Origin of the sequence: Anatilimnocola aggregata, assembly GCF_007747655.1 — a bacterium.
GTDB classification, from domain to species: Bacteria; Planctomycetota; Planctomycetia; order Pirellulales; family Pirellulaceae; genus Anatilimnocola; species Anatilimnocola aggregata.
On sequence record NZ_CP036274.1, the window covers coordinates 1,383,340 to 1,844,712 of the forward strand.

369 protein-coding genes, 3 tRNA genes, 1 other RNA gene and 4 pseudogenes (2 of these 377 cut by a window edge) are annotated in these 461,373 nt (G+C 57.8%); 193 read left to right on the forward strand and 184 right to left on the reverse strand.

Going from position 1 to position 461,373, the window contains the following annotated elements:
* On the reverse strand, positions 1–190 hold the 5' portion of the coding sequence (gene rnc / locus ETAA8_RS05390) for a ribonuclease III (protein ID WP_202921574.1). It extends 575 nt beyond the left edge of the window; the window shows 190 of its 765 coding nt (coding positions 1–190); the start codon lies at positions 188–190; its stop codon lies off the left edge, out of view.
* A gap of 85 nt (positions 191–275) precedes the next feature.
* On the opposite strand from rnc, the gene ETAA8_RS05395 reads away from it, so the two are divergent.
* The 4 genes from ETAA8_RS05395 to ETAA8_RS05410 all read left to right on the forward strand — a co-directional run bounded on the left by ETAA8_RS05395 (position 276) and on the right by ETAA8_RS05410 (position 6,279).
* Positions 276–1,250 carry a D-2-hydroxyacid dehydrogenase gene (locus ETAA8_RS05395; protein ID WP_145085986.1) on the forward strand — a complete coding sequence of 325 codons (975 nt, stop codon included), beginning with the start codon at positions 276–278 and terminating at the stop codon, positions 1,248–1,250.
* Between the two features lie 190 nt (positions 1,251–1,440).
* Positions 1,441–2,877, forward strand: a complete 1,437-nt coding sequence (locus ETAA8_RS05400) for a hypothetical protein (RefSeq protein WP_145085989.1) — start codon at positions 1,441–1,443, stop codon at positions 2,875–2,877.
* Between the two features lie 344 nt (positions 2,878–3,221).
* Positions 3,222–4,793, forward strand: coding sequence for a Do family serine endopeptidase (locus tag ETAA8_RS05405; protein WP_145085992.1), 1,572 nt, complete (start codon positions 3,222–3,224; stop codon positions 4,791–4,793).
* A 232-nt stretch (positions 4,794–5,025) separates the two neighbouring features.
* Positions 5,026–6,279, forward strand: coding sequence for a Gfo/Idh/MocA family protein (locus ETAA8_RS05410; RefSeq protein WP_145085995.1), 1,254 nt, complete (start codon positions 5,026–5,028; stop codon positions 6,277–6,279).
* A gap of 300 nt (positions 6,280–6,579) precedes the next feature.
* Here ETAA8_RS05410 and ETAA8_RS05415 read toward each other — a convergent pair whose 3' ends face one another.
* Positions 6,580–8,298: a hypothetical protein gene (locus ETAA8_RS05415; protein ID WP_145085998.1), complete on the reverse strand. Its 1,719-nt coding sequence runs from the start codon at positions 8,296–8,298 to the stop codon at positions 6,580–6,582.
* 686 nt (positions 8,299–8,984) lie between these two features.
* On the opposite strand from ETAA8_RS05415, the gene ETAA8_RS05420 reads away from it, so the two are divergent.
* The 7 genes from ETAA8_RS05420 (at position 8,985) to ETAA8_RS05450 (ending at position 19,489) form a co-directional block, all read left to right on the forward strand.
* Positions 8,985–11,465 (forward strand): type II and III secretion system protein family protein, encoded by a 2,481-nt coding sequence (locus ETAA8_RS05420; RefSeq protein ID WP_145086001.1) that lies wholly within the window; start codon positions 8,985–8,987, stop codon positions 11,463–11,465.
* A gap of 125 nt (positions 11,466–11,590) precedes the next feature.
* Positions 11,591–12,169, forward strand: a complete 579-nt coding sequence (locus ETAA8_RS05425) for a hypothetical protein (protein ID WP_238397603.1) — start codon at positions 11,591–11,593, stop codon at positions 12,167–12,169.
* A 57-nt stretch (positions 12,170–12,226) separates the two neighbouring features.
* Positions 12,227–13,180, forward strand: coding sequence for a tetratricopeptide repeat protein (locus ETAA8_RS05430; RefSeq protein ID WP_202921575.1), 954 nt, complete (start codon positions 12,227–12,229; stop codon positions 13,178–13,180).
* A 206-nt stretch (positions 13,181–13,386) separates the two neighbouring features.
* Positions 13,387–17,319, forward strand: coding sequence for a LamG domain-containing protein (locus tag ETAA8_RS05435; protein ID WP_145086008.1), 3,933 nt, complete (start codon positions 13,387–13,389; stop codon positions 17,317–17,319).
* 26 nt (positions 17,320–17,345) lie between these two features.
* Positions 17,346–17,828, forward strand: a complete 483-nt coding sequence (locus ETAA8_RS05440; protein ID WP_145086012.1) for a thiamine pyrophosphate-binding protein — start codon at positions 17,346–17,348, stop codon at positions 17,826–17,828.
* On the forward strand, positions 17,828–18,427 hold the full coding sequence (locus ETAA8_RS05445; RefSeq protein WP_145086015.1) for a thiamine pyrophosphate-dependent enzyme: 600 nt from the start codon (positions 17,828–17,830) through the stop codon (positions 18,425–18,427). Before ETAA8_RS05440 ends, ETAA8_RS05445 begins: the two co-directional genes overlap by 1 nt.
* Before the next feature lie 12 nt (positions 18,428–18,439).
* Entirely contained in the window at positions 18,440–19,489 is a 1,050-nt protein-coding gene (locus ETAA8_RS05450; RefSeq protein ID WP_145086018.1) for a Gfo/Idh/MocA family protein, read from the forward strand.
* A gap of 51 nt (positions 19,490–19,540) precedes the next feature.
* Here ETAA8_RS05450 and ETAA8_RS05455 read toward each other — a convergent pair whose 3' ends face one another.
* The 3 genes from ETAA8_RS05455 to ETAA8_RS05465 form a co-directional block, all read right to left on the reverse strand.
* Complete coding sequence (locus ETAA8_RS05455) at positions 19,541–19,885, reverse strand: hypothetical protein (protein ID WP_145086021.1); 345 nt, start codon at positions 19,883–19,885, stop codon at positions 19,541–19,543.
* Positions 19,886–20,471: 586 nt separating this feature from the next.
* Positions 20,472–20,738, reverse strand: coding sequence for a hypothetical protein (locus ETAA8_RS05460; protein ID WP_145086024.1), 267 nt, complete (start codon positions 20,736–20,738; stop codon positions 20,472–20,474).
* A 130-nt stretch (positions 20,739–20,868) separates the two neighbouring features.
* Entirely contained in the window at positions 20,869–21,147 is a 279-nt protein-coding gene (locus tag ETAA8_RS05465; protein WP_145086027.1) for a hypothetical protein, read from the reverse strand.
* 173 nt (positions 21,148–21,320) lie between these two features.
* Between ETAA8_RS05465 and glmM the strand changes: the two genes are divergently transcribed.
* Positions 21,321–22,670 (forward strand): phosphoglucosamine mutase, encoded by a 1,350-nt coding sequence (glmM, locus tag ETAA8_RS05470; protein WP_145086030.1) that lies wholly within the window; start codon positions 21,321–21,323, stop codon positions 22,668–22,670.
* A gap of 153 nt (positions 22,671–22,823) precedes the next feature.
* On the opposite strand, the gene ETAA8_RS05475 is transcribed toward glmM, so the two are convergent.
* The gene (locus ETAA8_RS05475) at positions 22,824–23,795 is read right to left on the reverse strand and encodes a hydroxypyruvate isomerase family protein (protein WP_238397682.1); all 972 of its coding nucleotides are present in this window, start codon (positions 23,793–23,795) and stop codon (positions 22,824–22,826) included.
* A gap of 327 nt (positions 23,796–24,122) precedes the next feature.
* Between ETAA8_RS05475 and ETAA8_RS05480 the strand changes: the two genes are divergently transcribed.
* The 5 genes from ETAA8_RS05480 to ETAA8_RS05500 all read left to right on the forward strand — a co-directional run bounded on the left by ETAA8_RS05480 (position 24,123) and on the right by ETAA8_RS05500 (position 32,160).
* Positions 24,123–25,883 carry a BamA/OMP85 family outer membrane protein gene (locus ETAA8_RS05480; RefSeq protein ID WP_202921576.1) on the forward strand — a complete coding sequence of 587 codons (1,761 nt, stop codon included), beginning with the start codon at positions 24,123–24,125 and terminating at the stop codon, positions 25,881–25,883.
* 68 nt (positions 25,884–25,951) lie between these two features.
* On the forward strand, positions 25,952–27,541 hold the full coding sequence (locus ETAA8_RS05485) for a BamA/OMP85 family outer membrane protein (RefSeq protein ID WP_145086039.1): 1,590 nt from the start codon (positions 25,952–25,954) through the stop codon (positions 27,539–27,541).
* A gap of 204 nt (positions 27,542–27,745) precedes the next feature.
* On the forward strand, positions 27,746–29,371 hold the full coding sequence (locus ETAA8_RS05490) for a diguanylate cyclase (RefSeq protein WP_145086042.1): 1,626 nt from the start codon (positions 27,746–27,748) through the stop codon (positions 29,369–29,371).
* Between the two features lie 49 nt (positions 29,372–29,420).
* Positions 29,421–30,971 (forward strand): hypothetical protein, encoded by a 1,551-nt coding sequence (locus ETAA8_RS05495; protein ID WP_145086046.1) that lies wholly within the window; start codon positions 29,421–29,423, stop codon positions 30,969–30,971.
* 217 nt (positions 30,972–31,188) lie between these two features.
* A complete protein-coding gene (locus ETAA8_RS05500) occupies positions 31,189–32,160 on the forward strand; it encodes a glycosyltransferase family 2 protein (protein WP_145086049.1) in 972 nt (323 codons plus the stop codon).
* 6 nt (positions 32,161–32,166) lie between these two features.
* Here the strand turns inward: ETAA8_RS05500 and pyrF are convergent, their stop codons facing one another.
* The 6 genes from pyrF to ETAA8_RS05530 form a co-directional block, all read right to left on the reverse strand.
* On the reverse strand, positions 32,167–33,084 hold the full coding sequence (gene pyrF / locus ETAA8_RS05505) for an orotidine-5'-phosphate decarboxylase (protein WP_145086052.1): 918 nt from the start codon (positions 33,082–33,084) through the stop codon (positions 32,167–32,169).
* Between the two features lie 58 nt (positions 33,085–33,142).
* A complete protein-coding gene (locus tag ETAA8_RS05510) occupies positions 33,143–33,838 on the reverse strand; it encodes an RsmD family RNA methyltransferase (RefSeq protein WP_202921577.1) in 696 nt (231 codons plus the stop codon).
* Positions 33,835–34,758, reverse strand: coding sequence for a 3'-5' exonuclease (locus tag ETAA8_RS05515; protein ID WP_145086058.1), 924 nt, complete (start codon positions 34,756–34,758; stop codon positions 33,835–33,837). Before ETAA8_RS05515 ends, ETAA8_RS05510 begins: the two co-directional genes overlap by 4 nt.
* 186 nt (positions 34,759–34,944) lie before the next feature.
* On the reverse strand, positions 34,945–35,943 hold the full coding sequence (locus tag ETAA8_RS34375; protein WP_202921578.1) for a CPBP family glutamic-type intramembrane protease: 999 nt from the start codon (positions 35,941–35,943) through the stop codon (positions 34,945–34,947).
* Positions 35,944–35,992: 49 nt separating this feature from the next.
* Positions 35,993–39,340, reverse strand: a complete 3,348-nt coding sequence (locus ETAA8_RS05525; RefSeq protein ID WP_145086060.1) for a redoxin domain-containing protein — start codon at positions 39,338–39,340, stop codon at positions 35,993–35,995.
* Positions 39,341–39,476: 136 nt separating this feature from the next.
* A complete protein-coding gene (locus tag ETAA8_RS05530) occupies positions 39,477–39,872 on the reverse strand; it encodes a hypothetical protein (RefSeq protein ID WP_145086063.1) in 396 nt (131 codons plus the stop codon).
* 60 nt (positions 39,873–39,932) lie between these two features.
* On the opposite strand from ETAA8_RS05530, the gene ETAA8_RS05535 reads away from it, so the two are divergent.
* Positions 39,933–42,950 carry a DUF1553 domain-containing protein gene (locus tag ETAA8_RS05535; RefSeq protein WP_145086066.1) on the forward strand — a complete coding sequence of 1,006 codons (3,018 nt, stop codon included), beginning with the start codon at positions 39,933–39,935 and terminating at the stop codon, positions 42,948–42,950.
* A gap of 578 nt (positions 42,951–43,528) precedes the next feature.
* Here the strand turns inward: ETAA8_RS05535 and ETAA8_RS05540 are convergent.
* The 3 genes from ETAA8_RS05540 to ETAA8_RS05550 form a co-directional block, all read right to left on the reverse strand.
* Positions 43,529–45,280: a VWA domain-containing protein gene (locus tag ETAA8_RS05540; RefSeq protein ID WP_145086069.1), complete on the reverse strand. Its 1,752-nt coding sequence runs from the start codon at positions 45,278–45,280 to the stop codon at positions 43,529–43,531.
* Positions 45,271–46,578, reverse strand: a complete 1,308-nt coding sequence (locus tag ETAA8_RS05545) for a vWA domain-containing protein (protein WP_145086073.1) — start codon at positions 46,576–46,578, stop codon at positions 45,271–45,273. The genes ETAA8_RS05540 and ETAA8_RS05545 overlap by 10 nt, the downstream gene beginning before the upstream one ends.
* A gap of 176 nt (positions 46,579–46,754) precedes the next feature.
* Positions 46,755–47,003: a hypothetical protein gene (locus tag ETAA8_RS05550; protein ID WP_202921579.1), complete on the reverse strand. Its 249-nt coding sequence runs from the start codon at positions 47,001–47,003 to the stop codon at positions 46,755–46,757.
* Between the two features lie 1,000 nt (positions 47,004–48,003).
* Between ETAA8_RS05550 and ETAA8_RS05555 the strand changes: the two genes are divergently transcribed.
* Positions 48,004–51,774 (forward strand): Ig-like domain-containing protein, encoded by a 3,771-nt coding sequence (locus ETAA8_RS05555; RefSeq protein ID WP_145086075.1) that lies wholly within the window; start codon positions 48,004–48,006, stop codon positions 51,772–51,774.
* 87 nt (positions 51,775–51,861) lie between these two features.
* Here the strand turns inward: ETAA8_RS05555 and ETAA8_RS05560 are convergent, their stop codons facing one another.
* The 3 genes from ETAA8_RS05560 to ETAA8_RS05570 form a co-directional block, all read right to left on the reverse strand.
* Entirely contained in the window at positions 51,862–52,854 is a 993-nt protein-coding gene (locus ETAA8_RS05560) for an amidohydrolase family protein (RefSeq protein WP_145086077.1), read from the reverse strand.
* Between the two features lie 49 nt (positions 52,855–52,903).
* Positions 52,904–54,031, reverse strand: a complete 1,128-nt coding sequence (locus ETAA8_RS05565) for a GNAT family N-acetyltransferase (protein ID WP_145086080.1) — start codon at positions 54,029–54,031, stop codon at positions 52,904–52,906.
* A 214-nt stretch (positions 54,032–54,245) separates the two neighbouring features.
* Positions 54,246–54,518: a hypothetical protein gene (locus tag ETAA8_RS05570; protein ID WP_145086083.1), complete on the reverse strand. Its 273-nt coding sequence runs from the start codon at positions 54,516–54,518 to the stop codon at positions 54,246–54,248.
* Between the two features lie 400 nt (positions 54,519–54,918).
* Here ETAA8_RS05570 and ETAA8_RS05575 point away from each other — a divergent pair, with 400 nt between their 5' ends.
* The 6 genes and pseudogenes from ETAA8_RS05575 (at position 54,919) to ispG (ending at position 62,211) form a co-directional block, all read left to right on the forward strand.
* Positions 54,919–56,424: a hybrid sensor histidine kinase/response regulator gene (locus ETAA8_RS05575; RefSeq protein WP_202921580.1), complete on the forward strand. Its 1,506-nt coding sequence runs from the start codon at positions 54,919–54,921 to the stop codon at positions 56,422–56,424.
* Positions 56,425–56,601: 177 nt separating this feature from the next.
* Positions 56,602–56,955, forward strand: coding sequence for a hypothetical protein (locus ETAA8_RS05580; protein WP_145086088.1), 354 nt, complete (start codon positions 56,602–56,604; stop codon positions 56,953–56,955).
* Between the two features lie 273 nt (positions 56,956–57,228).
* A complete protein-coding gene (gene cysK, locus ETAA8_RS05585; protein WP_145086090.1) occupies positions 57,229–58,206 on the forward strand; it encodes a cysteine synthase A in 978 nt (325 codons plus the stop codon).
* Positions 58,207–58,607: 401 nt separating this feature from the next.
* Positions 58,608–58,736: pseudogene (locus tag ETAA8_RS05590) on the forward strand (phosphopantetheine-binding protein); the annotation flags it as partial.
* 247 nt (positions 58,737–58,983) lie between these two features.
* Entirely contained in the window at positions 58,984–60,900 is a 1,917-nt protein-coding gene (locus tag ETAA8_RS05595) for an IGHMBP2 family helicase (RefSeq protein WP_145086093.1), read from the forward strand.
* Positions 60,901–61,062: 162 nt separating this feature from the next.
* Positions 61,063–62,211, forward strand: coding sequence for a (E)-4-hydroxy-3-methylbut-2-enyl-diphosphate synthase (gene ispG / locus ETAA8_RS05600; protein WP_145086096.1), 1,149 nt, complete (start codon positions 61,063–61,065; stop codon positions 62,209–62,211).
* Between the two features lie 16 nt (positions 62,212–62,227).
* Here ispG and ETAA8_RS05605 read toward each other — a convergent pair whose 3' ends face one another.
* From ETAA8_RS05605 to ETAA8_RS05615, 3 genes are all read right to left on the reverse strand, one after another.
* Positions 62,228–62,809 (reverse strand): Uma2 family endonuclease, encoded by a 582-nt coding sequence (locus tag ETAA8_RS05605; protein ID WP_145086099.1) that lies wholly within the window; start codon positions 62,807–62,809, stop codon positions 62,228–62,230.
* A 99-nt stretch (positions 62,810–62,908) separates the two neighbouring features.
* Positions 62,909–64,495: an FAD-dependent oxidoreductase gene (locus ETAA8_RS05610; protein WP_145086102.1), complete on the reverse strand. Its 1,587-nt coding sequence runs from the start codon at positions 64,493–64,495 to the stop codon at positions 62,909–62,911.
* An 18-nt stretch (positions 64,496–64,513) separates the two neighbouring features.
* Complete coding sequence (locus ETAA8_RS05615) at positions 64,514–65,299, reverse strand: SDR family oxidoreductase (RefSeq protein WP_145086105.1); 786 nt, start codon at positions 65,297–65,299, stop codon at positions 64,514–64,516.
* Between the two features lie 130 nt (positions 65,300–65,429).
* On the opposite strand from ETAA8_RS05615, the gene ETAA8_RS05620 reads away from it, so the two are divergent.
* Both ETAA8_RS05620 and ettA read left to right on the forward strand, forming a co-directional pair.
* Positions 65,430–66,188, forward strand: coding sequence for an SDR family NAD(P)-dependent oxidoreductase (locus tag ETAA8_RS05620; RefSeq protein WP_145086108.1), 759 nt, complete (start codon positions 65,430–65,432; stop codon positions 66,186–66,188).
* Positions 66,189–66,356: 168 nt separating this feature from the next.
* Positions 66,357–68,027, forward strand: a complete 1,671-nt coding sequence (gene ettA, locus ETAA8_RS05625) for an energy-dependent translational throttle protein EttA (RefSeq protein WP_145086111.1) — start codon at positions 66,357–66,359, stop codon at positions 68,025–68,027.
* A gap of 514 nt (positions 68,028–68,541) precedes the next feature.
* Here ettA and ETAA8_RS05630 read toward each other — a convergent pair.
* A complete protein-coding gene (locus ETAA8_RS05630; RefSeq protein WP_145086114.1) occupies positions 68,542–68,838 on the reverse strand; it encodes a hypothetical protein in 297 nt (98 codons plus the stop codon).
* Positions 68,839–68,990: 152 nt separating this feature from the next.
* Positions 68,991–69,503 carry a MogA/MoaB family molybdenum cofactor biosynthesis protein gene (locus ETAA8_RS05635; RefSeq protein WP_145086117.1) on the reverse strand — a complete coding sequence of 171 codons (513 nt, stop codon included), beginning with the start codon at positions 69,501–69,503 and terminating at the stop codon, positions 68,991–68,993.
* Positions 69,504–69,621: 118 nt separating this feature from the next.
* On the opposite strand from ETAA8_RS05635, the gene ETAA8_RS05640 reads away from it, so the two are divergent.
* Complete coding sequence (locus ETAA8_RS05640) at positions 69,622–70,887, forward strand: HEAT repeat domain-containing protein (RefSeq protein ID WP_145086120.1); 1,266 nt, start codon at positions 69,622–69,624, stop codon at positions 70,885–70,887.
* 34 nt (positions 70,888–70,921) lie between these two features.
* Positions 70,922–71,584, forward strand: a complete 663-nt coding sequence (locus ETAA8_RS05645) for a hypothetical protein (protein WP_145086123.1) — start codon at positions 70,922–70,924, stop codon at positions 71,582–71,584.
* 15 nt (positions 71,585–71,599) lie between these two features.
* Here the strand turns inward: ETAA8_RS05645 and ETAA8_RS05650 are convergent, their stop codons facing one another.
* Positions 71,600–73,234 carry a sigma 54-interacting transcriptional regulator gene (locus ETAA8_RS05650; RefSeq protein ID WP_145086126.1) on the reverse strand — a complete coding sequence of 545 codons (1,635 nt, stop codon included), beginning with the start codon at positions 73,232–73,234 and terminating at the stop codon, positions 71,600–71,602.
* 559 nt (positions 73,235–73,793) lie between these two features.
* Here ETAA8_RS05650 and ETAA8_RS05655 point away from each other — a divergent pair.
* The 4 genes from ETAA8_RS05655 (at position 73,794) to ETAA8_RS05670 (ending at position 80,222) form a co-directional block, all read left to right on the forward strand.
* On the forward strand, positions 73,794–74,225 hold the full coding sequence (locus ETAA8_RS05655) for a hypothetical protein (RefSeq protein ID WP_145086129.1): 432 nt from the start codon (positions 73,794–73,796) through the stop codon (positions 74,223–74,225).
* Between the two features lie 319 nt (positions 74,226–74,544).
* Entirely contained in the window at positions 74,545–75,957 is a 1,413-nt protein-coding gene (locus tag ETAA8_RS05660; RefSeq protein WP_238397683.1) for a DUF1501 domain-containing protein, read from the forward strand.
* Positions 75,958–76,191: 234 nt separating this feature from the next.
* Positions 76,192–79,362, forward strand: a complete 3,171-nt coding sequence (locus ETAA8_RS05665; RefSeq protein ID WP_145086132.1) for a valine--tRNA ligase — start codon at positions 76,192–76,194, stop codon at positions 79,360–79,362.
* A gap of 23 nt (positions 79,363–79,385) precedes the next feature.
* Entirely contained in the window at positions 79,386–80,222 is an 837-nt protein-coding gene (locus ETAA8_RS05670; protein WP_145086135.1) for a DUF2262 domain-containing protein, read from the forward strand.
* 263 nt (positions 80,223–80,485) lie between these two features.
* Here ETAA8_RS05670 and ETAA8_RS05675 read toward each other — a convergent pair whose 3' ends face one another.
* The 5 genes from ETAA8_RS05675 to ETAA8_RS05695 form a co-directional block, all read right to left on the reverse strand.
* Positions 80,486–80,842 carry a DUF3467 domain-containing protein gene (locus ETAA8_RS05675; RefSeq protein WP_145086138.1) on the reverse strand — a complete coding sequence of 119 codons (357 nt, stop codon included), beginning with the start codon at positions 80,840–80,842 and terminating at the stop codon, positions 80,486–80,488.
* Positions 80,843–81,088: 246 nt separating this feature from the next.
* The gene (locus tag ETAA8_RS05680; RefSeq protein ID WP_202921581.1) at positions 81,089–83,335 is read right to left on the reverse strand and encodes a biotin/lipoyl-binding protein; all 2,247 of its coding nucleotides are present in this window, start codon (positions 83,333–83,335) and stop codon (positions 81,089–81,091) included.
* A 66-nt stretch (positions 83,336–83,401) separates the two neighbouring features.
* Entirely contained in the window at positions 83,402–84,943 is a 1,542-nt protein-coding gene (locus ETAA8_RS05685) for an efflux RND transporter periplasmic adaptor subunit (RefSeq protein WP_202921582.1), read from the reverse strand.
* A 100-nt stretch (positions 84,944–85,043) separates the two neighbouring features.
* The gene (locus ETAA8_RS05690) at positions 85,044–87,086 is read right to left on the reverse strand and encodes a GAF domain-containing protein (RefSeq protein WP_202921583.1); all 2,043 of its coding nucleotides are present in this window, start codon (positions 87,084–87,086) and stop codon (positions 85,044–85,046) included.
* Between the two features lie 541 nt (positions 87,087–87,627).
* The gene (locus ETAA8_RS05695) at positions 87,628–89,601 is read right to left on the reverse strand and encodes a preprotein translocase subunit SecA (protein ID WP_145086148.1); all 1,974 of its coding nucleotides are present in this window, start codon (positions 89,599–89,601) and stop codon (positions 87,628–87,630) included.
* A 590-nt stretch (positions 89,602–90,191) separates the two neighbouring features.
* On the opposite strand from ETAA8_RS05695, the gene ETAA8_RS05700 reads away from it, so the two are divergent.
* Complete coding sequence (locus ETAA8_RS05700; RefSeq protein WP_145086151.1) at positions 90,192–91,487, forward strand: BBP7 family outer membrane beta-barrel protein; 1,296 nt, start codon at positions 90,192–90,194, stop codon at positions 91,485–91,487.
* An 86-nt stretch (positions 91,488–91,573) separates the two neighbouring features.
* Here ETAA8_RS05700 and tsf read toward each other — a convergent pair whose 3' ends face one another.
* From tsf to ETAA8_RS05715, 3 genes are all read right to left on the reverse strand, one after another.
* Complete coding sequence (gene tsf, locus ETAA8_RS05705) at positions 91,574–92,407, reverse strand: translation elongation factor Ts (protein WP_145086154.1); 834 nt, start codon at positions 92,405–92,407, stop codon at positions 91,574–91,576.
* 354 nt (positions 92,408–92,761) lie between these two features.
* Positions 92,762–93,535: a 30S ribosomal protein S2 gene (rpsB, locus tag ETAA8_RS05710; RefSeq protein WP_145086156.1), complete on the reverse strand. Its 774-nt coding sequence runs from the start codon at positions 93,533–93,535 to the stop codon at positions 92,762–92,764.
* A 458-nt stretch (positions 93,536–93,993) separates the two neighbouring features.
* Positions 93,994–96,114 carry a right-handed parallel beta-helix repeat-containing protein gene (locus tag ETAA8_RS05715; RefSeq protein ID WP_202921584.1) on the reverse strand — a complete coding sequence of 707 codons (2,121 nt, stop codon included), beginning with the start codon at positions 96,112–96,114 and terminating at the stop codon, positions 93,994–93,996.
* Positions 96,115–96,525: 411 nt separating this feature from the next.
* On the opposite strand from ETAA8_RS05715, the gene ETAA8_RS05720 reads away from it, so the two are divergent.
* The 4 genes from ETAA8_RS05720 to ETAA8_RS05735 all read left to right on the forward strand — a co-directional run bounded on the left by ETAA8_RS05720 (position 96,526) and on the right by ETAA8_RS05735 (position 99,976).
* On the forward strand, positions 96,526–96,804 hold the full coding sequence (locus ETAA8_RS05720; RefSeq protein WP_145086162.1) for a hypothetical protein: 279 nt from the start codon (positions 96,526–96,528) through the stop codon (positions 96,802–96,804).
* A gap of 207 nt (positions 96,805–97,011) precedes the next feature.
* Complete coding sequence (locus ETAA8_RS05725; RefSeq protein WP_238397684.1) at positions 97,012–97,995, forward strand: ABC transporter ATP-binding protein; 984 nt, start codon at positions 97,012–97,014, stop codon at positions 97,993–97,995.
* The gene (locus ETAA8_RS05730; RefSeq protein WP_145086165.1) at positions 97,992–98,963 is read left to right on the forward strand and encodes an ABC transporter permease subunit; all 972 of its coding nucleotides are present in this window, start codon (positions 97,992–97,994) and stop codon (positions 98,961–98,963) included. Before ETAA8_RS05725 ends, ETAA8_RS05730 begins: the two co-directional genes overlap by 4 nt.
* Before the next feature lie 110 nt (positions 98,964–99,073).
* Positions 99,074–99,976: a PfkB family carbohydrate kinase gene (locus ETAA8_RS05735; protein WP_145086168.1), complete on the forward strand. Its 903-nt coding sequence runs from the start codon at positions 99,074–99,076 to the stop codon at positions 99,974–99,976.
* A 15-nt stretch (positions 99,977–99,991) separates the two neighbouring features.
* Here the strand turns inward: ETAA8_RS05735 and ETAA8_RS05740 are convergent, their stop codons facing one another.
* The 5 genes from ETAA8_RS05740 to ETAA8_RS05760 all read right to left on the reverse strand — a co-directional run bounded on the left by ETAA8_RS05740 (position 99,992) and on the right by ETAA8_RS05760 (position 104,516).
* Entirely contained in the window at positions 99,992–100,375 is a 384-nt protein-coding gene (locus tag ETAA8_RS05740; protein WP_145086171.1) for a HEAT repeat domain-containing protein, read from the reverse strand.
* Positions 100,376–100,440: 65 nt separating this feature from the next.
* Positions 100,441–101,679 (reverse strand): DUF1559 family PulG-like putative transporter, encoded by a 1,239-nt coding sequence (locus tag ETAA8_RS05745; RefSeq protein ID WP_145086174.1) that lies wholly within the window; start codon positions 101,677–101,679, stop codon positions 100,441–100,443.
* Between the two features lie 103 nt (positions 101,680–101,782).
* Complete coding sequence (locus ETAA8_RS05750) at positions 101,783–102,166, reverse strand: HEAT repeat domain-containing protein (RefSeq protein ID WP_202921585.1); 384 nt, start codon at positions 102,164–102,166, stop codon at positions 101,783–101,785.
* 87 nt (positions 102,167–102,253) lie between these two features.
* Positions 102,254–103,483 (reverse strand): DUF1559 family PulG-like putative transporter, encoded by a 1,230-nt coding sequence (locus ETAA8_RS05755; RefSeq protein ID WP_145086180.1) that lies wholly within the window; start codon positions 103,481–103,483, stop codon positions 102,254–102,256.
* A gap of 448 nt (positions 103,484–103,931) precedes the next feature.
* Complete coding sequence (locus ETAA8_RS05760; RefSeq protein ID WP_145086181.1) at positions 103,932–104,516, reverse strand: hypothetical protein; 585 nt, start codon at positions 104,514–104,516, stop codon at positions 103,932–103,934.
* Between the two features lie 251 nt (positions 104,517–104,767).
* On the opposite strand from ETAA8_RS05760, the gene ETAA8_RS05765 reads away from it, so the two are divergent.
* Together ETAA8_RS05765 and ETAA8_RS05770 are read left to right on the forward strand one after the other, a co-directional pair.
* Entirely contained in the window at positions 104,768–105,412 is a 645-nt protein-coding gene (locus tag ETAA8_RS05765; RefSeq protein WP_145086184.1) for a PH domain-containing protein, read from the forward strand.
* 801 nt (positions 105,413–106,213) lie between these two features.
* Complete coding sequence (locus tag ETAA8_RS05770; protein WP_145086187.1) at positions 106,214–107,146, forward strand: DUF1559 domain-containing protein; 933 nt, start codon at positions 106,214–106,216, stop codon at positions 107,144–107,146.
* 9 nt (positions 107,147–107,155) lie between these two features.
* On the opposite strand, the gene ETAA8_RS05775 is transcribed toward ETAA8_RS05770, so the two are convergent.
* From ETAA8_RS05775 to amt, 3 genes are all read right to left on the reverse strand, one after another.
* Positions 107,156–108,034, reverse strand: a complete 879-nt coding sequence (locus ETAA8_RS05775; RefSeq protein ID WP_145086190.1) for a serine/threonine protein kinase — start codon at positions 108,032–108,034, stop codon at positions 107,156–107,158.
* A gap of 168 nt (positions 108,035–108,202) precedes the next feature.
* Entirely contained in the window at positions 108,203–109,249 is a 1,047-nt protein-coding gene (locus ETAA8_RS05780; RefSeq protein WP_145086193.1) for an HD-GYP domain-containing protein, read from the reverse strand.
* A gap of 38 nt (positions 109,250–109,287) precedes the next feature.
* On the reverse strand, positions 109,288–113,097 hold the full coding sequence (gene amt / locus ETAA8_RS05785; protein WP_145086196.1) for an ammonium transporter: 3,810 nt from the start codon (positions 113,095–113,097) through the stop codon (positions 109,288–109,290).
* 331 nt (positions 113,098–113,428) lie between these two features.
* Between amt and ETAA8_RS05790 the strand changes: the two genes are divergently transcribed.
* The 3 genes from ETAA8_RS05790 (at position 113,429) to ETAA8_RS05800 (ending at position 117,587) form a co-directional block, all read left to right on the forward strand.
* A complete protein-coding gene (locus ETAA8_RS05790) occupies positions 113,429–114,196 on the forward strand; it encodes a platelet-activating factor acetylhydrolase IB subunit (protein WP_145086199.1) in 768 nt (255 codons plus the stop codon).
* A gap of 982 nt (positions 114,197–115,178) precedes the next feature.
* Positions 115,179–116,321, forward strand: coding sequence for a hypothetical protein (locus ETAA8_RS05795; RefSeq protein ID WP_145086203.1), 1,143 nt, complete (start codon positions 115,179–115,181; stop codon positions 116,319–116,321).
* Positions 116,322–116,450: 129 nt separating this feature from the next.
* On the forward strand, positions 116,451–117,587 hold the full coding sequence (locus ETAA8_RS05800) for a 5-(carboxyamino)imidazole ribonucleotide synthase (RefSeq protein ID WP_145086206.1): 1,137 nt from the start codon (positions 116,451–116,453) through the stop codon (positions 117,585–117,587).
* A 109-nt stretch (positions 117,588–117,696) separates the two neighbouring features.
* Here ETAA8_RS05800 and ETAA8_RS05805 read toward each other — a convergent pair whose 3' ends face one another.
* Positions 117,697–118,758 carry a ThiF family adenylyltransferase gene (locus tag ETAA8_RS05805; RefSeq protein ID WP_145086209.1) on the reverse strand — a complete coding sequence of 354 codons (1,062 nt, stop codon included), beginning with the start codon at positions 118,756–118,758 and terminating at the stop codon, positions 117,697–117,699.
* A gap of 133 nt (positions 118,759–118,891) precedes the next feature.
* Between ETAA8_RS05805 and ETAA8_RS05810 the strand changes: the two genes are divergently transcribed.
* The gene (locus tag ETAA8_RS05810) at positions 118,892–119,560 is read left to right on the forward strand and encodes a hypothetical protein (RefSeq protein WP_145086212.1); all 669 of its coding nucleotides are present in this window, start codon (positions 118,892–118,894) and stop codon (positions 119,558–119,560) included.
* Positions 119,561–119,592: 32 nt separating this feature from the next.
* On the opposite strand, the gene ETAA8_RS05815 is transcribed toward ETAA8_RS05810, so the two are convergent.
* Positions 119,593–120,255, reverse strand: coding sequence for a tetratricopeptide repeat protein (locus ETAA8_RS05815; protein WP_145086215.1), 663 nt, complete (start codon positions 120,253–120,255; stop codon positions 119,593–119,595).
* Between the two features lie 180 nt (positions 120,256–120,435).
* Here ETAA8_RS05815 and ETAA8_RS05820 point away from each other — a divergent pair, with 180 nt between their 5' ends.
* Positions 120,436–121,605 (forward strand): STN domain-containing protein, encoded by a 1,170-nt coding sequence (locus tag ETAA8_RS05820; RefSeq protein WP_145086218.1) that lies wholly within the window; start codon positions 120,436–120,438, stop codon positions 121,603–121,605.
* Between the two features lie 46 nt (positions 121,606–121,651).
* Here the strand turns inward: ETAA8_RS05820 and ETAA8_RS05825 are convergent, their stop codons facing one another.
* The 6 genes from ETAA8_RS05825 to ETAA8_RS05850 form a co-directional block, all read right to left on the reverse strand.
* Entirely contained in the window at positions 121,652–122,560 is a 909-nt protein-coding gene (locus ETAA8_RS05825; RefSeq protein ID WP_145086221.1) for a hypothetical protein, read from the reverse strand.
* 157 nt (positions 122,561–122,717) lie between these two features.
* Complete coding sequence (locus tag ETAA8_RS34380) at positions 122,718–123,452, reverse strand: hypothetical protein (RefSeq protein WP_202921586.1); 735 nt, start codon at positions 123,450–123,452, stop codon at positions 122,718–122,720.
* A gap of 57 nt (positions 123,453–123,509) precedes the next feature.
* Entirely contained in the window at positions 123,510–124,133 is a 624-nt protein-coding gene (locus ETAA8_RS05835) for a hypothetical protein (protein ID WP_145086224.1), read from the reverse strand.
* A gap of 31 nt (positions 124,134–124,164) precedes the next feature.
* The gene (locus ETAA8_RS05840; RefSeq protein ID WP_145086227.1) at positions 124,165–124,695 is read right to left on the reverse strand and encodes an RNA polymerase sigma factor; all 531 of its coding nucleotides are present in this window, start codon (positions 124,693–124,695) and stop codon (positions 124,165–124,167) included.
* Between the two features lie 76 nt (positions 124,696–124,771).
* Entirely contained in the window at positions 124,772–125,941 is a 1,170-nt protein-coding gene (locus tag ETAA8_RS05845) for a thiolase family protein (protein WP_145086230.1), read from the reverse strand.
* Between the two features lie 9 nt (positions 125,942–125,950).
* Positions 125,951–128,086, reverse strand: coding sequence for a 3-hydroxyacyl-CoA dehydrogenase NAD-binding domain-containing protein (locus ETAA8_RS05850; RefSeq protein ID WP_145086233.1), 2,136 nt, complete (start codon positions 128,084–128,086; stop codon positions 125,951–125,953).
* Between the two features lie 121 nt (positions 128,087–128,207).
* Between ETAA8_RS05850 and ETAA8_RS05855 the strand changes: the two genes are divergently transcribed.
* Together ETAA8_RS05855 and ETAA8_RS05860 are read left to right on the forward strand one after the other, a co-directional pair.
* Positions 128,208–128,624: a DUF4430 domain-containing protein gene (locus tag ETAA8_RS05855; RefSeq protein ID WP_202921587.1), complete on the forward strand. Its 417-nt coding sequence runs from the start codon at positions 128,208–128,210 to the stop codon at positions 128,622–128,624.
* 92 nt (positions 128,625–128,716) lie between these two features.
* Entirely contained in the window at positions 128,717–129,310 is a 594-nt protein-coding gene (locus tag ETAA8_RS05860) for a DUF6580 family putative transport protein (RefSeq protein ID WP_202921588.1), read from the forward strand.
* A gap of 59 nt (positions 129,311–129,369) precedes the next feature.
* Here the strand turns inward: ETAA8_RS05860 and ETAA8_RS05865 are convergent, their stop codons facing one another.
* Positions 129,370–131,445: a sigma 54-interacting transcriptional regulator gene (locus tag ETAA8_RS05865; protein ID WP_145086239.1), complete on the reverse strand. Its 2,076-nt coding sequence runs from the start codon at positions 131,443–131,445 to the stop codon at positions 129,370–129,372.
* 293 nt (positions 131,446–131,738) lie between these two features.
* Here ETAA8_RS05865 and ETAA8_RS05870 point away from each other — a divergent pair, with 293 nt between their 5' ends.
* The 11 genes from ETAA8_RS05870 to ETAA8_RS05920 all read left to right on the forward strand — a co-directional run bounded on the left by ETAA8_RS05870 (position 131,739) and on the right by ETAA8_RS05920 (position 148,295).
* On the forward strand, positions 131,739–132,464 hold the full coding sequence (locus ETAA8_RS05870; RefSeq protein ID WP_145086242.1) for a hypothetical protein: 726 nt from the start codon (positions 131,739–131,741) through the stop codon (positions 132,462–132,464).
* A gap of 381 nt (positions 132,465–132,845) precedes the next feature.
* Entirely contained in the window at positions 132,846–134,570 is a 1,725-nt protein-coding gene (locus ETAA8_RS05875; protein ID WP_145086245.1) for a GspE/PulE family protein, read from the forward strand.
* Between the two features lie 260 nt (positions 134,571–134,830).
* Positions 134,831–136,036: a type II secretion system F family protein gene (locus ETAA8_RS05880; RefSeq protein ID WP_145086248.1), complete on the forward strand. Its 1,206-nt coding sequence runs from the start codon at positions 134,831–134,833 to the stop codon at positions 136,034–136,036.
* Positions 136,037–136,148: 112 nt separating this feature from the next.
* Entirely contained in the window at positions 136,149–136,577 is a 429-nt protein-coding gene (gene gspG, locus ETAA8_RS05885; RefSeq protein ID WP_145086251.1) for a type II secretion system major pseudopilin GspG, read from the forward strand.
* A 28-nt stretch (positions 136,578–136,605) separates the two neighbouring features.
* Positions 136,606–137,271 carry a pilus assembly FimT family protein gene (locus ETAA8_RS05890; protein WP_202921589.1) on the forward strand — a complete coding sequence of 222 codons (666 nt, stop codon included), beginning with the start codon at positions 136,606–136,608 and terminating at the stop codon, positions 137,269–137,271.
* Entirely contained in the window at positions 137,268–138,062 is a 795-nt protein-coding gene (locus ETAA8_RS34385; RefSeq protein ID WP_202921590.1) for a type IV pilus modification PilV family protein, read from the forward strand. The genes ETAA8_RS05890 and ETAA8_RS34385 overlap by 4 nt, the downstream gene beginning before the upstream one ends.
* The gene (locus tag ETAA8_RS34390) at positions 137,953–139,641 is read left to right on the forward strand and encodes a hypothetical protein (RefSeq protein ID WP_202921591.1); all 1,689 of its coding nucleotides are present in this window, start codon (positions 137,953–137,955) and stop codon (positions 139,639–139,641) included. Before ETAA8_RS34385 ends, ETAA8_RS34390 begins: the two co-directional genes overlap by 110 nt.
* Positions 139,631–141,223 carry a type II secretion system minor pseudopilin gene (locus ETAA8_RS05905; protein ID WP_145086256.1) on the forward strand — a complete coding sequence of 531 codons (1,593 nt, stop codon included), beginning with the start codon at positions 139,631–139,633 and terminating at the stop codon, positions 141,221–141,223. Before ETAA8_RS34390 ends, ETAA8_RS05905 begins: the two co-directional genes overlap by 11 nt.
* Before the next feature lie 62 nt (positions 141,224–141,285).
* Positions 141,286–142,806, forward strand: a complete 1,521-nt coding sequence (gene pilM / locus ETAA8_RS05910) for a type IV pilus biogenesis protein PilM (RefSeq protein ID WP_145086259.1) — start codon at positions 141,286–141,288, stop codon at positions 142,804–142,806.
* The gene (locus tag ETAA8_RS05915) at positions 142,803–144,245 is read left to right on the forward strand and encodes a hypothetical protein (protein ID WP_145086262.1); all 1,443 of its coding nucleotides are present in this window, start codon (positions 142,803–142,805) and stop codon (positions 144,243–144,245) included. The genes pilM and ETAA8_RS05915 overlap by 4 nt, the downstream gene beginning before the upstream one ends.
* Before the next feature lie 249 nt (positions 144,246–144,494).
* The gene (locus tag ETAA8_RS05920) at positions 144,495–148,295 is read left to right on the forward strand and encodes a secretin N-terminal domain-containing protein (protein WP_145086265.1); all 3,801 of its coding nucleotides are present in this window, start codon (positions 144,495–144,497) and stop codon (positions 148,293–148,295) included.
* A 506-nt stretch (positions 148,296–148,801) separates the two neighbouring features.
* Here the strand turns inward: ETAA8_RS05920 and ETAA8_RS35810 are convergent.
* Together ETAA8_RS35810 and ETAA8_RS35815 are read right to left on the reverse strand one after the other, a co-directional pair.
* Positions 148,802–148,951 carry a hypothetical protein gene (locus ETAA8_RS35810; RefSeq protein WP_202921592.1) on the reverse strand — a complete coding sequence of 50 codons (150 nt, stop codon included), beginning with the start codon at positions 148,949–148,951 and terminating at the stop codon, positions 148,802–148,804.
* Positions 148,952–149,297: 346 nt separating this feature from the next.
* Positions 149,298–149,741, reverse strand: coding sequence for a BON domain-containing protein (locus tag ETAA8_RS35815; RefSeq protein ID WP_391484814.1), 444 nt, complete (start codon positions 149,739–149,741; stop codon positions 149,298–149,300).
* Positions 149,742–149,841: 100 nt separating this feature from the next.
* Between ETAA8_RS35815 and ETAA8_RS35190 the strand changes: the two genes are divergently transcribed.
* Together ETAA8_RS35190 and ETAA8_RS05930 are read left to right on the forward strand one after the other, a co-directional pair.
* Complete coding sequence (locus ETAA8_RS35190; RefSeq protein WP_238397686.1) at positions 149,842–150,180, forward strand: hypothetical protein; 339 nt, start codon at positions 149,842–149,844, stop codon at positions 150,178–150,180.
* A 558-nt stretch (positions 150,181–150,738) separates the two neighbouring features.
* A complete protein-coding gene (locus ETAA8_RS05930; protein WP_145086271.1) occupies positions 150,739–150,900 on the forward strand; it encodes a DUF3309 family protein in 162 nt (53 codons plus the stop codon).
* A gap of 37 nt (positions 150,901–150,937) precedes the next feature.
* On the opposite strand, the gene ETAA8_RS05935 is transcribed toward ETAA8_RS05930, so the two are convergent.
* On the reverse strand, positions 150,938–152,404 hold the full coding sequence (locus tag ETAA8_RS05935; protein WP_145086275.1) for a sigma-54-dependent transcriptional regulator: 1,467 nt from the start codon (positions 152,402–152,404) through the stop codon (positions 150,938–150,940).
* A gap of 519 nt (positions 152,405–152,923) precedes the next feature.
* Here ETAA8_RS05935 and ETAA8_RS05940 point away from each other — a divergent pair.
* From ETAA8_RS05940 to dps, 4 genes are all read left to right on the forward strand, one after another.
* Positions 152,924–153,094, forward strand: coding sequence for a DUF1328 family protein (locus ETAA8_RS05940; RefSeq protein ID WP_145086278.1), 171 nt, complete (start codon positions 152,924–152,926; stop codon positions 153,092–153,094).
* A gap of 68 nt (positions 153,095–153,162) precedes the next feature.
* Complete coding sequence (locus tag ETAA8_RS05945; protein ID WP_145086281.1) at positions 153,163–153,366, forward strand: CsbD family protein; 204 nt, start codon at positions 153,163–153,165, stop codon at positions 153,364–153,366.
* Between the two features lie 100 nt (positions 153,367–153,466).
* The gene (locus ETAA8_RS05950; protein ID WP_202921593.1) at positions 153,467–153,973 is read left to right on the forward strand and encodes a PRC-barrel domain-containing protein; all 507 of its coding nucleotides are present in this window, start codon (positions 153,467–153,469) and stop codon (positions 153,971–153,973) included.
* 359 nt (positions 153,974–154,332) lie between these two features.
* Positions 154,333–154,806 (forward strand): DNA starvation/stationary phase protection protein Dps, encoded by a 474-nt coding sequence (gene dps / locus ETAA8_RS05955; protein WP_145086284.1) that lies wholly within the window; start codon positions 154,333–154,335, stop codon positions 154,804–154,806.
* A gap of 117 nt (positions 154,807–154,923) precedes the next feature.
* Here the strand turns inward: dps and ETAA8_RS05960 are convergent, their stop codons facing one another.
* Positions 154,924–155,955, reverse strand: a complete 1,032-nt coding sequence (locus tag ETAA8_RS05960) for an acyl-CoA desaturase (protein ID WP_145086287.1) — start codon at positions 155,953–155,955, stop codon at positions 154,924–154,926.
* A gap of 668 nt (positions 155,956–156,623) precedes the next feature.
* Here ETAA8_RS05960 and ETAA8_RS05965 point away from each other — a divergent pair.
* The 6 genes from ETAA8_RS05965 (at position 156,624) to ETAA8_RS05990 (ending at position 162,140) form a co-directional block, all read left to right on the forward strand.
* On the forward strand, positions 156,624–157,898 hold the full coding sequence (locus ETAA8_RS05965) for an outer membrane protein assembly factor BamB family protein (RefSeq protein WP_145086290.1): 1,275 nt from the start codon (positions 156,624–156,626) through the stop codon (positions 157,896–157,898).
* Positions 157,899–157,943: 45 nt separating this feature from the next.
* Positions 157,944–158,954, forward strand: a complete 1,011-nt coding sequence (locus ETAA8_RS05970; protein WP_145086293.1) for an aldo/keto reductase — start codon at positions 157,944–157,946, stop codon at positions 158,952–158,954.
* Positions 158,955–159,130: 176 nt separating this feature from the next.
* Positions 159,131–159,811 carry an ABC transporter ATP-binding protein gene (locus tag ETAA8_RS05975; RefSeq protein WP_145086296.1) on the forward strand — a complete coding sequence of 227 codons (681 nt, stop codon included), beginning with the start codon at positions 159,131–159,133 and terminating at the stop codon, positions 159,809–159,811.
* On the forward strand, positions 159,808–161,433 hold the full coding sequence (locus ETAA8_RS05980) for an ABC transporter permease (protein WP_145086299.1): 1,626 nt from the start codon (positions 159,808–159,810) through the stop codon (positions 161,431–161,433). The genes ETAA8_RS05975 and ETAA8_RS05980 overlap by 4 nt, the downstream gene beginning before the upstream one ends.
* Positions 161,434–161,632: 199 nt before the next feature.
* A tRNA-Phe gene (locus ETAA8_RS05985) sits at positions 161,633–161,705 on the forward strand.
* A 114-nt stretch (positions 161,706–161,819) separates the two neighbouring features.
* A complete protein-coding gene (locus tag ETAA8_RS05990) occupies positions 161,820–162,140 on the forward strand; it encodes a hypothetical protein (RefSeq protein ID WP_145086302.1) in 321 nt (106 codons plus the stop codon).
* Positions 162,141–162,764: 624 nt separating this feature from the next.
* Here ETAA8_RS05990 and ETAA8_RS05995 read toward each other — a convergent pair.
* The 3 genes from ETAA8_RS05995 to ETAA8_RS06005 all read right to left on the reverse strand — a co-directional run bounded on the left by ETAA8_RS05995 (position 162,765) and on the right by ETAA8_RS06005 (position 165,542).
* Complete coding sequence (locus ETAA8_RS05995) at positions 162,765–163,889, reverse strand: cupin domain-containing protein (RefSeq protein WP_202921594.1); 1,125 nt, start codon at positions 163,887–163,889, stop codon at positions 162,765–162,767.
* 68 nt (positions 163,890–163,957) lie between these two features.
* The gene (locus ETAA8_RS06000) at positions 163,958–164,509 is read right to left on the reverse strand and encodes a Dps family protein (RefSeq protein WP_145086305.1); all 552 of its coding nucleotides are present in this window, start codon (positions 164,507–164,509) and stop codon (positions 163,958–163,960) included.
* Positions 164,510–164,570: 61 nt separating this feature from the next.
* Positions 164,571–165,542 (reverse strand): alpha/beta hydrolase, encoded by a 972-nt coding sequence (locus ETAA8_RS06005; protein WP_238397687.1) that lies wholly within the window; start codon positions 165,540–165,542, stop codon positions 164,571–164,573.
* Positions 165,543–165,750: 208 nt separating this feature from the next.
* Between ETAA8_RS06005 and ETAA8_RS06010 the strand changes: the two genes are divergently transcribed.
* The 6 genes from ETAA8_RS06010 (at position 165,751) to ETAA8_RS35820 (ending at position 173,083) form a co-directional block, all read left to right on the forward strand.
* Positions 165,751–166,377 carry an RNA polymerase sigma factor gene (locus ETAA8_RS06010; RefSeq protein WP_145086312.1) on the forward strand — a complete coding sequence of 209 codons (627 nt, stop codon included), beginning with the start codon at positions 165,751–165,753 and terminating at the stop codon, positions 166,375–166,377.
* A 19-nt stretch (positions 166,378–166,396) separates the two neighbouring features.
* On the forward strand, positions 166,397–168,688 hold the full coding sequence (locus ETAA8_RS06015; protein ID WP_145086315.1) for a serine/threonine-protein kinase: 2,292 nt from the start codon (positions 166,397–166,399) through the stop codon (positions 168,686–168,688).
* Positions 168,689–168,884: 196 nt separating this feature from the next.
* Positions 168,885–170,441 (forward strand): HlyD family secretion protein, encoded by a 1,557-nt coding sequence (locus tag ETAA8_RS06020; RefSeq protein ID WP_202921595.1) that lies wholly within the window; start codon positions 168,885–168,887, stop codon positions 170,439–170,441.
* Positions 170,434–172,038, forward strand: coding sequence for a DHA2 family efflux MFS transporter permease subunit (locus ETAA8_RS06025; RefSeq protein WP_145086319.1), 1,605 nt, complete (start codon positions 170,434–170,436; stop codon positions 172,036–172,038). Before ETAA8_RS06020 ends, ETAA8_RS06025 begins: the two co-directional genes overlap by 8 nt.
* Positions 172,039–172,174: 136 nt before the next feature.
* Positions 172,175–172,912, forward strand: coding sequence for a YoaK family protein (locus tag ETAA8_RS06030; RefSeq protein ID WP_145086322.1), 738 nt, complete (start codon positions 172,175–172,177; stop codon positions 172,910–172,912).
* 12 nt (positions 172,913–172,924) lie between these two features.
* Positions 172,925–173,083, forward strand: coding sequence for a histidine phosphatase family protein (locus ETAA8_RS35820; protein ID WP_145086326.1), 159 nt, complete (start codon positions 172,925–172,927; stop codon positions 173,081–173,083).
* Between the two features lie 10 nt (positions 173,084–173,093).
* On the opposite strand, the gene ETAA8_RS06040 is transcribed toward ETAA8_RS35820, so the two are convergent.
* Complete coding sequence (locus tag ETAA8_RS06040) at positions 173,094–173,576, reverse strand: nuclear transport factor 2 family protein (RefSeq protein WP_145086329.1); 483 nt, start codon at positions 173,574–173,576, stop codon at positions 173,094–173,096.
* Positions 173,577–174,037: 461 nt separating this feature from the next.
* On the opposite strand from ETAA8_RS06040, the gene ETAA8_RS06045 reads away from it, so the two are divergent.
* From ETAA8_RS06045 to ETAA8_RS06085, 9 genes are all read left to right on the forward strand, one after another.
* Positions 174,038–175,000, forward strand: a complete 963-nt coding sequence (locus ETAA8_RS06045; RefSeq protein WP_145086332.1) for an alpha/beta fold hydrolase — start codon at positions 174,038–174,040, stop codon at positions 174,998–175,000.
* 10 nt (positions 175,001–175,010) lie between these two features.
* Positions 175,011–175,673, forward strand: coding sequence for a pyridoxamine 5'-phosphate oxidase family protein (locus tag ETAA8_RS06050; protein ID WP_145086335.1), 663 nt, complete (start codon positions 175,011–175,013; stop codon positions 175,671–175,673).
* A gap of 4 nt (positions 175,674–175,677) precedes the next feature.
* Positions 175,678–176,325, forward strand: coding sequence for a cysteine hydrolase (locus ETAA8_RS06055; RefSeq protein ID WP_145086337.1), 648 nt, complete (start codon positions 175,678–175,680; stop codon positions 176,323–176,325).
* Between the two features lie 32 nt (positions 176,326–176,357).
* On the forward strand, positions 176,358–177,749 hold the full coding sequence (locus tag ETAA8_RS06060) for an FAD-dependent oxidoreductase (protein ID WP_145086340.1): 1,392 nt from the start codon (positions 176,358–176,360) through the stop codon (positions 177,747–177,749).
* A 79-nt stretch (positions 177,750–177,828) separates the two neighbouring features.
* Positions 177,829–178,581, forward strand: a complete 753-nt coding sequence (locus ETAA8_RS06065) for a glucose 1-dehydrogenase (protein WP_145086343.1) — start codon at positions 177,829–177,831, stop codon at positions 178,579–178,581.
* A gap of 186 nt (positions 178,582–178,767) precedes the next feature.
* On the forward strand, positions 178,768–179,190 hold the full coding sequence (locus ETAA8_RS06070) for a transposase (RefSeq protein ID WP_202921596.1): 423 nt from the start codon (positions 178,768–178,770) through the stop codon (positions 179,188–179,190).
* Positions 179,191–179,638: 448 nt separating this feature from the next.
* A complete protein-coding gene (locus tag ETAA8_RS06075; protein ID WP_145086349.1) occupies positions 179,639–181,024 on the forward strand; it encodes a c-type cytochrome in 1,386 nt (461 codons plus the stop codon).
* Positions 181,025–181,473: 449 nt separating this feature from the next.
* The gene (locus ETAA8_RS06080; protein WP_145086352.1) at positions 181,474–182,934 is read left to right on the forward strand and encodes a sulfatase; all 1,461 of its coding nucleotides are present in this window, start codon (positions 181,474–181,476) and stop codon (positions 182,932–182,934) included.
* Between the two features lie 133 nt (positions 182,935–183,067).
* On the forward strand, positions 183,068–184,981 hold the full coding sequence (locus tag ETAA8_RS06085; RefSeq protein WP_145086355.1) for a sulfatase-like hydrolase/transferase: 1,914 nt from the start codon (positions 183,068–183,070) through the stop codon (positions 184,979–184,981).
* Positions 184,982–185,024: 43 nt separating this feature from the next.
* On the opposite strand, the gene ETAA8_RS06090 is transcribed toward ETAA8_RS06085, so the two are convergent.
* Positions 185,025–186,503 carry a hypothetical protein gene (locus ETAA8_RS06090; RefSeq protein WP_238397689.1) on the reverse strand — a complete coding sequence of 493 codons (1,479 nt, stop codon included), beginning with the start codon at positions 186,501–186,503 and terminating at the stop codon, positions 185,025–185,027.
* 974 nt (positions 186,504–187,477) lie between these two features.
* On the opposite strand from ETAA8_RS06090, the gene ETAA8_RS34400 reads away from it, so the two are divergent.
* Positions 187,478–189,781 carry a glucuronate isomerase gene (locus ETAA8_RS34400; RefSeq protein ID WP_202921597.1) on the forward strand — a complete coding sequence of 768 codons (2,304 nt, stop codon included), beginning with the start codon at positions 187,478–187,480 and terminating at the stop codon, positions 189,779–189,781.
* A gap of 9 nt (positions 189,782–189,790) precedes the next feature.
* On the opposite strand, the gene ETAA8_RS06105 is transcribed toward ETAA8_RS34400, so the two are convergent.
* From ETAA8_RS06105 to ETAA8_RS06115, 3 genes are all read right to left on the reverse strand, one after another.
* Positions 189,791–190,315: a hypothetical protein gene (locus tag ETAA8_RS06105; protein ID WP_145086360.1), complete on the reverse strand. Its 525-nt coding sequence runs from the start codon at positions 190,313–190,315 to the stop codon at positions 189,791–189,793.
* Positions 190,316–190,342: 27 nt separating this feature from the next.
* Positions 190,343–191,659 (reverse strand): DUF1501 domain-containing protein, encoded by a 1,317-nt coding sequence (locus ETAA8_RS06110; protein ID WP_145086363.1) that lies wholly within the window; start codon positions 191,657–191,659, stop codon positions 190,343–190,345.
* A 150-nt stretch (positions 191,660–191,809) separates the two neighbouring features.
* Positions 191,810–194,014 (reverse strand): DUF1549 domain-containing protein, encoded by a 2,205-nt coding sequence (locus tag ETAA8_RS06115; protein WP_202921598.1) that lies wholly within the window; start codon positions 194,012–194,014, stop codon positions 191,810–191,812.
* 413 nt (positions 194,015–194,427) lie between these two features.
* On the opposite strand from ETAA8_RS06115, the gene ETAA8_RS06120 reads away from it, so the two are divergent.
* A complete protein-coding gene (locus ETAA8_RS06120; protein ID WP_145086368.1) occupies positions 194,428–195,816 on the forward strand; it encodes an MFS transporter in 1,389 nt (462 codons plus the stop codon).
* Positions 195,817–195,865: 49 nt separating this feature from the next.
* Here ETAA8_RS06120 and ETAA8_RS06125 read toward each other — a convergent pair whose 3' ends face one another.
* The 14 genes from ETAA8_RS06125 to ETAA8_RS06185 form a co-directional block, all read right to left on the reverse strand.
* Positions 195,866–197,806 (reverse strand): M14 family metallopeptidase, encoded by a 1,941-nt coding sequence (locus tag ETAA8_RS06125; RefSeq protein WP_145086371.1) that lies wholly within the window; start codon positions 197,804–197,806, stop codon positions 195,866–195,868.
* 4 nt (positions 197,807–197,810) lie between these two features.
* Positions 197,811–199,553 carry a M14 family metallopeptidase gene (locus ETAA8_RS06130; RefSeq protein WP_202921599.1) on the reverse strand — a complete coding sequence of 581 codons (1,743 nt, stop codon included), beginning with the start codon at positions 199,551–199,553 and terminating at the stop codon, positions 197,811–197,813.
* Positions 199,554–199,639: 86 nt separating this feature from the next.
* Positions 199,640–199,939: an SdpI family protein gene (locus tag ETAA8_RS34405; RefSeq protein ID WP_202921600.1), complete on the reverse strand. Its 300-nt coding sequence runs from the start codon at positions 199,937–199,939 to the stop codon at positions 199,640–199,642.
* A 130-nt stretch (positions 199,940–200,069) separates the two neighbouring features.
* The gene (locus ETAA8_RS06140; RefSeq protein WP_145086380.1) at positions 200,070–200,705 is read right to left on the reverse strand and encodes a hypothetical protein; all 636 of its coding nucleotides are present in this window, start codon (positions 200,703–200,705) and stop codon (positions 200,070–200,072) included.
* Between the two features lie 130 nt (positions 200,706–200,835).
* Entirely contained in the window at positions 200,836–201,228 is a 393-nt protein-coding gene (locus ETAA8_RS06145) for a DUF4405 domain-containing protein (RefSeq protein ID WP_145086383.1), read from the reverse strand.
* Between the two features lie 24 nt (positions 201,229–201,252).
* Complete coding sequence (locus ETAA8_RS06150) at positions 201,253–202,011, reverse strand: sulfite exporter TauE/SafE family protein (RefSeq protein ID WP_145086386.1); 759 nt, start codon at positions 202,009–202,011, stop codon at positions 201,253–201,255.
* Positions 202,008–204,161 (reverse strand): heavy metal translocating P-type ATPase, encoded by a 2,154-nt coding sequence (locus ETAA8_RS06155; RefSeq protein ID WP_145086389.1) that lies wholly within the window; start codon positions 204,159–204,161, stop codon positions 202,008–202,010. The genes ETAA8_RS06150 and ETAA8_RS06155 overlap by 4 nt, the downstream gene beginning before the upstream one ends.
* 11 nt (positions 204,162–204,172) lie before the next feature.
* Positions 204,173–204,349, reverse strand: a complete 177-nt coding sequence (locus ETAA8_RS34410) for a hypothetical protein (protein WP_202921601.1) — start codon at positions 204,347–204,349, stop codon at positions 204,173–204,175.
* A 20-nt stretch (positions 204,350–204,369) separates the two neighbouring features.
* Entirely contained in the window at positions 204,370–204,678 is a 309-nt protein-coding gene (locus ETAA8_RS06160) for a hypothetical protein (protein ID WP_145086392.1), read from the reverse strand.
* The gene (locus ETAA8_RS06165; protein WP_145086395.1) at positions 204,675–205,400 is read right to left on the reverse strand and encodes a cbb3-type cytochrome c oxidase subunit II; all 726 of its coding nucleotides are present in this window, start codon (positions 205,398–205,400) and stop codon (positions 204,675–204,677) included. The genes ETAA8_RS06160 and ETAA8_RS06165 overlap by 4 nt, the downstream gene beginning before the upstream one ends.
* A 56-nt stretch (positions 205,401–205,456) precedes the next feature.
* Positions 205,457–206,941 carry a cbb3-type cytochrome c oxidase subunit I gene (locus ETAA8_RS06170; protein WP_145086398.1) on the reverse strand — a complete coding sequence of 495 codons (1,485 nt, stop codon included), beginning with the start codon at positions 206,939–206,941 and terminating at the stop codon, positions 205,457–205,459.
* A 2-nt stretch (positions 206,942–206,943) separates the two neighbouring features.
* A complete protein-coding gene (locus tag ETAA8_RS06175; RefSeq protein ID WP_145086401.1) occupies positions 206,944–207,582 on the reverse strand; it encodes a hypothetical protein in 639 nt (212 codons plus the stop codon).
* 61 nt (positions 207,583–207,643) lie between these two features.
* Entirely contained in the window at positions 207,644–208,717 is a 1,074-nt protein-coding gene (locus ETAA8_RS06180) for a cytochrome c (protein ID WP_202921602.1), read from the reverse strand.
* Positions 208,718–208,841: 124 nt separating this feature from the next.
* The gene (locus tag ETAA8_RS06185; RefSeq protein WP_238397690.1) at positions 208,842–209,291 is read right to left on the reverse strand and encodes a hypothetical protein; all 450 of its coding nucleotides are present in this window, start codon (positions 209,289–209,291) and stop codon (positions 208,842–208,844) included.
* A gap of 520 nt (positions 209,292–209,811) precedes the next feature.
* On the opposite strand from ETAA8_RS06185, the gene ETAA8_RS06190 reads away from it, so the two are divergent.
* The 5 genes from ETAA8_RS06190 to ETAA8_RS06210 are packed head-to-tail and all read left to right on the forward strand — an operon-like array spanning position 209,812 to position 214,965.
* Complete coding sequence (locus ETAA8_RS06190; RefSeq protein ID WP_145086407.1) at positions 209,812–210,963, forward strand: sensor histidine kinase; 1,152 nt, start codon at positions 209,812–209,814, stop codon at positions 210,961–210,963.
* 17 nt (positions 210,964–210,980) lie between these two features.
* Positions 210,981–211,730, forward strand: coding sequence for a response regulator (locus ETAA8_RS06195; protein ID WP_145086410.1), 750 nt, complete (start codon positions 210,981–210,983; stop codon positions 211,728–211,730).
* Positions 211,727–213,139 carry a hybrid sensor histidine kinase/response regulator gene (locus ETAA8_RS06200; protein ID WP_145086414.1) on the forward strand — a complete coding sequence of 471 codons (1,413 nt, stop codon included), beginning with the start codon at positions 211,727–211,729 and terminating at the stop codon, positions 213,137–213,139. The genes ETAA8_RS06195 and ETAA8_RS06200 overlap by 4 nt, the downstream gene beginning before the upstream one ends.
* Positions 213,136–213,579, forward strand: a complete 444-nt coding sequence (locus ETAA8_RS06205) for an ANTAR domain-containing response regulator (protein ID WP_145086417.1) — start codon at positions 213,136–213,138, stop codon at positions 213,577–213,579. The genes ETAA8_RS06200 and ETAA8_RS06205 overlap by 4 nt, the downstream gene beginning before the upstream one ends.
* A 6-nt stretch (positions 213,580–213,585) precedes the next feature.
* Positions 213,586–214,965, forward strand: a complete 1,380-nt coding sequence (locus ETAA8_RS06210) for a sigma-54-dependent transcriptional regulator (RefSeq protein ID WP_145086420.1) — start codon at positions 213,586–213,588, stop codon at positions 214,963–214,965.
* Between the two features lie 134 nt (positions 214,966–215,099).
* On the opposite strand, the gene ETAA8_RS06215 is transcribed toward ETAA8_RS06210, so the two are convergent.
* The 4 genes and pseudogenes from ETAA8_RS06215 to ETAA8_RS35540 all read right to left on the reverse strand — a co-directional run.
* Entirely contained in the window at positions 215,100–215,585 is a 486-nt protein-coding gene (locus ETAA8_RS06215; RefSeq protein WP_145086423.1) for a hypothetical protein, read from the reverse strand.
* Positions 215,578–216,045 carry a universal stress protein gene (locus tag ETAA8_RS35195; RefSeq protein WP_238397691.1) on the reverse strand — a complete coding sequence of 156 codons (468 nt, stop codon included), beginning with the start codon at positions 216,043–216,045 and terminating at the stop codon, positions 215,578–215,580. Before ETAA8_RS35195 ends, ETAA8_RS06215 begins: the two co-directional genes overlap by 8 nt.
* 381 nt (positions 216,046–216,426) lie before the next feature.
* A pseudogene (locus ETAA8_RS35825) lies at positions 216,427–216,558 on the reverse strand (hypothetical protein); the annotation flags it as partial.
* A gap of 11 nt (positions 216,559–216,569) precedes the next feature.
* Positions 216,570–216,680, reverse strand: a pseudogene (locus ETAA8_RS35540) (hypothetical protein); the annotation flags it as partial.
* Here ETAA8_RS35540 and ETAA8_RS34415 point away from each other — a divergent pair.
* Positions 216,673–216,822, forward strand: coding sequence for a hypothetical protein (locus ETAA8_RS34415; protein WP_202921603.1), 150 nt, complete (start codon positions 216,673–216,675; stop codon positions 216,820–216,822). The pseudogene ETAA8_RS35540 and the gene ETAA8_RS34415 sit on opposite strands and share 8 nt — an antisense overlap.
* A 470-nt stretch (positions 216,823–217,292) precedes the next feature.
* Here the strand turns inward: ETAA8_RS34415 and ETAA8_RS06230 are convergent, their stop codons facing one another.
* From ETAA8_RS06230 to ETAA8_RS06245, 4 genes are all read right to left on the reverse strand, one after another.
* Positions 217,293–219,065 (reverse strand): leucine-rich repeat domain-containing protein, encoded by a 1,773-nt coding sequence (locus tag ETAA8_RS06230; RefSeq protein ID WP_202921604.1) that lies wholly within the window; start codon positions 219,063–219,065, stop codon positions 217,293–217,295.
* A gap of 231 nt (positions 219,066–219,296) precedes the next feature.
* Positions 219,297–219,521: a hypothetical protein gene (locus ETAA8_RS06235; protein WP_145086434.1), complete on the reverse strand. Its 225-nt coding sequence runs from the start codon at positions 219,519–219,521 to the stop codon at positions 219,297–219,299.
* Between the two features lie 38 nt (positions 219,522–219,559).
* The gene (locus ETAA8_RS06240; protein ID WP_145086438.1) at positions 219,560–219,985 is read right to left on the reverse strand and encodes a hypothetical protein; all 426 of its coding nucleotides are present in this window, start codon (positions 219,983–219,985) and stop codon (positions 219,560–219,562) included.
* Positions 219,954–220,544, reverse strand: a complete 591-nt coding sequence (locus tag ETAA8_RS06245; protein ID WP_145086441.1) for a hypothetical protein — start codon at positions 220,542–220,544, stop codon at positions 219,954–219,956. The genes ETAA8_RS06240 and ETAA8_RS06245 overlap by 32 nt, the downstream gene beginning before the upstream one ends.
* Positions 220,545–221,639: 1,095 nt before the next feature.
* On the opposite strand from ETAA8_RS06245, the gene ETAA8_RS35830 reads away from it, so the two are divergent.
* The gene (locus ETAA8_RS35830) at positions 221,640–222,155 is read left to right on the forward strand and encodes a helix-turn-helix transcriptional regulator (protein ID WP_202921605.1); all 516 of its coding nucleotides are present in this window, start codon (positions 221,640–221,642) and stop codon (positions 222,153–222,155) included.
* 318 nt (positions 222,156–222,473) lie between these two features.
* Complete coding sequence (locus ETAA8_RS06255) at positions 222,474–222,932, forward strand: hypothetical protein (RefSeq protein ID WP_145086447.1); 459 nt, start codon at positions 222,474–222,476, stop codon at positions 222,930–222,932.
* 545 nt (positions 222,933–223,477) lie between these two features.
* Here the strand turns inward: ETAA8_RS06255 and ETAA8_RS35205 are convergent.
* The 4 genes and pseudogenes from ETAA8_RS35205 to ETAA8_RS06270 form a co-directional block, all read right to left on the reverse strand.
* Positions 223,478–224,329, reverse strand: coding sequence for a tetratricopeptide repeat protein (locus ETAA8_RS35205; RefSeq protein ID WP_238397692.1), 852 nt, complete (start codon positions 224,327–224,329; stop codon positions 223,478–223,480).
* A gap of 9 nt (positions 224,330–224,338) precedes the next feature.
* Positions 224,339–225,040, reverse strand: a pseudogene (locus ETAA8_RS35835) (protein kinase domain-containing protein); the annotation flags it as partial.
* Positions 224,998–225,525, reverse strand: coding sequence for a hypothetical protein (locus ETAA8_RS06265; protein WP_145086455.1), 528 nt, complete (start codon positions 225,523–225,525; stop codon positions 224,998–225,000). The pseudogene ETAA8_RS35835 and the gene ETAA8_RS06265, both read right to left, overlap by 43 nt.
* Positions 225,526–225,558: 33 nt before the next feature.
* Positions 225,559–226,149, reverse strand: coding sequence for an RNA polymerase sigma factor (locus tag ETAA8_RS06270; protein WP_145086458.1), 591 nt, complete (start codon positions 226,147–226,149; stop codon positions 225,559–225,561).
* A gap of 202 nt (positions 226,150–226,351) precedes the next feature.
* Between ETAA8_RS06270 and ETAA8_RS06275 the strand changes: the two genes are divergently transcribed.
* Complete coding sequence (locus tag ETAA8_RS06275) at positions 226,352–227,122, forward strand: hypothetical protein (RefSeq protein ID WP_202921606.1); 771 nt, start codon at positions 226,352–226,354, stop codon at positions 227,120–227,122.
* Between the two features lie 29 nt (positions 227,123–227,151).
* Positions 227,152–227,967 carry a polysaccharide pyruvyl transferase family protein gene (locus tag ETAA8_RS06280; protein WP_145086460.1) on the forward strand — a complete coding sequence of 272 codons (816 nt, stop codon included), beginning with the start codon at positions 227,152–227,154 and terminating at the stop codon, positions 227,965–227,967.
* Between the two features lie 669 nt (positions 227,968–228,636).
* Here ETAA8_RS06280 and istB read toward each other — a convergent pair.
* Together istB and istA are read right to left on the reverse strand one after the other, a co-directional pair.
* Positions 228,637–229,458 carry an IS21-like element helper ATPase IstB gene (gene istB / locus ETAA8_RS06285; protein ID WP_145086466.1) on the reverse strand — a complete coding sequence of 274 codons (822 nt, stop codon included), beginning with the start codon at positions 229,456–229,458 and terminating at the stop codon, positions 228,637–228,639.
* On the reverse strand, positions 229,455–230,969 hold the full coding sequence (gene istA, locus ETAA8_RS06290) for an IS21 family transposase (protein WP_145086469.1): 1,515 nt from the start codon (positions 230,967–230,969) through the stop codon (positions 229,455–229,457). Before istA ends, istB begins: the two co-directional genes overlap by 4 nt.
* 144 nt (positions 230,970–231,113) lie before the next feature.
* On the opposite strand from istA, the gene ETAA8_RS06295 reads away from it, so the two are divergent.
* The 5 genes from ETAA8_RS06295 to ETAA8_RS35840 all read left to right on the forward strand — a co-directional run bounded on the left by ETAA8_RS06295 (position 231,114) and on the right by ETAA8_RS35840 (position 235,467).
* Positions 231,114–231,830, forward strand: coding sequence for a hypothetical protein (locus tag ETAA8_RS06295; RefSeq protein WP_145086472.1), 717 nt, complete (start codon positions 231,114–231,116; stop codon positions 231,828–231,830).
* Complete coding sequence (locus ETAA8_RS06300; protein ID WP_145086474.1) at positions 231,827–232,759, forward strand: WD40 repeat domain-containing protein; 933 nt, start codon at positions 231,827–231,829, stop codon at positions 232,757–232,759. Before ETAA8_RS06295 ends, ETAA8_RS06300 begins: the two co-directional genes overlap by 4 nt.
* A 324-nt stretch (positions 232,760–233,083) precedes the next feature.
* Positions 233,084–234,493, forward strand: coding sequence for a transposase (locus tag ETAA8_RS06305; RefSeq protein WP_145083689.1), 1,410 nt, complete (start codon positions 233,084–233,086; stop codon positions 234,491–234,493).
* Between the two features lie 401 nt (positions 234,494–234,894).
* A complete protein-coding gene (locus ETAA8_RS35550) occupies positions 234,895–235,179 on the forward strand; it encodes an RHS repeat domain-containing protein (protein ID WP_145100231.1) in 285 nt (94 codons plus the stop codon).
* Positions 235,180–235,212: 33 nt separating this feature from the next.
* The gene (locus ETAA8_RS35840; protein ID WP_391484805.1) at positions 235,213–235,467 is read left to right on the forward strand and encodes a DUF6171 family protein; all 255 of its coding nucleotides are present in this window, start codon (positions 235,213–235,215) and stop codon (positions 235,465–235,467) included.
* A gap of 82 nt (positions 235,468–235,549) precedes the next feature.
* Here ETAA8_RS35840 and ETAA8_RS06315 read toward each other — a convergent pair whose 3' ends face one another.
* From ETAA8_RS06315 to ETAA8_RS06325, 3 genes are all read right to left on the reverse strand, one after another.
* A complete protein-coding gene (locus ETAA8_RS06315; protein ID WP_202921607.1) occupies positions 235,550–236,764 on the reverse strand; it encodes a S1C family serine protease in 1,215 nt (404 codons plus the stop codon).
* 23 nt (positions 236,765–236,787) lie between these two features.
* Positions 236,788–236,852: hammerhead ribozyme type II (locus ETAA8_RS06320), an RNA gene on the reverse strand.
* Positions 236,852–237,094, reverse strand: a complete 243-nt coding sequence (locus ETAA8_RS06325; protein WP_145086480.1) for a hypothetical protein — start codon at positions 237,092–237,094, stop codon at positions 236,852–236,854. Before ETAA8_RS06325 ends, ETAA8_RS06320 begins: the two co-directional genes overlap by 1 nt.
* Positions 237,095–237,275: 181 nt before the next feature.
* Between ETAA8_RS06325 and ETAA8_RS06330 the strand changes: the two genes are divergently transcribed.
* Positions 237,276–239,417: a terminase gpA endonuclease subunit gene (locus tag ETAA8_RS06330; RefSeq protein ID WP_145086483.1), complete on the forward strand. Its 2,142-nt coding sequence runs from the start codon at positions 237,276–237,278 to the stop codon at positions 239,415–239,417.
* A gap of 157 nt (positions 239,418–239,574) precedes the next feature.
* Positions 239,575–240,996: an IS4 family transposase gene (locus tag ETAA8_RS06335; RefSeq protein WP_145086486.1), complete on the forward strand. Its 1,422-nt coding sequence runs from the start codon at positions 239,575–239,577 to the stop codon at positions 240,994–240,996.
* Between the two features lie 560 nt (positions 240,997–241,556).
* Here ETAA8_RS06335 and ETAA8_RS06345 read toward each other — a convergent pair.
* From ETAA8_RS06345 to ETAA8_RS06365, 5 genes are all read right to left on the reverse strand, one after another.
* On the reverse strand, positions 241,557–242,828 hold the full coding sequence (locus ETAA8_RS06345; RefSeq protein ID WP_145086489.1) for a DUF1552 domain-containing protein: 1,272 nt from the start codon (positions 242,826–242,828) through the stop codon (positions 241,557–241,559).
* Between the two features lie 13 nt (positions 242,829–242,841).
* Positions 242,842–246,030 carry a DUF1592 domain-containing protein gene (locus ETAA8_RS06350; protein WP_145086492.1) on the reverse strand — a complete coding sequence of 1,063 codons (3,189 nt, stop codon included), beginning with the start codon at positions 246,028–246,030 and terminating at the stop codon, positions 242,842–242,844.
* A gap of 141 nt (positions 246,031–246,171) precedes the next feature.
* Positions 246,172–246,819 carry a hypothetical protein gene (locus ETAA8_RS06355; protein WP_145086495.1) on the reverse strand — a complete coding sequence of 216 codons (648 nt, stop codon included), beginning with the start codon at positions 246,817–246,819 and terminating at the stop codon, positions 246,172–246,174.
* Positions 246,820–246,953: 134 nt separating this feature from the next.
* Positions 246,954–248,336 carry a DUF1552 domain-containing protein gene (locus ETAA8_RS06360; RefSeq protein ID WP_145086497.1) on the reverse strand — a complete coding sequence of 461 codons (1,383 nt, stop codon included), beginning with the start codon at positions 248,334–248,336 and terminating at the stop codon, positions 246,954–246,956.
* A 4-nt stretch (positions 248,337–248,340) separates the two neighbouring features.
* The gene (locus ETAA8_RS06365; protein ID WP_202921608.1) at positions 248,341–251,193 is read right to left on the reverse strand and encodes a DUF1588 domain-containing protein; all 2,853 of its coding nucleotides are present in this window, start codon (positions 251,191–251,193) and stop codon (positions 248,341–248,343) included.
* Positions 251,194–251,731: 538 nt separating this feature from the next.
* Here ETAA8_RS06365 and ETAA8_RS06370 point away from each other — a divergent pair.
* The 3 genes from ETAA8_RS06370 (at position 251,732) to ETAA8_RS06380 (ending at position 257,208) form a co-directional block, all read left to right on the forward strand.
* Positions 251,732–253,603 (forward strand): sialate O-acetylesterase family protein, encoded by a 1,872-nt coding sequence (locus tag ETAA8_RS06370; RefSeq protein WP_145086502.1) that lies wholly within the window; start codon positions 251,732–251,734, stop codon positions 253,601–253,603.
* 390 nt (positions 253,604–253,993) lie between these two features.
* Positions 253,994–255,850, forward strand: coding sequence for a malto-oligosyltrehalose trehalohydrolase (gene treZ / locus ETAA8_RS06375; protein WP_202921609.1), 1,857 nt, complete (start codon positions 253,994–253,996; stop codon positions 255,848–255,850).
* A complete protein-coding gene (locus tag ETAA8_RS06380; protein ID WP_145086505.1) occupies positions 255,847–257,208 on the forward strand; it encodes a DUF2254 domain-containing protein in 1,362 nt (453 codons plus the stop codon). Before treZ ends, ETAA8_RS06380 begins: the two co-directional genes overlap by 4 nt.
* Positions 257,209–257,235: 27 nt before the next feature.
* Here ETAA8_RS06380 and ETAA8_RS06385 read toward each other — a convergent pair whose 3' ends face one another.
* Together ETAA8_RS06385 and ETAA8_RS06390 are read right to left on the reverse strand one after the other, a co-directional pair.
* Entirely contained in the window at positions 257,236–258,522 is a 1,287-nt protein-coding gene (locus ETAA8_RS06385; RefSeq protein WP_202921610.1) for a mechanosensitive ion channel family protein, read from the reverse strand.
* 330 nt (positions 258,523–258,852) lie between these two features.
* On the reverse strand, positions 258,853–259,416 hold the full coding sequence (locus ETAA8_RS06390) for a pyridoxamine 5'-phosphate oxidase family protein (protein WP_145086508.1): 564 nt from the start codon (positions 259,414–259,416) through the stop codon (positions 258,853–258,855).
* Between the two features lie 175 nt (positions 259,417–259,591).
* On the opposite strand from ETAA8_RS06390, the gene ETAA8_RS06395 reads away from it, so the two are divergent.
* Positions 259,592–261,319: a histone deacetylase family protein gene (locus ETAA8_RS06395; protein ID WP_145086511.1), complete on the forward strand. Its 1,728-nt coding sequence runs from the start codon at positions 259,592–259,594 to the stop codon at positions 261,317–261,319.
* A 28-nt stretch (positions 261,320–261,347) separates the two neighbouring features.
* Here the strand turns inward: ETAA8_RS06395 and nhaA are convergent, their stop codons facing one another.
* The 3 genes from nhaA to ETAA8_RS06410 all read right to left on the reverse strand — a co-directional run bounded on the left by nhaA (position 261,348) and on the right by ETAA8_RS06410 (position 266,961).
* Positions 261,348–262,736 (reverse strand): Na+/H+ antiporter NhaA, encoded by a 1,389-nt coding sequence (gene nhaA / locus ETAA8_RS06400; protein WP_238397693.1) that lies wholly within the window; start codon positions 262,734–262,736, stop codon positions 261,348–261,350.
* A 543-nt stretch (positions 262,737–263,279) separates the two neighbouring features.
* Positions 263,280–264,227 carry an HAD family hydrolase gene (locus ETAA8_RS06405; RefSeq protein ID WP_145086514.1) on the reverse strand — a complete coding sequence of 316 codons (948 nt, stop codon included), beginning with the start codon at positions 264,225–264,227 and terminating at the stop codon, positions 263,280–263,282.
* A gap of 217 nt (positions 264,228–264,444) precedes the next feature.
* A complete protein-coding gene (locus tag ETAA8_RS06410; RefSeq protein WP_145086517.1) occupies positions 264,445–266,961 on the reverse strand; it encodes an arylsulfatase in 2,517 nt (838 codons plus the stop codon).
* Positions 266,962–267,278: 317 nt separating this feature from the next.
* Here ETAA8_RS06410 and ETAA8_RS06415 point away from each other — a divergent pair, with 317 nt between their 5' ends.
* On the forward strand, positions 267,279–267,635 hold the full coding sequence (locus tag ETAA8_RS06415) for a helix-turn-helix domain-containing protein (RefSeq protein WP_202921612.1): 357 nt from the start codon (positions 267,279–267,281) through the stop codon (positions 267,633–267,635).
* 410 nt (positions 267,636–268,045) lie between these two features.
* Here the strand turns inward: ETAA8_RS06415 and ETAA8_RS06420 are convergent, their stop codons facing one another.
* The 4 genes from ETAA8_RS06420 to ETAA8_RS06435 all read right to left on the reverse strand — a co-directional run bounded on the left by ETAA8_RS06420 (position 268,046) and on the right by ETAA8_RS06435 (position 272,643).
* On the reverse strand, positions 268,046–268,963 hold the full coding sequence (locus tag ETAA8_RS06420; protein WP_145086521.1) for a hypothetical protein: 918 nt from the start codon (positions 268,961–268,963) through the stop codon (positions 268,046–268,048).
* A gap of 92 nt (positions 268,964–269,055) precedes the next feature.
* A complete protein-coding gene (locus tag ETAA8_RS06425) occupies positions 269,056–269,481 on the reverse strand; it encodes a hypothetical protein (RefSeq protein WP_145086523.1) in 426 nt (141 codons plus the stop codon).
* A 180-nt stretch (positions 269,482–269,661) separates the two neighbouring features.
* Positions 269,662–270,363, reverse strand: a complete 702-nt coding sequence (locus ETAA8_RS06430) for a ThiF family adenylyltransferase (RefSeq protein ID WP_145086526.1) — start codon at positions 270,361–270,363, stop codon at positions 269,662–269,664.
* Positions 270,364–270,645: 282 nt separating this feature from the next.
* Positions 270,646–272,643 carry a recombinase family protein gene (locus ETAA8_RS06435; RefSeq protein ID WP_202921613.1) on the reverse strand — a complete coding sequence of 666 codons (1,998 nt, stop codon included), beginning with the start codon at positions 272,641–272,643 and terminating at the stop codon, positions 270,646–270,648.
* Between the two features lie 536 nt (positions 272,644–273,179).
* Here ETAA8_RS06435 and ETAA8_RS06440 point away from each other — a divergent pair.
* Complete coding sequence (locus ETAA8_RS06440) at positions 273,180–274,688, forward strand: hypothetical protein (protein ID WP_145086532.1); 1,509 nt, start codon at positions 273,180–273,182, stop codon at positions 274,686–274,688.
* Between the two features lie 573 nt (positions 274,689–275,261).
* Here the strand turns inward: ETAA8_RS06440 and ETAA8_RS35555 are convergent.
* Positions 275,262–275,564: an integrase core domain-containing protein gene (locus ETAA8_RS35555; RefSeq protein WP_145086535.1), complete on the reverse strand. Its 303-nt coding sequence runs from the start codon at positions 275,562–275,564 to the stop codon at positions 275,262–275,264.
* Between the two features lie 884 nt (positions 275,565–276,448).
* Here ETAA8_RS35555 and ETAA8_RS06450 point away from each other — a divergent pair.
* From ETAA8_RS06450 to ETAA8_RS06475, 6 genes are all read left to right on the forward strand, one after another.
* Entirely contained in the window at positions 276,449–277,096 is a 648-nt protein-coding gene (locus ETAA8_RS06450) for a hypothetical protein (RefSeq protein ID WP_145086538.1), read from the forward strand.
* A 529-nt stretch (positions 277,097–277,625) separates the two neighbouring features.
* Complete coding sequence (locus ETAA8_RS06455; protein WP_145086541.1) at positions 277,626–278,240, forward strand: reverse transcriptase family protein; 615 nt, start codon at positions 277,626–277,628, stop codon at positions 278,238–278,240.
* Positions 278,241–279,100: 860 nt separating this feature from the next.
* Positions 279,101–280,888 (forward strand): hypothetical protein, encoded by a 1,788-nt coding sequence (locus tag ETAA8_RS06460; protein ID WP_145086543.1) that lies wholly within the window; start codon positions 279,101–279,103, stop codon positions 280,886–280,888.
* Positions 280,889–280,928: 40 nt separating this feature from the next.
* Positions 280,929–282,329 carry a hypothetical protein gene (locus ETAA8_RS06465; RefSeq protein WP_145086546.1) on the forward strand — a complete coding sequence of 467 codons (1,401 nt, stop codon included), beginning with the start codon at positions 280,929–280,931 and terminating at the stop codon, positions 282,327–282,329.
* A 276-nt stretch (positions 282,330–282,605) separates the two neighbouring features.
* Positions 282,606–282,806 carry a DNA methyltransferase gene (locus tag ETAA8_RS35845; RefSeq protein ID WP_202921615.1) on the forward strand — a complete coding sequence of 67 codons (201 nt, stop codon included), beginning with the start codon at positions 282,606–282,608 and terminating at the stop codon, positions 282,804–282,806.
* Between the two features lie 230 nt (positions 282,807–283,036).
* Positions 283,037–283,528 carry a hypothetical protein gene (locus ETAA8_RS06475; protein WP_145086549.1) on the forward strand — a complete coding sequence of 164 codons (492 nt, stop codon included), beginning with the start codon at positions 283,037–283,039 and terminating at the stop codon, positions 283,526–283,528.
* A gap of 458 nt (positions 283,529–283,986) precedes the next feature.
* Here ETAA8_RS06475 and ETAA8_RS34425 read toward each other — a convergent pair whose 3' ends face one another.
* A complete protein-coding gene (locus ETAA8_RS34425; protein WP_202921616.1) occupies positions 283,987–285,306 on the reverse strand; it encodes an esterase/lipase family protein in 1,320 nt (439 codons plus the stop codon).
* A 180-nt stretch (positions 285,307–285,486) separates the two neighbouring features.
* On the opposite strand from ETAA8_RS34425, the gene ETAA8_RS06485 reads away from it, so the two are divergent.
* The gene (locus ETAA8_RS06485; protein ID WP_145086552.1) at positions 285,487–285,693 is read left to right on the forward strand and encodes a hypothetical protein; all 207 of its coding nucleotides are present in this window, start codon (positions 285,487–285,489) and stop codon (positions 285,691–285,693) included.
* Positions 285,694–285,835: 142 nt separating this feature from the next.
* Here ETAA8_RS06485 and ETAA8_RS06490 read toward each other — a convergent pair whose 3' ends face one another.
* Positions 285,836–286,351 (reverse strand): hypothetical protein, encoded by a 516-nt coding sequence (locus tag ETAA8_RS06490; protein ID WP_145086554.1) that lies wholly within the window; start codon positions 286,349–286,351, stop codon positions 285,836–285,838.
* Positions 286,352–286,359: 8 nt separating this feature from the next.
* On the reverse strand, positions 286,360–287,250 hold the full coding sequence (locus ETAA8_RS06495; protein WP_238397694.1) for a hypothetical protein: 891 nt from the start codon (positions 287,248–287,250) through the stop codon (positions 286,360–286,362).
* On the opposite strand from ETAA8_RS06495, the gene ETAA8_RS35850 reads away from it, so the two are divergent.
* Entirely contained in the window at positions 287,200–287,328 is a 129-nt protein-coding gene (locus ETAA8_RS35850) for a hypothetical protein (protein ID WP_391484816.1), read from the forward strand. The two genes, ETAA8_RS06495 and ETAA8_RS35850, sit on opposite strands and share 51 nt — an antisense overlap.
* Before the next feature lie 30 nt (positions 287,329–287,358).
* On the opposite strand, the gene ETAA8_RS06505 is transcribed toward ETAA8_RS35850, so the two are convergent.
* The 3 genes from ETAA8_RS06505 to ETAA8_RS06515 are packed head-to-tail and all read right to left on the reverse strand — an operon-like array spanning position 287,359 to position 291,161.
* A complete protein-coding gene (locus ETAA8_RS06505) occupies positions 287,359–289,011 on the reverse strand; it encodes an ADP-ribosylglycohydrolase family protein (RefSeq protein ID WP_145086563.1) in 1,653 nt (550 codons plus the stop codon).
* 3 nt (positions 289,012–289,014) lie between these two features.
* Positions 289,015–289,653, reverse strand: coding sequence for a DarT ssDNA thymidine ADP-ribosyltransferase family protein (locus ETAA8_RS35855; RefSeq protein ID WP_145086565.1), 639 nt, complete (start codon positions 289,651–289,653; stop codon positions 289,015–289,017).
* Positions 289,650–291,161, reverse strand: a complete 1,512-nt coding sequence (locus ETAA8_RS06515) for a 3'-5' exonuclease (protein ID WP_202921617.1) — start codon at positions 291,159–291,161, stop codon at positions 289,650–289,652. Before ETAA8_RS06515 ends, ETAA8_RS35855 begins: the two co-directional genes overlap by 4 nt.
* Here ETAA8_RS06515 and ETAA8_RS06520 point away from each other — a divergent pair.
* Positions 291,160–291,507, forward strand: coding sequence for a hypothetical protein (locus tag ETAA8_RS06520; RefSeq protein ID WP_145086568.1), 348 nt, complete (start codon positions 291,160–291,162; stop codon positions 291,505–291,507). The genes ETAA8_RS06515 and ETAA8_RS06520 overlap by 2 nt on opposite strands.
* A 347-nt stretch (positions 291,508–291,854) precedes the next feature.
* Positions 291,855–292,295 carry a hypothetical protein gene (locus ETAA8_RS06525; RefSeq protein WP_145086571.1) on the forward strand — a complete coding sequence of 147 codons (441 nt, stop codon included), beginning with the start codon at positions 291,855–291,857 and terminating at the stop codon, positions 292,293–292,295.
* On the opposite strand, the gene ETAA8_RS06530 is transcribed toward ETAA8_RS06525, so the two are convergent.
* The 6 genes from ETAA8_RS06530 to ETAA8_RS06550 all read right to left on the reverse strand — a co-directional run bounded on the left by ETAA8_RS06530 (position 292,287) and on the right by ETAA8_RS06550 (position 298,395).
* A complete protein-coding gene (locus ETAA8_RS06530) occupies positions 292,287–294,251 on the reverse strand; it encodes an AAA family ATPase (RefSeq protein WP_145086574.1) in 1,965 nt (654 codons plus the stop codon). The genes ETAA8_RS06525 and ETAA8_RS06530 overlap by 9 nt on opposite strands.
* Positions 294,239–294,781, reverse strand: coding sequence for a hypothetical protein (locus ETAA8_RS06535; protein ID WP_145086577.1), 543 nt, complete (start codon positions 294,779–294,781; stop codon positions 294,239–294,241). The genes ETAA8_RS06530 and ETAA8_RS06535 overlap by 13 nt, the downstream gene beginning before the upstream one ends.
* Before the next feature lie 2 nt (positions 294,782–294,783).
* Positions 294,784–296,187 carry a hypothetical protein gene (locus ETAA8_RS06540; RefSeq protein ID WP_145086580.1) on the reverse strand — a complete coding sequence of 468 codons (1,404 nt, stop codon included), beginning with the start codon at positions 296,185–296,187 and terminating at the stop codon, positions 294,784–294,786.
* A gap of 256 nt (positions 296,188–296,443) precedes the next feature.
* A tRNA-Phe gene (locus tag ETAA8_RS34430) sits at positions 296,444–296,509 on the reverse strand.
* 16 nt (positions 296,510–296,525) lie between these two features.
* Positions 296,526–298,100 (reverse strand): hypothetical protein, encoded by a 1,575-nt coding sequence (locus ETAA8_RS06545; RefSeq protein ID WP_145086582.1) that lies wholly within the window; start codon positions 298,098–298,100, stop codon positions 296,526–296,528.
* A 213-nt stretch (positions 298,101–298,313) separates the two neighbouring features.
* Positions 298,314–298,395: transfer RNA gene (locus ETAA8_RS06550), tRNA-Ser, on the reverse strand.
* 214 nt (positions 298,396–298,609) lie between these two features.
* On the opposite strand from ETAA8_RS06550, the gene ETAA8_RS06555 reads away from it, so the two are divergent.
* From ETAA8_RS06555 to ETAA8_RS06565, 3 genes are all read left to right on the forward strand, one after another.
* Positions 298,610–299,326 (forward strand): (Fe-S)-binding protein, encoded by a 717-nt coding sequence (locus ETAA8_RS06555; RefSeq protein ID WP_145086585.1) that lies wholly within the window; start codon positions 298,610–298,612, stop codon positions 299,324–299,326.
* A gap of 226 nt (positions 299,327–299,552) precedes the next feature.
* The gene (locus ETAA8_RS06560; RefSeq protein ID WP_202921618.1) at positions 299,553–300,944 is read left to right on the forward strand and encodes a TolC family protein; all 1,392 of its coding nucleotides are present in this window, start codon (positions 299,553–299,555) and stop codon (positions 300,942–300,944) included.
* 181 nt (positions 300,945–301,125) lie between these two features.
* Positions 301,126–302,988: an SLC5/6 family protein gene (locus ETAA8_RS06565; RefSeq protein WP_145086591.1), complete on the forward strand. Its 1,863-nt coding sequence runs from the start codon at positions 301,126–301,128 to the stop codon at positions 302,986–302,988.
* Between the two features lie 156 nt (positions 302,989–303,144).
* On the opposite strand, the gene ETAA8_RS06570 is transcribed toward ETAA8_RS06565, so the two are convergent.
* Entirely contained in the window at positions 303,145–304,281 is a 1,137-nt protein-coding gene (locus ETAA8_RS06570) for a GspE/PulE family protein (protein ID WP_145086594.1), read from the reverse strand.
* 261 nt (positions 304,282–304,542) lie between these two features.
* On the opposite strand from ETAA8_RS06570, the gene ETAA8_RS06575 reads away from it, so the two are divergent.
* The 3 genes from ETAA8_RS06575 to ETAA8_RS06585 all read left to right on the forward strand — a co-directional run bounded on the left by ETAA8_RS06575 (position 304,543) and on the right by ETAA8_RS06585 (position 307,680).
* Positions 304,543–305,412, forward strand: coding sequence for an MlaE family ABC transporter permease (locus tag ETAA8_RS06575; protein WP_145086598.1), 870 nt, complete (start codon positions 304,543–304,545; stop codon positions 305,410–305,412).
* Between the two features lie 86 nt (positions 305,413–305,498).
* Positions 305,499–306,335, forward strand: a complete 837-nt coding sequence (locus ETAA8_RS06580; protein WP_145086600.1) for an ABC transporter ATP-binding protein — start codon at positions 305,499–305,501, stop codon at positions 306,333–306,335.
* A 121-nt stretch (positions 306,336–306,456) separates the two neighbouring features.
* Positions 306,457–307,680: an MlaD family protein gene (locus ETAA8_RS06585; RefSeq protein WP_145086602.1), complete on the forward strand. Its 1,224-nt coding sequence runs from the start codon at positions 306,457–306,459 to the stop codon at positions 307,678–307,680.
* Positions 307,681–307,724: 44 nt separating this feature from the next.
* Here the strand turns inward: ETAA8_RS06585 and ETAA8_RS06590 are convergent, their stop codons facing one another.
* Positions 307,725–308,927 carry a 6-phosphofructokinase gene (locus ETAA8_RS06590; protein WP_145086605.1) on the reverse strand — a complete coding sequence of 401 codons (1,203 nt, stop codon included), beginning with the start codon at positions 308,925–308,927 and terminating at the stop codon, positions 307,725–307,727.
* Positions 308,928–309,215: 288 nt separating this feature from the next.
* Between ETAA8_RS06590 and ETAA8_RS06595 the strand changes: the two genes are divergently transcribed.
* From ETAA8_RS06595 to ETAA8_RS06610, 4 genes are all read left to right on the forward strand, one after another.
* Positions 309,216–310,298 carry a sialidase family protein gene (locus ETAA8_RS06595; RefSeq protein ID WP_145086608.1) on the forward strand — a complete coding sequence of 361 codons (1,083 nt, stop codon included), beginning with the start codon at positions 309,216–309,218 and terminating at the stop codon, positions 310,296–310,298.
* A 2-nt stretch (positions 310,299–310,300) separates the two neighbouring features.
* On the forward strand, positions 310,301–311,431 hold the full coding sequence (gene ribD, locus ETAA8_RS06600; RefSeq protein WP_145086611.1) for a bifunctional diaminohydroxyphosphoribosylaminopyrimidine deaminase/5-amino-6-(5-phosphoribosylamino)uracil reductase RibD: 1,131 nt from the start codon (positions 310,301–310,303) through the stop codon (positions 311,429–311,431).
* Positions 311,432–311,527: 96 nt separating this feature from the next.
* Positions 311,528–312,769, forward strand: a complete 1,242-nt coding sequence (gene ilvA / locus ETAA8_RS06605) for a threonine ammonia-lyase (protein ID WP_145086614.1) — start codon at positions 311,528–311,530, stop codon at positions 312,767–312,769.
* A gap of 279 nt (positions 312,770–313,048) precedes the next feature.
* Complete coding sequence (locus ETAA8_RS06610) at positions 313,049–313,654, forward strand: DUF4919 domain-containing protein (RefSeq protein ID WP_202921619.1); 606 nt, start codon at positions 313,049–313,051, stop codon at positions 313,652–313,654.
* Here ETAA8_RS06610 and ETAA8_RS06615 read toward each other — a convergent pair.
* The 6 genes from ETAA8_RS06615 to ETAA8_RS06640 form a co-directional block, all read right to left on the reverse strand.
* Complete coding sequence (locus ETAA8_RS06615) at positions 313,602–314,513, reverse strand: hypothetical protein (RefSeq protein ID WP_145086620.1); 912 nt, start codon at positions 314,511–314,513, stop codon at positions 313,602–313,604. The genes ETAA8_RS06610 and ETAA8_RS06615 overlap by 53 nt on opposite strands.
* 110 nt (positions 314,514–314,623) lie before the next feature.
* Positions 314,624–315,685, reverse strand: coding sequence for a dienelactone hydrolase family protein (locus ETAA8_RS06620; RefSeq protein ID WP_202921620.1), 1,062 nt, complete (start codon positions 315,683–315,685; stop codon positions 314,624–314,626).
* A 107-nt stretch (positions 315,686–315,792) separates the two neighbouring features.
* A complete protein-coding gene (locus tag ETAA8_RS06625; RefSeq protein ID WP_202921621.1) occupies positions 315,793–316,506 on the reverse strand; it encodes a HEAT repeat domain-containing protein in 714 nt (237 codons plus the stop codon).
* Between the two features lie 86 nt (positions 316,507–316,592).
* The gene (locus tag ETAA8_RS06630) at positions 316,593–317,681 is read right to left on the reverse strand and encodes a 6-bladed beta-propeller (RefSeq protein WP_145086629.1); all 1,089 of its coding nucleotides are present in this window, start codon (positions 317,679–317,681) and stop codon (positions 316,593–316,595) included.
* A gap of 185 nt (positions 317,682–317,866) precedes the next feature.
* Positions 317,867–318,343: a hypothetical protein gene (locus tag ETAA8_RS06635; protein ID WP_145086632.1), complete on the reverse strand. Its 477-nt coding sequence runs from the start codon at positions 318,341–318,343 to the stop codon at positions 317,867–317,869.
* 147 nt (positions 318,344–318,490) lie between these two features.
* Complete coding sequence (locus ETAA8_RS06640) at positions 318,491–318,973, reverse strand: hypothetical protein (protein WP_145086635.1); 483 nt, start codon at positions 318,971–318,973, stop codon at positions 318,491–318,493.
* A gap of 270 nt (positions 318,974–319,243) precedes the next feature.
* On the opposite strand from ETAA8_RS06640, the gene ETAA8_RS06645 reads away from it, so the two are divergent.
* Together ETAA8_RS06645 and ETAA8_RS06650 are read left to right on the forward strand one after the other, a co-directional pair.
* The gene (locus tag ETAA8_RS06645; RefSeq protein ID WP_145086639.1) at positions 319,244–321,439 is read left to right on the forward strand and encodes an acetylxylan esterase; all 2,196 of its coding nucleotides are present in this window, start codon (positions 319,244–319,246) and stop codon (positions 321,437–321,439) included.
* 38 nt (positions 321,440–321,477) lie between these two features.
* Positions 321,478–322,206 carry a class I SAM-dependent methyltransferase gene (locus ETAA8_RS06650; protein ID WP_145086642.1) on the forward strand — a complete coding sequence of 243 codons (729 nt, stop codon included), beginning with the start codon at positions 321,478–321,480 and terminating at the stop codon, positions 322,204–322,206.
* A 32-nt stretch (positions 322,207–322,238) separates the two neighbouring features.
* Here ETAA8_RS06650 and ETAA8_RS06655 read toward each other — a convergent pair whose 3' ends face one another.
* Positions 322,239–323,258 (reverse strand): M48 family metallopeptidase, encoded by a 1,020-nt coding sequence (locus tag ETAA8_RS06655; protein WP_202921622.1) that lies wholly within the window; start codon positions 323,256–323,258, stop codon positions 322,239–322,241.
* Between the two features lie 298 nt (positions 323,259–323,556).
* Here ETAA8_RS06655 and ETAA8_RS06660 point away from each other — a divergent pair, with 298 nt between their 5' ends.
* Positions 323,557–324,693 carry a Gfo/Idh/MocA family protein gene (locus ETAA8_RS06660; protein ID WP_145086648.1) on the forward strand — a complete coding sequence of 379 codons (1,137 nt, stop codon included), beginning with the start codon at positions 323,557–323,559 and terminating at the stop codon, positions 324,691–324,693.
* A 126-nt stretch (positions 324,694–324,819) separates the two neighbouring features.
* Positions 324,820–325,779 (forward strand): ribonuclease H family protein, encoded by a 960-nt coding sequence (locus ETAA8_RS06665; protein ID WP_145086651.1) that lies wholly within the window; start codon positions 324,820–324,822, stop codon positions 325,777–325,779.
* Between the two features lie 17 nt (positions 325,780–325,796).
* Here ETAA8_RS06665 and fbp read toward each other — a convergent pair whose 3' ends face one another.
* The 3 genes from fbp to ETAA8_RS06680 form a co-directional block, all read right to left on the reverse strand.
* Positions 325,797–326,792, reverse strand: a complete 996-nt coding sequence (gene fbp / locus ETAA8_RS06670; protein ID WP_145086655.1) for a class 1 fructose-bisphosphatase — start codon at positions 326,790–326,792, stop codon at positions 325,797–325,799.
* A gap of 151 nt (positions 326,793–326,943) precedes the next feature.
* Positions 326,944–329,112: a LamG-like jellyroll fold domain-containing protein gene (locus tag ETAA8_RS06675; protein ID WP_145086658.1), complete on the reverse strand. Its 2,169-nt coding sequence runs from the start codon at positions 329,110–329,112 to the stop codon at positions 326,944–326,946.
* Positions 329,112–329,720: a sigma-70 family RNA polymerase sigma factor gene (locus tag ETAA8_RS06680; protein WP_145086661.1), complete on the reverse strand. Its 609-nt coding sequence runs from the start codon at positions 329,718–329,720 to the stop codon at positions 329,112–329,114. The genes ETAA8_RS06675 and ETAA8_RS06680 overlap by 1 nt, the downstream gene beginning before the upstream one ends.
* A 422-nt stretch (positions 329,721–330,142) precedes the next feature.
* Here ETAA8_RS06680 and ETAA8_RS06685 point away from each other — a divergent pair, with 422 nt between their 5' ends.
* The 4 genes from ETAA8_RS06685 to ETAA8_RS06700 all read left to right on the forward strand — a co-directional run bounded on the left by ETAA8_RS06685 (position 330,143) and on the right by ETAA8_RS06700 (position 337,557).
* Entirely contained in the window at positions 330,143–333,373 is a 3,231-nt protein-coding gene (locus ETAA8_RS06685) for an MMPL family transporter (RefSeq protein WP_145086664.1), read from the forward strand.
* A 24-nt stretch (positions 333,374–333,397) separates the two neighbouring features.
* Positions 333,398–333,607, forward strand: a complete 210-nt coding sequence (locus ETAA8_RS06690) for a hypothetical protein (RefSeq protein ID WP_145086667.1) — start codon at positions 333,398–333,400, stop codon at positions 333,605–333,607.
* Between the two features lie 79 nt (positions 333,608–333,686).
* Positions 333,687–335,129 carry a tRNA (N6-isopentenyl adenosine(37)-C2)-methylthiotransferase MiaB gene (miaB, locus tag ETAA8_RS06695; RefSeq protein ID WP_145086670.1) on the forward strand — a complete coding sequence of 481 codons (1,443 nt, stop codon included), beginning with the start codon at positions 333,687–333,689 and terminating at the stop codon, positions 335,127–335,129.
* Between the two features lie 4 nt (positions 335,130–335,133).
* Entirely contained in the window at positions 335,134–337,557 is a 2,424-nt protein-coding gene (locus ETAA8_RS06700) for a type ISP restriction/modification enzyme (protein WP_202921623.1), read from the forward strand.
* 24 nt (positions 337,558–337,581) lie between these two features.
* Here the strand turns inward: ETAA8_RS06700 and ETAA8_RS06705 are convergent, their stop codons facing one another.
* Together ETAA8_RS06705 and ETAA8_RS06710 are read right to left on the reverse strand one after the other, a co-directional pair.
* Complete coding sequence (locus tag ETAA8_RS06705; protein WP_145086676.1) at positions 337,582–338,295, reverse strand: RluA family pseudouridine synthase; 714 nt, start codon at positions 338,293–338,295, stop codon at positions 337,582–337,584.
* A complete protein-coding gene (locus ETAA8_RS06710) occupies positions 338,296–339,471 on the reverse strand; it encodes a LecA/PA-IL family lectin (protein ID WP_202921624.1) in 1,176 nt (391 codons plus the stop codon).
* A 942-nt stretch (positions 339,472–340,413) separates the two neighbouring features.
* On the opposite strand from ETAA8_RS06710, the gene rpe reads away from it, so the two are divergent.
* From rpe to accD, 3 genes are all read left to right on the forward strand, one after another.
* The gene (gene rpe / locus ETAA8_RS06715; protein WP_238397695.1) at positions 340,414–341,385 is read left to right on the forward strand and encodes a ribulose-phosphate 3-epimerase; all 972 of its coding nucleotides are present in this window, start codon (positions 340,414–340,416) and stop codon (positions 341,383–341,385) included.
* Positions 341,386–341,406: 21 nt separating this feature from the next.
* Entirely contained in the window at positions 341,407–342,036 is a 630-nt protein-coding gene (locus ETAA8_RS06720; RefSeq protein WP_145086681.1) for a histidine phosphatase family protein, read from the forward strand.
* Between the two features lie 233 nt (positions 342,037–342,269).
* Positions 342,270–343,097: an acetyl-CoA carboxylase, carboxyltransferase subunit beta gene (gene accD, locus ETAA8_RS06725; protein ID WP_238397696.1), complete on the forward strand. Its 828-nt coding sequence runs from the start codon at positions 342,270–342,272 to the stop codon at positions 343,095–343,097.
* A gap of 52 nt (positions 343,098–343,149) precedes the next feature.
* On the opposite strand, the gene msrA is transcribed toward accD, so the two are convergent.
* On the reverse strand, positions 343,150–343,686 hold the full coding sequence (msrA, locus tag ETAA8_RS06730; RefSeq protein WP_145086687.1) for a peptide-methionine (S)-S-oxide reductase MsrA: 537 nt from the start codon (positions 343,684–343,686) through the stop codon (positions 343,150–343,152).
* A 121-nt stretch (positions 343,687–343,807) separates the two neighbouring features.
* Entirely contained in the window at positions 343,808–344,893 is a 1,086-nt protein-coding gene (locus tag ETAA8_RS06735) for a WD40 repeat domain-containing protein (RefSeq protein ID WP_202921625.1), read from the reverse strand.
* A gap of 347 nt (positions 344,894–345,240) precedes the next feature.
* On the opposite strand from ETAA8_RS06735, the gene ETAA8_RS06740 reads away from it, so the two are divergent.
* Positions 345,241–345,897 (forward strand): hypothetical protein, encoded by a 657-nt coding sequence (locus tag ETAA8_RS06740; protein WP_145086693.1) that lies wholly within the window; start codon positions 345,241–345,243, stop codon positions 345,895–345,897.
* The gene (locus tag ETAA8_RS06745; protein ID WP_145086695.1) at positions 345,894–346,817 is read left to right on the forward strand and encodes a hypothetical protein; all 924 of its coding nucleotides are present in this window, start codon (positions 345,894–345,896) and stop codon (positions 346,815–346,817) included. The genes ETAA8_RS06740 and ETAA8_RS06745 overlap by 4 nt, the downstream gene beginning before the upstream one ends.
* 17 nt (positions 346,818–346,834) lie before the next feature.
* Here ETAA8_RS06745 and ETAA8_RS06750 read toward each other — a convergent pair whose 3' ends face one another.
* Together ETAA8_RS06750 and ETAA8_RS06755 are read right to left on the reverse strand one after the other, a co-directional pair.
* Positions 346,835–348,118, reverse strand: a complete 1,284-nt coding sequence (locus tag ETAA8_RS06750; protein ID WP_145086697.1) for a PQQ-binding-like beta-propeller repeat protein — start codon at positions 348,116–348,118, stop codon at positions 346,835–346,837.
* 144 nt (positions 348,119–348,262) lie between these two features.
* Positions 348,263–349,186, reverse strand: coding sequence for a FliM/FliN family flagellar motor switch protein (locus ETAA8_RS06755; protein ID WP_145086700.1), 924 nt, complete (start codon positions 349,184–349,186; stop codon positions 348,263–348,265).
* Between the two features lie 280 nt (positions 349,187–349,466).
* Between ETAA8_RS06755 and ETAA8_RS06760 the strand changes: the two genes are divergently transcribed.
* From ETAA8_RS06760 to ETAA8_RS06795, 8 genes are all read left to right on the forward strand, one after another.
* The gene (locus ETAA8_RS06760) at positions 349,467–350,939 is read left to right on the forward strand and encodes a thioredoxin family protein (protein WP_145086703.1); all 1,473 of its coding nucleotides are present in this window, start codon (positions 349,467–349,469) and stop codon (positions 350,937–350,939) included.
* Between the two features lie 250 nt (positions 350,940–351,189).
* Positions 351,190–354,759, forward strand: coding sequence for a tubulin-like doman-containing protein (locus ETAA8_RS06765; RefSeq protein ID WP_145086706.1), 3,570 nt, complete (start codon positions 351,190–351,192; stop codon positions 354,757–354,759).
* Between the two features lie 144 nt (positions 354,760–354,903).
* Positions 354,904–355,689, forward strand: a complete 786-nt coding sequence (locus ETAA8_RS06770; RefSeq protein ID WP_145086709.1) for a ThuA domain-containing protein — start codon at positions 354,904–354,906, stop codon at positions 355,687–355,689.
* Positions 355,690–355,771: 82 nt separating this feature from the next.
* Positions 355,772–357,172 carry a twin-arginine translocation signal domain-containing protein gene (locus ETAA8_RS06775; protein WP_145086712.1) on the forward strand — a complete coding sequence of 467 codons (1,401 nt, stop codon included), beginning with the start codon at positions 355,772–355,774 and terminating at the stop codon, positions 357,170–357,172.
* A 12-nt stretch (positions 357,173–357,184) separates the two neighbouring features.
* Entirely contained in the window at positions 357,185–358,117 is a 933-nt protein-coding gene (locus ETAA8_RS06780) for a dienelactone hydrolase family protein (protein ID WP_145086715.1), read from the forward strand.
* Between the two features lie 39 nt (positions 358,118–358,156).
* Complete coding sequence (locus ETAA8_RS06785) at positions 358,157–359,368, forward strand: serine hydrolase domain-containing protein (protein WP_145086717.1); 1,212 nt, start codon at positions 358,157–358,159, stop codon at positions 359,366–359,368.
* Between the two features lie 175 nt (positions 359,369–359,543).
* Positions 359,544–360,140: an RNA polymerase sigma factor gene (locus tag ETAA8_RS06790; protein ID WP_145086720.1), complete on the forward strand. Its 597-nt coding sequence runs from the start codon at positions 359,544–359,546 to the stop codon at positions 360,138–360,140.
* 64 nt (positions 360,141–360,204) lie between these two features.
* Entirely contained in the window at positions 360,205–364,674 is a 4,470-nt protein-coding gene (locus ETAA8_RS06795) for a protein kinase domain-containing protein (RefSeq protein ID WP_145086723.1), read from the forward strand.
* Between the two features lie 10 nt (positions 364,675–364,684).
* Here ETAA8_RS06795 and ETAA8_RS06800 read toward each other — a convergent pair whose 3' ends face one another.
* On the reverse strand, positions 364,685–365,242 hold the full coding sequence (locus tag ETAA8_RS06800; protein ID WP_238397697.1) for a cob(I)yrinic acid a,c-diamide adenosyltransferase: 558 nt from the start codon (positions 365,240–365,242) through the stop codon (positions 364,685–364,687).
* Between the two features lie 34 nt (positions 365,243–365,276).
* On the opposite strand from ETAA8_RS06800, the gene ETAA8_RS06805 reads away from it, so the two are divergent.
* Together ETAA8_RS06805 and ETAA8_RS06810 are read left to right on the forward strand one after the other, a co-directional pair.
* Complete coding sequence (locus tag ETAA8_RS06805) at positions 365,277–366,371, forward strand: TolB family protein (RefSeq protein ID WP_145086725.1); 1,095 nt, start codon at positions 365,277–365,279, stop codon at positions 366,369–366,371.
* Between the two features lie 348 nt (positions 366,372–366,719).
* Positions 366,720–367,409, forward strand: a complete 690-nt coding sequence (locus tag ETAA8_RS06810; protein WP_145086728.1) for a zinc metallopeptidase — start codon at positions 366,720–366,722, stop codon at positions 367,407–367,409.
* Between the two features lie 248 nt (positions 367,410–367,657).
* Here ETAA8_RS06810 and ETAA8_RS06815 read toward each other — a convergent pair whose 3' ends face one another.
* The 3 genes from ETAA8_RS06815 to ETAA8_RS06825 form a co-directional block, all read right to left on the reverse strand.
* On the reverse strand, positions 367,658–369,310 hold the full coding sequence (locus tag ETAA8_RS06815; protein WP_145086731.1) for a HEAT repeat domain-containing protein: 1,653 nt from the start codon (positions 369,308–369,310) through the stop codon (positions 367,658–367,660).
* A 275-nt stretch (positions 369,311–369,585) separates the two neighbouring features.
* The gene (locus tag ETAA8_RS06820; RefSeq protein WP_145086734.1) at positions 369,586–369,939 is read right to left on the reverse strand and encodes a cupin domain-containing protein; all 354 of its coding nucleotides are present in this window, start codon (positions 369,937–369,939) and stop codon (positions 369,586–369,588) included.
* A gap of 24 nt (positions 369,940–369,963) precedes the next feature.
* Positions 369,964–371,049, reverse strand: a complete 1,086-nt coding sequence (locus ETAA8_RS06825) for a pyridoxal-phosphate dependent enzyme (protein WP_145086737.1) — start codon at positions 371,047–371,049, stop codon at positions 369,964–369,966.
* Positions 371,050–371,170: 121 nt separating this feature from the next.
* Here ETAA8_RS06825 and ETAA8_RS06830 point away from each other — a divergent pair, with 121 nt between their 5' ends.
* From ETAA8_RS06830 to ETAA8_RS06845, 4 genes are read left to right on the forward strand one after another with little or no spacing between them, the layout of a single operon-like run.
* Positions 371,171–371,956, forward strand: a complete 786-nt coding sequence (locus ETAA8_RS06830; protein WP_145086740.1) for an SDR family NAD(P)-dependent oxidoreductase — start codon at positions 371,171–371,173, stop codon at positions 371,954–371,956.
* 22 nt (positions 371,957–371,978) lie between these two features.
* Positions 371,979–373,604: a sodium:solute symporter family transporter gene (locus ETAA8_RS06835; protein WP_202921626.1), complete on the forward strand. Its 1,626-nt coding sequence runs from the start codon at positions 371,979–371,981 to the stop codon at positions 373,602–373,604.
* A gap of 15 nt (positions 373,605–373,619) precedes the next feature.
* Positions 373,620–374,372 carry a phytanoyl-CoA dioxygenase family protein gene (locus tag ETAA8_RS06840; protein ID WP_202921627.1) on the forward strand — a complete coding sequence of 251 codons (753 nt, stop codon included), beginning with the start codon at positions 373,620–373,622 and terminating at the stop codon, positions 374,370–374,372.
* Positions 374,373–374,432: 60 nt separating this feature from the next.
* Positions 374,433–374,936, forward strand: a complete 504-nt coding sequence (locus ETAA8_RS06845; RefSeq protein ID WP_238397698.1) for a MarR family winged helix-turn-helix transcriptional regulator — start codon at positions 374,433–374,435, stop codon at positions 374,934–374,936.
* A 189-nt stretch (positions 374,937–375,125) separates the two neighbouring features.
* Here ETAA8_RS06845 and mscL read toward each other — a convergent pair whose 3' ends face one another.
* Positions 375,126–375,629, reverse strand: a complete 504-nt coding sequence (gene mscL / locus ETAA8_RS06850) for a large-conductance mechanosensitive channel protein MscL (protein ID WP_315851584.1) — start codon at positions 375,627–375,629, stop codon at positions 375,126–375,128.
* Positions 375,630–375,849: 220 nt separating this feature from the next.
* Here mscL and rplU point away from each other — a divergent pair, with 220 nt between their 5' ends.
* A complete protein-coding gene (gene rplU / locus ETAA8_RS06855; RefSeq protein WP_145086749.1) occupies positions 375,850–376,167 on the forward strand; it encodes a 50S ribosomal protein L21 in 318 nt (105 codons plus the stop codon).
* Positions 376,168–376,281: 114 nt separating this feature from the next.
* Here rplU and ETAA8_RS06860 read toward each other — a convergent pair whose 3' ends face one another.
* Both ETAA8_RS06860 and ETAA8_RS06865 read right to left on the reverse strand, forming a co-directional pair.
* A complete protein-coding gene (locus ETAA8_RS06860; protein ID WP_145086752.1) occupies positions 376,282–378,933 on the reverse strand; it encodes an amidohydrolase family protein in 2,652 nt (883 codons plus the stop codon).
* 158 nt (positions 378,934–379,091) lie between these two features.
* Positions 379,092–379,322 carry a hypothetical protein gene (locus ETAA8_RS06865; protein ID WP_145086755.1) on the reverse strand — a complete coding sequence of 77 codons (231 nt, stop codon included), beginning with the start codon at positions 379,320–379,322 and terminating at the stop codon, positions 379,092–379,094.
* A 657-nt stretch (positions 379,323–379,979) separates the two neighbouring features.
* Between ETAA8_RS06865 and ETAA8_RS06870 the strand changes: the two genes are divergently transcribed.
* Genes ETAA8_RS06870 through ETAA8_RS06880 form a run of 3 tightly spaced genes read left to right on the forward strand, consistent with a single transcriptional unit; the run spans position 379,980 to position 384,391 of the window.
* Complete coding sequence (locus ETAA8_RS06870; protein ID WP_145086758.1) at positions 379,980–382,733, forward strand: hypothetical protein; 2,754 nt, start codon at positions 379,980–379,982, stop codon at positions 382,731–382,733.
* 42 nt (positions 382,734–382,775) lie between these two features.
* On the forward strand, positions 382,776–383,702 hold the full coding sequence (locus tag ETAA8_RS06875) for an ABC transporter ATP-binding protein (protein ID WP_145086761.1): 927 nt from the start codon (positions 382,776–382,778) through the stop codon (positions 383,700–383,702).
* 38 nt (positions 383,703–383,740) lie between these two features.
* A complete protein-coding gene (locus tag ETAA8_RS06880; protein WP_145086764.1) occupies positions 383,741–384,391 on the forward strand; it encodes a sulfite oxidase-like oxidoreductase in 651 nt (216 codons plus the stop codon).
* 232 nt (positions 384,392–384,623) lie between these two features.
* Here the strand turns inward: ETAA8_RS06880 and ETAA8_RS06885 are convergent, their stop codons facing one another.
* Entirely contained in the window at positions 384,624–384,998 is a 375-nt protein-coding gene (locus tag ETAA8_RS06885) for a DUF6933 domain-containing protein (RefSeq protein WP_145086767.1), read from the reverse strand.
* A gap of 35 nt (positions 384,999–385,033) precedes the next feature.
* Positions 385,034–385,696 (reverse strand): plasmid pRiA4b ORF-3 family protein, encoded by a 663-nt coding sequence (locus tag ETAA8_RS06890; protein WP_145086770.1) that lies wholly within the window; start codon positions 385,694–385,696, stop codon positions 385,034–385,036.
* 191 nt (positions 385,697–385,887) lie between these two features.
* Here ETAA8_RS06890 and ETAA8_RS06895 point away from each other — a divergent pair, with 191 nt between their 5' ends.
* From ETAA8_RS06895 to ETAA8_RS06905, 3 genes are read left to right on the forward strand one after another with little or no spacing between them, the layout of a single operon-like run.
* Positions 385,888–387,957, forward strand: coding sequence for an ArnT family glycosyltransferase (locus tag ETAA8_RS06895; protein WP_145086773.1), 2,070 nt, complete (start codon positions 385,888–385,890; stop codon positions 387,955–387,957).
* On the forward strand, positions 387,954–388,979 hold the full coding sequence (locus ETAA8_RS06900; protein WP_145086776.1) for a glycosyltransferase: 1,026 nt from the start codon (positions 387,954–387,956) through the stop codon (positions 388,977–388,979). The genes ETAA8_RS06895 and ETAA8_RS06900 overlap by 4 nt, the downstream gene beginning before the upstream one ends.
* Positions 388,980–388,981: 2 nt before the next feature.
* Positions 388,982–389,719 carry a class I SAM-dependent methyltransferase gene (locus tag ETAA8_RS06905; protein WP_145086779.1) on the forward strand — a complete coding sequence of 246 codons (738 nt, stop codon included), beginning with the start codon at positions 388,982–388,984 and terminating at the stop codon, positions 389,717–389,719.
* Positions 389,720–389,777: 58 nt separating this feature from the next.
* Here the strand turns inward: ETAA8_RS06905 and ETAA8_RS06910 are convergent, their stop codons facing one another.
* Positions 389,778–390,653 (reverse strand): endonuclease/exonuclease/phosphatase family protein, encoded by an 876-nt coding sequence (locus tag ETAA8_RS06910; RefSeq protein ID WP_145086782.1) that lies wholly within the window; start codon positions 390,651–390,653, stop codon positions 389,778–389,780.
* 40 nt (positions 390,654–390,693) lie between these two features.
* On the reverse strand, positions 390,694–391,518 hold the full coding sequence (locus ETAA8_RS06915; protein WP_145086785.1) for an alpha/beta hydrolase: 825 nt from the start codon (positions 391,516–391,518) through the stop codon (positions 390,694–390,696).
* A gap of 186 nt (positions 391,519–391,704) precedes the next feature.
* Here ETAA8_RS06915 and ETAA8_RS06920 point away from each other — a divergent pair, with 186 nt between their 5' ends.
* Positions 391,705–392,139 carry an arsenate reductase/protein-tyrosine-phosphatase family protein gene (locus tag ETAA8_RS06920; RefSeq protein ID WP_145086788.1) on the forward strand — a complete coding sequence of 145 codons (435 nt, stop codon included), beginning with the start codon at positions 391,705–391,707 and terminating at the stop codon, positions 392,137–392,139.
* Here the strand turns inward: ETAA8_RS06920 and ETAA8_RS06925 are convergent.
* From ETAA8_RS06925 to ETAA8_RS06935, 3 genes are all read right to left on the reverse strand, one after another.
* Positions 392,136–392,486 carry a hypothetical protein gene (locus tag ETAA8_RS06925; protein WP_145086791.1) on the reverse strand — a complete coding sequence of 117 codons (351 nt, stop codon included), beginning with the start codon at positions 392,484–392,486 and terminating at the stop codon, positions 392,136–392,138. The genes ETAA8_RS06920 and ETAA8_RS06925 overlap by 4 nt on opposite strands.
* A 145-nt stretch (positions 392,487–392,631) precedes the next feature.
* The gene (locus ETAA8_RS06930) at positions 392,632–393,825 is read right to left on the reverse strand and encodes a Gfo/Idh/MocA family oxidoreductase (RefSeq protein WP_145086794.1); all 1,194 of its coding nucleotides are present in this window, start codon (positions 393,823–393,825) and stop codon (positions 392,632–392,634) included.
* Positions 393,826–393,870: 45 nt separating this feature from the next.
* A complete protein-coding gene (locus ETAA8_RS06935; protein ID WP_145086797.1) occupies positions 393,871–394,665 on the reverse strand; it encodes a 3-ketoacyl-ACP reductase in 795 nt (264 codons plus the stop codon).
* 189 nt (positions 394,666–394,854) lie between these two features.
* Between ETAA8_RS06935 and ETAA8_RS06940 the strand changes: the two genes are divergently transcribed.
* From ETAA8_RS06940 to ETAA8_RS06950, 3 genes are all read left to right on the forward strand, one after another.
* Positions 394,855–396,177, forward strand: a complete 1,323-nt coding sequence (locus tag ETAA8_RS06940) for an MFS transporter (RefSeq protein WP_145086800.1) — start codon at positions 394,855–394,857, stop codon at positions 396,175–396,177.
* A gap of 84 nt (positions 396,178–396,261) precedes the next feature.
* Positions 396,262–397,074 (forward strand): hypothetical protein, encoded by an 813-nt coding sequence (locus tag ETAA8_RS06945; RefSeq protein ID WP_145086803.1) that lies wholly within the window; start codon positions 396,262–396,264, stop codon positions 397,072–397,074.
* A 126-nt stretch (positions 397,075–397,200) separates the two neighbouring features.
* Complete coding sequence (locus ETAA8_RS06950) at positions 397,201–398,067, forward strand: GNAT family N-acetyltransferase (RefSeq protein WP_145086806.1); 867 nt, start codon at positions 397,201–397,203, stop codon at positions 398,065–398,067.
* Positions 398,068–398,156: 89 nt separating this feature from the next.
* Here the strand turns inward: ETAA8_RS06950 and ETAA8_RS06955 are convergent, their stop codons facing one another.
* The 3 genes from ETAA8_RS06955 to ETAA8_RS06965 all read right to left on the reverse strand — a co-directional run bounded on the left by ETAA8_RS06955 (position 398,157) and on the right by ETAA8_RS06965 (position 400,127).
* Positions 398,157–398,405, reverse strand: coding sequence for a hypothetical protein (locus ETAA8_RS06955; RefSeq protein WP_145086809.1), 249 nt, complete (start codon positions 398,403–398,405; stop codon positions 398,157–398,159).
* A gap of 32 nt (positions 398,406–398,437) precedes the next feature.
* A complete protein-coding gene (locus ETAA8_RS06960; protein ID WP_145086812.1) occupies positions 398,438–398,689 on the reverse strand; it encodes a hypothetical protein in 252 nt (83 codons plus the stop codon).
* Between the two features lie 61 nt (positions 398,690–398,750).
* Complete coding sequence (locus ETAA8_RS06965; protein WP_202921628.1) at positions 398,751–400,127, reverse strand: PQQ-binding-like beta-propeller repeat protein; 1,377 nt, start codon at positions 400,125–400,127, stop codon at positions 398,751–398,753.
* Positions 400,128–400,594: 467 nt separating this feature from the next.
* Between ETAA8_RS06965 and ETAA8_RS06970 the strand changes: the two genes are divergently transcribed.
* Positions 400,595–401,923 (forward strand): formylmethanofuran dehydrogenase subunit B, encoded by a 1,329-nt coding sequence (locus tag ETAA8_RS06970; RefSeq protein WP_202921629.1) that lies wholly within the window; start codon positions 400,595–400,597, stop codon positions 401,921–401,923.
* A 34-nt stretch (positions 401,924–401,957) separates the two neighbouring features.
* Here the strand turns inward: ETAA8_RS06970 and nrdR are convergent, their stop codons facing one another.
* The gene (nrdR, locus tag ETAA8_RS06975; RefSeq protein ID WP_145086818.1) at positions 401,958–402,425 is read right to left on the reverse strand and encodes a transcriptional regulator NrdR; all 468 of its coding nucleotides are present in this window, start codon (positions 402,423–402,425) and stop codon (positions 401,958–401,960) included.
* A 355-nt stretch (positions 402,426–402,780) separates the two neighbouring features.
* Between nrdR and ETAA8_RS06980 the strand changes: the two genes are divergently transcribed.
* Both ETAA8_RS06980 and ETAA8_RS06985 read left to right on the forward strand, forming a co-directional pair.
* Positions 402,781–405,759 carry a chemotaxis protein CheB gene (locus tag ETAA8_RS06980; protein ID WP_202921630.1) on the forward strand — a complete coding sequence of 993 codons (2,979 nt, stop codon included), beginning with the start codon at positions 402,781–402,783 and terminating at the stop codon, positions 405,757–405,759.
* Between the two features lie 26 nt (positions 405,760–405,785).
* A complete protein-coding gene (locus tag ETAA8_RS06985) occupies positions 405,786–407,528 on the forward strand; it encodes a PAS domain-containing sensor histidine kinase (RefSeq protein WP_145086821.1) in 1,743 nt (580 codons plus the stop codon).
* Positions 407,529–407,538: 10 nt separating this feature from the next.
* On the opposite strand, the gene ETAA8_RS06990 is transcribed toward ETAA8_RS06985, so the two are convergent.
* Both ETAA8_RS06990 and ispD read right to left on the reverse strand, forming a co-directional pair.
* Positions 407,539–408,039, reverse strand: coding sequence for a DUF1877 family protein (locus tag ETAA8_RS06990; RefSeq protein ID WP_202921631.1), 501 nt, complete (start codon positions 408,037–408,039; stop codon positions 407,539–407,541).
* Between the two features lie 80 nt (positions 408,040–408,119).
* Complete coding sequence (ispD, locus tag ETAA8_RS06995; RefSeq protein ID WP_145086827.1) at positions 408,120–408,860, reverse strand: 2-C-methyl-D-erythritol 4-phosphate cytidylyltransferase; 741 nt, start codon at positions 408,858–408,860, stop codon at positions 408,120–408,122.
* A 281-nt stretch (positions 408,861–409,141) separates the two neighbouring features.
* Between ispD and ETAA8_RS07000 the strand changes: the two genes are divergently transcribed.
* The 4 genes from ETAA8_RS07000 (at position 409,142) to smpB (ending at position 412,590) form a co-directional block, all read left to right on the forward strand.
* Positions 409,142–409,888 (forward strand): (Fe-S)-binding protein, encoded by a 747-nt coding sequence (locus ETAA8_RS07000; protein ID WP_145086830.1) that lies wholly within the window; start codon positions 409,142–409,144, stop codon positions 409,886–409,888.
* On the forward strand, positions 409,885–411,300 hold the full coding sequence (locus ETAA8_RS07005) for a lactate utilization protein B (RefSeq protein WP_145086833.1): 1,416 nt from the start codon (positions 409,885–409,887) through the stop codon (positions 411,298–411,300). Before ETAA8_RS07000 ends, ETAA8_RS07005 begins: the two co-directional genes overlap by 4 nt.
* A complete protein-coding gene (locus tag ETAA8_RS07010; protein WP_145086836.1) occupies positions 411,287–411,883 on the forward strand; it encodes a LutC/YkgG family protein in 597 nt (198 codons plus the stop codon). Before ETAA8_RS07005 ends, ETAA8_RS07010 begins: the two co-directional genes overlap by 14 nt.
* A gap of 158 nt (positions 411,884–412,041) precedes the next feature.
* The gene (gene smpB / locus ETAA8_RS07015) at positions 412,042–412,590 is read left to right on the forward strand and encodes an SsrA-binding protein SmpB (RefSeq protein ID WP_145086838.1); all 549 of its coding nucleotides are present in this window, start codon (positions 412,042–412,044) and stop codon (positions 412,588–412,590) included.
* A 75-nt stretch (positions 412,591–412,665) separates the two neighbouring features.
* Here the strand turns inward: smpB and ETAA8_RS07020 are convergent, their stop codons facing one another.
* The 6 genes from ETAA8_RS07020 to ETAA8_RS07045 all read right to left on the reverse strand — a co-directional run bounded on the left by ETAA8_RS07020 (position 412,666) and on the right by ETAA8_RS07045 (position 417,576).
* Entirely contained in the window at positions 412,666–413,298 is a 633-nt protein-coding gene (locus ETAA8_RS07020; protein WP_145086841.1) for a nucleotidyltransferase family protein, read from the reverse strand.
* A gap of 3 nt (positions 413,299–413,301) precedes the next feature.
* The gene (locus ETAA8_RS07025; protein WP_145086844.1) at positions 413,302–414,378 is read right to left on the reverse strand and encodes an XdhC family protein; all 1,077 of its coding nucleotides are present in this window, start codon (positions 414,376–414,378) and stop codon (positions 413,302–413,304) included.
* Positions 414,379–414,392: 14 nt separating this feature from the next.
* Complete coding sequence (locus ETAA8_RS07030) at positions 414,393–414,692, reverse strand: putative quinol monooxygenase (RefSeq protein ID WP_238397789.1); 300 nt, start codon at positions 414,690–414,692, stop codon at positions 414,393–414,395.
* 105 nt (positions 414,693–414,797) lie between these two features.
* Entirely contained in the window at positions 414,798–415,271 is a 474-nt protein-coding gene (gene tsaE, locus ETAA8_RS07035; RefSeq protein ID WP_145086850.1) for a tRNA (adenosine(37)-N6)-threonylcarbamoyltransferase complex ATPase subunit type 1 TsaE, read from the reverse strand.
* Positions 415,268–416,200, reverse strand: coding sequence for a thiamine-phosphate kinase (gene thiL, locus ETAA8_RS07040; protein ID WP_145086853.1), 933 nt, complete (start codon positions 416,198–416,200; stop codon positions 415,268–415,270). The genes tsaE and thiL overlap by 4 nt, the downstream gene beginning before the upstream one ends.
* Positions 416,201–416,286: 86 nt before the next feature.
* Positions 416,287–417,576: a PP2C family protein-serine/threonine phosphatase gene (locus ETAA8_RS07045; protein ID WP_202921633.1), complete on the reverse strand. Its 1,290-nt coding sequence runs from the start codon at positions 417,574–417,576 to the stop codon at positions 416,287–416,289.
* 333 nt (positions 417,577–417,909) lie between these two features.
* Here ETAA8_RS07045 and ETAA8_RS07050 point away from each other — a divergent pair, with 333 nt between their 5' ends.
* Positions 417,910–418,650: a sugar phosphate nucleotidyltransferase gene (locus ETAA8_RS07050; RefSeq protein WP_391484806.1), complete on the forward strand. Its 741-nt coding sequence runs from the start codon at positions 417,910–417,912 to the stop codon at positions 418,648–418,650.
* A gap of 234 nt (positions 418,651–418,884) precedes the next feature.
* Here ETAA8_RS07050 and ETAA8_RS07055 read toward each other — a convergent pair whose 3' ends face one another.
* Positions 418,885–420,204, reverse strand: a complete 1,320-nt coding sequence (locus tag ETAA8_RS07055) for a PQQ-binding-like beta-propeller repeat protein (protein ID WP_145086855.1) — start codon at positions 420,202–420,204, stop codon at positions 418,885–418,887.
* A gap of 222 nt (positions 420,205–420,426) precedes the next feature.
* Here ETAA8_RS07055 and ETAA8_RS07060 point away from each other — a divergent pair, with 222 nt between their 5' ends.
* The 3 genes from ETAA8_RS07060 to ETAA8_RS07070 all read left to right on the forward strand — a co-directional run bounded on the left by ETAA8_RS07060 (position 420,427) and on the right by ETAA8_RS07070 (position 423,302).
* A complete protein-coding gene (locus tag ETAA8_RS07060) occupies positions 420,427–421,764 on the forward strand; it encodes a PQQ-binding-like beta-propeller repeat protein (protein WP_145086858.1) in 1,338 nt (445 codons plus the stop codon).
* A 64-nt stretch (positions 421,765–421,828) separates the two neighbouring features.
* Positions 421,829–422,446: a hypothetical protein gene (locus tag ETAA8_RS07065; protein ID WP_145086861.1), complete on the forward strand. Its 618-nt coding sequence runs from the start codon at positions 421,829–421,831 to the stop codon at positions 422,444–422,446.
* Between the two features lie 85 nt (positions 422,447–422,531).
* The gene (locus tag ETAA8_RS07070) at positions 422,532–423,302 is read left to right on the forward strand and encodes an HpcH/HpaI aldolase family protein (RefSeq protein WP_145086864.1); all 771 of its coding nucleotides are present in this window, start codon (positions 422,532–422,534) and stop codon (positions 423,300–423,302) included.
* Positions 423,303–423,394: 92 nt separating this feature from the next.
* Here the strand turns inward: ETAA8_RS07070 and ETAA8_RS07075 are convergent, their stop codons facing one another.
* A complete protein-coding gene (locus tag ETAA8_RS07075; protein ID WP_145086867.1) occupies positions 423,395–424,180 on the reverse strand; it encodes a hypothetical protein in 786 nt (261 codons plus the stop codon).
* Positions 424,181–424,468: 288 nt separating this feature from the next.
* On the opposite strand from ETAA8_RS07075, the gene ETAA8_RS07080 reads away from it, so the two are divergent.
* On the forward strand, positions 424,469–424,720 hold the full coding sequence (locus ETAA8_RS07080) for a hypothetical protein (protein WP_145086870.1): 252 nt from the start codon (positions 424,469–424,471) through the stop codon (positions 424,718–424,720).
* Positions 424,721–424,771: 51 nt separating this feature from the next.
* Positions 424,772–425,176 (forward strand): nucleotidyl transferase AbiEii/AbiGii toxin family protein, encoded by a 405-nt coding sequence (locus ETAA8_RS07085; protein ID WP_261343639.1) that lies wholly within the window; start codon positions 424,772–424,774, stop codon positions 425,174–425,176.
* Between the two features lie 123 nt (positions 425,177–425,299).
* Here ETAA8_RS07085 and ETAA8_RS07090 read toward each other — a convergent pair whose 3' ends face one another.
* Positions 425,300–426,019 (reverse strand): RsmE family RNA methyltransferase, encoded by a 720-nt coding sequence (locus ETAA8_RS07090; RefSeq protein WP_145086875.1) that lies wholly within the window; start codon positions 426,017–426,019, stop codon positions 425,300–425,302.
* A 103-nt stretch (positions 426,020–426,122) separates the two neighbouring features.
* Between ETAA8_RS07090 and ETAA8_RS07095 the strand changes: the two genes are divergently transcribed.
* A complete protein-coding gene (locus tag ETAA8_RS07095) occupies positions 426,123–426,932 on the forward strand; it encodes an ExeA family protein (RefSeq protein WP_145086878.1) in 810 nt (269 codons plus the stop codon).
* 19 nt (positions 426,933–426,951) lie between these two features.
* Here ETAA8_RS07095 and ETAA8_RS07100 read toward each other — a convergent pair whose 3' ends face one another.
* Positions 426,952–428,175, reverse strand: a complete 1,224-nt coding sequence (locus tag ETAA8_RS07100; protein ID WP_145086880.1) for a HEAT repeat domain-containing protein — start codon at positions 428,173–428,175, stop codon at positions 426,952–426,954.
* Positions 428,176–428,428: 253 nt separating this feature from the next.
* On the opposite strand from ETAA8_RS07100, the gene ETAA8_RS07105 reads away from it, so the two are divergent.
* From ETAA8_RS07105 to ETAA8_RS07115, 3 genes are all read left to right on the forward strand, one after another.
* The gene (locus tag ETAA8_RS07105; protein ID WP_145086883.1) at positions 428,429–429,307 is read left to right on the forward strand and encodes a hypothetical protein; all 879 of its coding nucleotides are present in this window, start codon (positions 428,429–428,431) and stop codon (positions 429,305–429,307) included.
* Between the two features lie 136 nt (positions 429,308–429,443).
* Positions 429,444–429,812, forward strand: a complete 369-nt coding sequence (locus ETAA8_RS07110; RefSeq protein ID WP_145086886.1) for a cupin domain-containing protein — start codon at positions 429,444–429,446, stop codon at positions 429,810–429,812.
* Positions 429,813–429,974: 162 nt separating this feature from the next.
* A complete protein-coding gene (locus ETAA8_RS07115; protein ID WP_145086889.1) occupies positions 429,975–430,853 on the forward strand; it encodes a creatininase family protein in 879 nt (292 codons plus the stop codon).
* Positions 430,854–430,953: 100 nt separating this feature from the next.
* Here the strand turns inward: ETAA8_RS07115 and ETAA8_RS07120 are convergent, their stop codons facing one another.
* From ETAA8_RS07120 to ETAA8_RS07165, 10 genes are all read right to left on the reverse strand, one after another.
* Positions 430,954–431,283, reverse strand: a complete 330-nt coding sequence (locus ETAA8_RS07120; protein WP_238397700.1) for a hypothetical protein — start codon at positions 431,281–431,283, stop codon at positions 430,954–430,956.
* Between the two features lie 301 nt (positions 431,284–431,584).
* Positions 431,585–432,034: a DUF6194 family protein gene (locus ETAA8_RS07125; RefSeq protein WP_145086892.1), complete on the reverse strand. Its 450-nt coding sequence runs from the start codon at positions 432,032–432,034 to the stop codon at positions 431,585–431,587.
* Between the two features lie 25 nt (positions 432,035–432,059).
* The gene (locus ETAA8_RS07130; protein WP_145086895.1) at positions 432,060–434,198 is read right to left on the reverse strand and encodes a DUF4139 domain-containing protein; all 2,139 of its coding nucleotides are present in this window, start codon (positions 434,196–434,198) and stop codon (positions 432,060–432,062) included.
* Positions 434,199–434,359: 161 nt separating this feature from the next.
* Positions 434,360–435,634, reverse strand: a complete 1,275-nt coding sequence (locus tag ETAA8_RS07135; protein WP_145086898.1) for a hypothetical protein — start codon at positions 435,632–435,634, stop codon at positions 434,360–434,362.
* 731 nt (positions 435,635–436,365) lie between these two features.
* Positions 436,366–438,381: a family 16 glycoside hydrolase gene (locus ETAA8_RS07140; protein ID WP_145086901.1), complete on the reverse strand. Its 2,016-nt coding sequence runs from the start codon at positions 438,379–438,381 to the stop codon at positions 436,366–436,368.
* A gap of 131 nt (positions 438,382–438,512) precedes the next feature.
* Positions 438,513–438,962, reverse strand: coding sequence for a hypothetical protein (locus ETAA8_RS07145; RefSeq protein WP_145086904.1), 450 nt, complete (start codon positions 438,960–438,962; stop codon positions 438,513–438,515).
* Between the two features lie 165 nt (positions 438,963–439,127).
* Positions 439,128–440,450 carry a DUF1501 domain-containing protein gene (locus tag ETAA8_RS07150; RefSeq protein WP_145086907.1) on the reverse strand — a complete coding sequence of 441 codons (1,323 nt, stop codon included), beginning with the start codon at positions 440,448–440,450 and terminating at the stop codon, positions 439,128–439,130.
* Between the two features lie 94 nt (positions 440,451–440,544).
* On the reverse strand, positions 440,545–441,942 hold the full coding sequence (locus ETAA8_RS07155) for a DUF1501 domain-containing protein (protein WP_145086909.1): 1,398 nt from the start codon (positions 441,940–441,942) through the stop codon (positions 440,545–440,547).
* A 113-nt stretch (positions 441,943–442,055) separates the two neighbouring features.
* Positions 442,056–442,295 (reverse strand): hypothetical protein, encoded by a 240-nt coding sequence (locus tag ETAA8_RS07160; RefSeq protein ID WP_145086912.1) that lies wholly within the window; start codon positions 442,293–442,295, stop codon positions 442,056–442,058.
* 152 nt (positions 442,296–442,447) lie between these two features.
* Positions 442,448–443,839 carry a hypothetical protein gene (locus tag ETAA8_RS07165; RefSeq protein ID WP_145086915.1) on the reverse strand — a complete coding sequence of 464 codons (1,392 nt, stop codon included), beginning with the start codon at positions 443,837–443,839 and terminating at the stop codon, positions 442,448–442,450.
* A 477-nt stretch (positions 443,840–444,316) separates the two neighbouring features.
* Here ETAA8_RS07165 and ETAA8_RS07170 point away from each other — a divergent pair, with 477 nt between their 5' ends.
* The 5 genes from ETAA8_RS07170 (at position 444,317) to ETAA8_RS07185 (ending at position 450,096) form a co-directional block, all read left to right on the forward strand.
* Positions 444,317–445,099 carry a hypothetical protein gene (locus tag ETAA8_RS07170; protein ID WP_145086918.1) on the forward strand — a complete coding sequence of 261 codons (783 nt, stop codon included), beginning with the start codon at positions 444,317–444,319 and terminating at the stop codon, positions 445,097–445,099.
* 566 nt (positions 445,100–445,665) lie between these two features.
* Positions 445,666–445,827: a hypothetical protein gene (locus tag ETAA8_RS34435; protein ID WP_202921634.1), complete on the forward strand. Its 162-nt coding sequence runs from the start codon at positions 445,666–445,668 to the stop codon at positions 445,825–445,827.
* Positions 445,828–446,190: 363 nt separating this feature from the next.
* The gene (locus ETAA8_RS07175) at positions 446,191–446,937 is read left to right on the forward strand and encodes a hypothetical protein (RefSeq protein ID WP_145086920.1); all 747 of its coding nucleotides are present in this window, start codon (positions 446,191–446,193) and stop codon (positions 446,935–446,937) included.
* A complete protein-coding gene (locus tag ETAA8_RS07180; protein WP_145086923.1) occupies positions 446,937–447,890 on the forward strand; it encodes a hypothetical protein in 954 nt (317 codons plus the stop codon). The genes ETAA8_RS07175 and ETAA8_RS07180 overlap by 1 nt, the downstream gene beginning before the upstream one ends.
* A 196-nt stretch (positions 447,891–448,086) precedes the next feature.
* Complete coding sequence (locus ETAA8_RS07185; protein ID WP_145086925.1) at positions 448,087–450,096, forward strand: right-handed parallel beta-helix repeat-containing protein; 2,010 nt, start codon at positions 448,087–448,089, stop codon at positions 450,094–450,096.
* A 26-nt stretch (positions 450,097–450,122) separates the two neighbouring features.
* Here the strand turns inward: ETAA8_RS07185 and ETAA8_RS07190 are convergent, their stop codons facing one another.
* Both ETAA8_RS07190 and ETAA8_RS07195 read right to left on the reverse strand, forming a co-directional pair.
* A complete protein-coding gene (locus ETAA8_RS07190) occupies positions 450,123–454,133 on the reverse strand; it encodes a hypothetical protein (RefSeq protein WP_145086928.1) in 4,011 nt (1,336 codons plus the stop codon).
* A gap of 218 nt (positions 454,134–454,351) precedes the next feature.
* Complete coding sequence (locus ETAA8_RS07195) at positions 454,352–454,984, reverse strand: hypothetical protein (protein WP_145086931.1); 633 nt, start codon at positions 454,982–454,984, stop codon at positions 454,352–454,354.
* Positions 454,985–455,153: 169 nt separating this feature from the next.
* Between ETAA8_RS07195 and ETAA8_RS07200 the strand changes: the two genes are divergently transcribed.
* The 3 genes from ETAA8_RS07200 to ETAA8_RS07210 are packed head-to-tail and all read left to right on the forward strand — an operon-like array spanning position 455,154 to position 457,307.
* Positions 455,154–455,900, forward strand: a complete 747-nt coding sequence (locus ETAA8_RS07200; protein WP_145086934.1) for a hypothetical protein — start codon at positions 455,154–455,156, stop codon at positions 455,898–455,900.
* Positions 455,901–455,904: 4 nt separating this feature from the next.
* Positions 455,905–456,552, forward strand: a complete 648-nt coding sequence (locus ETAA8_RS07205) for a TlpA family protein disulfide reductase (protein ID WP_202921635.1) — start codon at positions 455,905–455,907, stop codon at positions 456,550–456,552.
* 26 nt (positions 456,553–456,578) lie between these two features.
* Positions 456,579–457,307: a hypothetical protein gene (locus ETAA8_RS07210; RefSeq protein WP_145086939.1), complete on the forward strand. Its 729-nt coding sequence runs from the start codon at positions 456,579–456,581 to the stop codon at positions 457,305–457,307.
* 20 nt (positions 457,308–457,327) lie between these two features.
* On the opposite strand, the gene ETAA8_RS07215 is transcribed toward ETAA8_RS07210, so the two are convergent.
* The 5 genes in view from ETAA8_RS07215 to ETAA8_RS07235 are tightly spaced (at most 28 nt apart) and all read right to left on the reverse strand, a layout consistent with a single transcriptional unit that may run on beyond the window.
* The gene (locus tag ETAA8_RS07215) at positions 457,328–458,002 is read right to left on the reverse strand and encodes a metallophosphoesterase family protein (protein ID WP_145086942.1); all 675 of its coding nucleotides are present in this window, start codon (positions 458,000–458,002) and stop codon (positions 457,328–457,330) included.
* 11 nt (positions 458,003–458,013) lie between these two features.
* The gene (locus ETAA8_RS07220; RefSeq protein ID WP_145086945.1) at positions 458,014–459,462 is read right to left on the reverse strand and encodes a PQQ-binding-like beta-propeller repeat protein; all 1,449 of its coding nucleotides are present in this window, start codon (positions 459,460–459,462) and stop codon (positions 458,014–458,016) included.
* Positions 459,463–459,484: 22 nt separating this feature from the next.
* Positions 459,485–460,645 (reverse strand): trans-sulfuration enzyme family protein, encoded by a 1,161-nt coding sequence (locus tag ETAA8_RS07225; RefSeq protein WP_145086948.1) that lies wholly within the window; start codon positions 460,643–460,645, stop codon positions 459,485–459,487.
* Positions 460,646–460,673: 28 nt separating this feature from the next.
* On the reverse strand, positions 460,674–461,318 hold the full coding sequence (locus tag ETAA8_RS07230; protein ID WP_202921636.1) for an AAA family ATPase: 645 nt from the start codon (positions 461,316–461,318) through the stop codon (positions 460,674–460,676).
* A gap of 5 nt (positions 461,319–461,323) precedes the next feature.
* Positions 461,324–461,373 carry the final stretch of a hypothetical protein gene (locus ETAA8_RS07235; protein ID WP_145086956.1) on the reverse strand. Its footprint extends 163 nt past the window's final position, so the window shows 50 of its 213 coding nt (coding positions 164–213); its start codon lies beyond the right edge, outside the window; the stop codon is at positions 461,324–461,326.

The following is a 461,373-nucleotide window of genomic DNA, read 5'->3' on the forward strand; positions in this document are numbered from 1 at the left end:
CGAGCCGCTCATTCGAGGCCAGCCGATGCTCAGCGCCCGAAGCGTGTGTGAGTGCGGCGCGCAGCAGCGCCTGATTGCGAAACTGATAGCCGATGCGGCGTTCGCACCGTTGGAGCAGCGTTTCGGGAACCGTGACCGCCGGAGAGGCGTCGGTAGTATCGTTATCAATGACGGGCATATCATCAGACATGAAGAGGCTTCCCCTACTGTCGCAAACCTATATCTGGAAATATCTTTTGTCAATGTAAAGTTCCCGTTTATGCCCAGGTTCCGTTATGCGCATCGTGCTGTGTTACCCAGTTGAAGAGCGTCACTTACTCCAAATCCAAGCAGCCGCGCCGGGCTGCGAGGTTTGCAACGCCGGTCAGGAACATATCGCCGAGGAACTCCTCGCCGCCGATATTTTTTGCGGCCACGCCAAGGTTCCCGTCCCTTGGCCGCAGGTGGTGAAGCAAGGACGACTGCAGTGGATTCAATCCTCGGCAGCGGGCCTCGATCATTGCCTCACGCCCGAAGTCATCGACTCGCCGATCATCGTCACGAGTGCCTCGGGGCTGTTCGCCGACCAGGTTGCCGAGCAAACGTTCGCCCTGCTGCTAGGACTGCTGCGCAGTTTGCCGACGTTCTTTCGCGCGCAACAGAAGTTCGATTTCACTCGGCGGCCGACTGGCGACCTGCACCACAAAACGGTCGGCATTGTGGGGCTCGGTGGCAACGGCACGCGCATCGCCGAAGTGCTGCGACCGTGGAAGGTGCGGATCTTGGCGACCGATATGTTCACCGACGAGAAACCCGACTGCGTCGACGAACTGTGGCCCGCCGATCAACTGCCGCAACTGCTGCAGGCTTGCGACATTGTCATTGTGTGTGTGCCGCTGAATGCCGATACGCATCACCTGCTCGGCGCGCGTGAGTTCGCCCAGATGAAAAAGGGCTCGGTATTGATTAACGTCGCCCGCGGACCTGTCGTCGACGAAGCCGCATTGGTCGCGGCGCTACAAGCGGGTCAGTTGGCGGGGGCGGGGCTCGACGTTACCGAAATCGAGCCGCTGCCAAAAGAAAGCCCGCTGTGGACGTTGCCCAACGTCATCATCACTCCGCATGTCGGTGCCCAGGCCAAGCGGCGGGTGGACGATAGTACCGATTTGATCTGCGAGAACCTGCGGCGCTATCTGACGGGCAAGTCGCTGCTGAATAAAGTCGATAAGCGGCTGGGTTATCCCACGCCAGCTGCACGGCGGGGCGATTAAAGCAATTAGTCCTCAAAGGCCTATTGCAAACCTCCGCATTTGCACTTCGCGGTGACTACTATTTCACCCCAACCGTGCAAAGTTCTGCCGCTCCGATTACGATACGGTTCTTGTCAGCTGGCGAGGAGAACCGGGAGCCGGAAGAGCGTGCCGACGGAACAAGGTTGAGCCCGGGCGGAAGAGAGAGGCAATGACGGCGGTTACTTTGGCGTGCCCGCATTGTGCGGGGAACATTCAAGTCGATACGGACTATGCCGGGCAGCAGGTAGCTTGCCCGCTCTGTCACAACGCGCTGATGTTGCCGCCGGCCGAAGTGCTGGCTCAGTTTTTGGCCGCCGCGCCCCCTGCATTTCAGCCACCGCCTCAGGAACAACTCTTCACGCTCGGATGCCCGGTCTGCAACAACCCGTTGCAAGTGACTGCAGCCTTGAGTGGTCAACAGGTTGGTTGCCCGCATTGCAATACGCCGATCATGGTGCCGCCACTCACGGGGCACAACCCGCAAGAAGTTGCAGCGGAGGCAGTCGTCGAGCCCGCGCCAACTACAGCGACCGGGCCCGATATTCAATCGATGCTCCCACCGGGCACATTGCCACCGAGCAGCATGCCGCCCGCTAACATGCCGCCGACAGCGCCGGTAAGGCCAGTGCCGCAGCGGCCGGAAGTTGGCAATCGCCAACCGCCGACTCGTCCAGCTTCGCCATCAGTGCCGCCAAGTCGAGAACCACCGGGCGCTGATCGGCTGCCCCCGACGCGAGGAGAATCATCCAGCGCGCCGAAGAGTCCCGCCGTCGATCCTACGCGCAGTGATCGCCTGCCACCGGGTGGTGATCGAATGCCACCCGGCGCAGATCGGTTGCCACCAACTTCGCGCGAGAGCAAGCCGCGCGAGGAACGAACACCACCTCGCCGCGAGCCAACGACGAAGCCCGACGATCGGTTGCCCCCGCAGCGTAAGCCCGTTGGTGAACCTCGCGCTGCAGCGCCTTCACCAGAACGGTCACGGCCGCAACCAGTCTCGGCTCCTCCCCCCGCTGTCGACGAAATGTTGCCACCGGGAGCAATGCCTCCCAGCAAGCCGACACCGCTGGTCCCTACGGAAACGCCTGACGATATCGCAGCCTTGCTGCCGCCTGGCGCAGCAGCGGCGCGGCCTGCGCCGTCTTCGACTGAAACAAAGTTGTCTGAGCCAGGCAGTTCGCTACCTTCTCCAACGCCATCGGCCATTGAGCACTTGCTGCCCCCCGGAGCAACCGAAGTGACCTCTGCAGCTGTCGGTCAGCCGACGGCCCTGCAACCCACGCGCATTGTCGATTCGATGTTGCCACCCGGCGCGACCGCCGGTCCTGTCTCACCGTCAGCGCCCGGTGCCGAAGTTCCCCTGCCGAAGCCGGCGGGTGGTCCGCTGAGGCCTGTTCTCGCGCCCGGCGCTAGCGTTTCCAAGCCCGGCCTGGGTGGTCTGCAGGTACAAGGTCGCGACGGAAAGAAGATTCGCGACGACGAGGATGTGGGGATTCGCAAGCTGACCGACGCCGAGCGGGCGTCGCGTCGCCTGCGGCGGAATGCCGTGATGTTTACGGTGCTGCTAATGATTCTATTTGCTGTCTTCTATTTCATGGCCCGCTAAGTTCCAGCAAAAAAACGAGTTGCGACAGTCGCCTCGTTTTGCTCTGCCCGAGTCCTTTTCTGTGGGACGGATTGGCACGCCAGGTGCTTTTTTAGAGTCTGCAATCGAGCTCGACTGTCAAATTGACCGAGCTCGAAAGGCTGCGGCCTGCCGCGGTGAATGCGGGTTCTCGCTAGTTAAAATCTAACGAATTTTCGGCAAGAACCGGTTCGTTCGTGGCAACGTATTGATTGCGTGGAGCGGATTATTTTTTCATAACGCTCAAGTGCTGGCAAGCAACGGAGCAGATCGAGCGGCAACCAGACCTCGAGCGATTTGATCCAGGGACAAACAGGAGAATTATCATGCAGAAGGCGGTTTCAAGTACATTTTCGCGTTGGGCATTTGGCTCGGCGCTAACCGTCGGCACTCTAAGCGCCGCGGGATATTTTTTGAACTCGGTCGATTCACTGACCGCGCAAACGTCGCCACCGGCTGTTACGGCATCGCCGCATGCGAAGGAAAATCTGACGCATGCCAACGCCCTGTCGCAAGCCTTTCGCGCTTCTTCGAATCGCGTGTTGCCGGCCGTCGTATCCATTCAAAACGTCGTGCAGCCGAAACTGGTGCAGCGCGAAATTCCGCGCCGTTCACCGCGCCAGGTTCCACCCGGCATGCAACGCCCGGGAATGGAAGAACTCGATCCACTGCTGAAGCGGTTCTTCGGGGACATGCCCGATCTGGAAGACATGCAACCACAACAACCGGGCGGCCGTGAGAGCAGCGGTTCGGGCGTCATCATCGATAGCAGCGGTATCATTCTTACCAATAACCACGTGGTGGCCGGTGGCGGCAAGCTACGGGTCAAAATGCACGATGGTCGCGAGTTCGACGTTGTCGATGTGAAGACCGACCCCAGCACTGACCTGGCGGTCATCAAGATCAAGTCGAGCGTCCCGCTGCCGTACGCAGTGCTGGGCGATAGCGATCAGATGATGATTGGCGATTGGGTGTTGGCCCTCGGTCAACCCTTCGGCCTGCAAGACACCGTTACGGCCGGGATTATCTCGGCCAAGGGTCGCGACATCGGGATTACTCGACACAACGAGTTCCTGCAAACCGATGCCGCGATTAACCCAGGGAACAGCGGTGGCCCACTCGTGAACCTGCAGGGCGAAGTCGTTGGCATCAACACGGCTATCAGCTCGAGCAGTGGCGGCTTCCAAGGTATTGGCTTCGCCGTACCGGTGAACGTCGCTAAGTGGGTCAGCACACAGTTGCTCAAGGATGGAGCAGTCCATCGTGGGTACCTCGGCGTGGGCATTCAGCCCGTCGACCAGGCGCTCGCCGAACAACTGGGACTCAGCACTTCGCAAGGAGCGCTGATCACTGATGTGCAGCCCGATTCGCCCGCTGCTGCGGCTGGAATGATGCCGCAAGACGTGGTGGTGGAGTTCGCCGGCCAGCCGGTCCACAGCCCACGTCAACTGCAAGCCGTGGTGGGTCGTGCTCCGCTGGGGACTAAGCAGCCGCTCGTGGTGCTCCGCGACGGCAAGAAGGTGACTTTGCAAGTCAGCGTTCGCGAACAACCCAAGGGTTATGGCGAAGTGGCAAAGCAAGACGAACCTGAAGCCAAGCCCAGCGAGTCGTCCTCGTTCGACGAACTCGGCCTGAACGTCAGCCCGCTGACACCGGCTGTCGCCAAACAGTTGGGTGTGAAGGTCGAGCAAGGAGTCGTCGTCACCGACGTCGAGCAGGGGAGCGTCGCCGCTCAAGCTGGCTTGGACGAAGGTGATGTGATCACGCAAGTTGGCCGCACGCCGGTCAACAACGTTGAAGAGTTTCGTGCCGCGGTGAAGACGGCTGACCTTTCGAAGGGAGTCATGCTCCTCGTCAAAGGTGCCGAAGGCTCGCGGTTTGTCGTGCTGAAGAAGTAATTGAATCAACCCGCCCATCGCGAGTTCTTCGCGAACCAATGCGTCCGATTCGTTCGTTCATTCCGGGCGAATCCTCCACGGGCCCGGCAGATCTCGTCGATCTGCCGGGCTTTTTTTTGCGCGCTCACCGCCCACTGCGTGTTGTCAGCGTAACGTGAGCCAGCCACAATCAGAGACGACTCGAGCGGACTCATCGTCAGCTGATACCTTCCTACCTCTCCGGATTCAACTCATGACCACGCGTCGTCAATTTCTACATAACTCTGCCGCCGCTTCGGCCGCTCTGTTGGCTGCTGCGGCCAACACCGAATCAGCACGTGGTTATGCCGCCAACGATACCTTGCAAGTTGGTTGCATTGGCACGGGGGGCCGGTGCCGTAAATTGATGGAATCGCTGCGCACGATTCCCGGCGTGAAAATCACCGCCGTCTGCGACGTCTGGGATGTACACCTGGAAGCTGGCAAGAAACTGGCCGACCCTAGCGCCTTCGCCACCAAGGACCATCACGCGCTACTCGCTCGCAAGGATGTCGATGCAGTGCTGATCGGCTCGCCCGATCACTGGCACGTGCCGCTGACGATCGACTCGTGCGCCGCCGGCAAAGATGTGTATGTCGAAAAGCCGCTGACTCACGATTTGGCAGAAGGGCAAAGCGTGATTGACGCGCAGAACAAACATCAGCGCATCGTGCAGGTAGGCATGCAGCAGCGAAGTATGCCGCACATTGCCAAGGCCCGCGAAATTATTCAGTCGGGGCAGATTGGCAAGGTGGTGAAGGTTCACTTGAGTTGGAATCGCAATACCTCGCGCGCGACGACCAATAAGCTGGGGATCGATCCGAACTCGGTCGATTGGAAGAAGTTTGTCGGCAACGCGCCGGCGCAGGAGTTCAACGAATATCGTTTTCGCAATTGGCGCTGGTTCTGGGATTTTGGCGGCGGCATCTTCACCGACCTGATGGTGCACTGGATTGACGTTGCACATTGGATTCTCGATCTCGATCATCCCCTGTCGGCGGCAAGCATTGGCGACTTTCATCATGCCGGCGGGATTTGGGAAACGCCCGATACCGTGCAAACGCTGCTGCGTTATGCTGACCCCAAGCCGGCCGCCGGTTCTAACCCGCCAGCGATTCAGGCCTACTTCGAAGGAACCTTCAGCAATGCCCGTAACGCGTCCATGATTGTGTTCATGGGAACCGAAGCAAGTATCTATATCGATCGCGGTCGTTACGAACTCATTCCCGAGCGGAAGAGCAAACTCAAGCCCAGCGACTGGATCCTCAACGAAGGGATGCCGCGCGGCGCCGACTTCTATCCTCAGCCCGATGGCGAACTGCTGCACCTGACCAATTGGGTCGAATGCACGCGCTCGCGCAAAAAACCGACGGCACCGGCCGAAGCAGGCGTGACTTCAGCGGCTGCAGCGCAGCTGGCGAATCAATCGCTGCGGAGCGGACAGGTGGCTCATTGGGGCGCAAAGTAACAGCGCTCGATTTACTGTCAAGAAACGACAGACCGTCGCACAGCGGTTATGCGACGGTCTGAGTTCGGGGAGGGCATTGGCGCCCCTGGTCTAGTCGCACGACTGCCTTCGCAACATGAAGCAGCTGGGGCAGTCGTGCAGCAAGTGGCAGGTTTCAACCGTAGCAGCCAGCGACTGCTGCTGCGATCAAACCCATCTGAAAGATACGTTCAAAATCGGGCCGTGCACGCCGATCGCGGAAAAAATTCTTCATTTCCGCGTGAGGTGTTTTTTCATCACCAGGCCGCTCGAGAGCAGCAACTAGCGCCAGCCACCGTTGCCGTCGTCATCACCATCTCCGGGACCGCCACCAGCAGGCGTGGAATACAAGAGCTCGAGTAACGCCAGATCTTGTGCCGTCAGCGTTGCCGGGTTGCTGGCAGCGATTGCGTCAGCCGCATTGCGAGTGGTGTACACCGTGTTGGAGTTGTAAACGAGAACGTTCGAACCACCCGAGACGTTGTCGCTATTGGGATTGGCAGCCACCAGTGTTGTGGCGGATGAAGGTGCGACGTAGATAAAATCGTCGCCGTCGACGCCATTAATGGCCACGCCCCCCTCGACACTGAAAATGCCGAGAATGCGATTGCCCAAGCGGACGCGAACTAAGCCATCGATGACCGAAGTCACCAGAATCAGATCGTTCGCCGACGTTCCATTAATCAGCAGTCGTCCGTTGGCAATCAAGGCCGAGGCCTCAATCACCGCGTTCGAACCCGACCCGCCTGCATAAGTCAGCAGAGTTTCTTCCAGTCCACCAACGCCAGCACTGCCGCTTGTATTGACGGGAACAACTCCGCCCGAATTGCGATAGTTCCAACGTCCGCCGCCACCTCCGCCACCACCACCGCTGCCACCACCACCGCCACCACCGCCGGGATTCGGGTTGGGTGTGCCATTCTCGAAGTTGCTGAACGTTACTTCGACAACGGTGGGTGAAGGCGTGGGATCGGTGGTCGCTCCCGTCAACACAGTGAAGTTGTTGACCGGTGCGCGGTTCGATTCGGTGTGGATGTCGTAACCGGCTCCGCCGTCGACCGTGGAATCGTAGCGAACCGTGGTTGATTGGAAGAACACGGTGTCGTCACCGTCATTCAAATTCCAAATCATTTGATTCACGGTCATGCCGGTCGAAGCGACGGCATCGTTGCCGGCACCTGTATCGAGCCGAAAAATGCTGGCCGCAGCGGACGTGGCTGTATGTCCAACGAGGACGGGTCCGGTTGGCGTATTAATGAACGTCACCTGGTCGTTGCCTTCGCGAGTCTCCATCGACCGGCCAGCTTGCAAGGGATTTTGCCAATAAGCATTGGTGGGCAAGTTATTGTTGTCGTAGGTCACTGCTGGCGGCAAACCGACGTTGCGCGTAATTGTGGTGGCCAGCATCGTGAAGTTGTCGTTGCCGTTCCCCCCCATATAGCCGAAGTCGCGGCCGACGAAATTCGGCCCGCCGCGACCTAGTGTAATGACGGGTGCCTGAGCTGGAACCACATTCAGCAAATCCTGCCCACCATAAATCTTCCAGTCGCGGGCAACTCGCAAGTAAGTGGCATCCAGTGCATCGATGGCACCTAGCCCCAGATCGAACGTTGCATCGCGGAAGTTGATGGCAACGTTCGAAGCAGGCGCGTTCTGGTTGTAGACCAACCGGTCGTTACCGTCGCGCATCTGGACGATCAAATCGTAAGAACTAGGAATCGCCAGACTCGAAATCGTGGTCTGCGGAGTGCCGCCCGTGCCAATCCGGAACCGGGTGCCGGTATCGCCGGCGGTCCCCGTGTTGACGGAACTAATGCGGTAGGTGTTGTTGGAACCGCTGCCACCTTGGAACGTAATCGTCATGCCATTCGGCAAATCGTCGCCGACGAAGAACGCCTCACCGGCGGCATTGTCGATGGTAATCGTGACGATGCCAGCCATCATCTGACGATTTTCGAGCTGCTCGACGTTGAGATTTCGGTTCCGCTTCAGACCAGCCATTGCTACTACTCCAGTCGCTAAACAGGCACTAACCCCAACATCATGAACTGCCGGTCAGGTTATTCCAAGTGTTTGTTGCCCAAAATTACAAATAACCCTCAAGGTCAATTCCTTGGTAGGTAAACCTGTGGTTGCAAGGCCTCATTTTTCCCCGCGTTGCCCCGACTGCCTGAGCTTTTGCGAGTATTGGCACGGGGCAGTTTGTGATTGCAGAGGGCAAGTACTATGGACTTGTCAGCAAACAACTTACGGCCGCGCAGCAACACCCCATCTCCGGCTTTCGCTAGCTGCACTCTAGCAAAATTCGCCGTTGCAGCCAGTGAATTGCGAATACCTAACCGGTACCACCAAATTTTTCGGCACAAGCAGAATTACCGGCACAATTTCTCAATTGGATTGGTTGGGGGGTTCGATAGGAATGAGGCAGGGATTGGTCTGCGAGCGGAGGGCGCGGGGAATGCGCCGGAAGTTGGCAGTTCGAATGAGGACAACGAGAGTCGACAGCTGGGCAGGAGCTGGCCGGTGATTGGAAACGGCTGGCGGGTGGGGAGTGAGACTCGCAAGAGCATCGTTCCTGGCAGTGCCCGAGAGCAACCTGCAACGTAGTCAAGGACGACAGCTGAGCGCTGGCCGGGGACCCAAATTTTGGGAGGCACGCCGCTCAGAACATTTAGAGGGGGAAGGCGATGCTTGGATCGTCACGTAAACGTCGTGCGCGGAGCGCTCGTCGGTGGCAACGCTGGCTGGCGGCTTCGCTCTGCACGGCCAGCTTCCTGACCGGACACGTGCTGTTCGGACAGCAGCCGGGCACCTTAGCGCAGCGCAGCACCAAACCGCTGCAGCGTGTGGCCATCGAAGCCGCGCCCAGCGAACTCCCACCAGGCGAGAGCCAACCGGGATTGCCGCCGATTCTCGCCGGCTCGAACGTGCCGCGACCGGTGCGCCCCGCTCAAACGCCCGCGCTGTTGCCGCCGGTACCCCGGCAGACGCCGGCCACGAACACCTTAGCGCCCATCGTGGCAGCACCTGCAACGACGGCAGCGCCCCTCGCGTTTCCCGCCGGTGCGCCCAGTTCGGCCAGTCCTTGGATGCAAGACATCCGCCAACTGGTCGAGACCACGCCCGGCGTGAAGAGGCCAACACCAACGCCGAGCAATGCGGCTGCGACCAGTCCCACAACCAACAACCCAGCGCCGATTCTCTCGGCCAGTGAGTTGCCCCGACCCGGCAGCCAGATCAAGCCGGCCAGTGGCATCGACGGCGCCGAACAAGCGCGGACCGCTCAGTTCGATCGCGCTCCGGTCGAGCCAATCCAGTCCGCTGCTTCGCCCTTCGCACCAGCGCCGCTGCCCCAATCGCAGTTAGCGATTCCGCAGCTGTCGATTCCGCAGCCACCGCCGCTCGAGCCCGTCTCGCGCCAACCGCTGGCACTGCAGCCCGAAGCGCCGATCAACGCAGCGCCTATTCAAAATACCACGGCCAACCTGGCACCGAGCCAGCGCTTCCCGCTGGCTCCGACCAACGACGCGGCCCGGCCCTTCAACCAGCCAACGTTCAACCAACCGGCCGATTCGCAGACCATCGAGTTGCCTGTGCCGCGGGCTCCGCAGCCTGTGAACTTCGCTCAGCCCGCGCCGGTGCCACCCGCACCCCGGCCACTCAACCTGGCCCCGATGGCTGACCCCGTCGCGCCCCAGGAAGATGCGATGCGGCGCGCCAACAGCCCGTTCGAAGTCATTGATGAAACCGGTGCCGTTCAGGTCATGGTCCGCCGCAGCAAACTCCTTCGCACCAAGGTCGACATCTACCGCACGGCAGTCGTCGACGACTCGATCTGCGACATCGTCCAGTTCACACCTCGCGAAGTCTCGCTGATCGGCAAGAGCCAGGGCTCGACCCACATCACCTTCTGGTTCGACGACCCGGCCATGCAGCCCGTGACGTACCTGATTAAGGTCGTGCCCGACGTGGCGCAAGTGAAACAGACCGAAGACACCTACAAGATGCTGCAGGACGTCATCAACGAGATGTTCCCCGACAGCAAGATTCAACTCCTGCTCGTCGCCGACAAGCTGATCATTCGCGGCCAGGCCAAAGACAGCGAAGAGGCGGCTCAAATCGTCGCCCTCGTTCGCAGCCAGTCGAGCGGCGGCGGCAATGGTGCGGGCTTTGGCGGCGGCTTCGGTGGCGGTCTGAGCGAAGGGGCAGCTGCCCAAGTCCTCAGCGATAGTGCTACCGGCAGTTCGCAGCGCTCGCGGTTGCAAGTCATCAACATGCTCCGCGTCCCTGGCGTGCAGCAGGTGGCCCTGCGGGTGAAGATCGCCGAAATGAACCGTTCCGCGGCCCGCGGCATCGGCGTCGGCGTGCGAGGGAACATCAACTTCACCGACAATCCCGATGGGAGCCAACTCTTTCTGCAGTCGATGCTCAACGTCGTCGGCGGAGCGGGACCAGCGCTGCTCACACAACTCGACGGCGACGACATTCAAATCGGCGTTCGCTACCTGCAATCGCGGGGCGTGCTCCGCCTGCTCAGCGAACCAACGCTCGTCACGATGAGTGGTACACCCGCCACCTTCATCGCCGGTGGTGAGTTCGCTGTGCCGACCCTCGTCGGTTCGGCCGGCCTCAACGCGGTGACGACCGACTTCCGCGCCTTCGGTGCGATCATCAGCTTCATGCCGACGGTGGTCGATAAGGACCGCATTCGCTTGCAAGTCTCGCCCGAGTTCAGCCAGATCAACAGCCAGTTGACCGTGAACAACACGCCGGGGCTTAAGGTGCGAGCCGCGACCACGACCGTCGAAATGCGGGAAGGTCAGACGCTGGCCATCGCCGGCTTGCTCGAAGACAACATGACCGGCAACACGGTCGGCGATCTTCCCTTCCTGGCGAAGATCTTCGGCAATCGCGACATCGCCCGCAACGAAACGGAACTGCTGATCCTCGTCACACCCGAACTGGTGCAGGCGATGGAACCCGAAGAAGTGCCGCCACTGCCTGGCTTCGATATCACCGAGCCCACCAGTGCCCAGTTCTTCCTGCATGGCGACCTGGAAGGTAATCCGACCCAGGATTATCGCAGCACCGTCTGGCCACGCCTGAAGAAACGCTACGGTGCCGGCGGACCCGCCATGACCAGCGGACCGTTCGGACATGGGCAATAAGAGACAAGGAGGGGGTGAGTGGGTGACAAGGACACACTTGTCACCTTGTCACCTTGTCACCTTGTCTACAGACCAGCAGCACCACTCAACTCACACGCAACACTCAACCCGCAGAGTGACCCGCCATGAAACACACCATACTCTTCCTGACGATCCTCGGTGCGGCAGCCTTCAGCGGCTGCTGCTGGGACGAATTCGACCGCCAGGCCAGCTCGCATCGCGGCGGGCATTTCGGCAAGGCCTATGGCGCCCCGCCGCATGGACCGGCCTTCGATCGTCCCTTCCCGATTGGGCAGTCCACCGACTCGTTCTGGGAAACCCAGCAGACGAATGCCGAGGCGGCTGACTTCACGTTCTACGATCAGGAGTTCCGCGGTGATACCGCCGAACTCGGCCCCGGCGCGAAGAAGCACCTCGAGAGCGTGGCCCTGCGATTGGAACACGTGCCGTTCCCAATCGTCGTCGAAGAAAGCCGGCACAATGCCCGGCCACAACTCGACGAAGCACGCCGCAGGACCATCGTCATGCACTTGAATCGCATGGGCATCACCAACGCCGACGAACGAGTCGTCGTCGCCAATGCCTTCGCCGAAGGCTTCACCGCCATCGAAGCCGAAGACTCCTACTACAGCGGCATCCTCTCCGGCGGCTTCGGCGGCGGAGCAGGACGACGCTTCGGCGGCACCGGCGGTATGTACAGGTAAGTACGAGCGAGACAGACGCAGTTTTTCGGTTTGCTCAGACCAATGAACGGACTCTCAATGATGCGAAAGCCTTTCAACAATCTGCAGTGGGTTACCATCCTGGCTGGTGTGATCGTCAGCACGGGCTGTGCAAACATGCCGGGCCGGGAATGGTTGAGCAAAAAGACTGGCCTGGGCCTTCCTTCGCCCGATGCCACCGTCGCCAAGAGCGACTCCGGCGCTGCGAGCCAAGAGATTGTGGGCAAAGGTGAAAGTGGTCCGGATGGCGACCTCAGCCAATCGGTGGCCATGGAAATTGCCCGCGGTCGTAACTTCGAGCGCGCTGGCCAATGGGACAAAGCGCGCAAGGTCTATGAGGATCTGCGCAAGAAGGAACCTGAAAGCCCGGCCGTCGCTCACCGCTTGGGGATTGTGGCCGATAGCCAGCGGCGCCATGGCGAAGCCGAACAGCTGTTCCTGTTTGCCGCCCAACGTCAGCCCGACGATGCTCAGATTTTGAATGACCTCGGCTATTGCTACTATTTGCAAGGCCATTTGCAAAAGGCCGAGCCACATTTGCGGCATGCTGTGTCGCTGCAACCAGCGAATGCCCGGTTCCGCAATAACCTCGGCCTCGTGCTCGGCCACCTGGGACGCACCGACGAAGCACTCGCCGAATTCCGGGCTGGTGGCAACGAAGCCGATGCCCAGTTCAATCTGGCCTTCGTCTATGCTTCACAGGAACGCGTCGAAGACTCGAAGGCTTGCTTCCGACAGGCACTGGCGCTCGATCCAACTCATCGCCGAGCCCGCGAAGCTCTGGCGTCGTTTGAAGAATACGAAAGCAAGCCGGCAGCTCTGCGCGAAACCGAAGTGGAACTTGCCGAAAAAGGTGGCCGCTGGGTCCCTTATCAAGAAAACTTAGATGGTGGGGTGCAACAGGCATCGGCCCAGATGCCGCTCCCCACTGCCCGCGATGCCAGCAAGGCTACCCGCGCCTTGCAGCAGCAATCGCGGGGGTTGCAGAACTAAAGAAATATCCAGTAATCGCACATTCGCACTCGTAACAAAACACCAGGCTGCGTGCGTCCTTCGCGGGCGCACTCAGCTTGTTTCATTTCTTGCCGAGGTGAAACACCGGCCTCAAGAAGTTTCGATCTCGCCTTGTTTCTCGCAATCCGCTCCCTCACCATAGAGCGATCTCGCCGATCCTCTCCCGCCTGCTAGTGAGGTGCGTAATGCGTGCCCCCTTCCGCTGTCTCTGGTTGTGCTGCGCACTACTTGGTCACCAATTGGCCGCAGGCGCTGAAACCCGCGTGCCGCTCGTCATCGACGAGCCCTACGCTGGTCGCACCGTATCCTGGCCGATCACCACGGGTGTGCCGTTTCCGCGTGGCCTGTTGAAGGAGGCAGCCCATTGTCGCCTGGTCGATGATCTGAATCGCGAGCAACCACTGCAAGCGAAAGTCGCTGCCACCTGGGACGCCGAGAAGACCAGCATTCGCTGGCTGACGATCGATTTCATCGCCGAGCCGGGCAGGAAGTACAGCCTGGTGGTTGACGAACAGACTAAGAAGACAACGATTAGCGACGACCGCTGGACGCCCGACGAGGCGATCGTGGCGCGGGTGATGGCCGCCGAACATTATTACCTTGACGAACAAGGAACGCGGTTTTCGAGCGCGGCGGATGGCAAGGATCGCGTGATCACGCGCGAAGTGGTCGGCCCGCTGCATCACTCCCTGCGCATCGATGGCTACTACACTGGTCCGCGCGGCGAACGAATCGCGAAGTACCGCACGCGTTACCATTTCTTCAAAGGCATGCCGCTGGTCAAAGTTGACGACGAATTGCACTTCAGCGGTTCGACGAAGGGTAAGCGATTTCGTGACATCGGTTATTCGCTTCCCCTTGAGCAACCTGGGCAGAATCGTCGAGTCACCGTCGACGCCAGTGGAGCTGCCGGCAATCAGTTGAAAACCATCGACTGGCAGCCTGACACGCGGTCCGTTTCTTCCTACCAAAAGATCTATCGTCACTACGGCAATCCGGAATGCCTCGGCGAAGTTGCGGTGTTCAAAGACAAAGCAGCCAGCGAAAAGGAAGTTACGACGGTCGTCTCATCCGAGCATGTGGGCGAATGGATGCAGGTGGCTGACGAGCAGTCGTCCATCACCGGTTCACTACGTTGGTTTTGGCAGCAGTTTCCCAAGGAATGGGAAGCAGCCCGGAACCACCTCACCTTGCACCTCTGGAGCCCGCAGGCGGGTGAACTCGATTTTGATAAGGCAGGCATTGAACAGTTCTTTGGTGAAGCAGGTAAGAACTATCTCCGCGTCGGGCTGGAGACTCGCAAGAATCCACTCGACCGCTATTTCTTTCATGCCGATCAGGCCGCTATCGAACGTGGGGCCGCCGATGGCCTGGGCATTAACAAGCATCACGAGTTCTGGCTGATCTTTGCTCCGTCGAGCGCAGCGGCGAAAGCGCAAGAGTATGCCCACTTAGCTGCGGTTCCGCCGCTGTGCCTTGCGAGTGGCGAGTGGAACATCTCGACGGACGTCTTCGGTCCACTCGCGGCACGGCCCAACGATTCCAAGTACGAGGCGTCGGTCGATAAGCTGTTCGATCTGTCTCGCCAAGTGCAGGATGAATTTGGTGATTATGGCTGGTGGCTCTTCGGCGCCGGACCGCACTACAGCTATCACCTCGACGAGAAAACAGGAAAGCACTACGCCGATGCCCGGCGATTTGAATTTCACACCTATGGCAAAGAAACGCAATTGTGGTGGAACTATCTCCGCAGCGGTGAGCGGAAGTTTCATGACTGGGCGATTCCCGCCGAGAACCACTGGGTTGATATCGCCGTCGCGCACGAGCCCACGACGATTCAATGCGATTGGCTGGGTGGTGAACATCAGCCCAATCGCACGCTCCATTGGCGCCCCGGCGAGTGGAGCATCGACAATCCAACGCATTACGTCCGGACTCATGACCGGGCCGAAGCCTGGCTGCGCGGTGGTGCGCAATACTGGGCCAGCTATCACCGGACGCTCGAGACGACGACCCTTGCGAACTACATTACCGGCGATGAGCGGTACAACGATGTGGTGAATTATTGGCGCGAGTATTGGGGCGGGCTCGCGGGGGTAACGAATCGGTCGAAAGATGTTCCCGCCTGGTATCGCGAGCAAGCCTGGTGGCGCGAACCGAAGGAGGGAGAGCCCGCGAAAACGTGGGCGGAAATGATTCGCGACTATGCGCCGTTCAGTTCAGGCTCGCGGCACCAAATGACTCTCTTCTTCAATCTGGCGACGCTGTACGAACACACGTGGGATCCGCGGGCCAAGCAAGCGCTCGCAGAATATGCCGCAGCGTTTCTCGATTCGGCACATCCGATCGGCGTTTGGCGTTCGCAAGACAATTCCCTGCCCGCGCATGCCGACGCACCGTTGATGGGGCACTTCTGGGTGCCCGCGTTGTGGAAGTATGCCCGCGTGACAAACGACCCGCGCATGAAGGATATCTTCGCGCGCTATTTTGCTGCCGGTTATGCAGCGGACCCGTTTCGGGAGGACGAGAAGGTTGGCGTCTATTCCAATTCGTATGTGGGCTATGCGTACTACTTCACGCGCGATGCCCGCTTTCTCGCGCTGGCCGAGAACGAACTGAATCAACTCTTGCCGAATGCAGCGCCGCTCGCGAACCCACAAGAGATCAATTCGCGACTCTACAACCCCTATGCGCCGGCACGCACCTTCGCTGGTGTGCCGCGGTTGATTTGGGCTCTGCAAACGGCCGCGAAGAACGGCGTGCCTGTTCCGCACCAGCCTTATCGTCCCCAGCGAACGGCCATCGTGCTGCAGAAGGCGGCGAACGAAGCACTCACCGCCACGCTGTGGGGCTTTGAGCCGGAGCTGAAGATTATTGATCCAACCGGGGCCGAGCAAAAGAACTTCCGTGTAACGACAAAGAAGTACGCTTCTGAGATTCAGCCTTTCGATCGCAAGCTGCCGGATTACGACGTGTTCCTGCATGAATTGGTGATCGACGCACAGGCTGCTGCCGGTTCGTACTTGCTCGCGCCGCAAGTGGAACTCGCGGTACTCCAAACGAACAGTAGTGAGATCCCGCTGTGGAATGCGGCTCGGCCAGTTGAGGTGAAACTGGGCGAAACGGTCTGGGTTCAACCACCGCGCGAGTCAGCAGCGCTCTCAATTCAATCGGCTGTCCCGGCAATGTGGCGAGTAAGAACTCGCACTGGTGAGCTTGTCAGCGGGAAAGTTACCGGCGATCGCGTCGAGTTTGCTGCGGCCGCGCAGCAGGACCAACCGTTGCAGATCGATATTGTTCCCGGTGGACGCAACAGAACCGGTTGGTTCCAAATCGTGAATCGTGAGCCCGTCGATTGCTGGGTGCAACCTGGCGGTGAAGCAGATTCGCTGTTGAATCGCTCGGTGAACGTCACGCCAAAGACATTGGCCGCCACACTCACCCCCGCGATCGCTATTGATCCGCAGCAGACGTTTGTCGCAGGGAGGTTTGGCCGCGGAGTACAAATCGCCCCCGGCAATCCGCTCCACATTCCCGATCATCTGGTGAAGGGAGATCAGAAGGAACCGCTCTGCAGCGAACAGCAGGGGACGATTGAGTTTTGGGTCAAGCGGCAATGGGACGATCGCCTGTCGCCCATCAAGCAGCCCGCGATTCTCGCCAATGGTTTGCGCACGGTTCCCGGCCATGCCGATTTGCCGCTCAACGAATGGGCGCACATCGCGCTGGTTTGGGCTCCATACGAGGATCAAGGCACAATCTCGTACGTCTACGTGAATGGTCGCGATCCAGCCGTCTATCGCAGCTTGAATTGGGCCGGCTATAGTTCGGCGCGGCCTTCCACAGGTGTAAAGGGAGCCAAGTGGCTTGAAGAGTTGGTCGCCAAGGCAGTTCCCGGGGCTGCCTATGCAATCGACGAACTGCGAATTTCCAGAACGCCCCGCTATGCCGATTTAAAGATTGCCTACGGCCCGCAGCAGACGTTCAATCCCGTTCGCTTCGAGCCCCCCAGCAAGCCCTTTGCCGCCGATGACGACACCACATTGCTGCTGCACTTCGATGACGACCTGCGCGCCGCAGTGCCGAAAGAATTGCCGGCCGCGAAGTTTGATAAGTAACAAATCCTTTGCAGGGTCAACCACTGATGTTCACCGGACCTGAATTCGCGGCGACGCTGTCTGAGCTGCGCTTCACCCATGTCGTGTGGGTGCCCGATACCACGATCGGCCCTTGGGAAGAAGCCATTGAAGCCACCGATGGCTTGCAATTGATTCGCGTCTGTCGCGAGGGTGAAGCCTGGCCACTGGCAGCCGGTTTGCACCTGGGTGGCAAGCAGCCGCTGGTAGTGATGCAGACAACGGGGCTGTATGAATCGGGCGATGCGCTGCGGAATGTGATTTACGACTTGCACCTGCCGCTGTTCGCGCTGATTGGCGTGCGGAATTGGCTCGTGGCCGATTCGAAGGATTCCGCCCGCCGCTTCGCCGAGCCGCTGGTACATGCCTGGCAGCTGAACGCAGTCTGGCTCAACACGCCGGAGGATAAACCAAAGTTTTACGCGCACGTGCGAGCCTGTCGCGAACAACAAATTGCCGGCGTCGCCATGCTGGCGGAGGGAGCACCGTAATGAAGAGCCAAGCGAAACAGCGGACCGAAATGCCCGTCCTCGATGCGCTGCAAGTGCTCATCGACCATTGCACAGATTGGATCGTGGTCACCAATCAGAGTTCATCGCGCAGCTGGCCCAAGTTGGTCCGCCGGCCACTCGATTTGCACTACAACCCATCGACCATGGGTGGAGCTGTTTCGCTCGCGCTGGGCTTAGCGATCGCGCAGCCCCAGCGACGCGTGCTCTGCGTTTCGGGCGATGGGGCCCTGCTGATGAACTTGGGTTCACTGGTCACCGTCGTCACTTGCGCGCCGGAGAATCTGGTCGTGTGTGTGCTCGACAACGAGATGTATGAAGTGACCGGCGGACAGCAGTTGCCTGCACCGCGAAAGAAGCCGCTCGATTACTCAGCACTCGCGAAGGGGGTCGGATTCGAATTCCCGATGGAATTCAATGATCTGGCCGACTGGCAAAAAATGTCCAAGCACTTCCTCTCGCACGCCGGGCCCACATTCCTGACGCTAACCGTCGGGCCCACACCAATCGAGTATCTCAAATCTCCGACGCCGCCAATGAGTGAAATGTTGCCGCAATTCCGCGCAGCCCTCGAAACATAGAAGCTTAAGACCATGACTGATCAGGATCGCGTGCGCATCAGCTTTATTGGCGCCGGCGGCATCTGCGAGCAGCGGCACTTGCCGAACCTGCAGCAGATTCCGGGCATCGAGCTTGTGGCGGTCTGCAACCGCTCGCGCGAGAGTGGCCAGCGAGCGCAGCAAAAGTGGGGCTTTGCCCGCGTCGAAACCGAGTGGCAAAAAGGGATCGACGATCCAGCTGTCGATGCCATCTTCGTCGGCACCTGGCCTTACCTGCATCGCGAGTTGTCGATTGCGGCGCTCAATGCCGGCAAGCATGTGTTCTGTCAGGCCCGCCTCTCGATGGACTGGGCCGAAGCCCGGCAAATGGTCGCTGCTGCCCAGGCTCAACCGCAATTGGTGAATATGGTCTGCCCTTCGCCATTCCGCGTGCGCTGGGAACGAACAATCAAACAACTCTTGGCCAGCGGTCGTCTAGGGGAGTTGCAGACGGTGAGCGTGGAATCGACAAGTTTTGCCAACGGCAATCCCAACCAGGTCAGTTGGCGGGAAGAGCGGGAACTGAGCGGGTTGAATATCATGCAGGTCGGCATCTTTGCCGAAACGATTCAGGCCTGGTGCGGCGAGTATCAATCGCTGGCAGCCACAACCGCGATTCCGCTCCGCGAAAAAACAACTGCAGCGGGCGAGAAACAGTTGATTCAGATTCCGCAAATCGTGTCGCTTAGCGGCATGCTCTCGAGCGGCGCAATATGCCGCGAATATCACAGCGGGTTAGCCATTGGCAGCGAACGCTCCGAGATCACGCTGTTCGGCTCGCGCGGCACTTGTGTGGCGAACCTGCGCGAAGGACGGATCACGCTCGCGAGTGGCACTTCGCCCCACGATCAAACGCTGCTCGACGAAACAGGGGATCCGTGGCGAGTTGAGCAGGAGTTCATCGACGCCGTGCGGGCTGCCCGGCGCGGCGAAGCATGGCAGGTGAGTCCCGACTTCGCCGCTGGAAGTCGCTACATGCTCAAGATGCAAGCGCTGCACGATTCGGCCACTCAACTTCGCACCGTGAAGTTGAGTGAGTATTGAATGGCGACTAACCCTTGCTCATGCGTCGGGCTAAGTTGAGATCGGCCAACCCTATTTCATTGGCAGCGAGCTTTTGGGCTCATAGGCCTGGCAACCGAAGTCGCGGCCGATGTTGAGAAACTTCTGGCGATCGTCTTCGCCGATGTGGGGCCCTTCGATGCGGAAGAATTGCCAGGTCCAGGAAACTTCGAAATCGCCCGCCTGACCGCGGCCGACGAGCACGCCCGGCTTCTCATCGACACCGGTGAATTCCGCTTTGATCCGGTCGATCACCTCTTTCACGGGCAGGTCGACCAGGCCGTCGACATCTTCGCCAAAGCTGAGTTCCTGACTGATCGACTCCGCGGGCTGGGTAACTTGGGATTGCTGCCGCCAAAACATGAGAACCTGACGCATAACTGCTCCTGACCGACTTCCGTTGCTGAGATCTGCCCATTTGCGCGCCGAGCCCGCCATTCCTGCCCGGCAGGTGGATTCTATACTACCGGCCCGTTTTGCAATATGGATTGCGATAAGGGAAATGGCAGCACGTTGCGTACCAGATAAAAGTTCCAAAGAGCCTTCGTTCCGTGACCAGACGTGTCACGCCTACGGCGTCTAATAGCAACGGCCCGATCTTTCACAATTTGGTAGTACGTGCATGACAATTATGAATTTTTATTGAATTACATTCGCAGTCATTTATCCATTTAGCTGACGTTATTGATGGCACACATTTTTACCTGGCAGGTCGTTGAATAGTGGAATTTTATGGCACCGGATAATGGAAATTGAATCTGGAAATTTCCGCTATTTCAAACCTGGTGGCTGGGCGTAAGTCCCTGCCGACAGGAGGCTTGTAGTTAGCTGGCACCGCGCTCGCAACTTGTGGAATCTGGAAATTTCTCTGTTAACCGAGCCGCTGGCGGCCGTTGAACTGCTAATCCAATCGTTTCGCAGTTCACCCGCGCAAGCGCGTGGGTTAACCAGATACGGAGTCTGTTCAGGGCTGGGGAGGCTCTGCGGGCAGAAATACGAGAAAGGTACCTAGGATCATAAAAATGCCGGCCACCATTAGCAAAATCAAAACAGTGCCCGGGCTTTGGCCCGCGACGAAGGTTCCACAAGTTGCCCGCAGGGCAATCACCAGCGACAGCGGCGTGAACAGCAGCAGCCAGGCAAAGACGCAGCCCATGCGCAGGGCCTTAAGCTTGCCAGGGGATGGCTGGGGATTATTGAGCGTCGGCGGCTGTCGTGGTTGGTCGGTCATAGAAATGACTTACCGGCGGCATTGTTCAACAAGTAGGAAGTTTTTGTGGCTCGCCCAGGCAACGCAAGATGTTGAACAGGAATAAGTTCTGACCGCGGCACGCAAAAGGGGGGTGTTCAACTATCAATCTTCAAGGCTTCGTGGGTTCCTCTGGCAGAAACACGAGAATGGTACCTAAAAACATGAATAAGGCAGCAATCACGACCAGAATCACGATGCCGCTTTCGCCAATGCTGGCCGGACGGCTGCCAATGTTCGGGCCACAGATGGCCACGAGGGCCAGCCAAACGGCGGGGGGCGAGAGGAGCAATAGCCAAGCAAAGACGCAGCCAATGCGGAGCGCCTTAAGTTGGGCGGGAGTCAGCTTGGGCTCTTCTTTGCCCGGTGGTCGAGGCGAGTTCTCGGACATCGGTGATGGTCCTTCCGGCGTGGCAGATTCCGGCTGCGGAGAAAGCACCTGGGCGACATCTTACTCAACGCTGGTTGAGAAAGCAGTAGTTTCAAGCGTACTGGTTGACGATTGCCGGCTATTGTCCAATTGGGGCAATTGTGGAGCAGTGAACTTTGCGAAGGAGCGATTTTGTGGCTGAGCCGATCATTAGTGTTTCGGGCCTGCGCGGGGTGATTGGCGAAACGTTGACGCCCGACCTGGCGGTTCGGTATGTCGCGGCGTTTGCGGCCACCTTGCCGCCGGGACCGGTCGTGGTGAGTCGCGATGGCCGCACGACGGGCAGCATGTTGTCGTCGGCAGTTCACTCGGCGCTAGCTGCCAGTGGCAAAGACGTGTGGGATGCCGGAGTGGCTGCCACCCCGACGCTTGGCGTGCTGGTGAGGCACTATCAGGCGGTGGGCGGCGTGCAGATTTCGGCCAGTCATAATCCGCTGCCATACAACGGGCTGAAACTGTTCAATCAGCAAGGGCGAGTGATTCCGGCCGTTGCTGGTCGGCTGGTCCTCGACCGCTATCGGCAAGGGCACTTCGCCTGGGCCACACACGACAAAGTCGGTTCAATTCGCCCACTGCCCGATACGACTAGCCCGCACTTGAAACTGCTGCTGGCCACCGTCGATGAAGGGGCCATTCGCGCCCGCGGTTGCAAGGTGCTGCTCGATAGTAACGCTGGTGCTGGGAGCGTGCTGGGGCGTTCGCTGTTGCAACGACTCGGTTGCCAGGTAACGATTCTTGGCGGCGAACCAACGGGCCGATTCATTCACGCCCCCGAGCCGACGCTTGACAACTTGCAGAACGTGCAGCAGCAGGTTGTTTCGGCTGGCGCGGACATTGGCTTTTGTCAGGATCCCGATGCCGATCGTCTGGCCATCATCGACGAAACGGGTCGCTACATTGGCGAAGAACTCACGCTAGCGCTCTGTCTCGATCATGTGCTGCGGCATCAACAAGGCCCCGTGGTGACGAACTGCGCGACCAGTCGCATGTCTCAAGATTTGGCCGAGAAGTATGGCGCTTCGTTTTCGCGCTCGGCCGTGGGCGAGGCAAACGTCGTCGACGAAATGCTGCGCACCGAGGCGGGCTTTGGCGGTGAAGGAAACGGCGGGCCGATCGATCCGCGCGTCGGTTACGTGCGCGATAGTTTCGTCGGCATGGCGCTCATCCTCGCCGCGCTTGCCGAGCGCAACTGCACGACGAGCGAACTGGTGGCCGAGTTGCCGCACTACGAAATTCACAAGACCACGACCCCACTGAGCAGCGATAAGTTGCCGGCAGCCTTCGTGGCACTGGAAAAGCATTTTGCCGAAGCCCAGGCCGACAAGCTCGATGGGTTGCGGCTCGATTGGCCGGATCGCTGGTTGATCGTCCGCGGCAGTAACACCGAGCCGCTGGTACGCATCATCGCCGAAGCTCCACAGGCGGCCGCAGCTGCCAAACTGTGCGCCGAGGCAAGTCGCGTGTTGCAAGATCTGCCTGCGTGAATAATCGTGCTTCAGTCAACTTACTTAGACCGACGCGTCAGCGAGAAAGAAGTGAAATCCGACATAGAACTAGCAAGAACGCGGAGCGAGAGAATTCCCTCGCTCACGCGTCGGGCTATGTAGAAACATGCAGAAGCAAAATGCAGATACGAATCACACGTCGCACAGTTTGACGGCGGCGGTTAGCCCGGCGAGGGGATCGCGGGTGGGAATGAACTCCTGACCGACGTAGCCTTGATAGCCGACCTCCACGAGCTTGCGCATGATCGGCGGATAGTTGATCTCTTGGTTGTCGTCGAGCTCGCCGCGACCTGGATTGCCCGCGGTGTGGACATGGCCGATGACGTCCTTCAATTGCTCGATGCGGCGGATCACGTCGCCATTCATGATCTGCACATGGTAGATATCGAACAGTAGCTTCATCCGCTCGGAACCGACGCGGCGAATGATCTCGGCGCAATAGTCGACGTCGTCCCCTTGATAGCCGGGATGCCCCTTCATCGGGTGCGAGCCATCGCGACTGTTCAGGTGTTCGAGGCAAATGGTGACCTTCTTTTTCTCTGCGTGGCCGATGATCTTCTTCAGCCCTTTCACGCAGTTGTCGGCACCTTCTTCGGCACTGATCTCGCCGCTGTTCGGATCTTCCGCAGTGCGGAACTTGAAGCCGGTGAAGGCAATGACGGAGGGAAAGCCGAACTCAGCGCACTTGTCGATGACCGCCGTGGTCGCGGCAATTACTTCGTCGTGATACTTGGGATTGTTGAAGCCGCGGATGAACGGAGCGCCGGGCATGCCGTTCGGCGCGATGGCACAAGTCAGTTCGTGCTTCTTGAGCGTTGGCCAATGTTCGGGTTCGCACAGCTCGACCGACTTGCAACCCAGCGCTTTGGCGTGTCGAGCGGTGGTATCGATATCCCACTTATCGCCGGCCACGTTGAAGCACCAGAAGACAACCGACTGCTTGATGTTTCCCTTGACGGACGACTTGCCGGTTTTGGCCTGGTCGGCTGCGAGCGCGGCATTGGAGTTCATCGTCAGACTGCTGGCCGCTCCGGCAAGTGCTGCGGACCCGAGCCATTGCCGACGAGAAAGATGATTTGCCGAGTTGGGTTGTTGCCTGGTCAAGAGTTGCTCCACGAGAAGAGAAAGAACACTGGTTGGGAAACAGCCTATGCCAGCAGTCGCGCGAAACAAGAGGGGAGGCGGGCGAGGTTGCTCTCCGATCGGGACTTTCGCGACTTTTCTCACACCAAAGCTGACTTGCGACGTTTGGGCGAATTCAGTACAGAGAGCCCGCGTTTGTCCGGATCGGGACCGGGGTGTGCCTGCGCACAGAGCAGGTCGACTGGACAGGTTGGTCCTCTTGGCAAATGCCAGCAGCGAATTGCAGCCCCAAGGCTGCCTCGCCGGCTGAGGCTTTTCACGCTTGTCTCCTGCACCGGAATGAAACTTATGCTCGAACAGCCAGTGCCAGCGAAGTCCGTGCAAACCAAGCGCAGTTGGGTTGGCTGTTGGTTGAGTTGCGGCTTGCTACTCGCTAGCACACCGCTGGCCGCGCAAGGTCCGGCGATGAATGCCCCCGGAAACTATCAACAGCCCGGCTATGCTCCTCCGCAGCCACCAGCCGGATATGCGCCGCCAGCTTTGCCAAACGGAGCCTTGCCGCCACCGGCAAACCCACAGCAAATCAATCTGGCTCTCAACCCGCAAGGTGCTCCGGAACAACTTCCGGGTGTCGTCGCGCAGCCGCAGCAGCTGGTGGTCGACGTGCAGATACTCGGTATCGCTCAGACCAAAGAGCACACTGTGCAGAAGTATCTGCATACGCGCAGAGATCGCGAGTTCGATCCGGAACTGGTGCAAAGCGACGTGCGCCGCCTGGTGACTTCGGGGCTGTTTCGCGACGTGCGCACCTACACCCGGCAAGTTCCTGCCGGTGTTATCGTGATTTACGAAATCTTCGAACGACCACGAATTAAGTACATCAAACACATCGGCAACCGCGGCGTCGGCGAGAAGAAACTGCTGAAGGAACACGGCCTGAAAGTGGGCGACGCGCTCAATTCGTACAGTGCCGAAGAAGGCCGCCGGAAGATCGAAGAATACTATCACAAGCAGGGGCATCCCAAGGCTCAGGTGACCGTGATGGAAGGTGACAAGGCCACGGATCAAGGGCTGGTCTACTTCATCAACGAAGGAAACTTGGAACGCATTTCACAGGTAGTGTTTCGAGGTAATACGATCGCCAGCGATGCGCGACTGAAGACGCAGATCGAATCGAAACCCGGGTTTATGTGGTACTTCTTCGGCGGCAAGATCGATCGGCAAAAGCTTGACTCCGACAGCGAGAAGATCACGTCGTACTATCGCCGGCTAGGCTACTTTCGCGCTCGTGTCGGCCGCGAGCTCGAACTCGACGAGTCGGGGAGTTGGGTGACACTGCGATTTGTGATCGATGAAGGCCCGCGCTACACGGTGCGGAGCGTGAAGATCGAAGGAACGCAGAAATTCCCCGAGCAACCGCTGCTAGGCTTTATGGAAATCAAGCAGGGCGAGTATTTTCATCAAGACAAGATGAACCGCGACGTGAACACGATCGTGGATCTCTACGGCAGCAAAGGCTATGTCTTTGCGGATGTGCAGGCCGACCCACGTTTTCTGGAAGAGCCCGGTCAGTTGGACCTGGTTTATCGCGTGCAAGAAGGTGAAGTGTTTTACATCGGCGACATCAACGTTCACGTGGGGGGTGAGTATCCTCACACTCGGGATACGGTGGTTCTGAACCGCGCGGGCATTCGCCCGGGCGATCTCGCCGACATGCGCGAGATTCGCAACTGGGAACGACGTTTGAAGTCGTCGCAATTGTTCGAAACAAATCCCCAGGAAGGTGAAGCACCCAAAGTCGTCCTTGGCACGCCTTCGATTGGCAATGTCAATACGATCGCCCGTGGCAGTGGTTCGCAGCCGACGATTCGTGGCCAATCGCCAGAAGCAGGTGCAGCGAACTACGGAGTTCGCCCGGCGTCCTATCAGGCAGAATCCGTGCGAAATGTGGTGCCCAATCCCAATGCGCCTCAGCTGCCGACGATGCGTGGTCAGCAAGGCCCTTATTCGCCGCAACTACCCGCACACTTGGATCACCAGCAGCAGTACTCGGCACCGCCAGCCAGCGTACCGCAAAACTTGTCGAATCCAGCACCGAATTGGCGCTGACGTGAATTGAAGAATCCCGTAGAGTTCGCGCCGATTCGCCAGAACGACATCTGAGGAAAGCCCCGCTGATGACCCTTTCGCCACAACGCCGAATGCTTTGGACCCGCCCGGTTCGAGCGCTTGCGCTGGTTTGCGGTTGGGTCGCCTGTCTCGCCGGACTTTCGAACTCGGCCAGCGGTCAATATCAGGACTATCCGCCCGCTCAGCCTTACGGCAACGCGAATCCTTACCTGGCTGCACCAAGTGCTCCTCAGCCTGGCTACTCTCCCCAGGCAGCTCCGCCGGGCTATGCCCCGCCCGCTTACGGTCAACCAAGCTACCCTCAGCCGAATTACGGCCAGCCGACTTATGGTCAGCCGACTGTGGCATCCGCGCCAACGGGCGGGTTCGCTTCGCCGAACCCTTACTTGCAACCGAACGGCCCGACCACCGCTTATCAACCAGGGGCGTCTGGCTTTGGTCCTCCGCCAATGGCTCCGGGGGTTGGCCCTTCGGGACAGCCGATCTTTAACCCCAGCAATACTCCCTCCAATTTGCCATCGGTCATGCCGACTGCGCCGGAGTATTTGCAGCCGCCGCCAAACACGACTCCCCTCGATGTCTTTGTCGAAGAGACTCGCACAGGTCGCTTTATGTTTGGTGTCGCCGTGAATAGCGATGCTGGTGTGACGGGCCAAATCACGATCGACGAACGCAATTTCGACTATTCCCGCACGCCCGATAGCTGGGATGACTTCGCCAACGGCACAGCCTGGCGCGGTGCAGGCCAAGGGTTCCGGCTCGAAGCGCAGCCTGGTAGCCAGGTGCAACGCTACCTGGTGAGCTTCACTGAACCGTACTTCATGAACAGCAACGTCAGCTTTAGCGCTAGTGCGTTCTACTTCGACCGTGGGTACTACGACTATTCAGAATCTCGCTACGGCGGCCGCCTGGCATGGGGCTATCGTTTGACACCCGACATGTCGATCACTGGTGCTCTGCGGGCCGAGAATATCAACATTTTCAATCCCCGCGTAAACACGGTCCCCGAGCTGAACGCAGCGCTCGGCACCAGCGACCTCTTTAGCGGCAAAGTCTCGCTGACACACGATACTCGCGACTTGCCTTTCATGCCGACCGAAGGTCACATGATTGAAATGTCGTTCGAGCAGGCTTTCGGCTCTTACGATTTCCCGAAGGGCGAAGTGAACTGGTATCAATACTTCATGCTGCACGAACGGCCTGACGGCTCCGGCCGTCATACGATTGCCGTCAGCAGCCGAGTTGGCTTTTCTGGTTCGCAGACGCCCATTTTCGAGAACTACTTTGCGGGCGGTTTCTCTACGATGCGTGGTTTTGCCTTCCGCGGTGCTTCGCCCATCGAGAACGGTGTGCGGGTGGGTGGTGAATTCCAATTCCTCAACAGCGTCGAATACTTCTTCCCGCTGACTGCCGACGACATGGTGAAGGGAACCGTGTTCGTGGACTTCGGTACTGTCGAGCGAGATATTGCCGTACGTCCAGACAACTTCCGCGTCGCGCCGGGTTTCGGCCTGCGAATCAACGTCCCGGCGCTTGGTCCTGCACCACTGGCCCTCGACTTCGCCTTCCCTGTAGCGTCGGCAACGGGCGACGAAGAGCAACTCTTCAGCTTCTTCTTTGGCTTGTCGCGCCAATAGTCAAGCCGGTGAGCAATGCGGTTCGGTTAGCACGAACCGCCACAATCGGTACAGGTCTTATTGGCGGCTTCTTCGCGCTAACTACCCCGTGCGTGACTCCGCCAAAGTCAAGTTTTTTTCTGCGAAACTGACTTAGCCGAGACGTATAGTTTCGCGGCACGACATTTCGCCCTCCTAAGCTGCCTGACGTGTAGCGAGCCCGCGATGACACCCGGTGTGACTTCGATTCTGCTGGTCGACGATGATCCCGCTATCTTGCGGCTGCTCGCTCGTTGGCTGGAGCAGGCTGGATATCGTGTAACCACTGCGCGCGATGGCTATGAAGCCAAACAGGCGATTGAGCGCGAGTGTCCGCATGTCGTCGTGACCGACTGGGAGATGCCGCATGTCGACGGCCTGGAACTTTGCCGCTGGGTCCGCGGCCAGAACCTGCCTCACTATGTCTACTTGCTGTTTCTCACGGTCCGCGCTGGGCTGAGCGATCTCGTTCGGGGACTGGAATCTGGTGCCGACGACTTCTTGAAGAAGCCGATCGATAAAGACGAACTACTGGCCCGCCTCCGTTCGGCCAAACGAGTGCTCGACCTCGAAGAGCGACTGGGCGTGCTCGCTCGCTGCGATGCGCTCACGGGATTAGCTTCGCGGCGGACCTTCTTCGAGTTCTTGAATCGCGAATGGAGTCGTTCACAGCGTTATCGGTTTCCGCTTTCGTGCGTGATGGTCGATATCGACTATTTCAAACGAATCAATGACACCCACGGCCACGCGGCCGGCGATGAAGTTATTCGTCGCGTGGCTGACTGTTTGTCCGCCGGTTGTCGCACTAGCGATATTGTCAGCCGTCATGGCGGCGAAGAGTTTTGCTTGCTGTTACCCGAAACGATTGAGCACAATGCCGCCACTTGGGCCGATCGCATGCGACAGAAGTTAGCGGCGCTCAGGATCGAATTCGGCGGCAAGACGTTACAGATTACTGCCAGCCTCGGTGTTGCCCAACGCATGAGCGATACGGCGACCAGCGAGCAACTTGTCGATATGGCAGACCAGGCCCTCATCGTTGCCAAGCGAACTGGCCGCGATCGAGTCGCGACGTTTGCCTCCCTTTCGCAAGCGACGCCACTGCCGGCGAGCAGTTCCAGTCCAGCGGTGTTGCTGCAGAATGTGGCTGCCCGGCAAGTGATGACCACGCTTGTCGCTGGACTCGATCAAAACGACACCGTCGATGTGGCGTCGCGCTACTTCCTCCGCTTTCGCATCGCCATTGCCGCTGTCATTGATGAAGAAGGCAAGCTCGTCGGGGTGCTGTCCGAAAAGGATGTGATGGCCGCGATGCTGCAGCCCGAGTGGTGGAAAATGCGCATTCAGGATGTCATGCGAGCAAACGTTGTTTGTTACGAAGAAGAAACGCCCGCTCTGACCATCTACGAGTTTCTCTGCCGCGTTACATTGCGGGCCGCCGTCATCGTGAATCAAGGCCGACCGACAGGATTGATTACCCGTGGCAGCCTGCTCCGGTACTTCACCAATGCTCTCAGCGTCGGCGGACATCTGGCGGGTGAGAGTCCGCTGCTGGAGCAACTCGAGGCCTCTTCGTCCGGCGAGCGAACTTCGGCCGAAGATGTTCGCCGGCGAATCTTGCAAACGGTGCGAGCTGTGAACGACGAAGCACTCGACCTGCGCGAGCGGTTGGATGTGGCCTCGCAAGATCTCGTACCCTGCCTGGTAGGTGGTGCCTCTCGCATTCAAGAGTTGGCGAACGATCTGCTTGCCTGCTCACGTTTTGCTGGCGAGCGCGCGGAACCGCAGGAACACGGCATGCTGCTGGGCTGAGTACAATACGGGCGACTGAAAAACTCTGTCCATTCGCCCGAGGTTTGTCATGCGCGCTATCTGGACGCAACAGAGCCTGTTTGCTTTTGTTGCCACTCTCTTGCTTGCTCTGCAGTCAGCCACTGCGGCTGAAAGCGATTATTTTGGCATTCACGTTGTGGATGCCGAAACCGGGCGCGGCGTTCCACTCGTCGAATTGAAAACGGTGAGCGGACTGCTGTACATCACCGACAGCGCCGGCTGGGTAGCGTTCAACGAGCCTGACTTGATGAACCAGAAGGTTTACTTTCATGTCAGCAGCCACGGCTACGAGTATCCGGCCGATGGTTTTGGCTTGCGGGGAAAAGCATTCGACGTCAAGGCGGGGAGCAAAGTTGAACTCCCGCTCGCACGGAAGAATCTCGCCGAGCGACTCTACCGCGTCACCGGTAGTGGTATCTATCGCGACAGCATCTTGTTGGGTGAACCCGTGCCACTCGCGCAACCGCTCGCTAACGCGCAGGTACAAGGAAGCGACAGCGTGCAGCTTGCCGAGTATGGTGGCCAGTTGCACTGGTTTTGGGGCGATACCAGTTTAGCGCGCTATCCGCTGGGTATTTTTCACATGCCCGGGGCGGTCTCTCGGCCGCCGAGCAAGGCCAAGCTTGATATCGAACAGGGAATCGACCTGACTTACTTTCAGGACGACAAAGGTGCCGCGCGAAACACGGCACAAATGTCCGGCGATGGTCCCACATGGATTTCGGGCGTGACCGTCGTGCCCGATCAGAATGGCCAGGAGCAAATGATCGCTGGTTACACCAAAATTCGTGGCGCTCTTGAGGTTTATCGTCGCGGGCTCTGTCGCTGGAACAATGAGCGGGGTGCCTTTGACGATCTGGGAACTGTCGCTGAGGATGCAGCCCTGTTTCCGATTGGTCATCCATTCGCCCATTTGGTCGATGGTAAGAAGTGGATCTACTACTGTGAACCGCTCCCCACGTTGCGAGTGCCAGCAACTGCTGAGAGTGTGCTCGACGTCACGCAGTACGAAGCGTTCACCTGCTTGCAGGCGGGTAGCCGCCTTACGAAAGGAAAGCCACGCGCAGAAGACATCGAGCGCGATGCTCAGGGCATTGTCCGCTGGGCCTGGAAGAAAGATGCACCGCAACTCGATCCCAGCGACGAAGCTCGCTGGTTGGATACCGGAGTGCTCAAAGCCGACGAAGCCCGCCTGCAACTGAAGGATGTCGAATCGGGTAAACGCGTGACACCCCATCGTGGCAACGTCGCTTGGAACGAGTACCGAAATTGCTGGACGCTTGTCTTCGGCCAGATCAATGGCACCTCGCTGCTGGGCGAAATTTGGTACGCCGAAGCGGACGACCTGCCTGGTCCCTGGCCGCCCGCGCGTAAGATCGTCACGCATGAGAAGTACGATTTTTACAACCCTTGCCAGCATCCCGTCTTTCAAAAAGAAAACGGCAAGGTCATTTATTTTGAAGGAACCTACACGCACACCTTTGCTGGCAACCCACGTCCTACGCCGCGGTACGACTACAACCAGATCATGTATCGGCTCGACCTGAGCCAACCGCGTTTGAAGCTGGAGAGCCGCTAATTCTCTGCCAACGTCGCTAGCAGCGATTCACTTTATCTATCCTGACAGGACCGCGCAGGCGGACCATAGTGGGTTTGGGTGAATTCGTGCGGACAGCCTGCCGAAGTTAGAGAGGAAGGCAGCGAGGTCCATAAGCTACGGATGGTTTTTGGCGGACTTGCTGATGATGCGTGCATGGCATCTGCCTGCCGAGTTCCTCCCAAGGAAGGTTCTCCCCGTGCCTCGGCTCTCCATAGTGATTCCGTGTCTGGGTGGCGCGACCGAGTTTGAAGATACTCTGGTCTCGGTCCTCCAGAATCGCCCCGCGCAATGCGAGGTGATAGTCGTACACGCGTTGCCTTACGATGATCCGTACGGGCTGCAAGACGAGGTCCGTTTCATTCGCGTGAGCGGCAAACCAGGGCTCGTACAACTCGCCAACACCGGCATCGAAGCTGCCAAGAGCGAGATCGTACACATTCTGGGCTGTCGCTTGACTGTGCAAGAAGGCTGGGCGGAAACCGCGCTGCAGCATTTCAAGAATTCACAGATCGCGGCCGTTTCACCACTTATTGTTGCACCCCACGATCAGCAAGTGACAGCCGCTGGTGTGAGCTATGGCGCTGGTGGACGGCGGAAAATTGTTGGCGCGGGTCTCGCTCAAGCCAACCACAAGCTGAACAAACTGAAAGTTGCCGGCCCCACTTTGGAAGCTGGCTTCTATCGTCGTGAAGCACTGCTGGCGCTCGGTGGCTGGCAAGAGTTGGTCGGCGATGTTGCCGCCGACGTTGATTTGGCTCAATCGTTGATAGCGCTCGATCTCACCACGGTCGTTGCGACTGACAGCGTGCTGCACGAACTGCGACCAGCAGCTCGCTCGGCTGGATTTGCCTACGGCCGCGCACTCGAACGACTCTTTTGGCGGCAATATGCCAGCGCGAATCCAGCCTGGGCTATCATTTGCCATATGCTGGTCGTGATGTTCGAAACGGCCACCCGGCTGCCAAATGGTGACGCGCTCACGACGCTGTTGGGCCGTGCCGTGGGCTTGATGCATGCCGGCACAACCAGCAAGTATCGCCATTCGCTCGAACAATCGCGTCAGGCACTTGAAGCTGCTGCCGAACCAAGCACCCTGTCGATGTCTGCCGCTCGGGAAGAACGAATGTACTCAGCTCCCGAAACTCAGCAACGCCGCCGCGCTGCTTAGCACTTCCTAGGATCGCAACTTCCCTGCCGAAGTTGCAGCAGCCAATTGGTCGATCATTTCGCGTGTCGCAGCTTCGACGGCTCCTTGCCAGCGGGCGGAGCCAAACTTCTCGCGGTAAGCATCGCGTTGATGTGCGAAGATGATGCCACGGCTGTTGTTCACCACGGCGCCGAGTCCGCGCTCATCGAAGGCAGCTGCGCAATCAGCTGCGGTTCCACCTTGTGCGCCATAGCCGGGAATGAGCAACCACGTGTGCGGCATCGCTGCGCGTAGTTCGGCCAATTGCTGCGGATAGGTCGCACCTGCGACGGCACCAACAATTCCGTACCCATTTTCGCCGAGCGTGGCGGCAGATAGTTGCTCCACGTACTGAGCGACGTGTCGGTAGAGGGGCAGGTCATCGGCTACTAAGTCTTGAAAACGACCACCACCTGGATTTGACGTTTTCACCAGCACAAAGATGCCCGCACCATGATCCTTCGACGTTTGCAAAAACGGCGTGATGCTGTCCTCACCCAGGTACGGACTAACGGTTAGCGCATCCGCACCCCAAGGACTTAAATCACCCGGTCCCAGATAAGCTTCGGCATAGGCCTGCGCGGTGGTGCCGATATCATTCCGTTTGCCGTCCATAATTACGAGCAACCCTTTGCTCGCGGCATAGCGGACGACTTCACCCAGAGCCACGCAACCAGCGGGCCCCAGTTGTTCGAAGAATGCCGCTTGGGGTTTCACCGCGGGAACGAGCGGCGCGACGACATCGATCACACCGCGGCAGAAGACCTCATAAGCCTTGGCAGTGGAAACAATATCCTTGGCGGTTAACATCCCCGCTGGTAAACTCTCGGCGCGAGGATCAAGTCCCACCAAAACCGGTGTTTGTTTGGCTCTTACGGCTGCAATCAGGCGATCAGCGAAATTCATCTCAGTTCCCAAGTATTTAGTACGCCACCGCACCTGCTCTCGGGCAGGTGGGCGAAAGTCATTCGGTTTTCTCGGCAATCGATACGAAGGCTGGATAGTACTTGCGCACCCGCCACTCGATCGTGTCGGGCAATAGCGCCGTATCGAAGTGTTCGTCCGTCTCGACAATCAGCGTACTGCCGACTGGCATCTTGGCAACAATCCCCGCGATCATCGCCAGCATGTCGTCCCGCCGGCTGACAAACAGTTCATAAGGGGGCGAGCAGAAGACGACCCAAGACGTGCCTTGTTCATCGGGCTGTAACTTGCGCGCGAACATGAACGCATCGCTGAAGACCGCGATCGCGCGATCTTCCAAGCCGAGCGTGCGGATGTTGTCTTCGATCAAGTTGCGCGTTGGCAAGTGCCGTTCGACGAGCGTGGCCTTTGCCGCGCCGCGACTCATTGCTTCCAGTCCGAGGGCACCCGTGCCGGCGAACAGGTCGAACACGTGCCGGCCAATCACGTCGATACCGACCAGGTTAAAAATCGCTTCGCGCGTGCGATCCTTCATCGGCCGTGTACGGAGGTCGCCGCTGTACTGCAAATTACGGCCGCGAAATGTGCCGCCAATGATCCGCACGCCCGCGATCGGTTGATCGTCCTCTTCACGCGGCGATTTTCGTCCCGCCGCTTTCTTGGTGGTCGCTTCGCTTGCTTCGTCCGGCTTACCACGCTTCTTCTTCGCCTCGTCGCGTCTCGCTGCTTTTTTCACTGCGCAACCTCTGCGGTCGGCGTCGCAGCCGATGTCGTTTTTTCGGTGGATGAACCTTCGGTGGACGGAGCAGCCTTCGATTTGGCCGGCGCTTCGGTCTGTGTTTCGATCCAGGGGTTCTGCCACTCGCCCCACGCATCGAGATATTGCCGGAAGATCGGGATCGTAGCGGCGTGCCCTTCGAGCCACTCGCGCGTCTCACTGACAATTTGATGTTCGGTCTCTAGCTTGAGTTGCCCGAGCATTACCGCGGATCGCAAAAAGATGAAGTACGTATCGAGCACGTCGCAGCGACAATAGTCGGTGATTTCCGCCAGTTTGCCCGCATCGAACAAGTCCTGCACCATGTGCCCTTGCACGTCCATTTTCCCGGGCTTGCCGAGGATCGTGGCCGCCAGATTGAGTCCCCCTTGGAACCGAGCGGCACCAAAGTTCGTCAGCACGTCATGCAGGTCGAGATGTGCCTCTGTGTTGTAGCGATTGCGGGGCTGCTCGTAACTCTTCCCCTGCATGTTGAACCAGCCCGGCACGCCAATCCCATAGCGATAGGCGGCAAGCTCCAGCAACGGGACGTCGAAGCCCCGGCCATTGAAGCTGACGAGCGTGGGGCGGCGATAAGCTTCCCAGCCACGCCAGAAGTGCTGCGTGATGATATGAGACCGATATTGCGGTTCGTCGAGCGCTACCAGATCGATCAAGCGGTAATCGGCAGCAACTTTGGCCACTACCACGGAGACGGGAATTTGAAACGTATAAGGGATGAAGTCGCTTTCGTACTTCTCCATCAGGTGCGCGCGATATTTTTGAATCGCTTCGGTGGGGCTCAGTTCTTCACCCGGATAACGCACCTTCGATACGAGCGCACCATCAGCCGCGCTTTCGATATCGAACACCAGGAATTTGACGGCTGGCTTGCTCACTAGCACGACCTCTGTCGGGGAAACGACAGTCGCCTGACGGCAAAAACTGCTAGCGAGAATGTATCAGAAAATCCCTCCCGGCGTCAGCCTACCGGGAGGCAACTCGTGGGCTGATTGGATTATTCAGCCTGGTCCAATAATCGGCCCTGACTCGCGAACCAAGAAGATTCTGCTACTTCTGCAGTTCTACTTCTGGAGGTCGCCGCGGCGCTGAAAGACTGCAGATATTTCCTGTTCTTGACCATCGCGCTCGATGGTGAGAGTGACCTTTTCCCAAGCCCGATGCTGCTGGGTTACCTTCAGCAGGTGGGCATGGTTGCGAACAGGCTTGTCGTTAATGGCGACGATGACGTCTCCCACTTGCAGCCCAGCCTTGTCGGCTGGACCTCCGGGAATCATCGAGCGGATCGTCGCCCGCGCATCGGCCGGATCGCAGGTGATTCCGAGCACGGGTGACTCTGCTGCCACGAGCATCATTAACATCACGCCCAGGGCCGCAATGAAGTTATTCCCCATGTGAATGAGGATCGGCGTCAGCAGCGTCTTGCGCCATTCGTAGATAGCGGTCAGTGCCAGGCCCAACCCAGCAGCGGCCAGGGAGTGAGGCAAGCTGTAGGAATGAACGAAGCCGAAGATCAAGGATTGCAGCAATGCAGCCACGACGAGCGGCATCCGCGCGCGAAACGAGTTCTGCAGAAAGCCGCGAAAAAACACTTCCTCACAGATCGGGGCCGCGGTGAACGCGAAAACCATCAGCGCTACGACAGCCCAGACCCTTCCCGACTTCGCCATATCGCTGAAGACTGGGGGTGTGAATGTAAAATCCGGCAGCAGCCACTTCAGTACGACATTCACGACGATGAGCGTCGTAAAGATCAGAAAAATCGTCCCCGCCGCGATCAAAAACTCTGCCGGCCAGCGAGCCAGCGCTGGAAAACTGAGTGCTCGGTTCGGCTCGCGCGTGAGGAGTGGATACACCAAAAAGCAGAGTTGCGGCAATACGACCAGCGCGATGCTCAGGTACGGAGCCGCCCTGACAACCGCTGACCAGTCGAAAAGAAATGCTAGCCGCCAGCTGAGTAGCCCGATCAAACCCACCACGAACCAAATCAGTTTCCAGTGCGACTCGTAAAACGAAACTCGCTCCGGCGCGGCAAGTGGTTGTTCGATCGTTACCGAGGTCATTACATTTCCGTGGCAGTGAACAGAAAGGTCGCAGACTCCTGGGCGTCTTTTACTTCCGTTCGAAGATTTGCACTCGCTTGCCGTTCACCTCGCTGACGTATAGCCGGCCGCGGCTGTCGCGATCCATCAAGTGGGGCAACAGGAGCGTCTTGGGATCGCCCCAACTCGCGATGGTCTTGCCAGCCGGATCGAGGTGATAGATTTTATGCACATCGCCGTCGGTCGCGATCAGTTCGTCGCCGATGACGATCAGTCCAAACGGATTCCCGCCGAAGGTCCAACTATCGACGTATTTGCCCGCATTATCGAAAATCTGAACTCGCTTGTTGCCACGGTCGGCAACGTAGATGCGGTCCTTGCCATCGATGGCCAACCCGTGAGCCGTGGCGAACTCGCCTTCTCCCTTTCCCTTCTTGCCCCAAGCGGTGAGGTACTTCCCTTCCGGCGACAGCTTCACGATGCGGCCGTTGCCGGCATCCGCCACGTAGAAGTTCCCAGCTGAATCGATGACGAGATCGTCCGGTGATTTGAAGCCCAGTTCGCCGCCAACCCCTTTGCCTTCCTGACCGAAGGTGAGGAGCAAACGCCCTTCGCGATTGAACTGTCGCAGCACATGATTACCGTTGTCGGTCGTCCAAATATGCCCCTCTTTATCGATGCGCAGCCCGTGCGGAACTTTAAACAACCCTTGGCCCCAACCGCGCAAGTATTTGCCATCTTTGTCGAAGGCGAGCAGCGGCACTTCGCCACGCTGGAGGATGTAAATCTCATCGTTCTTGCCGATTGCCACGGCCGAAACGGCTCCCAGTTCCACTTCCTTCGGAAACTCCACGAAGCCGACCGATTGATAGGGTGCAGCGACACCTTCACACGCGCCCGATTCCGCCGCAGCGGCCCGTTCGACGGCCGCCATTGGGTTGGTTACCGGTTTCGGTTCTGCGCTACCCATGGTTTGATTCAGCAGTCGCTTGCTTTCGCCGAGCAGGAACTTCGTATCCTTGAACGGCTCAAAGCTGATGTCTTGCCAACGTACGAGACCCTGTCCGTCGACCAAGAATGTGCCGTGTAGCGGCAGCTTCTCGAAGTCGTCGAAGCAACGATAGGACTGGAACGTCGCAAGGTTGGAATCGGCCAGCAGCGGGAACGGAATCGGCCCGTCGGTGTAGTTTTCGATCGACGACTTCAGTCCTGCCTGATCGTCGCTGCTAATGGCGACAATCTCGATGCCCGCTGCCGCGAACTGCGAGTGCGCCTTGCCGAACTCCTTGATCTGCTCGGCACAATGCAGGCAGCCATGTCCGAGGAAGAATAGGACAATCACCGGCTTACCGCGATAGTCTACCAGGGAATGCTTTTTGCCAGCCGAATCGACCAATTGCCAATCGAGGGCTGGCGAGGGTGCCCAACGAAATGGCCCGAGCGAATTGAGCGTGGGGCGATTTCCTGTGTCGGGCTTTGGTTGCTTGACCATTCGCCAGTCACCTGCCTGGCCCAACTCTTTGGCAATCGGTGCAAAACGCTGAAAGACGGGGGCGGACAAATCGATCTGGCCGGAGATCTCCCGTAGTTCGTCGAACGTCTTGCGAGCATCACCTTGTTTGCCGGCCAGGAACTGAATCTCGGTAAGCATGAGCAGCGGCAGGACTTCGTTCTTGCGCGCAGTCACGTTGGCTTGCGCGGCCTTGATCGCTTCGTCCACACTGCCTGCTTTGAATTGCAACCAAGCGAGATAACCGGCATCTTGGTTGCCAACCTTCTTGAGCAGTTCATGTCCTTTCTTGAAGTCACCGCCGGCCACTGCCTGGTGACCTTGTAGTTCGTCGACCACCTTCTTCAGCGGAGTCAGCTTGGCGTCGAAGGTTTTCTTCGCCGCGTCGACAGCTTTCTTCACATCGGCTGCCGATTTCTTATCGTCCTTGGCTTTGGTTTCGGCCTTCGTAGCCGCGGCGGTTTGATCTTCGAGCAAATCGTCGAGCTGTTGCTGCAATTGGGCCAGCAGTGCATCCGCCTGGGCAATTTCTCCCTGGCGATACAAAGCATGACCGATGTGCCGCAGGCGTTTTTGCTGCTCGGCTTCTTTTTCGGTAGCATCGAGATAGGGCGTTTCAGTGAGCGCGAGCAGTTCGTCCCACAGTTCGAATTTGGCGAGCGAATCCCACAGTCGTGCGCGGCCAAGTTGGGCACTGCCACTTTTCTCCAGCGTGTTGAACTTGGGATGCCGCGGGAGTGAAGTCATGTTCTTGGCGAGTTCCACCGCGTCGCGTGCGCGGCCGGTGTGAATCAGGTTGCGAATCAGCCATTCGTTGTTATGGGCGAAATTATGAATCTGATCGGGAAGAACCCGGTCCCGCATCATGTGAGCGTGATCGGTTCGCGCAGAGGCCTCTTGTTGAAAGCAGGCGTCGTCGTAGCGGCGGGCCTTCGAATAGATGTGACCCGGCATGTGCCACATGTGAGCGATGCCCGGTGATGTCTGCCCGCAGAGCGCAGCTGACTTGAGCGCATTCTCGTGTCGCTCGTAGTCCCACAGGTGAATGCGGTAGTGATGCGCGGGGTGCATCGGGTTCGCGTGAAACACCTGGTCCAACAGCGCGTCAATCGCCAGAAAGCTGCTGATCGGCATGCCGGAATCGCGATTCTTCCACAATTGCAAGGCCAGCAAACTGCGGGCTTCGAGATCGTCGGGATACTTGTAGAGAATCTTCTCGAGCGCCTTCGTATAGGCTTCGTTCCGTTCCTTTTTCTTGTTGTTCTCGGCCTTCAGGTAGGCATCGAGGGCATCGATGTACATCACCTCATGTTCGCCGGCGTTGGCCTTGCGCTTGATACATTCAGCCATGAACTTCTTGCCGCGGTCGCGATTGTCCATGTTGGCCAGGGCCATGCCCCAGTAAGCGATGGCGCAATCCTTATCGAGGGCAGCTGCCTGGCGAAATGAACGTTCGGCCTCGTAGTACCAAAAGCCGTGAATCTGGCCGATCCCCTGATGCACAAACGCGATGGCTTCGGGGTTCTTGCTCGTCACCGCAAATGTGATCTTCGGCATGCCAGGCATCAAATACGCCTTCTGCCTCGGCCCTTCGTTAAAGACTTCAGCATGTAGCGAATGGCCGGGGAGCGGGCCGTTAGACGGAGGTGCCTTCTCGTCCGCTTTTGGTTCTTCCGCCTTTTTCTCTTCTGGCTTCGCCACTGCCGGCTTGGGTTCTTCCTTCTTCGGCTCTTCGGTCTTTTTCGCCTCAGGCTTGGCTTCGTCAGCCGGCTTGTCTTCTGACTTCTTGTCGTCAGCTTTTTCCGCAGTGGTCGCGGGAACTGCGTCCTGGGCGCGAAGCATGGCCACCGGCAGCAACAGCCCGGCGAGCGCGGTCAATACGAGACACGTGAGTGCGCGACAATTCATGAGGGGGCGATCCGGACTTCGAGAGAACAGAGCTAGTGCAGACGGTTAGCTCGGCAACAGGCGGGAATAGTCAGCTTTAATTCTAGGCAGATAGGCCACCCAGCCGCAAATGCCGAACCTGGGGAAACTCGCCGCCCTAAGCTCGCCCGAACGAATCTTCGGCATAAAACAACCCAGCGGCACGCTGTTGGATCATCAACGGGGCTGAACCGCGGAGGCAGTCGAGCAGTCGCGCGAGGGCCTGACGATCGCAGGTGCCGTACAGATCGACATAGGCGAGCTCGCGGCCGCGGTCGTACAGGCAGCCGAACAGTTGCCAGCGCTCGACCTCAGGGGGCGATGTCCAGACAAACGAACCATCGAGTTCGGTATATAGCCGAGGCATGTCGCCGAGCGCCGCGAGCGCGTCGTCAAAGGTTCGTCCCCACGGTGCCTGGGCCCAATCGCCGGGGAGCAACAACGTGCCGTTCGCGCTGGGGGTGGCATCAACGGGCTGAGCATGAACCGAAACTTCGCACGCGATTGGAGTCATTGAATGCTCGCGTCCCGCCGGGCGGGACGATATTCTGGGACGGAAACGGCGAGGCAGTTCATGCGTACATGCGAATCGACGAAATACATCAGGCGGTTGTCGCTGAGCAACTTGTGGCTGCTCACCATCGTCACTTGGCAGACTTGCCCAGCTGCCGAGATTCAGTTCAACCGCGACATCCGCCCGATTCTGTCCGATAGTTGCTTCCCCTGCCACGGCCCCGATGAAAAGAATCGCCAGGCTGAACTACGACTCGACCTCTCCGAATCGGCCCTGCTCTCTCGCGACGGTCGCCGTGCCATCTTCCCCGGCAATGCCAACGCCAGTGAAGTCATCCAGCGAATTACCAATAGCGACCCCGACCTGCGCATGCCTCCGCGCGATAGCGGCCACGCGGTTACGCCCGAGCAAGTCGAACTGCTGCGTCGCTGGATCACCGCCGGCGCGAAATGGGAAAGGCATTGGTCTCTCCTATCGCCCGTGCAACCGCCATTGCCAGGTACGAAGCAAACCAATTGGCCGACTCAACCGCTCGATACCTTTGTGCTGTCCCGTCTTGAGAAAGAAGAACTACAGCCTGCCGCGCAGGCCGATCAAGCCACACTGTTGCGGCGGATATCGTTCGACCTGACCGGCCTGCCACCGACGCCGACCGAAGTGGCAACGTTCCTCGCCGATCAAGCGCCCGATGCTTACGAACGACAAGTCGACCGGCTGCTGGCTTCCCCCCGCTATGGCGAGCGGATGGCCGGCCCCTGGCTCGATGCAGCCCGCTATGCCGATACGAGTGGCTATCAAAGTGACGGCGAGCGATTCATGTGGCGTTGGCGCGATTGGGTGATTGCCGCCTACAACCGCAACCTGCCCTTCGATCGGTTCACCATTGAACAGCTGGCCGGCGACCTGCTGCCGAATGCCACGCTGGAGCAAAAGATCGCGACCGGCTTTCATCGGAACCATCGAGGAAATGCCGAAGGGGGCATCATCGCCGAGGAATACGCAGCCGAGTACGTAGCCGACCGAGTCGAAACCACCGGTACCGTTTGGCTTGGACTGACCATCGGCTGTGCCCGCTGCCACGATCACAAATTCGATCCACTCCCCACGCGAGATTTCTACAGCCTGGCCGCGTTCTTCAATAACGTCCCCGAAAAAGGCCGCGCCGTAAAGTTCGGCAATTCCCCTCCGTTCATCGCCGCGCCGACAGAGCGACAACAGGAAGCGCAGTCTCAATTGCATGGTCGCCTGCTCGTAGCCAACTCCCAATGGCACAAATACCAGCCAGAAGTCGAGCGGGCTCAGTTGCTATGGGAAAAGTCAGACCCCGCGAAGTTACCACCACACTACTTTCACAACCAAGCGCTCGTTAAGGATTGGACCGCCGACGATTCGCGATTTAACGGCGAGCGTGTCTTTGATGCTGGCGATATCGCCGACTTCGGCTATCTCGACAAGTTCACCCTCTCGGCCTGGATTTGGCTGGATGATGAGAAAAGTGGCGGGACGATCATTTCGCGCATGACGGACGTGCCGCATGGAGACGGCTATCAGTTCGCTGTTGTCGGCGGCAAGTTGCAACTGAACCTCGTGAAGCGCTGGCTCGATGATTCCACCCGCGTGCAAACAGCTAACAAGTTGCAAACGGGCCGCTGGCAGCATGTCGCCACCACCTACGATGGCTCGCGCACGGCGGAAGGGATTCGCTTCTATGTGAATGGACAGTTGCAAAAGAACGACGTGCTGCTAGATGAAATTAATCAACCCATCAACGTGAAAGCTCCACTGCGGATTGGCGGCGGCGGTGGGCCGGCGATGAACTTTCGCGGGCAGTTGCGGAGCGCGCGAGTCGACGCAATTGACCTGGTTTCAAATGACGTTGCCTGGCTCGCGACGGCTGAGACACTTCCCGAGATCTTGAAGATCGAGCCGGCCAAGCGAACGGCGGCCCAGGCCCGCAAGTTGCGCGAGTACTATCTGACCCATCATGCAGATGAACGGGCACGCACATTGTTGCAACGCGTGCAAACCTTGGCGCAGCAGGCAAGAGCCTTACAAGATTCGCTCCCCACCGTGATGGTGATGGAAGAACTGCCGCAGCCGCGCGAGACCTTCGTGCTGCTGCGCGGGCAGTACGATCAACCGGGCGAGCGCGTTTCGTTTGGCGTCCCCGGCGCGTTGCCTGCCTGGCCCAATCAGGCGCCGAACAACCGTCTGGGCCTCGCACGCTGGCTGGTTTCGCCCACGCATCCACTCACCGCGCGGGTGCAGGTGAATCGCCTTTGGCAATTGCACTTTGGCACCGGCCTGGTGAAGACGGCGGAAGACTTCGGTTCGCAAGGCGAGTGGCCCAGCCATCCCGAATTACTCGATTGGCTGGCCGTGCAGTGGCCCGCACATGGTTGGGATGTGAAGTGGCTCCAGCGGCAAATGGTGACGAGCAGTACTTATCGACAAACGTCGCGCACCACTCCGCAGCGACTCGAACTCGATCCCGAGAATCGCCTGCTCGCGCGTGGGCCGCGGCAACGACTTTCGGCCGAGCAATTGCGCGATCAGGCCCTGGCCGCGAGTGGCATGCTCGTCGAAGAAATCGGCGGGCCCTCGGTTCGCCCCCTGCAACCAGTTGGGCTGTGGAAGGAACTGACCGGCGTCGCCGACTACGAACCGGGGCAAGGAGCCGATTTGGTTCGCCGTAGCCTCTATACCTTCTGGAAGCGAACGATCGCCCCGCCAAATATGACGGCCCTCGATGCTCCCTCGCGCGAGTTTTGCACCGTCCGCTCGTCGCGCACCAACACCCCGCTTCAGGCCCTCACTCTGCTGAACGAAACCACCTTCTCCTCGGCAGCCACTGGCTTGGCCGAACGGGCACTGGCTCGCCAAGGCGAAACCGATCGCGAGCGGATCGCCTGGGCATTTCAGGTTTGCACCTCGCGGCATCCCACCACCCAGGAACTGGAAATCCTGACTCGCGGCCTGCACCAGCAACGCCAGCTTTCGCCAGGCAACGAAGCCGCCGCCCACACCGCCCTCATGCGCGTCCTGCTAAACCTGGACGAAACATTGCATCGGAATTGACCGATCCAACGACGCCCGAACCGCTTCAGGAAATTTCCGCTATTCCAAATCGCGCGCTAAGTTTCCGAATCCTCATAAGGCATTATTCGGCGGTCACTTGCGGCGTTCAGGCTCGCCCTAAGTCCTTAAAAATTAGTGGAAACGTCCAAATTCAATTTCCAGAATTCCTGCCAGCTGCGAACGTGTACCGCTCAGTTCCGGCCGTTTGGGAAACAGGAAATTTCCACTATCTGCAAACATCGCGCAAGTTTCCGCTATCTCGCAACGGACTGTCTGGCAATCGCTTATGTCCCGCGGACGTGTCCTAAGTCCTTGTGATGTAGTGAAAATGTCCAAATTCAATTTCCATTATCAAAGCAACTCATTACCGTAAACAAGTGAGTGACTTTCCGCATCAAGATGCACAAGTCTCACGCAGGTACTACCAGATTGCCAAGGAGCGCGCCAACAAGTTCGATGCGCAGTGGTTGACTAGTCTGGTCCGGTGAGAAAATTTCTTGGCGACGAACGACTGGCACACCAATCGCATTTCGCGGCTGCGATCTGCCCGGGATTGGAACAGTTCGACCGGCTGACTTCTACCCCCGTTTATCCCGCTCCTTGGCGCGCACCTCGCGCAGCTTTTTCAGCAGGCGGTCGGAATAGTCTTCGGCTTCGGCGGTGGGCACAGGCGGGGCGACTGAAGGAGCAATGGGTGCTGGTTCATTTGGCGCGGCCGCATTCGTCGCGACGTCCCCGCGCACCCGATCGACGGCTGCGGGCGATTCATCCGGTTGCGGTGGCAGCCAGGTAGGTGCAGTTCGCTCCCGCGCTTGGCGTTTGGTGGCTTGCAGCCGGGCGATTGCCGGAGTGGCGATCTCGGCGGTGGTCTTGGTCAGGCGCAGCTTGGCCAGTTGGGCGCTAATGACGTCCCAGGGAATTTGTAAGCGGCGATTGAGAATGTCGAAAAAGAAGAGGCAGGCGGCGATTAGCACCGTCGTTGGCCAGACGCCGGTGAGCGAACGACCGGGGGGGAGATCGCGGCGAAAATGATTCGCCTGAGTAAACTGGGACCACTGCTGCGAGTTCTCGGGCAAGCGCACCAGTTCACCAGGTTGGCCCCCGGCTGGTTTGATTGCAGCGAGCGAGGCGAGTAGGGACTCGTTCGTGGTGGTGTCGCGATACTCGGCCGAGTAAGGAATGTTGACGCCCGTGCGCAAAATCCCCATCCCCGGGCCGGGCTGAATGCCAAGCAGATAAGTGCCCGTTTTCTCCAGTGGCAAGCTCGCGCGATAGCGCCCCGGGCCGGTCTGCTCGAACGTTAGTTCTCCCTGCTCGTCGTTGTCGTCGCCGATTAGCGCGCCACCCATCGAGAGGTTATTGATGAAATCGCCCTGCGGCGTGACGGCCTGCACGTTCACATCCAACTGGCCATCGCGCATCTGCGTCGCGACGGTGAAGTTCCCTTGATCGAGCAGCGGACGCATCGACCAGCGAATCATCTGCACGAAGAACTTGTCGCGATCGCCCCAATCGGCCCAACTGCTGGCCCACCGCTGCCCGCTGTCGGTGGTGAAGGCGACCGTGCGACCCAGTCCGTAGGTCCAGGCCGCCAGGACGGTGTTGTTCGGCGCGCCGGGCAGCGGCGCGAGCAGCGGCGCTTCGACCAGCGGATTCTCTTTCAGCGTCGTGAGGACGTAACCGGTAATGGGCGGCATGCTCGGATCAATGCCTGTCATAATTTCGTGATGCTCGTTCTGCACCAGTTGCAGCCCGCTGTCACTTTCGAAGACCAGCGGCCGCATCACGCGGCGGGTCTCTTTCATGAAAATCTTGGGGATCGCTTTGGGATTATTCGCCTGGTAATACTTGCCGTCGCCACGCGTGGCGATCTCCTGCAGCAGCGACTTCGACGCATCGGCGCCCACGGCAACCGCGGTGGTGGTGATATCGCGCTTGCGCATGTCGGAGGACAACTTTTGATAGCCGCTGCCAGCGGTTTGGCCGTCGGTGAGGACGATCAGGTGCTTAACCGAAGCTTTCGACTTGAGGAGTTGCTCGTAGCCACGCTTGAGCCCTGTCTCCATGTTCGTGCCACCGCCGGGACCGATGCGCTTGATGCGATCCTTGATGCGATGAGCCCGGTCGCCGACCCGCTGCAGCGAAATCACTTCGTCGTGCCCGTCGTCGAACGCAATCACGCCGACTGAGTCGAGCGGGCCGAGCATGCCGACAGCTGCGATCGCAGCTGCTTTGCTTAGTTCCAGCTTTTCGCCGTTCATCGAACCCGACTTGTCGATCACCAGCATCAGCGCGCCAACGGCCGCGACCTTCGAGTTCTTTACCTGCAAATCGACAGGGAGCGCCTTTTCGAGTTCGGTATTGGCCCAGCCCCCGCGCCGAAACTTTCGGGCCCGCCAATCATTACCAGCCCAGCGCCCAATTGTTCGACATTCTTCACCAGCATGTTCACCTGCTCGTCGGTGAACTGCTGCAGTTCGTCGGCGAGCACGCCGGTGGTGCGCGGGACGTTGCCAAGCACCACGCAATCGAAGTTTTGCAACTCGCCCAGCGAACTAAAGAGGGCATTGGTGGGCTGAATGGTAACTTCCAACTCGTGCTTGCGAAGCAGATCGGCCAGACCGTCGAACTCCAGCGGGTTTTCGGAATTGACGATCAGCAGCACCCGGCCGCGCCCTTGCAAGTGCGTGAACGCAGCGGCGGCGTTGTTCTGTACGTAGTGGTCGAACTTCGCGTCGGCAGGGACGAACCGCGCTTCGTAAGTGTAGAAAGCGGTCTCGTCGAGTTGCTGCCGGAATTGAAACACCTGTTTGCCGGCGCGAAGCGTGACTTCCTCTTCACCCACTAGCTGCGTGTGCCCCGATGCGCGGCGCACAATGCTGAGCTTGCCACGAACCGTACTCGGCGGCGGTTTGCTGAACTGGCTGACCGGCGGCAGGCGATAGTCGACAACCACCTGCACGTCGAAGGCCTGGCCAATCCGCGCGCCAGTTGGCGCGGTAACCCGCTCGACGACAACATCTCCCTGCGGACCATGCGCGAGGGGTGCAACGTCGATGCCAATGCCAGCTGCAGCCAGATCGCGAGCTTCGCTCAGGGCATCGCCGACGTTTTGATTGCCGTCGCTAAGGATCACCACTCGCTTGGCTGCGCCGGCAGGAAACGAGGCTTTCGCCAATCGCATCGCGGCAGCCAGGTTCGTACGACTGTCGTCGACGGTGCTTTCGAGTTGCTTCGGCAGCGGGCCCGCGGGGGACGGCGCATGTTCGATCTGCGCTTGACTGCCAAAGACAATGACCCCGGCCTGGTCTTCAACAACAGTGTCGCGATGCTTCGCGACTGTGGAGCCGGCATATTCAAAGGCAGCCCGACGTTCGTCGGCGGCGACGCTGGTCGATTGATCGATCAGGAACAGGGCCACGATCCGCTGCGAAATGCGAACCAGTTGAATCTCGGCCAAGGCGCAGACGAGCAAGATCAGCAGTAACGAACGGAACGTCAGCGCCGTATAGAACCGCACGCGTCCCAAACCCGACAAGCTGCGCCAGCCCATGACCCAAATGGCCGGCAAGAGCATCAATAGCAGTAAGAACCAAGGTCGATCGAACGAAAGCTGCAACCACTGCATACACGAACTCCTGCCGCGGTCATTCGCGGGCCGGAATTCAGCGTATCACATCTGCGATGTGGCGGGTGAAGTTGCCACCGGGCCAATATCAGCCGCGCAAAAACAAACCCGTCGCAGGGACGGGCTTGGATGTTCGATTGGTTGATCGAGCGGTGTTCGCGGTACCGTATTGAGCACTAGGCCGAAGGACGGCGGAAGTGCTGGTAGGCGAGCAGGACTTCGTACAGATCATTCGAGATGGTGATTTCTTCGTCACCGAAATCATCGACCCAAGTGCGATTGCTGCGCACGGCATCGACAAGCAGCGGCAACACCTCGTCCAACGGGACCGAGACCGAATGACGGGGGGCGGGAAGCGTTTCCGTGGCAATTGCCAGCTGGGTCTCTTCCGGTCCGTAGTAGATGCGCAGGCGGTTCCGTGCCATGCTGAAAAATCCTTCCTTGAGCGTGAATCCGTTCGGGGGATGGTATCCGCAAGCGATCTGGCTTTGCCAGCAACTAAGTGCTGGCACGGCTACTCATCGAGCGCAATCCGTGCGACACATGGGACACCGCTTCTATTATCGACGCTTTGCCAGCAGCTTCTTAACAAAACCTGAAAGTTTGTTCGTGCCCGTGGAAACCTGGCACTGCCAGCACGGCCGGGGTCGGCGTGTTGGTTTACGGGCGAGTTCGGGTGGCCTGTTGACCGTGAACCGTCGGCCCGAAAAAAACCTGACCTGTGATTGCAGGATTCGCTCGTTTGGGGTCCGGAGGATTTTCGGGCCGTCGCCGACTGGGTGAAGATTGGGTCAACTCGCCCGAAAAACCTCCCGACCCCGGGCTGAATGATCACACCACGAATCCATTCGTATCAACCGTTCCTGCGAACGACTTCACAGGGGGAGTGAAAGTGCCGCTTTGCTTGCGCACGCTGCGGGTCTCCTTCCAAGGATTTGCTGCTTGTGACGCGCGAATACTGAAGTCGCATCAAGGGTTGTTACGACTGTCGATGGATGCCGCCGCGATAGGTGGTGCAGACTGGCCAGCCGAACCAGCAGCAGCGCGGGCGCAGGCTGCCATCTGAGCGCAATGGCACTGAATCATTCTTGAAAAGTTTCGCGCGAGATGGTTGCTATTCGCGAACTCGCTTCGTAGAAATCGGCAAGCTCGTCGCCGCTCGTTCGTAGCGGGTGCGAGGCACTGCGAGTTAACGCAGGCAATACCAGCGGGTATTGCAGACACGACTGCAGCGCAGGGAATTCAAAGCCGCCGCAGCCAGTGACCGCATGGACGCGAACCAGCAGACGGGTGGTTGCACTTGTTCACCAGCAACCGCGTCGTCGCACTCTCCTGAGACTCGTCGGCGCTTTGTCGCGCGGTGCCCAGGAGCCGGTTCGTCAATCGGGCAAATCTGCTTTGCCCATTTCTGGAAGGAACGTTTGCATGATGAAGAATTTGTTCTCGGGTCTGGGCGGGAAGTCCCCGTCGGATCGCGCGGCTCGCCAGGCGAGCAGGCGCCGCAACGGCCAGGATGTCAACCGCCGGAATTTTCTCCAGCTCGAATCGCTCGAGACGCGCTGGGCCTTGGCTACCGTGGCCACGGCAATGAACGACGTCTATCACACCCCCATCGATGCGCCGCTGACGATTAGTTCGCCCGGCGTACTGGCCAACGACATCAGTTCGGCAGGCCAGCCGATGTCGGCAGCGCTCTTCAGCGGACCAGCGCACGGCGAGTTGACGTTCAACCCCGATGGTTCGTTTGTCTACACTCCGGCAGCGGGCTTTGAAGGGATGGACAGTTTTGTCTATTCGGCTAGCGACGGGGAATCGAGCAGCCTGCTCGCGGCGGTGACGATCACCGTCAGCGAAGGGACCGAGCCAGTTTCGGCCGACGATGCCTATCTGCTGTCGGAAGATTCGTCGCTGACCATTCCCGGTGTAACGGGAGTGTTGGCGAATGACGCATCCGCCGTGGGAGCAACGGTGGAGTTGATCAGCGGGCCCGATAGCGGGGCACTGACGCTCGGCTCGGATGGCGGGTTCATCTATACGCCCGAACCGAACTTCTCGGGCGTGGTGAACTTCACCTATCAGGCGACGAATAGCAACGGCACCGGCAACATCTCGACCGTCACGCTGACGGTTGCCGCCGTGAACGATGAGCCCGTCGCAGCCAACGACTCCTTCACCATCGATGAAGATCAAACGCTCTCGGTTACCGAAAGCGTGCTGACGAACGATTCGGATATCGAAGGCTCGGCGCTGGCTCCGCAACTGGCCAGCCAACCGTTGCACGGCACGGTCTCCTTCAATGCCGACGGCACCTTCACTTATCAGCCCCACGCGGACTTCAACGGCATCGACGGGTTCAGCTACCTGGTGAATGACGGCCAAAGCAACAGCGAAGTGGCCACCGTCACCATCACGGTAAATCCGATCAACGATGCGCCGATTGCAGTAAACGACGAGTACTCGATTGACGAAGATCAGCCCTTGGAAGTGACCGGAACCGGCGTGCTGGGCAACGATTCGGATATCGATAACACCAGCCTGACGGCAACCATCGTGCAAGGACCGTTGCATGGCACGGTCACGCTCAATGCCGATGGTTCGTTCGTTTATACGCCCGCGCAGGATTTCTTCGGCGTTGATGGCTTCAGCTACACTGCTGGTGATGGCTCGCTAGCGAGCGATGTCGCCACGGTGACGATCAACGTCGCGCCGGTTAACGACTCGCCAGTGGCCGTCAACGATGAATACACCACGGCCGAAGACACCGAACTGGTGATCGAAGCGCCGGGCGTAATGTTGAACGATCTCGATCCCGATGGCGGCGAACTAACTGTCCAGATCGTTAGCCCGCCGCTACATGGCACCGTCACGCTCGGCGCCGATGGCCGCGTGGCTTATATGCCAACTGCGGATTATCACGGCCTCGATGGCTTCAGCTATACCGTCAGCGATGGCACGACGACCAGCGACGTGGCCACCGTGACCGTCAACATCACGCCGGTCAACGATGCACCGATCGCCGCGAACGACGAGTACAACGCCACCGAAGATACTCCGCTGGTCATCTCGACCGATGGCATTCTCGCCAACGATGGCGATGTCGATGGAGACGCGCTGACGGCGACCATCATCAGTCAACCGCAATACGGCACCGTCGCGCTCAATGCAGACGGCACGTTCAGCTATACACCGATCGCCGACTTCAGCGGCGTCGATGGCTTCAGCTACACGGTCAGCGATGGGAGTGCCACCAGCGATGTGGCAACCGTTACGCTGAATGCGGCACCGGTTAACGACACACCAGTCGGAGTGGCCGACGCTTACACGGTGGCCGAAGATGGTTCGCTCGATGTGGGCGAAGGAGGTGTGCTCGCGAACGATTCCGATGTCGATAGCGCGGATCTAACCGCCACGCTCGCGACGGGCCCCGCCAACGGTACGGTCAGTTTCAATGCCGATGGCACATTTGTTTACACTCCCAATGCTAACTTCAACGGTTCCGACTCCTTCACCTACAAGGTGAGCGACGGCGAACTGGAAAGCGGCGAAACGACCGTTTCGATTGAGGTAACGCCGGGAAACGATGTCCCGGTCGCATCTGCGGACGAATATGCGACCGACGAGAACCAGTCTTTAGAAATTTCTGCACCTGGCGTCCTTGGCAACGATTCGGACGTCGATGCTGATGCCCTGACTGCTGCCATTGTGAGCGGGCCCACCAACGGCACGCTCGAAATGGCCGCTGATGGCTCGTTTGTCTACACGCCCAATCCGGGCTTTGCGGGGAGCGACTCCTTCGTCTATGCGGCCAGCGATGGCACCGCAAATTCGGAAGCCATCGTCACCATCACGGTGAACGACGTCATTCAACCGCCGGCAACGAACTCCGATGCCTACAGCATGGGCGAAGACATGTCGCTGGAGATCGATGCGAGCTGGGGTGTGCTGGCGAATGACTTCGATCCTCAGAGCACGTCGATGACGGCCGAGATCGTTACCGAGCCCGAGCATGGGCAGTTGGTGCTTGAGGCGAGTGGAGCGTTTCAATATGTTCCCGATGCCGACTTCCACGGTACCGACTCGTTCACCTATCGCGCAGTGAATGCGGCGGGCGAAATGACCGAAGGGGTGGCGACGATCGTCGTCGAAGCGCTCAACGACGCGCCGCAAGCCATCGACGATGCGTTCACCGTGGCTGCTGGTTCGACGTTGCAGACGACGGTCGAAACGGGAGTGCAGGCCAACGACTGGGATGTCGACACCGATTCGGAGAGTACGCAGACCGGCAACATTCCCAGCGCCAACTTGCTGCAAGGTCCGCAGCACGGTTCGCTGGTCTTCAATGCCGATGGCTCGTTCACCTACACGCCGACGGCTGGATTCACCGGCACCGATAGCTTTGCCTATCAACTCAACGATGGCATTGCGAACAGCCAGGTCGCTCACGCGACGATCACCGTCACGGGCGAAAGTGGTGGCGGCGAAGTGGAAGTGAACGTCGCGCCGGTTAGTACGGCCGACGCTTACGCGACAACTGTCGATCAAACGTTGACGGTCAATTCGCCGGGAGTGCTGAGCAACGACAGCGATGCGAACGAGCATGCTCTCACCGCGCAGCTTGTCACCAATGCGACCAACGGCCAGGTGACGCTGGCCGGCGATGGTTCGTTTGTGTACGTGCCCAACGCCGGTTTTATCGGCAGCGATTCATTCACCTACTTTGCCCACGATGGCTCCCTGGCGAGTGAACCGGTCACCGTAACCTTGCAAGTGCAAGCAGCGGGGACGAACACGCGGCCCACCGTGAACAACGATCTGTACCTGGTCGCGGGCAACTCGCCGTTTTCCGTGACGGGCGCGGGAGTGCTCGCTAACGACAGCGATGCCCAAAACGACGCGCTGGTCGCCAACTTGTTTGCCGGACCGCAGCACGGGACGGTTGTGCTCAACAGCGATGGCGGTTTCACCTACACGCCCGAGGATGGGTATGTGGGAATGGACTCCTTCCTGTACTGGGCCTCGGATGGCCTGCTGGGGAGTTCGCTCGCTGCGGTCACGTTGCGAGTGACCGCGCCGGCAAGTGTGGAAGCGGAAGACGCATTCGCGACTCTTCCCCTTACACTCGACGATGGAAGTGCCGCCGATGAATTCAGTGCAGCCGTCGACTGCGTGCTGCTGACCAGCGATTGGCTGGCATAAGTCTCTTGGGGTTGGCAAGGTGCTGACCCAACCTGGGCGGACGGACGTGCATTTTGCCGCATGTTCCGTCCGCTTTTTTGCGCGCATTCAGAACCGTGCGTTCCACAGATCGGCAGAGTTCTCATAGAAGATGTCGAGTACTTGCGAGTCGGAAAGACCCGTTGCATAGCAGGCCACCTTCAACGTCCGCAGTGACTCCAAGGCGACAAGCGTGAATTGAACGTCGGCATACGGTGCCGCCAGATTTGTATTCGCGGGCGAAAGCCATAAAAAACTATCGCCAATCGCCACACAGCGGCCGCGCAGGTGCGAAACGGGAAAATCAGAGCCGTACAGTAGTTGCCGATGACCACAGGTTCGAATGATGGCTTCCAGCGCGCCGGCATCGGTGACCGCAGAAGTATCGAACCAGATGTTGCGCAGGTCGCGCAGCGCGTGAATGCCCGCCAGCGTATGCTGCGGGTTAAAGCCGCGAGCAGCGTGAGCGAGAATCATCCGGGCATTGGGAAACTGCCTTGCGTAGCGCTCGAGCGTCTCTTGATTCGCGCGATCGGCCAGCGCCCGCGAGCGGACGATGTGCAGCGTGATGGTGAGCCCCAGTTCGTGTGCCACCTGCATGTGCGCTGGGGTGAGAAAGTTCTCAATCAGCGCAGCAAAGGTCGGTTTGGTTGTGGCGAACAAGTGATAGGGCTTCAGTCCGACAAACCGCTGCTTCAGCACCTGCTCGCGCACGTAGTCGGCATCCATGGCGGGCGAGATGAGCAGCTGAGCTCGCGCGGCGCGGTGGTCGCATTCTTGCGCCAGAAAGTCATTCGTCGCGGCAAAGTCGACCGTAATCGCCGGAAAACCAAAGCAAGTGCCGCCGATCTGTCGGCCGGGCATCAGGTCGTTCATCTGCGATTGAAATTCACTCCAGTTCACCACTGCTGGCCCTTCGGCACACAAGGCGGGCGGCGCGCCTTGAAACTGCGACTGCTCGTAAAGATGCACGTGCGAGTCGAAAATCTTGGGCGGAACGAACGACTCCAATTCGTCATTCCACAGTTGGCGATCGCGCTCGGTCACTTGCCAATTGGTCATGATGATTTACCGTGGCCTGGGCTTCCAGCAGCGGGATCTCTTTATCGCGTCAGGCGAAGTCGCGGTCGTACATGCGGAAGATCTTGGTGAGGGTGCCGCCCCCTTTTTCGACCCCCATGCGCGCCACTTCATTATCCTCGCTAATCCAGGAGAACTCAGCTTCGGGAATTCCGCGGGCAATCGAGCGGGGCAATAAGTCCGACATCAGGACCATGCCCAGTCCCCAGCGCTGGAACTCGGGCATGACGTTGATGCTCAGAATGCGAATCCGCTGAAACGGCTTGCCAGTCCACAGCAGTTTGATGAAGCCGAAGGGAAACAAGTTCCCCTTGATCTCCTTGATCCGCGGGTTGTAATCGGGCAGCCCGATCATCGCCCCCACCACCTTCCCTTCCACTTCGACAATCGATACCAGATCGGGCAGGATCAACTGCTGCATCGAAGTGGCCATCTTGATCATTTCGCGCCGACTGGGGGGCGAGAAACCCCACATGGTCGTGAACGACAGGTTGTACAACTCGAAGAACGACAACACATCGTCCATGAAGCGTTTTTTGTTCAGCGGCCGAACCGTGGCCTGACAGCGCCGCTGAGCTTGTTCGGCCAAGGGTGCGATCATCTTTTGCAGTTGAGGAAACTGATCGCGATCGCCTTCATAGGCAAACAGGTCCTGAGACTTTCCATAGCCGTAACTTTCCCACAGCCGCGCATAATAGCTCGGGTTGTAAGTCATCATTAGTGTCGGCGGGCTATCGAAACCCTTCACTAGCAGGCCGCATTCATAATTCATCGAGGGATTCGCCGGACCACGCGCGCCGGTCATGCCGCGCTCGGCCAGCCAGTCGTCAGCAGTCCGAAATAGCGCGTGCGCCACTTCTTCATCGTCGATGCTTTCGAAAAAACCGACGAACCCGCGGCGATCTCCCTGCACGCGGTTGTGCGAGTGATTGACGATCGCCGCAATGTGGCCGACTACCTTCCCGGCTCGAGTTGCCAGAAAGGTCTGGATTTCGGCATCGTCATAAAACGGATGCTTCCGGTAGCCGAGCAGTTCCAGGTGATTCGCTTTCAGCGGTGGAACCCAATGTGGGTCGTCTTTATAGAGTTCCCATGAGAACGCCAGGAAGCGAGACTGATCGCGCCACGTGCGCACGGGGGTAACGACGACGGGATCCATGGGCAGGGACAACCAGTTTCAAGCGCGAAAGCTGAACTCGACACAAGCGCAGGGCGCCGCGTCACGCGATTAAACGAGCATAATTCGCACCACTTAAATTCACTAGCCCGCCAACCGAAATGGGCGTTTTGAGCGACTCATGTAGCTGTCGCCCCCTCGGCTCATTGGCATCAATCGTTGCAACTGGCGCTTCAGCGGGCGGGGCAGATAACCACTACATCCACGTCAAATAGACGGTGTTGTCTTTCGCCCCAAAGCCCACAATCATGGCCTGTCGCTCCGCGCAGCCGGGAAACTGCATCGTCACTGGTCGATTGAGCGTCCGCAGATTGTTCAGCTGGGCGAGCTTCTCGCTCGTCAGCACTTCGCCGTTGAATTTAATCACGACCGAATCGCTGCCGCCCCCATCCCAGGTTGCCAGGCCTGCGAAATCGTTCATGCGGACCAGGCCCGCATGCGCATTGATACCCGAGGAATCTGCCGACATGATGCGCACCCCAATCCCGATCGTGAATTTCGGGGCGAAAGGCTTCCGTAGAAAGGACCGCCGAAAAGTGTCCCCAAAGAGAATCGCTGCATCATTCGCCAGTGAATCGCTGGCGACAAGGCCTATTCTTTTGCCTTTGCCGTGAATTAATCGGGTAGGAACAGCGATTTCCTCACCGTTACCCCGCGAATGCGGTATACTCAGCAGCTACAAGCTGGCCGGATGGCCTTCTTTTCTTATTTGTTCGTCACCTGCAGTTTTGACGATCACCTAACCCAACCTGCCCATCCGCGCCACAGACGCTCTTGTCTGTGGCGATATCTCGATGCAGAAGGGTGGCGTAATGGATTCTGAGAATACACAGCTCTCAAATCAACAGCTGAGGTCGAAATTTGAACTCTTGGCCACAGATGCCACGGAGTACGCCGTTTTTCTCGTGGACCTCGACGGTCGGTTAATCTGTTGGAATGTGGGGGCCGAGCATTTGTTTGGCTATCAATCACCAGAAATTGTCGGGCAACACTTTTCCCGCTTCTTCACACCAGACGACATTCTCACCGGTCAGCCCGAATACGAACTGAAGACCGCTTTGGCAACGGGCCGGGTGGAAAGCAATCGCTGGCAGTTGCGAAAAGATGGCAGCCAGTTCTGGTGCCATGCCAATGTCACGCCCTTGCTGGACGAACACAAACAGACCCGGTCGTTCGCCCGCGTGATGCACGACCTGACAGAGAACGTCGCCGTGAAGACCCAGCGCGAGCGGGCCGACGGCCTGGCCGAAGCGAACCGCAACAAAGAAGAGTTCATGGCGCTCCTCTCGCATGAGCTGCGCAGTCCCCTTTCGCCCATTCGCAATGCCTTGAACATTCTGCGGCAGATGAAGACCAACGACCCACTCATCGAGCAGGCAGGGAACATCATCGACCGCCAGGTCGGCGTGATGGTGAAACTGGTGGACGACCTGCTCGACATCAGCCGCATCACCAAAGGCAAACTCCGGCTGACCAAGGAGCCCGTCGAGTTGCGAGTGGTCGTGAATAATGCTGCCGAGAGCGCGCGTACTTTCATCGATGCCCGCAAGCACGAGTTCTCGGTGTCGCTTCCTACTGCATCAATTTGGGTGGAAGCCGACCCCTTCCGCCTGGAACAGATCGTGGTCAATCTGCTCAACAATGCTGCCAAGTACACCTACACGGGCGGGCTCATTCGACTGTCGGTTGGCCAGGAAGGTGACGAGGCGGTCATTCGTGTGAAAGATAATGGAGTGGGGATTGCTCCGGCCTTGTTGCCGCACATCTTCGAATTGTTCACGCAAGTCGATGGCTCCCTGGGGCGATCGTACGGCGGCCTGGGAATTGGCCTGGCACTGGCGCGAAACCTGGTCGAGATGCACGACGGTAGATTGCAAGCCACCAGCGCTGGCCTGGGAACAGGGTGCGAGTTCACCGTCAAACTGCCGCTGCTGCACAACCATGCACTCCCCGCAGTCAAGACGATGTTGAAGCCGGGGCAACCCGCGGGCCAGTCGCTCCACATCTTGGTGGTGGAAGACAACGTCGATGCAGCCGATAGCTTGAGTCTGTTGTTGCGACTGCACGGTCACGAGGTTCAAGTCGCGCGCACTGGACCCTCGGCCATTGAAATGGCTGCGGCCGACCGGCCCGATCTGATTTTGCTCGATATCGGCTTGCCTGGCATGGATGGCTATCAAGTGGCCAAACACCTGCGCGAACTGCCCGATTTCGCGGGAGTGACAATCTGCGCGCTCACGGGCTTTACGCCCAGCGAAGCTGACCGCCAACGCCAGCACGAGACCGGCTTTAACCACTATTACATCAAGCCGCTCAGCCTCGAGATTCTGCTTGAGTTGTGCAAAACGATCGTACCTGCCAGTCCTCACGAGTGAGGCGAAATTGCTGCACAAAGAGACCCCAGCACCTGCTGTGCTGGGGCCAGGATTGTCTGAACGGGCAGAGTCCAGCCGCTCCCATCTAAAACATAGCTTACAAATGGGATTTAGCTCGCTGGGGCATGCTGCGATCGCCACTTCTCGCGCTATGGCTTGTTCTCACCGAGCGAAGAGATGAAGTGGTCGTACTTTGGTTGTTTCAATCAGCACGAGGCTGAGGAATACACCTCACTCGGTCACGGCTTTTTCGAGCGCGGGCCTGCTGTAACCGGTAGAATGTACTTTATGGCTGATTCCTCCGACCCCGATTCAATTAACCTGAAAACCGTCGAGGGTGCGTTATGCGTCACCTTCACGCCGTCGCTAACTAGCGAGCAACTAACCGAACTGATGCACGACACTGCGGAAAGTGGCAGTGTCCGGATGCACTCGATTGCGAAGTACATTCTGCTCCTGGCGAAATCGTGGGGGCGAGAGGTTGTGCTCGATCCTTGCCCGCCCTATCCAGTGCCCAAAGCTCAAGGGTAATCGTTGGCCCCGTCACTCTGGTGAGACCGTTTCGTGCGTGGGTCATAGATTGAAGCATAGTCGTTCAATCGGGCACTACCTCCCCTCCCTCAACTTGACAAGCCGCGCCGCTCACCGGTAACTTGCAAGCCTTATCGAGCAGCTGACCGGACCACCGGAAGCCAGCGCACCGCAGGTCGGCCGCTGGCATTTTTTATTGACGGATCATTTCATCACTGGCCGACTTCGCCCGGGCGATACTCTCCGGCGCTGTCAGCAGAAGGAGCACTCTTCATGGCACGCTGGTTACCGGACAATTCTCAGGCGATCGGTCGGACTCCCCTCGTTAAGCTCAACCGCGTGACGGACGGCGCTCCATGCACCGTGCTGGCCAAAATCGAAGGGCGCAACCCGGCCTACTCGGTGAAGTGCCGCATCGGGGCCGCGATGATTTGGGATGCCGAAAAGCGCGGGCTGCTTGGTCCCGGCAAAGAGCTGGTCGAACCGACGAGCGGCAACACCGGCATCGCGCTGGCCTTCGTCGCCGCGGCCCGGCAAATTCCTCTTACCCTGACCATGCCTGAGACGATGAGCCTCGAACGGCGCAAGCTGCTCGTCGCCTTCGGTGCCAACCTGGTGTTGACCGAAGGTCAGCGGGGCATGAGCGGGGCAATTAACAAGGCCGAAGAGATTGTGGCCTCGGACCCGAACAAGTACGTCTTGCTGCAACAGTTCAAGAATCCGGCGAACCCCGCCATTCACGAACAAACAACCGGCCCCGAAATTTGGGAAGACACCGACGGCGCAGTCGACATCTTTGTCGCCGGTGTGGGGACTGGCGGCACGATCACGGGCGTTACACGCTATCTCAAGCAAACCAAGGGGAAGGCGATTAAGTCGGTCGCTGTCGAACCCACTGCTTCGCCCGTCCTCACGCAGCAGCGGGCCGGCCAGCCGTTGAAGCCAGGGCCGCACAAGATTCAAGGAATCGGCGCGGGCTTCGTTCCGGCGATTCTCGATATGACGCTGGTCGACGAGATCGAGCAGGTCACGAACGAAGAAGCGGTCGAGTATGCTCGCCGCCTCACCAAGGAAGAAGGCATCCTCGCCGGTATCTCCTGTGGCGCTGCCGTCGCTGCTGCCGTGCGCGTGGCGAAGAAGCCCGAAAACGTTGGCAAAACGATCGTCGTCGTGCTGCCCGACTCCGGCGAACGCTACCTCAGCTCGATCCTGTTCGAAGGCGTCTTCGATGCCGAAGGAAAGGCGAAGTAGTCATCTACTTAGCCCGACGTGCGAGCGAGGGAAAATCCTACTTAGCCCGACGCGTGAGCGAGGGAACTTTAGCATCGATCGTCCGCAGCGAGTGAACCAAATTTCACCAAGGTTCGCTCGCTGATGTGCTCCCGCAATGTGGGTTCTTCCCCATGATTCTTGCTTGCAGAGCTTGATGCGCGCTGCCTCGATCAGAGCGGAGTCTCGCTATGATCTCATCGCGCACGCCCGAAGGCGACAGCAACTTATGCCCACTCTGCGGCAAAGATGTCGTCATTGAATCTTCGCTGCTAACCCACGACGCTCCCTGCCCACATTGCGGGCACCTGCTGTGGTTCATTGCCGTGCGCGACCAAACGCAACTGATTTTCTCAGCGCAGGAACGTGGGACTACGTCTCGCATGCTGCGCATCGTCGCTGAACAGTTGGGAGTCTCGGTTGAACAACTGCTTCGCGAGAACAGGACGCTCGATGAACTGGGGGCCGACTCGTTAGATGTAGTGGAGTTGGTGATGGAACTCGAAGAAGAAAGCGGCCCGTCCTGATCGGGCATCTTCGATGCTGAAAGATTGCAAGCCACCCAAGTGGTAATTTCAATCCGCGATTTCCTTACTTTCCAATACTCTGCGGATTGGAGCCTTCGATGATCGCCCGCTACAAGTTGTTCAGGTCGAGCTTTGATTCCTGGGAAACGATGTGTCAGCAGGCGGCCGACTTCCTCACCGAGAACGGCCCCAGTCCTCTTGACGCCTCGGCGTGGTCCGCCACGATTGTGGGATGCCTAAGTTTGTCGAAGAGCATTTTGCTCGTCTGCTGCGATGTTTGAATCAGGAAGCTGCTGCCGAGGCAGCGATGGCCCGCGCGCGGCTGCAGCGAATGACGCCGCAGGAGGCCGAGCGAACCGGGGCAAGCCTGGTCGGACTGACGCTGCGGGACGAGACCACGGGGCTCGGTGGCCGAGCGATTCTCACGCTGGGAAAGCGAGACCTGACGCAGAGCTTGCCTTGGACGCGGCTGAGCACCGGTTCGCCGATTCTGCTCAGTGAAGAGAAGGTCGATGATGGGGCGACGGTGCGCGGCATCGTCAGTTGGCGCGACAAGCAGACGATTGAATTGGCGCTGGCTTATTCGCCCGAAGCAGTGGCCGATCGACCGACCTGGCGTGTCGATCTGTCGAACGACGAAATTGCTCGCGACCGCCAGCGGTTCGCCTTACAACGGGCACTCTCAGCCGAAAAAGGCCGACTGTTCGAACTGCGCGGAGCACTGCTGGGAGAAGAGTCACCCGAATTCAAACCGGCAATCGCGCCGGCGGAGTTGCCAGCCGGGACGCTGCTGAATGCTTCGCAGCGGGAGGCGATTGCCTTCGCCCTGTCGGCGCAAGACGTGGCCATCATTCACGGCCCGCCAGGAACCGGCAAGACGACGACAGTGGCCGAACTGATTCGCCAGGCCGCAGCGCGCGGCGAGAAAGTGCTCGCCACCGCGCCCAGCAACATGGGTGTCGACAATCTGCTGGAGCGACTGTTGCGAGCAGGCGTGAAAGCGGTGCGACTTGGTCATCCGGCCCGCGTGCTGCCGGAACTGCGCGAGCATACGCTCGACTTGCTCGTGGAGAATCATCCCGATCTCAAAGTCGCGCGACGCTTGCTCAAAGAAGCTCGGGTGCTGCGCGATCAGGCCAGTCGCTTTAAGCGCGCCAAGCCCGCGCGGGGTGCCAAGCAAGAGATGCGGGCCGAAGCGAAGGAGCTGATTGCCGATGCCACGCAGATCGAGCGGCAGGTGATTGCTGAGTTGCTGGACGGGGCCGAAGTCCTCTGCGTCACGCTCACCGGGCTCGATCACGAAGTGCTCGGGCCGCGGCAATTCGATTTGGCGGTTATCGACGAAGCGTGTCAATCGACAGAACCGGCTTGCTGGATTCCGCTCCTCCGTTCGCAGCGACTCATCCTGGCTGGCGATCATTGCCAGCTGCCCCCCACCGTCGTCGCCACCGAAGCGCAGCGCGAAGGCTTTGGTGTGAGCCTGCAGGAACGGCTCATCAAACGTTATGGCGAGAAGTTGATTTCGCGCCGGCTGACCGTGCAGTACCGCATGCACACCGCCATCATGCAATTTTCGTCGCGCGAGTTCTACAACAACGAACTGGTCGCCGATCCTTCCGTCGCCTCACACTTGCTGTGCGACCTGCCGGAGATCGAACGGATGCCGCTCACCGAAACGCCGCTCGAATTTGTCGACACCGCCGGGGCCAGCTACAACGAAGAGCAAGAACCCGATGGCGAGAGTCGTCGCAATCCCGAAGAAGCCAGGCTGGTCGAAAAGAAGGTCGACGCGCTGCTTGCCGCGGGTGTGGCCCCGAGCGAGATTGCCGTGATTTCGCCCTATGGTGCCCAGGTGCGGCTGCTGCGGGAGTTGCTCGGCGAAGACGGGCCAGAAGTGGACACGGTCGACGGCTTTCAAGGCCGCGAGAAGGAAGTAGTCGTGCTGTCGCTCGTCCGCTCGAACAGCACTGGCGAAATTGGCTTCCTCAGTGACACTCGCCGCATGAACGTCGCCCTGACCCGCGCCCGCCGCAAGCTGATCGTCATTGCCGACAGCTCGACCATCGGCGGCCACCCGTTTTATGCCCGCCTGCTCGAATATTTCGATCAGCAGGGAGCGTACCGCACGGTGTGGGAAGAGGTGGAGTAAATGCAGAATGTAGAACGCAGAAGGCAGAATGAAGGCGGGGAGACTGTTTTTCATTCTGCCTTCTGCGTTCTACATTCTGCCTTCCAGTGATGTTGTCAATTTTCCTGCGGTTGTTGAGAATAGGTGTTGGTTAGCAACTGCGGCACGCCTGGGGAGACTTTGGTGCAAATTCAGCGGAACCCGACACGGTCGGTCAAGATTGGCTCGATCTTTCTCGGCAGCGAGCACCCGATTGCCGTGCAAAGCATGACGGCCACGCATACGCAGGATATCGATGCGACCGTCGCGCTCGTGAACGACCTGCAAGCTGCGGGGGCCGATGTCGTGCGGATTGCCGTCGACAGCAAAAAGGACGCTGAGGCACTCGCCGAGATTCGCAAGCAAACCACGGCGAACCTCTCGGTCGACCTGCAAGAGAACTATCGGCTGGCCGAACTCGTCGCGCCGCATGTCGATAAGGTCCGCTACAACCCGGGGCATCTCTATCATCACGAACCCACCAAGCCCTGGCAGGAAAAAGTGACTTACCTGGCCGGTGTTGCCAAGGATAACGACGTCGCCCTGCGCGTGGGCGTGAACTGTGGCAGTGTCGATCCCGCAAAGAAAGAAAAGTACGACCCAGCGGATTCGATTACACCGATGCTCGAAAGCGCTTGGGAGCATTGCGACTTGCTCGATGGGCTCGACTTCACGCGCTACTGCGTCTCGCTGAAGGACAGCGACCCGCGGAAAGTGGTGGAAGTGAACAAGCGATTTGCGGAACGTCGCCCGGACGTGCCGCTGCACTTGGGTGTGACCGAAGCGGGCTTACCACCGGATGGCGTCATCAAGACTCGCATCGCTTTCGAACAACTGATTGGCCGCGGCATTGGCGATACGATTCGCGTTTCGCTGACGGTGCCGAACAATCGCAAGAAGGAAGAAATTGAAGCGGGACGCAAGATCATTGCCGATATCGCCGCTGGGCGAGTTCGCAGCGTGGTCGATTACGGCCTGCAAACACTCAACATCATTGCTTGCCCCAGTTGTTCGCGCGTCGAGAACGAAGCGTTCATCGAACTGGCCCAGCAAGTGAAGGAAATGACCCGCTACGCCGAAAAACACGCCATCACCATCGCCGTGATGGGCTGCCGCGTGAACGGCCCCGGCGAAACCGACGACGCCGATCTGGGCCTCTGGTGCGGCCCGAACTTCGTGAACCTCAAGCGGGGCGGCATCGAACTGGGCGCTTATCCCTATGACGCAATCCTGGGCAAGCTGAAGAGCGAACTAGATGCGCTGGTCGCGGCACGAATCGTCTCAAGCGCATAGCAGCGACGTATGTGCCTTATTCGCCGATTGGGCCGTTGAGTAAGTCCTTGACGTCCAGCAACTCTCTCAACTTGCAGCGGAAGCCGGGAACAACTTCTTCGCCGTCTAGTGGATCGTCCGCGTTGATGATGACGCCGCGTCCATCAGGATGATAGACGCTGGCCTTCCGCGCAGCTGGATCGATGACCCAAACCAAACGCACTCCTGCAGTGAGGTAAAAATTCACCTTTTCAAATACTTCGGCTGCCAAGTCGTTGGGCGAAATTACTTCTACAGCCAAATCCGGAATGAACCGAGCATGGGCCAGTGGTAGCTCCGCCGACAGCAGTTTTGCGGCCGACACAAACGACACATCCGGTCGGCGCACTTGCGGTGTTTCTTCCATCGGGAACAGGTAGCTGGCGTCACCGGGGGCCACGAGTCCCAGTGAGTTTTTCACTACATAGTTGCTCAGGCGACGAAACAGCTCCCCGCTGATGACCGTTGATCGCCAGCCCACGGATTTTTCCACCAAGTTGCCGTTAACCAATTCGAAGGACTTCTGACCAGGAAGGCTCAGAAGCTCAGGCGTAGTTAAGGAGGAAGCAACAGTTGCCATGAGAACACTCGTTAAACCTGCAGGGCGGATCGTCTCTCCACTCGATTGTACTGCAAAACTCGGGGAATCAGAAATCCGGTTTGTGGTTCAAATTTGTGTTCAGGTTGGTGCCGTCGCGATCTTCAGGTCACTCGCTAACTTCGCCGGATCAATCGCCGCTACGTCCATCGATTGCTCATGCGCGCGGAAGGCAGCATAGCCGGCGATTTGGCCCGTGGTCATCCAGACGGGTTCCATCCGCAGCACGCTCATGGCGACATGCGTACACGACATCGCCACGGGGACGAGCAGGTTGTCGATGTTTTTGGGAAGCAACGCGCCATAGGGAATCTGGCCGGGCCGCGCGGGGCCGGTCGCTTTGCTGGGGTACCACAGCACTCCCTCCATGAAACCGTCGACAGCTTTGCTCCGGTCCTGGCAGGGATGGACGTCGAACGAATGTTCGCCAAGAGCAATCGGATGTTCAACCCGCGGCGTGCGGCCATCTTTGTCCGGCATGAAGTTCAGCTGCGTGATCTTGGCTCGCCCCTCGATCCGCCGCCCCTGACGAACATAGATTTGCCACGGCCAATGTCCGCTGGTCACAAACTCCTGCTTGTGCAAACCGAGCGAGGCTACTTGCGAACGAATGTTCTCGGGCACGCGTTTGTCGTTCTGCAAAAACCAGAGCATGCCAGCAGCATGGTCGATGTGAAATTTCGCCAGCTGAGCGCGGGGCTCTCGTGCCGCTTCGGGCCAGGTCCAGTTTTTGCCTGGGCAATTCAAACTGGTGAGCCACTCGATATGGCCGTTCGCTTCGATCTTGCGCCCGGGGAGTTTCGCTCCGCTCGACCACCGTGTCACGCGGCCGCTCTTGAAGTCGCCCAGCAGCGGCTCGAAATCGGGCAGATGCTCTTCGTAGGTTGCCGGCTTTTCAATCGGCACTCGCTGGGCGGGATCATCGGTGAAGATCGAGCGGGCACAGAAGGCTTGAATGGCCGGCGAAGCCTGGCCCGAGTCAGCCGTGACGATCTGCTTGCCGGTGCGAAAGTTCATGTAATGAATGCCAGCCAGCGGCTCGTTGAATTCATCCTGCGCCTCGCGACCCACGCGATAAGGCACCTTGGCTGCTGCGGCCAGATCGCCTTCATACGTGCCGTCGATGAAGGTCTGTGCTCGAATCAACTGCGTCGCTCGCTCCCCCTCCAGCCGCACGCTAACAATCTTCGCGCCCTCGCATTGGGCCGCCTCCAAGTGATGGGCCGGCAAATAACGCAACCTGGGTGCCTGCAGGGCAATCATCTGGTTAAAGACCCGCTGAGCGACCGAGGGCTCGTAATACCAGCCGTCGTGAATCAGTTTGAAATCGGGATGCTGCTCGCCCAGCATGCTCACATACTCTTCGCGCACGCGGCGGACGAACTCGAGCACCAGCCCGCCGAATAAGTGGCGACGAACGGCATCGGTCGTACATAGCCCGCTCGCGGCCATGCCGCCAGGATGAAGATAGGGACAAGCGAGCGTGACTCTCAGGCCGCGCCGGGCTGCTTCGATCGCCGCTGCAATTCCGCCTGGCGTGCTCCCATAGACAAAGACATCGCAGGCGGAAGACTGGGCTCCTTTGTCGTTGCCCGCCGCTGATTGAACAGCCGCGAGCGCTAGCGAGCCAGTGGCCAGAGTTGTTTGGAGAAAATCGCGACGTTGCATACTGCACCTAAAAAGTCTTTACGTGGTCACGGCCCGGTCGAGATGCGTGTAGCCACCATCGACATGAATCAACTGCCCGGTGGTGTGGCTCGAACGCGGCGAAAGTAAGAAGACGACCATGTTGGCAATTTCCTCGGCCGTCGTCATCCGCCGCTGATAAGGAATGCGCGCTTCGATCTTGGCCCGCTCGCCATCCGGATCTCCCAGCGTGCGAATCCACTTCGCATAGAGCGGCGTCCAACACTCGGCAACAATGACTGCGTTCACGCGAATATCGTACTTGCCCAGCTCGATGGCCCATTCTCGCGTGAGTGCGTTCCGTCCACCGTTGGCCGCCGCGTACGCCGAAGTATGTCCTTGGCCGGTCTCACTCACTTTGCTGCCGATGTTGACGATGGCTCCCTTTGTGGCCTTCAGTTGCGGCAAGGCAAACCGGGCCATTTCGTAATAGTGAACCAGGTTGCGCTGCAGCGACGCGAGAAATTCTTCAGTGCTGCCGTCTTCCAGGTTGATGTTGTCATTAATCCCCGCATTATTGACGAGGCCATCAATCCGCCCACACTGCGCGACTGCTGACTTCACCGCCCGTTCGCACGCGGCACTATCCGTCAGTTCGGCGACAATCCCGATCGCTCGGCCACCGCGGGCGACGATCTCGTTGACAGCCTGATCGTTATCGCTCTGACTGCGGCCAATGATGACGGGAATCGCCCCTTCCGCCGCCAGCACATCGGCAATGGCGCGGCCAATTCCTTTGGCACCACCGGTCACCAGAATCACCTGATCTTGCAGTTGCAGGTCCATCGCGGGCTCGTCGAGAGAGGATACGGGCTAGGGAGAAACGACCATCATAGCTGGCCCGTTTTCAATCCGCCCGTCGTTCGCTAGATTCAGGCTCGCACTATCTCTCCCCCTCTTCGCAGGAGCCGCAGCTGTGACCAAATTCTCGCTCGCTGGACGTGTCGCACTGGTTACCGGCAACAGTACCGGACTGGGCAAGGCGATTGGTCTGGTGCTGGGACAAGCGGGGGCCAAGGTCGTTGTGAACTATGCCAACAACGCGCAGCGGGCACAGCTGGCGTTCGACGAATATCGCCAGGCGGGCATTGAGACCGCGCTGGTGCAGGCCGACGTGACCAGCGAAGAGGGAGTCGAAAAACTCTTTCGCGAGACCGAAGCCAAGCTGGGCCAGGTCGATATCATCGTGCCGAATGCAACCTGCGAGCAACCTCACAAGACGATCGAAGACTACGACTGGGCCTTCTATCAACGGATGCTCGACTTTTTCATCAAGAGCCCGTTCTTGCTCGCCAAACGCGGCCTGCCTCACATGAAGCAGCAGCAGTGGGGCCGCTTCATCAACATTACCAGCGAGGTCTTTCATCGCTCGGTGGCTCCGTTTAGTGCCTATGTTGCTGCGAAAGGTGGCCAGGTCGGTTGGTCGCGCAGCATGAGCCGCGAATTGGCTCCGTATGGCATCACCGTGAACATGGTGGCCCCCGGTTGGATTCCCGTTGAGCGCCACGAGAACGATCCTCAAGAGGAAAAAGACGCTTATCACGCCCTCATTCCCGCTGGTCGCTGGGGCGTGCCTAAAGATGTCGCTGAAGCGGTCCTCTACCTTGCCAGCGACGAAGCCTCCTTCGTCACCGGGCAGACCATCTGCGTCAACGGCGGCATGACACCCTGGTAACCTCGTGGCATAGGCTTCCAGCCTGTGAAGCATTCAATGCCGGACAGGCTGGAAGCCTATACCACTTGCGCCTGCCACTAGCCCTGCTCCAAATGCGACCGAGGCTCTATAATCGAGGGTCTTTGGATTTCGGCAAATTGGCACGCATAGGTACGAGCGCGGACGAACATGAGCAGGCAATACATCTATCAGGTCGAAGCACTCACCAAGAAGCATGGCCCGCGCGAGGTGCTGAAGGAGATCTGGCTCTCGTTCTATCCAGGTGCGAAGATCGGCGTGCTCGGGCGGAACGGCTCCGGCAAGAGCACGCTGCTGCGGATCATGGCCGGGCAAGATAAGGATTTTGATGGCGAAGCCCGCCTGACCGACGGCTTTACGGTTGGCTATCTGTCGCAAGAGCCGCAGCTGAATCTGCCGACGGTTTGGGACAACCTGCAAGAGGCGATCAAGCCGCGGCGCAAGATCGTCGATCGCTACAACGAGATTAGCGGTCTGCTCGCGGAGCCGATGGACGACGACAAGATGCAGAAGCTGTGCGACGAAATGGCCCGGCTGCAGGACCAGATCGAAGCCACCGGCCTGTGGGAGCTCGACCGCGAAGTCGAAATCGCCATGGATGCGATGAACGTCGCCGAACGGGACGCGGAAGTGGCAAAGCTCTCTGGTGGTGAACGCCGCCGCGTGGCCATGTGCCGACTGATGCTGCAACAGCCCGACCTGTTGCTGCTCGACGAACCAACGAACCATCTCGACGCCGAAGGGGTGAACTGGCTCGAACGGCACCTGAAAGATTACAAGGGGACCGTCGTCGCTGTGACGCACGATCGGTATTTTCTCGATAACGTCGCTCAGTGGATTCTCGAACTCGACCGCGGCCACGGCTATCCGTTCGAAGGGAACTACTCGGCCTGGTTGATCGGCAAGGCGGCCCGACTGCAAATCGAAGAGAAGCAAGGTCAGAACCGCGACAAGGTTCTCGCCAAGGAACTCGAATGGGTCCGCATGTCTCCTAAGGCGCGGCAGGCGAAAAGCAAGGCACGTATTAAGGCCTATGAGGAGATGTCGCAGCAGAAGATGGATGACAAGATTGAGGATTACGAAATCCAGATTCCACCGGGCAAGAAACTGGGCGATCTTGTCGTCGAAGCGAAGAAGATGTCGAAGAGCTTTGGCGAGAACGCGCTCATCGAAAATCTCGATTTTCGTCTGCCAGCCGGTGGCATCGTGGGGATCATCGGCCCCAACGGCGCCGGCAAGACGACGCTGTTCCGCATGATCATGGGAACCGAGCAGCCGGATAGTGGCGAGCTACGCGTCGGTACCACCGTCGATCTGGGCTATGTCGATCAAAGCCGAGATTCGCTCGACGACAATAAGACCGTCTACGAGGAAATCTCCGGCGGCGTCGATACGTTCGAAATGGGCGGACGCAAAGTCAACATGCGCGGTTATGTCTCGCGGTTCAACTTTAAGGGCCCCGACCAAGAGAAGAAGGTCGGCATCCTCTCGGGGGGTGAACGAAACCGCGTCCACCTGGCGAAACTGCTTCGCCGCGGCTCGAATGTCCTGCTGCTCGACGAACCGACGAACGATCTGGATATCGACACGCTCCGCGCTCTCGAAGAAGCGATTCTCAATTATGTGGGCTGCGTGGTGGTCATCAGCCACGATCGCTGGTTCCTCGACCGCATCGCGACCCACATCCTTGCGTTTGAAGGCGAAGGCTACGTGCATTGGTGCGAAGGAAACTTCGCCACCTATGAAGAGCAGCGGAAACAACGCCTGGGCATCGCCGCCGATGAACCGCATCGGTTCAAGTACAAAAAGCTGGTGCGGTAGGATTTGTCTTCGCCGAGTGCGAAACGGCAGGGGAAAATCTCGGACGCACTTGCTTGACAAGTATTCACTAAGTAGTGATAATGCCGCTGGCTGCTTTGGCAACTTGGTGGAATAAGTCTGCGCGCGTGGCGGCAACCGTTCGCGCGGCTGCTCGGGATCGTTTTTTGGCTCGGCTGTTCAACGGCCGCAAGCGGCTCGGTTAACCGCAGATTGAATGGGCCACGAACCAGGTAAGCGGCCGAGTTTATCAACAAATAGGCTGATTGCAGCAGTGGTAAATTAGCCGCAAGTTGTTGACAAAAAATGACTTAACCTTGATGCGAAGAATGGGTCGGTGTTGATAAATCGGGGGGCAATGCCGACCAGAGGGCAACAAAAAAGCCCCGCTGAGGTGACGGGGCTTTTAGTCGTTTGTCGTTGTCTGGCGGTCACGCCGGGGAAATAGCATCCGCAGCAGCCAAAGAGGAGAGCGTGGCTGTCGCAAGATTGCCTGATTTTGCAGTGCAACTAAAAACTACAGCACTGTGCTGTAATGGGCACTGGGTTGCAGGGACGGATCGAGATTGCCTTGCACGCGTCCCGCCCCGCCAGCCACATTCCCCACCACACTTAAGATAATGCCCGCCACCAGCATGCCGAGCGGAATCTTGGCCTGCTCCATGTGTTGCACACCATAGATGATTGCGGCGATACCGCAGAAAATGCTGACGATACCCCACACGATGTCGCCATTCTGGAAGGCAATGACAACGATCCAAATCAAGCCAACCAGCGACAGCACCGAACCAAGCAACCCAAGCATCATCATCATGGCAGCCTCAATGAAAAGAGTTTGCTACGGTGTGCGGAGTCGTTCCGCGGTTTTCCGTGCGGTGATAGTCTAAAACACCTCCCCCAAAAATGCTACCAGAGTTTTTTTCGAGAACTGAGGCAGTTTGGAACGAGTTGAACAGCTCGCCGTGGCTAGCGACTGGCTTCTCGAACCAGGTGCCGCAACTGCGGGATGATGACCTTTTCCATCGCCAGACGAACGCCGTTGGGGGATCCGGGCATGGTGAGAACGACCTTCCCCCGCATCACGCCGCCAGCGGCCCGGCTGAGGATCGCCGCCGGGCCGATCTCGGCGTAACTTAACTGGCGAAAGAGTTCGCCATAGCCTGGCAGAGGCTTGTCGAGCAGGGCCGAAACCGTTTCATAGGTCTGGTCGCGACTGCTGATGCCGGTCCCCCCGGTAAGCAGGATGGCGGCGATCTCGGGCCGGCCCGCTAGTTCCGACAGCAGTTCACGCATCGGCACCGGTTCATCTTTGATGAGATACCGGGCTGCCAGCTGATGACCGGCTGCCAGCAGATGGTCGATGACCGTCTGCCCGCCGGTGTCGGTCTCGGTGGTGCGGGTATCGCTGACGGTAATGACCGCGACCGATAGCGCCGCCGGTGCTTGCTGTTCGTGCTGCTGGTGGATGGGGAGGGGCATGGGTTGGTTGAGGAATGATAGCTGAGATTCAAAACGCTTGCCGCTGGCGGTCGACTCCACCTATATTTAACAGCACGGCTGGTGGTTGCCCACTCATCGTCAAACCGAGCCCTTGCGGATGCCTTCGCTGTTGCCACTTCGCGTCCGCCTGATTCACTCCCTGGGAGTGTTCGGCTGCGTGTTGGTCACCGGCTTGGTTGCAAGCAACGCCTTGGCACTGGATGTTCTCACGCTCGAATCGGGCGGCGTCGTGCAAGGTGATTGGCTGAACCGGGACGAGCAACCACTCACTCACTACCGCGTTCGTACAGCCGGCGGAGTGGTCATTTCACTGCAGCTGACCCAGGTTCGGCAAGCCGTTCGCGAGCCGTCGGCGGCCAGCGAATACCAGCAACTGCTTCCCTCGTATGGCGACACAGCTGCCGAGCAATGGAAGTTGGCCGAGTGGTGTCGTCTGCAGCAGTTATCCAACGAGCGCGGGGTGCATCTCTCGCGGGTGATAGAACTCGACCCCGAACATGCGCAAGCGCGCCGCGCGCTGGGCTTCGCCCTGATCGATCGCCACTGGATTCGCCCGGCCGATGCCAAGCGCAAAGACGGCTTCGAACTATACAAAGGGCGCTGGCGGACGATTCAGGAAATTGAACTGCTCGAAACGGCCGCCAAACGCGAGCTGGCTGAAAAAGAATGGCTGCAGAAGGTTCGCCGCTGGCGGCGCGATCTGGAGACCGACAAGGCCCGCGAAGCGGCGCAGCAGCTGACGCAGATTCAAGATCCGATGGCGATTGCGCCGTTGGTGGCTGTGGCCAGCGACGACCCGAATCGCCGCGTGAAAATGATGTTTCTGGATATCATCGCCGCAATCAAAGATTCGGCCGCGGTGCAGGCGCTGGTGCATGTCTCGCTGCAAGATGCCGACGAGGAGATCTTTCATTACTGCCTCGAAAAGATCGTCAAGCTTAACCCGCCGCATATTGCCGATCCTTACGTCAAGGCGCTGCGCGATACAAACAACATCCGCATCAATCGCGCGGGGATTGCCCTCGGACGCATCGGCGACCGCTCGGCGATTGCACCACTCATTGCCGCGCTAGTGACGACCCACACGCGCACGGTTGGTCCCACGCATCGCGGCGCGGGCGATACGGTCAGTCAATCGTTTAATACAAGTTCGCAGCCCGGCGTGAGCGGGACGTCGTTCAAGGCGAATGAAGGGCCGAAGACATACGTCTTTCGCGTACAGAATCAGCACGTGCTCGATGGGCTGGCGCAGCTTGCGCGGGGCGTGAATTTTGGCTACGACTCTCGCGCCTGGCAATATTGGCACGCTCAAGAGAAGCAATCGCAGGCCAAAACCAGCGACCTCGACAGCCGGCGCGAGTAGAATGCAGGAGCCGGAACCTTAAGGAGGCTCTTCGATGAAACATTCGCTTGTATCGCTCGGCACCACCTTGGTGCTGGGTTCTGTTTCGCTGGCTCTTGCGCAGGAAGTGCCCGCTCGTCCCTACGATGGCATTCAGGCGGGGCTCGATGCCTATCAATTGGGCGAAGAGCGGCGGCAAGCCAACGTGCAGGCACAAATTCAAGCCAACGACGCAGCCCGAGCATCAGCTGGCTTGCCGACGACGCGCGGCGAGACAATTTACTACTACGGCGCACCGACCTCGTTTGGCTATCGTAGCTACGGCGTGGTGCCGTGGGACACAGCCTATGCGTACGGCGGCTTCGGTGCTGCGGTTTCGTATGGTCGCTTTGGCCGCAGGGCCGTGGTCTTTGGCACCGGGCCGTTTGTTGGTGGTCCCGCGTTTTCGCCGTGGCCGTATATTCCCGGCGATATCTATGGCTATCAAACGCAGCCGATGGTTCGCCAACCCATTGGTCAGCGGCAAGTGCAGACGGGAGAGAACACCTGGGAATCTCATCCGGTGTACGATCCGCCATTACCGAATCGTCCGGTGCTGCCACCCGTCGATTCTCCTCTGCTGAACAACACACCCTTCGCGACGCAGCCACCAGCTGAACCACTTCCCGCAGAACCGATTCCCTCGCCGGGCCGCAGCAATACAGCGCGTGATTTTTGACGTGGCTGGGTAGGCCTACAGCAGCCCGAACTTTTTCATCTTGTTGTAAAGCGTGACGCGGCTGATGCCGAGTTCGGCCGCGGTCTCTTTGCGGCGGAAGTTGTTACGCTGCAGCGCGTCTTCGATGATGCGCCGCTCGAGCACATCGACCCGCGCTTCGAGCGAAGCACTGGTGACGCGCGACAAGGCGGGATTCATCGCCGGATTCATCGTGGGCGAGAGCGAGGGAGCAGACTCCATCGTCGGCTGGCCGGTGGCAAACGAGCCAGCATAGCTGGGCATGGGCTGCTGCATGTGCAGCGGCACCTGGGGCCGGTGAGTTTGCGGAGTTGGCGAGGGCATCCGCGGGCGAACTCCCATGCCGGTCGGAATGTTGTTGCTGTTGAGCGCCAGTCGATCTTCCGAGACATGCAACGAGTTCATTTCCATGGCTGCTTGATGCGTGGCCAGCGACGACGTATGCCCTTGCACCGCAATCCGAATCGGGCTGGGGAGATCGTTGATGGTGAGCATGCCGCGCTGGCAATACAGCACCGCGCGGCGAATCACGTTTTCCATTTCGCGAATGTTGCCCGGCCAGTTATAGGCCCGCATCGCATCCAAAAAGCTCGGTTCGATTGAGCGGAGCGGAATGCCATGCGTGCGGCTGTGCTCAATCGCAAATTTGCGAACGAGATATTCGACATCCCACGGGCGATGCCGCAGCGGCAGCAAGTTGAAATTCAGAATGTTGAGGCGATAGTACAAGTCGGTTCGAAAGCTACCATTGCGAACCAGCTCTTCGAGGTTGTAATTCGAAGCGACAACCAACCGAGCTTGCGAGTATTGAGTTTCGTTGCTGCCGACCGGTTCGTATTCGCCGGTTTCGATCACCCGCAGCAACTTGGCCTGCTGTTCCATCGGCAACACGTCGATTTCGTCGAGCAACAGCGTGCCGCGGCCAGCAGCTGCGAACTTACCTTCGCGATCGCGGTCAGCACCGGTGAAGGCACCCTTCACATAGCCGAACAGTTCGCTTTCGATCAGGTCGGGTGGCAATGCTCCGCAGGCGACAGTGCAAAAGCGATCGTCGCGGCGTTCCGACAGTTCGTGAATCAAGCGGGCGAGAAACGTCTTGCCACTGCCCGTTTCGCCAATGAGCAGGACGGTCACATTGTGCCGCGCCGCCACCTTGATCTCCTCCATGGTGTCGAACATTTCGGGCGTGAACGTAATCAGCGAGCGCGAGCGGCCATGCAACTCTTTGTGTGGCATCTGGCTCCAGAATCCGGCCAGCTCGCCTTCGAGATCTTGGCGGTTGTTGAGCAGCCGGCGAAATTGATCGTAGTCGAGCGGCAACATCAGGCAGTGGTCGATGGCTTTCTCGGCCAGCTTTTGCAGGCGCTGCGGGCAGTCAGCTGCGACCAGGCCATAAACGGGCGAGTTCACGACCGCTTCGTCGAGTTCGGCCACAAAGCGACCCGGCGATAGTTCACCGAGCGTGTCAGTGGTCAGATGCACGATGACCGCTGCCCCGGGATGCGCCGTAAAGCACATGGGCAGCAGCGCGAGCGACTCGCAAGGAACGATGACAAATCCAGCTTCGAGTTGCGTCTGCAGTTCGAAGAGTAGATTTTGGTCACGGGTCAGGGCAATCAGGGCTGTCGTCATCGGAGCACCGTGGGAAGAACTCAGTCGGAGAGCGCAAAGAGGCCAGCAGAGTCGGTGAAGTGACAGCGTCGAATGCTGCCGATGTATCACCGGCCTACTCTTTTCACGCTAATCAGGCTGCAAACCTTACCGAACGCAAAATTGCCTTAGCGCGATGAGTTCTTTGTGAAACGTGGCCGGTTGTAGGGGCTGGGAGCAGGGTGCGGAGGTCAGCACTTAGCGGCAACGCATTTTTGCACTTCGCCCTGCCGGCTGGTCGGCGAGTTCTGACTCCTGACTTCAGCCCGCCGTGCTCCCGCCGCCCGCCCAATTTGGCAGAGTTTAACGATTGCACCAACGATGCACGTGGTAGCACTTGTTCTGGTGGTACCAAAGAAACTCGCAACTCCGTCTTCGCAGGTCGATGGACTATTACGCAGGTGCTGTTCTTGCTGGGCTCTACCGTGTTGCGGATCGAGCGCTGCAACCAACTCACACACTCAACCGACTGAATTTATCTCACCAGCAACGTGCGGGTTCACCGCGTAACCGGCTTTGCTGCCGGAGAGGAGCTTGATCCATGCATGCCATTTTGTTGACCGTGTTGGCTCTGTCGGGTGGCGATGGCGGTTCTGCTGTTACGGACTACAGCGTAGCTCCTGCGGGTCATCATGCGCAGTGCGACGAATGTGGCAATGGTGCAGGTGCCGGTGGCAAGCACCACCAGCCGCGCTGGATGATGCCCCAGACTTGCTATGGTCCCAAGTTCGGCTGCTATGGCACCGAACGTCACACGCATCGCTATCCGGCCTTTCATGGAACCTACTTTCGCCGGCCCTATAACTATCGCAACGTGTTCGACTATCCTTGGCACGCCGAGATGCACGAACCAACTTCGCTCTTCTCGTACCATGTGCAGGCCAATCAACAGCCGCAGCCCGCTGCACCGCAACCTGAGCCCGGCATGATTCAGCACTCGGCTGGTGCGTATGCCCCCGTCATCCGCCGGTAAGTCTCGCGCTCAAAAAGTACTTCCCGATTTGATTGGTTCTGGGGTTGCCGCCTGCAGGAGCCGGTAGTTGCCGTGTTCCGCAGCTGAAACATGGCACTTTTTGAGGGGGGCGGCTAACCCCGGTCGTGCTTGGCAACTGGCTGCGGAACACCGCCCAGCTTGGCACGAGGCATGTGAAATTTTCTCGCTGGCGATCCTTTGCGAGGAGATATTTCTCGAGTCATCCCCTTCTTCAATTCGGCAAAGCTCTGCTCCCCGGCCCGCTGACCTTGCTTTTCGTTCATTCTGGTCGCACAATAGGACCGATAAACGAGAGTAGATGCCTGCCCGCCTAGGAACACCTGCCATGTTCACGATCTATGGAAAGTCTCCAGCCCGCGGTTTTTGCGATGGCCTGGGTCGACGAGACTTTTTAACCGTCGGTGGCATGATGCTCGGTGGCCTGACGCTGCCGCAGATGTTGCGGGCCGAAGCCCTTTCCAGCGATGGCGCGGTGAAGCCCACCCGGTCGCACAAGGCGATCATCAACGTCTTTCTGCCCGGCGGTCCGCCCCACTTGGACATGTGGGACTTGAAGCCAGACGCCCCCAGCGAAATTCGGGGCGAGTTCAGTCCGATTCAAACCAACGTCCCGGGAATGGAGATTTGCGAACTCTTCCCGCGGCTGGCCAAGATGGCCGATAAGTTCGCCATCATTCGCTCGCTCGCCGATTGCGATGGCGGCCATGATGCGTATCAGTGCATGACCGGTCGCAAGAAAGGGGCTCAGGCTCCTGCTGGTGGCCAGCCTGCGATGGGAGCTTGGGTTTCGAAGGTCAAAGGTCCCGCGAACCAAGCGGTCCCCGCTCACGTTTCGCTGATGTACAAGACCGGCCATGCTCCCTGGGGTGACACCGGCGATGGTGGTTATCTCGGCATGGCTCACGCGCCGTTCCGCCTCGTCGGTGGTCAAGGCAACGGTATGAAGAGCGACAGCATGGTGCTCAACGGCATCACACTCGATCGCCTTCAAGACCGCCACAACCTGCGGCAATCGCTCGACGTCTATCGTCGTGAAACCGACAACCGCGGGGCCATGGGAGGCCTCGATACGTTCTCGCAGCAGGCGATTGGTATTCTCACTTCGTCGCGGATGGCCGATGCCCTCGACCTGTCGAAAGAAGATCCCGCCGTCCTCGCCCGCTATGGCGTCGATGATCCCGGATTTGAGCGCGACGGTGCTCCTCGCATGGTCCGCAACTTCTGCATTGCTCGCCGCCTAGTCGAAGCCGGCGCGCGCGTCGTCTCGATGAACTTTGTGCGTTGGGACTGGCATGGTCCGGACGGCAAGAATTTCGTCCAGGCTCGCAAAGACTTCCCGCTGCTCGATCAAGGGCTGTCGTCTCTTATCGGCGATCTGCATGAGCGGGGCATGGACCGCGATGTCTCGGTGGTTGTCTGGGGCGAATTCGGCCGCACCCCAAAAATTAACAACCAGGCTGGTCGAGATCACTGGCCACGTGTGGCAGCTGCAGTCGTCGCTGGTGGCGGCATGAAGACTGGCCAGGTCATCGGCGCGACGAACAAATATGCCGAGCATCCGACCGAACGCCCGGTCAATTTCCAGGAAGTGTTCGCCACGCTCTACAGCAAGGCTGGTCTCAACCTGAGCGCCGTGCGCGAGTTCGACCTGCGTGGTCGCCCGCACTATCTCGTCGACCCCGGCGTCGAACCAATGCGCGAGTTGGTCTAGACAAAGCGTCGCCTGTTGAACGAAGCCGTGCTTCGTTCTTGAAGCGATTGGCATGCACGAAGCACGGCTTCGTGCTACGGGCCCGCGAACTTTCTGCCGCTAATGGCTCTCCTTAGCAGGACGGGAACCGGCATGCTCGAAACTGCCCGATTCGGGTAGAATGGCGAGCCGCTCGCTGGCGACGAATCGGCGGGTTTTACCGAGCAAACGCATTTCTTTTGACTAGCAGATTTCATGTCTTCTACCTTCTCCCCCGAGTCGATTCCGAACCGCTTTGATTTTGCGGAGACGCAGTCCCGCATCTATGCCCAATGGGAGGCCAGCCGGGCGTTTCATGCCGAGCCGCCGACCGGCAAAGATCCTTCGAAGGGCCCATACAGCATCGTCATTCCGCCGCCCAATGTGACCGGGGCGTTGCACCTGGGGCACGCGCTCAATAACACCCTGCAAGACGCTCAAATCCGCATGCACCGGATGATGGGCTACAACACGCTCTGGATGCCGGGCACCGATCATGCGGGCATTGCCACGCAGGCCGTCGTGGAGAAGCGGATTCGCGAAGAGGAAAAACTCAGCCGGCACGACCTCGGGCGCGATGAACTCGTCCGCCGCATTTGGGAATGGAAAGACAAGTCCGAGAAGCGAATCCTCAGTCAGCTGAAGGGTATGGGCTGCAGCTGCGATTGGGAACGCGTCCGCTTCACGCTCGATGACCAGTGCGCGGCCGCCGTGCGCCAGACGTTCTTCAACCTTTTTAAAGACGGCAAGATCTACCGCGGCAAACGGCTGGTGAACTGGGATACGTTTCTACAAACCGCCGTCAGCGACGATGAAGTCTTTCAAGAAACGGTGAAGGGGAAGTTTTATCACTTCCGCTACGAGGTGATCGGCCCGCAGCAGGGCGAACCGAAGTTCGTGACCATCGCCACCACTCGCCCCGAGACGATGCTCGGCGATACTGCCGTTGCTGTGCATCCCGACCCAGCTCGCGCGGTCGATAAGGCCGAAGCAGAACTGCGCGAGCGGCTAGCGAAAGCGCCGGCCAAGGAACAGGAAGGAATTCAGGCGCAGATCGACAACATTGTGACTCGCCGCCAAGAACTCCTGCCGCAACTGATCACGCTGCGCGACATGGCCAAGGCAGGTCGCAAGCTGATGCTGCCACTCGTGAACCGCGAGATTCCCCTCGTGGCCGATGAATGGGCCAAGCCCGAACTGGGCACAGGCTGCGTGAAGATCACGCCGGCCCACGATCCCAACGACTATCTCGTCGGCCAGCGGCAAAAGCTGCCTATGATCAACATCCTCAAGCCCGACGGCACCCTCAACTCCGAAGCGGGACCGTATCAGGGACTGACAATTCAGAAGGCACGCATGAAGGTTGTCGCCGATCTCGATGAACTGGGCTTACTCGGCGATGTCGATGATCGCGAGATTGAACTGCCACACTCCGACCGCAGTAAGACGCCGATCGAGCCATACCTGGCCGATCAATGGTTCGTGAAGATGGACCAGCTTGCGCAGTCGGCCATGGACGCCGTGACCGATGGCCGCGTGAAGATCTTCCCTGAGCGTTATGCCAAGAGCTATCTCGATTGGCTAGGCGAAAAGCGTGACTGGCCGGTGAGCCGGCAATTGTGGTGGGGACACCGTATTCCGGTATGGACAAAGCAGTACGATCAGCTTGACGCACAAACAACAGAGTTTGCGACTGACAAGGATTCGAAGGCGAGCCCCCTCAAGTCCAATTTGCTTTTCCTTTCTGCCGAGGAAAACGCGAAGGTTCGAATCCAGCAATCTACCGATGTTTCGACGGGGGAGCGCTATCGTCACGTTTCAGTGATGCCAGGCGAACATCTGATTGAATCCAAGCTTGTCGAGAAGGGTTTTGTCCAAGACCCCGACGTTCTCGATACTTGGTTCTCGTCCGCGCTCTGGCCCCACAGCACGCTGGGTTGGCCGCAGCAGACGAAGGAACTGGAGTACTACTATCCCACGAGCACGCTGATCACGAGTCGCGACATCATCACGCTGTGGGTTGCGCGCATGGTGCTTACCGGCTTGTCGAACGTGGGTGAGATTCCGTTCCACGAGGTCTTCATTCACCCGAAGATTCTCGATGGCTACGGCGAGACGATGAGTAAGAGCAAGGGGAACGGCGTCGATCCGCTCGATGTGATCGAGAAGTTCGGAGCCGACTCGCTCCGCTTCGGCCTCGCGCAGCTCACGACCGAAACGCAAGACGTGCGCATGCCGGTGCAGTTCGAGTGCCCGCACTGCCAGTCACTCGTCGACCAGACGCTGAAGAATCGTATTCTCCCGCGAGTGGCTTGCACCAAGTGCAGCAAAGAGTTCTCGACACAGTGGGCCAATAGGCCTGAAGACATCGCGCTGCCTCGTGCACCGGTGGTCAGCGAGCGGTTCGAAGTGGCCCGCAACTTCATGAACAAGCTATGGAACGCAGCAAGATTCTCGTTGATGAATTTGAATGGATATGAGGAAGGCAGCCGGCTAAAGCCGGAACTCCAACTGGGTGAGCTGGCCATGGAAGATCGCTGGCTCATTTCGCGCCTGGCAACCGTGACCGGCGAAGTGACCAGCGCGCTACAGACGTATAAGTACGCCGACGCGACGAAGGCGCTGTACGACTTTGCCTGGGATGACTTCTGCAGTTTCTATGTCGAAATCACGAAGGCCCGGTTGCAAGACCCGGTCGCCAAACCAATCTGCCAGCGGGTACTCGCGCATACGCTCGATGTGCTGCTGCGGCTGTTGCATCCGCTGATGCCGTTCGTCACGGAAGAGATCTGGCAAAACCTCGGCAAGATCGCGCCCGTCCGCGGGCTCGACAAGCCCGAGCAGGCTGCTGCCATGTGCATCACGGCTCCCTGGCCCGAGATGAACAAGGCCCATCAAGATCCGACGACCGAAGCCCGGTTTGCGACCTTCCAGGCCGCGCTCGGCGCGCTGCGCGAGATTCGCAGCCGGCAGAACATCGCCATGAAGAGCCCGATCGAGTTCAGCGTGACCTGCTCGGCCGAAACGGCGGCACTCCTTACGCCCATGCTCCCCTACCTGCAATCGATGGCCAACGCCAAACCGATTGAAATGGGGCCCCAGGCAACGGCCCCCGCCAATCACAGCAAGGCTGCCTTGCCGGGCATGGATATCTACGTCGATCTCAAAGACTTCATCGACGTGCAGGCCGAGATTGCCAAGAACCAGCAGCTTGAACAAAAGCTGCTCGGCATCATCAAAGGCAAAGAGGCCAAGCTGAGCAACGAAAGCTTCGTCGCCCGCGCGCCGGCCAACGTGGTGCAAGTCGAACGCGAAGCGCTCGAGGCAGCGCAAACACAATTGGCCGCGGTGAAGCAGACGCTGGAAGCACTCGCGAAGATGAAATAAGCGGACACAGGCTGAAAGATTAAATGCGCGACGAAAGCCTAATTCCACTTGCCGCCATGCGAGCCATGGAAACTATTATTCGCCTTGGCGAGGCACCGGTCATCAACGTGGTCGGTGTAATCACGGGCGAGGATGTTAGCGGAATTCGGGTGAATCAGCAGGAAAAGTTAACACTGCTCTTCGCCCTCAATCCGTGGCGCGAGTGCGAAGGTCCGGTGCAATCAAGAACACTGCAGATTCGTCAGGCCGTTACCGACGAAGAGTTTAATCGACTGAGTAGTTTGTTGCGCCGTCATTCTGTAGTTCAGTTGCGTGCCCGAGTTATCGACGATCCTGAATTGGATGAGGCACAAGGTCTGCTCGAATCATTCGTCTCGACCGATGTCGCGGATGATACGCTCGGTCAATGTGCTGACGATATGCGAGTCTCCGATGCGTTCGAAGATGAACAGTTCGGCAACTTCTTCCTCGATCGAGGCGGTGATACCTTCACGGCGGATGTCGACTGGAACGGCGAGGAAATCGAGTTATCGATATCTGGCCGTCAGAGGTCCGCTTCTGCGAATGCACTCCAGCAAGCGCGGCGACTCTGGAGCAATGTGGCAGCCTGGGATGACCGAGTGCGCGACTTTGCAGCCGAAAGTCTGCTGCCAATCAAGAACTCTACCTGGCGAGGGATACATGAACCCAAACTTTCGGCAAGGGAGTTTCGCAGCCATCTCACGCTGAATAACGTGTTTGTTGCCGACGATGGAGAGTTCCTCTTTCAATTCGATGACGGGGGCATGTTTCAGGGGAACGTCATCGTGGTGCGAGGCTACATAGACCAAGGACTGCTCGAAGCAGATCTTGCTGGCTGACGTTCGATGTTCGCGATGCTCGACGCCGCTAAAGCACAATTAGCCGCGGTGAAACAGGCACTGGAAGCACTCGCGAAGATGAAGTGAGGGAAATGCAGGATTCAGAACGTAGAAGGCAGAATGAAGGCAGGAAAAACATTCTTTGGCTTCATTCTGCCTTCTGCATCCTCACTTCTGCATTGACCAACAAAGTCGGCCAGGAGTTTGACGTCCTGGCCGAGCTTATTCGGGAATCACGAGAGGACGAATCGTCCTCTCAATGACTAGCCACGGAGGCCTGGCTTGAGGCGCTTCTGGATGTCGGTCTCGAGCACGCCGAAGACGGCTTCGTGACGTTGAACCGACAGCGACAGAGCGTGCAGCAGACGCTTGGCGGTGAAGTAGTTCACGATCACGCGCTGGGTCACCGGAATCGGCTTGCTGGGAATGCCGACTGGCTGTGGGTTCAGACCGAAATCGATGATCAGTTCTTCAGGCGAACCGGTCACGCGGCAGAAGTTCGAGTACGAAGCGGTGACGTGATGATCGTCCACTTCGACCTGGACTGCTTGCTGCTGTTGAACGGGGGCGGCGGCGGCTGCTTCTGGGGCTTGGCCTTCTGCGGGATTCTCTACTGACATGCTGAAAATTCTCCTGGCCGCTGAGTGCGGCAACCGTGTGCGTGGCTTCTTCAAAGGCCACAAACCCTAACGAACGACGAGAACGGCTCGGACGGCAACATTCTGAAGGCAATGTTGCTGGAAATGTCCTGCCGATAAAGACTCAAAGTCTGCAAACACTCGGGTGCAACTTCTCAGCTGGTTTTGACGCCACTTGAGCCTCGTCGCACCCCAAATCTAGCCTATGCTTCTCCCGCAAGCGGCTGCTTACAGGTCAAAATGGAACGTCTTCGCCACGTACCGATAGACGCGGCTACTGATTGGTTGCCATCCTGTGTATATTCGCGCCTGTCCTTGCATTCCCACCTGGATGTCTCCATCCAGATCTTTCAGCGGCGCTCGCACCGGATAGGACGAACTTAACGGTCGTGTCGCGCCACTGGGGTCGGTCACTGTTTCCAGTCGCCCGCCCACGCGGCTCGACAGGGCGGGATTCACCGCCTTCATTTCGTTGGCACCGATCTCGGCAACGTACGACTCATAGGCCCGCCGCGTGTACGAATCGAGCAGCAGTCGCACCTTGTCGGGCTCAGGTCCCGAGCGAACCAGATCGATATAAGCCTGATCGACGATGAGCACTGCTTCGAGATCCTGCGGATCGCCGATCTGGCAGATCAAATCGGTCGGCATGATCGGCGCGCCTTGGTTCTTCGCTTGGAACGGATGGCCCGTCCAAGAGGCCAGCCTGTCGCGCGATTCTTCCGCCTTGGCTTCGCGGGTCGGCGGCGGAATCACAATCCCGGCTCGAGGGGCGCGAATCGTCAGGCGGTCGTACTCGCGTTGCTTGTCTTCAAACTGCTTGCGGGCCGCGGCGAGGACTTCCTCAGCCGTTTCGAGTTGGTCGACGGCAGCCGAATCAGTGAAGCGAAGCGTGTTGAGGTTTTCGCGGGCCTCTTTGGCAGCCAGGTAGCGGCCTTCAAGTCGCTTGAGTTCCAGTTCCAGATCGGGATTGTGCAGTCGTAGCAGGGGTTGATCTTTTTGCACCTTGGCACCCGGTTTGACGAATACTTCGGCAACCTGGCCCGCTTCGGCCGAAAAGACCTGGGCCGCATCGTGCGCCTGCACTTCGAACGTGCTGGTGACCGAGTACGGCAGCGGCACAAAGAAGATGGCCGCCACGACCGCAACCACCACACAGGCAGTCGCGATGACGCGTTCTTTTTTCACTTTGTGCATCCTTCCGGGTGTGTAGAAAAACTTGGCGATGCCCCAAATGGGCTGCACAACCAGGCCAAAAAAGCCTGAGAGGGCAATGAGCTGGCCGATGATCTTCAGGCCATAGGGCTCGAACACGCTGTTGAGGAAAAACAGAATCGAGAAGACCACGACCCAGCGATATAAGGCCGAGGCCACGGTGTATAAGCCAAAGATGAAGCGATTTCCCTGCGGCAAAAACGGGTTCTCGGCCTGTTCGATGCCGAGGCACAAATCGATCATGAACCGCTTCAGCACTTCCTTGGCTTTTTGCTGCAAGTTCGGAATCTCGAGCAAGTCCATCAGGATGTAGTAACCGTCGAAACGTAACAGCGGATTGCCATTGAAGACGACGGTACTGACCGAGCAGATGAACATCACACTCAGCGCCACGTGATTGAGCAAGCCCGGCGCACTGAACCACCAAATGAACGTCGCAATCGACGCGAGCACCAACTCGACGTACATTCCCGCCGCACCGATGGCTGCGCGGGCCCACTTGTTGGGCAACATCCACGAGTCGGACACGTTGCAATACAAAGCGGGCGTAAAGACCAGGAGCATCGCCCCCAGTTCGTGACATTCGCCGCCAAAGTGTTTGCACGACAGCCCGTGGCCGAACTCGTGCAGCACCTTCACCGTGCCCATCACAATCGCCAGGATGAACCAGTTCCGCGGTCCGAAGAACTCGTGGAAGGCTGGCAGTCGGGCAGTGAATTGATCGAACTGCACCACCACCAGCGATAGGGCGGCGAGGCCGATGCCCAGGTTGATGAACAGGGCGGTCCAAGTGAAGAACCACCAGGTGTATTTGTAGAGCCAGTTGAGAAACCGCTCGGGATCGACGCCGCGAAAGCGGAGCGCGAAGACATTGGCCAGCTTGCCCATGAATTCGCGATGCTTTTTTTCGTCGCGCCGCTTCTTCAGGGCTCGTCCTTGGCCGGGCGATTCGCTGATGACCAGCCCGCTACGGTGCAACATGCCGACGAACTGGAGCAAATCGGTGTACGTAATCTTTTGCGGAGCGAATTGGCTCTCGAATTGTTCTTTGATCGTCTCCAGGCTGGTGAGCCCGTCGAGCATGCACAAAATTGCATACTCTTCTTCGTGGAATCGAAAGTAGTTCAGCCCAACGGGTTCTTTGATGACCCAGAACGTCTGTCCGCGATAGCGGTGCCGCCGCGCTTGCAGGTCGGGGCGCATGCGCAGCAGCAACGGCCGAGACGTGCTGCTAACGAGGCTTTCTGCAAGGGTGGCCATGATGGAAGGGGCTAGGGACTAGGGGCTAGGGGCTAGAGACCGGAGAAGGACAACGGCACTTCAGGACTAACGAGGTGGAATGGTGTTTGGGTTGCGGCGTGGGACGGGCGGGCTGCTGGGATTAGCAACCCCTGAGATGGCCGGACGAGGCTGCGCGGGACGGGCCGGCGCGGCAGTCGATGCAGGCTGCGTTGGTGCCGGTCGTGGGGCCACGGTACTTGGTGTGGTTGTCATGGGACGTACTGCAGGAGCGGTGTTGCTGGGCGGAGCCAGGCTCGGCCGAGTCGCGGCAGGTACGGGAGCAGGTACGGGAGCAGGTGCCACCGGTGCGGGGCTTACAGCTGGGGGCGATTCTGGCCTGAGCGATTCGATCGTCGCCGGTGCAGGGGCAGGAACCAGAGCGTTTTCAGTTGTCGGTGCTTCTGCTGGGGCAGCTTCGGTGCGCGGACCAAAGGCTGGCAAAGCCGAAGCGGGAGCAGCGGCCGGGGAGGAAGCAGGTGCCACTGCTGCAGGTGCCGCTTCGAGAGTTGGCGGAGCTTCCCGTTCTGGGGCGGGAAGTTTGGCAGCGGCGATGTTGATTCGCAACTCGGCCGAAGCACCGGGTTGAATCACCCAGTGGCCATCGACAAATTGATTATCGACGTCGGCCCAAATCCGGTACTGACGATTCTGTCCCGAGCCTTCGATGATTGGGCTGGCGTAGTCGACTCGCCCTTCGAGTTCGACCTTTCGATTGCCCGGCAGATCGACAAGCACCTTCACCGGCTTACCTTCGACGTCGTTGCGGCCGCCATCGTTGGCATAGACAAAGCCTTCGACTCGCACGCGATCGAGCCGAACCAGACGCAGAACGGGATCGCCGGGCTGCACCCATTCACCCTCGTGCTTGTAGACTTCAACCACCTGGCCTTGAATGGGCGAAACGATCTTCTTCTTGCTGAGTTCGACGGTCGTGGCATCGAGTTGAGCCTGCTTCATCACGGCAGTCAAACCGGCAACGACATTGTCGGTCTTGGCGACTGCAATCTGCGCCAGTGAACGCTCCCATTGAAACTTGGCCCGGCGTACTTCCTGTGTAGAGATCGCGCCCGGATTGCGAACCTTGAGATCTTGGGCCGATTCATATTCAGCCAGTGCGACATCGCGGCCTTTTTCGGCAGCTTCGATTTCGGCCTTGCTGTTGGCTTGCTCGGTGGCTGCATCCAGCTCCCCCTGAGCGATGCGTTGCTTAGCGAGCGTATCGCGATCGTCGATTTGACCGAGAATCACATTCGCTTGCACAAGTTCGCCACCGCGAACAAAAACCTTGGTCAAACTGCCAGCATCGCGGGCCGGGACTTTCACATCGTCGATAACAGTCACCAGACCATAGGGGACCGCAATTTCGCCCTGCTGCAATTGGCGCGGGCTAGTGCTGGTTGTTGCCGTCGCAGTGTAAGGTGCCGCGGGGGCAAAATTCGGAGCTGCCGCCGGAGCAGCGGGGGCAAATGCGCCCGGTGCTGGGGCAAAGGTGCGCGGCGGAGCAGGCTGCTGAGCACCCGCTTGCACGAGCCAACCAATCGCCACCACGCCAACTGTGCCAGCCAGGTATTTGGGAATGTGTTTCACGAGTGAATCCTTTGAACTGCAGCCGCGGTTTGTACTTCGAGTTGCAGCTGGAAGTTTGTCGCCGGCTGCGAGAGTTAAGTTCCGAATAGCCGGTCGCGAATTACCAGAAGAGGAGGTTTGCTTCGACGTATTCCCAAGCTTCGTGGAAGAGCGCCCAACCGAGCACGGTATCGCCACAATCGACGTGAGCCGTGACACTCGCACCCGGACGGGCCGTTTCGATGCGCAGGTCTTTCGGATCGGTCTTCACTCGCACGCGGACCATGTGCCCCTGCTGTTCGTGTGGTTCGGCCATCCAGTGCACGTCCTGCACGGTGCCGTAGTGGCTGGTGCCGGGCTCAGTCATCAAGATGTAGTCGACCTTAACGGGCTGGCCTGGATTCTTTGCGCGGTGCTTCACCAGGTGACTCACGCGGCGTTCTGGCATGTAGAGCTCGAGTTCCCAGTCGGTGTTCTCGGCAGCCACCGTCAGCAGGACCTGGCCGGTTTCCACCGGGCGATTCATCAGCTGGCGTTTGGCATCCCAGGTGATGACGCGACCTTTGATTGGACTGCGAACGGTGAGTTTCTCCTCGCGACCGAGGAGCAAATCGTACTGCGCCTTCAAGCTGCGGATTTCGACTTCCACCGAAGATTGGTCCGCCTGATCGCGGGCCCGTTCTTGCGGCGTGGTGGGGTTGCTGGTGTTGGTCAATCGTTGACGAATGGCGTTCAGTTGTTCGTTCTTGGCCCGCAGTTCGCCGTCGACTCGTTTCATCTCCTGCTGCAATTCGTCGCTGCGGAGAACAACCAGCGTTTGACCAGCCTCGACCAGCGAGTTGTTATCGACGAGTACTTCCTGCACAACCGTCCGCTCGGGCACAAAGACGTGATTACTGACCACCGGCTGCAATGAGCCAGTCGCAGTCATGTTGAAATCCCACGGAATGATGAACAGGGCCAGCAGCACCGCCAGGACTGCGCCACCAATCGTGAGCGTCTTGGGCAGGTTGCGAGCATGGACCATTGCCTGCGAATGGCCAATGGCTTTCCAAACCGGCATCAAAAAGAGCGTGTTGTGCTCGATCGAATTCGAAAGAGCGCGGGCGCTATGTTCGAAGACCAGATCCAACCGAGGATCGAGCACCTGGCGCGGAATTTCGCTTTCGATCTGTTCGACAATCAGCACGCCGATGATTGCGCCCAAGGCTTGTGACGATTCACCGGTGGCATTCGCGACCCCCGTTTCGACCGAGCGAGGCTTCCGCAGCGGCAGCACGGTGAGTGACTTGGTGTACGAATGATCGACGTATTCTTCGAGAGCTTCTTCGATCTGCGGCGGCATGTCCTCGGTCGAACCCATGTACCACAGCGGTTCGCCCGAAGCGGCCACGCGTGTGGCGAGCGTGCCGAGCATCGTCATCACGTTCGAGCGCGAGTCGACGGTGTCTTGTCCGCTGACCGCTTCGACAAAGCACTTGCCACCCTTCTTGATGGCAACGCTCACACGATCGACACCCAGCAAGCGGCGACCTTCGTTCACTATCGTGTAACACGTGTCGCGCAGATCGAGGCTCTCGTGGACGCTGCGGGAGAATTGATCAGCTTCGCTCCAAAGCGAGTGCTTGTCGGTGAGTTGTCCCAGCTTGCGGTTTTTGAACCACTCCGCCGAGATGTCGCACATCTGCTTGAGGAAGTTCAAATAACCGCGCTGTGTGTTCGGCTGCGTATCGGGCCGCTGAAAAATCTCGATGAGCCCTTCGACGGACCCATCATGACCCAGCGGCGAAACGACCATCAACTGCCGCGTGGGATTGCCGCCGAGTCGCTCGTCGCCGGCGCTCGAGAGGGGCGGAATGAGTTGGGGTTGATTCGTGTTGACGATGTACTCGAGCAACTTTGAGTGCTTGGTTGCGTCTTCGCTCTCGGCGTCCATCAACGTCGGACTGATGTTCACCTGATAGGCGAGCGTGGGCTTCTTTCCCTCGCCCAGCACCCACACCGCGCCACCAACGGCCGCGAGGGCACCAATCACGCGCTGCAAGAACGCTGCGTAAAACTCATCCGGCGAAAGATCGCTCTTCGACAGCTGTTGAATTTCACCAACCAGCCCACGGATCTGCTGCTTGGTTTTCTCGATCGTGTCGGAGTTCAGTTGCGACATAAGATCATCGTTTCTGACGGAGGACGGCGAAGCTGACCCGAACAGACTTTGATCTGCTCGCGGGCTGAGCTTGGGGGTGAAACGAGCCATCGTGGGGGCGACGACCGCTTCAATTACCTTGCTCGTTGTTCAATTCAATGTAAGTGGGGGCAACCGCAGGCTCAATGTTCTTGACGTCGTTGTCCGCAAACCGAAACCAAATGTTCGCTGACCTTAACGTCCATGCCACTTGTAACGATTAGTTAACATTCACCACCCCATTTGCCTAAACGGCCGAAAACTCCCGCGGAGAGACTTTTCTGACAGCTCAAACAGGGGGCGGATGCGTATTTGCAAAACCTGTGCCCCGAACGAGGCGGCAGGCCTGTAGTCTATCAACCGGATCGTAAATTCCTTACGACAGTTACCAATCCGCGGCAGGTGATGAGCAGTTGCGCGAACGGTAACTGACGTAATTGCTGCAGCGATGTTGCCACCGTCGCAGCCTGATGTCTGTGGGCACCGCGGCGTTGCGTCGCGGCAACGGAGCGGATCGAGGGAACTAGTCGGGCGTATCCAAGTAAGGGTCCTGCCCCATTTCCTGCTGCATCTTTTTCCGTTCCTTCTCGTGGAACAGCAGGACGAACCGATCGCGCAAGTGACGCCGTTCGACTTTTCGCTGAGCGCGTTGCAACAGGCTCAGATACTTCTGCGGATTGGCGGAATCTTGCTCGCCCACTTTGGTCATTTTCTCGGCGGTCTGCGGGCCGAAGCCGGTACGCAGTACGTCGTCGTCGAGAGACATATATTGCTGCACCGTGCCGGGATCGCCTTGCCGACCACAGCGCCCCATCAGCTGGCGGTCGATCCGGGCCGAGTCGTGCAATTCGGTGCAAATGACATGCAGGCCGCCGAGGTCTTTCACCGGCTGCTGCAGTTTGATGTCGGTACCGCGGCCGGCCATGTTCGTGGCAACCGTTACTTTTCCCTCTTCACCGGCCCGTGCGACGATCTCGGCTTCGGTTGCCACTTCGTGCGCGTTGAGCACCTGGTGAGGAATTCCTTTTTCCGTCAGCAGCTTCGAGAGAATGACCGACTTATCGATCGACCGCGTACCAATCAGCACCGGCCGGCGTTTGATGTGTGCTTCACGTACATCTTCGACAATGGCCCGCCATTTTTGATCGGCCGTTCCATATACGCGGTCGGGCAAGCGTTTTCGCTGTACTGGACGATTGGTCGGCACGGGAATGACCCGCATCTTGTAGACCTTCTTGAACTCGCGCGCTGCAGATGAAGCAGTGCCGGTCATGCCGGCCAGGTGCTTGTAGCGCAGAAACAGATCTTGAATCGTGATGCGGGCGGCCTGACCCGTCGGCACGCTGACGTCGATCCGTTCCTGGGCTTCAATCGCCTGATGAATACCGTCCCGCCATTTGCGTCCTTCAGCCAAACGACCCGTGTTTTCATCGACGATGACGATTTCGCCTTCTTTCACCACGTAGTGGCGATCGAGCAGAAAGTCTCGCTTGCACTTGATGGCGCGTTCGACGTATTGATACAGGTCGATCAGCCCCACGCCGCGGAGAATCTCGGGCTTGGGCATCGACCGAACCAATTGGCGACCTTCGGTCGAAAGTTCGATCTTTTTCTCGTCGTGTTCATATTCGTAGTGCTCTTCCTCAAGGAACTGCGGCACCACTTCCGCAGCCCAGCGATAGAGCGTGACGATCCGTTCGATGGCTTTTTCGCCGAGCGAACCAATGATGAGCGGCGTTCTGGCTTCGTCGATCAAGATACTGTCGGCCTCGTCGACCAGGCAGAAGTGATGCTCCCGCTGAACGGGCATTTCGCCACCCATTTCCATGCGGGCTGACGTGAGCTGATTGAGCAAGTTCGACTGGGCCATGCCCATTCGCCGCAGCAGCAGGCGGTCGCGGAGAAAGTCGAAGCCGAATTCTTTTGCAGTGCCGTACGTGATGTCGCAGGCATAGGCTTTTCGCCGCGTGTCTTGCGTATCGGGCGTGAGGACGATGCCGGTCGACATTCCCAGCACCTCATAGACCGGACGCATCATGGCGGCATCGCGCTCGGCCAGATAGTCGTTGACCGTGGCAACATGCGAGCCCTTACCAATCAGGGCGTGTAAGTAAGTGGGCAGGGTCGCTGTCAGCGTTTTCCCTTCGCCCGTTTCCATTTCGGCAATGCAGCCATAAAAGAGGGCCATGCCGCCGATCATTTGCACGTCGTAGTGCCGCTGTTGAATGGCTCGCTTGGCCGCTTCCCGCACCAGGGCATAGCCCTCGGGAACCAGGCTCGCTAACGGTTCACCTGCTTTGGCGCGATAACGGAGCGCGAGACTTCGCTTGCGCAGGTCGCGCGGCTCTTCGGCCGCTAGCATCGGCTCGAAGGCATTAATCTGCTGCAGCTGCGACCCCCACTGTGCCAGCCGTCGCTGAATGGGCCCACCCAGCCACGACAGCATCTTGGCCTGCCAGCCCTGGGGGATGCCGTTGACGGATGTAGTGGAACTCATTGGCTGTCGCAGAGTGATTAGGCGGTGGTGAGGCTACGAGCCCGGAGCTATCCGAATCAAGGAGTTGGCAACTCTAGGCCCAAACTCACGCCCAGGCCGCAAATCGCGCCAGCGCATTCGGAATTTTTCGCTGCGGATTCATGAAAGGCAATCGTTACCTTCATTACTCCACGACTGACAGCATCCAAAGTGGCGGACATTTAGGCGGGCCTAGCACTAAGCACGCCCCGCGCCAACTGCCTTCCAGTCAACAAAAATGTTCCCCCACAAGTGGTTTACTCGCTTGTTTTACGCAGCTAAGTCGGCCCGGGTTCGAGATTTAGTGCCAGAAATGAATTCCGCCGCTAGCAAACGCACATCTCGCATTTCCGGCACTTTTTGCTCAATCGATACAACTTGCCAGACCGAAAATCTCTCGGGAGCGTATTGTGCGCTGCCGTATTGGCATGAGTTGACATCCCGAGACTCGCTGAATCGACAGGGCAATCTGCGTCGAGTTTGACGCGCAGTCAAACTTGTCTGGATTGTCCGGCTGTAGGGGTCGATTCGATGGTAGCGATTAGCTGCAATTCCCAGGAACGAGACTGTCTATGAAGACGAACCTTCGCCTCGTCGGGGCCCTTGGGGTTCTGATCTTGCTCGCCGCGACTCACGTCTCGGCTCAAGAAGTTCGCCAGGCGCTGGCCGACACCTTGGATGTCGTGCGCCAAGCTACCTGGCTGAACGATGCCGACGGCAGTTACAACCCGTGTCCCGCTGAAGACACTTGGTGTGGCGACAATTCATGTGGCATGTGCAACCAGTGTTGCCGCCCACTCAATATGTGGGCTCAAGTTGAATATCTGATGTGGTGGGGCAAGGGTTCGCACTTGCCGCCCCTCGTTACCACCAGCACCGATCCAAACGTGGCTCGCGAAGAAGCCGGCGTCCTGGGCTTTCCTACGACCCGCATCCTGTTCGGCGATGAACTGGCCGGCGACGAGATTCAATATGGCGGCCGCGCCAGCCTCGGCATCTGGCTCGACCCGGCTCACGACGTGGGCTTGGGTGTGCGTGTCTATGGTCTTGAAGGCGACAACGCCACGTTCGATGCTGCCTCGACCGGCGACCCGGTTCTGGCTCGGCCGTTCTACAACGCCCTGCTGCTGCAAGAAGACGCCGTGCTGATTGCTTACGTCGATCCCATTGATGGCCCGATCGTCGAAGGGAACATTCAAGCCAACTACAAGACTTCGTTTGTCGCCACCGACGTCTACACCCGCATCATGATGGAGCGCGACCAGATTAACCGCGTCGACTTGATCGGCGGTTACTCTTACTTCCGCTTGGCCGACGCCTTGCGAATCCGCAGCTTTCACACCGCCCGCGAACCACTCGTCGATGGCACCACCTTCGACATCGTCGATAACTTCAGCACGTCGAACATCTTCCACGGCGGTATGCTCGGTCTGCAAGGGACCCGTGCTCGCGGTCGCTGGTCGGCCGACTGGATGACGAAGGTCTCACTTGGTTCTGCTCGACAACGCGTTCGCATCGACGGTAGCACCGTAGTGACGCCATTCATGGGTGCACCGGTAAACCTGCCCGGGGGCCTGCTGGCTCAACAAACCAACATCGGCACTTACAACAACAGTCAAACGCTGGCCGTACCCGAACTAAACGTCAACCTCAACTATCACTTCAACTCGAACGTGAGCGTCGGGGTTGGTTACAGTGCCATTTGGATCTCGTCGGTTATCACGACCGGACCCGAAATCGATCGCCAGGTAAACCTGTCGCAGTTGACTGGCCCACTCATCGGCCCCGCTCGTCCTCTGTTCCCCGGCTTCATCCAGGACGACTACTGGTTGATGGGCCTGAACTTCTCACTGCGAGCCGAATACTAAATCTCCCGAATGAACCAAAAACGAAAACAGGGCACGCTCATCACGTGCCCTGTACTACCTCTTGCTTAAGCAATCGACTGGCGAAATTACTCGCGGCCCAGTTCCCAGTGCAGGAACTTCTTGATCTTCATGCCAGCTGCTTCGGCGAACTTGCTGACGGTCAGGCTCGGTTCCTTGACGAAGGGCTGCTCGAGCAGGGCCTTCTCGGCGTAGAAGTTACGCAACCGGCCTTCGACCATCTTGTCGACGATATTGGCGGGCTTGCCTTCCTTCAGTGCGGCTTCCTTCAGGATTTCGCGTTCCTTGTCGACCAGCGCGGGGTCGATTTCTTCCTTGTTCAGCGCCAGCGGACGCATGGCGGCCACGTGCATCGCCACGTCCTTGGCAGCTTCGTTCGTGCCACCTTCCACCAGCAACAACACACCGGAGACGGTGCCGCTGTTGTGGCTGTAGGCGCCAGTGCCACCATCGAACCGCATGAGGCGGCCGACGTTGAACACTTCACGAATCCGGTTGAACATGTCGTCCTTCACGTCCCGCAGCGTCTTGCCGGGCTTGCTGGGCGAAGGCTGATCGAGCAGTTCGTCAGCGGTCTTCGCGCCGGGTCCGGTGGCGAGCGCTTGAGCCAAGTCATTGGCCAACTGGATGAACTCGGCGCTGTTGGCGACTGGAGCGCTTTCGCACTTCAGTTCGACGACGGCACCCGACGACTTGTCGACACCATGATAGATGCCAAAGCGGCCGAAGGCCGTTTCGCGATCGCCGCGCTTGCCTTGCAGGGCCACACCGTTCTTACGCAGCGTTTCCTTCGCCTTTTCCTTGTCGCCGCCGGCTTCGGTCAATGCCTTCTTGCAGTCCATCATGGGGAGGCCGGTCTCATCGCGCAATTCGCGGACCAGGGTGGCGGTGATTTCTGCCATGGTCGTTTCTCCTGAGTATTACTTTTGAAATGTCGGTGTTGAGTTGGGAATGAGCTACTGTCTTTATCCCCTCTCCTCTGTACTCAGGGGAGAGGGTTAGGGTGAGGGGCTGAAGTAGGTACTAAGTCAGCCACCTAGCAAAGACATGAATGGTTCGTCGGGGGTTCATGAGAGCCGAGTCCCAACAGCTACTGCCCCTCACCCCGAAATACCGCGGCAACCAGGTTCAAGCTGCCGCGAACGTCGTAGTGTGGGCGTTAGCCCACATGTAGTTTGGTAGTTTAGACCGCAGTCCACATCTCCTCACATAACGTGGGCTAAAACCCACGCTACGAAGACGTTGCTAAGCAGCTACTAAGCGTTGCCATCCTTCGCGGCAGCGGCAGCAGCGGCTGCGTTCACTGGCTCAGGCTTGGCATCTTTATCCTTGCCCTTGGCAGCGGCAGCAGCTTGCGAACCGATGAGGATCGCTTCGGCCAGGTGACGCATGATCAGTTCGACGCTGCGGATACCGTCGTCGTTGCCTGGAATTGGCAGATCGACCACGTCCGGATCGCAATCGGTATCGATCAGCGCGACGGTGGTGATGCCCAGCGAGCGAGCTTCCTTGATGCAGTTCTTTTCCTTGTTCGGGTCGACGACCACGAGGCATTCCGGCATACGGTTGAGCGTGCGGATACCGTTCAAGTTGCGGTACATCTTGCGATATTCGCGTGACAGCGACGATTGCATCTTCTTGCTGTACGTCTGCAGTTCTTCGCCAGCGCGAATCTTCTCGACTTGTTCCAGGCGGGTCAACCGGCTGCGAACGGTGCGGAAGTTGGTCAAGCAGCCACCGAGCCAGCGTTCGCTGACGAACGGCATATGGCAGCGAAGCGACTCACGCTCAACAGCCGGACCAGCTTGACGCTTGGTGCCGACGAACAGAATCAAGCTCCCTTGCGAGGCAACCTGAGCCAAATACTTCTTGGCTCGCAACAGACCGCGAACGGTTTCGCGGATGTCGATAATGTGAATGCCGTTTTTACGGGCATAGATGTAAGGTGCCATCTTGGGATTCCACCGGCTAGCCCGGTGACCAAAATGCACGCCTGCTTCAATCAATTCCTGGACGAGGGTATCGCTCACGAACCAAGCTCCTAGTTGGCTGTTATCGGGACATGGCACAAGTGCCACAGGAACCGCCGAAACGGTACCTTCGCCCTGTTTCACTGAACCCGACAGGCCAGGAAACAAACAGCGGGGAAAAACTACTGATCGGCCGCACGGGTCACACGACCCACATTCAGCCAGAAAGCGCCAGTTATAACGCCCTCTCACCCCGCAAATCCGGGGATGGACCGAAACGAATCGCTCATCTTACCAGCGCTGCCGAAACGGTCAAGGCGAAGTGCTGGCTAGTCGGCGATCCTGTGATGACGGTGCCTGGGTCCGGAATCCGCACCCCAATTCGCACCTAAACGTCCAACATACACCCCCATTGTTGGACACTCACCCCCAGCCAAACCCGAGAGTTACGTCACCTGCTGTCCAATAATTGACCCGATTGTTGGACACCCCCTTTTTGCGGTTTGCGAAATTGGTGCTCAATCATTCAGCGGCAGACTCGCGCTGATGCTGCGGCCCACGCGGCTGCGGACGTAGGTGCGGTCAAGCGTGTTGACGACGCCGTCGCCGTTGATGTCGGCATTATTATTCACGCCGGTGCGGCCGAAGTTGGCATTCACGTTATTGACGTCGGTGTTGTTCACCGTGCGGTTGCCGTCGGTATCGCCGAACAGGCGATAGAACTGCTGGGCGGTTTCCTGCACCCGGTCGCCATCGGTATCGACGCGCACGCGGTAATAGCCGTCACCGACCGCCGAGTTCCGATTGCCGCCGATCCCTTGCGCGCCGAAGTCGAGCACCACTCGATTGCCGACTACTCTCGCCTTGTTCGCGAGGCTGACGTTCACACCCGCGGTGCCGGTAGTGCTAAAGCGAGTCAGCGACAACCGACCTTGGCTCACGATATCCGCCAGACCATCGGCGCTTTCGAAGACGACATCGACATAACGGACATACGACCGCTGCTGGGCCCCTTGTTGCACGTCGATGCCGACGACTTCATTCACATTCTGGACCGTGATGGTGAACGTCTCGTCGTACGACAGGCCGCCGCTATCGGTCGCGCGAATCACAACCTGCCGACTACTCGCGGCTTCAAAATCAATTGCGCCGGACACGACCAGCTTGTTCCCACTGATGGCGAACTGCCCGCCCGCATTCTGCACCAGCGTGAAGGTATGCGTCTGCCCCGCGTTCGGATCGGTCGCTGTCAGCAGGCCCACGACCGTGCCACTCGCCACGTTCTCTTTCACACTCGCGGCACTCAGCGCGATGTCCGTCGGTGCGCTGTTGATTGGCGGTGGAGGGGGCGGTGGCGGATTTGTTGTTCCCGTGTACTCATACGCGCCGATATCCCACGCCCCACCTTGCGGCCGCGCGTTACCGGCCAAATCGACCGCTGGAGCAAACTGCGAGGTTCCCGCATTGATGGCTGGACCGCCGGCGAGGAGATGAAAGTCGAACGCAGCCGGATTTACAAACACCTGAGTCGGCGTGGCGACGATCGAGTGCTGATCTTGGCCCGACGAAGCCCGCCACTGCGCGAGCGTTTGAATGGAATCGCCACCGTTCGTCGTGAAGCGATTCATGATCACGTTGTAATCGCTCGTGAATCCCGCCATGCTGTTCGCGCTGATATCGATTGAGCCGCGATAGGAGTGGTAGTTGTAGAACACGTTGTTCCGGACCGTATTGCCCGTACTGCCGTCTTGAATATTCAGCGCCCAGCGCCCGGTGGCACTCACGATGACCGTGTTGTTGACGATCGTGTTGTTCGACGACCCCGCGCCGCCATCAATCCGATAGAGCGAAATACCGCTGGCCTTGGAATCGTAAATCAGATTGTTGCGGAATGTGGAACTCTGCACGCCGTCGCCATTGATGCCCGAGCCACCACCACCGCCGTTGCCATAAATGGTGTTCCCTTCCACAATTGCACCGCTGATGATCCCGTCGCCACCTTGCGACAAATCACCATTCATGTGAATGCCGTTCGCGCGATTGCCCCAGATAGTGTTGTTTCGAATGATCGGGCGGTCGCCGCTGTTCGAGACATAAATGCCGTGCTCGGCGACCGAACGGCTGGCGACGTTGTTCTCAATCAAAATGTCATCGCTGAAGCCGGTGAGAATCCCCCAGCGGCCGTTGCTGTCCAGCTTGTTGTTCCGCAGGATCACATGATGATTGGTCACCGAGCGGATGCCGGTGCGCGGCATATTGTTGACCGTGAAGCCATCGATCGTCACATAGTCCGCGCCTTCGAGATTGATGCCGTCGGGCGTCATGGCGTTTCGCGAAGTGATGTTCACGCCCGCCTCGGCTTGAAACACAATCCGCGCCGAAGCAGTGCCATCGCGGCGCAATTCGAAGCCCGTGTAATTCCCCGCGCGCACGATTACGGTATCGCCGGCGTTCACTACATTCGCCGCTTTTTGCAGCGAGCTCCACGGCGTCGCAGCGGAACCGTTGTTCGTATCGCTGCCGGCATTGGAAACGTAAAACGTCGCCAGCGCGAGGCGAGCCTCGAGTTGCTCCAGACGTAAACGACGCCCGGTAAGAAGCCCGGCACGAGAACCGGTGCGAAAAGCAGTTGGCAACATGGCCACACTCCTTCGTGGTGAGCAGAGATAGTTCCGAATGGGCCACGCCGAATGATTCGGAATCGCGGCAGATGAGTTATGGGAACTATACCTTAGAAAGTCGATTTCGCCCGGCGTTTTGTGGGAAATACGTGAAGTTCGATCGCTAGCCAACTGCTGAAATGACTGCTGTTTCTCCCGTACTGAAAACATCAGCCATCGTTGACCAATTCGCCCGGCCCCTTTTCGCCTAATTTGAGTGGAGCGGTCGCGGTGTGACCCTCTGCTCCACAATTTGCGGTTCTTACATTTTCGCCACTTCCATTTCATCGGCGAAAAAATGCGAACCAATCCCCGTCGAATTCAGTCCTGCCAAGAAGAATCCATCGATCTGCCGGACAATCACCTTTGCCACACTGGGACGAACAACCGATGGCGCAGTGGGCCCATCAGTATTCGGGACTCTCTCATCATTCGAAAGTGCGTGATCGCGAAGCAGTCTTGCGACACGCCATCGCTGTCTACCGCACACTGCTAACGGACGAACAGCGGGAAACACGAGCCAAAAACGTGCTGCGCTTGGCCGATCGCCCGCGAATTGTGCGGATTCGACTGCTAAAGGCCACTGGTCGGCAAACCGAGCAACAACTCGCGGAAATTGGCGGAGTAACGGCTATTCTCACCGAGTTTGGGGCCGGCGACATCTCTTGAGCTTGCGCGCGTCGATTCAGGCAGTGATAGCACTTCCCCTCCCAATCGTTAATTGGGTGCCCGTTTTGCGGTTCTGGCCGAAGACGGGCAATTGCCAGCGAGCGGGGTGCCGCCAACAATGAGGGGCTGCCCGCGATACTCGGCTGAAGTTGCGACTCAGGCGAAACCCAGAGACGAAACTGAGCCCCGCGGTGCCAGGTACAGTTGGTGACGCACGCCCCTTTGCCCGAGATCCCCGCAGTGAAACCTTTTGTCGAGACCCACGAGCTGACCAAGATCTATGGTCCGCTGCGAGCCCTCGATGGTTGCACACTGTCCGTGGGCAAAGGCGAGGTCTTTGGCCTGCTGGGGCCCAATGGAGCCGGCAAAACGACTCTCTTGCGGCTGCTGCTTGGGTTTCTGCAGCCCAGTGCCGGGCACGCGACGATTGCGGGACTCGACTGTCGGCGGCAATCGGTGGCGGTGCGGCGGCAGGTAGCCTATCTGCCCGCCGAAGCGGCTCTCTTCCCGCAGATGCGCGGTCGCGAAGTGCTGCGGTTCTTTGCCGAGATCCGTGGCAACACCATCGACGCCTCGCTGACGATTGCCGAGCGTCTGGAACTCGATCTCAAGCGGAGTGTTGGTTTCATGTCGACCGGCATGAAACAAAAGCTGGCCCTCGCCGCGACGCTGGGGGCCGATGTGCCCATGTATATTCTCGACGAACCGACCGCGAACCTCGATCCTTCCGTCCGTTCTTCGGTCTTGGCGCTCGTGGCCGAAGCCCGCGACCGCGGCGCGACGGTCATGTTCTCGTCGCACGTGCTGGCCGAAGTAGAAGAAGTTTGCCAGCGGGTTGTGATCTTGCGCAGCGGACAACTCGTGCATACGCAAGTGCTGCAAGAGTTGCGGTCGCAGCACCGTATTTTGGCCTGGCTGAATGGTCCGCTGCCGCCGGTTCCGCACGAGCTGTCGCGCGACGATTGCCGCGTCTCTCAACAGGGAGACCTGGCAACGATTGAATCGGACGGTGACTTGCAGCCGTTGCTCGGTTGGCTCGCTAGCCTGCCGCTCCGCGATATTCGCATCGAGCCCGTGGGGCTGCGAACCATCTACGAACGTTTTCATCGCTCGGAGCCGGCGACCGCCATTACTCCTTCGCCCGAGGCAAGCGACGCGCACAAGCCGCTGGAATATGAGGCCCTGCGATGAATCGCATCTTGCTCCGCAAGTGCCTTGCCGAAGTGCAGCTGCTGTTCATTGCCTGCGCGCTTCTGTTGTTTACGTTCTGCTGGGTCCGCGTCTTCATTGTGGCCAGCCTGGAAACGAGCGCGTTCGCCTCGATCATCGACAAGCTGTGGGAAAACTGGGGCCGGTTCTCACCGGTGCCGCTCAGTCAATTACTCTCCTACAGCGGACGGGTCGCCATTGCCTATGACGAACCCGTCGTTGTCTTCTGTATTGCAATCTTCGCCATCGCGCGCGGTTCCGCCGCCGTGAGTGGTGAACTGGGCCGCGGCACGATGGAAATGCTGCTCGCGCAGCCAATCAGCCGAATGCAAGTTTTGTATTCGCAGGCCGCGGTGACGGTGTCTTGCCTGGCGCTGCTCTGCATCCTCTCGTGGCTGGGAACATGGAGCGGCATTCACACGGCCGAAGTAACCGAGCAGGCTCCGGCGAAGTCGATTTCGATTCCGCTACTCGACGTGCGCATTCCCATTCCGTTTGGCCCGCGCGAGAAGATCAAGATTCCGATGCGCGAGCGCGTGACGGCGAGCAACTTTGCTCCCGGAGCGCTCAATTTGTTTTGCCTGGGCTTTTGTGTGGCGGGCGTGACTACTCTCGCCTCCGCCTGCGACCGCTATCGCTGGCGGACGATTGGCATTGTCTCGTGCCTGTTCGTGCTGCAGATGATCTTCAAAGTTCTGGGGCGCGCGTTCGATAGTACCAGCTTCTTTGAATGGATCACCATCTTTGGAGCCTACGAACCGCAGCGACTCGTTTATATCGCCGTCGACTTGCCGCAGTACAACTGGGCCCTCTCGCTCCCTTCGATCGATGGCCGCCCTGCAATGACTGGCCCGCTGACCTATTACATCACGCTGGTCACGATCGGCACACTCGGCTACCTGGCTGCGGGCGTGGTGTTTCATCGTCGCGATTTGCCGGCACCGCTATAGGTCCCAACGGATCGTGCGGACGGTTTCGCGGGCTTTCCGAGCTACCACGAAAGTGGATAATAGCCCGCTTGTGAATTCGCCGCGCTTTCCCTCTTGAATCAGGTTTTCCGATGCCGCTGCTTGTTGTTGGTTCGGTCGCGCTCGATAGCATTCAAACACCCACCGCTTATCGCGATCGCGTGCTCGGCGGCTCGGCCGTTTTCTTCTCGTACGCAGCCAGCTATTTCGCCCCCGTTCGCCTGGTGGGAGTGGTCGGTGAAGATTGGCCCGCGGAACACACGCAGCTGCTGCAAGGCCGCAACATCGATACGGCCGGACTGCACGTGGTGGCGGGTGGCAAGACGTTCTTCTGGAAGGGCAAGTACCTGCCCAACATGAACGACCGCGAAACGCTCGAAGTCGAACTGAATGTGTTCGGCGATTTCAAACCGGTGCTACCCGACCATTTCAAACGGTCGGACTATGTCTTCCTGGCGAACGGCTCGCCGGTAACGCAGATGAACACGCTCGAGCAGGTACGCGGGCCGAAGCTGGTGGTGGCCGATACGATGGACCTGTGGATTCGCGTGCAGCATGAGGCGCTGATCGAACTCCTCAATCGCGTCGACGGCCTGGTGCTGAACGATAGCGAAGCCAGGCTGCTGACCGGCGAAGAGAACGTCGTCACTGCTGGCCGCAAAGTGCTGGGGATGGGGCCGAAGTTCGTCGTGGTGAAAAAGGGTGAGCACGGCGCTGTCTTTTTCTCGGCGCATGAAACGTACACATTGCCAGCCTATCCCACCGAGCGCGTGATCGACCCGACCGGCGCTGGCGACAGTTTTGCCGGCGGCATGATGGGGTACCTGGCTCACAAGAACAGCTTTGACCCGCGCGTGCTAAAGGAGGCCATGGCCTACGGCATTCTGGTCGCCAGCTTCAACGTTGAAGACTTCAGCTTGGAGCGAATGAAGCAGATCGACCGCTCGGACCTCGATCTGCGCATGGAGCAGTATCGCAAGATGCTGTCGTTCTAAACGCTGACGCGCGGTCTATTTCGAGTCGCTGATTTTCTGTATCGACTGCTGCAATTTTTCGCGTACCTGATGGTCGAAGTGGTTGTTGGCGATCTTCACTAGTTCGTTCACGTAATTGTGTCCGATTGGACCGACCTCGCCCAACGACTCGGCGGCCAGGCACCGCAAGCTCGCATCTTGATCGTTGAGCGCCTCCATCAGCGGCCGAATGAAGGGTTCCGGCACCGGCCTCATTTCGCGAATCGAAGTCCCGGCAATCAATCGCCGGCCAGGCTCCGGATGCTGCAATTGAGCGAGCAATTCCTGCTGAGGATCAACGTTCTTCTGGCAACCCAGGGTACCCGCGAGTCCAGTTGCGACCACAGCCGCAATTAGAATGCGGTGGCGGACAAAAATCATGAGCCCACCAGAATCAATGCAGGTCACGCAGTGCAGAACTTAGCCGGTATGGAAACGAAACCAGCTTAAAACGTGCCCAAAGGCTGGGCATCGTCGGGCATCATCAGACGGTCCCAAGTGCCATCGAACTCGGTGCTGGGATCGTTGGTGCTAAAGGCGGCGTCGACACCCATTTGCGGGAAGTCAGGATCGCTAGTCTCGCGACGACTAATCGTGCTCTGGATCGATCGCACACTGCCATCGAACAGGGCCACCGACAACGTGCCGAAGTGAAGTCCCTGGACCCGCCAGTTATTGCAGCGAGCGCGATGCGGTATCGACTGAAACATGAAAGTGTTGCCCTTTCCATTCCACTCGACACCAAAATTATGGGCGTTAAACCGGGCATACTTGCCCCAATAGGCCAAACGGTAGGCACCATCGCAGTAGCGCATTCCTTCGCCGAACATAATGGTGTTCGAGAGGCCGTCTGTAATGTCCTTGTAGCCCACAAGCGCATCCATTTTGGGTGACAAAGCGAGTGCGCTGCCAACTTCTAACTCTACGCCAATCCGCTGCTGACTGGCATCGGCGACCCAACCCAAGAAGTTCGCCTGATAGTTGGTCATGGTCCACGTCATGCCTGCCGGTCCTGGAACTTTCTTCGACGCCTGGACGGAACTTGGATCCGACAAGCAATGCAGCGCGGGGAAAGAGACATCGGCGACGGTATACAGGCCCTTTCTCGTGGTTGTGGTCACGGTCGAATAGGTGGCGGGGGAACCAACCGCGGGAATGGTTGTATTGGGCGGCCCCTGCCATTCGCGCTGAGTGGTCGCAGATCCGGGAAAACTGTGCCCCATGTGACTGGATGGAGAACCGGGAGTCGTGCCGATCGTTACCCACCGACCGCCATTGTTCACGGTGCGTGCAGGCTGGTAGGGAGGATTGGTGGACGCGGGTGTTACCAACGTCGATGTTGAAGTGGATGAATAAACCAGTCGTCCGCCGTTATCGCCGACGATCGAGTCATATAATGGCTGCTGCTCCAAAAAGGGCAGCGATTGAACGAGCCAGCCACCATCTGGGAATTTGGCTGTATTCCCTTCCGACCAATAGGGGGGGAGGCGATTGTATTGCTGATGAAAGTTGTGGGTGGCGATTGCGAATTGCTTCAGGTTGTTAAAACAGTGCGTGCGCCGCGCCGACTCGCGGGCGGTTTGCACCGCAGGCAGAAGCAATGCGATGAGCACACCGATGATGGCAATAACGACGAGAAGTTCAACGAGCGTGAAAGCAGATCGATTCTTTCGCGAGGCAGGCATATTGTCACTCCTTCGCAACCGCTGGCACAGATGCAGGACACGACGATTTTTTAAGCAATAGCAGCAACGTGGCTCGTGCGGAACAACTTCGAGCCCACGACCCCTACCGCGACTCGTTTAGTTTATCAATACTTTGCTGCAAGACAGACTTTACTTGTGGATCAGGATGATGCGTGTAGGCGTCAACAAACTCGTTCACATGCTTTTGCCCGGCGATACCGGTTTCTCCCAGTGCCCTCGCTGCAGCGAGTCGAACTCGGAGATCCTCGTCATTGAGCGCTGTGATCAGGGGCTTGATGTGACTTTCTGGAACCGGCCGCATTTCACAGATCGATAGTGCTGCGGTCCATCGCTGGTCGGCTGATCCCTTCTGCAATTGTTGAAGTGTTTCCGCTTCCGGGTCAACGTCGCCCCGACAGCCAAGGGAGGCCACCAACCCCGCCACGAACAAGCTGACAAGCAGCCACTGACAATATGCCGAAAGCATGAAACATCCAGAGTCCAGTCGCACAACCGACGGGTTCCCCATCGGCTTCTCACAATCCTTCGCCAGTTTGGCTCTAACCAGCCTGGCTTAGAACGACCCCAGAGGCTGAGCATCGCTGGGCATCATCAGCCGGTCCCAGGTGCCGTCAAACTCGGTACTCGGGTCGTTGGTGGTGAAGGCGGCATCGACGCCAACCGTCGGGAAGTCAGGATCGCTCGTTTCGCGACGGCTGATTTCCTTTTGGATTGATTTCACGCTGCCGTCGAACAGCACCGTGGATAGCGTGCCAAAGTGGAGGCCCTGCAACCGCCAATTGTTGCAGCGAGTGCGATGTGGCATCGACTGAAACATGAAGGTGTTTGCCTTGCCGTTCCACTCCACCCCAAAATTATGAGAGTGCTGAAACGCGTACTTGCTCCAATAGGCAAATCGGTACGTACCGTCGCAAAATCGCATCCCTTCGCCAAACATAATCGTGTTCGAAAGGCCATCGGTGATGTCCTTGTAGGCCATCACCGCATCGAGCTTGGGAGCAACGGGTGGCTTGCCGGTGCCAACATCCCACTGAACTCCAACTCGACTTTCGCCGGCGTCCATCACCCAGCCCAAATAGTTGGCCTGGTAATTCGTGGTAACCCAAGGCACTGCGGCGTAGCCAGAGTTGAGCGGATTCCAGTTAATTCGCTTACTAGACTGGATCGAACTCGGATCCGAGACGCAGTGCAGCGCTGAAAAGGAATGCGATGAGATCAACATAATCCCGGTGTTGCCGTAATCGTATGTCGGGGCCGTGCCAGAACCTCCAACATATGTTCCGGGCGGCACGTAAGAACCGGAGTTGACTGGATCGCGCGGGAACGTGTGCCCCATGTGATTCGTAGCACCACCCGGCTGTGGAGGATTGGGAACGTATGGGCCGCGGCCAGTCCAATAGCCAGGAACATAACCTGCAGACTCATCGGGGTTGTTTACGGTTCGCGTCGTGGTCATTCGCCCGTTGTTGGAGCCCAATACAGTGTCGTAAGCCGTTTGCTGCTCCATGAATGGCAACAGACCGACAATCCAGCCCCCGTCCGGATTCTTCGCGACGTTGTTTTCCGACCAGTAGGGTGGCAGTCGATTGTACTGCTGATGAAAGTTATGCGTCGCGATGCCTAACTGCTTCAAATTATTGAAGCAATGCGTGCGACGAGCGGACTCGCGTGCGGTCTGCACGGCAGGCAGCAACAGAGCAATCAACACGCCAATAATGGCGATCACCACCAGGAGTTCCACAAGAGTGAACCCCGAATGATTCTTCCGCGAGACGTAAGACATCTCTCGCCCCCTTCGCAACCGCTGGCACGCGCGTGGGATACGATGACTAAATTTGTAGCGCTGTCAGCAACGTGGAATAGAACAAACACCGCGAACGCGTATCTGGCAAGCCCAACCCACGAGTGGGGGTTGGAATCACCCTTTTTGATGAAGATGGCGTTAGAGTATCACTTCGACACCATTCCTGTCAATAAATTCATGAAAATTCCGTTACCCGCAAAATTGCCGATCTAGGGAAAGAAAAGCCATCTTGGCACTTGACGAATCGGCGTTCGGAGCGCAACAAGATGGCGGCAATGACCCTGCGGCAAGCCGCAGAAATTCACTCCCCACAAATCCTTTACAACTTCCTCTCTCCACCTTGAGAAAAAATCTTTTCCGGTTATTCGGTGGATAAGCTGTCGAAGGCTGCTATCGCGGGCCAATTTGCCCAGTTACTTATCCAGATTCACAAAGTGCCAGGTGTAGTAATAGACGCGGGCAAGGGAGCCGGTTCGGCGTGCTTGCGCTGGGCATATTGAAAAGCCCCAAGCAGGATTGCGGAGGCCAACGTGAGGACCAACAATTCGCGAAGCGAAAAGCGCCACCACACGGCGGGCTGCAAACCGGCAGTCCGCAGTTCGTCGGCCCAGCGCAGATTGAGCCAACTCAAAAGCGCCAGGTTCACGATCAGCCCGACCGAGACCAGACAATACAGCCCGCCAATCACCTGGGCAGAAACCATGGGCAGCACTGCCAGGTGCATCGCCACCAGGGCCGCCACTCCCACTTCCCAATTTGCTGCATCAATGGCCTTCGCTCGACTCGGACGAAAGGTTCCCAGCGTTTGCAACAATCCAAGCCATAGCGCGGCCAGGCAACCCAAAGCGGCAATTCCTCCGGCTGCGGGATTGGAAGTATCGGTCGTGATCCACAACAGCAGTCCCGCCAGCCCCGCGCAGCCGGCAATCATCAGCAGCGACATGGCCACCAGCAAGAATGTCGGCTGCGGAGATACGACTGGCTCGCGCAGATTTTCCGGGGGAGAGGACATCTGAAGACGCACATTAAGTAATTAGCGAATCTGCGTGACTCAAAATTGCCTGCTCGCGCTTCGCTAGCAACTGAGCGCGAGCCAGCGCTGCCTGGAGACTTGGCCAGCCAGGATAGCAGAGGGCGAAATCATGCGAGGGAAGTGCCGTGGCTGTTGTTTGGCCAGTGCCCGCTATAATCGCGAGCAAGCAACGAATAACCCGGAAACTAATTTTCCCTTGATTGACAGCGTTCGACGAAGGAACTGCCGCCATGAATTGCCCCTCTTGCCAAGCTGAGATGCCAGCCGACGCTCTGTTTTGTGCCAAGTGCGGGCAACGACTGAACGATTCGGTGCCAACCGGGGCCACTGGTCCAGCGCCAACTCCTATGGATCGCCTTAAAGGGCGCGGTGCTGCGCCAGATGAGCCCGAAACACACCTGTGGGCTGGCGGGTTCTCCCCCAAGGCGATGATCGGACATTGGCTGCTGGCGGCACTGGTGACGGTGGCCGGGATTATTGCAGGGGTACTCTTCGCCATTCCCACAGCCGGCGCCATCTGGCTGTTTGTCGGGCTGGGGTCAGTTGCCTTGTGGGGCGGTCTGTTTCTCTACTATCTCTATCTGCGGTTTGGCATGAGTTACGAACTGACCAGCCAGCGGTTGGTGCACAAAGTGGGGATTCTCAGCCAGTCGACAAACCGTATTGAAGTGATTGATGTCGACGACGTGTCTTACCATCAGACGTTTATCGAGCGGATGCTGGGGGTGGGGACTATTAAGATTCTGTCGACTGATACATCGGACCCAAAGCTGGTGATCCGGGGCATCGACGAGGTGAAGCGGATTGCGAACATGATTGACAACGTGCGGCGCGACGAACGGCGGCGGCGGGGAATGTATATCGAGACGGTTTAAGGTTGGGGGTGAAGCGTTGGGAAGTGCTAGCGGCGCGGATCGCGAGATTTGAGCCAGAGTGAGAAGCGAATCGAATGGTGCAAACGAGGGGCAAGTGCCGATAATCCGGACAACTTCACGCAAAGTTCATGGAAATGCAATTGCTAGGCGTTTGACGAGCGTCCGCGAATAGTAGATACTCAGGAGCGGTGACCAGGCAGTTCTGGAGTTTAGGTTTCGATGCAATCGCGGCACTTACGAGCAACGGCGTTTCTCTGTCTCGCCATTCTGGCGGCGGACACGATCGTTGCACAACTGCCGCATTCGCATGGTTCGCACGAGACCTGCACTCATCAAGCTTGCCAGCCTAAGTCGTGCACAGCGCATCAACACGAGCACAGTTGCGGGCACCATCAATGCAGCGATCGTGCTCCGGTCGAGAAGACCGCCGATGGAATGCCGGCTGATACGAAAACAGGTCCGGTCGAGCCCAACGTACCCTGCGACCACTGCACACTCTGTCGCCATCAATCGCAAGCGGCACTGCCATGCACGTTGGTGCCGGCAGTCACAATTCAATTGTTCTGTGCTCCCGTGTCAACTCGGCGCGAGTCGCAGATCGCTTCGCTTACACCGCGCGTCTATCAAGGGCGCGGTCCTCCCAGCAGGCTGTAACCTCAGTCGAACCTTCGGCTCATCGATGGTCGTGCTTAAGGCGCGTCGATAGCCGGCACTGATTGTTCAGCCTTTTTCCAGCGACGCACCGACTTGGACTTTGTTCCAGTCGAGGAGTGAATCGCTTTTTGCCGGGAGTATGAGACGATGTTGCGTCACCGTTTGCGCGGTTTCACACTGGTGGAACTGTTGGTCGTTATTGCCATTATTGGCGTCCTCATGGCGCTGCTGTTGCCTGCGGTTCAAGCCGCTCGCGAAGCAGCCCGTAGTGCCCAGTGCAAAAACAACGTTCGCCAGATCGGTCTGGCCTTGCACAACTACCACGATACTTACGACCGACTTCCCCCCGGTTGGATTGCCGATGCACCCGAAGGAACGCCCGGCTGGGGCTGGACCGTGAGCATTCTGCCACAACTCGAACAGACGCCGCTGCAGAACCTGGTGAATCGCAATCTGCCGATCTCGCATGCCGCGAATCAGCAGGCGCGCGAGCAAGTGCTGAACCTGCTCCTCTGCCCATCTGACCCCAGTCCCAAGCGGTTCCTGCTTGGGTCGGGTGGCGACCATGACGATCACGACCATGACCATGATCACGAAGATGAAGAGCACGAAGACGAACACGAGGAGGATGGGGCCGTTCATCGGCACTCGATCGACGACGGCACGCCGTTGTTCTCGGTCTCGCGCTCGAACTACATCGGCATGTTCGGCTCGAATGAAGTGGAAGACGATCCGGCAGCTGGCAACGGCGCGTTCGCTTTCCTCAGCCAAACCCGCTTTGCCAGCATCACCGACGGCTTAAGCAACACGCTGCTTGTGGGTGAACGTCACGGCCGCTTTGGCGGCAGTATGTGGCAAGGCGTGGTGCCGACGGCCAACGAAGGAATGCTCCGCATCGTCGGTGTAGCCGATCACACCCCGAATCACCACGACCATCACTTCGACGATTTCACTAGTTTCCATCCTGGCGGTACGCACTTTGTCATGGGCGATGGCTCGGTTCGCCGCATCGACGATCACATCGATCTGGGCGTCTATCAAGGCATGGCGACGATTGGCGGCGGCGAAATTTCGCAGTGAGCCTGCACGTCACACAGTATCCGAGTTCACCGGCTTCAGCGTCTTGACGATTACGTCGAACGAAACTGGCCGGGCATTGGGGTCCGCTTGAATGCACTGCATGATCGTGCGGGCCAGCGTGCGGTTTAGGTTGGGGACAAGCTCGAGAATCTCTTGCGGCGGCTTCGCATCGTGCTGCAGAGCACCCTTGCCCGTCGTGTCGCCCGAAGGCCAGGGGAACTCGCCGGCGCACAGTTGATAGGCGGTCACGCCGAATGAGAAGATGTCGACGCGATGGTCGGTTGTTTTGCGGCGAACAATCTCGGGGGCCATATAGAGCGGAGTCCCCGTGCGATTGCCAGGGAGCCAATACTCTTTCTGATTGGGCACCGTGAGTCCAAAGTCGATGAGCTTGAGCGATTTGCAGTCGGGCGCGACGATAAAGTTGCGCGGGCAAATGTCGCGGTGAATGAAGCCCGCCTTGTGCACCGCATCGAGGGCTTCGGCCATCTCGCGCACCAATTCATGATGATGCCCCACGAGCTTCAATTCGCCCTGCTTAAGCAGTACGTTCATGCCGAGGCCGGGAACGAACTCCATCAGGATGTATTGCCGGCCATCTTTGGCGGTGCCGTGTTCGAACGTATCGACAATCCGCGGATGCTTCAGCTGCGCCGCGATCTTCCCTTCGCTGGGCTTGTTGAGACCCTTGAAGCGAGCTTCGAAGACAGCGGTCTTTTCGGTGTCGAGAATCTTGAGCCCCACCGTTTTGCCGGTGGTGTGATCGAGGGCCATGTGAAAATTCGACATGGTGCCGTTGATCGCTTCGCGCAAGATCTGAAAGCGCTCGCCGATGTCGGTTCGCTTGTCCGCGAACATACCGCGGAGTGAATCGAAGATACTGGCCATAGAAGAGAGTGGTGCGCTTGCGCGCGATAAGCGTTGCCTCTGTTGCCGGGCGAGCGTTCCGTTGGCAGTCGCTCGGCAAGCGTCCGTGCTATTCCTATCTTTCACTCTAGGCTGGCGCAGGCTGCTGAACAAGCGTGGTTCGCGCGCGGTATCTTCAACCAGTCTTCATCACACCATCACCGCCCGGTGCGTCGTTTCATAGGTGCTGAGCACTGCTTCCGGTCGCTGGGTGAGGTTGATTTCGCGGAAGGCTTCGCTGCAGACGAGGAAGGCATCGACAATTTGCGGGTCGAAGTGGCGGCCCGCTTGTTCGCCGATCATCTGCACCGCCTGCTCGTGCGGGAAGGCATCTTTATAGACTCGCTTGGTCGTCAGCGCGTCGTAGACATCGGCCACAGCCACAATGCGGCCGCAGAGGGGAATGTCTTTGCCGGCTAGCCCCTGAGGATAGCCGGTGCCATCGAACTTTTCGTGATGCGTGAGGGCAATATCGCGGGCCATGCGAAGGAATTTGGCACCGGGATACTTGTCGAGCGCTGCCTGCAGCGTGTCGGCCCCGATCTTTGTATGCCGCTTCATCACGTCGAACTCTTCCGGCGTGAAACGACCCGGCTTGAGGAGGATTGCGTCGGGAATGCCGACCTTACCAATATCGTGCAGCGGGCTGGTCTGCTGAATGAGGTGGATGAACTCGCGGTCGATCTCCACTTGGAACATCCCCTGCTGATATAAATACCGCGCCAAGCAACCGCAGTACTTTTGCACGCGCTCGAGATGTTCGCCGGTATCGGTATCGCGACTTTCGGCAAGGCGGGCTAGCGCAAAGATCGTGACGTCGCGGGTTTCTAATCCCAAGATTCGTTCGCCCGCGCGAACGCGCAGGATCAACTCCGGCGGATGAAACGGCTTGACGATAAAGTCGTCGGCCCCAGCCGCCAGTCCCTGAACGATCTCGTCGTTGCGACGGTGACTGGTGAGGAGCACGAAATAGATGTATTGCTCGAACTCGCCGCTGCGTACCGCGCGGCATAGTTCGAGGCCGGTCATGCCGGGCATATCCCAATCGCTGATGACGAGACGAACGGGATGCTGACGCAGGGTTTCGAGTGCTTCGCGACCATTGCTGGCCGTGATCACTTCGAACCCCGAACGCTTGAGCGTGTGCTCGAGCATCGCGAGTGCGATTTCGTCGTCGTCGACAATTAATGCAAGCATATCTGTCCTGCCCCAGATACTCTTCCGTAAAACAACACTTAGGCAACGCCCGATTCAGTGACCAGGCTTCTCTGTAACTGTTCGAGCGCCGATTCCGTTTGCGTCGCCGCCTGTCGAAGTTCGACAAGCAGCGCCGGTAGCTCCGTGGTCTCGCGTCGCTTGGCGAGATCTTCCAACCCGCGGGCCACAATCAGCAATTGATGGGCTTCCAGGTTGGCTGACATCCCGGCGAGGGCGTGGGCCGCTCGCGAGAGTGCTTCGAAATCTGTCTGGTCCGCCGCGGCCACAATGCTCATGACATCGGCGGGAATCCGGACCAAAGCCTTACCAAGCACACGCTGCAAGAAGCTGTCGTCATGCATGCAACGGGCGCGAAGTGGAGGCACATCCACGACGGCAATCACCGGTGCCTGGCTGTCAGCTTCGGGAACTGCGGCCAAAGTCGCGGCGACTTCGACTTTTCCTTCAACCGCTCCTTCTGCTGGTCGATCGATTTGAGCTAGCAGGTTCTCAATCGCGTCAATCAGCGTGGTGGGATTGATCGGTTTCGTAACGTAGCCATCCATGCCCGCCGCGAGACAACGTTCACGATCGCCGGCAACTGCGTTGGCAGTTAGCGCGATGATCGGTAGCCGTTTTTGGTTGTCGTCTTTGGCTTCGTTTGTGCGGATGGCACGAGTCGTTTCAAACCCATCCATCTCCGGCATCTGGCAATCCATCAGCACCAGATCGAAAACTTGCTTCTGAACTTCATCGAAGGCCCAGCGGCCATTCGAGACGAGTTGGCAATCGAAGCCGGCCGCGGCCAGAATCTCCGAGACCACTTGTTGATTCACTTCGTTGTCTTCGGCGACCAGGATCTTCGTATCCCGCTTTTTTGCCGGTTTACTTCGCACAGGGGCGTTGAGCGGCTTCGTACTACTTGCGCGTTGGGGGCCGAACATCTCGACCACGATATCGAACAGCTTCGATTGGCGAACTGGCTTCGGCAAGCAGGCCGAAAGGCCTGACCGAGCGAGCCGAGGATCGTCGAACAGCGTGCCCGAAGAGCTGAGCATCACCAGGCGCGCCGCTTCGTAGTCGGTATTCAGACGAATGGCTCGGGCTAACTCGAGTCCGTCCATGCCGGGCATGTTAAAGTCGAGCAGCACGAGTTGGAACGGACGATTTTGGCTCTTGCCCATCGCCAGTTTTTCGAGTGCTTCGCGGCCGCCGCAGACACTTTCGAGCGCGAGGCCCCAGCTGCCGAATTGTTCGTGTAGGAGCTCGCGATTGGTCTGGTTGTCGTCGACGGCCAGCACGCGAATGTTGGCCAGTTCTTGCGGCATGATCAGCCGGCGCTGTTGCTCTAGCGGTTGCTTCTTCAGCGGCAATGTGAACCAGAATTGCGAACCCTTGTTGAGCACGCTGTTGACGCCGATTTCGCCGCCAAAGAGTCCGACGAGTTCGCGGCAAATCGCCAGGCCGAGCCCGGTGCCGCCGTACTTGCGCGTCGTCGAAATATCGACTTGCGAGAACGAGCGGAACAATCGGTCAGTCCGATCGGCGGGAATGCCGATGCCGGTATCTTCGACACAGAAGCGAATCTGCACGTGCTCTTCGCCGCCATCTGGTTGCTTCTCATCGAGCGTGGCTCGCAGCACCACTTGCCCACGCGTCGTGAACTTGAGCGCGTTGTTGAGCAGGTTGACGACGATCTGCCTCAGCCGGTCGGGATCGCCATGCACACTGGCCGGCAACTCGGGACAGATGTGACAGACGAGCTCTAGCCCCTTGTCGGCGGCCCGTTCGGCGAACAGTTCGGCGGTGTCTTCGAGCAGAGCGTGCAGATCGAAATCGGTATGATCGAGTTCCAGCTTACCGGCTTCGATCTTTGAGAAATCGAGAATGTCGTTGACCAATGTCAGCAGCGTATCGGCCGAGTTCTTCGCCACGCGGGCATAGCGCTGCTGCTGCTGAGACATGTGCGTCCCTTGCAGCAGTTCGAGCATGCCGATCACACCATTGAGCGGCGTGCGAATCTCGTGGCTCATGCGGGCGAGGAATTCACTCTTCGCCGAGCTGGCGGCAAGCGCCGCTTCTTTCTGTTGAATCAGTTCCTGCCCTTGCTTCCGCTCGCTGATGTCTTCGACGGTGCCTTCGTAGTACTTCAGATTGCCCTGCGCATCGCGAATGACGCGGGCATTCTCCGAAATCCAAATCACCTTGCCATCGGCGCGAAAGACTTGCGACTCGAAATTCCGCACCACACCTTCTGCTTTAATTTGATCGGCGAAGTCTTGCCGGCGCTTCGGGTCGACATACAACTGATGCTGAATATCGCGAATCGCCTTCTGCATATCGCCAACCGACTCGTAGCCATAGATCCGCGCGAGCGTGGGATTCGCACTCAAGTACTGACCATCGGGAGTCGTTTGAAAAATTCCTTCGACCGCGTTCTCGAAAATGCTGCGATACTTCTCTTCGGCCGTCCGCAGGGCTTGCATCACTTCTTCGCGACTCCGAATTTCATCTTGAGCCCGCTCGACGACGCGATTGTATTGCAGGGCAATCTGCCCCACTTCAGTGTGCGGTTCTACTTCCACAGCCCGCGTGAAGTCTCCCGTCAAACGCTGATCTTCCATCTCGTGCAGCAGATCGACCAGCGGAGTCGACGCTTGATGTTCCGAGTGATTGAGTCCAGCCAACTCTTCGGCCGCTGTGACTCGCAACCGCATCAGGCGATTCACGCCGAAGAGCACGACATAGCCAAATCCCAAACCCCAAGCGAGGCAGGTGAGCACACCGGCACTTTGAATCAGCAGTTGCCAACCGCGCGAGCCACTCTCAAAGGTCGACACATCGCCGAACAGCGCCACGGCCAATGTGCCCCAAGCGCCGCAGAAGCCATGCACCGGCACAGCACCCACCGCATCGTCAATTTTGAATCGTTCCAATTGCCACGCGACAAACACGCTCAGCGCTCCGCCGATGGCACCAATGGCCAAGGCCGCGGCAGGGTCCACGATATTGCAACTGGCAGTCACCGAAACTAATCCGGCGAGCACACCGTTCATCAGCAGAGGCACATCGGGCCGGCGCAGCATGGGCCAGGCAACCGCGAGTGCGGCAATACCCCCCGTGGCAGCAGCCAGGTTTGTATTGAGCAGAATCGTCGGAATCGAGGCATTCACGGCGAACGTGCTGCCCCCGTTAAAGCCGAACCAACCGAACCACAGCAAGAACACGCCGAGCGTTGTCAGCGGCAAATTGAAACCATGAATCGGCGGCTTGCCTGGCTCGAACTGTCCCTGCCGTTTACCCAGGACCAGGATTGCAGCCAGCGACAACCAGCCACCCAGCGAGTGAACCACTGTTGAACCGGCAAAGTCGATGAAGCCGAGCTTCCGCAACCAACCGAAGCTGTCGGTTCCCGGCAATCCGCCCCAAGCCCAGTGGCCAAAGATCGGATAGAAGAGTCCGCTCACGAGGACGCTGATCACGACATAGGACGAGAACCGCATCCGTTCGGCAACCGCGCCGCTGATGATCGTGGTGCTCGTTCCGCAGAAGACCAACTGAAAGAAGAGGAACGACAGCAACCAATAGCCACTGCCGCTTTCCGGCAGAAAGTGATCGGTTCCAAACAGCCCGTAATAACTGGTGCCGAACATCAGGCCGAAGCCCACGGCCCAATACAGCAAACTGGCGATACAGAAGTCGAACAGATTTTTGATCGCGACGTTAATGCTGTTCTTGGCCCGGACCAAACCGGTTTCCAAGCAACAGAAGCCCGCTTGCATGAGCATCACCAGGCAAGCGCACAACAGCATCCAGACGCAGTCGGCGAGTGATTCAGTGGCAGTCATGGATATAGACCAAATCGTGAGGTGACGACCGGATCCCTACCGCCAAGTGGAATGCCGAGCCAATAGTCGTTTAGGTAAAAGTCAACCAATTCTTCAAGGCGAAATCTTCAAGCTCGCAACCCTAGCTTGTGGATAGCCGCAAGGGTGGATTTTCTCCCAAAGCAGCCCCGACAAACGTGCGGTCGTAACGCCTGCAACGATTACTTCCCTCCCACCGGCTGATTGACCCAGCAATTGCAGCAGATATCGTGGGACATATTCCGTGGCCATGTCCGCGGTTTACTGCCCTGTTATGGTCCCCACCTCGGTTCCTCTCCTGGAGATGACTCGCATGACTGTTTCGCGCCGCGCCCTATTATTGGCCCTGCTCTTCGCAGGCGCTCTACTCCCCGCTTCGCTCGTCGGCCAAGAAGCCAAGACTGAAGTTAAGGCCGAAGCGAAAGCTGAAGCCAAGCCCAACGACGCCGTCGTTCCCGTTCCCAAAGAAGGGGGCTGGATGATGCGCCACGAGAACTTCAATAAGCGAGTCAAGGAAGGGAAAGTCGACCTGCTGCTGATCGGCGACTCCATCACCCAAGGCTGGGAAGGTGCCGGCAAGAAGGTGTGGGAAGAGTTCTATGCCAAGCGGAATGCCGTGAACCTCGGCATCGGTGGCGACCGCACCCAGCACGTCCTTTGGCGGCTCGACCACGGCAACATCGACGGCATCAAGCCGAAGGCAGCCGTCCTGATGATCGGCACCAATAACTCGGGCAGCAACAGCTCCGAACAAATTGCCGAAGGGGTGAAGGCCATTGTCGACAAGCTCAAGACCAAGCTTCCCGAGACCAAGATCCTCGTCCTGGCTGTCTTCCCGCGCGGTGCCAACAAAGACGACCCCCGCCGCAAGGTCAACACGGCTGCCAACGAGATCATCGCCAAGCTGGCCGACGACAAGCAGGTCTTCTTTCTCGACATCGGGCCCAAGTTCGTCGCCGAAGATGGCACCCTCAGCAAAGAAATCATGCCCGACCTGCTCCACCTCAACGAGAAGAGCTATCGCATCTGGGCCGATTCGATCGAAGGCAAGCTTGCCCAACTGATGGGCGAGAAGTCCTAGTCATTCGCTGGCAATCCTTCGCCACCGCCCCTGCGGCGGTGGTTTATTGGCTTTTGCCCTACCCGGTGGCTTAGTGGCGACGAACCGTCCCTTGAGCCCGCACTCAATGCTCTGTGGGAACCGATCGCCCATCGCGCCACTCTCTCTTCGTTGCCGTCACTTTCTGGCCGAATAGTGCCTGAAATTTCGGAAATTCTCCCTTGTGGAAACTTTTGCGAATCACCAACCAGTTGCCCAGCATCGACTTGCGCGAATGCTGGCAGGAAATTTCCATAATTCTCGTTTTCGCGCATTCGACAATCCGTTACCAGCCTTTGACTTACGCACATTTGCAGCCGAAAAGTTTCAGATTCAATTTCCAGAATGGCTCGTTTTGCACTCAGCCCCGCTGGTAACCTGGCTCAACTTCTGACCCATTCGCCAATCCCACAAGGCGAAACTCGACGCCATAGTCAACAGCCACTCATTACTGACTTACGTCGAACTTTCGCCACCACAATACGCAATTTGTGTGCCATTCATCACAAAATTCTACCGAATTTTCAAAGATCTCCCGCTCTACTTAGATGCGCGACCAGGGACTAGTCTGGTCACTGTTACCAAGGTTTTGTAACCATTCACGCTGGCAAACCAGCTGCGGCGGGGTCGGGAGGTTTTTCGGGCCAGTTGACCCTGTCTTCAGCCGCCCGGCGACGGCCCGAAAATCCTCCTGACGCCAAACGTGCGAATCCCGCAACTTTAGGAAACCCGAAGCGTCAGCGAGGAAAGCGAGCGGGAGGCCCGGAAGCCTATTTCTCTCGTGATTCGTTGAGATGACTCGCGCGGCACCATAGCGAGGGCAACAGCGAATGGTCTAACGATCGCGACGGCTCTTCACCGCGATCAGCACGCGCCTCGCTCACGCTTCGGGTTTCCTAGCTCGCGATCACTGGCCAGGCTGGGTTAAGATGCCAGCAACACAACTGGCTCGCAGGCGACCCACGTGAAACTGACGCTCCGCGATCTCTTCTGGCTGATCTTCCTCGCCGCCGTGGCCGTAAGCTGGGGCGTGCAGCACCACCGCGCTCAAGAGGAACTCGCGACGCAGCGGAATAATCACTGGTTCACCTTCGATCGAAACAAGGGACCAACTCCCGAATCGCTGCGGCGGCGTCAAATCCTCAAGGAGCTACGCGAGTTCAACGACCAGGATTTACTCGCGAGATTCAACAGGAGTCTTCAGCAAGACAGGACTGTTATCTACACAGACCAACCTGAGTATTCCTGCTGCCTGACGGAGATGGCCACGCGTGGCCTGTCAACCGAGTTGGAACTCCATCTGAAAGAAAAAACCTTAGTAGCGGGAAGCTGGGTTCCAGAGAACACCACCGAGTTAACTGCCTTACGACGGGCACAAGGAAAACCGGACCCGCTCAAGATTACCGTTGGTCCCGGGGCCCAAGGCCCCGGTGGCTACGAACTGGCCAGTCACCGAATTGAAGTGTTGCTCCAGAATGTTGACGTCGACAATCAACTTGTGCATCACGTCCACTCCCAGGAGCGGAATTACGATCAGTTGTCGCAGTGGCGTGTGGAACTGAAAGATGTCCATGATCAACCAGTGCCGAATTCCAACTATGTGGATCTAGTACGCGGTGGAACATCTTACCGCAGCCACCTGCAGCGCGGCGAAACTGAGAAGTATCATTTCGACGTCCGCAAGTACGTAGCGCCACCCGCCACGGGACGTTACCGTTTGCAAGTAATCCTTGGGAGTGAACGTGACTACATCGAATACGAACCGGACCTCACCGGGCTAATCGTCATTAGGTCGGAGCCAGTCTGGGTCGACGTGGTGAATCATGGTCATTGGGACGAGCGGTACTTGCTCGCTCCGCCGCTCGTTTTGCTCTCGGCGGCGAGCCTGTTCGTGGTGGCTACGACGGTCGCCGGGTTGTGGCGACGACGGTTGATTAAGACCGAAGATCTGCCGCCGGCCAAGTTCGCCTGGCGCGACTGGCTGGGCTGGTCCCTCGCGATTATCCTCCTCGCCGGTTGGCTGATCGATGTGGGTTACCTCCGGACCCAACTCGCTGAGCGAGACGAACGAGAAGCCCACTGGACGATGAAACTGGCGAATCCTTAATCGCGGCCAAGCTAACGCAGTTCGCCACTGTCGCAAACGCACCAAATAGGCCAGAATCTACGCTTCGTTTGCGCCCTGTTTTGGCCGCTGTTTCGTAGCTGTTCGTCGCTCTGTGATCGCACGTTCACCATGTCCAAAGTCATTCAGCCCGGCAGTACGCTGGGGGTGTTAGGAAGCGGCCAATTGGGCCGGATGTTCACGATTGCCGCGCGGCGCATGGGCTATCGCGTCCACGTGCTGTCGCCCGACGACGACACCCCAACCGGCCAGGTGGCCGACGTCGAAATTCGGGCCAACTACGACGACCTCGATGCGATCGAGAAGTTTGCTCAAGGCGTCTCGGTGGTGACGTTCGAGTTCGAGAACGTTCCGTCTCCCACCACGACCGCCGCCGAGAAGTTCGCGCCGGTTCGTCCCGGTGGGCATGTGCTGCACGTGACGCAGAATCGCCTGCGCGAGAAAGACTTTTTGCGTCAGCAGGGAATCGGCACCACTCCCTATCACGCGATTCACAACGAGCAGCAACTGCGCGACGCGCTGCCACACACGGGTTATCCCGCGGTGCTGAAAACGGCCGACTGGGGTTACGACGGCAAGGGACAAGCCAAAATTCAGCGGGCAGAAGAGATCAGCGGGCTCTGGCCGAAATTCGCCGGGCAAGAAAGCATTCTCGAAGCGTTCGTCGATTTCTCGTGCGAGATCTCCGTCGTCGGTGCCCGGGGCTGCGATGGCGACTTCGTGGCCTATGGCCCGATTCACAATTCGCACCGCAATCACATTCTCGATGTTTCGATCTGCCCCGCGCCGGTTTCCGAACGCGTGGCGAACGAGGCGATTGAAATCACGCGCACGATCTTCGAGAAGCTTGACGTGGTCGGCGTGCTCTGCGTCGAGTTCTTCGTCACCCGCGACGATCGCCTGCTGGTGAACGAACTTGCTCCCCGGCCGCACAACAGCGGGCACTTTGGGATCGATGCCTGCGTCAGTTGCCAGTTCGAACAGCAGGTACGCGCGGTCTGCGGCCTGCCTCTCGGTTCGGTTCGTCAGCATCGCCCCGCTGCGATGGTCAATTTGCTCGGCGATGTCTGGCAGCCCAACTCTCCGCGCTGGGATCAGGCTCTGCGCCATCCCGATATCAAGCTGCACCTGTACGGCAAGGCCGAGCCCCGCCCCGGCCGCAAAATGGGGCATCTCACCGCCCTCGCCGATACTCCGCAGGCCGCGGCCGAACTGGCCCTTGAAGCCCGGGCCGCACTGCAGTCTTAAGGTCGCCAGGTTAGCAACTTCCCGTCACTCTCCGCTTGCCAATCAGGCGGCTTTCCTGGCAGCCATCCACTTTCTTTATTTCGGGAAGTTATTTCGCGCGATCTCTCGATTAGTTACCGATGTAGCGCGCGTAGAGAGATTTCGCTTCGGAGATCTCTTCGGTTCCGCCAATCACGGCGCGACCATCAGGAAAAATGGTGAGCTGAAAACTCCCGATGGTCGCTCGCACGAGATAGCGGTTGCGAGTGACCGTGCCGAACGGCTGCAGCTTCGCTTCCATCTGCTCTAGCGACACGTTCTGTCGATCGGGAAAACTGAGTTGCACGGCATTGCGGCCGCACAGAACCGCCGTGTGGCTTCCCCGCTCGCCGTTGAGCCAGGGATATTCTTGGCCGCTGCAGGTGGGGCATTGCGCGCGGTCCATTTTGCCGAGATTGATCTGCCGAATCGTCGCATCCCATAAGTCGAAAATGGTCCATGTCCGGCTGATGGCTTCTGGATGCCCGCTAAGAATCTTCATTGCTTCGCAACATTGCCACGAAGCGACAATGTTGATGATCGGCGACAAGATGCCCGCGGTATCGCACGTCGGCGAACTTCCCGGCGGCGGAGTATCGGGCATCAAGCACCGCAGGCAAGGGGTTTCGCCAGGAAGGATAGTAAGCGTTTGACCTTCGGCCCCCAGGCAGCCCCCATAGACCCACGGAATGTTGAACTTCACTGCGGCATCGTTGAGCAGATAGCGCGTTTCGAAGTTGTCGGTTCCATCGAGCAACAGATCGACACCCGCGATCAGCGTTTCGATATTCGTATGATCGAGGTCGGCGACGTGGGCTTCGATTTCGATTTGGGAATTGATTTTCGCCAACCTGTTCTTGGCGGCGATCGCTTTGGGCAATCCCGCCGCGACATCGTCTTCGTCGTAGAGGACTTGCCGCTGCAAGTTGTTCAGTTCCAAAAAGTCGCGATCGATGATGCGCAACTGCCCGACCCCGGCGCGGGCCAGCGTATTCGCCTGCACGCTGCCCAGCGCGCCGCAGCCCACAATCAACACCCGGGCGGCAAGCAGCTTCCGCTGCCCCTCTTTGCCCAGGGGCGCAAACCGCCACTGGCGCGCATAGCGGGCCAGGTCGTCGGGAATTGTCGAATCGTCAGCAGGGTGTGCGGTCATACGAAAAGCGAAGCATTGCAGTGTGGAAGTGAATAGAATTCAGTTTAGCCCGGCAGGCGGGGAATAAAACGAGGGATGGCAGGCTCTTGAAATTAGTCTTCTCGCAACCTCCTCTTCATCTAGGGTTCGAGTTATGCTCTCACGGCCACGGTTGATCTACGTTTTCAGTCTAGCGTTTGCCAGTTTGCTCGTTGCCGGTTGCGAGGCAATTCCCGTCGCGCAGCATCCGCTCTCGGATGAAGCGACGTCACAGATCGACGAAGAATTGCTCGGCATGTGGGATGTCATCGCTGAGCCTGAAGAGCCCAAAGAAAAAGCAGAGAAGCCCGCTGAACCTGCAGCCGACGAAGAACACCCGCCGCGGTTTGCCATTGGCCGGCTCGCGGGCAAAGAGCTGGTGCATGAGATGGTGGCCTTGCAGTTGAACGATGGCGGTAGCATCGACGTGCAACGAATTTCATTTTATGGCACGCGCATCGGCGAGCAGCGGCTGGTGAGTATGAAAGTCGATCCCAATTCCGACGCGGCCGACTACCTCATTCTCCGCTACACCTTCGTCAACGCGAACCGTGTGCTGGTTCATGCGCTCGACCGCGACTTCATCACTGCTGCGATCGGGCGCGGTGAATTGAAAGGTGTCGTCAAAAAAGCCGCCACCGCAGATCCCAACGTTGAACCGCGCAAGCAGTCGATTCGAATCACGGCCAGCGCGAAAGAGCTGCACGAGTTTCTCGTCAAGCACGAGAAGAAAGCTTTTCAGGTCAAAGCCTTCTATCGGCTGCAGCGCGCCGCAGGAAACTAACTCGCGGCAGGAAATTAGCGCCGCAAGAGAAGTTACTTTCCTTCGAGTGTCCGCTGCAGGTAATCGACCTGCGCCCGCACATCTTCCAGGTCGGGATTGAGCTTCACCGCGCGGCGAAAGCACTCGAGCGCGGCAAAGGGGTCATCCATTTCGAGATAGCAGTGCCCCATGCCGACGGCAGCGCCGAAGTGATAGGGATTGATCTCAAGTGTTTGGTGACAATCGTTGGCGGCATCTTCCCACCGCTGCGTGGCGAAGTAACCGATGGCCCGTTGATTCCAGGCTTCGGCGAACCAGGCTGCCTCGTCGATCAACTGCCCGGCCGCTTCAATGGCTTCGGCATGATGCTGTGAATCGTTGAGGCGGCAGATCACTTGCAACGATTGCTGCTGCTGTTCGCTGCCGTCTCGCAGCCAAAGCGTGCGAATGCCGTTATCGGCGAGCAAACGAACGGCGCGATCGTGATCGTGCAGCGCGCGGCCGAGGGTCGCATTGTGCGAATAGTCACCCAGAAAACTGATCGCGAGCACGGCCGCACGTCGCGAAACATGCTGACCGTAATTGGCTAGGCGTTCGAGAGTCGACAGCAGGTAATGTTCCGACACTCCCTGAACAAAACCAGCTGATTCCTCGGTATCGAGATACCGATGGTACAACTGATCGAGTCGAGGTGCGCGGGTGGGAATTTTGGTCACGTCAGGCCATTCCGTCTCTCAGCAGCGGTCAAACTCAGCTCAATCGCAGTCGCGGTGAGGCCGTGCTTTGAGTCTAATTAGAGCGTCTGTGATCAACAACCGAAGGCCAGGGGCAATTGCGGCGAATTTCGTTCTCCGCGATGGCACGGTTGCCGCAAGATAGGAAAAGGAGGCAGAACTTTGTCACTTCAGCGCTCGCTTCGGGGTCGAATTTGGCGACTGCCGCACCTCGTTCTGCTGGTCGGTTTCACTACGTCGATCTGTGGCGGTTGGTTTGGCAGCGATTGCACCGATCGTGTGGCCCGCGCGGCCGACGTCGACTGGCGGATCGGTCTCGACTTTCGAAAGGCCCTGGAATTACCGCTCGGAATCAACTGGGGCGATAATCCCGCCCGCGAAGCGCTCACGAATCTTTCGAACAATCAGCGCGTCGCTATCTGGCTCGATCGCCGCGTCGATCCCGGCAAGAAATTGCAATTCGAATCGCAAGATCTTCCGCTCGATGTCACGCTGGATAAACTGTGTGAGAAATACCGGCTCGGTCGCTCGGTCGTCGGACCAGTCGTCTATATCGGCCCGCCAGCAACGACAGAGAAGCTAGCCACGCTGGCAGCCGTCAAGCGCCAGCAGGTCGGAACTCAATCGGCACAAGAGCGGGCGAAGCGGGCTCGTTCCGCACCGCTCATCATTCCGGCCTTGGCCGAACCCCGCGAACTCATGCGCGAACTCGCGCAGCAAGCTGGCGCCACGCTCGTCAATCCCGAAGCGATTCCGCACGACCTATGGCCCGCGAAGATGCTCCCGCCCCTCACGCTGGCCGATCGAATGACACTGATCCTGGCTGGTTTCGATCTCACGTTTGAAACAAGCGCCGATGGCAGCAGCCTGCGCATCGTGCCGGCGCCGGATAAGGTTGACTACGAAGAGAAGTACTCCTGGCGCAGCGCCAATGGCTCGCTGGCCTCGCAACTGATGAAGAAGTTCCCCGAGCTCAAGATTCGGCAAACAACCGATGGCGTGGTCGTCATTGGCAAGTACGAAGATCACGAACTGATCGACCGCATGCTCAGTGGCGAGACGGTGCGAACTGCCAAAGTTGTTCCCGGTGACAAACGCTATTCGCTGCGGGTGGAGAATCAGCCAGCAGGTGCCATCGTCAAACGCATGGCCAAGGAACTTGGCAAAGAGATGGAATACGATCCCGCGCTCACTCCCAAGTTGCAGACCAAAGTGAGCTTCAATGTCAAAGATGTGACGATGGAAGATCTGCTCGCGGCCGCGCTCAAGCCCCTGGGCCTCGCGATTGAAATGAAAGAGGCTTCGCTGGTGGTTGTCCCCGCGAAGCCCTGATTTTCATCAAATTCCTCACGCCGTGCGCGAGGAGTAACTCTGCAGGTTAGAACGAGAGGGTTTCATCGTCGCGTGGCGGTGGTGGACGACGGCCACCTTCTTCGCGATCGCGCCCTTCGGGACGACGATCACCTTCACCACGTCCGGCATCGCCACGGCCCGGTGGAGGACCACCGCGACCACGGGGCGGACCGGCATCGGGACCACGACGTTCATCATCGCGCCCTTCGGGACGACGATCACCTTCACCACGTCCGGCATCGCCACGTCCTGGCGGAGGACCACCGCGACCACGAGGCGGACCGGCATCGGGACCACGACGTTCAGCATCGGGACCACGACGTTCATCATCGCGCCCTTCGGGGCGTCGATCACCTTCACCACGTCCGGCATCGCCGCGGCCCGGTGGAGGACCACCAGGGCCACGTTGTGTCATGCGCGGTGGTGAGCGGAAACCGCCGGGACCAAAGCCACCTGGGCCGCGACCGAAGTGGCTGGGTCCACGACCAAAACCACCGGGACCAAAACCACCCGGCCAACGGCCAAAGCTGCCGGGGCTTGGTCCGCGGAAACCTTGCGGGCCGCGAGCAGCACCCATCGGCGGCCGGAAACCCGGCGGGCCGGGACTGCGGCTTCGCTTCAGCTCGCGCAGTTCCTTTTCGAGTTCGTCAACTTTCTTTTCCAGGTCGGCAATCTTTCGATCCGCCGATGAGCCGGCGTGCGCAGAACCATGATCTCCACCACGACCGCGATGTTCTGGACCGCGATGTTCTGGACCGCGCCGGGGAGGGCCGCCCTGAAAGTTCGCGAAGCTCTTTTCATCGGTCGCTTCGCTGGTTTGAGCAGCCGCCGCCGAGTCCACTTCTTCCGCCTCATCAGCTGCTACCCAGCTTGCCGGAGCACTTGCTCCGAACAAGCATGCGAGCACCGCAGCTGTCCGCCAAAATCGTTGCATCGAACCTACTCCTTGCCTTTGTCAGTGCGCAGAACATTCCCGGCCGACGAGGTGATTGCACTTGGCAATCGCTGCCGGTTTACTACCAGAAGAAAACACAGAACGGATCACCTGCCCAAACAGTAAGGCAGGTGAAACTCAATCGTAACGAGCGAGCTTAGAAGTCTTGATCGCTGTCATCGCCAGTCAATTCGCCCAATCGCTTCCGCACAATCCCTTCGCGGGTTTCATTTCGCTTGGTGACGGCTTCGCGGAGCCTCTTCAGCTCTTCCTCCATCCGTTTGACCTGTAACTCACGGCGTTTCTGACGAACATCGAAGTGCTCGTTAAGAACTGTCGTCAATTCTTCTACCAATTTAACCCGCTGGTCGCGCGGAAGTTGCCGTATCTTGCGAGAGATTTCCAGACTTTTCTCCTCGTGTTCAACATCAGACTTCATCAGCGCGTACATCTCGGGGTCGTGCTGCTCCAGTCGTTGCCAATCCATACCAGGCCCCAGCATGCCTGGACCACCTGGGCCGCCCATTCCAGGTCCTCCGGGGCCACGAAACGGACCGCCAGGGGGTGGAGGTGGACGATCGCCGGGGCCACCTTCGCGCGGCGGGGGGCGATCGCCGGGCTTCCCGTCTCGCGGCGGTGGATTGAACCCGCGCTCTCCCCCTGGGCCAAAGCGTGGACCTCCCGGACCCGGACCGGGGCCACCAGGTCCACCGTCTTCAAATCGACGCGGCGGCGGCCCGCCTTCGCCCCGCGGTTGTGGAGCATCACCTTCACGAACCGAGCGCGGCGGAGCGGGCTGCTTCACATCCGACTTGGCGTCTTGCGCATCAGTCACAACGCTGCTGGCAACGAGCAGAGCGGCGCTCATCGCCAGGTAGTAAGAATGACGCATCGCAGGTTCTCCGAAATCGGACTTGTTCGAGGGTGAGGTGGGCAACACCAGCGGCGATTAAAGTGACTCGCCGGCAATGTCGGCCGAGAGTCGTTTCAGTTGAGCGTCGAAGTCGGTCAGAGATTGATCGACGCCTGGGGACTGACTGCTCAATTCCTGCAGCGCAGTGTATGTCGTTTGAATCTCTGCGTCCAAATCGTCCCAAGACGAAGTGCCTGTCTCTGCAACCACTGGCGAATCGATCGCGGCAGGCTGCTGCCGCACAACCTGTGGCGAGTCGGGCCGGCTTCGCTCGCGATGGAGTTGAATGGGCTGGCCAGACTTGGGTTGTTGCACCGTTTGCTCGACCGGATTTTTGGCCGATCGCTGGCTGATAGCACCGATGACGGTAGCGGCAATCAGCACGACCGCGGCGACTGTTACCGCACCCCACGACCAATCCATTTGCTCAGCAGGCAAATCAACAGGCGGTGTGGGAGCCTTAATGAGTTCCCCCTGCAACTTGGCCAGCAGAGCCTGCTCGTCCAAGCCGGTGCGGCCAACTTCTTCAAACGCTGCGCCGACAGCTAACCATGCCTGGCGTTCGGAAGTCAACTTGGCGTCGAGCGAAGCGATGCTTGGCAATTGCCGCGTCGTCGCAAGTTCCAGCCGGCGTTGATCGGTACTGAGATGATCGTTCATAGGAGACAACTAAAAGGTAAAAGTGCCGACTTCAAGGTTGATGGTGCACCAGCAATCGCCGCAGCGCTTGCAAGCCGCGGCGACAATGACTGAGCGCGGTATTGAGCGGACAGGACATCTGCTCGGCAATTTCGGCAAACTCCAGCCCACCGAAATATCGCATCAAGAGCACCCGCCGTTGACCGGCGGATAACTGCTCGAGCGCAACGGCCAGGTCTTGTTCTGCTTCACGCCACTCGGCAATGGAGACGGGGTCCGCTTCGTCAGCTGGCTCATGCCCTTGCCAGCCCGACTCGTCGAGATTGAGTTCCCAGCCCAGCTTGCGAGCCCGATCGCACACCAGATGATCCGCAATGCGAATCAAAAAGGCCCGATCCTGCCCCTGCTGCCGAAAACTATCCCGCACTTGCCAAGCGCGGCGAAAAACTTCCTGAAGCACGTCGTCGGCCACGTCGGGCCGTCGCACCAAGGCCAGCGCGTAGCCGCGCACAGCCGCAGAGTGCTCGCGCACCCAGCTCGCCAGCAGTTCGTCGGCTGTGAGAGGTTGGCTTAGGTTGTCCATCGCTGCCAACACTAACGCATGTCGGGCTCAGATATTGCGGCCCGGCGCAAAAATGCCACTGCGGACTACCGCAGCGCTAACTTCGCTCGATCACGGTGGCGATTCCTTGTCCCATGCCAATGCACATGGCTGCCAGGCCCAACTCGCCGCCACTTAAATGCAGAGAGTGAATCAGGGAAATTATCAACCGCGCTCCGCTGGCACCCAACGGATGACCGATGGCGATGGCCCCGCCTCGGCCGTTGATGAGACTCGGATTCAACTTGGCCTGGCGAATACAGGCCAGCGTCTGAGCTGCGAAGGCTTCGTTCAGTTCAATCGTGCTGAGATCGCAGAGCGAAAGCTGGGCTTGGTGCAGTGCTTTGGCAATCGCGGGTACTGGCCCCAGACCCATTTCACTTGGACTGATGCCGACCACTGTCGTCGCGCGAACCCGGGCCAGTGCCTGGTATCCCAACGCGCGGGCCCGTTCGGCCGACATAACAAGCAGCGCCGCAGCGCCGTCATTGCGCGGGCTACTATTGCCGGCGGTGATCGTACCTTCCCGGGCCAAAAATGCTGGCGGCAATTTGGCGAGCGCGGCAAGACTCGTGTCGGCCCGCACTCCTTGATCGGTGGTCGCCATGAATGACGTTCCCGCTTCACTCAAAGCAGGTGTCGGCAGAATCTCAGGCAATAGACCAGCGACCGGGTGAACTGCCGCAGCCAATTGATGACTCCTCAGCGCCCAGGCATCTTGTTCCGCGCGCGAGATTCGAAATCGCTGCGCCAGGAATTCCGCCGTCAGGCCCATCGAAAGCGCAGCGCGGGAAGTGACGGCGGAGAGTTGCGGATGAAAAACGGCCGGTGACGGGGGCAACTGCCCCGTCATTCGTTCCACTCCTGCAACGATTTGCACATCAGCAGCACCCGCTTCAATGGCATGCACAGCCTGGTGCAACGCCTGCAGACTGCTGCCGCACAAACGATTGACCGTCACCGCCGGGCAAGTCACTGGCAGCCCGGCCAGTAGCGCGATTTGACGCGCGGCGTTTAGCGACAACTCGTCCAATTGCAAAGCGGCGCCGATGATGACATCGTCGACAAGTTGCGGATCGAGATTGTTGCGCGCGATTAGCGCGCGCAAGCAATGTGCAGCCAGTTCGTCCGCCCGCGTCGCGCGAAAGACTCCCTTTTGCTCATGCGCGCGGCCGAAGGGAGTTCGAAGTCCGTCGACAATCACTGCTTGCCGGTTTGCCCCACTCATGCATCAGCCTCAAGCGGTCAGCGTGCGTTTGCCAGCTGCCCAGTCGAGTAGCAACTGCGGCGGTTCATAACGCGCCCCGCGCTCGCGCCACGGTTCGATCTTGCGCATGATCTGATCGCCGCCGAGACTCTGAGCCCAGTGCAAAATTCCACCGCGAAAGGCCGGGAAGCCGAGGCCGAAGATTACGCCCAGGTCGATATCGCGGGCATCGCGCACCCGTCCTTCTTCTAAAATGCGGCAAGCTTCGAAGAGCATCACTAGCAGCAGGCGATCTTGAATCTGCGCAAGGGGGAGGCGGTTCTCGCTGCGGACATACCCGGCAAGAATCTCCGCAGCAGCGGGATCGTCTTGCGGTTCGGCCACTCCTTCGCGATAGGCAAAAAAGCCGGCGTTATTCTTGCGGCCTAGCCGTTTGCGTTTGATGAGAGCGGGCAAGATTGGCGAAGCCCGCACCCGGTCGGGAAACGCTTCATACATGGTGCGTCCGGCATAAAAGGCGGTATCGAGCCCCACGAGGTCGTACAGCGCGAGCGGGCCCAGCGGCATGCCATAGGCAACTGCAGCAGCATCGATCTCGCGCGGCGAGTGCCCATCGTGCAACAGTTCGATCGACTCGTTCAGATAGGGCGACAGCATGCGATTGACGAGAAAGCCCGGGCCATCGGTCACCACGACCGGCATCTTGCCGAGTTTGCGAGCGAGGGCAATCGCGGTGTTAATGGTCTCGTCGCTCGTTTGTGTGCCGCGAATGACTTCGACCAGTTTCATCCGCTTGACCGGATTGAAAAAGTGCATTCCACAAAAACGATCGGGCCGCGCGAGCGCGCTGCCGAGTCGCGAAATGGGAATCGAGGAGGTGTTCGAGGCCAGAATCGCATGCGGCGGAACGAGCGATTCCAATTTCTGCAGCACACTGACTTTGATCTCGTAGTTTTCGATGATCGCTTCGATCAGTACATCGCTGGCAGCCAGTTCGGCATCGGTGGTCACGGTGCTGATGCGTGCGGCAAGTGCTATCGCCCGCTCCGGATCAACTTTCTTGATGGCCGGATCGAAGGCCGCTTCTTGCACGCTCTCGGCACTCGCGCCGGGAAGTCGCGATTCATCGGCATCGCCGAGGCGAACTTGCAAGCCAGCTCGCAGGGCAGCAGCAGCAATGCCGATGCCCATGATTCCCGCGCCGAGCACACTCACGCTTTGTGCTGGTCGGGCGACTGCTGTGGCGCTGGCCTGAGTGTGCTTGTTGTAGTCCTGCAAAAAGAAAACATGCACCAGCGCGCGACTGGCTGGCGAACCGAACAAGTGCCCAAAGGCGAGGGTTTCCGCAGTGAGGGCCGTGGTGAGATCGTCGTGAGCCGTAGCGACAATCAGGTTTAGGGCTGTCATTGCAGCCGGCTGGTGTTCGGCTTCAGCGGCCAACTTGGCACTCGTGGTGAACTGCAGGAAGTCGAGTTCCGTTTGATTCATCAACACGCCCTGACGCAGGCGCGCGCGATCGGCCAGATAGGCTTTGGATGTTGCTTCGCGCTCAACCAGGTCAATTGCGGCGGCCAAGAGGCATTCGCTGGCAACGGCTTCACTCGCCAGCCCGGACTGCACAGCTGTTGCGGCAGAAACAGGCTGGCCGGTAGTAATCATTTCGACTGCGGCCGCCGGGCCGATAAGTCGAGGCAACCGCACACAACCGCCCCAGCCGGGAATGAGGCCAAGCTTGACTTCGGGCAATCCGAGTTGCGTCTTGGGGCCGGTTGTCACCAGCCGGCGATCGCAGGCCAGCGCGAGTTCTAATCCACCCCCCAGACAGACGCCGTCGATCGCGGCCACGGTGACTGCAGAGAGGTCGCTCAGTTGCCCCAGGAGTAAATGGCCGCGGCGGCAAAGTTCAGCCACCTGCTCGCCCGGTTGGTCCATCAGCCCCACAAATTCTCGAATATCGGCCCCCGCGATGAAGGTTCCCGGCTTGCCGGAAGTTAAGATGACTCCGTGCAAGTCGCACATCGTACGCAACGCGTGCAGGTGCGACTCAAGCTCGACGACCACCTCCGTCGACAGCACGTTGGCCGATTTGCCTGGCAGATCGAAGCTGAGGAGCGCCACACCGGCTCGCGGGAACGACAGCGTTATCGAGCGGGAACCAGCAGTCACCAGCGTAGATCCTTATGTACCGAGAGAGTTTCGTCACTGGCAATCTAGCGACCCCCGTGGTGACGGGCGAGGGGCCGGGCGAATGCGAAGTGATGATTGCGGAATGCGGAGTGAAATCAATATGACCAATTCCATGTTATGGCGACGACTGTTCTTGGCTGCGGCTTGTGTATTCGCCGCCAACCTGGCGAGCGCTCAAGAACCGCCCAAAGACGGCGCGAGCGTCGAAAAGACCGTTCGATTGACGATTGACTATGGCGATGGGGTAAAGAAAGAATTCACCGCCATTCCGTGGAAGGAAAAGCTGACCGTGTTTGACGCGTTACAAGCGGCGGCCAAGCATCCACGCGGCGTGCAGTTCAAGCATCGAGGAAAGGATGCCACGGTGCTGGTGACTGCCATCGACGATCTGACGAATCAGTCGGGGGGCAAGAATTGGCTGTACGAGGTCAACGGCACGCTGGGGGACCGAAGTTGCGCCGTGTTCGAGGTGCAGCCCGGCGATACGCTCTTGTGGAAGTTTGCAAATAACCGCTAAAATCGCGAGGCTTGCTCATCAGTTCGCTCTGAATTGGGGGCTCGCATTTGAGGACGCCGCAAGGCGCGAGGCCAGTAATGAAGAAAGCTGTGATGAATCGTTCTCTCGCCGTCGAACTCCTGATTTTGGCCGTGCTCGTCACGCTGGGTGCCGGTGTGCGAATCGTGCTCGGCCCGCATTATCCCAATTTTGCTCCGGTCGCTGCCATCTCGCTATTCGCTGGTTACTTTTTCAGCCGCACTTGGGTTGCCTTGCTCGCCCCCTGGCTCTCGATGACCATCAGCGACGCCGTCATCGGCGGGTACGAATGGCAAATGATGATCGTCGTCTATGCCATGCTCATGCTGCCGATCGCCGCGAGCTATTGGCTTCGTCAATCGCTGCGAATCGAACGTTCGGCTGGTACCAAGAGCATCATTTACAGTGTGCTCGCGCTCATTAGTGGCAGTTTGGTATCGTCAGTCCTGTTCTTTCTGGTGACGAACTTCGTGTGGCCCTGGTCGGACCTCTACCCGCACACTTTGGCCGGCCTAATGCACTCCTATCAACAGGCCCTGCCATTCTTCCGCAACACGCTCTATGGCGACTTGTTCTTCGCCTGTCTGCTGTTCGGCAGCTATGCGTTTGCCGTCTCGGCCGGCTGGGTGCGTGAAACATCGGCCGAACGGGAATTGGTCCGAGCGTAGCCCACGTTCTCGCGAACGACTGATCCAGCCAATTTGCCTGGCAAGATCTCACCGGTCCCTCACTCCGCCACCAGCCAGTCTCCGCGGGGAGATGTGGGGGGGCGAAGTTCATAGCGCTTGATCTTGCGATCGAGTGTCGAGCGTTCGACGCCAAGAATGGAGGCGGTGCGGCTCTTGTTCCAGTTGGTGGCCGTTAGCGTGGCGAGAATATGCCGCTTCTCGATATCTTCGAGCGAGAGTGGTTCGAACATCGCCTTCACGGCAGGCATTTCGTTCGAGTCTCCCGAAATCGTACCGAGGCTCGAGAGGTTCAAGTCCTCGACCTCAATCAGGTCGCTGCGCGAGAGGACAACCGCGCGTTCGATTACGTTCTTCAGTTCGCGCACGTTGCCGGGCCAACGGTAGTTCTGCATCTGCTCGATGGCTTCGGGCGTGAAGCCCTGCAACTTGCGGCCGGTCTCGGAGTTGAACTTATCGAGGAAGTAGGCAGCCAATTCGAGAATGTCCTCGGGACGTTTGCGCAGCGGGGGAACATAGATCTCGACGACGCGCAGGCGAAAGTAAAGGTCGCGGCGAAATGTGCTGTCGGCGACGGCTCGTTCCAAGTCGCGATTGGTCGCGGCAATCACGCGGACATCGGTCTTAATTGGTTGAGCGCCCCCCACTCGCTCGAACGGATGCCCTTCGAGCACGCGCAAAAACTTCGCTTGAATTTGCGGGCTCATTTCGCCAATTTCGTCCAGCATCAGCGTGCCAGCGTGCGCCGCTTCGAACTTGCCGATCTTCCGCTCCGTCGCTCCGGTAAATGCTCCGCGCTCGTGGCCGAAGAGCTCACTTTCGAGCAACGATTCGGACAGCGCGGCGCAGTTCAAACAGACGAATGGGCCTTTCTTGCGCGGGCTGGCGTAGTGCATGGCCCGGGCGACCAGTTCTTTGCCGACGCCACTTTCGCCCCGAATCAATACCGTCGCGCGACTCGGTGCAGCTCGGGCAATTTGTTGCTGCACGCTGTTGAGCACCAGGCTGCTGCCGACGAGCTCACTCTCGGCTCCTAGCTGTTTGCGCAGCTGGACAATTTCGTTGCGCGTCTGATTCAGATTCTCGGCCAGCTCTTGTTGCCGCTGCAGATTTCGCAGCGCGAGCGCCATGTTCTCGGCAACCGCCAGCGTGAACTCGAGATCGTCCGGATCGGGCACCCGATGATCCTCGGTCGAATACAAGTGAATCAGTCCGATGACTCGCTTCTCCTGGCGAACGGGCGCGCACATCACACTCGTGGCGTGAAATTCCCCTTTGCTGTCGCGCAGCCCGAGTTGACTGTCACCTTCGATGTTGCGCGCCAGTACAGCTTCGCCATCGCGCAAAACAGTGGCCGCCAAAAAACTCGACGGGCGATGATAGACCGGTTCGTGATCGGTGCGCGAAGCGACCACTTGCAGGTCGGTAGGATTGGGCATCCCTTCGTAACCACGCGGCACCAGCAGCACGGCACCAGCGTCGACATGGGTTCCCTCGAATAGGCCGTTGAGCGCCAGATGCGCGACTGACGGAATATCGGGCTGACTGGCCAGTTCAAAGGCCAGGCGACAAAGTTTGGCCGCTGCCTGGCCCACCCGCGGGATCGGTAAATCGGCGGCTGGTCCGGGACGCAGATAGCGCGTTTGATTACGGCGGTGAGTAATGTGGGTCGGTTCGTTAACTTCGTGGATGCTCGCTTCACCCACTTCGAGCACTTCTCCCGTATCGGCAATCAGGGGCGCGCCGAGAACCGTTTCGTCTCCCAGTTGCGGCGGCACCGCCAGCACACTGGCATGATCGGGATCGGGAAATGCGTGCGTCAGGTCATGGACGTATCCCAATTGGCAGTTGGCAATCCGGACAATGTCGCCGGGAGAGAGGACATTATCGCCCCGCACCTGCTTGTTGTTGATAAACGTCCCGTTGCGGCTATCGAGATCGCGGAGGGTCCACTCGCCCCGATTCAAGAAGACTTCTACGTGGTTCCGGCTGCAACGCTCGTCCTTAATGACGATTTGGTTGGTGCCGGCGCGGCCAATGGTCACAGTTCGACCGGGAACCAGACGAAAAACGTCGGTCCATTTCGACCCTTCGCGGATCACGAGATAAGCGAGCATCGGCAGATTGAGTGACGAGAACGGACGTGCGGAGAGAAAAGAACTGCAACGGCCATCACATGTTACGTTAACCCCGAACGGGGCCAGGAAGCAAGCAGATTCCAGGAGCAGCCGTACTGGCAACGAATTGCTGGCAAGGATATTGTTGCGGGTTTCCGCAATCGCGATACCGCGCGAGTACTTCGGGGTTTGATGATTAGGAACCAGGGAACGCAATTATCCGGGCGAGCCTCACTGTCGTGGCAAGTCGCCGATTTTGATCTTTTTTGAAACCCTTTCGGGAGTGGTGAGCGATGAAGTTCCGCATTCAGGCAATGGCGGTGTGCGTGGTGACGCTAATCGGAGCGTCGCAACTGGCGTTCGGGCAGCCAGGTGGCGGTCGTGGTCCTGGCGGACCGGGCGGCGGTGGTTTTGGCGGCGGCGGCTTTGGCGGCGGGATGACCCAGTTGCTGAGCGACGAAAAGGTGAAAGCTGAATTGGGAATTGTGCCCGATCAAGAGAAGCAGTTGGAAGAAGTCGCCGGCAAGATCCGGGACAGCATGCGCGAAGCGTTCCGCGATTTCCGCGATCTGTCGGAAGACGAGCGCCGCACCAAATTCGAGGAATTCCGCAAAAACTCGGAAGCGCAGGTCGACGCAGTGCTGTTGCCCCAGCAGCGCGAACGGCTCAAGCAACTGATGATCCAAAGCTCGGCGCGGTTCAGTCGTAGCCCCGGTGGCATCAGCGACACGCTGGCAACCGAACTGGGCATCACCGATGCTCAGAAGGAAGAGCTCCGCAAGAAGGCCGAGGCCGTGCAAGCCGATCTCGACAAGAAGCTGGCCAAACTGCGCGACGAAGCCCGCGCTGAAATCCTCAGCGTGTTGACCGCCGATCAGCGCGCCAAGTTGGAAAAGTTGACCGGGTCGAAGTTCGAATTCAGCGCCCCGCAGTTCGGCCAAGGTGGTCCTGGCGGTCGCGGTGGCCCAGGTGGCCGTGGCGGCGCTGCACCGCTGCAACGCCCTGCTGACGGTGATTAATTGACCCAAACGTGGGCCTTGGCTCACGCAGTTTGCGGAAAACCACGTGGGCTAAGCCCAGGCAATTGAGACACTAACTTTGGTCTCCACGCACCGGTTTTGGGTTGGTCTTAGGATCAGCCCAGAACCGGCTTTTTTATCAAAACTCACGCAGAGCAAGGCAGGTAAGAGCCTTCGCAGGTTAAGGTTCGGCGGCCGATTCTAACCGTCGTTGGCACATTCGTGCCAATAAAGGTGGCTCTCGATTCATCTTGGGTTTGCCAGATTGTCGGTTTATGATGGAAGTCTCGCCTCCTGCCGCCAACTCTTCCTCCATCCTGCGGGAAAAGTTGTGCTCCAAGTTCTCGTCCCACCCTTATACGCAGGCAGATCTAGGTAACGATGGAAGCCGGTGAAATTCTCCTCCGTCGCGGATTGATCGATCAGCGGCAACTCACGCAGACGCGTCAGCAGGCCAACGGTCACGGCGACGGCATCAAGTTGATCGAATCTGCGGTACAGATGGGGTTTGTCACCGAAGAGGCAGCCCTCCGCGCTGTCGGCGACGAAGTGGGGATCGACTTCATCGACCTGACCTCCACCGATGTCGACCTGTCTCTGCTCAAATCGTTTCCTCAACGACTGATTCACCGGCAAACGCTCTTCCCGATTCGCCACGATCACGGGCAGTTGATCGTCGCTACCAGCAATCCGTTCGACCTCTATCCGCTGGACGAAGTTTCAGCGGCCACCGGCTTCTCGGTGATGCCCATCCTGGCTTCGCGTGTCGAAATCGCCAAGCTGATCAAGCGGCATCTAGGCGTCGGTAGCGAAACGGTCGATGGCCTGGTGGCTCAGGCTGTTAAGGACGAAGAGGACGGCATCGAACTCCTCAGTGAGATCGAGACCGACGGCAGCGAACTCTCCGAGATGGCGCAAGAAGCCTCGGTGGTTCGGCTGGTGAACGAAATTCTGCTCGAAGCCATCGAATCGCGCGCGAGCGACGTCCACGTTGAGTCGCAGCCCTCCGGCGTCGTCATTCGTTACCGCATCGACGGCCTGCTGCAAACCCAGCCCGTGCCGCCAGAAATCAACCGTTTTCAATCGGCCATCATCAGCCGTTTGAAGATCATGGCGCGGCTGAACATCGCCGAAAAGCGACTACCGCAAGACGGCCGCATGAAGCTCAAGGTAAGTGGCCGCGAAATCGACATCCGCTTGTCGATCATCCCCATGATTCACGGCGAAGGCCTGGTCATGCGCGTGCTCGATAAGGGCTCGATGAAGTTCGATCTGCGGCAGATTGGTATGGAAGAGGACACCTACCAGGCCTATCGCAAAATGATCGATATGCCGCACGGCATCATCCTGGTCACGGGGCCCACTGGTTCGGGCAAAACCACGACGCTCTACAGTTCACTGATCGAGATCAATACGCCCGACGTGAAGATCATCACGACCGAAGACCCGGTCGAATATCAGCTCGAAGGAATTAATCAGATTCAGGTCCATCAGAAAATCGGCCTGACGTTTGGTCATTCGCTCCGTTCGATTTTGCGTCACGATCCGGACATCGTCCTCGTCGGCGAAATTCGTGATCTCGAAACGGCCGAGAATGCGATTCAGGCTTCCCTCACCGGTCACTTGGTGTTCAGCACACTCCACACCAACGACGCCGCGAGTGCTTACACGCGACTCGTCGATATGGGTGTCGAACCGTTTCTCGTGGCCAGTACCGTCGAAGCGGTGATGGCCCAACGACTGTTGCGTCGACTGTGCGTTCACTGCAAGCAGCCCATTCAATTGGGACCTGAAGATGCGCCGGCCGATTTTCCGTGGGAAAAGCTGCCGGGCAAGCAGATTTTTGGTCCTACCGGCTGCCGTGAATGCCGCCAAACCGGCTATCGCGGCCGGCTTGGCATCTACGAATTGCTGATCACCACCAACGACATTCGCCAACTAGCGCACGATCGAGTGAGCAGTTGGAAAATTGTGGAAGCTGCGATGGCCGACGGGATGCTCAGCCTGCGGCAAGATGGCTGGCGTAAAGTACTGAGCGGCGTGTCGACTGTCGAAGAAGTCGTTCGTAACGCTAAGTCCGATTTTAGCATGCTGATTAAGAGGTGATTTGGGAGTTGGGAACTAGGAACTGGGGATGGGGAATTCTTCTCTTCCTCCCTCTCCTCGGTACTCCGGGGAGACGGCCGAGGTGAGGGGCCCGAACTACCGCAAAACCGACCACTCACTCCTGGCCGCTTGATTACGATGGAAAGAAGCAACCAATAGCAACCTCCAACCTAAAGACCCCTCACCCCAACCCTCACTCCGGAGTACCGAGTAGAGGGAGTTCCCACTGACACCAGACCCCTGATTGCTGCTCCCGACCTATGCCTGAATTCGCTTATACCGCTCGCACGATGACTGGTCAGAAAGTGACTGGCACCATTGCTGCGCAGTCGGAGCGCGAAGCGATCTCGCTGTTGTCGGGCAAGACGTTGTTTCCGTTGCAAGTTGCAGTGAGCAAGGGCTATCTCGCGCCGGGTGCCAAGTTGTCTGTGAAGGGCAACACGATGGCGACCACCTACAACCAACTCGCTGCCTTGCTCCGCAGCGGTGTGCCACTGCTCCGTTCGCTCGCAGTGCTCCGCGACCAAACGTCAAACAAGAATCTCAAAGCCATCCTCGCCGAAGTTCACCATAAGGTCGAAGACGGCAACTCGATGGCGGACGTGATGCAACGCTTTCCTAAAGCGTTCAGCGAGATGGCCATTAACATGGTCCGCGCGGGGCAGGAAGGCGGCTTTCTCGAAGATGCACTTGAACGCGTCGCTTCGTTCACCGAGTTGCAGGAAGAAATGAAGGGGCGGACGATGAGCGCCATCGCCTACCCGGCCATTCTCGGCACGGTAGGTTCGATTGTGGTCATTGGCCTGATCGTGTTTTTCGTCCCCAAGTTCGCCATCATGTTCGAGCGTCTGCGCGAACGCGGCGAACTTCCGTGGATCACCGACGCGCTCCTTTCGCTCAGTGCTTTCTCGCGCCAGTGGGGCCTGGTGGCGGTTGGGGCGATGATCATTGCGATTGTCTTCATTCGCTTTCGCTTGCAAACCGAAGAAGGCCGCCAACTTAGCGACCGGCTAAAACTGAAAATGCCCATTGCCGGACCTATTTTTCAGGCGTTTGCCGTGGCCCGCTTCTGTCGCGTCCTCGGCACCCTGCTGCATAACGGCGTACCGATCCTGAAAGCACTCGAAATCAGCCGCGACGCGGCTGGCAACCGAGTGCTATCGAAGGCGATTGCCGCGGCTTCCGAAAACATCTCCTCGGGCCAAACGCTGGCCCAACCGTTGGCCGCCAGTGGTCACTTTCCTAAGATGGTTGTGGAAATGATCGCCGTGGCCGAGGAATCGAACTCGCTCGACAAGGTGCTGGTGGACCTGGCCGATAGCCTGGAACGCCGTACCTCCCGCCAATTGGACCTCCTGGTTAGGCTGCTTGAACCCCTCATGCTAGTGGCACTGGCGGCAATTATTTTGCTCGTCGTGATCGCTTTGCTCGTCCCGATCATCAAGATGAGTAGCGCTTTGGGGTAAAGCGGCATTTGTCAAATAATTTTGTGACAAAATTTTGCGGCTGACCGGCGAGACTGCCGGGGACTGCAAGGGTTAAATAGTTAGGTTTCAAGCTTTTAGTAAGGATGGGGTTATGCGTTCCTCTCTTCGGATTTCCAATCGTCGTCAGTCAACTCGGCGTCGTGGTTTCACGCTGATGGAAGTGTTGCTCGTGCTCGCGATCCTGGTCATTCTGGGCTCGATCGTCACCGTTTCGGTCCTCAAGATGCAGGCCACCGCGTTCAAAGACGCTGCCCGGACTCAGTTGCGGTCGTTTGAAGACGCCATCAAGCTCTATCAATTGCACGTCAATCAAGTTCCCTCGAACCTCGATTCGCTTGTCGAATTGCCCGCCGATCTGCCTAACCAGACCAAGTGGCAGGGGCCGTACATCGACAAGCAGATTCCGCTCGATCCTTGGGATCAACCGTATCAATACGAAGTGATTGACGACGAGCGCTATAACATCTTTAGTGCCGGCCCCGATCGAACTCCCAGTACCGACGACGATATCACCCTCTAATGTCCGGTGAGCAATGCCAAGGGGCAGCGTGAAGCACCCGAAGAGTAGCGGGCAGCCTAAAACGAGCTGCCGGGCTCGCGGTGCGTTCTCGCTGATGGAATTGATGGTCGTGCTGGTCATCATGGTGCTGGCTGCAGCTGTCGCGATGCCTGCTCTGACTGGTTCGCTGCGGGCTCAAAGGCTGAAGAGCGCGTCGGAAACGATGCGCATCGAGTGGTCGCGGGCGCACGTTAAAGCAATGAAGAGCGGACGGATTCAAGTTTTCCGCTTCGAAGTCTCGGGCCGGAAGTTCACACTCCAGCCTTGGCTGGCTGCGGACGAAGCCACCGAAGGAAATCCGATCGACAGCGTGGCCAGTTTCGGTACAGCTCCGGAAACGGCGTTGGATGATTGCGAGACAAAAGAACTTCCCGAGGGAATTACGTTCGCCGGTGGCGATGCGAAGTTCGATACGCGGGCTTATGAAGTTGAAGACTTCATGATGCAAAACAATACTTCCGCCGAGCAATGGTCTCGACCGATCTTGTTTTATCCCGATGGCTCGGCAACCGATTCCTATGTGATTGTCGCCGACGAAAAGCAAGCAGCGATTCGCGTTCAACTGCGCGGGCTGACTGGCACGAGTGCCGTCGGCGAGCAGGCGCTGCTCGAAGATTTGCTGGCCGCGATTCGCCCGGGTGAGGTGCTGCCATGATTCGCAACAAGAACAGAGCACTCCGGGGTCTCTCGTTGCTGGAAGTGATGCTCGCCCTGGCAATCTTGGGGGGCTCGATGGCCGTCCTTGGCCAACTGGTGCGCATTGGTTCGATCTCGGCTGCCACAGCCCGCGATTCGACCACCGCCCAGTTGCTGGCCGAGAGCAAGATGGCTGAAATCGCCAGCGGCATCGCCCTTCCCGATACGATTTTTCAACAGCCGGCCGACGACGAAGGAGAATGGCTCTACTCGGTAGAGTCACAACAAATCGATCAGCAGGGCCTGCTCACGATTCTGGTCACAGTCGAGCAAGATCCACAAACGCACACGCGCCCTGTCCTCTTCAGCCTGACTCGCTGGATCGTCGATCCCACCGTGGAAGAAGCAGCCCGTCTCGCCGCTGAAGAGAAAAAGTCAGCCGCTGCGACTGCCAGTCAAGGACAAGCGGGGACAACGCAATCGGCCGCTTCCAGCCTAGGGGGAGCCGGTGCTGGTGGTGGTTTCCCTGGCGGTGGTGCTGGTGGTGGAAATAACGGCGGCGGCAACAACGGTGATGGCCAAGGTGGCGGTCCTGGTGGTGGCGGCGGTGGATTCGTAGGTGGTGGCGGCGGTGGATTCCCAGGTGGTGGCGGCGGTGGATTCCCAGGTGGTGGTGGCGGTATCGGACCAGGCGGCGGCGGTGGACAAGGCCCCGGTGGCGGGCCGCGTGGTGGTGGCCAAGGTGGCCCACGTGGTGGCGGAACTCGGGGCGGCGGTGGTGCACCGCGCGGAGGCTTCGGTGGCCGCTAAATCCAACAATACAATCGCCGTTCTTTCGCCGCACGCCGCGCGGTTCGCGGTTTCTGCGCGCGGCGTGACATTGCTCGAACTGATTCTCGCCCTCAGCCTGACGACCATCGTCATGGGTCTGATTGCGATGGCCATCGATCTCAATTTCCGGATGTACGACACGCGTCGCACGCATGTCGAAGAGACACAACTCGCCCGTTCGATTCTTCGTCATATTGCCGATGACATTCGCGCTGCTGTGCAACATATGCCGCCCGACTTAAGTGGCTTGGAAACAGTCGCCGGCAATAGCCAGAACGCCAGCGCGATGCTCGGCGGCGCAGGCATGGGCGCTTTGGGTGGTGCGACGGGCGGTCAAGGAGGAACTGGTGGCGCGGGCGCGAATCAGGGCGCAAGTGGACAGAACTCGAATTCGACCGGTGGGCAGGGTGGCCAAGGCCAAGGTGGTACGGGCAACACCGGTGGCGGGACTGGAAACGGCGGCAATTCTCAAAATACGCTCGGCAGCACGGACTTGAACGTCAACCCGCAAACGGAGCAAGCCACTTCAACCTACGGCGAGCAATCGGCTGGCGGTGTAGTCGGGCTCTATGGCAGCGGCACTGAATTGCAACTCGATGTCAGCCGGTTGCCGCGAGTTGACCAATATCAGGCAGAACTCTCGGCCGATGCCCTACAAAGCGTCGTCGATATTCCCAGCGACATGAAGACGGTCTCTTACTTCCTCCGTTCCGAAGAAGCAGCCCTTTCGTCTGGGATGGGAATTGCTCCCAGTTCGCAAGTCACCGCCAGTTTGGATGGTCGCGGTCGGGGCTTGATGCGCCGCGTCCTCGATCGCGCTGTTTCGATCTGGTCGGAAGAGAACGGCAACACGAACGGCACGCTGGGCAACACTGAACTGCTGGCCGAAGAAGTGGTCGGGCTGCAGTTCATGTATTTCGATGGTGCCAGTTGGACCAGCGAATGGGACTCGGTCGCCAGTCAAGGGCTGCCCGTAGCGATTGAAATCACGCTCGTTTTGTCGCCACCTGGTGATGGGGCCAAAACTTCGCTCAATCCGCTCGCCGAGGTTTCGACTGCGACCGAAGAACCGGAAGAGCGCGTCTATACGCTCACCGTGAGTTTGCCCACAGCCAGCTCGATCGACGAAAAACCGCAGGCTTCGACTGAAGACACTGCCCTGTCGCAAACCGGCAATCTCGATCTCTCCGGCGATGCCGCGGCGGCAGCTGGTGGTGGTGGTGGCATGGGTGGCGGGTTCCCTGGACAAAACGGTGGCCAAGGTGGCGGTCAGGGAAATGGACAGAATAGCGGCCAAGGTGGGTTCGGTGGCTTCCCCGGTCAAGGTGGCGGCGGACAGGGCGGCTTCCCGGGACAGGGAGGTGGTCAAGGGGGACCACGCGGCGGTGGTGGCGGCCAATCAGGAGGCGGTCAAGGTGGGCCGCGCGGCGGTGGTGGACAGGGACAAGGTGGGCCACGCGGAGGCGGCGGCTTTGGTGGCGGCATGAGCGGCGGTGGTATGGGCGGATTTGGCGGTGGCTTTGGTGGCATGGGCGGCGGAGGTGGCCGTGGTCGCTAAGCGCTCGCCTGTTTCGCCTGCTCAGCGGGGTATGATCCTCATCATCGTGCTGATTGTGGTCATGTTCCTCGCGCTCGGTGCTTACTCGTTCACCGACTTGATGCTGACCCATCAAGAGTCGGCTCAACTCACCGGTCGCCAGGTGCAAACTCGGCTGCTCGTCGATTCGGGGGTCGAAGCCACGCGGCTCTTTCTTTCGCAAAGCAAACTGGCCCGACTCGAAGCGGGGGGCGTCTTCAACAACCCCGGCCGCTTCAAAGGGTTGACCATCGTTCCCGACGAAGACCCACGCGAACGAGCCAGCGTGGCGATCTTGTCGCCGAACTTGAGTGACGAAGGGACTCTCGCCGGCCTGCGTAACGGGCTGGAAGATGAATCCACTCGCTTGAACTTGAATACGCTGCTGGTATTGGAAGCGCAGCAAGAGGGCTCAGCCACTCAGTTGCTCATGGGCTTGCCCGGCATGACCGAAGAAGCCGCGGATGCAATTCTCGATTGGATTGATCCAGACGATGAATCTCGCCCGCTCGGCGCTGAGGTCGATCATTATTCAGGACTGAATCCTGCGTATCGCCCCAAGAATGGCCCGCTCGATACGGTCGAGGAGTTGCTCCTGGTGCGCGGCATCACCCCACAATTGCTCTTTGGGGCCGATGTGAATCGCAATGGAACGCTCGATCCGCATGAGGGAGGGAGCGAAGATTCGTCCGGCGCTTCCGATCGTGGCTGGTCGGCCTACTTCACGTTGCACAGTCTCGAAAACAACTTGCAAGAAAACGGCGAACCGCGCGTCTATCTCAACGGCAACGATGTCAACTTGTTGTATGAGAGTCTGAATGCTGCGGGACTGCCGCAGGACTGGGTGAACTTCATCATTGCTTATCGGCAGAATGGACCCAACGCAGCAGCGGGCCAAGCCAGTGTGCCGGCCAGCAACTTAACGCTCGACCTGTCGAAGCCCGTTCGCGTTCCGCTAGTGCAATTGCTCGACCTGTGCGATGCCCGCCTGCGGGTGACGAACGCCGGCCAGTCGCAAGTGATTGCCTCCCCATTCACCAGCGGACTCGGTGGCGGTATGGGTTTGTGGCTGCCGAAATTGATGGACACTTGCACGATCAACCCCGCAACAACTATTCCGGGGCGCATCAACATCAATCAAGCGCCGGCTCACATCTTGCGCGGCATTCCGGGAATGAACGACGATATCATTACCGAGATTCTTTCGCGGCGGTCGTACGAAGCGGCTGCCGACGATGCCAACAAGCGGCACGAAACCTGGATTATGGCGGAGGGAATTGTCACCCTCGCCGAGATGCGCACGCTGATGCCGTTCGTTTGTGCGGGGGGTGACGTTTATCGGGCGCAGATCGTCGGCTATTACCAGAGTGGCGAAGCGTCGGCTCGGGCCGAGGTGATATTCGATGCTTCCTCCTCCCCGGCACGCGTATTATTCTGGAGAGACCTGAGTCATCTGGGTCGTGGCTATGCCGTCGAGACGCTCGGGGTCGATTTTCTCGAAGGTGGCTTGGGTGGCGCACCAATTCCCGGTGCAATGTCGACACCAGGCTCTGGCGGTTATTAGGCAGACAGTTATTGCTTCTGGTTCGCAGCCCATCAATTGCTGCGACGGATTGAGTTCACATCATGCAGCGTTTGGTCGCCTTCGAATGGGATAGCAAAGAGTTCCGCGTCGCGATTGCGCAGCAGCGGGGCAAGAACGCGATTATTGAAGAAGCGTTCGCCATTCCGTTTCTCACTCGCGAACAACCGATCACGCCCGCGGAAATCGGTACGCTGCTCGGCAAAGAGTTGCAGCAACGTGGCATTTCCAAAGGGGACGCGCTGATCGCCGTCGGTCGCGCGAACTTGGAACTCCGCTTCCTGAATACTCCGCCCGCTCCGGCCGATGAACTTCCCGACCTCGTACGCTTTCAAGCAATGCGGCAGTTCGCCACCCTGGGGGATGATTGGCCGCTCGACTTTTCCCCGCTCGGCAGCACCGCCGATGGTGGCTCTAGCGTACTCGCGACTGCAGTCTCGCCCGAAATCGTGGCGCAGATTCGCGGCGTCTGTGCCGCGGCAGGACTTACGGCCTCGCACCTGGTGCTGCGTCCCTTCGCGGCAGCTTCGCTGTTGCGGGCGACGACACAAGACGATCGCTGCCGGATGACGGTCGACATGCTGGGGGACGATGCCGACCTGGCCGTGCTGATTGGTCCGAATGTCGTCTATCCCCGTACGGTTCGCTTGCCCAGCAGCGAAGCTCCGCCGGAAGTTCGCTCCAAGGCGCTGCTCGGCGAAGTGCGGCGCACAATTGTCGCCGCGCAGAATCAACTCGGTGGTCGCCGCGTCGATGAGATCGTCATCTTTGGCGATGAACGCAAGCTGCCCGAATTACAGGCCGCGTGGAGGACCGATCTGCAGATGGATCTGCGCGTGGTCGATCCCTTCTCCGTCGTTGAAGTCTCCGATTCGCTGCAGCGTACGCGACCGGCATTTCCGGGCGCATTTGCGCCGCTGCTGGGCTTGCTCGTTGATGAAGCAGCCAATCGTCCGCATACCATCGACTTCCTGCATCCACGCCGGCGTCCGCCACCGGTCAATCACAACCGCATCTATACCGTCGTTGGCGGCGCTCTCGCCGCGAGTCTGCTGGTGCTTGCCGCGCTCGGCTGGTGGAATTTGCGGACGATGGACGCCCGCATCGCCGACCTGAACCGAGACCTGAAATCGCAAACCAAGGTCGTCGATCAAGGTAAGGCCACCCGAACCAAAGTCCTGGAACTCGACAAGTTCGCAGCTGCGGATGTGAATTGGCTCGATGAACTCGAACGGCTCTCGCAGCGATTTCCCCCTGCAGAACAAGCTCGTGTTGAGGATCTGCTGGCGCTCTCGAAGTCCAACACTGGCGGCGGCAATCTCGTCGTGCAAGGTGTGGCCGATCAGCCCGACACCATCAGCGAAATGGAAACGGCCCTTCGCGACAAAGACCGCACCGTGATCGGCAGCGGTAGCAAGCGCGATCCTCGCGCTGGTGCGCTGGCCTGGCGCTATCGTGAGGAAGTCATGGTGCATGGGCCGAATGGTCCGCTACAAACCAAGACCGGGCGAGCTTCGCGTCCTGCTCCTACTGCCACGCGTGGTGCAGCGGGAGGTGCGAAATGACCGACCGTGAACGAACGCTCGCCATTGTCGTCGGAGTCTGCGTGGCCATCGTCACGCTGTGGTTTATCAGCGGCTACTACACCAGCGCCGTGTCGTATCGAACGGGGCAGATTTCCTCGCTCGACTCGCAGCTGAAAAAGCAACGCCTGGCAGTTACCGAAACAATGAAGGCGGCAAAGAAGCTTAGCGAGTATGAAGCCCGCTCGTTGCCACCGGATACAGCCCTCGCTCGCTCGGCCTATCAACATTGGCTGCTGACCAAATTGGAAGACGCCGGCCTGCGCGATCAAGTCGTCAGCCCCAGCGGCCAGCGCCCGACGGGCGACATCTTTGTGCAACAGACTTTCACCGTTAACGGCAAGGGTCGTTATGAGCAAATCGTCAAGTTGTTGTACGATATCTACCGCGTCGATTTGCTCCACCGCGTTTCGCGGGTCAGCATCAAGCCGATCAAAGACTCGAAAGAACTCGACCTGCAACTGACGCTCGATGCGCTGTCGCTGCGGAGCGCCGCACCAGCCAACGACTTAACCGAACGCCCCTCGCAGCGTTTAAAGCTGGCCAAGCTGGAGGACTATCAGAACTCCATCGTAGGCCGGAACATCTTCGCCCCGCCGAACACCGTGCCGCGCTTGAGCGGGCTCGGTCGCCAGCGAGGGACGACAAACCGCTCGTTGGAGATCTCGGCCAAAGCTACCGATCCCGATCCGCTCGATGTGGTTAACTTCGAATTGATCAAGTCTGCCTCGAAAGATGCCCGGCTCGATGCGAATGGCCGCTTTAGTTGGACGCCGCGCAAGGCTGGTGAATACGAATTTGAAATTGCGGTGCGCGACGACAATTTCCCGCCGCGCATTTCCACCGAAAAACTGATCGTGACCGTGACCGATCCTCCGCCGCCCCCGCGCGAGGTGCCGCGGCCGCCGCCACCGCCAGTCGACGATGAACCCAAGCTGGCCTTCGATAACGCGAAGCATACGGTGCTAAGTGCCATCATTTCTGTCGGCGCCGAAGGTGAAATCTGGCTGTATGTGCGTCCCACCGCGCAGCTGTTGAAGTTGCACGAAGGAGAAGCATTTGAGATTGGTTCGGTGAAGGGGACGGTCCGCGAGATTCTCGACAACGAGTTTGTCTACGAATCGAACAACAAGAAGACCAAGGGGAAACATCTGCGCGTGTCCAAGGGCGAAAACCTGGAACAGGCGACGGTCATGCCTGTTGCCGCCGCGATTGAAGTGCCAGCGGCAATTCCGCCAGCCAACTCAGTGCCGGACAACTCTCTGCCAGCAGTTCCGACATCCGAAGGTACCAGTGGGCCGGATCAAAAGTCCGAAGTCAAAGCAGACTTGCCCGCCGAGGAGTCAGCCAGCGATGCTGTCCCAGCAGTGAAGGCTGAGGCTAATCCGCCGGAAGTTCCGGAAACTGAAGAGACTAAGTAAGCTGTAGACGACTTCTGGCGAGATGTTTCTGCAGCTAGCGGTTGCCAGCAAGACTATCAATCGACCACGGCTTAGTTCGCTAACGTATTGTCTGGCAAGGCTTTGTTGCGGGTCGCCAAGATTCGGTTTTCCAGCAACATAGGTTCACGGCCCTGGTAAGATTTGCCGATTATTCCGTGTACGCAGACTGTTCCGGCAGTGTGCGCGCATTTGGTTTGGATTGCGAAACCACACGGAAGTGCTCCCCCCATGTTTGCTTCACGCTCACCGGCATCCACGCATAGCGACTGGCTGCTGCCGACGTTCTGGCGCCGTCAGGCCCACGCGTGGCTGCTGTCTGCCGCCGCAGTGACTGTCACGTGCACCTCTGCTTGGGCTCAAGCTGAAGTCGCCACGACAATCAAAGCCTATCCGGTCCCTGCAGCTAATTTGCAGACGGTGGCGGCTGACTTGAAGACATCGCTGGCCGCGCGGCGCGAAGTGCGGATTGTCGTCGATACCCGCGCCAATCAATTGCTGGTCGTCGGCCCGGTCGATGTCCATCAAGCCGTCAGCGACCGCCTGAGCGGCAAACCGACTGTCTCGGCTGCTAATCCCAACTTGCACACGTTGCGCAATGTTTCGTGGAAGGATTTCGAAGGCCAATTGCGACGCGTCGGCTTCGTGCCCGATGTGGCGGGCACGAACAGCGGCGCGGCCCGCTATAAGCTGAAATTGGGAACGGGCGAAGAAGCCAAGTTAACCATCGTGCGCAACGAAGGGACCGTCCAGATCCAAGCTTCGCAGGAAGCTGCGCCAGCGCTGCGCAAATTGGCAATCTCGCTCGATCGCCCTGCTGCTCGCGCGGGTGAAGCATCGGAGCTGGTTGCCTTCAATCGCGCGGAACCAGCTTCCGTGCAAAAACTGCTCACTTGGATGCAAGCTGCCACGCGTCCCACCAGCCCCGCTTCCGGCCAACATCAACACATTGGCGAGTATGTCTCCATGTTGTTTCAGCCGGGCGAACCGCCAGCGGCGGGACCGCCAGTGGCACCTGGACCGGGTGGCGAAGCTCCCGCTGGAGATGACATTCCCGAAGGGGGCCTGGGCGATTTTGGCCGCATCGGCAATGTGCGAATCGATTACATCGAAGGGCTAGATGTGATGGTTCTCACCGGCCGCAAATCGGACGTTGAGAAAGTGATGCGCCTGATCGAACAGATTGAAACACAAAGTTTAGAGACCAAGCCCGAAGTAGAGGTCTTTCATTTGCGGCACGTCGATGGCCGCGCTCTGAACGATGTCATCTCGCAGATTTACGACCAGGTCTTCTCCGCCCGTGGTGGTCGAGTCACCATTGTCCCACTGGTGAAGCCGAATGCCTTGCTTCTGATTGGCCGTAAAGAGAACTTGCCGCCGCTACGGGAGTTGATCGAACAGCTCGATAAGCCCGTTGCGCCCGATACGCAATTGCAAGTCTTTCCGCTGCGGCGGATCTCAGCCGCCAATGCCGAAACGACCGTCGAAACGTTCTTCACCGAACCTGGTGCCACAGGCGGTGCCACCGGTCAGCGCGCCGGACTGGGTACGCGGGTGAACATTGTGTCCGACGCCCGAACCAACAGCCTGATCGTGCAAGCTTCGCCGCGCGACCTGGAAGAAGTCGCCAAGCTGCTCGAGAAGCTCGATAGCGAACAAACGGGCGTCGTCGATGAAGTTCGCATCTTCAAACTGCGCAATTCTCTCGCCGATGAACTGGTCCCCGTCCTCGAAGCGGCCATTAGTGGCCAAGGGGGAACAACCACCGGCAACCAAACGACTCTGCCTGGCGCACAGCAAGGTGGCGGTGGCACCAACAATCAATCCGGCACCAGCGCTCGTCCATCAGGTGCGCTGCAATTGCTGCAGGTCGACGGCAAGGGCATGATCGAAAGCGGAATCCTCGCCGACATGCAACTGACCAGCGACCCGCGCGGCAACTCGATCATCGTCACTGGTCCCGCCAAGAACATGGCGCTCATCGAAGCCCTCATTCGCCAACTCGATGAATTGCCCGCGACCGAAGCGCAGATCAAGGTCTTTACCATCGTCAACGGCGATGCCACCCAGCTGGCCGAGTTGTTGCGACAGTTGTTCGGTCAGGCCGCACAAGGTGGCGGAGCTGGCGGCAATCAAGGTTTGCAAGCGCTGCTGCAATCGGCCACCGGCGGTGGCGATAGCGCCCTGGTGCCACTGCGGTTCTCGGTCGACGTGCGTACCAACAGCATCGTCGCCTCGGGTTCGACCGGCGACCTCAACGTAGTTTACAAAGTCCTCGTGCGGCTGGACGAAGGGAATATTCGCGAACGGATCACGACGGTCTATCGTTTGCGGAATGCCCCCGCGCTCGAAGTGGCCAACTCGCTGACGCAACTGCGGACGCAGCAACAGCAGCTGAATCAGATCGCGCCGAACTTGAACAGTGCTCCGCAAACGCTCGAGCGCGAAGTGATTGTGGTTCCCGAGCAGGTGAGCAATAGCCTGATCGTCTCGGCAACGCCACGTTACTTCGACGAAATTCGCCGTGTGGTCGAAGAACTCGATCGGCGCCCGAACATGGTCATCATTCAAGTGCTGCTGGCCGAAGTGAGCCTCAACGACCTGAATGAATTCGGCGTCGAACTTGGTCTGCAAGACTCGCTGCTGTTCGATCGCGGTGTGGCGGGTGTCGCCGGCCTGGGACGCATTGGTTATCCGTTCAACCAGGCAGGCATTGGCAACGACAACACGCCCGCTTCGCTGGCCACGCGCGAAAATGTCGCTGCCCAGGCACTCTCGAACTTGTCGGTGGGACGAACGAACGCCTCCGCTGGCTTCGGCGGGCTGGTACTCTCGGCCGGCAATGAATCGGTGAACGTGCTCATTCGCGCGCTGCAGCAATCGCAGCGAATGCAGGTCCTTAGCCGGCCGCAAGTGCAAACACTCGACAATCAGCCTGCCTACGTGCAGGTCGGTCAGCAGGTACCTTACATCACCAGCTCGAATCAGACGCAGTTCGGCATTCAAAATCAAACGACCTTTCAAGACGTCGGTGTGATTCTCGGTGTTACGCCGCGAACCAGCCCCGATGGCATGATCGTGATGGAAATTGACGCGGTGAAATCGGACCTGGGACCAGAAGCGGAAGGGATCGCGATCTCGGTCAGTGCCGACGGGACTGCAATTCGCCAGCCGATCATCAACGTCACGCGCGCTCAGACCACGGTCAGTGCCCGCAGCGGACAGACGGTGATTCTCGGCGGTTTGATCACCAAGAACCAAAGCGAAACCACTCGCCGCGTCCCTTACCTGGGCGACATTCCGGTGCTGGGCCGCTTGTTCCGCTTCGACTCGGTCGATGTTCAGCGTACGGAATTGCTAATCATTATGACGCCCTACGTCATGCGAACAGACGAGCACGTGGCCTGGCTCAACATGCGTGAATCGGAGCGGATGCACTGGTGTCTGGCCGATGTGGGGAACATCCACGGCCAGGCTCAGCACTTCACTTCGTCGGCCGATAGCGGCATCAGCACGCCGACGATTTTTCCCGATGAAACCCCAGCTCCGGAAGGCTTGATCGCCCCCGAGAATCTGGGACCGGGGTCTGCTCAGCCGAACAACTTCGATCGGGCACCAGGAAGTCCTAACTATGTGCCGGGCGTAATTCCCGGCAGCATGGTTCCTGGCCCTAACTCGCTGCCATTCCCTCCAGCGGTGCCGGGGCAATCGAGCCGGCGACCATTGCAACCCACGCCGGCCATGCCGCAGTCGCAACCTGATCAGTTGAGCCAGAACGGCGGCTATCAAGCTCTGCAACCAGTGACGCCGCTGCAGGCCCTGCCGCCAATACCGCAAGGACCGACGCAATTTCAGCAGCAGCCGCCGTTCCAACCGGTCGCTCAGCCGCAAGTGCAATATGGACCGCAGCCGGCGCAGTTTCAATTTCAATCGCCCAACATGCAACCTGCTGGCATGCAGCCGGGCACGGTCGCTCCCGCTGCCTACGTGCCGCAGGGACCAAACCCGAACTTCACACCACTGGCTCGGTAACTCGCACCACTGGGCCGATCCATCGATTCGCAGCGAATTCAGTCGACTCACGGATGAGTACTATGAACCTAGCCCTTCGCAGCTTGCCGCTTCTCTTGATCGTGATGGCCACGACGGGTTGCCAGACGTTCTCTCCCGATTGGTCGCTGGGCAAGTCTTGGAACAAGCTGTGGAATCCTGATCCCAAAGAGATCAAGACGCAGTTCCAAACTCCGGCCCGACTCGTTGCGCTGTGGGCACCGGCGATGTACAACACCCCCGGCAAACCAGCCACGCGCGGCTTCGGCGGACGCCTGTACTTTTACAATCACAAGGACGAGCCCATTCCGATCGAAGGGCAAATGGTCGTCTACGCCTACAACGATTCCGCGCAGCAAGTCGACGGCCGCAAACCGGATCGCAAGTTCGTCTTTACGAGTGCACAACTCAGCACGCACTTCAGCCCGGCGGAACTCGGCGCGTCGTACAGCATCTGGATTCCGTGGGATGCCGTCGGCGGCCAGCAGTTAGAAATCAGCTTGCTGCCGGTCTTCACCGCCAGCAGTGGGCAAGTGATCGTGGGTGAGCAGTCGCGCAACCTGCTGCCGGGCACTACGGCACCAACGCCCAATGCCCAAATACAGCAGAGCCAGGTCCAGCCGATCATAATCGATCATCGGGTAGCGCCGGCCAGCTTTCAGTCGCCGACCGATTTAGGTGTTCAGCCGCAGCAAATGCCGGGAGTGAGTGGGCAACAGAGCTTCTTTACCCACGCCACGCAGCCCGCGCCCAGCGAGAACATTCGGACAACGTCGATTCAGCTGACGCGTGGCATTGCCGAACGCTTAGGTCAAGAGCGGCGGCAAGAAGCGGCGGCCCAGCCAGCAGGATCTCCGCCCGGTTTGTTGCCCGGAGCAAACTTGCCACCGACAACCACCTATCCATTACCTGCGGGCAGCATGCCCGCAAACATGACGGGCCAGCCAGTGCCCGGCAATTTGCAGCCCAACGCCCAGTCGTCGTTTAACGTTCCAACGGGCGACTCACGGTCTTGGGGGCCGACGGTGCAACGGACTCACGCGCCGGTACCTCAGTCGACGATTGGGCAATCACCAACTCGTTACGCACCTGGTTCACTTCCGGTTCCAGCGAAAGCAGGTCTTCAGCCAGCTTCCGGTCAGCAGCTGTCGCTACCTGGCCCCGCAGCACCACAACATCTCCCTCCATCGTCGCCTCAATCGAACCTCTACCCTTCAACGCAGGCAAGTTGGCAAACCGGGTCTGCAAACGGGTATTAACCACCGAGGTCGCCACGGGAGTAGTCGTAAAACCAACGCTGAACGGCGTGCGGAGCGAGACCTTCCCCTTCTGCTGCGTCTGGTTTTGCGTGCGACTTTGATTTTGCTGTTGGCGGAACGCCTGCATCATCATTTGATTCCCCATCGCGCCGCCACCAAGGCTACCCATGCCTCCAAGACCACCGGCGGCACCACCCGCTTGTTGGCTGTAAGCATTCGAGGCATCGCCCGAGTCGGCACCCACAAATGCGCCGTTGCGATTGCCACGGATGAACCTCTCGGAACCACCAATGGTCGCTGCGCCGGTGGCGGTGCCGGCACCACTGCCGATGCCCGAAACACTCGAATTGCCAACCGAGCTGTTCGAGGCCCCCGTCGAGCGGCCGGTGCGGTTGCTGCTGGTGCTGCCCCCGAGCGAACGAGTACCGAAAGCACTGGTACTAGTGCCGCCGAACTGGGCCGAAGCGGAGAGTTGGGTCAGCAGGAAAGCGGCGCAAGAACAACCGACCAAGACGATTTGCGACCAGCGAATTCGGATCAACATCACATTCTCCGTCTGCTTCGTCAGTCGAGCTTGGCAGCACTCGCGCGGTGAAACACATCGTTAGAAATCGACAACGGACAGCTCCAGAAAAACCCGGAGCCTCGCAGTCGCCGCACTTCCTTCGATTATCCAGCCCGTTCTAACGTTTGACAAGACTTTAACGCCCCGCTGCCCACAAACGGCTGATCTTTCTGCTGCCTCTCGTTCGTTCGGGCGCGAAGTGGTTCTCGTGCTTGGGAAGACTTACGTCGCGAGGTCTTGCAGTGTGCGGACAAAAACCAGACCAACTTGTTCAACTATCCGGCGATAGTTGGACACACATGCGCGCCGTTCCCGAGAGATACGACATGCACTGTCCAACAATGCACCCCATTGTTGGACACCACCCAATTAGACTAATCGCGATTTTGCTCGTCGTAAGTCTCTTTAGGACTTACCGAGAGGACTTGTCGAGATCCGCTCTGCGGACCGGCAGCTGGGTGGCCGTTCGACCACGCCATTCCACAAGCTCATAGTTCGCCAAACGGACGTTATTCAAGGTTCGGCACAGAACGTGCATTCGATGATGGCAACGCAAGCATTTCGCTTGGCTGTACGCCACCACGACTACGAGGCATCTGCCATGTCCCTTCCCGGCCTTATCCTTTTAATCCTGCTCATCATGCTGCTGATGGGTTCATTCCCAACGTGGTCACACAGTCGCTCTTGGGGATATGGCCCTAGCGGTGGCTTGGGCCTGATCCTCGTGATTGTGCTGGTGCTCGTGCTACTGCGGGCGATATAACCGCTAGCGTTGGAACATCGCGTCAATTTGGGGCGGACTATTCGTCGTCCCCTGCATCGCCAGCGTCGTCTTGCGAGACCACCTGGTCGATCTTCAAGCCAATGGTTTGCGTCTTACTACGCAGGCTGCCGCGGGTAATCCCCAGCATCTTGGCCGCCTTCGATTGGTTCCCACCAGCCGTCTTCAGCACTTTGGTGACGACATAGCGATTCATAAAATCGATCGCTTCCGCGTAAATATCTTCCGAGTTGGCCGCTAAGCGACCATCGAGGAAGCGTCCCAGATCACGACTCTCGTCGCTAATGCCGCCATTCGAATCGTGAGATTCACGCCGCGGTTCGCGGACTTCTTCGGGCAGAAAATCGGGAACGAGCACGGGCCCGGTGAGATTCAGCAGGGCCTTGCGAATCACACTTTGCAACTCGCGAATATTCCCCGGCCAGTTGTATTCGAGCAGGATCTTGAGCGCATCGGGCGAGACACGCTGCAACGGCTTGTTCAATTCACGCGAGAAGCGAAACAGGAACGCTTCGACGAGCAGCAGCAGGTCGTCGCCCCGATCGCGCAGCGGCGGCAACTTGATGGCAAAGCCGTTCAAACGGTAATACAAGTCCGGGCGAAAAGTGCCCGCTTCGGTCATCGATTCCAAGTTGCGATTCGTGGCGGTGATGATCCGCACGTCGGTTTGAATCGTCTCGTTGCCACCGACACGCTCGAACCGTTGTTCTTGCAGCAAGCGGAGCAACTTGGCCTGCACCAGCGGGGCCATGTCACCGACTTCGTCCAGAAAAATCGTGCCGCCGTTGCACTGTTCGAACTTACCGATGCGTCGATGATCGGCACCCGTGAACGAGCCCTTTTCGTGGCCGAACAGTTCACTCTCGAGCAGTGCGTCGGGCAAAGCGGCGCAATTGACCGCCAGGAAGGGCTTTCCCTTCCGCAGGCTGTGTTGATAGATGGCGCGGGCGATTAGTTCCTTGCCGGTGCCACTTTCACCACGAATCAGCACCGTTACCGTTTGGGGGGCCACGCGACCAATCGACTTATAGACTTCGAGCATCTGCGGGCTGCGACCGATGAGCGCTTGATCGCTCTTGGCCGAAGCGGTGATTTCCGGCACTTCGACCGGGATGGCGGTCAGTCGGCGAATCTCGAGCGCTTGTTCGACCAGGTGCTTAACCTTGGCCACATCCAAAGGTTTGAGCAGGAAGTCGAAGGCACCCAACTTCATTGCCTCAATGGCCGTATCGCTCTCCCCCGAGGCGGTGATGAAGATCACCGGCAAATTGGCGTCGATCTCCCGAACCTCTTCGAATAGCTTCAGACCGGTCGTATTGGGCAGCAGGATATCGAGGAGCAGAGCGTCGGGCTTGCCGGAACGGAGCAATTTCAGCCCCTCTTCGGCCGTGGCAGCCGCGAGCACTTCGATATCCTGCCCCTTGAAGGCGCTCCGGATGAAGTGCACTACGGTACGGTCGTCGTCAATCACTAGGACGCTGGGCATTCAGAACTCCCGGGGAACCATTCTGGTTATGGAGTGTGCGTTGAAAGGATGGGCAGGGCGAGGGGTCAACCGACGAGAGACATTCCGCCTACCGACGTCTTAAACAGCGCCATGCAAGTTGAATATCCACTCATTGTGTCACTTGGTCAACCGAACGCAAGCCTACGGGGTGTACCACTTTCGGTACTGGAAACAGTGTCAGGCAGGGCAGAGTGGCAGCTCGACTGCACAAAGTTGGACGCTTTTCGTTCAAGGCGGGTAGTCCGCAGACAACCCCCTTTTGCCTGGCAGGAGCAAAAGCGCGAATGCTTTGTTCTAAAGCGGGACAGAGTATTTCGCAAATCATTGGCAGTTCTTTGGTTGCGGTGCCGCGCAAAGTTTATTACCGCCCCTGTAGCCCGCTTGGCACCTTGTTTGCTTTCCCTTGTAGCAGCGAGTGCTACTGAAAGCTCAGCCGCACTTGCCAATGGATCGTGAAATAACGGAATAAATACAGAGAACTTTTTGAGGAGAATCGTCATGTTGCAATGGGCATTAACTTTTTTGGTGTTGGCACTGATTGCCGCCCTACTCGGCTTTGGCGGGCTGGCCGGCACGATGGCCTGGATTGGGCAAGTCCTGTTCGTGGTCTTCCTGGTCCTGTTCGTTGTCAGCTTGATCACTGGTGGCGTTCGTCGCCCCATTCCATAACTTCGGCCATGTAACCGCCGGCCGTTTTGGTCGGCGGTGAGACCTGCACCGGATTAGGAGTACACGCAATGAATTGGGACCAAATCGCCGGTAAATGGACCGAGATGAAAGGCTTCGCCAAACAGAAGTGGGGCGAGCTGACCGACGATGAACTCGACCAACTGAGCGGCAAGCGCGACCAACTGGCGGGCCTGATTCAACAGAAGTACGGTCTGGCGAAAGAAGAGACCGAGCGACAAATCAAGGAGTTCGAGACGTCGTGCAAGTGTTAGGCGGCTAATACCGGAATTAATCCGGCGAGAGGCTGCTTCGCCTGCGTCACTCGCCTTTACGTTTCACCCTAGTCCTTCCCTGTTTTCCAGGAGTTTTGTCATGAGATCGCTCTGGTTATCTCTCGCAGCCGTATCCCTGTTGGCCGTGTCGGCCAACGCACAAGTCCGTGTCGATGTCGGCAATGGCGGAGTGCAAGTCGACGCCCCCGGTGTTCGCGCGAATGCCGCCGCTCCCACCGCAGCCGCCCATCGTGGCAGCAAGTTGATGGGCTTGGCTGTGAAGAATCGCGATAACGAAGACCTCGGTAAGATCGAAGATCTTGTCATCGATGAACGGGGCCACGTTCGGTACGCAGCTGTGTCGTACGGTGGTTTCCTCGGTTTCAACAACAAGTTGTTCGCTGTGCCGTGGAAAGCCCTGACGCTTAAGCACGACACCTCGAACAATTACTGGGTCGAACTGAACGTCAGCAAGAAGTACATCGAATCCGCCGAAGGCTTCGACAAGGAAAAGTGGCCGACGTTTGCCGATCCCGAAGTGAACGCGAAGATCGACGCCTTCTATCTCCGCGACACTACGAACCCGAACAACACCATCAAGCCTTAAGCTTCGGACCCATCCGCCGAAGTGAAGCAGATAACGAACATAGGCGGGGGCAGATAAGCCCCTGCTGAAGACTTTCGAGCCAGTTCCCGCATGTTGCGGCCAAGTCACTCCACAGGAAAGCGCGGCGTTCTTCTGACGAAGAACATTGTTCACGGCTACTGACCGACCCCCGCAAGCAGCTTGAACTTACCGCCACGGTGCTACTGCCCAACTAAAACTGCGAACTTTGCTCGATCCTCGAGAAGACGACTTTTGCGGAGAAGTAATTCTTTGCAGAGGTCGTCTTTTTTTCGTGCGCGCTCTAGAATGTGGTCCGCAAAAAATCCCTCGCTATATCACAACCTCGGAGCCTCCCTGCAATGGCTGACACCCGCAACGATCTCGCCAAGGCGAAACGGACCAAACTCTGCACTCTCCTCAACGAACGCCTGCGCGATAGCATCAAACTGGGGCTGTGCGCCAAGCAAGCTCACTGGAACGTGAAGGGAGAAAACTTCATCGCTCTGCACAAACTGTTCGACGAGGTCTATGGCGAAGTTGAAGACTATGTCGACAACATCGCCGAACGAATCACCGCGCTCGGTGGCATCGCCGATGGCAGCGTGGGCGCACTCGCGAAGTCCGAAATTCCCGACCATCCGGTGAACAAGAGCAACTGGAAAGCGCACGTCACTGCCCTCTCCGATGAACTGGCCGCTTACGGGAAACTAGTCCGCAAAGACATCGACACCACCGACGAACTCGGCGACAAGGGAACAGCTGACCTGTTCACCGGCATCAGCCGCGGCGTCGACAAGTATCTCTGGTTCGTCGAATCGCACTTGCAAGACTAGCGAGTGGGGCGGGCACTGTTGTTTGGGGTTTGCCTGCTCTGAATTCCGCGTAACGATTCACGTTCGCCTTCAGCAGGTGGCCCGCTGCGTGACGCGCCGGGCTACTGGAGAGAGGGATTACGGCACTAAGCGTTTGTCGGCCATTTGCTGGGCCGAGGGCAAACGCAAATTCCAGGCAAGCCCGCAGAATTCCATCGCCCGAATGACGAGCCAGCTGCAATCGAACTGCCACCAGCGCAGGCCGTGACGGGCAGAAGTGGGGAAGGCGTGGTGATTGTTATGCCACCCTTCGCCGAACGAGAGGATTCCACAGACCCAGTTGTTGCGCGAATGATCGCCTGAAGCGTACTCTCGTTGCCCCATCAGGTGACAGATTGAATTGATCGACCAGGTGACGTGGTGCGTGACGAACACCCGCACAAAGCCACCCCAGAGGAGCCCGAGCGCGGCACCTTCGATGGTGCCGGTAACCAGCCCGCCAATGGCTGTGGGAATGATGAAGCTCAGCAGGATCCAGACGAAATAGAGGCGGTCGAGTTTCACTAGCACCGGATCGGCGAGTAGATCGGGAATGTAACGCTGCATTTCGGGATGGCTCCAAATGCCCGTGAAGAGCCAACCACTGTGCGAATGCCACAGCCCGCGCCACCAGGCCAACCAGCCATCGCCAGCCAGATGGGGCGAATGCGGATCGCCCTGTTGATCGCTGTACTGGTGATGCCGCCGATGCACCGCGCACCAGACGAGGGGTGAACCTTCGACCGATAGCGCGCCAATCAGCATCCAAGTGGCCCGCACCCAGCGATAAGTATCGAACGAGCGGTGCGTGAGCAAGCGATGGAAACCAACGGTGATTCCCAGGCCCGTCAGCGCCCAACCGACGAGCAGCATCGCCAGGTACAACCAGCCCATGAAGCCGCGTTGCCAGAGCAGGACAATTCCTAAAATGACCGCGGCGAAGGGCAAAGTTACTGCGAGCAACATCGCCACTTTCTGTGGCCAAGGTGCTTCGACCGGAAAATCGCGCTCGCGGGAAACGCCCGGCACCGGAGCATTCGCCAGGTGCAGGTGCGTCGGCTCCGTTGTGCCTGCGGGATGCAAAGAGTCGTGATCGGGTTGCAACGACGGCGCCGCAGCAGAACTTTCCATTACCGGCCGACCTCAATGATTCCAGGAGTCAAGGTGCGAAAATCGGTGAGTCAAGCGATCCGGTTACTATAGCAATTCGCCCAGTCACCCCCGTACCTTACTGCGTGAAAAAGTCGTCGCGGCCGCGTAAAAGTCGTGTTAGAAACGCAGGTGCCAGAATCGCCAAGCAAATCTCGTTTGTATGTACTTGACAAGTAGGCAATAAATGCTGATAATTTTATCGACTGTTTTGGCAACCTGGCGAAAGGAACGTGGACGCGCGGCAGGATCTGTTCGCGCTGTTACGAGGGGCTGTTTCTTGGCTTCTCTGGAAAATCACCACCGGCGGCAAGATACGCCTCTCACGTTCAGAGGCGGGGTTTATCAACAAATAGGATGATTTCAGAACTAGAAAGTTAGCCGCAATGCGTTGCCGCGAAACAGCTTGCAAGTGATTCTCGCAAAAGGGGGGTGTTGATTAACCTCGCGGTACCAGCACCCGTTGGGTTGTCCGGCTGACGACCTATTCGGAATGCGGATTGAGGAACTTTCCGTATTCGTTTTCGATGCAGGTCCAGCGGCACTCCCTGCAGCATATCGCTCGGGTTTCTATTAAACTAAGTTCGCCCTCAGAATCCCTCCCGCTTGCATCCCTCCACGACTTTCCTGCCTTTCGGAGCTTGCCGCCGATGATCCGCTGGTACCTGCTTGCCTTGGTCGGTTGTCTGCTTACTCCTCTCGCCCTCCTGCAGGCTGAGGATTGGCCGCAGTTTCGTGGCATCAACGGGGATGGGATTTCGCTCGAGAAGAACTTGCCCTCGGAGTGGGGAGCCGAGGTTGACGGCAAGCAGCAGAACGTTGCCTGGAAACTGGAAATTGCCGGCAAGGGTTGGTCGTCGCCGAGCTACTCGCGCGGCAAGGTTTATCTGACCACCGCCGCACCCAAGGAGGGTGCCGAACCCGATAGCAACGACCTTTCGCTGCGGGCTTTGTGCATCGATGCCAAGTCGGGCAAAGTGGTGTGGGATCACGAAATCTTCGTGCAGGACGGTAAGACCTCGCCCAAGATCCACAATAAGAATAGTCACGCCAGCCCAACGCCGCTCGTCGACAGCAATCGCCTATTCGTCCACTTCGGCCATCAGGGAACTGCCTGTCTCGATCTTGAGGGCAAAGTTCTGTGGTCGACTCGCGAGTTGAGCTACGCGCCGGTTCACGGCAACGGCTGCTCGCCGATTCTGGTCGATGGGGGGCTGATCTTCAGTTGCGACGGCGGCAAGACGCCATTCGTAGCCGCCCTGGAAGCAGACACCGGCAAGGTGAAGTGGAAGTTCAATCGCACCGGCGAATCGGGCAAGAAGTTCGCCTTCTGCACGCCGACAGTGATTAGCGTCAATGGCAAGCAGCAGATCGTCAGCGTCGGAGCTGGTGTGGTGAATTCGCTTGACCCGGCCACTGGCGAAAGCATCTGGCATGTAAAGCACGAGGGCTACTCGGTTATTCCCAAGCCAATTTTCGGCCACGGGCTGGTTTACATCAGCACCAGTTACGACAGTGCGCAGGTCATGGCCATTCGTCCGGACGGCACCGGCGACGTCACCGATACGCACGTCGAGTGGACTTTGAAGAAGGGCGCGCCGCACACTCCTTCGCTGCTGCTGTTGGGAAATGACTTGTACATGGTCGCCGACAAAGGGGTGGCAACTTGCGTGAACGCACTGACCGGCGAAACGTACTGGCAAGAGCGAATCGGTGGCAATTACTCTTCTTCGCTCCTGTATGCAGACGACAAGATCTACATTCAAAGTGAAGAAGGAAAGGCGCTCGTCCTGAAACCAGGAACGACGTTCGAAAAGCCAATCGAAACCGGCTTCAACGGCGAACGAACCCTCGCCTCGTATGGTGCCGGTGATGGCGCGCTCTTCATTCGAACTGAGAAGAACTTGTATCGCGTGCAAAAGTAATAAACGGTTTCACTGGTTGGTTGAAGTTCAACAAAGGCTTGATTGATGTCGAAAGTCTCTTATCGCTCCCTGGGCCGCAGTGGCTGCAAGGTCTCGAATCTGTGCCTCGGCACGATGATGTTTGGCGGGCCGACCAGCGAAGCCGACTCGCACCGCATCATGCACAAGGCGCTGGACCTTGGCATCAACTTCATCGATACGGCGAACATGTATTCGACGGGGGGCTCAGAGATTGTCGTTGGCAAGGGACTGGCCGGCAAACGCGACCGCGTAATCCTGGCGACCAAGGGTCGCAACAAGATGGGGGACGGCCCCAACGACCAGGGTGCCAGTCGCGTTCACTTGATGCACGAGTTGAATGCCAGCCTGAAGCGGTTGGGAACCGACTACGTCGACCTCTATTACGTCCATGCGCCCGACAGCAGTACCCCCATCGAAGAGACCCTGCGCGCCTGCGACGACATGGTCCGCAGTGGCAAGGTCCACTATCTGGCTTGCTCCAATTTTCGCGCGTGGCAAGTCAGCGAAGCGCTGGGGACCAGCGATAAGTTGAACCTCAATAAATTCGCCTGCGTTCAGCCCCTCTATAACATCGTCAACCGTGATGTCGAGGTCGAACTGCTGCCGCTCTGCAAGGAGCGTGGACTTGGCGTTGTGACTTACAGTCCGCTGGCCCGCGGCATTCTCAGTGGCAAGTATGAGCCCGGCAAGCCATTCCCCGAAGGGAGCCGCGCTGCCCGCAACGATGTGCGCATGCGCCAGGCCGAATTGCGAGACGAAAGTCTCGAGGTGGCTCAAGCCTTAACCGGCTATTGCCAAAAAAAGGGTGTCGCCACTTCGCACTTCGCGCTGGCCTGGTGCCTGGCAAACCCAATTCTCACTTCCATCATTCTCGGCCCGCGAACGATGGAGCAGTTCGACGACAACTTGGGCTGCCTGAATGTGGAAGTCACAGCCGAGGACGAACTGTTCATCGATAGCCTGGTGCCCAAGGGCGAACACTCGGGCAAGGGCTATCAAGACCCGCTCTATCCCGTGACAGGCCGAGGTAAGTAGCTTCGACTATTGTTTATCCCAATGGGGAAACCGTGGGCCAAGCAAAAACATTCGAACCAACTTCCCTCGGCATCCGTACAATTCGAAGCGCCCTTTCGCAATTCAGTTGCGATTGCTAACGTGCAGTGAGTAGTGCCGGGACGCTCCCTCATTGATGCACCAACGCGGCAACGGACATGCTCGAACTCAAAAATGTCGGCAAATCCTACGATGAGCCAGGGGGCACCAAATTGCCGATCCTGGACATTCCGCACTTCCGTGTCGAAACGGGTGAGCAGCTTGTGTTGGTCGGCCGCAGCGGTTGCGGCAAGACCACGTTGCTCCATACGATTGCCGGCATCAGCCGGGCAGATCGGGGCGAAATCTGGCTCGATAAGATCAATCTCGCTTCGTTGTCGGAAGCAGGTGTCGACAAAGTTCGGGCTGCTAAAATCGGCTACGTTTTCCAAACGTTCAACTTACTCCCCGGCTTCACCGCCTACGAAAACGTGCTGCTCGGCATGACCTTCGCTCAGGGTCGCAAGGATCCGCCTCGCGCGCGGCACTTGCTCAAACGTGTGGGCCTCGAACATCGCAGCACGCACAAACCGAGCGCCCTGTCGGTTGGTGAGCAGCAGCGGGTTGCGGTCGCCCGAGCTTTGGCCAACAAGCCCAGCTTGCTGTTGGCCGACGAGCCGACGGCGAATATCGACCCGCGCAATCAGCAGATGATTATCGATTTGATTCGCGAGACTTGCCGCGAAGAAAACATCTCGCTCTTAATCGTAACGCACTCGCCGGAAGTTGCCCGCCAGTTCGACCGTGTCGTCAAACTGGAAGAAGTTAATTTGGCCAATCGCGAGGCGCTAAGTACATGAGCCTCTTCACCATCGCGTGGCGCAGCATTCAGCAACGGGGCGTCGCTTCGGCCCTGACCATGATCTCGATGGCCTTGGGCGTGATGCTCGTCGTTGCCGTGCTGACCGTGCATGGCGTGCTGTCGCGTTCGTTCGAGAGCAACGCCAGCCTTGGCTACAACATGATTGTCGGGGCGAAAGGCGGCCAAGAGCAATTGGTGCTCAACACGGTCTACTATCTCAGCCGACCGGTCGAGAACATTTCGTACGACTACTACCTGGAGTTTCACAAGCGCGACGCACGCGCGCTGATGCTGAAGGATTCGCTCCGCCTGCGCGGCCACAAGCAACTGTTCGAGACCGCCGAACTTGCCAACTTTGCGACCAGCAGCGGACTCGATGCACTTGCCTTGCAAGCGGCCTTCGCCAGTGAACAGCAGGTCGCCGCGCGGTGGACCGACCTCGAACGCAACGGCAAGTATGGGCCGCAGATCGACCTGGCGATTCCCGTCTGCCTGGGCGATTACTTTGGCAAGTTTCGCGTCGTCGGCACCACGCCGCAGTTCTTGGATGAATTGGTTTTTGATATCGAGCGCAATCGCAAATACGAGTTCGCCCAAGGGCGCAACTTTCAGCAGCGCAGTGCAGAGAACGGATATTTCGAAGCGGTTGTGGGCGCGAAGGTCGCTCGTGAAATGGACGTTCATCTAGGCGACAAAATTTCACCAGCGCATGGCGATCCGGAAGGGCATTTGCATGAGCGGAAGTTCACCGTCGTCGGCATTTTGAAATCGAGCGGCACACCCAACGACAGCGCGGTCTTCGTCAACATCGAAGGCTTCTACTTGATGGAAGACCACGCCAAGAGTGTCGAAGACACGCGTTCGGAGGAAACAAAGGCCGCCGAGAAAGTGCCGCTGACCGAAGAACAGATGAAGGAAGAGTTCCGCCGCCGGCAACAGCAAAAGCAACTGATTGAGCGCGAGGCTGATCCCGACCCACTGCCCGTCGAGCAACGAGAAGTGACTGCCATCTTGCTGAAGATGGACCCCAAGCAAGGAATTTTTGTGGAAGGGGCTGTCAACAAAGACAAGCTCAACGGCGCTCAAGCCGTTGCCCCGATCGCGGTGATCGTCGGCATGTTTGAAGGAATCGTCAAACCGATTCAGTGGACCCTGTTGATTTTGACTTCGATCATTTGCATTGTCTCTGGCATCAGCATTCTGGTGAGCATTTACAACTCGATGAGCGAGCGGCGGCATGAGATTGCCGTCATGCGCGCACTGGGCGCGGGGCGCGGCAAAGTGATGGCGATCATCCTGCTCGAAGCCACGTTGCTCTCGCTAGGCGGCTGCGCGATTGGCTGGGCGCTCGGGCACTTTGCTTGTTACTGGGCGAGCCCGACGATCGAAGAGCGAACCGGGGTCTTCATCGGCATGAACCTTTGGGGAGACCCGTTTTTCCACCCACTCGAATGGCTCTCCAGCGACTTCGCCAGCCGGAACGAACAACTCAACCAAAGCTTCAAACTCCCGGTCGAGCTGCTCATCGTCCCGGCGCTGGTTCTTCTCGCCATGTTGGTCGGCCTTTGGCCCGCCCTGAGTGCCTACCGCACCGACGTTGCTCGCTCTCTCGGCAAGTAGCGTTTTTGTTCTGTCCGCGTTCTCGGCTTCGGCCGATTTTTCGCCCATTTAGCTCGAAACGCGTGGCAGGCCATCGTCATCCGCAGCTGGCGACCCATTCTGCCTCGGGCAGCCACTCAAAACTCGCTCCCAGGAATGTGGCTTCAGGGCTTCCGAGATCGGAAACTGGTGATTAGAATTACGCGTCTCGCAGCTTCCTGGTCAGGTAGCTCAGTTGGTAGAGCAATGGACTGAAAATCCATGTGTCGCCGGTTCAACTCCGGCCCTGACCACTTACACAGTAACGACTTACGACGATTCCGAAATCGCTCAAAAGGCTTGTACCACCGATAACACAACCGCACCGACAGTAACCTATCTTCGGACTGTCATTCGGAGTTGTGGAAATGTCGAAAGTGCGACCGGACAAGCCTTACCCGGAATTCCTTCTTTCCGCGCATCCTCGCGGCACATGGTGTACGAAGCTTCGTGGGCGGCTGCCCTACTTCGACCCGTGGGTTGATTGGCAAGCGGAGCTCATTCTCTATCTTGAACAGCGCGACGACGTGCACGCCGGCAGGAACCCCAAACACATTAAGGGCGGGGTGACGCGGCGCTATGACCTCGACCACTTCCTATCGAGCAAGAAGAACGCCCACGCCACGGGCGAGTTGTCGGAATGGTCATTCCTTGAAGCGTGTTCCCCTCGAACTCGACAAGCCGGATAAAATCTGCCTTGCTTAGCAGCAGTTCGTCGCCGCCATCAGCGGCAGGAATCCACCGTTGCCCGTTTTCGGCAACATGCTTGAGGGCGTCGAACAGCTTCCCGTCTTTCTTATCCTTGATGCGTGGCGCCCGCTGGCGACAATAGCTTGCCGTTTAGCGTCCGTATCGAGCGCCGGCAGTCCAAGGCGGTCACACTGGGGCGGCAACGTCATGTTCAACAGCGAGTCAAGGAAAGGAGGGCCTCATTTTCTAACCCCTTCTCAAAACTACCCTCCGCCACAAGTTCGCCGGGGCTGAATGGTTCCATTTGGGCGTAGGCCATTCGAGTAGTTGCTGCGGCCCGACCCTTTCACGTCGGGCCATTTCTCACATGTGAACCGCGATTGTTGTCTCGCGTCGGCGCATCGGCTGAGCGCGAGTGACCGCTGAGAAGCGGCCAGGCGGGTACTTTTGCCGAAACACAAACGCCAAGAAGGTCGTGTGTCAGGTGACCTGCTACGGCGACCTGACACACAACCATTCAAAATTACGCTGACTTGGCGACGCTCTGCGGCGGGGAACTGAATACGCGAAATTACTTGTCAGGCCCATTCACACCGGCGACGAAGACGTCGCGATTGGGAAACTTATCGAACAGCGAGGCCGGCTTCGAAAAGTTTGTCGCCAAGATGTCGGTAGGGTTGCCGGCGATCCACTGAGTCAGATCGATGGTCTGATAGATGCCGGTGTTGAACCCAATCAGAATGCGGCAGGGGGTGCTGCCGACGTTTTCGATGGAGTGGCCATAGCCTTTGGGGAATGTAGCCCACATCTCCCTGTTCGAGAGTTTCGGTGCGGTAGCGGCCGTGCGAGCCGAACATGGTCACGCTGATGTTGCCGGTGATGACGTAGTGCCATTCATCGGCCGTCGGATGCCAGTGCAATTCGCGCAGGGCGCCTGGTTCAAGCTCAAGAATCACGCCGGAGATCGTGGTGGAGATGGGGAACGACGTCGAATCGACCGTCCATTCGCGGCCACCAGCGAACACGCGATGCGGAGGTTGCTTCATCATGGCGTACTTGTGGGTGAGCTTTGGCTTCTTCCAGCCCTGCAGCGGAACGGTCTGCTCGGTTGGTGGAACTTCGCCCTGGGCGAAATAAACCTCTTCCTGGGGCAGCCCTTCAAAGGCAGATTCAGGCAGGCCAAAATTCTTCGCGAGCAGTGCCTTTGGCGTATGTCCCAACCAATCCGTGATGCTGAAGGTGCCGAATTCGGAGAAGTAGCCGTTATCGAAAATCAGAATGAAGTGGCACGGCTTGTTTCCCAGGCATTCGAGCACGTGGCCATGTCCGCGAGGAAAGTACCACACATCGCCCGGCTCGAAATCGTTCGTCTCCGACGTGCCATCGGGGGCGATCACGGTTGTGCGGACCTGCCCTTCAAGCACAAAGGCCCACTCGGCAGCGGTCGCGTGCCAATGCAGTTCACGCATGGCTCCCGGTTCCAGTTGCATCGACACGCCGGCCAGCCCCTTCGAAATGGGCAGTTGCGTGACCGTCGCTTCTTTGCCGTAGCAGTTGCCAATGACTTTTCCCGTCGATTTATCCAGAGCGAACTTGAAGGTGGGGAGTTCCGGACCCGCGGTCACCGGATCGGGCACATTGTTCATGAAGCTGGTATCACCACCATCGCCATGCGGGGCGATGATTGGAGAAGCAAAGTCCAGCATGGTGACGCCCTCAGAAAACTCATGGTTTTGAAGTTGCGACATGGAAACACTCCGGCATGAAGGGGAAATTGGTTTAGGCTCTTTTGACGTTTGCTTACCGCTGTTCGACGCTACTCTTCGTTGCTCGAATTCACGTACGACATGGGTCCGGCCGATTCGAACAGGAACCACGTCCGACGTTCGGTCTCATCGATCCAGTTCTCGATCAAGCTGGCGGTCGCTACATCGTTGTGTTCATCGCAAACGGCGTGAGCGCTGCGGAGCAAACGCGTGAGGAGTTGGTTATCAGCTGTCAATTCGGCCAGCATGTCGCGCGGGGCGACAAAGTCCTCGTTGTTGTCGGGCAGCCGTCGGCTTCGCGCGATGTCGCCAATCGACCGCAGGGTGGTGCCGCCGATTTTGCGAGCCCGCTCGGCGATGTCGTCGGTCATCGCGAAGATCTGGTCCGACTGTTCATCGAGCAGCAAGTGATAGTCGCGGAAGTGCGAACCGCTCATGTGCCAATGAAAGTTCTTGGTCTTCACATAGAGCGTGAAGACGTCTGCGAGCAGCACGCGCAATTCGGCGGCGACCGCGGCGACTCCTTCCGGTGTGAGATCGGACGGTGTCGCCAGGGGCGATTTCGGTCGGTGGTTGGTGACTTCGGATTGTTTGGTAATCATTGCGATTCCCCTTCATACTTTGGGTTTGAACATCGGGACCAATTTCAACTTGCGAGGTTGCTCAACGCAGCCTTCGCTTGAGTTCATCCGCCACTTGCAGCAGCGAAGCACGTGTGGCCGGCGTTTGGCTGAGGGGGTTCAACAGTCCCCAGTCGTGAATCATGCCGCTGTAGCGGACGGCAATCACGTCGACTCCCGCGACGTCGAGTTTGCGGGCATATTCTTCGCCTTCGTCGCGGAGCACGTCGTTGCCGGCCGTTTGAATGAGCGCCGGAGGCAGTCCGCGCAGTTCGTCAGTCGTGGCTCGCAGCGGCGAGGCATAGATCTCAGAGCGCTCGACGGGGTCGGTCGTATAGCTGTCCCAGAACCACTTCATCATGTTGCTGGTCAAGAAGCGGTCGTTGCCGTACTTGTGATAAGACGAGGTCTCGAAGTAGGCATCGGTGACCGGCCACATCAGGGCCTGGAAGCAAATTTCAGGGCCGCCGCGGTCCTTAGCCATGAGTGCGACAACCGCGGCCATGTTGCCTCCGACGCTGTTGCCAACCACGGCGAGGCGGCTGCCGTCGACATGGATCGTGTGCCCGAACTCGGCCACCCACTTGGTTGCCGCGTATGCTTGCTCGATGGCCACGGGATATCGAGCTTCGGGCGAGCGCGTGTAGTTCACAAACACCGCTGCAGCGCCCGAAGATGCGACCAGGTCGCGAACGAATCGCTCGTGCGTAGGAAAGTCCCCGAGCACCCAGCCGCCGCCATGAAAGAACATAAAAGCCGGCACCGTCTTCTCGGAGCCGGCCGGTCGCACGATGGTCAAATCGAGCGGCTGACCGTCGTGGTGAATCGTCACCGACGAAACCCGTGCGGGTGGCAGGTCGAGAGGCAACGAAGTTTGCAGAGTGGTGAGCACCTGCCGAGCTTCGTGCGGCGAAAGCTCTTCCATCGGCGGGCCGCCGGCAGCGTTCACCTGTTTCAAAAAGGCTCGAACCCGATGGTCAATCGCTTCGTCAAAGGCTGGATCGATGGCTTGCATGACGATACCTTTCATTTCGGACTAAGGAGTGTTTATCGCTCTGCCTAGACTGAGCGTGAGTGGTGGACAGGCTTGAAACGTTTGCTGCCGTAGCTGGCCGGGAATGAAAATGGGGAGTGGGTAGTTCATTTCTCGCCACAACCGGTCTTGCCGTGTCCGACTCGCACGGGCGAAGATAGGGAGGAAGATAAAACTAGGAACTCGCGTGATGAATGAAGGCTGCACCACCATCGCCGTCCAGCGCTATTTGGGCGAGCTTGCTCGCCTAGACGGCTGCGAGCCAGCGGATCCGGTCATCCGAGCCCTGCTGGATAGCTCGGTTTCGAGATTGCACTTGCTCTGCAAATCGCTCTTGCTCCGCAGCTACCCTCGGCTGGCCCGGCCGCCTCTCAACCTCAATTCCGAGGAGATGCTGAGTACCGTGGTGGATCGACTCATGCGGGCGATGCGTGAAGTTCGGCCGACTTCCGTCCGCCAGTTCTTCGCATTGGCCAATCAACACATGCGGTGGGAGCTCAACGACCTAGCGCGTCGGTTGGACAGCCGCACGCCCGCGATCGAATATCAGGACGCGTTTGTGCCGGCAGGGGACATGAGCGAGTCTCAACTGACTCCCAACACGTTACGCATGCTGGAGGCAATCGAAGCGTTGCCTGAAGAAGAACGCGAGGTGTTCAGCCTGGTTCGCGTTCAGGGTATGACGCACGAGGATGTAGCCGATCTCTTAGAAGTATCGACGAAAACGGTTCAACGCCGGTTGAATCGCGGCCTGATGATTCTGGCGGACAGTCTGAACGACTTGAATCCCAGCCCGTCACCAAACGATACACCTTAAACTTTCGCCAAAGTTCTTCATGGTTCACGACGAGCGTATCGACGAGCTGGTTGAGGAAATCCTCGATTCGGACCGGACCCCTGAAGAGGTCTGTGCGGAGCTGCCGGAACTACTGCAGCAAGTTCACGACCGCTTGCGAAAAGTAAAAGCCGTTGCTGCCCAGGTCGACTCCATCTTTCCGTCGACGACCGCGCGCCTGAAGGCGATTTTCAAGTCGGAGTCGACCAAAGAGGTTTCCCTGCCGACCATTCCTGGATACGAAGTGCAGGCAGTGCTGGGACGCGGTGGCATGGGCATCGTCTATAAGGCGCGACACCTTAAGCTGAACCGCGTCGTGGCCCTGAAGATGTTGCTGACGGGATCGTACGCCAGTCCCACCCAACTTCTGCGTTTTGAACGGGAAGCTGAGTCGGTTGCGGCACTTCGACATGCGAATATTGTCCAGGTCTTTGACATCGGCGAATTTGAAGGGCTTCCGTACTTCACAATGGAGTACGTCGGTGGCGGAACTCTCTCGGAGCGGCTGAATGGCGTCATCCAGCCCGCGCGCGAGTCGGCGAAAGTGGTGCGCGATTTGGCCCGGGCCGTTCAAGTGGCGCACGACTGCGGAATCGTCCATCGCGATCTGAAGCCGGCGAATATTCTGCTGGCCGAGGGGGATGCACCCACAATCACCGATTTTGGGTTAGCCCGCTGGCTGGAACGAGACAGCGGCCTGACCAATACCGGCGCGCGGATGGGGACCCCCAGCTACATGGCTCCGGAGCAAATGACCGGCGCATCCAACTCGGCAGCTCCCGCCGTCGACATCTTTTCGCTCGGTGCTATCCTCTACGAAATGCTCACCGGCCGCCCGCCATTTCGAGGCGAGAACTTGTCGGATACGGAGCGCCGACTGACGACGGAGGAAGCGGTTTCGCCGGGACGCTTCAATCCGATGTTGCCGCGCGATCTTGTGACGATTTGCCTCAAATGTCTCGAGAAGGATCCGCGCTCTCGGTACTCTTCCGCGCAAGCGTTGGCGGACGATCTGGATCGGCTCTTGCGGCACGAGCCGATTCTGGCCCGCCCTGTCGCCCCCTTGGAACGCGGGGTTCGTTGGATTCGACGCAACCCCTTTCCCGCCGCGTTGGCATTCGCCTCGTTTTTAATGGTGGGTTTGATCAGCGGTCAGGCGATGCGGGAAATGGCGCAGGGCGCCGCCGACCGCGCTGAAAAGGCACGATTAACTTCTCGTTTCGAGTCGGGTATCGACCTGGCCGACTCGGGACGATTTGCCGAGGCCCGAGCGATTCTCGGCAAGCTGGGGGACGGCGGATTCACCGATCTGAGACAGCGAATCGATCGCGCTCGGAGTGATATGGAATTGGCCGAAAAGCTGGAAGCCATCGGCATCAAACGCTCCATGTCCCTTGTTGCTCCTGACTCGACCTGGCAACCCCATCGGCAAGCGGCCGCGGCCTATGAAGAGCTGTTTGCCCAATCGGGCCTCGGGAAGGTTGGCGACTCGCCAACGACGATTGCCGCGCATATCGGCATGTCAGATATCGAGCCCCCGCTCATTGCTGCGCTCGATGATTGGGCCGTGTGTGAGGCCGATGTTGCTCGCCGAAATTGGATCCTGCAAGTTCTGCAGCATGCCGATCCCGCCGGGCGAAGCGACTGGGAACGCCGCTGCCGTGATCCCGCCACGTGGAGCGATGGCGAAACGCTCGGTCGCTTGGCCGAGTCCGCCATTTCTGCTCGGCCGTCCGTGCAGCAACTGCGAGCCCTCGGAGATCGCTTGTCGGCCGCCAGTCTCGATGCGACCGCCTTTCGTTTACGTGTGCAGCAGCAGCATGTGGATGACTTTCTCGCCAATTTGTCATTGGCCGACGCGATTCGCCCCACCGACCCCAGGGAATCGATTCGCTACTATCAAGCTGCTCTCGCCATCCGTCCTGCATCGGCCACGGTACATAACAACCTGGCAGTCGCGTTGACGAACTTGGGCCGCTCCGAAGAGGCACGCCTGCAATACGAAGAATCGCTGCGGCTCGATCCAAATTCTGTGGCGTCTAGGGTCAATTTGGGTCTCGCACTGGCGAAGGAACGGCCGCAGGAGGCCATTCAGCTTCTGCAGCAGGCTATCAAACTGGACGGAAAACTCGCGCCTGCTCATCGGGTACTAGGAGAGATCTTTCTGCAGGAACAGCGCTTCTCGGAAGCGAAGGCCTCGCTGCAGACGTGCCTTTCGCTGCTAGAAGACAGCACCCAACGCGAGGAAATCGCCGAACTCCTCCAAAAACACTCAGCAAATCTCTTGCCGTAATCGCCTCCTGGGTTCCGGGCCGCGCGGTCCTGTGACCGCGGTCATTCTTGGTCAGATTGGTGGGAAAAATACGCACCCACCGAGATTGAAACCTGCACAAACGCTCAGTAATTCTCTTTGTGTCCAGGCCATCCGCTCAGTTGAAGCACAGGAGCGGGTTCGAAGACCGCTCCAATTCAACTGGGAGGGTCTTTCAATGAATCGTGACGATACCAGTCAGCTTGAGCAGCCGATTCCGCCGCGCGAGCCTCCTGCCATCAATCACCAGCCGCAGGTTGCGCCGCCAGATGCCCCTCAGCCGGAGACCGCCGCTTCGACAAGTCGGCACAGCGTCAGCCTGCAAAGCGTGTGGATGTATGTCGGAATCGCCGCGGCTGCTCTCCTCGCGGTCTGGGGTTCTTGGTCTCCGCTCAAGACGGCGTTCATTTCCGTATCGACGGACGATGCCTATGTGAACGGGCACGTGACTTTTTTGGCGCCGCGCGTGCCGGGACAGGTGACCAAAGTTTTGGTTGACAACAACTACCGTGTGAAGAAAGGCGACATCCTGGTCCAACTCGACCCAGAGCCTTATCGAATCGCGGTGGAGCAAAAACAAGCTGCTGTGGTGCTCGCAGAAGCTGATTTAGTCGCGGCGAATGCGCAGGTTCGCGCGCTCGTCGGTCAGACGCAGGCCGATCGATACGAGTTGGAGTATGTGATCGAGATGGTCGACAACAAAATCGCCGGCCTGCAAGCGAGCGTCGCAACCCACTCCAGCCGAAAGGCGGATATGGAACTCGCACGCATCAATCTTGTGCGAGCCGAAAAGTTGGTTACTTCAGGCGCCATCAGCCAACAGGAACTGGACGTTGATCGACAAACGTTCAAAGCGGACGAAGCCAATGTGGACGAAGCCCTGCAACTGGTTCGCGCTAACCGATCGGGACTGGGTTTGTCGCTCGAACCGCCAGAAGGCAAAGAGCTGAGCTACGTCCCAATGGACTTAGATCAAAGCTTCGCCACCGTTCGGGAAGCACTGGCGAAGTTTATCGAGAGTTCGGCTCAACTCGGATATGTTGCCCCCTCGATTGATACCTCGCCGAAGCACGTCCTTGCGGACTTCGACAAACAAGATGCGAGTGGGGATCTCGACCGGATTTACGCCGCCCTGATCCCGAACGCGCCGCCGATTCGACAGGCGGAAGCCAAGCTGCTGCAAGCGAAGCGTGATCTGGATCAAGCGAAATTGAACCTTCGCTATTGCACGGTGGTAAGCGATATCGACGGTGTGATCACGAGCCGCAACGTCAATCCCGGCAACAACGTTCAAGCCGGCCAGACCTTGATGGCGGTCCGCTCGTTGTCCGAAATCTGGATCGATGCCAATTTCAAAGAAACGCAATTGTCGTACCTGCGCATCGGCCAGCGAGCGGTGTGTGAGGTCGATATGTACGGCCGCAAGCAGGCGTTTGAGGGACGCATCACCGGCTTCACCATGGGTACCGGCCAAACCTTGGCGTTGCTCCCTCCGCAAAATGCGACGGGAAACTTCGTCAAGATCGTGCAGCGCCTGCCGGTTCGCATCGAACTCACCAACTACGACGCCGACCAATCGCCACTCTTTGTCGGACTGTCCGTCACTCCGTATGTCTATTTCAAGGAGCCTCCCAGCGGTCCCAATGCGGGGCAGTTCCTGCAACCGAACGCTCCTTTGCCACAAGGCTCCGTCGATCCGACACCGAGCACTTTGATGCGAGGGAATCATGAATAGCATTAAACTCGCACCCGCCGCTCGGCCAGCATTTAATCCCTGGCTCATCGCCTTCGCCGTTGTGATTCCCACGTTTATGGAAGTCCTCGATACGACCATTGCCAACGTGGCATTGAGATATATCGCGGGAGGTCTGTCGGTCGCCGAAACGGACAGCGAATGGGTCATTACGAGCTACTTGGCGGCCAACGCGCTTGTCTTATCCATTAGCGGCTGGCTGTCGGCGCGACTCGGCAGGCGTAACTACTTCCTGATCTCGATCGCGGTGTTCACCATTGCGTCCGGACTGTGCGGCATGGCGACCAGTCTCGGCCAAATCATTGCGTTCCGTATCCTCCAAGGATTCGCGGGAGGAGGGCTGCAGCCGTCCAGTCAGGCGATACTGATTGACAGTTTTCCGCCCGAAAAACAAGGCACAGCGATGTCCGTGTTCGGCATCGCCGCCCTAATAGGTCCCATTATCGGTCCGACGCTGGGAGGTTGGTTGGTCGTCAATTACGATTGGCGCTGGATCTTTTACATTAACGTGCCAGTCGGAATTGCGGCCTTTGCAGCGAGCCATTTTCTGGTTCGTGATCCTGAATATCTCCAAGCGGAACGACAATCGCTGCGGAAGAAACCGCTGAATTTCGACTTGATCGGCCTAGGACTACTGGCACTCGTTGTAGCCAGTTGGGAAATTCTCCTGAGCAAGGGTCAGGAATGGAACTGGCTGGAAGATCCATTCTGGCGGATCCAGACACTCGCGTCTGTCTTGACGTTTGGCCTGCTCCTGTTTGTGCTGCGCGAGTTGCGGAGCGCCAATCCGCTCCTGGATCTGCGGGTCTTAAAGGAGCGTAACCTGGCGGTGTCAGGCATCGTGCTGTTTTCCGCGTTTGCGGTTTTGTACGCGGCCAGCATCGCGCTGCCCGCCATGCTGCAAACACTATTCGGCTACGATGCTCTTTACGCGGGACTCGTTTTGTCTCCAGGCGGCATTTCGTCCATCACGATGCTCGTGATCGTGGGTGTGTTGCTGGGACGCGGCACCGATGCCCGCTATCTAATCGCAGCGGGATTGGTTGTCCTGGCCGTGTCGAACCTTTGGATGGCCTCTCTGAACATCGAGATCAGCCCGTGGCAAATCATCGGGCCGCGCATGGTACTGACCGCCGGACTCGGCTTGATCTTCGCGCCCATCAATGTCGCAGCTTATCTCTACATACCCAAAGACAAACGCGGGTCGGCCATCGCCCTCCTAAGCCTGCTTCGCAACGAGGGGGGAAGTGTCGGAACTTCCATGTCGCAAACGATTCAGCAACGGCGTGAGCAATTTCATCTGGCGAGGCTGAATGATTTTCTAGATCCGACGAATCCTCATGTGACGTCCTTTCAGGAACGCGCCAGCGCATTGTTCTATCAGACCAATGGCGACCACGTCGCCTCGCAGCTGATGTCTGTGAATGCCCTCGATGACCTGCGCCAGCAACAGGCTCTTTCCCTGGCCTACTTCGACGTTTTCTTTTTGGCCGGGGTGCTCGCGATCGTGTTGGTTCCCCTGGTGCTGCTGATGCGGCGGAGCGTGGCCGGCAAGGGGACGCATATCGCAGCGGACTAGCGCTGCGCGACCCGTGAATCGGCAGCCGGGTGTCCAGCGGATTCGCTTAGTTAATTGTTCGCGTGTTGCAGGGCAGTAGTCAGGCGACGCTGTAGCAAGGTCGCGAAGAGATCGCAGTTCACGCAGGTACGCCCTCATGACGACCGCACTTACCTTGTACCCGACCGACGAGGCAGATCACCGGCTGCAGCGCTTGCGGGCTTATGTGTTCGCCGGCGTTGCGGGCTATGTCGATGCGCATGCCCTGATTCGCTTCCATGTCTACGCCTCGTTTATGAGCGGCAATACAACGCGGCTGGGCGTCGACACCGCTTCCGCGTTGCCGTTCCCTGCCGCGTTAAGCGCACTCGCGATCGTTTGCTTTGTGGCAGGGGCCTTCCTCGGAGTCGTGATGGTCCATGCTCGCCGCTCCGATGCGACCCGCATCGCCATTGCAACCGCACTGGCCCTATTGCTCGCCGATGCTGCTTTAGATTGGCTGCACCCAACTCCCGTTGGTTCGGTCGCCCTGCTCAGCTTGTCGATGGGTGCGCTCAATGCCACGGTCTCACGGATCGGCGGGCAAGCCATCAACATCGGCTACGTTTCCGGCGGTTTGCACAAGTTGGCTGAGCACCTGGCATTCGCGTATCTTCGTTTTCCTGTCGACTCGCCACAGAGTCCCCACGACACCCATTTTCATCGAGCGGCAATTATCTTGCGCGTGTGGAGCGTATTTCTCTTCGGTGCATTTCTCGGCGCCATCATCGAAAGCCACTTCCGCCGCTTTGTCCACTGCTTGCCGGCAAGCGCGATCACAATCGTCTTGCTGTCTGCAGACCTCGATCGACGCTTACATTCGACGATTGGTTCTGGTGGCAATGGGAGCCCTTAAAGGGGCCTTCCCATGCTTCCGACGGTTCATTTAGTAAGGCAACGCGAGACTACTTGGAGCCTATCTGGGCAGCATACAGGATTGACCGACTTGCCGCTCACGGAGCGCGGCGAGCAGAACTCGCGCAATCATGCGCTCTATCTACGCCTGACCGACCGACCCGCACAATAGATCGCTTGAGCTAGTGCACATCGGGAATGCCAGGATGCTCGGCCGGCCGTGGTCCCGGAGCAGGCCAAAAGAAGCGGCGATCCGTTGCGGCAATCGCAAGATCGTTGATGCTCGCTTCGCGGCGTCGCATGAGGCCGTGCTCGTTGAACTCCCACAGTTCGTTGCCGTAGCTCCGGTGCCACTGTCCCGCCGCATCATGCCATTCATATTGAAAGCGGACGGCGATCCGGTCGCCGCCAAACGACCATAAGCTCTTGCAAAGTCGATAGTCGATTTCACGAGCCCATTTTCCCGCCAGAAAGCTTTCGATGGCGGCCCGGCCGACAATGAACTCGTTTCGATTGCGCCAGACCGAATCTTCTGAATATGCCTGTGCCACACGTGCGGGATCGCGAGAATTCCACGCGTCCTCTGCCAGCCGTACTTTGCGTACGGCATCTTCTAGCGTAAATGGCGGCACGATTGCTACTCGGGCTGAGGCGCTAGTAGTCATTCTCTGCTCCAGGAAATGTTTGACTTAGGCGACTATGAAGCCTGCCGGCATCAACACGCGGTGTCAACAGACGGCCGAACATCGAAGCGTGAGAGGTGGACGCGCCGGCCAAATTCAACGTTTGGTCGAACCGAACGGCCTCACCATGGATGAAGACGAATTCACACGCTTAGCTGATTTATAGTGGGGGATTCTATCTGACCGAAGCCAACTTGCCAGCGTACGCTGTGCCCTGGGAATGAGGTTGATCTGTTTGCAGCATTTGCGGCAAAGCGTCACTCGGCGCGATTCATGTGGGCACCGCCATCCAATCGCTGCTTGCACTGTCCACCTGTCACGCTTAGCTGTTGTGAAGCAAGCAAAGGAGCGGCGACGCTCAGCTTCTGTAAGGTATTCGAGTTTGGACGGTAGTTGTTCCCGGACTCGAAGTGACTCGCGTTTCTACTTTTGGAGAATTTGAAATGATCGGCACGAAAATTCGGACTATGACATTCGCTCTGCTGTCGAGCGCAACGCTGCTACTTGCACAATCGCCCGCTCTGTTAGCCGAGCAACCGCAGGTGCTGCACAAGACGGTCAAGGTCGGTGATCTTGAGATTTTCTATCGTGAAGCAGGTCCGAAAGACGCGCCAGCAATTCTGCTGTTGCATGGCTTTCCCACCAGTTCACAAATGTTCCGCAATTTGATTCCCGCTCTGGCCGACAAGTTTCGTGTCGTCGCGCCGGACTATCCGGGGTTTGGCCATAGCTCGATGCCTTTGCATGACAAGTTTGCCTATACCTTCGACAATCTTGCGAAAGTCGTCGACGAGTTCACCGAGAAAGTAGGGCTCACGAAGTACGCGATCTATGTGCAAGACTACGGCGCGCCGGTCGGCTATCGACTTGCTTCGCAACATCCGGAGCGTATTACCGCCATCGTCGTGCAGAATGGGAATGCTTACGACGAAGGAATCGACAACGATTTCTGGAAGCCCATCAAGGCTTATTGGAATGAACCGAAGAGCAAAGTGAAACGCGATGCCATCCGCAATCTGGTGACCTACGAAGCAACCAAATGGCAGTACCTGACCGGCGCGAAGAATCCCGAGTTAATCAGCCCCGATGGAGCTGCGCACGATCAGTTTCTGCTCGATCGCAAGGGGAATGACGAAATTCAACTTGACCTGTTTCTGAGCTACGGCAGCAATCCGCCACTGTACCCCAGGTGGCAAGAGTATTTCCGCAAGCATCAGCCGCCGATGCTGATCGTGTGGGGCAAGAACGATCAGATTTTCCCGCCTGCAGGAGCAGAACCTTACAAGCGCGACTTGAAGAACTTGGAATTTCATCTCATCGACGCAGGGCATTTCGCGCTCGAATCGAACGGCAACGAAATCGCCGGGCTGATGCGCACGTTTCTCAGTAAGAATGTGAAACAGTAGGAACGATCTCATGTCGACCACAACCACCACTTCGACGCGCCGAGAGTTTTCCAGCGATATTGCCTTCACTCCCGCGGTGAAGGCAATTCAGAATCAGAAAGGTTCTCGCAAAACGTATGCCCGCATGGAGCGAGGCGGTGCGTGGGAAACTGCCGTCACACCGGAACTGGCCGAATATATTGCTGACTTGGACATGTTCTATCTGGGAACCGCCAACGCTGCTGGCCAACCTTACGTTCAGTATCGCGGCGGGTCGCCCGGATTCCTGAAAGTGGTCGACGAACACACGCTCGGCTTCGCCGATTTCGGTGGCAATCGACAGTACGTGACCTTGGGGAACCTGTCGGAGAATCCACGAGCCTTTCTGTTCCTGATGGATTATGCCAACAGCCGGCGGGTGAAGGTCTGGGGAACAGCGCGAGTGGTCGAAGGGGACGCTGCGCTCGAATCAAAGCTCAGCGATCCCGCCTATCCCGGCAAGGTCGAGCGAGCAATTCTGTTTACCATCGAGGCCTGGGATGTGAACTGCCAGCAACATATTCACCCGCGATGGTCACAGCGACAGATCGCGCCGGTCATCGAGCAATTGAAGAATCGGATTGCAGAACTAGAAGCGGAAAATAAGCACTTGCGTACAAAATCTCTCCTCAATCAAACCCCTAGCAAGGAATAGTCCGATGCAATTCAACAACAGCGACACGGCACTGGTGGTGATTGATCCGCAGAACGATGTCTTGAGCGAACAGGGTATCTCCTGGGGATTGGTCGGCGAGAGCATCCAGCAAAACAACACGGTGGAGAATCTCGCGTTGCTCTTTCAAGCTGCGAAGGATCGAGACTTTCCCGTTTTTGTTTCGCCGCATTACCTTTATCCGCACGATCAAGCCTGGCAGTTCGGCGGAGTTGTGGAGAAGATGATGCTCGACAGCAAAGAGTTTTATCGGCCCGCTCCACTCAGCGTCACAGGGTTCACGAGTTCCGGTGCGGATTGGCTGGATCGCTATAAGCCGTTTATTGAAGATGGCAAGACAGTCGTGGTCAGTCCGCACAAGATGTGGGGGCCGCAGACCAATGATTTGGTCTTTCAACTGCGTAAGCGGCGTGTGAGCAAGGTCATTTTGTGCGGGATGCTGGCAAACCTTTGCGTGGAGAGTCACCTGCGCGAACTACTGGAGCAGGGCTTCGAGGTTGCCGTCGTGAAGGACGCCACCGCGGGGCCCAGGCATCCCGAAATCGGCGATGGCTACGCGGCTGCCATCATTAACTATGGCTTTCTCGCAAACGCAGTACTGACTACCAACAGTGCCGTGAGCGTGATGGGTTAAGGCGAGTCGGTTCACATCGAAAGGCAAGCATCATGACGGCAGAACATTATCAGAACCTGATAATCGGCAGCGGTGAGGCGGGGAAATATCTGGCTTGGAACCTAGCCAAGTTGGGGCAAAAGACGGCCATCGTCGAACGCTCGTTGATTGGCGGTTCATGTCCCAACATCGCGTGTCTGCCGAGCAAGAACGTCATATACAGCGCAAAAGCTGCTTCTCTGGTCGACCCTGTAAAAGGCCTGGGCGTGGTCGCTGGTGAGTTTCAAATTGACATGGCCGGTGTCGCTCGTCGTAAACGCCAGATGGTCGACGAGTTGGTTGCATTGCATCTCGCCAATTTCAAAGCCAGCGGTGCGGAACTAATCCTGGGAGAGGCCCGTTTCACGGCAGCGAAGATGGCAAAGATCGCACTGAATTCAGGAGATGAACGCCTGCTTCATGGTGAGCGCGTGTTTCTTTGCGTCGGTTCGCGGGCCAGTATTCCGGATGTGGCGGGACTAGCTGCTGCCCAACCGATGACCTATATCGAAGCGCTCAATTTGGAGCGATTGCCTGCCCATCTGGTGATCCTGGGCGGTGGCTATGTTGGCTTGGAGTTTGCTCAGGCCATGCGCCGCTTCGGCAGCCGCGTAACCATTATTCAACACGGTGAGCGGCTGCTCGATCGCGAGGACCCCGATGTCTCGCAGGCGCTGCTCGAATTGATGCAGGACGAAGTGATCGACGTGCTCCTCTCCGCAAAGTTGCTGAACGTAACGGGCCAGTCGGGCACGAGCGTCAACCTGACTGTCACTTTCGGCGGGGAAGAGAAACTCATCGAAGCCACTGACATTCTCGTCGCAGCAGGCCGAACCCCCAACACGGACCGCCTTGATGTGGGGCGAGCGGGCGTCGCTTTGAACGCTCGCGGATATATTCAAGTTGACGAGCGCTTGAGAACTACGGCTGCCGATGTCTGGGCGATGGGCGACTGCGCAGGCAGTCCACAGTTTACACACGTTGGCTATGACGATTTCCGCGTTGTCTTAAGCGATCTCACGGGCGGCGACCGCACGACTGGCGGCCGGCTCATCCCCTACTGCTTGTTCACCGACCCCGAGTTGGCACACGTCGGCCTGAGCGAAACAGAAGCCCGAGCGCAGAACGTGTCCTATCGACTTGCCAAAGTTCCCATGTCGCTGGTCATGCGCATGCGAACGCTGTCGCAAACGCGCGGCTTCATGAAAGCGCTGATCGGTGCCGACGATCGAATCCTGGGCTTTACTGCCTTTGGCGCGGAAGCCAGCGAATTGCTGGCCGCAGTCCAGACGGCGATGCTTGGCGGTCTCCCCTACACCGCTCTGCGCGATGCTATCTTCACACACCCAACCGCCGCGGAAGGCCTAATCCCACTGTTCACGAGCGGTTTGCCGAAGACCCAATAAAGTCATCTGTAAGGTGGTGAGCACTTCGTCGGTACACCTACCAGAATCAGATCCATACGACTCAAACAGGAAGCTAGTCATGACAACTAAACTGGCAGGCAAAATTGCAGTTATCACCGGTGGCAATAGCGGGATGGGTCTTGCCACTGCGCGGCGCTTTGTCGCCGAGGGGGCTTATGTTTACATCACCGGGCGCAGGCAAAAGGAATTAGACGAGGCCGTGCAGTTGATCGGTAGCAATGTGACGGCGGTTCAAGGCGATGTGGCCAATCTTGCCGACCTTGATCGATTGTACGATTTGGTGAAGCAACAGCACGGTCGCGTCGACATTGTGTTCGCCAACGCGGGCGCGGGTGAACTTGTCCCCATTGCCGACGTCACGGAAGAGCACTTCGATAAACTATTCAGCATCAATGTGAAGGGCTTGGTCTTCACCGTGCAAAAGGCACTGCACCTAATGCCAGATGGCGGTTCGATCATCCTGAACGCTTCCATTGCGTCGATTAAAGGCTTCGAAGCGTTTAGCGTGTACAGTGCCACGAAAGCAGCGGTGCGGTCGTTCGCCAGGACCTGGACCGCCGACTTGAAGGCCCGCAAGATTCGAGTCAATGCTCTTAGCCCCGGTACGATCGATACTCCCATCCTCGACGGTTTGGGCACAACGAAGGAAGAAGTCGATCAGGCGAAGGCCGGTTTTGCGAGCCTCATCCCACTCGGTCGGATGGGGACTGCCGACGAGATTGCCAAGGTGGCCCTGTTCCTGGCCTCGGACGACAGCAGCTTCGTGACCGGCGTGGAACTGTTCGTCGATGGCGGTGCCGCGCAGGTCTGAAGCGGACTGACGGATTTCACGCGTGCGTTTGCAGGCCGTAAGTAGCTGTCTAATTTTTTGTAAAGTTACCGCTGAAAGCCGCGCGTGAACAAATGCCGTTGCAGATTTCTAACGTTTCATCCTGAGCAATATCAAAGGCATGTTCAGCTCGATTCGCGCAGTGCGAACTCGCAACTGGCACGAGGGTTGCCGGATGCGAATACGACGAGCGAGAAAGGGGCCCGCGGCCGTCGCATTCGCGAGCGCTATCAAGCTGCCTCGGCGACCTGCGCTGCCTGTCCACTCCGCGCGCGCTGCGTGCTGAGTAAGAAGGGTCGGCCGCGCGGCCGGCAAGTTTCGCGCGAGTATTTCGAACCACACCGCGAACGCCACGCTCAGAAGATGGCGACGCCGGAGGCGCAAGAACTGTATCCACTGCATCGTCATCCGAGCGAGCGTCCGTTCGCGATGATCAAGCGCCACTTCGGCCTGAGTCAGTTCCTGCTGCGCGGCCTAGGTGCCGTGCGCGACGAATGGCGTTGGGCCACGGTCCCCTTCAACCTGCACCCCCTGCTTTCGCTCATCCCCAGCCGCGCGTGGGGCCCGGGGGAATTCCAACAACCAACCTAACCACGGCAATTAAATCAATAGTCCGTAACAGCAGGGCTATCTTCTTAGCATGTGATTCAGAAGCAACTTCTAGGGGTTGCCGCAACCGTTACCGACGCCGGCAACGTGCAAAATCAAGTAGATAAGACCACCGTCGCTACGAAGAGCGAGTAGCTTATTCGCCGCGCCGACTCTCTGGACTTTGTACAATCTCATGTCCCGCTGTTGCGGCCCGCAAACGTCATGATAGAAGTCGCTTAACGGGAGTTTGTCGCCAGCTACTCCTCCTGAATTGGGCCCACGAGCAGGCCTCGATAGGTTGCGATGAAATCGACGTTTTACTCGCGTGAAGTCCCCGTAGCGAATCTCGTCAATCCTTGACGACGTTCATATACGGAGTTAACGATAACAATGAGGCTATACAGCCCTTCCTGTCCTCTCACGCTCAGGGATCATTAGAAAGTTCGTCATGAAAGCTGTCTGCACCGTCCTTTGTCTATTGCTCTCCGCGGGATTGGCTCGTGCTCAGGGGACGGTTCAGCTCCAGCCGGAGATGCTCTCCAGATTTATCGGAAAATATTGCTCAAAATGTCATGGAGCGAACGAGCCGGAGGCCGACCTAAGACTCGACAACGTCAGTCCCCAAATCAGCCGTGACAAGACCGAGAGGACCTGGCGACGCGTGCTTGAGGCCCTGCGGGAAGGGGACATGCCGCCCGAAGGCGAACCTCGGCCTGACGCCAAGGAGTTGAAAGCCGTTGTCGATCACTTGGCCATCGCCATCTCCAGATCGACGACGCTGCTTGAGCCCCTTCCCCAGTACAAAACGGCAGGCATCGAGATTCCCCATGCCACCGCTGACGAGCCGAAACTCAAGCGCTTCAGCCAGGAGGCGGCCGTGAAGTATCTGGATGATGGTGCGGTCGCGTGGGTTCGCACTTATAAGTGCATCACCTGCCACTCAAGCGGAACCTATATGGCCGAACGGCCAGGCCTCACGAAAATGTTCGGACCGCCCCCGGTGGAAGTCCACAAGAATTTCACCGACGCTGTTTACATCGAATCCGCCGACAAGGGCGACTTCTGGTTTGTTTGGCGTACCTTAGGCTTGGCCGAGTGGGACAAACACGTGGCTGGCGAGCTCTCCGACCACACCGATAAGGCATTAAAGGAGATGTTTTCCCGGCAGCAAAACAACGGCGCGTGGAACATCGCTGAGCGCAGGATCCAGATCCCCCACGTCATCTCAGAATTCGAACTGGCCGTGCAGGCCGCTCGCGCCATCACTGCGGCACCCGGCTGGCTGGAGAAGCTCGAAGACGAAAACCTGCGTCAGCGTGTTGAGCGTCTGAGGAAGTATTTTCGCGAGTACCGACCACGTAATGATTACGAACTCGCCTTGTTGCTGCGGGTTGATACGCTGCTGCCGGGAGTCGTGTCGCCCGAGCAACGGCGGCAAAGCATCGGCATGCTCCGCCGCCGACAGCAGGAAGACGGTGGTTGGTCGACGCGGCGCATGTCCAACGTTCAAGACTGGAGCGTCGTCGCCGATCCCCGGATCGCCGACGCCTGGCAGAGTAGACCTGACGCCAACAATCCGGGCAGCGATGCTTACATGACGGCGTTTGCCATCGTCCTGCTGCGCGAAGCAGGCGTCCCCGCAACCGACGAGCAAATCCAAGAGGGGATCGCTTGGTTAAAGGGCAATCAGCGAAAAAGCGGCCGCTGGTGGGTGCAGAGCCTGACTTACCCGGGCGACAATCGCAGGCATTTCACGACTTACATCGCCACCGCGCAGGCCCTGCGAGCCTTGCATCTCTGCGGTGAATTGGAACCGGCGATTGCGACCGAATAACAATCGCCAGCAGAATCGCGCAAACTTTCTGTCTTCCCGCCAACGTTTGAGGGAGGCTTCGTTATTGGCCCTGCCGAGTGTCACGACATTCTGGACTTTTGAGCGCGAGTTCTCGTCACTCCTTCCCGTGCGTGCCCCGGCTTTGGTGACCTGACCACCCGCTCGTTTGTCAGATGTACTCTATCGACAATCATCGCCTGCACTCGGCGGAGCACGGCGCGATAAGCTTGGCTGGCGTACAGACGGTCCTTCTTTATTCCTCTCGGAATAAGACGTTGGACTCTCCACAAATACCCGAGCACCTCATTCCGATGGCAGACTGCCAAGATTACGAGTGCTACACTAGGCGATCGCTCACGGATAATTTCGAACCTCTTTCTGATGGCAGTCGGCCGTTCGTGAAGGAACTTGAGTCGCCGACTTGAAGCTATCGATTCGAGCAACTTGCAATGACGTCCAAAGTATTCGTGCTTAATCTTGGCTTACTGTTGGTCGCTTGCGCATCGTTGTCATCGGCCGCAGAACGCCAGCGGATGAACGTCTTGCTCATTATGTCGGACGACCTGACGGCGACGGCACTATCGTGCTATGGCAATTCGCTCTGTCAGACCCCGCACATCGATCGCCTCGCCGCGAGCGGCACCCGGTTCACTAACGCGTTTTGCAACGCGACTTATTGCGGTCCCTCGCGCGCGTCGATGTTATCGGGCTATTACCCACACGCGACGGGTGTGTTGGGTTACACAAGTCCACGTGCTGCCATTGGGGACCGCTCAACCTGGCCGCAGCACTTCAAGAACACAGGCTACTATACCGGCAGAGTGAGCAAGATTTTTCACATGGGCGTGCCAGGCGGCATCGAAGATGGCGGTGATGGCGCGGACGACCCCGCCTCCTGGACCGAGAGGTTCAACAGTCTCGGTCCCGAATGGAAAGCCGCCGGCACAGGCGAGACACTTGAAGGGAACCCCGATGGCAAGAAGCCTGTCGTCGGCGGCAATACGTTCGTCGTGGTCGAGGCCGATGGTGACGACATGGTCCACTCCGATGGCAAGACCGCAGCGAAAGCAGTCGAACTTATAGAGCAGCACGCCAAGCAATCGTTTTTTCTCGCGGTGGGATTTGTCCGGCCACACGTGCCGTTTGTTGCGCCCAAAAAATACTTCGAGCCATTCCTGCCCTACGACAAGCTGCCGTTGCCGACGAAAGTCCCCGGCGACTGGGACGATATTCCCAAGGCGGGCATCAACTATAAGACCAGCCTGAACATGAAGATGGATTTTCGCCGTCAACAAAAGGCGGTGGGCGGCTATTACGCAGCTGTTTCTTACCTGGATGTTCAGGTTGGCAAGGTACTCGACGCACTCGATAAGTCCGGGCAGGCGGACAACACCATCGTCATCTTTACGAGTGACCATGGCTATCATCTGGGCGAGCACGATTTCTGGGCCAAGGTCAGCCTGCGCGATGAATCGGCCAAAGTGCCGCTCATCATTCGCGTTCCAGGCAAAAAGCCGGCGGTCTGCCAGTCATTCGTTGAACTCATCGACCTCTATCCAACCATCGCCAGCTTGTGCGGACTAGCAGTGCAGCCTCGACTGCAAGGGCGCGATGCTTCTGCCCTGTTCGACGACCCCACCAAGCCGATTCGTGAAGCAGCCTTTTGTGTAGCACCTTCCAGCAAGGGGTTTCTGTTGCGCGACGACAAGTGGGCTTACTTACAATATGGCGAAGACGCGGCTCGAGGAATTGAACTTTTCGATATGCAGAATGACTCCAAGCAGATAACAAACCTCGCGAACAGGCCCGAGTTTTCGGCGACTGTCGCAGCGTTCAAGGCAAAGCTTGACGCGAAACTCCACAACCTGCGTGAAAACGATCTGGGGATCAAGGATCAAGTACGCAAGTGATATTGAGAACGGTGCCGAGGGAGGCATCGACTCAAGCCGACCAGCCGGCGAAGATCCTCAAGAACGCATCGGCCAGGCCAAAATCGAAGTAAACCGCATCATTCAAATCATTGCACCTCTCCTGAGAGCCATCATGAAATCTCTCCCGCATGCTCCCCTCGGTTTTCTACTTCTGCTGCTAGTCTGCACGCTCGGCGTGGCGGCGGACAAACCCAATATCCTCTGGCTGACCAGCGAGGATCATGGTCCGCAGATGGGCTGTTATGGTGATAAACTCGCCCGCACTCCCAATGTCGATGCACTGGCAGCGAAGGGAATGGTCTTTAATCGCGCGTGGTCGGTCGCGCCGGTCTGTGCACCCGCCCGTACGGCGATTATCACGGGCCTGTATACCTCCAGCAGCGGCGGTCAGCACATGCGCTCAATGGTCTCGCTGCCGGATGATATCAAGCTGTATCCGCAGTACCTGCGCGAGGCAGGATACTATTGCACGAACAACAGCAAGGAGGATTACAACGTCCGCAAGCAGCGCGATTTGTGGAGCGAGTCATCCGGCAACGCTCACTGGAGCAAGCGGGCTGAAGGGCAGCCGTTCTTTGCGGTTTTCAATTCAACCAAGAGCCACGAGAGCCAACTGCGCACTCGCCCGCACAAGCAAATCACCGATCCGGCGAAAGTGCGCGTACCGGTCTATCATCCCGAGACGCCCGAGGTGCGCCAGGATTGGGCCCAGTACTACGACAAGGTGAGCGAAGCCGATGCCGATGCGGGCAAGCGCTTGCAGGAACTCGATGCGGCCGGTCTGTCGGCGGACACGATTGTCTTCTATTACGGCGACCATGGCAGCGGCATGCCTCGCAGCAAACGCTGGCCGTGCAACTCGGGCCTACATGTGCCGCTGGTCGTCTTTTTTCCCGAGAAATGGAAACACCTCGCCCCGAAGGAATATCAGGCTGGCAGTAAGAGTGACCGCCTGGTCAGCTTTGTCGATCTCGCCCCCACGCTGCTAAGCATCGTCGGCACCGAGCCACCCCAATGGATGCAAGGTCACGCCTTTGCCGGTAAGTATCAGACCGAGCCGCAGCCTTACTTGTTCGGCGAGCGGGGGCGCATGGACGAGCGGATGGATCTCGTCCGCAGCGTTACTGACGGGCGTTACGTCTACCTACGCAACTACTTCCCGCATGTCTCGCAGGCCCAGCATGTCGATTATCAATTCGCCACGCCCACCACGCGCGTCTGGCGGAAACTGTTCGACGACGGCAAAGCGACCGAGGCGCAGGCCATCTTCTGGCGCGAACCGAAGGCGCCGGAAGAGCTTTACGATCTGCAGAGTGATCCCGATGAGGTCCGCAATCTGGCCGGTTCCGCCGAGCACCGCGCTGTGTTGGAAAAGCTGCGGAGGGCCCAACGCGAGCACCTCGTCGCGATTCGCGATGTTTGCTTTCTGCCCGAAGGGGAATTGCATTCGCGGGCGGAAAGTAGCACGCCCTATCAGTTGGCTCGCGATGACGAAAAGTATCCGCAGGCCCGCATCGTCGCCGCTGCGGAACTTGCTTCCAATCTCTCGCCCGCCGCGCTGCCGGAGTTGAACAAGCTGTTGAAAGACACCGACAGCGCCGTGCGCTGGTGGGCGACACTTGGCTATTTGATGCGAGGTCAGGAAGCTGTGGCCGGGAGCGAAGGCGCATTTCGTGAGGCGTTAAGCGATCATTCGCCTCAAGTCCGCATTGTCGCCGTTCAGGCGCTAGGGATGTATGGCAGCGAAGAAGCGCGCACTGCGGCGTTGAAAGTGCTGGGAGAAGCAGCTTCGCCGAAAGTGAACGGCGTGCTCGTCTCGATGTCTGCTCTGGCCGCCATTGAGGCGCTCGGTGACAAAGCGTCGTCGTTGCACCCGCTCGTTCGCGAACTCAATCCCGCCGGCCCTTCGCCCGATGCACGCTACAACAGCTACGTGCCTCGCCTCATTCAGAATATTACTCCTAACGCGACACCTGCGGCCAATCCGCCGAAGGATAAGGCCAAAGCGAAGGGTAAGGCCAAATGACCAGTTGTTGCGAGACGGCAGCGGAGTTGTGCGCGTGAGCGTCTCATCGTTTCTCCGCCTTAAGCTCGCCGAGCATCTCGACCAATCCGTCCACCATCTTCACCGAGGCGTCGAGTTGCACCTTGTTGACGCCGATCCACGTTTCGTACCCGCCGAGCCGGTGTTGCTCGGGAGTCGGCAGGTAGCCGTGCGAGCCGTTGGCGATGGAGATGTTCATCAGCGGCTGGATCGGGCTGCGCTGCTTGAGGTCTAAGCCAATCTCTGCGAACACCTCGAACGGCATCGCGGCCACAGCTAGATCGCCGATGCGATGCGTCTGTACGATTACGTCGATGGTCGGCGGCATCTCCGGCGAGTTATAGGCAAGCACCGTACTATAAGTGCTGTATCGGCTCGTGCTCATGGGCTTAATCTTCTTAGCCTTCACCGCTTCGGCCCACTCCACTTCCTCCTTCGTCGGGTAGCGCCGCTTGAACGTGAGCGTCCGCTGCACCGACGTAAGTTTCACATGGTCGTGCCACTTCAGCGTCTTGTGCGCCTCCGTCACCTTTTCCGCACACAGGTTCGCCACCTCTCGGGCCTTCTCATAAGGCTGATATCGTTTGGTTGGCTGCGGGCCTCGCTTGGCCAACTCTTCATCGGAGTAGCGCGCCAGATTGTTCACGTCGCCGCTGGTGCCGTTGGCCATGAGGCCGACAAACGGTGGATCCTGATGTTGGTCGGCACCGAGTAACTCGCCTACGCGATTGGCGAACATTGCGAAATAGTCGGCCGAGATCGTATTTGCCGGTATCCCGCCCACATAGTGCAGACCATAGGAAGCAAACAGCGCGATCGGCTTACCCGAGGTCGACTGTACCGAAACGAAGGTAATTTGCGGATCCACGGGACCGGCAGGCCGAAGCAGGCCGCTGTAACCCGGGTTTGTATCGACTTGCTCGATGTTATCGTGCGCGCCGTAGATCGGGCCGCGTTTTGGAGTCAGAAACCAGCGACGATTGAAGACTTGCGTCCGCTCCTCGGCAACGCCCCAGCCGATCCGCGCCGGTTCGAGTTGATTTACAGCACGCAGCACACCCTCGGCAATCCGCCACGGAAGAAGCGCGCCGTAGTCGTAATACGCCACACCCTCTCCCTCTTCCAGTTTGGCACCGGTCGAGGTGTGTGTATGAGTTGCTGAGACGAGCACGCACTGCGGCGGGATCCCGGTCGTTTTTTGAATGATCTGCTTGGCGTTAGCAACGACTTCTGCCGAAATGTGCCGCAGGTCGCAGACGACTAGCGCGAGCTTTGATTGCCCGTCGTCGAGGACCAGGCACCGAGCATGCAGTTCGTCATGCACGTGCGTCGCTGGCGGCTTACTGGTGCGAACATTCGGGTCTGCGCCGATCGACGGAGTGATGTTGCTCGTCGCAGCACCGGCGCGAAACACCGGGTCGTCCGGCGTGGCGGCGTCGGCAAGGCCAAGAGAAACAAATGCAAGGCAAACTCCTGTGAAGATGAATTGACGTGGGATACGCATGGAGGAGATTCTTTTGTTCATGGTTGAGAATGTAGGAAGGCTTCAACGGATCTAGACTTGTTACGCCCCAACGGTCAGACCGAACGTCCTCGAATTAGGGTTATTATTTGCTATCGGCCTGCGTGCACTTCGTCGAGTATAGAGTTGTTTTTTTGAGAACAAAGTGGATTCGCAACAGCGCTGCGGCATTTGGCCTCGTCGTTGCGGTTCTTCTTCAGCGAACCGCAGCGTCTACTCTTCAAGTGGCTCCCATTTTTTGGACCACACGGATAGATGGAAAGTCGGGTTAGAATCGAGGAGAACAGTAAGCATCGTGGCGGAGCCAACAATGGAGCGAGGCGATGCCTCGGAAGCGATGGCTATTCGATGACCCTGGACTTTCATCTCACGCAACGGAATGGAGTGAACTGTCTCAGCCGCATCCGGCAATATGATTCACTCGTGTCCATGATTGCGGTCTCTGGCACGGCGACGTACGAAATTGCTGCCGTCCCTATTACGGTCAGAGCGGACGATTATCTCGCAATGCAAGCGTTGGACAGTCGAATCCTTGGCCAAAGCGTGCGCAACGTGCTCACTCGAGCACAAGCATTTCAGTCTCGCTTCGTGGCAATCAGGAATTGAGCAGACGAGACTTTGACTTGCGCAATTGCGATCGACTGCTTCGGTTGCCCCGCTCTGAGTACCGGTGCAGACAAGGCCGAGATCGAGCGACTCTCGGATCTCGCCAAAGTCTGGAAGTTGAGGCTGCCGATCGAGTACGAGTAGACGGGAGCTCAGCAGGATCCGGTTGCGGCTTCAGCGCGGAATGAAGCAGCGGTTGGCGGGTCATTCTGCCCGTTCCATTCCACCTTCCAGGCGAACATTTCGCCCCGTCACAGGCCGGAAACACTAACAATCACCCGGGCGGTGTGGTATAGGTAGAACTTCACTCGTCGTACCCTCTTCAGAGCCGCTGCAGCCGAGCCTAACGCATGTCGCTTGAACTTCGTCGCCGGATTTTCGACCAACTCGATTCGCTGGTGATCGTCGATCCCCACACGCACATTAACCCGCTCGATCCGGCGTCCCACTCGCTGGCGGACATCCTGGGTTATCACTATTACACCGAACTGGCCCACTCGGCCGGACTGCCACAAGCGGCCATCGAAGATCCCAGCTTGTCTCCGAAGGATAAAGTCGGCCTGCTGATCGAAAACCTAGGCCCGATCAGCAATACGATTCAGTGGAGCTGGTTCGTCGAAATGGCCCAGAAGCTGTTCGGCTTTCAGGGGGACAACATCGACGCGAGCAATTGGAGCCAGTTGTACGACGATGCCGAAGCACAGATGGCCTACGACGGCTGGGCGCAGAAAGTGCTCGACACGAGCAAGCTGTCCGCCGTCTTCCTCACGAACGAATTCGACGACCCGCTCGAAGGCTTCGACACCAACACGTACATCCCCTGCCTGCGCACCGACGACCTCGTGTTTCATCTGGCGAAGGGGAGTGTCCGCGACCGGCTGGAGCGATTCTCTGGCATTCGCCCCAGTTCGCCCGAAGCTCTGCGGCAGGCCATCGGCACACTGTTCGATCACTTCATCAGCCGGGGTGCGCGAGCCTGTGCTATTTCGCTGCCGCCGGACTTTGCCCCGCAAAAGGTGTCGGCCGGCCGCGCTGCTTCGGCCCTGGAAGCCATCGAGCAGTCAGGTGTCGATGCGGCCGATACGCACAAGAAGGCCATTGCGAATTTCGTCTTCTGGACCTTGTGCGAATACTGCTCTGACTATGGCCTGCCGTTCGACCTGATGATCGGCGTCAACCGCGCGGTCTATCCAGCCGGCGTTCATCAAGGGCGCGATTTATACGACAGCCGCGTTTCGTTGCATCAGTACAAAGAGGCCTTCAACGCCTTCCCCGGCGTGAAGTTTCCGCTCTCAGTTCTCGCCAGCGTGACGAATCAGGAACTGACCAGCTACGCCTGGATCTTCCCCAACGTCATCACCAGCGGACATTGGTGGTACTCGAATACGCCGACGTTCATCGAGCACGACCTGGGTGCCCGTTTGGAAGCGGTGCCGCGGACCAAGCAGATTGGCTACTACAGCGACATGTACAAGCTGGAATTTGCCCTGCCGAAGTTCGCCATGTACAAGCGGTGCCTGGCAAAAGTCCTGGCCGAGAAGTTCGTGCAGGATCGCGGTTGGAGCGAAGAGCAGGCCGTCGCCCTCGGCACGCAAGTGCTGCAAGGGAACACCGAGTCGATCTTCCCCGCCGTGCCGATGGACAAAGTCATCATGCGCCGCGAAGAGCGCGAAGCCGAACTCTCCGCAGCTGCACTGGCCGCTCCTGTCGCCGCGGCGTATACCGGCGGATTTCCCGATGAGGGCGATACCTTCGATTCGGTCGCTGGGCCCAAGCTGGGTGATATTCCCACTTCGTCGCACGGCTCGGGCTTGCCGATTGGTGGAGTCAACGAAGGCTCGCTGGCATCGCTGGCCACCGCCTCGCTGCTACCCGGCAGTTTCGACGAGCGAATCGAACCGACCATTCACATGGATCAGGCCGAAACCGAACACTCGGCCATACATACGGGTGCGCTCTCGCCCGAAGTGCACCTGCCCATTCCACATTTCGCCCCCACCGAACCGCAGACCGAAGAAGACCTCGAAGCGCTCGACGACGAACTGGCACTCGATCCCGAATGGAAGCAGGACTTGCATCCTAGTGAAACCGATGTTCCGCACGTACACACGGGCGACCCGGCCCACGATAACATGCTCGACGAGCAACTTTCCCTGACGGACGAAAATTTGCTCGAGGACAAGCCCGCCACAGGAGATTGGGCTGACGAGCCACTGGTAGCGGGCGAAATGGTCGAAGCCGGTGACGATCTGGTGCTGGAGAACTTCGACGAAACGCCGCTTGCTGAGGAAGAACCGCTGGAGATCTCCCTCGAAGACCCGACCGCAGAGCAAGAGGTGGCCGCGGAGCAAGACACTCCCGAGCAGGAAGATGAGTTCCTGCCGCAGGAATTCACCGCCCGCGAAACGGTGGTTTTCGATCCCACCAAGATGTTCGGGCAGAAGGAAGAGACGACGGACGAAATCGTGTTCGAAGAAGAAGAGATCGTCGCCGCCGAAGCTCCTACGCTCAAGGCGAGCAAGCCCGATGACTTTGACGATATGCTCGACGCGCTCGATCTCGAACCCGAGAAGCCGGACGAAACAGAGCCCCCGAAAACAAACGACCCGCCGAAGGCCGATCCGGATAATCCGTGGGCTTTCTTGAAGAAGTAGGCCGCGTCACTACAAATCCATATCGAGAATGATGGTAGGGCTGCCGCAGCGACAACACTTGCCGGCGAACAAGATGTTCGTAAAGAAATCCTGCGCTGGTGCCTTTGGTTCGTCGTCGAGCAGATCGACGACGGCATCGCCATAGTCGAACTGCACGGTCACTTCGAATTCCTGCCGCTTGCAATTGGGACAGGCAAAGGTCGTCGGCGGGCCTGCGCCGTGCAACTTGGCCGCTGAGCCCAGTTCGCCGTGATAGCCGTGTACGGCGCTATCGAAGGCGAGCGTTTCTTGGCCATCGGGCCAGCGCAGCCTGAGGGGCGAGATGAAATCGAGTTCACCCTGGCACTCCGGGTTGTAGTCGCCGAGCAAATAGCCCAGCACCTGCGCGGTGGCGATCTTCGTTTCCTGCTGGGCCAGGGCATAGGCCGCGAAGTAATCGCTCCGCTCGTCGATCGGGAACCGGGCCTTCGTCACCGCCAAGCCGGCAAGACAGCGCGGGACGTGCTTCTGCAAGTGCTTTTTCAGACTGGGCAAGCGAAGATCTCCATATCTCGCTGATGCTTAAAACAATTCCGTAATTAACTTGCCACCTTCGACCAGTTTGAGGGGCTGCTGTTGATCGGTGATGTATTCGTCGTGCGGATCGAGGCCGAGGATGTGGCAGAACGAAACGAACAGGTCTTGCACGCCGACGGGTCGATCGCTGACCTTCACCCCTTCGGCATCGGTGGCCCCAATGACCTGCCCGGTCTTCACACCGCCACCGCTGAAGCCGCAGAGCCAGCCGTCGCTGTAGTGATCGCGGCCGCCGTCGGCACCGAACTTGGGCGTGCGGCAGAACTCGCCCATCCAGACCACGAGCGTGTTGTCGAGCATGCCGCGATCTTGCAGGTCGTTGAGCAACGTGGCGTAGCCAGAGTCGGTTTCAGCTGCCAATACCGGATTCTCTTTAAAGCCCCGCTTGTGCGTGTCCCAGCCTTGGTCGCCCGTGCTGCCGCCGTTAATTACTTCGATAAAGCTGACGCCAGTCTCGATCAGACGGCGAGCGAGCAAGCAACCTTGACCGAAGTAATTGCGGCCGTAAGCATCGCGCAGCTTTTCGGGTTCACTATCCAGATTGAACGCCTTGAGGAGCGGGCTGAGGACGAACCGGCTGGTCCGCTTGTAGATTTCCTGCTGTTCCCGAGCGGCCTTGGCCGAACCGGCATCAGCAAACTGCTGATCCAGTTCGGCGGCCAGAGCCAGGCGGCGCTGCAGCACTTCGGGCGAAACGCGTGGCAGCACGTCTTCGGGCAGTTTGCCTGCTTCGTCTATTTTGAACGATTCGAAGCGAGTCCCCAGGACGCCAGCGGTGACGTCGCGGGTCTTGATCCGCGGCTTGCCAATGCGGACGAACGCGGGCAAGTCGAATTCAGGGTCGTAGCGATCGCGGGCGACCACCGAACCCCACGTGGGGTAGTTGATGGTCGGCATGATTGGGTAGCCCGTCCGCACGAGCTTGATGGCGCGAAAGTGATCGCGCTCGGCACTTTGCATGCTGCGGATCAAGGCGATTTTGTCCATCACCTGGGCTGTTTTTGGCCAATACTCCGCGAACTCCACCCCGGGCACATTGGTGGGAATCGCCGTGGCTGGACCTTGAAACTTCGAGCCAATCTTGGGATTGAAGGTTTCGAACTGGCTGGGCCCGCCGTCCATCCACAGCAGGATCATGCTCTTGCCGGCCTTTTGCACTTCTTTGGCCTTAGCCATCAGCATGTCGCGCCACGATAGCGTCAAAGCCCCGGCACCCAGGCCGGCTGCCATTTGCCCGAGAAAGCCGCGGCGACCAATGACGCCACTGCCAGAAGTCGTGATGTTTGCAAAAGATCGAAGCATGGTTGATATCCCAGAGAGGATTTTAATTTTCTTGTCCCCCTCTCCTCGGTAATCCGGGGAGAGGGTTGGAGGTGGTTGGCTCAGTTAATTACGATTCAGCCTCGCAACCAAGCCCTCTCCCCAAAGTACTAGGGCTAGGGAGTTTGGACCTTATCGGCGGCTCAAAAACTCGGCGGAGTTAATCATGCTCCACAGCAGATCTTCGTAGCCAGTCTTGCGCTCGCCAACCTTCGCCAGATGCGTGCGACCGATCTGAACTTCCTTTTCCGTCGGCTTGCGAGCGAGCACCGATTGATACAAGCGGACAATCGCCTTGGCATCGTCGGCCTCTTCTGTAACGATCTTCGCCAGCACCGTACCGCTGCCCGGCGAGGCGTCGATCTGTTTTTGAATCTGGTCGTTGTTCATCAGGAACATCGCTTGTTGCATCGTGCGATTGACGTTCGACGCTTCGGCCGAGGGATCGAAACCGAAGGCGTCGTTGATGAGGTCTTGCGTGCTCTTGGGGGGCGGCGGGAACCGCACACCTTCCGGCACCGGTGGTGGTGGCGGAGTGATGTTTGGCAGGTCAATGCCGGCCTTGAGCGAAGCGAATACTTCGTCGCCACGCAAACGACCGGCAGGAACCACCGCGAAGGGCTTATCTTCGCCGGGGAGCGCGTCGCGCAGCGGGCGTTGATAGGCCTGGCTATTCACTACCGTGCGGAAAACGTCTTTAATGTCGAACTCGCTGGCCACAAAGTGTTCAGCCAGGGCCGCGTGAACTTCGGGTAGCACGCTGTCGGCCAATTCGCCGATTTCGTCAACAGGTTCGCAGAAACCGCGCCCCATTAAGCGGGCCCAAACGCGATTCGTGAACGCCTTGGCGAACCAAGGATTGTCAGCCCCGACGATCCACTTGGCCAATTCCGTGCGACGCAGGATGTCGCTCTGCCCCAGGTCGGACTTGTGCGAGAACGCGATGGGCTGCATTTCTTTGTTGGTAACCGGCATTTTGTGTTCGCCGGCAGCTTTGCTCGAAACAACGATCTGGTTGCTGTCGTTCCAAGGGAGTTTGGTCTGCACGCGGACGAAGAACGCAGCGACGTGGTGGAACGTCTCCTGCGGCATATCGATGAACTTATGGTCGTGGCATTCGGCACATTGAATTTGCGTCGAGAGGAAAACTCGCGTCGTTTCCGAAGCGAGACGCGACTTGTCACCTTGATGGAAACCGACGTAAGTCGCAGCTGGGTTTTCGCCCACAGTGCCGCTGGCGGTGATGATGTTGTAGGTCATCTCATCCCAGCCGGTGTTCTTGTTGAACTCCTCAGCCAGCCAATTTTTGAACGGACGATAGTTGAGGAACGTGAGTTCGGGCTGCGGCGTGCGATAGCTAATGACGTCGCTGAAGTAGTCGGCCCAGTTGGTGCCGAACTCGGTCGAAGCGAGCAGTTTTTCGACCACGCGGGCTCGTTTGTCCATCGAGTGATCGGCTAGGAAGGCGTGCATCTCAGCCATCGTGGGCTGGCGGCCAATCAAGTCGAGCGATAGCCGGCGCAGAAAAGCTTCGTCGCCGGTAAGTGGAGCATTCACAATGCCGCCGACGAACTTCTCCATCAGCGTGTCGAGTTGCTCCGCCTTCAAGCGGCCGTTTACCTTGGTCGACTTGCTCCGTTCGAAAGCCAGGGCCTTTTCAGCGGTAACCTTGGGCGTTTCCTTCTTCATGGGCGCAGGCTTGGCGGTTTTCGGTTCGCCGGGCTTGGGTGCGGCCTTTGGTTCTACGGGCTTGATGGCGGCCAGCAACTTGGGGGGGGCGTTTTTTTCGCCTTCCGCCTTCAGCTTGGCCCATTGCTCGGCAGTCATGATCGCGAAGGCATCGGCGATGACGACACCCTTTTTGTTGTCTTCGGCTGAAACCACAATCGTGGCCGGCCCAGCATCGAAGCTGAATTCGGCCAGCCAATGCAGACTCCACGCACCTACAGGGACGCGCTGCTGATTGACGACGTAATCCTTTTCCGTATCGCCGCTGCGAACGGTTACCTTGGCCGTCGTACTGCGATTGCCGCCGGGCGTGTACGAGAAGAGCACCTGATATTCCCCAGCCTCTTCCACATCGAAGCTGAAGGTGGCCAGGTTACCGGCACCGCCGGCACTGTACGAATAGCCTTCGCCGACGAACGGCTTCGTGTTCACCGAATCGGACCACGTGCCGGCAAATTTGGCAGCTGAATCGTCGATGACGATGCCGGGCAGCTTCGCCGGATCGATAGCCACGCCTTCAGCGGCAAAAGCGGGTGACAGGCTGCTCAAAAGCGTCCCTTGCAACAGCGCGATGCTGGCAAAAGCGAACAGGGAGAATGGTCGCTGCATGTCAATCGACTCCATTATCTGCGGCGGGCAAATCAGCACGGCAACGGAACGTTGCCAGCTGGGGTGGGCGAAGGAATATTCTGAGTTATCAGTTTAAGTGCAAATTGGGGCCGCGGTCAATCAAAATGAGCCGCGGTTTGCCTCCAAAAGCGGGGACCGCGACAGCTTGTCGAAGTCCCCGCTATATCTGGAGATAGGACAGAATTCAGCAGGCCGCTACGCGCTCTTCTTTTCCATCGGGCGGCTGGTGTTGATCGCTGCAGATCGATCCGTTCCTGGCGCTGATTTCAGCTGATTGCTGGCAACCGGATTCCGCCCTAATCGGCCCGATTTGGCCTGCTTCGCCAACTTCCGGCCAGTAGCAGCTGTCATCGCGCCGCGCGAGCCGCTGGAAATCGGACTATACTGCTGGCATGAAACAGAGCAGGAAGCACCGGACGACCGATGCCATGCAGACGCCGCGCGCAGGAAGCGCTGACGACCAGCCCACCGGCATTCTGGCCGGTGACGGGGCTCATCTCGGCCAGGGTCCGCCGGGCGAATCGCGCAACTTTATTATCCTGGTCATCTATCAGGCCCTGATGCGCACCGGCTGGATCTTCAAGACCGAAAGCGTGATTATGCCGGCCGTGCTCGAGTCGCTGGCCGGCGCACCTTGGATGCTCGGCTGCCTGCCGATGCTCAACCGCTTCGGCCAGAGCATTCCGCCGCTGCTGATTGCCCGCCGCATCAAAGTGCTGCCGCTCAAGAGCCGGGCGTTCATTGGCACGACTACGGCCATGACGCTGATGTTCGCCGGCATCACCGCCATCTGGCTGACCGGGCTCGATAATCATCCGCAGGCGGCTTCGTGGATTTATCTGCTGCTATACGCCATGTTTTTCACCGCCATCGGCATCAATCAACTGGCGTACAATACGCTGCAAGGAAAGTTGATTCGCCCCACGCGCCGCGGCCGCCTGTTGATGATTGCCGATGTCATTGGCGTGACCTCCGCCGTGGGTTGCGCCATAGTGCTGCTGCCGCGCTGGTTGCACGAGGGAAGCGCCGACTTCGAATGGATCTTTGGTTTTTCGACAGTCCTGTTCGCAGCTGCTTCGCTGATGGCGTGGCAGATTCAAGAACTTCCCGATCATCACGAAGAACCCCGCAAGCCCTTGCGGCGCTTATTCGAGGGTGCGTGGCGCACGCTGCGAGAGGATGCAAACTTTCGCCGCTTGGCAATGGTCTCCGCCCTCTTCACCACCGCGCTGCTGTTGTTTCCCTTTTATCAGTCGGTCGCGCGGACCAAGCTCGGGCTGGGCTTTCCGATGCTCGTGTGGTGGGTCGTGGCGCAGAACGCTGGCACCGGCCTCTTCAGCATTCTTACCGGGCCCATCGCCGACCGCTTTGGCAATCGCCGGGCACTGATCATTGTGACATTACTCATCTGCGCAGCTCCGCTCCTGGCAGCGGTGCTCATCTCGCAAGAAGATCTGGGCAAGAACACGTTTTCGCTCGTGTTTTTGCTGATTGGACTCACCCCGGTCGCGCAGAAAACGTTCAACAACTACACGCTGGAAATCGCGCCAGCCAGTGAACATCCACGTTACTTGAGTACGCAGAATCTGTGCATGGCTGCGCCGCTGTTTCTCTCGCCAGTGGCCGGTTATCTCGTTGGGCTGATTGGGTTTTTGCCGGTTTCGATTGGCATTACGGCGTTACTCTTCACCGGATTCTTGCTCAGCTTTGGACTGACCGAGCCGCGCGACCGCGTTCCCGGTACGCCCGTCTTCACTACCGGAGACGATAGCGCCATTTGACGTGGGATAGGCATCCTGCCTATCATATTTTTGCCCCAGCCTATGCCACTTATTCCGCTGTCTTACTGGCCTGGCCACCTTTGACGCTCTTCACCTGCACTTGCAGCGGGCTTTCACCTTCGACGAGCCAGCGCACATAGGTTACGCCATAGCTGCCAATCGAATTGAGCTTGATTTTTTGCGGCTCGCGCTTTTGCTCCTGCGGATCTTTGAAGAACGGTTCGCTGCTCTTCAGCCCCAGCACCACCTTCTGCAATTTCGCGCCGCTTAGTTCCACCGTATCGGGCGGCGTGATCCGCCGCTGCACATCGGCGGCCGAGTGCGTGGGAACCAGTTTGCGGTTCTCGATAATGGCAGTCACTTCGGTCAGTCCGCCGCCAAGATCTTTTTTCGTCACCGACTGGATCGAGACCAGCGGCAACTCGTCGGCATGGTAGAGAGTGAAGGCCATGTTCCGGTGGCATTCTTCTTCGAGCAAAAACGATGGCGGTTGCCGGATCCAGTTTTTGCGCATGCCGCCGACTTCGATCTTGCCGTACTGCGGATGATTGATTTCTTTCCAGCCCGAGAACCCCTCGCCGAGCAGCAAGTACTTATCGAATAGGTGCTGCGTTTCGTTGCTGCCGAAAAAACCATCGTGGCCGGTCGTGCGAAAGAAATTGAACGGCGTGAACAGCTCATTTGTAAAGGTCCAGACGCCGCGGCTTTGATGCAGCCAATCGACTTCGCCACCCCACACTTCGTACAGATCGTTGGCGATGTTCATGTAGCGATAACCAGGCAACATTTGCTCGGCCCGTTTGCCGAGCACGTCGTACACCTTCAGATCCGAGCCTTCAAAGCTGTCTTCTTTTGCGCCAGGGCCACGCAGGATCATGCCCCCCGCGTTGTGATAGGACTGAGCACCAGCGATGTTCGGCCGCGTCGCAATAAAGTCGGCCACAAAGCGATTCTCGAGGATCGAATACGGATAGCGATGCGCACCGTTCTGCACGTAATCAGGCTGCCAGTTCCAACCCCAATCGCGATTCGGGTCGTAATAGCCGTCGCTATCTTCGTTCACGCGGCCGTCGCCGTCGTTGTCCTTTCCTTCCTGACCGAGAATCGTGAACTCGCCCTTCTCGCCGTCCTTCACCGGCACCAGCAGGTTCGGATGATCGGCGTGCGGCTTGTAGCGGCCGTTCTTATCGCGCACGCGCATCATGGTGATGCTGCCGTCTCCGTCCAGATCGTCCGGGCCATCTTCATCGACGAGCCCATCTTTATCGTCATCCACCGGTCGCTGACCGCTGCGGGGCGAGTGCGTGGTGTTGGCTTCATAGAAGTGAGCATCGCGACTATCGGGGCTCATCATCGGCATCAGAAAGAAGACTCGCTCGTCGAGCAGCCGCTCGATGGTTTTGCTCTCGCCGCGCATTTCGAGCAGCGTCCAAGCGGTGTACAGGACCACTTCGCTGGCTTGAATTTCGTTGGCGTGAATGGCACCGTCGATCCACATGGCCGGGCGACTCTGGTCGTCCCCCTTGGCAAAGTTCGTAACCGTGAGTACCCACATCTCGCGCTTGCCATAAGTCGTGCCGAGCGACTTCAGCTGGGCGAATTCCGGATAAGCCTTTGCCAGATCGTGCAGCAGCTTGGTGCTCTCGGCATAGTCGTGATATCGGTTCCACTGCGCGGGAACCTTCGGCGAGGACGGCGAACCGATGGCCTGGTAAGGAGTCTTTTCTTTGGGTTTGGAAGCTTCCTTGTCTTGTGCCGCCACGACAGAAGTCAGCAAGGTGACGATGCCAAGAACTGCCAATGTCCCCAATCTTTTCACAAGACTCCCCGGGTGGCACGGGCCCTGCCCGTGTTGATCTGCCGAACAGGCTTCGACCAGCAACGACCCTTCGCAAAAAGGTTCGTTGTTCGCTTGGAGTTGCGAGGCGACGCTCCCGAGCCGATCCAGCACTGGCTGAATGCCAGTGGCCCCCTCATGAGATGACTTCATGTTGTTAATCTTTCAGTTGAATCGTCTTGGTCACTTCGCCCACGGCCGGTGCCCAGAGCCGCAACTTCACTTCACTGGGGGCTTTGTCGGGAAAACGAAGGAGCCAGGTTTCTTCAGCAGTGCCGGTGAGCCCAGCAAGGCGTTTGATTTCGGTGCGGGCATGACCTTTGAGGAAAACCGTTTCCTTGGGGATTTCGATTTCGAGTTGCAGCGGATAGGGAATGCCATTCACGCTCCCCATTTCCGGCATCGTGGAGAGATAGCCCGCATTGGCAGCTGTGGCTTTCACGCGGTACACGCCGCCGCCGAGCGACTCCGCGGTGGCTGCGCGCAGTTCCAGGTTCGGCAATGATTCGGGTAGCTTCTGCAGGAAAGCGAGGTGCTTCTCGGCGAGCGCCTCGAGTTCCTTGGCTGGCGGATTCACATCGACGAGCGGCTTGAAGCCCCCCACTTCGACTTTCTGACGCGGAAAGTCAGGATGTTTGATCTCTTTCCATTCGACGAAGCCATCCATGTCGTTGGCCTTGAGCCAGTTCAGCAGATTGATCTGCTCGCTGCCGCGCTTCTCGCCGGAGTGCTTTTTCTCTTCTTTCTTCTCGCCGTCCTTGTCTTCCTCTTTCACTTCCTCCTTTTTGGGCGAAGTCTTTGGCACCCACCAGGCACGAGCATTGAGCGACCAACGGCCATAGTGAAAATAGGCCCAGCTGCTGAAGGCGCCTTGTACATCTGGCGGAGTGGGAGCATCGCTGCCACCGTGAGTCTTGCGATAGGCTTCGGCCAGGTAATCGATGGCTGTCGCATCGCTCCCCAGGATGTTCTTGCGAATGCGATCCTTTTCGGTTTGAGCGTTTGCCTTCCAAGGATGGAACAGGTTGTCGTCGGTCGAGAAAGTGAAGACCGCGGCGACGTTCACCTGGTCGAACAGAAAATCGGCGATTGCGCGGCACTCGGGTTCTGACACGGCATTCGGCCCCGTGTTGGGCTGGAACGGTTTGTAGCCAAACGTGAAGTTGCGATCGAGCGCCACGCCATCGCCGGCATCTTCGTTCCACTGCTCATCGTGGTCGTCGTCGATTCCTTCGCTCAGCAGCTTGTAGCGGCCGCGCTCGTTTTTCTTGGGGTCAGCAGTGATGAGCACTCGCGGGTCATCGGGATGCAGCATCAGCGTGCCATCGGGGTCTTCGATCCGCATCTGCGTGATGTAGCCGTCGCCATTCAGATCGTTCGGCGGATCTTCGCCGAAAGCGAAATCGCGATCGTCGTCGGTTTTCCGGTCGTTGCCCGCAGGCACGCGATAGGGACTCGCAAAGCACCTTTCGCTGCCATCCGGTTCGGGGCGCGGAATAATGTGCAGCGTGACGCGCTCGAGCAGTTGCTTCACCCCTTCGTCGTCGGCCTTGGCCACAATCTGCTGCGCCAGTCGCAGGGCCAGTTCGCCACCGATTAAGTGCGAACCTTGCACGTTCCCCACGATGGCCAGCGCGGGCTTGTTGGTCAGCGGTTTGACTTCACCACGGGCAATGGTGATGAGCCAGATATCGCGGCCGCCGGCGCTCTTGCCGAGCGACTTTACCGTGACCAATTCGCTTTCGGCCAGCTTGTTGACAGCTGCCGAAAACGGCTCGAACTGCAAATAGCCATCCAGTGCCGGATTGACCGGTTTCGCATCCGGCTCGGCACTCTCTTGAGCGACGGCCATCGTCACCAGCGCCAGCCAGACCGCCAAACCGCGTGAAAGAAGGGGCATAATCCGCATCATCGTTAGAGAGGGAAGCGCGCAACCAATCAACCATAGCATAGTCAAAAGCGGCGGACTTCTCCCGCCAGCTTGTCTCAGCGCCGCGCGGTCAGTTTTCGCAGGTAGGCAAAGCTGCTGAACACCGCCCAGACGAGCGCGATGATCGTCGCCGCCAGGCAGCTGAAGGCAAAGCGCTCCAGCTGCTGATTGGGGAGCAAATAGAAGAGGACCGCCGCCGCGGCAATCACCAGCCCGGCATAGAACAGTCGCCAGCCGGCAAAACAATTCGCCGCGTACCAGATGATCGGATCGTCCAGCGTCGCCTTCACCCGAAAACCATACAGCGGATTCGGGTTGACCCAGCCGCGCATCAGCGGCACCGCCAGCAGCGACATGAAGAGCCCAGTGGTCACATAAATGGAGAGGAGAAGTAGCATGCGTGCGGAGAGGTCGAAGGTTCGAATTAGTTTTGCCCTGTTTGACTCCATTAGGCCCGAAGCGCCGGCGCTATGCCAGCCCGAAGCGCTATTCCTTGGCCCACTCTCGGAGCTTGCGGGCCTTTTCATGGAGCCGAGTTTGCGCGTCGGGCGAGTCGGCGATCGTGGCTATGCGCAAGTATTCAGCAGCGCCGAAGAGGATCGCCGCGCGGTGAGCAGGGGAACTTGAACCCACTTCCAGCGTCACTTGCGGCTCAGCATCGCCGTGCATCGCTAGGGGCAACAAAGAATCCAAAGCCCTCTCTTGGGCTTCCAAATCATAGGCCGGGGTCCAAGCAATATGATCGACTTGTTCCAGCGAGTCGATTTCTACAAGTTCGAAGCCCGGACGGTATGCGCGCAGGGCCAGTGAAGCGCTCGACCGGTAGTCGTAGTTCAATGCCCCCATGAAAAGATAAACCCCGACGGGCAGAGATGGCTTAATTTGTGTTGCCACCTGGCCAGTCTCGGACACCGGAATCTCGGCAAGAGTTTCCCTCTCAGACCTCGAAAAATCAAGCTTGGACTGCACGCTATCAACCCGAAAGACGCGAACCTCTCCCACTGGGGCGTCGAGTTGCAAAGCCTGCGTGTAGTCAAGTTTGGGGTAGACGTAGGGAATGACACAGCCGCCGACACAAGGCAGGCAGACGACGCACACGACAAAGAGAAAGGCTCGGTGCATGAGCTTTTAAGGGTGCCAGCGTCCACCGATTGCGGATTGAACATTCGTGGCGAGTTAAGTAGGGACTGGCGCGATTTCTGTCAACGTAAGATCGTCCAGAATGAAGTCGACGGTTGACTAACGGCTTTGATCAATTGCTAGATCGAATGGTGAGAGCGGCGATCGCGATGGCTCCGCCGACGACATTCAGCAGCACGATCAGCAAGCCGACTCCGACGATGGTTTGCGTCCCTTCATCCATCTTCGCGCGCTTGTTGCGCGTGAATTGGGTGACCAGGATGCCGCAGACCCAGCTCCAGTGGAGCATCAGGTGCACGAGTATGCCGAGCGCGAGCGTGGCGATAACGCCGAACTGAAACGTGCTCCACTGCTGGTAGTTGTAGCCCCACAAATACCAGCCTGCGGCGTCGGGACCGGGGGGAAAGACAAACCGGACGATGACGGCGGTCGCCATCAACAGGGTGAAGTTGACGAGCAGTAAAGCGTCGAGCAGGAAGTTGATTTGGGAACGCGACAAGTGCATGGTGATCACAGGCTGGGGACAAAGCTATTTCGTGGAGTTCGATTCGGCGGTGCAGAGCGGGCAACCGGCCGTCGGACGATCGCCCCACGAAACATACGAGAGACCACGAGCCAGCGACACGACGCCCGTGAGGACGAGGCACCAGGCGGCAAAGCCGAACAACCAACGGCGCGAGCCCAGACTCAGCAGTTGGCCGGTGGTTCCTGCCAACACCAGCAGCGGCATGGTGCCAAGACCAAACACGAGCATGGTCGCGCCCCCCAGCAGTACCTGGTGCGTGCTAGCCGCCAAGGTGAGCATGCCGTAGAGCAAGCCACAGGGAAGAAAGCCGGTGCAGACACCCGCGATCAAGGCACCGGTATGACCTTGCCCGCGAAAGAACGGCGCGAAGAGCAAACCGCAACTGCCGCTGTGATGGAGATTTACGGGAGTCAATTGTTTCATGCCGAACAGGCGTTGAAGCAGTTGTCGGAGCTTCGTTGCGAGGCCCGTCTCTTGCAGCCCTTTAACGATGAAGACGACTCCCGCGATGATCGCGAACATGGCCGGGACGTTGATCAGCGAGGCCGTGTGACGTGCGGTCCATTCGCCGCTGAAACCGGCCATCAGTCCGAGGAAAGAGTAACTCAGAAGTCGCCCCACGGAGTAGAGCAACTGTCGGACGAAGGCCACGGACCAGCTCTTGGCGCCGGTGCTAATCCCAATCGCCAGGGGACCACACATTCCCAGGCAATGAGCAGTTCCGAGCACTCCGGCCACGAAGACCAGCGGCAATTCGATCACGGGGACACCTCCGTGGCGATCGATAGAGGAGGATGTTCTTCATCCTCGACAGGTCGTGGTGCTTCGAACCGCGCGAGTGCCAATGAGTTTGTGACCACAAACAGGCCGCTCAGGCCCATCGCAATTGCGGCGATGACCGGATGGAGCCAACCGGCGGCGGCAAGTCCGAGGCCGATGACGTTGTAGCCCAGTGCCCAGACGAGATTCCAACGGAGTGCGTGGCGCGTAGTAATAGCCAAACGACGTAGAAACAGGAGGGAACTCAAATCGTTACGCAACAGACAAATCGGAGCGGAGTGGCGGGCGATATCGGTTCCGCCGGCCAGCGAAATGCCGACATCGGCAGTCGCCAAGGCGGGGGCGTCATTGATGCCGTCGCCAACCATCGCCACGGGGCCGTTGCTATGAGAGAGCGACTTGATGGCCAGCAGCTTTGCTTCCGGCAGCAGTTCCGCTCGGTAGCTCAGGCCCAGGCTGGTCGCCAGATGCCTGGCGCGCGAGTCACGATCGCCAGTGAGCATCAACAGATTCAGCTGTTCGGCGGCCAGTTGTTGCAGCGTGTTCTTGACGCCGGAGCGCAACTGCTCGGAGAACAAGAACTGTGCTCGCACCCGGCCACCCCAGGCCACGAGCGTTTCCGCAGTTGCATCGTCAGCGGGCAAACTCAGTTCGCGGCAATCTTGGTGGCACGCTTCAAGCCAGCGGCGATTGCCGAGAAGGACATCGGTACCCAACTCGGGCGAGTAACCAACAACACCTCGTCCTGGCAAGTGCCGGGAGTTGGTGACACCACTGAAACTTGCTTGATGAGAGTGCTCCTCTCGACACCAGTCAGCCAGAGATTGCGCCAAAGGATGGGTCGAGTCGATGACCAGATCGTTCACATGAGCGGAGACCTGAGAGAGCGAGACGCCGGGAGCGAGGTTGTAAGCGGTGAGTTGAGGCTGGCCCGTCGTGAGCGTGCCGGTCTTGTCGAAGCAGATCGTCTTCACTGCTGCGAACTGCGTGAGCGCATCTCCGCTGCGGATCAGAATTCCTGCCTGCGCGGCACGAGCAATCGCAGCCCACAAGGCCATGGGAGTGGCCAGACCCAAGCTGCAGGGGCAGGCAATGACCAGCACAGCCACAGCCGCGAGCAGGCCCTGTTCGAATTGGCCGCGGCTGACATGAATCGCCAACGTACCCAGGGCCAACATCAGCACAACCGGAAGAAACCAGCGGCTGATGCGTTCGGCAAGGCGCTCATAGTGCGAGCGGGAGGCCGTACCTTGTTTGACGGCTGCGATCATCTTGGCGATCGTTCCTTCGCCCGCAGCTGACGTGGCTGCGATGACCAGCGGACCATCCAGCACCAGCGTGCCGCTGTAGACGAGTGCTTCGCCGAACTTGTGCGCGGGAGCGCTCTCACCAGTGACTGCCTGCTCGTCGACAAGGGCTTCCCCTTGTTGAACGATTCCATCGGCGACGATTCGCTCGCCGGGCAAGACACGAAACCATTCGCCGGGCTGCAGATCGCTGGCCGGCACAATAGTCTCGACGTTGTTCATCCACTTGCGCACCGTATCGGGCAACAGTTGCGACATCGCACGCAGGGCAGCGGTCGTTTGCAGCTTGCCGTTGGCTTCGAGCCATTTGCCGAGTGTGACGCCGAGCAGAATCGCGCAGGCAACTTCGCAGTAGATATGCCCGCCGAACATCACCGAGTAAACAGAGTAGCCCATCGCGGCGGCGACTCCCACGATCAGCAGCACGCTCATCGAACTACGTCCCGCCAGGAGTTCGCGCCGCGCGTCTTTCACAATCGGGGGACCGAGCAGCAACAGCACGGGCAACGAGAACAGCAGCGAGGCCGAGCGAAACAGGCCATACCAGGCCGAGGCGAGTTCATTTGTGGCCGATGTCTCGGACCACAACAGCAGCGTGCAAACCATCACGTTCATCGAGAAGAAGACGGACAACCCCAGCTTGGTCATCGTCCAGCGAGATTGCGCTTCGTCACCGCTGCTGGCAGCGATCGAAGCAGCAAACCGACAACCGTAACAGCAGTATTGATGTCCTGCTTCATCGGTGGCCGCGCCGTGCGTGATGGGCAGTTCGCAAAAATCGCACTGTGCGCGATCGTTGGCAACTTGGCCCGCGATAGATGCCATGAAGGGAGCGCTCAAAACCTTTGGAACAGTTCTACTCGCAAGGAAGGAAATACATATCGAATGGTGTAAACAATCGCGAAGATCCAAAAGCCGATCCAGATTACGCGCACGTACCAGGGAATGGCGTTTCCCACGTAATCGTGAAATCGTTGATCGCTCTCGGGAGTTGTGGGGTCAGGCTGCGTCATGGTTCACTTGGTTCGGGGAGTTACTTTTGTTGGTCGAGCAAGGCTTCGCGGTCGAGCATTTGCTGTTTGGGCTTTTCGATATCGCGGAACATACCGCGACCGGCTGCCCACAGCAGCAGGCAAAAAAAGCCCAGGCTGGCGAGCAAATAATTCATGATGGGTGCGACGGCAAACGCGCCGCCGGACTCACCGCGGGCGACGTTGATCAACTCGATGAACTTGCCAATGAAGCCGTAGCCGCTGGGAATGAGGATCAGGACCGCGAGCAGAATCGTCACGCGAAACTGCCACTCGCTGGCCTCTGGTTGTGAGGTTGATTTCGCGTTCATTCGGAACTCCGCAGATGATCGATTTCTTCATAGTAGGGATAGCTATCGAGCCAAGAGCCAAGCCATTGCACATAGGCGATGAGCGCCAGGCCGCGCCGATTCGGCTGATCCGGTGCGCCTTCGAACAGCCACGGATAGTCCGGCATCGGCGAATCGGTCGAGACTAAGGAGGGCTTGAAAAAGTGGACTGCGTGCCAGTCGTTACTGCGCCGGCCACCTTCGCGGCTCAGGTCGGGGCCGACGCGGCGAGTGCCAAACATCACGGGCCGCTGCAGTTCGTTTTGATACTCTTCGGTCTTGGCAACGGGTCCGAAGCGGAGCGACTCATTGGATACAGGACGCACAAACTGACTATGGCAATGCCAGCAACCTTCGCCCACATAAACCTGACGACCTAAACGGAGCGCTTCGGCGGAAGTGAGGACCACTTGTTCTTCGAGCTTGGCGTTGTCGGCTATCAGTGCTGCGCGCACATCAGCGGTGGCATCGGCGGGGATCTCTTTGGGTTCCGGCAGTTCGCCGAACGCCTTAAGGAACGCTTCCGGATAGCGATCCTGCAGATTGCGAAACTGACGAACGAGTCGCGGGTTGACTACTTGTTCGGCGGTCTTTTCGGGCAGGTCTTTGTACATCATCATCGGCAAGGCACCGTTGCTGACGAACGCGAAGACAAAGAAGCCAATTCCCGCAATGAACAGAATGCCTGTTTTGCTTTCGAACATCGACTAGAGTCCACCCAAGGAGTGCATTGATCCGGGAACTGGATTGCTTCGGAAGCTCAGCTACCGAGCACGACGACGGAAGTGCTGTCGCTGCTGGTCGGTTGCGTGACTTCGCCGCGAACAGTCATGGTCAGGTTGTAGAGAAAACAGAGCAGCCCGCCGAACATCATGAAGCCCGCAAAGGCACGCACGATCCAGAAGGGCTGCGAGCCGTTGGTCGACACTTCCCAAGGTTGCATCGAGGCCCAGTAATAACCTTGGAACACGCCAGCCAACGTAAGGTCCAAAAACATGATGAAGAGCCCCACGGCCGAGAGCCAGTAGTGCCATTCGATCAATGTGCGGCTGTACCACTCGCGCTTGAGCAGGAGCGGAATCAGGTAAGTCATGATGCCGAAGAGCCAGAGCGTAAACACGCCAAACATCACCAGGTGAGCATGCCCCACGACCCAGTCGGTGAAGTGAATCAACTTCTGAAAGGTCAGCGTGACTTGCAACGCGCATTGAAAGCAGGTGATGAAGTAAAACACCATGCCGGTATAGAAGTAGCGAATCGGCAGGTTGTCGATGAAGGCACGACCTCGGCCCCACAAGGTGCCGAAGAAGTTGATCACGACCGTCGCCACAACCAGTTCGACCGCAATCGTCGAGATCACTGCTCCATACTGCAAGAACATCGGAATCGGCGTGTAGAGGAAATGGTGAATGCCTTGCAACGGATAGAAGAAGGCGAGCCCCCAGAAACCCACCAGCGACAGACCGTGGCTCCAGATCGGCTTCTTCAGCATGATCGGGACGAAGTAGTACATCAGGCCCCAACCCAACGGCGTCACGAACAGCCCGACGAGATCGTGAATGAATAGCCCGCCAATCGCGCCGGCGCTTGTTCCTGCGACTGTGTACTCGGGCAGGAGATTGCCCATCGCCACGGTGAGTGGTGTCCAGACAAACATCGCCATGAAGTACCACAAGCTGACATACATGGGCCCCTTGGTGCGGGCAATCGGCATCATGAAGTTGTACGCAACGAGCAGCAGACCGACGAGCGAAAGAGGATCGATCCAGAAGGGAGTTTCGCCCCATTCCAAACCTTGGGCGCCGAGACCCATCGGCAGGTGATACGTCTTGGCAAGGTACATGACCCAAGGTTGATCTTGAAACGTTGGGCCCAGGATGATGCCCGCCGCCGTGCTCAAGACGACGAATTGCCAGGCAAAGAAGATGAAGTACGACAGTTTGCGGCTGGCGACCGGGTGAAAGGTAAGTCGCGGAATGGCCCAGTGAATCGTCCCCAGGAACGCGTTCGCCAAAAAGCCATAGGCGATGGCATTCGTGTGGAGCATGCGCCAGCGACCGGGCGAAAAGAGCTCGATGCCGCTAAGCGGATTCGCCTTGATCAACTGGAACGCCATCAGGATGCCAGCGAGCATCGAGATCGTCAGGAATGACAGCGCCATGTAGTAGTACCACATGATCAGTCTGTCATCGACAAGTTCTTCGTGCCGGGGCGCTGATTCAGTCGGTGCAGCCAGTGCAGTCATGTTCACTTCGTCCGAGCTTGATATGGTTCAAATTTGCCGAGCGGATACACCAGCGCCATCGTCCAGCCAAAGACCAGGTGGGTGAGCACTGCGACCCAAATCGGCAGATGTTCCGGGTTCACGATCCAGTTGCCGCCGAACAGGGCTGGCTGCAACCAGGAGAGAATCAGATAGAAGTTGATGAGCCAGATCGCCAGCGACAAAACCGTGGCAATTGCGAGTCGCTTGGCCAGCCCACCCCCATTCGCAAAGCGGGTAAGGATGATTTGAAAGGGGATGCCGAGAAACATCCCAGTGGCGATGTACAGACAGCAACCGAAAATGAGAATCAAGCCGTCAGGCAGCGGCTCGAGTGCTCGTTCGCCTAGCCCAAACGTGAGATAAATTTTAATGAGTTGCAGCGGATGCTGATCCGGCGCGCCGAAGAGAACCGAGCCAACCACGTTGAAGGCCAGGCTGACGAGCGCCGCGATCATTCCCAGAAAGAAGCCGGCGGTTGCGTAGTAGGTTAAGTAGAAGCCGCGGGACCACTCGCGCGATGCCGGTGTTTCGTTTTCCACGGCTTCGGCTTCTAACTGAGCAACGCGGCCGCGTAACTCGGTTAGCTCTTGCAAGATGGTCTGAAGATTCTGTTCGGTCATGGCGAGTCGTTGTTACGGAAGGGATGGCTCTGAAAGGACACTTCGAGCGAAGGTGAAACTGCTATTCGCTGGGGGCCGCGGCGGGCTCCACTGGTTGAGCCTTCAACTGCTCGCGAATCTCCGCGTCGATCACATCCATGGGCAAGGGCTGACCATTCGCCACACTGTTCACGAAGTGCGAAAGGTGCCAGATGGTATCGCTGCGTTGGGTCTCGGTTTCGCCTTTGTTCGCATCGGGCTGAGCGAAGGCGGGCATCGGAGTGCCATTGATACCAGAGTAGATTCGGCGATAGATATCGATCGGACGACCGCCACCGTGGAGCGTGCCCGTGGTGAGGTCCGCTGCACGCGCAACGCGGCCCCAATCATCTTTGCCGATGTTTCCCGTCTTGATGCCGCGCCCATCATGTCCGTGGCACTTGTAGCAGTTGAGTTGCACAAAGGCCTTCGCGCCAGCGGCAATTGTCTCCTCGCTGGGAGTTATTTCTCGTGTCAGCGGGCGTACGATCTGTTGCTCTGCTTCGTCCCAAGATAGGGCAATTCCCTGAGCCTGTTCGGCGACGATGGCTGGAACGACATCGTCTTCTTCGGTGAGATCAGCCTGCGCGACCTGTCCCAGCCGATATTCAAGTTCGCCGCGTGAACTGAGCAGCATGACGTAGTCAATCACGGCTTCAAGATCGTCCTCCGTCATCCATGGGAACGAAGGCATGCTCGTCCCTTTCGCTCCACGACGAAGGACACGCTGCAGATCAGTTCGCCGAGGCTTTACACCACGCGGAGTGCTTGTGAATTTGAACTTACCTAAGCGATAGTCGCGCGGGGGAGGATCGAGGTACTTCGCCGCGGGACCTTGGCCGTCGCCGGTCACGCCGTGACAACCGGCACACTGATTGAGATAAACGGCCTGACCGTGTTGCAGGTGTCCCCGATCTTCGCGCTCGATTAGCTTCGGCTGCGGAGCATCCGCAGGCTGTTCCTCAGCAGGCGCGACCGCGAGAAACTTCGGAAAGCGAGCCGTGCCAAAGTAGTCTTCCAGACTGGCTTGAATCTGCTGTTGATGCTTCGCAGGAAGCTGCTGCAGATCAACGCGCGACGTGTATTTTAACTCGACTGGTGCACCACAGCCGGACATGAGCATCGTCGCCACCGCAACGCAGGTCGCAATCCTACTACTTCCCAATAACATCTACGTTCACTCGCTCGCTTCAAAAAATGCGTGTCAATATCGAGAGGAATTCGCTGGTTGTACTTTCGTGTTACTTCGACTCGCGCATTTGCTTATGGCATTGCACGCAACTCACCGTGAGTTGATTGAAACCCAGAGTGACCCCTTCGATGTTATCTTTGTTGGCTTGGCGAATGATTTCGTCGAGCGACATGTCGAAGGCCTGCAACTGGCCGCGATAACCTGGATTTCGGCCACGCATAAACGCCTCGATTTTGCCTAGGCTTCGCATGGTCTGCGCGCTCTGAGCAATCTTGTCGCAGTCTCCCGAGGCAATTCCCTCGAGGATGTGCCTGGAGAAATCGAGCTTCTTCTTCATCCAGAAGCTGACCGGTTCACCTTGGTGCATTTCAGTAGTTGCACTGGGCTTTGTTGCTTCCTTGTCGGAAGCTGGCGTCTGAGCAAGCGTCAATCCATAGGCCGCACAGATTGAAACAAAACCAACTACGAAGTAAATCATTCGTCCGATCGTGCTCTTCATAAGTTGACCTCGGTGATGGAGAGGAAAATCGCTGTCGGCGAGCGCGTAAATGCATTTCCCGAGCCAAACGCAGAAAACACCAAGAGCGTGCTTCAGCTCTAAGAGAACCGTTGCCTGACCGAAATCCGTGCAACGGTGACAGCTGAGGGTAAAATTTGCCATTTTCAGCTGAAATCGAAGTCTCGATCCGTGTACTCACGACGCCTGCGGGCTCGATGCGAACGAAACTTGCACACATTTCGGTTGATCTGTTTGCACAAACCGAAGGGACACTGTCTTTCTCGATCTCGAATCACAGGCGCGCGAATTCGCACGCTTTTGGAGTCGCAAGCGCGCGGTTCGGGTTGATTTGCTTACTCGATGCGCCATCTCGTCGAACCAATGCGGCTCAGATAGCATTATTTGGCACTCGGCACACCGGTTGCCAAGCTACGTCGCTGCGTCGTCGCTGCTCGCTGGTGCGGTCTGCGATGTTGCGGTGTGTCTGTCCGAGTTACTTTCCTTTTGCCGCACAATCAGAATGACCGCCTTTCTTCGCTATCAAGAGTTGCAAAGGTATGTTGGCTGGACAGACGTCGATTCCGAGCGTGTCCAATCGGTAGGGCCGCTCCTTGCCAGCGCCTTCGGACTACTGATCGATGACTTTTATGCGGAGATTGAGCATCATCCCGACGCCAGTAAAGTCATCACTGGTGGTGCAGAACAGATTTCTCGCCTCAAGCGAAGCTTGCACCGCTGGCTGGAGGAGCTTTTCTCCGGCAAATACGACCGAGAGTACGTCGAACGGCGCTGGCGAGTGGGGCACCGTCACGTCGATATCGGGCTCAGCCAGGTTTATACCAATGTCGCTCTTTCGCGGCTCCGACACGGCCTGCTACGGACCCTGGAAGATCGCTGGGAGCGAACTCCAGCCGAGCTATTGGCCTGCCGTGGATCGCTGAATTCCCTCCTGGACCTGGACTTGGCGATTATCGAAGATGCCTATCAGACGGAGTATCAGCGCAGGCAAGCCACCGCGGAACGACTCGCCACCATTGGGAAAGTAGCGGGCGGAATCGCTCACGAACTGCGCAATCCGCTTAACGTGGTGAAGACTTCTGTTTACTTTTTACTGAACGCCCGGGATCCTTCCGAGGAGAAGAAGCGTGTTCACCTCGAGCGAATCGAGCGACAAGTCGGACTCGCGGACAGTGTAATTACTGCCCTGAACGACTTCGCTCGCCTGCCAACTCCAGAATTGCAGCCTGTCGAAATCGAGGCCTGTTTGCGAGATGTGCTCGACCTGGTTTGCTTGCCAACCAATATCCAACAGGAGTGGCATATTGCTAGCTCGGGACTCAAGATGCTGGGAGATCGCTCGCAACTGGGCATCGTGTTTGGGAACTTAATTCGCAACGCCCGCGATGCCATGCCTCAAGGAGGAACCCTTCGATTCTATATTGCCGTCGAAAGTGAAATGGCGACGATCCGATTTCAGGATACCGGTAAAGGAATTCCGCCGGAACACGTCCAGCATATCTTTGAGCCGCTCTATTCCACTAAGGCGAAAGGGATCGGGCTAGGGTTATCGATCTCACGCGATATTGTCGATCGGCATCAAGGCACGCTCACCGTCGCCACCGAACCGAATGCCGGTTGCAGCTTCTACGTCCGTTTGCCAGCCGCTCGGTGACCAATGGGTGAACTGTCATGAACACTAAGAACTCACGGCTGCTGATTGTTGATGACGAAGCAGACACCTGCGCCAATTTGGCGGACATTTTTGGCGAGTTGGGCTTCCATGTCGACACCGCCAACCATGGCGTTGCCGCGCTTGAACTCGTGACAACTCAGCCGCCTTACGACATTGTGCTGCTCGATTTACGCATGCCCGGCATGGATGGCCTGGAGCTTTATCGACGAATCAAGCAGATCTCGGCAGGGACCGTCGCGTTGATCGTAACTGCTTATGCCAGCAGCGACACCGCGAAAACCGCGATCGCTGCAGGTGCGCGGCATGTGATCTCGAAGCCTGTTAGTATTGCGAAGCTAATCGGACTAGTGGAGTCCGCCATGAATAGTCCACTGCTGCTTGTTGTCGATGACGATCATGATCTGTGTGACAATCTCTGGGACATCTTTCACAGAGTTGGCTACCGCATTCACCTGGCGCACGATATCGATGCGGCGAGCCTAACGCTGCAGAATTGCAGTTTTCAGGTGGTTCTGCTCGATATGAAATTGCCGAGCGGCGAAGGCTCCAGTGTCTTGAAGGTGGTTAGAGCCACCAATCCGCAAGCTCGCACCATTGTCATTACGGGTTGCGCGAACGACCAGGAGATTCGCGTGCAACAAGCACTCAGGGAAGGGGCTGCTGCGGTGGCCTACAAACCGTTCGACGTCCCTGTCCTGCTGGAAATGGTTACAGCCAACCTGCATCCATTCGGTGACAAATCATGAAGCGGTTTCAGCCAGGAGCCAAGCTTACCACCGCGCGAGTTTTCGTGGTTGACGATGACGAGGATACTCGCAACAACCTGCGCGATATTCTCGAACTGGATGGCTACGAGATCGAAGACGCCTCTTGCATCAGCCAGCTTTTTGCCTTGCCGGGGTGGGATACCGTTTCTCTGATCCTGCTGGATCGTAAACTTCCAGACGGCACCCCCGAAGACGTGCTGCCGCAGATCAAGCAGAAAGCTCCCCAGGCGAGCGTGATCATCATCACCGGTTACGCGGATGTTGCAGCTGCTGTGTCGGCACTACGAATGGGTGCGGCAGACTACATCATCAAGCCCGTGAACGCCGGTGCTCTGCGCGCGAGTCTGCGGCGGGAATTGGAGCATCAGCAGTCCGAGCGGCAATTGGGCGCCCTATTCGAAAACGCGTTGGACGGTCTCGTCATTTTCGATCGTCAAGGCCACATCGTTGACGCGAATCCGGCCGCATGCTCAATCCTGGGCACCTCACGCGAACAACTGCTGGACCAGGACTTGCAATCGCCGCTTACCTGCAGCGCATTCGATCCAGCAATGCAGGGATCACTCTGCAAACCCGCTAATCTCCGCGGCGAAAGTCGACTGAAGTGTCACAACGGCAACGAAGTTCAGGTGGAGCATCAGGTGACTTATGATTTCTCGCCAGGATTGAATCTCATCTCCATTCGCGATGTGACGGATCGCAAGCGCTCCGAGCAACGCGCATTGCAGGCGGAGCGATTAGCGGCGATTGGAGAAACAATGACGGCGCTGGCTCACGAAAGTCGTAACGCGCTGCAGCGCGGCTCTGCGTGCCTCGAGATGCTGGCGCTTGAAGTCGAAGACCGCCCCGTTGCGCTGGATTTGGTGGCACGAGCCCAGAAAGCCCAGCAGCAACTGCGGCAACTGTATGAAGAGGTTCGGCAGTGGGCCGCTCCGATCAATCTGCAACTACAAGCCGTGGAATTGTGCGACGTGTGGCGTGAGGCGTGGCACCAGGTTACTCAAGTGCATCTCGGAAAACGGCTTAAGCTCGTCGAGTTCGTCGAAAGCAAATCCAATTGTCGAATCGATCCGAACAAGTTCTCGCAGGTTTTTCGCAATATCTTTGAGAACGCCGTGGAAGTATCGCCCGACGCTGGCGTGATTGAATTGAAGTGCAAGGTCAACGAAGCGAAGGAACTGACGGTGTCGATCCTCGATCATGGTCCTGGACTCTCTGCGGAACAGGCCGTGCGATTGTTCGAACCATTCTTTACCACAAAGACAAAAGGGACCGGCCTGGGACTTGCTATCGCTAAACGTTTGATTCAGGCCCATGCAGGTGAGATCTCCGCGTCGTCGCCAGGCGGCGCTTGCATCGAAATTACCATTCCCCGAGGCATGGTATGACGATTCGCTTGCGAATTGCGATCGCCGACGACGAAGCCGATATGCGCGACTTCCTGGCCCGCATGCTGCCTCGTTGTGGCCACGAGGTAGTTTCCAGCGCCAAGACCGGTTTGCAACTCGTCGAGGATTGTCGTCGCGTTGTGCCTGATCTGGTCATCACCGATATCAAGATGCCGGAACTCGACGGCATCGAAGCTTCGACGCTGATTAATCGCGAGCGGCCGGTGCCAGTGATACTTATCTCGGCGTATCATGACCCTGTTCTCCTCGCGCGTGCCGCCAACGATCACGCCCTGGGATACCTGGTCAAGCCGATCACGTTTGCCGATCTGCAGCCCGCAATCGACCTAGCGATGGAACGTTTTAACGAGCTGCAGTCTCGATCCACTGGTGATCGCATATCACCGGATTCAGCTCCCACCTGCCAGCCCAAGCAATGATCAGTCATGAAACCATCTGTTGTTGATGTTCTAGTAGTTGATGACGACGAAGACTTTCGCCCACTGCTGCTGCAGAAGTTGAAGCGGAGCGGCATGAACGTAGACGGTGCAGCCAATGCTGCGGAGGCACTCGATTTGGCACAACGTCGGCAGTTTGATGTGGCCATCTTCGATATGCAAATGCCGGGAATGTCGGGGCTCGAATTGCTGGAAAAGTACAAATCGCAGTTTCCCGAAACCGAAGTCATTGTGCTGACCGGGCAAGGAACGATCGAGTCGGCCGTTCAGGCCATGCAGTTGGGCGCGTTCAACTATCTGCAAAAGCCCTTTGGCCTGAACGAATTGGAAGCGCAAATCCAAAAAGCAGCAGAACGCCGCGCGCTGCGAAAAGAAAACGAACAACTCCGCACGCTGCTCGCCCGCAGCCGGTACGGCAAACACATTATCGGCGAATCGCCATCGATGAAGGAAATATTTCGTCTCATCGAGCGGGCTGGTCCCAGTGACCGTGCCATTCTGATTCAAGGCGAAAGTGGTACCGGTAAGGAACTGGTTGCCGAAGCGCTCCATCGCTCGAGTTCGCGCGCCGATCGGCCGTTGGTGGCCGTTAATTGTGCTGCCCTGCCTGAGACACTACTCGAGAGTGAACTCTTCGGACACGAAAAAGGATCCTTCACTGGCGCAATTGCTGCCAAGCAAGGCTTGTTTGAAGCGGCCGACGGAGGAACTTTGTTCATCGACGAAATTGGCGAAATGCCGGGTGCACTGCAGGCCAAATTATTGCGCGTTCTCGAGAACGGTGCCCTCCGCCGCGTTGGTTCCATCCAAGAGCGCAAAGTGAATGTGCGTTTGCTGGCCGCCACCAATCGCGACCTGAGAAATGAGATCAAGGCTGGTCGCTTTCGCGAGGATTTGTACTATCGCATCAATGTCATGTCTCTCGAACTGCCGCCGCTGCGCGAACGCCCCGGCGATATCGATTTGCTCGTCGATCATTTTCTCGGCGACGATTGGCACGTGGAAGACGAGGCCCTGCAACTTCTGAACGGGTACAATTGGCCCGGCAACGTCCGCCAATTGCTCAACGTGCTCGAACGAGCCAAAATTTTGGCGGATGACGATGTAATTCGTAAGAAGGACTTGCCCAAAGAGGTGCTGCAGGGACAATCGTCCGATCCGGCTACTGTCGTGCATCGATTAGCAACGCCCGCCCAAGCGCCGGATGATCTGAACTCGTTTCAACGCGCGAAGGTGCTTTCGGTGCTGCAGCGCGAAGCGTTTAACAAAGCCAAGGCGGCACGGGCTTTGGGGATCAGTCGCCGCAAGTTGTATCGACTGCTCGAGAAGTATGACCTGGCCGATGCGTCGTCTGGCACATTCCCCTAGTCTGCAAACCGCAAAAGGGGGTGTCCAACAATCGTGGTCATTGTTGGACACCACTTAGCGCAACTCTCGGGATTGCGAGCAATGTGTGTCCAAGAATGGGCACTCAAGTTGGACACTTAGGGCGCAATCCGAGGTCACTTCGGATAGTGCGGAACGGTATCCATATGGGTGGAACATCCTTCATCGACGCCGAAGGCCTCGGCCAACAACTCACGCTCGCTTTCCTCGTATAGACGCAGGTCCGAGGCTAGTTGCTGGATCTCTTGTTCGACCATGAACGAGCAAGTCCCTAGGCGATTCCGTCCTTCAAACTTCGCAACAATTCGCTCGATGGCCGCAACGAGTCGAGGCTGCTGCGCCTTCAGGTCCCGTGCTTGCAGAGATAACCTGGGGCAGCGACAAACGGCTTCATCAATGCAGCCTCCACCCTCTTCCTCAGCAATATGCCTAGCCAAGTGATCGCCGAGGTCGCTAAGAAGAAGCTTGGCATCGTCAAATGCGAACGAGCAACCCTTGGCACCCACGACGAGCGATCGAAGCCTCTCCAGCAGTTGCTGCATGTGTTGATGCTGCAGTTGCACATGATTCAAGTACGTACGGCATTCTTCGTGGTCAGACATGAGCAGGCTCCTTGATAAATGCTGCTTTCGGCAATTTCACCGAATGACATTTCACCGTGATAACTGGGCAGGGTGCCTTGCGAACGACTTCCTCCGCGACACTACCCATCAGAAGTCGATACAAGCCGGTACGACCATGCGTCGGCATCACGATGTAGTCGATGTCGTGCTTGAGTGCAAAGTTTACAATGGCCGCCGCAGGCAGGCCGACAAGCAAGTGCCGCTGTACCACAATGTTGGAGTTGTTCACCTTGATTTCATCGAGCAATGCTTGCAAGTGCTCACGGTGAGGTTGCTCCAAACCGTAATAGAATTCCCCACCGCCGTAAGCCATGGGTGGCTCTTCAACGTGAAGAAGTACCAGTTCCGCGCCATGGTCTCTCGCTAGAGACTCCGCCAGCTTCAGAGCGTGTTCGGAACCAGCAGAGAAATCCACCGGGAACAAAATTTTGGTCTTCATACAAACCTCCTGCGAATCATTCGCGAGCGACGAACCCACATTGCCAAAGCTAACTTGCCTCGAACATTCGCAAAAACAATGCCACTTCGTGAGGTCAGCACTAGGATGCGTGCAAATGATGTTTCCCTGCAGAATAATGTGCAAATCGTGGCATGTAAGTCGAAAGCGGTAAAACGAATTAAACGACCGTTTCACATCCTTTCGCACATACCTACGTGCGATGTCGCACGCAATGTGCAGCCCCGCGCGCTGCTGTACTTCAGCATTCGCAACAAAAATGTGTCCCACCTGAGGCTCACTGGCCGTACTGGCTGTGACCCACGAAGACCATAGCGCAACCATTTCGTCGGAAGTCTTCTTCGTCTTGTCGGATTTGAAGAACAGATACTTGCCGTCGTCCCACATTTCGCTCGTCGCTGGGTCAAGGCAGATGGAGATGTCGTCGCCTGGCTTGTGACCCGCCTTGGTGATCGCCTCCAAGATGACTTCGACCGCTTCGACGTTTGACTTCAAGTCGGGAGCAAAGGCACAATGGCCGAACCAAATGTGCCATCGTCCAACGTGACTTGCCCTTCAACGGTCGGGTTGCCTCGTGAATCGAGAACTTCCGGAGCGACGATTTGCTTGATGAGCATGACCGTTTCCTACCGGGGAGCGAGCGAGTTGAGTCGTTCAGTATCCCACAAGCTCGCCAACGCCCACAATCTGCGCCGCACGTTCGGCGAGAAGTGTTCGAAAGTCGTGATGCCGGCGGTGCTGCAGCAGTTGATGAGGTAACAGGGAATCAGCACGACGATGGCTTTTTACGTCGGCCAAAATGCAGAGTCGACCGCTGACACTGTGTGGGAAGCGGCCGGAAAATCAACTCTTTCGTCAACAGTCACGAAAAAAGCCTCGCAACCGGTGAGTTGCGAGGCTTTGAAGTAATTTTGTAAGCCCTTAATCTTTCGAGGCTTACGTCAGCGGAGGGCAAGGGCCTGGAAATCTCGCTGCAAAGCGACTGCTGCAAGGAATTTTGCAGTACAGAGTTACGTCGTATTGCCTGAGTCTTGCAGCAAGTGGTTGGTGCTCTTATCGAACGGGTAATCGGCAGCTAATCGAACGGCTCAAAAAATTTCTGATGGCGCGCGACATTTGGTCAATTTCGAGCTTCGGTCTTGGCACCAAATTCGGTTGGCGTTTGCGCTGAGAACAACTTCCGATGAATCGTCAGAGTTACAAGTTTTCTTGTGCACGAGCCGGGCTTACTAGAAACGATCCGGGTTCATCGCGTTACGCCAAACTTCGAGATGGGGATGAGTTTGTCGAGCGCGGACTGTTCCCTTGTCGTTCATCCTGGTTGTGTCGGCATACAAGGTTCGCAGTTCAGTAAAGGCGTCGAGGTGGGGAATACCTGCGTTCGTGAAGCCTGTGTTGGTGAGGCCAAGATGAATCAGCTTCGTCAGCGGCTTGAGTTTGGGCAAGCTCGCATCGGTTAGCGAGGCCCCAGCCACGTTTAAGTCCTGCAGCGACGTTATCTTCGCGAGATCATCGAAGCAGCCATCGGTGAGGCGGTTGCGGGCGATGGTAATTGCTTCCAATTTCTGCAGACCTGTTAGCTTAGCAACCCCCGCGTCGCTGATCTGAGTAACGTCGAGGTTCAGTTTCTTAAGGCCAGTAAACTTCGCGACGTAATCCAGGCTGGCATCCGTGATCTTGTTGTTCTGCAGGTCCAGATTGTCAAGAAGGGGCGAACCGGTCACATGCTGAAGCCCTGACCCGGTCAGGTTATTGGTTGCCAAGCCAAGAAATTTTAACTGTGGTAAATCTTTCAGATGTTCAAGCCCCGCGTCGGTCACACCGCATTGTACGATGTTCAGCGACTTTAGATTCTTAAGTCTGCCGATATGCGCGAGGGCCTCGTCCGATAATTCACTTCCGAAGATGACCAGGTTTTCAAGATTCGTGAGAGTTACAAGCTGTTCTGCGTTCTCGGCGGTTAAAACGCATCTGTGCAATTGTAAGTCCTTCATGCTCTCAGCGGATAGATTGCGGAAGCCTTCGCCGACCAGTTCCCCGTGTTGCAGGTAGACGACGCGTAGGTTTTTCCAATTTTTCATCGCTGACAAATCTACTTCGACCGGTCCGTAATTAATCATCCGAAACTCGGTGACGTCCGTTTGCTTCGCAAGTGCTCGCAATACTTTTTCCCCCAGCGTCGCGCTAATCGAAAGCGTCTTGAGTTGTAGATGCGTTGTCGAGTCAAACGCTTCATCGGTCAGGTGTCCACCGTTCACCGCAACGTCGGTCAAGTCTGGCAGGTGCTTGAGAACTTGAAACGCTTCGTCCGTGAGAATCCGTGAATGGACGCGCAGCGTCTTTATCGCTTTAACAGATTCCAGGCGACGCAACCCTTCGTCGCTCACAGCTGTGTCGTGCAACACAAGATGTTGGAGCCACGGCATGCGGCTGATCGTGTTGATTGCCGAGTCGTCGATAAATCGTGAGCTGAGGGTCAGGTGCTCAAGTTTGTTCCAACCTTTAATCTGCGAAATGCCGCCACCAGTCACGCGAGTTCCATACACATTGAGATTCACCAAGTTCGTCAGATCACGCAGTGCGAGCAGGTGCGAATCGTCGAACCAGTACGAGTGGGCGACATCCAGCGATGTGAGTGCGGGAAGCTTGGTTAGGACTGCGACATGCTCGGGTTTGATCGCACCAAAGGTTTGCACGAAGAAGATTTCTTCGAGGGAGGTGAGCCGGCTGATGACTTCCAGCTTCTTGGGCGTGAGCGTTCTTCCCTGCATACGCAGCATCTTGATTGGCCGGCCCGGAGCGTCTTCATCGATGACCCTATCGACCTTCCAGCTTTCTACTTCTTTTAGTGCTTCGGCGTAATCAGCCGTCGGAACGAATGACTTCGTAGTTCCACCAGTGAGCTTCGCGGCGCTTTTTTCGCCGAAATAAATGCCGAGGCTCATCACCTTATTCTGCACCGAGCCTTCGATCCCAGTAATTGGCTTCCCGTTGCCAGACATGGTGAACTCTTGCTGCGATCGCCCACCGGCCCAACGGCTCAACCTTGGGGCCGCTGATTCCTTGCTGTCCTTAACCGGAGGCATATAGACAAGCCGCAATCCGATTACCTGCTCATTCTCGACATGCACGATCACGCTTGAGACAATCTCGCCCGCCGGCGCTTCGAGCCGAACCGTCTGCGCGCCCTTCAGGCCGAAGAGCGGACCAACTTCCCGGTTTTCTTTCGTTCCTCAGATCGGTCTCACCGAATAAATGCCCGCTTCAGGCTTAAGTGATTGGGGGCCGAAGATGCCGACTTCCAATCCGACTAAAGGCGCGCCGTCGATCGATTCCTCGAGAAATTTCGTTCCCAACGGTTTACCGGCGGTTTGAAGTGCCGCCGAATCGGCATTCGCCGGTTGTGCGGCTTCTTGCGCGCTTGCAACCCTTAGCCCAACCATCACGGCACCGAGCATGCAACTGATGACAATCCTATTCACGTTCCGCCTCACGGTTAGGGAGTCTTTAGAAAGTGATCGCGATAGTCGGCTGGTCCGCCACCTAGTCGCCGCAAGCCGATGCCGGCCAGCGTACGGCTGTTGTGGCGAATTGTCGGCTGGCAAAGACAGTTGATATAGGCGTCCTTCGCCTTGGCGACATTGCCTGTCGCCTCATAGTAGCGCCCCAGTAGATAGTCGAAGTCCGTGCGGTTGAAGCTACTCATCTTCCCGGCATTCTCACGGGCGGCATCAAGATCGATTTCGCCTTTACCACCAGCTTTCAAATCCTTTTGAATGTCTTGGGCCAGTTTGATAAATGGAGCAGCATCGCCGTCGAGACTTCGAAACTTCTTCGAATCACTGTTCACTCGTTGGATGAAGCGGTCACGAGTTTCAGGCTGCTTGAGATCAACAGCGACAAGGGCAGCGTGTAAACCCAAGGCCGGATCGTGCAACCGAAGGCGCTGCTGCACTGGTAGGCTTGTCTGCCGAGATCTTGCTCGGCGGCCAATCCTCCTTTAAAACCTTCGGAAATATGGAACGGCTGTACTTTTCAAGCCCGGCAAGTAAGAGTTCATAACGTAAATTGTCCGGTGGCAACTGCACCGGATGCTGCCACACCGAATCTTGCGACGGGGCTTTGCCGCGGAGCAACTCCAATAAGTTTGGATTGCCAGGACTACAGGCTAGTTCCCAATTCACTTCCGCCGAGGTTGCTTCGCCGATCGTCACATCACGAACATGCAACTGCAACTCTTCTCGCGCCGCCATCAACAGCGATTGTCGCAACATCTCGCGGACCAGCAGCCCGTGGTAAGTCTTTGGCCCCGATTGGATGCATATTCCTGAGCCGCTGCCCAAGACAATTCGAGGCGCTCGTTCACGCACCGCTGGCTCTTGAGCCGACAAGGTGGTATTGAGGATCGCAGCTGAAATCCATACCGCCAGCAATCCCAGCCGATGTCGATTAGGAAGCATCCGCTTGGTGGTCATCAGCATTGATCTCACCTGAACGCCGGAAATGTCCGGATTGTAAGTAGCCTCGCCTTAACTCCCCAATTCATGCCTCTCGCCATGGGAAATGGTACGGCACCGGATTGCCGCCCACCAGCAGATTTCGGTTTCGTACATGAACTACCGGCGTCAAGACGATCGGTCGCAGCTTCGTCTCTTCTGCGACAGCAAAAGCCCCTCTATCGCAGGGCCGATCGAAACATAGACTGTTTGGCCAGATCCTTCGAGAATTTGAAAAAAGTGAGAAGTAGATTAAATCTATATTGGAGGCTGTTGGCTCTGATCCTTTCACGACGCCGCGCGAGGCTTTCACCGGTCACTAGACAATTGACGACCGCTTACTTCGACTCGTTCGGGATAGCATGGTCCCCAACGGCGGTCACGAAAAAGTAAATCTTTAAGCCTGCTGGATTCCACGCAGTGTCACAGAGGCAATTGGGCCCGCAAGACACGCTTACCACGAAAATCGCGTCGAAAACGCCGGAGCTAATTGAGTGTCTGGGCCAAAGCATTCACTGCCGCTCGGGCGGCATCAATTCCGCCAAGCTGATCGATCAGCTTCTTGGCATGAATGAGTTGCTGGATATCGTTTGAGGCTGGCGTTGCAGCAGGACGTCCAGGCTTGCGGCCAAGCTTGCCAATTATTCCGCCTTTTCTCTTCGCGTTAGAGAGAACCGTGCTGACAAATTAGGCTGAAATTGAGACACCTGACTTGCTCAAAACCTCAGCAATCTCTTTAGGTGATGCTGCCGGGTTTGCCCCCTTGTAGTTGCGGATTTCCTGAGACTTGTTGGTTCCGCTCTTACTCTTCCTTGCCATTTCTTACGCTCCGGTGGACGGAATTGCAGTGTTATATTTTTCTTCGAATAGGCAAAGCTATTCCCGCTCACCATTCTCGTCAACCTAATGGTGCATCGGATGTTACGGAATTTGTCAGTGACAACAGATGTCACCATCCAGCCAGAGTAAATGCACCAGCCAACAAAATAATGGTAAGGACGGGCCGGTTTCACGCACGCTTTGCGATTCACCAGTCGGGTCATTACGTTGATTTTGATGTCGATGGTCGCGAAACAATCCATGCGAACGTCCTTGCAAACTGCCGAAGGTTCAGTTCAGCCCGGCAGTCGAGTGAAACGGCTTCTGCAATTGCTGTGGATTTTGCAAGGCAATCAAGGGTGGCACTGTTCGCGACTCGCGGAACACTTTCAAGTTTCACGGCGAACCATCTTTCGAGATATTCAGATTCTCAGGGACTCGGGCATCCCAATTCACTCCTCTGGCTCCTCCATCGGATACCAGCTCTCGAACAACTCGTTATTTCGCTGCCCAGAACTAGAGGCGATTGAGCTGTTTGCGCTCAAGGTGATGCACACTTCCCCGGAACTGGCGAAAGTTCAGGTACTCCACCGTGCGGCCGAGGTTGCTGTCGCGAAACTGATGAATGCCGTTTCTGGCCGAGTTCGCAGTCGTGTGGAGCTGATGAACGAACGGCTTAAAGACATCGTGGAGAGCGGAGCGGGGATTTCGAGCGATTTGCGGAAACTCGACTCGTTCTTAGAAAGTTGCCTCGGAGTAGCAACCAATCAACGTTAATACTGGGCCGCCTTGCCTGATGTTGCAAGTGCGGCCTTGTTTAATTATTTAACAGGCTAGAACGACAGCAGTTCCTCATTGGACCAGAGTCCGCCTGCGTCTTGCACGATTGAACTCACGGTGCCAAGGCTCGCCATCTCAACGGTGAACGTAAAAGACCCGTCCTCCGCAACGAGAGTTCGGTGCCCCTCCAACGCTCCACCGAAGAGTACTTCAAGACCGTTTGGACTCACATTGTCAGCAACATATCCCGTGAAGGTATACAGATTGTCTTCCTGGCTATATCCAAAATCATAGATCACGGGGGCTGTATTAGTAGTGCTACCTGAGCCGCTCCCCGAACCGCTGCCACTTCCCGACGATCCACCCGAACCACTTGAACTTCCTGATCCACCTCCCGACGATCCACCCGAACCACTTGAACTTCCTGATCCACTGCCCGGCGATCCACCGGAGCCGCTTGAACTTCCTGATCCACTTCCTGACGAGCCACCGGAGCCGCTTGAACTTCCTGATCCACTTCCTGACGAGCCACCGGAGCCGCTTGAACTTCCTGATCCACTTCCTGACGATCCACCCGAGCCACTTCCCGACGATCCACCTGAACCACTTGAACTTCCTGATCCACTGCCTGACGAACCGCCTGATCCGCTGGATTGGCCGCCGCTGCCCGACGCTCCTTCACTTCCGTCGCCACTCCCTGAACCATACGCCGCGCAAAAGCTCCAGCCTGAGCCACTTTCACAAGCTGACGAAGTTCCTTCCCAGCTCATTTGATCGGCGGAACCCAGCACGCTATCCGGGACAAAGCCGGTGCCTGAGCCAGCCGCGTGAACCCACCCAAAGCCGCTGCCATCACCGTTACCATTCTGGTCGGCTGGTCCCGAAGGATCTGTGTAGTGGAGTGGTGGTGTGCTTGTTAACTCAACGCTCACATTCCCAGCATCGAATTCAATCGGACCGACCACTTCCACAAACGAGACGCTCGCCAACACACGCCTGGCCTCGACAGGCACGAAGTGAGATCTGCGAAATGGGTCACGCGGTCGACTTGACCAACCTCGAAGATAGCGCGCAAGGGCAGACAGAAATTGATTCATGGGTCACTCCTGGCGGCGCTCGCGCGAAAGTATGAAAACCCAGTACGCGAAAGAAGCGTTAGGCTGTTTGGTGCGGAGCATGAGCCGCCGCGCCAGGAATCGCAAACTGACCGAGAAAGCGGGTCAGCAATTGAGAGAGATCGTAATTCGCTGGAACGGGACTACGTAATTCGCTGGAACGGGACTAATTGACATTCGGGAGCGCTGAATTCGGCGAGTAGTTCAACGAAGCTCGGCTACCAACGGGCCCAAGTCATAAGATGCGGGTAATGGACGTACCATCGGGACGGCAACAACGCGTTCGTCTGGAACCGGTCCGGCCGGAGCAAGTGCATCCAGGTCGAATGACCTAAAAACCAATGCAGCGATCAAGTCCTTTTTCGAGTTACCGAGCCGCATCGCAGACTGCAAAAGTTCAGCCGTGCGTTCGCGTAGCGAGGGATCTTGAGATAAGCCAGCGGCGTAGTTCCGGGCGGCATCGAACGCCACATAGCCGTCGTCAGGCAACAGTGACAACGACGATTCCACGTCATCGTAGGTATCGTTGGGTGGAGGCGTTTTTTGCTTCCTGGCTACACCCACCTTGGCGAGAGCCCGATAGCGATATGCGTCGCCAAAACTTGGATTGGCATCAATGGCTTTACTGAATTCAGTCACCGCTCGCGCCGGGGCGTCCAGTCTAAGGCTGCAACGTCCAAGGTGATAATAGAGTTCACCGGTTGGATCTTCGTCAGGATTCGCTTGCTCGTAGTAATATCGAGCACCTTCAAAGTGCTTCGAGTGTTCGTTACAGAATCCGAGCCAAGCGGCGATTCTCGTATCACGGTTGCTGCTGCGTAACGCTGCTAACCGCTTGGCGGCAGTGATGAAGTCTTCTTCTCGGGTGTCTTGAATCGCGGCGACTAACATCGCCTGAGAAGGATTGAGCGGCGGATTGAACCACCTCCAGCCGCCAAATCCGCTGGCAACAACAACTACAACCAGCAAGAACAAAGCTCCGAAACGAAACAAAAATCGAGATCGATTGGCCTGGGCGACGGTTTGTCGACAGAATCGAGCAAGTTCGTCGGCCAATTCACTAGTCGTGCTGAACCGAAAGTTCGGATCATTCTGTAGGCATCGCTCGACAATGGCCTGCAGACGAGGCGGCACTTGTTGTCCCGCCACGTCAACTTGCGTTTCCGTGCGAAGGGTTAACTTTCGCCGATACGAAGCCTTCTCGTCGTCGTCACGAAGTTCAAATGGCGGAGTGCCATATATCAACTCGAACAGAACTGTTCCCAGTGAAAATATGTCGCTGCGGAAGTCCTCGGCCGAATCTGCATGTTGCCTGTCTGCCAGACCCTCGATGCCAAGGAGGGCAAGTCTCTCTGGGGCCATGTACGGGGGCGTTCCGCCTAAGGGGAGACCTGTCGATTGCCCATCCACCGAAAGATTGAAGTCAAGTAACAGAGGATGGCCATCAAACCCGAGCAGAATGTTGGAGGGCTTAATGTCGCCGTGCAATACTCCCAGTTCGTGAGCCGCCGATAGTCCGCGGGCGCCTTCTTCGATCGTTCGCACTACTACCAACAAATAAGGGAGAGATGGCTTCGTTGGTGTCCGGTGTTGGCCCTTCTCCGTGTTGCTTTCCGCGGAGGCCTCCAGCAGCGCTGCTGATACCTGATCTGGCTTCGTGCCAGCCAAGCGATCTAGAACATTCCCGAGCGTGACGCGTCCGAGATACGGCATGCAAATGCCAGTCAGTGCGCGCTCGGCGTCCGAACGAATCGAGTGGATCGGCATGACGTTGCGATGCGCCGATTACCCAGTACGAATGCTTCGCTGGCCCCAAATCGTGAGCATTTGACGACTACCGGCCGATGGCCAAGCGACGGCTCTTCGGCCAGATAAACTCGCGAAAATGCACCTCGCCCGACTTCATCGATCAGCTTCCAATCAAGCCATTGCTCGCCCAGGTTTGGCCAATCGGTCTCGTGCGAGATGTCGCAACCCAGCGACATGCTTCGCATCATCCGGTGAATCGTTAGCACGCGTGTGAGCGAATGGCTCATCCCTTGAAAACGAGCGCCGAACTTCTCCGGCTCGACGGTCTCACCATGCTCCTCGCGCAAGCAGAACTCTTCATACGCGAGGTCAATGGCCAGGGATCGGTGCTGCAACAATTCGGGATGCTCGGCAAAGACATGGAGCGCATCCGGTTTTTCGCCAGCCCGCCATTTGTCAACAATCGTATCGACTTGGGATCGATAGAAACTGGCGGTGCTCATGCTGTGGCCATACCTCAATGTCCTACGTGAGTCTTACGTTGCCTGCTGCAAAAGTCGCTGAACAACCTTTCGGGCGGTCCGTTCGTGGATGTTCAACTCAGCAGCAATCGACGTAAACGTAACTCCCTGAAGACGCAATTCAACGATCTGTTTCACGTGTTCTGGTTCGCCGGCCAATAGTTGCTCCCAGCGTTCCTTCGCCATGGCAACCGAACTTGGCGTGGGAGAAGTAGCGGCTAGCTGCCCCAGCGTCTGCTGCATGTCGCTGCGATCAGCCTCCCGATTGAGGTTGTATTTAGCGGACTGTAGTCGGCGGCGAACCTCGGAAATCACCTTGAACTTGGCAACGGTCGCCAGGTAGGCCACCAGTTGTTCGGGCGTTTCTACATCCTTGATTCGATGCGGGGTGCGGAAAAACGAAGCCCACACGATTTGCACAAAATCCAGCGAGTCGAATTTGGAACGCAGCCGACGGTTGAGTGTGCGGCGCACAATGCGATGCACATCGTGGCTGTATCGCTGCACGACATCCCAAGCTGCTTGCTGAGAACCAGCCTGTACTTGCTCCATCAGTCTCTGAAACTCAGCCGCTGATCCCGAACTTGATTCAGGTTCACTTATCATTTCCAACACACCTGCACTCGCACATATGTTCGCTGCCAATTCCTGTCATCGGAACAGAGTTTTCTTTATTTCTGCGACTAACTAAACCGCTTGCGAAGCCGGATTGCGATTTATCACTAGTGCCCAACGTATTCGACGTGACAGCAAATGTCACTCGATTCTAACTGGCCGGCCACAATTTAGGGAGCTAATGGGTAAGCCGATGAATAATGCCAATCACTCTTGCGTGATCCTGGTCCCGGTTGGATCGCATATCGAGCCCGCTTGTGAGGCGTCGCTGCACGAACTCGAACGGCGTGGCTATCCGGTCTGGCGTGTTCGCGGCTATTCAGCCATCGATCAGGGGCGAAATCAACTGGCAACCGATGCACTGGCCAAAGGCTTCGCCGAAACGATGTGGATCGACGCTGACATATCGTTTGAACCCGATGCTGTTGACCGCCTTCGACAGCATTGCCTTACAATCACCTGTGGCGTTTATCCCAAGAAGGCCAAACGAGAGCTGACGATTCACGTCCTGCCAGGAACGAACAAACTCACCTTCGGTCGAGGCGGAGGTCTGACGGAAATCCGTTATGCAGCTACCGGCTTTTTGCATGTGAGGCGGGCCGCCTATGAGGCGATCCAGAGCAAATTGGGGTTGCCAAGTTGCAACACGCGTTGGAAGCGGCCAATGATCCCGTTCTTTCAACCGCTGATTCAGGAGGAGCCCTGGGGTAGCTGGTACCTCGCGGAGGACTTCGCCTTCTGCGAGCGGGCTCGTCGCTGTGGATTCAAGATCATGGCAGACACCTCATTCCGCTTGGGCCACATCGGCTCGCATTGCTTTAGCTGGGAAGAAGCGGGCTGCGAAACCAAGCGGTTCGGGACGTTTGCATATCACCTGGGAACGGACAACACCGAGCCCGTCGAGCATCACGATCCCGCACGGGAGCAGTTCCAGGGATCTGACAGGCAATTGGTCCGGGCTTAAGAAACGACTATTCAGGCGGAGAAGACTCGATGATCAAGATGTACTGGTGGCAAGGCGGCGGTGGGACCGGAAACTTTGGAGACAAGTTAGCACCAGCGCTCGTGCAGGCTCTCACTGGGAAACAAGTTACTTATTCACCAATTGACAAAGCTGACATCGTCGCGATTGGCAGCGTGCTGGAGCCGTGGTTTTGGCCACAAGATTCATGGCTGACTTACGCCGGGTATATATGGGGTGCCGGCCGCATGTTTGGCAACATTGCGATGCCGTTCCCCAGAGCAAACATCGTGGGAGTGCGAGGTGAACTGACACTAAATACGCTCGGAGATGTTGGAACCCAGGACACAGTGGTCGGTGACCCAGGCCTGCTATGTGGCCATTTGCACCGATCCGAAGCAAAGGTGAAGTACAAGCTAGGGATTTGGCCGCATTGGAGCGAAGCTAAGCACCCCAAACTAAGTGCGTTATTGAACTCCTCTCCAGAAATCCTCCTGATCAACCCCTGTGGCGACATTCGCGCCACCATCGACCAGGCAGCGTCCTGTGAAGCAATCGCCGCGACATCTCTGCATGGTCTCGTCATCGCAGATGCACTAGCCGTCCCGAACTGCTGGTTACGACTCGGCACTGGCAAAGAGGACAATGTGGGCATGCCCTTGTTCAAGTACTTCGATTACTTTTCCGCCTTTCAAGCCCCACCGCCAGCTCCTCACATACTGTCGACTGACGCGACTCTTGATGAGTTGCTGCCGAAAGTCAACAGCAGAAGGCACGCCGACGTTGCACGACTTCAAGACGATTTACTCTCGGCATTTCCCTTGCAACGCTCACAGCAGTTCGTATGAGAGTGCCAAGCCCAGTGACAGATTATGTCAGTGCAAGAATTTTCTAGCAGATTTGTGTCACTTAAATTTGGTTTTGCATTTCATATTTACCCTCCTGCGGAAGTTGACAAACACATAATGTCAAGTATAAGCGCCAGGTCGATTTCGCGGCCGTCAGTACAGTAACGTAACAACGCTGTGGCCGCGAATCCGAGCAAGGCGCAAACAATAGCCGAGTGCTTCTGTCTGCGCCATCAACATATTGCGTGCTAATGATGCGCGTTCTGGCCGGTTTTGGTGGCAAGGAAGTCCTTCATGAGACTGCTCGTTGCTCTGCGGGGTTGTTCGCCTCACCCTCTCGGTCCTTGGCTGCGTTAGTTGTTCTGACCCACTAACCTTCGCCTGTACAGCCTGCTCTTGGATCCTGCAACTGAATCATTCCCTGCATTTATAGGACTTACTCCGATGCGATTTGTTCGTCATGGCAGCGACAAGATTAAATCTCTGCCGAAGAAGCTGCGCCGTTCAGCGATTGCTTGTAAACGACGGTCGAATAGTGCAGCGCGCGGCGGTTGAAAAGTGTGGCGCTGAGGTGGGGAAGGGTCTCAGTCTAAATCAGGGTGTTGGGGCATTCCAGTAAGAATCCTTCCTCCTCCGGAGGAGGAAGGATTGCGACGGTTGTAACGACGGCTAGGATTCTGCCGTTTCATCGGCGGGTGACAAGGATGAGGTCGCCGGTTTCGGGCGCGATCCTTTGCGGCGGCGCCGCGCGTCTTGCAAGCGATAACTTTCGCCGGTCGATTCGAGGATGTGGCAGCGGTGTGTCAGCCGATCGAGCACGGCGCCGGTCAGGCGCTCGCTGCCCAGGACTTCGGTCCATTGCTCGAACGGCAGATTGGTGGTCACGATCAACGATTGGCGTTCGTAAGCGCTACTGATGACCTCGAAGAGCAACTCCGCGCCCAGCTTACTGGCGGGGACGTAACCCAGCTCATCGAGGATCAGCAGATCGAACTTGGCTAGTGACGACTTCATCCGCAGCAGCGTCCGTTCTTCTCGGGCTTCCATAAGTTGCGTGATCAGTTCCGTCACGCGGCAGAAGCGGACCCGTTTGCCCCGCTGACAGGCGGCAATGCCAAGCGCGATGGCCAGGTGCGTCTTCCCCGTGCCCGGATGCCCGAGAAAGATCACCGACTCGCGGCGTTCCACGAACTCGCACCGCAGTAGTTCTGCCACCAGCACGCGATTGAGCGAGGGCTGGGCGGCGAAGTCGAAATCACCAGGCGATTTCAGGTTGGGAAAGCGCGCTGACTTGAGCCGCCGCTCGCTGGCACGCTTCTCACGGTTGAGTAACTCCAGCTCACACAGTTGCAGCAGAAAGCCCAGATGATCGACGTTCTCCGTCGCACACCGCTGGGCCGTTTTCTCGCAGCCCTCCAGGAACGACGGCAACCGTAGGGCCTTCAAGTGATGCTTGAGCAGCACCGTGCTTTTGGTTTCGAGAGATTTCATAACACACCTCCCGTCGTCAGCGCGCAGGTCAGTTCACGGTAAGACAGGAGATTGGGAGGAGGGATCGAGTGCGACTGCAGATGCGGATGATTGTCCAGCCGAAACCACCGCGTCGGCTCTTCCAGTCCCTGCTGCACGAGCAGCCGAATCGCATCGACGGCCAGAACGTCGATCTCCAGTGCCCGCTCAATCGCCGCAGTTAATGCAGCCAGCGAGATAGTCTCCAGCAGCCGCAAGGTTTTGATGAACTCCCGGCGGCCGTGTGCGCCGCCATCTGCTTCCAGACGCCGCCGGAGGAGATCGAAACAGTCCGGCAAGCCCCAGTTTTCCAGGGGTTTCGCGAAGTCCAAGCCCCCTGGCTTCCGCTCCAAGAGTGCCAGGTAATGCAGCGGGTTGTAATGGACCTGCTCCTTCGACCAGTCGCGTGGATGCTGGGCAACCAACTTGTCGTTAACGACCAGCCGAACTTCCTCCAGGCCGCCAATTGCGGTCACTTTCTGATGAGCATACTGCGTCGGCACCGAGTAATCGTTGCCGTCGAAGCGAACCAAGGAAAGAGAGTTGGCCTGGGCCGGTTCGACTCGCCGCGCTTCAAAGCCCGACTTCGGCAGCGGCAACAACGCAGCCTGCTCCTCTGCCAACAACGTGGCTTTGTTCGCCGGTTGTCCGCGTAACTGGCGTTCCAGATCTTCACAGCACTGCCGCTCGAGTTCGGCATTCAGCACTTCCAGGCTGCCGGTCCGTGGTACCGGCACCAGGAAGTTCCGCCGCGCGAAACCGATGAGGTTCTCCGTATGCCCCTTCTCCATCGGCCGTCGCACCAGGCAGAAGTGATGCTCAAACAGATAATGACTCTGCAGCCGTAGGAACTCACGCGTCGGCGTGTCACCCCGTTTCCCCACGAACCGGGCCACAGCAATCCGGCTGTTGTCGTAGCTGATCCGGCGGGGCACGCCGCCGAAGAACTCAAAGGCCCGCTGATGGCCCGCTTGAAACGTCTCGGTGCATTCGCGAGGAAAGACCTGCACGAAGAACGCGTCGCTGTACGGCAACGACATGACGCAGTACGCGACTTTCGTCGGCATGCCTTGCAGCACCACCTCCGCTTCGCCGAAGTCGAACTGGGCTTCGCCCGGTTGATGCGACAAGGGTAAGAACACCTCCGCCGTGGTCGTTCGCCACTCCCGCACGACCTCGCCGACCACCGTGATCCCGCCGGTGTAGCCATGCTCGGCACGCAGGCGGTCGAAGATCCGTTTAGTGGTGTGGCGCTGCTTGCGGGGCGCCGTTTTGTCCTGCTCCAGGATCTCGTGGATGATCGGCAGGAACGGATCGAGTTTGGGCCGCTCCCGGGGCAGACGTTGTCGATAACCGGGCGGCTCAGGGTGCTGCAGGATCTTTTCGAGGGTCTGCCAGTGAAGGGAAAATTCCCTGCAAACCGCTCGTTTGGATTTCTTCTCGGTCAGGACAAGACGACGGATTTCGGTCCAGTTATGCATATCTCGCAGCATGGGCTACGCTCGCGGATCGTAAGGCTTGAGACGCTGGGAAGCCTCAAATCTGCCTTACGGATTCTCACGAGCAGGGCTAGCGCTGCACTTTTCGACCGACCATCGGCTCCGCCGCGCGCTGCACTATTCGACCGTCGTTTACAAATGGCCGACGAAGAGGGGCTCGATCTCGCTGACATCGGAAAATATGGATCGAATAAAATCGATGATATCGAAAAGGACGCGAAGTCGATTGAGAAGTTTCTGAAGTTGTTACAAAACCACGAAGTTGACACTTCAAAGCACAAGGGTCTCATTGACAGAATGGGTAAACGCTTCGCAGCTTCTAAATATGGACAGGCTGCAATTAAAAAAGCGGGAGGTGCTCTAAAGTCACTCCTTGGCACTGCCGGAAAGGTTGCCAAGCCAGAGAATCTGAAAGCACTCGGCTGGCTTGCAATATTTGTCACTGCCGGAACTGTAACTCACGCAACGGCGACCGAGGGTCCTGTGGCTGGGCTTGCCGCAGCATCGGGAGTCGATCAAGCCCTCCTAAGAGGATTGGCCAATGGAGAATTGCGCATAAACCCCGCTTACTGCAAATCATCACTTATGGGGCCAGTAACACTTCAAAATGGCGACGTAATTCAACAAGGTTATTTGTCGAAGATTCGTAACAAAGACGGATTTATTATTGGCTACTCAACAATTCTAGGCGTGTACGCGACGAGTGAAGAAGGAGTTTACGATGTGACAATTGCGACAGGCGATACTCTGGGGCAAAGAACATTCTCCGGCGTTGGCAAGGGCCGCCAGTTTGTGAAGGAACTCACTCCGGAGTATCTTTCTGGCCAAAAACTTCCTGGATTTGGAAAACCATGAGCGAAAAGATTTTTGAACTAGATCCAGTCTCACGGGTTACCTACAGCGAACTCCTGAAAAATTTCGCGCTGTCAGACAACGGCCGAGACTTCGCAATGGTGGATGAATGCAGCCGAGTGATGATTAATGGCAATACGGCTACGAAGCTGAGGACTGAGGTCGACTTATCGGGAAGCGATATTTGCGTAACTGGAATGCAATACTCTGCCGATCCGCAGCGCGTACTGTTCTCCGCGAACGACAAGACGTTTGTAGCGGATTTTCGCAGGCGAACCATCCGTGAGGTAACGACTGGGGCTGGTGCGGCCGGCACAAGCATTGTTCGGCTAAGCAGTGACACCTATGCCACAATCTCCTCATCTCGCGACGAAATGACGGGAGGAATTGAAATTGCGGTTTGGTCACTCGGCACCCTCAAAGTCTCAGATGCAATCACGTCGGCGCTGCCACGCTATGTTCGCTGTGCGGCGTTTTTTGCAGAACAGAGTGTCGTACTGATGGGATGCACTAAAGGAGCGGTCCTTGCGTGGTGCCTGCGTACGAATAGGATCGAACAGATCGCCGAAGTTGAGGGATCGATCAATACGATTGTCGCCTGCCCTGATTCAGGGAGAGCAATATTAGGACAAATTCATGGATTAGTTTCGCAAGTCCTGGTCGCGGAACGAGAAGTGAAAGACATCGCCAGTTTACGAGGAGTCATTCAAGGCATGTCTCGCTATGATCAAGATCGCTTTCTAGTAGTTACAACCACTGACGCAATTGGCATCGACATGAGTCGCGGTGTGTTTTCATTTTGGAACGCATTTGACTCCCCACGAGTAGAGAGTGTGCAATTCTCTAACGACCTGAAGTACGTCGCGGTGGAGCGGCACCGCGATTTAGAGTCATATCGTGTCTCAGATATGTTTGACTCATTTGTGTTTTAGGGATCATTGCCACAACTTATTAGATCAGCGGTTCGCCCAATCCGGTGTTAGCCGGGTAGTAGTTGGTCTATCGCCCAAAGTCAGGTTCATGTTACGTTGCTCCTGAATCGCTCATTTTGGAATTCAGGGAGGCAGGGATGCCAAGATTAGAGCATAAGTATCATGTGGTGCTGACGACCGAGGCCCACGCGGCTGGGTGGCACTCAACGCCGTGAACCCTTTTTGGCGAGAGTGAAAAAGTCTTGATGCGATTGAGGTTAGTGGCGATGCTTTCGTTTCTCACCGCGAAAGGATCGTTCACCGCTCACCCGAAAGGATTCGGGAATGTCGCATCAAGACCCTAGTCGAAGTCAGCAAGGTCGAAGTCAGGTTGTCGTTGCCGAGTTCCAAGCGGATCAGCTCAAGCAGTCACTGGAGCGATTGCTCGGCGAGGGGGACTGGGGTGCGATTCGGTTTCGTGACGACTGCACGTGGGGCCCACGGCAATTGGCGGCCACGGCGTTGCTCTGGGCTTGGTCGGATGAACTCACGCTGGGGGACCGCTTCTTTGCTGCCCGCAGATTAGCTCAATTTCTGTTTGCGCCGCAACAGGAGTTTGCCAGTTCGGTGCAAGCCTTCATGAAGTTGCTGCTGCGTTGGACGGTGCTGCTGGTCGGCGTATTGCAGGTGACGTTTCGACGGCAGATGCAGCGTGCATTACCCACCCTTTGGCGAGTTCATGGCCTGGTCCTCTTCGGCATTGATGGCAGCCGAGTCGACGTGCCGCGAAGCAAGTCACACGAGGCGGCACATGCTCCGGTTCGCGATGGTAAGGGACGAAAACTCAAACGCAATCGTCGCCAGAAACCGCGCACCGCGATTCACTCGCGCAAGGCAAGCGTCCCGCAAATGTGGTTGACCCTGCTGTTTCACGTCGGCACAGGACTGCCTTGGTCGTGGCGAATCGGTCCGACCGGCAGTAGCGAGCGCGAGCATTGGTTGGCGATGCTCGACGAACTTCCGAGCAATGCCCTGATCACCGCCGATGCTGGCTTCGTGGGTTACGATTGTCTGCGCGCCGTTGTTAACAGTGGTCGCCATTTCCTGGTGCGAGTCGGTTCGAATGTGCGTCTGCTGTACAAGCTGGGCTTCTCCCGCGAAGTCGTTGGCACGGTGTATCTCTGGCCCGATCGTGCTGCCCGTCGCAGTCAGCCGCCGCTCGTGTTACGCCTCGTCGTGGCCACTGGTGGAAAGTATCCGGTCTACTTGCTCACCAGCGTCGGAGAAGAAGAATTATCGCGCGGGCAAGTCCTCGACGTTTACCGTCGTCGCTGGGGCGTGGAACTCTTCTTTCGCCACTTGAAGCAAACGTATCAGCGCCGCAAACTTCGCAGCACCAATGCCGCGCATGCGCGTTTGGAGTTGGAGTGGTCGCTGCTGGGACTATGGAGCATGGCGCTCGATGCTCAGGTCCAAGCGACGCGCGTACAACTAGATCCTACTCAACTCAGCCTAGCGGGCGTCTGGCGCACGTATCGGCGGCTGATGCGCGACTATCGACATCCGCTGGCTCGGCAACAATCGCTCCCCCACCAACTCCCTCAAGCAGTGCGCGACACCTACGAGCGAGCCAACAAATCCAGCCGCAACTATCCTCGCAAAAAACGTCCCGACCCGCCCGCTGGCTCTCCCGAGTTCCTACTCGCCACCAAGTCCCAAATCCATCGCGCCCGCTACCTCACGACCGCTGCCTAAAAAGGGTTCACGGCGTTGGGTGGCACTGTCGGTGAAGTCCTTTTTGGGTGGCACTGGCCCAGCCAGTGGTGATGGGGGTATGAGCAAGGCAATCCATGTTAGAGGTAAAAAGGACTTTATGCCAAGAGACAGCAGCACTCGCCAGCCGTGAATTTATGTTGATGTGGGTGACGGAAGCATCGCGAACGACGCAAGTCGATGAATAGTCAATACGAGGGGCGTTGAAAAAGGGTGCGACTTATTCAACAGCTTCGTGGGTTTTCTTCGGGAATGGCGCGTGGTCGTGTTGAAAAAGTCCGCTACTTTTTCAACAACCAGGACCAAACGAGCGGTGCCTCGCGAGAAGTTGCGTCACGAAGGAGCAACGCGTCACCAGCTTCTCGTACGACGCAGTCGGCAACTTGCTTGCCGTCACCGATCCACTGGGCCGCGTGACGAGTTACACGTTCGATAACTTGCATCGTCAAACCGGCGTCCAACTACCTGATCCAGACGGCCCCGGCGTGCTGGCAGCTCCCGTCTATGCCTACAAGTATGACGCAGCCCATCAGCTGACTCGGGTGACCGATCCTCTCTCGCGAGTGACGAACTATGCTTACGATGCTCTCGGCCGGCTGATTACCACGACGCTCCCCGATCCCGATCGGCCCGCAGGCTTCGCCCGTGTATTCCTCCGGCTACAATAACGCACTGGACCTAGCACACCTCCGAGGTGAAGTATGATCCATTCCATCGTTACATCTGCAACCCGCTTTATTGTCGGTGGAGGTCGATTGGCCTCCAGTGCATCCCGACAAACGCGACTCGCAACCTGCCACGGTTGCGAGATATTCTCGGCAGGTCGCTGCCAAAGCTGCGGATGCTTTGTCGCCATCAAGAGTTGGCTCGCCCACGAGACCTGCCCCCTCGGCAAATGGGATTTGCAGCAATTAACGCCTCCCGCCACTGAGGGAACTGAAGAGTCACCTGTCTAGACCAGTTCTTTTCCAAGTGGCTACACGTCACCAGGCGTGTTTTCACGCCGGACTTGCACCGCAACTCCGCGCGTCTCCACACCTATCCGCCGGGGCTGTAGCGAGGTGCAGTCCAGAACCATCGGACCCCATTCAGTAGAAACACCCAAAAGATGGCTCCGCGGAAGCTGATGTACGGATAACTGCTCGTGAAAGGCCATAGTATGGTCGCGAGCGAATCCGGCTTCTTTATCACGAACGGTTCGCTGCTCACACGGGCGGGTTGACGACCAGTCACCGCTGACGGTCTGGGAGTTTTGTTTGGGCTGTAAGCCATTTTTTGATTTCCGGCCACAGCGGCGATTCCGTACACTTGTTCAATCAACGCCGCCGCCCCTGAGGGACTGGATTCGGACCATCTGAGCGGTGCGTTTGTCACGTCATCCGATGAGATCGCCATCGATAGGCTCGCGCCGTCTGCACCGAGCGTGTTGATCCCGATCCAATACGCCCGACCTTTCCGGGCCAGGAAGAGTGGACCACCACTGTTTCCACCCGCAATTGAGGCGTCGTGCTGAATCCACTTCACCTTGGTGGGGTCGTTTTGAAGTGTCCGAAACGAACTAACTCGACCAAAGGTCAAGCTATTCGCAAGCTCCAAGTCCAGGGGAGTTCCGACGGCGATAACGTCGTCGCCGTGCTGGACGTCGAGAACTTCCATCGCATTCTTAACCGCGGGCACGACAACAAAGTCGATCCCCTCAGTGAGGCCTTCGGCATTCACCTCCACGCAGGCGACGTCTCGATCGGTCGATACAGCAATCCTGTCCGCAGTTTTCCGTTTGCCGGACGGAAACTGTATCTCCACGGCAAACTTTGAGATGTTCGCTGTGCGATCTCGTTGCTGCGCCGCTTCTTCAGCCACCGTCATCAGGCAAAGGACGTGCGAGTTCGTGTAAATCTGAATTTTGCCGCCGTCGTACTTCGAGACCAGGCCGGAGCCCATCATCGTTAGTTCTTGGGTCTCTCCGAGAAGTCGCGCTGCAGCGTCGAGCGCGGACATCTTCTTGTCGGTTGCGGGCTTGGTATTCTTGGCCGATTTCGCTCGTTTGCCTTTTGTTACCTCGGGCTCTTTGCACTTCGTGCAGAACCGCTCGGCACCTTCTTCGGTCCATTCGTGATTGCCACCCTTTGGGCAGGTACCGGTGGGCTTTGTTTCGGGTGCTGCGGGCTTGGTCGTGGGGGCCTTCGCTTTCTTGGCGGCTTTAGCCTTGGCTGGTTTCGAGGCAGGTTTTTTCGTGCTGGTCTTCTTGGACATGATCACTCTCCTGGTTCGCAATGGACTGGCTGCCATCGTCAGGCCCGGCGAACCACCGCCGAGCGACGCCCGCGAAGGCGTTTCGGCTTAGAAACCAAGTTCGTCCATCTGCTGGTTGAAGGTCTTCACCCCGATCATGTCGAGCAGCGTGTTGCGGAACCAAAGCACCTGCTGCACCGCTTGCTCCCCTTCCGGTGTAGTAGCCCGGATCGATCCCGCGGGCTGCAGCGCCATCACCAGCGCCGCCACTCCCTCCGGCGAAAGGTTGTCGCGAATCACCTTCTCGAAGGCCTCTTGGTCCACCGCGCCGCTGGTTCGTTCGCCGCTCATCGTTCGTTCTCCGGTTCGTGGGTAATCCGTCTGCCGACTGACACACATCAGCCATGCGTCGGCAAACAGCTCAAGCTATTCGGGCCGAATTTCAGCCGGAATTCAGCAGGTTTTCACGTGCCAAGATTTAGGTCGACCGAAATCGTTCCGATCGCAGGCACCAACAACGGATGAACCAGCTGTGGAGAAGATTCCCGAACTACGCAGCAAGGCCAAGAAGCTGCGGCAACTGTTGCAGCAGGTAGAATCGGTCCCGGGCGTGGGCAATGTCGCGGAACGGGATCGTGATATTCGCCGCAAGCGCGAGCGGAGCGCTTCTAGCAAAACCGTTGTCGTCCCCGCCTGTGCAGATCCCGAGCGACGCCAGCTTCTGGAGGCTGACGATGAAGCCTGGTTGCGCTGGTACTTCGCAATCGAGAGCGGTTCCGAGAATCTCTTCTGGTATGACTTCACCGATCAGCAGAAAGAAATGATCGCAGCGATTCGGAACGCCATTCTGCACGGCGGTGATCAGTCGATCGCTGCCAGCCGTGGCGAAGGAAAGACCACGTACTTCGAACGGATGCTGCTCAAGTACACGCTGCAGGGACTCATTCGCTTCGCCGTGCTCTTCGCGGCCACCGGTAGCGCCGCCCAGGATTCGCTGGAATCGATCAAGCTGGAGATCGAAAACAACGATCGGCTATGCGCTGACTACCCCGAAGTCTGTGTTCCGGTTCGTGCCCCGGAAAACACTCCCCAGCGAACTCACTTCCAGCTCGCGACCGGCCAGCGTCATGACAATGGCGAGCAGTACTTACCCACTTCCAGCCGCTTCTCCTGGTGTGGCCAGGAAATCTACCTGCCGAAGGTGCCCGGTTCACCCTCGGCCGGGGCAATCATTGCTACGCGGGGTCTCGATGCCGCCATCCGCGGTGTGAAGAAAAAGGGGCGCCGCGTCGATGTCGCCTGCATCGACGATCCGGACACCGAAGAAACAGCTCGTAGCCCAGAGCAGGCGGCCAAGCTCGAAGACCGCATCGATCGAGCTATCGCCGGCCTTGGTTCGCAGCAGCGGCGACTCGCGCGGGTCATGTTGACCACCATTCAGAACCCGACCTGCGTCTCATTCAAATATACGGATCCCGATCAAAAGCCCAGTTGGAAGCCGAAACGATTTCGCTTCCTCGTGAAACGGCCCGAGCGGGCCGATCTGTGGCAGGAGTTCGTCGCGCTCAAGCAGGCCGACTGGGTGAACGGCACCGACAAGGCCCATGAACTTTATCTGGCAAACCGTGAACTGATGGATGCCGGCGCCATTGTGGCGAATCCCAACCGTCACACACCCGCGGAAGCTTCAGCGCTCGAGTTCTACTATTCGGAAGTCGCGCGCCTGGGACCGGAAGCCGTGGCCACTGAATACGACAACGACCCGCCGGTCGATGAATCGAAGCAACAGATCGTCCTCACCGCTTACCACATCCAAAACAACTGCCTGAGCGGCCTCGAAAAGCGCGAGGCACCGGATGAAAGCATTTGCATCACCGTCGGCGGTGACGTTCAGAAGCTGGGGCTTCACTGGGTCGCGATCGCCTGGAATGAACAGGGTGCCGGTTCGATCATCGACTACGACTTCTTTCCGTTCCTCACTGAGGGCCGGAAAGCTGCGGACTGCGAACTGCTGATCTTGGAAGGTCTGTTCGCCTGGTATTCAGCGCAGGAAGAGATTCCCTACAGTACTCCAGGTGGCGAGAAGCTGATCGCTGACCTCACGCTGATCGATCAAGGCTGGAAAGAGGAATCGTGGAACATTCAGCCGGTTCAGCATTTTTGTGCGCAAGTTGGGTTCCAATCTTTCATCCCTTCCAAGGGTGAGCCGAACTACCGGCGGCCGCTCGATTCACAGCACATACTGATCGGTGACAACTGGCACATCGTATTCTGTGGAGGTCTCCCGCTCGTGATGACGAATGCCGATCACTGGAAGCTGAAGGTGCATGAAGGATTGTTGCTGGAAGCGGGGCAACCCGGTGCGCTAACCTTGTTCAACCCGCCGCGGATCGACGGCCGCCGCAACGTTACCGGCCATCTGAATTATTCGAAGCATCTGTTGTCCGAGACTTGGGAGACGCGGCACAAGCCTGGCTTCGGCGGAGCTCGGACCGGTTGGTGGAAGTCGCCGAAGCCGAATCACTACTTCGACGCGACGTATCAGGCTATTTGTGCTCGCTCGATGCGGCGGATTTCTGTTCTTTCGCCTGCTGCGACTCCACAGGCGCCTGTCGAACTCCACCTTCCTGTGACTCACTACGATTCGCCCGATGAACGACGGAATCGTTGGTAAATGGTTGCTTCGAGTCGCAGGCACATCGCGACTTCGGCGTGTCGGTCGAATGGCACTTAGTTTTTCCCTAAGTCTTTTCGCTGAAAAGCTATAAGCCAAAGTCCTGCTGCCGTCGTAGAAGAGTTTATTATCTCTTCCTCTTGGCAAGGTGGCCATCATGGTTTCGTTCCGGCACGGAAGGTTTCGCCAGCAAGCAAAGTTCCTTTGTCACCAATTTGTCCAAGATCCGGATTTGCCAATCGGCAAGTTGCTTTCCGATGAGAGCGTAACGCAAGCGTTGACAGCGATTCAGGGAGTTTGGCTGGATCGCGTATATCCGCCGTTGGTAACACTCTGGGTCTTTCTGACACAAGTGCTAAGTGCTGACCACTCCTGCCGAGCGGCCGTAGCTCGTTTGATTGCGCATCGCGTTTGTCGAGGAGAGCGACCGTGTTCGGCAGAAACCGGCGCCTATTGCCAGGCGAGAAAGCGGCTACCGGAAAAGTTCTTCTCGACACTCGCGCGTGGAGCAGGTGCAGCCTTGGATGCCAGTGTCGATCCTTCGTGGCACTGGAAGGGGCGTCGTGTCTACCTCTTTGACGGTTCCACCGTTTCGATGCCGGACACTCCAGAGAATCAAAAGGCTTATCCACAGAACACTACGCAGCAGCCTGGCATTGGTTTTCCCATCGCTCGCATTGCGGCCTTCTTCTCGTTGGCAACGGGCGCCGTAATCGAGCTTGGCATCTGCCGCTACGCCGGCAAAGGGCAAGGTGAAGTCACCTTATTGCGACAACTATGGGACGTGCTTTGCCCTGGAGATGTTCTCTTAACGGATCGGTTGATGGCCAACTGGACGAACATCTTCTTGATGCAGCAGCGCGGGCTCGAACTTGTCGCTCGCTTGAACAAAGCAAACCGTAAAGCTGATTTCCGGCGAGGCAAGCGATTGGGTCGATACGACCACATCGTGAGCTGGAGGAAGCCGTCTTCCATCCGCTCGCTGGATCGAGAAACCTACCAATCGCTGCCGGAGTTTATCACGATCCGCGAGTGTCTGATTCGTGTTGCGCAACCTGGGTTTCGCACGAAGTCGATTGTCATCGTGACGACATTACTTGATCCGATGCAAACAACATCGGACGACTTAGGGAAGCTGTATCGTACTCGCTGGAACGTCGAGCTCGACCTGCGTTCGCTAAAAGACACGCTGCACATGGACGTCCTGCGCTGCAAGACGCCAGAACTGGTCCGCAAGGAGATCTGGACGCATATTCTGGCGTACAACCTCATTCGAACGATCATGGCGCAAGCGGCGATTCAGCACCGAATTGAGCCTCGCACCATCAGTTTTAAGGGCACAGTGCAAACGCTCAGTGCCTTTCAATCTCTCTTGCTGCTACCTGATCAACAAAGCACCGCGGCGCGTAAGCGTATCGTCGAGCAACTACTCGATGCCATTGTGTCACAACGCGTGGGCGACCGCCCCGATCGCTTCGAGCCTCGCCTGAGGAAACGGAGGAACAAAAAGTACGACTTGCTGATGAAGCCAAGACATGAAGTGAAACTTGCTATGGCAAAACAGGTTAGAGAGAACTAAGTGCCATTCGCGTGTCGGTCCGAAGCAGGTTACCAGCCGTCGCCCACAAGCTTATTTGTTCGCCTGAACCCTGGTTAAGTCCGCCTCGCCGTGGTTTCACGTCTCAGCAGTCACATATCGGTGCCGACCACTGCCCGTGAAGCATCTGGACCCCGGACAAATCGCTCAACTGGAGAACCTCAACCGTGGACTTTCGATGGCGATGGGGTTTAACAGGGGCGGCGTGCCCTGTGTGGATGGAGCATCTCACTCGGGACGATTGATGTCGCAAAGAAGTATGTGGTGTCAAGCTCTCTGGGCCGGGTGGAATGTAACGCTGAACTCATGTGAGGGGACCTCAGCAAAGCTGTTCAATAGCAAACTACATCGCTACGCGTCTCCATAAACTATTCGCAATCCCGTGGATCTTGAGTGCCCGCCATTAGCGCTTTGAGCATGGCCCGAGCAAGTGGGCCAAAGTCAAGCTCACCAAACGGCCCGCGCTCACGCGTTTGATTAGACGGCGCAACGCCTTATAGAAAAAGCATTGTCTTGTTTAGCATCGAATTATTAAATCGTCCTCACGCCATCTTCAGTCCCTTCAACGTGCCTTTGGACGAAGCGAATTTGTCTGTTTCAATGCCGAGGCGTTGCAGCATCGAGACGAACAGATTCGGCAGCGGCTCGTTGTTTGTCTTGTCGAAGGCGAGGTGCTGGCCATGCTTGAATCCGCCACCGGCGAGCAGGATCGGCAGGTTTTTGGTGTCGTGGTTGTTCCCGTTGCCGAGGTTGCTGCCGTAAAGCACTTGCGTCCGCTCGAGCAGCGTTGAGCCGCCTTCCTGGCTGGAATGCAGCTTCGTGAGCAACGCGTTGAGCTGCTGGAACTCGGCGAGTTCGAGATTCTTCAATTCACGCAACTTGTCTTCGCGTCCCACGTGATGCGAAAGGTTGTGACTTTCGCTGCCGACGCCGGGGATGTGTTCGCTGAAGCCATCGAGCTTGATGAACAACGTGGCCAGCCGTGTGCTGTCGGTAGCGAAGGCGAGATGTGCGAGGTCGTACATTGCACCCAATTTTTCTAAGAGGTACTCGCCATCCTTCAGCGGCGGCGCATCGACTTTCGGTTTCGGCTTGCGCTCCCATTCTTCGGCGATCAGGAGGCGGCGTTCGACCTCTCGCACCGAAGTAAAATATTGATCGAGCCGCTCGCGATCCGAGCTGCCGACCTGCTTCTGCAACGCAGCGGCACGATCAGCGACGGCGTCCAAAATGCTGCGTCCCGTGCGGAGTTGCTCGACTTGCTTCTGCACGGCTGCGGCATCGCCCGCGACAAACAGGGCTTTGAACACTTGAGCCGGACTGCGTTCTGCCGGTAACATCACGCCGCTGGAAGTGAAGGAGAGTGACTGATTGCCGGCCTTCGACACGACGAGCGGCAAAGCGGAGACGCGGGTCAGATGCCCGATGCGCTCAGCGGCGAATTGATCGAGCGAGATACTGTTCCGAAACGACGCGGTCCCCGGATGTGGTGCGGCAGTGAGAAACGTCACCTCGGCGGAGTGGCCGCCGGTGACTTCTCCGTGCGAACTGCCGGAAACCACGGTGAACTGATCGCGATGATCTTTGATCGCCTCGAGATACGGCGTGAGCGCGTAGCCTCGTCCAATCTCGGCAGGGAAGAAGTGACGTTCCAGAACGCCGAGGTTCGTGCAGATGCAAAGCATGCGGCGCGGAGCCTCAGCGGTCTGACCGAAGGCCGGACGCATGGCATCCAGCAACGGCAGCGCGAGCGCGGCACCGGAGGCGCGGAGAAAGGTGCGGCGGTTTATGGCGGTAAGTGCGATGTGAGTCATGGGCGTGTTGAATTTATTTGGTCTGAAAGAGGTCGCTGGCGACGACGGCTTCCACGATCGAACGAAGACCGTGGTGTGTAGGTTTCGTTTTCGCAATGATGGTGTTGATGGCCTCGCGATCAGAAAAACGAACGCCAGCACCAGTCGCATAGATCATGAGCTGGCGGGCGACGTTGCGGGCCAGGGCGTCTTCATCCTGCAGCATGAAAGTGCGGAAGCTGGTGACGTCGGTAAATTTGCGGCCATCAGCGAGTTCGCCGCTGGCGTCCACTTCGGTGCCGAGACGAATCTTCACGCGATTGCGACGGAGGGCGGCATCGCTGATGACTTCGATGGATGGTTCTTCGACGACTTCCTTGCCCTGGCGTGTCTTCTTCGGCTGGCCCGCGAGGCGATAGCGATCTCGCCAGCCACCGATGACATCGAAGTTTTCCAACGCAAATCCCGGTGGGTCCATCTTGGCATGGCACGCTGCGCAGGAGACGTCGGCGCGATGTTTTTCTAGCATCTGGCGGATGGTCACAGCGCCCGTCGCATCAGGCTCGATGGCGGCCACGTTCTGCGGCGGCGGCTGACGCGGGATGCCCAGGATACGCTCCATAATCCACACACCGCGCATCACGGGCGAGGTGGCGGTGCCGTTCGCGGTTACTTTCAAAATGGCGGCCTGGGTGAGGAATCCGCCGCGCGGCGTGCCGGCGGGCACTTTCACTTCGCGCAGGTCCGCGCCATTCACGCCGCGGATGCCGTAGAGCTCGGCGAGGCGTTGATTGATGAGCAATGTGTCAGACGCGACGACTTCGCGCACACCGAGATTCTTCGTGAGCATGCGACGGAAGCTCGCGCGTGTCTCCGCCAACATCGAGTCGTGCAGCCACGGATCGTATTCGGGATACAAGTTCGGATCGGGAGTCGTGAAGTCGATCTTCTTCAGCTCCAGCCATTCATCAAGGAAGTGTTCGACGAAGCGCTCAGAACGAGGATCAGCCAACATGCGTTCGACCTGGGCCTGAAGCGTAGCGGGCTTGGATAAAGAGTTCTGCGCCGCTAGTTCGAGAAGCGTGGCATCCGGGATCGAGTTCCAGAGAAAGAAGGACAGACGCGACGCGAGCGCGTAGTCACCGAGTTTCGTAGGGGCATTCTTCGCGGATTGGGGCACACCGGATTCGAGTCCGATGAGCAGGAAGTCGGGCGAGCAAAGGACTGCCTTGTAACCGGCGAGCATCGCCTCCTCGAAACTGTTGCCACTTTCAAGCTGGGCTTCGATGATCGACGCGTAGGGTGTGATCTCATCCGTAGCCACGGGCCTGCGGAACGCCTGCGTGGCGAAACTTAGCAGCAGACTCCAATGAGAATCCGTGCCGAGCGTAGTTGCAGTTGCGGCAACGGCGCCCGCGGCTTTTGCTGCGCTCACCTCGATGCCGCTGAGGAAGAGGTTGCGATCACGTCGCTTCGGATTGGGGTTGGTTTCGTCGAGGAAGTCGTTGGTAAACTCAACGCCTAGAGTCACCGGTCCCGCACTTTCGACACGGAACTTCGCTCGGTAAGTTTTCGGCGCACTGCGTGGGGCGTCTACGGTGAATCTGGCATGCGGCAATTCGAGGCCATTGAGCAGAAACCGCATCTCTGCAGCTTCATCGCCAGCGGGTGTCTCGGAGGCTGTGACGCTAACTTCGTATTCACCCGCCACCGCGCAATTGATCTTGCCGTTGGTGGTCCCATTCACATTCAACAGCCGCTCGGTGCCAACGATCTGACCTGCATCGCTCAACTTTTCGACTGGTAATGTGAACGTTTCACCTGGCTGGACAGTTGGCGCCCCCGTGAGCATCGGTCGCGGATAGGCGCTCGGCGGCTTGTCGCCAAACAGTCGTTGCTGACTCGCCGGCGGCCATTGTTCGATGAGTGGACCTTCCACCTCGAACCAATCGTATGCCACACCCGGTCCCTCATAAGTGACGACCCCGTTGCTCTGGCCGCCGTTACGCGCGCCCGTTGCCGGCAGGGTCATCGCATGCAGCGAGATGCGCTCACCAGGATTCAGCCAGAGTTTGAACTCGTGGACCTTCGGCTTCAGCGACGGTGCATCGAAGAAGCCGATCACCTCACCCTTGAGCGATGCCCGGATGATCTGCGTCGTCTCCGTCTCCCCGTAGAATTCGACATTCTCCATGCGACCCGCATCCGGCTTCTCCTCCGGCAATGGGGTGAACTCCCACTTGCCCGAATCGTTCTTGAAATAGGGCGGGCCAAAGACGGTAAAGTTCCGCACGAGACCCCGAACCGCCGGCACCGCCTTGGTGCGTTCCCAGCGTAGGCTCCAGGTGGAGAATTTCACGCGATACCAGCCTGAAACCGTCGGCCTGAAGTGGTCGATCTGAATCCCCTCTGGCTGATGCGCGCCGATGACTCCCGTAAACACCGCGACGGAATCCGCTTCTCCGCTGAACGTCGCCGCGCGGTAAGTGTTACCGTAGTCCTTATCCGGGTTACCCACGACATGCGTCTTCAACCCGGGCGCGAGTTCACGCCCCTTGAGCGGCGCGGCGCAATGGATGGCGATGGCGCCGCGCGCCGTATCCTGCCGCGCGGCCGGCTCGCGCCACGTCTTCGTCTCGGGACGGCTTCCCGTCTTCACCACCGCTTGGCCCAACGCGAAGTCCGCCGCTTGCAAATACTTCGTCATTTGGATGTGCGAGAAATCGAGCGCGCCAGCCACCTTGTCGAAACCGAACTGCTGACCATCCTCCGGCAGCAAGTCCTTCACGCTTAGCAGCGGCAGTGCGAGTAGATCGCGCAACGTGCTTTCGTATTCGACCCGATTCATCCGCCGCACGGAGGTGCGGCCGCCTGACTCACCGGCGATCTTCTTCTCGATGGCGATTAACTTCGTACGCAGTTCTCCCAAGAATGCGGCTTTCTCGGCGGGAGACGGCTGGTCCGCATCCTGCGGAGGCATCTCTCCCGAGTGGACGCGGTCGTAGAGAAGCACGAGACGAGCGAGTTGATCGCGGTTTGGATTCTCAAACGAAAGTTGATCAACGCGAAAGTTGCCCTCCGATGCATCCCCGCCATGGCAATCGATGCAATTCCGCTTCACGAATTCGCCTACAGGCAAGGGTGATTCGCTTTGCGCAAATACCGGCAAGGCGATCGTCGCGAGGAGCGTTGCGACCAAGCGAAAAAGAGTAACGCGTATCATGGATTCCCCAGCTCCTACCGACGACAATTTGTTGGTTTCACATAAGGGATCGAAGCGATTTAATCTTACCAGACGCTCCTTGACCGGCGTTCTTTTACACGAGAAAAGTGCGGATGAACTTCGTTATCGCGGTGGTGCCGATCAGCCCGTGTTATCGAGCGGACGCGGACGCCCCCTACGGCGATATACCAAACCTCTGCTTCCGCGATGTTTCCGGAGTCTTCGGTCGCGAACACATTGTGATTCTCCGCCGGCGTCAACGTCGCGAGCCCCGATAACCAACGAGATTTTTGAGAAATCGTGATGAACAGATGACGGGCGGGTCTCCGCTTCGAGCGCCAGCGTCGCTCGTCGAGCCTGGGCCGCTCGTTCGATGTCCGGCAGCAGGGCCACGAGCCGGCTTTGCAAGGTCTTGTCGGAAACCTTGGCAATGAGCGCGGCGCGATCGACGTTTTCCTCCATCGAGAGTATCTGTGTCAGCAGCGCTTTGTCGGCCGGCGAAGTTTCCAGCTGCGCCAACACGCCATCGAGGTACTTTCGCACTTCGGCATCAAGCGTCTCGAATCCCGCGACCAATGCCGGCTGAGCGAACGCTCGCCGCATCGCGTTGTGCATGAGGTACTTGCCCGCTTCGTGTGTCAGGTGAATCTCGTCGCGATAACGATCTGCGAACTTCGCCAGCGGAGCGTGTTTAGCGGCGATGTCCTCCGCGATCTTCGCCAGCCGGTTCTGTGCGAACGTCTGACGAAGCTCCCGCCCCCAATGCAGATGTCGCAGTTCGGCGATCATCGCTCGCAGATATATTCATGGAGCGATTTCCACAGAATGCACGATAGCTGGAAATACGTTGCCTCGGCTCCCGCATCTTTCGGTTCGATCCCCGCTAATCCAAAAGGTTTCGCTCCGCACTACGGCAAGTTGCCTCAAATCAACTGCTTGATCGGTCCAATCTGTGGCAATTTCTTGCGTGACATCTCCAAATCGAGGTCACCGTAGTGTTCGATCAGGTTGCCGTGTGCGTTTAGCAGTGTTGTGTACCAGTTCCCCAACGTCTTATGACCTTCGTTCCCGAGAAACGGCAAGCGGATGTATTGGCCGGCCATATTTTTCAGATTGCAATTGTTGCCAGCCATAATGAGAAACGGGGATTCCGTACCGATGCCATGATGAGCTTCGCCGTTCTCCGGAAAGTACATGATCATCGTGTTGTCGAACATTGTTCCATTACCCTCGGGAACCGTTTTGAGCTCTTCGATGATCTTGATGATCTGATTCACGTGACTGATGCGGATTTGCTCTCGGGTCTTCCAAGCAGGAACTCCGCCGAACGCCTCGTCATGCCCCAAGGGGTGAATGCCGACGCGATCCGTTTCATTTCCCGGCAAACCGGTAATCGGCGTGCCTAGATCGTCAATCGTGTAAGTCACCACGTTCGCCAACCCCGCCTTAAGAGCAGCAATAAGCACGTCGGTCATAGCCGCCTGCTTCTCAGGCGTACTGGCGTTCGGCCCTCCGTTCGCGTGGACTGGATCGATTTTGGGCAGGTGACCTGCAAGTGACTGTGAGATTTCGACCAGCAGCTTGTTGCGTTCGCGAATCGCCTGGATCGAGTCGATATGCAGTTCCTGTCGCTTTTGTTCATGTCCCGCCAATCCACTTCTCTTCAGGCCCTCTTTGCTTTGCAAGAAGGAGAGCATGTCATTGTCGGAATTTACGGCTGCCGGATTCAGAACGGATTTGAACAATTCGCTGCGCGCTGTGCCCGGATCCGCATAGCAGTAATTTCGAGTTTGCGGCGCTGGAGCAGAGAACCCCTCGACGATGCCAGTTCGGCCGCCCGCGAAGGAAAGCTCGACATGCCCGAACGGAGAAGGAAATAGCTTCGCCAATTCAAAATCGATCGTCGTGCGCTTGATTGCGCTCAGAGTATTCCGGTTGGATTTGAAGCAACCCATGACGGACGAAAAAGAATAGTGAACATTTTCACTCATCTTGGCAGAGAGGCCCTGCAGGATGGTCATGTGATCTTTGTAAGCATTCAAGCCTTGCAGCCACCGGGGAAGTTCGAGCTTATGCAGATCCGCATTCAGCGGCTGCTTTTTTTCGTCGAGCTCCCGATCCTTGTCGGAAAAATTAAGAGGCGCGATTTCCAAAGGGCGAATGCCACTCGATTTTCGGATGAACACAAATCGCTTCAGAATCGCCTGGCGACCCGGTGCAGCAAACGCCTGGTTAAAGGACGGCGCCAAAGCCATTACACCGGCGCCAAATACTGACGTCTTTAAGAAACTTCTGCGATTGGTCATGAGATCAGTTTCCTACGGCTTTGCGGTAGATAAATGAGTCGGATGTTAGCAACGAAATAATCACAGCATCGAAACTGCCGCCTTGCGCGAGATAGGCTTGTTCGGCATCGATCAAGGTTTTGGAGTCGGAGAGGACTTCATTACGGCCCAGAAAATATCGGAAAGCATGGCGGATAATGGACTGGCGAACTCGCCGTGATTTACTCAGACGTTCGGCCAGGTCGATCGCATCCCGCACTTCCCCGTCGAGCAAATCGTCGCCCGTGCCGCTCAAGCGGCCAGTGGAATCAACTGGCAGCGACTCGTATACGTCCCGGGTGTCCGTGAGCAGCGTCCAGTCGTCAGGGTTCTTTTTAATAAGTTTGTCTGGGTACTCCAGAGCCTCGTGCGTACGGAATCGGCCGAAGTCATCGTAGCTCTCGAATGCATAACCGAGCGGATTCATCCGTTCATGGCATTTCCAGCAGTAGGTCGCTTCGGTCGCGCTCTTCAAGCGATCACGCAGAGTCTTGTGGTGGTCTTCGGGAATAACGGCATCCACGGTAATCGGCACGTCAGGTATTGTGCCGGCCAGCAACTTCTCGCGTACCCACTTGCCACGGTGGATAGGATCGTTCTCCGTGTTTTTCGCATGCGCGATTAGCCAGGCGGGATGCGTGAGCAGACCTCTGCGATTGGCGACCTTCGCGGGTTGGATCGTTTGATAGTTCCAGTTGTCCAGGCGAATGTTGAAGAAGTTCGCAACGTTATACCCGACCATGAAATCGTAACCGTATCCGCGATACAGGTCGAACGGCGCTGCCTCCGTCTGCCCCTTGTCGAGTCGAGCGGTGATCGACGTCATCGACATCTTAAACAACTGAATGGTCGTCCCCTGCCGATTCCTCGCATCCAGTTTGTCGGGATCGACGCTCCGCATCTTGACCTCCTTGAGGAAGTCTCTGTGGTCGAGCAGATCGTCTTGCTTGAAGTGCTTCCAATCGAGATCCTTGAAGTGCGCATAGATCTTCTTGATTCTGTCGGAGGCAGCCTGCATCCGCTCGTTGTCGCCGTCGTGGTAAACGAAAAACTTGTCCGTGGTCAGCAATTCCTCGAACACATTCTGGTCGTTTTCCAGGATCCACTCCACGACACGGTCGGCCTCACTGAGCAGGCGCGACGTTGCATCTCCGAGCCGATCACCCCCGAACCGCTTCTCATCCTTGAAAATCGTGATCGCGGCGGGATAGCCGAAGAACTCGCGGAAAAAACGCAGCTTACGAATTGCCGTGTCCGTGGTGTTTTCCTGAAAATTCTTGTCTGCCAGAATCGGGTCGATTACGTAGTAGGTGTCTCTCGTCTGCAGAATCCGGAGAATCTCGCGACGATAATCGTCGCGAGTTTGGAGCCGACCGTTCTGAACCGCGAGTAGCAGTTCCGCATCCGGGCTTTGATCCGTCAACGCATAAGCAATTGCATACGCGGCATCGCGCGGATCAAGCAGACTCCGGCCATACTTGTCCGTTTCCCCAGTTCCGAATTCCTGTCGATAGACGAATTCGCTGGACAAGATTAAGGTCTGAATCAGCTTCTGGATTGCCTTGAGATTACCGAGCTTGGTTACGTAGCTTTTGGCCAGGGCCAGATACTCCTCCGCTTCTTTGGCGTCCGGAGAACGCTCAAGAATTTGAGAGAAGAGTTGACCAACGAGATCCGATAGCAGTTGGTCAGAAGGGGGTCCCGCGGCGATCCGTTCGCGCTCGAATTCCTGCTCCCATTTGGCGACGCACTTCTCGATCACGTCAACGTAGTGATCGCCTTTCGTGCGACATGCCTTGATCGCGGCTTTGACCGCACTCATTTCGACTTCAGCCAGCGGTTTCACTTCAACGCGTTTGAGCTTCTGACGTTCCTTGATGACATGTGCGCGAATCTCCGGCAGGTAATCTCGCAGAATCGTCATACGCCCCTGAATTTTCCGTTCATGAACTCCGAAGTAGAACCAGTTTCGCTCGCACAATGACCGGAAATGCTCATCTGACTTTGTCTCGTGCTGGGGATCAAGGAGGAATTGATAAACGGTAACGTCTCCCTCCAGGTCCTTCAGCAGATTCTGAGCAACGTGAAACGGCGCTTTTTCGTAGACCTCACCCTTGGGCAATGCGTCGATTGGCTTGAGTTGCACTGGCACGAATTTCGGAAGCAGCAATTCGTTTTCGCTGCCGTAGAGTTCCTCGCAGAGTTGATCGATGCGAGCTTCCAGAAACGCGCGACGCGAGGCCAGCCTGGTGCCATGATCATCTTCCAGGCCCATGATCCGATTGATCGCAGGCAGATATTTGTTGTTCTTTTTCTTCACCAAGTAGTCGGTAATGTACTCGGAAGTGGCCTGAGCATTCGTCAACATGCTCGACAAGTGCCCTCCGGTAAGATCCTCGTTGGCGTAGTAGCGAACGCCAGAACGATTCGGCAGGAGAAAAGGATTGGTCAGGCTGAGATTCTGAATCCGGTTCCCGCCCTGTACCGTGATTGCTCGTCCGTTCCGCGTAGCTCGCGTGGTGTTCTCGAGGAGCCGCTGGAACTTCGCATTGAAAATATACTCACTGATCAACCAACGCCGGTCGAAAGTAAACCCGGGCAAGTCCTGGAATTCGCCCGAGAAGAGCTTCTCATGTTCGACATAGTTCCCGTACTCGGGCTTCTGCAATTTTTTTTCCAACTTTGACGCTTTGAATCGATGCAATTCTCGCGCAGCCCAATCTGCTAGCTGTGATCGCTCCACCGCCGAGGGCTGCTGTGCGTCTCGCGGCGGCATCTGTCCCAAGTAAAGTTGCTCTTGAACCTTATTGAGCAAGTCCAGCCGGGCTTCTTGATCCAACGAGGCTATTCCATCCAGCCGGACTTCGCCCTCCACGAGGTCGGCCCCATGGCAATCAGTACAGGATTTTCTCAGAACGGCTGCAATGTCTTGGGGAACGACATACTTTTCGGACGACCGCGCAACGGCAGTGGTTGAAATGAAAATGAGCAGTGCGAACAAACGTGGACACAGGCTGCCACACACCATTCTGTCGTCCTCGAGTCGTTTGGCCATTGGAGACGTAACGCAAGCCACACCGTTGCTTAGGAGGCGGTGGAGCCGAGTCGCAACGTTGAATGCTTGAGTTTAGCTGCTGGGAAGGCGATCAGATAGCTCAACGGCATGCGAGGCAGGAGGTCGTCGGACCTGTTTTCACCTGAATGGCGGCAGATTCCTCTAAAATGACCTGCCCGTGGTGTGCTGCCTAGGCACGTTTTGCTCGACGGTGAACTATCATGGCAAGTCGACCGCACGCCAGGGCGATCGAGACCGGGAAGCTTCACGCGGCAGTTCTCCAGCTGACTTTTTCACTTGCTGATTATCGGGACTTTGTCCAATGCACCACCAATACCTCAACTCTCTTCTCGCGTTGCTGGTGTTAAGTGTCGGGACATTTGCGCAGGCGCAATCGACTTCCGCGACGCCGCATTCGCACCTCAGACCAGTGAAGCCCCCGGCATCACTGAAGGTTCACGGAATATTCCGTAGCCACATGGTGCTTCAGCGGGACAAGCCGATCACCATTTGGGGTTGGGCACCCGTGGGCTCGAAGGTGACTGTCGCACTCGGCGACCAGAAGGGCGAGAGCAAGGCCGCTGCAGACAGTGGCAGATGGGAGGTGGTTTTCGCTGCTGAGCCCGCGAACGCGCAGGGCCAGTCGCTCGTGGTGCAGAGCGGTGACGAGAGCGTTCGCATGGACGACATTCTGATCGGCGATGTTTGGGTCATGAACGGGCAGAGCAACATGGCTTTTGCCTTGAAGGGTGTGTTCGAGGCAGATCTCGAATCGGCAACAGCTCACTTGCCACTGCTTCGGCACTTGCGAATTAAAGCCGGGGCCGAATCAGAGTATGTGGAGACAGACATCAAGGAAGAGTTTCTCAACGGTGATGACCCGGACAAGAACTGGAAGGTCGTCACCCCGGCGGTGGCGAGCGAGATGGGGGCCATCGGCTATGTATTCGGATCGCAATTACAACGAGCACTGCAGATTCCCATCGGCATCATCGATAACGCTCGCGGTGGGGCCTCGCTAGAAAGCCTCGTCCCACGGCACAAGTTTGCGGACCATCCCGACGCAAAGGCCTACCTGAAATGGGTCGACGACCGTCGCGCCGCTTTTAGCGAGCAAGCGTTTCTGGCGGAACAGATTCGCAAGTATGAGGAGTCGCTCAAGCAACATGAAAAGCAAATTGCCGACGACCAGGAGAAGGGGCGAAAGGTGAATCGCCGTAAGCCGAACAAGCCGGATGGCAGCATTCGGACATGGTCCGTGCCGGGCCGCAGCCCCAGCGATGCTGCGGCTTGTTACAACGGCATGTTTGGCGTATTCAAAGGACTAAGCATCAAAGGCGTTGCCTTTCATCAGGGATTCAACAACTCCATGATGAACACCTCCTGTAATCCCAAGTTCTACCGCCTGTTGATGAAGCTGATGGTGCAAGGCTGGCGCGAAGACTTTAAAGATCCGCACTTGCCGGTAGCGGTGATCGGTCTGTGCGCCGGCGGCCAAGCCCAAACTGCGCTGAATTTCGAGATGGAAGGCCTATCTACGGCGTCCTACATTCGTGAAGCGCAACAGCACGGCCTGGCCGATATTCAAGATCCCGAGCACACCGCTTATATCCCTTCGGACGACCAGCGGATTCCGCAGTTGCATCCGCAGAAAAAGAAAGAGCTCGGCTTACGCGCCGCCCGTTGGGCACTGAAGACCGTGTATGGCATGAACATCATCTGGGACACCGCGAATATAGTCTCGGCTAAGCAAGAGTGGCCGGCGCTGGTGTTAACCTTCGATCGCGCGGTGTTCCCTGATGACATGAGCGCTGTGATCGAGGGATTTTCGATAGCTGACCGCTCCGGTACCTACTTCATGGCGAATGCATCCATCCGCCCGACGAAAGATAAAGCCATGGCGAACCGGCAAATCGTCGTTTCTTCGCCGTTGGTAACCGAACCGGTCTCTGTGCGCTACTCCTGGGCTCGTGGCCCCATGGGCAATCTGAAGGTCGACGGCAAACCATGGCAGCCGTTGCAGAGCTTCCGCACGGACAACATCGACTTTTCGGCCGAAGTGTCGCATATGGATCCTGATGGTCCCAGGAAAAACGCTGAAGAGCTAAAGAAACTCAAGGAGGAGGCAGCTGCAGCGCTGAAAAAACGCCTCGATAATGCGCAAATGTCCTCACCGCCTCTCGGCTCTCATTGAGTTCGCTGCCTACACGCGAGGCGGTCGTTCATGGCTTGGATTAGCGAATCATGCACAGGCCGGAATTCTTGGCCCGTGTGGCGTCAATTTTTCGCCCGCATCGATCAAAGTTCCATGCCCACTCAGGACAATGCACTGCTTGGAATTCAAAATTCGGCCCCCCGCCAAACTGCTTCGGACACATCGATCGAAGCGGCTTCGCAGAACGCCGTTGCGCCTAATTTTCGTCAAACTGCGGCTGACAACGCGGCAAAGGAATCAGCAACGCTCTCTGACGGGAGAATGTCGTTGAAGTGTGGCGGTCACCAAAAAGCGTACACTGCTTTGGCTTGTTGACTATCTGCGGCATCGCCTCCTCCCGACTTCGAATTGCGGCTCTAATGGGCGGCGATGCGGACCAACTTGAAGGACGATCACGGCGATTGGCAAATCAGGCGTGGTGGCCAGATGCAGCATTTTTCCGAGACGGAGAGGAGCGTCATGATGTTCTGCGTTTGGGCGCCGGCGGCCAGTACTGTGGAGGTGGCCATCGGTGCTGCGCGACATGCCATGCAACTGTGTGACGATGGCTGGTGGGAAGCGGAAGTTAAGGACACCGGCGGCGGGGTGGACTACGGGTTTTCCATCAACGGAGGAAGCGTGCGGCCGGATCCCCGCTCGCCTTGGCAGCCGTACGGGGTGCATGGGCTCTCGCGGACGGTGGACCATGCCGCGTTTCTTTGGACGGACCGCCACTGGCAAGCGCCGCCGCTCGCCTCGGCGGTGCTCTACGAACTTCATATCGGCACTTTTTCGCCAGAGGGGACTTTTGAAGCGGCGATCCAAAAATTGGATCATTTGGCGACGCTGGGCGTAACCCATGTTGAGATCATGCCGATTGCCGAGTTTCATGGCTCGCGGGGCTGGGGTTACGACGGCGTGGATCTGTTTGCGCCGAAAGAGTCGTATGGCGGACCCGACGGTTTGAAGAATTTCGTCGATGCCTGTCATGCCCGCGGGCTGGGAGTGCTTTTGGATGTTGTTTACAACCATTTGGGACCCTCGGGAAATTACCTGGCTGAGTTTGGTCCCTATTTCACGCCGCACCACAAGACTCCCTGGGGAGATGCGCTGAACTTCGATGGCCCGCATTCGGATGAGGTGCGGCGGTTCTTTTGCGACAATGCGCTGATGTGGCTGCGTGATTACCATTTCGACGGTTTGCGCCTGGATGCAGTGCACGCGATCGTCGATACGTCAGCGATTCCGCTCCTGGAGCAATTGGCGACCGAAGTGGACGAACTCAAAGCGCACTTGGGGCGGCATCTGGTGCTGATCGCGGAAAGCGACTTGAACGACCCGCGTGTCGTGCGCCCCTGGGAGATCGGCGGCTTTGGCATTGATGCGCAGTGGAGCGACGATGTCCATCATGCGATTCATGCGGTGCTGACGGGCGAGCGAAAAGGATATTACGCGGACTTCGGCACGCTCGCCGATCTAGCGACTGCCATGCAGCAGCCCTATGTTTACGCGAACCGTCATTCATCCGTACGGCAACGGCGGCATGGCCGACCGCCGCTGGGGCTCTCCGGCAGCAAGTTCGTGGTCTTCTTGCAAAATCATGATCAATGCGGCAATCGAGCGCGAGGAGAGCGTTTGAGCCAACTGGTGAGCCAGGACCGCGCGAAAATCGGCGCGGCCCTGATGATGTTATCGCCGTTCGTGCCACAGCTCTTTCAAGGGCAGGAATGGGCGGCTGCATCGCCGTTCCAGTATTTCGTCGACTACGAAGCGGAACCCGAACTGGCGGAAGCGATCTCGCGCGGGCGGCGGAGCGAATTCGCCGCGTTTGGGTGGTTGCCGGAAGACGTTCCCGATCCAAGGGCGGAGGAGACGTTCCTTTGTTCGCAACTCCAGTGGGACGAAATCGATCACGAACCGCATGCCGAGATGTTGGCCTGGTATCAGCAACTGATTCGCCTCCGTCGGGAAGTGAACTATTTCACCGACGGACGAATGGACCTGATTGAAACCAGCTATGACGAAGAAAAGCATTGGCTCCGAGTGACGCGCGGTCCGATGACGATCGCCTGTAACTTTGGCGCCAGCCGCTGCAACGTGCCGCTCGAGGGGCCGCATGGTATCAAACTCTATTTAACTTCGCAGGCGGGCGTCAGTGTCATCGGCGGCGAGATTTCGATGCCCGCTGAAAGCGTCGCGGTATTGGGGCCGCATTCCACCCATCGAAACGGCAGGCTGTCCCTTTGAACGATTCATCGATTCGCTACCATTGGGAGTCGCTCCGCACGAGCTATTGGTTCATTCCCGCGATTTTAGGAATCGCGGCGATTGGTCTATCGATCATCACGGTTGCCATTGACCATACAATTCGCGAACACGGCGCGTGGAAGGATTGGACGTATACCGGCGGTCCCGAAGGAGCGCGGGCCGTGCTGGCGACGATCGCGGGATCGATGATCACGGTCGCGGGCGTGGTTTTCTCGATCACGATTGTGGCTTTGTCCTTGGCTTCCGCGCAGTTTGGGCCGCGCTTGCTCCGCAATTTTATTCGCGACCGGCGCAATCAATTCGTGCTGGGTACGTTCACGGCGACGTTCCTCTATTGCCTGCTGATCCTTCGCACGGTGCGGGGCTCGGATCATGACGAGTTTGTGCCGGGTGTCAGCGTCACGATTGGCATGTTGCTCGCTATCTTTAACCTCGGCGTTTTGATTTATTTCATTCACCATGTCGCCATTTCTATTCAGGCTACATCTGTCATTCGTTCCGTCAGCGATGAATTGAACGAGACGATCGATCGTCTTTGGCCTGCCAATCTGGGGAGCGAGCCACCCGATGTTTGTGAACTGGCGACGTTACCCTATCCTCAAGACGAAGCACTCCCCGTGCTGGCCGAAGACAGCGGCTACGTAGATGCAATTCAGGACTCAATGCTCATCAAGCTGGCAAAAGAAAACTCGCTCATCATCCGCCTGGCCCATCGCCCAGGTCATTTCGCCGTGGCGGGAACACCGCTGGCCTGGGCTTGGCCGCCGGAACGAGCAACGGAAGACATTACGAAGAAGCTGAACAAAGCATTCGTGCTCGCCAGTCATCGCACACCGTTTCAAGACGTGGAGTTTGCCATCGATCAGCTGGTAGAGATCGCGATCCGCGCATTATCGCCGGGCATCAACGACCCGTTTACTGCTTTGAATTGCATCGATCGGTTGGGTGAAGCGCTCTGCCGATTGGCACGCCGCTCCGCGCCGTCATCCTTGCGATTTGATGATGAAAAGGAGCTACGTGTCATTACCTATCCAGCCCGCTTTGCTGCCGTGACCGATGCTGCCTTCAATCAAATCCGTCAATACGGCGCGAGCAGCGCTGCCGTGATGATTTGCCTGATGGAGACGATTGGCACCATCGCCAGTCAGTGCCGCCGCGAAGACGATTTCGTCGCCTTGGCTCGGCATGCGGAACTGGTCGCCCGCGCGGCCCGCCGCAGCCTGGCCGAAGAAGCCGATCTCGCCGATCTCGAAGAGCGTCATAAAGGCGTATTGCAGGAGTTCGCGCGCCACGTTGGTGGACTGCCGATTGGTCAAGTTCAACCTGCAACGGAGTAGAATTGCGACGTTTCTCGAGAGTCGCTGTCACTTCTTGATTTCAGGACCCAGCAGGTTCTCGCCTTGATCGGGCGTCCAGGCTTCGCGCCCCTGTTTTTGCACTTGAGCCGCTTCGTTCTCCAGCCCTGCTTCGGCTTTGGTGGAAACCGCCTCGGAAGTCCGCGGTGAGAGTGATGGCAGGGCAGACGTCTGCGGCGCATCGGATTGCGCCGATATCGATTCCAGCGTGGACTCGACCACCCGAACCTCCACCCCTTTTGGAAAGATCACCTCGCGCGATTCATCCGGCAGAGAAATGCCAGCGTCTTGCAGCGCGCGTTTGACGAGCCGAATCACGGATGATTTCACCTTCAACCAGCTGTGCTGACTCCCGTCCAGCCAAAAGTAGACGCGCAAATTTACGGTGGCCGCCCCAAGGCTATCGACTAGCACCAACGGTTCGGGATCGGCAAGGACGGCGGGGTGATCGGCCAACACTTGCAGGGCTTGTTGTTGTGCTTCGGGAATGGAATCGTCATACCCCACACCAACCAGAAAATCTTCGCGGCGTCTGGGGTTGCTCGTGTAATTGCAAATCGTGCTTTTGAATACCGTCGCATTGGGAATCTGAACGTCGTTGCCATCCAACGTAATCAGCACCGTGGAGCGCGAAGTCAGCCGCTGCACATATCCGATAATACCCACAATGGCGACCAGATCGCCTTCACGGAATGGGTGTTGAATGCTGAGGAACAGGCTGGCCAGAAAGTTTTCCGTGATTTCGCGAAAAGCGATGCCTAGAATCAAGCCGATCAATCCCGTGCCTCCCACCACCGTGAAGGCCAACTGGGTCATGCCCGCAACTCGCAGAACGAGATAAAGGCCGACGAGAAAAATCAGCACGCCGCCGGTTCGCGCGACGATTTCGCGCAGCAAATGAGCCTGCAGTCGACGGCGAAAAAACTGGCGCAACAAATAAGCGGCCGCTTTCGACAATCCCCAGGCAATGGCGAGGACAATTAGCGCCAGTACGACCAGCGGCAGCGATCTGGCGAGCTCGCGTCCGAGTGAGCGAAATTCGTCTTGTGCCGGACGAAAGTTCCAAACGGCTGGATCTTCGATCTCCATGAGATTTACAACGGCAACAACTCCTTCGGTCTTCGACGCAAGTTCGCCTGCCCACTGCTGCGCACGTTCATCCACTGCAGTGCCACGTAGAAAGACCACTCCCTGCTTCACCTCTACCTTGGCAATCGCAAACCAAGCGGTCGCTTGCAGAATCTCCTTCAGCCGCATGCTGATTTCGTCGTCCGCTGCGATGGGGCGAATGTCCACCTTTTGCGTCGACAGAGTCTTGGCATCCAGGACTTACGACTTCGTGTCCGGCACGGGTTGACTGCGCGCCTCAGCAGCTTGCGACAACAGGCACAGCAAGATTACGCTCCTGCAGAATGCATTTCGCGCGAGGATCAAACGCCAGCTCGGCAACGTCATCATCTATATCCGCTCTCCAAGACCGGGCAGCAACCGCACGAACTTGCCGAGCGCTACTTGGCACCGATTACGAACCGAAAAAAGGACGCAACCGTTAAAGCTACGTCCTTCGTGTAAAATTCGCGTGACTGGCGCCTTACTGGGAGGCACGTTCACTACGAGTCGTTTTATTCACACCGCATCTTCGGCCCCAGCGGCCGCGAGTGCTACGGTGCGTGTCTCAGTTGCGAGTTCATCGGCAGCACTCCAACCCACCTTTTCGTGGACCAGTTCAAAGGTGCCCTTCCACGAGATCATGGAACTGAAGAACCCTCCGCCGGTGGAAGCCTGCTTGTCCCAAAACTCGGCTTCGTCCACGGCGACACGCAGCAGCACCAGATCAGGCGTAGCGAGTCCTTCGGCAAACCAGTTTCGCAACTCCTCCCGCCACAGCAATTCCAGTTTTTGCCGGTCGGTAACGATGTCAGCCGTTCCCGAAAGCGTGACGAATTGATCCTTCGCCGGCGTCGCATACGAAACGTTCACCGCTGAATGTTGGCGGATCTCTGAACAGATCGGCGAAACTCCTGAAACGAAAAACCAGACATCGCCATCAAATTCGTGGCGGGCTGGAATCATCGGCCGGCTGTGCAACTTGCCTTCGGGAGATAACGTCGTCAACATGGCAACGGACATTCCCTCAATCAGGCCGCGCAAGGTATCGATCGTATCCTGGCGTTCAAAAAGCTTGGTCATTTTATCACTCCTCGATTTTCTAACTCTTGAAACTTAATTGCGAGGAAAGTAGTGCAGACACTGCGCCACTGTGCTCCATTCGGTGTAAAAGACAGGTAAAGATCTGGCAGTCTGAAAAATCGTGTCATTTTGGCCAGGGTTCTGCGCTCCAACCTCCATCAATTCTTGCAAATCTATGTTTCGCATCGGTCGTATTTTCGACGTCTCCACGGCTGCCGAGAAACGCCGTTTGGAAGACGTGCAGCGGATCTTTCGCCACGAGTTTCCCACTGTTCCGGAATACGCCAGCAGAATTCCAGAGCTGATCAATAGCGTAGAAAAGGGATTTAAGTTCATCGTCTTGACCGCCGAAAAGGGCCGCGATGAAGTCTTGGGCTTTGCCCTGCTCCATTACTACCCGGATCTGCAGTACGGGTATCTCGACTTCATTGCCAGCGACTCAGAGGAGCGGTCCTCCGGAATTGGCGGCGCTTTGTACGAAGCAGTTCGCGAGTATCTGGATCGGAAATCGGCGAAGGGTCTGCTGATGGAGGTGCCATCCGACGATCCCGCGCTGGTTGCCGATCCGGCGATGCTGCCGGTGAATCGCCAACGGCTGAAGTTCTATGAGCAATACGGAGCATTGCCGATCGTCGGCACAAAGTACGAAACCTTGGCGCCCGGCAGCGAGCCCTATGATCCACCCTATCTGCTCTACGATCCGCTCGGCAGTGAGCGGCAACTTTCGCAAGGTGATGCCCGCCGCGTTGTGAAAGCGATTTTGGTGCGAAAATATCGTTGGGAGGCTGCTCATCCTTACGTAAAAAGTGTGATTGACTCCTTTGCGACCGATCCGGTTCAACTTCGCTCTCCCAAATATTTGCCGCGCGTGACAGCGGCGCGGCCCGGGCACGGTCGGCTGCGGCCGCTCAAGGTCGTGATTGCCGAGCATCACGAGATTCACCATGTGCGCGAGCGCGGCTATGTGGAAAAGCCCGCGCGCGTCGACGCGATTTTGAAAGGTCTGGCCGCGCTCGCGATTGAGCGTCGAGCGCCGCGACATGTGGATGAAAAGCCGATTCGCGCCGTTCACGATGGGGACTTTGTCAGCTACCTGGCCGAGGCTTGCAAAAAGCTCGACCCCAAGGAGACGGTCTACCCTTACATTTTTCCGATCCGCCGGCCCGATCGCAAACCGCGCGATCGCGCTGTGCGGTGCGGCTACTATTGCATCGATACGTTCACTCCGCTTTCGCAGGCGGCGTACACTGCCGCGCGAGCGGCGGTCGATTGCGCGGTCATGGGCGCCGATCTGGTGCTGGACGGCGAGCACCTGGTCTACTCGCTCTGCCGTCCTCCTGGGCATCATGCCGAGCGCCGCGTGTATGGAGGTTTTTGTTATTTCAGCAATGCGGCGATCGCCGCTCATCGCTTATCGATGAAAGGAAAAGTCGCCCTGCTCGACATTGATTATCACCACGGTAACGGCTCGCAGGACATTTTCTACACGCGCGACGACGTCCTGACGATTTCCGTGCACGGCCATCCGAATCACTCGTATCCCTATTTCAGCGGCTTCGCGGACGAGCGGGGCGAAGGAGCCGGGCTCAACTTCAACATCAACTATCCCTTGCCGGAAGGTGTGGATGACGCGCAATACCTCAAGGTGCTCGCCACCGCGATCGCTCGGATTCGGGCTTTCCGCCCGATGTACCTGGTGGTGTCGCTGGGGTTTGACATCATGCGAGGCGATCCCACCGGCTCTTTCATCGTGACGGCGAAGGGGATGCAACGAATCGGCGAAGAGCTGGCAAAAATCGACCTGCCGACACTGGTCGTGCAAGAAGGTGGTTACTCCATCCGCAACCTGGTCCGCGGTTCGCAAGGATTCTTTTCGGGGCTCTGCCAGGGATGGTTTGATTGAGGGCTGATTTGATTAAAGAAGGGCCAGTTCACGTACTCAGTTCTTCGGCTTCCTTTGCTTGCCGATCTTCGGGCACTTCGCCTGCGACGGTTACGTTGGGGAGCGAGAAGCGCAGCAGCGTGTATCCCAACAAAGCACTGAGCACGGAACCGGCCAACGTGCCGATCTTCGCGGAATCGAGCAATTGACCCTTTAGTGCGAGGCCTGCGATGAACAACGACATTGTGAAGCCGATCCCGCCCAGGCAGGCCGCGCCCGACAGCGATTTCCAATTGGTTCCCTGCGGCAGTTTCGCCAGATTGGTTCGCACCGCGAGCCAGCTAAACGCCAGAATGCCCAGCGGTTTGCCGACCAATAGCCCCGCGGCCACGGACCAGGTCACCGGATGAAATGCCGCGGCGGGCTGCAACTGCACGCCCGCATTGGCCAACGCAAACACCGGCATGATCGCAAACGCCACCCACGGATGCAGCGCTGATTCCAAGCGTTCCAAAGGCGAGATGGTCTCGCGCGCGGTCAGGGTCAACTTGCCTAATGCTTGGGGACGATCGATCCGGCCGTCCAAGCGGTCGATGAAATCCAGCATCATCGTGGTGAACGATTCCTGCGAAATCCACGCCCGCCCCGGTGTCATCAAGCCAAGCACGACACCCGCCACCGTCGGATGAATGCCGCTGCGGAACATGGCCAACCAGATCATTGCACCGAGCAAAAAATAGGAAACGAAGTTTCGAACTCCGAGCCAATTCAGAACGAGGACGACTAGCAAGCCCACGCCGGCTATCCCCAATGCAATGACCTGAATTGCTTCTGAGTAAAAGCAGGCGATGATAATAATGGCCCCGATGTCATCGGCAATCGCCAGAGCAAGGAGAAAAATCTTGAGCCCGGAAGGAACGCGCCTCCCAAGCAAGGCGAGAATTCCCACGGCGAAAGCAATGTCGGTCGCCATCGGAATTCCCCAGCCACGGGCCGCGGCGCCGCCAGGCTGCAGCAACAAGTAGATTCCCGCGGGAATCAGCATGCCGCCGAGCGCTGCAAAGATGGGGAGCGTTGCTTTCTGAAAACTGCGCAACTCTCCCTCGACTGTTTCTCGCTTGATTTCCAGTCCCACGACAAAGAAGAAGATGGTCATCAAGCCGTCATTGATCCAATGCCCCAGCGTATTGCGTAGCTCCCACGAGCCCACAACAACGCGCATCTCTAGGTGCCAAAAGGCCTCCCACTCATGTGCCCACACCGAGTTTGCGATCAGCAGCGCAGCGCCGGTGCAGATCACCAGCAAAACACCGCTGGCGGACTCGATTTCCAAAAACCGCGCGAGCGGCTGCATCAAGGTGCGCACGGGCGCATTGGCCAGCCGCGGCGGCAGTTGGAGACCGGGACGAGGAGTTCCGCTGTTAGGCACTTGGTTCATAGTGGAGCGACCGACCAACAGCAACTCGAGGGATTGATGTTCCAAATCGTCGCAGTGAATGGAAAGATTAACAAGCTGACATGTCGGCAATGATATCTACTGCGCGTGAATTGTGGCTCGACTACCGAAAGCGCTTTGGACACATCGACCTCGGCGTATCGGACCGAAGCAATTGAGCGACTCTCTTCCCGCAGGACCAAAGTGGAAAGGCAGTTGGCGCAGCCGCATGCCGCTTACACAAGGACCGGCGATCGGGGAGACGTCTATTGAACTGTTTTCCGGCTCGTCGAGCGAGTGGACGACGTCGTTTATGGCAATGGCACAAGCGCTTGCGACGTGAAGGCCGAAAAGCGATGCCTGAAAACGATCGGTGTCGTCCCGTCCATTGAGTCGCTCGCGAACAGCAACGGCGGCTCAATCCTGCTCGTCAAACGCAAACCCAGGCCCAAAATCACGAATGACGAGCCTCTCGTTATGACGTCCCATCGCCTCGTCCGGGATCGGCCAGTGGCACTTCTGACTTGGAAGTCCGGAAGTGATCGGTTATCTCTTGAACGAGAAGATTTCCTTCCAGTCGTCTTTGATATTCACGACGGCCCATCCGTGTTCCTTCGCGGCCTTCAGTGAAGCGCCGTCTTTCTCAGCGTATGCGAACTCGCGATCCCCGTCGTCGTGGTTCACGAGCAGTTGCAGCGACGGGTGCTTACTGCTTTGGGAGTACCCCAGCATGGCAATGTCCCCACCGGTGCGGACATTGCCCGCCGCGAAGATGGGCACTCGGCCGATGTGCAACTCGATACCCGCCGGTTTGCCCTGCTTGTCGTTGTACGTCAGCAGCTTCGGGGTCTTTAGCAACACGGCCTTACCGTCTTTGTCCTGAAAATCCAGAACCCCCGCGCTGCCGATGACTTGCTCTGGCGGGATGCCATAGATTTCCTGGGACACGGCTCGCATGAACTCGATCCCACCGCCGGAGCAGATATACGTTTTGAATCCGTTGTCCCGCAGATAGGCGAGCAGTTCGCGCATGGGCAGGTAGGTGGCTTCCTTGAGTAGCACCCCGTATTTCGGATGCTTTGCCGTCTTAAAGAATTTTGCAGCTAACTCGTGAAAGTCGCCCACTGTCATCCCTGTATGAGTGAGGAAGACGATTTCGGCGATTGCATGTTCGCCTTCCTTTTCAAAGTACGCCATGTTGCCCGTTAGGGCCGCCGCGACCGCCGGCTTTTCGCGCAACTGCGGTTGCTTGTCGACCAGAACCTTGAGCCGGTCGATGGCGAATACGAGTTGCACCACGGGGTGTTCGCACCAGAGCGTGCCATCGTTGTCGAACGTGGCGATGCGTTCGGCGACGGGGACGAAGCCCGGCAAGCCTTCCTTCGTGACCTTCTCGACGAAGGCGACAATGGCCTGTTTTGTCGGGCCATCATTCCATGAAGGAAGCGGATCGGCGGCATGTGCGGGCGTGCTCGCGGCCGTTGCCACGATCATGATTGCAGTCGCCACAAGATGCCTAAGGTGTCCGATGTTCATAAAATCCCTACGACGAAAAGAGGTCGAACCTCGCCGCAGATAGCCACGAGGCCCGGAATGGGTGCCAACTCAGTTAACCGACGACTTGGAGACTAATCCTGCTAGCTTGCGCGTCCGAGCAGCTTCTTTTTCTTAGCCTGATCCTCTGTCACCTTTTTCGTCGGTGTAAACTCTTTCAATCCCTCGTCCGGGAGAGTCGTTCCGCCATCGTCTTCTGTTCCGCTGCAAGCAACTCGGACGGGCCGAGTTTGAACGTCAGCTTGTCAATCTGACCCGTGAATTGGAACGGCAGCTCGTAATCGGCGTCGACTCCCGTGCGAGTGTCTGAGCCGATGTCGAAGGTCTCATCGATCGCCATCAACATCGGAATCGAGTGCGGCATAGGCTTTTTCACCAGCTCCTTGCCATCCACCGTGAGCACGCCGGTGCCGCCCTTGCCGGGGCCGGGTCCGTCATACTTGAGGTCGAACACGATCGTGTGCTTGCCGGCGGCGAGTGCTTCACTGCCCTCCCAGCGGAAACGGGCCAGGTCGAGGGCGTTGTAAACGAAGACCGGCTTGCCCTTGAGCATGTACAGGCCGTAGCCTCCGAAGCGGCCGCCCATCGTCGCGATCATACCGTTTGCACCGCCTTGCGGAACTGTGATTTCGGCGGTGATGGTGTAGTCCTTGTTCAAAAGCTCCGGCGCGTTGCCGATCGGAATGCCGACGTTTTCTCCGGTGTAGGTCAGGATGCTCTTGCCGGCAATCGCGCTCGGACGCGGGGTGACGAGGCGCGGGAGAACGGAGTTGTCCAATGGAAGGACGTTGTACTTCTCAGCTTCCTTCATGAAAATCGCCTGCATTTCCTTAAGCTTCTGCGGCTGCTTCGCGGCGAGGTCGTTGTTCTGCGAAAAGTCTTCGGTGATGTCGTACAGTTCCCACTTGTAATCAGCGATCTCCGGCATCTTGACCCCACCCATGAGCCACGGCGGGGCCGGCGGCGTCGTGCAGGCATACCAGCCTTCGTGATAGATGCCGCGGTTGCAGAACATCTCAAAGTACTGCGTTTCGCGCTTCGACTTGGCTGACTTGTTGGCCTCGTCCCAGGTGTACGCAATGCTCACACCTTCAATCGGCGACTGTGCGATGCCGTCAACCGTCTCCGGCGCGCGGATATTACTGGCTTCAAGGATCGTGGGGACGATGTCAATGATGTGATGGAACTGTGTACGGATGCCGCCGGCGTCCTTGATGCGATTGGGCCATGACATGACCATTCCCTGGCGCGTGCCGCCGAAGTGTGAGGCGACTTGCTTGGTCCACTTGAACGGCGTATCAAGTGCCCAAGACCATGCGACCGACATGTGCGGGTACGTCTTATCCGAGCCCCAATCGTCGTAATGCGCCATCTGTGCGGCGATCGGCAAAGTTAGGATACCGTTGTAAGCGGTCATTTGATTGAAGGTTCCCTCGACCGTGCCCTCAGCGCTCGTGCCGTTGTCGCCGCTGATGTAGATGATCAGCGTGTTTTCGAGCTTGCCCATGTCCTCGACGGATTGGATGACGCGGCCGATCTCGTGGTCGGTATAGGCGGCATAGCCAGCGAAGTTCTCTGCCTCGCGGGCGTAGAGTTTTTTTTGATCCGCGGAGAGCGAATCCCACTTCGGCAGGCTGTCGGGCCACGCGGTCAGCTCGGTATTCGCGGGGATCACGCCGAGCTTCTTCTGGTTAGCAAAAATCTCCTCGCGCAGCTTCTCCCAGCCCATGTCGAACTTGCCTTTGAATTTATCGCGCCACTCGCGTTTTGGCTGATGTGGCGAATGGGTGCCGCCGGGGACGTAGTAAACGAAGAACGGCTTATCAGGCGCGGCGGCGTTCAGGCCGTTCATATACTTGATCGCCTCATCGGCCATGTCGGTGATGAGGTTGTAGTCCTTCTTTCCGTGGTACGGGAAGACCTGCGTGTGATCCTTGAAAAGATACGGCGTCCACTGGTCGGTCTCGCCGCCCATGAACCCGTAGAAGTATTGGAAGCCCATCCCGCTGGGCCATTGATCGAACGGGCCGGCGGCGCTGTAGTGGTAGGTCGGGGTGTTGTGATTCTTGCCAAACCACGAGGTCGCGTAGCCGTTGTCTCGTAGGATAGTTCCGACTGAGGCCTTGTCCTTGGTGATGATGCTGTCGTAACCCGGATAGCCCGTGGCCAGTTCGCCGATCACGCCCGTACCGACCGAGTGATGGTTGCGGCCGGTGATCAACGCCGCACGCGTCGGCGAGCACAGCGCGGTGGAATTGAACTGTGTGTAGCGCAATCCCGACTTCGCCAAGCGATCCATCGCTGGCGTGGGGATCACGCCTCCGAACGTACTGGTGACACCGAAGCCCTGGTCATCGGTCATGATGAGCAGCACATTAGGCGCGCCCTTGGGCGGCACCACTGAAGGCGGCCAGTATGGCTTGGAATCTTTCGCCGTCTCCTTGATAACGCCGCCGAACTTCGATGGAGGCGGGGGGAGTTGCTTGCCATCGATCGTCGTCGTGGCGGCCGGCGATCCCAGTTCTCCGGTGATCTGAACATCGCCGGAATTCGCAGGCTTTGCCACTTCGGCGCGACTGGACTTAGCGGGCTGGCTATATGCAATAGCGACGAGAAAGGCCGCCAACCCGGCAACCAGCGTTAACGCGAAAACTGGTAGTTTTGGCCTGTTCATGATTGTTTCCTTCAGATTGGGGAGTTGCCCCGACGTGCCTTGACCGGATTGAGTACCGCGCAACCGAAGTGATTTTATCAATCGGAGGGCATGGTGGACACCGGCAATCCGCAGATGAGATCTTGAGGTGGGCAACGACGAGATGTGAACCAGAGACTCGATCTTTCAGTTCGCTTCGGCCACATCGACCTCGGCGTGTCCGACCGAAACCATTTCATTTCTTTCGGGCAACGACGTTTCCGCCAGCCAAATTCTTGGGGGCCAGAATTGGGGACGAGCATGCTTAGCGCAATCACTGGCTGAAATGCTTCCAAAGTTTGAATTCCACCTTTGAAGCTGAGCGAACAAGGTTCGAGATGATGCTTCTGCGCGGCGTAGACCAGGATCGTACGAACCAGACTGTAGGGGAGAATGTGCGTCCCCAATTTCTTCCGGACCAGCTCCGCGTTCCATCTCGCGCGATACAATTCCGCCAACTCGGACTGCGGGTATGGGCACTGCGCGCCAAGAAAGGTCTGTCTCAAGAGGGCTTGGGCCTTGATGTTGACCTTCACCCGACGTTTGTCAGCATGGTCGAACGGGGCGAACGGAACGTGACCATCGCTACCGTAGAGAAATTGGCCAAGGCCCTAAAATGCAGAATGGCCGATCTGATGCCGGATGCTGACGAATAGTTGCCCACATGCCGCGTCCTTGGTGGCCTTAGGGCAGGTGGGAGTCCGGATAGTTAAAGAAAAGTGCCGTGATGCCGCCTTGCGGCGACATCACTGATCGGGCACTTCTCAATGAGCACCGTTCGCAGGTGCGAAGGGAAATCACTCCACCGACTTCGGGGTTTCGCAGCGCGCCACGCGTCAGCGGGGACCGTTCAACGCAGGTTTACTGCTTGTCCGGGGTTGGATCTTGGCAATCAGTCGCCAGGTGTGAGCCCACGGAACGAGTTACCGATAGTCCTTGCTCGTACTCCTCAGGCAACACAGAAATCCACGCCGCACTCGCGCGATTCTCACTCTGAGTGAGTTTCACCAGAATGAAGTTGCCGCGTCGCTTCGTTCTCAGGACGCGGCGACCACGATAATACTTTTCAAGTGGCATGAATCAGCGCATCGATTGCCTGGCAGCACGGTTGCTGTGACGAATCGCTATCCGCTTCTTGCGGTATCACTTCCTCCGGCTGGTTGCGATTTGGCGGCAAAGGCAAATGAGTTTGCTCTTGCTTCCTGCGCGCTCGTTCCAGTTTGCTCGTGAACTGCTCACGTTGGGAACTGTGATAGAAGTCAAACGCCGCCGCTCCCTGAAAGCCTTGCAAGCCCTCTGGATAATCAGTCAGACGAAACACCTGCGTGCGCGGTGTTTCGCTCATGTCCGCGAAAACTGCCAAACTACGATGGAGATCGGAGCTGACCCAGTCCATGGGGAAGCAAACCAATCCTTGGTGCTCGCGACGAAACTTCTCCAGCATGGCGTCAGGTAAAATACTGAACTTATCGCATAAGCCTGCGAATTCCGGTCCCGAAGCACGCATAGACTCCGCCTCCTGCGCAGGAAACCCCGCCCAGAGCCGAGGCAACTGTGGCTGCAGAGTTGCCGACCTGGGTGTGAATCGATCGACACGATGGAGCGTCGCCTGCAATTGCATTGCGATGTGTAACACATCGCAATTGAAGGTATCGATTCGCAGTCCCCAGCCGCCCGCCTCTGGTTCCAGCCTCAGGTCTTTGTAGAACTTGCTGTTGTCCGGCCCACCCCATTGCACGCCGTGGGGAACTTGCCTGGCACCGTAGCCAGCCACCCGCAGGGCGGGAAAGGCACGACCGATGGGATCATCGAACACGACCACGGTCAGCAGCCGGTGCAACTCAATGAATGGTTCCGTGCGATCCTTCGCGCGGTACAAAAAACCGATCGCCGCCAACAGTCGTTGCCTTCGATAAGGCTTGCGAGAACCGATCTGTCGCTTCCAGCGATTCACCAACTCATCGGATTGAAGGTTCATTTGCATCGAACGCTCCCAAGGAAAATAGAGACAAGAAACAAAAAAAGCCGGCGGGACAAAGTCCCGCCGGCGCGCTGAACAGTACTGCGTGTGCGTGCTCACGGCGCAAGAGGCCGAATCACCGCGAACGCTTCTTCTCCGGTCATCACGGGCCGCACACTCAGCGCGGCCGACAGTAATTCAATTTGCGACCAGTAAGCTGGTCGGCGGAGTAGGCCCTCCGTATCTCGCCACAACTGGTCGAAGGTTCGCCGGAGTTCACTCGCATCTCGACAAATGCCCCAGGCGAAGAGGGCTGCATAGGTAAAGTCCGTGTCGACTTCACTTCGGAGAAACAGGTTACGAATCCAACGCAATCGCCAGCGGGACCAATGGACTTGGTGCCCCGTAGCCCGAAATTGTTGGATGGTGAACGCCATCTCGGCGACCTGTCCGGCCAGGCGAACCATCAAATGCCGCCGCAAAGTACGCTGCCGGTCGGCACTGTCGTCCGCCAGCAACATGGCCCGAGAAAGCGATCCCAACTGAACACCGGGGCGCCAACCTTCGCCGTTCGCTACCGAGACCTGCTGGACCGTGATTTCAAGCGGATAGGCCGCCGCGACATGCCCGGCTTGGTGGTAGACGATCCGCCACCGGGCAATTTCTTCGTACCTCAGCGAAGCAATCTTCTGCGGAGGTAAAGTGGATATCTGCTTGCGTAGTTATCCATTGGTGGGGCCGCGCAGGTACTTGCCTGCCACCAAATCAATCACAATGTCACCTTCGTTTGGCAGCCCCTCGGCAAAGCGGATGAATTGCCGTACTAATAGCGCCGCGGCCATCGTGGCTAGGGGGAGCTTGGACTTCAACTCTTTGCCGGCTGGCAAGTTCACTTCGGCAGCCGCAGTGGACGCGAAATTGCTCCGATGACTGCTAGTCGCGGTGGCAACACGAATCACCTCACCCTGAATAACCGCTTCGCCCCAGAATGGATGCTCTGCTTTTACAGAACGCCGAATCCTTGTTCGTACGGAATCCTTGCTCGCGCAACAGAAGACAATTCCATGAAGAGGCATGCCTGACCGGAAGCGACCAAATTCCTCCGACACATCCAAGTGGGGATCTATCTGCTGACAAAGATCGGCGACCGCATGAACCTTCGGGCGTCCCACGTCATCTGCGAGAAAACCTTGGGTGCAGATGTGCCGCCGCTGGACCACTTGGCCGTCAATCAATTGCAGTTTCCGAATCCCTTGTGCCGTTAAAAGGATCGCCATCTGCCTGCCCACGGCGCCCACGCCAATCAGCGTGACCGATTCTGTCAGCGGTCGCCGCTCTTTTAGTTGCATCTTCGTCGCCGTTCGTCCTGCGAAATGATTTCCCGAAGGAGATCGGTCCCGTTTCTTATAATTTCGATCATTCACCAACCTTTTCCGGCTCGGTTGAGTCACAAGCTAAACTGTTCTCGCGAAGTAGCTTTTTCTTGCTTTGAGCAAGATCGGATAACCACCATCGCGCCAGAAGTTGGCCGAGCCGTTGGGCCAACTCCGCGCGGTGTGCATCGCGCCAATCATTCGTCTCCCCGGCGGGAGTAGGTGTTATTTCCTGGCCGTTGTGCGGCGTGCGAGACTCCTTTAGCTCTGTAGGGGAATTGAAAAAATCTTCGTGTTGTCAGCTCGAACGTCTGACAGCATGTTTCTGGGCAGCTACTCGTTTGCCAATTTCGATCGTGGACTCCTTTGGTGTCGCAGGGTACGACCGTCAATGTACGTTTCGCCCCGCAGGAAGGCCGCATGCTTGAGCAGTTTCGTAACCATCGATCGGCTGCAGCCAAGCTCCGCCATGATCTCCCGGTTGGTTCGACCGTCGACCTTGAACACTCGCGCGTTCTCGGCCTTCAAATCAAATTCCGAAGGTCGGCGAAAGTCGAGGATCATCTCGATCTCGCCATCCGCGTTTGAAAGGTGGGCAGCGCCAGAGCTTTCCGCCGATAAGGCCGAGATCAATTGACAACGATACCTGGCCCGCAACCAACCTCGTTTGGGCTCGCGTAGCCCTTGCTGTTCGAGGGCAATGCGTCCACCCGTTACTAATTCCAGGATGCGGCGCGCTTGGGCGATAACTTCAATGTCATTCGACTCAAAGGCCGCCAGCAGTCGGCTGGCCATGCGATTGCGTAACGCTTGTACTTCACCGCAGGTCGGAACTCGCGGCAATTGCTGCTGCTGCAACTGCAGCCGAGCGAGCTCGGATCGCAACCCAGCGGCCTCTCCTTGCAGGTCGCGAATTGTGGTCTCGGCTTGCTGTTGATCCTCAGCGGTACTGCCCGCTGTTCTCCGAGTAAGGTCAATTGTCCGCATGCAGGCGATCAACTCTTGTTGAAGATGCTTGATGGCGGTCGGATCGGGACATTGAGCGGCGACAGCCGCCTGTTCACAGACGTTGACAATCTGCTGATCCAGTTCCGCGTCCGCGTGGATTAGCCCGATAATTTGAGTGATAAGAAGCTCGGTTGCCAGTTGCCGATTCAGCATGGTGTAGAGTGGTCGATCTGCAGCCGGCATTGCTCTGCAAATCGGGCACACCATCACACGGCCAAATGGACCGCCCACATAGAGTCGCTGATCATCGTGTTGCGGACAAACGAGCAATCCGTTCAGCAGTTTGGGACGCGCAGTTGAGTCACCGTCTTTGGGTGATCGGCCGCCCCTTCCTTGCTTGTCGCGAGCAATTCGCTCAGCGGCCGCAAACCAGAGTGCGTCGTCGACAATGCGTAACTCGTCGAGCTGTACTTCCTTGAGCGGAGCAGCGCGCGGGCGCTGACAAACATAGTCGTCGTCGGGCAGGAACACGCTTTCGCACACCCCATACCGCCAGAGGCCTCGATAACGAGTGTTCTGAAGAACGCTTCGCACGGCCAATCTGGTCCAGCGCCCCACGGTCGTTTTGGGGGGCAATGGAACCGCCGGATCAGCGTTGAGCCGCCGTAGAATATCGATAATCTCCAGCCGGTCGTGGACGTACCACTGAAAAATTGACCTCACTACCTCTGCGGCGCGGTCATCGACGGCAATTTCGCAACGAGGCTTATTTTTGCGAGTGAGTTCACCGGGAATCGGACGCCCACAGTAGCCAAAGGAAATCGTTCCGAAGACTAATTGCTTGATCAACATCCCTTCATGGGCAGCATGGATATGCGCGATGCCCATGCGAACCACAAACTGATCCATGATCGCCGCCAAGTGAAGCAACCCTTCCCATCGATCGCGATCGTCGGTATCGACGCCGGACTTTACGAAGATGCACCGTGCTCTCAACTGCTGATGCACGCTATCGACGAATTCGAGCGTACGATATGTCTTACGAAACAGCCGATTGGTGGCAAATAGCAATAGAACACTCGCCTTTCGGCTCTTTAGCGCATGCCGCAATTCATCAAGTCCCGTCCGCCGGTTCTTAGCACCGCGTACTGCCAAATCGAAGAAGATCAACTCTCTTGGAACCCGAATCCTGTTGGCTAAGGCAAACTCCAGTAGCGACCGGATCTGGTCGCCGATCGACTCCTGAAAACGGGTCGAATAGCGAGCGTATGCCGTGCCAACGGCCCAGTCCCGATGTTGCCCGGCTGTGCGCCAGTATTCGGCATGAATTCGGCTAATTTCATCCTCGGTGCGCTGACGAAGCGCCGCTCGTTGATTGTCCAATTCTTGTTTGCGGCGGGATCGTCGTCTGGAAGTTGCCGCCGACGGCAGATCAGCCACTACTGGAGAACCGTAACCCTTTGATGCCGGTGTAGCCAAGTGAACTTGATTCGGTGAAATTTCGCATGCACCGTCTATGTCATTGATGGTGGCACCACAAACCTTTATGGGGTTGCTTAGATAAAGAGCAATTAGCAGCAGCCAAACACAAATCGGACCTGTTGTGCGTTGATTGGCAGAATACCAACCGGCTTTGCGCGTAAGCGGTCGCTTGCGCAACCGCTTTTTTGCCCTGAACTTATGTCTCATAATGACCTCTGAATGACTTGTTGAGAATTGTCGCCTTGGGTGGCTACCAGCAGGAAAAAACTTCCTGTCACTTGACTTGGGAAAACCGGCCAAATTTTCTGAGTGCAAAAGCAGCTGGAAAATTCGCGCGGTGATACTTGCGGAGAGAAAATTTGTGAAGCAAAGTCTCTTATCAATTCGAAGCTTGCTTGGCTTCGAGCGAGGAACCAGCAAGGTCAGGAGGACCAGCGATGAGCGCCGAAACGACGACAGTCACCACCGCTTACGGCGAATGGATTGAAACGCCAAGCGGCCACGAGTTATTCCAACGCGGTGGACCAGATCCGCTGGCTGTTCATTGCAGTCAAATAAGCTGGCGGCCGTCCTGGCAAAGCGACAAGGCATTTCCTGTGCAAGAAGTTGCCTGGGAGGTATTTCGAGTCCGCGGCGGAGATCGTCGCTTCGTCCCCGCAAAACCTGAGTCGTACGTTCCTACCGCAACTTGCGCGGGGTCTGAGATGTTGGAACGGGTCGGCTGGCCACCAACTAGCCAGCCACCGCTTTCTGTTGAGCAACGCCAGTCATATCGCCTGAACCAGTTGTTGAGGGTCCGAGCAATCTATGGTCAGCAGTTCATTCAGCGGGATGGTTTAAATACTCAAGATCTCTACGTGCGGCGAACAGGGCGCGGCGGCGGAACTGAAACGTCCTCGTTGCCATCTCACGTCGGCAAGCGTCGCGATGGTTCCGGCCAGTCGTGGTCGTTTACGCGGTTGACGAAAGAAGGGAGGGCGGCCGCGGTCAACGCCGGCATTCAGCAACCGACCGAAGCGCAAAGTATTGCCTATGGTCTGACGGCTGCTGCATTCCTGAACCCACTCGAAGATCTGAGTGCAATACAAATCAGAGACATCGTGCTCAGCTCGTTGTTCGAATGCAGCCGCGTATCGACCGCAATTGCTTCGAGCGTCACCGATGAAGTCGCCGACCGCTTACTCAATCGGATTGATCAGCATTCCGGAGATACGTATGCACACTTTTCAAGTTGGTTTGGTGGTCGCAAAAGTAATCTCGTTAATTCGCTCACTGCGATGAAAGGTTGTAAAAAGCTAGATCGCGAACTTGTCAACGCTGCGCTGCTGTGTATCTCATGGGACGCCTACGAATATTCCGCGGGCTGCCTATCGGCATTTGCGCACGCTTTCATGCTCGGCCTTAGGGAGCCAATGAATAACTCCGAACTGACAATGTTCTCGGCCATGCATCTTCCGCAAAGCTACCTTGGTGGCTTGCCGTTTGTCTTACTGAGGGAGCGTAGCGAAGTCATCGGTCCGATTATTCGCCAGATATGGACACAGCCTGATAATCGCAAATTGCACGCGGTGCTGCACCGGTTGTTGTCGACCTATGCGGAGATCATTGCCACCCGCCGCGAAGCTGATCGGCGGTTCAAAAAATGTCGTCGACCTGGTGGGATGCAAGCGTCCGAACTTACGAACGCTGAAGCGCTGGATTCCATGGCTTCTCGCGCCGCTCGTCAAGGCGACGACCTGCAGCAGCAGCTTGGACACCTGCTCGAAAGAAGGGAATTGGGGTGTTTGCAGTGTCTCGATTCGGCCAACTGGGAGATTAGTCCAACGGACGTTCTCGACACGAAGATCCACTTAAGCGTGAGGTGCGCCCGCCACGACTTTGGGAAAGTTTACGAGTTTCTCGTTGCTGACCTTGAAGCAGAGCTTCGCCGGTATCGAGAATGGTGAAGCAGTGGGCTTGCAATATTCGAACCACAAACCGGTTTGAGAAGATTTGGCCGACTTGCTACTCGGTCTTTCAGTGGACAGATAATCCTCTCCCTCTTCTTATGACGCAAGATCCTCGAAAATTTAGATGTGCATCGCGGCCGGTCATAACCGACTGAGTGTGGGTGTTTTGGTGTCTTGAAGGCAAATTAGCGTTAAAACCCAGCCAATCGCAGGTCACGCTAATCTTCACAAGTCCCTTGCAGCAAGCATTTTGTGGCAGTTCACCGGAAGGATGGAATTCCGCCTGCTGGTGTCTACGACCAGCCTGTATTCAATTCAATGAGGGAGAATTGCTTGCGACAGTCGGCGAAGGCCGAAGCGCGGACGGTCCCTTGGGACGTCTAGCTCGTCGGAGTGACGTCTTGCAGACTTTTCGACAATGACCAGGCACTTCCAGGAATCGCCTCCATTAGCTCGTCCCATTGATCAAGGCAACGCTGGCGAATGATGTCTGCCTTCGTCAGCGTGATTAGCGGGGCATGAATCTCGGTTTGCGATGACCCAGGATTCTCGGAGACTGGCGGGCGGTGGTTACGCCGCTGATGCCGGGGCGTGTTCGGTTTCGAATTGATTGGGGGAGAGGTAGCCGAGCGTCTGATGTAAACGCTCGGGATTGTAAAAGGTTTCGATGTAGCGGAAGACGCTGAGGCGCGCGTCTGTTAGATTTGCGAATCTGTCGTGGTTGGTCCACTCGTATTTGAGCGACCAGAAGAAGCGCTCCATGACGGCGTTATCATAGCAGCAGCCGGTCCGACTTCGATATATGCTTTTCGAAAAGTTGAGAGAGAACAAAGAACGCCGACTGACGGTGACTAACGCACGACTAGTTTCCATCGTGAGGCTATGGACAACGCAACCGGAAGCGGTTCAAGCGGAACTTTGGAGATTGTGTCGTCAATCTTCGCTAGACAAGCCGTGAGACTGGGTCGAATTTCAGTTGGAAGCAAAATTTGGATTACGGGTCGCGTGAATTCCGTGCCGCGCTGCAAACTGCGAGATATCGACGCACAATCGACTTACTCTTCATCTTCGCTGGGGTGAGGCATCTGGTCTACAGAAGCCAGGAACCTAGTGCGTTTCGATTCTACATCTAGCGCCCTCTGGGTAAGCTCGCTAAGCTGGGGGCCGTCTCAAGGAGTTGGTTCTCATGGAAGCGATCGAATTAGAAATACGTGCTCAGGTACTCGCGGCTTGTGACGCGAACCAAAGGGATTGCTAAGTTCGTTGGGGGATGTTTTGCTTTCGCCTGCGTCATACCCGTCCCCCAGTGAACGGCACATACTCCTGCGGTACTCCTGGCGTTTCGGCACTTACGCTAAGTTGTTGCAGGTTGGATGGGCTGCGGACTCTCATTCAATTCCAGTGTCACATTGCGTCAATTCGTGGCAAAAAAACGTAAGTTGGCGCCAGGGAGTGTCCAGCTTAACACTAGAGCGCCGAATCCCTAACCCGTCACTTAGAGTTCGTTTACACAGGAGGCGTCTGCGTCTCTTGACGATCTTAACCCAGGACTTCGGAACCGCTGGACGGGAATTACACTAGGTGGCCGGGACTAAATTGTTATGGGCGGAAAAATACGCGTGCCTCAAACTTCTCCTCGACTTTAGGCCAGGTTCCTCTCCGAACCCTAGACTTTTCATCCACAGGCTGTTTAATTGACAATATCCACGTATCACATTCCTATTGCGACATACCTAATGCGACATATTCAGCGCCCGATGAATCGTCAGATCTTGGACGCGCTGTCTCACCTAATCCGAGCTCGCGACTATGCGGACGACCTGGACGAGGACGTTTGGAGATTTGCATTGGAATGGCGCTCTCTCAGGGTCGGAGGACTGGAAGCATCGGATGTGCGATGGCTATTTGCAAAGCAGTTGATCGAGTTGAAGCGGGAGATCTCACTCCCAGGCGCTTTCGTCCGCACTTTCATTCCTCATGACGTAGTTCGTCTCACACGCGACACCGCTTTAATTCTCACTGATGCGGGCGTCACGTTCTGTCGGTCAGTTCTGGGATGCGCCAATGATAATCCCACAAAGCCGATACATTGCCGCGCGCCTTCTCCAGCGAATGCGTCGCCCGTAAAGCCAACGTGGAACAAGGATCGGAAGGAGCTTGCCTTCGCAGGTCAGGTTGTCAAACTCTTCCGTAAACCAGCAATAAACCAAGAGTTGATCCTCACCGCCTTCGAGGAGGAAGGGTGGCCAGACTTCATTCTTGATCCACTACCGCAATCCGGTGAAGTGGATCGTCGCGATCGACTTCAGTCCTCAATCAAGTCATTAAACAGGCATCAATCCAATCATTTGATTCGCTTTAGGGGAAATGGCGGCAACAGAATCTTCTGGTGCGTCCATACTTGACCGCTACCAACCGCCCTCGCGTACTTCTACGTATTTCTAGCAGCCCGTTGGTGCGTCAGGAGAAGTCTGGATGATCTAAAGATGAAAGGAGCTTGTCCGGAGAATTGCTCGTATTCCGGTAGCTTACCGAGCGGCGGTGGGAGTAACCCAGCTGTCGGAGCCTTGGGAGGCGAATCCGTCAGCCGTAACGCAAGTGAACCCAGTACGGCCCCGTTATGAAGTGGGAGCGGCCAACCTGCCAACGATGGCGAAGCCAGCACTGATCACGAAGCAACGAGTAAATGCAGTGATCAGGCTCCTCGGGGTGTGAGAGGACGGCGGATGGAGACAGATGATTCAGAAACCTAAGAGGCCCGCAGACGTGTCGGCGAATGGGCGTCGCCGACAACATCGCGTCGGAAGACATAACGGCCACGGTGGCGGATGCGGGAGTCGGAGGGGTTCACACTAGCGTCGAAGCCGGGTAACGCCGGTGGAGCGAAGGGACCCTGCCGAGAATGTTGTTTTCCGCCAAGGAGGAGAGACCCGCTTGGACATTCGTCCCACTACGGAGAAGGCAACAGCCCACAATGCCGATCAGCTTCCGGCGGAGCCGGAGGTGAAGTCGGGTGTGACACTGCGGCTGACCGTCTCTCAACTACGGTGGAAGCTGGGCCTCAATGCCAAGCAAGAGCCAAGCTTCCGGTTTTGCGCCTTGTACGACCGGGTGTATCGGCGCCACGTGCTGACAGCCGCCTGGCGGTTGGTGCTGAATAACTATGTCGCTCCTGGAGTGGATGGTCAATCGTGCCAGGACATCATCGATGGCCCTGGTGCAGCGACCTTCCTGGAGGAGTTGCACGAAGAGCTTCGCACTCACCGCTATCGGCCGCAGCCGGTGAAACGCGTTTGCATTTCCAAGCCCGATGGCAGGCAACGACCACTCGGCATCCCGACCGTTAAGGATCGGATTGTGCAGATGGCGGTACTGCTGGTGATGGAGCTGATCTTCGAGGCGGACTTTGTAGACAGCTCATACGGGTTCCGTCCGGGCCGCTCGGCGCGCTCGCCGAGATTCGGCAACATCTCCAGGCTGGGCGACGGGAGGTGTACGACGCAGACCTGCAAGGATACTTCGACACGATCCCTCACGATCAGCTTCTAAAGTTTGTGCGGATGAGAGTCGTGGACCGTTCAGTCCTGGCTCCAGGCGTCTGTCGTGGAAATCGACGACGACGGGCGACCGCCGACCACACGACCCCAGCAAGGTACGCCGCAGGGCGAAGTACTTTCCCCGCTGCTGGCGAACATTTACCTGCACTGGTTCGAAATTGCAGCGATCCCAGCCATAGGAAAACGCCATGTTTTCGACAGTTTATCGATTCGCAAATCGTCACTTTCCTGCCAGGTAGCTGTTTTTCAACGGGCTGCTAGGACGCAGATTCCGCTCGCTAATCGCAGCTAGCTTGGCCCTTCGAGTACGTTCCTGCGCCACCTGAACGCCTCCGGATCGATACATAACCAACACCGGTACGCATCCGCAGCCCTACCTCACCGTCAGTTGCAAAGTCGCTATTCAGTGGGGTTTAATTCTTTAACTGAATCTTCCCGCACTCGTTCCTTACGAAGGGTCCCTTTAATGGAATCGCGAATTGTTCAGGTGAGAAGTGTCTTGAACCGTCTGCTTGATCGCAATGGGGGAGCTCCACGGCACGGAAAATTCTGGGACCTTCCCCGCGATCAATTTGTGGCCGGGCCAATTTATGGCAGAGTTCCAATTGTCCCGGGGCATCCTGACCAGTCATTCCTTATTCAGATCCTAAGTGGGCCTGTTGGATCGATTAACCGGATGCCACTTGGCGGGCCATTTATTGAACCATCCGATTTAGCCTTCATAGTCCAGTGGATAGTCGATGGTGCGCCAGATGCATCGGCAGACTTCATGGCTGAATTCAATAAATAGACCAAAAGCATCACAGTAGCCTTAAAGAACTCATTGCCCACCGCAAAGGAGATTAACACCACATGCTACCTCCAAAGCACTCAGTTGTTTGGGTCGCTATCATTTCGCTTATTGGACCATGGGGATCGATGGCAATTGCCCAAGTGTCAAATAGCACTTCCATCACGATCTCGATTTCCCCAGAAAAGCCGTTTGACTTGCCGCCGTTAAACGGCCGCCAAAACAACAACCTGACGGAAGCGTCGATTTTTGCATGGGAGCAGTTTATTTCACACACTTGGCCAGCCAAGCCTCAGAAGGGTAATTTTGGGTCACGAGACGAAGCGGACGTTCAACGTCGCTATGGTGAGAAAGGCGTAACAGGGCAAGTAGTGTGGGAGACTTTTAGGCATAAATCGGAGATTTTTCCGGGGGGTTCTGGAGAACCAAACGGTTTTGTTAACGACCCCGCGAAAGATTATGGGTACGACGCCCTCCCGGTATATACTTATGACACCGGTTTAATACCCCCAGCGACGGGTCAGGCAGCGACGGAATCGCCATTTGATAATCTCGATGAGACGAATGAGATACTCCTGTGTGATATGAGTGCAGGCATTTCGAACAGCAGGATCTTGTATCAGGCTAAGGCTAATCGAGTGTTGTACAAGTACAGCGCACAGCATCGGCTGTTTGAGGGCTCGGAGGGAACACCTGGCGAAATGCGTGCCAACGCTGCTTATAACCTTCATCAGTCCGATGAAAAAAACTTCAAGGTTCCATATGTGAGGCTGCCTTCAAGCGATCCCGTAAAGAAAAGCATCGGCAGCATGGAGGCTAAATCTGCTTGGCGACGACTGGGCGACAGCGAAGACCCCTCTCGGTTCTATACCAATCGCGTCCGATTTTACGTAAGAGAGGGCACAGAAATACGCTACAAAGAAGAGACGTGGGGGCTTGTCGCCCTGCATATTATTCACAAAACCGAATCATCACCAGTGTTTATTTACACATCCTTTAGCCAGGTTGATAACATCCGTGACGTTGATGGCACCGTCGTTGAGGAACCTGACGGTCTTATCAAATCAGAATTCCGTGACATCCCTCCTTTTGCACCAGAACTCACAATATTCAAGTCAACCGTGACTAAGGGGCAAGAGGTGTTTCCCGTGCCCGGCAGTCCCGAGATGCCCAAAGGTTCTAAGCAGCTGTTTTTTCAGAATTTAGTCCCATTTACTCATGGATTAAAGACTCCGATTGCCGTGCGCCGCCGTCTCTACGAGATATCGAGTGAAGTTAGAGCCGTAAACAGGGTTGCTCAGGCAGCAATTCGCAAATACGATCCCAGTGCCGTGTGGCAATACTATAAGCTTGTAAACGTTCAAGGCAGCACTCTTCCGAGTTTTGTAGACAGGTCAGAATCAGATGCTCTCAGCTTAGATCATAAGGCTAGCTTCTTCATGGCGAACGAAGTAGTAGAGACAAATGTTCCGTTGCAGCAATTCAGCGGTACGCTTAGTCCTGCCGACGACTTTAATCCTCCATCGTTCCGGCATGCGGGCAATTATGATTTCGCCTTGTTTGACAGGATGGGACGCTACGACGGTGCGACGAAAATTGTATCGGAACTTACCAAAGGCCAGGTCGTATTCAATACTTTTCAACGGCCGGGTGCTCCGGCGGGACAGGCTTGGAAGAAATTGAACACTGGGGGGTGTGTTGGGTGTCATGGGCCACAAGGTCAACTTGTGGGCGGTGACTTCAGTGTGATTCTGGCTCGTGGGCGGGTGACACCTCCAGAGACCCAGGACGAACACGTTACTCATTCCAATCGCCTGCTAGAACTAAACTATCTTCGCGATAAGAAATAACGCGCCGTGCAATTCACTGTCCAGATCTTGGAGCGGTAGTATGTCACGAATGACTCCGGTATATGCATTGTTCGCATTCCAACTGCTTATAGTTGCGGCCGTTCCGTTTTTGTGCCGCGGCGAAGATGGCCCTGTCGACCCGTTTCTGAATTCCAGTACTCCACTTCCGCCTGATTATAATGGCCCGATCTTTAAACTGAGCCATAATTATCCAACGAAGCGTCCTGCTCCTCTAAAAGAGGCTCCTTGGGTTCGAGCGCTAAACGGCAAGCCACTTTCGTCCGACAACGCACTTCTTTACGCCGAGGCCCTCAAAAAGCATTTGAGCCAGGATCTGAAGACATTAATCCTTGACTATAAGAAGTGGGATTCGGCCCGCGCAGGATGGTATAACATTCCTTGGTTGTTTTCCATACAGGATCCGATTCATGGCGTTTACACGGGATCAGGATTTCCGAGATCCATGTTTCCTTTGTCCAATCTCAAAAAGGACATGACGACTCTTGTTGTTGTGTACTACAACGACGTTGCCGGTTACACGCTTGGGCGAATTTGGGGAAGCGATGCGCTGCATCCAGATGTAACGAAGGCGCAATATGAAGAGGGTGCCATCATTGTTAAGGTTGCTCTGACCACCGCTACGGCAGACGACTGGGCGATTCTTGACGGTGCTCCAAGCTGGGATGTTTTTGCTCCGCTGCCAGGCGGTGCGAGTGGGACGCCCCCAGTTCTGTTTCAGGCACCAGTTTTCCAGATTGATATCATTGTGAAGGACTCAAAGAGCGCTCCGCAAACGTCTTGGGTATTTACGACCTTCGTGTATAACAAGGACACGCCTGGTGATGGAGTGGATAAGATGGTCGCCCTGGGGGTCATGTGGGGAAATGATGCGGATGTGAATTCCGCCGTTGATCCGAATGGCGTGCTGAAGCAGAGCGTAATAAATCCCTTGGCACCACTTTATGCAACCGAGACCTTGGGCTACGGTGGACGGTTGTCAGGGCCGAACGATGGAGCAGTAGCGCAGAATGCGATAGTAGATGGCAAGCTACGTCCCCGCTTAAGTGTTTCGAGTTGTATGAGTTGCCATGGGGTAGCAGAGTCTGCAATGAAATCGTTTTTACTCCCAGGTCCGGGCGTTCCTCGGGCAACAGGCAGTATTGGTCCTGGTACTCAGGGTGATTACATTTATCTGTATGAGCCTGGATCACTTGAGTTCAATCGTTGGTTTCAGAGTCGCGCTGGCAATGATCCACAAGATAGAGGGACGGTCTCGTTGGACTACCACATGAATCTGGCTTACAAGGCATTGCCATTATGGGCGAAGTATACGAAGCAAGACCGCGCATTGATGTTTAAGGATGTTCCAAGTGGGCTTAAGCAATTGCTGATGGATCCAGAATATAGTTCCAAAAGTGGAGTCTTGATGGGGCATCCTTGAATGTTGGTTCGGAGAGGCGAAGCAGAGAAGCTCTGGGCCTGTTTGCCATCATTTCATGATGTTCGTGATTGCGGCAATTTGCTGCTGCCTCTGGAACGTGAGATTCAAATCGTCGCGAGTTGGCTTTCTGCGACCGCTTGGACTGTCGGACGGCCGGGTCGCTGAGTCCCTTACCGTTTCTGCACAAGTGACGCTGAGAGAGACCGTTCAGCTCTCGGCGAACATGGAATAGTCGACAATTAGGACCCAACCCTTCCCTCCTGAATTGATCGAGCCGTGCATCATGGCAGTTGTCCGGCAGACGGGACTGCTCTCGATCCATTCTTCGGCGCGCGAACGACCGGGCTAGTTGCATTTCGGCACGGCCGACATGCGATTGGTATCGAGCTGAACCCCGAGTACATCCAGATTGCTGCCAACCGGCCGCGGGATGCCGCAGTATCAAAGCTGCCAATCAGCAGAGCCACGTCGAGTTAAATCGTCTTGCCGTCCGGCTTCTGAGCCTGACCTTGTCACCGATCTGCCCCGGGAAGCTCGCATCAACCGAGAACGTCCCATCGGCGCTGCTCCACTTCCGCGTTCCGACGGTGGGCGCGGCTGGGGCCTTCGCTGGCACAAAGCCGAACGCTTCGCCTAATTTCTTGTACAAGGGATGGGGCTTAAATAGAATAGCCGTTGCCAAGAAACTTCCCTGCCGGAGATTTAATATGACGAATGTACCAAACGACGTTTCGGAAGCAGCAGAAAAGGCGGCAAGGGCGGCCGTAAACCTTGCCTCTCAGCAAATCTCCACCGCCGTAGCCGCAGCGATTTCTGCGCAAAATGCCACTGCAGCGCCGCCGCCATTCAAGTGGACAGAAAACAAGCTGGCGGCTGCGTTTGTTGCAAGTGTTGCTGTGATTCTGCTAACAACATCTTTGACAGCACTTTTTAACTTATACAACAATGTATTCACGATCAACAACAGACTAAACAGCTTAGAAAAGACCGACCTGGGTGCGCTAAGCTACAAGTTGCTTGAGTTAGATCAGCGCCTCAAAAAGCAAGAGGAATTGGGGGTGGTGGGTCACTCTGTGCAAAACGAGATTAACCGATTGTGGGACGACTTAAACGAGACAGAAAGCACTCTCGAAACGCTCAGAGAGACAGTCACGACAGTCCGTGAGCGGCTGGCGAAGGCCGAAGCAACAAAGGGCTAGCTGGAATGCGGATGGCATAGGGCAGTCCTCACAAGATTCCTATGTGCCCTATATTGTCATAATTCCAGTTGACTATCCGCCCCAGACCGCCTAGGCTGCGACTCTCTCATGCGGTTTTCGCAGAGGTGCCGGTGCGCCGATTGCAGAACCGTAGAATTAGGAGAATCGGATGACTTTGTGTAAGCATTTTGCAATCGCGATTGCACTTTTTGGCAGCATTGGCGCAGGTGAGGCATCTGCCTTAGGTCGACGACGGAGTTGCGTGCCAAGCCCTTGCACGGTGCCACGTTCATCTAGTTCACAACTTGCGCAAGATGTGCAACAGCTTCAAGGGCAAGTTATTAATCTACAGCAACAAATCAACGCCTTGCGGCAGCAAGTTGCCCCGTAGCATTGCTTTGCTGGCGCTTGGCAAACGGACGCAAGTTTGCGAAACTGCGTGCGCAATCGACTTGCCCTCAGGGATTAATCAATTCACATTCCTTGAGGTTTATGCGAGTAGCTGTTGACTTTTCCGTGACAACGCCAGAGATGCGAACCTTTGTACCTGAAATTAGGCTGCTGTCGAACGATTGACTATGGCGTACAAATTGAGCATTGATTACATCAGAAATGTCATTTGATGTCAGCGACTCCTTGATATTGTATGATGGTTTGCTTCGCACATCATTCTTCTCTTGAGGGTAGATGTCGGTGACGATCGCATCCCAAGTCACTTTCTTGTTACGGAGAGGCTTGATTATTCGCTCCGATGCGTCGCTTGATTTAGATGCTCGAAGTTCATGTAAGACATCGGTCAACGAAACTTCGACCGCTTCAGGTATGGGCGTCAGGTGTTCATCAATAAAACGGCTCACTCGCTCAACGCAGTGGCTGTCCGCCGATGTCGGCTTGCAGATTGTCAGGTGATCTCCATCGACTGAAATCGGTATGACGTCACCGCCGATTCCGGGATTTCCACTTGTTTCGTCAACTACTCGGCCTACGAATCGAGTATCAAGGCCTTCAACTAGGGCTAGTGTTTTTATGTTGAAGTACGAAACGTTGCTTGCATACCATGTGTTTATATCCCGCAAAGCACTGTTGTTGCGATCTAGCGAGTCCACTAGATCTGTGCGGCAGTAAATCTTAAACAGCTTTGGCAACGCGCCAGCATCCGAACCCGAATGCGGTGTCGCTAGAAACGCAACGCCTTTAGTTTGGTGGGCGATAATCTCGTATTTGGGTTCGCGCAATGTTGCAGCTTCCCGCAGCATGTTTTTTGTGACGATTCCGCCTAGGCTGTGGCAGATAAAAATTACCGGCCTCTGGCCGATTCCTTTAAGTTCCATTTGGTCAAGCAGATTTACCGCGCGATCCGTTGTGGGCATAGGTGACCCTTGCCAACGACTCGATGCCGCGTCATAGTCCAGCGACCAGACGCACACGTCTGGCACTTGCGCTGAGAGCCACTTCGGCCAATAGAAGTCGGCATCTTTGTCGCCCCATGTCGACCATGCGTCTCCATTCAAGCCATGGATAAAAACTATGTCGCCGCGACGTTTTAGCGTCTTGTCGCCGCCGATGTACACGACCGTTGGGCCACTCTTTGGCTTTGGAGGAAACCAGCCAGTCAAAATACACGGATGCAGGTAGAGATACCCAAGAAATAAAGATATTGCGAGAGCCGCAACTGAACGCTTGGGCTTGGTCGCTATGTAGTTCAGAGCAATTGCGCCGTAGCCCTTAAGTGGATTGGACGCTTTGTTTGTTTTGCTGACTCGATCACGCTTTCCCATTGGTCTCGCTCATCTAGGCGACAGAAGCCACCGAAAATAGAGTGTACTAGGACACAGAACATTACCGCAACCTGCTTCGCCGGTTTCGTAGGCCGAGATCGCCTGTTGAACTATCCCTGACTCCGCCTCGCAACGAAGTTCGCCAGCGCTAGCGGTGAGCATCGAACTGAGCGGCCAATCTTGCCCCTCAGAAAGATAGTCAGCGCCACCGTGGGCACACGCTCAAAGGCTGGGATCCAGATCGATCTTCTTGTCAAAACATCAATTGTGAACAAGAAAACTTTCGATGGCTGTTTTAGTTGCCTGACGGAAGATCATGAGTCGATCGAGAAGCTTGCTCATGAGCTGATCGTTAAAGTGCGGGCGATTGCGGCGAAGCTGACGTAATTTCTGGCAAATGCATGCGGCGAAATCACCGAAATCGCTGATTGTCGTGCAAACTCTTGTGCGGTAGGATAATCGCTTCCTAAACGGTTCTTTAGCGGAGAGTTGCTATGACGGAAGTGTGCCCGAAGAATCGTAGCCAGCGCTAGACTTTTTGCTGCGCGGGCGGTTGATCATCGCTGATCGGTGGAAGTTCAAATCCGAAGCGTCTGTTAATCGTCCGGATATGGTCCTCGTAAGCCCGTCGTTCTGCCATCCACTTTTGCCGCTGCCCCAACTCCCATTCGCTCGTCGTTCCTTCTGTCCGTTCCAGAAGCGAATTAACTCTGGCCAGCATCATGCCGACGCCTTCTAGCTGACCGGTTAGTCGCGTGTTTTCGTGAGCGGTCGCGAACTCCCGCGCCTGATGATTCTGCGACCAGATTTGCAGAAGCAGAGTTGCAACCACGCCGACGAGTGCGAGGCCTGTGAACAGTGCATTCAGCGCCCCGAACATGTCACCGAATTGGCCGTATTTCGCCATGTCCTCCGAAGTTGCAGTTGGCAATGTGTTATTAAACCACTTGACGTGGACAGCTGGCCAGATCGTCCACTGGTTAAACACCCAATACGCCGAAACTATACCGACTAGCAGAATGAGCCAGACCCAGATGCTTCGCATTGCAGTACCTACAGAAATAAAATATCCCCCATCCCTCCGCCATTGGCTGCAAATAATGCTAAGGCAGAAGCATCGGGAGCGTCATCTTTCGCATCCGGTTCATCCGGATGGTGGACGCCGAGATATTCTCCATCACCCTTATATTCACGCAAGAGGCGGGTCATTTGATCTTTGAATTCTGCCGTGAGCGGATGATCGGCCGGGTATGAGAACCGCATTTTATCGCCCACGTCACGAAAAATTGCTTGTTCAAAATTGATGTAAAGGTCGTTTTTGCTTTGAAGCGTGAATTTCACGCCGCTGTCCAGTCCAACCGGCAGACCGGAGTGTGCCTGAAGAAACTCCATCGGCATATCTCCCTGCCCCGTGGAGTCACCACGTACGCCCTGGATGCGTTCAAAGATCGTCCAGGTGTATTCTTCCTCCGAACCGTCAGCTCGCTTCCTGCTGGCTTTGATTGGCTTCTTGAGCTCGGCAAGGAAGAGTTCGATCTGCTGCTCGTACGGGAGGTGCGGGACTTTGATCCAGGTGATGATGTCGTTGCGGTCATTCACGATCGATACCCAGGTGTGATCGGAGACACGGGCCAAGTCGACGCCGAAGAAGAGCTTCTCGGTTGGAATGATGATTCCGTGCTTCGTCATTCCGGACCGCGCACAGGACAGCAGACGTTCCCGTGAGACGATGTTTCCCTCTTCGACCGTGTCTTCGAGGTAATAGTTGCGGCGGAACTCCGGGTTCTCGCGGCCCTTCTTGCGCAGCTCGCGTTCAAATGCATGCTCGTAGTTCAGATGCTTCGGATCGTGCGCGAAGCCGTGGCGAAACTGCCTGCGCGAAGTCGCCAGGCAATCGAGGCGGTTTACTTCGGCGGCCGCACGTATGCCGCTGCGGCCGTTCACATGAGCATCCCAATTGGTACGTTGAAAACACGCATCAGCGACGGCTTAGCAGTGCTAAGACGAATTCTTCCCGCGTAGCGCGTATGAATTCGAGGCAAAGCCATGTCATTAATTGGTTTTTCGCGAGTCGCGCAGCATTCTTGCATTCTTCGCTTTAGCAACGATTGCGGCAAACGCAATTGCCTTGTCAACGCCACCTTCACTTTCATTAGCAAAACGAAGAAGCCAAGCGCCGATAATCTTTGCATCAAAATTTGACTTGATCACATCGTCCGCCGCAAGGTTTACGGACGCAGGTTTCAGTCGTTGCTCTGTACCTAAGCTCTTTGCTTCGCTATTTTTCAAGGGCGAATGATCTTGTGCATTCTTACGCTCAGTCACAGCACGACCCTCTTTCTCAAACAGAGGGAGAGATTCTGTTGAAAGTTGATTCGGCGACTCTCTGCGCCGCAAAAGAACCCGTTGCCCAAACTCTAACTCAAACCATTGCCAAGATAGGTCCTTCGCTTTGCCATCAGCGACTACATCGAGAGGCTTTGCCATGCCCAAGCCCGCAACAAAAAACTGCCCGTCCTTTACACCGATAGCGTCCAATTGCACTTTAGGCGATCTCCAGTAGAGCAAATCGGGATAACGGAACGAATCCGCCACTCCACCTTCAGCAATCTTAGTCAACCGATCGCTTTCACTTATCAAATACGACTTGTCCATAGTGTCCTCTGGAGGATCACATGACGCTCCGCAACCTATTAGCGCCCCGGCCATTGATGCAATCGTATCTGTGTCGCTGCCAAGCGCATGGATCGCAACCGAAATTGCGTTTAGGGGCTCTTTTTGAGCTTTCACTGCTAAAAACCATGCAAATACGGCCGACTTGGTGGCCGAACCTAATGTAGCCTTCGCGAATCCACCTAAGTCATTGAGCAGGTCGTGATAAGGCTTTTCGATATCGGATTGATAGTGCTGGGTCGCGACCATTGCCTTATCAAGGTCACGGCGTAATTCTTGGAATGAATCGTGAAACCCAACGTCAAGCCTCTGGGAGGCCTTGTCCTCCCATTGTGGTATCCAAAACACGCTAAGTTCGCGGTCTTCTCTGATCAGTTTTGGGATATTGCTCAAAAGTTCAAATACTGCACCCAACTCGTCCGCCTGCACGACGCGTCCATGGTCCATGCCGAACTTCAAGCAGAGCCCATGAAAGACTGCCCCGAGAATTCCAGTAGGGTGACCGTGTGTGACCACGGAATTACGAATGATGTCTCTCGCCAAAAGCCAAGTCGAAGAGTGAGTTGGTGAACACCACGCGTGTGGCTGAATTCGCATGGCTGCGCCATTGCCACCAGCTTTCACGTAGTCTGATTTTTTGGTTTGAAAAAAGTTAGAAAACCATCGAGAGTCTGGAGAACACAATTGTTCTGCCGCGCACTTAGTCGCATTTCCACCTCCCAGCGCATAACTGCTCCAAACTGGAAGCTCCACCTTTGCAAACGCTTCGACATCAAACTCGCCATTTCCACGGATCGACCTGCTTGTAGCAAGACGCAATTGTGTATCGTCAGAATAGCAACCCTTTGGCAGTCTAATATCGGTTCCAAACTTACCGCCGATTCGACGTGTCCAAGGCACTAGGCCATCGATTGTCCTTGTGCCCGTTCGCCGTTTCACCATCGATTCGTCTGCAAGTTCAGTAATAAACCCAAGCGCATCGCCGTAGGCGGCCCAAAGTGCAGAACGTCGTGTTCGTTGATTTAGTTCCATGGCTTACTCGAAGTGGCGGAGTTGGACTTCGCATGCAATTGGCGGAATGTCTAAAGCGCCGCACATCGCCTGTATTGCATCGCTATGCTCCTCGCTCCGAGTATAAATGCGTCGGATATATTGGTATGGAACTTCCACGGGATAAAGCGCCTCAGCCTGAATGCAAGTCGGAATTGATGCGTGCCGCTCGGGGGGCCGGTTCGCCACCGACCTGGAGCGACTGCTTGACCACTGTGTGACTGAATCGGCGAACAGGGCTTCAAGACCCTCCGGCCCCCTGGCTCGCCGGCAACCTGAATACATGTTGTTTGTAGTACAAAACACAACACCATCGTGTGACAGAACTTCTGGATCGATTGACATTATGCACCACCAGCCGTCAAAGTCCGGGTGCCAGTGACCGGTTGATGGACCTATTAGTGTAGTTATCTGTGAAATGGATAGGTTTACGTAGTCATGCCAAGCGGCGTCACGTGACCGGTCTGGGCAATTCAACATCAATATGTGCTCAAGATATGCCTCGGCACTAAGTCTGTCTCGCGCTTTAATCGCCTTGGTTGCCAATATCCCGGTAATCCCCCGATTAGTCGTGAAGTGGAGAAGTTCCGTAATTGCGCGACTCCGAACAATCGTTGCTGTCATACGTCAATTGCCTCAAACGTATCGTGTTGCAGGAACGACAAAAGGTGAGATTCCTCTGTTGGCTTATAGCCGACCACGACGGCCTTTCGGGCTCGTGTTATCGACATGGCGAATAGCCGGCGAAGGTTTTCGAGCTGAGAATCCTCCACGTCTACAGAACCAATCGTAGCGTCATCACTCAAGCCAAGTAGGAAAACATAGTCAAATTCCAGTCCTTTGGCAGAACTCATGGTCGACAGAGCAATATTCTCATCCCCAGGCGGCCATTCGGATTGCCGGGTAATCGTTATATAACTATATGAATTAGAGTCGAGTTGCTGCTTTAGAAAATCAAACCAACCTTTGGCGTGAAGAAAGGCGACGGATTCAGTTGACAAGTCCACGTGCTCTGCCAGGTAGTTGATCGCAAATTGCACTTGATTGCGAAAAAGTCCTTTCAGAACAATTGGCTTCGGACCAGTAGTAGTACATGAGTCAAAATTGGGGAAAGTTCCGTCGTCGCCGATTTCCAGACCGTTCAGCAAAGGCAACGCGAACTGACAAATCTCTTTGGTGTTTCGATAGTTTTTGCTCAATCGATGACTATTTGCCGGACTTACTTCAACTCCTGCTTCTGCCCAAGTAAATCCGCGAGGATAGATACGTTGCGCGGCGTCCAAAACGAACGTTACTGACGATGGATCATTTGCGAAATGCATCAAGGCACGTACTTGATTGGCCGAGAGGTCTTGCACTTCGTCAGAGATAATCACATCGTATCCGGCCGGTTCCACAACGTCAGCGGATTGAATTGCTAAGTCATTCCAATCAAGTACTTGTGCTTCTCGCTTCCAAGCGAGATATGGTGCGACGACTTCATCGAGTATCCGTTGACGCATTGCACGATCAACTCGTGGCATCGCTCCACGGCCGTCTCTTCGGCAAGTCAAGTAGTCGCTGAGCCTAGTTGGGATAAACCTGCCGAGCAGATAGTCGACCTCGCCCTGTACGAAAGCAGTCGGCAAAGGGAGCAGTCCACAAAGTCGCACCAACTCGGTGTTTTGCGCTGGATCAACAACCTTAACATTGCCGAGAATCCCCTTTGCCCACTTTGCAAATGTCAAAATCTCCATGTCCAGATTTGCGCGACCAATAATCTGCTGCGCTGCAAGATCAGCGATATAGCCCCTCAGCGTCCTATTGTATGTGATTACCAGAACGCGAACCGGAGTGGTAATCTGTTCTCGCTCTCGCCGTGCGAGCCAAAACGCAGAAAGCTGCTTGAGGCGCAGCAGGGCAGTGGTTGTTTTTCCGCTGCCCGCGGCACCTCGAATAATCACCACGCCGGGGCGCGTGTTTGTAATCAGAGGCAGCTGTTCGGGAGTTGGTGAAACGCGAGGCAGGGTTCTCATTTCACACCTGGAAAAGGTCGTACCGCAGTTTGAATAGGCGGATTTTAACGGTAGTTTGTTGATCGCGATACGGGCGGCCGCAAAACCGAAATGGGTGCCTGAGCGTGGTACATCCATGCACAAATGGATTCATCAGCAATTGACCTACCTCAACGAACTTGAGGCCCAGCCCGAGTTCTTCCCAAACCAGCACGGCGACGTGCGGGCGATGATCCGCGAAGCCGGCCGCCGGGCTGCACTCGCTGGCCTCCCCGCGGCCGTGGAGGCATGCGACATTCGGGCAGGCGGTCTATCACCATCGGCCGCACGCCAGATTCTAGCAGCTTGCCTCGCTGCGATGCCGTTGAAACGTACGGCACGATTGACGCCGCCGGAGGTCGCCAAGCATTACGGCGTTCCGGCCCGTGCATTCGGCGGATTGCTTCGATCATCGCAGTGCATTCCCTGCGGTTTGCCTCGCTGAAGCCCGGATCAACCGTCTGTGCTGCCTGCTCGTCGTAGGGACATGGCCCTATCTCCAGTTTCTCCCATCCTTCACGCATTCACCTTACCTTTCTTTGGTTATTCGCGGTCCGCCCCAAAACGTATCCGGTCGCGGTCCCCCAGAGCATGTCGGATAACGGGAAGGTGAAGCTATGAAGTTGAATAAGACTGAGCGTATGGCAATCGCTGTCGTGATCCTTTCACTGTGCGTTCTGCTCATGGCGTACAACGGAAGCCTGACCTGGATGGGCCTTGGTGTTTTCGCAGCTATCTGCGGCATCCCGGAAGCAAAGCAGCTGGCCAGATGGGCCATGGATCGAGGGCAAGATGATCGCTGCAATCATCGGAAGGATTAAGCCCTACGGCCTAGTGATCGGGCTTGCTTTGGCATTCGCCGCAGGAGCGGTCGTGAATGGGTGGCGACTCGATGGCGTGAAGGATGCTGCAGTGAAGGCGAAAGAATCAGAAATGGTTTTGGCCTGCGAGGCCGCTCAGAAACAAACACAGGAGGTGTCCCGTGGTTACCAGAATGAACTGGCTAAGCTCAATTCTCGTCTTAGCGCTCTTCGGATGCAGCCAGCCAAGTGCGTGCCTGTATCCACTTCCTCCAGCAGACGTGATGCAGCCTCCATCGGAGGTGAGCATTCTGGACCGCATGTTGTCTCTGATCTCGCCCTCATCGAGCTTGCCGGAGAAGCGGAGCGGTATCGGCTCCAATTGATTGCGTGTCAGGCTTTTGCACAATCTTTGCCAAGAGAATCAAACTGATGGGCCTTCTAAAACTGGCTGGTCAGTTTCAGGCGGTTCAGGAGTCTTTGGCTTGGGGCGAAGTAGTCGCCCGTCGGGCTTACTGAGAACAGCGAAGACGAACGGCATTGTGGTTTCAGGGCGTTTTCCAATACCGGTCGTGAAAATCACTTGGCAAGCTTTGCCAGCTTTCTCACCATTCTCAATGACCTCAACAAGTCGCGTAATTGAGGCGTTTAGATTTTCCGCGTCGATTCCCGAGGTCTCTGGGGTGTCAATTAGCAAAAATCGCGGAAACTTGACGGAATCATCGGTCAAGCTCATTTCAAGCAACGTCGCGTAGTACAGCAATCGCCGAGGTACAGCTAGGCTCTTTTCGGTGTACTTGCCGCCGTTGACGATTGGCATATACCCATCGTTGATGGACGCAGAATCGCAATCCTGCAGAGTGTTTACCATCATGCGGCTGTAGATATTGGAAAACGTAATTCGCTTGGCTTGGATGTCTGCCCGCGCCGCAGCCGCAAGTTCAGCTACCCTGTAGCCGATTTTCTCATGTTTGATCTTGGCTGTGTTGAGTTCGTTTTGAAGCTTCTCCTTGCGCGTAACGATTTCAAATTCCTGTTCTAGCTCACCGATCCGCTTTCGAACCGATGACAATCGCTCCTCCGCCTCTTCAAACTGCTGAAGATTGATTTTGCTATCTGTCTCATCAACAGCCGAAGCGATCATCCTCTCAATTCTAAGGGCTTCACTCGCAATCGCCTGTTTTTCTGCACGAAGTGAGGCTAATTCATCTCTTACTGAGCCGGCCGCTAGATCAACCGTCTGAACGTTTTTCTGCCGCGACTTCAAAATCGAGAGATATTCGGCAGAATCGTAGAAGAACTTCTCGTAATCTGCTTCGCCAACATCACTTCCGCAGACACACTTATTGGGAGTTCGTTGAACGTCTTTGAGACAGTATGGACAGGTGTTCGATGAAAACAACTTTAGCTCTTCGTGCGCAAACATCATCTTACTGAGTTGCGTTGACTCGGCGACTAACTCCGATTTTAGCTGCTCCAAACGCGAGACTTCTTCGAGCAGCGAAGCCTCGTTTCGTGCTAGACCGGAAATTTTGATCTGAGTTGCGAGCAACTCTCTCTGCCAAGCAGGAAGATCGACGCCAGGTGCTTGCGGGGGTGGCGCTTTCGCCAGCTCGCGCCTGAAGTTGAGAAGCTTTGACTGCTGGTCGCGTAGCTCTTCGAGCTTTTTGTTGAGAAAAATGGCATTCAACTCCTCCTCAGGAGTCGAAAAATCACTTGCCATCGTTTTGAAAAGTTCCAATGCCTTCGCTGCAGCGGACCTGTCTCTCTCCGCATCGCGTAGAGCGGCTAGTTCAGAGTAGTAATCTTGGTACGATTTACCAACGAGTATTTCAAAGATTGCTTCTCGAAATACCTGCGAATCGGTGACGTAGGATTCTTTGTCTACCGCTTTGAAAATCCCAGATGGGTCAGGTGCCTGATCGTGATAGATCAGCCGCATAAAGTCTGTGATGTTTAGCTTGCCTGAGTGCAAGCCGTAGTTTATGGATACGGGCTCAATTCCGAGCTTTCCAAGCAGCCAATCCGAAAAAACAAACTGCCGGCCTTCACCTCGGGTGATTGGAAAAATCTTTGATTCATCATCGTCAAGGACCGCTACGTCATTGGTCCCGATCAACCGCTTCAGCGTGTAGGGTCGGCCATCAATTGTAATCAGCAGCTGAACGTAATTATTCTCATCGCTCGTGATTTCCTCGTGGCGCTCATTGGAGTTGGCCTTGAACTCGTCTACGCTTCCGCCAAGACAAAAGTAGATCAGGTTCGCAAACGTAGACTTGCCGGTGCCATTCGGCCCTTCAAGGATATTCAGTCCATCACCGAAAACCGGTGACTCGTACGAGTAGTTTTTGCCTTCGTATGTGAGGCGTCGGATCGCTAAGTATGCCATAGCCGCACCCCCTGTTCCCCGAAGAACTTCTCAATGAATGTATCGAAAGTTAGCGTTCGAAGACGGCTGGAGCATTTTCTAAGAAGAACAATGTTGTCACGCTCCGGCGTATAGAGTTCGCTCGACAAGAAGGTGGCTGGAATGCTTTCGAGGTTGAGCCAGAGGTCTAGGCCAACGCTCTGCTTTCCTTGACGCACGGAAATCAGGCCTCGGGTAGCGAGTGAGTGAATCACTCTCGCCACGAAATGCTTGCGGGAAGCGCCGTTGGCGTAGGCCACAGAGAGTGAATGAATGTCACGCTTGTTCAGTCTTGAGCCGAGTCTGTGATAGCGGTCAATGATTTGCGCAAGGCCGGGAGAGGAGACGAGGTCGATTAGATAGGAAAGCTTCTGGTGGCCTTCGAAAGTGACGGATTCCGAATGGCACTTAAACGCATCCAGAACAATTAGCACATTGTAGGTGAGGAAGTTGAAGTCCTCTCCCTTGATGAACATCATCCGTTTTTTAGTGGCCAGTTCGGTTGCGTTCACGGCTACGTCGCTCCTTCGAAGCTGAGGTAACAGCTATCAAAGAGTTCGTAAACTAGCCCTTCGATCGACGGGTCGCTCGACAGCTTGTAGGTGTATTGGGTTTTCAGCTGCCTAAACCTCTCCTTCGCGGTCTCAAGCAGAACCGACATCGCAGCTTCCATTGCGGTTTCGTCGGCAGGTGGAGTAGCTATGTCCTCGGTTAAGGCCTCTTCGCAGGCGTCGTATATTATCCGCCATTTGAGCGCCAGAGTCCCCTTGTCGCCTGCAAAAGCCCGTTGCTCATCGAGGCTGCTCGCTGCCCGGCGAGCCCATCGCCCCAACTTCTGCGCGGTAACATCAGGACAAACCGCCACGACCTTATCGGCAATGTTTCGCGTGTCCGTCGGCGGAGGCAACCGCTCCCAAGCCTGCCAAGTTGGATCTGGAAGGATGACGGTTCCGGTTTCTACATTTTTGAATACAAGCAGAACTTCTGCCACGTGAATCAGGCGGCGAGTCCGATCAGGCAGGGCTTGCCGTTTGTCAAGTTCATCCAGAAGCACCGCAATGATCAACTGCTCTTTGCCGGCGAGTTGCTGGCTGTACGCAGGGCTTCGTTGAATGGCAGTGACTATCTCGTCGATAATTTCCTCTGCGTCATCCTCGCCGAATTTCCACTGGATCTGACGAAAGTATTCCTTCCACCGCTCATCTGACCAACCTTGCAGTATCTCCAAGCGACCGAGGGGACAACTGCTCGGTGTCGAGGTGAGGCCATGACGAGCCGCTTGAGACTCGTACTCGCTCAAGACTGCCCGTTTCGCCGAATCGAGTACGTTTGGGCAGTCGAAATCAAGTTCTTTTAGGGATTTGAGCATCGGCCCTGTTGGCCAGGTTATTCCCAGAGCCTTTGTCCGTTCGGTGTTGCTCTCAGCGGTGTAGTTGTTCGGACTGTAAAACCCGAAGCGGATGCACTTGCTGCAGCCGTGCTCAATCCAGACATCGCAAAAGTTGACGAGCGTGTTGAGAACTTCATTGCTGTTCATCGTAAACGAGACGGTGTCAGCGTAGTTCTTGTCCTCTTCGATGTATTTTTTGGATTCCGTCGAGTCTGAGGAGCTTACGGAAACGTCGCCGTGCAATTCAACAGCGGCAAATGTTGTGACATCGGGAAACTCTGCAGTTGCTTCCACCAGCATCAAGATCGCGCGCAGCTTCTGAAGGCGAGGCCCTTTTGCTTGAGGGCCAACATCGCGTGTGATAGGAGCAGACTTCCGCTTGCGGGCGGGCGAGGGCTGCGCAGCTTTCGGGGCTGACTTTGCTGATTTTTTCTTCGCCATTTGGCTTGCCGGGCAGGAAGCTAGAGAACGCAGCATTTCAATGGCAGCAGTGTAGGTAATCCCATCGGCTGGGGTATAGCAGGTCATGTGTCGAATCATCCGTGCGGGAGAAGAATCCGACTACCCGCTACCGGTCGATCCGATATTTCCGGGAATCAGCGCAGGGTAAAGTGAGGCCGTGACAAGTCTGGTCACTCTGCGTCAGATCAAGGCAAATTCTCATCCCCAGAGTGTCCAGCGGTGAGACCTTTCCGGGACCTTTCAGGCGATAAATGGCAGTAAATCATGGAAAACTGCCTGCCCAAGAAACGACAGAACCCCTTGAAAACAAGGGGTTTCTGAGTGGTCAGGGCCGGAGTTGAACCGGCGACACATGGATTTTCAGTCCATCAATCGGCTTTTCTGAGCTTTGTGCGTCGTCACCTTCAGGTACTAAAAACTGGAGACAAATATTCCTCAACCCGATGGGACGCGGCGAACAGCTTTCCAAACGGCCGAGTGGTGTACACATCTGACAGGTCGTCGCTCGCCACGGGTTGTCCATGGCATAGATAGATGCCAGCAATCTCTCCATCAGAAAATCGCTTCACTAGGTCGCCGCCAGTTTTCCGAAGCATCTTGAATGGCAACGCAGTGATCTCGTGGTTATCTTCCCGAATGCGTTTAAGCAGCCGAGCAAAACGATTGGGGATTTGCCGATTCGGATTTCCGCCGCTAGTGGCTTTGTCGAGGTGCCTCCCGTTGGTGTTTACAACAAGCTTGTCTGTTGGCTTAACCAAGCCAAGCTTCTGGCGTTCGCGGAGTGCCCATTCCAACGACTTGGTGGTTTCAGCAAAGAGAAGAAACTCGCCGTACACCCCCGACTTTCTGCGGATGCGTTTGATGAAAGAATCGGTGGGCGACAATTCAACTCCCAGCATTTCCTTGTGCCGTTCGGAGTGTGGCGTGCGGATGAAGACTTCGCCCACCAACAGGCTGGCGGACTCTGCGGCGCCGAAGCCGCAGTTCAGACCAAGCAGAATCAACAACCGATCGAGCGGATCGGCGTACTTCAATAGCAATTTGAGCTCGTCCAGCGAGAACACTTGCTCGGGCAGAATCTGCCGGTGTCGCTCGGCGTCCAGCGCCATCACACGCGTCTTGAGATCGTCGAAGTTTTCCGGCTTGCGCCAGCCAAACGCCGGGCGCGCGTGTAGCCACTTGAAAAAGCTTTTGAGAGCGCTGATGTAGTGGGTCGAAGACTTCTTCGAGACACGTTGCGTCTTCGAGCCCTTGCGAAGCGGACGTTTCCGCCAATAGGTGATTAGCTGCTCCACCGCCGCGTGATCAATCTTAGCCAGCTTTTCATCGGCATGGTGGTCGATAAGTGATTCGACTTGACGAATTTGGGTTCGTCCCCAAGCAGTTACGCCATCGTCGGGATTACTGTATTCGCTTTCCAGCCACTTGATGTACTCACGGAGTGCAGCGTGCAAGTACGGCCCCGTGTCTTGCTCTGGTGCCTTATTCGGCGCCGCTTCAAACTGTCGGCGGAATGCAGCTACTTCGGCAGCGCTCCGGGCTTCCAGATTAACTTCCGCTTCGGTGAACGCCTTCTCCAGCGTGTTCAGCAATTGAAAGCCAAACGCGCTGCCGTATTCGAGTTCGGGCAGGATCGCGAGCATCGGAAATGTGCGACGGAGCCGGTTGACTCGCTGCACATAAGGCACGACGCCTTCGTCGAGTGTGCGGCGCAAATGAAAATGGACTGTGCCGCGAGCCGCCAGCTTCGCGAGTTCTAACGTCTCGTCCGACCAGACCGCTCCGGTACCATCTGCTTCTTCGATGCGGTGCCACATAAGTCGCAACAAATGATCGCGCCGTTGCGCATCCTTGAGATCGGCACCAAGCCGAAAGCGATGCTGTTCGCGCTTGCCGGTGGCGTTAAGCTTCCAGCCAACGCGGCAATCAAACTGACCATCGTCGCGTTGTTTCCAGACGGTGCGGGAACGAGTAGGCATGGGCAGAACCTTCAAACAAAGAGGCCCCTGAAATGAGTGCCTAATCGAACGTCCCGAAGGGTCTTATCGAACGCTTATCGCACGTCTTATCGAACCTTTGGGGCTTTCGAGGTCGAGAAACCAAATTCTCGCCAATCCATGTTAGAGACGCAAACCCAAAAAAGAAGGCCGCTTACGTCATTTGAACGCCAGCGGCTTGGGATGCTGAAGAAGCGGAGGGCAAGGGGCTCGAACCCTCAACCCCTTACGGGGCAACTGATTTCGAATCAGTCTCCTAGCCATTCGGTTACCCTCCGGACAGCTTCTATATCTACCTTGGAACGGCGTGCGCGGCAAGATGTTCTGCCGGTGAAAGTTGGTGGATTGGGACGAGGGATGGTTGGTGGGGGCTTTCCGCAACGGCAGCAATCTATCATCGTGATACAGGCTCAATCTGCTTAGGCCCGCAGGTGTTTGCTAGAGTTGCTGGCCGCACCGCGTTTTCCGTTCTCTCGCCCAGTTCGCCCGCCATGAAAATCCTGCTGATGATTACCTGCCTGGGGGATGTAATGCGTCCCGGAGCAGGCATTGCCACGGTCAAATTGCTAAGGCGTTTGGGACACGAAGTGGAGTTTCGGTCAGCACAGACTTGTTGCGGGCAGCCGATGTACAACAGCGGGTATGCCGACCTGGCGCGCGAGCAGGCGAAGCATACGATCGACGTGTTCGCTGGCGACGATCCCGTCGTGGTGCCGTCGGGGAGTTGCGCGGCGATGCTGAAAGTCGAGTATCCGCATCTGCTCGAACATCACGAGCCGCTGCATGCTGCTGCGTTGCAATTGGCAGCGCGCACGTTTGAGCTGAGCGACTTTCTCGTGAACCAGTTGAAGGTGACCGACGTAGGGGCGAAGTACAACGGCAAAGTCGCCTATCACTTTGCTTGTCACTTACGCATGCTAAAGCAGCAAACGGAAGCTGAAACGCTGATCCGCCATGTGCAAGGCGCGGAGTTGATGCCGCTCCATCATCAGGACCAATGCTGTGGCTTTGGCGGATCGTTTGCGGTTCGCTATCCGGCCGTCAGTGGCAACATGGTCGACGACAAGATGAAATGCGTGCTCGACACCGGGGCCGATTGTCTCGTTTCGACCGATGCGGGCTGCTTGATGAACATCGGTGGGCGCTTGCACCGCGAAGGGAAGACAATTGAAGTGCTGCACCTGGCTGAGTTGTTGGAGCGGCGATAACTAGCAGCCTATTGCGGCTATCAGCGCAGCGATAGCAATGCTGCTGTCTCAATCTGTGCGGCTGAAAGATTACGGTCTGTAGCGATGCTGCTTGATCTGACGATGTGGCCGGTAGCCCACCGCTTCGCCGCCATCCCAATCGCATTTCTTCGGACCTAGCACTTCGCTTTCTCATGTGCGAGAGCGCTGCGTTCGTACCCGCCCAGAATTTCCCCCGGAGTTTGTAGTGAAACTCAATCAACTTGGGAGACAACTGGTTGGCCTGTTAGCAAAAGCAGCGCCGTTGCTGCTTGTGGCAGGGAGCAGTTTTGTCGCTCCTCAGTTGCTGCTTGCCCAACAGCCCACGCAGTTTCAAACTGCCGCGCACTTCCGACAGTCGGCATTAGTGCAGGCCGAAGCCATTCCTTCACCACCGGGCATTTCTCAAGATGTGCCGCAACCTCAGCCTTCGCTATCGCTGGCGAATTTGGAAGAGTTAGCGCTGTGCAGTAATCCCTCGCTCGCGCGAGCGCAGGCGCAGGTGCAAATGGCGCGCGGCAATTGGATTCAGGTTGGTTTGCCGCCAAATCCTTCCGTGGGCTATTCCGGCCAGCAATTGGGGAGCGGTGGCCTGGCAGAGCAGCACGGCATCTATGTAACGCAGGAGATTGTCCGTGGCGGAAAGTTGAACCTCAATCGACAAGCGGCTGCTCACGAAGTTGCGCAGGCTGAACAGAATGTTATCGCGCAACAGTTTCGCGTGTTGACCGACGTACGAATGGCCTTTTACCAGGTGTTGATTGCCCAGCGGCAGATTGATGTGGCACACGTCATTGCCGGCAATTACACCAAGGCAGTCGAAACGACCGATCGCTTGTTTCAGGCTCAGGAGATCAGCAAGCTGGAAGTGCTGCAAGCCAAATTCGAATACGAAACTGCTCAAGTGACTCTGCGAAACGCGCAGCATCGGCATGCCGCAGCCTGGCAATCGTTGACCGCAGTTGTTGGTCAGCCACACCTCGCGCCGCAAGCCTTGGCTGGCGATGCCGCCATGGCTCCCAAGCCATTCGACTATCAGCAAACGCTTCAACACATTCTGTCGGCAAGTCCCGAGATTGCCGCGGCGGTCAGCAATATCGAGCGGGCCCGTTGGGCCTATCAGCGAGCGCTCGTCGAAAAGAAGGGGAACGTCAACGTTCAAGGTTTGTATAATTGGCAAGACAACGGCATTGGCGGACAGCCCGATGGCTCGTTGGTGGTCGATATGCCGATTCCCATTTGGAACAAGAATCAAGGTGGTATCGTGCGGGCGCAAGGCGAAGTCGCAGTCGCCGAGCGAGCGCTGCAACAAGTCGAACTTGACCTGCAGCAGCGGTTGGCTCCGGTCTATGAACGCTATCAAAATGCCCGTAACCAGGTCGAGCGATACGAAAAAACGATCCTCACTCTTGCCAAAGAATCGTCCGATCTGTCGCGTAAGGCTTTTCAGGCAGGGGAACTGAATTATCTCAGCCTGCTGCTCGCTGAACGAAGCTTCGCAACAGCGAATCTCGCCTACCTCGACGCCCTGCGTGATCTACGACTGGCCGAAGCTGAAATGGATGGATTCTTGTTGCAGAACAGTTTATCGGCGAGGTGAGCAGGGCATTACGATCGCTTAAGCTCCTGTTGACAAGGGCCGGCCGAACTCCCCGGCACCGTTTGACAACTGCCCTGGCTCAGCCAATACTTGGCACCACCGTTAGCTACCGGTGCCGAGCCAAAAGCACACAAGCGCAGGGATCGGTCTGTCCGCAGACAATGCGCGCAAGGAGTTGGGAATGGCGAAGAAAGAGCGCTGGGCTTCGCGCCTGGGGTTGGTGTTGGCGATGGCTGGGAATGCCGTCGGCCTGGGAAATTTTTTGCGATTCCCGGCACAAGCCGCTGCCAATGGCGGCGGTGCCTTCTTAATTCCTTACCTCGTCGCACTCCTGGTGATGGGAGTACCACTGATCTGGGTCGAATGGGCCATGGGGCGCTACGGCGGACAGTTCGGGCACCACTCGACGCCGGGCATTTTCGATAGCATCGGTCGGCGACCATACTGGAAGTACATCGGCGTGTTCGGGCTCTGGTCGAACCTGATTATCGCGGCATTTTATCTGTACATCGAATCGTGGACGCTGGCTTACGCCGGCTATTCGCTGCTCGGCGGCTTTGAAACGACATCCGCTGGTGCTTTCTTCGACCGCATCACCGGTAACTTCCCCAACAGCATCTGGGCCTTCAGTGTCCCGGGATTGGTGATGTTCGCGCTCTGCATTATTATCAACATCTTCATCCTCTCGCGCGGTCTCGCCGCGGGGATCGAGCTCGTCTCCAAGATCGGCATGCCACTGCTGATTGTGTTTGCCATTATCATCGCGATTCGCGGGCTGCTGATTGTGCCCGGCGTCGAACCAATTACCGACCAGGCCCGCGCGGCAGCAGGCTTCGGCATCATCGATCCGCAAGCGGTCGCCAGCCCGTTTGAGGGGCTAAGATTCTTGTGGGAGCCCAAGTTCGATAGCCTCGCCAATCCGGCTGTCTGGCTGGCCGCAGCGGGGCAGATTTTTTTCACCCTGTCGATCGGCATGGGTTCGATTCATTGCTACGCCTCCTATTTGCGTGAGCAAGATGACATCGCCCTCACCGGTTCGACTGCTGCCTGGACGAACGAATTTTGCGAAGTGATTCTCGGCGGCAGCATCCTGCTCCCGATTGCGGTGGCCTATCTGGGGTTGTCCCAGGTTCAAGAGATGACCGCCGGTGGCAGCGGTTTTGGCATTGGCTTCATGACCTTTCCCACACTCTTTCAGAAGTGGGGCGTGCTCGCTCCCGTCGCAGGTTTCTTATGGTTTGGTCTCCTCTTCTTTGCAGCCATCACCAGTTCACTAGCGATGGGCCAGCCGATCATGTCCTTCTTTCAGACCGAGTTCGGTCTGTCGCGTTCGAAGAGTGCCCTCGCCTTTGGTGCGATGCTGTTGCCGTTTGCTGCTCCGGTTGCCTTTCTGGCGCAAGGTTCGTTCTTTGACGAGTTCGATTATTGGGCTGGTACCTTTGCCCTCGTGGTCCTGGCCACCGCAGAGGCAGTCCTCTTCGCTTGGATCTTCGGCATGGATCGCGCTTGGGCAGAAATCGGCAAAGGTGCCGAAATGCGCGTGCCACGCCCGTTCTACTACATCATCAAATATGTCACTCCGACCTTCCTGATCCTGATCTTGGTTGCGTATACGTTTCAGCCAGCCGGCCGGATGGAAGTCACCGATGGCGTTACGCTGCAGAAGAAGCTGGTCGAAAAAGGCTGGACGCCGTACATCACCGGCTGGTTCGGCAAAGAGCCGATTCCGAAGTGGGAATGGTCGCCGTCGGGCATGATTGGCAAGCTGTTGTATCGCGACTTGGCCTTGCAAAAGCAGGATCTGCAGTTGCAGTTGATGGCGGTGGGCATCACGCCCGAACAGCACCAAGCGACACGCGACAAAATCGACTTTCTACCCAAGCTGCAAATGCTGCGTCAGCTTGATCGGGGGGCGATGATCTTCGCCTTCCTGTTCTTCTGTGGATTGGTCTGGTATGCCTGGCGCAAGCGGGCTGCTGCTACCGATACTCTCCCCGCGAAGTCAACCGGCAGCAAACCTGCTGCGAAGGAACCCAAACGATGAGCCACATGTCGACATCTTCGGTCATCATGCTCGTCGCAGTCTGGGGCGTGATCTTGGCGAATATGCTGTATTGCTTCTTTCGCCTGCTTACGTCGCAGCGCAGCTTCGGTGGCGAAGACGAATAGATTTCTGCTGGCCAAGGTTCGCACAGCAACCCTACGAAGTTCCCAGCACACGCATCATTTCAGCTGGTGACGTGAGTCCTTGCTCAACGAGCGTTTGCACTCTCACCTTGATGGGAACCATGCCCGCTGCTTCGACCAGTCGTTGCAACTCGGCTGCATCGGCATGGCGCAACACGGCTGCAGTGAGTTCGCTGTTTAGGGGTGGAAGCAGTTCGGCAACAGCGATTCGTCCGGAGTAACCGCTCCGTTGGCAACGGTCGCAACCCGCGCTGCCGCAAGTGCAGAGTTTTCGGAGCAACCGCTGATGCAGCAGTAGTGACAACCCGCTGCGGAGCAAGTACGGCTCGATTCCCATTTCGGCCAGTCGGGAGATTGCTTCGCATACGCTGCCGGCATGAAAGGTGGAAATGACCAATTGCCCGGTGAGCGCCGCTTGAAACAGAGCTGCCGCCGTGGGCTGATCGCGCACTTCGCCGAGCAGTACCACCTCGGGATCTTGTCGCAGGAGTGCGCGCAGGCCACTCGCCAAGTCGAAGCCGGCAGCAGGATTCACCTGCGATTGCGAGACGCCCGTGAGCGCCACTTCAATCGGATCTTCGAGCGAGACAATGCTCCGCGCTCCATGCGTCGATTGCACCACGTGCCGCAGGCAGGCGTAAGCAGTCGTCGTCTTGCCACCCCCAGCGGGGCCGGTGAGCAACACCGCGCCGCTGGTTCGCTGCACGGCATTTTGCAATGCGGTGGTGATTTCAGCGGGAAGTCCGAGATCGACTAACTGCAATAGTTCCTGCGGCGCTACGAACAGCCGGATCACGACCCGCTCGCCATACAGTGACGGAAATGTACTCACGCGCATCTCAGCCCGCGCGTCGGCAGCTGGAATTCGCCCTTCTTGTGGAATGTCGGTGCGATAGGTGAGAAGCCGTGCCAGAACTTTCAGCCGCGCGGCGATATCGGTCCCCTCACCGCGCGAAAACGTCCCCACACTCAAAAGTACGCCATCCAGCCGCCAACGAACTTCAATACCAGCTGTTGTTGGTTGCAGGTGAATGTCGCTCGCCCGAGCTTCCGCCGCCGCCGCTAGCAATTGGTCGGCAAAGTGCGTCGCATAGTTCAGATCGCGCGGATCAAGCTGTTGCAGTCGCGCGGCGAGCGAAGTTGCTGGCATGAAAGAAGCTTGCTTTCAAAGTTGGACTTTTCAGGCGACTGGCTGGGGAGTAATTACTGCATCTACATCAACGGCGACTGAACACGATCGACAAACTGCTAGCGACCACAAAATCGATTTAACCGGTAAATCTTCTCAACTCTGCCCAGGCTATGAACCGAAAACAGCATGCGAGGCACCGCGCGCCGAAATCTCGCCCTGGTATGTCCAGGCGCGAAGCGGTCGGTCTCCAGCAATTGTGAGTAAGCAGAAGACCCCATCATGGCTACCGATTCATCCCTTTCGCAATCCCCGCCTAACGGTCAGCAGACAACTGCTGTGGGCGATGCGCTGGCCGACTGGGGTGGCGTGGTGGTCGATGGCGTGAGCACGGTCGGCGATATCACGATCTTTCTCTTTCGCACGCTCGCCTGGCTGTTCTTCCGCGCCCCGAAGTGGGAAACACTGCTACCGAACTTTTATCAGGTGGGCGTGCTGAGCCTCCCGGTGATCGCCCTGACCGGCACGTTCATCGGCATGGTGCTCTCGATGCAGAGCTATTTTCTGTTCAAAGACCTGAATCTGGAATCGTACCTCGGCGCGGTGATTAATAAGACGCTCCTCCGCGAATTGGGCCCTGTGCTGGCAGCTACGATGCTCGCCGGACGCGTCGGCTGCGCGATGTCGGCAGAACTGGGCACGATGCGCGTGACCGAACAAATCGACGCCCTCGAAAGCATGGGTGCCGATCCGATTCATTACCTGGTGGTGCCGCGATTCCTCGCCTGCATCTTCCTGATCCCCACGCTCACGATCATGGCCGATTACATGGGCGTGGTCGGTGGCTACTTCCATGCGGTCGTCATTCTCGATGTCGACAAGCACTACTTTTGGTTTCACACCGAGCGGTTCGTCAACGTGTTTGATTTGCTGAGTGGCGTCCTCAAGAGCGTGTTCTTTGGTGCGGCAATTGCCATTGTCAGCTGTCATCGCGGGTTCAATTGCACGCCGGGAGCTGAAGGGGTGGGACGCGCAGCAACGGCGTCGTTCGTCTACTCGTTCGTGCTGATTCTCATCATTGACCTCGTGCTCGGCCAGATGCTCTACACCGCTTACTATCGCATGTACCCCGAGTCGGAGTCGTTGTTCTAATACGTGAAACGCGGACTAAAACGCGTTGAATAAAAGCCAACTTGACCTTGGCCAAAACACTTCAGAAAGATTTGAAACTAGTTCCGATGGCAATGCCCGTTTCCAACCTGCCGAATGTCCTCGAGATCCGCAAGCTGAGCGTGCAGTTTGGGCGGCAGGGAGTGCTGCGCAATATCGATTTGAATGTGCCGCGCGGGCAGACGTTGGCGGTCATCGGCGAAAGTGGTTGCGGCAAGACAGTGCTGCTGAAGACACTCATCGGGCTGATTAAGCCGACACAAGGCGAAGTGCAGTTTGACGGGCGAGACTTCACCAAGCTCAACGATCGCGAACTGGTCACCCAGCGGATTCGCTTTGGCTATTTGTTTCAAAACGCGGCGCTGTTCGACAGCATGACCGTCGGCCAGAACGTCGCCTTTCCTTTGCGGCAGCATCGCAAGCCCAGCGAACTCGAAGTCAAGCGGCTCGTGCTCGATCGACTCGCTGAAGTCGGGTTGCCCGATTCAGTCGTCGTAAAAAAGCCCGCCGAGCTATCGGGCGGCATGCGGAAACGAGTTGGCATGGCCCGCGCATTGATACTGAATCCAGAAATGATGCTCTACGACGAACCGACGACTGGTCTCGACCCGATTATGAGCGACGTCATCAACGAACTGATGATGCGCACCCGGCGGCAGCATCAAGTGACGAGTCTGGTCGTGACGCACGACATGCGAACCGCTCGAAAAGTGGCCGATCGCGTGATTATGCTCTATCCGCTCACCCGCTTGCGCGGCGACGAATCGCAAATCATTTTCGACGGTCCTCCCAGTGAACTCGAAAACTATCCCGATCAACGTGTGCGGCAATTCGTGCGCGGCGAAGCAGGCCAACGCCTGATGGAACTGCGCGAAGCCCGCGGCATTGTGAATGAAGACCTGTGAGAAACGAAGAACGTAGAAGGCAGACCGCAGAATGAGAAACTATTGATCCGCTTTCATTCTGCGTTCTGCCTTCTCCATTCTGCATTTACCAGCCCCTAGTCCTTAGCTCCTAGCCCCTTCCATGGACGAACGAACCTTACGATTACGCGTCGGCGTCGTGGTCCTGGCTGCGATCCTGGTCACCGGCATCCTCGTGATGCTAATGGGTGACATGCCCTTTCCGGGTTCGCAGAAGAAGGTCATCTATGTGCTGTTTCCTGAAGCGCCCGGCGTTTCGGTTGGCACTCCCGTGCGCAAAAGTGGCATCACTATCGGCCGCGTCACGCGAGTCGAGCTGCTGAAGCCGCAGGGTGTGCGCGTGACGACCGACATCGACTCGCAATACACGTTGCTCGATAGCGAGTACTGCCGCGTTGGGACGACGTCGTTGCTCGGCGATGCCTTGCTGGAATTCGTCCCTGGCGTGGAGTCGAGGAATGCTCGGCCGCTGGAGAACGGTGCGGAGATTCAGAACGGCGTCGTTGCGGGCAACCCCATGAGCGTCTTCGTCAATCTGGAACCCGATATCAAAATGGTGTTGCAGTCGCTCCGCGATGCGGGGAGTGAAGTGCAACGCGCCGCCAGCACGCTGAACTCGGCGGTGGCCAACAACGACGATCAAATCCCCCGCATCATGCAAAAATCGGAGCGGGCTCTCGATCAGTTCAACGCCACGATGGCCACCATGAACGATCTGTTTGGCGATCCCGAACTGCGTAACGGCCTCAAGCAAACGATGCGCGACGTGCCGCAACTGTTCGCCGAAGCCCGCGATACGCTACAAAAAGCCAATGAAGGTTTCGCGGGCATGAAGTCGGTCACCGATCGGGCTTCGAAGAATCTCGAAAACCTTGAGAACTTCACTCGCCCGCTGGGCGAACGTGGCCCGCAGTTGGTAGCAAATCTCGATGGCAGTTTATCGAACGTGAATGCCTTGCTCGAACAGCTGGTCGAGTTCACCGACAACTTGAACAGCAAGCAAGGAACCCTGGGTCGATTGATGAACGATGAAGAGCTGTATCAACGGCTGAATCGTTCGCTGGCGAATATCGAAGACATCACGTTCAAGGTGAAGCCGATTCTCGACAACGTAACGATCTTCACCGACAAGATCGCTCGCGATCCTCGCCAACTCGGCGTCAAGGGTGCGCTCGATGGTCGACCACTCGGCGTAGGTGCCAAGCAGGCATCCTACGGTGGCGATTCGTTCATACAAGGGAACGGCTACGAGTACGGCGAAGAAGAATACTGCCCGCCGTCGCAGCTGAACTCGTCGCGCCCTGCGATGCCAATTTTGAAGCGGTAAGTTGCCGATCGCAAATTACCGCTTGCGGACGAGCGCGACCTGACTTAGTGCTTTGCCACTTCCGGCTTAGGTATGCCTAGGAACGTACCGTTGCCGGCTTCGCAGGCTGTGCCGTTCGTCTCGGCGCCGGGAATGTAGCTCCACGGGGCTGCCTTGTTGTCGTCGCCAAAGCAAATGCCCAGAGCACGCGCGGCTTGAACTGCCGAACAGGCAGGATTCACGGCGGAGAGCTTGATGGCGTCGAGCAGCGAGACGGTGCCCATGTCTGGCGGCCAATAAGTGACCATTTGCCCAAACTTGCGCTCGATAATCAGCCGCACGGCATGTGCGCCGTATTGAGTCGCGAGCACGCGATCGAACGTGGTGGGGGCACCACCTCGTTGCAAGTGACCCAGCACCACGGTGCGGGTTTCTTTGCCCAACCGCTTCTCAATTTCGGCACCAACAATATTGCCAATACCGCCGAGGCGAACTTGCTTCTGCTCGCCGCGACGTTCTTGCGTCACCAGCGCGCCGCTGGGGAGTTCTGCCCCTTCGGCAACAACGATCAGTGTGAACTTCTTGCCCCGCTGTTCGCGAGTGATGACAGCCTGGCAAACCGTTTCAAACGTCCACGGAATTTCGGGGATCAGAATCACATCGCCGCCGCCAGCAACACCAGCGTAGAGAGCGATCCAGCCGGCATGCCGTCCCATCACTTCCAGCACCATCACCCGCTCGTGACTGGCAGCGGTCGTGTGCAGGCGGTCGAGAGCATCGGTGGCACAGAATACGGCACTGAAGAAACCGAACGTGAAAGCTGTGCTCGACAAGTCGTTGTCGATTGTCTTGGGGACGCCGACTACCGGAATTCCCTGTTCGTGAAATTGCTGCGCCACTGCCAGCGAGCCATCGCCGCCAATGCAGATCAAGCCACTGATGTTCAGGTGCTCCATCGTGGTCTTCACGCCAGCAATCAACTCGGGGTCGAGCTCGAGCCGGTCGTTCACACCCACGGTCGCGGCGAAGCGGCCCTTGTTCGTGGAACCCAAAATCGTACCACCCTGGCCGAGAATGCCGGTGGTGTTCTTGTTCGTGAGGGGAATGTAGCTGACGGGGTCGACGAGTCCTTCATAACCCTTGAGAAACCCGACTACTTCGTAGCCGTGAGTCCCGGCGCTTTTTACTACGCCGCGGATGACCGCATTCAAACCGGGGCAATCGCCGCCAGCCGTCAATACGCCGATTCGTTTCGGACCATCTGCCATGCTACTCTCTCCTGTAGATCGCACCGCTGGTTAAATTATAGCGATTATGCGTATTGTCAGCCCGCGTAGCGCAGGAGGAAAGCCATGCGCCGCAAAACTGTAGTTTATCGGCAGATACCAAGACCCACCTTAGCTTGCGAAGCCAGACAGAAACGCCGAACATGGAGAGGTTTATGTAGTCTGGCTACCCACCCGTTCGGACGCAAGTAGCTGCTGAATTTTTCGGGCGCCGCAGTTCGCGCCAATCCAATCATTCACAATCAATCACACCTCTTGAGGAACTCTCCCATGAAACAACTGCTGCTTCTCGCTGCGGTTTTGATCCCGTCCTTTCCCCTCGCAGCTGCAGAATTGCCGGAAGCGGTCGTGTTTAAGGCCGGCGTAGGGGGCTATCACACCTATCGAATTCCAGCGCTGCTCGTTTCACCTAAAGGATCACTGCTGGCATTTTGCGAAGGGCGAAAAACGGGTCGTGGCGATCATGGCGATATCGACCTGATGCTGAAGCGGAGCAGTGACGGCGGCAAAACTTGGAGCGAACAACAATTGGTTCTCGAAGAAGGTGACACGCAGAAAGTCACCATCGGCAATCCCTGCCCGGTGGTCGATCAAGAGACCGGCGTAATTTGGCTGCCTCTAACGCGCGACAACGACGACGTGCTGATGCTCTCTTCGGCCGATGATGGGGTAACCTGGTCGAAGCCGGTCGACATTACCAAGAGCGTGAAGCGGGATGAATGGTCGTGGTATGCCACCGGCCCCGGAAATGGCATTCAACTGCAACACGGCAAGTTCCGCGGCCGGCTGGTGATTCCCTGCGATCATAAAGTGAAGAACGAAAAAGATAAGAACCTGGGCTTTCGTTCGCATGTGATCTATTCGGACGATCACGGCAAAACTTGGCAACTGGGCGGTGTGCTCGATCCCACAACCAACGAGTGTGCTGTGGCGGAACTGGACGATGGGACGTTGCTCATCAACATGCGGACCTATCGTGGCAAGTCGCAACGAACCACCAGTCGCAGCACCGACGGGGGCCTCACCTGGTCGCCGATTGTGGACGAGCCCACTCTCGTCGAGCCCGTTTGCCAGGGTAGTCTCATTCGCATTCCTGCGACCAAGAGCGAACCAAGCTTGCTCGCGTTCAGCAATCCGGCCAATCCCAAGCAGCGACAAAACCTGACGATCCGCCTCAGCCGCGATGGCGGCAAGACCTGGCCGGCCAGCCGAGTGCTATGCGCGGGCTCTTCGATCTATTCATCGTTGGCGGCCTTGCCTGACGGCGATATCGGCGTGCTGTTTGAACGCGACAATTACAAAGAGCTTGTCTTCACTCGCCTGTCGCCAGCCCAGATTGAGTCGTCCAAATAGTCATGCCACCGGAACCAAGCCCCGAGCAAGATCGCCAGTTCATGCACCGCGCGCTGGAGTTGGCCGCGCGCGGACGAGGTTGGGTCGAGCCCAATCCGCTGGTGGGCTGCGTGATCGTGCGCGACGGCAAGATTGTCGGCGAAGGCTTTCATCAACGTTATGGTGGCCCTCATGCAGAAGTAGAAGCTTTGCGTGTTGCCGGTGAAGCCGCTCGTGGCAGCACACTCTACGTCACACTCGAGCCCTGTTGCCATTTTGGTAAGACACCTCCTTGCACGCAGGCAGTAGTCAAGGCGGGCGTGGCGCGAGTCGTTGCTGCCATGCGCGACCCCTTTCCGCAAGTCAGCGGGCAAGGAGCCGCCGAACTGCAGCAGGCTGGCGTACAAATCGACTTGGGACTGCTCGCAGCCGAAGCGCACGAGTTGAATGCACCGTATTTGAAATTGCTCACCAGCGGACAGCCCTGGTTAATTGCCAAGTGGGCTATGACTCTCGACGGCAAGATTGCGACCCGCACCGGAGCGAGCAAATGGATCTCGGGGCCCGAATCGCGAGAACTGGTTCAGCAACTGCGCGGGCGAGTCGATGGAATTCTGATTGGGCGAAGAACCGCGGAACTCGACGATCCACTCCTTACGGCCCGAATTGCCTCCGGCGAAAAACCGCCCCGTGTCGCTACGCGCATCGTCCTCGACTCGCAAGCTTCGCTCAACTTACAGAGCCAGTTGGTGCAAACCGCCCGCGAGGTGCCACTCCTGGTAGTCGCAGCGAACACAGCCAGTGCCGCGAACGTTGCCGCATTACAAAAGACCGGGGTGGAGGTATTGCAACTACCAGGCAAAACGCCTGATGAGCGACTCACCCAGTTGCTCGCAGAATTAGGCAGCCGGCGATTAACCAACGTCCTGTGCGAAGGGGGCGGTCAGTTGTTGGGCTCACTCTTCGACGCAAGCCTGGTCGACGAAGTTCACTGCTTCATTGCCCCCAAGATATTCGGAGGGGCTCAGGCCGCTGGCCCCATTGCAGGGGCAGGAGTTGAATTACCCTCGCTGGCAACCACGCTTAGCAAGCCTAACTGGCAACAAGTGGGGGACGATCTCTACGTGCGAGGCCGAGTAAAAACTCAGGCCTGATGCTCATTCGCGCCGTTATTGACCGGCGATGTCGACGTCCGCAGAATGCGGATCGATGCTTCCAGCCCTCCGCGTTTAAGTGCTAAGATCGCGGACATGAATACGCCCTCTTCCGATTCGCTGACGCTTGCCGATATTCAAGCCGCGCGCGAGCGCATTCGCGACGGCATCGCACTCACTCCCTGCCCGCCGAGCGTTCCCCTGGCCGAAGTCGCGGGCTGCGAAGTCTTCTGCAAGCTTGAGTTCCTGCAGCGAACCGGTTCGTTCAAAGAACGCGGCGCGCGGAACGCCCTGATCTTGCTGAGTGATGACGCCAAGCAAAAAGGGGTGATCGCCGCCAGCGCTGGCAATCACGCTCTGGCCCTGGCCTATCACGGCAGTTCACTCGGCATTCCGGTGACCGTGGTCATGCCCACCTATGCTCCGCTCATCAAGCAGACTAACTGCCGCAAGTTGGGCGCGAAGGTGGAAGTGCAGGGAACTAGCTTTGCCGAAGCAAAACAAAGGGCTGGAGAAATCGCGGCCCAGCAGGGGCTGACGTATGTCGATGGCTACAACGACCCGGGCGTGATTGCCGGAGCCGGTACGCTGGGGCTAGAAGTATTGGAACAGGTGCCCGATCTAGCTGCGGTAATCGTTCCGCTGGGCGGAGGTGGACTCGTGGCCGGAGTCGCGCTCGCAATCAAATCGCTTCGTCCCCAGACCGACGTCATCGGCGTGCAAGCAGCCAACGCTACCGCGTTTTCAGCTGCCATCGAGGCGGGTTCGCCGGTCGACGTGACCACACAACCTACGTTGGCCGATGGTTTGGCCGTCTCGCGCGCCGGCTCTCTGGCTTTGGAGATTGCAAGGCAGCGTATCGATAAGATTGTGACGGTGACCGAGGCCGACATCGCCCTGGCCGTCGTACGTTTGATGGAACTGGAGAAGAGTGTCGTCGAAGGAGCCGGTGCCGCCTCGCTGGCAGCACTGCTCAGCGGTAAGTTGCCGGAACTAGCGGGAAAAAAAGTGGTGTTGCTCCTCTGTGGCGGCAATATCGACCTGACCATTCTCAGCCGCTTGATTGATGCAGCGCTGGTGGCCGATGGTCGCCTCGCGCGTTTCACGGCTGAGATCAGCGATCGTCCTGGCGGGCTCGCAAACTTCGCGACGATCCTCACCCAGCTCGGCGTGAGTGTGAAAGACATCGTGCACGATCGAACCTTCTGTGCGCCGAATGTGGCAGCAGTGAATGTGCTCTGCACAGTGGAGACTCGCGACGCGGCGCAGATCGCGGAACTCTATCGATGTCTGACCTCGGCGGGCATTCGTCACTTCGCGCATGTCGGACGCGAGTGAGCCCGCTGCGCGCTGATCGTGCGCTCAGCGCGCACTCTGCGCATCGTTCAACAGTCACTTCACCACGCGCTAGCGCTCAACGATCGCGCACCACATGCGCGCAGAAAAGATTTGAAATCTTGCGCGCGAAGTCAGGTTAGCAATTGCAATTGCGTGGGGTCGTCGATTACTTTGAACAGTGCAGTGAGTTGAGCGCATCGTTTTCACTTGTCTGCATCACGAGCGAGAGTTGGACTTCTTGCTCAAACGATGTGCTCTGATCCTTGTCGAGTTGCATTTATGTTTCAGGAGTTCGCTCGCTTTCTCACGTTGCCGTCACGAGCAACGTACCTCGCCGCGCGGCGTGCGTGGTTGCAGCTGAACGTCGAGCCATTGACTCCCGCCGATCTGCAAGGTGTCGCGGAGTTGCTAGCCGCGGGCGAAGCGACCGCCGTCATCGAGCGCGTGCATGGTTGGCAATCGCGAGCGGCCTTGTCGCCGCGGGCCCATTACTTCGCTGCCGAAGCTCACGAGAGCCTGGGTGAGAGTGAACCAGCTGAAATGGAACGCTGGGTGTTCAGCGCTTGCCTGCAGGGAATCCTGGCGACTGGCGATGGAACGCGCCGCAAGCCCTACATCGTCTCGCAGCTGTCGGATGAGTACGACGTGCTCAAATTACTCGGCCTGCGCAGCGAAAAACAGCAACTTGTGCAGCGCGGCCGCCGCTCGTGCGACGTACTCACATGCCACGATGGCAGCCATTTGTGGTTCAACGTTAGCGACCTCATTGCGGTGCCGGAAGAGGCAATTTCGCAGGCGCCACTGGTCGAAATCAAGCGAACGGAAAAGGGGGTTATTCGAACGACACGTCGAATTTCCGATCCGCTAAGAGCCGTTCCTCGCTGAACTGATACTTCTGACCGCCGATGAGTTCGGTCGCATTCTCAAAGAAGCGGGCTATCTTGCGCAGGTCGAGCGAATCGACCTCTCCAGCTTTGCCCGCTTTGGCCCGCGAGATCACCAGCACAAAATATTTTCCCTGCCGCGGTACGCGCACTTCGTATTTGCCTGTACGATCGGCCTTCGCATAGGCACCTCCGATCGTTCGCAAGATCGACAAACCGCGATGTGTCTCATCGGGCGGCGCGTCCTTCGGCCGCAGACCTTCCACAGGTGAGCGCTCGTCGAGCTTCTGCACATCGAACGGTAGTACAACGACCACAGCTCCCTCGTCCCCCTTCTTCACCACACCTTGCGTCACTTCGACAAATCCGCTGATCGTGCACGGCTTGGCCACGATGGGAACGTCGGGCTGGCCGCGAAAGAAGGCGGAGCCCATCAGCGCGCCGAGTGTGAAACAAACGATGGCGACGCCAGCGACTAAGCCCGCCTGGGCATATAGCACATAGCGCGGAAAGCTGACGAGGTTGTAGTCGGTTCGCTCGGCGACCTGGCTCTCGTGGCCGGCCTTCTCTTCGTAACTGGTCGACGGGCCGGTATCGAAGACCAGTTCCGATGTTTCGAGTGGCGACTCGGACGGCTCGTTCTGTCCTCCCACCAGCGGCGGCGCGATGGGCTCATCGAGTGGTTCTGGTTTGCCAGCCATCACCAGCATCGACTGCGCCGTAACACGTTCTTGCCTGGCAGCGACACCAGGGACGCGCACCGCTTCTTTGCAACGCGGGCAGTTCGCCTTCGTTCCTGCCTTTTGCGAGCCCACGCTCAGCTTTTGGTCGCAATGTTGACAGGCGAAACGAATGGGCATGAGGAAAACAATCGATGCGGCGGAACGAAGGTGGGAAGCGAGAGGAGCGAATCGCGTCCATCCAGATTAACTACCCAGTTGGCGATTGCCCAGCATTCCCGGGCTGCGGCTTACAAATAGGTCCGAAACCATTCCTCGATTCGCTCTTCGGCAATCGGTGGCACCGCATGCCCCTGACGGTGATTGAACTGGCCAAGGCGGGCCGTCGGGTCAGATAAGTGATAGGCCGGTAACGCAGCAGCTATATAGGGCCAGCCGCGGTCTCCATCGGCACTTTCGCCCCCCACCAGCAAAAACGGCCGCGGCGCAACGCAAGCCAGAAGTTCGTGATGGTCATGTGGAAAGCCCGGCTCGTCGATGGCCGTCCCCAAGTACCAGGGCGCGTTCCAATTCGAAAACTTCAAGCCGACGCCGCCTTCACTGCTGACGGTCACTTTGATCCGCTCATCGAAGGCGGCTAGATAGAGAACTTCCTTGGCCCCCAGCGAATGGCCAACGGCACCAAGTCGCTCGGGATCGACGCCCGGCAGTTTGGCGAGGATGTCGACGGCCACCAGCGAGTCGTAGAGCATCTTCGCCATGCCCAAACTCTTGGGGACGCGAGCCAGATACTTGCGAGTCTCTTCTTGCACGGCCATTTTGTCGTTCGCGGGCCAGGCAAAACAGCGCGGCGAGAAAACGATTCGCCCCTGCTGTGCGAACTTCAGTCCGAAGGCCTTTTGCACATCCTTGCCCAGACCAGCGGGCTGACGAATGGAATGCTCGACTGTCGAATGAAAACAAACGACACCGGAGGTAGTGCCTGTTAACTCAGTTGGTCGGCAGATATAAGCTTCGGTAACCAACCCCGGTTCCACTTCATACTCCACGCGCTGGCGCGTGACATTGCCGACAGTGTCCGCTTCCAGCACTTTCACTTGCGGCGGCTTGCTCGGATCTCGCTTCGCCGGCATCGCTCCCAAGAATTCTTGCCATTGGGCGAGCAATTCCTTCCGCCGCTCTTGCCAAGCAGCGACCGTGCGAATGGGCTGGCCCGCTTTGTCGACCAGCAAACTTGGGAACGACTTTGCATCAGCAGGGAGCTTTTCGGGCCGCTGCTGAGTCTCGGCCAGCCAAGAGACCTCCTTGTTGGCTGAACCCTCTGCCCAAGTGCTTGGGGCAAAGACAGACACACAACCGACCGCGCTCGCAGCAGTCAAAAACTGCCGACGATCAGGGTGCCTTGAAATCGAACGAGCAACCGAGCGAGCCATTGTTCACCTGCGCAAGTGGTAACGATTTATTTCTCTTTGTCAGCGCCCATCAAGCCCTTGCGCGGATCGACCTTCTTCAGGGCAACTTTTGCCAGGCTCCGAATCGTCTCGTCTTCATTCGTGTCGTTGAGCAACTTCATGAGCCTGGTGGTCGCACTCGCACCGGCTTTCTCGGTTGCCGAAATACCGAGCAAGGCCGCCTTCCGAATATCGTATTCCTTGTCGTCGAGCAGTTTGATCAACTTGTCGACACTCGCCTTGTCGGCTGGCTTGATCCGTCCCAAGCTTTCGATGGCCTTCACCCGCAGCTGTTGGGGCGAACTGTCGATCGCGGCGAGCACCGCCGGCCGACCTACTGGCCCCATCTTGCTGAGCACGCGGCAAGCAGTCATGCGGATGGCCAAGTCTTCGCTGGTATCTTCGACGCGCGCAGTCAGTTCCGGAACGATCGCATCGCCGCGGCGAATGAGCCAGGCTTCGGTCTTCAGCAGCACTTGCCCGGCCTTAGAGTCTTTGGAATCGACCCAGCGCTTCACATCGGCGAGTGCGGCCGCGGGGCTGTCGTAGAGATCTTCGGGAACATCAATCTTGGTTGCCGGCTGCGGAATATTCTTGGCCAGCGGCCGCTTCTTCTTGACGCTTTTCGCGCCGCTGTCGGCAGTGGCAACGGGGCGTTCGCCACAGCCGACAACAAGAAACAGAGAAGGCAACAGCAGAAGCACCCATACCAAAGTTCGCATCGCCCACTCCACTACAGCTGGTCTCGCCCGGAAAGCACCTAGTCTGATGGTCCATCGCACAAGGTGCAAGTAAGCGCAGTGCGTCGCTAACTCAGCTTCTTCAACTTTGAAACGCGTCCCGTTCCGACCCATTCGGCAACAAAGATGCTGCCATCGGCCCCGAAGCAGGCATCGTGCGGATGCACAAAGCGACCGGGCTGCCACTGCGAACTATCCCCACGAATCTTGCCGCCGTCCTTGCCGGTCACGCGGGCCACGTCGTCACCGAGTCGGGCGACGACTTCATTCTTCTCGTTCAGCAGCGTCACGCGGGCTTTGAGTTCGGGAACGACGAGCAGGTTCTGCCAGGTTTCGGCATTTGCGGGCAGACCGTAGCCGGCCAGCGTTTCGAGATATTTGCCGTCCATGTCGAAATACTGGAGCGTACCGTTCGCGCGATCGCACACAACGATTGCCGGAGTGCGCCCGGCCCGCTTATCGATCCAGATGCCGTGCGGCGTATTGAACTTCCCTTCTCCCTTGCCGACCCCACCAAAACAAGAGAGCCATTTCCCATCTTTGTCGAAGCGGTGAACGTAGTACGCTCCGTAGCCATCGACGAGCAGAAAGCCGCCGTCATTTAGAAAGGCGAAGTTGGTCGGCAGAAAGCGATCGCGACCCCAGACCTTGGCGGGCTTGGTGTCTTCTTCGGCTGCGTAAACGCCCGACTCCATCGGCGCGTACTTTTGCCAGACCTTTTCGCCCGTGAGCGTAAGCTTGGCGAACGTTTTGAGTGCTTGATAGGCACAGACATACAGAAACTCTTCGCCCCCTTCAGAGCGAATCTCGATGCCGTGGCCGCCACCTTGAAACTGCTGGCCGAAAGCGCGGATGAACTTCCCTTCGGCATCGAACACAAAGATCGACGGATGATCCTTGAGGTTCTCGCGCCCCTCGTGAATCACGTACAAGTTGCCCGCCTTGTCGACCGCCACATTGTGCGTTGTCTGCCACGAGTATTGGCTCGGCAACTGCGGCCACTCATGCTGCACTTCAAACACGTGCTCCTTCTCGCCCACCACGAGCGGCTTGGCTGCCTTGGCCGTGGTCCACAGCGCGGGGACCGATGACACCGCAGCCACGGCCGCCGACGTCTTCAAAAACTTGCGACGCGAAACGCGCGAAGGACGACTCATGGAATGTTCCTGGGAGAGGTTGGGGGATTATCAATCCTGAGAGCAACTGATTAGTCCCCGCTATGATGCCTGCTCAACCGGCGTGGGGCAAACATCACGGCTGGGCAAAATGCGACTCGGCCCGTGTGAAGGTTTACTTCAAACGGGCCGAGTTGGCGTTTCCCGTTGATCAATCGCAGCAGACTTTATTCGACGTGTTCCAACTCTTGGCGGAAATGTTCGATCGCCTGCTCGGGGTTCAAGTTGAAGATGGCCCGTCCATCGGTGCTCCAGGCCTCGCCGTTCAGGTTGAAGACGGCGGTCGCGGCACGGCGGTTATGTACGTTGGGATTATCTTCCATGCCGCCCCCTTCGATGGCTTCGAACGAAATCGTCACACCGACGAATGCTCGCAACCGACCGGTGTTGCGATCGCGAGCAAACGAAACGGCATCGTCGAAGTCGCAGTCGGCCCAGTGAAGACCGCGAGGTTTGCCACTCTGGCTGGCGATGGTCAAGAAATGTGCTTCGAGCCATTCTCGCCGCAGTTGAAACTGCCGGCGGGCTTGGGGCAGGTCGACTTTCACTTCGCGACGTTGCAGCCACTTCCAGGCCACGAGCCCCACGATGGCTGCCAAACCAAGACCAATCAGCCCAAGTTCGAGCCAGACATTGCCAAACATAGCCCACGCATCCCGCCAGTTGGCTGGCAGCACCGACCGCGAATCGCCGCACCCCACGCGACTGCATTTTATAGCAGCGCGGGAAGCGGCGGCAAGTTATTCGCGGAAACCCGTCAAAACCAGCTAATTTCAACACATTTGCGCCACTTACTCCTTAGTGGGTTTCTTCTCTCTGGGGGATTCTTTCGCGGCCGGTTTTCCTGCGGGCTTCTTTTCCGGCTTGTTATTAGTGTTGTTTTCGACCTTCTTTTCCGGCTTTTTCTCGGCACCTTGCTTGGCCTGTTCGCTGTTTTTCTGGACAGCCTTCTTTTCGCCCGGCTTTTTTGCGGCGGCTTCCTTGGCGTCGGGTTTTTTGGCTGGCTTCTTTTCTCGCTTCTTTTGCTCAGCACCGGGTTTCTTTAATGCGTCTTCCTTTCGGACCGGCTTTTTCTGGTTAGCCTCAGCTTTCGCGGCCTTATCTGCGGGCTTGGGCAACGCTGACGAGAATTCTTCCAGAGACAGCTGACCATTGCCGTCAGCATCGAATTTTTTGAACAGGGCTTCAGCGGACTGCTTTTGCGCGAAGGCAGAAGCGCCCATCAGGACCACACATGCAGCCGCCGCTGCTGCCAGAAAGAACGATTTGTTCATCTTTCGACTCCTTGTTGATGCCAAGAGGGAATTAATTGGGGAGCGACTTCACTTCGGCAAAAGACCCCATGACGTCGATGCGTTCGCCAGCTGGTTTATTCGTGCCACTTTTCGCCAATGTTGAAATGTCGTGGAGCTTCGAACACCCAACCACTCAACCAAAAACGCTAGCTCCCGGTCAGCGCCCTCGCTAAACTAGCCGCGACCGCACCCGGTTCGCCGGTCAACTGCAAGCTTTAGTCAACACTGGTTTTTCAGCAAGGTCGTGGCATGAATCGCACTCTTTTTCTCCTCGTGGCGATGGTAGTAGGCGCTGGCCTCGGGCGTGAAGTCGCTGCTGCCGATGTTCGCGCGCTGCCCGCAGGAAAGTTGCCGAACGATGTGCGACTGCTCGACCCCAAAGATCTCGATGGCTATTTCCCCTTCACGCCGCCAGCCAGTCGCGAAGCGTGGGCTCCGCGGGCCGAAGCGGTGAAACGGCAGATTCTCGCCTCGCAAGGTTTATGGCCGATGCCGGAGAAGACTCCGCTGCGGGCAGTGGTGCATGGTCTGCTTGACCAAGGGGACTACACGGTCGAGAAGGCCTACTTCGAAAGCTTTCCCGGCTGTTTCGTCTCGGGGAGTTTGTATCGGCCTAAGGGAAAGTCAGGGCCTTATCCGGCGGTTCTCTGCCCGCATGGTCACTGGGCCGACGGTCGCTTTCATGATGCCGGCGTTCCCGCTACTCGCAAGCAGATTGTGATTGGGGCCGAACGGTTCGAGAACGGCGGTCGCAGTCCGCTGCAAGCACGGTGCGTGCAACTGGCGCGGATGGGCTGCCTGGTCTTTCACTACGACATGATCGGATACGCCGATTGCACGCAACTGTCGTTTGAATTGGGGCATCGCTTTGCCAAGCAACGGCCGGAAATGAATCATCCAGAGAACTGGGGCTTCTACAGTCCGCAAGCCGAAGCTCGGCTGCAGTCGATCATGGGGCTGCAAACCTGGAACTCGGTACGCGCGCTGGATTTTGTGTCGGCGCTGCCCGAAGTCGATCCTAAGCGAATTGCCGTGACTGGAGCGAGTGGCGGTGGCACGCAAACATTCTTGCTGGCAGCTGTTGATCCGCGAATTGCCGTTTCGTTTCCGGCCGTGATGGTCTCGACGGCCATGCAAGGAGGTTGCACTTGCGAGAATGCCAGTTGCCTCCGCGTGGGCACTGGAAATATCGAATTCGCCGCACTGTTTGCGCCCAAGCCGCAAGGGATGACCGGTGCCGATGACTGGACGCGCGAGATGTCGACCAAAGGTTTTCCCGAAATCAAACAGCATTACGCACTAATGGGCGCGCCCGATAACGTGATGCTCGTTCCCAACTATCACTTCAAACATAACTACAACTATGTTTCGCGGGCGGCGATGTACTCGTGGTTGAACAAGCACTTCAAGCTGGGCTTGGAAGAGCCGATTGTCGAAGAAGATTATCCGCGCCTGGAACGGGCTCAGCTAACGGTGTGGGACGCCGAACATCCACAACCTGCGGGAGGCGATGCCTTCGAACGTCAATTAACTCGCCACTGGCATGCCGACGCCGAAGCTCAACTAAAAAAGCTGACACCCACCGATGCTGCATCGCTGGCAAAGTGGCGCGAAGTCATTGGGGGCGGCATGCAGGCGATTCTGCACCGCGAATTGCCAGCAGCAGCAGATATCGATTATCAGCGAGTCTCGGAAGATGATCTCGGCAGCTATACGCAGTACACCGGCCTGGTGCGCAATAAGCGGGCCAGTGAAGAGTTGCCCGGACTCTTTTTGCTCCCCAAGAATTGGAACAAGCGGGTCGTCATCTGGATTGCTGAAGAAGGGAAGTCGTCACTGTTGCAGCAGAACGGCAAGCCAACGACAGAAGTCGAGCGACTGCTGAAGGCGGGTACGACCGTAGTTGGTGTAGACCTGTTTTCTCAAGGGGAGTTCCTGGCTGATGGCAAACCAGTGACACAGAATCGCAAAGTAAAGAACGAGCGGGAATTCGCCGGCTATACCTACGGCTACAATCACGCGCTAATCGCGCAGCGCGTGCACGACGTGCTGACGATGATCTCGTTCGCCAAGCATCACCCCGATAAGCCCGAGCGGATCGATCTCGTTGCTCTCGACTCGACGGCACCGATTGCCGCCATCGCTCGCGCACTCTCCGGCGATGCCGTGCATACCGCCGCGTTGCAAACGTCGGGCTTTCGCTTTGTCGCAGTTGACGACTATCGTGACGTCCGTTTTCTGCCCGGAGGTGCCAAGTATGGCGACATTCCCGCTCTGATTGGCTTGAGCGCCCCCCAGACCACTTGGGTTGGCGGTGAAAGTGACGAAGCCCTGAAACTTGCTGCCGCCGCCTATCGCGCGGCGGGTGAAGAGACGAAGCTAGTCATTGCCAAAGAGCCTGCAGCTGCGGCCACTCAAGCCGCGGTGACGTTTTTGCTGAAGTGAGTCGCTGAAATTAACTGCGCCTTTTCGGAGAGTTCGTGATGCGCATCGCTTTCGCACTATGTTTATTCGCGATTTTGTCTTCACTGGCTGCCGCTCAAGAGCGCGAGCCAGCAGCAGCACGCAGACCCCAGCAGCCCCCGGCACTCACCGAGTACAAAGGTCGGGTCATTGCCCAGACGATGCACTACGCCGGTGCGCCGTGGTTGGTGCGCGACAATCGCGAGCAGGAGGAACGCTGCTCGCTGATGCTCACCAACCTGGGCGTGAAGCCGGGTATGAACATCTGCGATATGGGCTGCGGCAATGGCTTCTACACGCTGCAACTGGCCAAGATGGTCGGCGAGCGCGGCCATCTATATGCCGTCGACATTCAGCCCGAAATGCTCAAGCTGCTGAAGGAACGGGCCAGTAAACAGGGGGTGAAGAACTATTCGCCCATCCTCGGCACGTTCACCGATCCCAAGTTGCCAAAAGAGAAGATTGATCTAATCCTGCTCGTCGACGTTTATCACGAGTTCTCGCATCCCGAGCAAATGCTCGCAGCCATGCGCGAGTCACTTGCTCCCGGCGGCCTGATCGCCCTCGTCGAATATCGGGCCGAAGATCCCGAAGTGCCGATCAAGCCCGAGCACAAAATGACGAAGGAGCAGATCCTGAAAGAACTCCCCGCCAACGGCTTCAAACTGGCCAAAGAGTTCGATCGGCTCCCCTGGCAGCATTTGATGTTCTTCGGCCGCGACGAAGAGTGGAAACCGGCCAAAGAGTAATTGCTGGATTACCCAACCCCGAACAAGTTGCGCTACTGCTGCGGCTTCAGCCCAAAGATGGGCGGAATGGTGGGAAACTTGAACGCGCCGAAGGGCGAGACCGGCGCAGGGGAAGCTCCCGTCGTTGCCGAGGCTGCAGCAGGCGGGGCTGCGCCGGGCACTGTCGTGCTCGGTTGCGTCACTTCTTCTGTAGGAGTTGCCACAGGCTCCTCCGGTTTGGTCGCGACCATTGCCGGCGGAGGATCGATATTCGGGCCGAGCCCGATTTTCTCAGGCGCTGCTTCGAACAGGGCCATCGCTTCGGGCACGAGCGCGGCGAGATCAGCCGCCCGGTTCTTATCGCTCGGGTGGGTCGACATGAACTCCAGCTGCTGCTGACCCTGCTTGGCTTCGCCAAAGCGAGTCCAGAAGCGCGGCGCTTCGCGTGGATCGTAACCAGCCTTTGCCAACAGGATCAGACCGATGTGATCGGCCTCCGACTCATGCTTGCGACTGTACGGCAGCAGCACACCATATTGCGAGCTCACGCCGTAGGCTTGCATGACAATATCTTTGCGGATCTGATCCTGGTTCTGCATGACGTACGACACCGCTTGCTTCACACCGTCGACGGCCATGTTCTGGCTCATCCGTTCGCCACCATGCCGCGCGAGCGCGTGGGCAATTTCGTGCGACATGACCACCGCCAGGCCCGCTTCGGTTGCACAGACGGGAATGATCCCCTCGTACACTGCGACTTTGCCGCCGGGCAAGCAGAAGGCGTTCTGCTGATCGGACTCAATGACCTTGAATTCCCATTTATAGTCGGGCTTGTCCGCGACCGCCGCAATCCGTTTGCCGACGCGTTCGACCAGATCGATGTATGTCGTGTTTTGCGATGGCGGCTCTTTCTCGGTCACGTCGTTGAACGCGGTCAGCCCCATGCTCACTTCTTGCGACTCGGGCATCAGCAGCATTTGTTTGCGGCCCGTCAGCGGGGCGCTCTGGCAGCCGACGGCAGTCAGACCGGCGGCCAGCAGTAACAGGGTGAAACGAACTCGCGCAAACATCATCGCAGCCATCCGTAGCGGTGGAACAAGAGCATCTTCCTCGATCAATCAATTTCGGCTGGAATGATCGCAGAAGTCCAGTCTCAGGGAAGAGCAGTTGCTGCTGCGATAGCGATGCAAGTGAGCACAAAGGTGCTAGGAACTACGGACTGGGGGCTAGGGCGGGGGGGTAAAATATAGAGCTGAGGGCATTTCCTGGTCCCTAGCCCCTAGTTCCTAGCCCCCGGGGCCACGTAAACTGGTCGATCCTTCGAGAAACCGCAAGAAGTCCATCTCACCTCCCCCTGGAGCATGTCCTGCAATGGCACCCAAACCTCTAAACATTGGCATGATCGGCTACGGATTCATGGGCCGGGCTCACACCAACGGCTACAAGCGGGTCAACGACTTCTTCGACCTTCCCTATCGCCCCGTGCTGAAGGCTGTCTGTGCCCGCGACGAAGCCAAGGCCAAAGCCTTCGCCGAACAATGGGGTTATGAGTCGATCGAAACCGATTGGAAGAAGCTCCTCGCCCGCAAAGATATCGACGCTGTCGATATCTGCACGCCCAACAACCTGCACAAAGAGATTTCGATTGCCGCCGCCCAAGCCGGCAAGATGATTCTGTGCGAAAAGCCGCTGGCCATGAACACGGCCGAAGGCGAGGAGATGTGCGCGGCGGTCGAGAAAGCCGGTGTCGCCAACATCGTCTGGTACAACTACCGCCGCATTCCTGCCGTCACATATGCCAAGCAAATCATCGATAGCGGCAAACTTGGCCGCATCTTTCACTATCGCGCTAACTTTTTGCAGGACTGGACGATCAATGCCGACCTTCCACAAGGTGGTGCTGCGTTGTGGCGACTCGATGCAGCAGCAGCTGGCAGCGGTGTGACGGGAGACTTGCTCGCCCACTGCATCGATACTGCTCTCTGGCTCAACGGCAGCATCAGCGATGTCACCGCCATGACCGAGACCTTCATTAAAGAACGAAAGCATCAGCTCACCGGCAAGTCGGAGAAGGTGACGATTGATGACGCGTGCGCGTTCCTCTGCCACTTTGCCAACGGTTCGCTCGGGCTATTCGAATCGACTCGCTATGCCCGCGGTCACAAGGCGCTGTATACGTTCGAAGTGAACGGCGAAAACGGTTCGCTAAAGTGGGATCTACACGACCTGCACCGCTTGCAGTGGTTCGACTATCGCGTCGAAGGTCCGCTACGCGGCTGGGCCAGCATTCACGTCACCGACGGCGATCATCCCTACATGGGCAAGTGGTGGGTACCGGGCCTGGCCATCGGTTACGAGCACAGCTTCGTCCATCAGGTAAAAGACTTCCTCGAAGGTCTGGGAAGCGGCAAGCCTGCTGGGCCGACCTTCCGCGATGCACTCGAAACGCAAAAGGTTTGCGATGCCGTGCTCGACAGTGCCAAGAGTGGCAGCTGGAAGAAGGTCTAACAGAAATTACTCGTGTCAACTGAGCCGGAAGCGTCAGCGCCCGGAGAGCACCGAAGTTGTTGCTGCGGGAAATTTTCCGGGCGCTGACGCTTCCGGCTCAGTCAATTGACGTCGAACGGATTCATCATGCACCTGCTCATCGGCACTGACGAAGCTGGTTACGGTCCCAACCTGGGGCCGCTAGTCGTAGCTGCGAGTGCCTGGCAAGTGCCACAGAACATTGGCCCTGCAGATCTTTACGAGCATTTGCAGGAGTTGATTGCAGTCGAGTGTGGGAAGCACGAAACTCGAATGGCGATTGCCGATTCCAAGGCACTCTATTCACCCGGGAGTGGCCTCGCCGCGCTCGAGTGCGGTGTACTCAGTTGCCTGGCTCTGCTGGGCGAACAACCTCGTTCGACGACCAGCTTGTGGAACTCGCTCGCCGCGCACTGCCAGTCCGAGCGGGCTTCACTGGCCTGGCATGTGGCCGAAGACGAACAGCTGCCGATTGACGCCTGCCCACAGCGAATTGGCCACTGCACCGAGTCGCTCGGCGCGGGCCTCCAAAGCCTCGATGTGAGCCTGAAGTCGATTCGCGCAGCAGCGGTCTTTCCGGAAAAGTTTAATGCCGAGGTCGAGCGGCACGAGAACAAGGCGACGGTTCTCTCCCTTGTCACCTTGGAACTGATTAGGGGACTGCTCGACGATCTGCCGGGAACACCGGTCATCGTCACTTGCGATAAGCATGGCGGCCGCGACCGCTATGCTCACTTGATTCAGCATGTCTTCGGCGATGAGCCGGTTCGCGTGCTGCGTGAATCGAAAGCCGCCAGCGCCTATCGCCTGCACTATGCCGGCCGGCAAATCGAATTGCAGTTCCTCGCTAAAGGAGAACGGATGCTGGCCGCAGCGCTTGCCTCGATGACGGCCAAATACCTGCGCGAAATCTCGCTCCGGCCGTTCAATCGTTTCTGGCAGCAGCACGTCCCTGGCCTCAAGCCCACGGCCGGCTATCCCAACGATGCTCGCCGCTTCAAGGCTGAAATATTGGCCGTTCAACAACAGCTTGGGATTACAGATCGCATTCTTTGGCGCTGCCGCTAAGCCTCGCCCTGCAATCCTTAGTTCACCATCTTCATCAGTAGGTTCATTTCTTCCTTGCTGCCGACGCACAGTGGCGTGCGCTGGTGGACTTCGGTGGGCTGGATGTCGAGAATCCGCTGCTTGCCGTTGGTGGCAACGCCCCCGGCCTGTTCGGCGAGGAAGGCGATCGGGTTCGCTTCGTAGAGTAACCGTAGTTTGCCGCTCGCATGGGACTTGGTGGGCGGATAGAGAAACACGCCACCCTTGAGCAAGGTGCGATGAAAATCGGCCACCAGCGAGCCGATGTAACGCGACGAATAGGTCCGCCCCGTCTCGCCCGAACGAAGCAGCCCCAAGTACTTCTTATAACCTTCGGGAAAACTATCAAAATTCGCTTCGTTGCAGCTATATTGCTTGCCAGCGTCCGGCATCACAATCCGCTCATGGCTGAGCAGATACGCGCCAATCGCCGGGTCAAGCGTGAAGCCGAATACACCGTTCCCCGTGGTGTAAACGAGCATCGTCGAGGAACCATACACCACATATCCGGCCGCCACTTGCTTATAACCGGGCTGGAGCACATCGGTGGCAATATCGCGTTGGCCGGTGGGATCGGGCTCGCGGCGTAAGACCGAAAAGATCGTCCCCACGCTCACGTTCACATCGATATTACTTGAGCCATCGAGCGGGTCGAATACGACGACATACTTACCGTGAATCCGATCGCGCTCGACGACCACGGGAGTTTCGTCTTCTTCCGAGGCCATGATCGCGACGTTGCCACGGTTCCCCAGGAACTTCATCATGGCGTGATTAGCCAGCACATCGAGCTTTTGCTGCACCTCGCCTTGCACGTTCTCGGTGTCAGTGGCTCCCAGCACATCGGCGGTGATACCCGCTCGCCGCACATTGGCCGCAATGATCTTAGTGGCCAGGGTGATGCCCGAGAGGAGCCAGGAGAACTCACCGCTAGCCTGCGGATAGTGTCGACGCTGTTCTTCTTGAAGGTGCTGTTGAACCGTTTGCAGTAGCATGGCGAGAGAGAAATCCGGAGAGCCGTTGGGAAGAAAGGAAAACCGAACGGCACACGAGGGGAGAGTTCGCGTGACTCTCGCTATGGTAAACGATTTGCCGCAAGATGAGTAATACTAGGCGGGAAAAAAGCACATGCATGCCAGGCAGCGATTACTGTCCGATCGCGCTGGTGGCCATGCGGTTCAGATCGCGAATCTTGAGGGCTTCGATCCGGACGACGTTGCCAGCCGTAACGAGCACGGGCTTCTTCAAGGCAGGCAGGTTCGTCGAAACCACTTCGGGCAACTTGTCGGGACTTCCCTTCCAGTCGAGCCAAGGCTGACCATCGACGGTCACATCGAGCGAAGCCAGGTCCTTTAATAGCCGCACTTTCACTTCCACGCGTGCGGTTCGTCCCTGTGGCAGCGAATGCTCGCTTTCCATAGAACCAGTTCCGGTCATCGGCTGACCACCCATATCTTGCAGCGCCGTCTTCTGCTCGCCACCACTCTTGCCGAGCACCACCGATACCGGCCGCTTGGCGATGGGCAAGGTCATCTTCAGCGGGCCATCTCCTTCGACCCAGTTCACGTCGACCAGCAGGTCGTAATTTTTCAGATCATCGGGGCCGAAACCAAACCAGGCATCGGCGACGGCTTCGCTTTCCCAACTGTCGTCGACAATTTGCCAATTCCCCGCTCCGGCGAACCGCGTTGGGTCGAGATCGTCGGCCATCAGATTGTCCCACATCAGCCCAGCGTCACGGCGGGCATACAGGGTTTGATATTGGCCGGCACTACGCACCACTTCAAAGTCGGCCAGCGCGTGATCGGTGATGGCCAGGCCGCAGATCAGCCCGCGCCAAACGTTCTTTCCACCGGCATCGGAACCCAAACTCAGGGCACCAGTGTTCCACGTCGCCAGACCGCTGCGAATGTTATCTAGTTCGCTGGTCGCCACGCCATTCAGGTAACCGACCAGTTTGTGGCCGTCGTAGGCAATGGCCACATGCACCGCGCGGTCGGGCTTCACTTCGCCCAGCTTCAATTCCTGTGGTTCCTTGGAGCCATCGGTCCAGAGCTTGAAGATCAAGTCGTTGTTGCGCTGCAGCAGTTGAAAATTGGCCATCTCGCCATCGTCGCCGAGGGCGAGAATGCGCGCGTTCTTCACGCGATAGACCGAGTCGGGAATCACGATCGTCTCGATGGTGAACGCACCTTTGCCGCGAATATTGGCAACCAGGTCTTCGCCCGCTTCGGGCGAATAATAGCTGCCACCATCAAAGGCGTAGACTTCGCCAGCATGAATCGTGCGGACAGGCCCGCGCTCTTCGAGAGGCGTTTCGCGCGGGTTGCCCGTTTCGGGATTGCGCACGTGAGGGATGCCGCTGTCGTGAAACGTGAATAGCAATCGGTCTTCGGAATCGGGCCACTGCAGGCTACGGAGCACCAGCCCCGTTTGATTTGCCACGCCGGACTGATGCGCCGCGACACGCAGGGGCGAGCCACCGGCCAATCGTTCAAAGTCGACTTGCCCTTCGGTGACGTCGAGTCGCGTTTGCTCGGGCTCGATGATGAGCCGCAGTTCCGTCCCCACGACGATCGCGCGGGCATGCGGGGTGTTAAAGACCATCGGCCCTAAGTCGCGCTGCGGCATCACGTGAGCGACAACTTCTCCTTGGTCGACCTGCACCAGTTTGGCCTGGCTCTTACGATCGGCCACCAATTGAAACTTCGTGCCGCTACCAAATTCGACGGTCGTCTTATCTCGAAACTCGATGCGGACGTGTGCGCCGCGCACCACTTCGTAGAGAATGCCAGTCGAAACCGAATCTCCCGTACGGACCAGCGACCGCTGCTCACCTTTGACGGTAAACACATCCCCGTGAACATCGCGGACTTCGGCCATCGTGCGGGGTGCAACGGGCCAATACTGCGGCGCGAGAAACGCCAGGGTCGCGAGCGTTACCGCCAGCACAGCGACAATGGCCATTGTCCAGCGACTGCTCTGCGCGTGCTGGGGCTTCTCGACCAGTTCCGCTTCTGCCAAGGCGCGCAGTTCGGAAACCTGGCTATAGATTTCTTCTTCCCCTTGTTCGAAATCGCCAATGCGCTGGCCAACCTGCGCCAGAAAATTGCGGCGGTCGAAGGCCAGCTTTTGTGCGAGCAGGTCATCGAGCAGCAATTGCGTGCGCAGTTCAATTGCCAAGGCAGGCTGAGCGCGCAACGCTTCGATCAACTGGTCGAGTTCTTCGGCCGATAGGCTCAGCCGGTCTTCGACATATTGCTTGATCAACCGGTCGGTCTGGCCGCGGTCAGGATTGGGGGCTGGCTCACTCATCAGGTTCCCTCAGCAGCCAGGCTGCTGGCGATGCATTGTTTCAAACCATTGCGGATACGGAACAGGGCGACGCGAATCGCCTCGGCGGTACTGCTGAGCATCTCGGCAATGGTTTGGCTGGGTAATTCTCGTTCGTAGCGTAGTTGGAGTAGTTGGCGACTTTCGTCGGGCAATTGTTCATAGCAGCCATCGAGGGCTCGCCGAATGGGCCCTTCGGCCAGGCTCGGCGGTCCTTCTTGTTCGGCTCGGATCAAAATCTCGACCAAGGCCTCGCGCTGCAACCGTTGCCGGCGACCCTGCCGCCGGAAGTAGTTAAGGCACAAGTTCCGGGCGATTCCCTTCAGCCATTGCTTGGGGTGCACACCCAGGGGAATCCGATCCGAAAACCGATACAACTCGACGTACACATCCTGAGCGACATCGTCGACATCGTGCCGTGGCACCCCCATCCCCGCGATGTACGCGCGAATGTGTGGATGGGTTTCGCGGACGACCTCGTCGAAATCGAACTCGACGCTAGCGGTATCGGCCGACTCCCCCGGGCCATCCGACGCGGACTTGCCGACAAGGGACGACGTCTCCTCGTCTGCCGGTCGTTGTTCCGCCATATCTCTGCCCTTTTGACGCTCAAGGCCTGCTATCAGTAAGTGGTCCCAGCAGTTACGTCATGTTACATCGCCGGTAGACATTTTGGCGGGGAGAGGACGTTCCGCAGTCGAATCCTGACTCAGGCAATTCCGCTGAGGATCGCCGTAAGCTAAGACACGGAAGTCACTTAAAGCTTCCTCGTGCAAGCAACGGCTATTTTCGGCGATTGCCCCGACTTCTTGCGCGCTCCAAATCTTAGACCGAGTTGCTAGCGATTTTCGTTAACTTCGAACTCAAAACTCTTAACCCCAAACTTGCCGCATCTCGGGTTCGCCTTGTTCCAAACCGAACACCCGGACTAGAATCGTTTGCTGTCATTTCAGCCGTTACGGCGGGGGCCGGTCACGCAGGCCCGTCGCTCTTGATAGACGCAGGAAGCTGCATGAACGCGGAACGGAATCCGCCCGGAGAGACTTCGCTTCTCTCGCGACCGCTTGAACTGTTGACCGCCTGGTCGCTCAAGGCCCCGGCCTGGGTTGTGGCTGCCGCCGTAGGTCTGACGCTGGTCTCGCTGCTGGTCACCTGCAATGGACTGGAGTTCAAGACCAGCCGCCTCGATTTGCTGAACGCTAAGAGCGCGTATAACCAGCGCTGGCTGGCCTATCTCGATGAATTCGGCGACCGGGACGATGCGGTGGTCGTCGTCCAAAGTGCCGATCCGCAGTTGCTGCGCAAAGTGCTTGACGACGTATCCGAACAACTTCGGATGCGCGGCAAGTTGTTTCAATCGGTCATGGACCGGCAGAATTTGTCTTTGCTCCGCGGCAAGGCACTCCACTATCTGCCCGATCAAGAACTGAATCAGCTGCAGCATCATACCGAGCAGGCTCGCCGGCTGTTGCCCCGCGATGCTAAGCACGCTGATCCCGGTCTCATGCTCGCCCAGCTTAACGACACCTTAGAGAAAGTTCGCGCGGCCAGCCCCGAGGCGCAACAGCAGTTGCAAGCACGTTACGGCGAAGTTGCCAACGCGCTGATGCTCTCGCTAAACCCCGAACAGATGCAGCAAAAGCCGCCGGATTGGTCGCAGCTGAACGACAAGTTCGACAGCAAGTATTTGCTCAGCGAGCACGGGCACATGGGCTTTGTGCTCTGCAAGTTAAAGATTGACGAAAGTGAGTTGGCCCGTGGCAGCCAGGCCATCGCGGCGCTGCGGCAGATGCTCGTCGACACTCGCTCGCGCTACCCCGAAGCCTGGATCGGACTAACCGGCATGCCGATCATCGAGTTCGATGAAATGCAGTCGAGCCAGGCCGATATGCTGTGGACTGGCATTCTCAGCATGGTCTTTGTTTCGATCTTGTTCATTGCCGGCTACGGCGGCCTGCGTCACGCGCTGATGGCGTGCGTTGTGCTGCAACTGGGCATGGCCTGGTCGTTCGGCTTCGTCACGCTGGCCATTGGCCATCTCAACATTCTCAGTTCAGCATTTGGCGTGGTGGTGATCGGCCAGGGGATCGATTTCAGCATCCACTACGTGGCCAGCTATCTCAAACTACGTCGCCTGGGGCACAATACGGCCACTGCGCTGATTTACACCGCCCGCGATGTTGGGCCCGGTGTCTTCACGGGTGCCATCTCGACCGCGGCAGCTTTCTTCGCAGCTGGACTGACGGAGTTCACGGGCATTGCTGAACTGGGGATCATCGGCGGCGCAGGAATTTTGCTCTGCGTGCTGGCCACGGCAATTGTCCTCCCCTCGCTCATCTATCTGGTCGATCACAGCCGCGAGAACTTGCCCCTGCCAATCATTCTGCCCGCAGCAAGTTGGGTTCGCCCGCTCACACGGCACCCTTCGCTGACCATTGCAAGTACGCTGGCGATTACGCTCGTGCTGACGGCCGGTGTGGCGTGGGTGCGGTACGACCACAACCTGCTCAACCTGCAACCTGCCCATTTGGAGAGTTCCGAAATCGAGCGCGAGTTGTTCAGTCAACTCGACGACAGCGTATGGTTTGCCGTATCGATGTGCGATTCGAAAGAAGAGCTAGCGCAGCGGAAAGCAGCTTTCGAGAAGTTGCCGCAGGTTGCCAAGACCGAAGAGATCGGCTCGCTGCTGCCACGTTCGACCGCCCGCAAGCAGCAACAAATTGCCCAGATCCACGATTTGCTCGTCGATCTGCCACAGCGTCCCCTGCCGGTAACCATTCAAGCCGGCCGTCTGAAGCATGAAGTCGTGCGGGCTAGGCAACTGCTTGAGCGCGATACTCCCTACGACACTCCGCTGCAGCGTCAATTCGAAGCGCTCGCGCAGCAGATGAACTATCAAAGCGACGAACAACTGGCGGCCCGGCTAACAATGACATCCGCCGCCTTAGCCACCAATGCCCTCGCACCACTGCGGGCCCTGCGCGAGTTCAGCGACCCATCGCCACCGGTGCTAAACGATCTGCCGACCGAACTGACCGACCGTTATATCGGCAAGTCGCAGCGATATCTGATCAAGGTCTATGCCCGCGGCAACATCTGGGATCTCGATCGGCTGAGCAAATTCGTGGAACAAGTCGAATCGGTCGATCCCCACGTTACCGGCCATCCGGTGCAAACGTTCTACGCCTCGCAGCACATGCAGCAGAGTTATATCTATTCCGGCTGCTATGCCCTCATTGCCGTGTTCGTGCTGCTAATGCTCGACTTTCGCAATCTCTGGCATTCGCTCCTCGCCATGACTCCGCTGGGGCTCGGCTTCGTGCAAATGTGCGGGCTCATCGGCTGGTTCAATATTCCGTTCAACCCGGCGAATATGATCGGCCTGCCACTCATTATTGGAATCGGTCTCGACGAGGGATCTCATCTCGTTCACGAGATGCGCCGCCAGCGCGGCCGTTTCAAGCTCGAAGATTCGACCGTCATCGCTGTCATTCTAACTTCGGTCACCACCATGGCCGGCTTCGGCACGCTGATCCTCTCCCGACATCAAGGGCTCCGCAGCATGGGGCAACTCCTCACGCTGGGAGTTGGTCTCTGCCTCGCTTGCACCGTTCTGTTTCTCCCATCGCTATTGACCATTCTCACGCGCGACCGCAAACCGGAGCACGAAGAGGACGAAGAAGAAGCGATAGCACAATCGTTACCCACAGAAGAACTTCACGCCGTACCGATGCAGGTCGCTTCGCAGTCTGTGGTTGTTCCCGTGTTTGCAGAACCGGCAGCGGCAGAACCGACTTACGAAGACCACGTAGTTGATGAAGAAGATGAGTTCGCTCCCGACGAATACGAATCGACTGCAACCAATACCTTCGCTCCGATAGAATTGCCCGTAGCTGAGTCACCTGCTCTCGAGCCGGCGTCACCAGAACCACAAGTCTCGTATTATCGATTTGAGTTGCCAGTCGCCCCCGTTCCGCGACGCCACGACGACATTCTCACGCTCGAAATGCTCCGCGAGCGACTCCTGAACCCTCAGCAGCCAGCGGACGTGGTCGATCAGGCTGCGACTCCGCTGCCACCCACAAGCAGCGAGACCACTCGCATTGATCCTCCAACTGCGGAATTCTCGCCGCTGGTGTTTGGGCCGGTAACAACGCTCGTTCCCCGCCGCCGAGCCCTGCCGCGGCGAGTTGAACCGGTGGAAAACGGCCCTGTGGAATCGCAGTCCGATCAAGTAAACTAAACCCTTCCCGAGGATTTGCCTGCTATGCCGAACATGCAAACTTCGGATTGGGTGTTGCTTGCCATTGGGGCGTATATCGCCGTGTTCGCCCTCCTGCGGTTAATGCGGCAGCATCGCGATCAGGTTCTGGCACAGCTGACTGAGCAAGCAGCCGCGGAACAGCAACGCCAACGATTGGCCAAGCAACTCGAGAAGCAACGGAAAGCCAAAGCGGCAAAATCGAAAGCAGCCTGACAGAATCCATCATGCTCCGCGTGATGCGAATTCCTCACCAGTCAGGGTGAGGGAAGTTTGAAATGCGAAACGTGATTGTATGACCAAGCGACTTTACATCGAGACCGTCGGCTGCCAGATGAACGTGCTGGACAGCGAGATGGTCGTGGCCAGCCTGCGTCGTCGCGGCTTCGAACTGAGCCGCGACCTCGACTCAGCCGACGTCCTCCTCTTCAACACTTGCAGCGTCCGCGAACAGGCCGAAAACAAGACCTACAGCGCGCTTGGTCGCCTCCGTTCGTTCAAGCAGAAGAACCCCGACAAGATCATCGGCGTGATGGGCTGCATGGCCCAGAAAGATCAGAAGCTGGTCTTTGATCGTGCGCCGTTTGTCGACCTGGTTGTCGGTCCCGGGCAACTTGCCAAGATTCCCGACCTGCTCGAAGAGATCGCTGCCGGCAAAGGCAAGCAGCTCGCCGTGGGCCTTGGTCGCACCGCCGGCTCGGCCGATGAGATTCGCCGCAGTCACGAAACGTTCGATCCACTCCGCGATCCGTCGATGCGGCCGACTCCGTTTCAGGCTTATCTGCGCATTCAGATTGGCTGCGATAAGTTCTGCACCTACTGCGTTGTGCCGAATACTCGCGGCCCGGAACAAGGTCGGCCGCCAGAGCAGATTATCGAAGAAGCCCGCCTGCTCGCCGACCAAGGTTGCAAAGAAATCATCCTGCTCGGACAGACGGTCAACAGCTACAAGTATCGCGACCCCAGCGGCAAGACCACACGGTTGAGCGACCTGCTCGCGCAGTTGCACGAGATCGCAGGTCTCAAGCGGCTGAAGTTCGTCACGAACTATCCCAAGGATATGACCGACGACTTGTTGCAGGCCGTCCGCGACTTGCCCAAGTGTTCGCCCTATCTGCACGTGCCCGCCCAAAGTGGCAGCAACACGATGCTGAAGCGGATGAAGCGGGGCTACACGATTGAAGAGTATCGCGAAATGTTTGGCCGCATCAAAGCGACGCTTCCCGATGCTGCTGTGACCAGCGACTTCATCGTCGGCTTCTGCGGCGAGACGGACGAAGATTTTCAGCTCACCTACGACCTGGTTGCTGAGTGCCGCTTCAAGAACAGCTTCATCTTCAAGTACAGCGAGCGCCCGGGCACGAAGGCTGCGGACCTGATGCCGGACGACGTCCCGCACGACGTCAAGCAGTGGCGTAACAACGAACTGCTGGAATTGCAGAATCGCATCAGCGAAGAAGAGAACCAGCGGTTGCTTGGCCAGCGAGTCGAAGTTCTCGTCGAAGGCCCTAGCGAACATGCGAAGAAAGAACATGGCGAAGCTTTGCTGGAACAAAGCAATCCCGTGCAACTCGTCGGTCGCACGCCCTGCGATCGCATCGTCGTGTTCGATGGTAACCCGCGCTTGACCGGCGAAATCGTGCCTCTGGCTATTTACGAAATCGCCCCCCACACGCTCTTTGGCGCGGTGGTGACGGGCTATGTTGGCCCTGCATCACTCTCCGTGCTGGGCGCGTAGTCGCGTGCGGACCAAGCCCTTCAGCTTGCTCAAGCATCAGCGATTACTGACCGCGAGCTTGGTCAAGGATTTTCATAGGTTTAGCGGTGGCAGTGCAGACTCAGACGACGCTTCGTCTGCCGCGGATTCACTTGCTGGAGCGCTTGCTTGTGCTACGGTTGTCGTAGGCCGCTATCACGAGCAACTCGAACCGTGCTGGCCTTGGTTGCTGCATGGGGCGGATGGCTGGACTCGCGATGTTTTAACGAGACTGCAAGACGTGCGATCCGATCGGCCAGCCTCGGATCCGAACTCAAGCAATGCAGACGACTCTCTCACCTGGCACGTCTACGAACTGCTGCTGCAGGGATTGGCGAAACAATCGCGGCGCTCGACCGGTACGTTCTATACGCCGCCAAGCATCGCTCGCTTTTGTGTTGCCGCCTTAGACCATCAGCTGAAGCAAGCGTTCGGCCTGTCAGCGGGTTTGGGAGATGCCACGACCTGGGAGCAGCTACTGCGAAGTCATCCGAAGTTAGTTGAGGCCGGCAAACCGCTCGATCGCCCCTTTGTCCAAATCTTGGAACCAGCCTGCGGCAGCGGTGTGTTTCTGGCCGCTGCGATTGAACACGTCTTGAAGCAAAGCAAGTCGGCCATCGACGCTGCCGCTCGTTTGCTGCCACGACTCATCGGCATCGATATCGGCCGCGTCCCGCTGTTGATCGCACGTTTGCGAATCGCCGTTCAACTTGCCGAGCACGGAATTGTGCCGGATGCTGATTTTCCGCAGCCGCGATTACAACTCGGTAATGCGCTCGACGGACCTGAGAACTTGGCAATCCTAAGCGAACCGAATACCGTGATCCTCGGCAACCCACCATTCTCGTATCTATCGCGCAACGAGCAGCCGTGGATTCAAGATTTGATACGCGGAAGTAACGGCGTGGCGGGTTACTTCGCCATCGACGATCAGCAGTTGGGCGAACGAAAGACCTGGTTGCACGACGACTACGTCAAGTTTCTGCGGCTGTCGCAGTGGTGCATCGAACAAGCTGGGGCCGGCGTCATTTCGTTGGTCACCAATCATGGTTGGCTCGATAACGCCACGTTCCGCATTGCCCGGCAGCAGTTGCTCCGCGCGCTACCGCAGATCGACGTCGTCGATTTGCACGGCAACTTCAAGCGACAGGAAACATCGCCGCACGCCGAGCGCGATGAAAACGTCTTTGGCCTCAGCCAGGGAATAGCCATTGTGACGGCTGTGAAGAGCCTGCAACACTCGCCACCGCAAGTAACGTACGCCGAACTTTGGGGCTCGCGCGCTGGCAAACTCGCGCGGTTGTGTCCTGCGGATGAAAACGCCGATCTGAGTCCGCAACTTTGCGAGCCGCGGTTGCCTTGGTTCACGTTCGTCCCGCAGCGCGAACAAGTTCCCGCGGAATACGCGAGCGCGCCACTCCTCACGGAACTGATGCCAGTGCACTCGACAGTCCCGGTCACTGCCCGAGATCACTTCGTCGTCGCCCGCACTCGCGAAGAATTGCTGCAACGGATTGAGAGGTTCGTCGATCCCACCATTGATGATGCCGCGATCCGTCAGGAGTACTTCAGCCGCACTCGTTCGACCCGTTACTTGCCCGGCGACACCCGCAGTTGGAAATTGTCCGCCGCCCGCCAATTGATTCGCGACTCTGGCGACCCGCAGCAGTTTATTCGCCGCTGCCTGTATCGACCATTCGTCTGGCGCTACATTTTCTGGCATCCCGCCATGATCGATTGGCCGCGGCCCGAGTTCACACGTCATCTGTCTGAAGGCAATCTGACCCTCCTCGCGCGGCGGCAATCACTGGCTGGCAAGGAGTGCAACTTCTTTTGGATCACCGACTCGCTGCCGCTCGATGGAGTCATCCGCAGCGACAACCGCGGCAGCGAATCGTTCTTCCCACTCTGGCTGCAGTCACACGATTCGAGCACTCTCGCTCCTAACTTTAGCGCCGCACAACTTGCTACCTATCCACCGCAAGAATTGCTCGCCTATGTCTATGCACTCTTTCACTCGGCCACTTATCGCACGCGTTACTCGGCGGGACTGGCGATGGAGTTCCCGCGAGTCCTCTTTCCCGCGAGCGATCAATTATTCGCTTCACTGGCGTCGCTTGGTAAGCGATTGATCCAGTTGCACCTCACCGAACCTCACTTGGAGCACACTGCGCCGAGCACTCCGCCTGCAGTGGACCACACCGAGACTCATCTGCTCGATCGTATCGAAGCCTTTCAAGTCGGTACCTATCGAGTCTGCCGCAAATGGCTGGAAGCAGAACAGGCCACTCGCGAATCCGCATCGTTTGGCCGGCTTCAACAGTTAATTGCAATGACACTCGTTGCGCAGGATGAAATCGAAATCGCCATTCAAGCTGCCGGTGGCTTTCCCGCTGCATTTCAAATGTAGTCATCTCGCTCCGCGAGATGATAACTAAGACACACCATAATCTTGCCACAGCGGCGGCAGCGGAGCATTGATGTCAATCGGCTCGCGTGTCATGGGATGCTTTAGTTTCAGGTTGCGAGCGTGCAGCGAAATGAATCGTTCCCGCTCATCGTTGCTCCACGGACCAAAGGTGGCGGGACTGCCATAGAGCGTGTCGCCCAGTAGAGGCAAACCGCGCGAGGAGCACTGCACGCGAATCTGATGTGTGCGCCCCGTTTCGAGCTCGATCTCCAGCAGAGTGCCGTGCGGCAGGACTTGTATCACGCGGTAATGCAAGATCGCGAGCTTGCCGCCGACATCATGCTCGTCGACGATAACCGTCCGCGGCTCGCCGTCGATCTTCTTCAAGAAGTCGGTCCAAGTTCCTTGCGGCTCGGCCACTTGCCCACCGACGAGTGCCCAATAGGTTTTCGAAACCGTTCGCCCTTCGAACTGCTCCGAGATTTTCCTGGCCGCGCGCACGTGACGGGCAAAGACGATGGCACCGGACACAGGCCGATCGAGCCGATGGGGCACGCCGAGATAAATCTCGCCGGTCTTCCCTTCACACTGCTTGATGAATCGCTTCACACGCAGTTCGAGGCTATCGATCCCCAGCGGCGCTTGCGTCAGTAGGCCGGCTGGCTTGTTCACGACCAGGCACGGTCCTTCGTCATAAAGAACCGTGAAGCCTAAGTCGCTTGGATATTCGGTGGGCATTTACTTCGGATCAATCTTCAGCTTCACGCGATACTCGCCAGGAAACTGATAACCATCGCCCGCGTAGTCGCCCTGCATGCCGATCGCCAATTGCAGCACGCCCGATGTCTTGGCCACCACACTGTGCTGCTTGCCAACCTTATATATGGTCCCCTTCTCGCCGATGCGGGCGACGAGCGCGCCGCCGGCAATCTGGTTGGGAATGTACCAGCCATAGTTCGGCGCTCCATCGGGCCCGCTGCTGGCATTGCTCCCCCAAGGAGACATCACGATGCTCCCCTCGGCCTTGATCGTGATCCGATCGCCGGCTTGCACGCGAATGCCGGTGCTCTTGAACGATCGTTGGGCCAAGTTCTCGCCTTGCACCGTCACGCTCTTGCGAAACGATTCCTTCGCGCCCGCTTCACGTTCAGCGCGGCGAACATCGGCCAGTTTAACGTTGAGTTCACCATACTTGCTGTTGATTTTGAACTCCGCGGGCGAGACCTTGCCCACCACGGTAAAGTCGCTGGTGACGACCGTATCCTGCCGAATCCAAGCTTGCTCGACGGGCGATTCCTCATCGTCCCCTTGCTCTTCGGCCGCTTCTTCAAACTCCTTGAGAATCTCGCCGACGTGCCGCTTGATCTCGGCGTTCTCGTCGCTGACAAACTTTTCGAGTTCCTTCTGCACCTTCACGCCCATCGCAGCCAAATCTTTGTGGGCCTGTTCGCGCGTCTTGTAATCGTCGCTCCCCAGCTTCTTAATCGTGTCGACTATCTTCGCCGAAAGTTCCGGAAAACTATCGAGCCCAGGCGAGAAGCTGCGAATCCTCTCGACCGGCACCACCAGCTTGCCGAAGGGCGTGTCGACGTTGATCTCGGCAATCGACAGGTCACCGGTGATCACGCTGCCGTCGAACAAATGAAGCTTGAGATAGCGCGGGCCATACGTCACCGCTGCCGTGCGTGGCACGTCGACGGTCGGTTCGTCTTTGGCCTTCGGTTTCTTATCATCCGCGGGCTTGTCTTCAATCACACCTGGGATCGCGGCCTTGATCCGTTCGAGAATCTGCACCTCCGCCTTCGGCACTTCTTCTTCCTCGGCTCGCACGCTGCCAGGCGAAAGGCCGAGCGTGAGACCAGCGACCGCGCTTGTCCAAAAGAACGCGCAAAAGACCGAGCGATACTTACTCATGTTGTTCATTCCTGGCAAAGATAAGATGTTCCCATTGTGGCTGACGGCCTTCCGAATTTCCACTCAGGTAACGACGAACCAGCAGGAACAACCGTTTCAGTCGGAATGTACGGCAGCAACTCTCGCACGCAACTCACTCCCCAAATCTCACACCGTTGTCTGCCGGCCGATTCTACGTAGCAGCGAGCACCAATCGTTTCGCGCTCTTTCCTGACTCAAAACCTTGCTCCTCGCCGTTTCGAACCTTCGGCACCGCAAAGCCATTTGCTCCGTCCCACTCATCGATCCTATTAGAAATGTCACAACGCCTCGCGCGCGGAATTCATTTCCGATCCGCTTTTTCACTCTCCTCGCTGACACTTCGCGCTTACCTAAAAAACAGGCTGGCGTGAATGGGTTCGAATTCCGGCAAGCGTTCACGGCAGCATGTTGTCGGGGGAACTGACACTCAGTTGCGCCGCAATTCAGGAAACCCGAAGCGCGTGCTGATCGCGGTTAAGTGGCGTCGCGAACGGTTAGGAGCTTTTTCGAGCCGTGACCAGACGTGTCAAATGAGGAGTGTTTAATGGCAGATGTTTAACGGGTGACCAGAAGGGAGGAGCAGCGGATGAGACGCGCGGACCAGCGATTGGTACACCCCCTGGATAGGTACTATTCAGGCAAGTTGACTGAACAGGGGATTTCGGCAATTTTTCGCGCTTGCTGGAACGCCATAAGTTATTTCAAGGAAAGAAATTATGTTCGTTCTGGATGTGTGTGCAGATTGCGCAACTTTCGCAATTATCAACTGTTCAAAGGGCAATTCAGCGGCTGTTCAACCATCTTTAGCGATCAGGAACTGGAGGCAACGAAGCAGTATTGCGGGTTCCCGCAATCAGAATGGCGTACTCCGCAGCCGCAAATGCTTAGTGGGATTGCGGATAGCGGTGACTGATAGGGGAGTTGGGCTCGCTGCACCCACCCAAAAGTGCCGTTTGTGAAGTTCAGATGTTACTGACGTGGAGAATACGGGCAGGTAAGATAGACCTCTTCGGATGGCAGTTCTGCGGCAACGTGGGGCCAGTCATCCACGCGTTATGGTCGCAGGAATGGAGTGCCGGCGACAAGGATAACGTGCTTTCCGAAACGGGTATGGCCGGTCTGCCGAAGCGAACTCGAGACTTTGTTAGCCAGTTGCTAGCACAACGTCTGTCGCGTGGTAGTCCGGAGGATATGTCTGCTAGTCAGTCCATCGATTCCTTACGCGGGGCGACGCCATTGGTGCTGCCGTCGCTGCTGCAGTGCGATTTCGCCAATCTCGAGCGCGAAGTCCGTACGTTGGAGGATGCTGGCATTCGTGCTTTGCACCTGGATGTCATGGATGGCAACTTCGTCCCGAATCTGTCTTATGGCATGCCGATCGTTGCTGCACTGCGTAAAGTGACGAAACTTCCGCTCGATGTTCACCTGATGATCGAGAAGCCTGAGCGGTATTTGAAGCAGTTCGCCGAAGCGGGCTCGGACCTGATTACCTTCCACGTCGAAGCCGTTGCTGATGCGCAGCCGCTGGTCAACGAAATTCACTCCCTGGGAGTGAAAGCGGGAATCGCACTGAATCCCGCGACTCCTCTTGGCACGCTGGATGCATACTTGGGGGCTGTCGACCTAATTCTTGTCATGAGCGTGCCAGCCGGTTTTGGCGGGCAGAAGTTTCACGACGTGGCACTCGACAAATTGCAGACGTTGAATACGCAAAAACAAACGGGCCAACTTCGGCCCGAAGTGATTTTAGAGGTGGATGGCGGCGTCAACACGTCGACCATTGGCCGATGTGCGCAGGCAGGAGCGCAGTGGTTCGTAGTTGGGTCAGCGATCTTCGGGCAGGCGAGCTATCGGCCGGCTGTCGAACAACTTACTCAACTGGCACGTCTTTAAGGAGGTCAAGTTCGATCCTGTATGGTTCGTATTCTGCTGATTCGTTCTGCTGCGACTGATTTCGACGAACAAGGTCGCATCAAGGGAACTCTCGATTTGCCGCTCAGCGATGTCGGCACCGCCCAAGCGGTTCGCCTGGTCGCTGAATTGCAGCAAGTCGATATCGACTACTTCTACAGTTCCACTTGCCGTTGTGCGGTCGAAACGGCCACGCAACTCGCCAACAGCCGCCGGCTGAAGGTGCGGCAACTGGCCGATTTTCAGAACGTCGATCACGGCCTGTGGCACGGCAAACTCGTCGACGAGTTGAAACACACCCAGCCCCGGGTCTATCGTCAACTGCAAGACCACCCGGAAACCGTCTGCCCACCGGAAGGTGAACCGGTCGGCATGGCCCAGGCCCGCGTGCGGGTTGGTGTCGACCGACTTTTACGCAAGCATCGGACGGGGACGATTGCCCTGGTATTGCCTGAACCACTCTTCAGCCTGGTCCGCAACGTCATCACTCCCGGTGAACTTGGCGACCTGTGGAAGGCCGAGTGCCAATGTGGCGGCTGGCAGTTGCTCGATCTGGGGAACGACGACGTTCGCCGCGTGGTGCTAGCACATACTTCGGCCGCTGTACTCCCTGTTGCAGGGGGCGCTGCCTAGTAAAGGCGGAATAACTGCGCCGGCCAATGGCCGGCAACCGATACCCTAATGGATAGGCCTGCCGCAATCGCGAGACAATTGACCCCCTGCCGACAGCCCGCATTTTTGTAGAATCAAAAGCCGGAATTTGCTTGCATGACCCCGGCAACCTAGCGCATAGTCGCCCTGGATTGGAGCATGTCATGGGAGCCCTCCCTACAGCCTCGATATCATCCTCCTCCCCCATGTCTATCGTGACTACGCCATCCAACATCAAACGGCCTAAACGTGGCGTCCCCGAAGGGCTCTGGCTGCGCTGTCCAGGCTGCAGTGCCTCGATCTTCAAAAAGGAAGCCGAGAAACAGCACAACGTCTGCCCGCAGTGCGAGTATCACTTTTACGTCTCTGCCCCCGAGCGAATCGCCCAGCTGCTGGACGAAGGTACGTTTGAGGAGTGGGACGCAAACCTGCTGCCAACCGACCCGCTGCAGTTTGCCGATTCGAAACCGTACAAAGAGCGTCTAATTGCCGAACAGAAGCGAACCGGCATGACCGACGCTGCCGTGACGGGCTGTGGCATGATTCGCGCTCGCCGCGTCGCGGTGGGTGTGACCGACTCGGCCTTCATCATGGGGAGCATGGGTTCGGTGGTAGGCGAACGACTGGCCCGGTTAGTCGAACGTGCCACTGCCGAGAATTTGCCCCTCATCATAGTCAGCGGTTCGGGCGGTGGCGCCCGCATGCACGAAGGGATCTTGTCGCTGATGCAAATGGCCAAGGTCTCGGCAGCTCTGGCTCGCTACGACTCGGCTGGCGGCTTGTTCATCTCGGTGCTGACGAATCCCACGATGGGTGGCGTCGCGGCCAGCTTTGCTTCGCTGGGTGATCTGGTCTTTGCGGAACCGAAGGCGCTGATTGGCTTCGCCGGCCCACGCACGATTAAAGCCACGATTCGCCTGGAACTCCCCAAGGGATTTCAAACCAGCGAGTTTCTGCTGCAGCACGGCTTCATCGACCGCATCGTCAGCCGCTCGCGATTGAAGAGCGAAATCGCCCGCGCGATCGACTACTGCGGTAAGTAGGCCAACACAGGCCGTTGCGGCGGAGCGTGACGAGTTCTATGCAGAGGTCTTTTTAGTCGCGCTGGATCAGTCCCGCGTACTTCGCGCGGACCTTGCATACCTTTGGGATGGCTGCCCCTTGAATGTAGGGCTGATCGAGATGCTGCTGGGCATAGTCCTGGTGGTAATCTTCTGCCGGGAAGAACTCGACGAGCGGTTCGAGACTCGTGACGATTGGCTGCGCGAAGGCCCGCTTCTCGGTTAGCTCCTTAATTTTCGCGGCCGCGGCCTCTTTCTGGGCATCGTCGGCATAGAAGATGGCCGAGCGATATTGCGTCCCCTGGTCTGCTCCCTGGCGATTCAGCGTTGTGGGATCGTGAGCATCGAAGAACACACTCAAGAGTGTGTCGAGCGAAATCTGCTCTGGGTCGTAGGTCACGCGAATCACTTCGGCATGGCCCGTATTCCCGTCACACACGCGGCGGTAATTGGCGCTTTCCTTCGTCCCGCCGGCATAACCGCTCGTGACATCGCTGACACCCTTTAACTGCTCGAAGGCCGCCTCGGTACACCAGAAACAACCCCCGGCAAGCACGATGGTAGTGGTCATGGTTTTCGATCTCCCCAGCAGCAGAATGTCTTCCTTGCGATAGATAGTGCATTCTTAGCAACTGTCCCCGTCAGGGCAATCGCCTTGCTAAGGTGGAGTATCGCTTGCCTCGGGACAGCTGTTAATCCCCGAACCGCATCAGTTCGCGGCCACCTTCAATTTGTCGGATGATGCCACCATAGCTGCCGACCATGAACGCGCTGCTATCGGGATTGAAGCTGAAGCGAGCGGGGTCTTTCTCGGGGCGAAAGGTGTCGTCAGCACCCCGAGTGAGATAGGTGCGGAAGGTTCCCTTCTCGAACGTAAAGCGGCCCGCTTCTTCGCCACTGGGCAACTTCCAGATGACGACGTCGCCATTGTCCTGGCAACCCGCGGCGAGGTACTTGCCGTCGGGCGAGAAGAACGGATGAGCAATCCCCTTCACGCCTGTTTGCAAACGCGTTTGGGGTGTGAGATTGACCAGATCCCAGATCAGCACATTGCCGCCATCGTGGCCGGTGGCGAGGTGGACAGTATCCGGGGCAATCGCCACTCGAAAAAAGGGCTGAGTCAATGGCTGCGAGGTTTGGACTAACTTGCCGGTCGCGATTTCACATTTGCGAATCAGGTATTGGTCTGGCCCCTCTTTCTGCGTTTCGCGGCAGACGCCAATGAGGGACGTGCCATCGAGCGGGAACGCCACGCTGACGCAGCCGCCGAGGGGTTTGATCTGGTGCTCTTTGCTCCAGTCGTTCCGGTCGTAGATCACACACTTGCTGCGACTGACGACGGCCAGTTTTTCGCCGTCGGCCGAAAACTCGAAGGCATGGCAGCGGTCGAGCACTTTCACCACTCGGCCGCTGGTGGCGTCCCACAAGCGAACCTCGTGCATCGGCACTCCATCGGGAGTGGCGAACAAGCGGGCAGCAGCGAGCAAGGTGCCATCGGGCGAAAAGGCGAGTTGGGTCAGGTCGCCAAACATTTCCATGCGAGCGAGGCGCTTGCCCGTTCCCACATCCCAAATGGCGACGACCGCGCACTTGCGAACATCGGGGTGAGGCCGCGGCGGAAAGCTGCCATCGGACATGCCGGAGCAACCAGTGGCCACGACGGTGCCACTGGGCGAAAACGCGACCGTTTGCGGGTCGCGCACCGGCACGAACGGGGCTGCGAATACTTGGAGTGTAGTACAGCCAAGTAAGGCAACAGAGAGAAGTATGGTTCGCATGGCGCGAGATGCCTGGCGGTGTTGGCTATGGAGGAAGGAACCGAACCGAATCGGCAACTCCCAGAATACCGTAACGGGCCGGTGATGACGAACAGTTTCCGGCGGATGCGTGCGGAGAAGTTGGGTTGTTTGAGGTTGACTAGGCGGATCCATTCAGCCCAGGTGCTGCGGTTGGGTGGGCCTCACCTCAACTACTTCCAGCGAGACTGGGGAGCCGATCGTGCGATTCGCCCCACTCTACCCACGAATGATCGCCGCCAGTGCGCGCGTGAACGATTCCATCGCGCGCCAAGGTGTGACCTAAACTTGCCGGGAACAGGTCTGCATGCCTGCGCAACGTAGCGATTATGTCGATTACAACCAAGCCAACGACGACCGACTTTCAAGCTGCCGATCGCAGCTTGCAGAACCGGCGCGTGCTGATCGCGCCCCTCTGCCTTTGCCTGGTTGCCGCGCTGCATGGGTACCGCGTGATGACGCTTGGCCAAACGCCCTGGAAAGGGGGCGGCTTCGGCATGTTCTCGACCATCGATGGCGAGAATGCCCGCTCTGTCCGCTGCTGGCTGGTCACCGAGCAAGGCGAGCGGGCCCTGGAGTTGCCCGCCGAACTGACCAAGCGGGCCGACGAACTGCGCGCCGCGCCGAGTCAGGATTCCCTGCAATACCTGGCCACTCGGCTGAGCAAGCGGCAATGGATCGATCCCGTTCTGGCCCACGAGCAACTGGCTGCCCTCCTGCAAGCTGAGCCACCCGGCCAACCACTGACGGCCATCCGCCTGCACGAACTGCGGCAACAGAAACTGGCCGTCATCGACTTGGCCACAAAATCAGCCCGCACAACTCCGCTCACTTCTCTGCCACGCGGCGCAGAAAGTTCATCGGCAGTTCCCTTCAGGGCGGTGCGCGTCGAGTTGTGGAAGTACAGCATGCCCGCAGGAACCAACAATCTCGAAAACAAGCTGCTCCTTTCGGCCACAAAATTCCTCGAGGAGCCAGCCCAATGATCGCTGTCTCTCCGCCGACCATTTCGCAATCAGGCTTCGCTTCGCTCTCGCAGCGGCGCTGGCTGGCGCTCGATCCGCTGGTGATTCTGCCTCCGCTCACGATCTTGCACTTGCTCGTTCACGCGCCGCAGGCCTGGTACCTGAGCGTGTTGCTGGTTCCCCTCTTCGCGCTCGGGCTGATCTTTCGTCGCTGGTTGCATGCCCCGGCGTTTTGGTACGTTACCGCGATGCTGCTGGGGGCCACGGTCTATTTCAATTGGGAATCGGCCGACAATCACAAGTATCTGTTCGTCTATTGGACACTGGCCCTCTGCTGCACGTTCTCGCTCCCCAAATCAGAATGGGGCGAGTCGCTCGCCCGCACTAGCCGACTCCTCATTGCCTTGTGCATGATCCTGGCAACTGTTTGGAAAATCACCACGCCCCAATACATCGACGCGCGGTTCTTTACGTTCGAACTCCTAGTCGATGAGCGGTTCGCCCATTTCACGTCGTGGACCACTGGAGTTCCGCTCTCCACACTCGCCGAGAATCGCGACCTGCGCGAACAACTGATCCGCGGCCACTTCCCAGGTCTCACGCAAGTGACGCTCGCTGGCGGCGCGCAAGTCGCGCCCCTGGCCATGTTTCTCACTTGGTGGACGGTGCTGATCGAAGGACTGCTCGGCATTCTCTTCTTTTTGCCCAAATCCAATCGGATTAAGCACACGCGCAACGCGCTGCTGATTCTGTTCGCCGTGACAACCTACAGCGTCGCGCCGGTGCGGGGCTTTGGCTGGATGCTGATGCTGCTCGGCCTGGCGCAGTGCGAATACGAAGATCGCACCTACCGCTGGGGCTACCTCGCCGCGCTGCTACTAATTCAGGCCTACACCATTCCCATCGGGCAACTGATCGGCATCTTCAGCGGCTCGCCGTAGCAGAGTGATTTTCGGCGTTAGCTCTTCTTGCTGATGTCGTAGCAGAAGATCTTGTCCTGCTCGCGCAGGTAGAGTTTGCCATCGACGATCACGGGGTGCGACCAACTGGGGCGCTCACCGCCGCCGGGAATCTTAAAGCTGCTGACTTCGATGTAGTCTTCGGGAGTAGCCTTGGCCAAGACCATCGTGCCGTCGGCAAAGCGAATGTAGAGCCGGTCATCGGCTGCTACGAACGAAGCCGACTTCTTACCGCTGCCCCGCTTCTTCCACTTGATTTCGCCAGTCATCAGGTCGGCACACCAGGGAATTCCTTGATCGTCGGAATCGCCGTACAGATATTCGCCGACGAGAACGATACCGCCGTGCTTGTTGGCGAGGGCCGAATTGATCGGGAAGATCTCTTCGACTTCTACCTTCCCGTCACCGACTGCTTTTTGTTTGAGCAGAGCACCACCGCGCTTGTATCCCGCGGCGAAGAAGACGAGATCACCGCGAACGATTGGCGTGGGAATGACGGCAGTTGTTTTGTCGATTGGGTAGTGCCAGAGCTTTTCGCCATCGCTGGCGCGCGCACCCAAGGCACCGCTAGCCGTTGTTTGCACATAGACCTTCGTGCCACCGATCTCGGCGATCACAATCGAGGCGTGCCCCGCTCCGCGATCGTCGGCCAAGGGGGACTTCCAAATCGTCTCGCCGGTTTTCTTATCGAGGGCGACCATCGTCGCGCTGCTGCCGCCGGGTGTGCAGATCAAGCGGTCGCCGTCGATCAGCACCGATTCGCTATAGCCCCAGTTGTCTCCCTTCTTCCCGCCAAAGTCGCTCTTGAGATTCTTCCGCCACAGTTCATGGCCGTCGTTCGCGTCGCAGGCAATCAAATCGGCATGAGCAGTGAGAATATAGACCGACGAGCCATCGACGGTCGGTGTGCTGCGCGAGCTTTGCCAATTCTCTTGGCCGTTCGTCCAGGCCTTGCCCGTTTTGGTCTTCCACAAGGGCTTGCCATCGGCCTGATTAAAGCAAAGGAGATATTCGTCCTTATCTTCGGCGGTCGATGGACCGTCGCCGAGCGTATAGATCTTGCCGCCGGCAATCGCCAGGCTCGAGTAGCCACGACCAGCGCCGCTGGCTTCCCAGGCCAGCGCGGGCCCTGCACTGGGCCACTCTTGCAGCAGCGACTTCTCCGGCGATACAGCCGTGCGTCCCGACCCGCGAAATGTGGGCCAAGAATCAGCAGCGGGACAAACAGTCGTTAGTAAAGTGAAAGCAGCCAAGAGGCTGCTGGCGAACAAGCGAATGCTCATGGATCGAAGTACCTGCGGCGGAGCGGGATAAACAAAGGCTGTGACCAAGATGCACAACCAGCCCTGATTATGCGCTGCAGCCACTGCGGCGGGGGAGGCAGCTGGGAAGAAGTTGCGGCGATTTCGTCCGCCCGAGGACTCGAACTATTCCCGCTGGCCGCGAACCGACCAGAAGCGCTCAGAGGGCATGACCATGGAAGTAATTCGCAGGCCGAACTTTTCGCCGACCTTCACTGCTTCGCCCACCGCGAACTCGTGCTCGCCCACAGCCAGCGACAACGGCTGTTCGCACGATTGATCGAACTGAATGATCGACCCCGGGCCGATTTCCAAAATCCGACCGACGGGTAGCTGGGTTGTGGCCAGTGAAGCCACAATCGGCACCTTAATCTTCAGCAAGCTGCGGGTGTAGGAAGGGAGTGCCGGAATGCCGTCTTCAAAATCCTGACTAACGGGTGCTGCGGGCGCGCGTAGTACATTGGCAAAACGTCCCCCCGCAGGTGTGGCCACTGCAGCCGCGGGCACAAAGACCGGTTCGCTGATTGCCGGAGCGGCTGCAGCCGGAGCTCCGGCAGAGAGGAGGAGTTGATGATCGGCCACGCCAATCAAGACCGCGGGCAGGCTCTTGCTTCCGAATTGAATTGTGAGCGGCAGAACTTCGGGCGCTGCCGTCGCCTGGCAACGAAGTAGCGCTTCTTGCAGGTTCTCGAGGCGGGCCGTTTGATCGCTAGTGGGCATGAGTGCTTCGGGAAGCAGGATCATGCCGAACTCTTGCGAGAGCGTGGCGAGTTTGCTTTTGCCCGTGGCATCTGGCGCGGCGATCCACCCCGGCAGCGCGCCTTCGCCATCGGCCACTAACAGGGCATAAGCCCCGGCAGCCTGATTGAGCACGACCGCGAGTCCCGCGTGATTCCAGGCATCCTGAGCAACGAGAGTCAGCAGGTCCGCTTTTTCACCGAGCGTGAATTCGCACTTCTCGCCGAAGGCCCGTTGCCACGCTTCGGCAGCTTCGCCCGCGCCATTGCGACAGGCCGTAACGATCTCGGCAGTGATGAGTGGCGACGACATACGACAGCTGAACGCGGAGTGAGCGAACTCGACTAGCAGACGACGTGACTTCTTCTCTGCATATCGGCAGTCGAGCCGGCAAACTTCGCCCGGTCGTTAAAGTGCGTCCGTTCTGCCCGCTTCACGCTAGCGATGCTGGCAATTGCACGACCGAACTTACCCCGAATTTCGGCACAAACGATTTTGCGGGTGTATTCGTTAAGGTCATTCTGCCGAAAGAAAGAAAACGGCGCGCGGGAAATGCGCCGCTTGGGACGACTCTATTGCAAGGTGTTCGAACATGGTCGTGCGAACTTCCCTCACTTCGCTTGTGATCTTCGCGGCAGCGATTGCTTCGGCAGTTGCCCAGGATCAGATGCCTTGGGTCGAAGAGTTTCCGCAGGCTTGCCAACAGGCAAGTGCCGAAGGGAAGCTCGTGCTGCTCCACTTCTATTCCGACGACTGCCCGCCCTGCGTCAAAGTCGAGAAGAACGTGTTCAGCCGGCAAGATGTCGCAGCAACCGTCGGCAAAAACTACGTGCCGATGAAGATTCATGCTCGCAAGAATCCGGAACTTGCCACCAAGTACAACGTGCGTCAGTGGCCGACCGATGTTTTCGTGACTCCAAGCGGCCAGGAAGTGTTTCGCACCGTCAGCCCACAGACCCCGCTCGAATACACCAACTTGATGAACAGCGTAGCTGCCCAGACCGGTGTTGGTCTTGGTCGCAATGGTAACAATCTGCCGCCGCACCAGCAGATCGCTGCCAATCAAGCTGCCCCGAATCAACCCGGAGCGATTCCTGGAGCCCCGGCCCCGAATGGTCCGTGGGTGATGCCTGCTCCGCGTGACGCCATTGCCCAGGTAAGCGCTCAAGCCAATTCGCAGGCTCAATGGGTGACGAACGGCGCTTCTTCGGCCGCTCAGCAATATGCGCAGCAAACTCAGCAGAACGTGCAACAAGCCCAGCAAAACCTGCAGCAGTCGGGCCAACAGTCGTGGCAATTTGCCCAGGCTCAAGCCGGCGCAGCGGTGAATCAAACGACTCAGGCCCTGGATCAAACCTATCAAGCCACGCAACAGGCTGCTCAACAAGCGGCCCAAGCGACGCACGATTCGACACAAGCCGCGGCCAACAACGCCAAAGAAGTATTGAACCGCTACACTACGCCGATGACGGCACCACCTGCCGCGGTCGCCGGCAATCCGGCTGGCTTTGCCCCGTGGCAACCCGCGGCTGCTCCGCCGCAACAGCCCGCCGTTCAACCTGTTTCGGCTCAGGCCTATCAGCCTGTCTCGCCAACCCAAACCTTGGCTCCGAATGCCGTCGGCACTGCTTCGCCTTACGAATCGAATCCCGCGCTCGCACCGCCCCCTGCCGCGGCCTTGGCCAGTGGCACCTATCCCATCGTGATGGAAGGCTTCTGCCCTGTCACGCTGCTTAGCAAGAAAGAATGGAAGAAGGGGCAGCCTGAGTTCGGCGCGGTCCATCGCCGTCGCACGTTCCTGTTCGCTTCGGCCGAAGCTCAGCAAACGTTCCTCGCCGACCCCGATCGCTACAGCCCCGTGATGGTCGGCTACGATCCCGTCAAGTTCATGCAAACCGGCGAACTGATCGACGGTCGCGCTACGTTCGGTCTGACCTATCGCAAGCAGATTTATCTCTTTAGCGACGATGCCTCGCTCAAGACCTTCTGGCAAAATCCTCGCCAGTTCACCGACGGCCTACGACAAGCCATGACGCAGAACGAACGGGGCACCACCATTCGCTAGGCTTTGGTCCGACGGCTGAGATATTCCTTCAGTAGTCCGTTTGTGCGGCTTGTATCGGCCGCGCGCTATCTGACAATCGTTCAGCGCTAGTCGTTACCAGCGTTGTCCCTTTCCTGCTCAGCAGATTCTCGCTGACGCGCGCAATTTATGTGGCACATTACAAGTGAGCTACATCGATTGCTGACGGGCGGTTGGCCGTGTTGCGCGCGTTTGCGCGTGATCGCCCCGCCCGGAAAGGAAGCCTTCCGCCGTGCCAGCCGTCCTCCGCAAAGCGTCTGAACCTATTCCGGGCTACCGCCTCGTCCAACGCGTCGGCGCGGGTGGCTATGGCGAAGTCTGGACGGCAGAAGCGCCGGGCGGACTCATCAAGGCGATCAAGTTCGTCTACGGACTGCTCGACGAAGACCGCGGCTCGCGCGAAATGAAGGCCCTGCAGCGCATCAAGGGCGTGCGACATCCGTTCTTGCTCTCAATCGAGCGGATCGAGATTATCGACGGTCAGTTGATCTTCGTCACCGAGCTTGCAGACAACAGCCTGAAGGATCGCTTCGACCAATGCCGCAAGGAAGGCCGGCCCGGCATCCCGCGCGACGAATTGTTGCAACACCTGCGCGATACGGCCGATGCGCTCGACTACATGAACGAGCATCACACGTTGCAGCATCTCGATGTGAAGCCGGAAAATCTGCTGCTTGTTGGTGGACGCGTCAAGGTGGCCGACTTCGGGCTCGTTAAGGATCTGCACGAAGCGGCCGCGTCGATGATGGGCGGCCTGACGCCCATTTACGCGCCGCCTGAAGTCTTCGAAGGACGACCGACCAAGTTCAGCGATCAATACAGCCTGGCGATTGTCTATCAAGAGATGCTCAGTGGAGTGTTGCCATTTCCCGGCAAGACAGCTGCGCAACTGGCAGCTCAGCACTTGAACGCGCGCCCGCGGATGGCGGCGCTCCCCGAGGCCGACCAACAAGTGATAGGCCGCAGCCTATCGAAAAATCCCAATGAGCGGTTCGCAAATTGCCGCGAGATGGTAGCTGCCCTCAACAAGGCCACGCAGCAGATTGTCGCCGCGCGCATGACACATGCCCGCAGCGAACTGATGAACGAAATGGGGAGGCACATCACTCAAGGCGCGACGCAGGCGCATAATGCGGCCCCAGCGACTCATCAGCCAGCAGCGCCCGAAACGCCGTTGCCACCTCTTTCTTATGCCACCGAAGCTGCCCGCACTCCCGACCAGATGCTCGCTAGCCTGGACGAAGCCTCGCAGCAGGCCGACTCGATTCAAGAAGACAATCGGCTCGTGGCGTCGGCCGACGATCTGCACGTTGATCTGAAGCAGCGATTGCAAACCACCGATGTTCCGCCCCCGGAGTTCGACGTCCTCAATTGGTCCCCTCAGCCCACCTTGCTGATCGGCCTGGGGGGCATTGGCGGCAAAGTCCTCGGCCGGCTGAAGCAGATCTTTGCCGAGACGCCGCACGGCGCGCCATTGCAGACCTTGGTGCTCGATTCCGATCGCCGCGAATCACTCGAAAACTGTCCATCATCCCCTGGCACTACATTCCGGCCCGATGATTTCATGCACTTGCCGCTGCGCCGCAGCAGCGACTATCGGGACGACTCGCGCCGCATGCTCGAGTGGCTCGGTCGTCGTTGGCTATACAACATTCCCCGCTCGCAGCAGACCGAAGGTCTGCGTCCGCTGGGTCGCCTGGCAATGGTCGATCATGCAGACGAAATTTGGAAGTCGTTCCGCACATCGCTACAACGTTTAGCCCGCCCGATTCCGGGAAGTGACCAACCACAAACGCCCCGGGTCATTGTCGTGGCCGGTTCGGGCGGCGGTACCGGCAGCGGCATGGTCATCGATATTGTCGTTGGGCTGCAGCAGTTGTTCGACGAATTAAAACTCAATGCCAGTGACCTGAGTGTAGTCTTGGCCCACACCACGCCGCGCACCGCCGCGGGAGTGCAATTGGCCACGGCCAACACCTGCGCCTTGCTCGCCGAATGGCAGCATCAACTTCGCGCGGGTGGACAATTCCCCGGCGACCCGGCTTGCGGATTGACGCCGCGGACGATCGATCGTCCGCCGCGCACGCGCCTGATTCACATGGGAGAAGAACTCTCCAACGAAGATTTCGACACGGCCTGCGATTCGTTAGCCGATCTGATTGCACTCGAAGTTTCGACTCCTGTCGATAACTTTTTCCGCGCGACCGCAGCTGCCGATCTCGTAAAGAGTTCCGCTTCGACCCAGGCACAATTTCGTACATCGGGACTGGTGCGAGTAGGTTTCACGCGCGATGACCTTGCCGCCCGTGCGGTTCGCCACCTCTGCTTCTCGCTCGTCGAACGTTGGTTGGGAAAGCCGAAATCGCAAGAATCGATTCGTGCAAGCAGTGCCGCGAAATCGACGAATATCTTGCCCTCGCGGCAGACGCAATCAGGCACCGATTGCCGTATGAAAGAGGCGTTTCTCGATCTACAAGCCCAGAAGCAGGCAACTGCCTGGGGACTAGATACCGAAACGCTGATTAAACAATTGATCGAGTTTGCCGGCAGCCAGTTGGGTGGTAACCCCGACAGCTTCTTTCAAGAGTTGACGCAAACGCTGGCGAAAGAAGCAGGGACCGCCTCGCCCGTGCAACGCTGGCTGGCGACCACGACGGAACTGTTTGGCCCACGCACTTCGGAAGCAGTCGCCCCGGGACAAGAGAAAGGTGTTCCGGCCCTAGTGCAAGCCACCGAAGCTGCGTTGAAAGAACGAATCAACGCACTGAGCGCCACCCTTAAGGCTTGGCTGCTGCATTATCTGGATGATCCCCAGCATCGCCTCTACGCCTCGCAAAAATCTCTTGGCTGGTTTCAAGCCCACTGCCGCAGCATGCTCGATCAGCTGCGCGATGTGCGCCGCCGCATCGCGCAGGAAACTGGCTCGCTTGAGCAGTACCTCGTCGCGCTGCCAACCGATTGGAAGAAGGCCAAGGCCAGCGTAAAAAAAGCTCAAGGGCCGGATCCCGACCACGCTTTTCAACAGTTCTGCCGCCTTCGACTGCAAGACTTCGCTGCTCAACTGGCTGGTAAAATCGTTCAAGCGATGCAAGGGACGCTCAGCAGCGCCGGCGATCTGCTGGTCGATCTGCACCGCGAACTGCAGTTCCTCGCCTCCGTCTTCGATGACCAGGAAGAGTCCGGAGCAGTTCCTGCTACTCCCGCCTTACTCGGACAATTGCGCAAGCTGGTCTCCGATCAATTGAAAGCAGCCGATGCGGAACAATCGACAGCGCTCGACGATCAATTGACACGCACGGTATTGCTACCTGCCGGTGGCATGCTCTCTGCTTTAATTGGTGGTGGCGATGGCCGGACGCGATTACTCGCGCAGTTGGAACGCGACAGTCGCACGCTGGTGCTACGACAACTCGAATCGCTCGATATCGCCGCGGTGCTTGCCGAAGGGGCCGCCATCGATCCGCAACTTGCAGCCGATTGGCGAACGCTCGTCGAACAAGCGCAGCCTCGTTGGCAAGGGACTGCGGCTGAACGTCGGTTCCTTTGCGTGTTACCCGAGCGCTCACAAGCCTCGCGCGATCCGCAGCTGTGGCAGAAGAGTCTGCAATCGACTTCGTTCCGCGAAGCACCTGCGCTTGTCGATGCACCGGGAGCCGATCTATTGTTGTGTTTCGATCTCGGTCCTCTTACCACCAACGATGTCCTCGCGCAGTTGTTGCTTGAACGTCCCGATCTGGGCGAAGTGGCGGGACGATTGCACACGCGGGCCGATGTCTCGTGGCCGGAAATTGTTCCTGCTTAGTTCGCTAGCGGTGCTACTGCGAACCACTGCTATGAACTTTCGACCGCCTTGCGTGCGCGGCACGCAGCGATCACCATGCGTGATCTTGCGGCCAGCAGAGCTGGCTTGCGCGAAACTCTGCTAACGAATTCTCAGGAGACACGGATGGCTGCCTCTCCGCTGCGCGTCACGATCTGGAACGAATATATTCACGAGTTGACCGTCGATCAGGTCAGAGCGATTTATCCGCATGGATTGCACGCGGTCATTGCCGATGCGCTCGACGCCCGCTTCGGCAGTTCGATGGAAGTGCGCGTTGCCACGCTCGATGAACCGGAACATGGCCTGACTTACGCATCGCTGGCCGAAACCGACGTACTACTGTGGTGGGGACATGCCGCCCACGACCGCGTGAGCGACGAAGTAGTGCAGCGCGTGCACGATCGCGTCCTGCATGGCATGGGACTCATTGCCTTGCATTCAGCCCACGCGTCCAAGATTTTTCGCCGCTTGATGGGTACTAGTTGCATGCTCCGTTGGCGCGAAGCGGCGGAGAAAGAGCGGGTCTGGGTGATCGACCCTGGGCATCCCGTCGTCAGCGGCCTGCGCGACGAATGGTTCGAGCTATCGCAAAGCGAAATGTATGGCGAACATTTCGATATCCCTGCGCCCGATGAACTGTTTCTCGTCAGCTGGTTCGAAGGAGGCGAGGTCTTTCGCAGCGGTTGTGCCTGGCGGCGAGGTAAGGGCAAAGTGATCTACTTAAGTCCCGGTCACGAGACTTTTCCGATCTATCACAATCCCAATATTCAGCAGCTGATCGGCAACGCTGTTCAATACGCAGCACCCACCGGCAGCTTGTATCTCGGCCAAGGACGCAACATCGTTCCCTCGCTAAGCCCCATTGCCGCGAGGTACTTTGTCGACGAAGGTCTGCACCGATCCAAGTGAGAACTCGCGGAGAATGGTAATCCTCCTGCCAATCGAGTAACGTAACCCTCGCTTCACTGCTGTTTCCTGGCGGAGGTCTCGCATGAATTCATACTTCGATCGGCGATCTTTCCTGCAAGGCTCGGCCGCCGCACTCGCGGCGGGCGCAATGGGTTCGTACCCATCGCTCGGCGAAGCTCAAATCCCCGGCCAGCGGCCCAAGGTTGATGAGGGAGTTACAGTCCTCAATCCGCAGAACCGCGTTCCGGTCAGTTTCATCATTGACGACTCGACCTGCCTGGTGAACGTCGCCCACTTCTGCATTCCGCAGTTTGCCGAAGTCTTCCCCGATCGCTACCTGCAAGACTGGCGCAAGCTTCCGCGCGAGATTCCCGATTCGTTCGTGCGCGAATTCGGCGAATGGTGCCACGACAAAGGGGTGAAAGGAAAGTACAGCATCGTTCCCTATCCTTGCTGCGTAGGTTGGGTCGATCGCGAGATGCCGGGCTGGACAAAAAAGGAATTGCAAGACAGCCTCAAACTAGTGCGGGAGTTGATGGTCCCCGATTGGGACATTCATCCCGAGATGATCACACACACCTGGGCAATCGACACCGCAACCGGTCGTCCCTATGAAGAGCGCAGCGAACGGACGATGGAGAACTGGGGCTTCTCCGTCGGCAAGAGCGTCGATGAACTGGCCAATTATCTCAGCTACGCTCTCAAGGTTTTGAAGAACGCGGGGCTGCCCTGTGAAGGGATCACAACCCCCGGCGGCTTCGGGAACAAGGTGCTGCCGAATCTGTCGCAGGCCACGCTCGAAAGTTGCCGCGATGTCTTTCAAGCGGAGATTCCGCACTACTTCCGCCATCTGTACGACAAGGGAGACCGCAGCGTTGCCCCGCGGGTCGAATACGCCAGCGGACTCGACTCCAACAATCCGAAGTGCGCCGTTTCGATCATTGGTTGCACCGGCGACTGGTTCGGAGGCTGGGACGGCCTCACGCCGGGCAATGTGAATCAATTCATCTATCCTGACGGCAGCGGCGGTCGCCTGGTTGAAGTAATCGATCGTGGCGAACCGGCCATCATGGTCTGCCATTGGGCCGGCATCTATTTCAACGGTGAGCGGATTGGCTTCAACATCTTCAAAGAGATCGTCAAGCGACTCGAAGCCAAGTACGATCAGCAAATCAAATGGATGAAGCTCAGCGAAATCGCTCGCTATTGGGCCGCGAAGGAACTGACGACCATCGAACGAGTCGAGAAGGGACTAAAGTTGCGAGCTCCCTTCGCGACCACGAATTTCACGGTACGCCTGCGCAGGGTCGAAGACGACTCTCGCATCTTGATCAATGTCGCCGATCGACGCATGGAACTGAAGCGAGCGAAATCAGCCGAGTTTCTGGAGTCCGGTGAATACCACTCCGACGCCAGTTCTCTCACCGCCTGCTTCGATCTACCCAAAGGCGCAAGCCAACTCGAATTCGCTCCTCGCACTTAAGATGCGTTCATCATGAAACCCACTGCCGACTTCAAAGACCGCTTACTCACGTGCCTTGGTGGACCGTGGCCGGATGCACCAGCGCTCGAAGCCAAGATTCTCTCGACCGAGCAACTTGATGGTGTGAAGCGATTGAAAGTTTCGTACCAGACCGAACCAGGCGAAGTCGTGACCTCATGGTTGCTGGTTCCTGACACGGCGAATCAAGCCAAACCGGCTGCCGGTATTTGCCTCTGGCATCAACACAATGGCGCGTGGCATCTGGGTGCTTCTGAGCCCGCAGGGCTCGCCGGTCTGCCCATGCACCATACGGGGCTGGCGCTCGCCCGTGAAGGTTATGTGGTGCTTTGTCCTGATGCCCTCGGGTTTGGTGAACGGGAAAAGGGATACAAGCAGAAAGGTGGCGCGCTCGAACGGTTCCTGTTCCTAAAATATGTGGTCGAAGGGAAGTGCCTCGCCTGGAAGCACATTCTCGATATGCGCAGGGCTGTCGACTATCTCGTGTCGCTCCCCGAGGTCGATGCCGAGCGCCTGGGCTGCTATGGCCACTCCATGGGATCGACGCACACCTGGCTGGTTGGTCCGTGGGAGCCACGGTTGAAAGCCCTCGTTGGCAACTGCTGCCTGCCGACGTATTCGGCCATTCATCGCAAGCAGATGCTGCACTGCTTTCCCAACTTCATTCCCGGGCTCTATCAATACGGCGATACGCCCGACATCGCCGCGCTGATCGCGCCTCGCGCGCTTCATTTGAATCTGGGCGATCAAGACAACGGTAGCCCGATTGAAGAATGCCGCGAAGGAATCGCCCGCATCGAGAAAGCCTACCAAGCAGCTCACGCCGAGAAGAACTTCTCATACTTCATCGAAGAGAACACCGGCCACGTCCTGAGCCCAGCGATGTGGGAAAAGGTGAAGGGCTTCTTTGCGAAGCATTTGAGCTAACTACATCAATTCAAAGATCTATTTTTCGGAGCAGTTTTTATGGCACTTGTTCAGCAGCGTATTTTCCTCGTTAGCCTGAGCTTGGGCATCGGCCTTATTCTCAGTGGATCATTTGCTCACGCTCAAAAATCAAACGAAAGCGCGAGCAAGCTGACCGCGGCAATGCAGCCGTTTGTGGAGCAAGGCGAAGTCGCGGGGCTAGTGGCGGTTGTCGGTAATGCCGAGGGAATTCAATCGACGTCGGTGCTGGGCTGGCAGAATATCGAAGCCAAGCAGCCGATGAAGCAGGATGCTCTCTTTCGCATTGCTTCCATGACCAAGCCCATCGTGGCCATCGGCATCATGATCCTGCAGGACGAAGGGAAGTTGTCGGTCGATGACGACGTGGCCAAGCACTTGCCAGAGTTTCAAGGCCAACAATTGGTGGTTAAGGAGGACGGAAAAGACTCGCTCCGCAATCCAACTCGGCCGATCAAGATTCGCGATCTACTCACTCACACGTCGGGACTTCCGGGCGCTTATCCGGGCGATCTGAAAAGTCTCTACTTCGACCGCAAGCACACGCTGGCCGAAGCAACGGAGGTTGCGGCCAAACAGGCTTTGCAATTCGAGCCAGGCACGAAGTGGGCTTACTGCAACGCGGGCATCGACGCGCTCGGGCGCATTATCGAAGTGAAGTCGGGCAAGTCATTCGAAGACTTCCTGGCAGAGCGAATCTTCAAGCCTTTGAAAATGGTCGATACCACACCCTATCCCAGCGAAGAACAATTGCAGCGGCTCGCTGGTTTGTATGACCGCAAAGAAGACAAACTTGTGTTCGCGAATTATGTGTTGCTTGGCCCTACCAAAAACGCGAAACATCCGATTCCCGCCGGTGGTCTTTATTCCACTGCAGCCGATCTCGCCCGCCTCTATCAAATGATGCTCCACCAGGGAGAACTCGACGGCCAGCGCGTTCTGTCGAAGGCAGCCGTTAAGCAAATGACCACCGTGCAAACGGGCGAGATTAAGACCGGCTTCACCGAAGGAATGGGCTTTGGTTTTGGCTGGGCCGTGGTGCGTCAGCCGACCGGCGTTCACGCCATGATGTCCCCCGGCACTTATGGCCACGGCGGTGCGTTTGGTACTCAAGGCTGGATTGATCCGGAGAGAAAACTCTTCGTCATTCTGCTCATCCAGCGCATTGGAATGCAAAACGCTGACGGCTCTAAACTGCGACAGGCATTACAGGAAGCCGCTGTGGGGAAGTAGGGAGGAAGGGATGAAGCGAGGAAGGGGTGAAGAGGACAGGGATGCAACGCATGTTTCCCTTTAACCCTTCCCCTCTTTATTCCTTTAACCCCACCGGTCTCTCTTCCTCCCCGCTCTGCTACCGAATACCATCTCTGAGGGGAGATTGTTCGGTGGCGTACGAGATGCTTACTTCATGAAGCTGGAAAACCATCCCAGAACGGGCGAAGTAACATCTGCCAGCCTGCTCGTTGAACTGCGCGAGCAGAATGAAGCGGCCTGGTCTCAATTCGTCGAGATCTACGCGCCCCTGATTTACACCTGGTGCCGCCGAGCAGGCTGTACTCCGGACGACGCCGGCGACATGCTGCAGACCATCTTGGTGAAAGTCTGGTCCGGCCTGCGGACTTATCGCGAGTCGCATCCCAGCGGTTCGTTTCGCGCTTGGCTGGCAACAGTCACCCGGAACGCACTCACCGATGTCGCCCGCCGCGGAGATGAAAAGGCCGAAGGTGGAACACAGGCTCTGCAGCGGCTGCAGGTCATTCCAGAAGTCACTGAGCACAGCACCGTGGTGCTCGATTCCGACCTGCGCGACTTGGCCAAGCGGGCCGCGGCGATCGTACATCAGTCGCTCCCCGCCGAGAGCCAACGGCTGATCGAGCTGGCGATTTTTCAGGATTTGCCGGCTCCCGAAGTGGCCGCGATTTTGAATTGCTCCCCCGCCGCGGTGCGGAAGGCTAAATCCAGGCTGCTCCAGAAGTTGCGAGACATGCTGGGCGAATTCGATTAGCGGCTGTCACACCTGTTCGTACTTGATTCTAAGGACATCGCCCTCCCTTCCGCGGATTTTTCTCATGAGTGACCCGAACTGCCCGTCGGTCGAGCAACTTTCCAACTACTGCTTGGGAAAGGTGAGCGCCAGCGAATTGGAGTCGCTCGAACAACACGTCGACACCTGCCACACCTGCCAGGAGACTGTCGAGCAGCTCGATCGCAGCGTCGATACTTTCCTCGTCAAGCTGCGCAGCCCGGCGGTCGCGAATCCGCATCAGAACGAAGCTCCGCTCAGGTCCGCGATGGCAGCTGTTCGCAACCCGGAGGAGAAATCGTTACCGAGAAAGCCGTCGACCGATACGATCTCGAGCGCCGGTGAAACCGGCGCGCATGCCACGCTCTCGCTCGCCGACTTCATGCAGCGGCTGGTTGCCAGTCAACTCATGACGATGGATGTCGCTCAGCGAGCTCTGGACGAACTTCCTGCTGAAAAACGCCCCGCCGATGGTAAGGCTGCCGCAGTCGCGCTCGCGAAGGCCGGCAAGTTAACTTCGTTTCAGGCGCAGGCCATCTATCAGGGCAAGCATAAACAACTCGTGGTGGCCGAGCGCGAAATTCTGGACCTGCTCGGCAAAGGGGGCATGGGAAACGTCTATCGCACGCGTCATCGCCGGCTCGACCGCATCGAAGCGCTCAAGCTGATTGCCCCAAAGGCCCTCGCTTCACCCGAAGCCAAGCAACGTTTTGAGCGTGAAGCGCGCGCCGCTGCGCGATTGAATCATCCGAATGTGGTGACGACGTACGACGCGGGCGAAGCGAACGGCCAGCATTTTCTGGCGATGGAGTTCATTAACGGCAGCGACCTGGCCCGCATCGTTAAAGAGAGCGGCCCTCTCTCCATCGAACAAGCAGTCAGCTGCATCAAGCAAGCCGCGGCCGGTTTGCAAGCGGCGCACGATGTAGGCATCGTGCATCGCGATATCAAGCCGCACAACTTGCTGCTGGAAGGGAACGGACGCGTCAAGATTTTGGATATGGGGCTGGCGCGCATTAACGACCAGGCCGAAACGCAGCGGCGCGATGGCCTGACGCAGTCGGGCCAGATGATGGGGACCATCGACTTCATGAGTCCCGAGCAGACGCTCGATGTCCACACCGTGACCGCGGCCAGCGATATCTACAGCCTAGGCTGCACGCTCTATTACTTGCTCAGCGGCAAAGCACCCTTCGCATCCGATTCGCTAGGGGCGACGATGATGGCCCACCATCAACAAGCGCCGCCGTCGCTCACTTCGATCCGGCCCGAAGTCCCCGCCAGCCTGGAGGCCAGCTATCTAAAGATGATGGCCAAGAAGCCCGAAGACCGGTTTGCCTCGATGCGCGAGATTGTGGACGAACTCGACCAACTGCATCTGGCTACAAAATCTGGCTCCTTCCCAGCTATCAGCGGTCATCAGGCCACGGGAACTTCATTTTCGCAAAACACAGTCGCCCTTACTCAACCATCGCGACCAGGCAAGCAGCAACCGGTTGCCTCATCGAGCAAGTCTTCCTCACGCCGCAATTGGCTCGCTGTCGCGCTCGTCGGCCTCGCGATACTGGGCGTGGTTGCCGCGGGCGTGACGTTTTCGATCCGCACACCGGAAGGTGAACTCGAAGTTGTCCTGGCCGATGGCGTTGCCGACGACGTCAAGCTCACCGTGAGTCAAGCCGGCAAGCAAACCGAAATCTCCAAAGCCAACGACTGGAAAATCACCCTCACCGACGGCAAATACGCTGTAGAACTCGCCCAGCCCGACGAGCAGCAACTAACCATCGACAAACGGACAGTAACGATCTCGAAGGACAAGAGGGAGATCGTGCGCGTTTCGCTGAAGACCACGCCCCCGGTCGTCAAAGTGCCGGAGACAACCTCGCCGCAGATTATTCCTGCAGAACCTCCTCTCCCAACGACACCTGTAACGAACAGTCCCTCAACCCCCTGGGCACTAAAGTTTGATGGCGAAGACTACGTTCAAATCCCTAACCTGATCCTTGAAGACTCGAAGCCCTTCACCTTTGAGGCGCGCTTGGCAGATGGCGCGATCCAAAAAGGAAATCACGCAGCCATTTTCCATTCTTATAGTGTGACCGAAAATGCTCCGTCCCAAGTCATGATCGGCCTTGTTAGTTGGGACGTTGATTTATCGAAGCGAAACAACGCGATTCACGTAACAACATCCGCAAAGCCAGGGATTGTCTTTCCGACAGGAACGCCGCCTAGGCGAGAAGAACTTGCCCATATCGCTGTGGTGATCGATCATGGTGAATGCGAAATCTATCTGAACGGCACACGATCTACGAACGACGGCTTCAAATTCGGTAACGCGGGCACGAAGGAATACAGTCAAACAACGCGAATTGGTGCTCGAATCGACAAAAATGTCGGCAGCGGAGACGGCTATCGCGGCTTCATTCAACAAGTTCGAATTTCGAACTCCGTTCGCTACAAGGGCACGTTTGTCCCGCCAGCGACGCTCGAAGCCGATGGCGACACAAAGCTTCTCTACAAAATGGATGAAGGCACTGGCAAAGTGCTTCAGGACTCATCGGGGAACAACTTGCACGGCGAGATCGTAGGTGCGGAGTGGACGCGAGAGCTTCCTCAACCGCCACCGCTCGCCCCTGGAGTCAAAGAACTGGCAAAGGGTGAGTGGCACGAGATGCTGCCTCATATCAACCTTCAATGGGACGGGGTTCGTGGTACTTGGGAAAAGGTTGAAAGCGGATTAAAGGGGACTGGCAATGGTTCTGCCCTGGTAATTCCTGCAGAGATTGCACCTGGCGAGTCCTACGAAGCGCGCCTGCGGTTCAAGGTTTTAGAAGATCGTCACGAAATCGGCTTGATTTGCCCCAGTGGTGTTGCGACACGCTTTAAAGTGATGTGCCGCTCAAGTAAATCCAACTTCAGCGGGTTGGATCTCATCAATGGCAAATGGCCCGGTGAGCCGGAGAACGACTCCAGCGTGCCAACTCCTCCATTAGCTCTCGACAAGATTCACGAACTGCACGTTTCGGTAATGAATCAAACCAACACCTGCTCCGTTCAAACGATGCTGAATGGGAAAGAGTTCATTAACTGGTCAGGCCCCCATAGCGCTATCTCTATATTCAGCAATGGCAAGTTCGGCCCGACACGATGTCTAGGTGTGGCCATCGGAGACGGGACGAATCCGACTATTGAAGTAGAGTCATTTGAACTCCGTTGCGATAGCGCACCACTCCGGTTGCTACCAAGCGAACCCACAACCGCTGAGCACAAAGCGGCCGAGCATTTCCAAAATCTTGGAGCCAAGCTGACGCTTCTGATGGAAGACGGGTCAATGCCCTATAACCTGAAGGCCCTGCCCTTTCGCAAGCCCTTTAAGGTGCTATACCTCGATGCTGGCGGCACAAAAGTGACCGACGACGACCTCAAGCAGCATCTCGCTGCTCTGCAGAATTTAAAGCTAATTCTCTTGTGGGGTACTCGAATCACCGATGCAGGATTCGAACAACTCGCAGCGCTGCCACAACTCGAAAGCATCGAGTCTTGTCCGCCGGGACTTACCGACCAGGGACTCGTCGCGTTGCAACCGATCGCAGCGAATCTAAAACACATCAATCTAGGATTCGCGGGTGGGATTTCGGGGAAGGGACTCTCGGCCCTCGGGCCATTGCCGAAGCTGCGATATGTATCACTCGCGAAAGCCAACTTTGACGAGCCGATGTTTGACTGGCTAGCGAGTTGCCCGCTGCTTTCTGGCGTCTCTCTCGAGTTTGTCAAGATGACGCGGCCGTTAGGTGAAAAGTTGGCCACCTGTAAGCAACTGCGTTCCGTTAACTTGCAGCAAGCCGTTATTTCGCCCGAGGATCGGGCTTATCTCTACGAAAAATTGCCGGGATGCCTCTTCAAATGGAACAAGGAAGTGTACTTCTCACCGATGCTCCTGCCAGGTAAGGACGTCCTCGCCGCGATCGACATTGCACAATCACCATTGAGCGACCAATGGACGCCGCACGCAGAACTGCGTAGCAAGGGTGTGCGCTCGCAAGTTGAATTGTCGCGGGATCTTCCGGAAGAATACGACTTGCATCTAGTCATTTCTCGTGACTATCGTCACGGTTGGAAGGTATTTGTTCCCGTTACCGGCAATCGCACAGTTGAACTCGTGATGGACCTGCTGACTGGCAAAATGGGTTCAAATGGATTGCTACAAGGAAGAGAGCACAAGATCATGGGAATTACGGGGAATAAGCTCAATGGCAGAGTATTCAGCGATGAGACCTTCGCGGAGGGAACCCCCGCCGTCGTCACCATTCAAGTGCGGAAAAACGACGTGCGCGTCCGGCGCGAGGGCGAACTGATAATGCAGCTCAATGGCGACCTGAGCACGCTAGTTCCACTCATTGACAAAGAGGTCGCACCTGGTGCGATTGTGCTCCGCTGCTTTGGAGGGAACGACACTTACTTCAATCTGCATCAATCGCACTTGGAAACGAATGTTCAACCGCTACCAAAATTGCCATAGCTAGTCTTGATTACCCCGGTTTTTCCCAAGGAATCTCTGCTTCTCCCGCAAGCACATTCGCGGCGCGGGCGGCGACGAAGAGATAGTCGCCGAGGCGGTTGAGGTAGCGGATGAGTTGAGCGGAGACGGTAACGCCAGCGAGGTCGGCGAGGGTGACGACGCAGCGTTCGGCGCGGCGGCAGACGCCGCGGGCGACGTGAATGGTGCAAGCGCCGCGATTGCCGGCTGGCAAGATGAACTTCTTGAGCGGGGGCAGGCGATCGTCGAAGGCGTCGATGGCCTGTTCGAGATGCGCGATTTGCGAGTCGCCGATCCAGGCGGTTCCCATCGCTTGAGGATCGGGCGAGGCAAGTTCAGCGCCGACGGCAAACAGGTCGTTCTGCACGCGGGCCAGGGTTGCTTCAATTTCGAGCGGCAAGACTTCGCAGCGGGCGAGTCCGAGGAGCGCATTCAGTTCGTCGACAGTGCCGTAGGCTTCGATCCGCGGATCGTCCTTGCGAACGCGCGGGCCACCGAACAGGCCAGTTTCGCCGTCGTCACCCGTCTTGGTATAAATCTTCATAGTCATTTGTGCTCAATCGACGCTTGGCAGGACAACTTTCATGCAACGCGCTTATTGGTTTGCTTCGTTGGCCTTCACGGTCGGATTCGCGTCCGCACTCCTCGCTCAGCCGCCAGGAGCGGGCAAGCCCACTGCGGGAAAGCCCGCTGATCTGGCGAATTCGATTGAGAAGAACTTTCTTTCGAACACGCGCCAGCTAACCAGCGGCATGACGAAGGCCGGCGAAGGCTACTTCTCGCCCGACGGCCAGACGATTGTCTACCAGGCTCAGCCTCTCGACTATCCGTTCTACCAGATTTTCACGCAGCCTCTCGCCGGCGGGCGGCCGACACGCATCAGCACGGGCCGCGGCCGCACTACGTGTGCGTACTTCACCCCCGATGGCAAGAAGATCTTGTTTGCTTCGAGCCATCTCGATCCGAACATCACCAAGACCGAGGACGACGAACGGGCCCAGCAAGAGGCCGATAAGAAAGCTGGTGTGCGCCGGCGCTACAAGTGGGACTTCGATCCTCATACCGAAATGTTCGAAGCTGACCTGCAAGGCAATATCCTCAAACAGCTGACCAGCACCAAGGGCTATGATGCTGAAGGTGCGTATTCGAAAGACGGCAAGCTGATAGCCTTTTGCAGCGATCGTGATGGCGACGCTGATATTTATGTGATGAACTCCGATGGCAGCGACGTCAAACAACTGACCGATGCTCCGGGCTACGACGGCGGGCCGTTCATTTCGCCCGATGGCAAGTGGGTAATCTTTCGCAGCGATCGCAAGCAGGCCGAGCATTTGCAACTGTATGTGATCGGCATCGATGGCAAGAACGAAACGGCACTTACCGACACGAACGGTGTGAATTGGGGCCCCTATTGGCACCCGAGCGAACCCTACATCATCTGGTCGGGGGCCGATCACTCCGACCCCACTGCCCGCCCCAACTACGACCTCTGGCTGGCCAAGTACGAAATCAAAGACGGCAAGTTCTCGCTCGGCGCGCCGACGCGCATCACCGATTTCGCCGGCGCTGACGTGCTGCCGGTCTTCTCGCCCGATGGCAAGCAATTGATGTGGACCAGCACTCGCAGCGAAGACCACAGCAGTCAGCTCTACATCGCCGATTTTAAGTTACCGAAGTAAGCATGTCCGTGGCAGTCGTTTCGCAGGCACCTCCATCGCGTGCCACGTGCCATTACTTGAATCCGTTCGTTGCATTGGTCTTAACGTGCGAGCAGTTCGCGCTGGGTACCCGCTATCGAAAAGCGGTAATCTGCCCGAGAAACGACCGCCGAGGACGAAGAACTGGTAGTGCTGCCCCCCGCCCGGAAGCAGATTCGCTTCTAGAATTGATGTCCGCTGCTACCGCACGACTTGCGGCAGCCCGCGGCATGGGAATTGCTTATTTTGGGGGCTGATCGTGGTGGCCGTCGATTTCGACAGTTGCCAGGCAGAATAACCCAAACTTTGCGGAGAAAAAGGCCTAAGCCTATGTTCGGATTTACTCAAATTGAGCTGTTGTTGTGGACCTTGCCGGCCATTGGTCTGGCCCTGCTCGCGCAGGCTTGGGTCAGCTCGGCTTATTCCAAAGGACAGCAGTTTAGCACCGGGATGACCGGTTTTGCTGCAGCCCGCCATATTCTGGATGGTGCCGGTTTGCACCAGGTGGCCATTGAGCCTGTCTCGGGGCATATGAGCGACCATTATGACCCGCGCGATAAAGTCCTGCGCCTCAGTAGCGACGTGTTCCACGGTCGTACGTTGACGGCGGTGGGTATCGCCGCGCACGAAGCGGGGCACGCCATTCAAGATGCCGTCGGCTATGTGCCGCTGGTGATTCGTAACATCGCGGTGCCGGCCGCAGGCTTTGGCAGCAATGCTGGCGCTATGTTGATGCTGCTTGGTGTGATTTTCAACTTCAAGATGCTGCTCCTCGCAGGCATTGTCCTGTTCAGTGGGCTCGTGTTCTTTCAGCTGATCAACCTGCCCGTGGAATTCAATGCCAGCACACGCGCCAAACGCTTGCTCGTTAGCGAAGGGGTCGTACACCCGAACGACATGGGTCCCGTAAACAACGTGCTCAATGCGGCGGCACTTACCTACGTCGCCGCCACCTTGCAGTCCGTCCTTACGCTGTTGTTCTATGTGATGCGTTACTCAAGCGAACGATCGCGCGGGTAGCTTTTGAACGCGCAATGAGAGCGATCGACCCTTGTGTGGCACTGCTGCTTCAGCAGTGCCAGCCTGAGATGGCGGGAAGGGTCGCGCTTTACGCTTGAGTTTTTGGGGTGACCGCTGGTAACGCAAACGGCGAGAGTAGCGACGATGGATCAGCCACCTCGTCTACGCTAGTAGTCAATCGCCGCGGCTGGTTCGCCTGGCAGAAACCGAAGAAGTGTTCGTGTTGCGACGAGTTCCAGTCGCGTCCCTTACTTCTTCCCTGGCGCAGCACCACCGAGCAAGTCTTCGTCGCCAGCAGCGGGTTTCACAGTTGGTGCCACTCCCATGGGTGCAGGCTGACCGGGAGCACCGGGGTTTGCCGGCGCTGCCGCTGGTGCGGGAATAGCGCGGGCGATCGCTCCTGCGAGCGATTTCGACTCGGCCCGCATATCGTTCTCGAGCTGCCAAAGGTCGATCTTGTTCTTCTCGACGAGATCGGCCAGCCGATTCACGCCCGCCAGCATTTCTTCAGCTGTTTTACGTTCCGCCGGGACTGTAGCCAGGCGTTGTACACCCTTGCGATTCGCCGGATTGGGTGGCGTCCCTGCTTTATCGAGCGGATGTCCCAGCCCGGTCTGTACGCAATAAAGATGATAACGCAGGCGTTTGCGAACCGCGTCCAAACGATAGGCTTTGGGATCTTCACCCTGGAATTGTCCGGCCCCGCCGAAGCCACCATCAACTCCTGGAACTTGACCACCACCTACGCCGCCACCATAACCTTCACCGCCACCGCCAATTCCGGTACCAAGTCGCGCGTAAACGGCTTGATGCTCTTTCTCGATCGAATCCATTTTGGCGAGGCGGTCGAATTCGCCCACGACCGACGAAGTCGCCAACTGAGCCAGAATGCGCGCGAGTTCGTTTGCATCGATCTTATGATTGGCCGGCACATTCATGCGGCCCAAAGCGAGGGCGGCTGCGCAGCGGACACTCGTTGGCTCGGAAGTATCTTTCAGCACCTTCTCAATGGTCGCAATGGCGTTGGGCTGAGCGGTCACTGCGCCCGCCAGGCCGAGCGCTTCGATAGCTCGGCGGCGTAACCATTGTTGACCCACGACCGTCCGTCCCGCTGGTGGATCCTTCGTTTCGGCCAACTTGATGAGCGTGCTGAGCATCGTGGTTCGCGTGCCAGCTGGAATTGGCTTTTCCGGAGCGCGGAACGGCTCCCATTCCAGGTGGCGAATGAGGCCAACGAGCGCGGCAATCCGCACTGGGTCGGGTGTTTTCGGGTCGCTAATCCGGTCGACCATAAACGGAATCGCGGCCGCATACGGTTCGGGCAGCAGCGGAGTCGCACCGACTCGCAGCACTTCCTGCTCGTTCAAGTCACCGATCATGATCATGGCGTTGTACCGTACGACCGGATGAAAGTTATTCATCGCAATCTGCTGCATCATGGCGAATGTCAGCTTGATCATCTCCTGATGCGTCTCTTGGTTCTTGCATACGAAGATGTAGTACTTGAAGAAATCGAAGCGGGCCTTGGGAAGTGCTTCGAGAGCTTCGGGAGTCGACTGCGTGAGTGTGCGGAATTCAAAATTGTTGAAGTAGCGATCGACCAGCAGCAGATTTTCGCCCAGCGGCAACTCGGCCCGCAGCGCGTTCATTACCTTGGTCTTGACCTGGTTCTTGCGCGATTCGAACGCGCCCAGCGTTTCGCCCGGTCCCGGCTTGGGCAAGGGCAACACCAGATAGCCGTTTGCATCTGGTTCAGCGGCTGCAATCAGCGCATTCGGCGCAGGAGGAGCCTCTTGAGCGGGTGCCGACGTTGCCCACAGGCAAACGCCCAGGCAAGTGAGCAAATAAGCGGCCGGTCGCATCAGCCCGCGGGCTGATGGGTCGTTGCAAAACGCCTGCATGATTCTGTTCCTCTTGCTGTGGGTGACCGCTGCCGGAATCGGCTGTGGCTGCTGCCTCTGGGCAAGCCCCGTTTGTCGATGGAGATAAGACGACAAACCAGCTTGCTGCAACCGGGACCAACATCCCTTGACTGGCCCCTCGCTGTCACCCTGCTGACAAAGCCCCTACAGATAAATTAGTCGCTGCAAATCGGCGGTGTCAATCAACATTGGCCGATTCGGCGGGCAATCGGGCAGGTTGAGCCGCTTTGGCGGGTTGCAAGGGAGGTTTGGGCTCACTGCAGCGGGCAGGAAAAAAAGACCGCCAACCAAATTGTATTATCGGTGGGATGCGTCCATTCGACGCGGTGCCGCTGGTGGGCGGGAATGTGCAAATAGTCGCCGGGCTGCAGTTCCTGGTCCCGCTCGGCACCGTCTGCATTCACAATTCGCAATCTGGCAGCCCCTTGCAAGAGGAGCACCCATTCGTGCTCGGGCTGGTCGTACCAGAAGCCGGGGGGCGATGCCTGCCCGCGCGAGACGATTCGCTCGACCCGCAGTCCGGGTGCCGCGAGCAACACGTCGGTCAGTTCCTGCGGTAGTTCGGCCGGTAAGCCGGAGAACAAATTCTGCCCGTAAGTTTGTGTCATTCGTGCCGGACCTTCCGGTTTTCTTTAGCGAGCGCGGGAGACTTCGCGAAACTCATCCAAGCTGATTAGCGGGCATGATGTCCCAGCGAGCATCCGCTCGACCGATGGCGGATCTTTGAAGCCGGAACCAGTAACGCAACAGACAATGGTTGCTGCGGGATCCAACAGCCCTTCGCGAGCCGCCTGAATCAGGCCGGTGACTGAAGTGGCACCTGCTGGTTCGCAGAAGATTCCCTCTTCGCGCGCCAGTCGCGCTTGCGTTTCCCACACTGCTTCGTCACTCACAGCGTGACCAGTGCCACCGCAGGCTCGGCATTCGGTGACAACCAGGTCGCCGTCCATCACGTTCGGAACCTGCAACCCGCTAACGCGCGACGTGCAACTGACTTCGCGCGCGGTCGCATCGCCGCGCCGCAGCGGAGTAGCAATTGTGTCGTTACCTGCGGGCTGAACGACTTCGACGCGCGGACTCCGAGCGATTTTTCCCAACTGCACGAGATCGGCAAAGCCGCGGGCGACAGCCAGCGCCATGCCGCCACCACCGGCGGGGCAAAAGACGTGATCGATCTTCTCCGCCTGTTCGGCCAACTCATAGCTGAGCGATTTGACGCCCGACATGCCGAGGGGACTCACGGTGTACGAACTGACCTGAGTCGCCGAGCCGGGTTGAGCGCCCAGTTCTTTCACCGTCGTAAAGGCGTCTTTCGTCAATTGCGGATCGAGACCAAAGCCCCGAATTCTAAACAGCTTCGCACCATAGGCGAGCATTTGCTGCAACTTGCCAAGGGGGGCACCTTCGACAATCGCAATCAGGCATTCAATCTGCGCGAGCGCGCAGTAGGCCGCCAATGACGAACCCGTGTTGCCGCTCGAAGTGGCCACGCAGCGCGTCTGACCCGCGGCCACCATGTGCGAAATGGCCGCCGCGGCAAAGCGATCTTTGTACGAAGCGGTGGGATTCGAAATTTCGAGCTTAAAGAACAGATTCGACAAGCCGAGACTCGGGCCCAAGCGCGTCGAGCGAACCAGCGGCGTGTTCCCTTCGCCCAACGTAAGGCGCGCTGCAGGTGCAATGGGTTCGAGCCGGTCAGCAAATCGCCAAATAGTCATGGGCGGGATCCTTCAAGGCAGGTGTTTGTGCCCGGCATTGTAGCGTGAGCAGTTTGCATCTGCGGGTGCTGGCGGCTAGAGTATCGCCGACATCGTACTCCCCGCCGCTTGGACCCGCCTTATGAACCTCCTTGGCCGCAAAGCACTTGTCACCGGAGCGGCGCGCGGCATTGGCCGCGGCTGTGCGCTCGAATTGGCTCGCGCCGGCGCCGATGTGGCGATTAACGACCGCGCGGCAAGTGCCGAAGCGGAGTCGCTTGTGGCCGAGATTCAAGCGCTCGGCAGGCACGCGGCGCTGATCGACGGCGATGCCTTCGCTCGCGCGTCTTGCCAGGAGATTGTCGCCCGCGCCATTCAAGCACTGGGGCGGATCGATATTCTCGTCAGCAATCCAGCTTTTTCACGGCGCGGCGATTACCTCGACTACGATCCCGATCTGTTCGAGAAAACGTTGCAAGGGACGCTCACGGCTGGCTTTCACATGAGCCAGTTTGTGGCCCGGCACATGGTCCAGCGGCAGCAGCGCGGCAAGATCGTCTTCATCTCGAGTGTGCATGCGCGCATTCCCTTTGCGCGGGCTGCTGCGTATAACGCGGCGAAAGCGGGGCTGAATCACTTGGCCAAGACCTTGGCCGCCGAGTTACTCCCCCAGCGAATCAACGTGAATGTGATCGAACCGGGCTGGATCGATACGCCCGGCGAGCATGCCACCTTCGGCAGCGATAAGATTGCCGAGGCAGCTCCTTCGTTGCCCTGGGGCCGCTTGGGACAGCCAGAAGAGATTGGCAAAGCGGCTGCGTTTTTATGCTCGGACGATGCCGACTACATTACGGGCACGTCGTTGCTCGTCGATGGCGGGCTGGCCTTGCGGGCTGCGATTCCCGCCGCCGAACCACCCCGAACCTGATTTTCGTGAGAGGATTGGTCCGTTGGACGAAACGCTCCAGATACAGCCCGAACTTGTGCAACGAGGACTCGATCCGCTCGACTACGCGGCGGTCGTCTTCTATTTATTGCTCACGTTCGGCATTGCGGTTTGGTTTGGACGCAAGCAAAAAGATACCGAAGACTTTTTCGTCGGCGGGCGGCGCATGCCGTGGCTGATCGTCGGCCTCAGCATTCTCGCCACGCTCTTTTCCACCCTGTCATACATCGGTGTGCCAGGCGAAATGATCAAGCGCGGGTCGGCCCTCTTTCTCGGCTATCTCGCGCTGCCGTTCACGTTTCTGGTCATCACGTTTCTCTGGATTCCTTTCTTCATGCGGCTGAAGCTAACCAGCGCGTATGAATACCTCGAACGTCGCTTCAGCTATGTGGTTCGCCTGTTCGCCGCGGTGCTGTTTGTCTGCCTGCGACTCGGCTGGATGGGAATGGTCGTCTATGCAGCCTCAATGGCGCTCGACATGGTCAAAGGGGGCGATACGACGATGCTCCCCGGCCCCGATCTTTATTGGTGGATCGGCTCGATCGGCATTATTGCGGCCGTTTATACCGCGATTGGCGGCATTCAAGCGATGCTGTGGGTCGACGTGCTGCAATGCATTCTGCTTTTGACCGGCGTGCTACTGACGATTGGCTTCGTCGTTGTTTCCGATGGTACCGGCCCGCTCGATTGGATGCGCACAGCAGCATCTAACTCGTCCGACCACAAGTGGCCGCCGGTCTTCACGTTCGATGTCACCGTCCGCAATACGATTGTCTGGACGATGATCAACTCGTTCTTCTGGCACATCTGCACGCACGGCTCCGATCAGGTAGTGCTGCAACGTTACTTCTCGACCCCTTCGCTGCAAGCGGCAAGGCGCAGTTACTTCACCAACGTGATCGTCGATTTTTCGATGGCGGGACTCCTCTCGCTCGCCGGTCTCGCGCTCCTCGCTTATTTCGTCAAGCATCCTGCCTTGTTACCCGGCGGCAAGACGGCGCCCGAAATGGCCGACAAGTTGTTTCCGTTCTTTCTCGGCAATCAACTGCCGGCGGGCTGCGCGGGGCTCGTGATTTCGGCATTTCTGTGCGATGCAATTCAAACGCTCGAATCGGGCGTGAACGCGATCACTGCTGTTGCGACGAAAGACCTGATTCCGCGCAAAGGGCTGGCGAAAGAAACCGACTCCCAGCAATTAAGCTTAGCCCGCGTGCTGACGGTGTTCATTTCGCTGTTCGTGACTGGGGCCGCTTATGGCATCGCCTATCTGCAAGTCGTCTACAACCTGACGCTGGTCGACATGATGCCCAAGTTCTTCAACATGTTCGTCGGCCCACTGGCTGCGATGTTCTTCACAGGTATGTTCGTGCCGCGGGCCACCACGCGTTCGATTCTGCCAGCTGCCATTTTTGGGCTGGCACTCTCGATTGTCTGGAGTTGGTGGGAAGCCATCTTTCAAACCAGCTGGCGGCCGACCATCTTCCTGTCGATTGCTGTGCCCTGTCTGTCCACCGTCCTGATGGCCGCAATTCTCAGTTTTATTGTCGAGCGCGGCGGCAAGCACTCTGGCTCGGGCTTCACCTGGTGGGCCATTGTTTACGGCAAGAACGACGTGCAAGAAATGGAATGAGCAAGGGAGCCGATCGTGGACTATCGCTCGTGCAAACCGGCTTTCGATCGTGATGGCTACGTCATCGTGCGGCAGTTTTTGTCCGCTGACGAGCTAACCGAACTCAAGGGCGAGTTGGCGCGCTACATTCGCGAAGTCGTGCCCACGCTTCCCGCCGCGAATGCCTTTTACGAAGACAAGTCTCGCCCGGAGACTTTGAAGCAACTGCAGAACATGGAACTCGATTCCTACTTTGAGCAGTACCAGCAGCATCCGCGCTGGCGGCTGCTGGCCGAAACACTCGTAGACGAACCAGCGACCGCGCTCGCTCCCGAGTGGTTCAACAAGCCGCGAGGGACGAACCACGTTACGCCGCCGCATCAAGACAACTACTACTTCTGCCTGCGACCGCCGCACGTCGTCACGCTTTGGCTCGCGCTCGATGTGGTCGATGAAGCCAACGGCTGCTTGCGATATCTTCCTGGTTCGCACCTGACCGGTATTCGTCCGCATGGCCGCTCGAACGTGCTGGGGTTTTCGCAGGGAATTACCGACTACGGCGACGAGGACCGCGCGGCCGAAGTGCAGATTCACTTGCAGCCCGGCGATGTGGTAGCGCATCACGGCAATCTGGTTCACCGGGCTGAAGCGAACCACTCACCCGACCGCGAGCGGCGGGCCTTCGCCCTCGTCTATCGTGGCCAGAGTTGCCAGCGCGATGACGAGGCCTTTGACCGCTATCAGGCCGCGCTGCGCACGCAACATCAGCAGTTGGGCTTAGCTAACTAAGTAATCGAAGCGCAGCGCCACCACTGGCCCCGCGCGCGGCGCGTGGGTAATCTGCAAGGGATGACCACGCCCCAATCCATGCCGCCCAGTTCCGACAAGCCAGCTGCCAAGCGGTTCGATTCGCCCGAGCAGGAAGCCTATCTGCATCTGTGGCGAACGTACGACCGCTTGAAGGCGCTCGAAGAGCGGCTGTTTCAGCAATACGACCTGTCGCCGCAGCAATACAACGCCCTGCGACTCTTACGCGCGGCCCAGCCCGATACCATTCCCACGCTAGCCCTCGGTGCGCGGTTAATCTCTCGCGCGCCGGACATGACCCGCCTGCTCGATCGCCTCGAAGAGCGCCAGCTTGTCGAACGGCAGCGGCGACCGGAGAATCGCCGCGTGGTGGAGGTGGGCATTACCGCGACTGGCATTGAACTGCTCGACAAGCTCGACGAGCAGGTTCGTCAATGCAATCACGAACAGCTGGGACATCTCTCGAAACAGTCCCTCGCGCAGCTCGTGGCCCTGCTGGCCGAAGCGCGCCAGCCGCACGAAACGCCCGACCAGCCGTGGCCGTAAGGTGATCTTTTTAAGATCGCCTCGTCTTCAAGTAGCCTGACGCGCTCGCGCGGGGAAATTCCCACTCGCGCTCACGACGAGCAGCGATGGACTTCGCGTCAGAAACTGATATCCGGCGACAAAGCTGAAGGTGAACCCGCGTCAGGATTTCTCCTCGCTGACGCGTCGGGCTACCTAAGAACAGGCTTGTTACTTCGCGGCAAGCAGATCGCGAATCTCGGTCAACAATTTGATATCGGCTGGCGCTTCGGCGGGCTTTTCGATCTTTTGTTCTTCGAAGCGTTTACGGGCCGTGTTCATAATTTTGATGACGAGAAACAGGCAAATGGCCACGATGGTGAAGTCGACAATCGATTGAAATAGTGAGCCGTACTTGAGGACGACGGCCTCGGTGACTTGTGACTCGACGCCATCTTTCGTAATGGTTTTGGTAACAGTGCCGATTGTGCGGCCCATTTTCGAGAAATCTGCTCCCTGCTGCCACAGGGCGATGGGGGGCATCATCACGTCATTTACCAGCGACGTCACAATCCTGCCAAAGGCCCCGCCGATGATGACACCCACGGCCATATCGACGACGTTTCCCCGCATCGCAAAGTCGCGGAACTCTTTTAACAAACCCATGGCAGTCTCTCCCTGATGAATGGCAAGTATGTGAGCCCGCTGGTTCGTCCGGCGGGCTGCTGCTGGCATGATACTTCCGAAGCAAGTCCGTTGGCTATTTCACTTTCTGTTCATTCTTTGCACTGCCCGGCGGTCACCCGCTCAACGTCCAACTTCCGCTTTTTTCGGGAAACGCCTCTCGACGACCCGCTGGCCGAACGATAAACTCTTGAATTCCCTCGGACTCAACCGGTCGCAGCAGTTTTGTGGCGGCTGGCAACATTCACGGTTTTGCAGGTAAGTGACGAGTATGTACGCGATCATTGCCGACGGCGGCCGCCAATACAAAGTGGAAGAAGGCCAGGTCCTCTCGATTGACCTTCGAGACGGCATAAGTGAAGGTGCCGCAATCACTTTCGATAAGGTTCTGGCTGTCTCTGGCAACGGTGCCATTAAGATCGGCAAGCCGCTGGTCGCTGGTGCCACGGTCCAGGCCGAAGTGCTGGTCGCCCTCGAAAAAGGTGAGAAGATCTACATCCAAAAGTTCCGTCGCCGCAAGAACTATCGCAAGCGGACCGGTCACCGCCAGAAGTACACGCAAGTCAAAATCAGCAAGATCCTGGCCTAACCAGTCGTGGCATAGGCTTCCAGCCTGTGAGCTTCTGCATAACACACGACAGGCAAGATGCCTGTCCCACGTTTGAGCCAGCCCCGTGCTGGCTCTTTTCATGCGCCGATCGCATCAGGGCACGTGACGCAACACTTTTCCTGGCATCGCGCCGGTGTGTTGGCCCCGGTCGAGAACGACCTGGCCGTTGACGATCACATATTCGATCCCCTCGTTGTAGGCGAAGGGTTCCGTGTAGGTCGACTTGTCGAGCACGCGGTCAGCAGCGAACAGCGTCAGGTCGGCGAAGTAGCCGGCCTTCAATTCACCCCGTTCGCGCAGGCCGATCTTGGCCGCGTTGAGCGAAGTCATCTTCCGCACGGCATCTTCCAGCGTCAGGAGCTTGGCTTCGCGCACATAAACGCCGAGCACGCGCGGAAAGGTGCCGAAATTGCGCGGATGCGGATTGCCGCGCCGCAGTGGACCTGCCGTCGAGTAGGCAGAACCATCGGAGCCGATGGAGCACCAGGGCTGTGCTAGCGCCAGGTTCATGTCAGCTTCGGTGTGATGAGCATAGACGGTGGGAATTGAACCTCCCTCTTCGATTAGCAAGTCGAAGAGAATATCGAGAGGTTCCGGCGGTGGAGTCTTCCCTTCGGCCTTCATTGCTTGCACTCGATTCATGGTCAACCCTTGATAGGCCCCACCACCACTAATGAGCATGCGGCCCCAATCGCCGCCGACCGCAGTGAAGTGGTTGTACCAACCGGGCAAACCACTGTTGATTTCTCGCTTCAGCCGCTCGCGGTCTTTATCGCTCTTTAATCGCGCGAGCAACTGCGCGCGGCCCCCTTCGTGCGCCCAAGGAGGAATGATGCTGGCCAGATTGTTGTTGCCACGCGTGTACGGATAGACATTGGCCTGCACGTTAACGCCCCGAGCTCGGGCCTCGTCAATCAGTTGGACGATCTCTTTCATCCGTCCCCAGTATTCCTGGTCGGCAATCTTCAGGTGGATGATGTCGACCGGAATCTTCGCCCCTTCGCCAATCGCAATTGCCTCCTTGATGGCCGCGAAAACTTCCGTACCTTCGTTGCGATTGTGAGTCGAATAGATCCCGCCTTTCGCGGCCACGACTTTCGCAAGGTCGATTAAATCGTCGGTCTTGGCCAGCGAACCAGGAGGCATGGCGAGCATGGTCGAAACGCCAACAGCGCCGTCGTCCATCGCGTGACCGAGCAACTGTTTCATTTCGGCAAATTGTTCCGGCGTGGGGCGATCGAACGACTTGCCCATCATCGACTGCCAGACATTATCGAGGCCGACATACGAGGCCACATTCACTGCCGTCTGACCCTCCTCCAGCGCGCGGAAGTAATCGGCCAGCGTGCGACAACTTCGCTCTTCACCGCCGACTTTCACCTTCAGTGGATCGAGCTTACCGAGATAAGGACCAGACGAAGAACCTTCGCCGAGAACTTCCGTGGTCACTCCTTGGCGGATCTTGCTTTGGGCGTGGCCATCTTCCAGCAGCAGCGTATCGGAATGCGAGTGCATGTCGATAAAGCCTGGCGCAACAACAAGTCCTTGCGCAGCGATCTCGCGTTTTCCCTTGCCGGCGAGTGACCGCGCGATGGCGACAATCTTCTGTTCGCGCAGGGCAACATCGCCGGTGTACCACGGGTTCCCCGTCCCATCGACAATTCGCCCACCTCGAATCACCAGGTCGAACTCCGGCTCAGGTGGTTCCACTGCGGGGAGTGCGAGCAGCAGGGCGATCGTTGCCCAGCCACCGGCGGCAATGGAGATGAATTGATCCTTGCCGTGCGGATAGCCCGATTCGAAGTAAGGCTGAAACGGCTTGCTGCGCGACTTCACATGCCACGAGCCGTCGCTCTGTTGCTCCTTGAGCAAGAAGCGGAGGCCGCGTTGATAAGCCTCGTCGCTGGTGGACAGATTGGCACTTTCGTGCAGGGCAACCAAGGCCGAGCCCGTGGCATAAGGGTCGCTGGCAAGGTCCGCCAGTTGAGCCCAGCCCCCATCGTCGCGCTGCAACTTGAGGAGAGCAGTCTGCGCGCGGGTAACTTCTTTTGCCGGGGCATCGACCAGCGCCAGGGCACGCAAGCGAAAGACGTGATCCTCGGTATCTTTCGCTTCAGTCTGCAGCAGCCACTCGCGAACCTGGTCACGCCGCGCAGCGATGCGCGGCTGTTGCTCGGTGGTGCCATAGGCCTGTAAACCGTAGAGCGAAACATAGGTCGCGGTGAAGGGGCTCGCTTCACTCGGGGGACGATTCGAAACCGAGCGCCAGTGGTCGCTGTCCTTTTGGAAGAGCAGAAAGTACTCGGCGACGGCGGTTGTCACTTCGTCGCTGGGCCAAGCGCCGCTGGAGAGGGTCCACAGGGCATAGCCGGCCATGTCGGCCTGTCCCCCTTGACCCTTCCCTTCGAGATACCGGGCTTTGTTCTTTTCCAGGAACGCTGCGGTGTGCTTAAGTTGGGCTTGCAGGTGCTCTTCATCAATCGAGTAACCCCGCGTCTTGGCCGTTGTCAGGGCAAAGATGGGAAGCCCTTGGTTGTGGCAAGTAAAGCACTGCTTGCGTTGCTCGAGCGAACCCTTCGCCCCCGCCACCAACAGAGGCAGCGACTTATCGACCGCTGCTTTGATTTCGGCGCTGGCTAATAGTGCTGCGGCTTCATTCGCGCAGGCAATCGTGGCCGAGAAACAGTAGCTGACCAGCAGCGCGAAGAACATCGCCAGTACGATCGACGGCAATTTGCGATTCATAGTTCTTACGCCGCGAGAAACCAGCCGGAGGGAAGACTTGCAATGTAGCGGAATTCACGGGCAGCTACAAAAGTTGGGATTGCGGGTAATGGTTTACTTGGAAAATTCGGTGACTCGCAGTGAAGGTGAGAATTCTTGGCGGGAGAAGTGGATAGCTACTAAAATTTGCCCCCCAGGTCCCACGACTCCGGTCGCAACTTTCGGTCAATCTGCTCTAGCGGCCAGAACACACGGGAACACAGTTTGTTCTGCCAGCGGTAGTGTTCTTCAAATATCGCCTTGTAACCGTGAATGCCCCTGGGCACGACCAGTGCGAAATAGCTCCCTACGTACAGCACCGGCACGAGCAGCAAGACGATAGCGACGATGAGGGGTGCGCGGTTGGTCATCGTGTTAGTTGCGAATTATCACGTTGCCACTGCGAATAATCTTCCAGGCACGGGGGTGTGGAATATTTACCCATAACGCACAAAGCACGGCCGCAGTGAAAATGAGCCAACAGAGATGGCGAATTGAGAACTGCATCGCCCCATTCTACCCGCGCACGAAAAAGCCCTGTTAGATTTGCGCGGCCGATACACCTAGTCCGGAGTGCTTCGGTTGGAGCGACTTCGAGAATGGGTGAACCTTAAGTAACGGCTTGAATCGCAAGCCACCAAAGCGGGGGGCGTTCAACTATCGTGTCCATATTTGAACAGTGATGTGCGCAACTCTCGGGTTTGCGAGCGATTGGTGTTCAATTATCAAGGTGATAGTTGAACATGTAGGATGTAATTAGGCGCGGAGATCTCGCGGCGGTCGTGGTTGCCTGAGATGCTTGCTTGGTTCGATCACAGGCCCGCCCCATGAGCAGTTGGGGCACGCAAATTGGCCCACTACCGATTGCCTGCCTAGCTTTTCGCCCGCGGTTGGGGGCCGTAGACTTGAGTTGTCGAGGTTTGCCTGCCTGCTAGCTCTCATCCAGCAGGTATTGAAGCTCGGCTCTCATCCAATTCATCACGGGCCTGCGCCAGCTTCTCGCTGCCGGCAGGCGGCGGAAAATGCGTATGCGGCTTTTGGACTCGCCAGCGGAACCAACCTATATCGCTCCGACCCAGCACGCTTCTGCAGCGACCGCCCGTCAGCAGGCATTGCTCGTTTGGCTCCTGGTCACGCTGTTATTGTTGCCACTCGCCGGGTGCCAGGGGTGTTGGTCGTCGACGGCCAGCAACAAAAAGTTGACTGAGGAAGAAGAGCAAGCCGAGAACGAAAAGAAGAAAAAGAAGCTCGCCGAGAAGCCCAAGCTCGACTTTGAAATTCCTCCCACGATCATCCTGCCCAATGAATCGGGGCAGGAGCTTGACGAGAATCCCGACAACACTAAGCCCAACTCGCCGAAGGTCGTGTTTTTTACCAAGCCCGGGCATTGGATCGCCGGGGCTCAATTGGCCAAGGCCAACAACTTCGATTTTCAAGGCGAGCTGCGATCGTTCCCCATGGATCAGGCCGAGCAGCCCTTGGATGTTGAACATACCGATTTTCGCCTGAGCATCTCGCGGCCAGCGTCGTTGCCCAAGGGGCAACAGAAGCGCTTCGAGACGATGTTCTATCTTCCTAAGCGCGGCAACCTGCTCAGCAAGTCGTATTCGCTGCGGACCGAACTGCGGGCCACGCGCACCTCGCGCCTGCCCGAGATCGTCAACGTGGCTGGCAATTCGATGTTGGAGCACGAGTATTACCTGGTCGTGCTCGCCAAGAACAATTCGGCCTACGTCGATCTCACCAAGCTCGACTCGGTGCAACTTCACGGCAGCGAACTGAGCGGCAGTATCGGTTCGTTGGAGGATCGGCGCGTCGGCAAGTTCTATCAAGTGGTTCTTCCCCGCGTCGATAAGAGCGTGCCGCTGCCGAGTCATCCGTTGGCCTGGACGATGATCAGTTACATCATCTGGGACGATCTCGATCCCACGGTGCTAACCGGTGAGCAGCAGGCAGCACTTCTCGATTGGCTTCACTGGGGCGGGCAATTGATTATCAGTGGCCCGAACTCGCTCGATCGATTGAAGCAAACATTTCTCGCGCCTTACCTGCCCGCCGAGAGTGGCACCGCGCTCGAGATCGACAACGACAAGCTGCAGGAGATCAACGAGCATTGGTCGGTCGAGGCCAAAATGCCTTTGAAGAAGCCGGCCACCATGCAAGTGCCACCCGATAAGCCGCTGGTCGGCGTGCAATTGGTAAAACACGCCGAAGCTGAATGGTTGCCGAATACGGGCAGGCTGGTGCTTGAGCGCCGACTTGGCCAGGGCCGAATCGTGGTGACGGCGTTTCCGCTCTCCGCGTTTCCGTTTCGCTATTGGGCCAGTCGCGATAACTTCTTCAACGCTTGTTTGCTCCGCCGACCAGCCCGCTCGTTTTCGAATCCCAATGACGAACTCATCATGCGTTGGAGCGGCAAGATGGCCGCGGCTCGTGCCGACGATCCGCGGCTAGCCACCACACTGCGGTACTTCAGTCGCGATATCGGCCGCTGGCAGGCGCCAAAGAGCGAAGAGCGTGTCAGGCCGTTTCAATCGCCGGCCGTTGCGCCTCCCGTGTCGACCGATATCGATCCCACGGGTTTGATCACCGAGCAATCACCACGGCTGGAAGACCTCAATCGCACGGTGCGCGACACTTGGAGTTCCACAGCCATCAGCAGTGCGCCGGGTGGAATTGTCGATTATCGCTTCGCTGGCTATCAAACCGATCAACTCTCCGGTGTCGGCGGTTGGAACGATTTCAGCGGCGCTGCAGAAGCTTCAGTGGCCGCGCTTAACGATGCTTCGGGCATCAAGATTCCCCGCTCCGAGTTCGTGGTGAAGACACTGGCGGTCTATCTGTTCGTGCTGGTGCCGCTAAATTGGTTCTTCTTCTGGATGATCGGCCGCGTGGAGTATGCGTGGGTTGCCGCACCAATTATTTCGGTCATCGGTGCGGTCTCGGTCGTTCGCCTGGCCCAACTCGATATCGGCTTTGCCCGTAGTCGTACCGAGATTGCCTTGCTCGAATCGCACGCGGGCTATCCGCGCGCGCACGTCACGCGCTTTACCGCGCTCTATACGTCTCTCTCGACCAGCTACGACTTGCGCTTCGATGACCCGGCTGCTCTCGCCTTACCTTTAGCCTTATCGGCCGACCATCAGCGACGCCTCACTCGTACGGCCAGCGATGTGGCGCTAACCCAAAACGAAACGATCGAACTGAGTGACGTCTATGTCAATTCGAACTCGACCGGCAAGGTGCATGTCGAGCAGATGATTTCGCTCGACGGCACGTTTGAAGTGACCGGCGATGAGGACAAAGGCTGGCAGCTTGAGAATGGGAGCCAGTTTCTGCTGCGTCACGCCGGCATCTTACGCGCCCGAGAAGATGGCGAGATCGAAGCTGCTTACTTTCCCGATGTGCAACCCGGAGCGACCGTGCGGCTGAACTTCTCGAAGCAGAAAGAGCCATGGGTGCCGCAGTGGAACAACTCGGCCATGATGTCGTCGACGGCCCCCACCGATGACGAGAATCGGGTCCGTTTGCACCGCTTGTCGGAACTGGCTGCCCGGCAGTTGAAGTTGCTTCCGGGCGATATGCGGCTGATCGCTTGGACCGACGACAGCATTCCCGGTTTGCAGATTCGTCCGTCATCGGCCCAAAGCAGCACGTTCACGCTCGTGCTCGTTCATCTAAAACGAGCCGCTCTTCCGGAACCCGAGCCTGATACGAATTTGCGGGTCGAAGTGCGACAGGATGAGGTCCTCTCTGAAGATGAGAAGGAAGTCGGACAGTAATCGAGACGTTGCAACTTTCACTTGGAACGATATACCTAAACCATGATCGAACTGATCGACTTCGGCAAAGACTACGGCGACTTCCGCGCGGTCGAGTGCCTGAACTTGAAGATCGAAGCGGGCGAGATGTTCGGCTTCATCGGCCCGAACGGCGCCGGCAAAAGCACATCGATTCGTTTTCTCGCCACGCTGCTTAAAGCGACGCGCGGCGAGGGAATCGTCAATGGCCACAGCGTGACGCAGGACCCCATGGGAGTGCGCCAGAGCGTGGGTTACATGCCCGATAACTTCGGCGTGTACGACGGCATGAAAGTGTGGGAATTCCTCGATTTTTACGCAGTCGCTTATCGCCTGCCCAAGAGCAAACGTAAGCAAGTCATTGGCGACGTGCTGGAGTTGCTTGACCTGGGGCACAAGCGGGACGATTACGTCAACGGCCTGTCGAAAGGGATGAAGCAGCGGCTCTGCATGGCCAAGACGCTGGTACACGATCCGCCGGTGCTGATTCTCGACGAACCGACGAGCGGTCTCGACCCGCGTGCGCGCGTGGAAGTAAAGGCGCTCTTCAAAGAGTTGCGCAAGATGGGAAAAACGATTCTCATCTCCAGCCACATTCTGTCGGAACTGGCCGACTGCTGCACGAGCATTGGCATCATCGAGCGCGGTCAACTGCTGATGCACGGACCCATCGAAGATGTTTACAAGCGAATTCGCGGCAACCGCACCGTCGAAGTCCGTTTCGTGAATAATTCCGACGTTGGTATGTCGGTGATTCGTTCCAGTCCCTACACGCGCCGCGTCGCAGCGGATGTGAATAGTTGTGTTGTGGAACTGGAAACCGACGACCGCGGTGTTGCCGAGTTGTTGCAGCAGTTGATTCACAACAAGGTCGAGGTTCGCAGTTTTGCCGAGAAAGACCCTTCGCTAGAGGATGTCTTTATGATGGTAACCAAGGGGCTGGTTACTTAGGCGATTTCGCCGCTGCCTGCAGTGAGAGAAGCATAGCCATGACTGTCGACGATCCAAAATATCAGCCGGGCGAGCCGCCGGCTCCTCCAGCCGATGCCATCATCAGCCCGGATACGCGCCGCGATAATCGCATTCCGCCGGGGCAATCGCGCACACCCAAATGGCCGGTGCTCGATGCTTTTGGTACGCCGCGACTTCCCCCGGCAGACCGCTGGAAGTTGAAAATCTTTGGCCTCGTCGAGCGGCCGTACGATTTATCACTGGCAGAGTTTCAAGCGCTGCCGCGGGTGAAGGTGTTCGCCGATTTTCACTGCGTGACGCGCTGGTCGCGCTTGAGCAATGTGTGGGAAGGCGTTTCGACCAGGTATCTGCTCGAACGCGCGGGCATCCTGCCGCAGGCGAAGTACGTCGTCTGTCATGGCTACGACAACGGCTGGACGACCAATCTGCCGCTGAGCGATTTTCTTGCCGAAGACGCGTTGCTTACCGACTTGCACGACGGTCAGCCCATCGCGCCCGATCATGGCGGCCCGGTTCGCGGCATGGTTCCGCAATTGTACGCTTGGAAGAGTGCGAAATGGATCTGTGGCATTGAACTCTTGCCGCACGATCAGGCCGGCTATTGGGAGCGCGGCGGCTACCACATGCGCGGCGACCCGTGGGTCGAAGAACGCTTTCGCGATGATTAAGCGGCTCTATACCGGTGCCCGTCGCATTGAACAGATTGAGCCAGCAACATCGTTGCACTCGCCTTTCACCAATGGTGATTCAAACGGCAGCAATGCATAGCCGGTACGCGAGCTCAAGGCGAAAGGTTTGTTAGCGAGACTAGCACTTCCTTCGGTGTGTTAAATCTCAAAGACTTCAAGGGAATATCGTTGAGTCGAACCGCCGTGTCTATTGGGGATAGGTGGCGCACGGTTAACCAAGTTTGGCTCGGAGAACTAAATCATTCAACGAGGTGGTGACCGCAGGATTCAAGGGCTTCGAGAAGTGGCATTGCCCGCAGTTTGGCTGGAGTATCCGCTGGAAAATCTGGCCAACTTCGTCGTTTTCGAGATCTGCCTGCAAGCATTCGAGGAACCGCTCGACGAATAGCTGATCGTTGGTGATGCCTCGCGCAGGCATCAAAACTGAATAGAGCGATTTCGTGTTCGCGACAATCAGGTACTGCTTTCGCTCCGCAGTGAACAGATGCGCCGACCAATCGGCAAATCGATTCTCAGCTAAGGGCAGCACTTGGGTAGGTGCCACGGCCAGCTTATCGCCCAGTTTTACAGTAACGCGAAAGATCATGGCGGGCACCGATTATTGGTTGCTCACCCGAACGGTCACATGATTCGCCACTCCGGATAACTCTGGTTCATTCTCTGGGTTGCAGTCGCGGCATCAAAAATCTCGGGCGAATATTCCTGACCATACCAATCCATCATCTCCTCGTGCTCTTCATGCTTGGGATCCGCCCTGGCAGCAAGGAAATTCTGATAGCCCCAAATACCGCCCACATCTTCGGGCGGACAAGCCCGCTCTCCTGCCAGGCAAACGGGATACTTGTTGGCTGCTTCGGCCAGAACCGAACCTTCGTACAAGATTTCATGCTCCCAACCGTCGCCGAAGTCATATTCGTATTTGAAAGCGAACTTTTTCTTTGTCGGCGGCAGAATTTGGCTAATCAACGTCTGCGTAGAATCGAGGAAATCGAGTTCCTCGAAAAGGTCTTCCAGCAGGTCTGGGTCGCCGCAGTATCGGCCTGCGATTTCGAACTGATGCAAATGCGAGTTCGTCCAGCCCATGGCCATCTGGATATGCTCGTGCAATCTTTCGAGCGTGCAATTCTCCACTTGGATCCGCCGCCAGATGGCCGGTTTGATACCGCGTAGCGTGATCTTGAATTGATATACCGTCTTACCGGCCGGTTCGTCGCCACTCGCCGGCAATTTCTTTCTTTGCGTCCGAGATGTAACGCGGGACTTCGTCGATTTCTTTTTCTCCATGTGATCCTCCGTGTGACGTTGACGGCGTCACTTTACCGCAGGCCAAGGTCTCCTTCGATATTTTGTTGCCGTCTGTAACGAATATTCCGGTCAGCGGGGCTGAAGTTTGACGGACCCCGTTCCGTGACCAAAACTTCGGCATTCTCCCTGGAAGCACGGGTTCCCGTGGAAATCGTCCTGCCGAGATATGTATGTCGCCCATCGCAAAGTTTGCCGCCACTCGCTTGAGCTGGCAAACTGCGCGCCGAGCGATCGTGACCGGCCTGCTTGCGCTGCATTTCGCCGTGGCAGTGGGGAGCATCAGCAACAAGTCGATCACTTACGACGAGATTGCGCACGTCACGGCGGGCTGTGCGTACTGGCAATATAACGATTACCGCCTGCAACCCGAGAATGGCAACTTGCCGCAACGCTGGTGTGCGTTGCCCATTGTCTTGACCGGCCGCGCGAACTTGCCAAACGTAGATCATGCCGGCTGGAAAACGGCCGATGTCTGGACACTGGGCGATGCGTTTCTCTTTCGTTTGGGAAACGATGCGCGCCAGATCATTTTTCTAGGCCGATGCTTTGCCGCGCTCTGGGGCGTCGGCATTTGTTTGATTGTGTATTGTTGGTCGCGAAGTCTCTTCGGCGATGCCGGGGGACTGCTCTCGCTCGTCTCGTGCGCTTGGTGCCCGACCTTGCTGGCCAATGCCCCACTGATGACTTCGGACGCGTGCTTGACGTTTTTCCTCACCTGGTGCGTCTGGCTGGTGTGGCAGTTATTGCACGAAGTCACCAGAACCCGCGTGGCCCTCGCGAGCCTCGCGATCGGCGGACTCTTCCTGGCCAAACTATCAGCAGTCTTGATCCTGCCGATCGCGGCCATTCTGGTTGTAGCCCGCTGTTTTCAGGCAATGCCGCTGGCAGTGGGGACCGGACCCAACCAACGGCTGCTAACTAAGTTCGCCGATAAGGCAAAAGCGATTGCGGGCGTCACTGGCGTATGTACTCTCGTGGCCTTCGTCGTGGTTTGGATTGCTTACGGCGCTCGTTACGACGCTTTCAATCCGAGCCAGTTACCCTCCGGCAGTTACTACAAGCTGAAATCACTAGAGACGGCCACGAAGTTCATTCCGCCCAGACCGCGAAGCATCATCCAAACCCTCGCCGCGCACGAAGTGCTGCCGGAGCCATATCTTTACGGCGCTGCGTTCGTTGTTGCTCATCGCGAGCGCTACTCGTTCTTTCAAGGTGAGTATTCGCTCAAAGGCTGGAAGAGCTTCTTTCCCTTTTGCCTGCTGGTGAAGACTCCGCTGCCGATGTTCGGGCTACTGGCGTTAGCGATGGCGGCACTCCTGCTCAAGAAGCCACCTGTTACAACTGCCGCTACCGAAAGCCAGCGACTGGCTGATCCGAATTGTCAGCCTGCCAACTGGGCCTATCGCTTGTTGCCGGTGCTGGTGTTGCTCGGCGTTTATTGGGTGGTTTCGCTTTGGAGTTCGCTCAACATTGGCCACCGTCATTTGCTGCCGACGTATCCGGCAATGCACATTCTGGTCGGCGCGGCTGCATTGTGGTTGACCAGGCCCGTCGGCAAGTTCCTGGTCTGGTCGCTGGTCGCCTGGCTGGGAATCGAAAGCGCGCTCGTATTTCCGCACTATCTGGCCTATTTCAATCCGCTGGTCGATCGTCAGGCTGCCCATCAACACCTGGTCGATAGTAGTCTCGATTGGGGGCAAGATCTGCCGGGCCTGCAACAGTGGCTATCAACGCATAACGCCGCCGGCGAAACGCAACAGCCGGTGTACCTTGCCTATTTCGGCACGGGAAGTCCCAAGTACTACGGCATTCAGGGCCGCGCGCTCAATCGCATCGGCAGGAGCGATATCGATTACCTCCCCGGCATCTACTGCGTGAGCGCAACCACGCTGCAAGCCATTTACGAAGCACAGCCCGGCCGCTGGAATCATGAATATGAAAGTCGCTACCAGGATTTGAAGCAACGCCTTGCGAGTGATGCCGAAGCGAAGCAAGAGGCACCCGTTACGCCTGAAACCCTTGGCCCGACCAAGGCCAACGACAAAGAACAAAACAAACTCAGCTACAGCCGCTACCTGCGAATGCTCGCGTACCTGCGGCACCGCCAGCCCGACGATCACGTCGGGCACTCCATTTTGATCTTTCGGCTTACGGAAAAAGACATTCATGCGGCGCTCGACGGGCCTCCGCCCGAACTCGACGATCGCCCCTCGCTTACTCGCGGAGCACCCCAGCGATGATCGCCACGTGGCAACTCGAGCGCAACACAGCGCTACTTACTCCTGATCCGCAAGCCGACGAGCCGCTGCTGATTTTGATACCGGTCTTTAACGACTGGAGTGTCGTCAGCTTGCTCTTGCCAAAGATTGATGCCGCCCTGCAGGCAGCCCAGCGGACGTGCGAAGTGCTGCTGGTCGACGATGGTTCGACCCTGCCCGCCGAAGGTGCGCTGAATCTGCCCGATTTCGAAGCGATTCAAACGGTCGATATTCTGGAACTCGCGCGGAACCTGGGGCATCAACGGGCAATTGCGATTGGCCTGACGTGGATACGCGATCATCGGCCGACGCGCACCGTCGTGGTGACCGATGGCGACGGTGAGGATAATCCCGCCGATATTCCCCGCTTGCTCGAAAGGTTCGATGAAACGGGCAAACGCAAGATCGTGTTTGGCGCTCGCACCCGCCGCAGCGAACACTGGACCTTTCAGGTCGGTTATCGCAGCTATCAGTTGCTCCACCTGGTTCTCACCGGCCAGCGCGTGCGAGTGGGCAACTTCAGCGTGATTCCGCCGCGGGCTGTCGCGCGGCTCGCGGTCATTAGCGAAGTCTGGAATCACTACGCGGCGGCGGTATTTAACTCGCGCATCGAGTACGACATGGTGCCCAGTGCGCGCTGCAAGCGCTTGGGTGGCGCGTCAAAAATGAACTTCATTTCGCTGGTGGTGCACGGCCTGAGTGCGCTGTCGATCTTCAGTCACGTGATCGGTGTGCGACTGCTCATTGCCACGATGGTTCTGATCTGCGGTACGCTCGTCGGGTTTGGACTGGCGGCCGGAATGAGCGCGATCGAAGGGCAATCAATGCCAGCGTGGATTCCGCTGCTGATGATCCTCATGCTCGCGATTCTCGCGCAGCAAGCGTTTCTCGCAGTGGCCTTCATCCTGCAGGTTCTCAGCAGTCGTCAGGGAACAAGCTTTGTTCCGCTCCGCGACTATCACTGCTTTGTCGCGCAACTTCACTCCGTTTATCGCCGGTCGTAATCATGACAACCATTTACACGGTCGCACCGGCCAGCAATGAACCCTATGTGGGTACCGAGTTGGAACTCTTCTCGCGCGCGGTGAATTGGAAGGCTTACGTTCATCGGCAAATAGCGCCCTATCTCGGTTCGCGCGTGCTCGAAGTGGGCGCGGGTATCGGCACCACCACCTTGGCTCAATGCCGCAAGCCGCACACTGCCTGGCTCTGCCTGGAACCAGACCGCGGACAAGTGGCGCAGATTGACGGACTGATCGAGCGGCGCGAATTGCCGGCCTGTTGCACCACGTTCGCTGGTTTCATCGCCGATTTGCCTGCCAGCGAGCTTTACGATTCCATCCTGTATATGGACGTGCTCGAGCATATCGAACATGATGCCGCCGAAGCCGCGCGGGCAGCGGAGCACTTGTTGCCCGGCGGGTACCTGATCGCGCTCTGCCCAGCACATCAGTCGTTGTATTCACCCTTCGATCGAGCGATTGGTCACTATCGCCGCTACTCACGTCGCTCATTAGCGGCAGCGATTCCGAGTTCGCTGCAACGAGTATCGCTGCGTTATCTCGATAGCGTCGGTCTGTGCGCTTCGTTTGCTAATCGCCTCTTGCTGAAGCAAAGCATGCCGACACCGCGGCAGATTGCTGTGTGGGATTCGTACTTTGTGCGCACCTCGCGCTGGCTCGATCCGCTCCTTTGCTATTCGCTCGGCAAGAGCGTGCTCGGGATCTGGCAAAAACCGGCCTAAAGTGGCGTAGGCTTCCAGCCTGTGTGAAGTGGAATGACAGGCAGGATGCCTATCCCACTTATTTCAAATCAAACACCGCCAATTGCGGCAAGTGATCGCTGAGGGCGAAGGAGTTTTCATCGGCGTTGTTCACGCGGAATGCTCCTTCAAACAGCGGCCGCGCTTCGACGATCTGCTTGGCGATGGGCCCGAAGGCCAGGATGTAGTCGAGCAACTTGTCAGGCGTGTCGGAGCGAAAGGTCAGGCCATCTCCCTTGCCAACTTGTTTGAAGGTGTCGATCCAACCCGCCTTCTGCCACAGCGGATATTCCGGCGGCGTGGGTTGATGGTTCAGATCGCCGATGATGAGCATCGAGCGGCCCGCCTTTTGGTCGGCGGCCATTGTTTTCAGCATCGCCGGAATTTCCTGCAGCCGAACATCGGACTCCGGAAATGGATTCAAGTGCGCGGAGTGAACCACGAGATCGCCGGTTGGTAATTTGATCACCGCGCGCCCCCAATGCCGCGTGAACAGCTCCTTCGGCCGTTCGAAACCGAGCGGCACATTTTGCGATTCGGTAATCTCGTACCTGCTGAGCAATGTCCCCGGCCACTTGCCGCCACTGGGAAAGCGAACATGGTGCATCTTCAACTGCTCGGCGATCGCCTTCGTCACCGACTCGCCCGGCGATTCCGAAAAGTTGATGATGTCGGGCTCATACAGGGCCAACTCTTGCGCGAACCGCGTGGGCATCTGTCCCAGGGCCGTCGCCTTCTTGCCCTGCGCTCGTTCCTTCGGCCAACCCGTGCATTCGTACACGTTGTAAGCAATGACGCGAAGAGTTTGCTGCTTCGTCTCGTTAGCTGCTAGGAGCTGTGCGCACGAGTGTTCATCCGCGAGTACTGCAGCGCTTAGCAGGCCGGCTTGCAGCGCCTCGCGACGATTGAGTGACATGCAATTTGACATTGGGTTCTCAGGTGTTGGAGATTGCCGGTTACTTCTGCTTCACAAATTCCCACAGCGCTTTTGTCGGCGCATCGTCGGGTTGACCGAGTTCGGCGTTGATGGTGGTGTGGTTCTTGTCTTTCGCGGCAAAGGCTTGGGCCGGAACGCCTGCTTTTTGCAACGCTTCGGCCAGCTTGATCGCCTGCATCTTCACTTCTGGATGGTCAGCCACGTGCAGCAGCAGGAAAGGAGGAATGTGCTTGCCCTTGGCGACGTGCGTGAGCGGGGACAAATCGCGCTGGCTGGCTTCGTTGCCAAACTTGTTCTTGTAGATGTTGGCCCGCCGCTCTTCGACGGTCGCAATTTGCAGCGGTACGTCGTAGGTATCTCCATCGACTGGCACGCAGCCTCGAATGATCTCTAGCGACAGCCCTTCTTTCTTCAGCAGGCGGTCGTCGGTGCAAACTAACGCTGCCAATTGCGCGCCGGCAGAATGTCCCATCACATAGATCTTGTTGCCATTCCCGCCCAGTTCCGCTGCGTGATCGTGAGTCCAGCGAATTCCCTGGGCAATGTCCGCAGCCATCTCTTCGATCTTCACCGTGGGCCACAGTCGATAGTTGGTCGAGACAAACACAAAGCCCGCATCGGCAAACGCCTGCGGCTTCAGTTGCACCTGGCTCTTATCGCCCGCCTGCCAGCCGCCGCCATGAATCCAAAACACAATCGGCAAATTCTTCGCGCCGGATGGTGCGTACACATCGAGCACATGCCGCTCGTGCTGCGAATTTGTGTAGCGGACATCCTTCTTCACGACGGGCTCCGCCGCGAGCGTGGATGAAGCGAGTAACAAAGCCACCAGCGCGGTCTTCATGGCAGGAAACTCCGGCAGTCGAGTAAAATGGAAGGCAGCGAGGGGCGACGCATCGCCACATCGCAGCCCAGAGTCTAACGCGTTCGGCCATAGCGAGCCAGCAACTGCGCCGCGGTGCCCAAGCTGGCAGCCAATGGCTAGAATGGCCCGATCATTCTTCGAGTTCGAAAGAACGGAGTCCTGCACTTGAAGCTGCTATTTCTGTGTACGGGCAACTACTACCGCAGTCGCTATGCCGAGATTCTGTTCAATGCTCAGGCCGAGAGACTGGGACTTCCCTGGCGAGCGGAGTCGCGCGGGCTGGCACTTGATCCGCGGAATCCGGGGCCAATGTCACGGCACACGATGGCTGCCCTACGCGAGGAGGCTATTCAGTTCGAGGAGCATTTGCGTTTGCCTTTGCCAGTAACCGCGGGCGACTTTGCCGCTGCCGATAAAGTAGTGGCCGTGAAGGAAGCCGAACATCGCCAACTGATCGAGAGTCAATTTGCCGAATGGCTGCCGCGAGTCGAGTTCTGGCACGTACACGATGTTGACTACTGTGGTCCGGAAGAAGCGTTGCCGCACTTGCAGCGCGAAGTCGCTTCGCTCGTCGAAAGACTGCGCAGTGACCAGACCTAGTGAGCGAACGTTGGTCCCGTGGGCACAGCCGAGTAATCGGCGGGCGGAATCTCGAAGACGGGTCGCGCGGGAACTGGGTGAAAGTGCGGCACGGGCGGAGTGATCGGGGCGGGGCGCGGTGGTTGCTTCCAATAGTTCCAGTGATGATGCAACGCGCCATGCAAACGACACCCGACGCCGCCTCGGCAACCTGCATGCTGGCAGCCTTGACCGCAGGATTCAGGGGGGCAAACAGCTGGCTGACAAACGCCGGGCTGGCACATGGGGCGCGGCGCGCAGCAAGGGTGACAGCAGCCCGAGAGAGCGGCGATCAACACGAGCGCGATGCTGGCGAAGCGGTTGTGCATGGTCGAAAAGCGGTAGTTGTCCGTACATCAACGCCAAACGCGGCGCGGTACCTACCAAGCAAGCATCGGCAAAAATGGCCGCAGAATTGATTTAATCCGCACAGCTTGCCGGCTCGAAGTGCTAGCGAGTATGTGGAGCAGCCGATTAGACAGGTTTTTTCTCGTCGCTCTTTGCCGGCGGCTTCTCAATCACCATTTGCAAAAACTGCATCACCAAAAAGATGGCGAGCGGAATGACGAGCCCCAGCGGCCACAGTCGCCAGACGGCCCAGTTGCGTAGCGGCAGTTGCAGCCCTTCGACCAGACTGACGACGAACACGGTAAACAGAATCATCATCAACAGCACGCAGCCGCCACTGGCCATGACCCCTTTGAAGTTGTTCTCCTCCGATTGCTCAACCTGCGACAGCTCGATAGTGCGTCCCCGCTGCAGACTTTTCTCTATCGCGGCCACTGCTTCCAAGCTGCTGGCCGCAATGATCCAACCAAGATCGCTATCCTTATCGTCTGGGTGTTCCAGTCGCCTCAATAACCCAGTCAGATCTGCGGACTCGCTGTTCGCGTTACAGATGAACTTAGCCGTATCGCCTGCCCGTTGAACTTGCACGCGGCAATCCGCGGTGGCATCGGCTTCCTTGGTATCGCGGCGAGCTATTTCCCAGCGGATGGTGATGCCCCGGTCAGTTTCGATTTGCACCGAGAACCGTGACCAGGCCGACGAATTGAGTTCATCGCGGGGCGTTCCTGAGGGTGGTCCACCGAGCGCATTCACATGCCTGATGTTTCCCACAAAGGTCGTAATCAAGTGACAATCGCGAGCGAGCGCGGCCAACACGTTCGGCCTGCTTCGAATCGGAACCTCTCTCGACCAGATGACTTGCTCTACGTCTGCACTCTTATCCCGCAAGTTACTCGACAATTCGTGCCACACCGGCAGATACAAACCCGGGAACCAGACCGAAATCAAGCCTTTCCCCTCGCGCCGCAACATTTCGATTTCGTAGCCATCGAGCAGGTCAGCAGCTGGATGCGAGACGAGAAGATTCACGCCAGCCTGCGCGAGCTTCTTCAATTGATCGACACGGCGGACTTGCGGATCGAGGCCATCGGCTGCCATGTGCAAATTGCGAGGACTGGCGGCGATGACCCAATCGATGTCGTCGCGCACGAGGAGCGATTCCCAGTTGTCGCTCCGCTCAACGCTGGGCAGCAGGGCATTCAAGGGGAGGCGGCGCTCGTCGGCGTCATAGGCCGCGACGATGGTATGCCCGGAATCGGCAGGGAGTTCCCGCAGTAGTGCCTTGAGCTCGTCGTCGCTACCTAACAGGGCCAGTCGCATGGGTGATTTGCAGAGTTGTGAAGGAGCCAGTTCATTTAGCAGAGCCTACAACCGTCGAATGTGAAAGCCGCCATCGATGTGAATTCGTTCGCCCGTGCTAAAGGGCAACGTGCCTCCGGCGAGCATGCTGACCGCAGCCGCGACATCGCCGGGCTGCCCCCAGCGACGAATGGGGGACATGCCGTCGGCAATCAGTTTGTCGTACTTTTCCTGTACGGGAGCGGTCATGTCGCTGGCGATCACGCCAGGGCAAACTTCGTAGACGCGAATTTGGTCGTCGGCCAGGCGAGTGGCGAGCAACCAGGTCATCATTTGCATGGCCGCTTTTGCCATGCAGTAATCGGCGCGATTGGTCGACACGGCAAACGCCGAGATCGATGAAATGTTGATAATCGTCGCGCGCTCGATCGTGGCCGCTTGCACCAGGCGAACCATCTCGCGCGCAGCACCTTGCGCGAGAAAGAAAGGCCCTTTGAGATTGGTCGCGAAGACCTGGTCCCAACTCTCTTCCGTCGCTTCGAGCAGATCCTTGCGCCCCGGTGACGTGATGCCCGCGTTATTCACCAGCGCATCAAGCCGGCCGAAGTGCTGCAGCGTTTCGGCGACCAGGCGCTGGCGATCTGCGGTGACGCCGATATCGGCCTGCACGACAAAGGCGTCACCCCCGGTGGATTGGATGGCCGCCGCCACTTCGTCCGCAGCATCGCGACGACTGAAATAGTTAATAACCACCGCGAAGCCGTCGGCAGCAAGCCGCTCGGCAATCGAGCGGCCAATGCCACGACTGCCACCGGTGACGATGGCGACGGGACGAGAAGAAACAGTGCTGACAGCAGACATGATGCCCAATCGCAAAAGGAGCTAGGAAGAATCAGGCTCATCATCATAACGAAGTCGTCAACCCGCGTCGGCAGGCCGAGCGACGACTCCTACACCAGGTTGCTCTCCTTGCCGATCCGGCTGCGCTGCGATTAAGTTTGGGGGAATGTCAGCGGAATTGCCGCCGACTCAGCTGGCGCTAGTATCAACATGAAACAATCCAATCCCGATGCATCGCCCATCGCGGTCAATGAACCTTTGCCAGTTCCAGCGACACCCGGCGGCTATTTTTCTGCGATGATCGTGGTCTGCGCGGCTGCCCTGGTGATGGCGGCTACGATTCCCGGTCGTACGCAGGGTCTGGCGCTGATTACGAATCGCCTGCTCTCCGATTTTCCGCAGCTGACCGATGACCAGTTCTCGTGGATCAATTTTTGGGCCACGATCATCGGCGGTCTCTTTTGCGTCCCGTGCGGCTGGCTGCTCGATCGCGTTGCTCCCAAGTACATTGTGCTGGCGACGATGGGAACGCTCGCGCTGGTGACAATCGGCATGTCGACGGCAACGGATGCTCGAACGCTCGGCATCTACATCACCCTCACTCGCGGGCTGGGGCAGAGCATGCTCTCGGTGGTCAGCATCACGCTGATGGCCAAGTGGTTTCGCAAGGACTCGTCGGTCGCCATGGGCAGCTATGCCGTTGTGATGACCATGCTGATGGTGGTGGGCTTTGGACTGCTGCAAGGCAAGGTCGTGACTGCAGGCTGGCGGCCCATGTGGGCCTCGCTCGGCTGGGCGCTACTCATGATGACGCCCATCGCGGCGCTGTTCAGTTGGCCAGTCACGGCGGGTCGTCAAGCTGCTGATGCCGCGGCAGTTCCCTCCGGCAGCGCGTCGCTGCGCAAGGCGCTGGGCACGAGTTGCTTCTGGGTCTTCTCGCTCAGCATCTCGCTGTTCGGACTGGTGAGTTCCGGAGTCTCGCTCTACCAAGTCAAAATCTTTGATTCGATTGGTCTCGACGAAAAAGTGTTTCACGTCTGCCAGTTGATTGGTCTCGGAATCGGCTTGCTCTCGAATTTCATCACCGGCTGGCTGGCACGGAAAACCTCCCTGTCGTTCCTGCTCGGACTGGCGATGGCGGTGTTCGCTGCGTCACTGATTACGTTGCCCCTCCTCCGTACTCCGGGCCAAGCCTACACGCAGGCCGTAGTGCATGCCTTTTCTGGCGGCGCGATTGTGGTGCTGTTTTACATGATTTGGGTCCATTCCTTCGGCCCGAAGTACGTGGGCGAAATCCAAGGGGCCGTGCAGTGGATGACTGTGATTGCCTCAGCCTTCGGGCCGCCCGTCATCACGGAAGGGCGCGACCTGCTGGGGAGTTATCAGGCGATCATCTGGCTGCTCAGCGCATTGGCCGGAGCACTTGCCTTGGCAGCGTTTGTCACTCACGTTCCGGTGGCGAAACGGGGTGACTGGTCGGTGCTCGATCCAATGCCGACCAAGGGCTATGGGCTGTCGCAGGAGGCGAATTGAATTGCTGTGATTCAGCAAGTGAGTGGCTGGGCAGTGGGCAACTTCAGCCCGGTTCTAAAAGCAAATGGGCGATTGAGAAAAGCTATGAGCGACAACAAAATCCGAATCCTAGTCACCTTCATCGACGATTCCGATGATGAGCCACTAGGCGAAGTCAAACTTCCGCCCGAGCAACTGCCCGAATCGTTTGCGGAAGAGACGACGCTTCATCTAGACGATGACGACTGGCTGGTCGTCGCGGCCGATCCGCTCACGCGCGCGGAGTTCACCCAAACCAAAAAGCTGACGCTCCGCCTCAGCCGCGTCGAGAAGATCGATCCTGCGACAATTCTCTACAGCCTCCCGTCGATCACCAACGAACTTCCCGCTTGTGGCGACCGCCCCCTCACCGGCCACGAGTTGGCAATGCTCGATGATAACTGGCGGCAGTTCGAACTGGTCTCGCAATGTTTCTCGGCTCAGATCGATGAAGAACTGGCTGCCATCCAAGCGATTCACGAACAGGAATCAACCGGCGCGGGCTGGCGCAAGGTTCATGTTCGCAAGCATCCCGAGACACCGATTGACGGTTTTCTATCGCTTAGCGACTTACTCGCTGCATTTGCCATTGCCAGTCCCGAGGGGCTGACGTTTCACGGGGCCGCGACCCGCGTCGAAGCGGGCTTTGCATTCACGGCCAGCGATGGTCAGGCCTGCTATGGCCTCGCTCCCGGCGGGATGGTCACGGTGCTGGGTATTGCGCAAACTTCGTTGCCGACATTGCCGGAGGAGTCGATCACCAGGTTGGCTGCGGTGGCTGAGAAGTTCGATCTCGAACTCGTGCAATGGTGCCGCTGTGCGCGGGCCACTGCCGACCAACCTCTCTTTCGCCAACTCCTCACGGAAAATGCGGAGTAGGTACACGATGACCATCGTCCTCCGCGAGTACACTGCCGACGATTGGCCAGCTGTTTGCCAAGTGCACGACGCGGCTCGGGTGCAGGAACTGGCTGCGGGGGGGTTGACCCGCGAGCTTTCCGCCCCATGCTGGAAGTTGCCGAAGCGGACGAGTTCTTTGTTTCCGAAACGCTGGTCGCGTGTATCGCCGAGGTCGTCGTCGGCTTCGTCTCGTGGAACGAGCCGTACATCACCTGGCTTTATGTCGATCCGCGGCAACAGCGCTGCGGCATCGGTCGCCAATTGCTGCAGGCTGCGCTCCAGCGCATCGGGGGCGAAGCCTGGACCACAACCATTGCCGGTAACGAACCGGCACAAGCGCTGTATCTCTCGCTGGGCATGAAAGTTGTCAAAACCATGCCGAGTGAAATCGAAGGTTATCCTTGCATAGGCGTCCGCCTCGCCCTCCCCACAAGCCGCATGCGCGATCACGCGGCGCGACGAAAGCCCGACGCCGTCGATCCTGAACGGATCGCCAATCGGCAAATCGACGAGGTGCGCATTGCGGGATTAATCCGTGCCGCATTCCATGGCGTCACACTCGGCAACGGCATCGGCCTGTGGGAAGCCCAAGGGATCGATGATTATGCCGACGATAAGCAGGTCGCAGCCTATCGCGCGCAGGACGAAAAGGAGGATTGGTCGCGAATTTCCGTAGCAGACCTCAATCGCTGTTACAGCAGCTTGAGTTTCTTCGATGCAATTGGGATGCGTTTTCATCTCCCTGCGTTCTTGCTTGCGGACCTATCCGGCACGTTCACGAGTATGGATATTCTGTTTACGCTGACCAACCGCGATGCTTACACAACTTCACGTTTCGTCGAGCTATCGCCGCAGCAACGAGAAGCCGTGCGGCAGTTTCTCCTTCTGCGGTTGGCCGACCCAAGGCAGTGGTTTAACCACAAATCGCTTGAGGATGCGCTGGAGCGCTACTGGGCAAAGTCGGATTGCTGAGTTTCCAACGACTACGCGACTTCAAGCTCGCCAGAGGCATAGCTGCTTCGCAATTCATGGCCGAGTAGTAGGCCTACACTGAGTAATGGTTATGCGCCGCTGTTGGCAACGACTTCGAGATGCCTTAGCTCTCCGAACCAATCGATCTGGCAAGCATAGGTCTTAATCGCAATCTGAGAGCCATCCGCCAGGATCGCTTTGACAGTTCCCGAATTCGGAAGTTTCAATTCCTCAATCAACTGCTGCGGCAACACTAAGTCGCCATTGAACCCGGTGTCGATCCAAACTTGGATTTCTCGTGAATCAACCGTGCCGACGGGCCGTACTGAAACAGTCACCAGTGCTCGGCCAAAATCATCGACGGCGCCAATTATTGAACACGCATTCCAAAATGCAACGCCGCCTTATGCCCCACGCGCATTGCATGGGCTAACCGATCGGGATAGGAGCGGCGAGCGGCACCGATCGCTTCGCTGATGGTCTTGCCCAGGAAGTAATCGCCAGAATCTGGCTCGATCGCAACAACCTCGTTCGCATGATCGGGCTCGAGAATTGACCTCAGCCGCGTGTCGTACAGTTCCTCCGCCCTTTGGACGAAGGCCTCGAAATCAGCTTCTGGCATCACGTGTCTCCTCCCGATCAACTTAGTCGGCACACGCCTGGGCGCTCAATCGGTGCCACACTCACTTCGCCAGCGACACGCACACAATCTCTTCATCGTTCCGCGCGTAAACACTGCGGTTGGCGAATGCGGGATGGCTCCAGACCACTTCGCGGCCAAAGGCTTCGGAGGTGGGCTTTAAGACGTGAAATCGGCTGATCTCTTCATAAGCTTCGCGATTGAGGTTCGCGAGAATCAGGTCACCTGTTTCGCTGAAGAGAAAGAACTTCTCTCCGTTCTTCACGACGAAGGCAGTGCCGTGGCTAGCGCGGCGGTCGCCGGTCGTGGGCTTAAAGGTTTCCCACAAGCGCTTGCCCGTTTCCAGATCGACGGCCCGGAATTGCCCGCCGCGGCAGTCAGAACCGAAGACCACGCCTTTGTCGACGTGTACGGTGCTGTTGCACACGTAGACCGCCGTCTTATTGTCGCCGATCCAAACTTCCTGCACTGCAGGTTTCGTCTGATCGAGTTTCCAGACGCCGCCGATATCGCCAATGCTGCTGGCGTAGAGGTAGTCTCCCGACTTGACCGGTGCTGCGACCGACATGCCGTACTGCGGCGCCAGCGGTTCGCTCCAATAAACATCGCCATTCTCCGGATTCAAACTGTTGAGCGACTCGGGATGCCAAATGAGCAATTGCTTAGTTCCCCCTGCAGTGATCATCGTCGGCGGGCAATAGCCGGCATCGGGCGCGGAGAGCGCCTTCCACAATTCCTTGCCGCTGTCCTTATCGAAAGCAACAACCGTTGAACCGGGGCCACCCACGAGACAGAACAGTTTGTTGCCGTCGACCAGCGGATGGCTGGTGAAGCCCCAGATCGGCGTTGGGGCCTGGTAATCCACCTTGAATTCCTTCGACCAGACTACTTTGCCGGTGGCTGCTTCCAGGCAGAAAAGATTCCCCTCGGCACCGAGCGTGTAAACCTTATCGCCATGCACGGTCGGCGTGCAGCGCGGGCCGTTGGCATACGAAATGGCATACGGGCATTCGTATTCGTGCTTCCACAGCAGGCTGCCATCATTTGCGCTCAGGCACAGGACCCGCTCGGTTCCCTTCAACTCGTTACGCGTCCCTGGATCGTTCTGTAGGGCCCCTTCCTTCCGCTGATAATCCATCACATACACGCGGTCCCCCACAACCGCAGGCCCCGCGTAGCCGCCACCAATCTTGGTGCGCCAGACCACGGGCAAGCCACTCTCGGGAAACTTCTCCACGATGCCGGTCTCGTCCCACACATCGTTCCGCTGCGGGCCCATCCACTGCGGCCAATCTTTCGCCGGAGCACTGGCGGCCACGAAGGTGGTCGGAACGGCCGGCGACTGAGCGACCGATGCGCTGGGCACCGAAACCGAAGTGCCGCAACCGGCCAGGCAGACGAGGGGCAAAAGCCAACGCATGGTGAACAACTCCGCTGAGTTCGAGAGGTCAAGAGAAGGGGGCTACTGCGAACGCCGGCGACAGGCACCAACTTTTCAGTAGTTTCCTCATTATACGGGGCTAATGTTTTCCGGCGGGGCGCCAGCTGGCATTTTCAAGTTACCTCTTTCGCTCTGCCATAACTGCGGGCTGAGTTGAACGACTTCGAGAACGAGCTACCTGCTTGTGACTGCTTTGTGTGCAAACCGCTAAAGGGGGGTGTCCAACAATGGGGTCGATTGTTGGACAGTGGATCGCATAACTCTCGGGTTTGGCTGGGTATTGCTGTCCAACAATAGAGGTAAAAGTTGGACGTTTACGATGAAACTGAGAGTGAGATTGCGGCGCTGGACATTCAGGTGAGCCCACAATCTGTGCCGGAGGTTCTGCCAGCACGCGGAGCGTGAGGAGTACTATAATGGTCCTCGCCCCCAGGAATCGAACAACGATGGTGCCCACTCCAGCTACTGCGTCTGAATTGCCGAACATCGTGCCCGATGTTACCTGCACCGCATGCGGCTGCCTGTGCGACGATATTGAACTGACCATTGAAGGCCAGCGGATTACCGCAGCCAAACAAGCATGCGCGCTGGGCAAATCGCGGTTCCTCAGTTTTCGAAATGAACCTCGCCCAACTTGTTTCCTTCAAGGACAGCCAGCCACGTTGGCCGCGGGCATCGAACGGGCCGCTCAGTTGCTGACAGCGGCTAAGTATCCACTGGTCTTCGGCTTGACCGAAACCACCATCGCCGCCCAGCGCGCGGCAGTGGCGATTGCCGATTGGCTGGGCGCTGTTGTCGACGCCACCGCTGGCGATTATCACGGAGCGAGTGGGCTGGCCTTTCCCAAGGTCGGCGAATCGACCTGCTCGCTGGGCGAAGTAAAGAACCGCGGCGACCTCATTCTTTTCTGGGGAACCGATCCCGCCGAAAGCCATCCCCGGCACTTCGAGCGTTACAGCTTGCAACCAGCAGGCCTGTTCGTGCCGCGGGGAAGAGCGGACCGGACTTGTGTCGTGATCGATGTGCGGCAGAACAAAACCGCTGAGCAGGCCGACCAGTTGATCGCTGTGAAGCCCGGCAGCGATTTCGAAGCGATTTGGACGTTGCGGGCTTTGCTCGCCGGGATTGAAGTCGATCCAGAGCAAGTCGCCACGACTACAGGCCAATCGCTTGACGTTTGGAAACAACTTCTCGCGCAGCTGAAGCGTGCCAAGTACGGTGTGATCTTCTTCGGGGCAGGCATAACTCAAACGCGCGGCCAGCATGCCAATGGCGATGCGCTGCGCGCGTTGACGCGCGACTTGAATCGGCATACGCGTTTCGTCTGCCGGTTGAATCGCGCTGAGTGCAATAGCTCGGGAGCAGATAACGTGGCTGCCTGGCAAACCGGATACGCGCTGGGCGTGAATCTCGCCCAGGGTTATCCACGCTTTAGTCCCGGTGAGTATACAGCTGCCGCAGTGCTCACCCGCCAAGAAGCGGATGCGGCGCTGATCGTCTCTGGCAATCCACTCGCGCAGTTGCCCTCGCCCGCGAAAGCTCACCTGGCCACAATTCCGCTGATCGCACTTCATTCCCAGTTTAATTCGACGACGCCAGCCGCAGACGTGGTCTTTAACGTTGCCACCAGCGGCATTGAAATCCCCGGCACCATGTACCGGTTCGATGACGTTCCCGTTCCTCTGCACAGCGTCTTCACCGCGACTCAGCCCAGCGATCATGAAGTGCTGCTGGCCATCGAGCAGCGCGTGAAAGAATTGAAGAAGTCAAAGTAAGCCGTGAACACGCGCCGCGCAGGTGCGGCGTACTTTATGAGCCCTTGGCATTCTTCTTGAGAATGGGCTGCAGTTCGTCGACGAAGTCGCGAATGTCTTGAAAACGTCGATAGACGCTGGCGAAGCGGACGAAGGCCACCTGGTCGACCGCGGCGAGCCGGGCCATGACCATTTCGCCGAGCAGATGACTATCGATTTCCGTCTCGCCGGTGGCGTAAACGTCGCTCTCGATCAGCGACACGATCTGCTCGATCTGTTCGTCGCTGACCGGGCGTTTCCAGCAAGCTTTAGCCAGTCCCGAGCGGATTTTCTCGCGATCGAAAGGCTCGCGCACATTGTTCTTCTTCACCACCTTGATGCCCATTTCTTCCAGGCGTTCGTAGGTGGTGAAGCGTCGCTTGCAATGCAGGCATTCCCGCCGTCGGCGAATGGCAAAGCCATCCTGGCTCACGCGTGAATCGATCACGCGGTCGTTATCGACGCGGCAAAACGGACAACGCATGTGTCGAGCGGTTCTCCGGCCAATCGTGCCGGAATCGAGGAGAAGAACACCATCTTGGTATAGCGCCAATATAGCGTGAGGCAGTGCTCCGGTCCTAGTGCTCGCTGCTGGCAACCAAGGTCGTATTGCGACATTCCATCATCGGCCGATCTTTCGCTACGTGCTAGCAAGAGTGCTGTTATTGGCCATGACCGCTTGGTTACAAGCCGCTAGAATTGGGGGACGACGATCTTCTATCAGCGACTCGCGCTACTCTCGGTTACGTCAGCTCCAGCAAACTCTTGACTGCAATGCAATTGTAAATGGCTGGGCCGGAGCATGAGGCTCTCGTTAAGCTCGTCACGGAGGGGAACTCATGGCCAAACGCCAGCAGGAAAAAGAACCGGTTCCCAAGACAGGGAAAACTCCTGCCGAACAGGCTCCTGCGCGGCTAACAATGACCGCTTCGCATGAACCCGCGTTTTATACGGTTGGGATGGGTGGCTCCGCTGGCGGACTGGAGGCCTTCGGGCAGTTCTTTGCCCACTTGCCACCCAACACGGGCATGGCTTTTGTGCTTGTCTCGCATCTCGACCCTACCCACAAGGCTTTGCTCGCGGAGTTGCTGCAGCATTCGACGCAGATGAAGGTGACGGAAGCCGAAGACGGCATGGTCGTACGACCAAACGCCGTGTATGTCATTCCGCCCAACACTGATTTGTCGATTAAGAACGGCCGGTTGCATCTGCTCGAACCTTCGGCCCCGCGCGGCCTGCGAATGCCGATCGACTTCTTTTTTCGCCAATTGGCTGCCGATCAGCACGACAAGGCAATTGCCATCGTCCTGTCGGGGATGGGCTCGGATGGCACCTTGGGAATCAAGGCGATCAAGGAAAACTCCGGCCTGGTGCTGGTTCAAGATCCAGCTTCGGCCAAATTCGCAGCCATGCCCGAGAGTGCCCGGAACAGCGGGCGGGTCGATGTGATGGCCTCGGCTGAGGAACTTCCTGTTCGGTTGCTGCAATTCCTCGCGCGTGCTCCGGTCCCCGTGCCTGTCTCCACAGTTGTTGACGACGAGTCAAATACCGCGCTGCCGAATGTCTTTACCCTGCTGCGGTTGCAAACCGGCAACGACTTCTCGAACTACAAACCAACCACCATTCTCCGCCGCATCGAGCGTCGGATGAACGTCCACCAACTCGATTCTCAAGCCGCCTACGTACGCTATCTGCGCGATCATCCACAGGAGGTAGACCTGCTGTACAAAGAACTGCTGATTGGTGTGACGAGCTTCTTCCGAGATCGAGGGCTATTCGACTACCTTGGGCAAACCGCCATTCCCGCACTGCTTTCATCGCGCGCCGACGATCGTCCGCTGCGCGTTTGGGTGCCGGCCTGTTCGACAGGCGAAGAAGCCTATTCGATAGCCATCACCATCAAGGAGTCGCTCGCCCGGTCGAACCTTGCGCGGCAGCCCAAGGTACAGATCTTCGCCACCGATATCGACAGCGATTCGATCTCGAAAGCCCGCCAGGGATTGTTCTCGGCCAGCATTGCCGCGGATGTCTCACCGCAGCGTCTCGAGCGCTACTTCGTCCGCGACGGGGACGGCTATCGAGTCGGCAAAGAGATTCGCGAGTTAGTGGTGTTTGCCCCGCAAAACCTGCTGGGCGATCCACCCTTCACCAAACTGGAAATAGTCTGTTGCCGGAACTTTTTCATTTATGTGAATAGCGAAATGCAGCAGAAGTTGCTCTCGCTGATGCACTACTCCCTGATTCCCCGTGGCCTGTTGATTTTGGGATCGGCCGAGAGCATCGGCAACCTTGGTCACCTGTTTGCACCGCTCGACAAAAAGTGGAAGGTCTTTCAACGTCAGGAAACTGCGCGACGGCCGATCCTCGAAATGTCTCCACTCCACGTTCCCCGGGAACCAAGCCCTGTGCCACCTGCCGAAAAGTCGCTCCCCACCTCCACCGACATTCCTTATGCGGCCCAGCGTGCGCTGCTCGACTTCTATGCGCCGCCATCGGTGGTGGTGAATTCGGAAGGCGATATCGTCTACGTGAACGGCCGTACCGGCAGGTATCTCGAACCTTCGTCGGGCAAGGTCAACATCAACATCTTTGCCATGGCTCGTGACGGCCTGCGGGAGGAATTAGTTCCCGCGTTTCGCAAGGCGAAAAAAGACAAAGCGACTGTTGTCGTCAGCGGCATTCAGGTGAATTGCAATGGCAGCCACATCAGTGTGAATCTGACCATCCAGCCGTTCGTCGAACCGGCCAACTTACTTGGCACTTACTTGCTGATCTTCGAAGAGCAAGCCCCTACACCGGAGCAAAATCAAGCGCGCAAGAAGAAAGCTACTACAAAGCGTTCGACTGCAAGTGCCACCGAGTTGGAAGACCGCTTGCGGGCCACTCAAGAGTTGCTGCAAGCGACGATGGAAGAGAAAGAAGCCAATCAAGAAGAGCTGCGTTCGCTTAACGAGGAACTGCAATCGAATAACGAGGAACTGCAAAGCACCAACGAAGAGTTAACCACTTCCAAGGAAGAACTGCAGTCCCTGAATGAAGAGATGCAATCGGTCAATGCCGAACTGCGAGACAAACTCGACGAGCAGTCGCAAACCAACAACGATATGGCGAACCTGCTCAATGGCATTGAGATCGCCACGATCTTTCTCGACAGCCACTTGTGCGTAAAACGTTTCACGCCGAAGGCGACGCGAATCGTCAACTTCATAGCCGGTGACTTAGGACGCCCACTGCACGACCTGGTCACCAAGTTGAAGTACAACCGTCTGGTTGAGGATGCCCGCCAAGTTCTAGAAACACTGATTCCTCAAGAGGCCCAATTGCAGGATCTCGATGGCCATTGGTACCAAATTCGAGTCCTGCCCTACCGCACGACCGACAACAAGATCGACGGTGTGGTATGCACCTTTACCGAAATTACCACCCTCAAGCAAGCTGAGGCCGAACTTCAGGCCGCCCGGGCGCTCGCCGAAAACGTGATCGCCACGATTCGCGAACCGCTACTCATACTGGATGCCAATCTGCGTGTGGTTTCGGCCAGTCGCTCGTTCTACTCCATTTTTCAACAGAACCGCACCGCCACCGAAGGCCGCCTGATCTTCGATTTGGGTGACCGGCAGTGGGATATTCCCGAATTAAGAAAGCTGCTGGAAACCATCCTGCCCGAGAACACCACGTTCGACGACTTTTGGGTCGAGCATGACTTTCCGCGACTGGGACCGAGGGTCTTGCTCCTTAACGCGCGGCGCGTACTCGGCAACGACAATCAATCCGGTCTTATCCTGCTAGCCATCGAAGATGTGACCAAACCAACTTAAGGGCGTGCCCAGGCAACGGACAAACCATGAAGCGCAACGATCAGGTAAGCGGCAAGCGCAATTCAATGGCGGACCTGCGCGATCAGGGGGAAAAGCGTTTGGTTGGCCAACCGGCCAAATCAATCGACGCCTTGAACGAAGTCGACGTGCGGGCGCTCGTCCACGAACTGCAAGTTCATCAGATCGAACTGGAAATGCAGAACGAGGAGTTGGTGCAGGCGCAACTGGTCGCTGACGAAGCGTCGCGCCGCTACGCTGACCTTTTCGATTTCGCCCCCACGGCCTATTTTCTCTGGGACCAGCGGGGCACAATCCATGAACTAAATTTCGCGGGTGCATCCTTGTTACGGCTGGAACGGAGTGCGGCCATTGGACTGCGCTTCGGTCAGTTTGTCTGCTTGCGGAATCGTGCAGCCTTTACCAACTTCTGCCGTCATGCGATCGATGCCGAACTGAAGCAGACGTGCAACGTCGGTTTGCTGCTGGGAGAAGAAGTGTTGATTGAGGGTCTGGCCGCGCACCCCGCGCACGGATCGGGTCCCTCATTCAGTGGCGATAATTCTGCGTCCGCGCGGCTCTGCCGCGCAACGGTAATCGATCTCAGCGAGCGGCGGGCTGCGGAAGAAACGCTCCGAGAAAGCGAGGCTCGTCACCGCCTACTTGTCGATCATTCTTCGGATTTAATCAGTCGCTTCGCGCTGAATGGGCAGTGGCTCTACTTGTCGCCTTCCTGTCATGCGCTCTTAGGGTATGCGGCCCAAGAGTTGGTCGGTCAGTATCCATTCACCTATATTCATCGCGACGATCACGGGCGTTGCCAGTTGTTCTTCGCCGAAATGATCCGCACCGGACAGTTGCAGACTGCCACGTTCCGCATGCGCCGGGCCGATGGACGATACATCTGGTTCGAAACTCACGGGCGAGTAGTGAAAGAACGTGCCGCCGAACCAGAAATGGTCTGCACGGCGCGCGATGTTACCCAGCGTCTTGAGGCCAGTCGTAAGCTTCGCCAGCGTGAGGCAGAACTAGCTCAGTCCGAACGGCTCAATACCATGGGCCAAATGACCGCGGAGTTGGCTCACGAATTGAATCAACCATTGTGCGCCATCGCAAATTTTGCAGACGCCTCGCTGCACCGGATGAAAAATGGTGCGATCGCCGGTGCCGAGGAGGCCGACGTACGCGTCTGGGTGTCGCACATTTCGCAGCAGGCGCATCGCGCGGGGAATGTAATCAAACGATTGATGCAGTTTGTCCGCACCGGCGAACTGGAGCGTCAGCGACTTTGCCTGAACGACCTGATCCGTGGTGTTGAAGTGCTGCTGGAGTTTGGCGTGCGCAGTAAAGGAACACATGTCGAGTATCAATTGGCTCCGCAACTCCCCCCGGTGCTCGCCGACCGGTTGCTGATCGAACAAGTCGTGCTAAATCTGGTCCGCAATGCGGCTGAAGCGATGGAAGAAACGCCCAGCGAGCAGCGGCGCTTGATCGTGCGCACCTTTCACGAAGCGAGTTACGTTGGCGTCGCGATTCAAGACTCCGGTCGCGGTCTGCCGCCGGAGACGAGCCACCTGCTGTTCGAACCCTATTTCACCACCAAGCCAGCAGGTAGCGGCTTGGGTCTGGTGATCAGTCGAAACACCACCACCGCGCACGAGGGAAGGATTTGGGGAGAGAACAACCCGGACTGCGGAGCTACGTTTCAGTTCCTGTTGCCGGTCGCTCCCGTGTTTTCACTAGGTCCGAACCAGGTCAGGCACGTCGCCTGACATGATTCGTTTATGCGTACTTCACCGTGAACACGACCGCTTCCAGGTTCTCCGCGGCGGCGTCGAAGAAGACACGCATCTTCTGCACGGCCAGCCAGAGTTCTGCGAATTCTTTATCGCCACGCGGTTTGGTGTACGAAGCAGGGAGCGCATCGAATTTCGCGCGGACTTCAATCTGTTTTAGTCCATTCAGCGCTTCGGAAACGAAGCCCACCATGTCGGGGCGAATCAAGATCGAGCTGAAGTCGCTGCCGTGATGGAGTTGGCGTCCACCGAGGACGATGTGGCTTTCGGGAAAGTCGCCGCCGCTGGGGTCGAGTTCGCCATCGGTCATGATGCGATGCAGCGGATCCCACACGCTGCCGATATCGAGAACCCGATCGCTCTTCTTCATTTCGGGAGCCGTTTTCAACTCGTCCATGAAGGCCGCCAGTTCGGCGTCCTCCTTCATACCGAACAATCGCTTCGCATGTTCGCGAGCCAGCGCGAGGTAGTAGCCTCGTCCTAACACGGCAGCACCTGTAAGTAAGAGCGGAAACAAACGGGGTGAATAAACTTGGGAGGGTCAGCAGTTCGGAGCACGCACATGGTTCACCGCCAAAGATGATCGTCGGCGAACGGATGCGGGGCACTCAGCAGCGTAGGCTTGGGGAGGACTTTCAAAATGGCGGCTGCCAGGCGAAGGTCGTCTTTCGACGTGATTTTTAAATTCATGGCAGAGCACGGCACCACGGTCACCGGGTGCGGCAACCGCTCGACCAGTTGAGCGTCGTCGGTCGCCAGTTCAGTGCCGCGCCGCGCGTAAGCGTCGAGCAACAATTGCCGACGAAAAACTTGCGGCGTCTGCGCTTCCCACAACGTTTCGCGGGGGACCGTCTCGCGAATGATTTTGTCGTTACCGACTCGCTTAAGAGTGGCAGTCACCGGCGCGGCCAACAGCGCGGCACCTGTTTGTTCGGCAGCGGCAAAGACGCGGTCGATCCACTCTTCGGCCACACAAGGACGAGCTGCATCATGCACGGCGACAAAGTCGATGTCGTCGCGAACTCGCGAAAGGGCAGCTTGGACAGAATCGCTGCGCTCTGTACCACCGACCACAACTTCGATTCCCATCATCGCGGCATTGCCGCCAAACTTTTCGTCGAAGTCGTCCTTATCTTCGGGCGAGATCACAATCAGCAGTTGCTTGACCTCGGGGCGATTCGAAAACTTCTCCGCGGCATGCATCCAGACTGGACGATTCTCCAGCGGAGCGAACGGCTTCTTATAGAATGCGTCACCAAACCGGCTGCTTTTGCCGGCCGCAGGTAAGATGACAGCGAACGTAGCCACAAATGCGAATCCGACGGATCGCCAATCCGAGTAAAGGTAAAAGGGAAGCGACGGGCGCATTTTTGTTCGTTTTCTGCGGTGCGTCAAGCTTGATCCCTCGGTTTCGGCAATCCCGCGGTAAGTGGCCCTCGTCTGCTGGCCCAACAGCGGTGTGTGAAGGATTGCCAAAACGAGCCACTATTTTTACTCACAGGAACCGTTTGCTTCCCGTCACCCGACGTTTTGCCCCCTTGTTACAATAGAACGACTAACTTCGCCTATGCTCCCCGCGTTTTCCTTCCATGCCCACCATCGGCCTGTTCATTCCCTGTTACGTCGACCAGCTGTTTCCCAAAGTGGGTCTGGCCACGCTCGATTTGCTGGAGAGCCTAGGGCAAACCGTTGAGTTTCCCGCGGCGCAAACGTGCTGTGGCCAGCCGATGGCAAACACGGGTTGCGTGAACGATGCCCGCCCGTTGGCCAGGCGATTCTTGGAAATCTTTCAGCCCTACGATTATGTGGTGGCGCCGTCTGGCAGCTGTGTCGCTATGGTCCGGCATCATTACGAAGAACTGTTGCACGGCGAACCGGGCTTCGAAGAACTAAAGGCCAAGACCTTCGAGCTGTGCGAGTTTCTGACCGACGTGCTGAAGATCGAGAAGTTGCCGGGGCGATTTCCACATCGCGTGGGGCTGCATCAAAGTTGTCACGGCCTGCGCGAGTTGCGACTCGGCAGCTGCAGCGAAGTAATGGGCCCGCAATTCAGCAAAGTGAAGCAAGTCTTGCAAATGATCGAAGGAATCGAGTTCGTTCCTTTGACTCGCCCCGACGAATGCTGCGGCTTCGGCGGCACTTTCGCCGTGAGCGAGGAGGCTGTGTCTTGCCTGATGGGCGAAGACCGCGTGGCCGATCATGAGCAGGCCGGTGCAGAAGTTCTCACCGCCAACGACATGTCGTGCTTAATGCATCTTGACGGTATTATTCGCCGTCAGAAGAAGCCGATTCGTGTGCTGCACGTCGCCGAGATTCTGTCGGGGAGTGCCACATGAGCCCTTCGCATTCCACGCTGGCCGATGGCTTTATCAAAGACAAAGAACGGGCCCGCTGGCACGATCAGACCCTGTGGTTTGTCCGCCACAAGCGCGACCTGGCTGCAAAGTCCCTGCCAGAATGGGAAGATCTGCGGGTTGCTGCCTCGGCGATCAAAATGCATACGCAGCAGCAACTGGCCGACTATCTCGAACTGTTTGAGCGACAAGCGACCAAACTCGGCGCGAAAGTACATTGGGCTGCCGATGCCGCCGAACACAACCGCATTGTGCTCGAGATTCTGCAGAGCCACGGCGTCACACGGCTGGTGAAGAGCAAATCGATGCTCACCGAAGAGTGCCACCTCAATCCGCACCTAGAAAAACACGGCATCGAAGTCATCGACAGCGACTTGGGCGAACGGATTGTACAGATGCAGGGCATGCCGCCGAGCCATATCGTGCTGCCGGCCATTCACCTGAAAAAGCAGGATATCGGCGAGTTGTTTCATCGCGAGTTGCATACCGAAGCCGGCGCATCTGACCCCAAGTACCTGGCAGAAGCAGCCCGGCAACATTTGCGCGATAAGTTCATGCGGGCCCAGGCTGGGCTGACTGGCGTGAACTTTGGCATTGCCGAAACCGGCGGCATTGTCATCTGCACGAACGAAGGCAACGCGGACCTGGGCGTCTCACTCCCCAAGTTGCACATCGCCTGCATGGGAATCGAAAAGTTGATTCCGCGTGCGAAGGATCTTGGTGTCTTCCTGCGGTTGCTCGCGCGCTCGGCCACAGGCCAGCCGATAACAACTTATTCCTCGCACTTTCATGGCCCGCGCGCTGGTGGGGAGTTGCACATCGTGCTGGTCGATAACGGCCGCTCGCAAATTCGCGCCTCAAGTGATTATCGCCGTTCGCTCAATTGCATTCGCTGCGGAGCATGCATGAATACCTGCCCGGTCTATCGTCGCAGCGGTGGCTATAGCTACAACAGCACCGTTCCCGGCCCGATCGGTTCGATCTTGTCCCCCGCGATGGACAGCGCCAAGCACTACAGCTTGCCGTTTGCTTGCAGTCTGTGCGGTTCGTGTACCGACGTCTGCCCGGTGAAAATCGACTTGCATCATCAACTCCTCACTTGGCGCGGCGAGATCGGCAAGCGAAATCAATTGCCACTCGATAAGAAGTACGGCATGAAGCTCGCCCGCCTTGTGCTCGGCACTTCGTGGCTCTATCGCCTCTCGGGTTGGCTCGCGCGGAAGATTGTCCCGCGGCTGCCACGGTGGATGATCTATAACCGACTCAATCCGTGGGGAAAGCAGCGCGAATTGCCAATGTTCCCGGCGCAAAGTTTTCGTGAACAACTCAAAGATCGCCAGCAGCACAAGCCACAACCCAAGTCCCAGACGAGTAGCAGTCATGGCCAGTCGTGAAGATATTCTCGCCCGACTGCGAGCCGATACGCTTCCCGCGCAGGACCTGCCCGATTTGGCCGGCCCGTGGATTCAATACGATAACGTGGCCGAGCAGTTCGCCAAGTCTCTGACCGGTATCGGCGGCAGCTGTCATTTTGTCGACTCGCTCGCCGCGGCGCGCGAACACTTATCGCAGCTGCCTGTCTTTCAAATCGCTAAGCAAGTTGCGTCACTGGTGCCGGAGATTACCATTGGCAACGTCGATGAGCAGGCCTGCGACGATCCGCATCAGCTTGAAACGATCGACTTCGCCGTTGTTCGCGGCGAGTTTGGAGTCGCCGAGAACGGTGCCATTTGGCTGTGGGACACCGCGCTCCGCAATCGCGCGCTGCTGTTTATCACCCAGCACCTGGTCCTGGTGATTCCTGCCGAGCAAATCGTCGCGACCATGCACGCCGCGTACGAGCGACTGACATTCGACGGCTCGCCGCGGTTCGGCACGTTCATTGCCGGCCCGTCGAAGACTGCCGACATCGAGCAATCCCTGGTCATCGGTGCCCACGGTCCGCGGTCCCTCACGGTATATTGTGTGCAGTCGTAAATCTTATCCGTTGTAGATCATTCGCCCCCGCCCCTGCGGCGGGGGTTTAGAGGCTTTTGCGCGATAGTTAGCGTATGGCTACTGCATCGTTAGCGCAAAAGCCAATGAACCCCCGAGGCAGGCCCGGCGGCGTTTAATTCCAAATAGCTAGTTGCATCATGGGCAAAGGCCAAACCAAACCGACGAAACCACCGCCGAACAAAGCTGCTGCCAATAAGCAGACCGGCAAGAAGGCCGTTGCGCCCAAAGAGCCCGAAGGGAAAATGGTTTCGGACAATCGCAAGGCTCGGTTTCGCTTTGAAATTGTCGATGCACTCGAATGTGGCATCCAACTCCTGGGGAGTGAAGTCAAAAGCCTGCGGGATGGGAAACTCTCGCTAGACGAAGCGTATGCCCGCGTGAAGGATGGCGACGTTTGGATGGTCGGGGCCGACATTGCCGAGTACAAGCAGGCCACCATTTGGAACCACGCTCCCAAACGGCCTCGCAAACTGCTGATGAAGAAGGTCGAGAAGGAAAAGTTCGCTGGACTGGCCCACGAAAAGGGGCTCACGCTAGTTCCGTTGAAGGTGTACTTCAACGCTCGCGGCATCGCCAAAGTGCTGCTCGGACTTTGTCGCGGCAAAAAACTGCACGACAAGCGCGAGACCTTGAAAAAGAACGACGCCAAACGCGATATCGATCGGGCCATTCGCAAGCGGTCTTAGATTTCGTGGCATAGGCTTCCAGCCTGTGTCGCCCCGCAGAGATGGATGACAGGCTGGAAGCCTATCCCACGTGTGCTACTTGAAACGCTGGTAATCCGCCGGCGTATCGATATCGGCAAACGCTTGAGGACCTTGCGCGAGAAGATCGTCGCAGGGAATCTCGCGGACCGGGTTGCGAGTAAGGAGTGCTTTTACTCCCTCGTTAGTACCCAGTTGATGGACCTGAGCCGATAGCGGCCAGGGAAATAGCACCGGGTGCCCATGCTTACCAGCGATGGTAGGAACAAGAATCGAAGTGGAGTGACTGGCGACCGACTCGCAATGGAGTTGCAGTAATCGACCAATGATTGCCACCGATAATCGCGGCATATCGGCGGGCGCAATCAGCCAACAATCGTGCTCACCGGGATGAAACTGCCCGTCGAGAAACTGAAGAGCCAGTTGCACCGAGACCTTCATTTCCGAAGGGGGTGCTTGCGGTTGTAATACGTCAGCCCCACGTTCACGGCAGACTTGCACCAGCGCTTCATCGTTGGGGCGAACTACCACCAGCGGCTTCAATCCGGCAGTTAACCACGCATCAATGGTGTGCGCGATGAGCGGTTTACTCTGCAACGGCAGAAGCAACTTCGGCTCGCCCATGCGGCGGCTTTCGCCCGCAGCAGGAATGATGGCAAAAGCGCGCAGGTGATTCGGTTCCTCGCGCACGATTCACTTCGCCATTTCGACCCGTGCAGGCCGGCCGGGAATAAAACCGTCTCGATTGCGGTGCGCGACCAGTTCCGCAGCAATGCTCACGGCAATCTCGGGAACCGTTTGCGACCCAATATCAATGCCCAGCGGAGCATGCACGCGCTCCAGCGCCTCGCGCGTGACACCCTGCTCGAGCAAGTCATCGTAGATGAGGCGGATTTTTCGCCGGCTGCCGATCAATCCAACATACCTCGCGCCGCGATTGACGACGTGAAACAGAGCCTCTTCATCGTGATTGTGCCCGCGCGTGACGATCAGGCAGTAAGTGTCGTGATCGATGGGGAGCGTCGGCAATACCTGATCGACCGCGCCGGCAATTCGCCGGTCGGCATGCGGAAAACGAGCTTCGCTGACGACATCGGCCCGATCATCGACCACCCAAACTTCAAAATCGAGCGGCGTGGCAAGTTCCGCGACCGCCTGGCCGACGTGACCGCCCCCCACAATAATCAAGCGGCAGCGAGGAAGGACGGGCAAATACGAAATGCCTGCGGAAAGATAAGGCCGCGGACGAATTTCCAGCGGCTTGAGATCCTGCGCAATCGAGACGGGCAAATCGCTAGTGGGCGAATTTAACGTAGCGAGCAAAGTCCCTTGGCGATCGAGCAGGTAACTGGCCGGCGCTGGCAGACCCGAGGTACTGTCGTCGTAGACGATCGCTTCAGTTGCTCCTTGGCCTGCATCGATCATTTCGGCCAGGCGCCGAAAGTATGCGCCTGAGGCAGCTGTGATAGGCTGAATCAGCACCAACATCCGGCCGCCACAAATCAGTCCATCGTCCCAGCCGTAGTCGCTGTCGAGTTGAAACTTGCACAACTCGGCTCGCTCTTCGGCCAGCAGCGCGATCGCGCGGCGTTTCACTTCCGCCTCGACACAACCGCCGCCCAGCGTACCCGCTTGTGAACCATTGGCAAAAACGAGCATCACCGCGCCAGCTTTTTGCGGCGTCGAGCCTCGCGTTTCGACGAGGCGGCAATAGGCGGCAGGCCTCCCCGCAGCAAGAGCGGTCAGGAGTTGACGGACGACGTCGCGCATAGAATTGAAGGCACTTAGGCTGGGCTGAGGATTTGCAGTGAGACGCTTTTGACGAAGTCTTTCACTCGCGGACGATAAGACATCATGTGCGGCGCGATCAGGTGAGCTTCGAGGTGCTCGATGCTTTCCCACTTTTCGACAACCACTACCGTGTCTGCCCGCGCGGGAGATTGCGCGGGCAAGTTCGTGGCATGATCGGTGGCGGGAAAATACTCGATGCAGCCGCTTTCAGCACGCACGGGCGCGACGATCTTATGAAACTCGTCGAGGAAGTCGTTACGCTTGCCGGAATGCAACTCAATGGTGGCTAACACGACGATCAACGGCGGACTCCTCAGGCAAAGGGTGGCAATCAGGCGGGGTGGATGCAAGAACCCTATTCTGCCCGCTCGCTCGCGCGGGAACAACCCACGGCGGATTCACGTCAACTGTTGCTGCAAGAGCGAAGGGACATTTCTCAATTCATCGCCAACCGCCCTGATGTGAAACTCGCGGCTTGTTTCGCCAGTGACTTCGATGCGAATGAGCAAATACGAATCGGGAAGTGCGGGCTCGATCTTATCGGCCCATTCGATGATGGTCAAAGCTGGCTCATCATACAGTTCTTCGGTGCCTAGTTCGCGAAACTCGTCGACATCGTGCAAACGGTAGGCATCGAGATGATAGAGTCGCCGCTGGCCGTTGTATTGCTGACAAAGGACAAACGTCGGGCTGGTGACCGTCGCCGGATCAATTCCCGCCGCTGCAGCCAATCCCTGCACAAGTCGCGTCTTGCCGGCGCCTAGTGTTCCGCATAGCGCAATCGTCGCACGCTGCGGTAATACGGTAGCAAGCAACTGAGCAAGCAAGTCGGTATCAGCCAACGACTGCGCAGTGAAAACGAACTCGTTCAATGTTCGTACCCCCGCGGCTGTAAGGTGAGGAGCTCACCGCTGGCCAACTGCTGCTGAAGTCCCTGCTCGGCAGTGAACCAGCCGATTTGCGTCAGCGGTACCGCGAGTGGTTGTTCACGCAAGAGCCGCGCTGCTTCGCCCGGGGGGACCGCCAGAATCAGTTCGAAGTCCTCGCCGTCGGCTAGCGCGTGATCGAGTGCCGTTTGCTGCGAATTACCTTTTTCAGCCAGTTCATGGGCTGCCGGTGACAAGGGGATCTTGGCTACTTCAATAATCGCGCCGCAACTACTGGCCGCGCAGATGCGCGACAGATCGAGCGATAAGCCGTCGCTCACATCGATGGCTGCGTGAACCTGCGCGTGATGCGATTGCAACAAGTGCGATTCTCGCAGTCGCGGTGAAAATGAAAGATGTCGGCCGAGGATGCTGCCGCCAAACGAACCGGTGACGAGGATCGCATCGCCGGGCTGAGCGCCGCTCCTTCGCCAGGCTTTGCCGTCTACAACCTCGCCGATCGCAGTCACACAGATGACCAATCGGCCGTGCCAACTGTTCGTGTCGCCACCCGCGATTGCACATTCAAACTCGGCGGCGAGAGGGAGCAGACCCTGCATCAACTGCTGGGCGAGGTTCAATGTTTCATCGTTGCCAGAGCCACGGGGAATGGCCAGCGAGATGAAGGCTGCGACGGGCTTGGCTCCCATGGCGGCCAAATCGCTGAGATTTACTGCCATCGCTTTGCGTCCCGCGGCAAAAGCTCCGCATTCGGAAAGCACAAAGTCGGTGCCGTCCATCAGCATGTCCGTGGTGACCACCGTCTGTTGACCGGTTTGCTGCGCGAGTAGAGCAGCGTCGTCGCCGATGCCGAGCGGTATCTTCGCCGAGTTCGGCATCTGCTCTTGCAGCCAGCGAAGAAAGTTGAGTTCCATCAATGGCGATGTCCGGCGAATCTTTGAAGCTCGAACCGCATTCGGCTCGGCAGGAGCCTCGCCCTCCCGAGGCGGGTAACAGCCACTTAGTACTTAATCGTCGAGTCGCTGGTCTTACGATCGTGCTGCGTGCGGAGTTCGTTCATCAAGAACGTGATTGACTTACACAACTGACGAACCGAATCGACCGGATTGGCCTGGCGCGCGGCCACCGACTTCCGTTGCAGTTCTCCGTACTCGGCCCAGTCGACGTTGTAGTTGCCATCGACGGCAACTTGTTTCAACTCGCCTGCTGTTTGTTCCAGCTTGGTAAAGAACGCCGGCGAAGGACCGCAGGGAGTGTTCGTGTATGGTCCTTTACCGAGCCGGCGATTGCCAGCGAGTTGTGTCCCGCTGCTGTAACCACTATAGAGTTTTACCACGCCGACAATGGCAGCAATCACCGAGCAAACGGCAGCTAAACCTGCGAGCGGATACAAACCTCGCAGCAAAAGAAAAGCTGTCGCTAAGGCACAGACACCAGTTGCCACCCAGACCCCCGGATGCACCGGCTTCAATTCCTTTTTGCCACCGAGTGTGAGTGGAGGAGCTTGCGCGGCAGCCGTTACGGCTTCGTTGCCGACTACTTTGGCAATCAACACCGTAATATTGTCTGGACCACCGCGGAGATTGGCCAGGTCGACGAGCGTCTTCACCGCTTCGTGGGGCGGCAAGCAACCCATGATGGTCCCGAGTTCTGGATCGTCAACGCGTCCCGTGAGTCCGTCGCTGCAGAGCAGAAAGACATCGCCCATTTCGATCGGGTGCGGACCTTCGAGATCGACTTTCACATTGACATTCGGACCGAGCGAACGCGTGATTACGTTCTTCGGGACCGCGGCCGCCAATTCGCTTCCTTCGGTCAATTGACCCGAGGCACGCAGTTCCCACTGCAGGCTGTGGTCGAACGAAAGTTGATTCAATTGATTGCCGCGCAGGCGATAGATGCGGCTATCGCCTACATGTGCGGCAATTGCACCCTGCGGCAAGATGACCAGCGCGCTGGCCGTAGTACCCATGCCGTGAAAATCGGTATTCGCCGAGCCGCGACTGTGAATCTGCGTGTTACTCTCGCGAAGCGCCTTCTCGAGCGCTTCAGGCGGCGAAAGTTCCAGGTATCTGTTGTAGAGGTAGGGCGTATTTTCAACGGCCATCTTGCTGGCCAACTCGCCAGCCGCATGCGCGCCCATTCCGTCTGCCACCATGAGGAAATGGCCTCGCTGCCGCCAGAGTTCGGCGGTATCGGCGACGATCAGGCAATACGAATCCTGATTCACCGACCGCCGCATTCCGACGTTCGTCAACGAAGCGGTCTGTACGCCGCAATCAAAGGCCACCCGCACGCTCCCTGGCTAAAGCTACTGGCTGGAAGACGATCGCCGATCAAGGATCGTAACCGATTTACCTCTGCGCTCAGTCAGCAGAATCGGCCGCTCGAACGAACTGGCTTCCAAGCTGTCTATATTAACTAGTTCTAATGCCGGGGGTAAGTCGCTAGTTCACTAATCATTGGTCTGGCCCAGCGGGGCCAGAATTGCAATGATGCGAACCGCAATCTGGAGCGAATCCCGCCGTTTTCGCCCGAGATTGGAGTTGTTCCTAGCTACGCGTTCCTTAGTGGGCGAAACACCGCGACTTGGATGAAGTGAATCAAAAGCAGGATCGAGCTTATGACATCAGTGACTGCCGTCGTCTTGGCTGCCGGAATGGGCACCCGGATGAAATCGGATCTTCCCAAGGTTCTTTGCCCGGTGTTGGGCAGGCCGATGATTGAATACGTCCTCGATGCGTTGACGGCGGCTGGCGTCAGTCGCGTGATCGCCGTGATTGGCTACCGGGCCGACGACGTGCGGCAGACCCTCGCAGCACGAACAAACATCGAGTACGTGCTGCAGACCGAGCGTCTGGGGACCGGCCATGCCGTGAAGATGGCGCGCGAGAACCTGCAAGGAGTGACAGGGCCCGTCGTGATTGTTGCCGGCGATTCACCCATGCTGCAAAGCCAGTCGGTGAAGAAGCTGCTCGATCATGCCGCTGCGCATCGCCCCGCCTGCTTGCTCGGCACGTTGCACAAAGACAATCCGCAAGGTCTCGGTCGCATTGTGCGCGATGCCAGTGGCGAGTTCTGGGGCATTGTCGAAGAGAAAGACGCCACCGACGAGCAGCGGAAGATTACCGAAGTCAACATGAGCACCTACGTGTTCGATGCTCCGGAGCTCTTGCACGCACTAGATCAGTTGAAAAACGAAAACCGGCAGCAGGAATACTACCTGACCGATTGTCCGGGTATCTTGCTGCGTGAAGGAAAGCGGGTCGAGGCGCTGCCCGTTCTCGACCCGTGCGAATCACTGAGCATTAATACTCCCGAAGAGCTGCATGCCGTCGAACAGCAAATGCTGAAAATGAGATAACCGGGGTCGGGGCAATTTTCGGGCAATTACCCGTTTACCTTCAGCTGACGACGGTAGTCCCGAAACATTGTCCTGACCCACATGGGTTCCAGCACGAATGATTGAAATTCGCTTGTGCTTTGCTGAACCATTTTGCTGATTCTGCGAATTCGGGTCAGGAAGATTTTCGGGTCGGCGATTGATTTGCAGTCGCACTTTCTCGATCCCGAAAAACTTCCCGACCCTAAAAATTCTTCACTCCTTCGCCAGGCTTGCGCAGACGAGTTCGTTGTCGTTGCGAGCAAAGACGCACTTGTTGGCGTAGCCAGGATGCGACCAGCAGACACCGCCGCGCTGGCGGAGTTGCTCGAGCGTCGGTTCAATCAGCTTCGCGCGGCTGATTTCGTGGTAGCCCTGCGGCGACAGTTTGGCGATGATCAATTCGCCCCGTTCGTTGAAGAGGAAATAGCGGTCGCCATTCTTCACGAAGTGGATCGTGCTCCAGCGGGCCTTGGGGACGGCGGTGGTATCTTCCCACACGCGGTCACCGGTTTTGGCATCGAGGCAGCGAAGTTCGCCGTAACTATCGACTCCGTAGATGTAGCCATTCTCAAAGACCGGCGTGCTGATGATGGAGTGGAGGGCGTCGGTGTTTTTTTCGTCGCGACCAATCACGTGCCATAGCTTTTCAGCGGTTGCCGTTGGCCGATCGAGCTTCAGTAGTAGCGAACCATCGTAGAACGAAGTGAAAAAGACGCGGTCCCCTTCAATCACCGGCGTCGCCACGCCAATGGGCATGTTCCGCGGCTTCCAGGGCTGGCTCCATTGCGTCTTGCCATCTTTCACATCCAGGCCGGTGACACTGTCGCCGGTCCAGCAGATGGCAACTCGCTTGCCCCCTTGGTTGACGACCAGTGGTGTCGAATACTGACCGCGATCGTTGAGCGCCCGCCAAACGTCAGCTCCGGTGTCTTTGTTTACCGCCACGATGCACGCGCCATCTTTGCCGCCAATGTGCAACAGGAGCAAATCGCCCTCGACGAGCGGAGCTGCCGTGATGCCCCAGATTGGCATCTCGATCTGATAGTCGGTCTCCAAATCTCGCTTCCAGAGAATCTTGCCGGTTGCCGCATCCAGGCAGTGGAGCCAACCGGTCGCACCCAGTGCATAAGCTTTGCCGGCGTGAATCGTGACGGCGGCCCGCGGACCAGCGGCGTAACCAACCTTGCCATATTCGCATGGATAAGCGATCGACCAGACGGGCTCGCCGGTCTTCTCGTCGAAGCAATGAACCCGCTCCTGCGGATTGCTGCGATCGGGGACGCGATCGGTCACATAGACTTTCCCGGCAGCGATCGTTGGCCCGCTGTAGCCCGCGCCGATCTTCGCCCGCCACTTAATCGGCAGCTCAGCTGCAGCGAACTTCTCGACCAGTCCCGTTTCATGCCACACGCCATCGCGATTCGTTCCGCGCCACTGTGGCCAATCTTCAGCACTCGCACGGTGCAAATCACTAGCGACGAAGGCCAACAGGATGCTGAGTAGGGAAACGAAGCAAATCGCGGAGAATCGCATTGCGTGGACTCACGAAAGTAGGAAGTCTTATCCGGTCACTCGGTTATATCGCGCCTAACACAGACCGGGGAATGGCCCGCAGCCTGTGTTCTCCGCAGGTCGCAGCGGTATTTTCACTGTCGCATTTTGGCTCGTCAGCGGACTATAATCGGCGACTGCCTACCCTAAATTACAGCCCCATCAAGCAACCAGCCCATTACCCTACCTCGGGAGAATAGCCAGATGCGTCTATCCCTTTCTTTTGCTCTGCGCGCGGCGTTCGCGCTGCTTATTGGCACGGGAGTCCTTTACTTTGGCAGCGCCTACGCCAAGGCTCCGAACAAGCCAGACGGCAAGAACCCCGCCAGCCTGGAAGCCGAGCGTGGTGACTGGTCGCGCTGGCGCGGGCCGAACGGCGATGGCATCAGCTACGAAACGGACCTGCTCACCGAGTGGCCCGAAGAAGGCCCGCCACTCGCCTGGCATGCCAAGGGATTTGGCAAGGGAATGTCGAGCGTCGCAGTAAAGGGTGGCCGCATCTATACACTGGGCAATGTTAAGGACAAAACGGCGCTGATCGCCGCCGACATCAAGGACGGCTCGATTCTCTGGTCGACCGAGGTTGGCAGCGGTAAGAATCCCAACTGCACACCAACCGTCGATGGCGAATTTGTCTTCACCGTAACGCATGGCGGCGACTTGGCTTGCTGCCAAGCTGATACGGGTGAAGTCGTGTGGAAGAAAAACTTTGGCCAGGACTTCAGCGGCAAGATGATGTCGGGCTGGGGCTACAGTGAATCTCCGCTGGTCGATGGCGATCGCTTGATCTGTACTCCGGGGGCACCCGGCGCTTTGCTCGTTGCGCTCGATCGTAAGACCGGAGAAAAGATCTGGGAGTCAGCCGTTCCTGAGAGCCTCGGCCGTAAAGGCAAAGACGGTGCCGGTTATGCTTCGGTCGTCATTAGCAATGGCGCTGGCGTAAAGCAATACATCACCCTCACTGGCCGGGGCATCGTTAGTGTCGACGCCGCCACCGGCAAACTACTGTGGCATTACAACGACGTCGCCAATGGAACCGCGAACATTCCCACACCAGTCATCAGTGGCGACTATGTCTTCTGCAGCAGTGGCTACGGCGATGGCGGAACCGCACTCCTCAAGATCACCAAGGACGGCAGCGAAGTGAAGGTAAACGAAGAGTACTACTTCCCAGCTAAAGAAATGCAAAACCATCACGGTGGCATGCTGTTGATCGGTGACCATGTCTATATGGGACACGGCCACAACAACGGCTTTCCCTTGTGCGTCGATTTGAAGACCGGCAAAGATGCCTGGCGCCCTGGCCGCGGCGCAGGCAGCGGTTCGGCAGCGATTGCCTACGCTGACGGGCATCTCTATTTCCGCTATCAAGATGCGACGATGGCGCTAGTCGCCGCCACGCCGAAAGAATACATCCTCAAGGGCAAGTTCAAGATCGCCACCAAGAACGGCGAAAGCTGGCCTCATCCGGTCATCGCCGGTGGCAAGCTCTATTTGCGCGATCAAGACTCGCTGCTGTGCTACGACATCAAAAAGAAGTAGCGAAGTCCGCCTCACGCTTTGCGTGAGGTGGCTTTCCAATGCCATCCTGCGTCTGAGGTGCTTCGTGCGCATTATCGCTGGTCTCTCTCTCTGCCTCGTCTTGCTACTTGCGGCTGCCTCAAACGCGGCCGAGCAGGATGCGGCGGAACTCGTTAAGCAAGCCATTTCGACTGCTGGCGGCGAAACGAAGCTGCTGAAGCTGTTTCGCATGAAGGAGCAACTCAACGTCAGCTCGGATGCTACGAAGAAGGGAAGCGTGCGACTCTCGGTGCTCGAGCCACCAAAGTACTGGTGGCTTGGCAAAAATGAACGCGTAAAAGACGAGAAGGAACCAGCGACCTTTCTTGTTTGGGCTTGGACCCTGGGCGCGCTAACGGACCCGCAGTCGAAGATTGAACTGCTGCCGGAAGCAACCGAGGATGGCGTCACTACGTTGCCGCTGCGCATCAGCCAATCGATTACGCCGCCGATGGACCTGCACTTTGATAAGACGGAAAAGCGACTGGTTCGCATTGAGTGGCGTAGCGACATCCACCGCTTTAGCGACTGGCGCGAACACGATGGCGTGAAGTATCCAGCCAAGTGCGTCGGGTATAAAAAGGCCACGGGCAAACCGTGGTACTTTAGCGAGATTGTAGAACTCGAAAGGCTGTCAGAGCTGCCCGAGGGGCTGCAGCGTTAAGTTATCTGCGAAGTTCCAACTCAGCAAATCAATTCAATCATTAGCTAACCAATTATTGTCAGGCATCACTTAGAGAAAGCTGTTCATGAAATCGTTCAAGATTCTCCTCGCCGAAGGAACGCTCTGCCGCATTTTTTGCTCGGGCCGAATTATTCATCCGGTAGTGTTCGATGTCGTCGGCATGATCGGCGGCTTTCATGGTTTTTGGATCGACCAGGAGCATGCAGCTGTCAGTTATGAGCAAATCGTGCTCGCCTCGGCCTGCGGGCGGGCGAATGGGCTCGATAACTTTGTCCGCATGCCCATGAGCGGCTACTCGATGGCGACTGCCAATCTGGAAGCTGGTGCCGGTGGCTTGATGGCCGCACGAATCGAATCGGCCAAGCACGCCGAAGAATTCATGCAGTGGGCAAAGTTCCAGCCCCGCGGCGTGCGCGGCCTGAATACCAGCGGCTACGACGCGGATTACGGCGGCAAAACATTGCCCCAATTAGCTCACGATGCCAACCGCGACTCCTTCGTTGCCATTCAGATCGAAACCCTCGGCGCACTCGAAGAGTGCGACGCGATTGCCGCGCTTGAAGGAGTCGACCTGCTCTTCGTCGGCCCCAGCGATCTCTCACAAGAATTGGGAATTCTCGCGCAGTGGGAAAACGAAAAACTTTGGGATGCCTATGCGAAGGTAGCCGCTGCCTGCAATAAACACGGCAAGAACTGGGGCACCATCGCCGTGAATCCCGCTTTCGCCAAGCGCACCTACGATATGGGCTGCCGCATGCTCAGCTTTGGCATCGACGCCGTCATTCTCCGCCGTGGAGTCGAAGCCACCCGCACGGCGTTTAAGGACTTGTTCTAAGCAAGCAGAGCGTGAATTGAGGCAGGATTTCGTGCGCGGATGGAGGCACTCACTCTGCGCGTGCGTAAGTCGCTGTCACCAGCACGGGAGTACTACAGACCGGCCTGGGCTTTCGAGATCAACTCGCCACTTCGAAAAGTGCAGTTGATGAACTTGAACCCTTCCCGCCATTGATAGATTTCAAGATTGCCACTCTTTACCGACGGCTCACCGTAGCAGTCGAGGACCATGTCGACCTCAAATTTGGATGTTCCATCTTTCAGGTACCGAAAGCCCTCCATCGTCATTCCAAGTCCCCAGCCATATTCGCGTTTTTGCTTTTCGGCTAGCAATCGATTCTCCCGCGCCTTCTGCTCTGCTGCCTCGCGCTGAGTTCGTTCGTGTGCTTCGACACACTGCCGAGTTGCCACTAGAACTCTCTCGTTGAGCGAGTTGGCCCGAGTCGCATCTCTTTGAAATTGGCCTTGAATTTCGATCATTTGCTGCTGAAGTTCCGGCGTAAACTGTCCATCAGCCGCTTGTTGAAACACTGCTTCGCGCTCCGGCCAACGCCTAATCGAATCGCGGCACATCGCGCGCAGTTCTTCCTGCGCCGCGGCCCCGTCCGCTGGGAAATCAATCGGCAACGGTGACATTGATTCAAAGTTGGTTCTTAGGTTTTCGTGAATCTTGCGCAATTCGAACAATGCCACCCGAGCTTGTGCCTGAGCCTCAACCTGCGCAATCTTCGCTCGTTCTGCCGGTGACGGTTCGGGTGGAGCCGCGGCGATGACCCAAGCAATCGGTAGTGCGAAGGCAGCTACAGAAGTTAACAACACAGCTGTCCAAAGAAGTCGGCCCTTGATTCCGGTGAGCCGTTCCGGGAAAAACTGATCCATAGCTGTAATCTCTCAGAAGTACGTATCGAGATATCGAAAACGTAGCTCGCCGCATATCGGAGTAGAGATGTCAGCCCTAAACGAGGTAAATCGAGCCCCGTGATTTTTCCGAGAGAAACGAATGACCGTTACATTCCAACGAATCTGTACTGTTTGTCACCCTTGTTTGGCAAACATACCTGAACAGCACAACAACCGCTCCCACGCAGGCCTGACGCGTAGCTGCCCGGCGTCAATTCTTGCGGGCCCAAGCAACGTAGGAAACGAGTTTGCGGTAGGATTCACTTCATGACGATTGAAGAAGAATACAACACGCTAATCTATTCGCTTACACCGCGCGAACGAATCGCGCGGTCGGCTGCTATGTTTCAATGGATGCGCGAAATGATCGGTCGTCAAATCTGCCAGGAGCAGGCAGAATTTGGTAGCAAAGAACTCACTGCCGAGGAACTGAAGTGGCGAATTGCGCTCCGGGTTTATGCAGCGGAGCCAGCTGTTGTAGCGCTCATCCAGCGGAGGCTGGCCGATGTTTCCGGTTGAATTTTTTCGGCCCACGCTGGAAAACTGACGGCCATTCTCTACCAACATCAGATTCGCTTTCACCTGACGGGTGGAGTTACCAGTGCCGCGTTCGGCGAACCCCGCATGACGCAGGACATTGATGTCGTCGTCGATCCGCGGCAACTTTTTACGCATCTGGATCGGGTGCTCGCAGAGCTAAAGTTGCGGAGCTTTCTGTTCGAGCCGTCAGTGGTTCAGCAAGCGATCCGCGACGGTGGCATGTTTCAACTCCTTGATACGGCTGAGGCCCTGAAGCTCGACATTTACACGCGCGAGCTAATCCCTGGCGAACTGGATCGGTCGGAGGTGATCGAAGTCTTTATCGGTGTAAAACTGCCAATCGTTTCCCGGGCCGACGCCGCAGCCTCAAAACTGGTTTGGATTAGCAAAGGCAGCCATAAGAGCCGCCGCGACTTGCGCCAGCGATGGCAATAGCCAGCAGGAAATTCGAAATCTGGCAAACCAGTTGCAATTGGCTGATTTGTTAAATGAAGTGTTATCCGAACCAGACGAAATTCAATAGCTGTCTTTCCGCGCGCAGGAATCGATCTTCACCCCCTATTGGGCTGACTCGCCCCGCCCGATCAAGCACGCGGCAAAGGCAATCGCCGCGGTCTCAATGCGCAGAATGCTACGTCCCAGTGAAACCGATTGCCAACCTGCAGACTTGGCCGCAGCCACTTCTTCGGCTGTGAGACCACCTTCAGGACCTACGGCGACATAGACGCGCGTGGGAGAGTTCGAACTCAGCGCGTTAGCCAGCGGCACTCCGGCCGGATCGGCGAGCAGGCGTGTTTCGCTAGCTGGGACTTGGACAAACCAATCTTGCGCCCGGACGGGAGTGCCAATCTCCAGCAGCCGATTTCGCCCGCACTGCTTGCTAGCCTCGATCACACTCCTCTTCAAGCGACTGGCGGCCTGCTCGCCGGGCTGAACGACCCCACGCGTGGTGAGTAGCGGTACAAGTTCCGTGACGCCGAGCTCGGTTATTTTTTCAACCAGCCATTTCTGGCGATCCCCTTTGGGGAGTGCTACGCCAGCAATGACAGCGATCGCTGGCTCGCGCGATATCTCCTGACGCGCGACAATCGCCAGCTCGCAGCGATCTTTCTTGAGTAGCTCGATTCGCCCGGTGAATTCGCAGCCCGAACCATCGAACAGGGTGATCTCGTCGCCCACCTTGGCTCGCATCACGCCAGCCAGGTGATGCACTTCGCTACCGGTCAGAAGTGCCCGGTCGCCGACGATCGGAGGCTCGATAAAAAAACGTTCCGACATCTAATGCCTCGTGCTAGCAACCGAATCGATCAAGAGAACGTGCAGATTCTACCGATTTTGAGTGAGTTACGGTGCGCTGTTGCCCGCTGCTGGAGATACGATCATGTACCACGCTCACTGGGGATTACGAAGTTCGCCCTTCGGCGGCTCCGCGGGCGATACGCTGGCCAAAACGATTCCGAACCCCGCTTTCGAAGAAGCGCTGGCCCGGCTGCAATACCTGGTTGCTGGTCAAGGGCGACTCGGGCTGTTGATGGGAGCGGCTGGAACCGGCAAGACCACGCTCCTGCGCCGTTTCGTCGACCGGGCCCGTCGCGACGGCATACCCGCGGCCCTGGTTGGCGGCTGCGGTTGCGACGAACGAACCTACACCCAACAGTTGACGCGGGCCTGGCAAGTTCCAGCCACTCAGCCCGATGATTTGGCGACCGCTTGGGAACTGATAAGCAACCAGTTGGCCGAGTGGCGCTACGAACGTCAGCCCGCGATTCTGGTGCTCGACGACGCCGACCGCGCGCCCGCCGGTGTGCGGCAATTGATCGAACGCGTCCTGCATTTGGCCCTGACTCAACAGGCACTCCTCACCGTGTTCCTCGCCTGCTCGACCGAAACGGCCGCCAGCGTGGGACATCGCCTGCTTGAGCAAGTGGAACTGCGCATTGACCTCTCCCCCTGGAGCGAAGATGAAACTGCCGAGCATGTGGCGCGGATGATCTACGAAAGTGGCGGCGAGCATCCGATCTTTACCGACGATGCCATTGCCACGCTGCACGAACTATCCGGCGGCATTCCGCGCAAGGTCGATCAGATCGCCGAACTCGCCCTCCTCGCCGGCGCAGGGCAAGAACTAAGTGAGATCGATGCGGCCACATTGCTCGAAGCCTATCAAGAGTTGGGCACGGGCAGTTTGTAGACGCCGTAGTTTTGCCCTTTCACCGCTTATCGCGTCCCGGGCGCGCGGCCTGCAGAATGCCGTCGGCAGCGCGACGTACTGCGGGGTCGGTGTCTTCGCTCAATTGCAGCAGCCAGGGGCGAGGATCGACGTTCGTCAGCCGTGGCAATTGCTCGGCTAGTTTAAGTCGCTCGCGGGCATCGGGATGGATCAGCATTTTCGCCAGCGGCAAATGTTCCTGCGAATAGCCCCGGCGATCAAGTTCGCGTTCGGCCGTGTAGCGCACGCCGTAGTCGCCGTGATGCAGCAGCCGCATCACTTCCAAATCGGCCAGTTCGCGAATCCAATCGTTCAAGTTCCGCTTTGCGGTTGCTTCGATGGGCGTCGGTGGTTCAATGGGTGAAGTTGGTGTCGTGGGCAACTCCTCCGCGCGAGGAGCGAAGAACCGCTTGGGAACTTTCTTGGTTGGAGTCGCGGGCTGATTCCCTTCACCCTCGGCTGGGGGCAGATCAGCGGGCGGAATCACCTCGCGTGGATCACTATCCAATTCAGGACGCAACGGTGGCTGGGCGACCGGGGGTGTGTTTTCATTTTCCAGCGAACGTGCGACGCGACGATCTTCGGCGGAGTCTAGCTCGGCCAGCAACAACTCTTCGGCCGATGCGGGGGGAAGATTCGCAACGATTGCCTCGCACGCGGCAATCAAATCGGCCGCGAGACGAGCATCGCCGACGGGCCAGGTAGCCATCCGTTCGACGAGGCGGCGAATGGCCGGTCGCCTGGCAGCAGGGAGTTCATCGGCTGCGCTGGCCAGCGCGCGAGCTAACTGCAACATCCGCTGACTGGTCTCGGCAGTGTTGCGAATGCGCCACGCATCGGCTTCTCGCAGCAGGGCTTGTTCCGCGGCATACGATACGCCCGGGCGTTTACTGCTGAGTGCCTGGACAATCCAATCCAGTCCCGAATCCTCTCGCGCCAGCCATTCGTCGAACTTGGCTGCCAGGCGAAAGTTCTCCAACGATTCGAGCTCCGCCATTTCTCGCGCGGCAAAGCGATTGGCTAACAAGCTCGACCAGATTGGCCCCATACGCGCCGCGCCGAAGAGCATCAGGCTGCTGAGCAGAAGCGTCAGCAGTGCGATGCGCGTGACTGGCGACGATGGCAGTCGAGCGGGCACAACCGTCGGCTTCTTATCAACCACCTTCGAACGGCGCAGACCGCCACCCTGGTGGGCGGGATCGCGGCGAAAGTGGTTGGCAGCCATAAGTTCAATTCAAGCAGCAAAGCGCAACAACAGACCATCGCGCGTATCTTCGTCTTCTCGCCAATTTGGACAAGGCCGAAATCGTGTCGCACGTCGCCTGCGCGAGCGCCGCTAGCACTAGCACCCACAAGGCGGGGAAATATGAAGGTTTTACTGGCCGCCTCGGGCAGGAATGGCCGAATTATCTCTCTGACCGGCAAAGTTTGCCGTAGCGGGAAGATGATTTCCGATGGGCCGATGCTTCGGGGGGAGCATGATGAACTTATTCGCCAGCATGATGCCAGCACTTAGCGAGCAAAGCTACATCGACGCGCTGCGAGGCCGTCGTCGCTTTCTGCAAGCGGGAGCTGCAGTCGCACTCGGCGCCTTCGGAAGCTCGCTGTGGGGCGCCGACCCCAACGCAGCCGATTCGTCACACCAGTCGCAAGTGGAAGCCGCTCGCGCCATGCCGCTGAGCAAGCTCAACGAAGAGTCACAACGCAAAGTCCTCTCGGTGCTCGAGCGGCCCAGCATCTATCGCCGCTTGCCCGGCAAGACCATCGATTGCGATCCTGAGTTGTTCGTCTACCTCGTGCGCAACCCCGAGGTGGTGGTGAACATCTGGGAACTAATGGGCGTCTCGCAAATGGTCGCCGAACGGACCAGTGCCTTTACCTGGAAGGGTAACGACGGCCAAGGTACCGAAAGCAACATCGAACTAGTCTACGGCACCGACGAACTCCACTTGCTCTATGGCGAAGGCTTTTACGAAGGCCCGCTGCTGAAACGCAAAGTGGCCGGCCGCGCTGTGATTCTCCTCCGCACCAGCTATGGCCTCGGGGCCGATGGTCGCGCTCAGGTCAGCAACAAGCTCGACGTCTTCATTGCCATCGATAACGTGGGGGCCGAACTCCTCGCCAAGACGCTGCAGCCCATGGTCGGCAGCACTGCCGATGTGAACTTCACCGAAGCGGCCAAGTTCCTCGGCAAGCTATCGCAGACGGCAGAGACCAATCCCGACGGCATGCCGCGCTTGGCTCAAAAGCTGAATCGCTGCAACGAAGACGTTAAGCGGGGCTTCACCAGCGTCGCCACTTCCGTCGGCCAGCGTGTCGCTCAGCGGACGGCTGCCAACAACACTCAGCGGCGCTAACTCAGCGACACTAGTTGGAAGATCGTCCTCATGCTCCGCGTGAGGACTTGCCATCCCCATTTGCTTGCGGGCCGCTGGTGCGCGAGAATAGCGGGCGAACACTTTCGCCCGCTCTCTTTTTTCTCGCCTCGCACTCATGACAGCAGCCACTGCCAAGCCTCCCTACGAGTTAGTCGATTTCGCCGTAATCGCGCCGGTCGCATGTCCCTGCGGACAAGCGCGTCGGGGCCTCGCCGAGGTCACCGACTATCCCGGCACGATTCACGTCACCGAGATCTCGGTCGACGCCAAGCTCCACTATCACAAAACGCTCACCGAGACCTATTACTTTCTCGAGTGCGAGCCCAACGCCCGCATGCAGCTGAACGACGAGATTCTCGACGTCCGCCCCGGCACCTGCATCATGATTCGCCCCGGCACGCGCCACCGCGCCCTCGGCCAGGCGAAGGTCCTGATCGTCGTCTATCCTAAGTTCGATCCACACGATGAGTGGTTCGATGAGTAATGGACGAGGGCCGGGGGAAAATGCAAGACAACTTTTCTCTGACCTCTGACCTCTGACCTCTGACCTCTGACCTCTGACCTCTGACCTCTGACCTCTGACCTCTGACCTCTGACCCTCGTCTCCCGCCTCCCGTCCCTCGCCCCCTTCCCCCCGGAGCCACCCATGCCCAGCCGTGCGTTAACCGAGTACCGCTACGAAAAGCTCACCTGGCCCGAGATCAATGACGCGATCGAAGAGGGACAGGTCTGCATCGTCCCTTGCGGCGCTGTCGAGCAGCACGGCCCACATTTGCCCCTGGATGTCGACCTGGTTTGTCCCGGCGGCATTGCCCGCGGTGCGGGACTGGAGATACCGTCGAAGGTGAAGGTGCTGCCGATTGTGGCCTACGGTTACACCGGGCACGTGATGGATTTTCCCGGCACCATCAACAACGACTTCGAACACTTCATGCACCACGTGCTCGATATCACCAAGTCGCTCGCCTATCACGGCTTCAAGAAGATCATCCTGCTCAACGGCCATGGTTCGAACATGCCGAACCTCGACCTGGTCGCGCGGCGCACAAACCTGGAGACCGATGCCGAGTGCCTCGTCGCTGCCTGGTGGAACCTGCTGACCGTCGACAAGGAATTCCTCCCCAGCTGGCGCGAAAGCAAGTTCCCTGGCGGCTGCGCCCATGCCTGCGAACTCGAGACTTCGCTCTACATGTACCTCGATGGCGACAACGTCCGCAAGGATCTGATCAAGAACGGACTCATCAGCTTTAACGCAGACGAGAGCCCATTTCAGTGGGTCGATCTATTCGGTGCGGGACCGGCGACCGTCGTCTCGTGGACTAGCAGTTACAGCGAAACCGGCGTGCTGGGCGAAGCCGAACTAGCAACCGCAGAAAAAGGTCGCCGGGCTTACGAAGAAGCAGTCAAGCAACTGGTCCGCTTTGCCACCTGGTTCAAAGATCGTCCCAAAGACGTTCGCCGCGACCATCATCGCACCCCGCCCACCATGCCAATTCCGTGGGGACAACGGCCGGTGAAGCAGTAGCTTTGCAGGGGGCGGGAGTCTTTGGCGAAGTAAGACTTTTCAAATAGCTAAGTCACTTTTCGCCAAAGACTCCCGACCCCAGAAAAGTTAACCAGACAGGTTAACCCGAGAAGTTGCCTTCCCCTTCGGGAAAGCGACCGGCGAGAAACCAACGTTCCCACCACCGGGCTGGGCGCAGGCGATTGTCGCTGGCTTTGACCACGCGCTGTTTGCCGCGGCGGGTCAGAATCGAAAGAGTGCCGTCCGGCAGAACTTCCTGCACCACCCAGTATTTGCGCACCGCGTAGCTATAGCCTTCGCCGTTGGGTTCGGGATCCAGTTCGACCGCTCGCGGAGTCGGATGACTGCTGTGCTTGCTGGCCAGATAGACGACTCGATCACCAGGTTTATACATCGAACCACCCCCACCGGCTTCTTGCCGACTGCCCATCGACTTACCTTCCGTTGGCAAATCTCTCAGCAGCTATCCATTCTATCGAATTGGAAAAACTTGTTTCGTTAACCCTTCTTTTGGAGAGGCAGGTTCCCGCTGCAAATTCAATCGTAGGTCAGCACCCCCCGCAGTTCAAGGGCAACTTCGCCCCGCCAGTTCTGAGCCACTCCCGGCGAGGTTTTGAGAAGGTTCTTACAAGCGGCCTCAGCAGGCTGGCCTGCGGCCCCGATCTTGCCGATTTGCCAGATCGCAACGAACAATGTTGCCCAGCATCAGCTGAACATCCGGCCGCCGCAACTCACGTCGTTTTCCCCTGCCGCCGACTGGACATTTCGTATGCCTCGGCCAGCAAACTCTTCATCATTTCCAAGGTGGCAGCACCGGGGTTCAAAACCGAGACCCAATACATAGAGCCATAGACCGGATGCGGCAGCCAGCGGTCGATAGCAGTGAAATCGTATTCGCTGCTGACCGTTCCCGCTGCCGGCGGCGAAAACGGTTCCGGTCCCAACAGAGACCGGAACGTTTCCTTACTCACGCCGATATTCAGGCGATAGATCCCCGTCCGGTCCAGTTGCGAAAACTGGTCATGCCGATCACCCGTCACGAGCGTAGCAAACGGGAATCGCCGATCTGGCGGCGCTTGCTCCCCCGGATCGTAAAAAAAGTATCGGTCCCCGTCCTTCTCGACTACATCCACTCCGGCCAGCGAAGTGGTGATGTACTGCGTCAGTTCGACTTCGTCCATTTGCGATCTCAGCTCGACTCCCGCCTTACTTCAAATCCAGGCCATTCAAAAACGCATCCAGTTCCCGCTTCAGCTTCTGTTCGCTTTCGAGCGCCTGCGTGATCTGCGTCCGCAAGCCGTCGATGCTATCTTCCTGCTGTGTGAACTTGGTGACATAGCGGCGGAACAGATCGGAGTCTTTCGGCAACTGAGCCATGTTGTCCCGAATCCGCTTCTGCTCCTGATCGATCACCGCCACTTGCCGTTCGAGTTCGCCCCGCTTGGCAGTGGCCGCTTGAATTGCCGTCTTCCGCGCGACCACTTCTTGTAGCGCCTTCTTCACGTCGGCGCTCACCACGGTCGAGTTGACATAAAAGATGATCGTGTTGCTATCGAGGTTCGTAATCGCAATCTGCTCGCCCGAAGTGTGCTCTTCCTTAATGTCGAGCGTTACGGGCTTGCCCGGTTCAGCTGCAACCGCAAACCGATAGCGATCGCGAGTCTTCTCTTCTGGATCCTTCGGCGAGACCAACGTCCAGGGCTGCTGCAGCGGATATTCGATCAGCACTTTCTTGGCCTTCTTGCCGCTGTTTTTCACGATGAACGACTTTGTCCGTTCGTTTTTGTGGCTCGTGTACATCGTCCCCTTGTTGATCCGCACGCTGACCAGCTTTTGCGGCTCTTGCTTCATGCTCGGAGCCACTTCAGTATCCAGATCCATCGCATAACTGATCAGTCGTTCGGTACCGGGGGGCAAGTCTTGAATCTGCGCGTCACCCGCATAAGCTCCGTCGTCGAACACAGTGATCGGCCCTTGCATCAAGTGCAGTTCCGTCGTGTTCTTCAGCTTCAGCCCGTTCAGCGGATGCTTGACATGTTGCGACTCGCTATAGATCGACAACTTTTCGCCCGCCACCGATTCGTTCACAATCGGCAACATGGCGCTTTGGCTGCGCTGCAGTTTGACGGGCGTCGCAATCTGATAGCGGAACATCTCTCCCACATCGGAAGCCTGCGCCATCGACTGCCCGCCCCGTTGCAAGTCCATCCGCTCGCGCAACGATTCGGCATCGCGTTTTCCGGCCATCGCATATTCGGGCTTCGCCGGCGGAGCTCCCGGGGCCGCAGCTGCCAGGTTCATTCGGCGATTGGCCAACTGTTCCTGCTCAACGTAACCCTTTGCCTTCTCGGCCTTGTCTTCCGCCACCCGACGAAAATCGGCATCCGCGCCGCGCAGGTCCTGATCGTAAGTGCGCGGGCTCAGCGAGGCGAACAACTCCGGCTTCACTTCCGGCCGGTCGATGTACAGCGGCTGATACAAGTCCATCACAAACGAGATGGGGCGCCCACTGACCAGCGTCAGGTTCACGTTGTCCCAATCCGATTCGGTGGTGTTTTCGACAATCGCCCAACCTTGCAAAAACGGCTTCTCGTCGTCGGCCAGCACCAGGCGATAGCTGGTTTTCCAAATCGGCGCCTCTTGCACATAACCGACGTTCACGTCGCGCGCACCCGCGCCGAGGAACGTCAGCGAAACGGTTTTCTTGTCCGAATTCTTGCCGGTCGCCAGCACCAGCAGCGCCTGCCGCAATTCCGCATCGAGCCGCGCATTGCTTAACTTGATCCGCCCCACGTTTTCGAGCGAGACGCTCCGCAGCCCTTCTTCGGTCAGCAGGTTCACAAACCTCGCATCGACCACTTCATCTTTACCGGCCGGTACCCGGCGCGTTTCGACCCCCACGATCGTGCCGACAATCTTCGTCGGCGCGTCGATTTCGATCTGCTCCCCCCGAATCTGTTGCAGCAAATCGCCCAGCGTCGGATTGCGGGTCAGGTCGATCGAAAACGTGCTCAGGGCGCGATCGATCGGCACTTTGCTGCCATAGCTGACGGTCGAAATCCGTCCGCCACCCATATCTTGCAGCACCATGCTCTTGAGCAGGTCGTTGATGTCGCGGACGTTGAACTTCATGTCGACGGTCGCATTCCCTTCGACCTTCCCCGCGTGTTCGAAGAACGCCACCCCCGAGCTGAACATCACCACGCGCTTGACAGGGATGTCGATTCCCTTCTCTTTTTCCTGAGCAAAACTGGACGCGCTCGCCAGAAACATCGGGCCCACACCAGCTGCCACCGCCAACGCCGCAAACCGCAACCACCGCCGCCAAGGATTGACTTGAGACATTCGAGAGGCTCCCTAAGTGTTTGAATCTGTGCTTGTTACGCCCGTCCACCGCCCGCAGCTCGCCCCGCCGCAGCCCAGTCTACTCTCCCTTAAGACGAACTTCCCCCCGAAAGCGTTTTCCAGCCCTCCCTCGCCTCGGTACTCCAGGGTGAGGGGCCGCACTATGCACGACCTTTCCTTCGCTCGCAATCTCCCCGCTCGTCTTCATTCTGCCTTCTGCCTTCTGCATTCTGCATTCTGCGTTCTTCCTTCTCCCTTTCCTCCGCCCTTTCCCGTTCCTCTCGCTTCCACGGCTTCTCGGGCTCGACCCACATGCCCGGAATTGGCATGAGGTAGCCACCCACGTCGCGAAAGATGCGGCCGTGCTGGTTGACGTGCAGCGAACTCTTCTTCACGGGCTGCGTTGGCGCGCCCTGCGACGGCACTGGAAGTTCCGCGGGGCGCTCGTGCGGCTCGAGCAGTTCCGGCGCATGCTGCAACTTGTACGACAGCGACAACTGCTGCGCCAACCGGCTCCTCCCCTCTGCGGTCAGGTTCTGCGGGATCTCTAGCTTGGGAGTAAAAGCAGAGGGGGAGAGTGGGAGTGAGGGAGAGGGGGAGACAGGAACAAGAGCGGGAATTGCCGTCTGGAAATTTCCGGAATCTTCAATTGTTTCGACATGACTCTCTGCACTCTTATCTACTGACTCCTCCACGACTTCCGCCACAATAATTTCCTCCTGACTCGCACAACTTTCCATTTTCAATTTCCAGAATTCTTCCTCCGTCTTCACTTCTGCATTCTGACTTCTACCTTCTGACTTGTTCTCTGCTTCCTTCTCCCCCTCTCCCTTACTCCCACTCTCCCCCTCTTTCCCCGCCCGCTCCCACTTCGCCAGTTCCCGCAGCGACAGGTCCACCTCCGCGCGCAGTTCGGCGATCATTTCTTCCTTCGTCAGCGCGGCGGGCTCGAACAGTCGCCCCTCGCAGCTGAGGTCCACCGTGCCGTCGCGCTTGAGCCCGTCGAGTTCGGCCAACTCGCGGCTGATCTCCCGCGCCTCGCGCAGCATCCGTGGATTGCCGCGGCACTGCCGGCTCCACGATTCCTCGCGCTCGATGACGCCGTTTCGTTTCACGACCTTGGCCGAGACGAGCGGCTTGCGCGATTCGCGCCACGCCTCCATTGAGTCTTCGTACATCATTTGCAGCTGTCGCCGCCGCAATCGCACGCAGTTGTACAACCGCTGCTCGCGGCTCAGCTCGCGAAACTCCGCCGTCTTTCGCGTGATGTGCGGCACCAGCGAGCCTTGCCATTGCTCCATCTTCTGCACAATTTTGCAGATCGCGCTCGGCGTCAGCTGAAACCTGATCGCCACGTCCTTCTGCTTGCGCCCTTCGACGCGAACCAACTTGAAGATCTCAATATCCTGGGCACTGATGCGTGGTCTGCGAGACATAACGGCTCCTTTCGAAATAAAAAACCAACAATCCCAAACCGGGTCGGGGCAATTTTCGGGCGCGCAGACGTTGCCTTCAGCCGCCCAGCGCCGACCCGAAACATTGTCCTGACCCACTCACTCAATTCCGCGAGATCGCCATGCTCGCGCGATCGTTCCACCCCATTGGGTTCCGGAGGATTTTCGGGCCAACCTCTCTCGGCCCAAGCAACCACTCCCGAGCCCGAAAAACCTCCCGACCCCGGCCTGGGTCGGGGCAATTTTCGGGCGCGCAGACGTTGCCTTCAGCCGCCCAGCGCCGACCCGAAACATTGTCCTGACCCACTAGCGCAATTCCGCGATTTCGCTCTCCTCGCGCGATGGTTGCACCCCATTGGGTTCCGGAGGATTTTCGGGCCGACCTCTCTCGGCCCAAGCAACATCGCTCGAGCCCGAAAAACCTCCCGACCCCGGCTTGGTGTTCTCACGAACTGCGCATAACATTCTGCGCAACTACTCACAACATTAAGGCCCTGCTGCTCACCTCGCAAGCACATTCTGAGAACATTTTTAGATAGTTCCCAGCATCTCTAGTGCACAAGCCTATGAACGACCGCCGCAGGGGCGGTGGCGTGAGAAGGGGAAGGCGACAAGGTGGAGAGACGAAAAAGGCCCCGCCAGAAATTGGCGGGGCCGAAGGATTGATCAGCAGCTAACGAATTTCGTCAGCACAATTCTCGGTTAGGATCGAGCTACTTCAGTTCCTTGATTCGAATGCGGCGATACTCCATCTGGCCGCGGTCAGCTTCCAGGCCGATTGGGCCGGTGGCGGGCAGCGGAGCATCGAACTTCAACGGTTCGCCGTTGCAGGTACACGTGGCAACGTTCCCCTTCACGGTGACTTCAATTTCGTTCCAGTCCTGCGGCCGGTAAAGCTTTAGTTCTTTGTAAGGCCCGGCCAGGAGATAGTCGCGGCATTGCAGTTGCGGCTTGCGGAGAAAAATCCCACTGTCGGCGTTGACTCCCGCGCGGAATTCCAGCTTCAGCTGAAAGTCGTTTGGCAGTTCGCGAGTGGTCCACAGCTGGGCGAGTCCCTTGCCGGGATTCACGACAATCTTGCCATCGCGGCCCGTATAACGCCCGTCGCTGGCGTGTTGCTGACCGTCGAACGGCGAGCCGTCCTTGTAACGCCAGCCCGTCAGATCCTTGCCATTGAAGAGTGGCTCAAAGCCGGGCTCCAGGGTGAAAGCCCGATCGGATTGAAACGGCGAAGCGGGGAGCCCCGCCTTGTTCCACAAGTTCACATCCGGCACGTTCGTCCAACCGTAACGAACCAATTGGGGATGAGCGACAGCATCGCTGGAGACAACCACTTGATCGCCGTCGATCACTGCTTTCGCAGCGACGAACTGGCCATCTTCGCCGGCAATGGTGAAGCCCTTCAGTTCGCCATCTTTGGCGACCAGGCCACCACCAACATGCTTGAACGTGAGCGTGGCCTTGTTCCCTTGCACGCTGATGGCGTCGTAGGCAGGGCCCGAGTATTCAACCTTTTCGCCATAGGCGAGCGCACGCGCCGCGAGGGCCAGTCGAGCACCCACGGGCTGCTTTTGCCGCGGATGAATATCGGTAGCATCGCCGACATCGGTGGTCACGGCCTGCGCGGTGTTCTGCGTCGTCTGCACGGTCACGCGCTGCGCCTCGCGCACTTCGGGCGACATGCCATTGTGCGGCGTGATCTGCACAAAGAGGAAGGGAAAATCTCCCTGGCCCCAAGCCTTGCGCCAACTGCCGATCATGGCAGGGAACAGTGTTTGATATTCTTTGCCGCGGCCCGAGTTGGACTCACCCTGGTACCAGATTGCACCACGGATGGCATATGGCTGCAGCGGCGCGATCGAACCGTTGTACAGGCCCGTGGGGCGATTGTTGCTGAGCGTGGGATCGACGGGCGCTTGAGGTTTGCGCGGGGCGGGTTTGCCATCAGCCTTGGCTTTCGCCGCGGCCTGTTCCCAACGGGCGAGTTGGGCTTGCTCGGTCTTTTTGTAGTTTTCGAGAGCCTTCGGATGATCGGCAATCTTCTGTGCCTGCACGGCAAACAGCGGGCTGAGGGTGGGATTCGCTTCCAGGTCGCCGCGCGCGGTCCACGCTTCGGCCACGGTTCCGCCGACGGCCGACTTGATTAAACCAACGGGCACTCCCAGGCTCTTGCGCAGGTCTTTGCCAAAGAAATAAGCGACTGCCGAAAACGATTCGGCGTCTTTCTTCGAGTCGACCGCCCAACTGCCACCGATGGTGGTCTGCGGCTCGTCGACCGCCCGGGCGTGCGCGTTGAACAGACGAAGTTGATCGTCGCCAGCAGCTGCAATTGCCTCGGGACCAAGGACCGAGTTCTTTAAGGCGAACGCCATATTCGACTGGCCACTGCAGATCCAAACTTCACCCACGAGGATGTTCTCGCGTTTGACGGTCTCGCCCGGTTCGGTCTTCACCGTCAGCGTTTGGGCCTTGGCAGAGGTAGTCAGCGGATCGAGCTTCACAGCCCACGCGCCGTACTTATCGGCCGTTGCGGTTTTTTCCTGACCAGCGAACTGCACGACCACTTTGCTGGCCGGTTCGGCCCAGCCCCACACAGGCACAACCATGTCGCGCTGGAGCACCGCATTGTCGGTGAACAAACTGGCCAGCGTCAGTTTCTCGGCAGCGGTTAGCGAACCGCTAACGACCAGCAAGAATGCCAGCGAAGTAAAGAGCCGAAGTGTTTTCATGTGCAGGCCTGCAAAAAAGGAGAGTGGAATGGGGGCGAATCAGCCCTATGAGACTAGCCGTCCCACCGGCCGTTTGCCAGCATGCGCAGGGAAGAAGCCACAATTGCGGTGTGATCGAATCGTGCGGCGATCTAGGTTAAGGCGCTTAGGTTGAGCATCAGCGCGATTTCGTTCGCGCCGAGCGTTTCGCGCTCGTGGGGTTCTGCAGTCGCCAGGAAGTGGCAAAAGATGATGTCGCTGCCGTTGGTGAGAAACCAGACCTGGCCGAACGGAGGGACATCGGCTTGCACCGGCGGCGGACGGCGGAAAATAGCGGTGCCGAAGGTCCCCAGCTTGCACTCGCCGCTGACCTTGGTGAGCAATTTACCGAAGCGATAATCGGTGCCGAACTTTTCGGCAAACGCCATCAGCTCTGCGGGCGTCGGCTGCGGGGAGGGCCCTTGCCGATGTTCGCTCACCACCACTTGCAGCGCGCCGGTCGCCCGCTCGTCGTTCCACATCAGCGTGGTGGGACCGCGAGCAATCTGCTCCGTGACATCGACCCAATCGTCGGGGAGCCAGAGTTCCAGTTGCAAGGGCACGCGATAAGTCCGGGGAAAAGAGACAAGGACCAGGGAGACCAAGAGCGGAGAGACAAGCAGAAATTAGAGTTGGAGCGGGCAAGAATGCAAATACCCCTGCGGGTGAGGCAGGGGTATTGGGGGAAATCTCAAATGACAAAAGTCAAACAGGAAAAATCTGGCTCGTTACACCAGTTCGGCGATGGGCTTGCCTTTGTCGAGCATATAGACGGGGCGACCGGCGGGGTTCATGAATTGAACCTGCGGATCGATGCCAAGGACGTGGAAGATTGTGGCCATTAGATCTTGCGGGCGGATCGGCGCAGTACCGGGAACATCGACCTTGGGAGCCGATTCGCCAACGACCTGACCCATCTTCAAGCCACCACCGGCGAGCGCAAGCGTGCTGAGTGGGGCCCAGTGATCGCGACCGGCGTTCTTGTTGATGCGTGGCGTACGACCAAATTCGCCCGAGATAACGAGCAAGATCTTCTCATTGAGCCCGCGCTGATAAATGTCTTCGACAAACGCCGAGACGGCCTGATCGAGCTGCGGGCTGCGCTGCTTCATCGAGCGTTCGATGTTGCCGTGCATGTCCCAACCGCCATAAGCGATGGTCACAAAGCCGCAACCGGCTTCGCACAGGCGGCGGGCCGTGAGCATTTGCTTGCCGAGGTCCGAGCCATACTTCTCGCGCGTCTTGCTGCTCTCTTTCGAAATATCGAAGGCCTGGCTGGCGGCCCCGAACATCAGGTCGAAAGCTTGCTGCTCGAACTTGGTCTTGCCGGCCATATCCTGACTGGTGCTAACTTTGCGATTCGCGCTATCGAGCGTGGTCAGCAAGTTACGACGATCGGCCATCCGCTCTTCGGGCACCGACAGGTTCATGTTCTTACGGGCCTGACCTTCTTGATCGAAGGGGCCGTAAGCTGGGCCGAGGAACGCGGGGCCGTCCCCTTGGCGAATCTGCCCCATGCGGACATAGGCGGGCATGCCGGTGACCGGATGATTCGAACCGCGGACGCGCGACAAAATCGAGCCGTAGCCGGGGCGATCGGGAACGCCGCCATTATCGACCTTGCGATTGTCGTAGCCCGTCATCACATAGTGCGTGCCACCCGCGTGACCGCTGTTGGTGTGAGCGAACGAACGGACGAAGGCCATCTTATCGGCGACGCTGGCAATTTTCGGCAGTGTACCGCCGATGGTGACACCGGTCAGATTCGTGGCGACTTCGCCCGTGGCACTGCGATATTCTTCGGGGGCGGACATCTTGGGGTCGAAGGTTTCGACGTGTGTGGCACCACCACCGAGCCACAACCACACGACCGAGGTGTCTTTCACCGCGCGATTGCTGGCCGCGGCTTCAGCCCGCGCTTGCAACAGACCGGGCAGAGACAATGCCCCGAGCCCCATCGTGCCGAGACCAAGGGTGCCGGCTTTCAAAAAGTCGCGGCGGTTCGATCCTGCACAATCGCGATACCGACGGCTGGAAAATAGCTCAAGCATGGCGAGGCTCCGGGAGGGGGGAAGTTGCTTTGAGTTAAAAGTCCTGAGACGTTCGAACACGTCAGCTCAGAACTTAGGACTCAAAAAATGAAACCTAAAACAATTGTTTGATCGGGGGCGTTTCTTCGGCGAGCTTGGTGAGTTCGCGGGGAATGCGGGTATCGAGGCGGAGTTGACCGACATCGAACAGGGTGTGCAGGACGGTCGACATCAGGTTTGCGGTCGAGACGGGTTCAGTATCGGGCACATCGTTCTGCCGGCTGCTCTGGCCGATGACTTGCCCCATCTTCAAGCCGCCACCAGCCAGGGCGAGTGTGCAGAGGCGGGCCCAGTGATCTCGGCCGCCGCGGGCATTCACTTTGGGGGTTCGACCAAAGTCGCCGGTGATAATCAGCAGCACGTCGTCGCTCAGCCCACGCTCTTCCAGATCTTCCAGAAACGCCGAGACCGCTTTATCGAGCGGACGGCCGAGCATTTCCATTCCCGCTGCGACCCCCGGGTTGTTGCCGTCGGAGTGCATGTCCCAGCCCGAACTCTGCACGGTAATAAAACCGCAACCCGCTTCGACCAGACGCCGCGCGAGCAGCATCTGCTTGCCGAGCGAGGAAGGCTGAAAGACTTTTTTGCCGACGCGGAATTCGCGCGTGTCGTAACGCTCGACGAGTCGCTTGTCTTCTTTCTTCAGATCGAAGGCATCACCGGCCCCGCGCAGGACCATCTCGAGCGCCTGTTGCTCGTACTTATCGAGTCCTTGCATCGCGCCGGAAGCATCGACCTGACGATTCAAACGATCGAGTTGCCCAAGCAATGAGCGGCGATCATCGATCCGCTCAGCCGACAACTTCAACTGCATGTTCTTGAGCAGCGTGCTGCCGCCATTCGGATCGAACGCCGCATTCGCCAGGCCCAGCGAACCGGGTCGCGAGCCATTGGCAATGCGGCTGCGCTCGTTGACGTATTGGCCGTCAATCTCTTCGGAAGTGAGCAGGGCATAAGTGGGCAGGCCACTCTCGGGATGATTCGCGCCGCGAATCTTGGCGAAGACCGAGCCCATGCTATAGCCGGCTTTGCCATCACCCGCGGGATCGCTGCCGCCGGACAGGACGTGGGCGATCGCCTTCACGTGGTCGCCAACCGGATGCGTGAAAGAGCGGACCAGCGCCATCTTGTGGGCGTGGCTGGCCAGTTGAGGGAACGTGCCGCCGAACGAGACACCGGGGAGCGACGACTTCACTTCACCCGTAATGCTGCAGTAAGGCGCGGGCGCATCGCTGTTGGGGTTAAACGTTTCAATGTGGCTAGGGCCGCCGCCGAGAAACAACAGCACCACCGATTTATTGCGGAAGTAGTTGAGTTGCTGGCCAGCCTCTTTCGCTGCCAACCACTGAGGAAGTGCCAGGCTGCCGAGGGACAGTGCGCCGATTCGCACAAAGTCGCGCCGGCTTAAGCCAGTGCAATCGGTATTTTGAGCGCCGCAAAACCAGGTAAGCATCGGGACAATCCTTTGGCGGGATGATGCGAACGCGCGCACCACTGGGATTATCGTATCTGAATACGCTGATGGGTCAATGTAATTTTCGAGATTTGGCCCAGAACGGCCAGCGACTATTTCTCGGTCTGCCGAAGATACTCAGTCTGCCGGGGAGCCTGAGCGCTCGCTTGTGGCGCGGAGAGTGTGAAGCCAGCCCCGCAGCCGCACTGATAGACCAGATTGGTGCCGAGGACGCGCGGATTCTTCACCGCAGCCACAATGTCTTCGCCATGCAGCATCGGCTTGGTTTCGAGTAACTTCAGGTCGCTGGAACCGCAGATGGGGCAGGTGCGTTCAGTTGGTGAAATGCTCATGGTTTCACCGTAGTCAGGAGGCAAGATTTCTCCCAGGGAGTCAACTCCCAGAAAAGCCTCTTTGCGGCAGAAATCTTGGCCGATGCAGTGACAGCAGGTCAAATCGTCGCACCCAGAAAGGTGCTTGTCGCAGCCTGATAACGATTGCCGAATCAGCGCGCCGAGCGAACCGCATTGCCGACTGGCAACGAGGGTCGTACGAACCGCTCGAGCAGGCTGGGGTGGGCTGCCAGATTGAAGAGTATCCGACTGCAGATGGCGTTGCTGCGGCCAAGGATATCGCACCGCTGCGCGGGATCGCCCGAGTAAGTCATCATTGCGCCGCACGGTTCGAGCTGCCAATTGGGATCTCGATAGCCACGCAGCGTGGTCTTGCGATCGGCCAGCCAGCAACCAAGGCCAAAGGTGACTTCGGTGGGCTGCGGCGTCGCGGGGCCGGCAGTGAAGCGCGCGTTCGCGGGAATAATGCCCGCCATCATGGCCGCCGAACCGCCGGGCAGAATGAGTTGCCGGCACAGATACGCGGAGCCACTTCCTTCGGCATAAATTCGTCCACCGGCAGCGGCGAACGAACGGAATGATTGCATCAAGCAATGATTGCGGGCCAGTTCCTCCGCATATCGCTCGGGATGACCGCAGCCGATGTAAACCAGGTCCGTCTTGGCTGGCAAGCGTTCGCTGCGCAGGGGTGAAAAATCGGTGAGCGTCGCGCCCGATCGTTCGAGCGCATCGAGCACTTCCGGAAAGCAAAGCCCGAACGCTTCGTCCTGAGCAATCGCAATTTGCACCTGCGGTCCGAACGGCGGCAGCGGTTTGGCAACTTCAAATTGCTGGGGCAGGTTTGGCTTTTGCATGAGCTCACCCAGTTGTCGCTCGTCCCAATGAGGAGACAAATGATCGGCCAGGGCAGTCAATACTTCAGTCGCCGGCGGTGTTTCAGCTGGCCAGGATTCAATGAACGTTCGCAGCGACGACGGCAATTGCAAATAGCCCAGCACCGGAACTCGCCACAGCGATTCCAGTTCGGTTTGCAAGGTCATCGCTTGCTGGAGATTATCTACACCGTCGATGAGCAGGCCGTCGAGTTCGGTGGGAAGTCGTGCCGCGCGACAGGCCTGCAACTGCCGGGCATGCACGAGGCCAAGACGCGGCAGATCGAGCCACTGGCTGAGATTGTTAAAATTCTCTACATCCGCAGTGCGCGATGTGCCTTTTCCGACTGACTGGCACGCTGGACAGTTGCCACCTTCGGGAGCATCGATCAGCACGCCCGTATCGGGACGGCCTACGGCGGCCGAAAAGACTTCGCGGCAGCGCTGCCGGGTCATCGACCAACTGTCCAAATGCCGGGGGCATTTGCCCGTGATTCGTTGCAAGGCCTGATAAGGTGCCGGACAAGCACGAGCCAGAAACGGCACCGGTCGCAGGTTTGCCTGGCGAAAGCGGGCCAGAATGGCCCACACCAGGGCCCGGCATTGTCCGCCAGCCAAAGGGTGGACGAGCCCAAGTCGAGCAGCGGAACCTGGCCGTAACGGGTGACCCATATGCGATTCAATCCAGCGGTGAATGCCCCACGCAATTGACGAATGCACTCTCTGGTGGTGCCGGCGTCGCGATCTTTCAGCGTGAGGGAAAAGGGCCAAACAGCAAACGTAACAGAGCGGGCCGGGAGCTCGACTGGAGCCTTCGCTCGGTCCATTGTTCGAGGGGGGAGACTGTGGGTCAAGCAATAAAAATTGGCGAAAAACGCCATTTCCAGGTCATCAGGTAGATGTTTTTGGCCCAATAATGCCATTTCAGCCAGTCCGAGCCGGTCTTCGCCCGCGGCTGTTCCTGCCCAAGCATTCGTCTTGACTCATCGGTCCCGCTTTGCGAGACTCCGCCCAGTCACTGCCGATTCCCGGCTCGTTGCGCGCGAGAATAACGCCGCTGCGCGTTCGGAGTTGAGTAGTTGAAGCCCGTGTAGTTGAATCAACGACACGATTCTAAAGATGTGTTTCCAAAGACAAGGATGTCTGACAATGAAGCGACCAGGCTGGGAACTGGCGGTGGCAGTGCTCATGGCGGCAGGACTGGTGACTACCGGTGCTGTGGGCTGTGGCAAATCGAACGCTGTCCCCCCCACGCTCGAAACAAGTGGCGTTCAGCCGGGGCAAGCGATCGCTGCGGCACCCGCCAAAGAAGTCCCTGCCGACGCCGCCCCCGATCAAGTCGTCACGGTTTTTCTCGATGCCATGCGGGCCGGCGATGCGGCCACCACCGCAGCCCTGCTGACTGCCAAGGCACGTGAAGAAACGGCCAAGCACGAACTTCCCGTGGCCCCGAATGCGGCGCCCAATGCGCAGTTTCAGGTCGCTCCCGCGCAGTACCTACAAAACAACCCGAATGGGGCCCATGTTCAGGCTCGTTGGGTCGAGGTCTATGGCGACGAAACGATCACCAACGAAGTCATTTGGGTGTTGCGAAAACAACCCGATGGCTGGCGCGTGGCGGGCTTTGCCATTGAGTTGGTGCCGGGGCAAGGGCCCCAGTTCCTGAACTTTGAAGATCCGCTGGATATGATGAATAAGCACAAAGAAGCTTTGGCCGCGGCCGAAGCTGAAGAAGCACGTGTCGCCGCTCAGGCGGCAGCTCAGACCGGTGTCGCGCAAGGAACCCAACCCGGAATTGCACCAATTGACCAACCGGGCACCTTGCCGGCGGGCCAACCGGGCACTTTGCCTGCTGCTCCCGGTGCTTTCCCGGCCGAACCTACCCAACAGGCCACGCAACCGGCATCACCCGAAGGAACGATATTCAAGTAAATGGGTGTTATGGCAACCATTTAACTCTTTCATCAGTAGATACTTAAGTCTGCTATCAGCCTGACCGCCTCGGGTTTTCCCGAGCGCGGTCTTTTGCATTTCTTGCCGACTTCGTCACCTCATCGAGCTATGCTGGAGGACGAGGTGGCAGGGGAACTCCGAGATTACGCAGTCTTCGTAAATTAACGTTGACCGCTTGACATTAGGTATGCCCCTGTTACCTTAGCAGCCTAGCCTGTGTGACCACTGCAGACTTCGTACGTGTAAAGGTTTCGCAAACAGGGCAAGACCACACGAAGAACTGCGGGCCCGCAGGGTACAGAAGGTTGAACCTCGCTCGATTCACGCCGTCGCGTTGCGAGGTATTCCGGTGTTGACGGCAACTTGAGTTGTTTCGCCTTAAGGTACCTTAAAAGGCAAGTGGAGGAATTTAGAATGAACCGTATCGTTATTTTGGGTGTCGCGATTTTCTTCGCGATGGTTGGTTTGGCTTTGATCGGTGGCGAAAAGAAGGCTTCGGCCGCTTTTGGTTGCCACGGTTGTGGTGGCGGTTGCGCCGCTAGCGATTGCTGCAGCAGCTCGTGCTGTGGTGGCCGTCGTCATCGTCGTTGCTGCTCGTCGTCGTGCTGCGCCGCTTCGGATTGCTGCTCGGCTTCGTCTTGCTGCTCGTCGTCGTGCTGCGGTGGCCGCAAGCACCGCCGTCGCTGCTGCTCGTCGAGCTGCTATAGCTCGTGCGGCGGTTGCGGTGGTTACAGCTGTGGTGGTTGCGCTGCCGCTGCTCCGGCTGCTGCTCCTGCCGATGCTCCAGCTCCGGCCCCTGTCGAAGCTCCTAAGTAGTATTGAAAGTTCGGATCCACAGGCTTTGTGTTTAACCGGAAGGCAGCTCCCCTGTTGCTGCCCGCTGGTGTCCGACGAATTCGCAGAAAGACCGGGTCTCACGGCGGGATCCGGTCTTTCTTTTTTCTTGCCGCAGCACGTTGCGTTTTTACCGCACGTCAGCCGCGATTGACCTAGACTCTCGTAGGCCCGCCTCGCGGCGCTAGCGCCCGCCATTATCCCCCTTCAAACGCGTAGTGAGACGCAACCTTCCGATGGCCAGTAAACAACCCAGTCCGGAGCGCGCTCCAGCCGAGTGGAATTCCACCTGGCGCGGCGTCGCCTCGTTGCTGATTTTCATCCATTTGTTCTGCGTCTTCACGGTGCTCGCTTCCAATCACCTGCGCTCACCGTTGCAGGCTCGACTGGTCGAAGTGTTTAGCGCTTATACCCAGCTGCTTAACTTCGATCCGGACTTCACGCCGTACTACCTCGTCTCGGGACCGACGACCGACGACTGCGAGATCGTCCTCGATCTATATGCCGATGGCGAGAAGCCGGTGGCCCAGCAATCACTGCTGAAAACCGTTCGCCTCCCCGATCAAGGCTCGAAGCTGCTCGGCAGTCAGCGGCGCTACATCACACTGGCCCGCATGGTTGCCACGTTTGCCAATCCCGAGAACGAACTCGACGAAATGTCGGGCGAAATCGCCCGCGCCGTGGGGGCCCGCATCATGCTCGAAAATGGTGCCCGCCGCTGCGTCTTCCGCTGTGTGCAGCGGAGTAGCCAGCCCATCAATCTCGATGATCTTCGTCCCGGTTTCCCGCGCGACAACCCGCGCGCTCCGCAGTACGAACTCCTCGCTTATGAAGCCGACGTCTGGTTCGACGAAGACAACCAGGTGCAAGCCATCAAGCGCTCGGCCCGCAACGAAGTCGCGCCGCGCCAAGGTGCTTCGCAATCAGCTCCCGCCACGCCAGCCCCCGCGGTTCAAGCCCCTTCAGTTCAAGGAGGCTCCTAATGCTCATGAAACAACAGGCCATCTCGTATTGGGAAGATCTGACCACGACCTTTGGCGAAAGCTGGAACGCGTTCTGGTTCACCCCTGCTAGTTCGCAGCCGCTAGCCATTGTCCGCATTGGCACGGGGCTGCTCGCCACGATTCACTTTCTGTCGTATTGGGCCGACCTTACGCGCTGGTTCGCGCCGAACGGCTTGCTGCCGGCGGAAACGGTTCGCCGTTTGACCGAAGAAGACGGCGTCATCAACTACAACTTCACGTTGCTGCAGATGGTCACCAAGCCCAACGAGATTTGGGTCTTCGAGATCATCGCGATCGTCGCCTCGCTGCTACTTGCGATTGGCTTGTTCAGCCGCGTGTCGGCCGCTGTTTCGCTCATCATGCTCCTCAGCTTCGTGCATCGCGCGCCGATGATCAGCGGCTTTGGTGAGCCGATCCTCTCGATGCTGCTGTTCTATCTATGCCTGGCCCCCAGTGGCGAATGGCTCAGTGTGAATGCCTGGTGGAAAGGGCGCAAGCAGACCGATCATGGAACTGCCGAAGTCCCCGCTCCGTCGGTGCTCGCCAATATTGGCATCCGCCTGATACAGGTTCACCTGGCGGCCTTCATCTTCATGATGGGCCTCTCGAAACTTTCCGCCGAACCGTGGTGGACCGGGGATGCCGTCTGGTACATGATCGCTCAAACAACTTCGCGACCGGTCGACCTCAGTTCACTCCGCGCTTCCCCCTTTGTCATCAATGCCTGGACCCACGCCCTGCTCGCGTTCGAGTTCGCGTTTCCCATTCTGATTTGGAATCGCTTTGCTCGTCCCCTACTGCTGGGCATTGGCGTCGCGCTTTGGTTGTCACTCGCCTTAGTCAGTGGGCACTTAATCTTTTGCCTCACCCTGATCGTCGCCGCTGCTGCTTTCTGGCCGTGGAATCTTCAGCCCGCCCCGCGCACTGCCTAAATTCCTCCGCACATTCAAACGCCCCCGCCGCACGTGTATAAAACCGGGGGCGGGGGTTCAGTGGCTTATGCACTACGGCTGGTGCATGATTCCTTGGAAAACGCCCAAGTCTTGCTTTTGACCCTGATTCATCGGACGATGCTTGATCCCGCGGCCCCTCGTCGCGAACGAGCTACATCGTGCGAAGGATCCTGTCATGCTGAACTTAAGCAACCGAGCCACAATCGGGCTATCAATTTTTGTCGCGGTCTTGCTTACCGCCGTCGATGGCTTTCAGGCCGATATTAGCGCCGCAGACTCTCCCGTCCGCTCGCATCCTTCACTGCGCACGGTGCCACCAGCTGCCCAGCGACCACTGGCAAAGGGAGTGGCTCGCTTTGTTGATGCAAAAAATGGGGACGATGCCAAGTCAGGCGCCGAGGCAATGCCGTGGCGCACCCTCGCGCACGCTTGCGGTCAGTTGCAACCGGGCGAGACACTTTATCTGCGCGGCGGAACCTATTACGAACCCCTCTACCTCGGACTTCAGGGCCGCGCTGATGCCCCCATTACCATTCGCAGTTATCCGGGTGAGCAGGCCATCGTTGATGGCAGCTTGCGACAATTCAGCGAGACGCCGGAGAAAATCTGGGAGCCATGTGCCGGCGGAAGTGCGGGAGAATATCGCACCGTTAATCGTTGGCCAAATCTGCGCGACGTGATTGGTTACTTCGGCGATTCGCAAGTCGGGCTGCAAACGTATTGGCATCGGCAAGACTTGCAGTCCACCAGCGAAACCTTCACTGGCACCGGTGGCAAGGGTGCTGCCGATAAAGACGTCGATCCGATTTATCTCGGCCCCGGCCTGTGGTACGACCAGCAAACGGGCTATCTCCATTGCCGACTCTCGCACACTCAGTTGCCGGCACCACTCACCAACTATCGCGGTGAAACCGACCCGCGCAAGTTGCCGCTGACGATCGCCGCCTATCGCAGCACACCGCTGTTTCTTGATCAGGCCGAGCATGTGCAGTTGCAAGACCTGGTGATTCGCGGCGGCGGCTATGTCACGGTGCTCATGGAACAAGCGAAGCATGTCGCCCTCGACAACGTTACCATTTTCGCTGGCGGCTACGGGATTCGCGCGATTAGCACGACTGACCTCTCGCTGACAAATTGCGGCTTGCATGGCAGCCTCGCGCCGTGGACGTTTCGCAGCGATGCCAGCAAGCGCGACTATCCTGGCCGGCCGCACCGCAATATCTCGCGACTCAATACGCACGCGCTGATCGAACTCGATGCGGGGCGCGAATCGAGCGTGTGGGCCACCCCGCAAAACGATCGGTGGAAGATTTCGCATTGCCACTTCACCGACTCGCACGACGGCGTCTATCTCGGCGCAATGAACGTGGAGTTCGATCACAATCTGATCGAGAACATGCAGGACGATGGGATTTACCTCAGCCCCATGTATCAACGGCACAAGCTCGACGGCATCGACCCCAAGCTTGTCATTCACCACAACGTCTTTCGTCAACTCCTCACGGCGCTCGCCTTCGGCGGCAACGAGCCGAATACCCACGACCTGATTTACGTCTATCGGAACATTTTCGATCTCCGCCAGCCGATCATGGCTAGTCGCATGAGCGAGACAAAACCGGAGCCTTCGCTCACGAGCGGCAAATTGATTGGCGATCATGGTTCGCCACCCTGGTCGACAACGACGATTGCCTTCAACACGGTAATTGCCTCGGGCTGTCGGGACGCGGGAATGACCGCGGCTGGAGCTGCCTCGCTCGAACGTCCGCGGCGGGTTTTCAACAACCTGTTCATCCATACCGATCGGCTGCCGGCGATTTCCCTCCCTGCGGTCGGCCTGAATTTGATTAGCGATGGAAACCTGTATTGGGCGGAGTCTATTGACGCGAAGACGACCGACGCCTTTTTCAAAAAGTATCGGGCCACGCCATTCCTGGCTGAAAACAAAAAGCTGTACGAAGCGGGCTCCGAAAGTCATTCGCTGATCGCCGATCCAAAACTAATGAAGCTGGCCGCCGAACCGGCCCAGAGCGACTATCGAATTCAAACGGGGAGCGCTGCCATCAACTCGGGGGTCGAGCTTGCCTGGGAAGGCTTCGACCCGCTCAGCAAAGAAGATCAAGGCCAGCCCGATCTGGGCGCTATTCCACACGGCGGCGCAATGTTCGAAGTCGGCCGACATCGCTAACTTGCCCGCTCAGCAAAACAAATTCGCTAGCGAGTCTTCTTCTCGCTGCGGCCCGACCACCACGAGCGGAAGCGGTCCATCATGCCGGGCTTTTCTTCGGCCTCGCGTTCGGCACGGGCTGTTTCCCGGTCGCGGTCTCCCCGGTCACGATCGCGCCGATCTTGCTCGACCACTTGCGCGGGTGTGAGCGCGGGCACGATGGGGGGCGTCACTTGCTTCACTACATTGTTGAGCGCGTTCGTCGCCGCTGCAGCGCCCGGAATCGTCGGCAGCTTTGGTCCCGTTTCCACCGGTGCGACGGGGCGCAGCGTGGATTCGAGCGGTTCGACCGCAACATGATGCCGCAGGTATTGGGGCCAGTAACTGGCCAAGTAGCGTTGGCAGGGTATGAGTTGGCCAGCCGTGAGTTGGAAGTCGGCTGCGGCGATGCTCTTGAGCAGTTCATCCCGCTCGTGGTCGTCGAACCATAAATCGAAGACTTGCACTTCGTCGACCCAAACTTCTCCTTCGTCCATCAGGTCGAAGCCGATGCGCAAATCGGTTAAGCCACTCAGCGGCAAATCGGTCAGCGGAAAACGGTACGACGTCCACTCATTTTGCAGTTGCACCTTCAGCGGCTTGCCATCTTCGCTCAGTCCCACGTTCGACCAGCGATAATATGGCTGACCATCGAGCTTTCCTTCAATGGCCAATCGTAACCGCGGCTGACGGGCCGGATCGGCCACGCGAAGATGAGCCACGACGGAAATGCGCCCCGTTGTGGGTACCGCGATTGGTTCGCTGCGAACCCACACGGGCGACGCGCGACCGGTCAGCGGATCGCGCGAGCTTTGTAAATGTAAGGACTGGCGGCTATCGAGCGCCTGTTCGGTGTCGATGCCCACGTGAACCTGCGGGCCCTGCGCGTGCACCCAACCCAGCGGTTCCCCTTGGTCGTCAATACGCTCGAACGAAGGATTGGTCAGGACTTCGCGCGACTGGGGCGAACGGAGAGCATTGGCGCGATAACGAAGTTGGCGCACTTGCTCGCGCAGATGCTCGGCCACATCGTCGGGCAGCGTTGTTCGCCAACTGTCGACGATCACTTGTGGATTGTTGATCTCGCCACCGACCAGGTCGTAGGGTTCCATTCGCACAGTCCACGTAGTGCGTGTGCCTTGCGTCGTGGAATTTGCCTCGCGCTGCGAGGTGTAGGGCTCGATGTTAATCTTTGTCGCCGCGTGCCAATCGATGGCTACGGTGATCGGCCAGGGAGAATCGTTGGTGACGTAGAAGTAAGTCTTTCCCCGGCGAGACAACGTGCGAACCACCGCGGGCTGCAAGTTCGTGCCAGTTGACCGCGGCTGAACTGTTTGGAAAGGCTCGTCCGGCAAGCGGCGAAACACCTTCAGCAGTGAGTTGAGAGAACTCTCTTGTCCGAGGGGCAATAGCCAGCCGCCATCGATGAGCATGCGCGTATCGGTCTGGGCGATCGCATGCACGAAGCGTTCGCGATTGAAGCCATCGGAGGGGACCAGTTGAGGCACGAGCCAGAGCCTGGTCTGCTCCGCACCGAAGGGACTTACCCGATCGAACGAGGGCAAGGCCAGGGGGGACGGTTCGAGCGCGGAATGCGTGGCCGCTGCCGACCCCGTGAAGAGCGCCGTCTGGTCGTTGTTCTGTCCCCACGCGTGATACGCGGTCGAAAGGCCGAGAAACTCGGGCGCGACGCGCTGGGGCCGAGGCACCACAATCAGATTATCGGCCGCGAACTGCTTGGGGTCGAAGGCAATCGCTTGAAAGGCAGCCGCAGCTTGTTCCTGGGCAGGAAGAGTAGGTCTGAGGGCGAATTGCAAGCTGCGTGAAGTCAGCAGTTCGCTGGAAAGGACGAACAGCTTGCCCCCGGCGCGATGTTGTTCCACCGTTTGTTGCAGTTGACGATAGAAGGCAGCGATCCGCTGTGTGCGCCATTGTGTCCAGGCCGCATGGGCTGTCGTGCGCAGGGCGTTGGTCGCTTCGGTTCGCCACTGCGGGTTCCGCACGTCGAGCGACGACAGCACAACGCCCGATTGCTGCTGAAAGGCAAACAGGGTCCGGTCGTCGCAGCTACTCAAATCTTCGGGCAGCAGTGCATACGACTCGGGGCCGAGTTGCAAACCGATGCCGGTGAGCGAAGGATGCGCGCCATAGCGGCCTGCCAACTCGGCGACCACATTTTGCATCGCCGCTTGGACTCGCTCATCAAGCGGATTGTAATAAGGGGCTAGTCCCCGACGCGGTGAACGACGGCTAAGGAGTGGCCGGCCGTCCGCGCCCACGGGTTCAATGCCAATCGAGCCGGCCGGATCGAGGAGCCGTTGCCGTTCCAGTTCAGGAAGGGGCGTAGTGAATTGGAGCGAGGGAACGCATTGCACTCCCGCGCGGTCGCACAAGCGGAGGAGCAGTTCGAGCACGTCCTTGCGCAGTGGATCCTGGCCACTCTCGAAGAACAGGCCGGTATCGTAGCGGGGCGTCGGTTGCAGCAACTCGCTGGGATAGAGCGAACTTCCTTCGCACAGGACCGGCAGCATGATGCAGCCGCTGCCGCTGTGTTGCAGATATTCCACCAGTCGTGTCGTCGCAAAATAGAACGTGACCCAATCGTCGAGCGTACGGCCCGTCGTAAGATCGAGCGCTTCTCCAGCGGAGAAATTCTCCGGCAGTAGTGGTCGTTCGAGGCACGAGGCGAACATTCGCTGCGAGTAATTCGTTGGTGGAAAGCGCAGAGGAGGCAAATTCACTGGCCCCGCCTGCAAGCTGATCTTGCCGAACCAGGCACCCTGGCCCGTGCGTCGATTGGTCAGCAGCACCACCGGTGCCTTCGTCTGTGGCCAGAAGATCAAACGATGGCGCAACACTTTCGCTGCTACACCCGCGCCCACCGGCGAAACCTCAACACCACTATCAAGGCCGATCGGCGTGACTTGTCCCGCGGCATTTGGCTCGACAATGCTGATGCCCAGGCTCTGTGGCATGTCGCTCGGATATTCGATCTGCAACACATGCGGCCGGCCGATCTCTTCGACCGACAGTGGATAGGCTTGCCAGGTGTTGGTCGGCAGTTCAATCCAGGTGCGGCCGAGATGTTCGCGAACCGCCGTGGCTCCGTTGCTCAAGGGTTCGGTCGTCAGGCCGGGAAGTTTCGGCAGGGTCGGAATGCGGGCCATCCGCTCCCACCAGCGTGGATTCGCGGGATCGATCTCCCAGGTAGTTTTCCAATCGACGTTGGTCGACGGCACGCGCTGCACCGGATTGACGATGACCAACTGCACGCGCCGCTCGGCAATCGGCTTGCCACGCAGCAAGGGCGAAGTAAGCCGCTTGAGATAGAGCGACAGGACAACGTCGTACACCCCTTCATCGATCGGCAGTGGCATATCGACCGCGCTGACCGCAAGTGCCGCACCAACTTCATCGGTTTTGATCTCCAGGTCGAGGCGATTCCGTTCGGCACCTCCCCGAGCATCGACGAGCGTCGCCGTCATCAAATAGGCCGTGTTCGGCGTCAGCGGCAAGGCATTGGGAATAACCTCGCAACTGAACTTCTCGCCCGGTTCGAACACCAGATGATCCCGCGCAAGCTTGACCCGCAGCCCGTCACCCGGAGCGCGTTGTACCAGGAGTCGATTGCGATCCTGATCGAGATTCAGGCTATGAAAGCCCTGCTTGAGTTTTTCGAGTGGCAGTTCGATCGCTTCGCCACCGGCGGTCCCAGCGGGAAAGAGTTTTACTTTCAGCACGGCATCGGCAGGCGCTTTCACATGCATATCGCAACCGTCGTAGGTCCGCGGCGAACGAGGAAAGATTCGCAGCACTTGGGGATTGATCAGTTGCATCGCGCCGGGCGAATCGGCTTCCAGTCCCAACGGCTGACTCGAAATCAGTTCGCCGGCACTCAGTTCGATCAGTCCTTGCCAGGAGCAGGCTTCGCCGCCACCCCAGGCCAAACGCAAACGAAGGTCGAGATCGGCGGCAGGGAGCGGCGCGCAGAATAAGATCGCAGCCAATGCGAAGAGCATTGGTCGCAACCATCGCAGGCACGTTTGTCGTGCGCGATGAAGCTCGAATTGCGGACCTCCCTGTCCGGTCATCGTCGTACGCCAGTGACTGTGCGCCACAGGCGGTTTTCTCCCTTGCATGAACGATTCACCTGCCGCATCGTGCGCAGGCAGTAACCCGCGGAGATTATAGACCGCAGGGGCCCGAATGGCCTACAGGAGAATTACGCGAGCTAGCACTACTCGCTAGCGGGGAGCAGCAGCGAGTTGGTGCAAGATTGCGGTCCAGCCGAGAGAGTACGTGCTTCGTGTCGCAATCGCTGCACGGCAGCGCGCAGGCGATCCGCCTCGGCATATTGCCCCAGATCTTCGTGATCGGCAGCTAGCGATTCCAACGACCGGGCGATCACGCGCAACTGGCCAGCAGCGAGTTGCAACTCATCAACGCTTGGCGCGGTGGGTGCCAGGGGCAGCGAATGATCGGTGCCAGTCTGCCGCTGGGCAGCGGCAACCCGGTCCAGGGCTGCCGAGAAATCTTGTTCCTGCACGGGACCGCCCAACTTCTCCAGCAAACTACCTTTAAGCACGCTGCCGCGGCGGTGATGCACCGTGCCCGCTTCAATTTGCCACTCCGGCCGATCCCCTGGTTTCTTGGCATTCTGATTGGGGCGTCCCGCTGTCGCCTCGGCTTCGGCTTGGGCCGCGCGCAGCAACACAGCTTCTGACACCGGTTTGGGCAACAACGCTTCGGTGGACGCCGGGGGAACTGGTTCGGTTTTCTCTTCCGCGCTGACCAGGCTACCAGGCATTACAAAAACCAAGCCCACAAGTAGGCAGCAATGGCGAGCACTGGCGAAACGAACGTCGGTCATGTCTCTGCTCCGGCGAGAATAGGAAGGCGGCGAATTGTAAGCGGTCGCCTCCGTTGTCCGAAAGACAAACTGGGCAAGTTGCTGGCCGGCGCATTCCACCCTGCTGGCAGAATAGTAAGATGGGGGCGCTACAGGCAATTCAAGTTTGGTTTCGCCGGAGATCGATGACATGCGCTGGAAATTTCTGGGCTCGCTACTGGCACTCGCCCTGCTCGCGGGCTGTGGCGGCAGCGAAAGTCCTGCCACTTCCGATGGTGGCGATGGTGGAGAAGAAGCGGACACCGGAGCTGTGGCCGCCATCAAGAGTTACTCCGCTGCCGACTTGCCCGAGGTTGACGCCCCGCTGCCACCGCAAGATCAGGGGCGAGTCGTGTTCGCCCTGCCCACGGGATGGAAGACCTTATCGCGCAATCCCAAGTTTCTCGCCGCCTTTGTTCCCGAGGATGGAAGCGCCACCAAGTTGCCCCGCATTACAGTTGCGGCGATCGATCCGCCGGTCGCCGACACAAGCACCACGACGCTCGACAACGTTGCCCACTTGGCAGAAGCTCTCAGCGCGCCAGCTTTGCTGGAAGGGAAGAAGCTTGAGGAGTCACCCAAGCCGGTGGAACTCGGCGGCTTGGCTTGGGTGCGGCACGTGCGCCGCGCGTCGCACAACGATTCGCCCGCGGCCATTCAGTCGCTGCAAACCGTTCGCAGCGGACGGCTGTACACCGTGGAACTGACGGTGACTGCCACCACCAATCCCAGCAAACACGATCGGCTGATCTATTCGAAGTCGTTGCAGGCGCACCGCGACTATGCCTACGCCGTGGCCGCCAACATGAAGTTCCCCAAGGATGACGCGGGCTCAGTTGTGCCTGCCGCCGAGGGAGAAGCCAATCCAACACCGGCCGAAGAGAAGAAAGCGGAATAGCCGCGTGTCTAAACCAACCATGCAATGGGACGATGCGGCGGAACGGCATCAACTGGGGACGCCGCAGCGAGGCAACGGTCGCTTGCTCGGCCTGCTTGCCACGCTAAGTGTGGTAATTGCCATTGTCCTGGGCGTGCGGTTTTTGCGACCACCCAGCGAGGCCACCGCGCAGCCCGCGGTTGGTCAACAACTGACGCAACTCGCGCTCGAACCCTTGGACGGCGACGGCGAACCACTCACGCTCGCCAGCCTAAAAGGCCAAGTGGTACTGATAAATTTCTGGGGCCCCTGGTGCGGTCCTTGCCGGTTGGAGTTTCCCGAACTGCTCGAACTGCGCGAGAGTCTGGCATCGAATCCTCGTTTTCGCTTCGTTTCCGTCACATGCATGCCCGGCAACGACGAGACGGATCTCGTTGCGCAGACGAAGAGTTATCTGAGCAGCGAGGGGTTCGACTTGCCGGTCCATCGCGATCCAACCTTTGTCACTCGCTTGGAAGTGATGAAGCTCAACCGCGATCAGTTCGCCTTTCCCACCACCGTCCTGCTCGATCAGCAGGGAATCATTCGGGGCGTGTGGATTGGGTACAAGCCGGGAGTCACGCTCGCCATGCGCGAGCAGATCGACTCGCTGCTGGCCAATCAGAGTCCATAAAGTCGTTGGCAGAAGAGAGCACGTCCATGTCGTATCCAACTCCGAACGATAATGTCTTTCAACCGCCCGTGCAGACGTTCGGTAATCCGCACGATCCGCCCCAGCCCGCCAGCCAAAGCGGCTGCCTTTGGGGCTGCGTCATTGGTGGCGCCATTGGTTTTCTGGTGGTCATTCTCGTGTGCGCCGGCGCGGCTTATTACGTGGTGGCGAACGCGAAATCGCTGGCGGTCGGTGTGGCGCGCAATTTCGCGGTGCAAATGGTCGAAGCTTCGGAGTTGCCGGCAGACGATAAGCAGCAGGTCGTCACGCAGATCGATCGCGTCGTCGACGAATATAAGAAAGGGAAGATCAACGAAAAGGATCTCGAGAATATTTTCGCCGAGATTCAGAACTCGCCCCTGTTGGCGGTCACGGTTGTCTACTTTATCGAAAAGCAGTACCTCGACCGGTCGGGACTTACTGCCGAAGAAAAAGAAAACGCCAAGCTGCAATTGCAGCGGGTGATTCGCGGCCGTTTAGAGAAGAAGATCGAGCAGTCGGACATCGACGCGTTACTCGCCCCGTTGATGCAAATGCAGCCCGACGGAACGCAGAAAGTCAAAGAGCAACTGACGGACGACGAAATCAAGAAGCTGATTGCCGATTCTCAAAAACTGGCCGACGACGCGCAGGTTCCCAACGAGAAGTTCGAAGTCGATATCGGCGATGAAGTGAAACGGATCGTCGATCAGGGCTTATCCAAGCACAAAGATTAGTGCCTGGCGCGGCAAGCACCTTATTGGTACTTCCCCAGTTCGAACTCGCGCGTCTGACCCGCTTCGTTCGCTTGCCAAGCGTGATCAGTGTCGACATCGAGTGCCGTTAGCCATTTCATTCTGTAGGCCCCGGTATCGATGCAGACCCAGCCCGGAAAGGCGAGCGGAAAACCATCGGCCTGCGGAGTGTGACCGCAGATCACGCGTTTGCCGGAGATATGCGGTCGCTCATTTCCGCCCAGCTTCTTCCAGCGCAGATAGTCTCGATGCTGATTGGCCATCGTCATCGTGGGCTCGAGCGTGGCATGCACGAAGATGTGCGTCTCGGTTTCATAGAAAGAACGGAGTTGCGTCAGCCAGCGAAGGTGCGGGACTGGAATGTTCTTGATGGCCCCGCCATACGACTCGAGAGCTTGCAGCCCGCCGATCTGCGACCACATTTCCATCATCATCTCGCCGCCGCCCAAGGCCGCGCGCATGATCTCCTCGTGATTTCCCATGATCGAGATGACCGTGCATTGATCGGCTAAGCCAATCACCGTGTCGATGCATTCCTTCGTTGCCGGCCCACGATCCACCACGTCGCCGAGAAACACGAGTGTGTCCTCGGCGGTGGGCTGAATCATCTGCAACAGTGCCGTGAAGGCCGTATGGCAGCCATGAACGTCGCCAATGGCGATAGTGCGACCGGGCATGATGAGTGCAATCAGTCCTTCTCTGGAATCAACTCAAGACACACCAGCTGATCGTCGCCCCGCACATAGAGCAGGCCGTGCGAAAGAACCGGCGCGGCCCAGCAGGGATATTTCAGCAATTCGCCTGGCGCGGCAGCCGGCAACTTGGATCCGGGTAATGCCGGGCCGGCGGCTGCTTGTTGCTTGAGTTCGATCTCGCTGACGGGCTCGTACTTTTCCGGGTTCGCTTTCAAAACAATCAGCTGACCGTACTCCGCCTGGCAAATGAAGTGGCCATCGACATACAAGAGTGACGAACGAGTTAGTCCCGGTTCGCTCCACATGACTTTGCCGGTCTTCCATTCGATGCAGCGCAGTTCGGCATTTTCGGTATGACGACCGCTGCTGCCGTACAGGTAGCCCTCGTGATAGACGGGTGTGTTCCAGTGGGTCATCATCGCCTTGGCACGGCGACGATCGTCGTCTTTCCACACGACTTCACTCGCGCCCGGCGAGACCTTCAGCAGCGAACTACCAGGGCCATAGGTCTCGCTGATGAAGACTTCGTCGCCGACGACGACCGGCATGCTGGCGTTCACACTTTCGAGAATCTTCGCCCGCCACGGATAGTTGAAATCGACCTTGCCAGTCTTGGGTTCCAGGCCAAGAAGTCCGCCCCGGCAGAAGGCGAGGCACCAGCGACGACCATTGATGGTCGCCAATTTGAGCGAGGCATAGCTGGCCAGTTCGTCGCTCACCTTGTAGCGAACCTTGCCCGTAAATTTGTCGAATGCCACAATTGCGCTGCCGTTCCCTTCGACGCGGTCGAGCTTGAGCGCGCCCAGCGTTTGAGCCCAATCGGGACTGCCGCCGACCATTACCAGCAGTAAATCACCTTCGACAACCGGCGTGCTGCCGACGCCGAAGAAGTTCTGCACGACGCCGAAATCTTTCTGCGTATTCACCTGCCAGATGAGCTTACCGGTGTCCGCAGCCAGGCAGGTGAGCACACCTTCTGCGCCGTAGGCGTACACACGGTTGCCATCGACGACCGGCGAGCAGCGGGGGCCGTTGTTGTAGCCGAAGTAGTCGGAGTAATCGGTCGGGTAGTCGTAGTGCCACAGCTCTTTGCCCGTTTCGGCATTGAGCGAATAGATACGAGCCTGATCGCTGAAGCGGTCGAACTGAAAGAGCCTGCCTTGGCTGATGGTTGGTGCGCCGTAACCGGTTCCTAGAGGTCGCTGCCAGACAATGCGCGGGCTGGCCGCGGTCCACTTGGTGATGATCCCCTTCTCGGGCGATTTGCTGTCCTGCGTTGGTCCCAAGAAGATCGGCCAGTCGACGCCACCCTTCCGCGTGCCAAGATTCGCGAGCGCTGGCTCCGTCTGGGCAACTGGCGCTTGAGCGGTTGCAGCCGACAGCGAACCGACAACAAGAATCGCCGCGGCAAGGCAACTGAGATGCAGTGACCACTTCGTCATCAGGGCTCATCCTTCACGTTGTTCAGGCATTCAGAGCTTGATCTAAGTCCGCTCGCAGGTCTTCGAAGGCTTCGAGACCAACCGAGAGACGGATCAAGCCATCGGTGATGCCATGGGCGGCGCGGGCGGCGGGATCGTAGCTGGCGTGCGACATCGACGCCGGTTGTTCGATCAAAGATTCTACCGCGCCCAGGCTCACCGCCAACTGAAACAACTGGGTTGCCTGACAAACTCGCTTGGTCTTCTGAAAATCCCCCTTCACCTCAAACGTCAGCATGGCACCAAAGGCACCATCCATTTGCCTCGCGGCAATCGAATGCCCCGGATGATCGGGGAGGCCCGGATAGAGGACGCGATTGATGCGCGCGTCGCGCTCCAGCCACTGGGCCAGCAGCAGGGCAGTTTTCGATTGCTCGCGCACGCGCAGATCGAGCGTCTTCAACCCGCGACTGGCGAGAAAGCACTCCCACGGGCCCATCACGGCCCCGGTGGCGTTTTGAAAGAAGTAGAGGCGATCGCGCAGCGCCTTGTCCCGAACCACCAAAGCCCCGCCCAACAAATCGCTGTGCCCGCCGATGTACTTCGTGGCCGAGTGCATCACGATATCGGCCCCCAACTCCAGTGGCCGCGTGAGGACCGGCGAAGCGAAGGTGCTATCGACCCCCAGCAGCGCGCCGTGACGATGAGCAATCTCGGCAACGGCGGCGATATCGGTAATCGACATCAGCGGGTTACCGGGACTTTCGACCCAGATCAATTTCGTGCTCGGCTTGATCGCAGCTTCAAACGCGGCCAGATTCGTGCTCGGCGCCAGCGACACGTGGATGCCCGCCTGATTGACCACCTTGTGCAGCAGGCGAAACGTGCCGCCGTAGATATCGGCCCCGGCGAGAATATGATCCCCACTGCTGAGGATCATTGTCGCGCAGTGCGTGGCCGCCATTCCTGACGCAAAGGCCAGCCCACCCACGCCACCTTCGAGCGAAGCTAGGGTCGCTTCAAAGGCCGCGCGCGTGGGATTGCCACTGCGCGAATAATCGAACTTGCCCCAGTCCCCTGCGCCCGGCTGCACAAAGGTTGAGGCCACATGAATCGGCGGCACAATCGCCCCCGTCTGCGGATCGCGATCCTGCCCGACGTGAATGGCCCGAGTGCGGAAGTGATGGTTGGGGTTTTCGGTCATTGCAGATTTCAGATGGCAGATTGCAGATTTAGGAGGAGAGTGATTGTTGGAGGGCGTGGGTTAGTTCGGGGATCAGATCGGGTCGCTTGATTTGCAGACCGGACGCATTTTTGATCGCGATCAACTCCGGTGGCGTCCCCTTTACCTCTGCTGAGTTGTCATAGGCAAGCATGTAATGTGCTCGCTTCACAAACCAAGGCAACTGCGCCAATGACCGCTCCCACCGGGCAGCCAGCTTGTCCGTTGGTACGCCGTGGCCACCCTCAGCTACTCGGTTGGCGATGCGAATCGCGGAAATCTCAGGCGACTTAACCGCGATGTAGAAAAAACCGAAAAACCCACCACGGTTCAGGGTCAATTCGACCAACGAACGATACTTCGGCGTGCTTAGCACTGTTTCTAAGCAAATTGAACGATTGTTCGTTAATGCGATTTGCGCTTCTTGAAAGACAGATTCGGCTGCTTCAATGAAGGTAGCTTGCAACATCTCCGCAGAAGCAGTCTGAAATGTAAATCCGCCGCGCTGTTGCAAAAGGACTTTTGAAAGATCATCCGGATTAAGTCGCTCAGCCGAAGCGAGTTTCGCAGCGATTCGCGGAATTTGAGCGAGTGTTGTTTTGCCAGCGCCGTTCGGTCCAGCCACAATCCACAGATACGGCAGATTGCTGGACACAATCGTTACTCGCTTGTTTTCTTGCCTGTTGCGGCATTCTTCAGCCGCTGATCAC

What these genes read in the sequence shown, in the direction of transcription:
- ETAA8_RS06205 (WP_145086417.1), top strand. Translation starts at nt 213,136, where the DNA reads ATGACGATTCGCTTGCGAATTGCGATCGCCGACGACGAAGCCGATATG.
- ETAA8_RS06830 (WP_145086740.1), top strand. Translation starts at nt 371,171, where the DNA reads ATGAACCTCCTTGGCCGCAAAGCACTTGTCACCGGAGCGGCGCGCGGC.
- ETAA8_RS05700 (WP_145086151.1), top strand. Translation starts at nt 90,192, where the DNA reads ATGAAGACGAACCTTCGCCTCGTCGGGGCCCTTGGGGTTCTGATCTTG.
- ETAA8_RS05735 (WP_145086168.1), top strand. Translation starts at nt 99,074, where the DNA reads ATGCCGCTGCTTGTTGTTGGTTCGGTCGCGCTCGATAGCATTCAAACA.
- ETAA8_RS06720 (WP_145086681.1), top strand. Translation starts at nt 341,407, where the DNA reads ATGGTTCGTATTCTGCTGATTCGTTCTGCTGCGACTGATTTCGACGAA.
- ETAA8_RS06170 (WP_145086398.1), bottom strand. Translation starts at nt 206,941, where the DNA reads ATGACTGCACTGGCTGCACCGACTGAATCAGCGCCCCGGCACGAAGAA.
- ETAA8_RS34385 (WP_202921590.1), top strand. Translation starts at nt 137,268, where the DNA reads ATGATTCGCAACAAGAACAGAGCACTCCGGGGTCTCTCGTTGCTGGAA.
- ETAA8_RS06420 (WP_145086521.1), bottom strand. Translation starts at nt 268,963, where the DNA reads ATGCAAATGAACCTTCAATCCGATGAGTTGGTGAATCGCTGGAAGCGA.
- ETAA8_RS06370 (WP_145086502.1), top strand. Translation starts at nt 251,732, where the DNA reads ATGCACCACCAATACCTCAACTCTCTTCTCGCGTTGCTGGTGTTAAGT.
- ETAA8_RS06160 (WP_145086392.1), bottom strand. Translation starts at nt 204,678, where the DNA reads ATGAACGCGAAATCAACCTCACAACCAGAGGCCAGCGAGTGGCAGTTT.
- ETAA8_RS06950 (WP_145086806.1), top strand. Translation starts at nt 397,201, where the DNA reads ATGCTGGAAGTTGCCGAAGCGGACGAGTTCTTTGTTTCCGAAACGCTG.
- ETAA8_RS06805 (WP_145086725.1), top strand. Translation starts at nt 365,277, where the DNA reads ATGCAACGCGCTTATTGGTTTGCTTCGTTGGCCTTCACGGTCGGATTC.
- ETAA8_RS06505 (WP_145086563.1), bottom strand. Translation starts at nt 289,011, where the DNA reads ATGGAACTAAATCAACGAACACGACGTTCTGCACTTTGGGCCGCCTAC.
- ETAA8_RS06580 (WP_145086600.1), top strand. Translation starts at nt 305,499, where the DNA reads ATGGCAATGCCCGTTTCCAACCTGCCGAATGTCCTCGAGATCCGCAAG.
- ETAA8_RS06130 (WP_202921599.1), bottom strand. Translation starts at nt 199,553, where the DNA reads ATGCCCCTTCTTTCACGCGGTTTGGCGGTCTGGCTGGCGCTGGTGACG.
- ETAA8_RS05870 (WP_145086242.1), top strand. Translation starts at nt 131,739, where the DNA reads ATGAAGTTCCGCATTCAGGCAATGGCGGTGTGCGTGGTGACGCTAATC.
- miaB (WP_145086670.1), top strand. Translation starts at nt 333,687, where the DNA reads ATGACCAAGCGACTTTACATCGAGACCGTCGGCTGCCAGATGAACGTG.
- ETAA8_RS06040 (WP_145086329.1), bottom strand. Translation starts at nt 173,576, where the DNA reads ATGACTACTAGCGCCTCAGCCCGAGTAGCAATCGTGCCGCCATTTACG.
- ETAA8_RS06875 (WP_145086761.1), top strand. Translation starts at nt 382,776, where the DNA reads ATGATCGAACTGATCGACTTCGGCAAAGACTACGGCGACTTCCGCGCG.
- ETAA8_RS05610 (WP_145086102.1), bottom strand. Translation starts at nt 64,495, where the DNA reads ATGCAACGTCGCGATTTTCTCCAAACAACTCTGGCCACTGGCTCGCTA.
- ETAA8_RS05980 (WP_145086299.1), top strand. Translation starts at nt 159,808, where the DNA reads ATGAGCCTCTTCACCATCGCGTGGCGCAGCATTCAGCAACGGGGCGTC.
- ETAA8_RS05630 (WP_145086114.1), bottom strand. Translation starts at nt 68,838, where the DNA reads ATGATGATGATGCTTGGGTTGCTTGGTTCGGTGCTGTCGCTGGTTGGC.
- ETAA8_RS06120 (WP_145086368.1), top strand. Translation starts at nt 194,428, where the DNA reads ATGAAACAGAGCAGGAAGCACCGGACGACCGATGCCATGCAGACGCCG.
- ETAA8_RS06660 (WP_145086648.1), top strand. Translation starts at nt 323,557, where the DNA reads ATGGCACCCAAACCTCTAAACATTGGCATGATCGGCTACGGATTCATG.
- ETAA8_RS06050 (WP_145086335.1), top strand. Translation starts at nt 175,011, where the DNA reads ATGTCGACCACAACCACCACTTCGACGCGCCGAGAGTTTTCCAGCGAT.
- ETAA8_RS06190 (WP_145086407.1), top strand. Translation starts at nt 209,812, where the DNA reads ATGACCGCCTTTCTTCGCTATCAAGAGTTGCAAAGGTATGTTGGCTGG.
- ETAA8_RS06965 (WP_202921628.1), bottom strand. Translation starts at nt 400,127, where the DNA reads ATGCGTTGGCTTTTGCCCCTCGTCTGCCTGGCCGGTTGCGGCACTTCG.
- ETAA8_RS07125 (WP_145086892.1), bottom strand. Translation starts at nt 432,034, where the DNA reads ATGGACGAAGTCGAACTGACGCAGTACATCACCACTTCGCTGGCCGGA.
- ETAA8_RS05880 (WP_145086248.1), top strand. Translation starts at nt 134,831, where the DNA reads ATGCCTGAATTCGCTTATACCGCTCGCACGATGACTGGTCAGAAAGTG.
- ETAA8_RS06155 (WP_145086389.1), bottom strand. Translation starts at nt 204,161, where the DNA reads ATGGCATCTATCGCGGGCCAAGTTGCCAACGATCGCGCACAGTGCGAT.
- ETAA8_RS06815 (WP_145086731.1), bottom strand. Translation starts at nt 369,310, where the DNA reads ATGCAGGCGTTTTGCAACGACCCATCAGCCCGCGGGCTGATGCGACCG.
- ETAA8_RS07000 (WP_145086830.1), top strand. Translation starts at nt 409,142, where the DNA reads ATGCCCACCATCGGCCTGTTCATTCCCTGTTACGTCGACCAGCTGTTT.
- ETAA8_RS06460 (WP_145086543.1), top strand. Translation starts at nt 279,101, where the DNA reads ATGCTACCTCCAAAGCACTCAGTTGTTTGGGTCGCTATCATTTCGCTT.
- ETAA8_RS06900 (WP_145086776.1), top strand. Translation starts at nt 387,954, where the DNA reads ATGATCGCCACGTGGCAACTCGAGCGCAACACAGCGCTACTTACTCCT.
- ETAA8_RS05415 (WP_145085998.1), bottom strand. Translation starts at nt 8,298, where the DNA reads ATGGCTGGTCTGAAGCGGAACCGAAATCTCAACGTCGAGCAGCTCGAA.
- ETAA8_RS07195 (WP_145086931.1), bottom strand. Translation starts at nt 454,984, where the DNA reads ATGACCGACGTTCGTTTCGCCAGTGCTCGCCATTGCTGCCTACTTGTG.
- ETAA8_RS06025 (WP_145086319.1), top strand. Translation starts at nt 170,434, where the DNA reads ATGAATAGCATTAAACTCGCACCCGCCGCTCGGCCAGCATTTAATCCC.
- ETAA8_RS06230 (WP_202921604.1), bottom strand. Translation starts at nt 219,065, where the DNA reads ATGTCTGGCAACGGGAAGCCAATTACTGGGATCGAAGGCTCGGTGCAG.
- ETAA8_RS06355 (WP_145086495.1), bottom strand. Translation starts at nt 246,819, where the DNA reads ATGATCGCCGAACTGCGACATCTGCATTGGGGGCGGGAGCTTCGTCAG.
- ETAA8_RS05945 (WP_145086281.1), top strand. Translation starts at nt 153,163, where the DNA reads ATGAATTGGGACCAAATCGCCGGTAAATGGACCGAGATGAAAGGCTTC.
- ETAA8_RS05455 (WP_145086021.1), bottom strand. Translation starts at nt 19,885, where the DNA reads ATGCGTCAGGTTCTCATGTTTTGGCGGCAGCAATCCCAAGTTACCCAG.
- ETAA8_RS06890 (WP_145086770.1), bottom strand. Translation starts at nt 385,696, where the DNA reads ATGGAGAAAAAGAAATCGACGAAGTCCCGCGTTACATCTCGGACGCAA.
- ETAA8_RS06740 (WP_145086693.1), top strand. Translation starts at nt 345,241, where the DNA reads ATGTCGATTACAACCAAGCCAACGACGACCGACTTTCAAGCTGCCGAT.
- ETAA8_RS06350 (WP_145086492.1), bottom strand. Translation starts at nt 246,030, where the DNA reads ATGATACGCGTTACTCTTTTTCGCTTGGTCGCAACGCTCCTCGCGACG.
- ETAA8_RS05965 (WP_145086290.1), top strand. Translation starts at nt 156,624, where the DNA reads ATGATCCGCTGGTACCTGCTTGCCTTGGTCGGTTGTCTGCTTACTCCT.
- ETAA8_RS05450 (WP_145086018.1), top strand. Translation starts at nt 18,440, where the DNA reads ATGACTGATCAGGATCGCGTGCGCATCAGCTTTATTGGCGCCGGCGGC.
- ETAA8_RS07100 (WP_145086880.1), bottom strand. Translation starts at nt 428,175, where the DNA reads ATGGCTGCCAACCACTTTCGCCGCGATCCCGCCCACCAGGGTGGCGGT.
- ETAA8_RS06300 (WP_145086474.1), top strand. Translation starts at nt 231,827, where the DNA reads ATGAGCGAAAAGATTTTTGAACTAGATCCAGTCTCACGGGTTACCTAC.
- ETAA8_RS35190 (WP_238397686.1), top strand. Translation starts at nt 149,842, where the DNA reads ATGAACCTCTCGGAACCACCAATGGTCGCTGCGCCGGTGGCGGTGCCG.
- ETAA8_RS06630 (WP_145086629.1), bottom strand. Translation starts at nt 317,681, where the DNA reads ATGAGTCGTCCTTCGCGCGTTTCGCGTCGCAAGTTTTTGAAGACGTCG.
- ETAA8_RS05840 (WP_145086227.1), bottom strand. Translation starts at nt 124,695, where the DNA reads ATGGACAACCTAAGCCAACCTCTCACAGCCGACGAACTGCTGGCGAGC.
- ETAA8_RS05615 (WP_145086105.1), bottom strand. Translation starts at nt 65,299, where the DNA reads ATGGACCTGCAACTGCAAGATCAGGTGATTCTGGTGACCGGTGGTGCC.
- ETAA8_RS06540 (WP_145086580.1), bottom strand. Translation starts at nt 296,187, where the DNA reads ATGACCTGCTATACCCCAGCCGATGGGATTACCTACACTGCTGCCATT.
- ETAA8_RS06885 (WP_145086767.1), bottom strand. Translation starts at nt 384,998, where the DNA reads ATGATCTTTCGCGTTACTGTAAAACTGGGCGATAAGCTGGCCGTGGCA.
- ETAA8_RS05940 (WP_145086278.1), top strand. Translation starts at nt 152,924, where the DNA reads ATGTTGCAATGGGCATTAACTTTTTTGGTGTTGGCACTGATTGCCGCC.
- ETAA8_RS06925 (WP_145086791.1), bottom strand. Translation starts at nt 392,486, where the DNA reads ATGCACAACCGCTTCGCCAGCATCGCGCTCGTGTTGATCGCCGCTCTC.
- ETAA8_RS05655 (WP_145086129.1), top strand. Translation starts at nt 73,794, where the DNA reads ATGCATGCCATTTTGTTGACCGTGTTGGCTCTGTCGGGTGGCGATGGC.
- dps (WP_145086284.1), top strand. Translation starts at nt 154,333, where the DNA reads ATGGCTGACACCCGCAACGATCTCGCCAAGGCGAAACGGACCAAACTC.
- ETAA8_RS07215 (WP_145086942.1), bottom strand. Translation starts at nt 458,002, where the DNA reads ATGCCCGGTCGCACTATCGCCATTGGCGACGTTCATGGCTGCCATACG.
- ETAA8_RS06705 (WP_145086676.1), bottom strand. Translation starts at nt 338,295, where the DNA reads ATGCCCACCGAATATCCAAGCGACTTAGGCTTCACGGTTCTTTATGAC.
- ETAA8_RS05730 (WP_145086165.1), top strand. Translation starts at nt 97,992, where the DNA reads ATGAATCGCATCTTGCTCCGCAAGTGCCTTGCCGAAGTGCAGCTGCTG.
- ETAA8_RS07080 (WP_145086870.1), top strand. Translation starts at nt 424,469, where the DNA reads ATGACGATTGAAGAAGAATACAACACGCTAATCTATTCGCTTACACCG.
- ETAA8_RS07190 (WP_145086928.1), bottom strand. Translation starts at nt 454,133, where the DNA reads ATGCTCTTCGCATTGGCTGCGATCTTATTCTGCGCGCCGCTCCCTGCC.
- ETAA8_RS06585 (WP_145086602.1), top strand. Translation starts at nt 306,457, where the DNA reads ATGGACGAACGAACCTTACGATTACGCGTCGGCGTCGTGGTCCTGGCT.
- ETAA8_RS05570 (WP_145086083.1), bottom strand. Translation starts at nt 54,518, where the DNA reads ATGTCGGCAGATTCCTCGGGTATCAATGCGCATGCGGGCCTGGTCCGC.
- nrdR (WP_145086818.1), bottom strand. Translation starts at nt 402,425, where the DNA reads ATGCGTTGTCCGTTTTGCCGCGTCGATAACGACCGCGTGATCGATTCA.
- ETAA8_RS06085 (WP_145086355.1), top strand. Translation starts at nt 183,068, where the DNA reads ATGAAATCTCTCCCGCATGCTCCCCTCGGTTTTCTACTTCTGCTGCTA.
- ETAA8_RS06010 (WP_145086312.1), top strand. Translation starts at nt 165,751, where the DNA reads ATGAATGAAGGCTGCACCACCATCGCCGTCCAGCGCTATTTGGGCGAG.
- ETAA8_RS06690 (WP_145086667.1), top strand. Translation starts at nt 333,398, where the DNA reads ATGCCGAACATGCAAACTTCGGATTGGGTGTTGCTTGCCATTGGGGCG.
- ETAA8_RS07130 (WP_145086895.1), bottom strand. Translation starts at nt 434,198, where the DNA reads ATGTCTCAAGTCAATCCTTGGCGGCGGTGGTTGCGGTTTGCGGCGTTG.
- ETAA8_RS07010 (WP_145086836.1), top strand. Translation starts at nt 411,287, where the DNA reads ATGGCCAGTCGTGAAGATATTCTCGCCCGACTGCGAGCCGATACGCTT.
- ETAA8_RS05405 (WP_145085992.1), top strand. Translation starts at nt 3,222, where the DNA reads ATGCAGAAGGCGGTTTCAAGTACATTTTCGCGTTGGGCATTTGGCTCG.
- ETAA8_RS06270 (WP_145086458.1), bottom strand. Translation starts at nt 226,149, where the DNA reads ATGATAAGTGAACCTGAATCAAGTTCGGGATCAGCGGCTGAGTTTCAG.
- ETAA8_RS07185 (WP_145086925.1), top strand. Translation starts at nt 448,087, where the DNA reads ATGCTGAACTTAAGCAACCGAGCCACAATCGGGCTATCAATTTTTGTC.
- ETAA8_RS06000 (WP_145086305.1), bottom strand. Translation starts at nt 164,509, where the DNA reads ATGATTACCAAACAATCCGAAGTCACCAACCACCGACCGAAATCGCCC.
- ETAA8_RS07055 (WP_145086855.1), bottom strand. Translation starts at nt 420,204, where the DNA reads ATGCGATTCTCCGCGATTTGCTTCGTTTCCCTACTCAGCATCCTGTTG.
- ETAA8_RS05765 (WP_145086184.1), top strand. Translation starts at nt 104,768, where the DNA reads ATGAATTGCCCCTCTTGCCAAGCTGAGATGCCAGCCGACGCTCTGTTT.
- ETAA8_RS05960 (WP_145086287.1), bottom strand. Translation starts at nt 155,955, where the DNA reads ATGGAAAGTTCTGCTGCGGCGCCGTCGTTGCAACCCGATCACGACTCT.
- ETAA8_RS06795 (WP_145086723.1), top strand. Translation starts at nt 360,205, where the DNA reads ATGAGTGACCCGAACTGCCCGTCGGTCGAGCAACTTTCCAACTACTGC.
- ETAA8_RS05595 (WP_145086093.1), top strand. Translation starts at nt 58,984, where the DNA reads ATGCCTAAGTTTGTCGAAGAGCATTTTGCTCGTCTGCTGCGATGTTTG.
- ETAA8_RS07225 (WP_145086948.1), bottom strand. Translation starts at nt 460,645, where the DNA reads ATGACCGAAAACCCCAACCATCACTTCCGCACTCGGGCCATTCACGTC.
- ETAA8_RS05740 (WP_145086171.1), bottom strand. Translation starts at nt 100,375, where the DNA reads ATGATTTTTGTCCGCCACCGCATTCTAATTGCGGCTGTGGTCGCAACT.
- ETAA8_RS05460 (WP_145086024.1), bottom strand. Translation starts at nt 20,738, where the DNA reads ATGACCGACCAACCACGACAGCCGCCGACGCTCAATAATCCCCAGCCA.
- pyrF (WP_145086052.1), bottom strand. Translation starts at nt 33,084, where the DNA reads ATGAATTTCGCTGATCGCCTGATTGCAGCCGTAAGAGCCAAACAAACA.
- ETAA8_RS06895 (WP_145086773.1), top strand. Translation starts at nt 385,888, where the DNA reads ATGTCGCCCATCGCAAAGTTTGCCGCCACTCGCTTGAGCTGGCAAACT.
- ETAA8_RS05835 (WP_145086224.1), bottom strand. Translation starts at nt 124,133, where the DNA reads ATGAACGATCATCTCAGTACCGATCAACGCCGGCTGGAACTTGCGACG.
- tsf (WP_145086154.1), bottom strand. Translation starts at nt 92,407, where the DNA reads ATGGCAGAAATCACCGCCACCCTGGTCCGCGAATTGCGCGATGAGACC.
- ETAA8_RS06785 (WP_145086717.1), top strand. Translation starts at nt 358,157, where the DNA reads ATGGCACTTGTTCAGCAGCGTATTTTCCTCGTTAGCCTGAGCTTGGGC.
- ETAA8_RS07070 (WP_145086864.1), top strand. Translation starts at nt 422,532, where the DNA reads ATGAAATCGTTCAAGATTCTCCTCGCCGAAGGAACGCTCTGCCGCATT.
- ETAA8_RS05720 (WP_145086162.1), top strand. Translation starts at nt 96,526, where the DNA reads ATGGCGCAGTGGGCCCATCAGTATTCGGGACTCTCTCATCATTCGAAA.
- ETAA8_RS06780 (WP_145086715.1), top strand. Translation starts at nt 357,185, where the DNA reads ATGAAACCCACTGCCGACTTCAAAGACCGCTTACTCACGTGCCTTGGT.
- ETAA8_RS07180 (WP_145086923.1), top strand. Translation starts at nt 446,937, where the DNA reads ATGCTCATGAAACAACAGGCCATCTCGTATTGGGAAGATCTGACCACG.
- ETAA8_RS35820 (WP_145086326.1), top strand. Translation starts at nt 172,925, where the DNA reads ATGCTTCCGACGGTTCATTTAGTAAGGCAACGCGAGACTACTTGGAGC.
- ETAA8_RS06195 (WP_145086410.1), top strand. Translation starts at nt 210,981, where the DNA reads ATGAACACTAAGAACTCACGGCTGCTGATTGTTGATGACGAAGCAGAC.
- nhaA (WP_238397693.1), bottom strand. Translation starts at nt 262,736, where the DNA reads ATGAACCAAGTGCCTAACAGCGGAACTCCTCGTCCCGGTCTCCAACTG.
- ETAA8_RS05790 (WP_145086199.1), top strand. Translation starts at nt 113,429, where the DNA reads ATGACTGTTTCGCGCCGCGCCCTATTATTGGCCCTGCTCTTCGCAGGC.
- fbp (WP_145086655.1), bottom strand. Translation starts at nt 326,792, where the DNA reads ATGCTACTGCAAACGGTTCAACAGCACCTTCAAGAAGAACAGCGTCGA.
- ETAA8_RS07140 (WP_145086901.1), bottom strand. Translation starts at nt 438,381, where the DNA reads ATGAAAACACTTCGGCTCTTTACTTCGCTGGCATTCTTGCTGGTCGTT.
- ETAA8_RS07050 (WP_391484806.1), top strand. Translation starts at nt 417,910, where the DNA reads ATGACATCAGTGACTGCCGTCGTCTTGGCTGCCGGAATGGGCACCCGG.
- ETAA8_RS05800 (WP_145086206.1), top strand. Translation starts at nt 116,451, where the DNA reads ATGTCCAAAGTCATTCAGCCCGGCAGTACGCTGGGGGTGTTAGGAAGC.
- ETAA8_RS06545 (WP_145086582.1), bottom strand. Translation starts at nt 298,100, where the DNA reads ATGCCTACTCGTTCCCGCACCGTCTGGAAACAACGCGACGATGGTCAG.
- ETAA8_RS06775 (WP_145086712.1), top strand. Translation starts at nt 355,772, where the DNA reads ATGAATTCATACTTCGATCGGCGATCTTTCCTGCAAGGCTCGGCCGCC.
- ETAA8_RS05845 (WP_145086230.1), bottom strand. Translation starts at nt 125,941, where the DNA reads ATGAGTGGGGCAAACCGGCAAGCAGTGATTGTCGACGGACTTCGAACT.
- ETAA8_RS05825 (WP_145086221.1), bottom strand. Translation starts at nt 122,560, where the DNA reads ATGCAACGATTTTGGCGGACAGCTGCGGTGCTCGCATGCTTGTTCGGA.
- ETAA8_RS07155 (WP_145086909.1), bottom strand. Translation starts at nt 441,942, where the DNA reads ATGCTTACCTGGTTTTGCGGCGCTCAAAATACCGATTGCACTGGCTTA.
- ETAA8_RS06335 (WP_145086486.1), top strand. Translation starts at nt 239,575, where the DNA reads ATGGTTTCGTTCCGGCACGGAAGGTTTCGCCAGCAAGCAAAGTTCCTT.
- ETAA8_RS07135 (WP_145086898.1), bottom strand. Translation starts at nt 435,634, where the DNA reads ATGTCTCGCAGACCACGCATCAGTGCCCAGGATATTGAGATCTTCAAG.
- istB (WP_145086466.1), bottom strand. Translation starts at nt 229,458, where the DNA reads ATGAAATCTCTCGAAACCAAAAGCACGGTGCTGCTCAAGCATCACTTG.
- ETAA8_RS06265 (WP_145086455.1), bottom strand. Translation starts at nt 225,525, where the DNA reads ATGAGCACCGCCAGTTTCTATCGATCCCAAGTCGATACGATTGTTGAC.
- ETAA8_RS06020 (WP_202921595.1), top strand. Translation starts at nt 168,885, where the DNA reads ATGAATCGTGACGATACCAGTCAGCTTGAGCAGCCGATTCCGCCGCGC.
- ETAA8_RS05770 (WP_145086187.1), top strand. Translation starts at nt 106,214, where the DNA reads ATGTTGCGTCACCGTTTGCGCGGTTTCACACTGGTGGAACTGTTGGTC.
- ETAA8_RS05950 (WP_202921593.1), top strand. Translation starts at nt 153,467, where the DNA reads ATGAGATCGCTCTGGTTATCTCTCGCAGCCGTATCCCTGTTGGCCGTG.
- ETAA8_RS05865 (WP_145086239.1), bottom strand. Translation starts at nt 131,445, where the DNA reads ATGCTCGCTTATCTCGTGATCCGCGAAGGGTCGAAATGGACCGACGTT.
- ETAA8_RS06360 (WP_145086497.1), bottom strand. Translation starts at nt 248,336, where the DNA reads ATGACCAATCGCAGAAGTTTCTTAAAGACGTCAGTATTTGGCGCCGGT.
- ETAA8_RS06180 (WP_202921602.1), bottom strand. Translation starts at nt 208,717, where the DNA reads ATGTCCGGCTGTGGTGCACCAGTCGAGTTAAAATACACGTCGCGCGTT.
- ETAA8_RS05810 (WP_145086212.1), top strand. Translation starts at nt 118,892, where the DNA reads ATGCTCTCACGGCCACGGTTGATCTACGTTTTCAGTCTAGCGTTTGCC.
- ETAA8_RS35555 (WP_145086535.1), bottom strand. Translation starts at nt 275,564, where the DNA reads ATGGAAACTAGTCGTGCGTTAGTCACCGTCAGTCGGCGTTCTTTGTTC.
- ETAA8_RS05395 (WP_145085986.1), top strand. Translation starts at nt 276, where the DNA reads ATGCGCATCGTGCTGTGTTACCCAGTTGAAGAGCGTCACTTACTCCAA.
- ETAA8_RS34410 (WP_202921601.1), bottom strand. Translation starts at nt 204,349, where the DNA reads ATGACGCAGCCTGACCCCACAACTCCCGAGAGCGATCAACGATTTCAC.
- ETAA8_RS05565 (WP_145086080.1), bottom strand. Translation starts at nt 54,031, where the DNA reads ATGGATCCCGTCGTCGTTACCCCCGTGCGCACGTGGCGCGATCAGTCT.
- ETAA8_RS05435 (WP_145086008.1), top strand. Translation starts at nt 13,387, where the DNA reads ATGCGTGCCCCCTTCCGCTGTCTCTGGTTGTGCTGCGCACTACTTGGT.
- ETAA8_RS06215 (WP_145086423.1), bottom strand. Translation starts at nt 215,585, where the DNA reads ATGTCTGACCACGAAGAATGCCGTACGTACTTGAATCATGTGCAACTG.
- ETAA8_RS05530 (WP_145086063.1), bottom strand. Translation starts at nt 39,872, where the DNA reads ATGACTCCAATCGCGTGCGAAGTTTCGGTTCATGCTCAGCCCGTTGAT.
- ETAA8_RS07210 (WP_145086939.1), top strand. Translation starts at nt 456,579, where the DNA reads ATGTCGTATCCAACTCCGAACGATAATGTCTTTCAACCGCCCGTGCAG.
- ETAA8_RS05995 (WP_202921594.1), bottom strand. Translation starts at nt 163,889, where the DNA reads ATGTCGCAACTTCAAAACCATGAGTTTTCTGAGGGCGTCACCATGCTG.
- ETAA8_RS05665 (WP_145086132.1), top strand. Translation starts at nt 76,192, where the DNA reads ATGTCTTCTACCTTCTCCCCCGAGTCGATTCCGAACCGCTTTGATTTT.
- treZ (WP_202921609.1), top strand. Translation starts at nt 253,994, where the DNA reads ATGCGGACCAACTTGAAGGACGATCACGGCGATTGGCAAATCAGGCGT.
- ETAA8_RS05915 (WP_145086262.1), top strand. Translation starts at nt 142,803, where the DNA reads ATGACCGACCGTGAACGAACGCTCGCCATTGTCGTCGGAGTCTGCGTG.
- ETAA8_RS06395 (WP_145086511.1), top strand. Translation starts at nt 259,592, where the DNA reads ATGTTTCGCATCGGTCGTATTTTCGACGTCTCCACGGCTGCCGAGAAA.
- ETAA8_RS05545 (WP_145086073.1), bottom strand. Translation starts at nt 46,578, where the DNA reads ATGCAGTGGTTGCAGCTTTCGTTCGATCGACCTTGGTTCTTACTGCTA.
- ETAA8_RS06045 (WP_145086332.1), top strand. Translation starts at nt 174,038, where the DNA reads ATGATCGGCACGAAAATTCGGACTATGACATTCGCTCTGCTGTCGAGC.
- ETAA8_RS05875 (WP_145086245.1), top strand. Translation starts at nt 132,846, where the DNA reads ATGGAAGCCGGTGAAATTCTCCTCCGTCGCGGATTGATCGATCAGCGG.
- ETAA8_RS07110 (WP_145086886.1), top strand. Translation starts at nt 429,444, where the DNA reads ATGACAGCAGCCACTGCCAAGCCTCCCTACGAGTTAGTCGATTTCGCC.
- ETAA8_RS07025 (WP_145086844.1), bottom strand. Translation starts at nt 414,378, where the DNA reads ATGCGCGACGTCGTCCGTCAACTCCTGACCGCTCTTGCTGCGGGGAGG.
- ETAA8_RS06530 (WP_145086574.1), bottom strand. Translation starts at nt 294,251, where the DNA reads ATGGCATACTTAGCGATCCGACGCCTCACATACGAAGGCAAAAACTAC.
- ETAA8_RS06110 (WP_145086363.1), bottom strand. Translation starts at nt 191,659, where the DNA reads ATGCTTCGATCTTTTGCAAACATCACGACTTCTGGCAGTGGCGTCATT.
- ETAA8_RS06575 (WP_145086598.1), top strand. Translation starts at nt 304,543, where the DNA reads ATGGCTACCGATTCATCCCTTTCGCAATCCCCGCCTAACGGTCAGCAG.
- ETAA8_RS05975 (WP_145086296.1), top strand. Translation starts at nt 159,131, where the DNA reads ATGCTCGAACTCAAAAATGTCGGCAAATCCTACGATGAGCCAGGGGGC.
- ETAA8_RS06935 (WP_145086797.1), bottom strand. Translation starts at nt 394,665, where the DNA reads ATGTCTGCTGTCAGCACTGTTTCTTCTCGTCCCGTCGCCATCGTCACC.
- ETAA8_RS06770 (WP_145086709.1), top strand. Translation starts at nt 354,904, where the DNA reads ATGGCTGCCTCTCCGCTGCGCGTCACGATCTGGAACGAATATATTCAC.
- ETAA8_RS06750 (WP_145086697.1), bottom strand. Translation starts at nt 348,118, where the DNA reads ATGAGCATTCGCTTGTTCGCCAGCAGCCTCTTGGCTGCTTTCACTTTA.
- ETAA8_RS05760 (WP_145086181.1), bottom strand. Translation starts at nt 104,516, where the DNA reads ATGTCCTCTCCCCCGGAAAATCTGCGCGAGCCAGTCGTATCTCCGCAG.
- ETAA8_RS05640 (WP_145086120.1), top strand. Translation starts at nt 69,622, where the DNA reads ATGCCTTCGCTGTTGCCACTTCGCGTCCGCCTGATTCACTCCCTGGGA.
- ETAA8_RS05525 (WP_145086060.1), bottom strand. Translation starts at nt 39,340, where the DNA reads ATGAATTGTCGCGCACTCACGTGTCTCGTATTGACCGCGCTCGCCGGG.
- ETAA8_RS07090 (WP_145086875.1), bottom strand. Translation starts at nt 426,019, where the DNA reads ATGTCGGAACGTTTTTTTATCGAGCCTCCGATCGTCGGCGACCGGGCA.
- ETAA8_RS07075 (WP_145086867.1), bottom strand. Translation starts at nt 424,180, where the DNA reads ATGGATCAGTTTTTCCCGGAACGGCTCACCGGAATCAAGGGCCGACTT.
- ETAA8_RS05775 (WP_145086190.1), bottom strand. Translation starts at nt 108,034, where the DNA reads ATGGCCAGTATCTTCGATTCACTCCGCGGTATGTTCGCGGACAAGCGA.
- ETAA8_RS06985 (WP_145086821.1), top strand. Translation starts at nt 405,786, where the DNA reads ATGAAGCGCAACGATCAGGTAAGCGGCAAGCGCAATTCAATGGCGGAC.
- ETAA8_RS06410 (WP_145086517.1), bottom strand. Translation starts at nt 266,961, where the DNA reads ATGAACAGGCCAAAACTACCAGTTTTCGCGTTAACGCTGGTTGCCGGG.
- ETAA8_RS06475 (WP_145086549.1), top strand. Translation starts at nt 283,037, where the DNA reads ATGACGAATGTACCAAACGACGTTTCGGAAGCAGCAGAAAAGGCGGCA.
- ETAA8_RS06060 (WP_145086340.1), top strand. Translation starts at nt 176,358, where the DNA reads ATGACGGCAGAACATTATCAGAACCTGATAATCGGCAGCGGTGAGGCG.
- ETAA8_RS06625 (WP_202921621.1), bottom strand. Translation starts at nt 316,506, where the DNA reads ATGCGAACTTTGGTATGGGTGCTTCTGCTGTTGCCTTCTCTGTTTCTT.
- ETAA8_RS06650 (WP_145086642.1), top strand. Translation starts at nt 321,478, where the DNA reads ATGCGCATCGCTTTCGCACTATGTTTATTCGCGATTTTGTCTTCACTG.
- ETAA8_RS06810 (WP_145086728.1), top strand. Translation starts at nt 366,720, where the DNA reads ATGTTCGGATTTACTCAAATTGAGCTGTTGTTGTGGACCTTGCCGGCC.
- ETAA8_RS05695 (WP_145086148.1), bottom strand. Translation starts at nt 89,601, where the DNA reads ATGAGTTCCACTACATCCGTCAACGGCATCCCCCAGGGCTGGCAGGCC.
- ETAA8_RS05550 (WP_202921579.1), bottom strand. Translation starts at nt 47,003, where the DNA reads ATGGCACGGAACCGCCTGCGCATCTACTACGGACCGGAAGAGACCCAG.
- ETAA8_RS06065 (WP_145086343.1), top strand. Translation starts at nt 177,829, where the DNA reads ATGACAACTAAACTGGCAGGCAAAATTGCAGTTATCACCGGTGGCAAT.
- ETAA8_RS06930 (WP_145086794.1), bottom strand. Translation starts at nt 393,825, where the DNA reads ATGCGACTGGCCCTGTTAGGTAGCGACGACGAGCTCAAGGCACTACTG.
- ETAA8_RS06820 (WP_145086734.1), bottom strand. Translation starts at nt 369,939, where the DNA reads ATGACACAAACTTACGGGCAGAATTTGTTCTCCGGCTTACCGGCCGAA.
- ETAA8_RS06245 (WP_145086441.1), bottom strand. Translation starts at nt 220,544, where the DNA reads ATGCTGATGACCACCAAGCGGATGCTTCCTAATCGACATCGGCTGGGA.
- ETAA8_RS05495 (WP_145086046.1), top strand. Translation starts at nt 29,421, where the DNA reads ATGCGCGCTATCTGGACGCAACAGAGCCTGTTTGCTTTTGTTGCCACT.
- ETAA8_RS06235 (WP_145086434.1), bottom strand. Translation starts at nt 219,521, where the DNA reads ATGCTCGGTGCCGTGATGGTTGGGCTAAGGGTTGCAAGCGCGCAAGAA.
- ETAA8_RS05555 (WP_145086075.1), top strand. Translation starts at nt 48,004, where the DNA reads ATGATGAAGAATTTGTTCTCGGGTCTGGGCGGGAAGTCCCCGTCGGAT.
- ETAA8_RS06610 (WP_202921619.1), top strand. Translation starts at nt 313,049, where the DNA reads ATGTTTCAGGAGTTCGCTCGCTTTCTCACGTTGCCGTCACGAGCAACG.
- ETAA8_RS35810 (WP_202921592.1), bottom strand. Translation starts at nt 148,951, where the DNA reads ATGATCGATTATGATCGGCTGGACCTGGCTCTGCTGTATTTGGGCATT.
- cysK (WP_145086090.1), top strand. Translation starts at nt 57,229, where the DNA reads ATGGCACGCTGGTTACCGGACAATTCTCAGGCGATCGGTCGGACTCCC.
- ETAA8_RS07120 (WP_238397700.1), bottom strand. Translation starts at nt 431,283, where the DNA reads ATGGGCAGTCGGCAAGAAGCCGGTGGGGGTGGTTCGATGTATAAACCT.
- ETAA8_RS35195 (WP_238397691.1), bottom strand. Translation starts at nt 216,045, where the DNA reads ATGAAGACCAAAATTTTGTTCCCGGTGGATTTCTCTGCTGGTTCCGAA.
- ETAA8_RS07115 (WP_145086889.1), top strand. Translation starts at nt 429,975, where the DNA reads ATGCCCAGCCGTGCGTTAACCGAGTACCGCTACGAAAAGCTCACCTGG.
- ETAA8_RS05430 (WP_202921575.1), top strand. Translation starts at nt 12,227, where the DNA reads ATGATGCGAAAGCCTTTCAACAATCTGCAGTGGGTTACCATCCTGGCT.
- ETAA8_RS34380 (WP_202921586.1), bottom strand. Translation starts at nt 123,452, where the DNA reads ATGCGTCATTCTTACTACCTGGCGATGAGCGCCGCTCTGCTCGTTGCC.
- ETAA8_RS06080 (WP_145086352.1), top strand. Translation starts at nt 181,474, where the DNA reads ATGACGTCCAAAGTATTCGTGCTTAATCTTGGCTTACTGTTGGTCGCT.
- ETAA8_RS06760 (WP_145086703.1), top strand. Translation starts at nt 349,467, where the DNA reads ATGGTCGTGCGAACTTCCCTCACTTCGCTTGTGATCTTCGCGGCAGCG.
- ETAA8_RS05715 (WP_202921584.1), bottom strand. Translation starts at nt 96,114, where the DNA reads ATGTTGCCAACTGCTTTTCGCACCGGTTCTCGTGCCGGGCTTCTTACC.
- ETAA8_RS34400 (WP_202921597.1), top strand. Translation starts at nt 187,478, where the DNA reads ATGTCGCTTGAACTTCGTCGCCGGATTTTCGACCAACTCGATTCGCTG.
- ETAA8_RS06870 (WP_145086758.1), top strand. Translation starts at nt 379,980, where the DNA reads ATGCGGCTTTTGGACTCGCCAGCGGAACCAACCTATATCGCTCCGACC.
- ETAA8_RS07105 (WP_145086883.1), top strand. Translation starts at nt 428,429, where the DNA reads ATGATGAACTTATTCGCCAGCATGATGCCAGCACTTAGCGAGCAAAGC.
- ETAA8_RS05675 (WP_145086138.1), bottom strand. Translation starts at nt 80,842, where the DNA reads ATGTCAGTAGAGAATCCCGCAGAAGGCCAAGCCCCAGAAGCAGCCGCC.
- ETAA8_RS05750 (WP_202921585.1), bottom strand. Translation starts at nt 102,166, where the DNA reads ATGCTTTCGGCATATTGTCAGTGGCTGCTTGTCAGCTTGTTCGTGGCG.
- ETAA8_RS05990 (WP_145086302.1), top strand. Translation starts at nt 161,820, where the DNA reads ATGTCGAAAGTGCGACCGGACAAGCCTTACCCGGAATTCCTTCTTTCC.
- ETAA8_RS06865 (WP_145086755.1), bottom strand. Translation starts at nt 379,322, where the DNA reads ATGACCAACCGCGCACCCCTCATCGTCGCTATCGTCTTGCTGCTCGTG.
- ETAA8_RS05480 (WP_202921576.1), top strand. Translation starts at nt 24,123, where the DNA reads ATGCTCGAACAGCCAGTGCCAGCGAAGTCCGTGCAAACCAAGCGCAGT.
- ETAA8_RS05855 (WP_202921587.1), top strand. Translation starts at nt 128,208, where the DNA reads ATGACCAATTCCATGTTATGGCGACGACTGTTCTTGGCTGCGGCTTGT.
- ETAA8_RS34405 (WP_202921600.1), bottom strand. Translation starts at nt 199,939, where the DNA reads ATGTCGCTGCTGGCGGTGCCGCTGATGCGCGGCTGGGTCAACCCGAAT.
- ETAA8_RS06030 (WP_145086322.1), top strand. Translation starts at nt 172,175, where the DNA reads ATGACGACCGCACTTACCTTGTACCCGACCGACGAGGCAGATCACCGG.
- ETAA8_RS05605 (WP_145086099.1), bottom strand. Translation starts at nt 62,809, where the DNA reads ATGGCAACTGTTGCTTCCTCCTTAACTACGCCTGAGCTTCTGAGCCTT.
- ETAA8_RS06645 (WP_145086639.1), top strand. Translation starts at nt 319,244, where the DNA reads ATGAATCGCACTCTTTTTCTCCTCGTGGCGATGGTAGTAGGCGCTGGC.
- ETAA8_RS05425 (WP_238397603.1), top strand. Translation starts at nt 11,591, where the DNA reads ATGAAACACACCATACTCTTCCTGACGATCCTCGGTGCGGCAGCCTTC.
- ETAA8_RS07220 (WP_145086945.1), bottom strand. Translation starts at nt 459,462, where the DNA reads ATGACGAAGTGGTCACTGCATCTCAGTTGCCTTGCCGCGGCGATTCTT.
- ETAA8_RS05755 (WP_145086180.1), bottom strand. Translation starts at nt 103,483, where the DNA reads ATGTCTTACGTCTCGCGGAAGAATCATTCGGGGTTCACTCTTGTGGAA.
- ETAA8_RS05465 (WP_145086027.1), bottom strand. Translation starts at nt 21,147, where the DNA reads ATGTCCGAGAACTCGCCTCGACCACCGGGCAAAGAAGAGCCCAAGCTG.
- ETAA8_RS06915 (WP_145086785.1), bottom strand. Translation starts at nt 391,518, where the DNA reads ATGAAGACCGCGCTGGTGGCTTTGTTACTCGCTTCATCCACGCTCGCG.
- istA (WP_145086469.1), bottom strand. Translation starts at nt 230,969, where the DNA reads ATGCTGCGAGATATGCATAACTGGACCGAAATCCGTCGTCTTGTCCTG.
- ETAA8_RS07200 (WP_145086934.1), top strand. Translation starts at nt 455,154, where the DNA reads ATGCGCTGGAAATTTCTGGGCTCGCTACTGGCACTCGCCCTGCTCGCG.
- ETAA8_RS06790 (WP_145086720.1), top strand. Translation starts at nt 359,544, where the DNA reads ATGAAGCTGGAAAACCATCCCAGAACGGGCGAAGTAACATCTGCCAGC.
- ETAA8_RS06685 (WP_145086664.1), top strand. Translation starts at nt 330,143, where the DNA reads ATGAACGCGGAACGGAATCCGCCCGGAGAGACTTCGCTTCTCTCGCGA.
- ETAA8_RS06115 (WP_202921598.1), bottom strand. Translation starts at nt 194,014, where the DNA reads ATGCAGCGACCATTCTCCCTGTTCGCTTTTGCCAGCATCGCGCTGTTG.
- ETAA8_RS06405 (WP_145086514.1), bottom strand. Translation starts at nt 264,227, where the DNA reads ATGATCGTGGCAACGGCCGCGAGCACGCCCGCACATGCCGCCGATCCG.
- ETAA8_RS06680 (WP_145086661.1), bottom strand. Translation starts at nt 329,720, where the DNA reads ATGGCGGAACAACGACCGGCAGACGAGGAGACGTCGTCCCTTGTCGGC.
- ETAA8_RS06945 (WP_145086803.1), top strand. Translation starts at nt 396,262, where the DNA reads ATGAGCGACAACAAAATCCGAATCCTAGTCACCTTCATCGACGATTCC.
- ETAA8_RS06845 (WP_238397698.1), top strand. Translation starts at nt 374,433, where the DNA reads ATGACCACGCCCCAATCCATGCCGCCCAGTTCCGACAAGCCAGCTGCC.
- ETAA8_RS06325 (WP_145086480.1), bottom strand. Translation starts at nt 237,094, where the DNA reads ATGAGCGGCGAACGAACCAGCGGCGCGGTGGACCAAGAGGCCTTCGAG.
- ETAA8_RS05420 (WP_145086001.1), top strand. Translation starts at nt 8,985, where the DNA reads ATGCTTGGATCGTCACGTAAACGTCGTGCGCGGAGCGCTCGTCGGTGG.
- ETAA8_RS06675 (WP_145086658.1), bottom strand. Translation starts at nt 329,112, where the DNA reads ATGAGTGAGCCAGCCCCCAATCCTGACCGCGGCCAGACCGACCGGTTG.
- ETAA8_RS07005 (WP_145086833.1), top strand. Translation starts at nt 409,885, where the DNA reads ATGAGCCCTTCGCATTCCACGCTGGCCGATGGCTTTATCAAAGACAAA.
- ETAA8_RS06210 (WP_145086420.1), top strand. Translation starts at nt 213,586, where the DNA reads ATGAAACCATCTGTTGTTGATGTTCTAGTAGTTGATGACGACGAAGAC.
- ETAA8_RS05670 (WP_145086135.1), top strand. Translation starts at nt 79,386, where the DNA reads ATGCGCGACGAAAGCCTAATTCCACTTGCCGCCATGCGAGCCATGGAA.
- ETAA8_RS06940 (WP_145086800.1), top strand. Translation starts at nt 394,855, where the DNA reads ATGAAACAATCCAATCCCGATGCATCGCCCATCGCGGTCAATGAACCT.
- ETAA8_RS05485 (WP_145086039.1), top strand. Translation starts at nt 25,952, where the DNA reads ATGACCCTTTCGCCACAACGCCGAATGCTTTGGACCCGCCCGGTTCGA.
- ETAA8_RS06440 (WP_145086532.1), top strand. Translation starts at nt 273,180, where the DNA reads ATGAGCGCCGAAACGACGACAGTCACCACCGCTTACGGCGAATGGATT.
- ETAA8_RS35840 (WP_391484805.1), top strand. Translation starts at nt 235,213, where the DNA reads ATGATCCATTCCATCGTTACATCTGCAACCCGCTTTATTGTCGGTGGA.
- ETAA8_RS07170 (WP_145086918.1), top strand. Translation starts at nt 444,317, where the DNA reads ATGAAGCGACCAGGCTGGGAACTGGCGGTGGCAGTGCTCATGGCGGCA.
- ETAA8_RS05935 (WP_145086275.1), bottom strand. Translation starts at nt 152,404, where the DNA reads ATGCCCAGCGTCCTAGTGATTGACGACGACCGTACCGTAGTGCACTTC.
- ETAA8_RS35855 (WP_145086565.1), bottom strand. Translation starts at nt 289,653, where the DNA reads ATGACAGCAACGATTGTTCGGAGTCGCGCAATTACGGAACTTCTCCAC.
- ETAA8_RS05650 (WP_145086126.1), bottom strand. Translation starts at nt 73,234, where the DNA reads ATGACGACAGCCCTGATTGCCCTGACCCGTGACCAAAATCTACTCTTC.
- mscL (WP_315851584.1), bottom strand. Translation starts at nt 375,629, where the DNA reads ATGCCAGCAGCAGCCCGCCGGACGAACCAGCGGGCTCACATACTTGCC.
- ETAA8_RS07150 (WP_145086907.1), bottom strand. Translation starts at nt 440,450, where the DNA reads ATGCTTGAGCTATTTTCCAGCCGTCGGTATCGCGATTGTGCAGGATCG.
- ETAA8_RS05580 (WP_145086088.1), top strand. Translation starts at nt 56,602, where the DNA reads ATGAAGTGGTCGTACTTTGGTTGTTTCAATCAGCACGAGGCTGAGGAA.
- ETAA8_RS05690 (WP_202921583.1), bottom strand. Translation starts at nt 87,086, where the DNA reads ATGTCGCAACTGAACTCCGACACGATCGAGAAAACCAAGCAGCAGATC.
- msrA (WP_145086687.1), bottom strand. Translation starts at nt 343,686, where the DNA reads ATGACCACTACCATCGTGCTTGCCGGGGGTTGTTTCTGGTGTACCGAG.
- ETAA8_RS07095 (WP_145086878.1), top strand. Translation starts at nt 426,123, where the DNA reads ATGTACCACGCTCACTGGGGATTACGAAGTTCGCCCTTCGGCGGCTCC.
- ETAA8_RS05660 (WP_238397683.1), top strand. Translation starts at nt 74,545, where the DNA reads ATGCCTGCCCGCCTAGGAACACCTGCCATGTTCACGATCTATGGAAAG.
- ETAA8_RS06880 (WP_145086764.1), top strand. Translation starts at nt 383,741, where the DNA reads ATGACTGTCGACGATCCAAAATATCAGCCGGGCGAGCCGCCGGCTCCT.
- ETAA8_RS06185 (WP_238397690.1), bottom strand. Translation starts at nt 209,291, where the DNA reads ATGAAGAGCACGATCGGACGAATGATTTACTTCGTAGTTGGTTTTGTT.
- ETAA8_RS06345 (WP_145086489.1), bottom strand. Translation starts at nt 242,828, where the DNA reads ATGACTCACATCGCACTTACCGCCATAAACCGCCGCACCTTTCTCCGC.
- ETAA8_RS06520 (WP_145086568.1), top strand. Translation starts at nt 291,160, where the DNA reads ATGCACAAATGGATTCATCAGCAATTGACCTACCTCAACGAACTTGAG.
- ETAA8_RS05970 (WP_145086293.1), top strand. Translation starts at nt 157,944, where the DNA reads ATGTCGAAAGTCTCTTATCGCTCCCTGGGCCGCAGTGGCTGCAAGGTC.
- ETAA8_RS05745 (WP_145086174.1), bottom strand. Translation starts at nt 101,679, where the DNA reads ATGCCTGCCTCGCGAAAGAATCGATCTGCTTTCACGCTCGTTGAACTT.
- ETAA8_RS06640 (WP_145086635.1), bottom strand. Translation starts at nt 318,973, where the DNA reads ATGAACAAATCGTTCTTTCTGGCAGCAGCGGCGGCTGCATGTGTGGTC.
- ETAA8_RS06555 (WP_145086585.1), top strand. Translation starts at nt 298,610, where the DNA reads ATGAAAATCCTGCTGATGATTACCTGCCTGGGGGATGTAATGCGTCCC.
- ETAA8_RS05445 (WP_145086015.1), top strand. Translation starts at nt 17,828, where the DNA reads ATGAAGAGCCAAGCGAAACAGCGGACCGAAATGCCCGTCCTCGATGCG.
- ETAA8_RS07060 (WP_145086858.1), top strand. Translation starts at nt 420,427, where the DNA reads ATGCGTCTATCCCTTTCTTTTGCTCTGCGCGCGGCGTTCGCGCTGCTT.
- ETAA8_RS06860 (WP_145086752.1), bottom strand. Translation starts at nt 378,933, where the DNA reads ATGAATCGCAAATTGCCGTCGATCGTACTGGCGATGTTCTTCGCGCTG.
- ETAA8_RS06905 (WP_145086779.1), top strand. Translation starts at nt 388,982, where the DNA reads ATGACAACCATTTACACGGTCGCACCGGCCAGCAATGAACCCTATGTG.
- ettA (WP_145086111.1), top strand. Translation starts at nt 66,357, where the DNA reads ATGAGCAGGCAATACATCTATCAGGTCGAAGCACTCACCAAGAAGCAT.
- ETAA8_RS06970 (WP_202921629.1), top strand. Translation starts at nt 400,595, where the DNA reads ATGGTGCCCACTCCAGCTACTGCGTCTGAATTGCCGAACATCGTGCCC.
- ETAA8_RS06295 (WP_145086472.1), top strand. Translation starts at nt 231,114, where the DNA reads ATGGCCGACGAAGAGGGGCTCGATCTCGCTGACATCGGAAAATATGGA.
- ETAA8_RS06910 (WP_145086782.1), bottom strand. Translation starts at nt 390,653, where the DNA reads ATGTCACTCAATCGTCGCGAGGCGCTGCAAGCCGGCCTGCTAAGCGCT.
- ETAA8_RS06305 (WP_145083689.1), top strand. Translation starts at nt 233,084, where the DNA reads ATGTCGCATCAAGACCCTAGTCGAAGTCAGCAAGGTCGAAGTCAGGTT.
- ETAA8_RS06590 (WP_145086605.1), bottom strand. Translation starts at nt 308,927, where the DNA reads ATGGCAGATGGTCCGAAACGAATCGGCGTATTGACGGCTGGCGGCGAT.
- ETAA8_RS35830 (WP_202921605.1), top strand. Translation starts at nt 221,640, where the DNA reads ATGCGAACGTCCTTGCAAACTGCCGAAGGTTCAGTTCAGCCCGGCAGT.
- ribD (WP_145086611.1), top strand. Translation starts at nt 310,301, where the DNA reads ATGCCACCGGAACCAAGCCCCGAGCAAGATCGCCAGTTCATGCACCGC.
- ETAA8_RS06005 (WP_238397687.1), bottom strand. Translation starts at nt 165,542, where the DNA reads ATGCAAGCCATCGATCCAGCCTTTGACGAAGCGATTGACCATCGGGTT.
- ETAA8_RS06125 (WP_145086371.1), bottom strand. Translation starts at nt 197,806, where the DNA reads ATGAAGTCATCTCATGAGGGGGCCACTGGCATTCAGCCAGTGCTGGAT.
- ETAA8_RS06980 (WP_202921630.1), top strand. Translation starts at nt 402,781, where the DNA reads ATGGCCAAACGCCAGCAGGAAAAAGAACCGGTTCCCAAGACAGGGAAA.
- ETAA8_RS06570 (WP_145086594.1), bottom strand. Translation starts at nt 304,281, where the DNA reads ATGCCAGCAACTTCGCTCGCCGCGCGACTGCAACAGCTTGATCCGCGC.
- ETAA8_RS06200 (WP_145086414.1), top strand. Translation starts at nt 211,727, where the DNA reads ATGAAGCGGTTTCAGCCAGGAGCCAAGCTTACCACCGCGCGAGTTTTC.
- ETAA8_RS06055 (WP_145086337.1), top strand. Translation starts at nt 175,678, where the DNA reads ATGCAATTCAACAACAGCGACACGGCACTGGTGGTGATTGATCCGCAG.
- ETAA8_RS06450 (WP_145086538.1), top strand. Translation starts at nt 276,449, where the DNA reads ATGAATCGTCAGATCTTGGACGCGCTGTCTCACCTAATCCGAGCTCGC.
- ETAA8_RS05400 (WP_145085989.1), top strand. Translation starts at nt 1,441, where the DNA reads ATGACGGCGGTTACTTTGGCGTGCCCGCATTGTGCGGGGAACATTCAA.
- ETAA8_RS06075 (WP_145086349.1), top strand. Translation starts at nt 179,639, where the DNA reads ATGAAAGCTGTCTGCACCGTCCTTTGTCTATTGCTCTCCGCGGGATTG.
- ETAA8_RS06315 (WP_202921607.1), bottom strand. Translation starts at nt 236,764, where the DNA reads ATGTCCAAGAAGACCAGCACGAAAAAACCTGCCTCGAAACCAGCCAAG.
- ETAA8_RS06635 (WP_145086632.1), bottom strand. Translation starts at nt 318,343, where the DNA reads ATGTTTGGCAATGTCTGGCTCGAACTTGGGCTGATTGGTCTTGGTTTG.
- ETAA8_RS05920 (WP_145086265.1), top strand. Translation starts at nt 144,495, where the DNA reads ATGTTTGCTTCACGCTCACCGGCATCCACGCATAGCGACTGGCTGCTG.
- ETAA8_RS06800 (WP_238397697.1), bottom strand. Translation starts at nt 365,242, where the DNA reads ATGACTATGAAGATTTATACCAAGACGGGTGACGACGGCGAAACTGGC.
- ETAA8_RS05410 (WP_145085995.1), top strand. Translation starts at nt 5,026, where the DNA reads ATGACCACGCGTCGTCAATTTCTACATAACTCTGCCGCCGCTTCGGCC.
- ETAA8_RS06465 (WP_145086546.1), top strand. Translation starts at nt 280,929, where the DNA reads ATGTCACGAATGACTCCGGTATATGCATTGTTCGCATTCCAACTGCTT.
- ilvA (WP_145086614.1), top strand. Translation starts at nt 311,528, where the DNA reads ATGAATACGCCCTCTTCCGATTCGCTGACGCTTGCCGATATTCAAGCC.
- ETAA8_RS05645 (WP_145086123.1), top strand. Translation starts at nt 70,922, where the DNA reads ATGAAACATTCGCTTGTATCGCTCGGCACCACCTTGGTGCTGGGTTCT.
- ETAA8_RS06165 (WP_145086395.1), bottom strand. Translation starts at nt 205,400, where the DNA reads ATGTTCGAAAGCAAAACAGGCATTCTGTTCATTGCGGGAATTGGCTTC.
- ETAA8_RS06515 (WP_202921617.1), bottom strand. Translation starts at nt 291,161, where the DNA reads ATGGATGTACCACGCTCAGGCACCCATTTCGGTTTTGCGGCCGCCCGT.
- ETAA8_RS34415 (WP_202921603.1), top strand. Translation starts at nt 216,673, where the DNA reads ATGAGCATGACCGTTTCCTACCGGGGAGCGAGCGAGTTGAGTCGTTCA.
- ETAA8_RS07160 (WP_145086912.1), bottom strand. Translation starts at nt 442,295, where the DNA reads ATGAGCATTTCACCAACTGAACGCACCTGCCCCATCTGCGGTTCCAGC.
- ETAA8_RS35815 (WP_391484814.1), bottom strand. Translation starts at nt 149,741, where the DNA reads ATGGGTAGCCTTGGTGGCGGCGCGATGGGGAATCAAATGATGATGCAG.
- ETAA8_RS06390 (WP_145086508.1), bottom strand. Translation starts at nt 259,416, where the DNA reads ATGACCAAGCTTTTTGAACGCCAGGATACGATCGATACCTTGCGCGGC.
- ETAA8_RS06525 (WP_145086571.1), top strand. Translation starts at nt 291,855, where the DNA reads ATGATCGCTGCAATCATCGGAAGGATTAAGCCCTACGGCCTAGTGATC.
- ETAA8_RS05680 (WP_202921581.1), bottom strand. Translation starts at nt 83,335, where the DNA reads ATGGCCACCCTTGCAGAAAGCCTCGTTAGCAGCACGTCTCGGCCGTTG.
- ETAA8_RS06755 (WP_145086700.1), bottom strand. Translation starts at nt 349,186, where the DNA reads ATGTCGTCGCCACTCATCACTGCCGAGATCGTTACGGCCTGTCGCAAT.
- ETAA8_RS05440 (WP_145086012.1), top strand. Translation starts at nt 17,346, where the DNA reads ATGTTCACCGGACCTGAATTCGCGGCGACGCTGTCTGAGCTGCGCTTC.
- ETAA8_RS07175 (WP_145086920.1), top strand. Translation starts at nt 446,191, where the DNA reads ATGGCCAGTAAACAACCCAGTCCGGAGCGCGCTCCAGCCGAGTGGAAT.
- ETAA8_RS06960 (WP_145086812.1), bottom strand. Translation starts at nt 398,689, where the DNA reads ATGCCAGAAGCTGATTTCGAGGCCTTCGTCCAAAGGGCGGAGGAACTG.
- ETAA8_RS06490 (WP_145086554.1), bottom strand. Translation starts at nt 286,351, where the DNA reads ATGCGAAGCATCTGGGTCTGGCTCATTCTGCTAGTCGGTATAGTTTCG.
- ETAA8_RS06595 (WP_145086608.1), top strand. Translation starts at nt 309,216, where the DNA reads ATGAAACAACTGCTGCTTCTCGCTGCGGTTTTGATCCCGTCCTTTCCC.
- ETAA8_RS06665 (WP_145086651.1), top strand. Translation starts at nt 324,820, where the DNA reads ATGCACCTGCTCATCGGCACTGACGAAGCTGGTTACGGTCCCAACCTG.
- ETAA8_RS05805 (WP_145086209.1), bottom strand. Translation starts at nt 118,758, where the DNA reads ATGACCGCACACCCTGCTGACGATTCGACAATTCCCGACGACCTGGCC.
- rplU (WP_145086749.1), top strand. Translation starts at nt 375,850, where the DNA reads ATGTACGCGATCATTGCCGACGGCGGCCGCCAATACAAAGTGGAAGAA.
- ETAA8_RS06275 (WP_202921606.1), top strand. Translation starts at nt 226,352, where the DNA reads ATGAATAATGCCAATCACTCTTGCGTGATCCTGGTCCCGGTTGGATCG.
- pilM (WP_145086259.1), top strand. Translation starts at nt 141,286, where the DNA reads ATGCAGCGTTTGGTCGCCTTCGAATGGGATAGCAAAGAGTTCCGCGTC.
- ETAA8_RS06015 (WP_145086315.1), top strand. Translation starts at nt 166,397, where the DNA reads ATGGTTCACGACGAGCGTATCGACGAGCTGGTTGAGGAAATCCTCGAT.
- gspG (WP_145086251.1), top strand. Translation starts at nt 136,149, where the DNA reads ATGCGTTCCTCTCTTCGGATTTCCAATCGTCGTCAGTCAACTCGGCGT.
- ETAA8_RS05560 (WP_145086077.1), bottom strand. Translation starts at nt 52,854, where the DNA reads ATGACCAATTGGCAAGTGACCGAGCGCGATCGCCAACTGTGGAATGAC.
- ETAA8_RS34375 (WP_202921578.1), bottom strand. Translation starts at nt 35,943, where the DNA reads ATGACCTCGGTAACGATCGAACAACCACTTGCCGCGCCGGAGCGAGTT.
- ETAA8_RS06140 (WP_145086380.1), bottom strand. Translation starts at nt 200,705, where the DNA reads ATGCACCGAGCCTTTCTCTTTGTCGTGTGCGTCGTCTGCCTGCCTTGT.
- thiL (WP_145086853.1), bottom strand. Translation starts at nt 416,200, where the DNA reads ATGGAACTCAACTTTCTTCGCTGGCTGCAAGAGCAGATGCCGAACTCG.
- smpB (WP_145086838.1), top strand. Translation starts at nt 412,042, where the DNA reads ATGGGCAAAGGCCAAACCAAACCGACGAAACCACCGCCGAACAAAGCT.
- ETAA8_RS07165 (WP_145086915.1), bottom strand. Translation starts at nt 443,839, where the DNA reads ATGGGTCACCCGTTACGGCCAGGTTCCGCTGCTCGACTTGGGCTCGTC.
- ETAA8_RS34425 (WP_202921616.1), bottom strand. Translation starts at nt 285,306, where the DNA reads ATGGGAAAGCGTGATCGAGTCAGCAAAACAAACAAAGCGTCCAATCCA.
- ETAA8_RS06145 (WP_145086383.1), bottom strand. Translation starts at nt 201,228, where the DNA reads ATGCACTTGTCGCGTTCCCAAATCAACTTCCTGCTCGACGCTTTACTG.
- ETAA8_RS05490 (WP_145086042.1), top strand. Translation starts at nt 27,746, where the DNA reads ATGACACCCGGTGTGACTTCGATTCTGCTGGTCGACGATGATCCCGCT.
- ETAA8_RS06825 (WP_145086737.1), bottom strand. Translation starts at nt 371,049, where the DNA reads ATGACTATTTGGCGATTTGCTGACCGGCTCGAACCCATTGCACCTGCA.
- ETAA8_RS06175 (WP_145086401.1), bottom strand. Translation starts at nt 207,582, where the DNA reads ATGACCGAACAGAATCTTCAGACCATCTTGCAAGAGCTAACCGAGTTA.
- ETAA8_RS06745 (WP_145086695.1), top strand. Translation starts at nt 345,894, where the DNA reads ATGATCGCTGTCTCTCCGCCGACCATTTCGCAATCAGGCTTCGCTTCG.
- ETAA8_RS06710 (WP_202921624.1), bottom strand. Translation starts at nt 339,471, where the DNA reads ATGAGTAAGTATCGCTCGGTCTTTTGCGCGTTCTTTTGGACAAGCGCG.
- ETAA8_RS06090 (WP_238397689.1), bottom strand. Translation starts at nt 186,503, where the DNA reads ATGCGTATCCCACGTCAATTCATCTTCACAGGAGTTTGCCTTGCATTT.
- ETAA8_RS05780 (WP_145086193.1), bottom strand. Translation starts at nt 109,249, where the DNA reads ATGCTTGCATTAATTGTCGACGACGACGAAATCGCACTCGCGATGCTC.
- ETAA8_RS05535 (WP_145086066.1), top strand. Translation starts at nt 39,933, where the DNA reads ATGCGTACATGCGAATCGACGAAATACATCAGGCGGTTGTCGCTGAGC.
- ETAA8_RS05635 (WP_145086117.1), bottom strand. Translation starts at nt 69,503, where the DNA reads ATGCCCCTCCCCATCCACCAGCAGCACGAACAGCAAGCACCGGCGGCG.
- ETAA8_RS06735 (WP_202921625.1), bottom strand. Translation starts at nt 344,893, where the DNA reads ATGCGAACCATACTTCTCTCTGTTGCCTTACTTGGCTGTACTACACTC.
- ETAA8_RS06280 (WP_145086460.1), top strand. Translation starts at nt 227,152, where the DNA reads ATGATCAAGATGTACTGGTGGCAAGGCGGCGGTGGGACCGGAAACTTT.
- ETAA8_RS06615 (WP_145086620.1), bottom strand. Translation starts at nt 314,513, where the DNA reads ATGCCCATTCGTTTCGCCTGTCAACATTGCGACCAAAAGCTGAGCGTG.
- ETAA8_RS06655 (WP_202921622.1), bottom strand. Translation starts at nt 323,258, where the DNA reads ATGATGTTTGCGCGAGTTCGTTTCACCCTGTTACTGCTGGCCGCCGGT.
- ETAA8_RS06565 (WP_145086591.1), top strand. Translation starts at nt 301,126, where the DNA reads ATGGCGAAGAAAGAGCGCTGGGCTTCGCGCCTGGGGTTGGTGTTGGCG.
- amt (WP_145086196.1), bottom strand. Translation starts at nt 113,097, where the DNA reads ATGACTGCCACTGAATCACTCGCCGACTGCGTCTGGATGCTGTTGTGC.
- ETAA8_RS05930 (WP_145086271.1), top strand. Translation starts at nt 150,739, where the DNA reads ATGTCCCTTCCCGGCCTTATCCTTTTAATCCTGCTCATCATGCTGCTG.
- ETAA8_RS05860 (WP_202921588.1), top strand. Translation starts at nt 128,717, where the DNA reads ATGAATCGTTCTCTCGCCGTCGAACTCCTGATTTTGGCCGTGCTCGTC.